The organism is Pseudomonas frigoris (assembly GCF_047758635.1).
GTDB lineage: Bacteria > Pseudomonadota > Gammaproteobacteria > Pseudomonadales > Pseudomonadaceae > Aquipseudomonas > Aquipseudomonas frigoris.
Genome location: NZ_CP180479.1, coordinates 4113417 through 4574789, shown reverse-complemented (window position 1 = coordinate 4574789; position 461373 = coordinate 4113417). Strand labels below are relative to the sequence as shown.

Genomic DNA, 461373 nt, shown 5'->3' with positions numbered 1-461373 from the left:
CCCCGCATGCCTGCAACGAGGCACCGATTCGTTCGCAAGCCTGATGCAGGGATTGCACCGGGGTGAGTCCTGTCTCCTCAGCGTCAGACTCAAGCCAACGATAGACCACCAGGCGCACCCGCCGGTTATTGCCGCGCCAGGGCAGGCGTGTCACCACCTTATCCTCAAACAGACCGCCAGGCTTGGCGATGGCCTTCAGATGGAGGCGAGTGAGTTTCAGGTACGCTTGGGTGAAGACCGTGCTTAGCGCGCTGTCCCGAATATAGCCAGAGAGCCGGTTCAGGTAGGGAGTGAAGTCGTTGTCGTCCTGGCAGAAAAACTGCGCCACCCAAGGCGCTTGATCCAGCTCGTCAAAGCTATCCTGCAGGGCATCTTCAAGGGCATCGCGGGCCGTCATGAGCCAATCGGGCTCGCGCCCTTCGGTGCCGATAGGCAGCAACTCGAACACCGCCCCCACCGAGCGATTGTCATCGAGCAGAAAACACTGCTCGGTGTCGAGGTATTCGACCCACGGCAGGTGATCGGTGAAGCTGGGATTGTGCGCATAGAGTGCGGCTTCATCGGCCAAGGTGGCGCGAGTGCGTAATGGGTTGCGCCAGGCTTTCCACGCGGGAGTGCGGTTGCCCGAATCGCCGGTACGCACTACAAGTCTTCCTGACGTTCACCCGGTAATGCGTACTGCACCCGTTGGTAGAACGGAAAAACGGTCGAGTAACCCGGGACCGGTGCCTGCTCGGTACCGCTCAGGTGCGGATACACGTACAGCACTAGATCGGGATTGGGCAAGCGAGGGAACAGGTTGCGGATCTCGTTCGCCGCTGTACGCGTGTACGGTTCCTGGAGAGAAGCGGAGAAATCTGCCAGGGCCAGCGGACGGCGTAGCTGCTGCCGAACCTCCAGCAGTTGCTGCTGAGTGCCTTGCGAACCGGCGCCGCTCCAGATGTCCAACATGGTTTGCTCGCCATGGGGCAGCAGTGTCCCCTTGTCGGTGGAACATCCTGTCAGGACCCAGCAGAACAGGCTAATCCAGGTCAGGCAGAGAGGTATGGTCTTTTTCATGGCGAACGCTCCGGCCCTTAGGCTCGTAGTCGATGGTGATCTCATGGTCGAGGTGCAGTGCGACCTGGGCTGCCGGTGGCACGTACACGGCAGCAAAGGCTTCGCCATACAGCTTGTTCATCCACTCGCGGATGTCACTGACTCCACCGCTGAGAATTGAATTCAGTGCGCTATTGCCATTGCTGTTGGTGACTCCGAGGGTACTGCCGCCCGAACTGATCACGCTGCTGTTGCTCTTCTCATCACCGAGTAAGGCCGCGACACCGGCGCCAGCCGCCGTGATCAGGCTCTGGCTACCAAGGTATTGTTTAGCGTTCGAGCGGCGCTCGCCGGCAATGCACGGGATGCCATACGGATCGGACAGGTAACCGAGTCCGCCACGGATCTTGTCGGTGTTCGAACTCTGGGTGGTGGAGGCATTGCGGCTGGCCACCGCCTTCGGCTGAGGCACCGTGCGGATGGTGCCATCGGTAAACACAAAGGTGATCGACTCGACCTGTCCGCGTACGCAAGACAGGGTCCAGTCACCGGAGGCTGTGCCGCTCATCACGGCCCCCGCGACGTCCGGCAGGTCGATGCCGTTGGCAGTCAGGTTCTCCGGACCGACCAGCACCTTGAAGGGATAGGGATCATTCACTGTGCCGTCCACCGGGACTCGGCCGATCAGCGCGGTCATGGCGACCGAGCCCATCAATGTCGCGTTTTCGGGAAGGGTGTAGACCGGCTTCGCGCCTTCGGTACGATCAGCGGATCGTGTCAGGTCACGCTCCCCCTTGGTGTCTGCACGTAGCTGTTTCTGGCTGCGATCAATGACGTTATCTTTCAAAGCTTCCAGTGAGTTGAAGGCGGTAGGCAGACTCAGTGCGGGGGAGGTCTTGGTTTTGCCTCGGTCGTCGGTGGACAGAGCGTCCGAGGGTTCAATCCACTGCAGTGCAGCATTGGCAGAGCTCCGCCCTTCGAACTGAGCACCGTCGCCGGGCTCAAGCCCCAATCCGATTGGCATATCCTTGCGTTTGCCGGTCAGCCCCGACAACTGATCCTGCAATTGTGTCAGCAGACCGCGAGCCTGACGACTGTCTTGTTCCGCTTTGAGTCGGGCCTCGTTGGCTTGTCGGCGGCCTTCGTCGACCTGCTGGGTCACGCTGCCAAGCGCCGTCTGGATACGCAAGTCGACGCTGTTTTCCCGCTCGCGCAGGCGGTTGTTCTCCGTCTGCAGTGAATCGTTGTGTTTCTTCAAACCAAGCATGTCGCTACGCATGGCCTTCACCTGGCCGACCAGGGTGGCGACCGTGTCGCGCGGGGTATCGCCAGCAATGCCGAGCGACTTGGCTTGCTCGGCGGATAACTGAAGATTGCCCTGGTCAATTGGGTGCTCTGGAGAGGAAGTATTACTCCCCGCGACCCAGCTTTTCAGGATAATCAACACCACGGCCAGTAGCGCAGCCGGTACCAGCCATTTGAGCAAAGCGTTAGCTTTCATCGTTAGGACCTCGCGCAACGGGCGGGAGCAGCACGGCTTGCTCGAGGCCGGCACCGCGGGTGACGAGGTAGGCAATCGTGGTGTCTTCAGCACTGCCGACAGGGCCGAGGAACGCATGCTGGAAGGCTGCGGCAAATAGCTTGGCCTGAAGTCGACGCGGATCGAGTTGCACCGTCTCTGGACCACGATTGCGCAACTTCACCGCCGTCACCCAGTAATCACCGAGTCGCCAGGCGGCGATGGGTGTGCTGGACACGTTTTCGGTCGGCAGCAGGGTCGGCAGTTCAGTGCGCAGCTTGAGCGGGACGCGGCGTACACCGGGCAGGGACTCCAAGGTGCGCAGCGGCGCGTACAGGCTCTGTGCGGCGTAGCGCGTCAAAGCGACTGGGATCGGTGTACGTTCTGGAACAGGGACGGTGCTAGATTCAGCCTCGGTAGCTTGCACCGGAGCATTCTTGAGAATGCGCACGGGCTCCAGCGGTTGATCGCCGGGAGTGGCCGCGATATCCAGCAGGATGATCTCGCCCGTTGCGACTGATTGCAGTTGCAGTCGGGTCGGTGCAATGGCTTCCGACGCGCGCAGGTACAGCGTGCCGCCAGCTGATTGCACGCGCAGCTTGCTCGTCAGGGTTGAGGGCACGCCGACTCGAACGTCCTCATCGATAAAGACCACTCGCTCCTGATTGATCACCAGAGGGACCGCGAGGGGGAGGCGTTCCCAGTGCATCAGCTCGACGGCCTGCGCTGCAGCTCCCCATAGCATCAGTGCGACGGTCAGTCCCAGGGTAGAAATCCGCTTCATGGCTCACCTCCAGGCCGGGAGATTTTTTGCGGAGTGCCCTGATAACAATCCAGTGCCAGCCCCCACTTATTGCGCTCGGGGTCCAGGTCAAAACGCACTACGCGTAATGGATAACGCACCACCACTCGTTTCACCGGTTCGGCGGCGTAATACTCATCGGCATTGAGGTCGAGTTTGACCAGCCAGCTGTCGCGGTCGAGTTGCTTGACCCTGAGTGCCGGATCTTCGCTGTAGCCTCGGCCCAGAATTTCGTAGACGCCACGCACCCGCTGGCGCAGTTCGCCAGCGGCCTTGCGGTACTCGTAGTCGCCATCGAGGAAGGCCTTGCAGGCGGGTGTCAGGTAGGACTGCAAGCCGTAGATGGCGCGGCGATAATCCTGCTCACCATCCGAGGGCCAGCGGTTGAGTTGACCAAAGATGTACAGGGCAAAGGCATAGACATTCTCTGAGGGGATATCCCACCACTTGCGAGTGCTGCCCGAGCGTAGATCCGGGGGGACATGCACGGTCAGGTCGGTCGGTGCCGAGCGCCAGCCGTACCAGAGCCCGGCACAGACCAGGGCAAGGATCACTACCGCCAGACGCAGGCTGAAGATATGGGCTTGTTGGGCGTCCACCTTGTTCCGAAATCGGCTCATGGCTGCCACCGGGACAGGGCAGGACGTAGCCGGCGGGAGCGGCGAACCGTCCAGGCACCGGAGTGGAGGATCAAACTCCCGCGACCCGGGCGCCAACGGCTGGCCAGTACCCATTCGAGCTTGCGGTACAACCAGGTTTCGGGGCGGGCTCGCTTGACCCGACGCAGTAGCGTGCCACCGGCAAACAGCACCACCGTCATGCCTGCGATCATGCTGGTCGGCGCCACGGCAATGGAGGCGGTGGCGATCGCCAGAGGAACGCCCACCACCAGGCCGATGAGTGCGCCGGTACTTAAAGCAATCCACATCTCATCATTGGTTAACCCGCGCAATACGGCGGGATCACGATTGATTCGCTCCGGGAGAAAGACCAAGGTGCCGTCGGCAAGGCGTTCAATCGTGTCGTTCATGCCAACCTCACAAAATCGCGGCAGCCTTGGTCAGGAACCAGATGATGATCACCACCAACAGAGCACCGATACCGACCACCGCGCCGAGGTCTTTCCAGGTCTTGCGCTGGTTCTGCACGTCGGCATAAACGGTCAGCGAATGCCAGGCCACGCCGAGAAACGCGAGCAGGGCGATCAGCAGACCGAGCAAGATGCCGCCGTCATAGGCGTAGTTTTTGATCGTCTCGATCAACCCGGATCCCTCTCCGCGCGAAGGCGCTTCCATGGTCGGGAGTTCGGCAAAGGCCAAGCTTGGACCGAGCACCAGCAACAGACTGATCAAGCGTTGGCTTGCACGATCACGTAGGTTGTTTTTCAGGGGGACAAGGCACTTGAGCATGACGGCGATCTCCTGGATTAGGACAGGGTGAAGAACATCAGGACCAGTAGGACGAGCAAAACGCGCGCGGCACTGCCGCCGAAGGCTCCAAAGCGCACACTGCCAGTCGCCCACCCTCGGTAAGCCGTCCACATCACCCAGGTGCACCAGAGCAATGCCAGGACCAGAACCAGGGACAGCCAGAGCGTCGAACTGTTCTGTGCCGAGAAGCCGGAAGCGTTCTGGAACGCGGAAGTCTGGGAGTCAGTCATGCTCATGGCGACGGCTCCTCGGGCGGAGTGTCGAGGTGGTAATCGCCGACCAATTCAGTGGGATCGCGGGGTTGAGCGCGGGAGGGGGACAGATAGCCCTGCACACCTTGACGGATGCGCTGGATGTCTTGGTTCAATTGGGGATAGTCGAAGCGATAGCGTTCGTTTGGTTCAGAGGTACTGCCTACCTCGGCTCGCGTCGCAAGGCGTTCGATAGTGTCGAGCTGCTGCTGAATCAAGCTGAGCTGCACCTGCTCATGAGCTGATGCGGCATAGCTGCTGCCATGAACGATGGCCAGTGAAAGGAGTAACAAGCAGCGAAAGGCGGTAGTCGACATGATGCTGGCCCATGTGGAGATGGCGACAGAATCAAGTTAGGGGATGAATTATTCAGTAGTAAACGCGAGGTGGGATGTATCGCTTTTTTGGGGGAGAGCGGAAGAAAATTACTCACACATACATCAGCAATCGATTTGGCGATAAAGAAAGCTCAGACAGCACTCCTACCCCAATAGAAATGTGTTGTTTATGCGTCAATGAGTAGATTAGCTCGTGCTTGAAGGCAGCATGGGTGACGAAGAGCTAATCATCGCCTAGCATTGGAATATTCATTCCTCATTTCCCTAACCTGAAGGAAGCTTCACATGTCTCGTTTGGCTGAATTTCGTAAGCTTGAGCAACAACTGGCCGAACAGCTCGCAGAGCTTGAGTCGATGAAAAGTGATTCCGGCCTGAAAAAAGAAATGGAATTTGAGAGCAAATTGCGGGCGTTGCTGGGCGAGTACGGCTTCAGCTTGAAGAACATCCTTAGCATCCTGGATCCAGAGGCTGGCCGTCGTACCTCGACACCAATAGCAGCACCTGTAAAGGCAGCCCGCAAAGCTCGCGATGTAAAAATTTACAAAAATCCGAACTCTGGTGAGCTGATCGAAACCAAGGGAGGTAACCACCGGCAGTTGAAAGAATGGAAAATCGAGTTTGGCGCAGACGTTGTTGAGTCGTGGCGTACTCAGTAAGAACGGTTTGACTACAAGGGGCTCTGCAAGGGCCCTTTTTGTTGGTGAGGATAATGAGTCCTGAATGCGAATCTTGGTCCCACTTCTGCACCAATCTTGAGGCACATCCCAAACTGTGGAAGCTTGCCTTTCATTCAACGCACTGCTCGAAGTGGGGAGTCGAAGTCGAATACGGGCAGGTCAACTCGTGCGCTGTGTCAGTTCTGCAGTCGCTGGATAACTATCCTGACAGTAGGGGATATATAAAGGAAAAATATAATTTTTTCGAGTCAGAGATATTTCTTAAATGTAGTTGCCGTGATTGCCATTGTGATGCCAAGCATTACAGCACAAGGCAAAAATACGGCCATAGGATTGAGCGAAAAGGGTAGGGACAGGTAAATGACCCAGGGCACGATGAGCAGCGGTATTACTGCTCGTTTAGCGCGGTGATAGACGAAGCTACTTTCTCGTCCTGCTCCAAATTTGCGCAGGTCACGGTGCATCAAACCATCGACAAAACCAGTGAGCGTGGCCAGCAGAAACAAGGGTATCGCCAGGACCAGAATGGTTAGCCTCACGGCGAAGGTGAAGGTGACATACACCGCCGCCAGTACAAAATCCTCAATGCTCACGTAGAGCTGGTTGATCCAGCTCCAGAAGCCGTTGCCCTGGCTAGACCCCCGCGCCTTCTGGGCAAAATCCGCAAAGCCAGTCTTGACCAGCAGCCACTGATTGAGAAAGTCCAGCAGCTGGACAATCGTCGGTCCGGGTTGTTGGAGGATAAGTGAAGATTTGAAGTGCTCACTGAGCCAGCCCAGTTCAGTGGTCAGCATGGCCTGGCTGTGCCGCCAGCCCTGATCGCCCCAGAGCAGCAGTAGACCGGCGAACTCGATCAGGATCGAGAACAGCAACGAGGCGATCAGCAAACCGATGATGCGAAAAACCAAGCCAATCGCCGAGACGATCACTCCCGGGCGCTGGACAGGTTGTGGCGGCGTGTTCTGGGCGGAAGTTGTCATCGTTCACTCCATTGCGCGCCGCGGTCGATGCCATCAAGGCGCCTTCCGAATGCGTGTTTGCTGAATCAAAACCTGCGGGGGGACGGGTTACCCCACCTGATCCAAATCGAAGTTGGTTGTTGGGCCGCCCCCGCTGGCAGTCCACCATTGGCCCGCCTGCTCGTTGTAGGCCGCCCGCATTCGCTGGGTGAGTTCCAGCAAGTCCTTGGGCATGGCATCGTCGTTGGTGGATTTAGGTAAAGGCATGCGGACTTTCCAGAGCTGCCCGCCGGCCTGGAAGGAGAACATTTGCCCCTTCGGCAAACTGACAATATGAGCAGGCTCAATCAACGGCACGCTGGTGCTGCTAACCCGGTCCTGCGAGGAGGAGGTGAAGTCCGTGTTGGCCTCAGGATCGGAGGTGTCGGTGGCGCCCGACACCAGCGTTTTGGTCAGCACGTTAACCTTGGGCAACTGCTGGGTGAGCAGCTCCGCGGTGGCGGTTTCGCGCACCCTGAGCATCTGCAGGGTGTTGAAATTGCCGATCACCTGGCCGGCTTTGGCACGGTTGCCGATGCGCGCCTCGATATCGCTGAGGGTCTGGGTGTAGGCCGTCACCTGGATGCCGGCGCCACCGCCCTTGTTGATCAGCGGGATGAACTCATCGCCCATCAACTCGTTGAACTCATCGGCGTGCAGGTTGATCGGCAGCTTGTCACTGCTGCTGCTCGATGCGGGTAGGCCATGGTCAATGCCATGTTTGTAGATGTGGCCCGCGACCGAGACCAGGTCGGCGAACATGGAGTTGCCCACAGCGGCGGCCACCTCGGCGTCGGTCAGTGCATCCAGACCGACGTAGACGATGCCGCGTTTTCGGATGATCTGCATCCAGTCGAAAATCGGCCGCTGGTCATCTAAGTCGGTGTAGTTTGGGGCCAGCAGTTGGGCTGTCTTACCGGTGGTGAGTTTCTCCAGCAGCGGCAGTAGCGAGGCAACGATTTTGTCGAAGTAAGTACGGTCGTAGCGTACCGCCGAACGCAGTCCGTCCATGACCGGATCAAATACCCGCTTCACCGCCAGGTACTGCTCGATGGCCACCACACGCTTTTCGCGCCCGATCATATGCCGGGGAATGTTCTTCTCGGTGAGCTTACCTTCAAGCTGGACGATCACTTCCCACGCCTTCGGATCGGTCTTGGCGAAAAACTGCTGGGCGTATTCGATGAACAGGGCGTCGATATTGATCACATGTCGCTGGATCTGCAGGTAGTCCGGACGTCGGCCCAGCTCGATCAGTGCGCGGGCGATGATGTTGACGAAACGCCAGGCGAACTCACGGAAGGCTGCAGAGTTACCTTCACCACTGAGCTGCCCAGCAATGCGCGAAGCCACTTCCGAAATGCGGCCGAAGCGTCCCACGGCGTTGTAACGGGCGGAGATCTCCGGCCAGCCCAGATGGAAAACATAGAACTCCTTCTCCCGACCGGCCCGTTTGGCTTCGACGTACATCCGTTTGAGCAGGTCGGCATCGCCCTTCGGATCGAAGACGATGACCACCTCATGTTCGATGCGATGAATGTCTTGGGTGATGTACACCTCGGCGAGCCGCGTCTTGCCGACACGGGTAGTGCCGAGCACCAGGGTATGCCCAACCCGTTCCCCCAGCGGCAGACTGACTTCCGTTTCATAGGGCTCGACCCCATGCAACAGCGGCGAGCCACCGACCGGGGGCAAAGGGCGCAACGGATTGAAGGCATTGTCACAGGCGGTGATACGCGCCAGTGTCGAGAACGGAAACGGAGCATGTTCCAGGCGCCGTTCGAGTCCACGTGCCAGGCGGTAATGGGTCGGTTGATCGACATAGTGAGCGACAGCCGGATCCTGAGCCTCGACCAAGCGCTGGGTGTGCAGGCGGGTCCAGCGAAAGCCGCGGCCCATGAACAAACGTTTACGACTGACCGGAATCTGCCGACTGATCAGTTCGTAGCGGGGTAGCCGACGGATATTGCGCCGATAACGCAGTACGTCCCAGGCTTGTCGCAGTCGGATCAGGCCGAACAGGGTATAGGCCAGCGCTGCAACCAGACCGATCTCGGGTGACAGCGCCACAGCCCAGGGCGAGTACACGCACAACACCGCGGCGGCGATACAGATCACTACGGTGTACAGCTCCACCGCTGGTCGGAGCTTGGACTCCATCGTATGTTCGGCCATGGTCTGGACTCACTGTTCCAATGAGGTGGCGGAGATCAAGACGGGGTAGTGCTCGATCTGCAGGCTGCTGGCGATGTCGTTGCCATTGACCGGCAGGATGGTGATGCCCGGAGCGGCTGCTCGAATCCGGGCCAGGGCTTCAGTATCAGCCACTTCGACGGCGAGGCCAGCCGCGCCCATTTCCTTCAGTTCAGTCGCGCGTTGACGCAACCAAGCCAGTGATTGGGGATCCTCACCGACCAGGAAAAATGGCCGCAAGCCCGGCATGTTCAGGGCACGAGGCGTGATCTGGCCTGGGCTCAACCGGGAGCTGCTGACCGGCAATATCCAGGCTTCATCGGCAAACTTAGACAGGTCCGCATGCATGGGCCGATCAGACTCGATCTTGTTGTTTATTGGCCGCCTGGAAACTTGAAAATGAGGTCGGGTGAAGTCGCTAGGCTGATCCCCGGCAACGGTCAGTTCCGGCTGGGCGAAGAGCAGGGTGAAATAACAGGCAATGGCGATTCGCTTCATGGTGGTGTCTCTTGTTCGAAGGAAACCAGCAACCGTTTGAGTTGCCGGGAAAAGCCGGCTCGGTAACGCGCGGCCGACGTTCCTCCTGCCGGGCGGTGATAGCGCCCGGCAGCCAACATCCAATCACCGGTGGCGGCGTGATGCTCCTGCAGCAGCGCGGCGGTGACGGCGAGATTTCGGTAGGGGTCGAGGGCTTCGCAAGGGCTGGAAAAACGTTGCCCGTGGTAACCCAGGTTGGTTTGGCCGAGTCCGGCATCGACCCGCTTGGCGTCATGTCGGGCGAGTGCCTGAAGCAAGGCGTGACAGGCGGCCTGGCGAGTGGCGAAGCGGTAGGGTGTTCCGGCGATGTTCAGCGTCCACGGCCAGGGCAGCAGGCGACCACGGACGCGGATACCACTCTCCTGCAGGGCAATGGCGAACAGCACCGTAGAAGGGATCTCCGCGTCATGCGCCGCCAGTTGGTAGGCAGGAGGCGGAAGTTCGTCAGCCTGGACGGCGAACACCGTCAGCAGGAGCGCAATAGCACTCAGTCGAGGCGTTGCCATTGTCCATTCACCTGTTGAAATGTGGCAGGCAATGACCCCGGGGCACCCAGGCCGAACCAGCGTCCGCGGTCATGGTTCAGGGTGATCTGCCGGCGTTGAATCTTGACCGGATCGATGCCTATTTGCCGGGCCCAGCTACGGACGCGTTCATCCTCGCCTTGGCTGCCCACCAGGTAGATATCGAACGCCGTATCACTGCTTTGCAGACGCTGCGCTTCGGCGGTGCACGCCGGGCAATGATCCTCCACAAACAGGGCCTGACGCGGCACGACCGATGAGCTGGTTGGGAGCGGGGATGCCATGTCCTGGATCGGCAGCAGCCCGGGAAACAGCTTGGCCCAGGCCGCGGTGTAAGCGTTTTGGTAGGCCAATTCGCGCTCGGCGCGTTTGGCTTCCAGCGCTACCTGTAATTCGGCATAGCGCTGGCGCTCTTGGTCGGTCTGGGCCTCGACCCCGAGTGCGGTCAACGGATCGAGGCTCGGGCTCCAGAAACCGCGCGGGCCGGCTTGGATCTGTTCGAAGCGCGTCCACTCCTGCTCCGTCAGCCCCCAGCTCGCAGCCTGTTCGGAGTGGGAGCGCCCCAGCGGAGCGGACTGCGTGTCTTGGATCTGTGACTGTGTCGTGATGGGGTTACCCATCACAGCACCCGTGGTCAGTAGCGAAACCAGGCAGACGACGGCGGGCAGTGGCGCTCTGTTCATGATCGCGTCTCAAGGGAGGTGCACGGTCTGGTCTGGCTGAGCGGCCACCGCGAAGATGGCTGAGTTCGGCTCCAGCACTTTCAGCTGCCAGGTTCCCAATTGCTCGCCGCTATGCAGCAGCCGAACATCCATGAGAGCGCGACTGTTATGAGGTGCGACCGCCAGAAAGCGCTCACCACCGCGGGACTCGACCCCCAACACTGTGAACGGTGGCGAGAGCGGGGCGGGCTTGGGCCGAGCGGTTTTTTTCGCTCTGGTCGCGGCAGGCGTCGGCGGTGGAGGGGATGGCTGGGTCCTGAGGTCCAGGAGTTGCTGCTCGACCTGTTCAAGGCGTGTGCGTAGCGCTGTCAGGTCTACCACGGTGGCGCGGGCTGCCAGACCATCGCGCAGCTCCTGTATCTCTTGTGCCCATTGATCCAACATCGGATCGAGGGTATTGGCCTGTTGCTCACCGGAATTGACCATCTGCTTCAGGTCTTTCAGCGCGTACTGCAGCTTCTCCTGCGTATCCTTGAGGGCGTTTGAATCACGTTGCAGGGTGTCCAGGGTTTGTAGGTGTAGGGTGTTCGTGCTCTGTAGCTCGGCCACGCGCTGATACTGGTTATACAAACCACCACTCAGGCCGGCAATTGCCAGGCAAAGAAGCCCGATAATAAGGATTTGAAACGTTGAGGCTTTCATGGGCGTGCCGCCGACTGATGGGGCGAGACCGGTGTGATCAGCGCGACACCAGCCTCCGTTTTCTGCTGCTCGAAGCAAACCGAACGGCTGACTTCATCGGTCGTGAGTTGCCAGGCGGGGCCAGCCAGCACTTGTAGCGCGCTGCGCAAAGAGATCGGGCCGAGCCGGTAATGGGCTGCGGGCAGAGACCGGGTAAACAGCACCTTGACCGACGCGGTAACGGGACAGAGCGAATAACCCGAGCGCTGCAGCACGTAGTGCATCGCCTCCTGCACCGAAGGGCTCGGGCTGGACGGGATGCTCACGTCGATAATTTGGGCGAGAAGATCGCGTTGTGCCGTGGTGGGCTCGATGCTGACCAGCGTATAGCGGCCATAGCGCAGCTCTCCCGGATGGCTTCCTTCGGCTGTGCCCCTCGAGAGCTGTGCCCGATTAAAGCCACTGTCGATCGCTGGATGGGTCGGCAATGGCTTGGGGATTTGCGCCGTGCAGGCGCTCAACAAACCCAGCAGGCAGACAGGCGTGAGAAAACGCTCCATGGAAAAAACCTCATGTCAGATTCAGTGCAGAACCTGACATGAGGTGAAGGAGCGATTCAGTGAGAAAGTTGATTCAAGGCGGGTCGTGTTAACGCTGAACGCGTTGCTATTCATCAAAAATGGCGAGCCCATTCAAGACGGCAGTGTCGGGGTCGAAGATCAACAATCGCACATTCGCCAATGCCGCTAGATACAGTACGTTGACCAGGGCTTCCGGTGTGCCGGCGTCGAGCTGCTCTTGCCTCAGCGATGAATAAGGACGGCCCTGGATCTTCACCAGGTTATCGTCTGTCCAGGGCGTGCCGATCAGTTTGCAACCGATGCCGCAGCAATCCGGCAACGCGAAAAGCTCAAACAAAAGACCGGTTTTCCTCGGAGCGGAGTTACTGATCCACCCTTCCAGATAGAACATCGCTTCTTCAGGAAGGTGTGCGGTACTGATCTCCCAGGCTCGACTGTAGTGTCCCGTTTCGAAGCTCAAGCGATGGACCATGGCTTGGGCTTCTTCCAGGGAGTACAGATCGCCAAGGTGATGCCGCTCGTTGAGCATTTCGCCAATCACGGCATAGATCACTTGGCGCACTAGCCCGGTGGACGGGCAGCATTCATCCAACTCATCCGCAATGGATTGGCCTTCGCTGATCAAGGCGAACTCGTCATTGAACAGGCAAGGGAACAGTTGCAGCTCATTGTCGGGCAGATGGGCTTGTACGTCATGCACTGGTCGAAAGCAGGGAGGGCAGTCGTTTTCGTAGGTGATCAGTAGCAGCCGTTCGATATGCAGGTTGTCGAAACCGCGAGCAAATGGATTTGAGGCCATCAGCAGGGCTGGGGCTTGGGGTGTGGGATTCATGAGGGTTCTCCAGGATGAAAATGAACCAGGTGCCCGAAGGCGCCTCTGAGGGTTAAAGCCAGCCATGTTCGGCAAGGGAGAGCGGACGACCTTCACCAACGATGAAGTGATCCAGTACGCGCACTTCGATCAAGGCCAAGGCCTCCTTCAGCCGTGCGGTCAAGACGCGATCCGCCTGGCTGGGTTCCGTGCAACCCGAGGGGTGGTTGTGAACAAAAATGGCGGCCGCAGCGTTTTGCGCTAGGGAGCGCTTAACGACTTGGCGGGGGTAAACGCTGGCGCCATCAATGCTGCCGTGAAAGAGGACTTCGAACGCCAGCACCCGGTGCTTGGCATCGAGAAAAATCACACCGAAGACTTCATGCTCATGTTGCGCAAGATGCAGTTTTAGGTATGAGGCCACGGCGTCAGGCGACGTCAGGTTAGGGCCGCGGGTGAACAGTCGACGATCCAGAATATGCAGCGCTTCGTCGATCACCTGGTTTTCTTGGACGATACGATCAGCTTCGAAATCCGAGGTTTCAATCAGTGTGAGTTGGGTGCTCATGGGGGTACCTCCGAAGGGAACAATCAGGGGTACACGCCCGAGGGGAGTGGTGTCCCCAAGGTGGATATAGAGTCGCGGGTGTTAGCCGATGGCGCGCTGTTTACAGCCGAGTGAATCGGTGGCGTTGACCGTGTAGGTGTGAACCACAACCGTCGCAGGGCAATGGGGAAAAGGCTTTTATTCCCCAGCCGGCTTCGGGATCAAAGTCGGCACTGATGGGCATCAACCGAACCAGTCCACGTTGCATCGCGGCGATGCGTTCCTCGATTTCATCGGTCGTGTAGTAGAGCGATAACGTGCTGTAGTCCTCGTAAGCCGCCGCGAACAGGCAGTCGTCGCAAAGCCAGAAGGATTCCATATTGGTTCTCCTGTGCCGATTGAAAAAAAGGCGCTCGAGGGAGCGCCTTGATGTGGAACATCGTGGACTGTTCAGGCGGACTGAACGGTATGGGTAGCATCACGGCGGGCCGTGCGGGGAGCGGGTGGAGATTCAGGTTCGACCCGAGGCTCTGTTGGGTTTTCGGTCTCCTCCGCTTCGGCATCAGCCGAGGGTGGGGAGGGTTCATTATTTGGCGCTTGCTCAGCAGGTGCTGTTGCTTCCTGCCTGGCGGGCGCTTTGTACTCGTACGTGCCGTTGACCTTGATCCAGTCAATGAACAGCAAACGACCTTTCAGGCTGGCGCCGGGTTGACCTTGTTTATCGCCTTTCTCGTAGAGAAACGGATCAATCCACAAATCGCCAATGCGGAACGACAGCAAGACCTTTTTCTCGGCGTTGACGGCGTCCATATAGAGACGAATCAAGCGTTCAGCTTCGCCCCCAGCGACTTTGCAGTCGAAGCGGGTGTACTCCACCGAATCGGTGGCACCGTGCAGGGCTGCAATATCGCAGGCCATGAATGGCTGTCCGCGGCGGACTTGTACTTCACGAACACGGTTGAGGTAGCCGATACCGACGGTGTGTAGGTTGAAGTAAGTGGTCGCTTCTTGGGATTGGTTGGCGTGGGCCATGGTGGTTCTCCTGTTTCAAGGAAAAACGGAGACGCACTGTCCCTGACGGGGAAGTGAGCCCCCGTCAGGGTGGGTAAGGTGAAGGCGAGCAATGAATGACTTGTCACCGGCAAGCCGATGACGATCAGAACGATGCGTCCGGGGAATAGCGGTGCAGCAGAGAAAGGTCTGCGGTGGTAATCCGCAGGCATGGGGTAGTGGGCATTCATCACCGCTGAAGCGGTAACCGTGCGAGCTTCCGAACGCTGATCGCACTTGGGTAAACCACCACGAACGTGGCGTAGCCTTGAAGGTTCAAGCTACCTGGGCTGGGCTGTCAACGACAGCGAACCACGCCCTTTGTATAAGCCTGTCACAGGGGAGCGTCAAGACGCTGCAACCCGATTTTTTATGGCCGGAATACAGTGGCAGTCACTGGACTGAAGAAAGTGAAGAGCGGGCCTGGCGGGGTGCCAGGCGAGGAAGAGAAAAGCCACCTTTGGCGGTCCTACACAGTCGACAAGCTCCTCGCAAAACTTGGTTTAACTGCGCCATGATTCGCCAACCGACCCTTGTCGTGGCCTGGGTCGGAAGCTGCTGGCACGCATCCGCGCACAAAGGGTGCCCAGTGTTTCCCCGGTGGGCTCCGGGACTGAATACGATCGCTGAAGCGGATGACCGCTATTGCCTGGCAGAGGCAACAGTGGTCATCCGCCACCGTGATCAGGTCGAACACAAATCAGGAATGAAACTCCGCAGAAGAGAAGGCTCCGAACTCTAAGAGTTCGACCGAGCTACCCGGAGCGAATCGGTCTTGGGTCGCCGTTGGCGGTGATCCGAAGCTACTACAGCAGAGAGGGCAACACGACGTCAAGCCAGTGGGCGCTCCTTCATAAGACGCTGCGTTGAGCGCGATGAAAGAGGTTACTTACTGCCGAGATGGGCAGCTAATTGTTCGACGGTTGCCAAAATAAAGGCACGGTCGCTTTCTTTCAGTCCACTCAGCAGACCTGCGATCATCTGGCCCTGGTCATTGGGACGATTGCTCGACTCGGTCAGCAATTCATCCATCCGGCAGTCGAAAATGTCCGCCAGTTGCATCAACTTGACCACGGAAAGCTCCACCACACCCCGCTCCAGGCGCGAAATAGCTTCGCTGCCAATCCCCAAGCGTTCAGCCACCTCTTCCTGGGTCAGATTACGTTCGGTCCGGTGCTTCGCGATCATGCGCCCGATTAAGGCTTGGGTTGGATGTTTATGTGCCAAGTGATGAGTTCTCCAATTCAACCCGAATGGTTGAGCAAAGACCCATTGACATGAACATCCTTAACGGTTGAGTATCGACTTATAGGGTTGATATATTGACTGAAATAGCTGTGTATCGCGACGTGACTTCTATTCCTCCAGGAATCGGAGCCCGAAGTGACCAGTGAGAATGAGCGGTCTGATAGGGCCAAACGGAGGAACGGTTGAGCATGGAAGAGCAGAGCGAGAACGTCATGGATCTGATCTGGGATCGAACACTGGAGCTGTTCATCAAGATCCATGATTGCCCGGATAACCCCGAACACTTCGACAGCCTTGTTCATTGGCTCAACGAAAATCCTGCACACCTGAAAGCGTTCAACGAACTAGGGCAGATATGGATTTCGACAGGCATCGCCTTGGCCCGTGAAATCGGACAACCGATAAGCGACTTCGAGAGGGGGCAGCCGCCGTTGATGATGCACTGACCAGTACATCGCCTCCAATATTCATGTTCATCGTCAATGGCGCGTCATGGGCGACGCGTATCTTTTCTGATGGGCACAGTGCCTTTGCAGTCTGGGTAGTGGGAGCACGACCAAAACGGCCCTGATTTCCCCTTTCGCCTGAGCATTGAGGCGTTGCAAATGGGGCAGGCCGGACCGGCTTCGATAGGCATGGCTAAAGTAAGTGAGCCGCAGCGTGCGACCAACTGCGCGATCCAATTCGCCTGCTTGGCGACGAACGCATCCAGGCTCAGACGTCCCGCTTCGATTTCGTCCAGAGCCTGCTCCCAGATCGCGGTCATACCTGGATCTGCGATTGCAGCGGGAACCGCCTCAATCAGGGTATGGGCCGCTGCGGAGGCCATCAAGGCGCGTTTTTTCTTCAGCAAATAGCCGCGATCAATCAAGCCCTTGATGATGCCGGCGCGTGTGGCTTCGGTCCCGATGCCGGTGGTGTCCCGAAGTTTCTGTTTCAGGCGTGGGTCATTGACCAGCTTTGCCACATTTTTCATCGCCTTGATCAGATCGCCCTCGGTGAGAGGTTTAGGAGCGGCAGTGCGCATGGACTTGAGTTCGACGTCGTCCACTGCGCACTGAGTACCCTGTTGCAAGACCGGTAGAACTTGGGCCTTGTGATTGGGTTCATCCTCATCGGTGTTTTCGTAGAGCAAACCTTTCCAACCCTGAACCAGGATCTGTTTGCCAACGGCGGTCAATCGTTCTTCGCCACACTCCAGTTCGACCTGGGTCCGATCAAACTCATGATGTGGAAGAAACTGCACAAGGTAGTGGCTGCGAATCAGTTCGTAGACTTGGCGTTCTTGTTCGGACATCCGCGCAAGGTTCGCCGGCTCGGTGGTGGGGATAATGGCGTGGTGCGCGGTGACCTTGGCATCGTTCCACGCGCGAGAGTGCAGTGATCGATCGAGTCTTCCCAATGCGGGCTGCAGCGCGGGATCCGTTTTGAGCAGGGCATCGAATACCGCGGAGACCTCGTCGAACATACTCGCTGGCAAATAGCGGCAATCGCTGCGCGGATAGCTGGTGGCCTTGTGAGTTTCATACAGAGCCTGGGCGATGTTCAGGACTTCCTGAACGCCGAGCCCCAACTTGCGCGAGCAGACTTCCTGCAGGGTGCTCAGATCGAAGGGCAGGGGCGGCGCTTCGCGGGAATGCTCAGTCTGCAGCGAGAGTACTGTGGCGGTCTTACTGCTCGAGATCGCTTGGACCGTCTGACTGGCAAACGCCTGCTGCAGGCAATGACCGGCCTCATCTCGTCCTAAGCTTGGTGGTAACCACGACGCGATGAATGGTTGCCCCATTGAGGACAGGTGCACATCCACGTCCCAGTAGGGTACCGAGACGAAGCTGGCAATCGCGCGATCCCGATCGACCACCAGCCGTAAAGTGGGCGTCTGGACGCGTCCAACCGACAATACGCCGTCGTAGCCCGCCCGCCGTCCGAGGAGGGTAAACAAGCGACTGAGGTTCATACCGATCAGCCAGTCGGCACGGCTGCGGGCGAGGGCTGAGTGATAGAGCTGGAAGGTCTCCTGGCCGGATTTCAGCGAGGACAATGCTTTGCGAATCGACGCCTCGTTGAGTGCGGATAACCAGAGGCGCTGAACGGGGCCTCGATACTTGCAGAGCTCCAGTAACTCGCGGGCAATCATTTCACCTTCGCGATCGGCGTCGGTTGCGATGACGACAGTGGTAGCTTCGCTCAGCAGGTGTTTGATGATTTTGAACTGCGCGGCAGTCTTGGGTTTGACCTCAACCCTCCACTGCGCGGGAATGATCGGTAGATGATCCAACGACCAGGATTTGTACTGATCACCATAAGCTTCAGGTGGGGCTGTCTCCAGCAGGTGGCCGATACACCAGGTGACGGTTGTCTCTGTGCCGATCAGGCAGCCATCACTGCGCCGGCTGGCTCCGAGAACCTTGGCGATGTCACGACCTTGGGAAGGTTTCTCGCAGAGGAAGAGACGCATAGAACTGCTCCGGATTGAGTTCGGAGCAGCGTTGTTGGAAACAGCCGTTGCGAGATATGAGAAACCTGAATGGCAGGTTCCTCATATTAGTCGGTGAGGACAGCCTTGAATGGGCCGAGGCTGCTACCTTGTTGTAGCGTGGGCAACAGGGTGGGTCTTCACGAGCAGCGAGTAATAACTGGCCAGCAACTTCGCGCAAAGGCGCAATTTTGATGCCTGAAGTCAGTCCGTCAGTCCGACGGTGGCTGTCCTCTGCGCTTTCTGGGTTTCGACGTAGCTGAACTGGCCTGCTCTGTATTTTGCCCGACGTGTGTCGCAGATGCCGCCGGCTCACTGGATCGTTCCCGCATGACCACGCTTTGCACTCGGTGGGGCAGGATGCCCACTCGACGGGCCTCGATCTTGAAGGTCACCCGCGCATTGTCTTCGCTGTCCTCCCACTCATCGCGCACGGTGCGGCCTTCGACCAACACGCGCATACCTTTCTGGTACAGCGTGCTCCAGTGTTCAGCCTCGCGGTGCCAGAGCTCAACCGGCGCCCAATAGCCGCCTCGATCTTCATAGCTGCCCTCGCGCGGAACGGGGTTGTCGAAGTACACATTCAGCCGTAGTAAACGCCGTGGCTCGTCATTGCCTGATGGAAATTCCTGGAACTCTGGCGCACTGCCGATATTGCCTTCGCCGACAAAAAAAGTACTCATCCTGATACCTCCACTGCGGTTGTGAGTTGGCGCAGCAGCCGTTCGGCACTGGCCATTTTGATCGCGCAGGTGGTGGCCTGGCGGTAAAGCGAATGCACCACGCTCATTTGCAGGTTCAGTGCAATGCGGTTGCATTCGAAACGGTGCAATCCCTCGTGTACGGCCTGCGGCAGGACCTTGTTGCTCACCTGGCGCTCCCAGACCGCAACCCCCATGCGGGCGAAGTCACGGGTGCGCCATCGCAAAAAAGTGCTGCCAGCGCTGGTGTTCTGCAGCACCAATCGAATATCCAGCAGTGAGTAAGGGGACTGTCCGGCTTGCTGCGCCACAGCTTCCATCAGGTGGCATAACTGCGCCTCGATTTCCCTCGCCACCTGCGCCAGGTGGTCCAACTCCCCCTTACCCTTAAAAGGTTTTAAAAGGCCTTTTAGGGAGGCTGCGTGTTCGAACTGTCGATAGGCATCGGGTGTCAACGCTTCGAAGGGCATTGGTGGAGCCGGGTTCATGGGATTCATGCTTCGTCCTCCGGCTCATCCACTGTCGCAGATGGCTCTCCCGCTTCCTCTGCCAACGCGTCAGCGTCATCCACCGCTACCGCACCACGACGAACGATTGGCGGCGCGAACTGGGAGCGGCGATGCCCTTCAAGAATGTCCATCGGTGGCAAACCCATTTTCTCGATGGCCGCCAGGGCACGGGCGTTGTTCGCCGCCATGTCGTCGCGCGTGACGCCGGCATGCCGATAGCGCTGTGCCTGACCGAACAGGCTGCGCAGCAAATAGGCGCCGTCGTCGATCCAGGCTTCCATGTCGATGCGGCCGATCAGGGCGGTGTGATGGGCCAATAGGGTCCGGCGCACCAGGGTGTCGTAGTCGGTCAGCAGATAGACCGCCAGAAAACCCAGCTGGCTGCCGATGTACAACGGCAAGGTGACGGGGTGGATGTTGAGGTTGTCGCCCATGTCGATTTGTGTCGGCAGGTCCTGTCTGATCCGATCCAACTGTTGGGTGAGCGCCAGCATCCCAGCTTTGGCCTGCATCAGTTTTTCTTCGAGTTGCACGATGGCCCAGTCGGCATAGGGATCGTCCTGGGCCGCGGTTTGTTTGATCAGGTTGCTGACACTGATGTAGCCGGCCATGCCCATGATCGAGTGGACGCCTTCGCGTGCGACCCTACCTTGCCAGATACGGGCGGCGTGGTGAGTGTGCAGGGTCAGGGTGATGCTGCTGCGCAATGAACCCAGGTTGAGTTGATAGTGATCGGCCACGGTGTTGTCCTCGCATAAGCTTGGGCAAGATCATTGCGACAGATGAGGGTCAAGGGCAGCCAAAAAGCTGAATGCGGTCTGTTCGGTTTGGTGTGAGAGGGTTAATTTCGGAGTCGTTCGCGAGTGACGCTGGTGAATCATCTCCATGTATGGCGATGGCCGTATCGCTCGGATTGCGCAGGTTCAGACTTTTGCGATCTCACATTAGACGTCAGTAGATTTGATGCCACTGGCATCAAATCTACTGGCGTCCAGAGCGTTTGCCGCGCAGTTGACGTAGCTCATTCAGGCACGCTTGGGCGAGGGCGGAAGCGGGTTCGCCCTGTTTTCGGGACGAGCGTGACGGTGCTGTTGGGAGCGGTTCTGTAACGGGTGGGGGCTCTGTCTGACCTGCCCAAGGACGAAAATCACCTTTCAGTGCGCGCTGGATTAGACCCATCAGATAGGCCGCTGGCTTGCGGACACTTCCTGCCGCACAGCGTGCCCCCGCTTCGTTGAGCACCGCCTGCCGATCCGCTGGTTTGAGCTTGTTCAGCGCCACGGCGACGGCCTGACGCTCGCTTGGACTCAGGTGCAGCGGATCGGGCCAGTGCAAGTTATCCACCGCTGGGGTCACGCGCGGTACAGTACAAATACTTTCTTTTAATACAGTACAGGCGGCGTTCGGATTCCGAACTGCGTCGGAAACATTGGCGTTCAGGCCCGGTACGGAATCCGAACGAGGGCCTGTACGATTCCGAACGCGGTGATCTTCCCCCGGTTCGGAATCGTGCAGAGTGGCATCGGTTGCCTGATCCAATCCTTGGTGTATCCAGCGATCGCCCCAGCTGTCGAGCCGTGTAGGTAGCTGACCTAAATCGATACGGGTGTCCTGGCGAATTTCTTCCAAAACGTGCCGGGCAACAATACGCACAGCCTTGGTGTTATGACTGAGGCAATGTCCGACCAGCTCCAGGTAATCCTGATCCAGTTCCATGGCTTCGGCGGGGGTTAACGGCTCATCGTGCAGGACATACAGAGAACCTTGAAGACGTCCGCTGAGCTGATCGCGTCCACGACTCACCAAGCTGAGCCAGCGCGTCAGTCTGAGCATCGTCAACACGCGAGCGATGGTTTCACGCGAGGCTGACGCGCCGTAGGGCACGCTCGATAGGTAAGGCTGCAAATCCTCATAACGCGGTGTGACCACGCCCTGGCCTTGCAGCATGAGTCGAAACACCTGCCAGGCATTACGCTCTAATGGCGTCAGTCGATTATCCAACAGCAAACGCCGCGGCACGACTTCGTGTGATTGACCACTGAACAGAAAGCCAGCCTGCAGAGCCTGGTTGGAGGGTTGTTCAGTGGTAGGGCGTGCGGGCCAACGCTCACTCAATTGCTGGGTGCATTGCTGCAGAACACGCTGCCAGCGACTGGAAGGGGCAGTGTTCATGTTCCGTTGCTGTATTGGTCGATCTGCTGCCAGACGAGGGTCAAACTGATTTGCTGTTCTTCGGCCAACATCATCATGGCGTCGAGCTGATCCTCGGTACCGTCTTGAGCGCGTAGCTGACACCAGCGTTGCCAGAGCGCGTGTTCCTGAGCTTCGCTCAAATGCTGTGGGCGGCCCTTACGGACGTCTATCTTGAGCAGACGGCGACGCAGGGCGGTTTCCGAATGTGCCAAGCCAAAGCACTGGTACATGATGCTGCTGCTGGCACCCAATTTGAGCGCTCGGTTGATCAAGCGCTCGTTCTGCTCGTCGCGTTCGGCTTGCTCGATCAAGCGATGCAGCACCGGCGAGTCAATCTTGACCTCAACCCAGGAGACGGTGGCATGGGCCAGGCGCGACAGCGTGGTGGGTGGTAAGGACTGCAACAAGTAGATGTCGTCCTCACCCAGTCCGAGTGCCTTACAGCGTTGCAGATTACCCAGGCGCAGCTCATGCAGCACCTGGGCCAGCATGGCCTGGTTGAGCACATTGAAGGACAGGCTCATGGCAGCTCCTTCGGTGAGTTGTCTTCAGGGGGAAGCGTTAACTCGATCAGGCGACGGACCAAACGGATCAGGCGATACAGCTTGATTAACAAAGTGTCGGGCAATCGTTCGAGGCCTACGTCCATGATGGGACGGTCTGGCAGCGGAAGTTGGTAAACTCCCAGCAACAGCTGACCGAACAGGGCTGAGGGCAGTTGCTTGCGATCCTCCCAGTTCACGTCGTCTTGAGCGCGCAATAGGGCCAGGAGCAGTAGGTGAACGCCGGTCGCGCGAGGAGTTGCAAAATTTAGTCGCTCCATGTCCAGGGTGAAGCCTAATCCATACTTCTGGTCGATGATGCTTTCGGGATGTCCGGTGTAGGACGCCATTTCCCGAGCCAGTCCGGCAATGGCTAAACGCAGTTGTTCGGGGGTATCGAGTGTTGGTGCGATGATCCAGATGTCGTCGATCGTGCAGGTTTCGACGGTGGGCGCTGCATAGGCGGAAGTCTCGCGATCAATCTGTTCACGAATCTGCTGAACGCGTGACGGAGGGCTGACCGCTGAGACGACATTCGTTTCGGGCGGTGTGAGCAGCTCCTCTTGCGCTGTTTCGGTCTGGGTTCTGGTCTCAGTTGATTTGGGACGGGACTCGGAGGAGAGAGGTCCTGCCGCGGCTTCATCAACGCTCGGCAGATGGCTGTTCTCTGAAGGCGTGGTAACGACAACACCAGGCCTCGAGATGACCCGTTGGGTATCGCTCAGCTCCAGGGCCAACATACGGTAAGACTGTCCGAGCAAGCGGCTCATACGCTCGAGCAGTTCATCCTGGATTTTCTCAAGATCGAAGGATTCAGGGTCGGCATCGAAGTCGCCCAGGGTCTCGAGCCAAAACTCGGCGAACACCAGAGGCGCGGTTGGATAACGGTTCCAAGTTCGTTGTGCCTGGCTACGTAGGCCGATCAGGCGTTCGATCTGGGGCTTACCTAATCCGGCATACAGGGTTTGCGGAATGGCGGGCAGTAGGTGTTCGAGGGTGTCCAGCATCCGGCTGATGTGCGACTGCGAAATTGGATAGCCTCCAGCGGCAAGACGTCGTGCCAGCTCACGTTGCGAGAGCGCAGCTCCATCCGGTTCGAGCATGGATTTGAGTTTGGCTACCGCCAGCGCACGTTCGATGAAAGTGAGTTGGCCGTGCAGATCGCTTTCGGCCAGATGGCCGAGCAGGGCGGTGAGTTCGTCGGTCCAGGGTCGGAACAGGCAATGAATGCGGAAGAAGCGCTCGTCGCGAGTTTCCTGCCACAGCTCGCCGAGAATCGCCAAGCGCGTATTACCACCGTTGCGGATGATGAAGTAGGGCTCACCCGTGCGACGGGTAATCGGCGGTGGTTGATCCAGCCCGCGTTCACGGATCGAGGCCTTGATATCGTCAAAAAGCGGATTACGGATGAAACGCGGGTTGTGTTCGTAGGGTCGCAACTGCTCCAGAGTGACTAGCATAGGTGTGTCGATGACTGGATCGGACAGCCGCTCCAGTTCTGGACCCCGAGGGAAGTGGTCCAGGTGCAGCTTGTCGGTGATCTCGTCCTGACTGAGCTTCTTCATTTGAACAGCCTCAGTTAACGCCGGTTACGCAAATGGTCACCGACCTCGAATTTGACGATCTCGGCGGTACCCGAACCTTCGAAATGTCGGGAAAGTTCTGCGAGGAACCAACCCATGGCCGAGCGCCCACCCTGCAGGCGGAAGACCACGGTGCAGTACTCCTCGCAAGGTGGGTAGTGTGGTCGAATGGATGGCTGAACGATGATGGGAAACTGATCCAACATCAAAAGACTCCTTGCCAAACACTGTTGGCATCAAGGTCGATCAAACAAAACGTAACTGGTGAGAAATACCGGCTTGGGGATTCGTCTCATCGAACCTCCGCGTATCTGCTCACCCTAGAGATCGCTTCGTGCCACTCCGGAAACAACTCGATGGCCAGAGCTTGCATGGTTTCCAAAGGTGAGGGCGAGCGTCGTTCACGTGATCGGTGCGTTTCGATTCGGTGGACGGGTAGGCCAAAGGAGGCGGCATTGAGATAAGCCACCCGATCTGGAACTACGGTTTCTAGAACTGAGATGTTGGTTGCCCCAGCGAAGGTCTCGCGCAGGCCACGGATGATCATCCGTGTGTCCACCCGAATGGCATTCACTTGGTTCAGTAGCAGTCGCAAGGGTGGCGGTGTAATGCCCAGGAGGCGGAACGGATCGAGTTCGCTGAGCAGCTTCAAGGTGCCGCGGCGCAGTTCGCGGGCGGCGAGCATTTCTGGCGTGATGGGAGAGAGAGCGAGATCTGAGGCTAGTAGGGCCATCTCCAGCAGTACGCTGCGCGCGCCTTGGGTGTCGATCAAAAGCAGGTCGTAACGAGGGCGGAAATTGTCCAGCAAATTGCTCAGCCGTAACCGCCCATCGGGGGCATGCAGCAGTAAGGTGCTCAGTTGGCCTTGATCGTCGTTGGAGAGGATCAAATCGAGCCCTGTGATCACTGTCCTGGAAACAATCTGTGCAGGAGTGGTTAGGTTAAGTGCGATGAACTCGTACGCACCTGCATCAGCCTTTTGGCTCAAGGCGTAATAGCTGGAGAGGGTGGGTTGGCTATCCAGATCGAGCAGCAGGACACGTAGGCCCGCATCTGCCAGCAGACCACCGAGATTCGCAGCCACGGTGGTCTTGCCCACGCCCCCCTTGGTGGAAACCACCGATACCACACGCATGGCATTAGACCTGCTGACCTAAGCGTTCAACGACCCACCGTTCGATCTCCAGCGAGTCCCAGCCTACGGCGCGTAGTCCAATGCGTTTGGCTTGAGGGAATTTACCTTCTTTCATCAAGTTGTAGATGTGCGCACGCTTGAAGCCGGTTTTACGCTCAACTTCGTCGCGTCGCATGATGTGACGTTCGGGTGATTGCTGAGACTGAGATGTGTCATTGGCTGTTTGAGATTGCATGGTCGTCATTCCTTGGCGCTGGATGGCGCATATTGGGAAGAGACCTGAATTCAAAACCAGAAAAGTCTGGAAGTCATTGCATTGCAATCGAAAGGATTGCAATGCAATGAGCTCCGTTAAAGACGAGAGATGCTGCGCCGGGCTGCTGCAAATTTCTCATCGAGAGAGCGTTTGCTCAAACCGGGGAGGCCTGCATAATGAGACGTTATTGAGTCAACAATGGAGGCTTGACTATCGAATACTGAGTTAGGCTTCCCTGATGGTGAGAATCCTAGCAGGGTTTCAAGCAGAGCCCCGATAACGCGTTGGTAGCCTACCTCACTGCGATCACTGAGTTCACCGTGTGCCTCAACTAATATACGTAAATTTTCTCGCTCTAAGCCAATTGCCCTGAGCTCCTCCAATAGCTTCTGGTGGGCAGACTCATTCGCTTTTAGCCGAACCTCGAGAGCATCTCGATCGGCCTGTAAGGTAAGGTAGGTCTCAAAGTTAATTTGTTGATTTACGGTTGGCTGCTCCCCAAAAAGGAATGTCGGCCGCTGGTCGGGATGCTGATGAAACATCCACGATTTGAGATCTGTGTGCCTGACTGTTAGGAAACGGAAGTCGATGGGTGTTCCTGGGGCAACAGTCACGCCGAACAAGCCAAACGGAAGCTCATGGTTGCGCACTGCATCGAAAATTTTTTCGGTGTTGGCATGGAGGCACGGCCATTGAGGGAAAATCGAGCCCAGCTGCGCTGGACACTCCCAGGCCGCTTCAAGAATTTGAGTCTCGTAAGCCATAAGGTCACACCAGCGTATGGCCGCATCAATAGGGCGGTAATACACCTTCTCTAGAGGGTTCCAGCTTTGGTTTGCGTACATACTAGCGGCCTCATGGCTGAGGGAACAGTTCCGCTAGGCATGTTTCAAAGGCTTGTATTGGCCTGAGCTTCCGTGCGGTGGCTGTTCTTGATTCCAATTGAAATATTGGGAAATTAAAGGCCTTTCGTGAAGGTGGTTCGTAGCTCATACCCAAGCTAGGAAAATGTCAATGGACTATGTGACGGTCTATTCACGAAGCTTGCAGCGTCACTTTCGTTACGATACGTCGCCTGCAGAGGTTAGTCAGAGCATAAGCAAACGGGGTGGTCCGTGGCTTGTACGTGGGTGGTTGGCGGTTTGAGTAGTGGGAGTTTGGCACCTCATCTCTACGGGTGCAGCCAGGAGCAGACCGGTTATTGCCGGTCCTGCCCGAAGCAGAAAATCATTGGGCCGTGACTGACCTCAAATCCGCTCAATAACGGCTGCAATGCCCTGTCCTCCGCCAATGCACATCGTTACCAGCGCATAGCGTCCGCCTGTGCGGTGCAGCTCAGGAGTAGCCTTGATCGTAATGATTGCCCCGGTGGCACCAACAGGATGTCCAAGCGAAATTCCGGAGCCATTGGGGTTGACCTTGGCCGGGTCGAAGTCCAGTTGTTGAGCTACGGCACAGGCCTGCGCAGCAAAAGCCTCGTTTGACTCAATGACATCAATGTCTTGAATGCCCAGCCCGGCACGCTTCAGCACCATACGTGTGGCAGGAACGGGGCCGATGCGCATGTAATCCGGTTCAACGCCGGCATGCGCATAAGCCACCAAGCGGGCAATGGGTTGAAGGTTGTGCTGCTTGATAGCGTTGGCATCAGCCAGAACGAGCGGGGGTGCGGCAAAAAACTTGGACTGGTTATGCCGCGAGACCCAGGCTCTCACGATACTCAACGGGACTGAGAGCGCCGAGAGAAATCTTGATTCGTTTCTCGTTGTACCAGCGAATGTATGAATCCAGGGCCTGAATGAACTGCTCGATGCTCGTTGATTGCCAGTTGCGAGGATAGAACAGTTCCGTTTTCAGCCGGCCGAAGAAGCCTTCACAAGCCGCGTTGTCAGGCGAGCATCCCTTGCGCGACATCGAACGAATCAGCTTCGCATCAGCGATGCGCGATAACCAGCCGGGCCAGCGGTAGTGGGCGCCGCGATCGGAGTGAACGACAGGCCGTTTGCTGTTGCGGGCCACCGTTTCGACGGCGGCATCCAGCATCGTGTTCACAAGCCCAGCGTCCGGGCGCGTGCCGATCAACCAACTGATGACCTTTCCATCGAAGCAGTCGATCATGGGGGACAGGTACACTTTGCCAGCCGGGATCTGGAACTCCGTGATGTCAGTGAGCCACTTCTCATTCGGAGCAACAGCCGTGAAGTCGCGGTTGACGAGGTTTTCCGGCGCTGGACTGATCTCCCCGAGGTAGGAACCGTATCGACGCCGTTTCGGCTTGACGACGACCAGGCATTCCTGCTTCATCAAGCGCTGCACCACCTTCTCTGACAGACGCACACGCTGCCTGCTCAGCGAAGCCCGCATCCGGCGGTAGCCATAGCAGCAATGATTGCGCTCGAAGATGTCCGCCATGGCACGACGCACTTCGGTGTATTTTTCCGCGACCTGCATTCGGGCTCGATTAACAACAACGTCTGTTGAGCCGGTTGGAGAGGACGTGCTCAAAGCCAGGCGTGCTTCAGACGTGCGCCGAAAACTAATTGGAAGGCTGATAGATGAGTGGCCTGTTCAGGTCGGGCCTGACGCCCATGCGTCGCTTCACGCACATCTGGCCCAGCAGATCAGCGACTACGAAATTGCTGACCTAGTGGAAGGCGTGTCTTGGCTAAAGCACCGAGAGGACATTGTGCTAACTCCTCGATTCCAGTTAGGGGTGATTGAGGACGACAGGCAGAAGTTGACCTATTACAAGTTGAGGATCGAGGAGCAGGGCAGTGAGACAACAGCTTAGCCAAGCCATCTACAAAGAGTTGATGTCGGGGAAGGTGATCAACAAAGACACCTACGAGAATGGTGAAATAAAACCCAACCCGCTCTTCGAAGAGATGCTCAATAACTACGATCAGAGCTACAAGCCCTTGTACTTGAACATCGGGTTTGAGTTGGTGATGCGGAATGGCTTTATCTACATCCGTTCAGTCGAGCGCGATGAGGAGTACAGCGAGGTGGTCAGGAAAATACAGGTTCTACTGCTGATCCTTGCTCGCGGACTGCATGAACAGGGGTACCAGCTTGATATTCTGCGCGACGGGGAAGCTGGTGTGTCTGATGGGATCATGGAGGAGATCGGGAAGGGAGAAGACAAACAAGATGTCATGTCTGCCAGCAACATGAAAGGGGAGGCTCTTGCATCTGCAGTTAGGAAAAATCTCGAGCAGCGTGGGATCGCCTACAGGAATGCAAAAGGCAATCTGGTACTGACTCATGCTGGATTAGCGTTCTTTGACGACGTATTTAAGTACAGTAATGCTGAACCAGGTGCAGTTATGGTGGCTTGAGTTTCCGGCTTTATCAATTGGTAGATGGTTTCTTTACCCTCCATCACATCCTCGACATAGATTGTTGGCGCCTACGCCGAATTGCCCCAGTTGCTGAGATTTCACTGACCCAGTCTGACTCCTCGCGAATCCTTGTCTGTGCTGGATTTTTGAAGGTTTGGAGATGGGGCAGTCTTGCCTCGGCACGTGGGTCAATTCAGCGTCGGCGTGAACAATCAGAGCGTGAATCCAGCCGCTTGATCGTACGTAAATGCCGGATGTAGCTGACAAGGACAGTTCGCGCGTCCGTCTGCCGGTTTCGCAGGTAACGCCCGTAACTTTCAGTTTTCGACGTATTGAGCGCGTTTCATACAGCCTGGACTCATTGCGGAGGTTATGAGTTCCAAGCTCATCTGCGCATCGATGGCAATTGGCCCTATCATGCATTCATTGTGTGACTGCCCGATTGAATGTGGCTAAGTGGTTTGGATAGGACAAGGAGAGCGGAAGGTGTCAGGCAAGAGTCAATTGGGATGGGTGGACTTTTCGAGCGAAGACCGGGACCGCGTCAAACACGCTCTCAAGCAGCTGTCGGAGCCGGGGACGCTGGATGAGCTGGGCATAGGAGGGTTGCGCGATGGGTTTGCGGATCTGATGTTTCCAGGCTTTTCCACGCTGCAGACTCGAGCCAAGTATTTCGTCACTGTGCCGCGGATCATCCGCGATTATCTGCACTTGAGCCCGTCGCAGCAGCGTAAGCAGCCGGCTGCGGATTACTTGGAGGAACAGGAAGCACGGTTGTCAGAGGTGCTCAGAGAAAAGCATCAGGACGGAACCCAGACCGGCATTTCTGGATCTTCTTTGAGCAAAGGTGAGCGTGTCGCTCGACAGCCTTCGTCGATCTATTGGGTAGGCCTGAGGACCTGGAAGCTTGTCGATACTGGGGGCTCGCTCCGGCAATTTCTGCAGGCAATCGGATCGTCAGAAGCGTTTCATGGAAGCATCTATGGCGATGAAGGGGACGACAGTGATGCACACAACGTTGTCCGCAGTGTGTACCTAGATCGCTTTGTGCCTGATTGGCTGGACAAGGTCAAAATCACGCTGACGGCTTCCGAGGCACGTTTTTTAAGTGAAAAGTTCAAAGCCGGCCCCGAACTGAGCCTGCCTTGCCTACTGGAAATACAGGGGCTGCGCGAGCAGGCCCTCACCAAGACTGAGTTCCCAGCGCTGGCGGCTTGGGCCGCCGATCAGCCGTCGCTGCCTGGCCGGACCCGCGAATACGTGGCGATGGCGCAAGCGTTCAGTGAGCTGATCTACGGTGCTCACTTGCGATTCAACATAATCCTTGTCCGTAACGACTATCGCGAACATGACGCTCTGCTGGAGGACTTTGCCGAGCTTTGGGATGCATGGCGCACGCAGACTCACGCGACGCCCGCCGACATCTTCCGCTGGCTTGAACAGACTCAAGTTACGCTGGCCAGTCACACGACTCTGTTTCTAACCCGATGGGCTGAAGGTTTAATCCAGGGGGCATCGGATGTCGAACTGGATAAGCTGGTGGAACATCAGGCGCGGGCAAACAAGAAGGAGCGGAGTGTGCTGAATAAACAGCTGCCCGAAGGGTTCGCTTGGCTAGGGATGGCGCGGCTGGATTATCGCTGGAGGCAGGTTCGAACCGTGCTGAAAGATATTCAGGAGGGCGTGGCATGCTGAATCCGCACGCTGATCGCCTGGACTATGGCGACAAACTCAAAGCCCCGGAAGGGTTCACGTTAAGCCATGCCATCGCGACGACCTACACCCTAGATCTTGAGACGCTCTTGTGTCTGCCGTTGGCGCTGTCGTTCAACTGCCCGCCGGAGGGCGATTTACAGACCGATAAGCTGGCGCTGCTGGAAGCGATCAGCCAGTTGAAGGGCAAGGTGAAGGTTTTCTTTCAGCAGGGCTGCATCAAACTTCCGCGCCACTTCAACCTGCTGTTTTCGTTGCTCGAACCGTTATTGGCGCCCCAGGTTCCCGGCGATGCGTTCAGCTCGTTCCACCCCAAGTTCTGGCTGTTGCGATTCACCAGTCCGACGAAGGCGGTGCGGTACCGGTTGTTGGTGCTGTCGCGGAATCTGACGTTCGACCGCAGTTGGGACCTTGCAGTCGCTCTGGAAGGGGAACCCACGAGCGCACGCAGTGAAGACAACGATGGACTTGTGGCACTGCTGAAGGCGCTGGCCGCCGGTGCGGAGGACCTGCGTGCCGGACTGGAGCTTTTTGTCAAGGAGCTGCCTCGGGTGGCCTGGGACAAGCCTGCCGGATTCAACGCGCTGAAGACCTTGCCTGAAAAGCCAGGGAAGTTGCCGCTGTCATTGGGTACCGCTGCCAGCACGGTAATGGTGATGTCACCGTTTCTCCATCACGAAGCGCTCGACCTGGTCAAACAGGCTGGTGCGCGGCACTGGCTGTTCAGCCGCGCAGAAGAGCTCGACCGTATGGGTGAATGCCAGCTGCAGGATTGGGAGTGCTTCGCGCTCAATCCTTGCCTGATCGAGGGCGAGGATGAGCTCACCGCAGCCCGTCCCCAGAATCTGCATGCCAAGCTGGTGCTGCTGCAGGAGGGCGCCGTCAGTCATTGGCATATCGGTTCGGCGAATGTCACCAAGGCAGCCCTTGGCGCTTTGGGAGCGGCGCCGCGCAATACCGACTTCATGCTGCGACTGTCGAGCAAAAGTGGCCAGCAGTCCGTCGACCAGCTCCGCGCAGAACTGGTAGGACGTGAGCAAGAGCCGACAGGTATTTTCATCCCTCATCGTTTCAGCCCAGCGTCGATCACGGATGATCATCAGACGGAAGCGTGGATGCGCAGACTCCAGCACAACCTGATCCAGGCAGACTGGTGTCTGCAGGCCCGTGCCGAGGCCAACGGGACTTACACCTGTGTCATTGAATGCCCGCCGCCACTCCTGGAGCAACATGGCGATTGGGTGATCGAGGTGCAGCCGCTGGTCAGAGGCAAGCCGCTGAGTCTGGCTTCTCGTATGGTTTGGGAAGACCTGAATCTGACCCAGGTCAGTGCATTCGTTATTCTCAGAGTGATACCGGTGTCATCACCTCCCGTCGAACTGATGATCAAGGTCCGTCTTGAAATCGATGGTGGCGATACGCGAGAGCAGAAAATCACGACGACGCTGATTGATAGCCCGCACAAGCTGCTGGCTTATATTCAGATGCTGTTGCATCCAGGCCACGCGTATACGGCGGATACCGGCATGACGAGGGAGGGCGGTCCCGGGGCGGACGCTGATACCGACTTCAGCCAGATGTTCGGCGGGCCGCTGCACGAGGCTCTCTTGCGTTGTGCTGCCCGACAGCCTGAAAAGCTGCAGCGCATCGACGCCATTCTGGCCCGGCTCAGCGACACTGAACATCTGGTCCCTTCTGAGCTGTCTGTCTTATGGGCGCAGTACCAGCAGCTTGCATGGAAGAAGAAAGCATGACTCGATTTGTATCGGATCGCGACAACGTCGATCTAGCCCTGCAGATGACTTGGAGCAGGCTCAAGGATTTCCAGCGTGCGACAGTCGAGCGTATTGCCGAACAGTTCAAAGACCCGCAGCACAGCCGTCGGGTGCTGGTTGCCGACGAAGTCGGGTTAGGAAAGACCGTCGTAGCGAAAGGACTGATCGTGTCGATGCTGCGCGACTGGCATCGACGCGAACCGCTGCGTGTCACCTATATCTGTTCCAACTTGAGTCTGGCCGCTGAGAACCTGGCCAAGCTTGCCGTGTTTCCAGCAGGCAGCGGCTGGATTCGACAGCCGTCTTACGCACGCCTCGCACAAGTCGCGGTGTGCCAGCCCGAGCAGCACAGTGCATTGCTGGAAATTTGCACCCTGACGCCAGCCACATCGTTTTCGCTGACCCAGGGAACAGGAAACCGGCAGGAGAGGGGCATCATCCTTGCGGCGTTGCTTCAGCACCCGCAGCTTCGAGGTTTTCGCCACAGTTTGACGGCGCTGTTCCAGGACCGAGTGCAATGCGCTGACAGCTGGCAGGCGGAGCGGGATCAGATAGAACAGCAAGGACTGGTGAAGGAGATCGTTGCCAGCTTTCACGCAGCGATCACTTTCGTGTCGAACGACGCGACGCCCTCATTGCTGGAACGACTGCGCAGCACTGCCTGTCTGCGTGCGGAACGTCACCGTGGCGTCAAACGCGAGCTGATGCGCGATTTGCGCGTGACGTTCGCCCGATGCTGCGCTACGCATCTCCGGGCGGATCTGTTCATTCTCGACGAGTTTCAGCGCTTCGAAAGCCTGCTCGATCTGCAGGAAAACGAACAGTCCCTGATCGCGCGGGAGATATTCAGTCGCGAGCGCGAGAGCAATGTCTTGATGCTCTCGGCCACTCCGTTCAAAGCCATGAGCACCGTGGATGACGATGAGAACGATGACGGCCATCTGGAGAAACTCAAGCAGATCCTCGCGTTTTTGAATCTGTCGCCACTCGATGCTTACGAACCTGCACGCAAGAAACTGCAGGCTGCGCTGCTGTGTCTGCGACGCGACTGCATCGATGGCGAAGCGCTGGACGATGCGCCTCGCCGAGAAGTGGAGCGATTGCTTCGCCCACTGATTTGCCGCACGGAGCGAAGCCAGATCGCTCGGGATGTGGACAGCCTGGTCGACGGGATACCCCCGCAAGACTTGCCACAATTGCGCGCCGATGATATCCGCACTTATATCGAGCTGGACCGGCTGGCGCTCGTTCTGGAAGCTGACAGCTCACTGCGCGTCTCCAGTCAGATCATGAGTTTTTTCAAGTCGGCAGCCTGGCCGCTGTCGTTCAGTACCGGTTACAAAGTGCAAGAAGTGCTGCAACGCCGCTTCGAGCGATCTCCGGCGCTGTTCAAGCAGTTGACCGCCAACAAAAACCTCTGGTTATCGCGCGAGCGGATCCGCAAGTTCACGCTGGATGTCGCCCGCGAGGCACCCAATCCGCAGGTTCGCTGGTTAGCCAGTCACTTGTTTGGAGACGGGCGTAAAGCCGGTCCGGAAATGCTGCTTTGGCTACCGCCTAGTTGGCCGCACTATAGACTCAGAGGCTTTTTTGCCGGTCACGAGCAACTCAGCAAGACGTTACTGTTTTCCTCCTGGACGATGGTGCCGAGGATGGTGGGCGGGCTGATGAGCTACGAGGCGGAACGGCGAGTCCAGCAGCATCTCACGGACAAATCGGAGTACTTCAACAAGCGCCGTGCCGGTGTCAGCGAAGACGACCAGAACCGTCATCTGCAACAACGTCGCGCGGTGATCAAACTCGACAGCGGGGACGTTGCCAACTGGTCGCTGATTTATCCTGCCCGCTGCCTGACTGACATTCCGATAGCGCGTACTTCAGTCCCACTGGAGAGCCGCCTTGACGAACTCATCCGGCACTTCACAAGGAGTCTAGCGTCATTGCGCGTCCGCAATCAGGGCGCTCAGAACAGCCACTACTGGTATCTGTTTGCCCCGATGCTGCTGGATCAGGCGCACGAGGGATGGACCGCCACATGGTTCGAAGCCATGTCGGACGTCGGCAATCTCTCCGACGGAGCGCGGTTGCGCGTTCGCGAAATATCCCGTCGTTTCAACCAACTGGATGAACTGGGCGCAATGCCTGAAGACCTTCCTCAGTACTTTGCCAGGCTGGCTGTGGGATCGCCGGCGGTGTGCGCCTACCGCGTGCTGCGGCAGCTGTATCCCGGTCCTTGCCTGATAGGAGCCGCCAGTCGGGTCGCTCTGGGATTTGTCAGTCTATTCAACAGCGTCACGGGCAGTGCGATCGCCCGGCGGCTCGACCCGCTGCATCCTTGGCGAGGCATCGTGAGGTACTGCGCCGATGGCGGCATTCAGGCGATGCTTGAGGAGTACTGTTACCTACTTGCACCCGACAAGTTGCTGGATGATGTGGTGACTACGCTCGAAAGCGTTCTTCGCACGACACCGTCGAATGTGAAAGTCTGGAAGGTTGACAGGGAAAAAGACGACACTCACCTGAGATGTCATTATGCCGTGCAACTGGGCGCTCAGAAAACCACGGATGAAGCGGGCCAGACACGAATCATCAATATACGTGAAAGCTTCAATTCGCCGTTTCGGCCGTTCGTTCTCGCATCAACTTCCATTGGTCAGGAAGGCCTGGATTTTCATTGGTACTGCAGCGAAGTCGTGCATTGGAATTTGCCGAATAACCCGATAGATCTGGAACAGCGGGAAGGGCGGGTCAATCGCTACCAGTCGCTGGTGGTCCGGCGTCGCGTGGTGCAAGCGGTGGCGGAGTACGACAGCGCGCCCGAAAACTGGAAGGCGTTGTTTACATCTGTCGAAAGCCCCACCTGGGGAACTGATCTGGTGCCCTATTGGCATTATCCCGAAGGTGAGGCGAAGATCCGCCGCTTGATTCCGAGACTTGCCTTCAGCGAAGAAGCACGCCGCTATCCGAACATGCAAAAAGTCCTATCGCTTTACCGTCTAGCATTCGGTCAACCAGGGCAAAGCGAGCTGCTAGAGCACTTGAAGAACTTGAATCTGGATGACGAAGCGCTTGAGCACATAAAAAGTCAGTTGTTGATCCGGTTAGCGCCCGTTCTGTACCGGAGGGAGCGGTCACGTACTTGATGCCTGGGCTGTGGCAGGAGGGACTGGGCGTGCCGCGAAACACTGATACAAACACTAGTTCCCTGCGCAGAACATCGACAAAAACAGCCCGACCGGAGGATTGTTGCTTCACGTAACGGCGGCGAAGTTCGCCGACCTTTTGGCGCTGTACCGGCTAGAGAATATTTTCGGTGGAGCCGGGCTGCCGATGGCACGCCCTACACTGGCACAGTGAGTTGGACAACGGTTCCACTTCTCACGGGGTCGTCAATCGCTGATGACGACTCAACACTAAAGACGCCAACTTAAGACGGCGGTAAATAACTATTCCCGGTATATGCAGGAAACGACAACATCGACTCGGTCGGTGTGTGCTCGTAGGTTGCGGACAAGACTTCACTGAGACGATCGCCCAACAGATTCCAGGCACGTTTCTTCTCTTCGGCATAGTCGTGATGCAGGTAGTGTCGTCTCACCCGCGAACCGGCCAGTACATGGTTTTGGCAGCGGTCGATGACGTCCAGGCTGACCCCCAAGGCCTGCATCATGGTCGCGCCCGTGCGGCGCAGGTCATGCGGCGTCCAGTCGCCGTTTTGGCCGTCGGCCAGGACCAGGGTATCGTCGTGACGCCGTCGTGAGAGGGCCTTGCGGTTTTTGAACCGGGCCTGGCGATCGCCAACCTGTTTACTCGCCACCTTTACGTCTACATGCCCATCATCCTGCTTGTTCGGAAAGCACCACTGGGAGTCCCCCGTCAGGGTCTTGAGCTCCTGAAAGAAATGCAGGGCGAAGGGCGAGAGGAAGACATGGTGGTCCTGTTTCTTGCCCCGGGTGCCTTTGACATTTTCGCTGGGGAGGAACCAGGTCTGCTGGTCCAGATCGACATTCTTCCATTCTGCCTGTAGCAACTCGCCAATCCGGCACAGCGTGCCCAGGCTGATCCAGAGCGCGAGCTGCGTTTCCTTCTTTAGCGGCCGAATACCGTCGTATTTTTGGCCCGCGGGGAGGGCGTCGTAATCGGCGGTCATTTGCTGGAAGCGGTTGTGCAATTCCAACAGCTCAGTCGGGGAAAGGATCCTGCTTCTTTCAGCTTCGTAGTCGACAGGGATCAATGGGGAGATGTCGACCAGTTCAGTCGGATCACCCTCAACCAGTAACGCCCGCCAAGGTTGGCGCTTTCTAGCCCAGCTGAACATCTGGGTGAGGTCGGCGAAGAAGCTGATGGCTTGCCGGTGAGCGCCGCGGTTGACCACGGCCCGGATCAGCGCCCGAACATCGTGTTCGGAAACATTGTTCACCGCTGTCTTGCCAAGTGCTGGCAAAAGGTCCTTGTTAAAGCGTCGTTGCAACTCGGCATTGCCGTCTTTACGCGCCACGCCATCCAACAGCCAGGCCTTGACCAGATCCTTGACGGTCAGCGTTTGCACCTTCGTTGTTTTTACTTGTTCGGCCTCTACGTTAGCAGCGGCGTATGCCTGTGCCTTGGCGGTTTTCTTTTGCTCGTTGGGATTGATCTGCTCATCAATGAGCGTCCTGGCCTGGTTACGCGCCTTGCGGATGTCCGTCAGGGATTTGCGCGGCCAGGTTCCGCAGGCGTACTCTTTGTTCTGGTCGCCCCAGCGATAACGATAGAAAAAGTTAACCGACAAACCGTCCTTGCGGACTGAAATTCGACCGGCGAGATTGCCATCCTCCCGGAGAATGCGGCCGGCATCGTTGGCGGTCAGCGACTCGAGCTCTTTGATGGTGATTTTGGCCATGAAACAGACTCCCCCTACTTTTACCCCCACAAAAACGTCGGCTCTTGATGGACGTTACTGGACTCTCGTAGAGCAGAACACCGCTGGAGCTCAAGTAAATACTAGCTTAGAAAAATCCAGAGTAAAATTTTGAAGTCTTTCAAGAAGTATGAAAAAGGAGATGGGGTGCTAGGGGTCGAGTGTTCGAATCACTCCGTCCCGATCATACAAATCAAGGGGTTACGAGATTTTATCTTGCGACCCCTTTTTATTTTATGTCGTTTTTACCCCCACAAATCGGCTGGCTCTTGGTGGAATCTTGCCGGTGCCATGGGTTGATTTCTTGCTGCTGTCCTCCCGTGATAATCCACGTCGAGCGCGTTCAGCGGTTTGTTTCAATGCATGTAACTTCACGGCTTGGCAATTGCCGTGCAAACTAAACACTGGTGTGTCAGTCAGGTGGGTTGTTGACGTGTGCATGATCGTGCACATATAGTCAGTGGCATGACCAATCGAACTTCAAACCGAGCCCGAGCAATTGATGCCGCAATCGATTCTCTCGATGGAGCCTTCTTCAAAGCTCTCTGCGAGCCGTCGCGGGTAGCGGTGCTCAAGCGAGTCATGCAACTGGGGCGTGCGGATATCGGCGAGATCGCTGAAGGATTACCTCAAGAGCGTTCAGTGGTGTCCCGTCATCTGCAAGTGCTATTAGAGGCGGGCATTGTCCGCGCTACCAAGGTCAGTAGGCAGATGTTCTACGAGGTGGATGGGCCGGCGGTGGTGGCACGGCTCGAAGCCATGCTTCAGCACATGAAAAGTCTGGCTCCGTTTTGCTGCCCTGGTGTATCTGAGTAGTTTTTTTATCATTTCAATATATGCATGAGTGCGCATACATGAACGTAATTAATTAGCCCATGGATGTCATCGTTATTGGTGCGGGCCAAGCTGGGCTTGCATGCGGTTGGCATCTGCGGCAGCAGCATCTCAGGTTTCTCATTCTGGATGCCGAGAGCAAGCCAGGTGGAAACTGGCGCAACTACTACGACAGCCTGAGACTTTTTTCACCTGCTGCTTACTCATCGCTACCTGGGATGCCTTTTCCAGCTGAAGCGAAGCACTATCCATTACGCGATGAAGTCGTGCGTTATCTGGAGCAGTACGCGGAAGCTTTCCAGCTACCCATTCGGCAGAACATCCGAGTCGAGCAGGTGTGGAGGGAGGATGGAGTATTCCGACTTCAGGCCTCCGATGGTCAGCGTTTCAGCTCAAAAGCATTGGTCGTTTGCACAGGCGGATTCAGTCAGCCATTCATCCCTGACATTCAGGGGCTGGAGTGTTTTCGCGGACAGCGTTTACACAGCGCCAATTACCGAAATGTCGAGGACTTCAGTGGTCAGCAAGTGGTGGTGGTAGGTGCTGCCAACTCAGCTGTGCAAATTGCCTATGAGTTGGCTCAAGTCAGCAGCGTCGTGTTGGCAACAAGGGAACCGATTCGGTTTTTCCCGCAAAAGATTTTCGGTGTGGATTTTCATGCCTGGCTCAGATGGACGGGGTTGGAGAAAACCCGCTGGCTGGATGACCAAAGTACTCCCGTACTGGATCATGGCACCTATCGTCGAGCCATGAAGCAGGGACTTTTTGATCACAAGCCTATGTTCTCGGAAGTAACGTCAACGGGCGTGATCTGGGCCGATGGGCAGCACACTGAAGTGGACAGTCTGGTTTTCGCCACCGGATTTCGTCCGAACCTTGGTTTTTTGGCAGGTCTGCAGGTGGCGGGCAATGAAAGCCTGGTCCAATGCAATGGACAGGCGGAGCACGTACCGGGTCTGTATTTTGTGGGATTACCGAAGCAGCGTAACTTTGCTTCCGCCACCCTCAGAGGCGTTGGGTCAGATGCTTCTCACATCATTCCCAGCTTGATGCGCTTCATTCACGAAGCATCGTACCCAGTGTTCGCTTAATGCCGGATATCGACATTTTTCTGCTCAACACTGCGTTTACCAGAACATCGTCATTATTTGCTTTTCTGCGTAACCGGCAGGCGCCAAGTGGCGATGAAGCACAACAGCAGAAGCCCGCACATCACTCTAAGCAGTACCGATGCTCCAAAGCTTTCTAAAACGAATGCTGCGGCGATAGGGCCGCAGGCTTGGGCGGCAAGGACGGGTCTTGCGAGCAATCCCATTCGTGCGCCATACCCTTGAGGTCCAAACAGCGCCAGTGGAAGAGTGCCGCGAGCAATGGTGAAGATGCCGTTACCAGCTCCGTACAGTGCAATCGCCACGAAGGCCAGCCACGGCAGGCCTGAGATCAGCAGTCCAAGTCCGATCAAACACAGCAACACACCGGCTCGTGCGGACCAAGTTGGGTGGAGATTTCTGCCTACCGAAAACTCTGCCACCCGCGCCGCGACTTGCGAGGGACCAATCACCATGCCGATGGCCAAGGCCACAGCGGTCGCGATTCCCAATTGCTTGAGGACATTGAGCAGGTGTACTGAGATACCTGATACCACCAGCGCCAGAATCGTCAGCATGGCGCCAATCAACAAGAACAGATGATTTGTAGCCTTGGGGCGAGGCGCTGATGCATTGGGCGATTCGATTATGACGGGGTGGGGCGGTTGTTTTGTGCTTCCGGGAATCAACAGTGAGTGGATGGGCAGCCCAATCAAGAGATGAGCCGCAGCGAGAGCCAAGCAGGCGTTTCTCCAGCCGATCCAACTTTCCAGCCCTGCGATCACCGGCCAACCTATGGTACTGGCGAACCCGCCTAGCAGGGTCAGGCCGGTAATTGACGTTCGGGCCTGCTCACCAAAAAGTCGTCCCAAGGTTGAAAAGGCTGCGTCGTATAAACCCGCTGCCATGGCAACGCCGATCAGGGTCCAAGCGACATAGTAAGTAGCAACGTTGCCCGCAAGCCCCATCAGTAGCATGCCGAGAGCAAGCAGCAGTGAACTGGCGGCAAGGACAGAGCGCCCGCCATGGCGATCAATCTGGCGGCCAACGGCTGGCGAGGAGGCTCCGGCTACCAGCAACCCCCAGGACAGACCGCCCACCACACTGGTGATGGACCATCCCGTCTCTTTGGCTATCGGAGACGCAAGGACTGCGGGCAAGTAGTAGGTCGAACCCCAGGCGAGAATCTGCGTGAAACCCATCGCCCATACGAGCCTGGAGCGATTGATGGGTGGATGAATCTGCTCTGGAAGTGTCACGACCGGCGCGCCCATTTTTGTTGTCAGTGACAACAAGCTAGCGCCTTCCTTTGGCTATCGTCAACCGAGAGATCGGTGTTGACGATTTTTGGAAATCAGGATTACTGTTGCAGCTAACAACTAATTTGTGACGGTTATGACGAAGCGTAAAAACGATCAGCTGACTCAGGATTCCGAGGAATTGTATGAGGCGCTGAACCAGCTGGTTCGCGTCTATCAGTTCCGTGATCGTGATCGGATCTGCTGTTACGACGTATCAGTAACCCAATGCTATGCCGTCGAGACGCTGGTCAAAAGGGGCGCGCTGCGCCTTCAGGTCTTGGCGGAAGAAATGTTCTTGGACAAGAGCACGGCGAGTCGAGTGATCGATACCTTGGAACGCAAAGGGTATGTGTCCCGCGTTGAAGATGATGAAGATCGGCGTGCGGTACGAATCCAGGCAACGGATGCTGGACGTGAGCTATATGCGAAAATCAGAGCTGATCTGATTGCTGAGGAGCGAGCGATGATTGAGAACCTGTCAGCTGAAGCAAGGCAGGGAGCGCTGAGTCTGCTGAGGCAGATTACGCGAGCCACGGAGATTCGCTGCGGGCTCATGAGTGAGTGCTGCCCAGTCGTGAAGAGCAAGGATTGAAAGGGAGGAATTTCCCTTTTTTTGCCAATAATGTTGTTACTACCAACGTAATGGGGCTCCAACAATGCGAGTTCGTTTAGCTGAACCCAGCGACACTGTTTCAATAGCTGCCATCTACAACCAGGGGATCGAGGAGCGTAGCTCTACGTTTGAAACGACTCCTCGAAGCCCGGCAGACATGCTTGATCGCATCAACTCAATGGAGCGCTATCCAGTGTTGGTCATAGTCGATGAGACGGATCAGGTTGTTGGATGGGCAGGACTCAGTAGTTATCGCGCTCGTACCTGTTACGACGGCATTGCGGATTTTTCCATTTACCTGGATCGCAGTGTTCGCGGCCAAGGGCTAGGGAAGCAGTTACTTAAGTCACTGCTGGTAGAAGCCGAAGCTCGCGGATTCTGGAAAGTCCTTTCACGCATTTTTACCTTCAATCACTCCAGCCTCGCATTGTGCGAAGCCTGCGGTTTCCGCCAAGTGGGGGTGTATGAAAAACACGCCTGCCTAGAGGGACGTTGGCTCGACTGCGCGATTGTCGAGCGCCTGTTTCCGGTCAATCAGCCAGTCTGAAGTAGGAGTCGATCATGGAAAACAACCACCTTCCCGTCGCCATCATTGGAGCAGGCCCAGTGGGCCTCGCCGCAGCTGTCCATTTGCTGGCCAGAGGTATCACTCCGCTGATTCTGGAAGCTGGCCCTAAAGCTGGGTCCAGTATTGAAGAGTGGGCGCACGTGAAGATGTTCTCGCCGTGGCAGTTCAATGTGGACAAGGAGGCAGCAAAACTTCTGCTGGCCGATGGTTGGACTCCACCACCCGAGAACGAGTATCCAACGGGGCGTGAACTGCTGAATCGGTTTGTTCGACCTCTCGCAGGCCTCGAACAGATCAAGCGTCATTTGCAGCTGAAAACCCGTGTTCTGGCAGCCACTCGCGTCGGTCAGGATGTGATGAAGACCCAGGGCAGATCGGCAGCTCCTTTTTTACTGCGTGTCGCAGGGCCAACGGGTGAACAAGATGTGCTGGCCAGTGCTGTCATTGATGCCTCGGGCACCTACCTGACACCAAACTGGATGGGCGCCCATGGCATCCCAGCCTTGGGCGAGATCGAGCATGTAGAACACATCGCGTATGGCATTCCGGAGGTACTGGGCCGTGCCCGGAATCGCTATGCCAACAAAAGAGTGTTGGTGGTGGGTGGTGGTCACTCCGCTTTTAACGCTCTCCAGGATCTGGTGCGACTGACTCAGGAGGCGCCGCAAACCAAAGTGCTCTGGGCTATCCGGGGTAATTCTCTTGAGCGCATTCTGGGTGGCGGTGCGAATGACCAATTGGAAGAGCGCGGAAAGCTCGGCCTGAAGATTCGCCAGTTGCTGAATGACGGCGTGATCGAGTTGTTCAAAAACGTCGCCATCGATCAAGTCACAGGCAATGGCCAAGGGCTGGTCGTGAAGGCGGGAGAGCGGATACTCCCACCAGTGGACGAACTCATCGTGGCGACTGGATTTCGCCCAGACCTGAGCTTGCTCAGCGAGCTACGTGTCGCACTTGAACCCGCGACCCAAAGCGCAGTGTTGCTCTCACCAATGATTGATCCCAACGAACACAGCTGCGGTACGGTCAGGCCTCATGGCGCGGTAGAGCTGGCCCATCCTGAGGAAGGCTTGTTCATTGTGGGGATGAAGAGCTATGGCCGGGCGCCTACGTTCTTGTTGATGACGGGGTATGAGCAGGTACGGTCTGTTGTCGCGGCATTGGCGGGCGATTGGGATGCGGCCAAAAGGGTTGAGCTGGTCCTCCCGGAGACTGGCATTTGCAACTCGGATTTCGATGAAGTCGATGATCGTTTGAAGGCTTCGGCAAGCCAGACGTCTTGTTGTGGCACCGGAGAGACAATCCTTGAGGCCGCACCTCGTACCTCGCCGGGTTGTTGCAAAGCCTAGTGCGCAGTCACCGACCCCGCCCTTGATGACCGGGGCGGGTTAGGGGCGACCTTCTTATTTCTTCTGCATGTCCAGGTAGTCCTTGAACCAAGGAGCGACCTATTTCTGCGTGAGTGACAGACTCATTACAAAAACCATATATATGAAGCCGCAGATATTTGAAGAGACCCGGAAAGTGATTTACATGGCTAACGCCGTAATACAGGGCTTTCATTGAAGGTGGTCGGCGGAGCCCAATCGTTTTTATGGATTAATGGGTCGTTTGCTCTTTACCTTGTATTCGGAAACTCATATATTCGTTAAACCGCATATGAGCTGAGGCTTCACAATGACCAGCAAAGCCCGTGTCCTGTTCGTCTGTACCGCCAACGCTGCACGCTCTCAGTTGGCCCAGGCGTTGCTGAGGCATACTGATTCGGAGCATTTCGAGGCGTTCAGCGCCGGTACAACTCCGACTCAGGTGGATCCGCGCACCTTTGAGGCGCTTTCACACATTGGTGTGAGCACCGAAGGATTACGTAGCAAGTCGATAGACGAGTTCCGTGGTGAGCGTTTCGATTACGTCATCACCTTGTGTGATAAAGCCGCAGCGGAATGCCTGTCTTTACCTGGAGCCGGTGAGGCATTGGCCTGGAGTTTTGAGGACCCGGTCACCAGCACCAAACCCGATGCCTTCCGTCACACCCTTCACGAAATTCATGAGCGCATCAAGATGTTCGTCTTGGTCAAAAACAAACACTGAGAAAACGATATGGCTGACCATCTGACACCGACCACTGTTTTCAAATGCCTGGCTGACGACACTCGGGTCCGCACGATGATGCTCATCACCCGTGAAGGAGAGCTTTGTGTTTGCGAACTGACCTGCGCGTTGAATGAGAGTCAGCCAAAAGTCTCCAGGCACCTGGCGCAACTGCGGAGTTGCGGCCTGTTGTCGGACCGTCGACAAGGCCAATGGGTGTATTACCGACTGCATCCAAATCTCCCAGATTGGGTCCATCAAGTACTGACCACTGTGCTCGAAAGCAACAAGCATTGGTTGAGCCCTGACGCCAAACGCCTTGATGAAATGGGCGACCGTCCTGAACGGGCACTGGCCTGCTGTGAAAGCTAAATCGCCTGATTCCGCCTTCGACTACGAGATCGCTCGATGAAAATCCTGTTCCTCTGTACTGCCAATAGCTGTCGCAGCACCCTCTGTGAAGCGGTCTTCAATCACTTGGCACCGCAAGGCATGAAAGCCTACAGCGCGGGCAGTCAGCCCAAAGGTGAAGTGCATCCGCTGAGTCTCAAGACTTTGGAAAACGCTGGTATGTCGACGCTCGGGCTGTTCAGTAAGTCCAGCGATGTCCATGTGAACTTGGCTCCTGATTTCGTCATCACGGTGTGCGACAAGGCAGCCGGTGAAGCCTGCCCGGTATTTTTCGGACCGGCCACCAAGGCCCACTGGGGGCTGGCTGACCCTTCGGAATACCACGGAACTCAGGAAGAGATTGAGGCGGCTTTTGAAGCCACCTTGGAGCAGATCAAAACCCGTATTGAAGCCTTCCTGGCTTTACCGCTTTCCCAATTGAGTGCCGAACAGCTCAAGGCAGAGCTGGCCCTGATTGGCACGCTGTAACCACAGGAGCAATGATCATGAGTAAAAGCCGCCTCTCCTTCCTGGACCGTTACCTGACGCTATGGATTTTTCTCGCCATGGCCTTAGGCATCGGTTTGGGAAGCCTGTTTGAAGGCTGGCCGCAGTGGCTCAACAGTCTTTCTGTGGGCACAACCAACATCCCCATCGCTATCGGCTTGATCGTGATGATGTATCCGCCTCTGGCCAAGGTTCGTTATGAGGAACTGCCGGAAGTCTTCAAGGACAAGCGCATCCTAGTTTTGTCTTTGGTCCAGAACTGGGTCATCGGCCCGGTGTTGATGTTCGCGCTGGCGATCATCTTCTTGCGGGACCAGCCGGAATACATGACGGGCCTGATCCTGATCGGCTTGGCTCGTTGCATCGCGATGGTGCTGGTCTGGAATCAGATCGCGGGTGGCAACAATCAGTACGTCGCCGGGCTGGTGGCGTTCAACAGCATCTTCCAGATCCTGTTTTTCAGCGTGTATGCCTGGATCTTTCTGGGGCTATTGCCGCCGCTGTTCGGGCTGGAAGGCAGTGTGATTGAGACCAGCTTTGTCAGCATTGCCGAGTCGGTTCTGATCTACCTGGGTGTGCCATTCCTGGCAGGCTTCCTGACCCGCAGGATCCTCATCGCCCGTAAAGGTGAGGCTTGGTTTCAGGACCGCTTCATTCCAAAAATCAGCCCGCTGACGCTGGTGGCACTGCTGTTGACCATCGTGGCCATGTTCAGTCTCAAGGGTGACGTGGTGCTGCAATTGCCGCTGGGTGTATTGCGTATTGCAATCCCGCTGACAATCTACTTCGTGGTGATGTTTTTCATCAGCTTCTGGATGGGCAAGCTGCTCAAGGCTGACTATCCGCGCACCACCGCACTGGCTTTTACAGCCGCAAGCAACAACTTCGAACTGGCGATTGCCGTCGCCATTGCCACCTTCGGCCTGGCTTCCCCGGTCGCTTTCGCCACGGTGATTGGCCCGTTGGTGGAAGTGCCGGTCCTGATTTCTCTGGTCGGTGTGGCCCTCTGGTTGAAACGGCGATGGTTCGATGAATCCAAGAGCGCCGTTGCGCAGGACAAAGACTATGTTTGATGACCCTATCCCCCAACTCGATACCGAACTGGTTGATCTCCCATCGACAGACAAACTCGGTATCGAAAAGACTTCCATCCACAAGCCGCGCATTTTGCTGCTGTACGGATCGACCCGTGAGCGCTCCTTCAGTCGCCTGTTGGTAGAGGAAGCCGCTCGCCTGCTGGAGCACTTCGGCGCAGAGGCGCGGATCTTCAATCCGTCAGGTCTGCCACTGCCAGATGACGCACCCGACGATCATCCACGTGTGAAGGAACTGCGCGATCTGATGCTGTGGTCCGAGGGGCAGGTCTGGTGTTCTCCAGAACGTCACGGTTCCATGAGCGCGGTCTTCAAGGCTCAGATCGACTGGGTGCCACTGGCGATGGGCGCGGTACGCCCGACCCAGGGCAAAACCCTCGCCGTCATGCAGGTGTGCGGTGGCTCGCAGTCGTTCAACGTGGTCAATCAGCTGCGAGTGCTGGGACGTTGGATGCGCATGTTCACCATCCCCAACCAATCCTCCGTGCCGAAGGCCTATATGGAATTCGACGACAACGGTCGGATGAAGCCTTCTCCCTTCTACGACCGTGTCGTTGATGTGATGGAAGAGTTGGTGAAATTCACGCTGCTGCTTCGCGACCGCCAGGACTATCTGGTGGATCGTTATTCCGAGCGCAAGGAGTCGGCGGAAGAACTCATGAAACGTGTCAATCAGGGCTCCATCTGAGGATTTTTCACTGTGCAACAACACCCATATTCAGTACTGCCTCTGGCACAGTTCAATGGCCAATTGATCTTCACCCCGTGTCCAGGCACGAAGGGCACCCGACCTTTCGAGGCGTTGCAAACACTTAAGGATGCGGGGGCATCGGCGTTGCTGACGCTGATGCCGACCGAAGAGTTGCTTCAGAACGAGGTCGACCTACTGCCTGAAGAGTGCCAAATGCTTGGCATCGAGTGGTTTCACCTGCCAGTAGAAGATGATCAAGCGCCTGGTGAAGCATTCAAAGCCGCATGGGAGCAGCACCATCCACGACTTAAGCAGCTGCTGACCGAAGGGAAAACCATTGCCATCCATTGCAAGGGCGGCTCGGGCCGTACCGGCTTGGTCGCCGCTCAACTGTTGATCGAGAGCGGTGTGCCATTCAGCGATGCCATCCGCGATGTTCAGTCGTTGCGTCCACGTGCCATTCAGCATCCTGCCCATATCGAATACATCGGCCAGTTCGACAATCAGTCGAACTCCCACTGACAATAGATACAGAGCACAACAACATGACTATCAAAGTTGGCATCAATGGTTTTGGTCGGATCGGTCGTCTCGCTCTGCGAGCAGCCTGGAGCTGGCCAGAGTTTGAATTCGTGCAGATCAACGATCCGGCAGGTGATGCAGTAACCCATGCGCACCTGATCAACTTCGACTCTGTGCATGGTCGTTGGCACAACGAAGCCAGCGCAGAAGGCGATCAGGTGATGATTGGCGGCAAGCGCATCAAGGTGACCGCGAACAAAGCGATTGCCGACACCGACTGGTCGGGTTGCGATCTGGTGATCGAGGCCAGCGGCAAGATGAAAACCGTCGCTGTGCTTCAGGCTTACCTCGACCAAGGCGTGAAGCGTGTGGTGGTCTGCGCTCCGGTGAAGGAAAAAGGCGCGCTGAACGTCGTCATGGGCGTCAACCATCAGCTGTTCAATCCGGCTGAACATCGCATCGTCACCGCTGCTTCTTGTACCACCAACTGTCTGGCACCCGTGGTGAAAGTCATCCACGAGAAACTGGGTATTCGTCACGGCTCGATCACCACTATTCACGACCTGACCAACACGCAGAGCATCCTCGATCAGCCGCACAAGGATCTGCGCCGTGCGCGTGCGTCGGGCATGAGCCTGATCCCAACCAGCACCGGCTCGGCCACCGCCATTGCCGAAATCTTTCCGGAGCTGCGTGGGCGTCTGAATGGTCACGCGGTACGCGTGCCGCTGGCCAACGCTTCGTTGACCGACTGTGTCTTCGAGGTCGAGCGGGCCACCACTGTCGAGGAGGTGAATCAGTTCCTCAAGGACGCCTCCGAGAACGAGCTGAAAGACATCCTCGGCTTCGAGGAACGTCCACTGGTGTCCATCGACTACCGCACAGATCCACGCTCATCGATCATCGATGCGCTGTCGACCATGGTCATCAACGGTACCCAGGTCAAACTCTACGCCTGGTACGACAACGAATGGGGCTATGCCAACCGCACCGTCGAGCTGGCCAGAATGGTCGGGCTGGCAGTCTAAGGAGCGGTCATGAAAGCGTTGTCAGCCCTCGCTCCAGAAGTGCGACAGTACCTGCTCGTTACGGGTAATTACTGGGCCTTCACCCTCACCGACGGCGCCTTGCGCATGTTGGTGGTGTTGCACTTTCACGCGTTGGGCTACAGCCCACTGCAAATCGCGGCATTGTTTCTGTTCTACGAACTCTTTGGCGTGATCACCAACCTGGTGGGCGGCTACCTCGGCGCCCGGCTGGGTCTGAACCGAACCATGAACATCGGGCTCGGCATCCAGGTCGCGGCGCTGCTGATGCTGACGGTTCCGCTAGCCTGGCTAACCATCCCATGGGTGATGGGCGCTCAGGCGCTGTCGGGGATTGCCAAAGACCTGAACAAGATGAGCGCCAAAAGCTCCATCAAGCTTCTGGTTCCTGATGGGCAGCAGGGCAAGCTCTACCAGTGGGTGGCGATCCTCACCGGCTCGAAGAACGCACTCAAGGGTGTCGGCTTCTTTCTTGGCGGAGCCTTGCTGGCATTGATCGGCTTCAAAGGCGCCTTACTGGCCATGGCGGGTGTCCTGGCGCTGATCTGGATCAGCAGCTTGATCCTGTTGAAGAAGGATCTGGGCAAAGCGAAAGCCAAACCCAAGTTTCGCGACATCCTGTCCAAGAGTCGGGCGATCAATATTCTCTCGGCGGCACGGATGTTCCTGTTCGGTGCCCGCGATGTCTGGTTTGTTGTGGCTTTGCCGGTGTACCTGAGCAGCGTGTTTGGCTGGGACTTCTGGGAGGTTGGCGGCTTCCTGGCGGCCTGGGTGATTGGCTATGGCATCGTGCAGTCCTTCGCGCCCAACATCACCGGCAAGAAACGTGGCCATGTACCGGATGGTCGAGCGGCGTTTCTGTGGGCACTTGCACTGGCAGGCTTGCCTGCGGCAATCGCTCTCGGGCTAAACACCGGGGTGTCACAGCAGGTGGTATTGCTCGGCGGATTAATGGTCTTTGGTGCGCTGTTCGCGGTGAATTCGTCGCTTCACAGCTATCTGATCGTGTCCTACGCCAAGGAAGACGGTGTGTCGCTGGATGTGGGTTTTTATTACATGTCGAACGCCATGGGGCGACTGATCGGCACGGTGCTCTCCGGCTGGGTTTATCAGGTGTATGGGCTGGGGGCGTGCTTGTGGATATCGAGCGGCTTTGTGCTGCTCGCAGCGCTGATTTCTATCGCGCTACCGAGGCATCCCAAGGCGATCTGAAAGCGCTCTGAGGACGGTTGCAACTAATTGCTAGCAGAGCAGCCGGCATTCGAGGCAAGGCAGGCAAGTGTAAGAGGCAACGCCCGTTCGCCTTTTTGCTGAGTAACGCCAACAGCAACCTTAATTGCCGCTGAACCGAGTGACAGAGTTGGGCACACAGGAGAGATATAGGAACAAACAAGGCCGCAAATGCGGCCTTGTTTTATTCAGGGTGTTACTCGTGTGAGTGTCCGTGCTCAGCGCTCTCGGAGGTTGCTCCTTTCTCACCGCCGCCGCATGCCGTCATCAGGCCGAGGAAGCAGATTAGAAGCATCGAACGAATCAGCGTTGTTGGGGTTTTCATGGGAAGACTCTTCAAAAAATGGATGCAATAAATGGTCTGTGGTCAGGCTGAACGCTGTATTTTCGGCAGTAGAACAGCCATCGCTGCTTCGGATTACTGTTTGACGCTCAAGTAATCGCCGGTCGTTTTCAGTGAGATGGTCACGTCGTTGTTGCTGCGATTACGCCAAAACCAACCGTGGGTGCCGTCAAAAATGGCGGTGAATTCACCTCTATCACTTTTGACCTGCTTGCCCTTGTTGTAGCTGTAGAAGTAACCCTTTTTACCGTTGTAGGGCTCGCCATGGGTGTCGTAGTTCACAGGCCCACCAACCGCTGTCCATTCATAGCTGACACTCTTGTTCTTCAGCACTTCCAGTTTGATTTCTGTCCCTTCACCTGGCTTGAGCGTGACGCTCATTTGATTCGTCTTCAGAGCTGGGGTAGGTGTCGCCACTGGCTGAGCAACAGGTTTCGCAATAGGTTGGACTTGCGCAACCTGCGGAGCTGGAGCTGCTGGTTGAGGTGGCGCGGCATCCGCGAAAGCTTCCTGGGCAAGGATGATCTTCAGTTCGCCCATCTGGGTCAGTCCCAGCGCACGGCCCACGCCCGTTGGATCAACGGCGTATTCCGAAGGCATGACAACGGTCACCAGCAGGCCGACCGCAGTCAGCAGTGCAATGAAAGTCGAGCGCACCAGTTTGCGAGTGCTAGGCAATTCATTAACATTTGGAAGCGGAGTATTAAACATGGTCAGAATTCCTTACGCGGAGACAAACAGGCCGGTGATCTGGTAACCCATCAGCAGGAAACCGGCACTCATCATGGCGACGTTGGCGGTATAGGCGTGGCGCCAGAAACTGCCGGTGCGCCGCCAATACCCCATCAGAATGATAATCGCGCTGAGGGCCAGCAATTGGCCGATCTCGACACCAACATTGAAGGCGATCAGGTTCGGAATCAGGCCTTCAGGCGATATCTCGTACTCCTGAATCTTGGTGGCCAGACCGAAACCATGGAGCAGGCCGAAGATCAGCGTGGCCACTCTGGTGTTGGGTTGGAAACCGAACCAGCGCTGGAATGCGCCGAGGTTATCGAGCGCCTTGTACACCACCGAGAAACCGATGATGGCGTCGATGATGTAAGAGCTGATGCTGACCTCAGTCAGTACACCCAGCAGCAGCGTGACTGAGTGGCCTACCGCGAATAGCGTGACGTAGAGCCCAACATCTTTCAGGCGATAGAGGAAGAAGATCACCCCGAACAGAAACAGCAGGTGGTCGTAGCCCGTCATCATGTGCTTGGCGCCCATGTAGATGAAGGGCAGCAACATGACGCCGGAGCTTTCCTGGATGAACCCCTTATCACCTTCGGCGACGGCATGAGCCATCGCCTCGGGCATTGCGAGGAAAAGTGCCGCGACTAGTAAAAACAGCAGCTGTAGCAGGCGACGCGAAGGCACAGTAAATGCGTCAACGCCGCTCATCGAGTGCGAATGCATAGATCAATCCTACGTTGCAGGGATCAAAGGCCGCAGTGCGGCCATGGTCAGGATGCGAACGAAGGACGGGGTGGCCGCTCAATCAAGAAAATCGGCGGACAGGGAACGGAATAGCGTGGCGCATCGACCCGAATAGAGAGCTTCGGCTGCGCAGCCAAACTCAATGCGGAGGTGAGCTGTGGCGTTTCGTGCTGATGGTCAGGGGTCAACGGGGAGTGATAGTGATCCGAGCAGCTCGCACACGACATCTCGGCTTGCTGTTCATGGGAGTGATGGGCGTCTTGCGCAATCTCCCAAGCTGGCTGTTTCGATGTCACTGACAACGTATAGGTATGCCCGGCCCAAGCCACAAACATTGCGAGAGCAAGCGCGATTACCACCGTTGTTGTCAGTGTTCTGCTGAACATAGCGTCCGGGTTTCAACTCGCTTTGTAGGGCTTTGATGCGTTTGACCCAATCCCCCTAGGGGGGATAGTATGCCAGCGTAATTCATTGAGGCCTGAGGCTCAAGTCATGAGTGAGCAAGAACACGAACATAGCCATCCCCACACCCACCAAAGTCACGAGGCGATCATCAAGCGCCTCAAGCGGGCGGATGGCCATTTACGCGGCATCATCACCATGATTGAAGAAGGTCGTCAGTGCGTCGATATTGCTCAGCAGCTGCATGCCGTGGAAAAGGCGGTGTGCCAAGCCAAACGCACGCTCATCCAAGATCACATTGATCATTGCCTGGAGGACACCCTCTCGGCGTTGAACAATGGCGAGCGCGCACCACTGGAAGCGTTCAAGCAAATCACCAAGTATCTCTAGGTCTGAAATGCCCAACTTCGCTGAACTGCTGCAACAGGGCAGGGCACATGCCTGTTTTGTTAGCGATCAAGAGGTCTGGTGTTCTTTGGTTGCTACCAGCGGTTTTATGTCTGCTGGGCAGCACTCGTAGCGGCATCGTAACCAGGGCATTGGATTTGGAAGTCTATTCATCTCTGGTCTTAAGCGCTGCGTTCGTTGCGCCGCTGGTCAGACTCTGGCTTCTGTGTCAGACGTTCACCTACACGGTTTGGCCTGTGCGGCAGTGGGGCTAAAGGTTCTATTCGGGCCATCTTGCCGCTCTGCAAGCTCTACGGTTTCTGGTCTGAGGTTTGGCAAATCTTTGAAACTAAAACCCCCTCAACTTGGCCAGCGGCGATGCTGATCGTCGATCACATACGGGTGTTCGTGATCTGCACCATCTTGGCCGTCGAGGTGAGTGTGATCATCCGGCAGGTTCTCATGGGTGTGTTTGATCGACTCTTGGTCATGAGCCGGACGCCAGATCACTATACTGACCGCCAATGCGCTACCAGCCACGACAACGAGCCCAACAAACGAGGCCGTGAGGCTGATATTGGCACCCAGCCATCCTGCCAATGGGTAGGTAATCAACCAGCAGGCATGGGATAGCGCAAATTGGGCGGCAAACAGCGCCGGGCGATCTTCGGCATGTGCTGAGCGACGCAACAGCCGACCGCTTGGGGTCTGAGCCAAGGAATAGCCCACACCCAGTACCATCCACAGCGGCAGCAGGAAGTTGTAGGTGGTCAGGTTGATGCCAACCGCTAAGCCAGTGACCAATATTCCTCCACCAAACAGCATGGCTGTTCGGTCTTTGATGTTTTTCAAGAGCCGAGGCAAAACCACGGCGGCGACCATCGAGCCACCACCAAACGCAGCCAGCGCCAATGCTGTAGAACTCTGAGGCAGAGCGAAGCGCGACTGCACCAGCACCACCGTATTGACGATGACCATCGCACTCGCGGCTGCTACCGTGAGATTGAGAGCCAGCAGTCCTCGCAGGCGGGGTGTGGCCAGGAATATGCGCATGCCTCGGGTAGTTCGCTCGTAAATGCTACGTCGTGGCGTCGGCTTCGCTTTTGGCAGCAACACTGTGGCGACCAGGGCCGCTGAGGCGAGGAAACCGATAACAGTGCCGGCGAACAGGTTATGGAAGCTGATAACGGTCAGCAACGCGGCGGCAAGCATAGGGCTGGCGACACTTTCAAGATCATAGGCGAGACGTGATAGCGACAAGGCGCGGGTGTAATCGTCCTCATCCGGCAGGATGTCTGGAATGGTTGCCTGAAATGTTGGGGTGAACGCCGCTGAGGCTGACTGGAGAACAAAAATCAGCACGTAGATCTGCCAGACTTCCGTCACAAACGGCAGAGCGAGCGCGACCAGTGCTCGCACCAGATCCAGCGACACCAGCATTGCCCGACGGGGTAGACGCTCTGCAAAAGCGGCTGCAATGGGGGCTACGCCGATGTAGGCCGTCATTTTGATCGCTAACGCTGTGCCGAGGACAGCGCCCGCTTGGGCACCTGCGAGATCGAACGCCAGTAGGCCAAGCGCGACAGTGGCAAGACCAGTACCTACGAGCGCAATCACTTGGGCGAGAAAGAGATGACGGTAGGTTCGGTTGGCTAGGATTTTCAGCATGCAATATCTCAAGTGGCGAAGTGCGTGACCAGGCGGTTACCGAACTTTTCACGAAGAGACGCAATCAGCTGGTTTCGTCTCTGTTGAGTGCGGATATCCCCCTGGGGGGGATACGGTTCGTATCCTAAACCATAGACCATGGCAGCTCAAGAAATAGGCGCTACGCCATCTATCGAATTATTGAAGTGCGGGCCCACCCATCGGCTTGTATTGGTTCTGCACGGCGAGGCGACGTGCTCAATGTTTCGATTGCAGCATTCAAATGCTGCCAGTCGGATGTATTCCCTCCCTGGCTTGTATGGCTAGTTGGAACGTGTGATCATACTTTCATTATAGGTAAGGGGGGTATGGTATGGGTCATGTGAGATCGAGCAAAGACAATCTTCTTAAGCGCGTAAAGCGAATCGCTGGGCAAATCCAGGCGATTGAGCGAGCACTCGACTCTGATGATGACTGCTCGAAAACCTTACTTTTGGTCGCTTCGACCCGTGGCGCTATCAATGGGCTGATGGATGAAATCATCGAAGACCACGCTCGTGAACACGTCGCGAATCCGACACTCAGCAACGAAGAAAGAGCGAAAGGCGTCGATGAGCTTCTCGAAGCCATTCGCCGCTATTCCAAATAGGATTTGCCCAGATGAGTAATTCGTACATCGACTATTCCCACGACCATATGTTCCTGGGGAAATCACATGAAGAAAACGCCAAGCGAACCTTGTGGGTGGTGGCTCTGACCGTCGTAATGATGGTTGCTGAAATCACCGCAGGTTATCTCACTGGCTCAATGGCGTTGCTTGCCGATGGTTTTCACATGGCAACGCATGCTGGAGCACTTGGCATAGCCGCAGTTGCTTACGGTTACGCAAAAAGACATGCCTCAAGTGCTCGCTACAGTTTTGGAACTGGCAAGGTGGGAGACTTGGGTGGCTTCGCCTCTGCTCTGATATTGGGACTGGTCTCCTTGGGAATTGCCGGAGAGTCGCTATTCCGTCTCTTTCAACCGACTCAAGTGCAATTCCAGACAGCGACTCTTATCGCAATTGTCGGATTAGCAGTGAATGTGGTGAGCGCGCTTTTGCTGTCTGGCGGTCATGATCATCACCATGGGCATGACCACGGCCACGATGAATCTCACCATGCGCATGGTCACGACAATAATTTGCGCTCTGCTTACGTTCACGTCATTGCAGATGCACTGACTTCGGTTCTGGCCATCGCAGCACTGCTTGCTGGTCGATACCTTGGTTGGGTATGGCTCGACCCTGCAATGGGGATTGTGGGTGCAGTTGTCATTGCACGCTGGGCTTGGTCGTTGATGCGGGTGACTGCGGGTGTATTGCTCGACCAGACAGATGATCATGTCGCTGAAGAGATTCGTGAACTGGTTGAGCGACCGGGAGATGCTTCGATCATCGATCTCCATGTCTGGCAGGTGGGGCCTCAGGCCCGAGCCGCGATTGTTAGCGTCCTCGGTAGCGCAGCAGTGAATGCCGAAGATATACGAGACCGGCTTGCTACGGTTCATGAAGTGACGCATCTGACTGTTGAATACCGCACGAAGCAGGGAGCTGACTCACCGGTACAAGTCTTCGTTCCGGGCTTAGAAATGAATGCATAGTCGACTGAAATGAAAATAAGGATCGAGATATGCTTTTGAGCAAACGGGATCAGGCGCAAATCGAACGTCGTCTGATTGCGGCCCTGACCAAGGCCTGCGAGACGGCCAAGGCGGAGATAGTGGGCTTTTCTTGGTTGACTCACGATGCGGATTACGCACGATTTCCCTCCAGTCTGATGGTTGTTTGGGTCTTCGACACCGATGCCAACAGGGATGAGGTGCTTGCCAATGGGCAAGACAAGCGGATGCTCGAACTGACGAACCTAGCGTTAAGTGAAGCGAATGTTCACGTCAGTCAGATGTCGGCCAACGTGCATTTCGATACTGAAGAACAATGTCAGCGGTCGAATGCCGGTGACTGGCAGCAGCGTTTAACACGTACACGATCCACGCGGAGTTAAACCATGGCCAAGGACATCGAAAACCCATGTATTTCCGTTTGCCAGCTGAACAGCGAACTATGTTTGAGCTGCGGTCGCACCAAGGAAGACATCAGAAAATGGAAGCGGATGAAGCGTCCAGAAAAGATGGCCGCTGTACAACGTGCGACCCTGCGCCTGAAAAGCCTGCAAAAAAAGCACAATTGAACGCCGCAGTTTAGGCCGAAGTTGTACTGCGCCTTCTCTTGCTGCTGTCCTCGGCTTCCTTACAACTCCTACTGCTTGAACACGTAGTGGACAAAGCATTTCCCGCCGCATGACCATGGTGGACGGTAGCCATGCAGCGTTAGATGGACAGGGCCAGTTTAATTGCCGGGGTATTCAACAAGGACCTGATCCGTGCCGGCTTTGGTCAGGCCGATTATCTGATAAGCATCATGTTTTCCGCCGACTTCCATTCCTGGAGAACCTGCTGGCATGCCAGGAGTAGCGATCCCGAGAAGGTCGTCACGCTTACTCATTGCAATTATTTGTTCAGCGGGTGCGTGGCCCTCAACAAACTTTCCATTGATCATCGCGGTGTGGCAGGACGAAAGTCGGGGGAGCTACACCGAGATCCTGTTTGACCGCGCTCATGTTGGTTTCTACATGATCAATGACGGTGAAGCCGTTGGCTTCAAGGTGCTGAGTCCATTTCTTGCAGCATCCGCAGTTTGCATCTCGATGAACATCGATTGTCAGGGGTTGTGCTGCTTGAGCGGTCGAACCGACGAACAGCGCGGCGAATGTTGCGATACGTAGAAATCGACTTGAGAGTCGGAAGCTACCTGGCATGAATATTTCCTTTTGCCTTGGCCGCGTTGGGATATCCCGCGAAAAAGCAGAACTCTCCCCCTTGCGCTCACTATGGCTGCTTAGATTTGGTTGATGGTCTTGCCCTTGAGTCGGGGGAGGTGGCTCCCCGATCATTCAAAGCTCTTGATGGCGTTGCTAAATCGAATCAGAACCACATCCGAATACCCGCTACAAATCGAGCCTCGTTGTTCTTTTCTCCTTCATCGCTGGCCAGGTCAGCGGTCTTGCCATAGGAGCGATTCCAGGTAACCACGACGTAGGGGGAAAATTGGCGAACAATCTCGTAACGCAATCGGAAACCTACTTCGGTGTTGGCCAATCCAGACCCAATGCCGCGCTGAGGATCATTTTTTCCGTATAAATTTACTTCGGCTGTTGGCTGCAAGATCAGGTGATTGGTGAGCAAAATGTCGTAGTCGCCTTCAAATCTAGCAGCGGTTTGACCGTTCTCACCGATGTAGGCAGTCGCTTCGGTTTCAAAGTTATAGAGAGCCATGCCCTGAATACCGTTTGGGGCGACCCGGGCTTGAAGTCTTGTCGAACGCCGGTGACGACATCCCACCATGGACCGATGGCGTGTTCCCAAAGTGCTTGGAGTTCAGCGTTTTCCGTTACGCCGTTGGTACGTTCACCTTCCGAGCGCAACCACAGACGGTCAACGTCACCGCCGATCCACCCTTTTGCATCCCAGGCCAACGCACTACCGTTGTCAGCATTTTGGTATTCAAATTTGTCCAGCAGCATGAAGGTATTGACCTTCTTATCGTGAACACCATGACCAGCCACATCTGGGAACGCGGCTGCACGGTCAGCGTTGGTCAGTACAGGGATCGGGGTTCGACTGGTGGTAGTCGCCCCTCCAGCCGCACCAACATTTACTCAGTGCGTCAAGTCGTTGGAAGGCGCCAGCTGGCGATGAAGCACAGCGATAGAAAACCGCACATCACGCTAAGCAGTGCCGACGCTCCAAAGTTTTGCAAAACAAATGCTGCGGCTATCGGGCCGCAGGCCTGAACCACGAGTACCGGTCTGGCAAGAAGCCCCATTCTTGCTCCGTAGCCTTGCGGGCCAAACAGCGCCAAGGGGAGGGTGCCGCGAGCGATCGTCAGGATGACGTTACCTGCGCCGTAGAGTGCGATCGCCACGAAGGCCAGCCAGGGTATCCCTGAGATCAATAGTCCCAACCCGACCAAGCATAGAAACACACCGGCTCGGGCGGACCAGGTCGGGTGAAGGTTTCTGCCTATGGAAAACTCCGCCACTCGCGCGACGACTTGAGAGGGGCCAATCACCATACCGATGGCCAAGGCTACAGCAGTTGCGATCCCCAGTTGCTTTAGGACATTAAGCAAGTGCACTGAAATGCCTGACACCACCGGCGCCAGAATAGTCAGCATGGCGCCAATCAACAAGAACATATGATTGGTGGTCTTGGGGCGAAGCTCTGACGCATTAGGTGATTCTACTATGACGGGGTGGGGCGGTTGTTTTGTGCTTCCAGGAATCAACAGCGAATGGATGGGTAGCCCAATCAAGAGATGAGCCGTAGCGAGGACAAAGCAGGCGTTTCTCCAACCGATCCAACTTTCCAATCCAGCTATCACTGCATGCCGCACTGATGGCGGGTCCGGGCCTAGTGGTACTGCTTGCCTCGGGCGCTCCTTCGGCCATCGTCGCCACCTGGTTCGGCATCCTGACTGTTCACTTGGCCTTTCAGCATTCGAACCTGGATTATCGCGTAGGCTGGTTGCGGCATTTCGTGGGAGTCACGGAGATTCATCGCTGGCGCCACAAGCGCGACTTTGAAGATGCTCAAGTCAACTTCGGTGAGTTCCTGATGGTTTGGGATCGGTTGTTCGGCACTGTCTACGATAGTTTCGGAGAATTGGGCGAGGCCGAGGTTGGGTTGCACGAGAGAGACTACCCGAAAAGTTACCTGGCACAGCTTAGGCATCCAATGCGTTCCAAGACGTAAGGCCGAGCTAGCCGATAAAAAACAGCCGGAGTTGCCGTCTAAAGAGATTTTCGAGGTCGAGTGTGTAATTGCATCGATTTGACCACCTGTTTGCATTCGACTTGACCAGGCATTTGCATTCCAAGTGACCACCCATTTGCATTCGCACTGACCAGCAGTTGCACAAACTGCAACTCAGGCCAGGACTAAATGCACGACCGGGCCCGTCAATCGGACCCTTCGCAGACTGGATGAAGCGACTTAGGCCGACTTAGTCGATCGGCCGCAGGCGATATTGCGGCGGCAGTTGCTCAAAGCCGCTGATGGTTGCGTTCAGGCTCTTCCAGCGACCATCCTTGATGCCATAAATGCAACCATGGATCGACAGGTTCTGGCCGCGGTGCCAGGCGTTCTGGACGATGCTGGTGTGGCCGACGTTGGCCACTTGCTGGATCACGTTCAACTCACACAGCCGGTCGACACGTTCTTCTTCCGTCGCTAACTGGCCCAGCTCCACGCGTTTCTCGTAGTACAGGTCGCGAATCGAACGCAGCCAGCCATCGATCAGGCCCAGTTGGCGATCCTGCATCGCCGCGCGTACACCGCCACAGCCATAGTGCCCGGTGACCAGGATGTGCTTGACCTTGAGCACGTCCACTGCGTACTGGATCACCGACAGGCAGTTCAGGTCGGTATGCAGCACCACGTTGGCCACGTTGCGGTGCACGAACAAATCGCCCGGGAGCATGCCTACGATTTCGTTGGCCGGCACTCGCGCATCCGAACAACCGATCCAGAGGTATTCGGGGGGTTGCTGGCGTGCCAGCTTGGCGAAGAAATCAGGATCTTCCTGCTTGATTGCATCGGCCCAACGCGCGTTGTTATCGATCAGTTCTTGTAGGTCGTTCATGTTCAAGCCTCATAAATGATCCGCAGCTTTGACAAGCGGCGAGCGCCCGAAGTCACGTCTCCCTGTCGCGGGTCGGGGGCAAAACCTGTGAATTCTCACGTTGCATACCGGGTCTATTCTCAAATAAGGCCCCAAGCATGAGTAGTAGCCATGACCCGGCCACTGCCTGTTCAACGGGAATGCTTCTGGTGAAGTCATCATCCCCTCTTACGAAGCGATCAAACAGCCGGGCACGTATGGCCTCTGGCAAACCCGTGCCGCAGTCTTCCACCACAATTCCTGCCGCATTCAAGCATACGGAGATGACGCCTTGTTCAGTATGCTGGCAAGCGTTACGCAGCAGATTACTCACGGCGAAGGTGACCAGTTCCGGAATGGCCCGCACCGAAACCTCCTCGGTGCAAAGGAAGTTGAGCGTCAGGGCCTTTCCACGGAGCAGAGGCTGAGGGCATGCTACTTCTACTTCGAACCTGGCTCATGGCGATTGTCTGTAAGGTCCATCTCGCAATCACCGCCATTCGCGCATCAAAGGTAAACCTCAGGCGTCGTTCTATGGTTTGATGCATCGATCCGAACCAGACTCACACTTGCATGCAAACGATTGATCTAAAAATTCGTCTGCGCTGCGGCGACGACATCGCTATCGGTCCTGGCAAAGCTGATCTTCTCGCTGCTATTCAAGAGGCGGGGTCAATAAGTGGTGCCGCCCGTCTCTTGGGGATGTCCTACCGACGCGCCTGGCTGTTGGTGGAGACCATGAACCGCTGTTTTCGCGCGCCCTTGGTGACTACGTCAGCGGGTGGCCGTCATGGCGGTGGGGCCCAATTAACCGCTACAGGCGAGCATGTGCTCAAGTCCTACCGCGAGCTCTATGCTCGAGCCTTGGCTGGAATCGAAGACCACGTGGGCGAAATTACGGCCTTGCTGGTCACCTAAAACCCCTACAAAGCATAAATTGCTCGCTGAGATATGGACTGACAGTCGTTGTATATGGAAGGATACGGCGCTTTGTATACAATCCGTCACCCATCTGGAGTTGAGCATGTCGATCCTCGCACGTATAAAAAAATGGACGCTGGGCCTCTCATTGGTTTTAGCCGGGCCAATGCTGGCCTTCGCCGATGCCAAACCAACCGTGGCTGCTGCTGCCGATCTGAAATTCGCTCTGGAGGAGGTGAACACCCAGTTCAAGGCTGACACTGGCAAAGAGATACGCTTGGTTTTCGGCTCTTCAGGCAACTTTTTTCGTCAGATCAGTGAAGGCGCACCGTTCCAGATGTACCTCTCCGCTGACGAGGGATATGTTCAGCAGTTGAACGCAGCGGGTAAAACTGTCGATGAGGGCGCTTTGTACGCGCTGGGCAGGATCGTCTTGATGGTGCCTCACAACTCAACGCTGAAAGCCGATGTTCAGCTCAAAGATCTACAGGCTGCATTGGCCGACGGTCGAATCAAGAAATTCGCCATCGCCAACCCCGAACATGCCCCCTACGGCCTGCGTGCAGAGGAAGCGTTGAAACATGCCGGTCTTTGGGATGCGGTGAAGGACAAGTTGGTACTGGGTGAAAATGTTGTACAGGCCGCTCAGTTTGCCACCTCGGGCAACGCCCAGGGCGGCATTATTGCCTATTCTCTGGCGCTCGCACCGGATGTCAGCAAGCTCGGCGAGTTCGCCCTGATCCCTGCTGAATGGCACGAGCCACTGCGTCAACGCATGGTACTGCTCAAGGGCGCCGATGAGACGACACAGGCTTTCTACCGCTACATCCAAGCGCCTACGGCGCGCAACGTCATGCGCAAGTACGGCTTTGTCCTGCCGAATGAAGAGAAGGCTCAGTAAGCCATGGATTGGTCAGCATTGTGGCTGTCGCTCAAGCTGTCCTTCTGGACGATGCTGATCCTCTTGCCCATCGGTATATGGGTAGGTCGCAAACTGGCCTGGTCGTCATTTCGTGGAAAAAATCTGGTGGAAGCGTTACTGGCGTTGCCACTTGTATTGCCACCGACTGTGCTTGGCTTCTATCTGCTGATGTCGATGGGAAGACGCTCGCCTATTGGCCAAGGCTACGAGTCACTGTTTGGTCACCAACTCACGTTTTCTTTCGAAGGTCTGTTGGTGGCCTCAATAGTATTCAACCTACCGTTCGCGATACAACCCATGCAGCGGGCTTTTGAAGGCGTCGGGCAGGATATTCGAGAAGCGGCTCGCTGCTGTGGTCTTTCGTCCTGGCGCATATTGTTGCGAATCGAGTTGCCCCTGGCGTGGCCCGGCATTCTGTCGGCGTTGGTGATGACATTCGCCCATACACTGGGTGAGTTCGGCGTGGTGCTGATGGTAGGGGGCAGTATCCCAGGTGAAACCCGCACCATCGCCATCTCCATCTATGACAGTGTTCAATCCTTCGACGACCGCTCTGCCGGCCTTATGTCGCTGGTGTTGTTACTGTTTTCTCTAGGCGCTATCAGCTTGTCTTACTTTGCTACCTCACGTTTGAGCCGAAGTGCTAGCCATGGTTGAACGCAAGCAAGGCCTTAGCCTCAAGGTGCAACAGGACGGCCCCATTGCATTGGATGCTGAGTTTGAGTGTGAACCCGGTGAAGTTCTTGCGCTGGTCGGCCCCTCGGGCAGTGGCAAGTCCACACTGCTGCGCTGCATTGCCGGACTGTACACCCCTGAACATGGGCATATTCAGTGCGATGGTGAAAACTGGTTTGACAGCCGCAATCGACACCTCGTCCCCACTGTGAAGCGGCGCGTCGGCATGGTGTTTCAGCATTACGCCTTGTTTCCGCACCTCAATGCGCTGGAAAACATCATGGAGGCCATGCGCGAGCTTTCACCTGAGCAGCGACGTAACCGGGCACATGCTTTGATTGAACGGTTGCATTTGAATGGACTGGCGCAGCGCCGTCCTCATGAACTGTCCGGTGGTCAGCAGCAGCGTGTCGCCGTGGCGCGAGCGCTTGCCCGCGAGCCGAATGTGTTGCTGCTCGATGAGCCTTTCTCAGCTGTGGATCGTGCAACTCGTGAGTCGTTGTACAACGAGTTGGCCGAACTACGTCGTGAATTGCGAATGCCAGTGGTACTGGTCACCCATGACTTGGATGAGGCGACGTTGCTGGCTGATCGAATGTGCATTCTTTCAGATGGCCGAACCCTGCAAGAGGGCTCACCTGACCAGGTGATGCAAGCGCCTGTAACTACTGAGGTCGCCAGATTGCTAGGAATGCGCAATTTGTTTGTCGGCCGAGTCATTGAACATACGACTGCTTATAGTCTTCTGGATTGGCGTGGACAACTGCTGAAAGTACGCGCTCAACCACAGTGGCCAGTCGGACAGGTTGTAGGTTGGGGGTTGCCAACCTCTGACGTGCTGCTGATGCCGCAAAAGCATGAGCCTGGGGAGATGGACAACACTGTTCTGGTCGAAATCGAGCGCCTGTTGTCCTTGGGTGAACACATACGTGCTCTGCTGCGTTCGGGCGACGATCTGATTGCGATGCACGTACCGCGACACCTTGCGCAACGATACGAACTCGCGGAGGGGCAGCAGATCAGAATCCGCTTGCGTGGGGAGACCATACACTTGATGTCACAGATAGCGAGCAACAAACAGGAACCTCGGGATGCGGAAACATAAAGGCGAAGTGTTCCTTGGCGATTCGGTTGTCGGGTTTTTGGGGCTGCCCGGTCTGGAAGGAGCGAAGTTTCTGCGCAACCTTCTGGTCGGTCGTTTACGTATTCAGGTCTTACACCTTTGATAGACAGGGACGAACGTCGAGCTATGACGTCAAATCGAGAAAACAACAAAGTAACGGTATTTGGTAGCGGTACTCTCATCGGTGCATTAGGCGGGCTGATCGGGTTGGGAGGCGCAGAGTTCAGACTGCCACTTCTCATTGGCTTGTTTGGCTTTGGTGCGCTGGAGGCCATCATCCTCAATAAGGCCATGAGCCTCGTTGTCGTAGCCACAGCCTTACCATTCAGAGCATTCAGTGTTCCCTACACGGCCGTCTTTGAACGATGGGACATTATTGTCACGCTTCTCGTGGGAAGCCTTGCAGGCGCCTGGTTCGGTGCAGGATGGGCGACGAAGCTTAAAAGTAAAACCCTGTACCGTGTTTTGGCAGTGCTGCTCGTAGGTATTGCTGGTGCTTTGCTGTTCGGACATGAAACAAGTTCTACCGGCGTGGCCCTGTTTCACGGCGTGTTTCTGGCTATTGTCGGAATAGTAGTCGGCTTCGGTATCGGAGTGGTTGCTGCTCTGATGGGGGTCGCTGGCGGCGAGTTGCTGATCCCGACGATCGTTCTCCTATTCGGAGCTGACATCAAGCTCGCGGGTAGCCTCTCGCTTACTGTAAGCCTGCCCACCATGATTGTGGGTTTTACGCGTTACAGCCGCGACCAGAGCTTTTCAATCATCCGCGCTCAACGGCCCTTCATCTTGGTCATGGCAGCAGGCTCCATTATTGGGACATTCATCGGCGGGCAATTGCTCGGCCTGATCCCAACGGCATACCTGCTCCCGTTGCTTGCCGCCATACTTCTGATCTCTTCGGTGAAAGTATGGCGCCATAGCTGAACGTTAAATTATCGCTACAGAGGGATGCCCACGCTGAGTTCAGTGGGTTGATGGACCATTACAGTGCACTCGTTCGATAGCTCTTCATCTGCGAGATACGCGTACGCAGAACGACCATTGCGAATCAGATAGGGCATGCCCTCTGCCCAACCAACGTAATCAGGAATGCCCTTGGGAGTCACTGGAATAGAGACAACCCGGCACAGGGACGGTGTTAGGTAACGGGCCACTCAGGGGAGGTTCAGCCAGGCACTGCAGGTCAGAAACCGCCTCTAAACGGTCATTCATTTCTGTTTCTCACTATGGCGAGCTAACAGGACCTGCCCATCCCAATCCTCATCTGCCGCTCCTTTGGTCCGAGAAAGGAGCCGCCCACCATCAAGAACGGCCGCTAGCGTGCTCCGCGGTGCATTCACATCGGGCTGTGTTGACGTTAACGTGACGAGAGATAGGGGATGATAAAAACGCTCCTCGACAACCGAGCCAATCCACAGCGGTGCAGTTCGCCCGTTTGTGAGCTCGAAATCGACGACCCACAATCGAAGCACGAGGCGCGAACCGGCAGGTACACCATCGCTATACGGTCGAACGAGGGTCAGACTGGGAAGGCGACCACTGGCGAAAAGTGGAATGACCGGAAGACCGGCAGGGTCGGCCTGGGCGGTAAGCCAATTCAGGGCATTCAACGGTGTCCAGGCCGCAGAGACGCGCCACTCGTTCCGTTGCAGGACATGTTGCAGGTCCTGCAAGCCACCGGCCCACTGGAACGTCAGCGGCTCATTCGTCTCGCCAGTGAGATCGATACGCCGCGCCGGCAGTTGCTGCCAACCCGACGCCCACCAATCGGTGGCGGCCATGGTCGGCGTCCCCACCTTGACGACATAACGACCGCTGTCCGTCGCATGACTGCGATAGATATTGAAGCCGCCGGCAAGGATAAGTGCCGCACATCCGAGGGCGAGCCGCCCCCCTGACCCAATGTGCTCGGCCTGCCGCCGCAGGTAGAACAGGCTGAGTAGTGCCAGCCACGCGGACCCGAATGCCAGTCCCCCGAGCACGTCGGAAAGCCAATGCGCACCGAGGTAGAGGCGCGAGAATGCAATTAGAAATATCAGGGTGGCTGCGCCAAGAGCGACCGCGAGGCGCCGTGCCGGGCGGATATCACGCGCGATGAGAAAGGCGAGAAAACCGTATAGCACGACATTGATCGTGCTATGGCCGCTGGGGAAGGAAAAGGCACTCCACCCGGAATAGAGAAGCTCTCCAGGGCGAGTTCGATACAACGCTACTTTGATGACAATGTTGAACACCGAAGCGCCGGCGATTGCCACCAGCCAATAGGCTGCTGTACGCCAGGCGCGTTTCCACATGAGCCATAGCAAGACAGCAATCGTGACCGCCACCACGACCTTGGTGTCACCGAGTTCTGTGATGGCAATCATCACCGCATCGCCTGGTGTTGTGCGTAGATCCTGGAGGGCGCGGTATATCGCACTGTCTGCGAGCAGCAACGGGTCACCGCTCACGACGTCTTCAAGGACACCGAAGAAAAGCCAGGCTGCACCGACGAGAAGGACAGTCGGTAGTGCGAGAGCCCGCGCTTCGGGCCGTGAAGGATCGAGCAAGCTGGTGAGTCGCCGGCTCAACCAGGTGTCGTGAGTGCCGGCCCAGCTCCTTAGTCGCTCCACTCCGACGATGAGGTAGGGGATGCCGTGACGCAACGTCCAGCGCACGATTTGCAGGACCGCCCAGCCCGCCGCGACCAGAACGACCAGCAAAATCGCGAGCGGCTTTGCGGCCGCACCGAGAATGCTGAACGTCGCGCCGACGAGCACACCGGGCAGTATATGCGACGGAGCCCAGGCGAGCGCCGACGCGACATTGACGGCATAGAACCGACTGACCGCCATTCCCAGCATGCCGGCGAGGAGCGGAACGAAGGCGCGGACGCCCGGAGTGAAGCGCGCGAGAAAGACACTCTTGTCGCCGTGACGCGTGAAAAAGGCTTCGCTGCGCTGAATCAGTTCGGGGTGCCGGTTCAGTGGCCAGAGGCCTAGAATCTCGCGGTGGTATCGGTGCCCGAGCCAGAACGAAAGACCATCACCCGCGATGGCACCTGACGTGGCGGCGACCAGCATCGGCCAGAGCAATAAGACGCCGCCCGGCACCAAAGTGCTGAGGGCGAGGATCACGGCTGTGCCGGGAACGACGACACCGATGATCGGGATTGATTCGGAAAGTGCCAGGAGAAACACCGCCAGATAAGCAACATGCGGATGCGCCGTCAGGAACTCGATGACCGATGAGACCAAGGACGTCATAATTCGCGGGCTGCCCATAACCTCGTCTGCGGATGAAGCTCAGCAGATAAGAAATAAAAAAGGTGCCTAACGCAGACACCCAAGACCCGCCTCTCAACCAAAGGAATGAACCGAGAGGAGGCAGTAAAACTGTAGCTCAAGCCCCATGACTCTACTCCCCACTAGTAGTGGAGGATGATCTTCCGTAGCGACAGATCATCACGCCCTGTTCACAGGCCTTCGCTCAGGATCAGCAAACGTCCAAAATTTCAGGATTAAGCTCGTGACCAATGGTGCAGGTGAATTGATCGCCGCCTTGTTTGCCTCAATCGTATTTCAAAGCGCGTCGCCCGCCGGAGGCCACACAAAGGTCATTGGATGGGCCGAGGAAGGTCTGATCTGGCCAGAAAGAATAGCTGTCAGAGCCAAGCTAGACACCGATTCTTCAACGTCAAGCATTGATGCCAAGCAGCTTGTCCTGTTCAAAAAAGGGGATGTGCCGTGGGTTCGATTTAATATCGCGCTGAAGGACAATAATGATGGGTTACCGATAAACCAGTCCTTCGAACGTGAAATCGTCGGTCAAAGTCCCAGACAACCAGACTTCCACGATGGGGAAACGACCAATCGTTGAAATGGATGTATGTTTCGGACAGAGAGTTTACAAGGAGAACTTCGCTCTGGATGATCGAAGCAAGATGCTCTACCCGATGATCGTTGGACAGCACCTCATCGGCAAACTGGGCTTTGTCGATGCCTCTAAGACCTTTACCGTTGAGCCGCACTGTGCAGCTATAGGGCCATAACACGCTTCGGCTTTCCTGCACAAAGCCTAATCTAGGCACTCCCTGGAAACTCGATGCATATCCCACCATTACAGGTGTCAGTGGCCGGAGCGTGAAGGCCGAAAGCTTTTTCATCTGTTCTTAACGCCGCCACCCAACTGTCGCCCCGGCGGATACTCAGTTGCCCTTGAAAGCCAGCCAAGCAGCTGCCAATGCAGCCAGCCAAACCATGACGATGAGCACTGCGGCGAACTTATTCACCGGGCGCTTCACATGGTTTTTCTCCCACTCACTCGCTTTTAGCTGACACTCCTCCAGCACCAAGGGTGGCATCAACCGGATAGCGAGCAGAATGCCGAGTGGAAGAATGATTACGTCATCCAGATAGCCCAATATCGGGATGAAATCAGGAATGAGATCGATGGGGCTCAATGCGTAAGCCACCACGAAAATCGCAATCCATTTTGGTAGCCAAGGCGTTTGGGCATGCTGATAGCAAAACCACAGCACCATGGTCTGGCGTTTAAGGCTTTTTGCCCAACGACGCAGATGGTCAAGAATGCCTTTCATTTCAGCGCCTTTGGGGACAACGTGGAAAAAGTCATTAATACAACTCGTTGAGGGTCAGTGTTTAATGAGGAGCCGTTAGCCAGCGGATTAGCTGGTCATGGGGGAATCACACACTGTGGGAAAATCGCAAGGTGAAACGGCTACCACCGCTCGGGCTGGGCTCATGCTGAACATTCCATCCAAGATGCTCGGTCACGCGCTTGACGATCGACAGTCCCAGCCCCGAACCACTGGAGAAGTCATCATCCCCTCTGACGAAGCGATCAAATAGACGGGCACGTACGGCCTCTGGCAATCCCGTGCCGCAGTCTTCCACCACAATCCCAGCTGCATTCAAGCAAACAGTGATGGAGCCTTGTTCAGTATGCTGGCAAGCGTTACGCAGCAGGTTACTCACGGCGATGGTGACCAGTTCCGGAATGGCTCGTACCGAAACCTCCTCAGTGCAGAAGAGATTGAGTGTCAGGGCCTTTCCACGGAGCAGAGGCTGGCAACGCTCCAGTTCACGTTCAATCAGGGGACGCAGGTTGATCAGGACGAGGTCGGTAATTTCCGGCACACGGGCCAGCTGTAATAAGGCCCCTACCTGCTGTGCGGTTTCCGAGGCATTACGTCGAATGCGTTCGGTCATGACCAGAAGGTCCGGACGATCCTGCAAGCGACTGGTGAGGACCTCCGCTGCGCCGAGCATAATCGTCAGAGGGGTACGTAGCTCATGGCTGACGTCAGCAGTGAACCAGCGTTCGCGCTGCAAGGCATAGCTCAACTGGTTGGTTCGATCATCAATAGCCCTCGCCAGTACACCAATTTCGTCAGTGGCATCGAGGCCGGGCAGCCGATCTATCGCATGCTTATTCTGAACCGAGGAGGCCAGATTGGTCAGCGGCCGAATTACCCGGTTCGCACTGACTCTGCCGATCAAGATGGCTAATCCGATACCGCCGAGGAATGCGATGCCCAGGGTGATGTAGGAAGAGGACTCGATAGACTCGAAGTCGCTTTGGTCATCCACCACGGCATAACGCTCGCCATCGGCCTCACCGATCAGAACGTGCAGTCCCCGTCCGTTCAGCTTCATTTCGTGCGTGCCCAGTCCTAACGATTGCAGAGGCTGTGGAATCAGCGCGCCTTTGAAAAAGCTCAGATCGAGGGTCTGTGACTGCACCACATGAAATGAATCTGCGGCCCAAAGATCAGCTGCGCGCACGAGCCGATTATCGATGAGTTCCTTCTCGATTTTCCCAACGACAAAGAAAGCGGCACCGGTGAAAAAGCCAACGATGATGACCGCCAGCAACACATAGGCAGCAACCATGCGACCGCGTAACGAGTCACTTTGAAACATGGTGGTCGACCAGTCGATAACCTACCCCTGACACGGTGAAAAGCATTGGAGGGGATTGTGGGAAGGATTTGTCGATTGCCTGCCGTAGGGCGTGGATATGGCTTCGTAAGGCATCGCTGAGCGGCGGATCGCCTTTCCAGAGTTCTTGTTCAAGTTCCTCACGGGTTACCAGACTTGGGGCTGCACGCATCAGTGCCACCAACATCTTGTAACCGAATGGCGTCAACTCGACCCGCTGTCCCGCTCGGCGCGCTTCAAAGGTTCCGGGGTCAAATTCCAGATCACCAAAACGCAGCATCTGATCGGTTCTTAGTGTACTTGCTCGCCTCACCAACGCATGAAGCCGCGCTTCCAGTTCAATCAACGAGTAGGGCTTGACCAGGTAGTCATCGGCTCCCGCCTGTAATCCTTTCACCTTGTCATGAACCGTGTCTCGCGCCGTGAGCATCAGCACTGGCGTATTGCATTGCTGCTCTTCACGTAACCGTCGGCACACTTCCAACCCATCCAGGCCTGGCAGCATGCCGTCCAGGACGATCACGTCGAAACGCTGCTCAGCCACCCGAGCCAATCCACCCTGTCCCGTGCGGGCATTGTCGAGTTCGTGTCCGAGGGGCTCGAAATACTCGTAGAGGTTGGCCACGATGTCCGAGTTGTCTTCAATAATCAAAATTCGCATGGTTTGGCTCAAATAACCTCATTCATACATGGAAATCGGTGAGCCGATGCGGCCGCCACTGGAGCGAAAGCGGCGCCCGTAGCGACAACCTTTTTGCATGACCCGCTCGGGTCGCCATCGAGGTCTATTTGGCAGACGCGCCTTTGCTGCACTTAGGTTCCATGGTGAACGTATGGGAAACATCCACCAACCCCAGATTCTCCAGAGTACGGCGTCCGATGAGAACGGGGTAATTCATCTTGCCTCGATCCTTCAAAGAGAACTGCTCGTTATAAACCTGGTCGCCAATGCATATTGTCATCTGCACCACCGGCCGGTGCTCGGCACCACCGGCACCCCGGACTTTCACATTACGCTCAACCTTACGCTCGAACGGAGCGGTGACCAGCTTTCCCGTTTCGCTGTCTTTCACCTCAACATTGAAGCGAACCCATTTTTCACCGTCTTTGCGGAACGGCTCAAGGTCCTTGGCATCCAGTGAGGAGGTCAATGCCCCGGTATCCAGCTTGATCTTCACCGAAATATTTTCGGGCATCAGTACGCCTTCCTCAATCCAGCCAAAGACCTTCGTTGGGCTTTGAGTCGCCGAGAAGGCCGGCTGTATCAGTGATAGCCCCAGAACGGATGCTGCGAGCCATTTTGCTGTTGAGCGTGCCATATGAAGCTCCTTCAGGATTCGAAGCATCAGTCTGCATAAAGTACCGTCAACGATCCGTTAACACGCACTTCTTGATTTTCAGTGACCAAACCAACGACTTCTTCACGGTCCGTCGGGCAAGCTTTCGATTTAATCAGTAATGCTTTGAATGGGGTCTAGCGATATGTCGTTGTCTTTTACTGGGTCGAATTGGCGCAGGTTTTTGTTCGGCGTATGTCTGACAATATTAGTTGGGCTGGGCTATCCAGCGTGGCGCCATTTCTACCCAGTAACTGCCGCAAACGGCTGGGACTACGAGGTCTTCCATAGCGCTATTCCGATGGTCAGCGCGCTGGCAGTGGACGATCAGAACGCTGTGTTCGTCAGCCAGGAGCTTTCCAATGAAAAGGGGAAGATCCTGCGTTTGAAGCCAGATGGCAGCACCACCGAAGTTCTGACAGGACTGTCCAAACCGGACGGTCAAGTCATGTTCCGAGGTGGTCTGGTGACTGGGCAGGAGGGCGGTACTTTGCCGGTGCTGTGGCTACATGATGGGAAGAGCGACGCGTTGTTCGAGGCTGACAATGTCGAAGGGATTGCCACCGATGGCCATGCGTTGTTCGCCATAGAGGATAAGACGCCGGGGCGACTGCTTCGCTACGATCCCGAGACCCACGAGCTCAGTGTCCTTCGCGAAGGGCTCGACGAAGGTGAAGGCATCAGCATTTGCCCGGATGGGCGCTTGTTTTACACCGAGAAGGCAAAGGGCTGGGTCAAACAATGGAAGGCTGAAGGCGTTGACACAGTCGTTGCCAAGGGTTTGAACGCTCCGGGATTCGTGCAGTGCACAGGGGACGGGCTCTGGATCACAGAGGATGCCACCCACATGGCCCGACTGTTGCTGCTCGACTCGTCCGGTAATCTCCAGGTGATTCTCAATCACTTACGTGCTACACAAACCATCATCCGACTCGATGCTGATCGCTACTTGCTGGCCGAACAAGGACGTAACCGCATTCTTGAGCTTAAACGCATTAGCAGATGAATCAGCCAGCAGATTTATCTTCACATCCTTTTTACCAGGTATGTACTTGTGTCCAAATCGTTGTCTTGCCACAACTCACAGGGGATCTTGGCGAGATTTGATCTGTAACCTTATAGGCATAGCTCGGCTTTCACTTTTTTGACTGAGCCAGCCTGTTCGACTCTCAGTGAAGAAGCCGTTAATACGAATTCTTAATTTTCAGTGGCCGAACTAACGGTTTCTTCACGGTCCCTCGGGCAGGCTCTCGGCTGAATCAGCCACGCTTTGAATGGGGTCTAGCTCTATGTCGTTGTCTTTCACTGGGTTGAATTGGCGCAGCAAAAAAGCGCTTTTTGCCGCACTCGTTATCGTGCTTTGTATAATAGCAGCCTACTTTCTATTCAGAGCGCCTCGACTGCCCAACCTTGCTCACAGTACGCCCTTGGAAATTACCAATCTGAAATCGGCATGGACCAATGGGAATGTTATTGTTCTCATTCGCCACGCAGAACGCTGCGACCAATCGAGCGCTCCCTGCCTGAATGCCCCAGATGGCATTACTACAAGGGGTAAGGATGTTGCAGTGGGGTTGGGCGAGCAATATCAAAAGCTCGGTCTTGATAAGACAGATATTTTTACCAGCCCCCTGACGAGGACCAAGCAGACCGCCATCTTCATGTTTAACCATGAAGTTGAAGGTCAGGAGTGGCTTGCGTCCTGCCGAGGTATCATGCTGCAAAAGTCGGTTGAAACTAAGCGTAAAGGACACAACCTGATCCTGGTTACGCACAGCAGCTGCATTCGGCAAATCGAAAAAAGTTTGAATGTGCATGCACCTGAAAAGCCACCTTATACCTCTTCGCTTTTCTTGTTATTCGGCGAGAATGATAAAAGACCACAAGCGCTCGGTTTTTTGAACACACAAGACTTTAGTGTTGAATTTATGAGTCGGAAATAGTCATGGCCGTCCATGAACTCAAGATTCCGTTGGCTGACTCAACGTCAGAGTCCTGAACTCTGCAAGTTGGCTGGATAGCACGGCGTTGTCTTGCAGAAGGAGCCTTCGGTGGCCAACTCGGATAATTGTTTCCGCCTGGATCAAGCGATCCGTAAGCAGGTACCGCTCCTGCTCGCTCAGGGCCAGGTACGTCCGCGTCTCAGCCAACACTGTTTATTGCGGCCTTGTCACTGCTTCGACGCGGTGAATTCGTGCAACAATTGCCCGCAGCGCATTATCGCAAATGGAGGTGCTCAAGCGTCCGCCATGCTTTTTTTGGGGTCGAGGTGATTCGTCATCCGTCGCTGGTCAGGTCAATGCAAGTGAGTGGTCAGTGGGAATGCAAACGACTGGTCAAGTCGAATGCAAACAAGTGGTCAACAGCAATGCAAACGGGTGGTCAAGTGGGGTGCAATTTCGCAGTCGAGCGGCAACCGTTCATTCACTCATTAGCAGCCTAGCGATTCTGCTCGAACGCCCGCTTCCGGCGACTCTGTTGAACACTGAGAAAGTAGCAAGTTCTGTTCGGCGCTTCAGCTAAATGAGCTTATTGCTATTGAGCTGGGGATGAGCAAAACGACGCTTGACCTTACCCCTGCGGCAAGGTCCAGAATTATAAAAGGGACGGCCAGGGGTTAATAGTAACCAAAGTACGCCCCTCTACAGCTGTCGCCGGTCCTTACCTTCTGGCAAATCAGCAGTCTCTTGCCGGGGCCTGCCAGAAACCAAGGTCGTAGATGAGGAGAGCCGTCATGCGTAACACCATTACCTACACTGCCCTTGCTACCTTCATAGCCCTTGGAACTGTTGCCACGGGTTTTGCCGAACAGGCCAAAAACCCCGCCCAAGGCAGTTCCGAGACAAAAAAGGGTGAGGACATGCACATGATGGACGGCAACCATATGCCGATGATGGACATGCAGGAGATGTCCAAGATGATGAAAAACTGCAATGCCATGATGGAGAACATGAACCAACACATGGGCATGGAGTCCCCGAAGGGTGATAGCAAGGCACAATAGCGGTTTGGCCCACGTCGGCCGTCTCTGTCCCTCGCCTCGGGCGACATGAGCTATTGCTCCCTGGGTGGCGGCGCTGTTTGTAAGGTCGCCACCCCGATTCCCAGCCTTTAAGCGTGATATGCCGTTTCACTGCGGCAGTCAAAGGAGGCGTCCGGCCATGAGTGGCTTCACCATGCACTATGGGCACTGGGGGTGGGTACTGATCATGGTGCTCATTGCATCCTGGGTCCTCTACCATTTCGTCGCTCCACGCAGTTGGCGTGACTGGATGGGCGCAGGTTTAGTGCAAGCGTTCATCATCGCGTTATATGCCGAGATGTACGGCTTTCCACTGACTATCTACCTGCTTACGGGTTTCCTGGGAATCGATCTCCCTCTGACCGGATTCTCGGGCCATCTCTGGGCAACAATGCTGGGCTACGGTGCTACCGGGGCCATGCTGGAAATGATGCTGGGCGCCGTGTTTATTGTGGTCGGCCTGGCTCTGTTGGTCCGGGGCTGGGTTCAGGTTTACCGCACAAGTCTGGAGGGGAAGCTGGCGACACAGGGTGTCTACGATGTGGTCCGCCACCCGCAATACACCGGGATCATGCTAGCGGTCTTTGGACAGGTGATTCACTGGCCGACGGTGATCACGTTATTGTTGTTTCCCCTGATCGTTTTGGCTTATGTCCGTCTAGCGAAGCGGGAGGAGTCGGCCTTGACCGAACGTTTTGGCGAGGAGTATCAGACCTATCGGCAGCGGGTGCCCATGTTGTTCCCACGCTTGCGGAATTGGTGGGAGTTCATCCATTCACTGCTCTTTGCTTATCAGCAATAGCCTAGTGTCCTCTGAGCCTGCGTGACGAACACGTCATCGCAAAACGGGTTACACGGACTACTTGGCCGAAAAAAAAGGCGCCTAACTCAGGCGCCTGAAACCATCCTCCAAACCAAAGGAGCCAAACAGAAGGATGGTGGAGCAATCAACTCTTCATTACGCCGTAGGGCTGCAAGCCTTTCGCTGACCTGTGCACCTATGAATGGTGGATAGCTGGTCCGATACCAGCTTGTGAAGGTCGAACCAGCCATCCACTCCATTGTTACTTCAGGGGTTTGATTGACACGATGGTGGCCGCCATTCCCTCGGCACGAAACTCAAACGCTACTTGATCCCCAGCCTTCAGGCCTGCCAGTTGTTTGGTTGTGGCGTTGAATGCCATGGTCATGGCTGGCCACTGCACGGCGGGAACAGCGCCATGAGCAATAGTCACCGTATGTTTCGTGGTATCGATGGCCTTGATCGTACCCTCGGCTTTGGCCACTGGAGCCGGCTTGGTCTCCTGTTTCATCGGCATGCCTTCCATGGGCATAGCGTCCATTTTCATACCCTGCATGTCCTCTGCTTGGGCGGAAAGAGACAGTGCGACAACGGTGCTTGCAACGGCGATCAGGGTCAGTTTCATACGACTTTTCCTTGAGGGTTGGTGGATACCACGGGGAGGTGCCGACGGCGCATCAAGCGGTAGGCCGCCGGAATAACGAACAGGGATAACAAGGGAGCAGTGACCATGCCGCCGACCATCGGCGCGGCGATGCGACTCATGACTTCGCTACCGGTGCCGCTGCCCCAGAGTATCGGCAATAGGCCGGCGATGATGACTGCGACGGTCATGGCCTTGGGTCGAACACGCTGCACAGCGCCTTCGCGAATCGCGGCGACCAGCCCACGCTCGGTGTTGTCACCGAGGTCTTCACGTTCGGCCCAGGCGTTCTTCAGGTAGAGCAGCATGATCACCCCAAATTCAGCCGATACACCGGCCAGGGCGATAAAGCCGACACCGGTGGCTACCGACAAATTGAAGCCCAGCAGATAGAGGAACCATGCTCCACCGGTGAGAGCGAATGGCAGCGTGGCCATGATCAGCAAGGCCTCGTCGAAGCGGGCGAACGTCAGGTAGAGCAGGACGAAAATGATCAGCAGTGTGGCCGGCACCACCAGCTTGAGTCGCGCATTGGCTCGCTCGAGAAATTCGAACTGCCCCGAGTAGCTCAGGCTCATCCCGGGCTGCAACGTGACCTGCTCACTGACGACCCGGCGCAGGTCGGCGACCACCGAGGCAATATCCCGCCCCCGCACATCAATGTACACCCAGCCGGACGGCCTTGCGTTTTCGCTCTTGAGCATCGGCGGACCGTCGCTGACCTTGATCTTCGCCACCGTGCCCAGGGTGATCTGGCTGCCCAATGGGGTGTAGATCGGTAATTGCTCTAAGGCGCCGAGCGAGTCACGCCACTCACGTGGGTAACGCACGTTGATCGGGAAGCGGGCGAGCCCTTCAATGGTCTCTCCGACGTTTTCACCGCCGATAGCGCCGGCGACGATCGACTGCACATCGGCGATGTTCAGCCCATAGCGAGCGGCGGCTTTGCGGTCGATATCCACATCGATATAGCGGCCGCCGGTCAGACGCTCGGCCAGGGCCGAACTGACCCCGGGCACGTCCTTGGCTACGCGCTCGACCGCTTGGGTGGCCGCATCGATGTCCGTCAGGTTGGTGCCGGCAATTTTCACCCCGATCGGGCTCTTGATCCCGGTGGCGAGCATGTCGATGCGATTGCGGATCGGCGGGATCCAGATATTGGTCAGTCCCGGCACATGGACCACCCGATCCAGTTCCTCCACCAGCTTCTCCTGGGTCAGGCCGGGTCGCCATTGCTCACGCGGCTTGAACTGAATGGTGGTCTCGAACATCTCCAGCGGTGCCGGGTCGGTGGCGGTTTCGGCGCGGCCAGCCTTGCCAAAGACGTGTTCGACTTCGGGTACCGTCTTGATCAGGCGATCGGTCTGTTGCAACAGCTGCGCGGCTTTCTGCGCCGACAACCCCGGCAGCGCCGAAGGCATGTAGAGCAGGTCGCCCTCGTCCAGCGGTGGCAGGAACTCGCCACCCAACCGCGATATCGGCCATATCGTGCTGAGGAACACCAGCAGCGCGACCAGCAGGGTGACTTTGGGCCGACGCAGCACCGCGTCCAAGGCAGGTTGATAGATTCTGATCAACCAACGGTTTAGCGGGTTCTGTTCCTCACTGGGAATCCGTCCGCGAATCCAGTAGCCCATCAGCACCGGTACCAGAGTCACCGACAGTCCGGCCGCCGCCGCCATAGCATAGGTTTTGGTGAACGCCAGAGGGCCGAACAACCGTCCTTCCTGGGCCTCCAGCGTGAATACCGGAATGAACGACAGGGTGATGATCAACAAACAGAAGAACAATGCCGGCCCGACCTCGGCCGCGGCTTCGGTCATCACGTGCCAGTGATGTTCGCCCTTTAGTTCTTCGCCTGGATGAGCCTTGTGCCAGGCCTCGACCTTTTTGTGGGCGTTTTCGATCATCACCACGGCGGCATCGACCATGGCGCCGATGGCGATGGCGATCCCACCCAGGGACATGATGTTGGCGTTGATCCCCTGGTAGCGCATGACGATGAAGGCAATCAGCACCCCAACCGGCAGCGAGATAATGGCCACCAGCGATGAGCGCAGATGCCAGAGGAATATCCCGCAGACTAAAGCGACGACGATGAACTCTTCAATCAACTTGTGGCTGAGGTTTTCCACGGCGCGGTCGATCAGCTTGCTGCGATCGTAGGTGGTGACGATTTCCACCCCGGCCGGTAGGCTTTTCTTCAACTCGTCGAGCTTGGTTTTGACTGCTGCGATGGTCTCGCGGGCGTTCTTACCGCTGCGCAGAATCACCACGCCGCCGACGGTTTCACCTTCACCGTCGAGTTCGGTGATGCCACGCCGCATCTCCGGCCCTAGGTGGATCGTGGCCACATCGCCCAGGGTCACCGGTACGCCACCCACCCCGAGCTTGAGCGGGATGGCGCGGAAGTCATTCAGAGTCTTCAGATAGCCAGAGGCGCGCACCATGAACTCGGTCTCTGCCATTTCCAGTACCGCACCACCGGTTTCCTGATTGGCCTTGCCGATGGCTTCGGTCACCTGCGCTTGGGTGATGCCCAGGCTGGCCAATCTGAGTGGGTCGAGCTGCACCTGATACTGCTTGACCATGCCCCCGACGGTGGCTACTTCCGCCACATTGGCCAGGGTCTTCAGTTCAAACTTGAGAAACCAGTCCTGCAGAGCCCGTAGTTGCGCCAGATCATGTCCACCGGTGCGATCTACCAGGGCGTACTGATAGATCCAGCCCACCCCGGTGGCATCGGGTCCCAAGGCCGGTTTAGCACTGGCGGGCAGGCGACTTTGTATCTGGCTCAGGTACTCCAGCACCCGCGAGCGGGCCCAGTACAAGTCAGTGCCGTCTTCGAACAGCACGTAAACGAAACTGTCCCCGAAGAAGGAATAACCACGCACCGTCTTGGCCCCTGGTACTGAGAGCATTGTGGTGGCCAACGGATAGGTGACCTGGTTCTCGACAATCTGCGGCGCTTGTCCTGCATAAGGGGTGCGGATAATCACCTGCACATCGGACAAGTCTGGCAGCGCATCAATGGGTGTGCTTTGCACCGACCAGATACCCCAAGCGGTGACGAACAGCGTTGCCAGTAGCACCAGGAATCGGTTGGCCACTGACCAACGAATCAGGGCAGCGATCATGGCTGACCCCCTAGCTTTTCCAGACGCTCAACGCGCAAACCATCATCGGTTTGACTGACTGATATACGAACCTTGTCGCCCGACTTGAGCCCCTGCATGAGTGCAGGGTCGGCTAACGGAAAGGTCATGGTCATGCCTGGCATACCCAATGTCTTGAAGGGACCGTGGGCGAGCGTCACGTCTTTGCTATTGATCTGCAGGACTTGTCCCTCCGACTCATGAAGGGCCGGGGCTGCGGTGGGAGGTGCTGGCATTTCCAGCGTGCTGGCGACGATGCCCTTGAGGCTGGCCTCGGAGTCGAGCAGAAACTGTCCCGAGCTGACCACGTGTTGACCTTCTTGCAGGCCTTTCAATATCGTTGTCTTGCCGTCGTTTTCCTGCCCGAGTTGCACTTCTACCGGACGGTAGCGACCAGCGTCTTCGGCAAGCATCACCAGAGTGCGCCGACCGGTGCGGATGACTGCCTCGCTCGGCACCCACAACACGCTTTGCTCGGTCGAACGACTCAGGCGCACCTGCGCCGTCAATCCCGGTCTGAGGCGCCCGTCGGGGTTGGGCAGTTCGACTCGTACGCGAACGGTGCGACTGTCCGGATTGGTCTCGGGCAGAATCGCGCTGACCGTGCCGTTGAGCACTGTCCCCGGGAAGGCTGGCAGACGTGCTTCTACCGTTTGACCGACGATGATCGATCCAGTCTCCGACTCTGGAACGGCTACGGCCAGCCAGACGCTACTCAAGCCATTGACGCGTGCCAGAGTCTCACCGGCCGCCACGGTCATACCCGTACGTACATCCAACTCTTGCAGCACACCACCAATGGGGCTGGTGAGGGTCAGGTTCGGCTGGACCTTGCCGCTGCGCTCTACCTGAGCAATCAGTGCCGCCGGCATTCCCGTGAGGCGCAGCCGTTGGCGTGCCGCCGCCAGCAAGTCAGCATCACCGTTACGTTTAAGTGCGAGGAATTCTTCCTGAGCAGCGGCCCATTCCGGCACCAGGATATCCGCCAACGGTGCATTTGCCTTGAGCACATCGCCGGGAGCGCGGGCATAAACCCGCTCAACAAAACCGGCGGTACGCGCCTGAATCACGGCGACGTCCCGCTCGTTGAACGCCAACACGCCGACCACGTCCAGACTGGAAGCGAGGACGCCACGGGTGACGGTCGCGAGGCGCAGTCCCAAATTCTGAGTCAGGCCCGGGTCGATGCTGATGGCGGCACCGGTGGTTGCGCCATCCGCGTACTGCGGTACCAGCTGCATGTCCATGAAGGGCGATTTGCCCGGTTTCTCGAACTTCTGCTGCGGGACCATCGGGTCGTACCAATACAGCACCTTGCGTTCGTCTTGCGTCTTGAGACTCTGCTCGGGGCGCGCATCAGGCATTGCGTTCATGCGTTGCTGAGCGAACCAGTAACCGCCTGCAACCCCTAGGGCGACCGACAAGCCAGTCAACACAGCCGTTTTCCAGAATCGAGTGCTCATTGGCTGGTTTCCCCATAATTGAAATACAAGCGCGCATTGGTCAGGGCTCGCTGTTCTTCGACGTCGATCTGTTTGAGACGGGCCTCGATGAGTTCACGTCGAGCCGCGACGACCGGCGCCAGATCACCCTTGCCGGCGCGGTAGCTGGCCATGGTCAGCCCGACCTTTTCCTTGGCTAGGGGCACCAGACTTTCCTGACTGCGGCGTACAGCACGGTTCAGACGCTCGTAGTCGGCCAGATCCGCCTCCAGTTGCTCGGTATGCTCGCGTGTAAGGGTTTCGCGCTCGGCTTCCAGTTGATTCAGCTCAGCGTGTTTGGCGGCGATCTTGGGATTTTGTCGGGAGCCGGGGAACAGTGGTAGGTCAAAGGTGAATTGCACGCTGACCATGTCGCCGAACTCCCGCCCGCGGCGCTGGTAATCGAGTTCCCAGCTCCAGTCGGACTGCTTTTCCGCCTCGGCTTCATGCACCTTGGCTTCGGCTTCGCGGGTCATCGGCGTGAAAGCCGCCAGCGCGGGATGATGTTGCAGCTTATGGGAATAATCTGACGTATCGACGGTCCATTGCGGCAAGCCACCGGTTGGCTCGTCGTTGGCCGCCGGGCCAATCCAGCGCTTGAGGGCCGCTCGAGCTTGAGCACGCAGGCGGATCAGTTCGTCCTGTTGTTCCGCCAACTGAGCTGCCTCCTGTTTCGGTGTTACCGCATCGGCAGGCTGGGCACGACCACCGGCGATCTGCGCCCGAACAGTATCGGTCAACAGACGATTTTCTTTGTAAAAGTCCAGGAACAGCGCCTCTTTACGCTCGACTGAATAGCTGCTGATCCAGGCCAATGCCGTGGCCTGGCGGACATTCAGACGCTCGACTCGACTCTCAGCCGCGGCTCGATCGACGGCCGCCTCGGCCACCTCAATACGTGCTTTGCGTTTGTCGCGGTTGGGCACTTCCTGCATGACCCCAACCATCTGCATGGTCATGAAGTCCTGGTCTATGCGCCAGCGATCGGGACCGCCAATGGGGTAGTTCTGCACGCCCAGCAGTAATTTCGGATCGGGTAATTCACCGGCCGGAATGGCAGCACTACTGGCGGCTTGCAGTTTGGCGGTTTGGGCCATCAGCGACGGGGCATTGTTTTCGGCCAGTCGCAAGGCTTCATCGAGTGTCAGCGGGGCGGCTAGGCTCGGCAATGCCAGCACGCTTGCCGCCAAGGCAGCCACGACGGGCCACCCTGTGCAATAGCGTATGGAGTTCATGCTCACGATTCCTGTGATGTTCCACTGCGCGCCTCTTAGACATGCGCGCAGAAATGCCATCCCGCCAAGGCAGGATGAGACTCAGTGTGGTACAGGAATCAAACGCGAGGCGGTCGCCACACCCCGGACGGGGTCTGAATGGGCAGGAAGTCGCTGAAGAGGGATAGCACCAGCGGACTGGAAAAACGGGTGGCAGGTTTCACAATCGACACTTGCAGCAAACTGCCGCTCTTGCACTCCTGACCAGGCTTGCAGGGTTTGCCATGATCGGAGGGGCTTTTCATGTCGTGACAGCAGTCTTGACCCATATCCCCCATCATCACCATGCCCGCTGTTTTCATTGGGCAAGGTTCTGTCGGTGCCTGAATACCCGCCATCCCGCTGAGGGGAAGCGCCAGGCTAATCAGGAAAATGAGACAACAGCGCAGGTAGCGTTTCATGCGGGGGAGTCTAGCTGCTGGTAACGGACTGTACAATTATGAATCTGTCAGGAAGAGCCCGTCGGATGCATCTGAAGGTCAATAAAAACCTCCTCATGTAGAAACAAGGACTCGCTAAACAGCCAGACACAGCTCATGGCATGTCGCTCGGATCACGTTTGATCGGTTTGTCCTTAAGTGTGTCATCGGTAGTTGGGGCATCTTTGTGCATGCCGCGCATACAAAACACCATCATTAGCGGACACAGCAGCAACAGCAAGAGTGGCGCAGCGGCCACGATCCAGGTTTGAAAAGCCGGGAACAAGACATAGGCTACCGCCAGGATAATGGCGGCACCGACGCCAAGCCGGAGCATTGTGGGGTTATTACGAGTCATGATGCTCTCCTTTCGGGCAAGTCATGGGAAGTAGGTCATCCAGAACCGGCCCAAATGGTTGCTCAGCGTCATCGCAATGCTCGGCCAGATTTGACAGAGCCTCGCGCATGACCTCAAGCGTGATAATTCGCGCATTCAGCGCATTGATGTTGCTCAGCGCAATGACCTGAACCTCGTTGTCAGGACGATTGCGGTCGCGCCATAACGTCAGCAAGGTACGAACCTGTTCAACCGGGAACCCCAGATCCCGCGCGTGATGAACAAAGCGCAAAACCTGTACATCGTCCTCGCGGTAGATGCGATAGCCAGACCGCGTGCGACGTGACTGTGGGATCAGGTCGATGCGCTCGTAGTAGCGGATCATCCGAGTGGACACGCCACTGACACTTGCCGCCTCACCAATGTTCACTAGATCCTCCTACTCGAAGAACCACCGAGTCAGCCCTATGCTTGTTGTGCAGGACGCGGGTCATGCCAGCTACTTCGAGCGTCCATTACCGAACACGACCAGCGGGCAAGGTAGCTGGCCATCGCCAATTTCCTGAAGTACCTCTTTACCTTAAGGTTGGACCTTGTCATTGCGGCAAGGTCAAGCAGCAGCGCAATTGCTGTCGTTTGAGTAACCATCTCAACGCCGATCACGCAGAAATGTTTTCTAATTCAAGTATTTATAGGGTTAATACCCTGGTTCCGCCTTGTCTTGGTATGTCTCCTATACTGATTCGCGCCGACAGGTCCAACGCAGATACTCGAACGCCGTCGGAACAGCAGTCAGCGTGCTGACAGCTACCCTCCCAGTCACAGCAAGGAGACCAAACATGGCAATCCGCATTGGCGACGAAGCTCCCTGCAATTAAACGCCAGGCACACCGTCGCCACCCCGGTTAACTGGCGTCCGGGTGAGGACGTCATCATTCCGACTTCGGTATCCGACGAGGACGCCAGGAAGAAATACCCGCAGGGCTTCAAGACGTTGAAGCCCTATCTGCGCACTGTGGCACAGCCGAAGTAACAACCACCCGCAAAGGCTCAGTCACGAGTGGAGAATGGATTATGTATCTGGGAACGACGCTACGCCGGACGCTATCGATTGGAGTGTTGATTGGGTTCACCCACCTGACCGCCGGCGCGGCGCCGGCAGTCACCTTGAAGCATGTTCACGGGCTCGCTTTCAGCCAGGATGGGCAGCAGCTGTCCATCCCCAGTCATGACGGCCTGGCTCTGTACCGTGATGGCCACTGGAGCAAGGCTCCTGGGCCTGAACACGACTACATGGGCTTTTCTGTCGGTCGTCAGGCGATCTATAGCAGCGGCCATCCGGCCAGTGGCAGTGCCCTGGTCAATCCTCTCGGGCTGATCAAAAGCAGTGATGGTGGAAGTATCTGGCAGCCGCTTGGACTTCAGGGTGAGTCGGACTTCCATCTGCTAGCCAGCGGTTTCGACAGCGGAGCTATTTACGCTTACAACACGCGTCCGAACTCGAAAATGACCGCTGCTGGCTTGTACTACAGCCTGAACGACGGAGCCACCTGGCAGCATGCTTTGGCGCAGGGGATGGGTTCAGAGCCGAGGGCATTGGCGGTGCATCCCACTGACAGCAAAACAGTTGCCGTGGCGACCAGCAGTGGTCTGTTTTTATCAAACGATGCCGGTGAACATTTCCAACCAGTTCTCCAAGACGCTCAGGTGCTGAGCGTCAGCTTCAGCCTCGACGGAAAGAGCTTATGGTTCGGCAGTTATGACAAAGTACCACGGCTCTCGATCCTGGACCTGAAGACCCACGAGATCAGTGCTCTCGGTTTACCACCACTCGATCAGGACGCCGTCGCTTACCTGGCGCAGAGTCCAACCAATGCTCAGGAGTGGGCGATAGCGACCCTCAAGCGTGACGTCTATCTGTCGCAAGACGAAGGCAAGACCTGGAAAGCTATCGCACAGGCGGGGCAAACGTTGGAATAACGCCTCAGCCCGGTGTGTCCCCTATCCACAACACCCTCGCTGCGCTTGAATCGGTGGGCATTTCACCGAGCCGAAGGAGCAGAACACGCAGCAGTCGCCTGGATCAGGGCGCAATAGACTTTTGCAGTTGCTGCATTCGTAGAAATACAGACAGGCATCTGTGGGCATGCTTTCGCGCTTGGCGAAACCACAGTGCGGGCAGGTCAGCAGAGACTCAAGAACAAGGGTACTCATGGGGTATCACTTCTGCACGGTGGAGGGGTAGCCTGCGTTCATGGTCGCCTTGGTGAGCGCTTCGTACGTGGCTTGGTCCGGGTCGAAGGTCACAGTGGCTGTTTTCTTGTCGAAATCGACCGTGACCGCATTTACGCCTGGTACTTTCTGCAGTGCCTTCTTCACTGTGATCGGGCAAACCTCGCAGGTCATGTTCTGCACTTCGAGCGTAATGGATATTGGCGGGGCGGCCAGCGCTGCCAAAGGTAAGCTGACCAGCAGGGCAATCAGTAGTGAGCGCATGGTGACCTTCTCTCAGTAAAACAATGGGGCTAACCAAGGCACGGCCAACAGGCCGAGCAGTAGTACTGCAACCAGCCAGAAAATGAACCGTTGCCGTTTTAGGGTACGAGAGACAGCGCAAGACGAACCCGAAGCGCAGGCCTGAGGTACAAGGTAGAGTTTGTAGAAGGCCGAACCGAGAAATAGCAGCGTCAGCCCGATGAAGATGGGGCGATAGGGCTCCAGTGCCGTCAAATTTGCGACCCAGGCACCGCCAATCCCAAGGGTCAGTAATACCAGTGGTCCGACGCAACAGACTGATGCGCCAATAGCGGCAAGCGCACTGGCGAACAGCGAGTTCTTCCCCGTGATAAATGCCATGTCGGTTTCCTTGAGCCCGTTTATCCAAGTGATATTGTAAATCCTGTACCTAGGTACGGAATCAAGGGGGATGTGGTGTTGAAAGAGCTGACCATTGGAAAACTGGCGGATGCAGCTGGAGTGAGTGTCGAGACCATTCGCTATTACCAGCGACTCGGCCTGCTGGATGAGCCCACCAAGCCGCTGGGTGGTCACCGGCGCTATGCGGCGGAACAGGCTGAGTGCCTGCGCTTTATCAAACGAGCGCAGGCACTCGGCTTTACGCTATCGGAAATCGGTGGACTGTTACGGCTGGATAAAGGCTGTGCGTGCGCCGAGACGCGGGCATTAGCAGTCAGCAAGCTGGCGCTAATTGAACAGAAAATCGCCGACCTTGCCGCGTTGCAAAAGAACCTGGTCAGCCTGGTGCAGCAATGTGATGCCGGAGATGGAGGGTTGAATTGTCCAATCATCGAGTCACTGGAGCATGAGTAATCCTGATTACCCAGGATGAATAATCTAAAATGGCGCCTATAAGCCGATGCTAGTCTTGATAGATACGCCGCTAGGTCGGCGCTGTTTGCGACTCCATTGGAGTTGCCGGTTAACAATGGGGGATTGAGCCAACACGCTTCGTGGTGGTCGTGGGGGACTGGTCGGCACTGTGCCGGCAGGATAGGGATTATGAGTAGCCCCCAAGCGATTCACCCGATTTGGCTCCGGCTGACCCATTGGGTCAACGTCATCGCGGTGTTCATTCTGGTGATGAGCGGCTGGCGTATCTATAACGCGTCACCGATTTTTTCCTTTCGGATTCCCGACAGCATCACCCTGGGTGGTTGGTTGGCGGGTGCACTTTTGTGGCATTTCGCGGCGATGTGGGTACTGGTCATCAACGGCACCCTTTACCTTCTACTCAATATTTTCTCCGGCCGCATCGCCTACAAGTTTTTCCCGATACGCCCCACCGAAGTTTTGCATGATTGCCTGGCGGCCCTCAGGGGAAAGCTCGCCCATGTCGACTTGCGGCAATACAACTCCCTGCAAAAGCTCGCCTACCTCTTTGTCGTGCTCGATCTCATTGTGCTCGTGCTGTCGGGTCTGGTGATCTGGAAACCGGTGCAGTTTCCTCTGCTGAGGGAACTGATGGGCGACTATGACTCAGCGCGCATCGTGCATTTTGTCTGCATGGGCCTGCTGGTCGCCTTTACCGTGGTGCATCTTGTGATTGTGGCCCTCGTGCCACGCACCCTGATTGCCATGCTGCGTGGACGCTGAACCATGATCAGAAAAGTTAAACAAGACGGGCTAGATGACACCGCCATCATCAAATCGGTAGCGCAGGAACTTGATCTACCCGCACGTAGAGAATTCCTTCGGCATGTCTGGACGCTGGGCGGGATTGTCTTGCTGACAGGGTGTCGCCTGGATGGCAGCGACTCCGTGGAGTCCATGCTGAAAATGGTCTCGCGCTTCAACGACAAGGTGCAGGCGGCACTATTCGATCCGAGCAGACTGGCACCGACCTACCCCGAGTCCATGATGACACGCCCATTTCCCTTCAATGCCTACTACGACCGCAACAGCATCCCGAACATCGACGGTGCTGGTTTCAATCTCGCGGTTGGTGGCCTGGTCCAGGATAAGCACAGCTGGACCCTCACCGAGCTGAACCAGCTGCCGCAAACCAGTCAGGTTACGCGGCTGATTTGCGTGGAGGGGTGGAGCGCCATCGGCAAATGGGGTGGGGTGACCTTTTCGACCTTTCTACAACGCGTGGGCGCTGATACCAGCGCCAAATATGTGGGACTGAAATGCGCTGATGACTATTACAGCAGCATCGACATGCCCACGGCTCTACACGCGCAGACGCTGCTCACCCTGAGCTATGACGATCAGGTCTTGCCGCCGGAATATGGCTACCCTTTGCGGCTGCGTATGCCGACCAAACTGGGCTTCAAGAACCCCAAACATGTTGTGGAGATCTTTGTGACCAATGACTACCCCGGTGGCTATTGGGAGGATCAGGGTTACAACTGGTTTAGTGGCAGTTGAACATTCCAGGACCATCAGCACTAGCTGAATGACGGACACATCAAAAAACCGTCAGCCAGTAACCGAGGGCTCAACACATGAATTGGCTGATTTCGTGCTTGGTACCAAGTCTTTTCGTATTGATGATGGGGCTTGCCCAGGCAACAGAGGGCGCGGGGCCGGGCATGATCATGATGGGGAACGGCATGATGGCTGCTTGCGTTGTGTTTGGACTGCTCATACTGGCGGTGCTTGTCCTCGCGATTCTGGCGCTGATCAAGTACTTGCGCAGCGGCAAGTAAAACTTCCGTCTGCAACCAACGCTGATGGTGCCATAGGCCTACCTTCCGTTATCACTATCACTGCTATCACACGGATTGGCATCTGGTTCCGTTCAAGTGCTTCCCTATCCTTAATGCCCCCCCAAAGGAGCTGATTGGAAAGTAAAGTTCTGCCTGAATGGGGAGCAGCGACTTTGGGGAATAAGGGCATTGTCAGCGAAAGAAAGCAGTGCCTTGTGGTGACGACCGGCGAGGAAGGCCAGAAGAGACCTGTGGGTGGAGGAGTGGTAGATGACTAGCTACGCTCACTCTGCTACCGGACGGATCAAGCAGATTGGCCATTGCGTCTACGGTGTATTCCCTTCAAGGAGAATCTCATGGGTATCCGAAAGAATCAGAAGAACCTGACCGCGGCGGAGTGGAAGGCATTGATTGCTGCCATCAATGCCATGCATGGCCCTGAGGCACCGGCTCCTGCTTATCGCCGATTCGTATCACTCCACGTGGAGGCCATGGACATGTCCCATATGGATTGGAGTGTTCACGCTATGCCAATGAATGGGAGATGGATGCCAGGAAAGAACTTCCTTACCTGGCACCGACGACTTTTGAAGCTTTTTGAAGAGCGCATTCAAACCATCGACCCAACTGTTTCAATACCCTATTGGGATTCCATCACCGACCGCGGCGTACCGACTGCACTGGCTGATTCCAGCCTTCTCGCGCGTTGGTCAGTGACGCGCCAGTGGGACGCTTCGAAGCTCGCGGCAGCCGCCGATTTGCTCGCTGTTAATACCTTTCCAGGTACTTTCAGCGGGTTTCAAACACTGCTTGAAGGCACAGTGCATGGAGGTACACACAATGCCGTTGGGGGTAACATGAAGGGTTCCAGTTCACCCACCGATCCTTTGTTTTGGCTGCATCATGCATTTATCGACAAGACGTGGGCTGATTGGCAAGCGAGTCCAAACGGGAAGAATCCACCAACGCCTAGCCAGGTTCTGAAGCCCGTCGATATGGGTGTTGGCATTCCATTTGGTGTGAAGGTCTCTTCACTGTTGAGCATCAATACGCTTGGCTACTCCTACGTGTAGAGGGCAGTGTTGAATCTCAAATTCCAATCGAAAAGGGGCGGATGAATCGCCCCTTATTTTGCTGACGGATGAGACCGACCGCATCGGGCCGGTTGCGCCCCATCAGTACCTATATTCAGATTAGGTTCCTGGGTATTCAGCAATGATCTGATCGGTGCCTGCTTTAGTCAGGCCGACAATCTGATAAGCGTCGTGCTTTCCATCGACTTCCATCCCTGGTGAGCCTGCCGGCATACCGGGCGCCACGATCCCGACCAGGTCATTGCGTTTGCTCATCGCAATTATTTGCTCAGCGGGTACATGGCCCTCAACAAACTTCCCATTGATCACCGCGGTGTGGCACGACGAGAGTCGTGGAGCGACACCGAGGTCCTGTTTAACCGCGCTCATGTTGGTTTCTACATGGTCAATGACAGTGAAGCCGTTGGCCTCAAGGTGCTGAATCCATTTCTTGCAGCACCCGCAGTTTGCATCTCGATGGACATCGATTGTCAGGGCCTGTGCTGCGTGAGCAGTTGAACCAATGAACAGTGCCGCGAATGTCGCGATGCGTAATGCACGCAGGCGGAAGTTATTTTGCATGGGTAATATCCTTTGCCTTGGCAGCGGTGTGAACCTTTGAAGTTTCGACACCCGCTGCATGGCCGTGCGTGATGTTTCTACCCTGAGCGAGGGAGAAGTCTCCCCGATCACTCAAAGTTCTTGATGGTGTTGCTCAGGCAAATGACTCAGAACCACATCCGAATACCGGCTACAAATCGAGCCTCGTTGGTCTTTTGTCCTTCGTCTTCGGCCAGGTCGGCGGTCTTGCCATAGGAGCGATTCCAGGTCACCCCGATATAGGGGGCAAATTCGCGGAAAATTTCATAGCGCAAACGCAAGCCCACTTCGGTATTCGCCAAGCCCGAGCCAATGCCGCGCTGAGGATCGTTTTTCCCGTAGAGATTCGCTTCAGCGGTCGGCTGCAAGATCAGGCGATTGGTGAGCAGAATGTCGTAGTCACCCTCGAACCGAGCGGCAGTCTGGCCGTTCTCACCGATGTAAGCTGTCGCTTCGGTTTCGAAGTTGTAGAGGGCCATCCCCTGAATGCCAAGAGCCCCCCAAGTCTGTGGTGAGCCAGGTTTGAAGTCTTGGCGTACGCCGGTGACGACATCCCACCACGGACCGATCGAATGCCCCCAAAGCGCTTGGAGTTCGGCGCTCTCGGTTACGCCGTTGGTACGTTCACCTTCCGAACGCAACCACAGGCGATCAACGTCTCCACCGATCCATCCCTTTGCATCCCAGCTCAGCGCGCTGCCGTTGTCAGCATCCTGGTACTCGAACTTATCAAGCAGGATGAAGGAGTTGAGTTTTTTGTCGTGGACGCCATGACCAGCCACCGGTGGAAAGGCGGCTGCACGATCAGCGTCGGTAAGTACGGGAATGGGGGTACGACTCGTGGTGGTCGCTCCTGCATCCATACTCATATTGCTGTGGTCCATGCTCTCCATGCCGTCCATTTGGCCTTGGTCCATGTTCATCTTGCTGTGATCCATGGCCCCCATCTTGCTATGGTCCATGGTTCCCATCGAGCCGTGATCCATCTCTTCAGCGGCGTTGGCCACGGCAAAGAAAGCAAGACTGACGGAGACTGCCAGTGCAATCAAGGCTGGGCGCAAAAGCTTACTGGTCATGATCTCAATCTGCCTTTTTGGTTTTTTGGTCATGATCCATCGACTCATGGCTCATCTTGTTGTGATCCATTGCCTCGTGATCAGGTTTGGACTCGCCCATCAGCGATTTTCGATTTAGGTAAGTACTCATAACCCGTCTCCTTTACTCATCTACCCGTACTTCACGGAACATGCCCATTTCCATATGGAATAGCAGGTGGCAGTGATAGGCCCATCGTCCCAGAGCGTCGGCGGTGACTCTGTAGCTGCGTTTGGTTCCGGGCGGCATATCGATCGTGTGTTTGCGCACCATGAATTTGCCGTTCTCATCCTCAAGATCACTCCACATGCCGTGGAGGTGGATGGGGTGGGTCATCATGGTGTCGTTCACCAGCGTGATGCGTAGACGCTCGCCATACTTGAGGCGCAACGGCTCGGCGTCAGAGAATTTAATGCCGTTGAATGACCACGAGAACTTCTCCATATGACCGGTCAGATGCAGCTCAATGGTGCGATTGGGTTCGCGGCCATCAGGATCCTGGAAAGTACTCTTCAGGTCAGAATATGTGAGCACGCGACGGCCGTTGTTTCGTAAGCCAATGCCAGGATCGTTGAGCTTCGGCGTTGGGCTCATGGCTTGCATATCAACCAAGGGGTTGTTGGTTTCGGAAGCTGGGTGAGACTGCATATCACCCATGCCGCTCATGCCAGCCATTCCTGACATATCACCATGATCCATACCCGTCATCTTGCTGTGATCCATGCCGGCCATGTTGGACATGTCGCCCTGGTCCATACCGGTCATCTTGCTGTGGTCCATGCCGGCCATGGTGGACATGTCGCCCTTGTCCATGCCGGTCATCTTGCTGTGATCCATGCCGGCCATGTTAGACATGTCACTGCTGTCCATGCCGGTCATGTCGCCCTGGTCCATACCGGTCATCTTGCTGTGGTCCATTCCGGCCATGCCAGACATGTCGCCACCCATGCTGCCATGGTCCATGCCGGCCATACCGCCCATTCCCATGTCATCCATGGTCAAAAGAGGGCGGGGATCGATCGCCGGTACCGGCGCTTTCAACCCTTCGCGTACCGCCAGGGTTCCGCGTGCATAACCGGTTCGATCCATGGATTGGGCGAAAATGGTGTAAGCCTCTTGGCTAGTAGGCTCCACGATCACGTCATAGGTTTCTGCCACAGCGATGCGGAATTCATCGACGCTGACAGGGTTGACGTGCTGGCCGTCAGCGGCCACAACGGTCATTTTCAGGCCTGGGATACGGACGTCGAAGTAGCTCATGCCCGAGCCGTTGATAAAGCGCAGGCGCAGCTTCTCACCCGGTTTGAAAATCCCGGTCCAGTTACCGTTAGGGGCCTGGCCATTCATGAGGTAGGTGTAAGTATCCCCACTGACGTCTGCGAGATCGGTGGGGTTCATTTTCATTTCGGCCCACATCTTCCGATCGGCCACGGCTGCGGACCAGCCTTGCTTGCTGACATCGTCGATGAAGTCGCCAACAGTGCGTTTGTGGTGGTTGTAGTAGTCCGATTGCTTCTTGAGCTTGGCCATGACGCGACCAGGATCTTCATCGGTCCAGTCGGTCAGCATCACCACGTAATCACGGTCGTATTGAAAAGGTTCAGGCTCTTTCGAGTCGATCACGATTGGACCGTAAACGCCTACCTGTTCCTGTAAACCCGAGTGGCTGTGGTACCAGTACGTACCGTTCTGATGAACTTTGAATTTGTACTCGTACATGCCATCGGGCGCGATACCGTGAAAGCTCAAGCCTGGCACACCATCCATGTTGGCCGGCAGGATGATCCCATGCCAATGGATTGAGGTGTCCTGGTCTAGACGGTTTTTCACACGCAGTGTGACCGTTTCTCCTTCGCGCCAGCGCAGCAGGGGCCCCGGCAGAGTGCCATTGATGGTCATTGCGGTGCGCGGCGAACCGGTGATGTTTACCGGGGTTTCACCAATAAACAGATCAAACTCGTTGCCGGTCAGTACGCTCGGCAGGCCAGGACTGGTCACTGCCCATACAGGGGTGCGCCACAGACCAAGGCCGCCAAGAATGCCACCAGCTGCCAGGCCTTTGACGAAGGTCCGCCTAGAGGTTTTGGAATGCATGCCGTTTATGTCCAATCAATCAAAGGGGAGCTGTGCGAAACAACCAGTGAGTTGCTCATACAGGTTGAAGGCACTCTCTCGGGAATTCGTGTTGAGCCCGGATGAGCTTCGCCCGCCGTCACTAAAGACGAATTGATACGGTGAGCGAGCTCAGAAATTGCCACATTTGGACAACCACGGTGATTACATTTCTGTCAGCTTGGGAGTGCGTCAAGCTATTCAGCAATTAGCGTGGTCGGCGGCTTTGGCTTTGCTTTCTGCTACGGGTGATTGGGGGCCTTGCTTTTGGGCGACCTGGGACGCCTCCATTGAGTTCTGTCTGGCCGCTTCCATGCGTGCGAATGCGCGATCACTGCCGCCTTCAGCCATCGCCAGAGAAGAGACGGTCAGGGCTGCGATGACCAACAGGGTTTTCATGGATTTCATTTGGGTATCCTCGGATGAGATTTGGATACCCCCGTTGAAGTTACATCAAGACGTAATTCGTGGGGGCAGAGTTCAAGACGCGACGCAATCTTAAAACTCTCCTCCTGTCAGAAGCCTTAAGTGAGCATTACCGTTGTGTCAGGTTGCGATTTTAAGGAGACAGTGCTCATAAGAAACGTAAGCGCGTGAACTGACCAGCGCCCTCAGGTGCTGATTTTCGAAGGGAAACCCAACGCGTCAACAACTGCGCGGACGCGCTCTGGGCTTTCGTTGCTTTCGACGTTGACCTTCCCGGCATTACGGTCCACCGAAACCGTTGCCTCGCTATCCAACGCCTGAATGGTTTTGGTGATTTTGCTAACGCAACCGCCACAACCAATGTCTGATACATCTAAGACGAACATAGTTATTCCTCTCGTATTGAGCGGCATCTTTAGCCGCAGCCACAGCATCAACGTTGACACGATAGGAAGGTCAAGGGTTGTCTGAGCCCACACTTGAATGGTGTCGACGTCTCACTCTATACGGGTGTTCCTCAGCCTCAACGCATTGAACACCACGGATGCGGAGCTGACGCTCATGGCGATGGCCGCGACCATCGGCGACAAGAGATGTCCGGTCAGTGGATACAGCAGGCCTGCGGCGAGCGGGATACCCATCGAGTTGTAGATAAAGGCGAAGCCCAGGTTTTGCCGCATGTTTTTTACTGTCGCGACAGACAGGGCACGCGCTCGAAGGATCCCCATCAAGTCGCCTTTTACCAGGGTGAGCTGCGCGCTGTTCATCGCGACGTCTGTCCCTGTCCCCATCGCGATGCCCACATCTGCTCGAGCCAGAGCCGGTGCATCATTGATACCGTCACCAGCCATGGCAACCCGTCGACCGTATTGCTGAAGGTCTGCGACCAGGCGCTCCTTGTCCTGAGGTTTCACTTCACCGTGGACTTCTTCAATGCCCATCTCCTTGGCTACAGCTCGTGCCGTGGTGAGGCCGTCTCCAGTGGCCATGATGATTTTTACATTGTCAGCTTTGAGCTTGGTGACAGCCTCTTTAGAGGTCGGCTTGATCGGGTCTGACACTGCGAGCAATCCGGCCAGGACTCCGTCGACCGCCAGGTAGATGATGCTGATGCCCTCAAGGCGCAATTGCTCGGCGCGGTTCCTGAGGGGGCTGATGTTCACACCAGCCTCTTCCATCAAGGCGGTATTACCTAGTTGGGCTTTCTTGCCACCTATCAAACCGCTGACCCCAATTCCTGAGCCGGACTCGAACGACTCAGGCTTGGTTAGGACAAGATTTTCAGCACGAGCATGATCAACAATGGCATGAGCCAAGGGATGCTCACTGCCTTGATCGAGGCTGGCGGCCAGTTGAAGTACATCGTTTTTGACGAATTTCTGCGTGGCTTCCACACTATGAAACACCGGGCGCCCCTCTGTCAGGGTGCCGGTCTTATCGACGATCAGTGTGTCGATCTTGCAAAGGTTCTCGATGGCACTGGCATCTCTGAACAGCACGCCCATGCTGGCCGCTTTACCCGTGGAAACCATGATCGACATAGGGGTCGCGAGCCCCAGGGCACAGGGGCAGGCAATAATCAGTACGGCGACCGCATTGATCAGGCCAAAGACCCAACTGGGTTCAGGACCGAACAGCCCCCACCCCAGAAGAGTCAGCAGGGCAATCGCGATTACCCCCATCACAAAGTAACCAGCGACGGCGTCAGCCATACGTTGCATGGGAGCTTTAGAGCGTTGGGCACGGACCACCATCTGCACGATTTGCGACAGCATGGTTTCGGCACCAATCTTTTGCGCTTCCATCACCAGGCTGCCATGAGTATTGAGCGTGGCCCCGATCAGGCTATCCCTGCTTCTTTTCATCACTGGTAGGGGCTCGCCGGTCAGCATCGACTCATCGACCGCGCTTTCACCCTCCAGTACCGAGCCATCGACAGGAACTTTTTCACCTGGTCTTACCCATAGGTGATCACCCTTATGCACATGCGTCAGAGGGATGTCTTCCTCTGTGCCATCGGCATTGATCCTGCGTGCGGTTTTCGGAGACAGACCAAGAAGAGACTTAATTGCCGCAGACGTTTGTGATCGAGCTTTGAGTTCAAGCATCTGCCCGAACAAGGTCAGCGAGATGATCACTGCTGCGGCTTCGAAGTAGACGCCGATACGGCCATCTTGCATGAAGGTGACGGGAAAACTCTGGGGATGCAGGGTGGCTACGACGCTGTAAAGATACGCAGCCGCTGTCCCCAGGCCAATCAAGGTCCACATATTGGGACTGCGATGACGAATGGACGCGATACCCCTCACAAAAAAGGGCCAACCGGCCCATAGGGTCACGGGGGTTGCAAGGATTAGCTCGATCCAGTTCTGGGTAGTCCCATGGAAAATTTGCAGGGAATGTCCCGCCATAGCGAGCACTGTCACTATTACGGTTAATGGCAATGACCATCAAAAGCGACGGGTGAAATCCTTGATCTCGGGGTTTTCTTCCTCTTCCAGCCCAGGCATGACTGGCTCCAATGTCATGCCACATTTAGGGCAGATGCCGGGGCCTGACTGACGTATCTCTGGGTGCATGGGGCACGTGAATTCAGTACCCGCCTGCGGCTTTGGCTGGCTAGAGTGTTCGGGAGCAGATGGGTTCTCGAGATAAGGATCAGGATCAGCTCGAAACTTCTCTTGACACTTCAGACTGCAAAACTGATAGGTCTGCCCCTCATAACGCTCACTGAACTTGCTCGGAGGGGTAACAGCCATGCCGCACACTGGATCGCGTAGACCTCCATCTTGGAGTTTTACCGGATGGGCGTGATTATGCTCGAGGTGACTCGTGGCGTTAGGCATGACTAGTTTCCTTTATCATCCTTGTTGGTTTGCGAACTCACGTGTCGGTTATGACCGCCATGGCCGTGCCCGAAAAAATGCATCAACGGGCAGATCAACAGGATCAGATAGGGCAGATAAGGTGAAACATGGCCGAAGTGTTCCCGGACCACGTAGAAAACCCCGATCGCAGTCAGCATGATCAGTACGACACCCGTTTTGCTCCTCCAGAAGGGTGAAGGAGCGCTTTCAACCGAATGCGGAAGATTAGTCATGATGTAGTCCCCACTGTCCTCGCAAGAGTTGCGGTGACTTATGCGACTGAGAGTAGTCAACGCTCCCTTTGAGGCTGTGATATCGATCAAGCCACGTTTATTTCACTTCAAACTGACCCACCATTCCCGACTGATAGTGTCCGGGAACGTTGCAGGCAAACTCCAGACCTGTGCTCTTGGGAAAGGTCCAGATAAGCTCTTTGGTTGTCCCTGGTTCGATCAGAATGCTGTTGGGATCGTCGTGCTCCATCCCGACCATCTTCATACCACCCATGCTGTGTCCCATATCACTCATGTCTTGCCCTTTTCCGGTAGGACTGAGCGTGCCGTTCTGGAACATAGCTGCCATCTCTTTTTGATGCGTGGCATGGGCAGCTGCTTTGCCTATGTTGAATTCATGCAGTAGCGAACCTTCGTTGCGCAGGACGAAGCGAACCGTCTCTCCAGGTTTGACATCAATGTTTTTGTGCTCAAAGAAAATATCGCCCATTTTCATCTCAATCGTACGAGTAACGTCGGCAGACGCCCCTGGCTGGCCACTGTCATCTTTCCCGTGGCCCACGTTGGCCATGGCTGTAGAGCCGAGTAGAAGCGTTATTGCAGCGATAACCGGGATGGCAAATTTAGCTTTCATAGGAACCTCAGAGTGAGTAGCGCTGGCTAGAGAGCCGGATGAGCAGGTGAAAGTGTTCATGTTCCAAACCTAGACAGTGCTGGCTGACATCAAGCTGAAGCCAAGATTACTTTTCTGTCAGTTTCTGGTTGGCTCGACTAATTCGATGCAAACTCAGCCTCATCATCACTTGAGAGCCATCCCATGAGACTTCTGGTTGCTGAAGACGAACCGAAAATAGGTATCTATTTGCAACAGGGCCTTACTGAGGCAGGGTTCAATGTCGATCGCTTCACCAACGGTACGGAGGCCCTTCAACATGCCCTGAGCGAAGCATATGACCTGTTGATTCTGGATGTCATGATGCCGGGCCTGGATGGGTGGGAAGTCCTTCAGAAGGTGCGTTTGTCAGGGAAGGACGTCCCGGTACTTTTTCTGACCGCGCGAGACCGCGTTGAGGATCGGGTCAAGGGACTTGAGCTCGGAGCTGATGATTACCTCATCAAACCCTTCGCATTCTCTGAATTGCTGGCTCGAGTCAGGACGCTGCTCCGTCGCGGTAATAACGTGCCCTCGCAAACCCTTATGAAATTGGCCGATCTTGAGGTTGACCTGCTCAAACGCAGGGCCATTCGGGGAGGCAAACGCATAGACCTTACGGCCAAGGAGTTTGCGCTGCTGGAACTGCTGCTCCGTCGCCGAGGCGAAGTGCTGCCCAAGTCGCTCATCGCCTCGCAAGTTTGGGACATGAACTTTGACAGCGATACCAACGTAATCGAGGTTGCGGTGCGCAGGCTCAGGGCGAAGATTGATGATGACTTTGAGGTCAAGCTGATCCAGACCTGCCGCGGCATGGGCTACATGCTCGATGCACCCGATTCGGAATCGGAACCGGAATGAACCGTCTATCCCTGACTACCCGCATGAGTTTGATGTTCATGCTTGCGGTAACGGCGGTGCTCACCGTTGCCGGGCTCAGCTTCAATAACCTCAGCCGGCATCATTTCAAAATGCTGGATCAGCAGGCCCTGAACGAAAAGCTCCACTCAACCCAAAGAATCTTGGGAGAGCTGAAGAGCATCGATCAATTCGGCGATTTCAAGCCTGAGCTACAGGCGTTGCTCGGTGCTCACCGTGACTTGACGGCCCTAATTATAGATGGTGACGGTAGGTTGCTTTTCGCTGATCCCGGGCCAGTAGATGTTCCGGAGGAGTTCCGCACGACGACAAGCAACAATGTCTGGGAATGGCAGGACCAAGAGCAGATGTTCCGCGGGGTGACGGCACAAGCCATCGTTACGGGGCAAGACAAACCACTGACCGTCATTTTGATCTTTGACGTTACTCAGCATATGTCCTTCTTCGCGACGCTTCAGCGATGGTTCTGGATAGGGTTGGTGATCAGTGCGCTCGTCAGTGCCGCACTGGGCTGGATGGTTGCCAGCAGTGGCATGCGTCCTATTCGGCAGGTGACCAGGGTCGCTGCGTCGATGTCGGCCAAATCACTCAAAGAGCGCATCCCCTTAGCGCCGGTACCAAAAGAGCTTCAGCAGATGGTGTTGTCGTTTAATGCGATGTTATCCAGGCTGGATGACGCTTTTGTCCGGTTATCAAATTTCTCTGCGGACATTGCTCACGAACTGCGTACGCCGGTCAGTAATCTGATGACTCATACCGAAGTGGTGCTCTCTAGAAAAAGGGATATCGAGGACTACGAAGACAATCTGTATTCAAATCTGGATGACTTGAAGCGTATGTCGCGGATGATCGATGACATGCTCTTCCTGGCCAAATCAGACAACGGTCTGATCACGCATGAGAACAAACCGATAGACCTATTGGCGGTCGTGGAGAAGCTTCTTGAGTACTACCGCCTGTTGGCCGATGAGCGCGGTATCAACCTTACGGTTTCTGGGCAAGGAAGTGTCCGGGGTGACGTGTTGATGTTGCACAGAGCTATCTCGAATTTGCTTTCTAATGCGCTGCGGTACACCCCGGAGGGGCAGGTCATCAATGTTGATATCCAACAGAAAGGGCTGTCGACATTGGTGGTCGTGGAAAACCCAGGAGAAATCATTGCGCCCGAACACCTTGAAAAGCTCTTTGATCGATTCTACCGAGTAGATCCGGCGCGGCGCGAAGGAAGCCCAAGCAACGCTGGACTGGGGCTCTCAATTACGAGGTCGATCATTGAGGCTCATGAGGGCAAGATCTGGTGCACCTCATCAAACGGAAAAACAGCCTTCCATTTGGAGCTCCCTGGCGCCGGCCTGACGGGGGCCTAAACCTCAACGTGCTTCTGGTGAGAGCGTTGCCCGTCATCGGCGATCAAACGCTAGATTGGGAGCAAAGGTTAGCGCCCCCTTGCCCCGAGATGGACTGACTTGTCTTCAGGCCGCTGAACGGTCCCGGCAGTGGGGGAGTGAAAGTGAGTAGCCTAATGGCACCCCGATCTGGGCCAGCGAAACAGCCCCAAGCTGACTGAATTGTAATCGAACGGTCGGCCTTCATGTGGCATCGTGTACCGGCACTGTGACGCGGGAGTCTTGACCTACTCCCTATGTGCAGTGCGTACCGGGACGCGGCCTACGTTTGGTATTCGTCTGTGGTGTTAACAAGAATCGAGAAATAAAAACTAGATTTCCCCCAACCAAACCTCGAATCAACAGCTCAAGCTGTGAGGAGTCTTGCATGTCATTCTTTAAAACTACCACCGTAGCTGTTGCGCTTACCGCTGGTTTGCTCTTGAGCTCGCTTGCTCAGGCGCATCCGAAACTAGTCTCTTCCACCCCTTCGGAAGGCTCGACCTTGGCAGCTCCTTCAAAAATTGAGCTGCACTTCTCTGAGAACCTTACGACTCAGTTCTCAGGGGCAAAACTGATCATGACCGACATGCCAGGCATGCCGAACTCCCCAATGGGCGTCAAGGCTGGTGTCGCAGGCGGCGATGATCCGAAAATGATGGTTATCACGCCTGCCGCTCCGCTAACCACGGGTACTTATAAGGTCGAATGGCGGGCGGTCTCTTCCGACACTCATCCCATCACAGGCAACTTCTCTTTTAAAGTGAAATGATCCATGAGCGACTCAATCAACATCGCCCTTCGGTTCGTTCTTTATTTAGACCTGATGCTGCTGTTTGGATTGGCAATTTTTGGCTTGTATAGCCTTAGGGGAAAAGAGCGGGTATCCGGCGCTGTCTTGAACTTTGAGTCGCTCCTTTTTGGTACAGTAGTTATTGGTGTGCTTCTGTCCCTTGCCGCTATGCTGTTACTTGCGAAAGCAATGAGCGGCGTCTCAGAACTCACAGAGCTTCATCACCACATTTTTGAGATGGTTATCACTGGTACCGACGTCGGGCTAACTTGGATGGTCCGAATAGCAGCCTTGGTGCTGGCCGGTATAGCCGTCACACTTAACAAGCACTTCCCCTCCCTCAGTCTATGGGCGGTTACCGTCCTTGGTGCTATTGCTCTCGCTACCCTGGCGTGGACAGGGCATGGCGCGATGGACGAAGGCAACCGTCGTTATTTACATTTTACTAGCGATATTTTTCACCTTTTGGCCGCTGGGGGCTGGATGGGAGCGCTGGCCGCATTCGCTTTACTACTGCGCACGAAGATTCAAAATGGCAAACAAGAGGTGCGAATTCTCTCCCGAGTTCTTACCGGGTTTGAATCAGCTGGCGCATTGATCGTAGTGAGTCTAGGTATTACGGGTATCGTAAATTATCTTTTCATTGTAGGTCCAACATTGGATGGGATAATGTTTAGCACTTATGGTGCGCTGCTGTGTTTGAAGATTTTACTATTTGCAGCGATGGTTGTATTAGCTACGCTGAACCGTTTTCACTTGAGCCCACTTTTAGAACGATCGATCCAGAGCGGAGAATACACTGGCGCCGTTAATGTTTTGCGGCGCAGTATGGCCCTGGAGTTCTCGGTAGCAATAATCATAGTGTGCCTTGTCGCTTGGTTAGGCACCCTGAGCCCAGAGATGAACATGGGGGTTGAATAGAGCTCAAAAATCCACATGCAGTGGGGGGAATGCAATAGCCCATTCACCGTCCTGAGTGACTCACCTATACCTGCTCTCGTATACGTTACGGGAGGATTGAACTATGAAGATGGCAGCGACTCAGTGGCGGTATACGCTGGAAAAGACATCATCGACTCGGTCGGTGTGTGCTCATAGTTTGAGGACAGCACGGCACTGAGCCGATCGCCCAACAGGTTCCAGGCGCGTTTCTTCTCTTCGGCATAATCGTGATGCAGGTAGTGGCGTCTCACCCGCGAGCCGGCCAGCACATGGTTTTGACAGCGATCGATGACGTCCAGGCTGACCCCCAAGGCCTGCATCATGGTCGCAGCGGTGCGGCGTAGGTCATGCGGTGTCCAGTCACCGTTCTGGCCGTCGGCAAGGACCAGCGTGTCGTCGTGACGCCGTCGTGAGAGGGCCTTACGGTTTTTGAACCGGGCCTGGCGATCGCCGACCTGCTTACTCACCACTTTCACATCAACATGCTGATCATCCTGCTTGTTGGGAAAGCACCACCGAGAGTCTCCCGTGAGGGTCTTGAGTTCCTGAAAGAAATGCAGGGCAAAGGGCGAGAGGAAGACATGGTGGTCCTGTTTCTTGCCGCGAGTGCCTTTGACGTTTTCACTGGGAAGGAACCAGGTCTGCTGGTCCAGATCGACATTTCTCCATTCGGCCTGGAGCAACTCGCCAATCCGGCACAGCGTGCCCAGGCTGATCCAAAGCGCGAGTTGAGTTTCTTTCTTTAACGGCCGAATGCCTTCGTACTTTTGCCCGGCGGGGAGGGCGTTGTAATCGGCGGTCATTTGCTGGAAGCGCTTGTGCAGTTCCAACAGCTCAGCCGGCGAAAGAATGCGGCTTCTTTCTGCCTCGTAGTCGGCAGGGATCAGTGGGGTGATGTCGACCAGTTCCGTCGGATCGCCCTCGACCAATAAGGCCCGCCAAGGTTGGCGCTTTCTAGCCCAACTGAACATCTGGCTGAGGTCGGCGAAGAAACTGATGGCTTGTCGGTGAGCACCGCGGCTGACGACTGCCCGGATTAATGCCCTAACATCGTGCTCGGAAACACTGCTGACTGACGTCTTGCCGAGTGCTGGGTAAAGGTCCTTGTTAAAACGGCGCTGCAATTCAGCATTGCCATCTTTCCGCGCTACGCCATCCAACAGCCACGCCTTGGCCAGATCTTGGACGGTCAGCGTTTGCACCTTCGTCGTTTTTACTTGTTCAGCCTCTACGTTAGCAGCGGCGTATGCCTGTGACTTGGCGGTTTTCTTTTGCTCGTTGGGATTGATTTGCTCATCAATGAGCGCCCGGGCCTGGTTGCGTGCCTTGCGGATGTCGGTCAGGGATTTGCGCGGCCAGGACCCGCAGGAGTACTCTTTGTTCTGCTCGCCCCACCGATACCGATAGAAAAAGCTGACCGACACACCGTCCTTACGGACTGAGATTCGACCGGCCAGATTGCCATCCTCCCTGAGGATTCGGCCGGCATCGTTGGCGGTCAGCGACTCGAGTTCTTTGATGGTAATTTTGGCCATAAAATGGACTCCCCCTACTTTTCCCCCCACAAAAACGTCGGCTCTTGATGGACGTTACTGGACTCTCGTAGAGCAGAACACCGCTGGAGCTCAAGTAAATACTAGCTTAGAAAAATCCAGAGTAAAATTTTGGAAGCTTTCAAGAAGTATGAAAAAGGAGATGGGGTGCTAGGGGTAGAGTGTTCGAATCACTCCGTCCCGATCATATAATTCAAGGGGTTGCGAGATTTTATCTCACGACCCCTTTTATTTTTGGTCGTTTTTACCCCTACAAAACGACTGGCTCTGGGTGGAATCTTCAGCTGATACCAAAGACGGAATTTGTCCTGGGTTTTATCGGCAATGCAGGAGGACGCCAGCCAAGGCGCTCTGTAACGACTCTGGTCAAATAAGGCAGGCGCGCATTCAGGCGTGCATTGAGGATAAGCACTCGATGCCCTGACAATTCCATTGCCTTGGTCCCTGAACTCATCTCTCCCTATCACATCCTGCGCAGGTTGGGCGACAGCAACTGATGAGCCCCCGTATCACGGTATCCACCAGGCACTCTTCGGGATCGGCACATTGAAACTGCACAGGCCGGAATGCCGTGGGCTTTTAGCAAGCGTTTGAAGTCGATGTTGATGAAGAACCGCCTCGATCTAGTCAGGTGGCAGAGCGAGAACGTTCTTTTTCGTTCGCTTACCTTGAATGGCAAGCGAAGCGAAGAAAGGGGACAGGTTCAGTGCGCCTTCAATATCAGCACCGTGAAGGTATCGGAGTGAAACACAGGATCGGGCTTAGGGCGGTCCTGGTTCGGGGCGGGCTGGGTGAAGTCTGCGCTGAATAGATAGGCTTGCCCACGCTTGGCGTCCAGCACCATGTTGTGTGCCCAGGGTCGGGTGCCGATCGCACCGAGCAGTCGATACTGACCCTGATCATCACGCTGGATCACCGACAGACTGGCATCGGCGCCACTGGGCACCAGCAGTTGATCTCGCTCATGATCATAGGCCAGAGTGTTCACCGCGCGGCCAATGGGCAGGGTGGCGACTGCTTTGCCCGTCATCAGGTCTGCGACGACCAGGATGGGGTTACCACCCCGACAGGCCACGAACAAACGCTGGCGTGACTCCTCTATGGCAACCGCGCTGGGTTTGCTGCACGCTTCGAATTTCCAGAATTGTTGTTGTTCCAGCTTCGCGCCGGACAGCACGGCCACTTGGTCCTCATCGCGCATGGGCACGATCAACGTACCGTTTTCAAGGATGACCGGTCCATCGAGCTTTTGTGCTGGCAGGTCGACCGAGCCCGTCAGCCGGTCGGTTTTCGGGTCGACCAAGTACAGCGTCGAATGATCGCCACGCCGACCGCTGGTGACGATCAACCGGTCGCGACTCGCATCGTAGAGGAGGTTGTTGAGATTGCCTGAGTCCAGTTTCAACCGCTGCAAGACCTCCATGCGATCCAGTGCCACGACCCTCAGTGAACCGTCCATATTGGCGACATACGCCCGGTTATGTTGCGGCACGAACGCGACGGCGTTGGCACCGATAGAGTTGTCGAGTGTCTTCAGCAACCGTTATTGCTCGACATTGAACACCGACAGTCCATTTTCCCGTCGCGCGATAAACAGATACGGCCTCACCGGTTCCAGTGCACCGAAGCCCCAACTGTAACCCTCACCGGGCAATGCTTGGGTCGCGCTGACGGTGTACAGCAGCGGCTCGTTTGCCTGGGCGTGTTGAACCCCGAGCAGGCACGCAGTCAGGCTCGCAAACGCCAGCCACTTTTTTGGCAGCGACATCAATGACCTCAGAATTCCAGAGTGGTGGAGGGGATTGGCTTGGGCACAGAGGGCAGCGCCACGGGCACCACCTCGATCACGCAGGTGTGGTACGCACCGAGGCTTTCGCGATGGCCGATGCTGACCAGTGTGATGTCGGTGGCCGCCAGCGCTTCGTACAACCGTCGCTCGGCACTGTCGTCCAGGCCCGAAGTGGCTTCATCGAGGAACAGCAACGGTGGCCGAATCAACAAGGCACGGGCCATGGCCAGGCGCTGTTGTTCGCCGGGGCTCAGGCGTCGGCTCCAGTCATCGGTGCTGTGCAACGGCAGGTGCTGCAACTCTGCCAGTTTGAGCACTGTTTCCAGACGTGCCTCATCGATTTCAATAGCGCCGGTCTCGCCGGTTTGATGCAAAAGTTCATGCAACGAACCATTGGGCAGATAAGGCCTCTGCGGCAGGATGAGCAGGCCCTCGCGGTCCAGTTCGGCGCAGCCCTGGTGCCGTGGCCACAATCCCGCAAGCGAGCGTAGCAGGGTGGTCTTGCCCACGCCGGAAGGACCGCGCAGCAGCAGCCGTTCGCCGGGTGCCAAGGTCAGCGTCAGCGGTTCGAACAGCGGTAAACCGTGCTCGTTCAGCGGTGCAAAGTCATGCAGCCGCAGGCCGGCCGTAAGACGGGTGACGGGGTCGACCGGGGCGGGCAGCGCGTCGAGTTCACGCCAGAAACTGCACAGGCGCGTCTTGGTCGCACGCCATTCAGCAATTTGCGGGTAGCTGTGAATCAGAAACGACAGCGAGGCCTGTATTTCGCCAAAAGCCGAAGCAATCTGGGTCAGTTGTCCCAGTTGAATCTCCCGCGAGAAGAAGCGCGGTGACACCAGCAGCAGCGGCAAGGTGAAGGCGAATCGCTCATATGCCGCATTAATCCCCAGCAGGTGTTTTTTCGAGCGAACCAGCTTGGCGTAGTTGCCCAGCAGCAGCCCCAGCTGTCCCAGTAACTGCTTGCTTTCCCAACCCTGGCCACGGGAAAGGGCCACATTTTCAGCGTCTTCACGCAAGCGCGTCAGACCGAAACGGAAATCCGCCTCGCGACGTTGTTGCAAGCAATTGAGCCCGATCAGCGGTTTGCCGATCCAGTGCGCGATGCCGCTGCCGATCACAGCGTAGATCAAGGCGAGCCACAACATGTAGCCGGGGATGGCGACGGCATGTCCGGCGACTTCGAATTCCAGCGTGCCGGAAATACGCCACATGATCATGCTGAACAGCACCACCAGAATGATCGCCTGAAGCAGGTTCAGGCCCAGGTCCAGGGTCTGCTCGACGAAGATTTTGCAGTCTTCCGCGATGCGCTGATCGGGGTTGTCGTAGGTCACGCTGTGGAAGCGGCTGCGGTAGTAACGCTGGCTATCAAGCCATTTGGCGAGAAAGGCTTGGGTGAGTTTTTCTCGCCAGTTGATCAGCAGTCGCTGCTGAACTTGGAACTTGGCCATGGTGCAGGCGATGAAGGCGACGTCGAGCACCAGCAGCTCCACGACGTGATAGCCGAACGCGGCAGCATCCAGACTTTGCAACGAGTTGTAAAAGCCCAGGCTCCACTCGTTCCAGCGCACCTGAATTGCAATGATCCCGGCCACCGCCAGCATGGCCAGGGCGAGGGTCAGCCACGCGCGACGACGGCCTTCAGCCGACCAGTAAGGCGCGGCCAGCAACTTCATATCATGGATGAACATTATAGCGTCCTGCCTGGCAAACTCGGGGGTTGACCCGCCGTGTTGAGTCTTCGGAATTCAAAAAACGTGGTAGGTTAACAGTTCTCAAACTCAGTTACGAAGTCTCATGACGTCTCTTCAAACCACTGCCCGAATGCTCGACGAAACCCTGCTCGATCAGTTGTTTCGTTTCGAAGGCGCCTTTCTGCGCAGCACCTGCCGACTGAGCAATAACGTCGAAGGCCGTGGGTTGATTGAGTTTCGCGCTCCGCAAACCTGCACTGAATTGTTGGGCCTTTACGCCCACTACTATCCCGCTGCGCCTCGGGCAGCACTGGTGTCGCAATGGTCGATGGATTTGATCTGCGTGACGCTGGCCTTGCCGCTGGCCGCCGCTGCGCAGCATCTGCGTTGTATCGTGCATGATCCCCATGTGGCGCTGGAAAACGGCATGCCCGTGGCTCAGGTGTTTGCCACCGGCGAAGCGCTACCGTTGAACGATCCCTTGGCCTTCGCGCAACAGCTGCTGACTGACGACATGGCGCCCTTGGTGCAGGCACTGGCCAGCGCCGGGCGGGTAGCCCAGCGTTTGCTGTGGAACAACGTGGCGGCCGCCATCGATGTCGCGCTCGATTACTTCCAGATGCCGCACGCAACGCAATGGCGCGATCATCTGTTCCAGGAGCGACACTGGGCCGATGGCACGCGCAATCCGCTGTACGGCTTCCTGCAACTGGCCCCCGGCCCGAGCGGTGTCCCGTTGCTGATGCGCAAGGTGTGTTGCCTGCACCACCAACTGGGTGATGCGCGCCCATACTGCGATAACTGTCCGCTGGTGCCGGGCGCTGACATCACAGCGCCTCATCAGGCATAAGCCGCGTGGGCTTCGACCTGGGTCAGACGGCCGTTCTCGACTTTCAACACCCGATCGGCCTGCTGGAAGTACGCATCGTCATGGGTGATCACGATCACGGTTTTGCCCCGGGCTTTTAGTTCCGGTAACAGCTCCATGTAGAACACGCGCTTGAACGTAGGATCCTGGTCGGCGGCCCATTCATCGAACAGATAAAACGGCTTGTCGTCCAGATACGCCGACACCAGCGCCAGTCGTTTGCGTTGCCCCGTGGACAGTTCCACGGTGGAAAAACGGTCGTCGACAATGCTGACTTTGTGTCCCAACCCCAACGCCTTCACATAACGCGTCGCTTCAGCGGTGCGGTGTTCGGCGTCCGGTCCGTCGTCGCCCAGCAAATGTTCGAACAGGTGGAAGTCGGCGAATACGGCGGCAAAGTGCTGACGATATTGCTCGCGGTTGTCGTCGTCCACTTTCACGCCGTTAAGCACCACGCAGCCGGTTTCCGGCGCATACAGCCCAAGCATCAGCATCGACAGCGTGGTCTTGCCACTGCCGTTGCCACCGACCACAAACACCAATTCACCCTGTTCCAGCGTCAGGTCCACTGGCCCGAGCATGAAGGGATGATCCTCGTGCTCGCCGGGATAACGGTGGCACACACCGTTGAGCAACAGGCGCATCGGGCCTTCACTGGCGAATACATTACCGACCGGCGCAGCCACCTGCGCTTCGGTGCTCAGCTCCGCGTCCAGTTGGCGAATGCGGTTCAGGGCGATGCTGGCCTGCCGCAGCGAGGGCAGGGCGATCATCAGGTCGGAGATCGGCCGCACCAGGTACAGCAAGGTCACGGTGAAACTGGTCAGCACCGTGATCGGCTGCGGCAGCCAGAACGGCACGACAAACAGCAGCACGCCGAGGTTGAGGTAAAACAGCAGCGTGCCAAGGTTGGCCACCACCGAATACCCGGCCATGCCGCGCAGGAAACGCACGCGAAACTCGTCGGCGCCCGGGCGGATGACCCGTTCGACAAAGGCCTCGCCACGGGCGTTGTTCAGCTGCAATTCCTTGCTGCCTTCGATCAGGCTGCGGAAGTGCTGATACAGCACATCCTTTTGTTGTCGCACCCGTTCCAGATGGCTCAACGGCCCGCGTTCGGCCAAGTGAAACGCCACCAGGCCGACCAGCAAAAACAACGCCAGAATCGCCAGCAACGACCACGATAGCCAGGCCAGATAGGCGAAGCACGCCAGGGTCACCACGGCGTTGACGAACAGCAGCGGCACCCACTCGAACGCTGCGGTGAAGGTGTGCACGTCTTCGGTGAGGATCACCAGCAAGCGGTGTTTGCCCATGCCTTGCAGGCGTTTGAGCGGGGTGGCGAGCAGTTTGCGCGACAGGTCGATGCGCATCTGGAAAATCGCGCTTTGGGTCAGGTGCAGCAGCGACAGTTCCGAGCAGAGTTTGCTCAGCAGCATGCCGATACACAGCCCGAAAAACCCCAAAGCCAGTTCCGGTAATTGCTGTGGGTTGGCCAGCCCGCGGTTGATCAGGATTACCAGCCCGGCACTGGCCAGACCGCCCAGTGCGCCGGTGATGGAGGCCAGCGCCAGCAGGCGTGCCGATTGGCGGTAGAGATAGAGAATCAGGTTCATGCGACGGTTTCCGTCGAGGCCACGGCCAGCGACTTGTTGAGTTGTTCATGGAAGGCGGACTGCCCGAGGATCGTGTCGTGATCGGCGGCGACCTGATGATGACAGGTTCGCTGGCTGATTGCGTCCCACTGCGCCGGCAGGTTCGGGCGCTCGACGAGGGTCTGTTCGGCCCACCAGAGTTGCAGGGTGGCACGCACGACGGGCACTGAATAGCCGTTGACCCAACGACGTGCGTCGGCCATTACATCCAGGGTTTGCTCCACATAGGCCAGCGGCGCATTGAGGCTCAGGCCGTTGGCGCTTGCCCATTGCAGCAGGGCAAAACGCAATTGCTCCACACGGGCCAGTTCGGCCGTGGCCGTGCGCAGTTCCGTCAGGCGTTCCGGGGCGAGCGCGGCCAGTCGCTGGCGACTGTCGCTGCTCAATTCTTGCTGCACTATGGCGTACAACGCATCCCACGCCAGCGTTTCGTCCTCGGCGTGGAAGGTGCTGTCGAACAGCCCCAGCCATTCGACTGTTTGCCCTTGCGCCTCCAATTGCCGGGTCAGTTCCAGCGCGAGCAATCCGCCCATGGACCACCCGCCCAGGCGATACGGACCCTGAGCCTGAATCTGGCGGATCTGCGGCAAGTATTCGCGGGCCAATGCAACGAGGTCCTGGTTGCGCAGCGACTCGGGCAGTGGAATGCCGTACACCGACATCTCCATCGGCAAACCGGCGACCATCGGCATGTAATGGTGAACCCCGCCCGCTGGCTGGTGTAGGCAGAACAGCGGCGTCTTTCCTGCTGCGCCAGCCTGCAGGGCAATGACCGCTGCATGGTCGTGGGGCTGGCTAATCTGCTCGGCGAGACGGATCAGCGTCGAGTGCTGGAAGATCACGTTGACCGGGACTTCAATTCCGAGCGTGGCACGCAGCCTGGCGGTCATGCGCACCACCAGCAACGAATGGCCGCCGAGGGCGAAAAAATCATCGTGACGGCCGATCACTTCGGCCTCCAGTAGCTCTTGCCACACCGCCGCGAGCACCTGTTCGACATGACCTTCAGGCGCTGCATAAGCCGCGAGGCTGTGGTTTGGCGCACGGGCCAGCAAGGCGCGATGGTCGACCTTGCCGTTGGCGGTGCGCGGCAATTGCGCCAGCCACTGAATGTCGGCGGGAATCATGTGCGCCGGCAACAGCGCCCCGAGGGATTCGCGTACGGCACTGGCCTGAAGTTGAATGGTCGATTCGATGAAAGCACGCAAGCTCGGCTCGGCCTGGGTGGTGTCCAGCAAGACCACCGCCAGTTTGGCGCCGCTGACGTTGCACAGCGAGGTTTCGATTTCGCCCAGCTCGATACGGTAACCGCGCAGTTTGATCTGCGAGTCGGTGCGCCCGAGGAACAGCAGTTGCCCGTTCACATCCTGCCAGGCGAAATCGCCGGTGCGGTACAGACGTTGACCGTCGAGGGATGGATGACTGGCCCGGATGAATTTTTCGGCGGTCATCTGCGGCAGGCCCAGATAACCTTCGGACAAGCCTAGCCCGCCAATATGGATTTCACCCTTAAGACCTCGGGCCACAGGGGCGCCCTCGCTGTCGAGCAAATACACCCGGGTGTGGGCAATGGCACAGCCTATCGGCACGGAACCCGCGTCCTGATCGGGTTCGCAGAGTGCGACAGTGCTCCATACCGAAGCTTCCGTCGGGCCATATTCGTTGTACAACTGCGCGTCGGGTTGGCGGCGATAGTGGTTGTCCACCAGTGCCGCTGGGCAGCTTTCACCGGCGACAATCGCGGTATTCAGGGTGCTGTGGCTGTCGCCCAATTCGTCGAGTATCAATGCGTATAACGAAGGTAGGGCCAGCAGGTGCGATACGCCGTGACTGCGGATCAACCGGGCCAGTTGCAGCGGATCTTTCTGTTCGGTTTCGCTGGCCAGGTGCAGGCAACCGCCCTGAGCCAGGCTCCAGAACAGCCCGGCGATGGAGCTGTCGAAGGCGAACGACGACAGCAGCAGGAAACGTTGCACCGGCTGCGGATACCCCGCCAGCCGCGCCGCCAGCGAATGCAGAGCGTTGGCATGGCTGATGACCACGCCCTTGGGCTGGCCGGTACTGCCTGAGGTGTAAATCAGGTAGGCCGGTTGATCCCGCGAGACTTTCGGCTCGTCCCGTAACGGCACTGCCGGCATCGCTTGATCAATCGCCAGCGCACTCGGCTGCCAGTCCGCTGGCAGGTCTTGCACACGAGCGTGATGGGTCAGCACCAGGCGCGCCTGGCTGTCGCGCAGAATATGTTCGATGCGCTCGGTGGGGTAGGCCGGATCGATTGGCACGTAGCAGGCCCCGGCCCGCAGAATCGCGACCAGCGCCACCATCGCATCGATGTCGCGCGGCAGGAAATGCGCGATCCGCGCACCGGGTTCCAGGCCTTGGGCGAGCAGTTGCTGGGTGAGGGCCGTGACGCGCTGATCCAGCTCGGCGTGGCTCAAGGTCCCGCTCGGGCCGGTGACCGCCGGGCGTTGGGCGTTGATGGTCGAGCCCTGCGCGAAGCAGGCAGCCAGGTTGGGCAGGGCGAAAGTGCCGGCATAGCGCTGTTCTTGCGCCGGGCTGAGGGGCGGCGAAGTGGCCAGTGCGCCGGTCACCCGTTGTTGCTCGGCGACGCTGCAGGTTGCCAGTCGGCTCAAGGTGGCGGACGGTTCACGCAGGCTGTGCTCTATCACGCTCAGCAATTGCTCGGCGAGGATCTCGACATGGGCAGAGGTGTAGAGCGCGGCGTCAAACTGCAGCGACAAACCACTGGCTGAACGCGGCTGGAACTGCAACAGCAACGCGCAGCCGGCGCTGACACTGTCGGTCAGTTCGATCTGCCAACCGGCATCGTTCAGGGCACTGTGCGGCACAACCGCTAGTTCGCGAAAACCCACGCCCGACAGCGACGGCACGTTGCTCAAGTGGCTCGGGTAGCTGTCCCGGGCATCATTGAGCAGGCCTGCACGTTCGGTCAGTTGCTGGCACAACGCGGCAAACAAAAACTCGGGCGCGGTGTCGAGCGTCAGCGGCAGCAGTTCGGAAAACAGGCCGAGGGCATCGCCCAATACGTCCGGGCGCGACTGGTTCTCGTAGGCCAGCGTCAGGCGCTCGGCTTCGCTGTAGCGCTGCCACAAGGTTAACCACGCGGCGAGCACGAACGTCCCGGAGCTGACGCCGAGGCTGGCCGCCTGTTGATCGAGGCGTTGCAGGGTCGAGTCGTCGAGACGCAGTTGCAGACGGCCAGAGTCGATCAGCCCGGAGGGCGCCGAGTTCTGGCGCTGCCAAGGCAATGGCACGTCCGCGACCATCGCGTTGAACTGCTCATCCCAGAACTGTCGGCCCTGGTCGTCCACCGACTCCAGACGCCAAGCGGCGTAGTCGGCGTATTGCAGCGGTGGCTCTTGAGGCGCTGCTTTCAAATAGCCCAGCGCCCATTCTTCGCCGAGGTAGCCCAGGCTGGTGCTGTCCAGATGCAAGGCCGGCAGGTGCAAGGTCGCTGACTGGGTGTCCACGTGCAGTTCGATTCCCAGCGCCTGCCAATCAGCGGTTGAATCGTCGATCACCTGCATCGGCAACGACAGGCCCGGCAGTTGTTGATAACGGGTACGCAGGATCTCGTGGCGTTGCATCAACGCCAGCAAACTGGTTTTCAGCCGTGCGCTGTCCAGTGGTTGTTCGCTGCGAATGCGCAGCGTGGCCCGCTGCGCTGACGGAGCCAGACGAGTTTGTTGCAGGCGCCACAGGTGCGCCTGTTGCGGCGACAGTTCGAAGCCTTCGAACGGCGTGTCTTCGTGAGTCTGAGTCATGCTGAGACCTGTACAAAAAAGTGGGACATGAGCGCGAGGGTCGACGGGCCGAAGGCAATCATTGTTCGGTATCCTTCACGACGCTGCGGCGACGGGCCTGGCCCAGGGTGCTCTGACGCGCGCTGCCGGCTTCACGCAGCGCGGCTTGAGCCTGGTCGCGGCGGGTCTGTTGCAGTTGGTTGAGTGGCAGCAGCAACTGGGCGACGCTGGTGTCAGCGTTCAGCACGAGCTGCTCCAGCAAGCAGACGAACAGGCTGTCGAGCAGTTCGATGTAGGCACTGGCGTAACGCCCGGTGTCGTAGTCGTACACCACCAGCAGGCCTTCGCCGTCATCCACGACGTTGATCAGCAGGTCCACATCCGAAGCTTGCGGCTCCAGTTCCCGCTCGCTGATCGCCAGACCCGGCAAATGCAGGTCCTGCTGACGGGTGTTCTGCACCACCAGTTTGACCTGGAAGAACGGCGTATAGCGCGCATCCCGCTGCGGCAGCAGGTCGGCCACCAGGGCGTCGAACGGCAAGTCCTGATGGGCAAAGGCATCCAGCGCCACGCGGCGGGCATCGCTCAGCAACTGGTCGAACGTCTGCTGCGGCATGACGCGGCAGCGCAATACCAACTGGTTGACGAAGAAGCCGACCATGTCTTCGGTCTGTTGTTGATGACGGTTGGCGATGTCGGTGCCGACCAGCAGGTCTTCGCGTCCGGTTTGCTGATGCAGCAACACGTTTAGCGCGCTGTGCAGCAGCATGAACGGCGAGGCCTCGCGAGCCGTCGCCAAGTCGCCGATGGCCCGAGCCAAAGACGCCGGCAGGCGACTGCGATGACGCGCGCAACCACCGTGCTCACGGGTCTGAGCGCCCGGCAACAACAGCGGCGCCGGGCTGGCTTGCAACTGCTGGCGCCAGTAGGCCATTTGTTGTTGCCAGACCGGGCCCGGCAGGTGCGTGCGTTGCCACACGGCGAAGTCGGCGTATTGCAGGGCCGGGGTGTCGATGCGAGCAGCGGCGCTGCCGAAACCGATGTAGTCCGTGGCCAGTTGGTCCACCAGTTGTGCAATGGACCAGGCGTCCACCGCAATGTGATGCATGGCGATGGCCAGCACATGAGTCTGCGCGTCCAGTTGCAGTAACCGCGCACGAATCAATGGCGCCTGCGTCAGGTCGAACGGTTGGCCGAAGACCTCGGCCAATTGCGCCTGGATGGCCGGCTCCTGTTCGTGCGCCGGGACATGTTGCAGGTCGGTGACCGGCAAGGTAAACGCCTGCGCTGCTTCGATCCGCTGCCACGGTTCGCCATGATCGCTGTGCACGGTGCTGCGCAACACTTCATGGCGGGCGATCAGTTGTTCGAACGCCAGGCGCAAGGCTTCGACATTCAGCGCCCCGGTCAAGGTCAGGGCGAACGGAATGTTGAAACCGCTGGAGCCAGGGTTCAGCTGCTCAAGGAACCACAACCGCTGTTGGGCAAACGACAACGGCAGCGGTTGCGAACGGTCTGCCGCGGTGATCGCGGGCAGGGCCAAAGGTGCCGCCTGCAAGCGAGCGCTGTCGATGGTGCGGGCCAGGTTTTCCAGCACCGGGTGATCGAATACCGCACGCAACGGCAGGTCCACCGCGAGTTGGCTGCGAATCCGCGAGACCACCAGCGTTGCCAGCAACGAGTGTCCGCCGAGGGCGAAGAAGTTGTCGTCGGCACCGATTGCTGCCACGTTGAGTATCTGCGCCCAGATCGCGCCCAGTTGCTGTTCGGTGTCGCTGCTCAGCTGTCGTTGTTCGCTCAGGTCGTTGTTGTCCAGCGTTCGAGCCGTCAACCCTTTGCGGTCGACCTTGCCGTTGGCGTTCTGCGGCAACGCTTCCAGTTGTTGCCAATGCGCCGGCACCATGTACGACGGCAGGCGTTGGCTCAGCCATTCGCGCAGTTCGGCCACCGGGGTGTCGTCGCCGGTCCAGTAGGCGACCAGTTGCAGGTCGCCACGATGGTCAGCGTTGACGATCACGGCCACCGCTTGTACGGCGGGATGACGACCCAGGTGATCTTCGATTTCCCCCAGTTCGATGCGGTGCCCACGGATCTTCACCTGTTGGTCGCGGCGACCGAGGAACTCGATCACCCCGTCCGCACGCCAGCGCCCCAGGTCACCGGTGCGATAGAAACGCGCGCCGGGTTCGAACGGGTGCGCCACGAACGCGGCCTGGGTTTTCTCCGGATCGTTCAGGTAGCCACGACCGACACCGACACCACCGACGCAGATTTCCCCCGGTACGCCCACCGGCACCGGACGCAGTGCCGCGTCCATCAGGTACAGGTGGTTGTTGGCGGTTGGCCGGCCAATCGGCATGGCGTTGCCTCTTTCGCTCGGCACGCTGGTCAGCGGGTGGAAGGCCACATCGTCCGAGCACTCCGCCGGGCCATAGGCGTTCATCAACGGCACATGGGCAAAGCGACTCAGCCAGGCCTGGGCCAGCGCCGGTGGTAGGGCTTCGCCGGTCGGCAGCAGCCAACGCAGCGCAGACAGTTGCGTGTTGGTGCGGCCGAGGTCGAGCAGGGCGCGGATCATCGTCGGTACGGCTTCGAGCACCGACAGTTGTTGGTTCTCCAGTGCTTCCAACAGGCGCTCGGGATCGTGGGCGAGCACGTCCGGCAGGATATGCACGGTAGCGCCGAGGATCGGTGCGGCGAGGAACTGCCAGACCGAAATGTCGAACGCCGGGGAGGCGGTCTGGGCAATCCGGTCCGCGCTCGACAGGCCCAGCGTCGGCACCTTGCCGAAGATGTTGTTGAGCATGCCCCGTTGTTCGACCATGGCCCCTTTCGGCGTGCCGGTGGAGCCTGAGGTGAAGATTACATAGGCCAGATCATCAGGGCTGCCCGCCACGTTAAGTGGCGTTGCATCGCCCGCCAGCCACAGGGCTTCGGTGCGCAGGCGACTCGGGGTCGCGGAGCTGGCGGCCAGTGCCGGGTCGATGACCGAGTCGGCACTTTCGCTGGTCATCAGAATCTTCGCGCCGGACAGTTCGAGGATTTCGCTCAGGCGCTGTGGCGGATGCTTGATGTCCAGCGGCAGATAGGCCGCACCAGCCTTGAGCACGGCGATCATCATGCTCAGCAATGGCAGCCCACGTTCGGCGGCCAGAGCCACCAGCGTGTCGCGACCGGCGCCGGTTTCGATCAGCGCACGCGCGAGGCGATTCGAGCGCTGATCCAGTTCGGCGTAGCTCAGGCTGTCGGCGCCACACACGGCAGCGATGCGCTGCGGATCCTCCGCCACTTGCCGGGCGAACAGCTCGGCGTAGGTTTGATCCAGCGGGAAGTCGAGTTCACTGCGGTTCCAGTCCACCAACAGGGTCTGGCGTTCGTCCGGCGTCAGCAGCGACAGCGTTGCCAGTGGCGCGTCAGGCTGGGCGACCATCTGCGTGAGCAACTGACGCAGGTGGCCGAGCATGCGCTGCACGGTATCGGTGTCGAAACGTGCGGCGTCGTAGGTCAGGCGAATGCCCAGGCGGTCGCCAGGGTAGAGCACCACGGTCATCGGGTAGTTGGTGTGCACACGGTCTTCGTAGATGTCGACGTTGAAGTCGACCTGACGATCCGACAGACCGGCGTCGAAGGGTGCGTTTTCGAACACCACCAGGCTGTCGAACAGCGAGCGACCGTGCTCGATCTCACTCCAGCGTTGAATGTCCACCAGCGGCGCATGCTCGTAAGCGCGCAACTCGAAATTGTGGGCGAACAGCGCTTGCAGCCACGGCACCACAGTTTGCGAGTCGTCAACCTTGACCCGCAGCGGCAGGCTGTTGATGAACAGTCCGACGATATCTTCCACGCCCGGCAAATCGGTCGGACGTCCCGACACCGTGACGCCGAACAACACGTCGTCGCTGCCGCTGTAACGGGACAGCAGCAAGGCCCAGGCGCCCTGAATCCAGGTGTTTGGTGTGAGCTGGTGCTGTTGGCACAACGCGGTCAATGCGCGGGTGTCGGCAATTGACAGGGTGACGTCCAGGTTGGCCACCGCTTCGACCGCTTGCTCGGTCACGGCCGGGCGATCCACGACCAACGGCGTCGGTGCGCTGAAACCGGCCAGTTCGCGGGTCCAGAATTGTTCGGTGATGGACGTATCCTGGCATTGCAGCCAATGGATGTAGTTGCTGAACGACGGCAGCAGCGGACGGGCCGCAGGCTGGCCGAGCACCCGTGCCTGGTAGTGGGCGATCAGGTCCGCCATCAACAGGCCGAAGCACCAGGCGTCGGTCAGGATGTGGTGGAAACTGCGCACGATCAGGAACTCCTGATCGGCCACCTGGAATATCCGAAGGAAGGTCAGCGGCGGACGGCGCATGTCGAAACCCTGCCGGCATTCGGCGTCCAGCACGGCATCCAGTTGGCGCTGGCGGGTCGCTTCGTCGAGGTGACGCCAGTCGTACCAGGCGAATGCCGGGTCGGTGTCGTGGTAGACACATTGCAGCGCCGCCTTGCCGTCCTGCCACCAGAAACCGGTTCGCAGCATCGGGTGCCGGGCCAGTTGTTGTGCCCAGGCGTATTCGATGGCGCTGCGATCCAGTTCGCCATCCCAGCGATAACGTTGCTGCATCAGGTAAATGCCGCTGTTGGGACGCAGCAGGGTGTGCAGCAACATGCCTTCCTGCATCGGCGACAGAGGTAGCAAGTCGTCGATACCGGCCCAGTCAAAGTTCGCACCCAGGGCGGTGAGGTCGTGGCCGGCAGCACGGCACAGCGGGAACGCGTGGGCGCCCGGGATGGCTTGCTCGGCGTCGGCGGCCAACTGGTTTAGACGCTGTTCCAGCGCCTCGGCCCAGTGTTCGGCGCCTGGGCCACGGCAATCGATTTGCAGTTGACCGTGTTGCAGGCTGACGGACAGGGTCAGCCCGGTGGCATCGATTGGCGCGCTGGCGGCGATGACCTCGCCCAACGGCCCTTCAGGAGCCTGCCATTCGCCGGCCATGACGATATGCACGGTCGGCTGCGGCAGGCTCAGCAGCGGTTCGCGCAAGTAGTCGTTGTCGGCCAGGTAACGCAGCACACCGTAGTCGTCACCGGTGTGCGGGGCGGCGGCCAGTTGCGCATCGACCTGCGCGAGCAACTGCGCGGCGCTGGCGCCGGGTGTCACGCTCAGACGCAGGGGAACGGCGTGGCTCAGCGCGCCGATTACCATGGCCGGGTTGAAGTCGGTACGGCTCAAAGGACTGGTGAGCGGCAAACGTGCGCGCTCGCAGCGACCGCGATCCAGGGTTAGCCAGACGTTTTGTTCGGCACTTTGTTGCGCCAGTTCCGCAGCGATAGCGGTGGCCACCAGCGATGCCCACGGTGCGTGGCTGCGGCGTTGCAGCAGGTTCAGACGAGCGCTCAGTGGCGCCGAAATCTGCACGCGGGTTTCAGTCGCCACGTTGTTCTGCTGCGGGGTCGATGGCAGGGTTTCACCGGCGTATTGCAGCCAGTATTCCCAGGCCGATTCCAGCCCGTCCTCATCGCTGGCGTAGTTTTTCTGATGCTCGGCCCATTCATCCAGGTGCCCACCGTGACGCGGCAGTTCGATCGCACGATCGTATTGCGCCTGAGCCACGGCCAGCGCCAGGTCCGTCATCAGCAACGCCCAAGAGGCAGCGTCCAGACGCAGTGTATGGCTCACCAACAGCACGGCGTCGCCCTGTTCCGAAAGACAAGCGTGCCAGCCTTCGCCAGCAGCGTGATCCAGCGTGGCCAGGGTGGTTTCGGCCAGTTCGTTGAGTGCGTTCGAATCGTCGATGTTCAGTGGCTGACGGCTGGCGCTGACCGGTTTAGGCGTGGCGGGCAGGGTTTGCGCCCAAGTGCCGTCAGCCTGCCGGGCCAGGCCCAGTTGCAGCGCACGGTGTTGCTGTTGCAGGGCCAATACGGCGCGGTTCAACACTTCGAGGCTGATCGGCGCATTCAGCGCCACGCAACGCCAGTCCGCCGCCAATGGGCCGGCTTCGAGGCGGGCATGCTGACCCGGTGTCAGCGGTACATTGCGCGCAGCGCTGGACGTATCACGGCTGTAGTTTGCGCCTTGACTGATGACCGCAGAAATTTCGGCGATGGTGCGGTTTTCGAACAACTGCTTGGGCGTCAGCTTCATGCCGCGCTGGTGGGCGCGCGCGATGATTTGCAGGTTAAGAATCGAATCGCCGCCCAGGGCGAAGAAGTTGTCGTGAATACCCACACGCTCGACCCGCAACACATCCTGCCAGATTTCGGCGAAGGCGATTTCCACGGCATCGCGCGGGGCTTCGTAGTTGTCCTGGCTGGTTGGGGCGTCGGGCAATGGCAGGCGGGCGATGTCCGGTTTGCCGTTGGCGTTCAGCGGGATGGCATCCAGGGCGATGAAGTCCGCCGGCACCATGTAGTCCGGCACGCGCAGGGCCAGGTCATAACGTAGTTTGTCCGCGGACATCGAGGTGCTGGCCACCAGCCAGGCGATCAGGCGCGGTGTTTCGTTGGCCGGTTGCACGACACGGACCAGCACTTGCTGGATATTGCGCGACAGGCGTTTGATTTGCGCTTCGACTTCGCCCAGTTCAATGCGGTAGCCGCGTAGTTTGATCTGGTTGTCGACGCGCCCGAGGAACGCCAGTTCGCCGGATTCGAGCCAGCGTACACGGTCGCCGGTACGGTAGGCGCGGGGCAGGTCGGCGACGGCGGTGAAACGTGCGGCGGTTTGTGCAGGATCGCCCAGGTAGTCGAGGGCCAGTCCTTCGCCGCCGACCCACAGTTCCCCCGGCACACCAACCGGCACGGCGTGACCGTGGCTGTCGAGTACCCGCAGTTGCCGGTTCGGTTGCGGATGGCCCAGCGGTTGTACGCCGGCCAGTGGATGGTCGATGCGCGACAGGCAAATGCCCACGGCGCTTTCGGTCGGGCCGTAGTGGTTGTAGACCGCGAGTTCCGGGCGCAGCGCGCGGATAGTGTCCAGCAGCGAGCCTTGCAGCGCTTCGCCACCGAGCAACAAGGCACGGCGCGGGAGCAGGCCGGCGTCGGGGTGAGCGGCGAGCAGACCGTGCAGGTGGTTGGGCGTGAGCTTGACCAAGTCCGGGGCAAATTCGGCAAAGCACTGCGCCAGGGCATTCGGGTCGGCGCGGGTGTCGTCGTCCACCAACAGCAGGCAGCCACCGCTGACCAGCGCACCGAACAACTGGGTGTAACCGAGGTCCGCCGCCAGGGTCGACAGCAACGCATGGCGCCACGGTTGTTCCGGCTCGGCGCAACCCAGCTCTGCAAGAATGCCACTGACATAGGCGACGATGGCACGGTGGGACAGGCGTACGCCTTTTGGCGTGCCGGTGGAGCCAGAGGTGTAAATCACATAGGCGCAGGCCTGTTGATCTACCGCTGGCAGGTCGATGCCGGTGGCGCGGGCCGAGGCCTCGATCACTTGCGCCGCGGCGGTATCGAAGGTCGGCATGCCGATGATGAAGTCGACGTCGGCACTGGCCATCAGTGCACTCAGGCGCGAGGCTGGCTGACCCAGGTCCAGCGGCAGGAAGCAACCGCCGGCCTGCATCACCGCCAACAGCGCGACCACCGCGTCGTTGCAGCGTGGTAGGGCCAGCGCCACGCGATCACCGTGTTGCAGGCCGCGCTGGCGCAAGGCATTAGCCAGCCCGGTCGAGGCTTCAAGCAGTTCGCCGTAGCTCAAGGCGCCATGGGTGTCGCGCACGGCTTCACGTTCGGGATGGCGGCGAGCCTGGGCGGCGATCAGTTCGTGCAGCGGAGTATCAGGCAATTCGAGGGTCGCGCCGTTGCCCCAGGTCCGAGTCAGGCTCAGTTCCTGCGCCGGGCACAGCGGCACGTCGGCCAGCGGTCGATCGGCGTCGCGGCTCAGTTCTTCGAGCAGCACCACCAATTGCTCCAGCAGGCGGGCACCGGCAGCATCGGACAAGCGTTTGCGCTGATGCACCAGATGCAGGTGCAAGCTGTCGCCTTCCATCGACGCGATCAGCGACATCGGATAGTTGTTGCGCCCGCCGGTGTGGCGCGAAGGCGCGGTGTGTTCGGCGTCCGGCAGTCCGACGAGGCCATCGTCGATCTGATCCAGCTCCCGTGGGAACGGGAAGTTTTCAAACACCATGATCGCTTCGAACAGCTCGCCACCCGGCGGCAGCGCGGTCAATGCCCGCAGACTGGCCAGCGGTGTGTGTTCGTGTTCGCGCATTTCGGCGTTCCAGTCCTGGATGCCCGCCAGCCATTTGCCAACAGTCGGCGCATCGTCCCAGCGAACCCGCAACGGCAAGGTATTGATGAAAAGACCGACCATGCGCTCGACGCCGCTCAGGCGCTGTGGACGCCCGGCCACGGTGACGCCGATCAAGGCCTCGTCGCTACTGTTGTGGCGGCCCAGCAGGTAAGCGTAAGCCGCTTGCAGCAAGGTGTTGACGGTCAGGTTGTTATCTCGGGCGAAGCCGATAAGGCGAGCGGTCGTTGCCGCATCCAGCACATGCAGATGTTCGGCGCAGGGCAGGTGCGCCTCCACCGGGTCGGCGAGCAGACCGCGCGGGTCCGACTCGGGCACGCGGGTGGTGTTGGCGAAGTCCGCCAGGCGGCTGCGCCAGAACTCATCGGCGGATGGGCGTTCGCTGAGGTAAGCCACGTAATCCTGGAACGGTCGCACCGCTTCCAGCACCGCGTTTTGCCCGCGACGGGCCGCTCGATACAGATCGCGCCAGTCCGCCAGCAGCGAGCCGACGCTCCAGCCGTCGAGCAGCAAATGATGGTGGGTCCACAGTAACGACCAATGAGGTTGACCGTTTTGATCGTCCAGACGCGCCAGGGTCAGGCGCATCAGCGGTGCGGCGCCCAGTTCGAACGCTTGTGCGTGATCTTCCGCCGCCAGGGCTGCCAGCGCTTGCGGGTTACCGCGCAAGTCGACTTCGCGCAGCGGCAGATCGACTTCCTTGATGATGACCTGGTAGGCGTCATCCAGCTCTTCCCAGAGGAATGCCGTGCGCAACACCGCGTGGCGCTGCATCAGGGCCAGCCAGGCCTGACGGAAAGCGCCGAGATCGAGGTCACCGGCCAGGCCGATGCTCATTTGTTGGTAATAAACCCGGGATTCCGGCGCATAGGCCTCGTGGTACAGCAGACCTTTTTGCAGGGGCGTCAGCGAATAGATGTTTTCGATTTGGTCATGCATGGCAGCAGTGTTCAATCCAGAAAAACGTAGAGGCACGTGCGCCGCGAGCGGCGCACTCCGAAGTCAAATTCAGGGCGATGACGGGGCTCACTTCTTCGGCCCCAGGCGTTTGAGCAAGGTGTCGAGGGTCGCCTGGTTCATGCCTTTGGCCAGCGGGAAGTCCGACGGCATCAGCGCCCCGGCCTGCGGGTCGAGGCAATGCCCGACCAGCGCTTGCAGGTGTTCCAGCAAGCGGCCGGGCAAGCGGCTGTCGGCGCTCGGGGTGACGCTGTGCCATTCGACACGCAGCACACCGTCTTCCAGCCAGGCCACCACTTCACGGCCGTGGGTCACCCGGTTGGCAAACGCCACTTCCGGCGGTGGGGTCAGAGTGCTGGCGCGCAACCAGCCCTGTGGCGTTTGCTCATGCCCCAGGTAGTTGAACAACACATCGCCACGGGCCGGCGGCAACTCGCCGCGCTGACGCAGCAACCCGTGGCCGAGGCCCTGACCCGGCACGGCGCGCAAGGCTTCCTTGGCGTTGCGCACCCGATCGCCGGGGGCACCGCTTGCGTTCACGCGCAACGGGTACAGGGTGGTGAACCAACCGACGGTGCGGCTGACATCCAGGCCTTCGAACGGCGCATCGCGACCATGACGCTCCAGATCCACCACGATGTCGGCGCGGCTTTCGGCTTCCGCCAGGGTGGCGGCGAGGGCGGCGATCAGCAGTTCCTCCGGTTGTGTGCGGTAGGCGGCATGGGACTCGGTCAGCCATTGATGGGTACGGGCGGCGTCCCAACGGGCCGACAACGTCTGCCGCTCGGCGACCGTGGCCACCGGCGAGAGGTTCGCGGTGGTCTGAGCGCTCCAGTAGCGGTGTTCGGTGCCGACCGTGGCGGCATGGGCGTGCAGGTGCTCGGCCCATTGACGGTAGGACGTGGTTTTCGCCGGCAGACTCGGCTTCTCGCCACGTTCCAGCCCTTGATACAGCTGCTGGAAATCTTCCAGCAACGGCGTCCACGACACCGCGTCGACGACCAGGTGATGCGCGACCAGATACAAACGTTGCGGCTCGCCTTCCAGCAACGCAGCGGCGAACAGCGGGCCGTGTTGCAGGTCCAGGTTTTGCGCGATCTGTTGCAGTTGCCCCAGATGTTCGCAGCACGTCAATTGTGCAGGCTCAACCGGCGCGATATGCGCCTGCCATTGCCCGTCAACCTCGGTGAAGCGCAGGCGTAAAGCATCGTGGTGGGCGATCAGTCGGTCCAATGTCGCCTGCACGAGGTCCGGCAGCAGACGACGGTCGCTGTCGGCCAGCACCGACTGGTTCCAGTGCGCTGCCTGCGGCTGTTGTTGATCGAAGAACCACTGATGCAACGGCATCAGCGGCATCGCGCCGGTCACGTCACCTTGTTCGGCCAGGGTCAGTAGCGGGCTGGCCACCTGAGCCAGCGCCGCCGGGGTCGGCGAGCGGAACAGGTCTTTTGGCGTGAGCGAGTAACCCTGTTCACGCAGTCGCGAGATCAGCTTCAAACCGAGAATCGAGTCACCACCCAGGGCGAAGAAGCTGTCAGAAGTACCGACCTCGCGGCCGCCGGTCAAGGTTTCGCCGAGCAGTTCGCCGAACAACTGGCAGAGCAGGGTTTCCAGTTCGTTGCGCGGTGAGGCGTAGTCTTCCTGAGTCTGTGGCAATGGCAATGGCAATGGCAATGGCAATGGCAGGGCGGCCAAGGCCTTGCGGTCGATCTTGCCGTTGGTGGTCAGAGGCAGGGCCGGTACTTCGACCCATACCGCTGGCACCATGTAGGACGGCAATTCGGCGGTGAGTAGGGCGCCCAGCTCCGATTGCGTTGCGCTGCTGCTGTAGAACGCCACCAAGCGGTTGTCGATTACCAGGGTGCAGGCACCGGTAATGGCAGGCTGGTTCAGCAGCGCTGCATCGATTTCCCCCAGTTCGATCCGCTGACCGCGCAGTTTCACCTGATGGTCGAGACGCCCGAGGTACTCGATGTTGCCATCGGCAAGGAAGCGGCAACGGTCGCCGGTGCGGTACAGGCGATCACCGTCAATGAACGGGCTGGTGAGGAAGCGTTCCTCGGTCAGGTCCGGCCGTTTCAGGTAACCGCGAGCCACGCCGACACCGCCGATGTACAACTCGCCGATGCTGCCGATGGGCAGCGGCTGCAGGGCCTCGTCGAGGATATACAGGCGCAGGTTGGCGATCGGTTTGCCGATCGGCACGATCACATCGTCCACCGAGCAACGCCATACCGAGACGTCAATGGCCGCTTCGGTCGGGCCGTAGAGGTTGACCAGCGCCGCCGGGTGTTGCGTCATGAAACGCCGCACCAGATCCACCGGCAGCGCTTCGCCGCTGGCAAACACCTGACGCAGACTGCGGCAGTTGACCAGGCTTGGCTCTTCGACAAAGGCGCGCAGCATCGAGGGCACGAAGTGCAGGGTGGTGACCTGTTCTTGCTGGATCAATTGGCTGAGGTACGCCGGGTCGCGATGGCCGTCCGGACGGGCGACCACCAGCGTGGCGCCAGTGATCAGCGGCCAGAAGAACTCCCACACCGACACGTCGAAGTTGTACGGGGTTTTCTGCAAGACACGGTCGTTCGGGCCAATCGGGAAGGCGTCCTGCATCCAGTGCAGACGGTTCATCAAGGCGCCGTGTTCGTTCATCACGCCTTTCGGTTGGCCGGTGGAACCGGAGGTGTAAAGCACATAAGCCAAGTCGTTGGCGCTGACACTGATTGGTTCACCAACTTCAGCCTTTGGCAAAGCATCTAGCGTCCAGGCGTTGTGCCCGGCCGGCAGACGCGCCAGCCACTGCGGTTGAGTCAAGGTGACCTGGGCGTCGGCATCCGAAATCAGGAACGCCAAACGCGTAGCTGGCAACTCCGGATCCAGCGGCAACCACGCAGCACCGGCATGCACGATACCGAGCAACGCCACGACCATCTCCACGGAGCGCTCCATGCACACCGGAACGATGGCGCCGCTGCCGATGCCGGCAGCACGCAAGGCCCGGGCGACGGTTTGCGCACGCTGATCGAGCTCGGCGTAACTCAGGCGTTGGCCTTCGAACACCAGCGCCGGGGCGTTGGGACTCAGGGCGGCTTGTTGGCTCAAGGCCGTGTGCAGGTTGGTCGGGCCGCCGTAATGACGTTCGGTCGCATTCCAGCGATCCAGTTGCTGCTGATCCTGTTGTTGCGGGAACAGTTCGACCGGTGTCCGTGCCGGCGTTGCCACCAGCGCGTCCAGCAGGGCACACCATTGCGTGCTCCAGCGCTGCATCGTCGACTCGTCAAACAGCGCCGATTGGTACTCCAGCGCGAGGGTCATGTCGCTACCGTCGTCCTGGACTTCCCAGCTCTGTTCGAACTTGGCATCGATCACCGGCAGTCTCTGCTCTTCGATGTTCAGACCCGGCCATTGGCTGCTGTCCATGCGGCCATGGTTGAGGGAGAACATCACCTGGAACAGCGGCGTACGGTTCAGGTCGCGGCGCTGGGCCACGGCGCCGACCAAGGTGGCGAACGGCAGGTCGGCATGGGCCTGGGCCGCGCGCAGATCGGCTTCAAGGCTGGCGAGCAACTGCTCGGCCGGGGCCTGTTGGTCGACTTCGCTGCGGATCACCAGCGTATTCACCAGACACGCCAGCAGCGCCTGGGTTTGCGGCTGATCCCGTTGATCGGCCGGGGTGCCGAGGCGAATATCACGCTGACCGCTATAGCGCGCAAGCAAGGCGCTCAGGGCCGTGGTCAGCACGACATAGGTGGTGGTGCCGCGTTGACGGGCGAACTGACGGATCGCTTCAGCCCGCTGGGCACCGAGGCTGACAGTCAGTTGCCGGGCGCGACGATCCGCCTCGGCACCGCGTGGATGGTCAAGCGGCAGGTCGAGTTGGTAGTCGTTCTGGCCGAGGTGGTTTTTCCAGTAATCCAGGCTGTCACTGCGGCGAGCCTGGGTGTCCGGGTGCTGTTGCCACAGGGCGAAATCGACATAGTCGACGTCCAGCGCGGTCCAGGCCGGCGACTGCCCGTGCAGGGCGGCGCTGTAGGCCTGGGCCAGTTCATCGATCAGCAATTGCATCGCCCAACCGTCGGTGGCGCTGTGGTGCAGGCAAACCAGCAACAGGCTTTCGTCGCTGTCCTGACGTTGCAGCAGGTGCGCACGCCAAGGTGCGGCGGTGGCCAGATCGAACGGCATCATCAATTCAGCCTGAGCATTGGTGCAAGCCGCTACCCAGTCCTGTGTGGTGACCGAAGTGACCGCGAGCGCCGGGCCCTGATCGTCGATCAGCAACTGCGGCTCGCCCTGGACTTCGATGATGCGGCTGCGCAGCACCAGATGGCGCTCGCTGACCTGCTCGAACGCGTCACGCAAGGCCTGAACTTTAAGGTCGCCGCGCAAGGTCAGGGCGAACGGCATGTGGTATTCGCGGGAATCCGGCACCAGACGGCTGAGCATCCAGAAACGCTGCTGGGCCAAACCCAGCGGCAGTTGCGCCGGGCGCGGTTGTGCGGTGATCAGTTCGCCGGGCATCGCCGCTCGCAGATGACCGGCCAAAGCCGCCACCGTCGGTTGGGCGAATACCAGCGCCAGCGGCAGAGTGGCGCCGAGGCGTTCACGGACCCGAGCGACCAAACGGGTGGCCAGCAAGGAGTGGCCGCCGAGATGGAAGAAGTGATCGTCGATCCCCACCGACGGGCATTCCAGCACTTCGCTGAACAACTCGCAAAGCACCGTTTCTGTGGCGTTGCGCGGTGTTCTGCGTGGCTGGTCGCTTTTGGTTTCAGGCAATGACAAGGCGGTCAGTGTCTTGCGGTCGAGCTTGCCGTTGCTGTTGAGTGGCAGGCTGTCGAGTTGCACCAAGAGGCTTGGCAGCATGTGCGAGGGCAGGCTGTCGCTCAATGCTGCGCGCAGTGCAGCTTCTTCGGCGTCACCGCACCAGAAGCTCACCAGACGCTGATCAAGCAACAGCGTGGCAGCGTCGCGAACGCCGGCTTGCGCCAGCAGTTCGGCGTCGATTTCTCCCAGTTCGATCCGCTGACCGCGCAGTTTCACCTGATGGTCGAGACGCCCGAGGTACTCGATGTTGCCATCGGCAAGGAAGCGGCAACGGTCGCCGGTGCGGTACAGACGATCGCCGTCAATGAACGGGCTGGCGAGGAAACGTTCCTCGGTCAGGTCCGGACGTTTCAGGTAACCGCGAGCGACGCCGACCCCGCCGATGTACAACTCGCCGATGCTGCCAATCGGCAGCGGCTGCAGGGCCTCGTCGAGGATATACAGGCGCAGGTTGGCGATCGGTTGGCCGATCGGCACGATCAGGTCGTCCACCGAGCAACGCCATACCGACACGTCAATGGCCGCTTCGGTCGGACCATAAAGGTTGACCAGCGCCGCCGGGTGTTGCGTCATGAAACGCCGCACCAGATCCACCGGCAGCGCTTCGCCGCTGGCAAACACCTGACGCAGACTGCGGCAGTTGACCAGGCTTGGCTCTTCGACAAAGGCGCGCAGCATCGATGGCACGAAGTGCAGGGTGGTGACCTGTTCTTGCTGGATCAATTGGCTGAGGTACGCCGGGTCGCGATGGCCGTCCGGACGGGCGACCACCAGCGTGGCGCCAGTGATCAGCGGCCAGAAGAACTCCCACACCGACACGTCGAAGTTGTACGGGGTTTTCTGCAAGACACGGTCGTTCGGGCCAATCGGGAAGGCGTCCTGCATCCAGTGCAGACGGTTCATCAAGGCGCCGTGTTCGTTCATCACGCCTTTCGGTTGGCCGGTGGAACCGGAGGTGTAAAGCACATAAGCCAAGTCGTTGGCGCTGACACTGATTGGTTCACCAACTTCAGCCTTTGGCAAAGCATCTAGCGTCCAGGCGTTGTGCCCGGCCGGCAGACGCGCCAGCCACTGCGGTTGAGTCAAGGTGACCTGGGCGTCGGCATCCGCAATCAGGAACGCCAAACGCGCAGCCGGCAATTCCGGATCCAGCGGCAACCACGCCGCGCCGGCATGTACGATACCGAGCAAGGCCACGACCATTTCCACGGAGCGCTCCATGCACACCGGAACGATGGCGCCGCTGCCGATGCCGGCGGCGCGCAAGGCCCGGGCAACGGTTTGCGCGCGCTGATCCAGCTCGGCATAACTCAGGTGCTGGCCTTCGAACACCAGCGCCGGGGCGTTGGGACTCAGGGCGGCTTGTTGGCTCAGCGCCGTGTGCAGGTTGGCCGGGCCGCTGTAGTCACGCTCGGTAGCGTTCCACTCGACCAGTTGCCGTTGACGTTCTGGCACCGTCAACGGTGACCAGTCACCGAGGCGGGCCTGGGGAGCATCGAGCATTGTTTCGAGCAGTTGTTGCCATTGCGCCATCCAGCGTCGGGCCGTGGTTTCGCTGAACAGCGAGGCACGGTATTCCAGCAACACTGACAGCACCTCACCGTCATGCACTTCCCAGTTCAGGTCGAACTTGGTCGCCTGGGCGGTTACCGCTCGTTCGCGCACCTGCAATTGTGGCCAGTGGCTGGCCGACGAGTCGGCGTTCTGCATCACGAACAACACCTGGAACAACGGCGTCTGAGCGAGGCTACGCTCCGGCGCCAGGTGTTCAACGACCTGATCGAACGGCACGTCCTGATGCTGCTGCGCGTCCAATACGTTATTGCGCACCTGGCTCAGCAAGCCTTCGAAATCCAGCGCCGGATCGAGGTCGGCGCGCATCACCAGGGTGTTGACGAAGCAACCGATCAGCGGCTGCAACTCAGCCAGCGGACGCTGGGCGACCGGGCTGCCGACCCGCACGTCGCGCTGGTTGGCGTAACGTCCCAACAACAACTGCGCCGCACTGAGCATCAACATGTACAGGGTGGCGCCGCGTTGCTGGGCGAACTGCCGCAAGCGTCCCACTAGTTCTGGCGGCAGTTGCAGTTGTACCGCGCCGGCAACCGGGTCGAGCTGGTTTGGCCGCCCCTGTTCGGTGGGCAGGTCCAACAGATAATTGCCGTCTTCCAGTTGCGTGCGCCAGTACTCCAATTGACTGCGGAACAACGCCTGCTGCCCTGACTCACGCTGCCACAGCGCGTAATCCGGGTATTGCAGCGCCAGGTTCGGCAGTGTGGCGACGCTGTTCTGGCACTGGGCGGTGTAGAACTGTGCCAGTTCATCCAGCAGGTTCTGGCTGGAGGCATCGTCGGTGGCGCAGTGATGCACAGTCAGCAACAGCAACGCCTGGGCGCGGCCGTTGCGCTGTATCAGCGTGGCGCGGATCGGCACTTGGCTGGCAAGGTCGAAACGGTGCCCGGTTTCGGCGTGGATGGCCTCGTCGGTCAGCTGTTGCCAGATGTCGTCGGTGGCCGCGTCCAGTGCCGCCACGCGCAAGGTGAGGTTGACCTGTGGTTCGATGATCAGCGCCAACTCGCCATTGGTCTCACGCACAATGCGGCTGCGCAGGATTTCGTGGCGTTGAACCACGCTGTTCAGGGCCGACTGCAAGGCCTGGGTGTTCAGCTCGCCGTCGAACTGCACGGCGCTGACCACGTTGTATTCGCCACCGCCAGCACTCAATTGTTCGAGGAACCACAAGCGTTGCTGTTCGAACGACAACGGCAAACGGGCGGGACGTGCGACCGGGGTGAATGTCGCCTCGGGGGCTTGCAGCGGCTCACCCAACAGGGCGGCCAGCGCGTCAAGGGCCGAATGTTCAAACACCGCACGCAGCGGCGGAACCGTGGCGAACTGTTGGCGCAGACGGGCAAACAGCACCGCCGCCAGCAACGAATGACCGCCGAGGTAGAAGAAGTGACTGTCACGGCCGATCTGGGTCAGCGGCACGTTCAGCAGCTCGGACCACAGAGTGGCGAGTTGCTGTTCGGCGACGGTGCGCGGCGGGTCCTGGGCGTCGGGTTCAGCCTGAATGTCCGGGGCAGGCAGGGCCTTGCGGTTGAGTTTGCCGTTGTCGGTCAGCGGCAACTCATCGAGCAGCACAAACGCTGACGGCACCATGTAGTCGGGCAGGGCGGCGCCGATGGTTTTGCGCCAGGCGTTGATGTCGGCCTGCTGGTCGCAGGTGACGTAAGCCACCAGACGCTTGTCGCCGGGCACGTCTTCACGGGCCAGCACCACCGCCTGACGCACACCCGGTTGGGCGCCGATCAAGGCTTCGATTTCACCCAGCTCGACGCGGAAACCACGGATTTTCACCTGATGGTCCATGCGCCCCAGGTATTCGAGCTGACCGTCGGGCAGCCAACGCACCAGGTCGCCGGACTTGTACATCCGTGCACCCGCCAGCGGCGAGAACGGGTCTTCGATGAACACCTTCGCGGTCTGTTCGGCACGGTTGAGGTAGCCCAGGGTGACGCCGGCACCGCCGATGTGCAGTTCTCCCGGCACGCCGACCGGCATCGGGTTGAGGAAGGCATCGAGCACGTAAGTGCGCACGTTGGCTATCGGCCGCCCGATGATCGGACGCTGCGGGTAATCGTCGACGGCGCAACCGGTCGCATCAACGGTGCATTCGGTCGGGCCGTAGGTGTTGAAGAATCGGCTGCCGGCAATCGATGGCAGACGCTGCCAAAGCTGTGCATCCACCGCGTCACCACCAAACAGCACGAAGCGCGGCAAATACACTTCGCCGCGGCGCACGCCGTCGCTTTCGAGCAAGGCCTTGAGCTGTGCCGGGGTGCATTCGAAGGCTTCCAGGCGGGTTTCACGGAAAAACTGCGCCAGGGCCTCGGGGTCGTAGCGCACGTCTTCCGGGGTCAGGTACAGACTGTGACCGTCGAGCAGCAAGATGAGCTCGGCCACCGAACTGTCGAAGGCAAACGAGTAGTTGAAACTGGTGCGCATCGGCTGATCGGTATAGCGGCGATACAAGCCATGAATGCGCGCCCAGGCCAGGTTGACCACCGAGCCGTTGGTGACCAGTGTTCCCTTGGGCTTACCGGTCGAGCCGGAGGTGTACATGATGTAGGCCAGGTCATCGGGACCGGCCAGCGGCATGAGGTTGCCGTCCGGCTGATCGGCGAACAGGGCTGCGTCGGTGTCCAGGCGCAGACGCGGCAGTTCGGAACCCAGCTGTTCCAGCAAGCCCAGCTGGCCGAGGAACAACGCGGGTTGCGCGTCTTCAAGCATGTACGCCAGACGATCCACCGGGTAGGTCGGGTCCAGCGGCACGTAGGCGCCACCCGCTTTGAGAATGCCCAGCAGGCCGACCAACAATTCCAGCGAACGCTCGACACACAGCGCCACCGGGCGATTGGCGACCACGCCGCGACCACGCAGGTAATGCGCCACCTGATTGGCCCGACGGTTCAGTTCGCTGTAGCTCAGGCTACGACCTTCGAAGCACAACGCATCGCGATCCGGGGTGCGCTCGGCCTGCTGTTCAAACAGCTGGGCGAAGGTCAGGTGCTGCGGCACCTCCATCTCGGTGCGGTTCCACTCGACCACGGTGCGCTGCCATTCCGCCGCCATCAGCAGCGGCAGGGCGGCCACCGGGCGTTGCGGTTCGGCGAGCATTTGCTCGAGCAAGTGCTCCAGGCGGGCGAGGGTCTGACGGGCGCTGTCGGCGGCGAACAGGTCGAGGGCGAACATCAGCTCCAGCTGAATCGGCGCATTAGCCGGGCACAGCACATGCAAATCCAGATCGCATTCGGACTGCTTGAGCGGGGTGTCGAGGGCTTCGAACTCCAGCCCCGGGAAGCGCAAACGCGATTCCATGGCCAATTGCTGCGCGACCATCACTTGATACAGCGGCGCATGGCTGAGGCTGCGTGGCAGTTGCAGGCTGTCAACCAGTTGCTCGAACGGCAGGTCTTGATGCTGCAAGCCCTCGCGCAGACGTTTGGCCACCTGGCCCACCAGTGCGGTGAAATCCGCTTGTGGTTCAAAGTCGGCACGGATGGCCAGGTTGTTCAGCAAAATGCCGAGCAGGCCTTCGGTGCCCGGTTGTTCGCGGTGGGTGACCGGGGTGCCGATCAGCACCGTGGCATCGCCACTCAAACGGTGCATCAGCACAGCGAAACCGGCGAACAATACGGTGAACGGTGTGGTGCCCAGGCGACTGGCGAAGGCTTGCACCCGGCCGCTGAGCTCGGCACTGAGTTCACGCTGCACGATGCCGGCGCGGTAGGTTTGCACCGAAGGCCGCGGATAGTCGGTGGGTAAGGCCAGCAACGGACTGCCTTCGCTGTTGCGACGATCCAGCGTGGTGGTCCAGTAATCGAGTTGACGCTTGAGTTCGGTGCCTTGCAGGTGTTCGCGCTGCCACAGGGCGAAGTCGGCGTATTGCACCGGCAAGGCCGGCAGTTGGGCGGGTGCACCGTTGCAACGGGCTTCGTAACCCAAGGCCAGCTCGCGCAGGGCGATGGTCGCCGACCACGCGTCCGAGACCAGGTGATGCAGGGCGATGCCCAGCACATGTTCACCCGGTGCCACACGTAGCAGTCGAGCACGCAGCAACGGCGGCGAGGTCAGGTCGAACGGTTGCTCAAAGGTTTCTTGCAGGGCATTGAACTGTGCCCCTGCGCGTGCGGTGGCACCCAGACCCGACAAATCATCGAACGGCAACGCAATGTTCAGCGATTTGCTGATGTGCTGGCTGGGCACGCCGTCGGTGCTGCGGATGCCGGTGCGCAGGATTTCATGACGCACCAGCAAGTCATTCAGGCTGGCGTGCAGCGCCGCGACGTTGAGTTCACCTTTGAGGTGCAGGGCGAACGGAATGTTGAACAGCGTCGTGCCGGGCGTCAGTTGCTCGATGAACCACAGGCGCTGTTGCGAGAACGACAGCGGCAGTAGCGCCGGGCGCACCTGGGCTTTAGGCACGCTGATCGCGGCGGCTTGCGGTGCGGCAGCGTCAGCCTGACGCGCAGCGATGGCGACAGCCAGCAGCGCCACCGTCGGTTGTTCGAACAGCACCCGCAACGGCAGGTCGAGTTTGAAATGGGTGCGCAAGCGCGCAACGATCTGGGTGGCCAGCAGCGAGTGGCCGCCGAGGGAGAAGAAGTTGTCTTCCACGCCGACCGTGTCGCGACCCAGAACCTCAGCCCAGATCTTCGCCACGGCGGTTTCCAGCTCGTTGCGTGGGGCGATGCTTTCCTGGGTATCGGCCTGCCAGTTCAGTTCCTGGGCGGCCAGGGCCTTGCGATCGACCTTACCGTTGTTGTTGAGGGGCAAGCGCTCCAGGCACACGAACGCGGCCGGCACCATGTACGGCGGCAGTTGCGCGCGCAGGTGTTCGTTGAGCCCCTCGCTGCCCAAGGTGTCGTCGTGGGCCGACCAATAGGCCACGAGCCAGGCTTCGCCAACAGTGTTTTCGCGCAGCAGCACGGCGGCTTCGCGCACGTTTGGGTGCTGGGCCAGACGGTGTTCGATTTCGGTCAGTTCGATGCGGTGTCCGCGCAGCTTGACCTGCTGGTCGCGTCGGCCGAGGTATTCGATCACGCCATCGGCGCGCCAGCGCCCCAGGTCGCCGGTGCGGTACACGCGACCTTCAAGCTGAGGGTGGTCGATGAACGCGTCAGCGGTGCGCTGCGGATCGTGCAGGTAGCCACGACCGACGCCGACGCCACCGACACAGATTTCCCCGGCAACGCCCACCGGCACTGGCCGCAGGGCTTCGTCCAGCACGTACAAGCAGTTGTTGGCGGTTGGTTGGCCGATGGGCATGTGGCTGACGTTGGCGTCCGGCGCTTCGAAGATTGGCTGGAAGGCCACGTCGTCGGCGCATTCGGCCGGACCGTAGGCGTTCATCAAGGCAATGTCGGGGAAGCGTGCAAACCAGTCCCGGGCCACGGTCGGCGGCAGGGCTTCACCGGTGGGCAGCACCCAGCGCAGGTCGGGCAATTGCAGGTCGCACGGGCACAGCGCAAGCAGCGTGCGCATCAGGCTCGGGACAATTTCCAGCACGCTCAGGCGGTCGCTGGCGAGTACTTGCAGCAGACGCTGCGGGTCGTGCGCCACCTCGTCCGGCAGGATCTGCACCGTGGCACCCAATACCGGCGCAGCGAGGAATTGCCACACCGAAATGTCGAAGGCCACCGAAGCGGTCTGCGCAATCCGGTCTTCGGCATTCAGCCCCAGGGCCGGCACTTTGCCGAAGATGTTATTGAGCATGCCTCGTTGTTCGATCATCACGCCTTTGGGCGTACCGGTCGAACCCGAGGTGAACAGCACGTAGGCCAGGCTGTCCGGGCCACCGAGCAACGGCAGCGGCGCATCGCTGCCGGACTTCCAGCAGGCTTCGGCGAGCAGCGCGTTTGGTGCCTGATCGAGGCCGCTGAGCAACTGATCGACCAGACCGCTGCAATCTTCGCTGGCCACCAGCAACGGTGCGCGGGACAGGCTGAGGATTTCCCGCAGGCGCTCGGGCGGGTGATTGACTTCAAGCGGCAGCATCGCGGCGCCGACCTTGAACACGGCAATCATCATCGTCAACAGCGCCAGGCCACGAGGGGCCACCAGCGCGACCAGTTGATCTTCAACGGCACCAGCCTCGCGCAATGCGTGGGCCAGGCGCGTGGCGCGCCGATCCAGCTCGTCGTAGGTCAGGGATTCACCGTCGCAGGTCGCAGCAATCTGCCCGCCGCGTTGGGCGACCTGCGCGGCAAACAGTTCGGCGTAACTTTGATCCAGCGGGAAGTCGTGCGGGTTGACCGCCCACTCACCCAGCAGTTGCTGACGCTCATCAGCGGCCAGCAGTTCGAAACTGCCCAGCAGCGCATCCGGTGCGGCAAGCATGCCGCGCACCAGGCTGGCGATGTGGCCCAGCAAGCGCTGCACGGTCAGTGCCTCGAAACGCTCGCGGTCGTAGGACACCCGAATGCCTAGCTGCTCGCCGGGCAGGATCACCACGGTCAAGCCATAGTGGGTGTGCACGCTGTGGTCCATGCCTTCGAGGCTGAACTGGAAACCACCTTCCAGAATCTGCTCGTCGATCGGGGCGTTTTCGAATACCAGGATGCTGTCGAACAGGGTTTCGCCCCGGGGGAAATCGCTCCAGCCTTGAATGTCGGTCAGGGGCGTGTGCTCAAAGTCGCGCATGTCGACGTTCAGCCCTTGCAGCGCGCTCAGCCAACTGCCCAGCGACACCTGCGGGTCCACCGACACCTGCAGCGGCAAGGTGTTGATGAACAGACCGATCATCTCGGCCACCCCGGTCAGCTCCGCCGGACGACCGGCGACGGTGACGCCGAACAGCACGTCCCGTTGACCGCTGTAACGTGACAGCAACAGCGACCAAACGCCTTGGAAGAAGGTGTTCGGCGTGATCCGGCGGCTACGGCAGAACGCCGCCAGCGCCTGGGTTTCCGTTTCGGTCAGGTGAATCAGCTGATCGTCCACCAGCACCGCGTCGGTGTAGCGGTCGCGGGCCACGCCGTTGTCCACGGTCAGTGGCGTCGGTGCATTGAGGCCTTGCAACTGGCCGCGCCAGAACTGCTCGGCCTTGCCGGCGTCCTGACGTTGCAGCCACTGGATGTAATCGCGAAACGGTCGCGGGCTCTTGAGCTCCGGGGTGCGGTCGTTGCACAGCGCTTCATAGACTTTGAGGAAGTCCACGGTCACCAGGGAAATGCACCAGGCGTCCATCAGGATGTGGTGGAAGCTGCGAATGAATTCGTAGGATTCATCGGCCAGTCGCACCAGGCGGAAGCGAATCAGCGGCGGCTTCGACAGGTTGAAGCCGACTTTCTGCTCGTCTTCCAACAACGTGCGGATCCGCGCTTCCTGTTCGTGCGGGGCGAGTCCGCGCAGGTCAAGGGTGTCCAGCGGCACCTTGACGTCGCGGTGGATCACTTGCACCGGTTGTTTCTGGGTTTTCCACTGAAAACTGGCGCGCAGAGACGGGTGCAGCGCCACCACCTGGCGCCAGGACTCAAGGAACGCCACTTCATCAATGGCACCGCCGATGCGGTAGCGATCCTGCATCAGGTACACGCCGGAATCTTCGTGCAGCAGGGAGTGGAACAGCATCCCTTGCTGCAACGGCGACAGCGGGTAGATGTCTTCAATCGGATTGGTGGTGGTTTTTTCGGTGGTCATTGAAAGCGTCCTGCAAAAAAAGGGGCAACGGCGATGGCGCGGCGGCGAGGGAAACCGGTCACAGGTCGGCCTCGTTCAGTTCAGCCATCAGCGCTTGCATTTCGTCATCGGACATACCCGAAGCGCTGAATTCGGTGCTGTCGGCTTGCGGCTCAACGGTAACGGCGGCCAGTGGTTGTGCGACTTCGGCCATGGCGGCAATGGTCTGGCGCTCGAAGACATGCTTGGCGGAGAGCGCGATGCCTTGCTCGTGGGCCTGGGCCACCACTTGCAGGCTCAGGATCGAGTCGCCGCCGATGGCGAAGAAGTTCTCGGTGACGCTCACCGTCGACAGCTTCAAGACCTTGGCGACGATGGCTTGCAGGGTGGTTTCCATCGCATTGCGCGGTTCCACGTGGGCGCCTTCGTCGAACTGGTCCGGGTCGGGCAACTGGCGAGTGTCGAGCTTGCCGTTGGGCGTGCGCGGGAAGGTCGCCAGGGTCAGCACCCGGGCCGGCACCATGTACGACGGCAGGCGTTCACCGAGAAAGCGCTTGATCGCTTCCGAGTCCGGCGCGTAGCCATGCGCCGCCAGAATGTAGGCCAGCAGGCGCTTGCCGGCGGCGTGCTCTTGCACGATCACCGCGGCTTCGCGCACATCGCTATGGCTGCACAGTTGACGCTCGATTTCCCCGAGTTCGATGCGGTAGCCGCGCAACTTGACCTGATGGTCCTTGCGGCCGAGGAACGCCAGGCGCCCATCCGCCATCCAGCAGGCCAGGTCGCCCGTGCGGTAGGCGCGGGTGCCATCGGCCAGGGTGACAAAAGCCTTGGCGGTTTCTTCGGGTTTGTTACGATAACCTCGCGCCAGGGTCGGGCCGGCGAGGACGATTTCGCCCGGTTCGCCGATGCCGCTGGTGATGCCGTGTTCGTTCAGTACGCGCAGATCCATCCCGGCAATCGGCCGGCCAATGGTCAAGGCGCGGCTCGGGTCCAGCACTTCATAAGTGGCCCAGACCGTGGCTTCGGTGGGGCCGTATTCATTCACCAGTCGCACTTGCGGCAAGGTCTTGCTGTGCTGGGCGATCAACGAAGGCGGGCAGGCTTCACCGGCGACAATCCAGCACTCCAGGCTGTCGGCAGCCCCGGCGCGCTGCAACTGATCGAGCAAGGCCTGATACAGCGACGGCAGCGACAGACCGTGGCTGACCCGATGCTGGGCAATCAACTGCGCCAGACGGGCCATCTCCAGTTCTTCGCCCGTCGCCGGCAGCACCAGACGCCCGCCCTGGGCCAGGGTCCAGAAAATCCCGGCGACCGAGCTGTCGAAGGCAAACGACGACAGCAGCAGATAGGCGCGCACCGGCGTCTCATAAGCCGCCATGCGCACTTGGGTCGAGAAACTCAGTGCACCGTGGCTGATTTCCACGGCTTTCGGTGCGCCGGTGGAACCGGAGGTGTAGATCAGATACGCCAGGTCGTCCGCGCCAGGCAGGGACAGTGGCGGCAGGTCGCTGGTGTTGGACACCGTCAGGTCATCCAGCACGAAGCGTTGCAGGCTGGCGGGGACGCTTTCGGCCAGTTCGGCGCTGACCACGATGTGCGCAATGGCGCTGTCGGCGAGCATGTAGGCGCGGCGATCTGCCGGGTAGGTCGGATCAACCGGCACGTAAGCGCCACCGGCCTTCAACACCGCGAGCATGGCGACGATGGCGGCGTTGCTGCGGGCGAACAGGATGCCGACGGGCACGCCCGGACCGATCCCGGCCGCTATCAGTTGATGAGCCAGATGCGTCGCGCAGGCATCGAGGCCGGCGTAACTCAGGTCGCCGTCCTTGTCGATTAGGGCGATAGCGTTCGGCTGTTGCTGAACCTGACGGGCAATCAGCTCGACCAGGGTCACCGGTTCGATCGACGGCAAGCTCGGTTGGGCACCGATAATCTGTACCTGAAGCGGCCCGCTCAGCGGCAGATGAGCCCAGGCTTGCTGCGGTTCGGCCAGCGCGCCCAGCAGCAGTTGCAGCCATTGTTCGGCGAGGCAGGTCGCCGCTTCGCTGCTTAACGTATGGCGGTCGTAAACCACCTGAGCGCGCAGGCTATCGGGCAACTGACGGACATCCAGGCAAACCTTCACCGGGCTCATCACCGCGCTGGCAAAACGCTCTTGGCTATCGCCCGAACGCCAGGCGAAGGCGTAACCGTCAGCCAGGTTCTGAGTGTAGTAATCCTGCCAGCCAACAGTTCGTTCGATCATGGCGCCGACGTGTTGGCTTTGTTCCAGCAGGGCCACCTGGGCTTCCAGATCGATACGCACCGGCAGGCTCTGCTCGAACAGACCCAAAGCATTTTCCAGTTCCGGGCCACGGCTTTCGTGGATCAGTGTGATCGGGACTTGCTGCTGGCCGGCCAAACGCCCGAGCACGGCGGCCCAGGCTGTCAGCATCAGGTTGGAGGTCAGGGACGGATTACGGGCGAGGTCGGCGGGTAATGTTACGTTCACAAGTGCCGGCGCAAATCCGCTGTCGCTGGCGGATTCAAGCGACAGCTGCAAGGCGGGCTGTTCGGTTTCGCTCAATTGTTTCCAGAAGCTCACGCCCGGATGGTCCGGCTCGTCTTCCGTCAGACTCCAGCGCCACTCGGCGTAGTCGGCATATTGCAGCGCTTCGGACAGGTCGGGTTGAGCGTCCTGCAGCAAGATGCCCGCCAGCAGTTTCAGGCTGGCGAGGTCGAAGTGGCTGCTGGCAGCGGCCAGGTCCAACACCGATTGTTCGTCCGACAGGTGCACCAGGGTCACGGACAGCGGGTTCGTCCAATCGCGGGGCTGCGCAGCGAGACTGGTCAGCGCGGCGTCCTGATCCGCAGGGCTGTGCTGACGCAAGTCCTGCATGCTCACAGGCAGGGCGCAGGTTTCGTGAATCACCTGCACCGGGTGGCGCAAGCCCGGCACCGGCACCAGCCGCGTGCGCAGAATTTCACTGTCGGCCATCAGTGTCAGCAGACGGCTGTTCAGCGCGTCGACGTCCACCGGTCGGGATAACGACCACTGCAAATGGCAACTGAACGGGTGTTCGGCCGCTCCGTTGATATGCGGGTACACCGATGCCTGTTGCGGCGAAATACGAAAACCTTGAAGTCCGCTCATGTTCAACTCGACTAGAAATGGGGCTTGAATCTGGGCCACGGCAGCGGCGCCGAGGTTTGCTGACTGGACATCAGGCAAGCCTCTTGCAAACAGCTGGTGCGCCCGTTGAAAGTCAGACGGCGACGTCGCTCGACAGCAGGGCTTCGGCCATGCCGGTCATGATTGCGCGCTTGCCGGTGAAGGGTTCGCGACCGTGCACCGCGAGCATGTTGTCTATGAACAACACGTCGCCCTGCTGCCAGCTGAACCGCACCAGCGAGTCGAGGTAGGCTGCTCGCAGCGACTCCAGTACTTGCGGTTCGATCGGCTCGCCGTCGCCATAAAAGGTATTGGTGGGCAGGTCGAGGTCGTTGAAGTTGCTTTGCAGCGAATCGCGGATCGCCGGGGGCAGGGTGCTGATGTGGAAGAAGGTCGCGTGGTTGAACCAGATTTCTTCACCGGTACGCGGGTGACGCACCACGGCGGGCCCGCGTTGGCGGGTGCGCAAGCGGTTGTTGTCTTTCCATTCCACGTCGATGCCGACGCTGGCGCAGTAGGCTTCCACTTCGCTGCGGTCTTCGGACTGGAACACGGTCTGCCACGGCAGGCCGAAACCGTCGCCGTAGTTGCGTACATACAGCACGCCTTTCTCACGGAACCGCGCTTCGATTTCAGGGCTGATGCTCGCCTTCACGGCCCGGGTCGAGCCGATCGGTGTTTCGCCGCCGGTCTCGGACGGAATGTGGCAGTAGAAGAACAGGCGCAGCGGAAAGCGTGGTGAATAGGAGTGCTCGTTGTGCGGGAAAATCATCTGGTCGGCCGGGTAGTCGGTCGAGGTGTAGATATTGCCGCCAACCCGGGTGCGCGGCGAGGCGCGGAACATGTATTCCAGCGCCCCTGGGGAGAGCGCGGCGATCACCTGATCGAATTGCTCCACGGACAACACGGAGAACCCGCGAAACAGCAGGGCGCCGTATTGCAGCAGTTTCTTTTCCAGGGATCCGCGTTCGCGAGTCGCCCAGGCGACCAGATCGACGCCGCTGACCGCCGGTTCGATCACCAGCGGCAAGGCGTGGTCCGGGCTGAGCAGGCGCTCGCTGACCAGTTGCTGTTCCGAGACGTTCATGGCTTTGCGGCGCACAGAGCCGAGGGCGCGAGACAATGGGGGCACGATAGACATAAAGGCATCCGACTCGGTTAAAGGGTCAATGAGCGACGTTTGGTTTGCATCAACTGACTGCGACCGGCCAGCGCCTGGGACCGTTGACGTTCACGCTGGAAGGTCTGATCCCAGGCGTCGAGGCGTTCGGCCAGCGCGGGCAGCGGTTCGTGCAACAGGCTTTGGGCTTCGTCCAGAAGGCGCGTCCACAGGTGTTGCAGGCGCAGGGCGCGATCCTGATCGAAGTATTCGCCGCGGTACTTGAGGGTCGCGTCGATGCCTTCGGCGCCGTGCACCAGATCGAGCACCAGGTGGAAATCCCCCGGCGCCTGCTCCACTTTCAGAGCGGTCATGTGCGCGCCGGCGATATCGGTCGGCGTTACCCGGGACGGTTGATAGTTGAGCTTGACCTGGAACAGCGGCGAGTGACCTGGCCGGCGCTCCGGCGCGAGCGCTGAAACCACCAGGTCGAAAGGCAAACCTTGATGCGCGTAAGCCAGTCGCGCTTCATCGCGAATCCGTTCAAGGAAACCGGCCAGTGTCGGTTCGCCGTGCAGGTCACAGCGCAGGGTCAGCTGGTTGACGAAGAAGCCGATGACGTCATTGTGTTCCTCCAGCGGACGGCCACTGACATCGGTGCCCAGCAGAAACTGTTGTTGTCCACCCAGTTGCTTGAGCACCAGTTGATAGCTGGCCAGCAACAGCATGAACAGGGTCATACCTTGCTCGCGAGCCATCGCTGCAAGGTGTTCGCAGGTTGCCTGGGGCACAGTGAAGTTCTGGCTGTGCTCGCCATGGGTCTGGCCGCTGCCACCCAGTTCGAAGGTTTGCGGCATGTTGGCCAAGTGCTTACGCCAGAAGTCTTGTTCCGCGGCGATTCGCTGTTCGCTCCAGTGACCGGCTTCCCATTGGGCGAAATCCAGGTACTGCACCGGCAATTCAGCGTCGGCCGAGCCGGCCAGTTCCGCCAGCAATAATTGCGCCGAGCGCCCGTCGAAGGCGATGTGGTGCAGGGTCAACAGCAGGTCATGCTGTTCATCGTGACGGCTGAGCAGTTGTGCGCGCAGTAGTGGCCCGGTTTCGAGGTCTACCGGCATGACGTGTTCGTTGGCCAGGCAGTCGCGGAGTGCTTGCTGGTGCTGCGGCTCGCTCTGATCACGCAGATCGTGCCAGGTAAGCGGTACTGCCGTGGCCGGCGAAACTTGTTGCTGCGGCCCATCGATGCCATCCCGATACACCGTGCGCAGCACGCTGTGTCGGATGACGAGGGTGTTCAGGCGCAGCGCCAGGGTTTCGATGTTGAGCGGACCTTGCAGGCTCAGGTGCAATGCCAGATTGTGCTGGGTATCGTCCGGATTCAGTTGGCGCAAGAACCACAGGCGACTTTGGGCGAAGGATTGGCGATTTTGGCTGACGCTCGCACGCGTGGTCGATGCGCTGGCCGTCGGCGATGACTCGCTCAGGAAACCTTGCAACGCCAGCGCCCATTCAGCCAGCGTTTGTTCGCCGAACAGACTTTGGATGTCGAGGCTCCAACCCAGATCCTTGTGCAGGCGGGCGGCGAAGTCGGCCACACTGATGGAGTCAAGACCCAAGCCGATCAGGCTGAGTTCAAAGTCTGCCGTCAGGTACGGATTGACCCCGTGCAGGGTTTGCTCAAGCCATTGACGGCACGTGGGCAGGGCCAGCGGCAAGTCATTGCCCACGCGTTCCCGCAATTGAGCAACGTCCATGGTTTCGCTGTTCGAGGCGATCTGCCCACCGCTCTGGGCGATGATGCTTAACGTGCCAGCGGCCAGTTGTTTGCGCGCGCCTTGACGGGCGATCTTGCCGCTGGTGGTCATCGGGATGGTGCCGGCTTCCACCAGCACAATCTGATCGATGCCGCAGTCGGCGGCTTCACGCACGGCGTTTTGCATCGACGCAAACAGCGCCGGATGATGCGCCGGATCGACGAACTTGCGTTGTGGCTCGGCGACGATCACCAGTTTCTCGCGGCCCAGCACCGGGTCCATCTCCGAGAACGCGGCGATGCGCCCGGTGCGAATGCCCGGTTCGGAATCGGTAATGGCAAATTCGATGTCGTGGGGGTACAGGTTTCGCCCGTTGAGAATCAGCAGATCCTTGAGCCGCCCGCAGATCACAACCTGGCCTTCGTGCATGAAACCCAGGTCGCCGGAACGCAGGTAATTGCCGGGCTCGCCGACAATGCGCGCCTCAAAGGCTTCGCGGCCGGCTTCAGGGTTTTTCCAGTAGGCTTCGGCGTTGCTCGGACCCTGGAGCCAGACTTCACCGATGCGATCGGCGGAGCAGCGCTCATGGCTCTGCGGATCGGCGATGGCGATGCTGTGCAAGGCCTGCGGATAACCGCAAGCGACGAATTCCACGGCGGCGGCATCGGCGGCCGCCAGGGCAACACGACCGGTTTCCAGCACCGCTTTGTCCAGGCGCAGCACCACCGGGAGTGCGTCGGCCGGTGTGGCGCTGACGCATAGCGTGGCTTCGGCCTGGCCATAACCGGGGCTGATGGCCAAAGGGTTGAGGCCGCACGCGGCAAAGCGCTGGGCGAAGGCTTCGAGGGTGCCGGGGTGGATCGGTTCGGCGCCGTTGATTGCGTGTTGCCAGGCACTCAAGTCTAGCTGGGCGATCAGGTTGTCGCTGACCACCCGATTGCACAGGGCATAGGCGAAATTGGGGGCGAAACTCGCGGTAGCGCGGTAGCGGCTCAACGCCTGGAGCCAGGTCGAGGGCGCATTGACGAAGGTCTGCGACGCCATCAGGTAGCACGGCATGCCGCTGTAGAGTGGGGCCAGCATGCCACCGATCAGACCCATGTCGTGGTACAGCGGCAGCCAGTTGACCATGCCGCCATGCTCATCGAAACCGTAGGCCTGACGCATCAGTTCGACGTTGGCGATCAGGTTGCGCTGACGCACTTCAACGCCTTTTGGCGTGCCAGTGGAGCCCGAGGTGTATTGCAGGAATGCCACGGTCGCACCGTCGACATCCGGACGTCGCCACTCACTGGTCGGTGGTGTGCCGAGGTCCTGGACCGTCAACACATCGACCCGGCCTTCCACCAGTTCCAGCAATCCCTGGCAATGATCCGCCGGGGCGAGGATCAGTGCCGGTTCGGCATCCACCACCACATTGCGCACGCGGTCGAGGTGGCGCGGCTTGCGTGACGGAGGTGGAAACAGCGGCACGGCGATCAGGCCGGCATATAAACAGGCACAAAACGCACGGGCGTAGTCGAGGCTGCTGGGCAGCATCAACAACACGCGATCGCCCGGCACGTAGCGCGATTGCAGGGCGGCCGCCAGGGAGCGGGACTGCTCGTGCAACTGGGCAAAGGTCAGGGTTTCGCCGATTTCTACACCGTCCGGCAAGAAGTGCAGGGCAGCACGCTGCGGGAATTGCAGGGCGTTGGCTTCCAGCACTTCGATCCAATGATTGAATGAAAACATGTGCAATTCACGCCATGGCAACGATGACTTTGCGGTCACCGGTGTAAGGATTGCGGCCGTGTGCGACCAGTCGATTGTCGAGCATCAGGATGTCGCCGGGTTGCCAGGGGAAACTAATGGCGGTCTTGCGATAGACCTCGCGCACGGTGTCGAGCACGTCGTCGGGAATGGCAGAGCCGTCGCCGAAATAGACGTGACGTGGCAGGTTCTCTTCACCCACCGCTGCCAGCAGGCTGGCGCGTACGCCCGGCTCGATCGCCGACACATGGAACAGGTGCGCCTGATTGAACCAGACCCATTCACCGGTATCCGGGTGCTGCAGCACGGCGGCACAACGCTGGCGGGTGCGCAGGTCGCCATCGGCTTTCCATTCCCACTCGATGTCGTTGTCCTTGCAATAACGTTCAACCTGGGCGCGGTCTTCGGTGTTGAACACTTTCTGCCAGGGCAGATCCAGCGCGCCGCTGTAATTGCGCACATATAGAAGCTCACGACTGGCGAACAGCTCGCGGATCTCGGCGGGCATGCGCTGGTAGATCAGGCGGCTGTCGGCAATCGGCGTTTCGCCACCGGTTTCACTGGCCTTGATGCAGTGGAACCAGATGCGCGAAGGCCATGGCCGGGTGTAGGCCTGCTCGTTGTGCAAGGGGATGAATTGATGGGCCGGGTATTCGGTGGAGCTATAGACCCCGGCGAAGACTTTGCTGCGCGGAGTGGAACCGAATTCGTAGCTGGCCAGTGGTGCGCCGAAACTGGCGGCGAAGCGCTTGAAGTCGATGGGCGTGGCGACGCTAAAACCCCGAAACAGCACTCCGCCAACGGTGCTCAGCGTCTGGGGCAGTGTGTCGCGAATCGACGCATCGAGATCATGAATCGACTGTCCCGGCGCCGCCTGCACCAGCGCGGGTAACGACAGCTCGCTGCCATCCGCTGGGGCAATGGAAAAAGGCTCGGAACGCCTGCTCAGGTGTTTGATTGAGGTCATCCGTTGCGCATCCTTTTTTATCTTTTCTTGACGTTGGCAAGCCTTGAAACCAGGGCAGAGGTCGCCAGGGCAAAGTACGACTGAAATGTATTCGCTCTAATACGCGGCGGCATCTTAGTTACAAATGAGACGGATTATCAATCTTATTCCTTTAAATTTTTTTTTGGATTAGACTCCGCCCCCGCTGGCTCGAAACAGCCTTTCGCCAGCTGAAAAAACAACAAATATCTGTCGCATGGGAGCGGGGCGTGAATTTCAAAAAGAATACAATTGCGTTGGCTATGGGGTCGGCGGTGTGCCTGGCCAACAGCGCATGGGCGGCCGAACAGTCGAGCACATTGGAGATCGCTCCGGTCACGGTGACGGGTGAAAAAATCAACCGCACCCTTGAGCAAACCCAGTCCAGCGTTGTAGTCGTCACCGGTGAACAACTGCGTGAACACGGCGACAATAATCTGGTCGATGTGTTCGCCCGCACACCGGGTGTGTACAACCAGGCCGGTAACGAAAACTGGGGGATTCGCGGTGTGCCTGTGTCCGGTTTCGATGACCAGGGCCCAGCCGCGCTCAACGGCGCGGTATCGGTGTTCATCGATGGCGCCCAGCAGCCGAACCGTGCACTGACCCTCAGCCCGATCCCGCTCTGGGATGCCGAGCAGGTCGAAGTGTTCCTCGGCCCGCAATCCACCACTCAAGGTCGTAACTCCCTGGCCGGTGCGGTGGTCATTCAGACCAAGAACCCGACTTTCCAGCCAACCTTCTCGGCGCAGACCAATGTGGGGAACTATGGTGAGAAGGGTGCGGCGGTAGCCGGTGGCGGTTCCATCGTTGACGACAAGATTGCCGGGCGTATCGCCGTGGATTATCAGGATGGCGATGGTTACATCGATAACGTCACGCTCGACAAAGACGCCAATCCGAATCGCACCAGCAATGTTCGCGGTAAACTGCTGATCCTGCCCAACGACGATCTCGATGTTCTGTTGACATACGCCCACAGTGAACACCGTCAGGGCGACAACTCGGTCATGCGTGAAAACGACAGAATCCGTTACTACAAAGTGTCGTCCAACACCGAGGCGTTCGATAACCTCAAGCAGGACACTGTCAGCGCCAAGGTCGACTACCGCCTGAACGATGACTGGTCCCTGACCAGCCTCACGGCCAACACCAGTTCGGACTACAGCGCTCGTCTGGACTTCGACCAGACTGCCATCGACAATCAGGTCATCCTGCGCAAGCAGGACGGCGACCTGTTCAGTCAGGAACTGCGTCTGAACTACAACTCGGACACGGTGAAAAGCTTCGTCGGTGCTTACTACGGCCACAACACCAACAACTTCCACGACAAGTTGTTGTTCGATGACGAACTGTTCGGCACCACCAAGGGCAATACAACGATTGAAAACAAGGCGGTGTTCGGTGAAGTCAACTGGACGTTCGTACCTCGTTGGACATTGATCACCGGCCTGCGTTACGACCACGAAACGAACGACACTGACATTGAACAGGATGACTTCTCCAACCCGGGGAAAGTCAGCAAGTCGTTTAACGCCCTGTTGCCAAAACTGGGTATCAACTATGAGTTGGCGGCGGATCAGTACCTGGGCTTCATGGTGCAGAAAGGCTATCGCGGCGGTGGCGTCAACGTACGCGCCGGTGGCGGTCACGAGGCTTATGATCCGGAATACACCACCAACTACGAACTGTCCTACCGCGGTTCGTTCTTCGACAAGACCCTGCGTACCCGCGCCAACCTGTACTACACCGACTGGAAAGATCAGCAGGTTAGTGTGCTGGACCCGAACACCGAGTTCGCTCACATCTTCAATGCCGGTCGCAGTGACATCAAGGGCCTGGAAGTCTTCGTTGAAAAAGACATCACCGAACAGTTGACCCTGACCGCTGGTGGAGCCGTCACCGATGGCAAGTACAAGGACTTCGTCACGGGTGATGGCCGGGACATGAGCGGTGAGGACTTCCTCTTTTCGCCCAAGTACAAGATGTCGGTGGGTGGTACCTATCGCTGGGACGACCGTCTGACCTTCAACACCGACGTCACCTACCAGAGCACCGCCCCGTCGGAATACGAGTTCGACGACGCTGGTAAAGTCACCGGCAAGCGCAAGAGCGATAACTACTGGCTGGTCAACTTCAACACCGAGTACAAGGTCACCAAGAACGTCGCCGTGTCCGGCTTCGTGAAAAATGCCTTTGACAAGGAATTCGTCACCAACAACCGCAGCGGCGACATCGTCGATGCCGGCGCCCCGCGCACGGTGGGCCTGGTTCTGCGTTACGACATGTAAACCCATGGGCGCGGGGAGGCAGGCTCCCCGCGTTCGGTTTCAAGGTTGTTGCTGTCTGAGACGCTCGTTTTCAGGCAGTCCCGTTCCCTTCCAAACCCAGCCTCCATGGAGGACATCATGAACGCTTTTTCGAATGTCACGGCGGGTGGCGCGCAACAGCTTTGCCTGTTGCATACCGGTCTGTCGAGCCCTTACTGCCTGGATCCGACGCCAATGCTGGAACGCCAGCAACAGCAGGAATCCAATGCCCGTAGTTACCCACGGCGCATTCCACTGGTGCTTGAGCGAGCCCATGGCATCTACGTGCAGGACAGTCGGGGACAGGTGTTCGTCGATTGCCTGGCCGGTGCCGGAACACTGGCGTTGGGTCACAACCATCCGGTGATTATCGAAGCCATCACCCAGGTCATGGCGGCCGGTGTGCCCATGCACACCCTGGACCTCATGACCCCGGTGAAGGACGCCTTCGTACAAGAAATTTTTGGCTGTCTGCCTACCGAATTCGCTCGCAATGCGCGCATCCAGTTTTGCGGTCCAAGCGGTGCCGATGCGGTCGAAGCGGCGCTCAAACTGACCCGCACCGCCACGGGGCGGCACTCGGTGCTGGCGTTTGAAGGGGCTTACCATGGCATGACGCTGGGGACGCTGGCGATCAGCGGCAACCTGTCGCCGAAGAATGCCCTCGGCGCGCTGATGCCAGGCGTACAACGTCTGCCGTTCCCCCACGATTACCGTTGCCCGTTCGGTGTGGCCGGCGATCAGGGCGTCACGTTGAATGTGCGTTACCTCGAGCATTTGCTCAACGACCCGGAAAGCGGTGTCACCGCACCGGCGGCAATGATTTTGGAACCGATCCAGGGCGAAGGTGGAGTGATTGCTGCGCCAGATCGCTGGTTGCAGGAACTGCGGCGCTTGACCAAAGCCCACGGCATTCCCCTGATCGTCGACGAGATCCAGTGCGGCATCGCCCGCAGCGGCCGGATGTTCGGCTTCGAGCAGTCGGGTATCACGCCGGACGTCATCACCTTGTCCAAAGCCATCGGTGGCGGTCTGCCGCTGTCGGTCATGGTCTACAACGATTCGCTGGATGTCTGGCAGCCAGGTGCCCACGCAGGCACATTCCGTGGCAATCAGCTGGCGATGGCGGCTGGCACCGCGACCTTGCGTTTTATCCGCGATGAAGGCCTGGTGGCCCACGCCGAAACCGCTGGCGCGCACCTGCGCAAACAGTTGCAGATGCTGCAAAGCGAGTTCGCCTGGATTGGCGATGTGCGCGGTCGCGGCCTGATGCTCGGCATGGAAATCGTCGACCCGCAAGGCGCCCTCGACGTACAGGGTCATCCGCCGGTGGACGCGGTCCGGGCCAAGGCCTTCCAGCAGGCTTGCCTGAAGCACGGCCTGATCGTCGAACTGGGCGGACGCCACGGTGCGACCGTGCGCTTCTTGCCGCCGCTGATCATCACCGAACAGGAAATCGATTTCGTCGCGCAAATCCTGTTTCAGGCGGCGAGCACGATCAACGAGCGCCCCGCGCGTTAATAATCCGTCGATGCCCAGGGCTTGCCAGATGGACCGGCAAGCCCGTTTTTTTTGAACAGGGACTAATAATGCGCAAGGCTTTAGCGACGATGAAACCCGCGTGGGTGCTGATGGCGGTATTGGGATTGAGCGGGTGTGGAGGGCAGGAACAGCCCCCCGAACGCAATGCGTCGACGCCGCAGGTGAAGACGCTCACCGTGCAGCCCCGACTGTTTGCCATGACCTCCAACCTGCCGGGCCGAATCGAACCGGTGCGCATCGCCGAGGTGCGCGCGCGAATTGCCGGTGTTGTGTTGACCCGTCATTTTGAGGAGGGCAGTGACGTCAAGGCGGGTCAACTGCTCTTCAGCATCGACCCGGCGCCGCTCAAGGCCGCCTTAATGCGGGTCGAAGGCGACTTGGCCAAAGCCGAGGCGGATGTCTATCGCGCCAACGCTCATGTGCAGCGCTACAAACAACTGGTGGACATCAACGCCGTCAGCCCGCAGGTATTCGACGACGCGGTTTCTGATCTCAAGAGTGCCAAGGCTAACCGCCTGGCCGCCCAGGCCGATGTGGCGACTGCCCGACTCAACCTCGGTTACTGTCAGGTGCGTGCACCGATCAGTGGCCGTATCGGCCGTGCCTTGGTCAGCGAGGGTGCACTGGTAGGGCAGGATGAAGCCACGCAGATGGCGCGGATTCAGCAACTGGACCCGATTTACGCCGACTTTACCCAGTCCGTTGATCAGGTCGTGGCCTTGCAGCAAGCCGTGGCCAGTGGTCGCCTGACCCTTGGCGGCGCGGGCGAAGCCGAGGTGACGGTGCAGCTCGGCAGTCCGGCTCAAACCCGACAAGGAAAATTGAAGTTCTCCGATATCTCGGTGGATCGAAGCACCGGGCAGGTGACCTTGCGCGGCGAGTTTCCTAACCCGGATAACGTGCTGCTGCCGGGCATGTATGTGCGGGTCGTGGCGCCGGCGGGGGTCGATCCGCAAGCGCTGTTCGTGCCACAGCAAGCGGTGCAGCGCGGTAGCGACGGCCAGGCCCGATTGATGCTGGTGGACATCGAGGGTGTGGTGCGCGAACGCGTGGTCAGCACCGGCGCGATGTTCGGTTCCGACTGGCAGATTACCCAGGGGCTGGCGGCCGGCGAGCAAGTGGTGGTCGAGCGGGCCGACAAACTCAGTGCCGGCACCCAGGTCAACATCATCACCTTGGCCGAACAGCAGGCCCGTAACTGAGGGCATGACGCTTTTACCCACGGTTGTCAGCCAGGATCTTACCGATGCCCGATTTTTTTATTGATCGTCCGAATTTCGCCTGGGTCATCGCGTTGTTCATCGTGCTGGCGGGAGCGCTGACACTGGGCACCTTGCCGGTCAGCCAATACCCGGACGTCGCGCCGCCGCAAATCAGTGTCAGCTCCAGCTACCCCGGCGCCTCGGCGCAGATCATCAATCAGAACATCACCAGTCTGATCGAGGAGGAACTCAACGGCCTGAAAGACTTGCTGTACTACGAGTCCAATAGCGCCAACGGCAGCGCCGAAACCACCATCACCTTCAAGCCGGGAATCGATCCCGACATGGCGCAGATCGATGTCCAGAACCGCTTGCAACGGGTGATTGGGCGGCTGCCTCAAGCCGTGATCGAGCAAGGCCTGAAAGTGGAACAGGTACGCGCCAACTTCCTGATGATCTACGCCTTGTCCTACACCGATGGGCAGCAGGATTCTATCGGGCTGGCGGATTACGCCGCGCGGGGCATCAACAACGAGATTCGCCGCGTGGCCGGGGTGGGGCGGGTGCAGATGTACACCGCCGAGCGCGCCATGCGCATCTGGGTCGATCCCACCCGGCTGGTCGGTTACAACCTGTCAATGGCTGATGTGAGCAAAGCCATTGCCGCGCAGAACGTGCAAGTGCCTGCCGGCAGCATGGGCGAACGTCCGGGGCCTGCCGACCAGCACATTACCGCCACCGTGATGGTGCAGGGGCAGCTCGAATCCGTGGAGGCGTTCGGCAACATCGTGCTGCGGGCCAATGACGACGGCTCCAGCGTCAGGATCCACGATGTGGCGCGGGTCGAACTGGGGCGTCAGGACTACCGCTTCGACGCTCGCCTCAACGGTAAGCCCGCGGCGGCCATGTCGGTGCAGCTGGCACCGGGCGCCAACGCGCTGCAAACAGCGGCCGCGATCAAGGCGCGGCTCGACCAACTGTCGAGCACCTTGCCGGCGAACATGACATTGAGTGTGCCCTACGACACCTCGTATTTTGTCGACGTGGCGATCAAGCAAGTCATCTACACGTTGATCGAAGCCATGGTGCTGGTGTTCCTGGTGATGCTGCTGTTTTTGCAGAACCTGCGTTACACGTTGATCCCGGCGATCGTGGTGCCGGTCTGCCTGCTGGGTACCCTCGCGGTGATGGCCCCGCTGGGGTTTTCGATCAACATGATGACTCTGTTCGGCATGGTACTGGCCATCGGCATTCTGGTGGACGACGCCATCGTCGTGGTGGAAAACGTCGAGCGGTTGATCACTCAAGAGCGGCTGTCGCCCAAAGACGCGACCCGCAAGGCGATGCAGCAGATCAGCGGGGCGATTGTCGGCATCACGCTGGTGCTGGCGGCGGTGTTTCTGCCGTTGGCGTTCATGGGCGGTTCGGTGGGGGTGATCTATAAGCAGTTTTCCATGGCGCTGTCGGTGTCGATTCTGTTCTCCGGGTTCCTGGCGCTGACCCTGACGCCGGCCCTGTGTGCAACGTTGCTCAAACCCTTCGACCCGACGCATCAGGCCCGCCCCAACCGCTGGGCGAATGCCTTCAATCGACGCTTCGATGCCTTGGCCCAGCGTTACGAACGGCTCAGTTCGAGCTGGGTCCGGCGCAGCACCCGCAGCATGTGCCTGTACCTGATGTTGCTATTGGTACTCGCATTCGCCTATCACCGATTGCCGTCCTCATTCATGCCGTCCGAGGATCAGGGCTACATCATCACGGATATCCAGCTGCCACCCGCGGCTTCAGCCTCGCGCACCGATGTGACGGTGCAAGCGTGGGAGCACTATGCCTTGGCGCAACCTGCCACGGACCAGGTGCTGGCGATCATGGGGTTCAGTTTCTCCGGGGTTGGGGCCAACGCGGCGTTGTCGTTTGTCAGCCTCAAGGACTGGTCGGTTCGTGGAAACGGGCAGGCCAGCGATGCGGTGGCTCGGCGCGCGAATGAGGCCTTTGAAAATGCCGCCGATGGCACGTTGTTCAGCGTGGTGCCGCCACCGGTGGATGGCCTCGGCACCTCGAACGGTTTCGAATTACGGTTGCAGGATCTGGCGGGGCAGGGGCACGAAGCGCTATTGAAGGCTCGAACCCAATTGCTGGAGGCGGCCAAGGCGTCGCCGGTGATCGACTACCTGATGGAGGACGGTCTGGCGGATGCGCCGCAAATCAATGTCAGCATCGACCGTGAAAAGGCCGAAGCCCTTGGTGTGAGTTTTGATGTGATCAGTTCAGCGTTGTCCTCGGCGCTGGGTTCGGAGCAAATCAACGAATTTGCCAATCAGGGGCGGATGCAACGGGTGATTGTTCAGGCGGACGGCATCAGCCGCCAGACGCCTGAAGCGCTGTTACGCCTGCAAGTGCCCAACCGGCAGAACCGATTGGTGCCACTGGAAGCCTTCAGTCGTTTCGAGTGGCAGGTCGGGCCGTTGCAGATCGCTCGCTACAACGGCTCGGCGTCGCTACGTTTTTCCGGTGATGCCGCACCGGGTTACAGCACGGGCCAAGCGATGGAAGAACTGCAGAAAATCGCCCGTCAGCTACCGGCCGGTTTCAGCCTCGAATGGGCCGGGCTTTCCCTTCAAGAACAACAGGCCAGTGATCAGGTGCCGCTGCTGGTGGGGTTGTCGTTGATTGTGGTGCTGCTGGTACTGGTGGCGCTGTATGAAAGTTGGACCATTCCCATTGCCGTGCTGTTGATCGTACCTGTTGGCATGCTCGGTTCGGTGGCCGCGGTGACGGTCATGGGCCTGCCCAATGACGTCTATTTCAAGGTGGGGCTGATCACGATCATTGGACTGGCGGCGAAGAATGCAATCCTCATCGTCGAGTTTGCCAAGGCACTTCACGCTCAGGGTGCCAGCCTTGCGCAAGCGGCGGCTCAGGCAGCGCGTCTGCGTTTTCGCCCGATCGTCATGACGTCCCTGGCCTTCATCCTCGGCGTGGTGCCTCTGGCGATCGCCACCGGTGCGGGTGCCGCCAGCCAGCGAGCGATCGGCACAGGCGTGATTGGCGGCATGCTGGCGGCGACAGTGCTCGGGGTCTTGTGGGTGCCGGTGTTCTTTGTCTGGGTACTGTCCGTGGCACATCGGTTGCGTAATCGCCGGGTCGCCTTCACCGAGTCAATTGCAGAAGATGGTGAAGTGACATGAATGAGCAAGCATGCTGAAATCATTGCAGCCCACACGTTACATTTTACGGACGCCGTTATGCAGGGTTGATGTGTCGGTCAGCAGTTTTTTTGAGGTGCTTTGAGTGTCTGGCAACTGGTCACTGAGGTCCCAGATTTCAAGCATTTTGGCGTACTCGAATGCGTGACGCGGATCGGTCTGAATCCACTGCTGAAAGACCAGGACGCCCTACGATGAAACCACCTATTTGAATGCCTTGAGGAAGCGTGGTTCACCGCTCCTCAAGAACCTCGATCTAGGTTGACTGACTTCCTCAGGGCGTGAAGCGGACTGGGGTCAACCCAGTCCGCAAAGCAGGATCAGCTTTGGCAGAACCGAATACGATTACCGAAAGGGTCGTAGACTTCCAGGACTTGTCCCCAGCCCTGCTGAACAATATCCGGACGTCCGTATCCGTAGCGCTTGCCAAGTAACTCGTCCCGGAACAGTTCGATATTTTGCATGGGGATAAATATCGTCGAACCTGGGCTCGCATCGCCATGATGCTCGGAAAGATGGAGCTGCAGACCATTTCGGCTGATTCCCAGGTACAGGGGATTGATCTGCTCATCGATGAGCGCTCGGGCCTGGTTGCGTGCCTTGCGGATGTCAGTCAGGGATTTGCGCGGCCAGGAGCCGCAGGCGTACTCTTTGTTCTGGTCTCCCCACCGATAACGATAGAAAAAGCTGACCGACACACCGTCCTTACGGACTGAGATTCGACCGGCCAGATTGCCATCCTCCCTGAGGATTCGGCCGGCATCATTGGCGGTCAGCGACTCGAGTTCTTTGATGGTGATTTTGGCCATGAAATGGATTCCCCCTACTTTTCCCCCCACAAAAACGTCGGCTCTTGATGGACATTACTGGACTCTCGTAGAGCAGAACACCGCTGGAGCTCAAGTAAATACTAGCTTAGAAAAATCCAGAGTGAAATTTTGGAAGCTTTCAAGATGTATGAAAAAGGAGATGGGGTGCTAGGGGTCGAGTGTTCGAATCACTCCGTCCCGACCATATAATTCAAGGGGTTGCGAGATTTTATCTCGCGACCCCTTTTTATTTTTAGTGGTTTTTACCCCTACAAAACGACTGGCTCTGGGTGGAATCTTCAACGGATACCAAGGATGCAATTTGCGCGTTTTCGGTTCTTTTTTATCATCGGGTGCTTCGGTATCGGGGCGACCCGCTCGGATGCATAACAGACCACCTCTGGCCAATAGCCGCCGGTATTATAGGCAGCTACCCCTCAAAGCGGATGCCTATGGACAGCTGGCAATATCGGCGAGCTAAGGCGGCACTCAGCACAGAGAAAATTGTGATCATCAATGAGCTGATGGCCGCTAAAGGCCTGTCGCTTCGGTTCTCCGAACTGGAAAAGCTCATTCCTGATGTCACGCAGAAGATGCTCATTCAGCAGTTGAAAGGGCTCCAGCAAGACGACATCATTCAGCGCACCGTATACCCAGAGGTGCCTCCGCAAGTGGAGTACGCGCTGACAACGCTGGGTCATGCACTCGGCCCGGCTTTGACCGCTCTTATCGATTGGGCTGAGCTTCGTCATCAGCACGAAGCGAAGGGTATGGAACTACTTGGCGTCAGCGACGATGGACTTGTGGAACGCTAATCCGCCATGCTGGATTACTCAAACGTCATCCCGTTTCAAATCTGATTAGCTGTGATTTCCGAATGTTTGATTTGTGACTATGTATCCTATCGGTCACAATTTGTAAGTCCTCGATAGGGTGAGTAAGCTATTCCCATGAATCAGCCATCAATATCTTCGCCCAGCCCCCGTGGCCCAATCGATCACGACATTCGCGATCAGATTATCGCGGCGGCCAACGAACACTTCAGTCAATACGGCTACGGTAAAACCACGGTTTCCGATCTGGCCAAGGCCATCGGGTTTTCAAAGGCCTACATCTACAAATTTTTTGATTCCAAGCAGGCGATCGGTGAAGCCATCTGTGCAAATTGCCTGGCAGAAATCGTCGCGGCAGTGGCGCAGGCTATCAATGTAGAAGGCCTGTCGCCGACGGAGCGCTTTCGACGCTTGGTCAAAACTGTGATCGCCACAGGTGTGAATCTGTTCTTTAACGACCGGAAGCTCTATGACATTGCAGCGTTCGCGGCGTCGGAAAGCTGGCCCAGTACGCAGGCTTATGACGCACAGATCAAACGCTTCGTGGCGCAAATCGTGAGGGACGGACGGGAAATTGGTGAGTTTGAACGCAAGACCCCTCTGGACGAGACAGTAGAAGCGATACATCTCGCGCTGCGACCATTCGTCAACCCTTTGCTCCTGCAGTACAACCTCGATTTCGTCGAGGAAGCGCCCATGCTCACCTCCAACCTCATCTTGCGTAGCCTCATGCCTTGACCTTCGGCTAAAGGTTCACGGCATCCCCGGGTAAGCAACAGATCATCAAATGGCTTTTCACTTGGCCCTTCGTCCATCCGGCGAAAGGCATTTATTTATCTGTGTTGTGACCATTGACTGAATTGGTCACATGAATAGATATGGTGTTCCGTCGCAATCTACTGCGTCATCTCAGTGAACCCATAGAGTTCAAACAATGAAAAAAATAGTGCTCAAGAGCCCATTTGGCCTTGCTGTCGTGCTCGCATCCTCAAACGTTTTTGCAAGCGGCTTCGCTCTTAATGAGCAGAGCATCAGCGGGATGGGATCCGGGTTTGCCGGTCGCTCCTCTTCCGCTGAAGATGCGAGCACGGTATTCGGTAACCCCGCGGGAATGTCTCGCTTGAAAAGAGAGCAGGTCAGCGTGGGGGCTGCGACTCTTTTCGCCAAGTCCGACATAAGCCATACCCGCAGTACATTCGGCGGCCAGGAAGACGGCGACATGGTGCCAACCACCACCGTGCCGATGGGTTACTACGTCAAACCCATCGATGAGCATTGGGCGTTCGGTGTAGGTTTTTATGTACCTTTCGGTCTGATGACTGACTATGGCAGCGGATTCGCCGGGCGTTACTACGCCAACAAAAGCGAGGTCACGACCCTTACGTTCCAGCCCACTATCAGCTATGCCTTCAACGACAAAGCTTCGATCGGGTTCGGTCCGACCATCAACCGAATCAGCGGTGAGCTATCCGGGATGGTGCCCAATCCACTTAGCCCTGGTCGCAATGACGGAAAGCTCAAAAGCACGGGTGACGACACGGCCCTGGGTTTCAACGCCGGTATCCTGGTGCAGGCTACAGACCGAACCCGTTTGGGCATGACCTACCATTCCAAGGTCAGTTATAAATTGGATGCCAAGACCAAGGTCACTGACGGCATCTTCAGCGTGTTGGTGGTCAGTGGCCGCAGTTATGACGCTTCGCTGGATGTGGATACCCCAGAGTCCGTGGATTTTCTCGGTGACTCATCAGCTCAACAACGACTGGACCGCGTACGTGGGGAGCACCTGGACTCGCTGGAGTCGCTTCAAAGAGTTAACCATCGAGAACACCGGTTTACCCCCTGCATTGAGCGGCGCGCTGGGCACCATTACCGAAGAGCAGAATTGGCACGATACGTGGGCTCACGCTATCGGGGCGGCGTATCAACTGAACAACCAATGGGTACTTCGCGCAGGTTTTTCAGTTGACCAGTCGCCCACCAACAACACCAATCGGGGATCACGTATTCCCACGGGCGACCGGAAGGTTGTCAGCTTCGGTGCTGGCTGGACGCCGGCGGACAATGTCACGATCGATGTTGCCTATTCCTACCTGTGGGAGGAGAGCGTTCAGATCAACGACACCTCGGCGACCAGAGGTGCATACAGTGCCAAATATAAAAACAGTGCGAGCGGGCTTGGGACTTCTGTGAGTTACCGCTTCTAATTGAGTGCTGTTACACGATAGATGTCCGGTTGGGAGCACGCGTTGCCTCCCGACCTTTAAGAGCAAATCTCGGGCCTTTCTCCCTCAAGCTTCATCGACTCGTCACCGCGACATCCCAAGGTTGCCAGCCGCCACCGAGTGACTTGAATGCTGCTACCGCCGCTCGTGCAGATTCCGTTCGTGCTTGTGCCCGCGCATCGGAAGCCTGAAGCATTGTCTCGTCAGCGTGCAGGACATCGATCAGGCTGGCCGTGCCTTTCTCATAAGCGATGAACGACGATTGTCGAGCCTGTGTCAGAGACGCCTCTCCCCAAGCGAGGGTGGCTGCTTGAGCTTCGCGATTCACCAGTGAGGAGAGCGCGTTCTCGACATCTTCGGTGGCGTGCAACACAGATTGACGGTAAGCGGCCAGGGTTTCGGCTTCCTGTCCCTTGGCTTGGTCGATCTGGGCGTTTATGCGACCGAAGTCGAAGAGCCTCCAGCGCAGTCCCAGTACGCCCGCCGATTGGCTGGCGCCGCCGGTAAAAAGATTGCCTGCGGATACAGCGGTGGCACTGCCCAGCAATGCGCTAAGGGAGAACTTCGGGTAGTACTCGGCAATCGCCTCCCCGATGCGTGCGTTTGAGGCCGCAAGACGGCGTTCAGCCACAATCAGATCCGGTCTGCGGCGCAGCAAATCTGCTGGCGTTCCCATCGCCTTTAACGGCGGCGCTACAGGGATGCTCGCCGCCATTGCAAGTTGCGTGCGGTGGGTGCCTGGCGGCGTGCCGAGCATGACATCCAGTGCATTCATGGCCACATCCAGACCGGTCTGCAGGGCCGGTACTGTCGCTTGGACCTGCGCCAAGGTCCCCTCGGTCTGACGAACCTGATAGTTGGCGGCTAGCCCCTTGCTGTAGAGCAATTGGACTTTTTCAAGTAGCTCCTGCTGCGTTTTGACTTGTCGATTCGCTATGTCCAGCCGGTTCTGCAATCCGCGGACAGTGATGTAGATATCGGCGGTCTGCGCTGCGACGGCCAATCGTGTCGCCGCGACGCCCGCCCGGGATGCCTGATACTCGGCCAGAGCGGCCTCGCGTCCGCGTCGCAGGCCGCCAAAGACATCTGCCTCCCAGCTGGCATCGAGGTTGACCTCGTAGGAATTTCCGTATCGATCATAGCCAGGTGTTGAATTCAACACCTGGCCGAGTGGCGTCTCAATAGACTGATAGGAGCGCGCGGCCTGGCCGCTGATATTCCCCGAGGGCAGTAACGCGGCATTGGCAGCACCTAGTCCGGCCCGCGCCTGAGTGACTCGCGCCGACGCTTGCGCCAGGTCCAGATTCTGCTCAAGTGCCTTGGAGATGAAGTCGGTCAGCATGGGATCACCAAAGCCTTCCCACCAGGTGACAAAGCTGGTCGGCGTCGCGCCAGGCCGCTGTTCGACAGAAGGCTGGCCCAAGTAACGATCCGAAAGCGGAGCGTCTGGACGATGGTAATCCGGACCGACCGCGCAACCTGCCATTAAGCCGGCGCTGACCAAAAGTGCAATTGGACGGAGGGGAGGCATTGAGATTCCTTCAATAGAGGATGTTTGTGACCATATTACGTAATAGTCACATTCTGTCAATTGATGTAGTTTTAGCTGGATTCGAGATTTCTAAGTGTGTGTGGCGGTTTCTAGTGTCACAGAGAGAAGCTGGATGCTTCACGAATAGTGACCATTGACACATATGGTCACTGAGCTGAGAATATGACGCTCGTCCTATTTTTAAGTAAGGGAACCTATGCGCAGGCTTCGACCTATCCCCATTGCCGCATGCTTGTTGCCTCTCGTCCTGACGGCGTGTGGCGACTCATCCACCGTTGAAGATCCGCGCACGCATGCTCCTCTGGTCAGGTCCGTAGCGGTTCAGGGTTCCTCCGACGCCTCACGTTCTTTCACGGGAGTCGTGGCTGTCCGTATCCAGAGCGACTTGGGTTTTCGGGTATCAGGCAAGGTGCTTGAGCGTCTGGTTGATACCGGTCAAACCGTTAAACGTGGTCAGCCACTTATGCGTCTCGACCCCATCGACCTGGGGTTACAGGCGCGAGCACAGCAAGAGTCGGTCATAGCTGCTCGAGCCCGTGCCAAGCAGACAGCAGATGACGAGGCTCGATATCGCGACCTGGTCGCCGCAGGCGCTATTTCTGCATCGGCCTATGACCAGATCAAAGCTGCAGCGGATACCGCGAAGGCGCAGCTCAGCGCCGCTGAAGCGCAGGCTGACGTAGCCCGCAATGCTTCTGGTTACGCGGTGTTGTTTGCCGATTCCGACGGCGTTGTGGTGGAGACGCTTGCCGAGCCCGGGCAAGTCGTCAGCCCGGGGCAGCCCGTGGTTCGGCTGGCGCGGGCCGGCCAGCGCGAAGCGATCGTGCACCTGCCCGAGACGTTGCGTCCCGCAGCAGGATCCACCGCGCAGGCGACGCTTTATGGCAATACCACGGGCGCAGTTACAGCGAAGCTGAGGCTGCTTTCTGATTCGGCTGACCGTATGACGCGCACCTTTGAGGCGCGATACGTGCTTGAGGGTGCGCTGGCCAATGCACCGATAGGTTCGACGGTCACGCTTCGGATCGCTGAAGGCGCCGCGCAGGGGAATTCGATGCAGGTGCCGATTGCTGCCGTTTATGACCCGGGTAAAGGCACTGGCGTGTGGGTCATCGTCGGTACACCGGCGAAGGTGGCCTGGCGACCTGTTCAAGTCTTGGGCTTGAGCGACGACTCGGCGCGAGTCGCAGGCGATCTCAAGGTCGGCGAGCAGATCGTAGCGTTAGGTGCGCATCTGTTGCGCGAGGGTGAAGAGGTGAGACTGCCTCAACAGGATGACGCCAAAGTTGCCGGGGGTCGTCCATGAGCGAAGGTCGCTTCAATCTTTCCGCGATCGCCGTTCGTGAGCGCTCCATCACGGTGTTTTTGATCTTCCTGATTGCCGTCGCGGGCATCTTGGCGTTCTTTCAGCTGGGCCGTGCGGAAGATCCCCCGTTTACGGTTAAGCAGTTGACGGTCATTACCGCGTGGCCGGGCGCCACGGCGCAGGAGATGCAGGATCAGGTAGCAGAGCCACTCGAAAAACGCCTGCAAGAACTGAAATGGTACGACCGCACGGAAACCTACACCCGTCCTGGCCTCGCCTTCACGATGGTGTCACTGCTCGATAGTACGCCGCCCTCGCAAGTACAGGAGGAGTTCTATCAAGCGCGTAAAAAGCTCGACGATGAGGCCCGCAAGCTGCCAGCGGGAGTCATCGGGCCAATGGTCAACGACGAATTTTCGGACGTGACATTTGCGCTGTTTGCCCTGAAAGCCAAAGGCGAGCCGCAGCGACTGTTGGTGCGTGATGCGGAGTCGTTGCGCCAACAACTGTTACATGTGCCGGGCGTGAAGAAGGTCAACATTATTGGGGAGCAGCCCGAACGTATCTTTGTTTCCTTTTCCCATGATCGGCTGGCCACCTTGGGCATTTCCCCACAGGACATCTTTGCCGCGCTGAATAATCAAAACGTGCTCACACCCGCTGGCTCCATCGAAACCAATGGGCCTCAGGTCTTCCTGCGGCTGGATGGTGCCTTCGATAAGGTGCAGAAAATTCGTGACACGCCCATTGCCGTTCAGGGGCGCACGCTCAAACTCTCTGACGTGGCTACGATCGAACGTGGTTATGAAGATCCCGCAACCTTTCTTGTGCGCAATAACGGTGAAGAGGCCTTGTTGCTGGGGATCGTGATGCGTGAGGGCTGGAACGGCCTTGATCTCGGCAAGGCGCTGGACGCGGAGACAACCAAGATAAATGAAGGCATGCCGTTAGGCATGACGCTCTCCAAGGTCACTGATCAATCTGTAAATATCAGTTCGGCGGTCGGCGAGTTCATGGTCAAATTCTTCGTCGCGCTGCTGGTGGTGATGCTTGTCTGCTTTCTCAGCATGGGCTGGCGTGTAGGCGTAGTGGTCGCTGCGGCTGTGCCGTTGACGTTGGCGGTGGTGTTTGTGGTGATGGCGGCCACTGGAAAGAACTTTGACCGTATTACCCTCGGTTCGTTGATTCTGGCACTCGGACTGCTGGTGGACGACGCCATCATTGCTATCGAAATGATGGTGGTGAAAATGGAGGAGGGCTACGACCGCATCAAAGCTTCCGCGTATGCCTGGAGTCATACCGCCGCGCCGATGCTCTCCGGTACGCTGGTGACCGCTATCGGCTTTATGCCCAACGGTTTCGCCCAATCGACCGCCGGCGAGTACACCAGCAACATGTTCTGGATCGTGGGCATTGCCCTGATTGCCTCCTGGGTGGTCGCGGTAGCTTTTACCCCGTACCTGGGCGTGAAGATGTTGCCGGACATCAAGAAGGTCGAGGGTGGTCACGCGGCTATTTACAACACGCCTAACTACAACCGTTTCCGCCGGATTTTGACGCGGGTCATCGCTCGCAAATGGCTGGTGGCCGGTACTGTTATCGCTTCGTTTGTCGTGGCGATCCTCGGCATGAGCCTGGTCAAGAAGCAGTTCTTCCCAACCTCGGACCGTCCAGAGGTATTGATTGAAGTACAAATGCCTTATGGGACGTCCATTGAGCAGACCAGCGCCACCACCGCCAAGATAGAGGCCTGGCTGCAAAAGCAGGGTGAGGCAAAAATCGTCACCGCTTATATCGGGCAAGGCGCACCGCGTTTCTATTTGGCCATGGCACCGGAACTCCCCGATCCGTCGTTCGCGAAGATTGTGGTACTGACAGACAGCCAAGAGGCGCGTGAGGCCCTCAAGTTCCGTATCCGCGAGGCCGTAGCTGAGGGACTTGCCCCGGAAGCGCGGGTCAGGGTGACTCAGCTTGTGTTTGGTCCGTATTCGCCATTTCCTGTTGCCTATCGGGTAATGGGGCCCGATCCGTCAACGTTGCGCGAGATTGCGGGCCAGGTACAGGACGTGTTGCAGTCGAGCCCGATGATGAGATCCGTCAACACCGATTGGGGACCGCTTACGCCGACGCTGCATTTTGCTCTGGATCAGGATCGCCTGGAGGCGGTGGGGCTGACGTCAAACTCAGTCGCGCAGCAATTGCAGTTCCTGCTGGCCGGCGTGCCGATCACTGCGGTTCGTGAGGACATTCGTTCGGTGCAGGTGGTGGGTCGCGCAGCGGGTGATATCCGGCTCAATCCCGCTAAGATAGAAGGTTTTACGCTGGTCGGCACGGCGGGGCAGCGGATTCCGCTGTCCCAGGTGGGGGAGGTCGATGTGCGTATGGAAGATCCGATCCTCCGGCGTCGTGACCGCACACCGACCATCACCGTGCGCGGTGACATTGCCGAAGATTTGCAGCCACCGGACGTCTCGAGCGTGATCACGAAGGCGTTGCAACCTGTCATCGACAAGCTGCCTGGCGGCTACCGGATTGAGCAGGCGGGTGCAATCGAGGAGTCGGGCAAGGCCGGTAAAGCGATGTTGCCTTTATTCCCGATCATGATTGCCATGACGCTGCTGGTCATCATCCTGCAGGTTCGTTCGATCTCGGCAATGATCATGGTGTTCCTCACCTCGCCACTGGGGTTGATTGGTGTGGTGCCGACACTGCTCATCTTCCAGCAGCCGTTTGGTATTAACGCGCTGGTCGGTCTAATCGCTCTTTCGGGCATTTTGATGCGCAATACGCTGATTCTGATTGGGCAAATCCATCACAACGCGCAAGAAGGACTGGACCCGTTTCACGCAGTGGTCGAAGCCACGGTCCAACGTGCCCGCCCGGTACTGCTGACAGCACTCGCCGCAATCCTGGCGTTCATTCCCCTGACACACTCTGTCTTCTGGGGGACTCTGGCCTACACACTGATCGGAGGCACGTTCGTCGGCACCATAATGACGCTGGTGTTCTTGCCAGCGATGTACTCCATCTGGTTCAAGATCCGTCCTGTCAACAAAGGGGCAACTGAAACAGCGAAACTCGTGTAGTACTCGAGCCCAGAGGAGAGGACGCCTCCGTCCTCTCGCCGTTCACCTAACCACATAGCTCTAGCCGCAGGCCATAGCGTGTTGCTTTTAGTGGGTGTCGACTGAAAAATGAAGAGGGTTCAATGATTAATCTTGAAGGGCAAAAGCGAATCGTAGTCACGGGCGTTGGAATTGTCGGACTGAATCGCCCCTGCTTTCGTAGACAGACACTACTGGCAGCTCTTGGTTGTGGATTCAACCGGTCGACGGTTTGGAATCGACTCGATATAGCGGTAACCAATGCCTACGCAACGATGAATCAGGCCTATGAAGACGGCAGTGATCCAGTCACGGCGTAGTTTGGAAAAACATCATCGATTCGTTTGGCGTGTGCTCGTAGGTCAGTTGGTCGTCGAAACGATGCCGGTGCGTGACAGGCCAAAAAAGGGCATGGCGTGAGCAAGAGGGGGATTCAAGCTATCGAAGTGCGTGGCGCCCAGGTGCATAACCTGAAAAGCATCGACGTATTGATCCCGGTGAGCATTCGATCCCAGGCACTCGTCGGTCTTAGGCTGGACTGCGCCGGAAAAGCCACCTCAGTAAAAGGAACCCAACAATGACCAAGCAATCCCAGAAAACCCAAGCACTTGCAGATTATTATGTCGACCAGCTCTCGTCCTGGGCAAAGATCACGACACGGCCTCTGTTCGGTGCCGTTGCACTCTACCGGCATGATCATGTCTTTGCCATGGCTTGGCATGGGGGCCTCTATTTCAAGGTTGATGACGACTCGCGCAAGAATTACGAGGCCGCAGGTTCCCATGCCTTGGGTTACGTGAGCGAAGGCGAGGAGCATGCGCTGAAGTCGTATTGGGAAGTGCCCGCCGACGTGGTTGAGGATCATGAACAACTGCAGCAGTGGGCTGAGCGGGCCTACCGCGCGGCGCTCAAGAGCGCGAAGGGTTGATCGACGACGATGGTGCTACCAGAAGCCGCTAAGACCGATTCACTCGAATAATTTTGCGCCAGCAACGCGCGCCGGGTTCGCCGAGACGTTCCCGTCGCCCACGGCCGTGCAGGCGGCTGCCTGGGCGGCTATCGGCGCGGGTAAGAATGCACTGGTGATCGCACCAACCGGCTCGGGCAAGACGCTTGCCGCGTTCATGCAAGCCATCGATCAGCTCTTCCGGGAACGCGAAACGCCGATCGAGAGCGCGGCAAGTTCCCCCCAATACCTATGCGCGCGCCGTGGAAGGCGCTGGTAATCGAATCGCTAAGAAAAGCCCACGTGGGGAGCGCGGGCTGAAAGGATCACAAGGAGCTGCCTTCACCCTATGATCGGGAGCATGAAAAATCTGCGAAGGTGTGGAATGAAAAAGCCCGGGCTAGGCCGGGCTCTCTGTAGATGGGCCAAATCCCTTTGGCTGATTCATTGTGCTTGGTTGGTGTGACGAAGACGTGACAATGCAGATGCGAAAAAGCACAGCACTGGGCTGATGTCATTCGCTTTCAGCGAACTTGAAAGTCGCCTTGAGATCATTCATCCATGACACCGCGATCAGACCATCATGCTGGAGTCTGCCAACGACTATCCCGGGATGAACGCCAATATTTTTCGCAAATTCACGTACCGCATTTTTCGTTTTTAGAGTCGCAAGAACTCGAGAGTGGCGTTTTGGTATTAGGAAGTCGCCCGCCCAATTATTGGCCTCAATCTCTTTTGGGTCCTCGCTGATTTGCTTTCCGGGATCGTCCAGATAGACCGACTTTTTTTCGTGAGCATGGAGAATAATGTGAGCCGACTCATGGAAAAATGTAAACCAGAACTTATCGTTTGTTTTCCCATACAGAGACATTTGAATGAGAGGTCGATGAGGGTTTAGCCACCTGGCAACACCGCTTACATGAGCCCTGGGAATGGCGGGTACTAGAACGAATGCAACACCGCACTCGCTGAAAAGATGCCTTATCCTAGGTTCAAATTCGCTTGCTGGCTTAGTAGTTAGGCTTCTTATTTCATCTAAGGCTTTTTCAAACTTATCTCGATCATACTTTGGTCCAGAAAATTGTTCCGCCTCAATCTCGCCCATCCGGAGCCAAGATGAAATTGCCGCAATATCACTTTGATCTTCTCGACTGCGCCTAAACGCTACCTGCATCCCGGAATAGTGATCAGTCCATTCATCTGGTGATGCAACGCCAAAAAATCTGAGGCATTGCTCTACAAGGTTAGGTTTGTTTTTTTCGACGACCCGACATTTTTCGATCATTCCTGTCGACATCAACTCTTTCAGCGGGAGACAGTCAAGCCAAGACACCCACTCAGAAAGCTTTTCCTTTGCCGCAGCGCGAGATAGCTGCTCCCTATAGAGAGCTTCTCTAGAAATCCAAAAACCAGCAGTACTGCCGAGCACGCGCTCGAGCTTTAAGGCGATCTCCTGGCTGAGAGAGACCTTTCCTTTGATTAATTGATTCACATGTTTAGCCGACACCCCGAGCCTTGTCGAAAGCTCCTCCTGAGTCCATTCCTTCTCCTCTATGAGGTCGAGGATGGTGTCGCCAGGCGGGGATACCCAATCTGGCGTAAACGAAGCTGCCAAATCACTCATGGTAATCTCCGATGAATACTATTTTTACGCTGCGCACCTGTGACCAGTCGATGGACTGGTCTTCGCGCAGAGGGAATGGGTCGTGATCGGGCTCGAATGTAATCCTGCATCCGCCCGCTAGGCTGACTGAATACTGATTTTTCCTATCCCCTTTTAGGGGGTGAGGGTTGCCGGCTGCAAGGTCTGAAACTGAAGCTGCCGCTTGGATATCAGAAAGCCTGGATTTTAGTTTGCGGGCCGAATCAGCTCCAAGCCTCTTTTCCGCGATACGACTCTGCTCACACAGCTCGCGAAGCCTTTTGTCTTTGAAGTTCAGTTCCAAGCGTCACCCCTAAAGACTACTCCGCCTTTACCTGTTTGGTAAAGATTAGATGCCGCGAGGCGACAAAAAGTCAAGAATATTGAATCTAATTGATGAGTAAATAGCTACTCAACCTTCCCCCGAATGATACTTCACCTCATCAGCGTAAGCAGTCAGCCTACCAGCTTGCTCATGGAGCTTTTCGATCGTCTCCATGGCCTCCAGAAGGTGGCAGGACAGTTGGTCAAGTCGGTCTATTACTGCAACGTGCCGACGATTGTTCAGCACATGGAAGATAGGATGCTTCCAAGGCACACATCACCCTCCTACTTTGTTCGCGGCAACAGAGCCGACGTTACTCAGCTGTAGAAAACTACACCGGCCACCAAGCTCACGTTTTCCGTGATCGGCGTTCAGCCTGGCATTCGCCGCTCGGCGATCAATGCTCACCTGAGTGATCTTATGGCGCTCTGTATCCGTTACGCGAGCCAGGGAGGGGCAGCGAAGGCTTACTGGCTGGTCAACGAACCAGAGAATTGATTCCACCAAGCGGCTGAGGAGTACGCATGGCCGCTTCGTGTGTTTCGCCATCGTGGATGACCTATATTTGGCTAGCGTTTGGATCCACGGGCGGACTTTCGGTTCTTCGTATTTCCAGATTGCAGTCTTTACATACAGTCTGTAACCAGCGGTTTTGCGTGCTACCAGCATGTGATCAATGCGGGATTTTGACTAGGCCGATCACAATGCTTTTCGTCTCCGTCCGGCCAAGTCATCTACCCAGCCCCGCAAAGCCAAGACATGGTGTGCACTTAAATTTGAGTGGGCACCAGTTCTAGCCTTTAAGCGGGTATTTCATGCAGCCACAACGCCGTTCCTACTCCAAAACCTTCAAGGCCCAGGTCATTCAAGAGTGCGCCCAGCCCGGCGCGTCGATTGCCAGCGTCGCACTGAGCCATAGCCTCAACGCGAACCTCGTCCACAAGTGGATTCGGCTGCAATCGAAGAAAAGTGCCGTCCTGCAACCTACCTTTATTCCTGTGGCATTACCGTCGTCGGCGTCACGATCAGATATCACCCAGGCCATGATCTGCATCGAAATCCCACACCCACGCGGTACCGTCAAAGTGAACTGGTCGACCGAAAGCGTGGCTGCCTGTGCGACCTTTCTTCGAGATCTGTTGCGATGATCCGCATCGACTCCATCTGGCTTGCCACCGAGCCCATGGACATGCGAGCTGGCACAGAGACTGCGTTGGCCAGGGTGATCGCGGTGTTCGGTGCGGCGAAGCCGCACTGTGCTTATCTGTTCCCAACCGCCGCGCCACTCGCATGAAAGTCTTGGTACATGACGGGTTTGGTGTTTGGCTGGCTGCTCGCAGGCTGAACCAAGGCAAGTTTTGCTGGCCGGGCATTCGACAGGGTTCTGAAATGGAGTTGGATGCCGAGCAACTTCAAGCCTTGGTACTGGGCCTGCCATGGCAACGTGCGGGCTCCTGCGGCGCGATCACACTGCTTTAACGGCTGCCATTAGCCTATCGGTTTATCGTCGCCAATTGCCTACTCTGGCAAAATCGGCACCATGACGTTCCCCAATCTCGACCACCTGACTCCTGAACAACTGGCGCGTTGGCGGCGCAGTTGATGCAGCGTGTCGAGACGCTCGACCAGCAAGTCCAGACGATGGGCAAGACGGTTGAGACCATGGGCCAGAAGATCAACCGCGATCAAGCGGTCATTGAGAAGCTGACCCACGAGATCGCGCAGCTCAAACGCTTGAAGTATTTCCAACCTGCCTACCAAGCGAGGATGCCCGATTGCCTCCCCCGCGTTGTTTGTGCCGAAACTTGTCGATGTGCCGTGCCGTCACCCGCCGTGGGCCAACCGCAGAAACTTGCCTAGACTGTAGCGTGCGCGAAGGTTGGGCGGCGTGGCTAAGGGGGAAAGCTGATGCAGGTAAACGAGTGGAAAAGTTTCGTTCTCGACTCCTCTATTTCGGTGCACGTAGACGCTCCTCCTGAAGCTGATGTCGTGTTTCTTCCTATCAGCAGCGATGGTCATCAAGGTCACTTGAACCAGTTCATCCTGGACAGGCTGGATCTGAAAATCAAGTTACCGCGACCCCATGAGCTGAGAGCGGGGTACCATTTTCAAACGGAAGATCGATGCCTGCTCTGTTTTATCGTGACGGCTACGGACACTCCTCCGGCCGCGGCACTCAATGCTCATTTGAACAAAGCTCTGGCCGATCGCGCCCTGGCAGGTATGCAGTCGCTTTGGCTGCCTCTGCTGGGGACAGGTGAGGCAGGACTCGAGTTTGCCATGTGCCTGCGTATCACTGTGGATGCCTTGAGGTCGAGTCGCATTGTCATGTCAGGCGCGTTGAAGGTTGTCATCGCCATCCCTTCAGACATCCCGCAACCTCAACAGGACGCTATGGCTGTTGCGATAGGCGAGCTCAGTAACACTTCGAAGCCGCCAGAGTCGATATATGTTCGAGTGAATGAGCGTGCAGCGGCATCAACCCCATTTATCGCCCGCTCGGTAACTGAGCTTATGACCTATGCAACGGCGTTGGCGAGTGTCCCAATCAAACCTAGAGAGCGGCTCTCGACTACTTTGATTTTCTTTGCTCTCGTCGAAAGCCAGTCCGACGAAGCTCCTGCCGTGCTCCGTGAGGACATGGATGCCGAAATCTTTAGCGCTGCGGTGCGGCTGTTGGCAGGCGATCAATACGCGAGCCAAAAGCTTGCCTATTTCGGGTCGCAGAAGAGCGCTTCTACCTACAGTCAAGCTCCAGTAGAGCTCGAAGCCTCGGCCAACGTAAAGGCTGTTTTGGGTGAAGCGCACCTTCTGGCGGGAGGCATGGCGCAGAGCATCATCCAGATCAGCCACCTTGTCCACGCACTCCTCGCCAGCCAAAAAGGTAATTTGCTGAAAGTACTTGAGCATATGTCGATTAAGCCGCTGGACTTGCTCAGGGAGTTCGATGACGCCCGGCTTGGAAAAGTGGCTACCAGATTCAACAATGATGTTGCGGCTGATACCGATCGGCTTGGGTACGAGACTTACGCTACCGCGATCTCTGATTTTTTAACTAATGCCCAAACCCCACCACCATTGAGCATCAGCATTCAGGCACCGTGGGGAGGGGGTAAGTCATCGCTTATGCAACTTGTGCGTGAACAACTTGATCCCCGGCTCAACAGAGAGCGACACAAGCCTTCGCTCGCCGGCCTTGTAGGCGCTCCTAGGTTGATCATTCGTAACGTCCTACAATTTCTTGAGCAGCAAGATGATTTTACGATCACTCCTGATTCGCAGGTGCGGGGTCACAAACCTACACGCTTATGGACTATCTGGTTTAACGCCTGGAAATACGATACGACCGAGCAGGTTTGGGCTGGGTTGATCGATGCAATTGTCTCGCAGGTCGCCGAGCGCTTGCCTTTGATCGAACGCGAGAAATTTCTGTTCAAGCTGCAAATGGCGCGCATCGACGATGGCGTCGTGCGAAAACGTCTTTATGACAGAGTTGTCAATGCGTGGTGGTTCAAGGTTCGTGGCTGGGCGGTGGCGGGTGTTGCAGCGATTTTTTCCCTTTATGGTATCGAGGCTGCGGCTCCTTTATTGCCCCCCGAACTCCAGAACGGCATGGGTCAGTTCGGTAGCTCTGGTGGTGTGGTCACGCAAATCGTTCTCGCCGTGTACCTGATTCTCAGCTATTTCACCAGTCGGTCAAAATCAATGAGGGAGCCTGCGACGTTCAGTCTCGCTGAATACATACGGATACCTGACTATGCCAAATCCGTCGGCGAGATACACCAGATTCACTCTGATCTCAGGCGCGTACTGAGTATAGTGCCCAAGCTGGAAAGCCAAACGGATCATTCGCCACTCGTGATCTTCATTGACGATTTGGATCGCTGTTCTCCGAATAAGGTGGCCAGCGTCGTTGAAGGCGTAAGTATGTTGCTTGCCAGCGATACCTATCGCTGCATGTTCGTCATTGGAATGGACCCTCAAATGGTTGCTGCGGCCTTGGAGAAAGCCCACGAAGACGTGCGACTGAAATTGCCTAGCTATGAGCGCACAGTTCCACTTGGCTGGCGATTCATGGATAAATTCATCCAGCTACCGTTTACCATCCCTCCCTGTGAAGTCCGGCACTTTGATGGCTACATTGGTCATCTCGTGGGCACAGCGCTGACCAGCCCAGAACTTGAAGCAAAACCTGATATGCCCGTCGGATCTGCTCTAACCGGGCAAGCCAAGCGTAAAAATGACGAGGGCCATGCGCGTCAAATAGCTGTTCCTTCAGAGATTGAACCCGAGATGACACTGCCACTGGCTCCAGAGGTCGTTGCGACGTTCATTGAAAGCCGTGATGTCGGCGCAATAGTACGCTTGGCTGCTGCTTACTCTGTAGGAAATCCGCGGGAAATGAAACGAATGGTTAACCTCGTTCGTTTCTATTTGTCGCTGCGGACGGCTCGACGCAACAGCGACCCTGCCTGGCGATCGCCGGATCAAAAACAATATGCCCGCTGGATCGCGTTGACGTTGCGATGGCCCGATATGCTTCGCTGGCTGCAATGGGGGGCGGATGAAGCGCACTGGCCCCCCGCGGAGCGTGGAACTGCGCTAATTGTTCGCAGGTTGCGATCACTGGAAAACAACGCGGCCAAATTCAAGACCGTGACAGCATGGCGAGAGTCGTTAAATCTGGACCTTGGTATCGCCGTTGAGTCGGACAGCAGTTGGGGGGTTGATCCCAAACTGTTCGAATTTTTCAAGGCCGAAGCCGAGTTGGATGAAGGTAAACGGCTCTCAGATGCCGCATATCGCGGCTTCTGGTAGATGCTACTTGTTGCCGCCGCCAGTCTGCCACAGCTCTCAGGGTGGTCGCCACGCTGTGCTCCTAACCTCAACGCCGCCCGGTCCGCGATCTCACATCCACCCAAATCTCCAGCACTAGGATGCTGCTCTTGACTATCATCTAAGAGCTTCGTTGACGCATGGAAATCCTGGCGATCAGGGCGATCGCGTCCGCTTAAAAATACGCGGACACCATCGTCCTTAATGCTGGAGTTCGGAAGGTGACTTGGCCGGACGCTTAGTGCGCCAGTTAAAGCTGGCGGAGGATAGTCGATGAAAGTTCGATACTGGTAAGAAATGGCGAATCAACCAGACCCCGAGTCATGCATGTTGCACCGTGAGGTGCAGGGTGAAGCGTTGACAGGGGAAACCGATGGGCCAGCCATTGAGCCGCGTAATCAGGAATTCGGGATGCCGATGCTGTTAAGCGAAGCAGAAGGCAACACGGAGCATGGCGTTATACGCCAGTCATGCTCTGATCCCGCGCGGTCGGAGACCCTGTGCACGTCGGGAAGTCCTCCGCACAGAAACTGGGAGATCTCAGCGGCGCCCAGTGCGCAAGCACCGGGCGGAGCAGGAAAGGCCAAAAGCCGTAACCCTGCTGTTCACGTCGCTGAGAAGTCGGATACGTCCGTAGTACCTGAGAAGCCATCGAACAAAGGGCCTGGCCCTGCGGAGATAGTGGAGGAAAGGGACGTAGTCAAGGGAAACACCAACAGGCCTCCCGCGCCCCGGACACTGAGCCGGATCAGCTGCGCGTCGATGGGACTTGACGGTGTACGTGAAGCAGCCCGAAGGAACAAGGGCATGCAGTTCACGGCATTGCTGCACCACATCACACCGCAGTTATTGGCGCAGAGCTTCTATGCCCTGCGCCGCGATGCAGCGGCGGGCGTGGACGGCATGTCGTGGCGAGAATATGAGGAAGGTCTTCTCCAGCGGGTGACCGATTTGCACGGAAGGCTCCACAGGGGAGCCTATCGGGCAACGCCGTCGCGGCGGGTCTATATCCCCAAAGCCGACGGCAGGCAGCGCCCGCTGGGCATTGCCTCTTTGGAGGACAAGATCGTACAGCAGGCGGTCGTTACCGTTCTGAATGTGATCTATGAAGAGGACTTCCTGGGATTCTCGTACGGGTTTCGACCGGGACGCAGCCAGCACGATGCGCTGGATGCGTTAACGGTCGCGCTGAAGGGCCAGAAGGTGAACTGGATATTGGATGCGGATATCACGTCGTTCTTTGATGAGATCGACCATGAATGGATGCTGATGTTTCTGGGACACCGGATTGCAGACCGGCGCCTGCTCGGGCTTATCTGCAAATGGCTTCAAGCGGGTGTTATGGAGGATGGCCGTAGGGTGGCTGCGCTGAAGGGGACTCCCCAAGGGGCAGTGATATCGCCATTGCTGGCGAATATCTATCTTCACTACGTGCTGGATCTATGGGCAAGGCAATGGCGCCAGCGGCATGCCCATGGCGATGTGATTGTTGTGCGCTACGCGGACGACAGTGTGGTGGGTTTCAGGACGCAATGGCAGGCTCAGCAGTTTCTGGTGCAGTTGCAGGAACGCTTGGCCAGGTTCGGTTTATCCCTCAATGCCTCGAAGACACGGCTGATTGAATTTGGTCGTTTTGCTGCGAGAAATCGTAGGAAGCGAGGGTTAGGTAAACCGGAGACGTTTGACTTCCTGGGCTTCACGCACTGTTGTAGTACCAACAGAAGCGGTGGTTTTCAAATACTGCGACTGACGGTCAAGAAGCGAATGCGTGCGACGCTGCTGGCTATTCGGGATGAGCTGAAGCGCCGACGTCATGAGCCCATCCGGGCTCAAGGGCAATGGCTTACTCGGGTGGTCAGGGGCTACTTCAATTACCACGCGGTGCCGGGAAACCTGATACGTCTTGGTGGTTTTCGTTCGGCGGTATGTCGCCTATGGCGGCAAGCCCTCAAACGTCGCAGCCAGCGTAATCGGCTTCAATGGTCACGCTACGGACGCCTTGCTGACCTCTACATACCTAGACCCAGAAATGCACATCCTTACCCTGAGGATCGCTTCGCGTCACACACCCGAGGCAGGAGCCGTATGCGGTAGTTCCGCACGTACGGATCTGTGCGGGGGGTGGCAGGTAACTGCCATCCCTACCGCGACCAGATCACCTGAACTCAGACTCGACCACCACCGGACATAGTAATAGCCCGCGATCAGCATGTAGATCATCAGTCTGGATCAGCACGTCCAACCGACTTGACCCAGTACCATCCTGCTTTGGGACTGCTATTGAAACTGGCCGTCCGCGAGTCTGTGGAGCGTCTGCACACCGGGGAGCAGGAAGAAGGCGGTTCCCTTGGTGGTTACGAAATCCTGCAATGTCACGGTTCGATCGCCGGTCGCCGTTGGGATCAGGAACTGGTTGGAGGCATCAGGGGTCAGGCGATTGGCCAGGGGATCTTGCGAATGCTGGTTGGGAAATACCGGACTGAAATTGTTTTCCTTCATCCAGATGGCTTGCTTGTAGAACTGCCGTACGATGCTGGCGCAGAAGAACATGCCAACCAGCCCGCGATCGACCTGGTCATCAACAGTGCCCGTCAGTTTTGGTCCGTACGGCGCGCCGCGCCGAATCACACGGGGGGCGCCGCTTGGATCCGTTGAAGCGTCATCGAGTTTCTGATTACGTGGATTCGTCACACGGATATGTGCCGAGAACGGGCATTTGCGACCATCGAGATCATCAGCGTAGTCAAAATCATTGCGGCTGGAGAGTGCCTGATTTGGTGTGGTAGGTGACATGATCAGCGGTGTTCCGTCACGCCACCGCCCCATCAGCTTGGCGGCAAGCAATTCCTGCGCGTCCTTCGAAGACAGTTCCGGAAATGCCTTGGGACCTTCCGATTCGAGGAACTGGTTGAACCGTGCTACGTCCTGGTAGAGCCAGCGAAAGACCGAATAAGTGCCATTGCGTCCCAGTTCCTCCGCCAGGCTTGAACTGGGGTCGGAAGCAAACTTCAGCGGTGAAGACGAAATTTCCCTCGTGGCATAGCCGAGAATAAAACGACGATAGTCCACTTCCCCCGGCTGGAGGGGGCCGTCGTCCCAGCGAACCGTCGGCTGCGAAATGCCGTCATGGTATCCAAAGTGAAGTTCGCCGGGGGTGTCACCGAGCCAGCCTCCTTCGATCACCCCTCCTGACTCGGTGGGAAGCAGCTCCTGATTCCCGTTGGCCATTTCGCGAATTTCGGCTGTTGTCTTGTCGAGAGCCTCGAGCGATTGGCCGTACAGATGGACGACCAGATGCACCTGTTGGGTCTGGAATCTGCCGTTCCACCAATTTGCGGGATCGCTGGCACCGAAATCACCCATCGTGACCTGGTCCGGTTCGTCACGAAACTCTTGGGGAAATCTTTTCAGAAACTGGGCGTTGACCCCTAGAGCTTCGAGCCCGCGATAAGTGATACCGACGTTGAGCACCGACTCTGGTAATGGATTGAGAGAATCCGCTGCGCTCGTCACACGCGACGCGAGGAACTTGAGCAGACTCATGCCCACCGCCGGATTGCCGATCTCGATCAACAGGTGTCGAGTCTTCGGATACCCGTAGAAGTGATGAATCAATCCTTGGATGTCCGCCAGATCCAATGACATTTGAGTCCTCCTTGCAGAGTGATGAAAAACGGAGGATCGACTGTCAATCGATCCTCCGTACACACAAACTGCGTTCTACTTGGCCAGCGCCGCCTTGATGTCCTTCACGGTCTTGGTGCCAAAGGCCGAGAACAGCCATCCGGCCGACTCCTCATCCTCCTTGGTTCCGAGTGCCCGCAGATTGAAGCTCTGCGCGACTTCAACAAAGAGGTCTTCACTGCGTTCCAAGTCGTCCCACGACGGAACACCCTCCACCAGCTCAAAGATGGCCTTGAACACGTCAGGCAGTTCCTTGAGAAAGAAGACTGCGTAACCCCTTGTGTCTCCGTCGAATTCGGTGAGTACCTGGATGTATTTGTTGTCGATGACCAGAACCCGGGCGAAGTGGACGATCTCCGACTTGGCCAGCGCTTTGTTAATCTTCTGCTGTATCGCGCCTGCAAAGTTCGCCTTGAGTGAGTCCAGCTTTTGTTGGGACTGCAAATCCTGCTTCAACGGCATCGTCATATTCAGCGCGTGTAGCATCGTGGGACTCCTCAAAGAGGTGATTTTGAACACATGCACGGCGGATTAGCCGGGCGCAAGGTGGGTATTCGTTGCTAATGGCTGGGTTGACAGTGGTCACTCTGCTCCACCGGATTGGAGTTACCAATCAGACTAGGTTCACCTGTCCACCCAAGGTCTGAGCGTAGCTGCATTAGAGGCGATAACTGTATTTGCAATAGAAAAATTGGCGATGGGTAAAATGTCCGCTATTTCGATTTGTTAGAGCCAGTGCTTGGTCAGCCACTGACTAACTTCTGACTTATCATCATTTCCAGCCAATTCATTCGAGGGAGCTTCTTTACATCATCCTCCGGATCGGTATAGCGATCCCGCGGCACTTCGTTTGACAATTAACTACGGGGAGTCTAGACCCACTCAATGGTCACCCATTGTGCTGTTGGAGGATCTTCAATCATGCCTCAGCCATGAACGGAGCACCTTATGAGCGGCAAGGTCACCAAGGTGTTTTTTACCAGTGATAAAAGACTCTTCCCGTGGATGAACAAGATTGTGCTCGCTGGGTTCATCGCTTTATTGCTTGGAAGCTGCTCACACAGCTCGAACAAAGAGCAACCTGAAATTTCCTATGGTCATGACCTGACTGAACCAAAGATCCAATATTTGGGGGTAGGAGGGTGGCTACTACATTGGCGGGGAGAGGGCGTGCTTCTCGCGCCATCCTTCAGCAACCCTGCAACGCTGAATATCGAAGGCTGGCCTCCGTTGTGGGTCGAAGCCAACAAGCAGAAGATAGACAAGTACATGCCCAAAGCAGACGACGTCACGATGCTCCTGGTTGGGCACGGTCATTATGACCACCTGCTGGACGTGCCTTGGGTGATGCGCAAGTACACGCCTCACGCCACGCTCTATGGTTCTGAAACGGTTGTGCAAATCTTGCATTCGATGCGCTTTGGCAACAAAGTCGAGAATGAACATTGGACTTGGGTGGATCCCGATCGACTCAAAATTGTCAATTCGGAAATGGCGACCGTTCAAAATTGTGAAGGCAGGCAGGAGCCGTCAAAACCCGGAACGTGGATCCCCTCCAGTGGTGGGCACATCCGGGCAATGCCCATCCAGAGCATGCATGCGAGCCACATCTTGGGTCATACCTTTGCTGACGGTGGTTATCCGACGGATCTGAACGAGGTTCCGACATCAGTGTTCGGTTGGAAGCAAGGCCAGTCAATGGCCTGGTTGATTGATTTGCTGGATGACAACCATATGCCTGTATACCGGATCCACTTCCAGGACAGCGCTGCAGCGCCTCCCTGCGGAATCCTCCAACCCCTGCCAGATGATAATGCCGTTGACGTGGAGATTCTCGGGGTAGGTTCATGGGAGAACGTGGACAACTATCCGGACGAGTTACTTAAGCGGACAAGACCCAGACTTGTGCTGCTTGGGCACTGGGAAAATTTCTTCGGGAATGATCCCGGTGATCCAAAGCCAAGACCGTTGTTCGGACACAATGTCATTGGCATGCAGAAAAGAGTGGATAAGGTCCTTCAGGACGCTGCAATTCATGCAACCGTCAGCATGCCAGCTCCCCTCTATGAAGTCGCCTTGCCACCAGCAAAGCCACCAAGTGTGCCTCGACCTGGATCATCACCTTAACTGCACGTCCGAGAGAATAGAAAACTATCTGGCTATGGAGTATGCGACGTGATTTCCATAGATACATATGAGGAATTTAGGGGGGCGTCACCAGGCAGGCGCGTGACCATGCGCCGAAAGTGCAACCTCAATGCGTTGAGTCATAACATCGATGACGGGATTTGGCCGTGGCGGGAGAGCTCTGTATGCGGTTTATGAGAGTGGGACTTTTGATCATGGTCATTCTGCAGGCCAGTTGCAGTGCCTGGTTTCAAAAGGACAACGTCGTCTTGATTCGCGAGCCAACAGAGCGTGGCTACGGAGACCCTATAGGCGGTCCCCGCTTTACCGCGTATGCGCAGGAATATTGGGAATATTGGGAATATATGGCTCTGGCTGCCAATTACTATCACCTGAAATGGCCCGACTACAAACAGCAACTGGTCAGCGCGAACATCGAGGCGGTCGAGACTCCATTGGATGTGCGTTTTAACCAGGCCTGTGGGCGCGACTACAGCAACCAAATGATTCCGACACCGAGCTGGCATGTCTGGCCGACCTTCCCCTCCAAACGCCTGGCCGACCTGGCGGAAAATGCGAAATTGTTCTTTAGCGTCTGGGAGTTCCGCGCGGGTGGAGATCCAAAAAGCATCACTGAAGTAGCCATCGTTTTTCGGGGTACCGAGGCGGATCAGAAGCAAGATTGGTTCTCGAATTTCAGGTGGTTTATCCCGACTGCGCTCCGCGGCGAGGACCAATACAATGTTACCCGAGACGAAGTATCCAAGGCATTCGAGGCTGAACTTCAAGAGCGCATGGCTCAGGGTAGGCTCCCAGTCAACGTCAAAATCACTGCTGTCGGTCATTCACTGGGGGGCGGACTGGCGCAACAACTGGCCTATGCATTACCCCGGTCGACCTCACACCCCATCAGGGTATCGAAAGTCATCGCCTTCAATTCGACACCGGTTACCGGTTGGTTTTCTACTGCCAATCCACCACGGGGTGAAAACACCAAAGGTCTGGAAATCGACCGGATTTTCGAACACGGTGAAGGTCTCGCCTATCTCCGCTTGCCCATCAACTTCATTGCCCCACCAGACCATCGGGACTCTGCCGTCAGAGACTTGCGTTTCAATGTGGACACACACCCTGGTGGCATCAGCAACCATGGCAGCCACATGTTCGCCTGCCGCCTAGCTGAAGTGGCCGGCGCCACGAAGGGTGTCCAATACACAGAGAAAACTGTCCCCCCGATGGCCAAGGCCCAGGGGGCTGCACCACCGAACGGTGAAGTGACTCATTAGCACTGAAAATCCCGAATTGACGCGAGAAAGCTAACAAAGGGAGATGCGCTACATGGAAATGACTGGCTTCAAGAGCTTCCTATTCAGCGATGGCGAATACGAACACCTGGTGTATACCAAGGGGGAGGGGAAACCTGTGCTCATCATGCATGAGCTACCCGGTTTGACGAGCTATACGAGAAACTTTGCCGAGCGCCTGATAGACGCCGGCTTCCAGGTGTACCTACCCTTGCTGTTCGGCAAGCTGGAAGAAAAGGGCTCGGTACCTAAGGGCTACATTCTTTGCATGACTAAGGAGTTTGGTTGCCTCAAGGCTGGGACTTCGGCGCCGGTGAGCGATTGGCTGCGTGCTCTCGTCCGCCATCTGGGAGCCTCGATGGGCAACGCGAAAATCGGCGTGATCGGCATGTGCGTCACCGGCGCGTTCGCTATCCCGCTGATCCTCGAAACCAATGTGGGCGCGGCGGTGGCGTCGCAACCCGCTGTTCCGTTCAAGTTCGGCTACTGGATCACCGGTAAGGGCGACGGTCCCTGGATGAGCCAGTTGAACATCTCTGACGACGACCTGCTCATGGCCGGCCAGGCATCGACGAACCAGGGTACGCCGCTGCTGATCCAGCGCTTTGCCGATGATCGCCTGTGTCCCCACGCGCGGGTGCAGCGACTTCAAGAAAACTTCCCCAATACGGGCACTCTCCACGAGTACGATGCTCCGGCAGACGGTAAGAACAAGCACCATGCCTTGCTCACGGAGGAGTATGACAAGGCGAACATACCCGATGCCAACCATCCCACACGGGTTGCTTTGCAACGGCTGGTCGCCTTCCTTCATTTGCACCTGTGAGAACTTGATGCAGGACAGCAAGCATGGCGGTTCAGCGGGTACTTTCCTTCTTACGGATTAAAACTCGCTTCGCCTCGGTGAGGCCGATGTAGCGTGTCAAAAAATTCATGAACGGTTCTGAGAAGATACCGTTGTGGCCATCGATGATCTGCTCGTTGACCGACACAACCACAAAAGGCTGATGATGTACTACAGATTGATCCGGTTTCAAAATCAAGCCCGAATATTGAGCTTCTTTGGAAAAGTCGAACGACTTCAGCTCCTCCTCAGTGGGGGAGGTCTTCATGTTTAGCGTGTCTTTGGGGAAGAACGTGTCGGGATTCACTCGCTGATCGGCCCAGCGCCACCACTCAAATGTGTCTGGCCGCTTGTTTGTACATTGCGAATCAGGTCCTTCGTTCTCCTGGCCCGAAATCAATTGTCGAGTCTCGCTCGGTGTGAGCGAGTGAGTGATCCCGCTGTTGTCGTAGTCGTATACACCTAGTGCTTCGCGCAGGCCGGCGCGCTCCCGCTCATCGTGGACGGGAGCGGCATTCGTGAAAAGCTCTCCGGCGATTCGACCGGCCTTGAACCAGCTATTGCGGGCGCCATCGTTTTGCGCGGAAAACGTGACGAGTAATGGCGTTTGGTCGGAGTTGTAAGTGATACCGCGTGAAAGGATGTTGATGCGCTCGTATGCCGCCGATTCGACGGCAGGATTGACGAGGATGACCATGTCGCCAAAACCACGTAGTGTGGCCGCCGGTTTTGCGCTTGGCGATGTGCCAGGGACAGGAGCGCCAGTCGGGATCACAGGTGCTGTACGCAAGAATCCACTGGTTGGGTTGGCCAGCTGCAATTGGCTCTCAAAGTAACGCGAAGTCGCTGCGAGCAAAACGGCGCCACCGAAGCTGTGACCAATCGAAACCAGTCCGAAGAAAGATTTTTGCTTGCTTTTAGTCCCGTCGGAATGATCGTTGTATATCCGCTGCAACCTGGCCATGAACTCCTGGAGGTCACCATCACCGACTCGCCTTGCAGCCGACTTGCGTCCCCAGAATGTCGTGTAGTCGATCAGCCCCGGCAGCGAACGTCCGCGCCATCCGACATATAAGCCAATGATGCGCATTGATTTGGCGGCGGGCATCGCCTCGCTGTACATCGGTTGCTTCAGTTCATCGTGCAAACGTTGCAACACACGCTTGAATGCCTCGACATTGTCGTCGTAGCAAGCGGCTGAGTGATGCCAGCCGTGAATGAAAAGCAGGACGAGCGTATGACCTTCAACCGTCGCATCTTTTATGGTCGTCAGCGCGGAATCAGCCTGCTTGGGATTCCAGAACCAGCCTTGATCGTCCGATTCGATAAACTGCAAATCGTATCCAGGATCCGGTGAGTTTGCGTTACTGACAGAGACGCGTTCTTGCGAGGCTGTCCGATACGGGCCGTTATAGAGGCTGCACGATGCGAGCCCCAGCAGAGCCAGCAGCCACACACATCGCACCAGTAGTCGGGTAATGGGCGTAATAGCCATGACTTACCTCCTGGAATCGTCACGCTTAGGAAAAAGTTTTGACCCTGCGGTTTCTCCAAGCATGCGGTAAGCCTCCCACTGGTTGTCGTCGAAGAATTGATCCAGCGTGGTCTCGTTGGGAAAGGGCTCGTGCATGGCCGCGTAGGTACGCAGATCCGTGGGCAGGTCGGCAAACAGGCAGGGCTTGACCAGCAATAGCCAGCCCGACGGATGTCCGTCTGAATAAGTTACTTGCGCCAACGCCGCACCGAAGGGACCTGGGCGCTTCATGTCCTCGATCGCACCAATGGCATCAGGTTCGACCTTGGTTTTGATCCAGGGTGGTACGCTGCCTATTTGCCCGGGGGTTGCGAAAGCGTTCCAACCTGACATATCAGGGGGCGGGTTTTCTGTGCTGGTCCTGACCGGTCTGAGCCACTTTATTTCCGCACCAAAGTCGAGACGCACTTGCCGTGTCAGCAGCGCGAGATCGTCGAACACATAACTCGGGTCACTGGTCGCATCGACCGCAAGCATGATGGGCAGGCGACGGCGAATGAGTTCATAGAGCCCGGTGTTGTCAAAATGCCCGCCATCGCTCAGGTACCAGAGCCGCTCGGCAGGACCAGCAAAATATCCCCGCCATTCGTTGAGCAAGCTTGACTGCAAGGAGAAGACAGTCGACGGCAGGGACTTGAAGGCGCGCCAGAGACTCGGTGGGTAATGACCCGGCCGCTGGCCGGCGGGGATTCCGCTGTTCCACCAATAACCAATGCGCAGATTGACCAGTCCGAGTATCAGCGATCGCCACAGTTGCGTATTGCGACCCGAGCCTGTCGTGTAAGCTGCCCCGGAGATCGCCATCCACTGACCGAGGCGCAGGCGTTCCACTGTGACCGGCTTGTCATCGGAGCGTGCCAGGACATGAAACTGATTGGGGTCGGGCGCTACATTGATCGCAGCCACAGGAGCCTGGCGTGCCGGGGTGTCGCTGTCGCGCGCCCCCCATAACGCATGAAAGCGCCGTCCGACGGAAATGCCTGCCGGCCCCAGGCACATCGGCATGCCCTTGTCATCACGCAGGAGGTTGCCGGACAAGGGGTCGACGGAATTGTTCAGGCAGGTTCCAACCAAATGCAATGGGCCTCCCGTGCGTTCTGGATGATAGGCATCAAAATCGATGTCATCCCCCAGGTCACTGACGTTGACCGGCACGGGTGTATGAGTACCGGCGGGATGTACGCGCGCATCGTTCGAAGCGCCAAGGAAGGTCCGCACCAGTTTCTGCGAATACGCTTGCTGCAAGGAAGACAGGTTGAGGAGGGTGAGCGTCTGCCCCAGGACGGCGGAAACAAGCAGGGCTGCAATTACGCTCCAGGTGCCGACCTGAAGGTCCCGAAGGAATACCAGATGCGCGAGCATATTGACGTACATCAGCAGCAGGAACACGAGCGTGAACGTAACCGTGCCAATCAGGATCGGCAATCCGAGGGCCTTGGCGAAAGACGAAACGGCCCCTGACGGTGAGCCCTTGAGCAGCCCGGTCGCAGCACCTCGCAACAACGGTAGCAAAGGTGCCAATCCCACAATCGACCATCCGATCATGGGCATGTCGCCGGCAGTGAACTGCGCACCTGAATCCAGAACCACCCACAGAATGCTGACGGCGAAACCGAACAAGCCCACGCCAAAAAGCCGCGTCAGCCGATTGCGTACGATGGCACTCTTGTCCGCAGGGTTGTCTTCATCGGGATCGTCGGGTAGTGCCCATCTCATGGATGCTGTTGTGTTGGGGATGCCCCATCTCGCAACCTCCTGCAAGAGCAAGCCCAATAGTAGTACGACGATGGCCACGCCACACCAGGCTGTGATTGCAGGCAATGCAAGGCCGTAAATTGCGCAACCTAGAAAAGTCAGCCACACCAGCAATGGCAGCAATGCGCGCCGGTTTCGGGTCGGGTCCTGCATCACCAGCCAGTAGCCGATGGCCGGTGGCAAAACACCTACTACCAGCAGTACACCAGGCAGCCACCACCAGGCCGAAAGGTTTTCTTCAAACAGAGTCACTGGCTCCACATCGCCAAGGAAGGCGATGGCCAGCCAGCGGATCAGCCCGAACACGCCGAACAACAAGATGCCCAGCCAAAGATGTACGGAGGCCAGGTTGCGCAGCACGATGGCGGCATCGAACAGGGCGTCTCCACGACCACCGCCGTCAATGTACTGGGCATTGCGCCGCAACCAGTCAATTTCGGGAGAACCCTTGAGTATCGACTCCACCCGCGCAGCTTTATCGGACACATTCGGGTGTATCCGAGTGAAGAGACGTCCCAGAAAGGCGGCAATATAGCCGCCACCGGAGGCGGACGACACGATGTCGATATCACGCAATCGATGATACTTCGCCAGTGCCTGGATCACGCCAAGGCAGAAGGTTGCGCTGCGGATACCTCCGCCCGAAAGGGCGAGGCCGATGGTGTCCTTGGGTAGCTTCGCGGTATCCGTTTCGGGAGTCTTGTCATCGCGATCTACAGCGATGCGGCGCGCCAGAATCGCAGCGGCTTCCACAGCCTCAAGCTGTTGCGGATAGTCGTCGCAATCATCCAGCAGCACATCGGCAGCTTTCTCGCCGATCATGAAGGTGGGGGTGGCGATGAAATAGCCCGGAATGTCGGGGAAGATCGAGGTGTCGACCACGCGCAATTTGTTTACACCATGCACGCGAAAGCTGCTATCCAGGACGGCGTCACTGTTTTTGAGCTTGCTGGTGTCGGTGCAGTGGGGCTCGTTGCCCATCCGGCACGTGCCGCAAGCATGGTGCCCCCAGGCTTCGTCCTTGATCCATTGTTTCAGTTGAGGTGAGCCATCCGCTCGCGCCGATCCTGGCTGCACTTCGTTTTCGAAAACGGTGATATCGCTATTGATCTTGCGTACGACTTCAATTGCTTCGCACAAGGCTTCGACATCTTTCATGGCGCCAAAGCCTTCTTTGGAACCGTCTTTGAATGAATTGAAGTTGATACTCGGTGTATCCAGCGGGTCATTGCTGTGCAGGCGAACGACGCCTTGATTGTTACTGGTATAGGCTTTGAGGATGACCCAGCTCCACAGGTTGCGCGACTCGGTCTTCGCGCCCATCGTCTTGTGCAATAGCTCCGTTGACCAGCCCCAATGGTAGCCACGAAATGCGGCGGGTACGCCAAAGATGAACAGGTCGGGGTCGACCCGAGGCTCGGCGTTGTACTTGGACGACATCATGAAGGCAATTGCGCCACCGTTCGTTGAATAGAGTCCCGTTCCATCGCGCAGCCACTGCCCACGGGCAGGGTCGCCATGCTTGTCCGGTTCGAAGGAAACCCCGTCCAATGTGGAAAAGGGGGACTTCGCTTCGCTGATGACACTGACTTCGTAACGGTCCTGCAGATTCTTGCCGACTCCAGGCAGATTCACGATAGGCGCTACCTGCACACCGTTTTTATCGCGAGGTCCTTCAATTTTCAGCCCTTCAAGGTGCTGTCGATCACCGATGCCGCTGAGCATCAATAGCTGCGGTGTATTGAAAGCACCGCCGCTGACAATGACCTCGAGACGTGCGAAGTACTGCTTTGAAACCGGCTTTTCCCGATCGGATTCAAACTTGGGGCTGGCACGGTAAAGGTGTGCGCCGAGCTGGACCTCAACGCCAACAGCCTTGGGCGCGAGAACGTTCGCTTCCTTCTCAAACACAATACGGTTCGCGTGGGCCGGATTCAGAATGACCAGTCGTTCCGGGAACCGCTTGGCGACATCCAGCAAGTGTTCCCGCAAGCCGTGGCGACGCTTGCCGTCAGTGCCAATCGAAATCAGCGACAGATGATCACGGGTCGGTATCTCCGGCGAGCGGACATTAGGGTCCAGAAACTGCAGGATCTGCAGCCTGGCGATGGCGCGCCCAAACATTGAACGGTCGCGCTGCTTGCCGAGAAACGAAAACAGAACATCCTTGAGCACACGCAGGAAGGTGCGGTCGCCTCGTGCAATCCCGGCGATCACCAGTGGATCGATGAAGCTGGTTTTTTGCCAGCCTTTGAATCCATGGCCACCGGGATCCAGCTGGCGACGTGGGTTGAGCCGGGTAGCGATGACCTGAACGACTTTAAGCAGCCCGCCCAACAACTTGCCGGAAAAACCCCTATAGACTGTGTAGTACAGGCAGTTCTCGATTTTCGCGAAGTACCCTTGCATGTTCTCGGAGCGCCAGGACGGATCGCCGGTGGACTCGGCTATCCGGTCCCAGTCCGCGTCGTTCGGCCGGATGATGATCAACGCGTAGTGCGCAGTGCAGCCACCGATGGCTGCTGCGCGGGGATACTGAATGCCTCCTGAATCCACAGGGCCGTTTTTGGGAGGGTCCTTGTCGTTGTTGTACTTTGAATCCTGGCGTTGCTGGGTATTGTCGGCATAGTGACGGACGGAGAAATCCCAGGTGATTTCCGGATCCTCCGTCGCCGCGGCGTGGAAGGCGGGTACGTTGTAGACCTCGCGATCCTCTAAGGCAGGATCAACCCCTGCTTCAATTAACAGGACTCGTCGCCCGTTCAAGGCCAGCCGCGCCGCGAGCGGGCCGCCACCGGCTCCCGATCCGACAATCACGTAATCGAATGGAGTGTTTTGCGGGCTTTCGGCACTTTCCAGCAGTTTTTCCCGGTCGGGCTTCAATGCATCGTGATCCATGGCGGCTCCGATTAACCAACGCAACACATCAGAATGTTTCGAGGAAAGCCTTCAATTGCTTCTTCTCGTCGTCCGTGAGGTATTCACCAAACCAGTGGCCGCGGTCGGCTACGAAGTCCGGGCACTTGCTGACTTTCAGCAGCGCCGGGCCGGCTTCTTCCTGGAAGGCTGCAAGTGCCTGGAAGTGGCCTGCGGGTGTATCGTCATCAAGCAGGCCGTCCTTGCGCACGCGTAAGAGGGCGCGTGTGAGCCCTGAGGTCGCCCTGATCAGATCCAGCACCGGAGCCTCCGGATTCATGTTCATGATCAGGTTCACCGGCGTTCCCTTGGGGATAGGGCGAATTTCGATGGGACTGATATGGCCATTGACGAAAGCAGTGGTCAACAGGCCGATCGCCAGGAATACAACCGTGCTAGCACCGAATAACAGTCGTGGCGCCAGGACCGAGCGTGGACGCAACAAGAACCCGAAGGCGGCCAGCAAAGCCACTGCCGGAATCGCCCAAAGCCATGGATAAATGCTGTCTACGCCGGTGATACGCAACAGCACCGCAGTCACAGCCGTCAGCAAGATGAGGGCGCTGGCAGCCAGGCGCGCCCGCCCGATGAACACAAGCACCAGGGAGATCGCCGCCAGGACCAGCCACAGGTACAACGCGATGAAGGAAGTGGTCGTCTCACCCAGTACGCCGTTCAATAGCGGGCGGATGAAGGGTTCACGAAAATCGATCACGGACCGCACCGTGGTTCGGTAGATCAGGCCCGAATCGCTGAAGCCGGGTGTGCCAGCGACAACGGCGTTATCGCGGAACCGCTGGCGGAAATCCATTGCCGAGCGCAAATCCTTGGGATTATGGTAGGCGGCTTCGCGTTTGTTCTTGTTTAGCAGTCTGTCGATCGCATCATCGAACGCCGCCAGACGCCGCTCGACCGAGGGATCATTGTTGAAGATTCCCAAGGCGTTGTTGTGAAGGAACGGAGCGGTGGCCCATATACCCACCAACGAAGCCGGCCGGTAATAACCCGGGCCGCCCGGCGGGGAGGCATAGCTGTCGTTGTTGCCCCATTCATCTACGCCTTCCGCAGATTTGAAAGGGTTGAAGAAGCGGATTTCACCTACGGCCGGTAACGACTTGTAGGTTTGCGAAGAAAAGTTGTCCCAGACCTGGCCACGCATGGCATTGGTCGCGACTGCGCGTTGGGAGTTGGTTCCGACTAGCGTAATGGGCACCCGGATGTCGGTGGACAGGTAATTGTCCTTGAACAAGTCACGCCTTTGGGCCAACTCTTGTGCCTCGTAGGCCCCAAGTCTGCCGACATAATCGAGGTACTGGTCACTGAGTTTGAAGGCTTCCCACTCAGCAAAGTCCATGGGCATTGTCAGCGTGGATAGTTTTCCGGCCTTGGCGAGGCGCCAGTCACGCGAAAATGCAAACTGCTGTTCGGGCGGCTGCTTGCTGGAGTGGCAGACAGCGCAGTTTTTGAGGAACACAGTGCGGCCAACTTCCGCGTCCTTTTGATTGCTGTCGATGCGAGCACGACCCTCTGGAATCGACTCCAGCTTCATCGGCTGCGTCACGTTGGCACCGGATTTTGATACGTATGTAAAAAAACTTTCGAGCTGGGGGATGCGGTATTGCTCGGTGGCTTGCCAGTAGACCGATTTGCTTTTGACCGTCGCCAATTCGAAAGGGCGCTGTGGTTTGAACCCGATAACCGGATTGTGCAGGCGATTCCACTGTTCGGAGTAAGCACCGATATTCAGATAGACACGCGAGAGTGCACCTTCGACGCCGATGCTATCGGAGCCATCGAGGAGCACACGCGGCGTGTGGCGTGGATTCGTCGTGTAATCCGGTTTGTCCTCAATGCCACGTTGTAACAGATTGGCCTGGTTCTGCGCTTCGGGCGGATTCAACCCGGCGCGGGCCAGTCGGGGGTTGACCTCGAAGATTGCATTGATGGTGTTGGGGTTGTTGATATGGTCAGTGCTGATGAGCGAGGTATCGATCGTGCCCGGCTGCTGGCTTGCGACAAACTGCCAGAGAAAACTTTTTTCTTGCCTGAGATTCGAGAAGGCCTTTTCCGGCCTCCAGTACTGGTTACCGATGGTGCTCGACATGTTGCCCCAGCCCGGATTTTCGGGATCTGCGGGAGGTGCGAGCGGATGCGGCCCGACATGGCAGAATGAGCAGGCCATGGCGACCCGGAATGGGCGTACGAGATTTGGGTCGGCGCTTATCTTGTTGTCGTTCTCGATGGAGTAGTACCCAGCACCCTGGTCTCTGACGACCTGCTCATCCCAACGGCTGCGAGCTTTTTCGGCGGCAGCCGATTTGCCGAAAAAGTCCGGATTGGGCATAAGCCGCAGACCGACCACGCCGGAAGGGTAGCCATATACCAGTGGATCGACACCGTCATTGGCCAGCTGGTCGATGATCTTTTGGTATGCGTCTTTGTCGTCGACTTCAAAAAACTCCGGATAGCCATATTGCTGATGCCTGGCCGGCGGCCTTTCGGGGACGACAGGCTTCTGGGATTCAGCATCGATATCGTCCTTTGGGGCGATCATCTTGACCTTATCGCCATCAGCCTGATCGAGGTAAAGGCCAAGTCCGACTATGGGTGTTTCACGTTTAATCATGCCGGGCTGATTCATCAAACCGGCCTTAGCAAACCGTGAGTCGCGCTTTCTCGAATCCAGCAGGATCAGGAAGTCGGCGATACCGTATCCATTTTGTTGCAACCAACCCCAGAACGCCTCGTTTCCCTCACCCCACAGCATCCAGGTGTTCTGACCCTTGATGGCCTGGCGTGCAAACTCCGGGATGCCATGGCCTTCGTTATAGTCGATGGGGCGGGGAGACGTTTCGCCGCCGACGATGACTTTGTCTACTTCACTGAAAAGGTTTCGCGGTTCGGTGGGGAAGCAATCCTTGTTGCGCCTGTACAGCTTGACCCCGTTCGCGCTGAGTCCTCCGACGCCCTCATCCCCCGGTGCATTCTCTTCAACCACGCTCGATAGCTTTTCCCAGCCCGACATTGATTGTGGAACAAGAGCAGCAGCCGGGTACGCCTTGCGAGCGTGTTCAAGGGATTGCTCATCTGCTTTGAGCCGGGCTGAGTCGATGCTACAGGTGTGCGCTTGAGCCTCTGTGGCTGTCAGTTGCGTCTGTGCGGAAGAGCTAAGTGCGACGGTCAGCAGGCCGCCCGTAACAAGTAGACTTCGACCGGCCCTAAGGCAACGTTCAATCCTTTTTCTTGCTGAGGCCGATCGCGTGAACATAGCTGCATCCCCTGAAGCGGTAGATGTTCGATGAGCTACTTCTCGACGGCCCGTCTTTCGATCACTCCAGACGGCGGAAACTCGAATTGAATATAGACAAGCTAGTGGACAATGCCACTCGCCTGCCAGAGAGCTACGGAAAACAGCAAACCAGATCGCCGCCATTGAGCCCATGGGCGCGCAGACGAGTGATGGTTCGAGTGGTCATTGGCCGTTTCGGCGCATAAAGGTGGGCGCACCCCGACCACGCGACCGCTATGGTGCCAGCTGCGCAGTGAGTCCGGTCGACGTGACCAACTGCAAGACACCACCGTGAAAGTGGCTGGCGTCTTGGGTCCGATTCGCTATGAGCCGTTGCAAATGACCCGGTTGCTCAAGGCATTCAGGGCCCACCTGGCACAAACTGGTCGGCCAAGGCCACGCCAATCCGATTTCCTGATGACCTTTGAAAAAATTCGTATTTAGCTACGCTCTGATTCTAGGGGCGTTAGTGAAGTCTGCCCCTCAGACGGCGCTGCTTTGAGGGAGTGAAATGTTTAAAGCAATATCAGCGTTTCTCAATGAAAATGACAAAGCAGCTGGTGCTATCGCCTCGATCGTTCAATCGGTCGCAATCGTGATCGCCGGTATTTGGTTGGGGTGGGTATTTTATTATTCAGAAATTTTAAAGCCGGCCATGTCTGAAACTTTTTTGTTGCCGAAAATTGAGCTTGTTAAGGTTGGAGTTGAGAATGATGAAAGCGGGCTTGAGTACTATGTTCTTAGTTTGAATGTGGAGGTGGAAAATAAAAGTGGGCAAAAACGACTTATTGCGTCTTCATTTTTTATTGTGAACGCATATAAATTTCGTACTGATGATGGTGGCCTTGCAGCGGCGGATTTCCAAGTAAATGCCAATAGTGCTCGTGGAGCAGTTTCTCGATACAGAGGTCGGGCACCACTTTCGGAGGTAATATACGTTGGTAGTGAGCTTTCGACCTCCCGTCTGGCAGTAGGGGAAAAAGCTATTCGCTCTCGCTTGTTTAGAGTACCTGTGGGAAAGTTTGATCAAGTGGAGGCGAATTGGTATGTCGTCAGTGGTACTGACTTGGAAGAGGTTGACATTGCACAGGTGGCACTTAAGGATATTACATACGATTATGCTGTTGGGACATGTTTGTGCAAGCGTGCGGGTAAGGCTAAATGCCCCGACATCTCATTTTCGATAGTTGCTGATTCAAATATACAAGAGAATTATTGCAAGGCGCCGTGGTATGTGGCGGAAAGTGCTGAGGGGAAAAAAATATCTGGAGATCCAGAGCGAAATGGGAAGTTTACTGCCACCTCATTTTTTGTGATGCCTCCAAAATAAATGTGAAGCATTCAGATCTTCTGAATACCTGGATTGAAAATTATAAGGAGCACTCATGATCCTTTACAACGAAATGGCCGTGATGACTCTGGAGATGATGACAGAGTTCGACCAGCCCGTGACCACCCGTGCGACGACCGTCGACGAGTACGATCCAAACACAGGAACCGCGCTGCCTGATACGATTTACCAAGCAGACCCCTCAAGGCATTCTGATCGACTTAACAGCCTGATCAAGCAGGGTGACAAGGAGATGAAGTTCGCTGCGCAGGGGCTTGAGTGGGCGCCTGATCTGTTGAACACAATTGGTTGTGCATCTTTGTGTCTGAAAATAAGACGCATACACCTTCCGTGGCTTGCACGGCAAACTCAGCGAGGCTAAGTGTGGGAAGCCGCCGGATGCGCGTAGCTGCGGGACGGGAGGATTGCGAGATCATCGATCCAGAGCCAATCGGAGCCATAAAAGGTCGATGCATGTGCCGTTCTGACTGGATTTCTCCCAGAAACTATCTATAGCTAGTATCTGTGCATCGCGCTTTGTTCGTGGTGCGTGTGGTTCCTCGGGGCGGTAGCTTTCCTGCCATGCCTTCGAGCAGCTCCGCTAAATGGAAAAGGATTATATGATTGATTTGGCACAGGCTCTTAAGGAAGTGCTCGACAGCTCGACTCTCTTAGGGAAGGTCTGAAGTAGGCATCGACTTTTGATGCCCTCCCGGCTTGAGGTTCAAAAAACGCTCGCCTGATCAGATAATCAGACCTTCCCCGCTTTTAATTCATCGATTTACCTTCGAATGACATCTTTCCAAGGCGCTTTTCCGCATTACAGGCGCACCTCTCCCATAGCCAGCAGCCGTTTTCGCACCATCCAAAGATTCGACAGGGCAAATAGCGTGTCCTGTTGCGCGGTGTTTTTCATCAGCCCACGAAACCGCACTTTCGTATAACCAAACTGACGCTTGATCACGCGAAACGGGTGCTCAACCTTTGCCCGTACCTGGGCTTTCGCGTACTCGATCTTGCGACGCATGCGTCCGATCAAACTCTTTTTCGCGTGCTTTTTATAACTGCTCGGGCGTGCCGCAATTGACCAGATCATCTGACGGTCCTGATGCTCAGGACGCTTGTCCACGCCGGTGTAGCCAGCATCGCCACAGACGTAAGTTTCCCCACCGTGCAGCAGTTGATCGACCTGAGTCACGTCCGCCACATTGGCCGCTGTGCCCACCAGGCTATGGACTAACCCCGACTCTGCATCGACACCGATGTGCGCCTTCATCCCGAAAAAATACTGGTTTCCTTTCTTCGTCTGATGCATTTCAGGGTCGCGTTTACCGTCCTTGTTCTTGGTCGAACTCGGCGCATGAATGATCGTGGCATCGACAACCGTGCCGTGACGCAGCAGCAAACCACGATCACCCAAATAGCCATTGATAACCTGCAAAATCCCGCCCGCCAACTCATGTTTCTCCAGTAGGCGCCGGAAGTTGAGGATCGTAGTTTCATCGGGAATCCGATCCAGATGCAGCCCCGAGAACTGGCGCAGGATCGTGGTCTCGTAAAGTGCTTCTTCCATCGCCGGATCGCTGTAACCAAACCAGTTCTGCATCAGATGAACCCGCAACATGGCCAGCAACGGATACGCCGGACGACCGCCTTCACCCTTTGGATAATACGGCTCGATCAAGGCAATCAAGCCCTTCCAGGGCACCACCTGATCCATCTCAATCAGGAAGCGCTCGCGGCGGGTCTGCTTACGCTTGCCGGCATACTCGGCATCGGCGAAGGACATCTGTTTCATCGGGGCTCAACCGTTCTGTTCATGCGAGGTGCGTATTTCACCAAATCTGGAAGTCTTTTTCAGGGTTTTCTTAGGTGGAAATACTCGGTAGCGGCACATCGCTATTGCGCTGAGCGCCCGGCCGGCGTCAGTATGGCGTAGATTTTTAGTGCTGTTTCCAAGGATAGAAGGGGAAAGTGATGGATTACTTGGCCATATTGCGCAAGCTTCTGAACCAAGCACAGACCTTAGCGGCGACCACCGACGGTTTCCCGCCAGACGAACTGCGGTTTGTCCTTGAGTACAAAACCCCTCCTGATATCGAAGACGAGCGGGGCCGCATTACGGCGTTGCTGGGTTCGATGAACCTGAATTTGCAGCCGCTCGATACCCTGCTGAAATCATTTTTAGTGCTGCGTTGCTTGGGCGTCGAACGCACGCTGCCGTCCCGCGAATTGTTTTCCATTGGCTATGCCCTCGCCAATGCGCTGGATCTGCTATCCGCCGAGCCTGATCTCGGGACGGGCTTCTATACCGAACCGTTCGAACCGGGTGAAGAAGCCGCCACCGAGGCGCTCGAATGGTTAGAGGCGACCTGTATCGTCAATAAAGCACCACCGACGGATCGCCGTTGGGCCTTGAAGTCGGCGGGCGTGGTGGATGCCTGGGCCTTGAGCCGCGGCGCCGGCATCATCATTGCGCAAGCCGATACCGGGATCACCGAGCATGCGCAGCTCGGTGAAGAAATGCTCGACAAAACCCGGGCCTACGACATTATCGATAACGATCCGAACCCCACTGATCCACTTTCGCCAAAAATGGGCAATCCCGGACATGGCACGGCGACTGCCAGCGTCCTTGCCGGCCGCGATACCGCGCAGATGTGCGGCGCCGCGCCCGCCGCAAAGATCGCGCCGATCCGTTGCATCGAAAACGTCAAAATCTTCAACGCAGCACCCGTGGCCAAGGCAATTGCCCACGCGACACAGGTCGGCTGCCACGTCATTTCCATGAGCCTCGGTGGAGTGCCAAGCCGCGCCCTGCATGCGGCAGTGCGTGAAGCGGTGAACGCGAACCTGATCGTCATTGCTGCGGCCGGCAACTGCGCACGCATCGTGGTCTGGCCGGCCCGTTATGACGAGGTCATTGCCGTTGGTGGCTCGAACGTTGAAGACGGCACCTGGATTGGCAGTTGCAGAGGGGAGGCTGTCGATATCACAGCACCGGCCGAACTGGTCTGGCGAGCACAACGCCACGCTTCGGCCGAGCCTACGGACGTCGTGGCGCCAGGGCAGGGAACGTCGTTTGCCACAGCGCTCACTGCGGGTGTAGCCGCGCTATGGCTGGCCCATCATGGTCGCGACAAGGTGATCGACTATGCAACGCAACATGGCGTCACCGTTCAGCAACTGTTCAAGGCCGCACTACTCGCCACCTCTCGCCAGCCAGAGGTATGGGATGCCGAAAACTATGGCCGTGGGTTGGTGGCGGCTGATGGGTTGTTGAAGCTGGCGTTGAGTAACATTCCCGTCGTGAATGTCGAGTCGCTGGGTGGTCCCGAGCGTGACGTTCAGACCTTGCTCAATCAGGAATACGGTTTTGCAGTCATTGATCCGGCCCTGCGCCTCGCCAGGTACGAAACGGAAATCGCCGCCATCGCGCTGGCTCAGGCCCGCGCCACAGGTGCTGCGTCAGGTTTGAACACCGAGTCGAAATGGTTCTCGACCCGACCGTCGACCGAGTTGAATGAGCAAATTCAGCAGTCAACTGACCCGCGCCTGCGGCGTTTTGCCGAAGTACCCGGCCAAACTAGCCTGGCACGCTTGTCGAGTACCGGGCCGCTGTCGTTACAGGACAAACGCATAAGCCTTGCCTTGCCGACTAAGGCTCTGGGTTTGGAGAGCGCACAAGGGTTCAGTCCCGAACGCGCACGGGATTACTTGCGGGGTACCGGTAAACACGAACAGCTTGACCGTTTTACCCGTTTGCTCGACGCCCGATCGGGAATCACTCGGGAAACTCGCGAGAAGCTGGTCGGAACGGTGGCGCAGGATCTCGATGTTTACGTAAAAGGTGCAAAAGCCGGTTCGACAACAACCGTGGGGCTGGAGGCGCTGGTCCGTATGACCGGCCGACCAGCCTTACGGGTACGCAATAACGACGTGGATTCCGACCATCCGGAAGCCGCCACATGGTCCGACACACTGTATCTGATGAGGAACGACCAGAGCCTTCAAGACCGTTTGTCCCGCATCGGTCGCATCGATGTCGGTGGTATCCATGTAGGCACGGGCTTCCTGATTGGCGACGGCGTGCTGTTGACCAACCGTCATGTCCTACAAGCCTTCGCCGCCCCGATTCCGCAACGGAATAACCCGAAAGACTGGATCATGCTCAGCAATGACGTGACCATCGATTTTGCCGACGAACCTAGTTCGCTGACGACAGCGACGCGCTTTCGCATCACCGAAGTTATTGGCGCGGGCTCGCAGCAGATTCCTGACAACATGGCTGACTTCTCCTGCCTCGATGCAGCGTTGTTGCAGGTGGAAAGCTCCAACGGCCAGCGGAGCCTGCCAACACCTATGACCGTGGTGAAAGACCCGTCAAAGGCGGATGTGAACAGCCAGGTATTCCTCGCAGGATATCCTGGCCGCCCGGGAGCATTGCCACGTACGGCCACAGGTGCAATTGATGCAGAAATCGCGACCCGGCTCAACGAGCTGTTTGGTGCTGATTACGGCACCAAGTACCTTTCGCCGGGCCTCATCATGCAAGGTGTAGGCACGTTGCCTCGCGACACTGAACGCAGTGTTTTCACTCATGACGCTACAACCCTCGGCGGATGCTCGGGCTCGCCGCTAATCAATTTCAACTCGCCGCAAGGTGTTGTGGGGCTGCATTTCGGTGGTAGCTGGCTGCGTGAGAACTATGCGCATGGTATTGGCGCGGTGGGGGCGGGTAATAACCCGATCAGCTGCGCTAAGCTCAATTGGGTGTGACAATGCCGGAATCGATTGATCCGCAATTGATGTTGTTGGCTGAAAGTGTCGTGTTGTCCGACGATGGTTTTTGTGCGATTTACGACGTTCTTGCAAGTCTGCATGATGCAGATTCCTTCATGGTGTTGAAGGCTTTGAGTGGCCAGGACGGCAATCCCTTTTACGCCGCTTTTGTCGGAGCCAAAGAACGAGAATGGTTAGGTGAATTGTGCTTGCAATTGACGTCTGTGGGCGGTCTGAAAGCGAGCAATGAACCTGATGCCGAGAGGCTAAAAATCAAACTGCACAAGGTCATTGAGCCCGAGCTGGGTTTTCTCGACGCCAGCGCAATGACCCGTGCAGGATTGGAGGCGGTGCGACGAGTGTGTCGAGTGGTAGTCGAAAATAGCGAGGGGGAGGTCAGCTACGGTACAGGATTTCTGGTGGGGCCCCAGGCGATCCTGACTGCGTGGCATGTCATCGAGCCGCTGCTAGGAGATGATGGTGTTCCATTGGAGGGCAGTGATGAAAAAATCAAGATCGAGTTCGATCATGTCGGTGCTGTTTATGAGCAATTGCATGTCTCGGTTGCCCCGCAATGGCTGGTCTCTTCCAGTGCCTACCACCAGACAGAGAGTCCGCACCAGGTGTCGATTGATTTCCTTTCGCAATCTTCCGACGGGTTCGACCAATGCCTGGATTACGCCGGCATTCGCTTGATTAGTACGGTGGGGCGTTTCCGCGGATTCTACCAGCTTGACCGTTTGCACAAGCCCCAGATTAGAGTACCAGGATCGCAGATGACGTTGTATCAACACCCGGGTGGCAAGCAGATGCGTGTCGCCTATGGCTACGGTACTGCGCTGTGGCCCGCTGACCATCAGACGCGCTTACGCCATACCGTCAATGCTATGCCGGGCTCTTCTGGCGGGTTGTTGCTGGACGTGAATTTCAAACCGGTCGCGCTGCATCAATGTGGTATCGAAAGCAACGGCGAATTGATAAATGGTGCAATTCCGACCGCTTGTATTGCGGCCCGAAGTGCAGGCGTGCTGGAGGGGGTGTTGGGACTAGATCCCGTCTGGCGTACTGAACATCGCAATGAGCCGATCCTAGGGCGCAAAGGTTTTCAACAGGCTGTACAGGATTGCATGGCGGGGACAAGGCAAATAATTGCTGTGGTCGGGCAGAGGGAAAGTGGAAAGAGCTTCAGCCTGGAAATACTGCGCACGATGCTGAAGAACAATGCGGAGCACTCGATTGTGTCGTTCAAAGCGGCAGAGTTGGTGCGCGGGCCAAGGGCGTTTGCTGAAGAGCTTATCCATCGCGCCGGCTCAAGGGGTTCTGTGTTTGAACCTTTGCCCTTGGCCGAGGAAAGCGATACGGCTGTCGATGCCTGGATCAAAGGCATTTTGTTTCCGGCATTTGCCAAGCAAATGAACGCCGTAACAGAGACCCGTCAGCTCTGGTTGGTGATTGATGAACTGGACGCAAACCCCTTGGCTCCAGGTCCTTTACAGCATTTTCTGGAGCAGCTTTATCAAGATATAACCGATATTCCAAAGTTGCGGGTGTTGTTGTTGGGCGCTAAAAGCTTCGTGCCGGGAGCACGGCCCGATAAGTTGTTCATTGATATTATTCAGCCGACCAGCCAGCAGGACATTATCGAATACCTTCAACTGTACTCGATCGGCAACCGCCTGGAGATGACTGAGGGCGAGGTCAGGCGCCAGGCGAAACTTATCGAGAGGGGTGCGAGCTTGTTGTCTTTGACGGCTCTCAAAGGACTGTCCTGCTTTATCCAGCAGATTGTTTATCCCGCCTTGGAGCCCTCATGAACTCCTCTATCGATAACGCAGAGGACCCCATTGTCCAGCGACTGGCTAAGGTTCGGGTCGACGTTGCATTGATAGGGCCTTTCGATCCCCGGGCCATCGTGGACTTTCAGCAAACGCCAGAGATCGCCCGGGACATTTTGCGCGGTCTGGCACGCATCTGCGACGAGGTGCCCTCGGAGCAAGGCATTCGCTGGCAGCTGACGCCCGATTGCCGACGAGCGACGTTACGTGAGCTGTCCGATCTTAAGCAATTGCGCAAGTTCGCCCGCCGTTCAAAAGCTCCGCCCGGGGACATGCTGGGGTATTACCTGATCAAGCTTGCCAGAGGCGAAGTATTCAATATCGAAGCGCTTTCGACCTACGATTTGAGCTATCTGTATACCGCTCAGCAGTTTCTGGGGCACCTGCCCGAGGGGCGTCTTTGCAGTGCCGAAGTCAATCGAGTATTTGACCTGCGTGAATTCAAAGCCTCGCTCGACATGGCGTTACCCATAGCCTTGTTCGGTCGTGAGGGTGAGCTCCAACGGCTGGATGATTACCTGCATAGCGGCCAAAATACCGACGGCGTGAGCGAAGTCGAACCACTGTATCTGACCGGCCTCGGTGGTGCAGGAAAGTCTGCGCTGTTGGCAGCATTTGCCCGCCGTTTGCTAGGTGAGAAAGTCCCGGTCATCTGGTTCGACTTTGACCGGGCGGCCTTTTCCCAGGCCGATACTGACCTGATGACGATGGAACTCAGTCGCCAGCTTGGGCAGTTTCTGCCGTCACTGGCGAAACCCTTGGCCAAGTTTCGTGAGCAGGCTCGCGAGGTGGTCGGTCTGCACCACAGCGCCGAAAGCTATGAAAGCAGTGCTTACTCCACGAGCAATGTGTGGTCGATCTGGCACCAGGAAATGGCCGGGCACCTGCCGCTACGTGAGCCAATAGCGCTGGTGCTGGATACCTTCGAAGAGGTGTTGTTGCGCGGAGCGAGTGAACACCGGCGCCTGCGCAACTGGCTGAAAAGCGTGCGGGAAGAGGGCGAACTGTTCGGTCTACGGCCGATTCTCAGCGGCCGAGTACTTCCAAATGATCTACTCAAACATCGTGAGTGGAAATTCGAACAAATCGCTCTCAACGATTTAAACCCTGAAGCTGCTTACGCAATGCTTCACCAGCTATTGCTCGATATAAGGGTTTATGTGGAGGAAAGCCTATGCCGCAGGATGATTGAACAATGGGGCAGCAGCCCGTTGTTTATTCGGCTGCTGGCCCGTTTCCTTAGCGAAGAGAACGCTGTGCAGGAAGCTGCCGAGTTACTCGATAGGGGGCAGTTCAAAGGGGTGACTCACACGCTGGTGCGCGGATTCACCTATCAGCGCATCCTCAACCGCCTACGTACCGACGATCCCGATTTACGCAAACTTGCGCACATGGGCCTGATCTTGCGCCGGGTTAACGCCAAGTTGATCGAAGAGGTTCTGGCAGAGCCATGCGAGCTTCCCGTATTGGATAGCGAACGGGCGGATCAACTGTTCAGGACGTTGGCTCGTCAGGTGTGGCTGGTGGAGGAAACGGAACGCATCGAGGTGGTTCGACATCGACGAGACTTGCGTCAGGTGATGCTGGGGTTGATGGAACCGGCCGACCTCGCCGTAGCGCAGGTCATCCACTTTCGTGCCCTGGTATATTACAAGGCCGGTGCTGATCCTTACTTGACCAAAGCCGAGCAAGACCTTGAGGCGGATTACCATCGTTTGTTCATTTCCGAGTCGGAGCTGGATCTTTTTGCGCAGCCCAGCAATCCCTCACGGTTGGTGACGTCACTGGGGGATGAGTTGGAAAGCGTGCCGCTGCAGCAGCGGGCTTGGTTGAAAAGGCAGGTGAAGTACGAGCTCAATAAGGAGGAGTTGAACAGCCTTTCCACGGAGGCTCGCGTCGACTATCAGAGCGAGCAGATCTCCCAAACCCTCAAGAGCGGGGGAACGACGATCCCCGCTACCGACTACGGCGAGTTAACGGTTGGAGCGGAGCAGTGGCCCGAACCTCTGACCAGTGATTTACCAAGTTTCATCGCGTCGAACTTTAGTGCGGCGAATCTGAGAATCATCAATAAGAAACGCCATGATGCGATCGACGATTTTTTTCAGATGATTGCTGTGGGTCGGGCATCGAGAGCCTATGCCGTAGACTTTTGCGAAAGCCCGATCTGGCGGGTGGCTTTGGCGGCTTTGTACACCGGAGATCGGGACGAACTGTTTACCGTGATCCGTGACCGCATGGACGCTATTCAATTCATCGAGTGGCAGCGTCCGATTCGAGCTGACCAAAGTAGCGGGCTCGACGTGGCAACAGCGGTGACTATGTTGGCGGCCCTGTGCGGTAAAAAGGAGATCCACCTGCACGGTTACAAAGGCACGCAACGACCGCGACAGCGCACCCACAGTAACGACGAACTCAAGGCGTTGCTCCTTTCCTTACGACGGGATTCGGAAAGTCCCGTGGATTATCCTGCGCCTATAGCAACCGGCCTTCTGTGCGACCTGACTCCGGATTTCATACGTTGTGTGGAAGGTGAATTGTCGGAGTTCAAGGTCCATGACCCAAACCTGAACCGTTTGTTGACCGATATTCGGGGCGGTGAAGAGCCGAAGCTAGCGAATTTCCAACGCAAGGCAACATCGGTTGGGTATGTGGAGTTGCACCGCCGCTCCATGGGTAGGTCTGGGTTCAGAAAGGCCTTTCGACCGCTTTATCCGGAGCTGTATCCACACATACGCGGCGCTATACGCGGCGCTGATTTTGCACTGCTAACGTTTGTCAGTGAGGCGGAAAGCTATGTCTCGGTATGGCCGTTCGAGTTGAAGAGGGATTCCTTCGAGAAATCACTTAGACGTGATTCAGATCGCTGGACGGCAACGCTGATTCACTTCGCTGATCGCTGTGGCTTGCTGTATGCGCTTCTGAGTCATATTGCCCATTCGACCCAAAACAACATAGCTGTCGTCGAGGCTCGCAGGCTCTATGAGGTTTACGACCAAGCGTTGATGGGCATTGAGTCCTTTGAAACCAACCGTCGCGGAAGGTGGTTTGAGTATTAGCGAGCAGGCGCAAACGTGAAGTGAGTTCTGTATGAATTATTGTCAGTGCGATGATCATTCTTTGAGTGTCGATTTGGCGCTTTCAGATTCAATGGCGGTGGTTGCGGAAAAAATCGCCGAGCTGGTAGCGCTCTAGCTCTTTTGTTCACACAGTTTCGGCATTCAGATGCGGCTGCTCGCACATTTTATCCTCTACGGTTTAACAGACCTGCCTCCGGCAGGACTGTTAGCTCCGACTAAGAGACCGATTTGGGCCGATTGCTGCCTGTTGTCAACAGCTGAAGGCAGTCTGAGGATGCCGTCAACGGTCGAGTTGTAGCAGCAATTTTTAGGCAGTCACCCAACGGTATTGTTTGGATACTTTTACCCGCGAAGGCGTTACACGAGACGGCTATCCATGGTGGAAAAGTAGTGCAGGCGATTCTCCATGGAGGGGGAGTGATTTCAATATGCCTTTATGGTGATGGTCCGAATGGAATTTCTAGGGAGGAGTGGGTTGATGGTGAAGGAATACGCTGAGTATGAAGTCCAACGGGCATTGCATCACGTGTGTTCTGCAAATAACCCAAAGGATGCGTTGGAACGCTTTCAGGAGGAAATCGAGCTGCTCGGTGACTGGCGGATCATGTATGCGGCAGCTGAATCGGGTGGGCCGTTTAGCTTGGTACGGGAGCAGTTCTCCAAGAAAGGGTTTGTTTCGACCATGTTGCGCGGCAAGTCCGTCTGGATTCTGGACAAAGCCTTTGCCTTGTCCAAGACGCAAGTGAACTACACATTGGGCGGCTCGCTTTTTCTGGATTCGAATGCGGCTAGCTACATTCGAAAGCTGTCATATGCGGAGCGTATTTCTCCTGAACTCGATGCAGTGCGTGCTGATCTGCATCGGACGTTTTCCGTAGATGATCTCGCAAGATTGAATTCTTACATCTACCTGTGTGAGGCGCAGAAAAAGTGGTCACCTGAAACCCGCCAGTTCTGCAAAGAAACGATTGCCGCAGTGCACGCACTGTCGCTTGATAATGCCCCACTGAGTGATGGTTGGGGGGAGCGGTATCGCAGCTTTTACCAAGAACAAGCCGAGGCGTTCGCCGAGGATTGGATTGAAGGCTTTTCGCGTAGCTTGGAGGGCGGTTTGGGCGTCGCCTTAGCTCAGCAAGCTGCGGCTGCTGAGTGCATGATTTTGCGGGCCAAGATTTTAGAAAGCAGCTCCAAGGCATCACCGGAAGCGAAGATGGAGGCGTTGCTCAACTTCATGCACGATGAGTTGCAAATCTTCATGCTACGCGAACTGATTGTTTGCGCCGATATTCTCTTTCACACCCAAAAAACGACGCTTTCGAAGAAACTGAACTCGGTCCTGGACAAGGAAGAACCTCTTCGGATCATCAACAACTGCGCCTGGGATTTGTACATACTCAGAATCATAGAGTCGCTGTCAAATCCTCAAGACTTGAAGGGTGTAGATTTCTGCCTGGATCGATTGATCACCTTTGATGAGGATCTCGCGGATGTCATTTGTCTGACTGAGCTGCGCGCAGTAGCGGTTCATCTCGGTTCACATCGTGCATATCCATTCTTTAACAATGAGTTGACCGGCTGGCTGGCGGGGTTGATCGGGCACAAGCGGATGGCGGCTTTTTCTGAAAGCTTGCAGGAGGAAGCCTTTAATAAACGAGCGGATCAAAGAAGTCTGGATAATGTGCAGAGAATTCTAGCGGAAGATCGTCGTCGCTTACTGCAGCTGGCAAAACGGTAAGTGATGGTTTGACTGACGCTGGCTTAACTATCGTGTGATTCCCGACACGTGTAAACAGGCCCAGGATTAAGTACAGCGGGGCCGGTGGTGATCACTCATCACCAGCCCAGCGGCGAAGCATCGCAGTGTTTTTGTGTCGTTGCATCGGATCAATGCAGCGCAGTTTCTTCCGCTTATTTTTCCACGGAATGACTCTGTGCAAAAAGAATTGCGGTCGAGATATCGAGCGATATGGAAGCAAACGACTTCATCAGCAAGGATTGCGGCAGCGCCCAGTCCCACTTTTCGCGCAGCATGTTTTCTACCTCCGAAAGTATCGAGTCTAGATCAGCGGCATCCAGGCTTCCGACTTCCTTCAGCGCCATTTGGGTTCGACCGATGTCGGCGTCAACCTCAATGGCAAGGCCTGCGTTATCACAAGAAAGGCCGACATGATTGAGTAACAAGCGCAGTGCATCGTTGGCATGATCACCTAGCCAGCTCATCAGATAACACTTGCCGCCCGCCTCAACTATGTAGCGCTTACCAAGGCCCAGCGAAACAAATGTCTTTCGAGCCTCGTCGAGAAGCTCTTGAGCCCCTTGATCAATAAAGGGGCAGGGGAGTGTGTCTGCCAAGACGGCTCGCATTTCTTGGCGTACGTTGTCATGCACCATCGCACCCAGACCGTCGAACTGAGGAGGGGCACCACCGCGTGCTGCTGAAACGATGATGACTTTGGCCTGGAGATCAACATCACGAACCTGCCACCTCCGGCCTCCGAAAATAATGCGCTGATCCTTGGTCAGTGGACGGCTTACCGGCACAGATCCCAGTGCCCTACCATCGCATACAAGGCGAAATTCTTCGTCGCTGGTGAATGCGCTGTAGAACTCATAGTGGTTGATCAATCGCTCTCCAACCGTCCCAGGAAGCAGCAATCCTGAGCTGTCCTGAACAATGAGCTCGTGTTCTCCGAGCGCCTTGAGCAGCTTCACAAAGTCTGGTTTTTCAACTTTTGGAAATGCTCCCTCAGCAATCAAACTTTTCCAGAGATCTGCGGCAGATGCACCGCCGCACTGGGCAATCACTGAAAGACATTGTTGAACGAGGGTGGACGCGTGAATGCCTTGAGCCCTGGGAGGTTCAAACCACCCCTTGGCCAGCAATCGAACCATGGCAATGGTTTGGACCAAGCCTTGGCGCAGTTGATCCGAGAGGCTCGATCCATCTTTGAGTGGCGATTCCTTGCAGTAAACGCGCAGCGTTGCTTTTTCTCCTGGGCGCCTTCCCGATCGCCCTAGACGTTGTCGCAGGCTCGCCACCGATGGTGGGGCACCAATCTGCACGACTGTTTTGATGCTGCCGATGTCTATGCCGAGCTCAAGCGTCGTAGTGCAAATCGCGGATGCCGCGTGAGTCCCTGCCTTGAGAGCATGCTCAGCTTGCTCACGTAAGTCCTTCGAAAGGCTACCGTGATGAGGCCAGAATTCGTTAGGCACGCCGTCTTTCTCGCAGCGCCGTCGCAGTTGATCTGCGTACCATTCAACCTGAGACCGGCTGTTTGGGAAAATCAGGTTGTTACTGCCGCGTAACACCTTGTAAAGATGATCAGCGATCGCGAAGTCTGGGCTTGCCTCGTTCTCTGTCTCGTCTTCATTTTCCGCCTGGTCAGAGAGCTTTACGGGCTTCTTCTTGAGCTCGCTCATGGGTGGCTGAATGTAACCACGAACTTGCACCTGGAGAGTTTGGTTGGAGCTTTTTGATTCAATGACGGTAACGCCATCGGCATTTCCCGGACGCAAAAACTCCGACGCCATCTTCATGTCGCCGAGGGTGGCTGAGAGCCCGACTCTAGGGAGACGGTGCCTGGCAACAAGTTCTACCCGATGCATCAGTGACTGAAGTTGCTTGCCTCGTTCGCTACCGATGAACGCATGCAGCTCATCCACGACGATATAGCGCAGGTGCTGGAACACCCCGCCAAGACTAGAACCGCGGTTGACGAACAGGGCTTCAAGGGATTCAGGAGTGATCAGAAGCACCCCCTCAGGGGACTTCAAAAAACGATGTTTTTTGCTTGAGGAGATGTCCCCGTGCCAAGCCACTACGGGAATCTCAAGCTGCTCACAAAGACGGCTTAACCTGTCCCACTGGTCGTTGATCAGGGCCTTGAGCGGGCTGATATACAGCACCGAACCGGGTGGGTCATCATGATTCAGCAGATTCGTGAGGATGGGAAGAAAAGCAGCCTCGGTTTTGCCTGCCGCTGTTGCTGCGGCGATGATGACATCCTGATCGGCATCCACCAGCACAGGTACCGCCCATTCCTGGGCGTCGCGCAAAGAAGTCCAGCCTTCCGCCCAAATCCATCGCTGGATTCGGGACTCAAGTTGATCGAAACCCGATGACTCAGAGTGTGAAGGTGGCAAGTTCATCGTCCGCATCGACTTTGGTATCGTCTTCGCCGCCTGAGTCCCTGGCGACCTCGACAGCTCCAAGCAGCGTCCGCCAATCGGCGCCTGGGTTTTGCTCCAAGATGGCTAGCAGGTTGATGAACGCTGTGATCGTGGTGCGCGGCGTACGGAAGTAGGCTTCCCCCAAGCGCTGATTACAGTGCGCCATAAACAGTGGGAGCGCCTCGTCAGGCAGTAAGTACTTTTCAGCATCTCCGCCAGCGTATACGTGACGAAGTTTCTGAAGCAGTACGTAGAAGTCTTCCGGGGTCAGGCTGGTCAGGCGAATGACCGGCCCCGACAGATCCACCAATCCTGATTTCGCAAACGAGTTATCGGCCAATCGAGATTGCAGGGCAGGGTAGCTGAATAGCCCCCGACGAGTGTCCATCAAAAACTCAGGCGTGCCACCTAAAACGAAACCAAGCCCTTCGGACGATCCCTGCAGAGAGTCATTGAGGATACGGAGGATCTGTTCGTAATTGGCATTACGAGCTTGGGTATTGGCCAGTTTGTAGAGGTTGACCAGTTCGTCGAGGCAGATCATCAGACCGCCAAAACCTGCAAGTCTGACGAATCTCGACAGGAGCTTGAGCTGATCGTAGACGGAGGCATCATCAATGATGGTTCGTACGCCCAAGGCTGCTCGGGCATCAGTCTTAGTGGTGAACTCTCCACGCAACCAACGGATGGCGTCGGCCTTGAGCTGCTCGTTGCCTTCTTCGAAACCTCGGCAATAGGCGGCAATCACCTCCGCAAAATCATACCCGTTGACCATCTCGGTCAGCTCGGCCAAGTGAGCACGAATAACAGTCTCGCTGTCCGTACCCGCCGCCTTGGCTTCGGTTTTGGCCTGAGAGATGAATTTCTCAACAATGCCTTGCATAGCCCCACCGTCGGGCTTCGTACGCGTCGACATGTTTTTAGCCAACTCGGAGTAAAGCGAACGTGCTTGTCCACCCGTGGCATGTAATCTGCGATCTGGGTTCAAGTCGGCATGCATGGTGACAAGCTTGCGCTCCATGGCAATGGCTCGTACTAGGTTCAGAAAAAACGTCTTGCCCGCACCGTACTCGCCAATGACGACTCGAAATGCCGATCCACTTTCAACCAGGCGATTGACGTCCTTGATCAGTGCATCTAGTTCGCCTACCCGGCCAACCTGAATCAGGTGTTGGCCCACGCGAGGAACGACGCCTGCGCGTAGCGACTGGATGACCGCATCGCGATCCTTGGCTCTGATAGTGCTCATAGGGCTAACTCTTCCAGAATGTCTGTATTGATCTCGACAGGGTCATCACCCTCAGTGACGGGCATGTCGAAACGTTCAAAAGCCATGTCGTTAATTTGTTCCAGGGCACCATCGAGCATCAGCTCCATGTCGCTGGCGGCAGCTTCAAGTTCGGAGCGGCTCCACTCAGGGCGTGAGATCAGCAACCGAAGGAATGCAGAGTGTTCTAAATCGAGACCATCAATGTCTGCACTCGATTCTTGTACTGATCCTGCCACATCGACCAACTGTTCCGGTTCGTCAACCTGGTCATCAGTGAAGACTTTGGCAAGGAGGGCGGAGACCTCTGCGGTTTCTCGTTGCAGTTCTGCAATGCGCTCGTGATCAAGCACGAACCCTTGATTCGCAGTGGCGGTGATCGGGGTTCCAGGCTCGGAACGAGGAATGCCGGCTTTTGGTTTTACGGAGGCAATACTTGCTCCAGATGCAGCACCGTGGAGATCGCTGTACAGCAACTGACTGTCTAGCTGCAGGGCCTTGTAAACGCGCTCAAGAAGTTTCACTTCCAATGGGCTGACGATGCCATCAGCTTGCGCCAGATGGGCCAGGAAGCTGGCAATCGTGCGTTTGGCTTCGACCGTTAGTGGGTCGAGTTTTTTCTTCAGGCTGGCCAGCGTTGGCGGTTGCTGGATCTGGATTCGCAGGTGTGCTTTAAGGCGTTTGCGATGGGCCACACTCAGGTGATTCCAGGAGTCGATGTGTTGAGCAAGCAGCGTAACTTCCTCAGTGGAGGTATCACCATCGGCAGAAGCCACAGCACTAGCAAGGTCGAGCGTCACCGAAGCAGCATTGTAAGCTGCAGAAGCTCGCAGTGACCCGTCTTCTGGTTGAGTCACGAACAGCGCGATTTGATCCTCTGCCTTCGGTGTCTTACTGCCAGCCAGTACGTCGGGTTCAATACCAATGTGAAGCGATTCCAGTGCGCGGGCAAGTGCAAGTACTTTGTCGCGGGACAGGGCGCCGGCGCTCTTGAACCGGCCTGCGAGTTCGCCAAAGCTCATGACAATCAGGTCGTCGCCAATTCTGAGTTGAAGCTCGTCCAATTCTGTACGGGCTGCCATCGGCCAGAGAGCGACGGGGAGCTGCAGAAGACCTTCGAGAGCGTCTGCGCTATCAGGGTTGCGGCCCAAATATCGGCTGTAGGGTTCAAGCTCGGTAGTGCATAGCTCAACCAGCAACTGCAGGCTTTTTCGTGTGCCTGACGTTGCGAGGACATCAGGAAGGTCACCCAAGCTAAGCGTGGGAGCCATTAAGACCGCGGAGGCCGGCCGATAGCTGGTTTTAAGCTTGGTCTTGTTCTGCGCCAGGCTAAGACCCTTAGGATGGGCGCTTGTGTACTTAAGCTTGAACAGTCTCGAAAAAACATCCTTACAGCGGGTCACGGGCGTGCGTTTGCTGATGTTGGGGTCAGCTAGCGCCCAGGCTAATGCCCAATCGGCATCAAGGGGGCGCTTGTTGGAGGCGAATTGCCCCAGACCTACGCGCAGTGGCAGTGGCATCTCGTAGCTATAAGCGACAACGTTGGGAGGTGGGCCAAGGTAAAGGTCTGGATCGATCTTGGTGCTGCTCAGGTAATCAAGAAAACCTTCTGCATATCCCCTGAACGACCTATTTTCCCCGTAGATACTCAATAGACGCTGGACTTCTTCGACGATCAAAGGAAGCTCAGCCTTGACGCCCGGGTCACTCACTGCGTCAACGAGTGCTCGACGCTCTAGACCATAGAAATACAAAAAGACGTAGCCGGTGTCTGCCAGTGGGTAACGACGACCACCCTCCAGCCATTGAAGGTATCCACGGCGAGCCTCTAACGTGATGGAGTGAAAACTGGGCCAATAGGACATCCGCCGTTCTTCTAGATCGACGTGTGTCTTTGCGATACGGAGCTTGGGGTTTATCAGTGAGGGCTCTTCGGCATCGTGCCGGCCACCTAGCACGCTGCCCATATAGAACATGCCAGCGGGAATTGAAAAACCGGAAACGGTGACAGATTCACCTGCTGGTACCCAGCGAACATCAGGTTTTTGCGTGCTCGCATTTGGAATTTTGAAGGACTTTGAAGGTGCTGAGCCGAGTTGGACAGTGTAAAAATCAGAGGCTTCCTCAGTACCCATATGGCTCCCTGAAACCTCACGCATAGAGAAAGTGAGGCCGGATCGTTGATGCTCTCGTAGATGTTCCGCCTCCGAAATGGTCACTGACAATTGCTCAGCATGCCGCCTTGAGCGACGAACCAGCAGCCAAAAAACCGCGGCAATGCAAGCAATAACACCAATGGCGATCCAAGCATTTTTCGGGATCGATGCGACTGCGCCGAAGGCCAGAGCGAAAATGATCAGGATGCCGTTACTTGTGGAGTTTTTTGCCTTCTTCCTTGCCATGAGTCGTTTCAACCTTGAAATATGGGTGCTGGCGCAATGGCAGTATCCGATAATTGCCTTACGAGAACCATGGTCTGAGGAACGTTATTGATCGGAAAATTTTGCTTGCGCACGAATAGCTTCAATCATCAGAAGTAGCTTTTCAGCATGACGCGCGCAGATCATCCCCTCCATTGCTGATAGCTGCGATTCATTGTGGGCAGCTATCAGCCAAAAGCGGTCACTCAGTTTCTTCGCGAAACAAGGGAAGTTCAGTCACCGGTAGAGTTAAAAAAAACTGTACACGGCAAGCTTGGAGGATATCTAGAAAAACCAAGAGAATTAAACTCTCAAGCTATGCCGCAATGATGGTATCCGATATGTTGTTATAGTGCTCATAGATCGGGTAATGATCGTCAGATAAATCGAAATTACCGACTATGCCTTCATTCCCTACAAGCCTCAATGACAAAAGCTACCATTAAAGTAGCTTCTGCCAGTGACAACCTATTTCTTTGAGGACTTGCTAGGTTTCAAGTCGGGATTGTTTCCCTGCGTGTCTTTATTGTCACGACGACGCTTATCAACTTCGCCGGTTGATTTAGCAATTGGCTTTGGGCCTGGTTTAAGTGCCATAAGATCTCTCCTTGATGTTAGTATTGATTTGGTTGTTACAGAATCATCTTATTGGTACTGGCTGATACTTTCAATAGACATGAGATGCTTGAATTTAGCTATGTGAAAAATTGAATTAGCTTTGGCAGTATCTACTGATGATCTACCGGTAGGCCAGGTTGTTGATTTACATCCATTTGTGCGACGTTGCAGGTAGCACAGCACGTCCAGGGTCATTCGAGCATTGCTCAGGGCGCAGTGGGAGCCGACCTCCAGCACCCCGCATTCGATAGCGGCCTCGATAAGCTTGATCCAGCGCCATTGCCAGCCCTTTTACCCATTCACCAATATACAGCAGCATTGCGCAGGCGGTGGTCAGCTCCGGAGCGGTTAGTCCGTGGCGATGGTGGGCAGGCGCCGATCAAAGGAGGCGCTATAAGCAACGACAGTTCGCCCCGCGACGATAGCTGCGTATTGCTCGGCCACGTGCGATGGCCACCATGTCGTCGGTGATACCTTGAATTCATGTGAAATCGTTCACGATCTTGAGAAAACCAGACCGAGGCCTCCTGACAAAGGCATCAGCAGACCCTACCTGATGTTCACGGAAAGTTAGAGTAGTCGAGAGGATAATAGTGGTGTTAGGGGAAATGGGGTCAGGTATGTACTCGTCCACTGCGAAATTTCGCTGTCAAGCCGCTAGCAACCCGAGATTGAATGGCAGCTCCTGGCCGATAGCTGCCTGCCTGCCATGATAGGCGGCAGATGGACAGACGCTTACGCTCGCCAGTATCTGCTGGCCCTTTACCACTTGAGGTCTCACCCCAGCGACGCTTTACAACAGAGTCCGGCCATCCTGATAGAATCGATTAGGTTATAGATAACCCCCTTCTGAGAAATGGTATGAATACAGAATTGATGGAAGATGAGATGCGCCGGGCGCTCTTCGGTGATTCTGAGCCCTCTGCGCCGGCAATTAACTCAGCCGTGCAGGACGCAGTCCCGGATGTTGTGATCGTGCAACCGGTGAAGGCAGCGAAGAAAAAGACAGTCTCAAAAGGCTTCACACCTAGGTTGAGAGTCACGCTCCGTGTGGGAAATGAATTTGAAGGCGAGATGCACGAGATGGTACATGAGGCCGATACGCTGAGCTCCCTAGTTGCAGAACAAGAAGCTACTAAGACGGCCAGAAAAAAATTCAGGTTTGTGGAAGTGGTCTCGGTCAAGTCGATGTAAGTGGGTACTCTCACTTTGCTCGCCCGCCTGGCATTAAACCCCATTCGGTTACCGCGGGTCACCGAACAGGTTCGTGTCGATTGAAGCCTCAAACATTAGGGGGCGGTAGTCGTATCCCGGACTGGATTTAACCCCATCACTCCATCCAACTCTCAATGTTTAACTGATCGCCAGCCCAAAGCCACATAACTGAGGTGGCGACAGGCAGAAATCGGCCAAAAGCCGACATTGGCCAAGCCCAGGACTCGGCTCACATCGGTGGCCGCCGCGTTTCAAACAGCAGCCACCCTACGCATCCAGAACATCTGTCAGTTATTCAAGAATTTTACCACCAGAGGATTCAATTCAGCGGAGCACTCCTCCGGCAACCAGTGTCCACAATTGGGCAAGACCTGGCCTTCTACATTGGTCGCGTACTCTTTCATCTGATCCACTTGAAATTGCCCCATTCCGCCGTGCCCTCCACCGCCGATTGCCAGCACGGGCATGTTCAGGGGAGTCTTTGCCAGCTCGACGTTTTCAATGACCGATTGGTTAAGCGCTCGGTAGTATTCGAACGACGCGTTCAGCGTATGGGGCTTGGCGTATGACTTGGCGTAAAGATCGAGCAGCTCAGGCGTAAAGGCATCCTTGTTGGTCGCGTGTTCTTTGATGAAGTGCGAGAGGAACAATTTTTCATGCCCTTTGATCAGTTTTTCGGCCAATTGGTTGCCAGCGGCAAAGAAGCTGAAATGCCAGACCAGCGACTCACCCTGTGGTGAGAATGCCGGGAAATCGTAAATGCGCTTATCGGGAATCGGCGCCTCCATGTACACCAGTTTCCTTATCTGGCTTTGATGGGTGACTGCCATGGGATAGGTGTTCCAGATACCGATGTCGTGCGCAACCAAGTCAAACGGCTGGTTGCCGCTTAGCTGTGTCGCGAGGGCGAACAGATATTTCGAGACGTCAGTGCCGGTGTAATTGGTCTTGGGCGGTTCCGACTCGCCCAGGCCCGGTAAATCCACCGCAACTACGGTGTGAGTCTTCGCGAGTTCGGGCATCAAGCTGTGCCACTCATACCAGGCTTGACCAAATCCGTGGACCAGATAAACCAAAGGCCCGGAACCGCCCTTCACATAGTGGAGCTTGACGCCGTCTATGGTTTTGAATTCACTCTTGAATCCCGCTGGAACAGGAAACTCTACCGCTTGAGCCAAGCCTGGCAAAGTCAGGGTGATTGCGACTGCGGCAAGGGCCAATCTAAGGCGCTTTATCATTTTATTTCTCCATCGAGTTATGACTGAAAATTACGACCATGCGAAGGCGTGCTACCCCCCGATCAATGACCGTGGATCGCTTGGGTGGTGTGCCGTTGGCCTTGCGGAAAACCATGCGCCCGTGCCCGAAATGCAATGGCCAGGCTGATCAATAGCAACGCCAGCAACACGCTAGGAAATGCACTCGTTCCCCATTGGCCGAGTAGCACGCCACCCAGCAGTCCACCACCGGCAATAGCACTGTTCCAGACCACTACATTCATGGAGAGCGCTACGTCAGAGCCCTTGCCTGCGGCGTCGGCGAGTGCTGTTTGCAGCAGGGTGGCCGCGCCACCAAAGGTCAGCCCCCAAATAAAGACACCCACGTAAATGGCCGTGCCGGAGCCTGAGAACACTCCGAGGAAAATCGAAACCGCTGCGAATGTTGCAAGGCTGGCCAGCACGGTTGTTCGCAGGTGCCGGTCAACCAGTCGGCCCGTGAGCCAGATGCTGGCCAGCGCCGCGACACCAAATGTGAGCAATACCAAATCGATGTCACTGTTCAGCCCAGCCTTGGAGACGAAGGGCGCGACATAGGTGTAGAGAATGTTGTGGGCCAGCATCCAGGTGAAGACGACAGCCAATACCGAGCGGACGCCTGGGGTGAAAAACACCTGGCGTAACGGCATGCGCTGTGAGGATGACTGGCCTGGGTAATCCGGCACTTTGATCAGCACCCAAACGATTAATACCAGGGTCATGCCGGACATCAATCCAAACGCCATGCGCCAGCCCATGAATCCACCCAGCCAGGTTCCCATCGGCACACCTAACGACAACGCGATGGGCGTACCTACCATCGCCACCGCCAATGCGCGCCCCTGCAAATGAGGGGCGACCATGCGCCGTGCATAGCCCGCGATAAGGCTCCAGGCCAGCCCCGCGGAAACCCCGGCGAAAAACCGTGCAATCAGCGTAAGCCAGTAATCGGATGACAGCGCCGTGAGGGTGTTAAATACCAGGAAGCCGACAATCGTCAGCAGTAGTACCGTCCTGCGGCGCCAGCTTTGTGTGGCAATGGTCAGCGGGATTGCCGCCAGCAACGACCCTAACGCATAGACAGTCACCATCTGTCCGGCCAGAGACGCAGAGACACTCAGACCACTGCCAATTTCGGGCAGCAAGCCCGCTGGCAAGGTCTCGGTGACAATGCAAATGAAACCCGTCATCGCCAGTGCAAGCAGGGCTCCTAGCGGAAGCTTTCCGCTCTGTCGCTCATCTGTAGTCATTTGTCACCTCACATATATACTGATCGGTATAATATGGGGGTGTGCCGCGATCTAGTCAACGACTTATATATCGATTAGTATTTAAGTGATCCAGAGGAGGTTCACATGGCACAGATGGGACGTCCACGCACCTTTGACCGTGGCGTGGCAATTACTCAGGCGATGCATTTGTTCTGGGAGCACGGCTATGACGCAACATCACTCAGCCAGCTCAAGGCAAATATCGGCGGCGGCATCAGCGCACCCAGCTTCTACGCTGCATTCGGATCAAAGCAGGCGCTGTTCAATGAGGTAATGGAACGTTATCTGAACACCCACGGCCGGGTGACTGATAGCCTGTTTGATACCACGCTCTCCCCGAGAGAGTCGATCGAACTCACGCTGCGGCGCTCCGCGAGAATGCAGTGTGAGCCCGACCACCCGACAGGATGCCTGGTGGCGCTGGGTCTGCTGAGTGCCTGCACGGATGAAAGCAAAGCCATCTCCCAACCGCTGGCTGACGCAAGATCCTTGAATCGTGCAGCGATGGTGGCGTGTGTCGAACGCGCTATCGAATCCGGGGAGCTGCCAACCACGATCGTGCCCGAGGCATTGGCTACGGTGTTTGACAGCTTTCTGTTGGGGATTTCGGTACTGGCCCGAGACGGTGTGCCCCTCAAACAGATAGATGACGCGGTGACGCAAATCATGACGTTTTGGGATGTGTCGTGTAACGGTCGTCCGCTTATTGGTTCAGGCAATCCCTAAACAGCATTAAACAGCAACCCCCCGTTCCCAGCAAACGCATCGGTATAGATGCATTTGAGACTGAAAGGAGCTCTTGGATTGTTGATGAGCGTGTTGCCCAAAGTGGGCTCCAATAATCCTGACCTGACAGCCAACTGCGATGCTCTGCGCCTCAACATTCACAGACGTGGCTATGCATGCATATTCCGACAAGCCCATGCCAATAGATTGCTCACGCCTTAGTCAGACTGACTTAACTTTTTGTGATGGAGATACACCATGACCTCTACTCAAACTCTGCAACGAAAAGTGGCTTTCGTCCAAGGCGGCTCTCGCGGTATCGGTGCGGCCATCGTCAAACGCCTCGCCCGTGAAGGCGCGGCAGTGGCTTTCACATTTGCATCGTCTGACGAGCGGGCCAACGTTTTGGCCAGAGAAGTGATTGCAGCTAGTGGTAAGGCCCTTGCCCTCAAAGCCGACAGTGCCGATGGCGCAGCCGTGCAGCAGGCCATTCGCACGGCAGTCGAGCATTTCGATTTTAGTCAATAACGCCGGCGTGCAGGCCCGGGGTCACCTCTATTTTTCCTACGCGCCTGAATGGCTGCAATTGGCCGATTTCTGCCGGTCATGATGGGCAGAAATCGAGCCAAATAGCGCGCTCGGCGATGTCATACGAAACTATGAGTACTCAGTACTAAAGATGCCGACTTATGAAGTCGGTAGCAATCCAGTCGCGGTATAGGCTGGGAAAGAAATCATCGACTCGGTCGGCGGGTGCTCGTAGGTTGAGGACAACGCGGCACTGAGTCGATCGCCCAACAGGTTCCAGGCACGTCTCTTTTCTTCGGCATAATCGTGATGCAGGTAATGGCGTCTCACCCGGGAGCCGGCCAACACATGATTTTGGCAGCGGTCGATGACGTCCAGGCTAACCCCCAAGGCCTGCATCATGGTTGCGCCCGTGCGGCGTAGGTCATGCGGCGTCCAGTCACCGTTCTGGCCGTTGGCAAGGACCAGGGTATCGTCGTGACGCCGTCGCGAGAGGGCCTTACGGTTTTTGAACCGGGCCTGGCGGTCACCCACTTGTTTGCTCACCACTTTTACGTCCACATGCCCGTCATCCTGCTTGTTCGGAAAGCACCACTCTGAGTCGCCCGTCAGGGTCTTGAGTTCCTGAAAGAAATGCAGGGCAAAGGGGGAGAGGAAGACATGGTGGTCCTGTTTCTTGCCGCGAGTGCCTTTGACGTTTTCGCTGGGGAGGAACCACGTCAGCCGGTCCAGATCGACATTTTTCCATTCGGCCTGGAGCAATTCACCAATCCGGCACAAGGTGCCCAGGCTGATCCAGAGTGCAAGTTGGGTCTCCTTCTTCAGCGGCCGAATGCCGTCGTATTTTTGGCCGGCGGGGAGGGCGTTGTAATCGGCGGTCATTTGCTGGAAGCGATTGTGCAACTCCAACAGCTCAGCCGGGGCAAGGATCCGGCTTCTTTCCGCTTCGTAGTCGGCAGGGATCAGTGGGGAGATGTCGACCAGTTCAGTCGGATCACCCTCGACCAACAAGACCCGCCAGGGTTGGCGCTTTCTGGCCCAGCTGAACATCTGGGTGAGGTCGGCGAAGAAACTGATGGCTTGCCGGTGAGCGCCGCGGTTGACGACGGTGCGGATCAGCGCCCGAACATCGTGTTCGGAAACATTGTTCACCGCTGTCCTGCCGAGTGCTGGCAAAAGGTCCTTGTTAAAACGCCGTTGCAACTCGGCATTGCCATATTTACGCGCCACACCATCCAACAGCCACGCCTTGGCCAGATCCTGGACGGTCAGCGTTTGCACTTTCGTCGTTTTTACTTGTTCGGCCTCTACGTTAGCCGCGGCGTATGCCTGTGCCTTGGCGGTTTTCTTGTGCTCGTTGGGGTTGATCTGCTCATCAATGAGCGCCCTGGCCTGGTTACGCGCCTTGCGGATGTCCGTCAGGGATTTGCGCGGCCAGGTTCCGCAGGCGTACTCTTTGTTCTGGTCGCCCCAGCGATAACGATAGAAAAAGCTGACTGACACACCGTCCTTGCGGACTGAGATTCGACCGGCCAGATTGCCATCCTCCCGGAGGATGCGGCCGGCATCGTTGGTGGTCAGCGACTCGAGTTCTTTGATGGTGATTTTGCCCATGAAATGGACTCCCCCTACTTTTACCCCCACAAAAACGTCGGCTCTTGATGGACGTTACTGGACTCTCGTAGAGCAGAACACCGCTGGAGCTCAAGTAAATACTAGCTTAGAAAAATCCAGAGTAAAATTTTGGAAGCTTTCAAGAAGTATGAAAAAGAAGATGGGGTGCTAGGGGTCGAGTGTTCGAATCACTCCGTCCCGACCATATTCGTAGGGGATCAAGCACTTAGCGGCTTGATCCCCTTTCTCGTTTCAGGCCTGCGCAGTACTGGCGCAAAACTACCCGGTGATTTCGCTGATATTCAGGTCCGGAATTGCCTCGGACCAGACGATTTCTTCGTGGTCTCGCTGGAAGTTTTTGGTCATGCCTTCGCTCGCATGGCCGGTCGCTTACCCTTAACGGTGGTCTCGTTGCGTTTCATCGCCATGCCTAGATCTATAGGCGCTGGCCGAATCCTGCAAAATCACTTGATTGGTTCGGTGCTTGAGTGGTCACTGCATGTCCTCTCGGTTAATGGCTGCCTACAAGGCAGTTTCTCCAATGTGAGCAAAGGCCCGCCGTGTTGTTGCTAATTCCAGAGAGCATGAAAACCACTCGCAGCTGCTCGTAGTGGCGGTTCAATGGTGATAAATTTTGCGTCGTTAGCAAGATGTAGGCGTGAAGGGCGCGCCTAGTCCTGGGCTCGGATGACGACAACAGCTTCACCGAGCCTCAAAGCAGCACTTGTTCCGGTGGGCGATGTATTCGCGCTAACAATTGAAAGACAGAGCAATGCCCTGCAGAAGGGTTACTGAATGCCGATGAAAAAGACGGAAAGTAAAGTAGCAGCGACGGCTACTGCTCATGAAATTGAGCACGCCATCCAAGCCCTGAACAGAATGGCTGAACGCCTTTGGGGAGATGGTCGAGAGATCGAGGCGAAAGCCCTCCTTGACGCCTTGGATTCTCTAAACAGGGCACTGGACCGGATCAGGATTGGCGAAAGCCACAGGGTTGTGACTCTTCATTGAAGACCGCCATGGACTCATTGAAAGGCCTAAAGCGGCCAGAAGGTGTATGAGGCATACCCTTTGACTTTATGTGTGCATGCACACCTTTTTGGATATGGAAATTCAATGAAAAGCACCGGGTTTTTTATCTTCCTTTCATGCGCCGTTGCCGTTTCTCTGCTGAGCGGCTGTGCGGCCTCCGTAAAAAGCGGCAGCACTGAAGCGCTGACGATTGAGCAGTCCGCCAAGAAGAACTTGGTGGTGAATATTCAGGGAACGGCAAGGTCCAGCAGAACGATGACTGGATTCGCCTGAGGCCCGCTTCCCCTCAGCGGGATGGCGGGCATGCAGACACCGACAGAACCTTGCCCAATGAAAACGATGGGCATGGCGATGATGGACGACATGGGGATGGACTGCTGCAACGATATGAAAAGCCCTTCCGAGCACGGCAAACCTTGTAAGCCGGGCCAGGAATGCAAGACAGGCGGCATGCTACAAGTCTCGATCTTCAAGCCACCTGTAACCGTATTCAGCCCCGTCGTGATTTCCTTCTCCAGCGATTCCCTACCCGTACAGCTTACGACCCAGTCTGTGTGAAAACGATTTAGAAACAGTTGGACAGTCAGAATCGGCGATCACCGCGCTACTCCCTTCCGGCGGTTGGACTTTTCCTCGAGCTGGATGGCGAAATCCATGGCCTCTCGGTAGTTGAAACGGTAGGCCCAGGTCCTGCCAGTGTATCGCTCGACGACGTGAAAGATGCCGAGCTTCATGGTCACCACCTGGAAGCGAACACCGCGGCGCGACGTCAGTCGATTAGTGCGCCGGAAGAAATCGATGCGTGCTGCATTGGAGTGGACAAGAAGAGCGCCGAGCTCATCGATGCGCTGCAGAAAGGATGGATGCATGTCTGATCCTCAAAGTGGGGAGCATGTATTCGTAAGCACTCGTGCCGCTAGCTGCTTGTCTATGGATGCAGAGGTAGTTCTGACGGATAAATGTAGTCGTAAAAAAGCCACATCGAAACCTGACTTATATTTTTGCGTCAAACAGACTTCTTCGCGAACCCGAGGGTTTTCTCTCAAAACCCTTGCCGGGCCTAGGGCAAGCTATCGAGAAATGCGGCAATCTGCCGGCTACCGCGCAAGTGCACTGTAGAAATTTGCGGGCCTATGGCCAGGCGTACCGCCTCGATACCTGGGCGATAGCCACGATCGAAATTCCACACGAAGTTCAGAAAGGTCAGGAACGCCCGGTCGAGTTTCTCTGTACAGCCTGCTGCAAGGTCAGGGCGAGGGCGGTTCATGACGCTGCGCATGATCACCCGGGTGAAACAGGTGAGCCGCGAAGTATCGAGCCAGATGATCAGGTCGGTACGGGGCAGGCGAAGGTCGAAGGTTCGCCGCGCATAGTTGCCTTCACAAACCCAGGCATCCGATTCGATCGCTTCGCGGACCCGTGCGCGGAACTGCTCAGCGTCGGGTTCGACCCAGCCGGGATCCCGAAACAGCGTCCAGGTGCACCACGGGCAGGCTCAGGCGCTTGCCGAGGGCGCGGGCGAGGGTGGATTTGCCGCTACCGGCATTGCCCAGAATGACAATCCGTTGCATGAGGACTTCCTGTCGCAAAAAAGCCGGCAATTGTGCAGGTTCTGGAGGGCCAGTCACAGGCTGATGGATGGGTCGACTGCGCCACGGAAATGAATTTTGTGTTGCTACTGATAAGAAGCCAGAAGGTGTAAACCTTATTCAGGACGAGACAGTTGCTGCAAATAAGCCTTCGGCGAACACCCTGTTTTTTGCTTGAAGCAACGGTAGAAAGTGGACAGCGAGTTAAAGCCTGAGGCGCTGGCAATCTCGTCAATGCGCGAGGCGTGGCGTTGCGCATTCAAACGTGAAAGGGCGTCATCCAGGCGCAGTTGATTGAGGAGCGTATAAAACGTTTTCCACGCTGCGAACGGGTCGCCCGACGCTTTCGCGCCGGGAGCGTCTGGGGCAACTGCTCGCAACCAACCTTCGTCGAGGCTCCGTGGGGCGGCTACAAGCAGAGCGGTATTGGCCGCGAGCTGGGAGAGTGGGACTACGACAACTACCTCGAAACCCAGCCGATCACCCGATACAACGGCGGGGCCGGGGCTGGTATTTGAACTGAGGCACCAACCGTCTATTTCAGATACCACCCCCATGGCTGGTCGCTGACGTATTCGGTCACTTGCTTCACCTCCAGATAATTGTGCAGCCCCCATTGGCCGAGTTCCCGGCCAATACCGCTGTGTTTCATGCCGCCCCACGGAGCCTCGACGAAAGTTGGTTGCGAGCAGTTGACCCAGATAATCCCGGCGCGCAGTTGGTTGGCGACGCGGGCGGTACGTTGCAAATCAGCACTCATCACAGCGGCGGCGAGGCCGAAGCGGCTGGCGTTGGCCATTTGCAAGGCTTGCTCTTCGGACTTGAAGCGCTTGATGCACAGCACCGGGCCGAACACCTCTTCGCGCCAGAGGATGCTGCTGTGTCCGGGCTCGTCGAAGATGGCCGGTTCGATGAAATAACCCTCTGGCAGATACGCCGGTTGCCGACCTCCGGTGAGCAGGCGTGCGCCGCTGGCCAGTCCCTGATCGATAAAGCCGAGGACCTTGTCGTGTTGACCTCGGCTGACCAAAGGGCCCAACAACACGCCGGGTTCCATGCCTGGGCCGATGGTGATCTTGCGGGTTTCCTCAACCAGTCGCTCGATCAACCGCGAGGCGATGTTTTCCTGCACCAGCAAGCGTGAAGTGGCGCTGCACACCTGGCCCTGGTTCCAGAAAATCCCGAACAGAATCCACTCCACCGCTGCTTCGACATCGGCGTCGTCGAACACAATCAGCGCAGACTTTCCGCCCAGCTCCAGGCTGATGTTCTTGATGTCGCGAGCGGCCGCCGACATGATTTTTGCCCCGGTGGGCACGCTGCCGGTGAAGGCCAGTTTGTCCACGCCTGGGTGTTCGGTGAGTGGACCGCCGGCGTCGGCTCCAAGACCGGTCACGACGTTCAGGACCCCGGCCGGCAGACCGATGCGGTCGGCGGCCGCGGCCAGTTCCAGCGCCGTCAGTGGTGTCAGTTCGGACGGTTTCAACACCAGCGTGGCCCCGGCGGCCAAGGCGGGCGCGACCTTCCACGCGGCCATCAGCAACGGGTAGTTCCAGGGGATGATCTGCCCGGCGACACCGATCGGCTCATGACGGATTCGGCAGCGAAAGCGCTCGTCCGGCAGTGCCAGCGGTTGGTCCTGCTGTTGATCCAGTTCCCGGGCCAACCCGGCGTAGTAACGCAAGCAACCGATCGCATCGCCAACGTCCCACTGCGCTTCGGGCAACGGTTTGCCATTGTCGCGCACTTCCAGTTCAGCCAACGCCTGTTGACCACTGCCCAATTCATCAGCCAACGCTTCCAGCCACTGCGCGCGCTCGGCGCCAGTGGTTTGGCTCCAGCCGTTATCGAACGCTCGCCTGGCGGCGCGCACTGCATGATCGACGTCTTCTTCGGTGCCCGCAGCTACCCGATGGAAAGCCTGTCCAGTAGCCGGGTCGATGACGTCCAGGTAACCGCCCAGATCCGGGCTGACCCACTCGCCGTTGATGTAAAGCTGATCACGCATGGTGAGACTCCTGGACGCCGGTGCGGCGGTTTTGCAGGTGACGGGAAGTGAACAGCAGCGCCAGCGATGCGCAGATGATGACGGTCGAAACCGCGTTGATCTCCGGGGTCACGCCGCGACGGATGGATGAAAAGATGTAGATCGGCAAGGTCGTTTCGGAACCGGCGACGAAGAACGCGATGATGAAGTCGTCGAAGCTGAAGGTGAACGCCAGCAGAAACCCGGCCATGATCGCCGGACTGATCTGCGGCAGGGTGACCCGCCAGAACGTTTGCATTGGGGGTGCGTAGAGGTCGGCCGAGGCTTCCAGCAAGGCCTTGTCCAGTGAGTCGACGCGGCTGCGCACGATCACCATGACCAGCGCCATGGTGAACAGCGAGTGCGCGGCGATCACGGTAAAGAAGCCCATGTTCAACCGTGGAACGCTCGGTATCCAGCTCGCCAGCAATGGGTTGATCAGGTCGAACAGGCTAATGAACGCAATCAGCGTCGAGATGCCGATGACGATCCCGGGCACGATGATTGCGCAATAGGTCAGCGCATCGAACAGCAACTGCACTTTGGCGCCGGCACGTTGCAAACCGAACACCGCGAGCGTGCCGAACAGCGTGGCAATCACCGCTGAAGTGAAGGCAATGAATGCGCTATGGCCCAGCGCCTCCATGATGAACGGGTTGCCAAACGCGCGACCAAACCACTGCACCGAGCAGCATTCGAACGCCAGGCCACTGCGCCCGGCGTTGAAGCTGAACAGCACGATCAACGCGATCGGTGCGTAGAGAAACAGGTACAGCGAAGTCGAATAGCTGCGCAGCCACATGTCACAACCCTCCGTCGGCAGGGCGGCCGCCATAGCGCGCCACCAGTTTCAAATACACGCCGATGATCAGCAGCATCATCGCCACCAAGGTCATCGCCAGCGCGCTGCCGAAGGGCCAGTTGCGCGATTGCAGAAACAGGTCGACCAGTGCGTTGCCGACGAAGAACACTTTGCCGCCACCGAGAATGGCCGGGATCAGGAACTCGCCCATCAACAGGATGAACACCAGCATCACCCCGGTGATGATCCCGGGGGCGGAGAGTGGCAGGGTGATCCGTCGGAAACTTTCGAAAGCGCTGGCACCCAGGTCCGCCGAGGCTTCGAGCAGACGCTTGTCGAGTTTTTCCAGGCTGACGTAAATCGGAAACACCATCAGCGGCAAGTAGCCGTAAACGATGCCGATCAGCACCGCCCACGGCGTATTGATCAGCCGCACGTCTTCAAGGCCAAGGCTTGCGAGCAAGGCCGGAATGCCCTTGCCGCTGAGGATGAAAATCCAGGCGTAAGTGCGGATCAGGAAACTGGTCCAGAACGGCACAATCACCAGCGTCAGCAGCAGTGAGCGGTTCTTGCTGACCTTGACCGCCAGAAAATACGCCAGCGGGTAAGCCGCCACCAGGCACACCAGCGTGCCCAGCGGCGCCAACATCAGCGTGTTACTGAACGCCGCGCCACGGGAGCCGAGGTTCAGGTAGTTGGCCAGCGTGAAGCCACCGGCGTAACCGCCCACGGCACTGCGGTCGCCGAAACTGAAGACCAGGATGATCACCAGCGGCATCAACAACAGCAGCAGGAACCACAAGGTCGAGGGCAATAGCATCAGCAGGGTGATCCGCCGGCCGAGGCTGCGCCGTTGGCGAACCTCGACCGACAGGGCATTGCCCGGCTGCACCGTTTGCGGGTGGGTGGCGGCGTTCATGGGGGACTCCTCATTGGCCATGGCCAGGCGATCAGGCGGACTTGAAGCGAGCCATCAGTTCGGCCCGCGCCGGGCTGGTGAGTGTCGCCGCGGCACCGAACTCCAGAGGACTGAGCGCTTCGGCGGCCGGGTACATGATCGGATCGTCGAGCATGGCGGTGGGCAGCAACGCATCGACGCGTTTGTCGCCGCTCGGGTAGCCGTGGCTCAACACTTCGAGCTTGTTGTGCTGCGGATCGAGCAGGTAATTGATGAAAGCGTAGGCCGCGTCCTTGTGCTCCGAGCTTTTGGGAATGGCAAAGAAGTCACTCCACAGTTCGCCACCTTCCTTGCCCAGTTCGAACTGCATCTGCGCGTTGTCGCGGTGCAACTGAGAGGCATCGCCGGTCCAGGACATCGCCAGCCAGGCATCGCCGCTGCGCATTGACGGCTGGATGTCGGAGTTGATGGCGAACAGGTGCGGCTTGACCTCGATCAGCAGTTTTTCGGCATCGGCCAGTTCTTTCGGGTCAAGAGAATTGAAGCTATAGCCGAAGCTTTTCAGCGCGTTGCCGATGGCGGTCAGTTGGTAGTCGTGAACCATCGTCCGGCCGCTGGCGGGGCCTTGAGCTGCAACCCAGAATTCTTTCCAGCTTGCGGGGCCGTTCTTCAGTTTGCCGGTGTCGTAGAGCATGCCGGTAGTGCCCCAGTTTTTCGGCACCGCATACACCTTGCCGTCCACCGTTCCTTGGGCCATGAATTTTTGCTGGAAGGCCGACGCCTCAAAGTTGGGAATGCGCGACAGGTCCAATGGTTCGATCAGGCCCAGGCCAACGTAAGTGCTGATGGTGTAGTTGGTCGGCACCAGTACGTCCCAGCCACTGCCACCGGCCTGCAATTTGGCAAGCATCTCTTCGTTGGAACCGAACACGCTCATCGAAACGCGCGCACCGGTGGTTTTGGCGAAGGTGTCGAGGTTTTCCTGGCTGTGGTAATTCGGCCAAGTCGCCAGCGACAGGCGATCGCCCAGCTTGGCCTGCTCGGCGGCCTCGGCGGTGGAAGTCAGCAGGCCGGGCATGTTGGTTGCGACCACCGCTGCGGCAATTCCCAGGCCTGTGCGGCCAAGGAACTCGCGGCGGCTGATCGAGCCGTTCTGCCAGCTACGCAGGGTTTTGATAAACGTCTTCCGGTCCATAGCACGCTCCACATTCGGTTGATGAAACGAATCGATGATTTACAACGCCATGGCCAGGCCATTGGCGTGATCCCAGCCGACGCTCACTGCCGCGCCGTGTTCGAATGCATTGGCGCCGTGATCCTGCTGGCGCGGCACACGCACGCAAACCACGCCAAAGGCTTGGGTGCGCACGCGGTATTCGGTGGAGTTGCCGAGGTAGATGCGGTCTTCCACGTAGCCTTGCAGCTTCACTTCGCGGGTCATGTCGGCGTTGGCGCTGGCGATGCTGATCAGCTCCGGGCGCACCGCGACGCAACCGGCGACGTCTGCGCTTAAGGCTTTGCCGGTGGGCGTCAGTGGGCTGGTCAGTTCCAGTCCTTGCTCGGTGCGCAGCACAACTGAATCGCCCTGCAATTGACGAACCGTGCCGTTGAACAGATTGGATTCGCCGATAAAATCGGCCACGTAACGGCTGGCCGGCGCCTCATACAGTTGTTCCGGGGTGGCGGTCTGGATGATCGAACCGTTGTGCATCACGCTGATGCTGTCACTCATCGACAAGGCTTCTTCCTGATCGTGGGTGACCAGCACAAAGGTGATGCCGACTTCGCGTTGCAGGCGCAGCAATTCGGATTGCATCTCCTTGCGCAGCTTGCGGTCCAGTGCCGCCAGCGGCTCGTCCAGCAGCAACACGGTCGGCTTGTTGACCAGTGCCCGGGCCAGGGCTACACGCTGCTGTTGGCCGCCGGAAAGTTCACTCGGCTTGCGTTGGCCGAAGCCGCTCAGGCGCACCATTTCCAACGCTTCATCAGCCATGCGCAGTTGGGTTTTTTTGTCGGGTCGCGGGGTTTGATAACGCAGCCCATAGGCGATGTTCTGCGCCACTGTCAGGTGCGGGAAGAGGGCGTAATGCTGGAACACCATGTTCACTGGCCGCTCAAACGCCGGCACTCCGGCAACGTTCTTGCCCGACAGGCGCACTTCGCCGCTACTGGGCTGTTCGAAGCCGGCGATCATGCGCAGGGTGGTGGTTTTGCCGCAGCCGGAACCGCCGAGGAAGGAATGGAATGAGCCGCGACGCACCGCGAAGTTCAGGCCATTGACGGCTGACACCTCGCCATAGCGTTTGACCACATTGCAGAATTCGATATCGCTTGGCGAAGTGTCGTTCACGCTGTTGTTCACGAGGCGGGCTCCCTTGCAGTGATGAATCAGTGCGTCGGGGGCCAAACTAGCAATCGGGGTTTTGCGCTGTATATATCCCTTGGGGGATAGAGTCGGTTTCAGGTGTCAGGCTTCGACGACCAGTTCCTGGCCGGTAAGGTCGCGGATAAACAGCCCGAGCAATTCGGACTGGCTGCCGATGCCGAGCTTGGCGTAGATGTTCTTGCGGTGAATCTTCACCGTGCCAGGACTGATGCTCAGTTGTTCGGCGACCGAGGCGCTGGAGTGACCGCGTAGCAGCAACTGCACAATCTCTTGTTCGCGGCCGGTGAGGATGTGCGCGCCGAACTGATCGAAGGCTTCGCGGATCTTGAAGTCCAGGTCCTGCGCCGGGCGTGGTTGCTGGGCTTGACGCAAACGCCAGGCTTCATTGATGACCTGTTCAACCACCGCCTGCGCGCACTCGATCAACTGCATCTCGTCACGACCAAAAGCATAGCTGGCGGTGGATCGCATCAACGACAGAACGGCCATGGCGCCGCCACCGAGGTCGACGAAAAACGCCACTTCTTCAGCCAGCCCGGTTTGCTGGTAATACGTCAGGTAATACTCGCCGAGGTAGAAGTGGTCGGGTGCGAACTGTCGCAAACGCCACAGTCCAGGCGCTTGCCCGCGAGTGCATGCCAGGTAGAACGGATCAAGCAAATAGGGCCCGCACTGATAGTCATCGACATACACCGCACGCTTGTCGGCTGTGAAGGTGTCGAACAGCGCCAACGGCCGATGATTGCCTTCGTAGACGAACAGAACGAAGTGATCGACCGGGCATACTTGCCGCAACCAGTGACTTAAGCCTGCTAACCGCGCATGCCCGGGAGAAAGGTCCAGTAAATGGGCAACACCGGTAGTCCAGAGTTTCAGTTCCTTGGGGCGCATGGCGGCTTCAAGCAGGATTGGATTGCATTTAGATGCACAATTTACGCCATGGCTGTTTTTGGCCTTGTAGGGCGGGGCGCGTGATGTCGAGTCGTTGAAAAGACGCACCGTAACAGCGCCGGATGTTACCGAGTGCTACAGGGTTGGTATCAGAAGTGATGGGGTCGGCCTGTGTTTTGTTGATCGTGTGCATATCCGTTTCTGCCGTGATGGCGACCTAGGGGGCCGCCCTTACGGCGGGTGTATGCACCGGGGACATAGCTGACACGTGTACGGGGACATGGTGGACACTTCCTGGTGAGCCGAACTTGCCAGGAAATCATCATGCCTTGGAAGACGGTCGACGCGACAACTACCTTGAAAAACGCCGGTCATTGAAGGACGCCATCGCGAGCAAGCTCGCTCCCACAGGGTTATGGAGTGAACCCCACCTTTTGGAACTGGCCCAAACCACTGTGGGAGCGAGCTTGCTCGCGATGACTATTGAAAGGGCGACGCAGAAACATCTGCATCGCCCACGCTTTTTAGAAGAAGCCCAACGGATTGATGTAGCGGGTCCAGAGGCCGGCACCCAGGCCGAACTCGGTGTCACCGACGACAGCTCAAATCGATAATTCGCAGGTTTTAATCGGCTGAACTGATACCGAGGTCAGAGTGAAGGCTTGCTCGTAACCGGCTCGGCATCGCCCATTCGGACTAGGCAGGGCTGACGTTTCTGTCGTGTGCCGCTGGCACCAAACTCGAAGGCCAGAGGGGTGTCGCTTCATGCGTGCCCCGCCTAACGAGCAGAAGGCGCCGCGATGGAGTTTGCATTCAGCGACGAACAGGAAATGATCCGCGCATCGGCCGAGGGCTTTCTCGCCGATGTCTCGGATTCTGCCGCCGTACGAGCGGCGATGGTCAGCGAGCGAGGTTTTGACGAGGCGCTCTGGCAGCGGCTGTGCCGCGAAATGTACTGGCCGGCCATTCATATTCCCGAAGCGTACGGCGGCCTCGGGCTGGGCTTTGTCGAACTGTCGATTTTGCTGGAACAGATGGGCCGGCGCTTGCTGTGTTCACCGTTCTTCGCCACCGCCTGCATGGCCACACCCGCGCTGTTGCTGGCCGCCAACGAACAACAAAAACAACGCTGGCTGCCGTTGATCGCCGACGGCAGCCTCACCGCTACGCTGGCCTTCAGCAGCGCCAACGGCTGGGCGGCCAAGGATGTTCAGGCCACGGTGGTGACCGAGGGCGAGGGTTTTGTGCTTGATGGAACCCTCAATCATGTGCTCGACGGGCACAGCGCTGACCTCTTGATCATCGCCGCACGGGTTCCCGGATCGACCGGCGAGGCGGGCATCAGCCTGTTCGCCGTGGACGCGGACCGGGCAGGGATCGAGCGTCAAATGCTGCCGACCATGGACCAGACTCGTCGTCAGGCACGGGTTCAGCTCAAGGGGCTGTCCCTCAGCGCTGACTGCCTGCTCGGTGAGTTCGGCGCGGGCTGGCCGCAGCTGGAGCGAGTCCTGCAACTGGCCTGCATCGGTCTGGCTGCCGAACAGACCGGTGGCGCGCAGCAGGTGCTCGACCTGAGCGTTGCCTATATGCAGGAACGCCAGCAGTTCAGTCGACCCATCGCCAGTTTCCAGGCGCTCAAACACCGTGCCGCCGACATGATGCTGCAGGTCGAATGTGCACGTTCGGCCAGTTATTACGCGGCCTGCGTGGCCCAGGAAGTCCTCGATCCCGAAGGCGATCCGCAGGTGGCCGCCGAGCTGCCGCTGGCGGCGGCGCTGGCCAAGGCGCACTGCTCTGAAACCTATTTCCACTGCGCGTCCGAGTCGATCCAGTTGCATGGTGGCGTTGGTTTCACCTGGGAATACGACCCGCACCTCTATTTCAAACGCGCTCGCGCCAGCGAAAGCTTTCTCGGCGCACCTGCCTGGCATCGCGAGCGCATTGCCGCGGCGATTCTTGGGGAGCAACCATGAAAATCAGTTTCAGTGAACAGGACGAGCGCTTCCGTCAGGAAGTAGCCGACTGGTTGAGCGTGAACCTGTGCGGTGAATTCGAGCCCCTGCGTTTTCGGGGTGGCCCGGGTGACGAACATATGTTTCCCGTGGAGCGCAAAGCCTGGGAACGCAAACTCGCCGACGGCGGCTGGACGTGTGTGGGCTGGGCGCCGGAGCACGGTGGGCGTGGTCTGTCGATCAGCCAGCAAGTGATTTTCCACGAAGAGTACGCCCGCGCTGGCGGCCCGGGACGCATGGGGCATATCGGCGAAGGGCTGGCCGGACCGACCATTGCCGCGTTCGGCACTGCCGAGCAGCAACAGCGCTTTCTGCCGGGCATCGTCAACGGCACGTCCTTCTGGTGCCAGGGCTATTCCGAACCGGGTGCGGGGTCCGACCTGGCCAACGTCAAGACCCGCGCGGTGCTTGATGAAGCGAGCGGCACTTGGGTGATCAACGGACAAAAAGTCTGGACCTCCCTGGCCCATGAGTCGGACTGGTGTTTTGTGATCGCCCGCACTGAACCGGGCAGCGTTGGCCATCGCGGCTTGTCCTTCCTGCTGGTGCCCATGGCCCAGGTGGAAATTACCGTGCGGCCGATCGAGCAACTCACAGGCACCTCTGAGTTCAACGAAGTGTTCTTCGATGATGCCCGCACCGACGCCGCCAATATCATCGGCGCGCCGGGCGAGGGCTGGAAGATCGCGATGGCGTTGCTCGGTTTCGAGCGCGGAGTGTCAACCCTTGGCCAGCAGATGCAATTTCACAATGAACTGAACGAAATCATCGCCATCGCCAGGGCCAATGGCGCCGCGCGCGACCCGATCCTGCGCCAGCGCCTGGCCGAGGCCTGGAGCGGGCTGCGGATCATGCGCTACAACTCGCTGCGCATGCTGTCCGGGGCGCAGGACGGTTCGCTACGCAAGGAAGCGACCATCTACAAACTGTTCTGGTCCACCTGGCACGCCAGCCTCGGCAAGCTGGCGATGGACGTCCTCGGCGCCGAGGCGGAGCTGCTGGAAGCCGCGCCTTACCAACTCACCCGTTTGCAATCGCTGTACCTGTTCAGTCGCGCCGACACCCTCTACGGCGGCAGCAACGAGATCCAGCGCAACATCATCGCCGAGCGCGCCCTGGGAATGCCCAAAGAACCGCGCCTGCGCACCTGACCAAGGAGTTTTCCATGTCTGTTCCTCACTATGTTGCAGGTCACGGCCTGTTGCGTGACAAGTCGGTGCTGATCACGGCCGCGGCCGGGGCCGGTATCGGTTTTTCCGCCGCGGTGCGTGCCGCCGAGGAGGGTTGCCGCGCCTTGATGATCAGCGATATCCATGAAGGCCGGCTGGCAGAAGCGGTGTTGAAAATCCGCGAAACGACCGGTCTGCAACAGGTCTTCGGTCAGGTCTGCAATGTCGCTGATGAAGCTCAGGTTCAACAGCTGATTGCTTGTGCCGAGCGTGATCTGCAGGGTGTCGATGTGCTGATCAACAACGCCGGTCTTGGTGGTTCACGGCTGTTGGTAGACATGACGGATGAGGAGTGGAACCGGGTCCTCGATGTGACGCTCACCGGCACCATGCGCATGACCCGTGCAATGTTGCCGAAGATGATCGAGCGGCGTGCCGGGGTTATCGTCAACAACGCTTCGGTGCTGGGCTGGCGGGCGCAGAAAGAGCAGTCGCACTACGCCGCGGCCAAGGCCGGGGTCATGGCGTTGACCCGTTGCGCCGCGGTCGAGGCCGCCGACTACGGGATCCGCATCAACGCGGTGAGCCCGAGCATTGCGTTGCACGATTTCCTGCGTAAGTCCGCCCCTCAGGCGGTGCTCGATCAACTCGCTGCCAACGAAGCGTTTGGTCGTGCCGCCGAGGTCTGGGAAGTGGCCAACGTAATGATGTTTCTGGCCAGCGACTACAGTTCCTACATGACCGGCGAAGTGTTGTCGGTTTCCAGTCAGAGGGCTTGAACATGCCACGTGTTTTCGACACGCCCTTCGCCTTGCACGATGCCGTGGGAGAGGTGCTGGGCGTCAGCGACTGGCTGGTTCTCGCGCAGGAGCGAATCGACCGGTTCGCCGAGGCGACCGGTGATCACCAGTGGATTCACGTCGATCCGCTCAAAGCAGCCAGCGGTCCGTTCGGCGCCTGCATCGCCCATGGCTATCTGAGCCTGGCGTTGGTCAATCTGTTTTTGCCGCAGATCGTCGAGGTGCGCGGCATTGCCATGGGTGTCAATTATGGCTGCGAGCGGGTGCGCTTTCCCACGGTAGTGCGTGTTGGCTCGCGGGTGCGCGGCAGTGCGCAATTGATGGCGGTCGAGGAGGTCAAGGGCGGCGTTCAGGCGACCATTCGCGTCAGCGTCGAAATCGATGGCGAGGAGCGTCCCGGCTGTGTGGTCGACACCATCAGCCGTTACTACCCCGCGTGACCCCTTTAGCAGAACATTCGAGGAATCCAGCATGAAAGAAGCCGTCATCGTTTCGACCGCCCGTACCCCGATCGGCAAAGCCTTTCGCGGTGCATTCAATGACACCGACGCCCCGCAGCTCGGCGGCCATGTGGTGCGCGAAGCCGTGCGTCGCGCCGGTATCGAGCCGGGCGAAGTGGACGATGTGATCATCGGCGCGGCGGCGCAGCAGGGCACGCAGTCTTATAACTTGGGGCGTCTGTGTGCGATTGCCGGCGGCTTGCCGACCTCGGTCGCCGGGATGGCGGTCGAGCGCCAGTGTTCATCGGGGCTGATGAGCATTGCCATGGCCGCCAAAGGGATCATGTGCGATGAAATCGACATTGCCGTGGCCGGTGGTCTGGAGTCGATTTCGCTGGTGCAGAACAAGCACAAGAACCTGTACCGCAATCAGTCAGGCTCGGTGATCGAGCTTGATCCGTACGCCTACATTCCGATGATCGAAACCGCCGAGCTCGTCTCCGCGCGCTACGGCATTTCCCGAGAGGAACAGGACGAGTACAGCTATCAGAGCCAGGTGCGAACCGCGCTGGCCCAGAGTGCCGGATTGTTCGACCGTGAACTCGCGCCGCTGACCAGCCGCAAGGCGATTTTCGACAAGGCCAGTGGCGAAACCCGCTTTGAGGCCGTCACCTTGCTGCGTGACGAGTGCAACCGCATCGACACCACCCGCGAAAGCCTGAATGCGCTGGAACCGGTGTGGCCGGGCGGTCAGTGGAGTGAAAAGGGCCGTTTCATCACGGCGGGCAATGCCTCGCAACTCTCCGACGGTGCTTCGGCCTCGGTGTTGATGAGTGCCAAATTGGCCGAGAAGCGTGGCCTGGAGCCGCTGGGGATTTATCGCGGGATGGCGGTCGCTGGCTGCAACTCCGACGAGATGGGCATCGGCCCGGTCTACGCCATCCCGAAACTGCTCAAGCGCCATGGCCTGACCGTGGACCACATTGGCCTCTGGGAGTTGAACGAGGCGTTCGCCTGTCAGGTGCTGTATTGCCGCGACACCCTGGGCATTCCCCCCGAACGCATGAACGTCAACGGTGGTGCGATTTCGGTGGGGCATCCTTTCGGCATGTCCGGTGCGCGGATGGTCGGTCACGCGTTGGTCGAGGGTCAGCGCCGTGGTTTACGTTACGTGGTGGTGAGTATGTGCATCGGCGGCGGCATGGGTGCCGCCGCGTTGTTCGAGGTGGTTTGAATGGTCAGTGCACAACAGATTCAAGCGACCATGGCGCGTTATGTGGAATTGGTGGACGCCGGTGATATCGACGGGATCATTGCGCTTTACAGCGAGGATGCAGTGGTCGAAGACCCGGTCGGTCAACCGCCGTTGCAGGGGGTCGTCGATATAGAACGTTTTTACCGCGAAGGGCTGGGCGCGAGCAAAGTCTCGGCGACCCTGACCGGCCCGGTTCGGGCGACGTTGAACGGTTGTGGGGCGATGCCGTTTCGGGTCGATATGGAATGGGCCGGGCAACCGTGCTCGCTTCATGTGATCGATGTGATGGAGTTCGATGCGGACGGCAAGATCCGCTCGATGAAAGCCTATTGGAGCGAGGTCAACCTGACCGCCCAAGGCCAGGCATAAACCTTGTAGCAGCTGCCGAGCCTGCGAGGCTGCGTTCGGCTGCGAAGCAGTCGTGAAATCAGGCACCTCGGTCTTCCAGGTAAACCGCGTGCACCCGATTTACGACTGCTGCGCAGCCGAACGCAGCCTCGCAGGCTCGGCAGCTGCTACAGGGCGCGTTCCTGAGGTGTGGCGTCGAGCAAATCGCGATTCTGCGTCCGCCCGCTTTCGTAGTACGCCTTGAGGTTCTCGGCAATCTGGCGCACGACGTTGTTGAACGCCTTCGCCAGCAACCATTCCATCAGCCTGCCACCGCGCAGGCTGTAGTTCATTTGGGTGGTGATGCGTGTCGCGTCACCCTCGGCCTGCAAGGCATAACTGAAGCTGGCCTCGCGGAACGGGAAGGGCGCGCCGCTACTGGCCTGGTGCAGAATCAGTACGAAACCCGCACCTTCCTGCCATTGCACCACGCTCTCATCCAGCCACTGACCCCCTTTGCGGAACACCCGGCGACTGGCGCCAACCCCTTCGCGTGCACCGGGATGAAACTGGCAGCCGGTCAGACCCGGCACGTAATGCGGGGCGAGGCTCAGGTCGCGCAGTTTGGCCCATGCGGCAGATGGGCTGAGATCCAGCAAAACACTGTGGCTGGCTATCGCAGGCATGTCGGGATTCCTCTTGTTTTAATGAGATGGCCAAAAGATCGCAGCCTGCGGCAGCTCCTACATTGATTGTGTACACCTGTAGGAGCTGCCGCAGGCTGCGATCTTTTCAGGATTGTGCCGCATCGAGAAACGCCGGGCGTTCGCCACCGCCGTGCACGGTGATGTCCGCGCCGCTGACATAACGTGCCAGCGTTGATGCCAGGTACAGACAGGTATCGCCGATGTCTTCCGGAGCCGCCAGGCGTTGCAGCGGGATGGTCGCTGCCACCCGGGCAATGCCCACCTGATCGCCATAATGCATGGCCGCCTGCTCGGTGAGAATCAACCCGGCCGTCACAGCGTTGACCCGCACCTTGGGTGCCCATTCCACCGCCAGCGAACCGGTCAGGTTCAGCAGCCCGGCCTTGGCCGCACCATAAGCGGCGGTGCCCGGCGAGGGACGGGTCGCGCTGACGCTGCAAATATTGATGATTGCGCCACCGTCGGCTTGCGCCTGCATCACCTGATTGGCCTGCTGGCAGAGATTCAGCGGCGCCAACAGGTTAAGGCGGATGATCGCTTCGCTAAAGCGCGACGAGGCACTGGCCGCGTCGGCACTCGGTGAACCGCCGGCATTGTTGACCAATACATCGAGGCGACCGAAACGCTCGACGATACTGTCGATCAACCGCCCGGACTGCTCGACATCCCGCAGGTCGCAGGGCAGAAACAGCGCCTCGCGCCCAGCGCTGGCAGGCAGGGTGTCCGGTGCTTCCCGACCACAGATCACCACTTCGGCACCACAGTCGAGAAAACGCTGACTGATGCCGCGACCGACACCCTTGCCACCGCCGGTGACCAGTACCACTTTGCCGCGAAAGTCCATCGGATCAAGCATGGGATGCCTCGTTCTGTCGCTCGGGAATGCTGCCGATGCTAGGTCTACTACCCCCATCGGCCAACGTCCGAAAAGACTAGGGGGCGTTCTCAATTAGTTTCCCCGCCGCGTTGTCGCCTTAAAGCGGGCCAGGCAAGGCGCAGGCCGCTGGGAATGGTGCTCCCTTTCCAAGGCCTGCAACTCAGCCTGGCCCGCTTTAAGGCACAACCCGAAGGGCCGGGCCTGCTGTTGTGCAGGGCTGCGTTGCTCGAAGCTTATTTGGAATGACCAAACCACGCTTCTCGCGCCTTGCCCTGCACAACAGCAGACCCGGCGCGGTGTGGAAACTAATTGAGAACGCCCCCTGGGCGTAGTCCTGTCGGACGATGTTGTTTGCCCGGGCGCTCGGAATAATCCGGCGACAACAACAGGCCGGGAGGACACCTATGGACGCATCAGCGCAAGGGCACTTCGTCACGCTGCCGGATGGTTTGCAGCTGCACTACTTGGATATCGGCGGGCAGGACATCGGCAGCGGCGAGCCGGTGATTTTCATTCACGGCAGCGGGCCGGGCGCCAGCGGTCACAGCAACTTCAAGCAGAACTACCCGGTGTTTGCCGCGGCAGGCTACCGGACCATCGTCCCGGACCTGCCCGGATATGGCGCTTCTGATAAGCCAGACACCCTCTACACCCTGGACTTCTTTGTCGCCGCCTTGAGCGGTTTGCTCGATGCCCTGGATATCCAGCGATGCGTGCTGGTCGGCAATTCTCTGGGCGGTGCGATCGCGATCAAACTGGCCCTCGACCAACCGCAGCGGGTCAGCCGGCTGGTGCTGATGGCGCCCGGCGGCCTGATGGAAAAAGAACAGTATTACCTGCAGATGGAAGGCATCCAGAAAATGGGCGCGGCCTTCGCCAAGGGTGAACTGCACGATGCGGGCGGAATGCGCCGGCTGCTGGCGCTGCAACTGTTCGATGAGTCCTTGATCAGCGACGAAACGGTCAATGAGCGGGTCGCAGTGGTGCGCCAGCAACCGGTCAGCGTGTTGTCGACCATGCAAGTGCCGAACATGACTTCGCGCCTCGGCGAGTTGCAGTGTCCGATCCTCGGTTTCTGGGGCATGAACGACAAATTCTGCCCGGTGTCTGGCGCGCAAACGATGATGCAACACTGCCAGACCATTCGCTTTGTACTGCTCAGCGAATGCGGGCATTGGGTGATGGTCGAGCACCGTGAACTGTTCAACCGCGAGTGCCTGGCGTTCTTTGAGGAGGCTCGCTCATGAGTGAACAACTGCGCCATCAATACGGCGAGGAGCTGTATCAGGCGTTGCTGAGCGGCACCACCCTGGCGCCGCTGACCGAGCGCTGGCCATCGATCAGCATCGAAGACGCCTACCATATTTCCCTCTACAGCATCGAACGACGGGTAGCTGCCGGTGACCGGATTGTCGGCAAGAAAATCGGCGTAACGTCGGCGGCGGTCCAGCAAATGCTCAACGTGCATCAGCCGGATTTCGGCTTCATCACCCGGCAGATGTCGTTCGCCAATGACGCGCAAATCTCCCTCGCCGCGAACAAGCTGATCCAGCCGCGCGCCGAGGGCGAGATTGCCTTCAAGCTCAAGCGCGATTTGATCGGCCCCGGTGTTACCGAAGCCGACGTTCTGGAAGCGACCGAGTATGTGACGCCGTGCTTCGAGATCGTCGACTCACGGATTCATGACTGGCGGATCCGCATACAAGACACGGTCGCCGACAACGCCTCTTGCGGTGTGTTCGTGCTGGGTGATGTTCAGGTCGATCCACGGACACTGGATTTGCCCAACTTGCGCATGCGTGTGTTCAAGAACGGTGAACTCCTGAGCGAGGGACTGGGCTCGGCGGTGCAGGGTAATCCGCTGACGGCCGTGGCCTGGCTGGCCAACACCCTGGGTGCCTTCGGTATTCCGTTCAAGGCCGGGGAAATCATTCTCTCTGGCTCTTTGGTGCCGCTGGAGCCTGCGCGTGCGGGCGACCGTTTTGAATTGACTATCGATGGCCTGGGCAGTGCCCAGGTGTCCTTCTGCGCCTGACCTGTGGGGTTTAACCGGATGAGCAAGAAACTCAGAGCGGCCATTATCGGCCCGGGCAATATCGGCACTGACCTGCTGATGAAAATGTATCGATCGGAATGGATCGAGCCGGTCTGGATGGTCGGCGTCGACCCCCAATCCGAGGGCCTTAAACGCGCCCGTGAATTGGGCGTGAAAACCACGGCCGAGGGCGTCGACGGTCTGCTGCCCCATGTGCTCGACGATGATATTCGCATCGCCTTCGATGCCACCTCGGCCTACGTACACGCAGAAAACAGCCGCAAGCTCAACGCGCTGGGGGTGATCATGATTGATCTCACGCCAGCGGCCATCGGCCCGTTCTGCGTGCCGCCGGTCAATCTCAAGGAGCACGCTTTGAGCCTGGCGATGAACGTCAACATGGTGACGTGCGGTGGCCAGGCGACCATTCCGATGGTCGCGGCAGTGTCACGGGTCCAGTCGGTGAGTTACGGCGAGATCGTCGCCACCGTGTCCTCCGGTTCGGTCGGCCCGGGCACTCGCCAGAACATCGACGAATTCACCCGCACCACGGCCGGAGCGGTGGAGAAGATCGGCGGCGCTCGACGCGGCAAGGCAATCATCGTCATCAATCCGGCCGAGCCACCGCTGATGATGCGCGACACCATCCACTGCCTGACGGATGACGAACCGAATCAGGACGCCATTCGCACCTCGGTGTTGCAGATGGTCAAGGAAGTGCAGCGCTATGTCCCCGGCTACAAGCTGATCAATGGCCCGGTGTTCGATGGGCACAAGGTGTCGATTTTCATCGAAGTCGAAGGCCTCGGCGACTTCCTGCCAAAGTCCGCCGGCAACCTCGACATCATGACCGCTGCGGGGCTGCGTACCGCCGAGATGTTCGCCGAAGAAGCCCACAAGGGCGCCCTGCAACTGCCCGTCCGTTGAGTGGAGAATTGCCATGAATTTGCAAGGTAAGAGCGTCCGTCTGCACGACATGAGCCTGCGCGACGGCATGCATGCCAAACAGCATCAAATCAGTCTGGAGCAGATGATCTCGGTGGCGACCGGCCTCGATGCCGCCGGCGTGCCGCTGATCGAAATCACCCACGGCGATGGCCTGGGCGGTGCGTCGCTGAACTACGGTTTCCCCGCCCACAGTGACGAGGAATACTTCGCGGCGGTGATCCCGCGTATGAAACAGGCCAAGGTCTCGGCGCTGTTGTTGCCGGGCCTCGGCACCCTCGATCATTTGAGAATGGCCCATGAACACGGGGTGTCGACCATTCGTGTGGCCACCCACTGCACCGAGGCGGACGTCTCCGGTCAGCACATCGGCATGTCAGCGAAGATGGGCCTGGATACCGTCGGCTTTCTGATGATGGCGCATATGGTCAGCGCGGAAAAACTGCTGGAGCAGGCGCGGTTGATGGAGAGTTATGGGGCCAACTGCATTTACTGCACTGACTCGGCTGGCTACATGCTGCCTGATGAAGTCACTGAGAAAATCGCTGCATTGCGAGCTGGGCTGAATGCCGGGACCGAAGTCGGTTTTCACGGTCACCACAACATGGGCATGGCGATTGCCAATTCCCTTGCCGCGATCGAAGCGGGCGCCGCACGTATCGACGGTTCGGTGGCGGGGCTGGGTGCGGGGGCGGGCAATACGCCGCTCGAAGTGTTTGTCGCGGTGCTTGAGCGGATGGGCGTCAACAGTGGCATCGACTTGTACCGGATCATGGACGTTGCCGAGGACCTGGTAGTGCCGATGATGGACCAGCCGATCCGCCTCGACCGCGATGCGCTGACCCTGGGTTACGCCGGGGTCTACAGTTCGTTCCTGTTGTTCGCCAAACGTGCCGAGCAAAAGTACGGCATTGCCGCACGTGAGCTGCTGGTGGAATTGGGTCGACGCGGCACCGTTGGCGGTCAGGAAGACATGATCGAAGACCTGGCGCTGACCCTGTCACGTTCGCGGGGTGTCTTGCCAACCTGATCTGGCGACAGCACAAAAAAGCCACCGGCCTTGCTTGCAGGCCCGGTGGTTTTTTTATGGAAGCAGATTACGCACCAACGGGGGATAGCAATTGATGGCACTGGCCGAGCAACTGATGAACGCGGTGGTCGGTCGGTAGGCTTCATTCTTGAAGCGCTGACACAGGCTGGCGGTGCTGCTGGCGCAGACGATGATGAACAGGGCACAGGTGGCTTTTCGCATAGCGAGCCTCGACACGGATTTTATTGTTGTAGAGGCAAGGTATTGCGGCTGGCGGAGCGGGGCTTCGTCCGAATGGACTACACAGGCCCCTGTGGGAGGGTCAGCCCGGATATTTGCGTACGACCTCGACCCCCTGTGGGAGCGAGCTTGCTCGCGATGGCGGTGTGTCAGGCGACGCTAATGTTGAATGTGCCGGCCTCATCGCGAGCAAGCTCGCTCCCACATTGGTTAGAGGGCCAGCCCGGGTATTTGCGTACGACCTCGATCCCCTGTGGGAGATTCTATGTTGCAGGGCAACCCCGCAACTTCAGGCCGGCTGGTATTTGCTCTGATTTTTCATCAGGGCAAATGCCACCCGGCAGAGTTTCCGGGCAAGGGCCACCAATGCCTGGGTTTTCGAGAAGCCTCTTGCCAAATATGACTCGTAAAACGGTTTCCATTTAGCTGAGCGACAGGCTGCCATTGCGGCGTTGTAAGCCAACCGGCGTACTTCCGGATCCCCTTTTTTGGTCAAGTGCCGGGGGCCGTTCTTCTTCCCGGAGTCATCGACCGTAAGGTCCATCCCTAGAAACGCGATGAACGCATCACTATTGGCAAAATCACCGCGCATAAAGGTCGTCGCCAACCCGGTTGCAGTCAGTTCGCCAACCCCTTCGATGGCTTTGCAGCGGTCGATATTCTCTTCAATACCCGCCTCTTTGCAGACCTTGCGCAGCAGTTTCTGAATGGCCTGATCCGCTTGCTTGAAGGCCTTTTGCTGGGCGGTCTGCACTTTCTTCAACAAGGGTTCATTGGCCCAGCTCAGCATCAGACCGGCATGGTTCTGGATTAGCGTTGCACGCCTGTGGAGCAGGCTTTTCAGCGAGGTGTAGGCCTTGGGTGGCGGGCTCCAGATCCGCAGTCCGTCTTGTTCGTTCGTCAAATAACGCGCCAGCAGACGGGCATCGCAGGGATCGTTCTTGGCTCGCTGGCCGATGCCGCGGCGATAGTTGCTCACCCGATAAGCATCCACGACATAGACCTGGTGACCCATCGCATGGGCCAACTCGACAGTGTCCAGGTGGTAGATGTTGGTGGCTTCAACGGCGATAGCGCTTTGGGCGGGCAATGTTTTAAGCCAGCGTTTAAGGGCTGTTCGATCGTTCTTGATGGCGTCAGTGGTTTGCAGGTCGGAGCGATAGATAACTATTTCAGCCTTGGCGATATCGATGCCAACAACCGTCTGCGAAGTAAGGATTGTCATGACGAATCCTCGGAGCTAGGGTTTAAGAGCTTGTCGGGGTCTACCGTTGCGCTGGCTTGCCTCTATCGTCGGTTTTACCGATGAATTCCTTATCGGCGCTTTGGGTAGAAAGGGCGGGACGAGAAGTCTCCCACGGTCTGTACTGGTCAGAGTCAGAATCGAGCTTTTAGTCCCGCCCACCCCTTCAAGTCTAAACATACAAGCGAGCTTGCTCGCGATGGCGGTGTGTCAGGCGACATCAATGTCGAATGTGCCGGCCTCATCGCAAGCAAACTCGCTCCCACATTGCTTAGAGGGTCAGCCCGGGTATTTGCGTACGACCTCGATCCCCTGTGGGAGCGAGCTTGCTCGCGATGGCGGTGTGTCAGGCGACATCAATGTTGAATGAACTGGCCTCATCGCGAGCAAGCTCGCTCCCACATTGGTTAGAGGGTCAGCCCGTGTATTTGCGTACGACCTCGATCTCCTGTGGGAGCGAGCTTGCTCGCGATGACGGTGTGTCAGGCGACATCAATGTTGAATGTGCCGGCCTCTTCGTCGGAACGCCGCCCGGAGCAAGCTCGCACACAGGTTTTGCGTGTCAACCCCGCCGGGCGAGGGCCCCCATGGCCATGAACAGTGCAGCAATGGCCCGCGCTTCGTTGAGTTCGCCGCGGGCGACCAGGTCGGGGATCTGCGTCAGCGGCACGCGCAGGCATTCCAGCGGTTCGGGCTCGTCGCCGACCAGTTGGCAGGGACTCAACTGTTCGGCCAGCACCACCCGGTAGCGATGGCACAGGTGACCCGGCGCCAGGGTCAGTTCGCCCAGTTCGCTGAGGCGTGCAGCGCGCATCCCGACTTCTTCGCAGAGTTCGCGTTGCGCCGCTTGCAGATAGTCTTCATCAGGCTCCGCGCCGCCCTTGGGCAGGCCGAGCACGGTTTTTTCGACACCGACCGCATATTCACGGACCAGCAATACATGCAGCGGATCGGGCATCGCCACCAGCATCACCGAGCGATAACCGGTGCCGCGCAGACGCTCGTAAACCCGCTGCTGGCCATTGCTGAATTGCAGGTGCAAAGCTTCGATCTGAAAATAGCCGCTTTCAGCCAGCAATTCAGTCTTGAGGATGGTCGGACAGTTGCGCATGGTCAGGCCCCTGGTTGGGATAAAGCCACTTTGCGCCGTGCCGGGATGGCCGCCATCGTCCGAGCGGACGAGGGCGGAGGTTGAACGCTAACCGAGGGTCGCCACGCTGCGCAGGATCAGCCGCACGAGCATGGTCTGGCGGGTCACGCCGGTCTTGGAGAAGGTTGACCGCAGGTGTGCCCGCGAGGTGTTGCGGCTGATGCCCAGCTCCTCGGAGGCTTCGTCGAGGGTCAAGCCGTTGGCCAACAACATGGCCAGTTGAGTTTCGGCCGGGGTGAAGTCGAACAGCGCGCGGACGATCTCCTGTGGCGCGGTGGACTGCTGTTCCGGGTCGCTGATGAAAATCACCACGGTGGGGCATTGTTTGCCTTCGCTCCAGTCCGACAACGGCACCGAGCGCACGATGATCCCTAGGTCCGCCCGCCCGGACGGTCGTTGCACACGAAGCGCTTCGACCACCGACGGGTTGCTGCTTTTTTGCGAGAGCAGCGACTGCTTCACCAAACGCCGAAACTCTTGAGTGTCTCGCGCAGTACCGACTTGCAGGCCGTCGTTGACCAGTTTGATGCCGTCCTTTTCCTGGATCAGCCGATCGGCGACCTGGTTGGTTTGCAGCACTTTGCCAGCCTCGTCGAGGATGATCGTACCGACCGCCAATTGATTCACCGCGCCGGCGTAGAGGTTGCGCTCGGCTTCGATGCGATTGAGCTGCATGTGGATCTTGATCGAGCGTTCCAGGTGCGGGATGAAGTGCGTCAACAGGGCTTTCTCTTCGTTGCCGAAGGCCTTGTCATCGCGTCCGCGACTGATGCGGATACGGCACTGGGCGCCGTCGCAGGTGTTGATGTCGGCGCCGAGAATGTGGAACACATCCACCGGTTCGAGGAAATTCTTGTAGAACTCCGAGTGCTGCCAATCGTCGTTGGACACGAACTCGGCGAGGGTCACCACCTGGCGGTTGGGCAGGTCGACAAACGGGTCGAGGGTGAAAAAGTGTTTGTTATACGACGCGGTCGCCTCGGTCGACGTGCCGGTGGTGTTGACCATCAAGCCATCCACATGCGCGCTGGGCGGACGCAGGATGAAGGTCACGTACTTGCTTTCCAGGTACACGTTGAGCTGGTTGAGAAAGGTCGCCCAGGGAATGGTTTCCAGCGGTCCCTGATAGAGGTTGCCGATCAAATCACTGAACGTATCGAGGCTGAGACTCTGCTGCATAGGGAAAACCGTTCTTATTATTAGCGTTGGCGGTGGCCGAGAATAAGCGCCGATATCGACTCCTTGCAACGCTCGGGCTCGAGGCCTGACGGGCGGCTGCCGGTCAGGCGCAGGGAGCGCAAAAGGCCGCTGTGTTCAGGCCCGTTCGCTGGCGCGCACGACGAACCGTTTTTGCTCCAGCACGTCGGCCGAGAGCGCCGCGACGTCGGTGTAGAACTGCTCGTACCAGCGGCGCAACTGATAGACCGGACCGTCGCCGTCACACAGCAACGGATTGTCGACGCGGGTCTTGTTGTGCCAGATCGTCACGTCCTCGTAGAAGGCTTCCTGGGCCTGTTGCACATAGGCCTTGGCCATCGCCTGATTCTGTTCTTCGCTCAGCCCCGGAATCTTTTTCACCAGCACGCCATAGCGCAGGGTGAAGCTGTCGAGGTCGATCGGCACATGGCAGTTGAGCAGGATCGAATGGATCGGCTGGCCGTTCATCGCGCCGGTCATTTCGGTGATCTGGTAGGCCGGGCCGAAGTAGGTGGCCACGGTGCTCAACGCGCTGTCGCCGGACAAACGCTCGCTGCGGGCACTCATGATCTGGGTGGCCAGATGGCCTTCGAAGACGTTGCTGAACGCCTCGACGGGGGCGCCATGTACCGTGCCGAAGTGCGCCATGTCGGCGATGTTGTCGATCAGTTCGCGGCAGTTGGTGCCGATTTGCAGATCGGCGACTTCCCACGCGGCCCACTCGTCACTGAAGCAAGCGTCAATGCGCGGGATGCGTTGCTCAGGGAGCGGCGGGTTGCCTTCCGGGTCATTCCAGACGAACAGCAACTGGTTTTCTTCCATGAGTGGCCAGCTCTTGAGCCGGGCCCGTGGCGGAATGCGTTTGGCGTAAGGAATGTCATCGCAGACACCATCGGCACCCCAGCGCCAGGCGTGGAACGGGCAGCGAATCGAGTTGCCTTCAACGCAACCGGTACTGAGGTCGGCGCCCATGTGCGGGCAATAGCCATCCAGAATATGCAGCTCGCCGTCTTCGCCCTGAAAGGCCACCAGCCGGGTGCCGAACACCTCCAGGCGATGGGTCTTGCCGTCGCGGTATTGGGCAGCCAGGCCCAGACAATGCCAGCCACGGGCGTAGCGGTCTTCCAGCAGTTTGGCTTCGATGCGGTGCAAGGTACTCATCTTATTATTCTCCCAGGGTTCACGGGCTTGGCGCCTGTCACGGATTCTGCCGCCCCTGTAGAAGCGGGCATCGTCTGAATGGACGATGGCCGGTTTACGCCCGCCCGCTCTACTGACGCCATTGGACCCAGTGCAGGAGTTGGCGATGAGCAATGAACAAGGGCCGGTCGCGGTGATTACCGGGGCCGCCAGTGGTATTGGCCGAGGTTTGGCCGAGCATGCGGCAAGGCTGGGGATGCGCCTGGTGCTGGCCGATCTCGATGGGCCGGGGTTGCAAGCGCTGTGCGATGAACTACAGACGGGCGGTGCGCAGGCGATTGCTTGCGTCACGGATGTTGGCGATCTGGCGCAAGTCGAGCGCTTGCGCGATATCGCCCTCGATCACTTTGGCGGGGTTGATCTGCTGTTCAACAACGCCGGAGTGATGCAGACCGGCTACAGCTGGGAAATCACTGCGCAGCAATGGCAGCGGATGCTCAACGTCAACCTCACCGGTGTGATCAATGGCATTCGCAGTTTCGTGCCGCTGTTTTTGCGCCAGGGGCGGGCGGCCCATGTGATCAACACGGCGTCACTCGCGGGCTTGCTCAGCAGCCCGTTGATGGCGCCTTACAACGTGACCAAGCAGGCAGTGGTCGCACTCTCGGAAACCCTGCACTACGAATTGAGCATGCTCGGTGTGCCGATATCGGTCTCGGTAGTGTGCCCAGGGCCGGTGGCCAGTGAAATCATGGCGTCGAATCAAGTGGTGGACGCGGCCGGTTCGTCATTCAGTCAATTGCTCGATAGCAGCATCCGCCAAGGCATGACGCCGAGCGAGCTGGCGGAGCAGGTGTTCGCCGCCATCGCCGAAAAACGCTTCTGGGTCTTCCCTCACAAAGGTTTCAAACCGGCGCTGGAGCGACGTATGCAAAGCATCCTGGAAGAAACCAATCCGCAGTTTCAAATGACCGATGTAGAGGGAAATGCCGATGCCGCTCGATAACCAGATCGTCGCAGTGCTCCAGCAGTTTCGCGACCTGCCGGAGCCGGATTTCAGCCAGCTCGATGCCAAGCAATATCGGCAGTTTTCCGACAACCTGCTGCCCGCCATCCCCGGCGACCCGATGATCGAAGTGCGTCACCTGCGGGTCGCGGGCGCGGCGGGCGAGCTGGATGCGCGGCTGTACCGGCCACTGGAGCAGGACAACCTGCCGCTGTTGGTGTTCTTCCACGGAGGCGGTTTTGTCATGGGCAACCTCGACACCCATGACAACCTCTGCCGTTCACTCGCCAGTTTGACGGAGGCGGTGGTGGTGTCGGTCGCCTACAGACTGGCGCCGGAAAACAAATTCCCGGCGGCACCACTCGATTGTTATGCGGCCACATGCTGGCTGGTCGAGCATGCGTCTGAACTGGGCGTTGATGGCAACCGGCTCGGCTTGGCCGGGGACAGCGCCGGGGGCAACCTGGCGCTCGCCGTGAGTCGGCTGGCGGCGCAACGTCAGGGGCCGAAAATCAGTCATCAGTGCCTGTTTTACCCGGTCACCGACGCCCGTTGCGACAGTCAGTCTTATGAGGATTTTGCCGAGGGCTATTTCCTCACCGGTGCGATGATGTACTGGTTTTGGCAGCAGTACCTGCGGGATGCCGATCAGGGGGATGATCCCTTGGCCTCGCCGTTGCGCGCCGACCGATTGGCGGACTTGCCGCCGACCACCCTGATCAGCGCCGAGTTTGATCCTTTGCGGGATGAGGGCGAGGCGTTTGCCTTGCGTCTGCGGGAAGCCGGCGTGGCGGTGCGCGTGCAGCGCTGCGAGGGCATGATTCACGGTTTTATCAGCATGGCGCCGTTTGTCGAGCGCGCTGCGCAAGCCTTGTCCGATGCCGCGGCAGACCTGCGCAGGGGGCTATCTGGAGAGAACACATAACCTGTGGGAGTGAGCTTGCTCGCGAAGAGGCCGGCACATTCAACATCTATGTCGCCAGTAACTATGTCATCGCGAGCAAGCTCGCTCCCACAGTAATTTCGGTTGCTCTCGGATGTTGCGTACACCCAATAACCCTGTGGGAGCGAGCTTGCTCGCGATGGCTATCTATCAGACACATTTAGCTCAAAGTCTGCCTCACCCTCTGGCATTTACAGGTCTAGCCTTCTCATGACATCTGCATGAGAGAGGCAAAGGAATGCCTGACTTACCCGCTTCACATCGTCTACGCATTGGCCGCTATCCCGAACCCAACGGGATTTATCTACTGACCACCAACACACTTGGCCGAGAACCCGTTTTCAAGGATTTCGGCTTGGGCAGGTTGGTCGTTGACCAATTTCGAAGTGCCCAGGAACAAGGCTGGGCGAAGTCTTTGGCCTGGGTCGTCATGCCCGATCATTTTCATTGGTTGATCGAATTGCAGCAGTGTTCACTGAGTGAACTGATGCAAAAAACCAAATCATTGAGTACGCGCTCGGTGAACATGTCCTGCGGTCGAAGAGGCAGCCTTTGGCAACAGGGTTATTACGATCGGGCGTTGCGGCGAGATGAGGACTTGGTGAAGCTTGCTCGCTATGTCGTTGCGAACCCGTTGCGGGCAGGGTTAGTAGAGAAGCTGGGCGAGTATCCGCTGTGGGATGCGATCTGGGTTTGAGCAGAAACCGTGTCGCCTCCATCGTCGGAACGCCGCCCGGAGCAAGCTCGCTCCCACAATAGTTCGGGGTGTTCGCAGATTTTGTGTACACCCAGTAACCCTGTGGGAGCGAGCTTGCTCGCGATGGCGGTGTGTCAGAGACATCAATACTGAATGTCAAACCGCAATCGTCGGAACGCCGCCCGGAGCAAGCTCGCTCCCACAAGGGAGGTTCTGCGTGCCTTAAGGTTTTATTCCCCGCAACATTTCCTTCGCCTGATCCTGCACCGCACTGGGTGCACTCATGTTGCCGTCGATCACGGTGATCACCGCATGCCCCTGCCACAACTGATACGCATCGGCCTGTTGCTGGGCGACCGTCGGTGTCGGCGGGGCCACCAGGTTGACGTGAACCACGCCGTCGGTGCCGCGCTGAGAAGTGAAGTTCACCCGATCCCAATTGCCGATCGGGGCAACACTCACGCCTTTGACGTCACTGGCCGCCAGCGCCGGGTAATTGATATTCAACCCGCTGACACCCGGCAAACCGAGCACATTCAATTCGCAGTCGGGGTTGTTTTTTCCACAGGCCTTTTTGGCTTGAGCACCCGCCAGGCTTGCCTGCTCAATAACCTTCACCGCAAACCGGGCGGTGTCATCCATGGCATCGAGGGTTTTGCGGTAGCCGGCCTGTTGGTCGCGGATGATCAGGTCCATGTCGATGGCGGTCGACACCGCCACCGCCGGAATGCCCTTGAACATTGCGCGGATCGCTGCGTTCAAGGTGCCGGACATTTGCGTCAGCGGGCCGACGTTTTCGCCAAAATTACTGCCCGACACCACCAGGTCTGGCGGATTGCCTTTGAGCAGCACGTCCAGGCCAACATTGACTGCATCCACCGGGGTGCCGATGGCGGAAGTCTTGCCCGGGGGCGGGGTGTAGCCCTCGGGTGGTCCGACACAAAATTTGCCTGGCGCCAACTCGGTCACTGCCAACGCCTGCCCGGGCACGACCACGCTGGCCGCGCTGATGCCACTGCTGTCGTTCAACGGACCAACGAGGGTCACCTGATGCCCGGCGGCGGTCAGCGCCCGGTACATCGCATCGATGCCGGGCGCCCGACAACCGTCGTCGTTGGTCAGCAGGATGTTCAGGGCATTGGCCTGCATCGACAGGCTGACGCTGGCCACGGTGATGACGCCAGTGAGCAATTTATTCATGGGAGTTTTCCGTGAAATGAGCGAGTTCAAAAAAGCACAACGCCCTGACCGAGTTATTCGGTCAGGGCGCAGAGGGCTTAGCGAGTGCCGAGTTTGCGCAGGTTGCCGGGGGTGAATTCGTCTTCAGTGAAGGCGGTAGCGTTGAGTTTGGCGGGTTTTTGATCGATCAACATCCGGTCAACCAGATAGGAGCCGGCGATCAGGTCATGGTAGATCCCGAGGCGAGCGTGGTAGCGCTGCAGCTCGTAGGCGTAGATCGAAGTTTGCATGTTGGTGCGCCAGAGCACGCCGCGGCTGTCGTAGTTGTCGGCCAGGGTAGCGGCCCAGGAATCCTCGTCCAGGTACAACACACGCTTGGCGTAAACATGCCGGGCGCCTTCTTTAAGTGTTGCCTGCAAGACCCAGACGCGGTGCTTTTCATAGCGCATGTACTGCGGATCGATGTGGCCGGTGGTGGCCAGGATCTGGTCGGTACTCACGCTCGGGTCGTCGATCTTGTAGTTGTGGTACGGAATGTAGATTTCTTTCTTGCCGACGATGGTCCAGTTGTAGCGATCCGGTGCACCGTTGAACAAACGGTCTTCGTCATACACCCGAAAACCGCCGGCGCCGCTCGGTGAGTCATAGCCTACAGTTGGCGCACGACGTACCCGACGTTGACCCGGGCTGTACTGCCAGGCCTGGCGAGGTGAGGCGGTCGGGTTGATGAACTCGTGACCGACGACAATCTCGCCTTTCTTGCGCACCGGCTCCAGGGTGGTGATCAGGAAGTTGGTGAGAATGCCGTTGGCGCTCTCCAAGGTTTTATCCGGGCTGGACCAGATCGAGAAGATCTTGTAATTGACCTCTTCCAGTACCCGTTCCTTGTTGGAATAGACCACCGCCTGCCCGTAGTTGGCCTCTTCGGTATTGGCGCGTCCGGCCAGCGTATGGTTGAACATCAACTCGCTACCGTTCTTGGGAATCGGGAACGGCGAGGCGCCCCAGGCGTTTTGCGTGTCGTTGTTGTCGTTGGCCAGTTCGGCGCTGACCGCGTTTTTCTTGACGAGGTCTTCCAAGCGCTGATCGAAACGGAAGTCGCGATGGCTCGGATACACCGGAATGTTGAAGGTCGAGGGGTAGCGTTTTAGCAACGCTTTTTGGCCATCGGTGAGGTTGTCGGCGTACTTGTCCATGTTCTGCGCGTTGATCACGAACAACGGTTTTTCTGCCGAGTACGGGTCCGGGTACGGCGTACCGGGGCCGGCATACTTGAGTTGCGGCGGCAGGCCGCGCCATTTTCCGGTCCAGGCCGGGATGCTGCCGTCGGCGTTGCCCGCTTTCTCGGCACCCATCGGGGTCAGGTCCTGACCCAGGCGTGCAGCTTCTTCATTGCTGATTTTGGCCTGAACCAGGCCACTGCCGAGCAGGCTGACGGCCAACGCCGTGCCCAACAATGTGTGGGTAAATCTAGACATGCTGTGCTCCTCCATCAGGGGATTCAGAACCGGTATTTGAAGTTGAGGGCGACGTTGTCGCGGTCGGCCAACGGGGCGTTGTTGGCGTTGCCCAGGTAGGCGTTGTAACGGGCTTCAACGGTGAAGTTGCCCAGATAGCGCCACGAGCTGCCGATGCTCGCGCGGTCGTCGCCCTGGCCTGAGTTGATCGAGCCCACCAGTGCGCTGTCATGCTGGGCGGCGGTGCTGTAGGTGACGGGCACCGACATGTCCCAGCCGCTGAACACGTTGTTGTAATCGAAGTTCGCCTGAACCGTGTAACCGAAGGCGTCGCGGTCGTAGACCAGACTGTCGGTGCCCGGCTGCGAGAATCCAGGGGCGAATGTCACCGGTTCCGACTTGTCGTTGCTGAGCACGGTGTTGTAGACCAGCTCACCGATCAGGGTGGTGTTGTCGGCCCATGATGTCGGGCCGAGCACGTAGATCATCGACGTCTGCGCCTGCATGGTTTTGCCGCGCACCGGGCTTGAGAAACCGTTATCGACCATCACTGGCTGACCGTCGCGGTAGCTGACTTCACCGGCCCAGCTCACGCTGCCCAGCACCGTGGCGAAACTCGCGCCGTACAGGTCGATGTTGTCGAAGTAGCGCACCCGGTAGTGCCCCAGGTCGGTCTGGAAATCCAGTGACGGGGTCTTGTCGTGGTAGCGCGAGTAGTAGAGGCCGAACTCGGTGTTGTTCAGCGACTCTGCCGCATAGGTCAGGGCCACACCGTATTGGCCGCTGTCGCTCGGCTTGTCGTCACCCAGGCGTGTCAGGAAACCGCTGGCATCGTTGAAGCCGCCCTCGTCGATGAAGTCGGTGGTGGAAAAGTAGCTACCCACGCCGAACAGCTCGGTCTTTTCCCATTTGTATTGGTAGTAGGCCTGCAGATCGAGGCTGTCGGTCAGGCTGAACTGGGTAAACAGTTGGCCGACGGGCAGCAAGATCTCCTTGACCTCAACCCCGGGAGTGGTCGACTTGGTCGCATCCACCGGGCTCTGGGCGGCGGAAATGCCGGGGTAGAACAGGCTTTCACCCCAGCTCACCACCTGATTGCCGAGCCGCGCGTTGAAGTTGTGGCCACCGATGTCCCAGGTGCCATACGCGTAGTAATCGAGCATGCGCAGTTCATTGCGGTGTTGATCGATGGTGTCCTGGGAGAACCGGTCGGGACGGTTGCAATGACCACCGGCGAAGCAGTTCGAGGTGCCCGTGTCGTTGTCGTTGCCCTGATCGTAAACGTTGTCGTAGAACCCCGTCCCACGCAGGAACACCCCGTAATCCTCACGCCATTTGATGTTGGCCTCGGTGAGAAAACCGCTGCGGTTGTTGATCAGGCTGCCTTTGTCGAACGCGTTGTCGCCATCGTTGCCGTTGGCATTGGCCGTCAGCTTGTGATCGCGGGACTCGGCCCGCCAGGCCAGGCTGTACGTCAGCGTGGTGTCCCAGTCGACGCTCAAATCCTCGTTCGGCTGGAAATTCATGGCGCTGGCTTGACTGCCCAGTCCACCAGCCAGCAAGAGCATGGCCAGCTGTACGCGAGGGTGCAGCGATTGTGGGGCGATTATTGTTTTTATCATGTCGTCCTCATGCCCAGGTCAGACCTGCCCGACCTGCATTTCAGGGGGGTGATTGGTGCTGTGGGCGACTATGGAGTCAGCTTTCGAGCGCAACATCGTCCAAGCGGACTAAGCGATTTGCACAGGGCCGGCAACGCCGGATCCTTGTAGGAGCTGTCGAGTGCAACGAGGCTGCGATCTTTTGATCTGGCCTTTTAAGAGATCGCAGCCTCGTTGCACTCGACAGCTCCTACATCTATGGTTACCCCCTTTTCTGCAATACTGTTTTTGATGCGTGTTTGGCTTGCTTTCATCTATCCGGCGTCTGAGTGGGGGTTGTGGTCCCCGCGCCTCGATGAGAATCGATGCCCGACGATCCTAATTAGTGGAACGGCCTTTCAGCCGTGTAGGAGCTCAGGGTTGTCGTCAGGCCGGTTGGCCGTTCACGTCATCTGTTATCCAGCATCGCAAAACCAGGTGGGTGGTGCTCGGGTGACAGCAGGGTCAGGCGTTCATCTTGGCTGGCCCTGCATCGAATTCAGTGTGGTGTGCTGCGATTGCCCAGGCGATCCTCGCCAGCTTGTTGGCCAGCGCACAGACCACGAGATTGGAGTGATGGTGGGACGCTAATAACTGGCGGACCCAGTCCGCCAAAGCGCCTTTCTGTCGCTCCAGCTGGATCAGGTAGACACGGGCGCACTGGATGAGCAGGCGCCTCTGGTTTCGATCACCGCGCTTGCTGATGCCCAACAGGACGGTCTTGTCGCCCGTGGAATGCTGTTTGGGCACCAGCCCGATGGAGGCTGAATAGCCTCGGCCGCATTTGAATTGTTTGCCATCGCCCAACTCGGCAGCCAGGACGGTGGAGGTGATCGGGCCTAAGCACGGTATTGTCATCAAGCGCGATGCCAGATCATCTTCAGCGGCCTGGCATTGCACTCGCTTATCCAGTGTCTTGATCCGCTCAGTCAGGTAGTTGAAGTGCTCATGCAGCATCGTCAGATTTAGTTTGATGGCCTCAGAGAATGAACTCGTCTCAAGCAGCCCCGGCAGTTCATTGATCGACTTGAAGCCGGGGGCCAGGCTGACGCCAACCTCCAGAAGGGCGGCGTGAATCCGATTGACGGTTGCGGTGCGGTCTTTGATGAACGCATCGCGGGTGGAGTTGAGCATGGCCAGCGCCTGTTGGGCCTGGGTTTTGGGCGGCACAAAGCGCATGGTGGGGCGAGTCGCCGCCTCGCAGATCGCCTCGGCATCGGCGAAGTCGTTCTTGTTGCTTTTCACGTAAGGACGCACGAGATGAGGGGCGATGAGCTTGGGCGTATGGCCCAGCTTGGCGACCTGTTGTGCCATGAAGTGGGCGCCGCCACAGGCTTCCATCACGACGGTGCAGGGTTCGAGATTCGCCAGATGTTGGATGAGCGTCATTCGAGTGAATTTTTTGCGGTAGAGCTCATTCCCGCGCTCATCTTGTGCATGCAGATGGAAGGTACGTTTTCCTAAGTCGATGGCGGCAATAGCTACTTTCATGGCAACGGTCTCCGATGAGCCCCCTGTGAAAGCTTAGTGGGCGATCACGGGCGGCGGCGGGGGTAGCCATTTCATTAGGGGATCAGGGGGCTGCAGTCTGCGCTTAGTCCCATCGGACGATGACCGTTCAGGGCACGCGGCGAACAATCCCGAGACCGACTGCACCGGGCGAAGATCTGGCGGCGGCGGTTTCTGCCTGATGGGCGCTGAGCAAAGGTGATCGCATGAAAGCTGCCGGGATCAAATGGGATGAGTGCTGCGATGTACTGGTGATTGGCTCCGGAGCGGGGGGAATGACTGCGGCGCTGCGTGCCCACGATCTGGGGCTCAATGCGCTATTGATCGAGAAGAGCGCCGAATACGGCGGCACCTCGGCGGTGTCCGGTGGCGGCATCTGGATACCTGACAACCATCGGATCAAAGCCCTGGGCGGCAGTGATTCAGCGGAAGAAGCGATTGCCTATATCCGTGCGGTGACCCATGGCGAGATCGATGACGGACGTATCGAAGCCTATGTCGAACACGGTCGCGAGATGGTCGAATACCTTGAGCAACAGACCCGCGTGCGTTTCGAGGCGCAGCCTCGCTATGCCGATTACTACCCGGAAGTCGAAGGCGGAAAACCGGGCTACCGCTCCATGGACCCGCAACCGTTTGACGCCGCCGAACTGGGTGAGGAGTTTCTGCGCATGCGTGCGCCATCCCCCGGAACACTGATGATGGGACGCATGGCGATGACCATGAAAGAGGCGCAGGTTCTGCTGTGTCGTGGCCCTGGCTGGTTGCGACTGACGCTGCGGGTGATGTGGCGTTACTGGCGTGACCGCGAGGGCCGACGGTTGTCACGCCGCGACCGTTTCCTGACCCTTGGCAATGCATTGATCGGCGCCTTGCGCTGTTCGTTGCAGGATCGCGGCAAGTCCCTTTGGCTGAACTGTGCACTGGAAGAACTGCTGCTCGTTGGTGATCGGGTTGGCGGCGCTCGCGTCTGTCGCGACGGGCAATTACTCAACGTCAAGGCACGCTACGGCGTGATCATCGCGGCCGGTGGTTTCGAGCGTAATCAGGCGATGCGTACGCAGTATCTGCCACAGCCGACCCAGGCCACCTGGAGTGCCACACCGCCGCACAATACCGGTGACGGCATTCGCGCCGGTCAGGCAATCGGTGCTCGCACTGCGCTGATGGACCATAGCTGGTGGGCGCCGACCACTCATGTCCAGGGTGAGGAAAAACAGCGCGCGCTGTTCGTCGAACGGACCTTGCCTGGCTGCGTGCTGGTCAACTCTGCCGGCGAACGCTTCGTCAACGAAGCCGCGCCCTATACCGATATCGTTTACGCGATGTACGCCAACAATCGCGAAGGCGCGGTGAGTGTGCCGTGCTGGATGGTGTTCGACGCCGAATTCCGCCGCAAGTACCCCTGCGGCGCGTTACTACCAGGCTACGCCCAGCCCGATTGGCAGCTGCCCGAGCATCTGCGCGAGTACTTTTACAAGGCTGCGAGTTTGCAGGCGCTGGCAGAAAAAATCGGCGTCGACGGTGCCGGGCTGGTCCGTACGGTGCAGCGTTTCAACGGCATGGCCGTGCAGGGTGTCGACGCTGATTTCCATAAAGGTGAATCGCTGTTCGATCGCTACTACGGTGATCCGAATGTGCAGCCCAATCCTTGCCTGGCGCCGTTGCTCAAAGGTCCGTTCTACGCCGTGCGCATTGATGCCGGGGATATCGGCACCAAGGGTGGTTTGCTGACCGATGTTAACGCCCGCGTGTTGCATGAGGACGGGCAACCCATCAACGGTTTGTATGCCATCGGCAACAGCGCCGCTTCGATGATGGGGCGCACGTACCCGGGCGCCGGCTCGACCATTGGCCCGGCAATGACCTTCGGTTACGTGGCGGCCAATCACATCAAGTGTCAGAGCGAGACCAGCTCGGCCAAAAGCCTGTTCAGGAGCATCGAATGAATCAGCCACTTAAACAAGTCGCGGTGGTGACCGGCGCCAGTCGCGGGGTCGGTCAGGGCGTCGCCCTGGCCCTTGGCGCTGCGGGCATGACGGTGTTCGTCACCGGACGTGCGCCGGAGCACGGTGGATCGAATTTGTATGGGCATGCATTGCGCGGCTCACTCAAGGACACGGCTGCCGCGATTACTGCGGCGGGTGGGCGGGGTATCGCGGTGGTCTGCGATCATGCCGATGATGCGCAGGTCCAGGCACTGTTCGCCCGGGTTGAAAGCGAATGCGGGCAACTGGATTTGCTGGTGAACAATGCTGCGTTCATTCATGACCAGTTGATTGAACCGGGACCTTTCTGGGAGAAACCGCTGGACCTGGTACGGATCCTCGACGTTGGTCTGCGTTCGGCCTATATCGCCAGTTATCACGCCGCGCCGTTGTTGCTGCGCAGCGGTCGAGGGCTGATTTGTTTCACCTCGTCATTCGGTGCCGGGTGCTACATGCATGGCCCTGCGTATGGCGCGCAAAAAGTGGGTTGCGACAAGTTGGCGGCCGACATGGCCATCGACTTCGAGGGGCGAGGCGTGGCGGCGTTATCGCTATGGCTCGGCCCGCAACTGACCGAACGCACCCGGATAGCCGGCGAGCAACATGGCGAGCAATACAAGGCCTTTCTGGCAGATGCCGAAACCCCGCAATTCAATGGCCGGGTGATTCACGCTCTGCTCAATGACCCGCAGTTGATGACGTTCTCCGGGCAGACATTAATCACCGCCGAAATCGCCGCCGGTTACGGCATCAGCGAAGCCGGCGGCCGCCAGCCACCTTCCCACCGCGCCATGCTCGGCGACCCGCGCCAGCAGCATCCGGCACGGGTGATCTGACGATCTCAAATACTGCTTTATCCCCGTAGCAGCTGGCGCAGCCTGCGTTCGGCTGCGCAGCAGTCGTAAAATCAGCTACCACGGTTGGACAGGTTAACCGCATGAGCTGGATTGACGACTGCTGCGCAGCCGAACGCAGGCTGCGCCAGCTGCTACAGGTTTGGGGATTTATTCGGCATCCATCTCAGCCCACTCACGCAACACATTCTTGGTCACTTTGCCCGCTGCGTTGAGCGGCATGCTCTCAAGCACCCGCACCCGGCGCGGGACTTTGTAGTTGGCCATCTGCTCACGGCACCAGGCGAGGAATCGGGCTTGCTCGATCTCGATGCCTGGAGCCGGCAGCAGGAACGCCATTGCCACTTCACCAAGACGTTCATCGGGGATGCCGATCACCGCGACCTGGGCCACGCCGGGGTAGGTCAGCAAACAGTGTTCGATCTCCGCCGGGTACACATTGAAACCTCCAGTGATGAACATGTCTTTGAGGCGGTCGGTGATGCGCAGGTAACCCTGTTCGTCGAGCACGCCGATGTCCCCGGTGTGCAACCAGCCGTCGGCATCGAGGACTTCCCGGCTGGCCTGCGGATCATTGAAATAACCCTGCATCAGGTTGTAGCCGCGCACCTGAACCTCGCCGGGAACGTTGGCCGGCTGGCTGCGGCCGGTGTTGCCAACGCAGCGAATTTCCACACCGGGCATGGCCCGGCCGCTAGTGTTGGCGACCAATTCCGGCGAATCACCAGGACGGCAGATCGTCGCAAAACCGCAGACTTCGGTAAGACCGTAGGCGGTGACGATGGTGGCAAACCCCAGTTCGTCGCGCATACGCCGGATCATCTCCACCGGAATCGCCGCGGCACCGGTCACCGCTACCCGCAATGACGTCAGGTCAAATTCGCTGCGTTGCGGATGGGCAAGCAATGACTGATAGAGCGTCGGCGGGCCGGGCAGCACGGTGATCCGTTCGCGCTCGACGCATTCAAGCACCGCCTGCACATCGAACACCTGCTGCGGCACGATGGTGCAGCCGCGCATCAGCGCCGCCAGCCAACCGGCCTTGTAACCGAAGGAATGGAAGAACGGATTGACGATCAGGTAGCGATCGCCCTCACGCAAACCCACCACCTCGCTCCAGTCGCGCACCACCCGCAGGTTTTGTCCATGGTTGGTCATCACGCCTTTGGGCTTGCCGGTGGTGCCTGAGGTGAACAGCAGGTCGGACAGCGCTTGTGGGCCAAAGCTTTGTTCGCGGGTTCGTAGGGACAATTGCGAAACGTCTGCGCCCAGGTCGAGGAAGTCATCCCAGTTCAGGGTGCCCGAACCACCGTCGCGCAAGGTGACGATCTGCCGTAGCGCCGGCAGTGCTTCAGACGCCAGCATGCGCGGGTAATCGGCACCCAGAAATTCACCGATGGCAAACAGCACGCAGGCACCGCTTTCGCGAAGGATGTAACCAGCCTCGCTGCCCTTCATGCGGGTGTTGAGTGGCACCAGTGCTGCGCCGACACTTTGTAGCGCACCGGCGGCCACGATCCACTCCCACATATTAGGCGCCCAGATCGCCACCCGATCTCCGGCTTGGACGTTCAGTGCCAGTAGCGCGCGGGCGGCTTGGCGGCGCAGCTGGTCGAGTTCTCGGTAGCTGATCGAGCGCCCGTCATCCTCGATGGCCGGGCGGTCGCCGTAGGCCTGGGCAGCGTTGGCGAACAGTTGAGCGATGGTCAGTGCGGTTGCGACAGGCGGCATGTGGCCTCCCCGGTTAGAAGACAGTGGCGAAAAAGGGAGTGGGCCGGGCAGGGCGCCCGGCCGGATAGCGAATTACTGGGCGGGCGGGGCGAAGCGGCGACCGGCGGAGAAACCACCGTCCACTGCGATCATCTGGCCGCTGACAAAGGACGCTTCGTCTGACGCCAGGAACAGCGCGACGTTGGCCACTTCTTCCGGTTGCCCGGAGCGATTGAGCATGTGCTGCGAGGCAAAGAAGGCGTGGAAGGCTTCCTGCTCGCGGACCATGCTGGTCATCGGCGTTTCGATCAGGCCGGGGCACAAGCCGTTGACGCGGATATTGGCGTAGCCGTAATCAATGGCCATCGAGCGGGTCAGCTGGTTGATGCCGCCCTTGGAGACGTTATAAGCAACGTTGCCGTCGCAGCCTTGCAGGCCGAAGATCGAGCCGACATTGATGATCGAACCGCTGCGTTGGGACACCATCGATTCCAGCGCGTATTTGCTGGTGAGCATGCTGCCCGTCAGGTTGATGTCCATCACCCGTTGCCAGTTGGCGGTGGTGGTCTGGGTCACGCTGCCCTGATCGGCAACGCCGGCTGCGTTGACCAGCACGTCGATGCGCCCGAAGTGGCCGATGACTTCTTGCATGACCTGCTGGACCTGCGCTTCATCGCGCACATCGAGGGTCATGAACAGGCCAGGGAAATCCGCCGGTGCGGTGCCGATGTCCAGCCCCACCACTTGCGCGCCTTCAGCGGCGAAGCGGCGCACACAGGCCAGACCGATCCCTGAAGCGCCGCCGGTAACCACCGCGACCTTGTTCTGCAAACGAGCCATAACTGCACCTCTTTTATTGTTGTGGGCTAATGCTGTGGCCGAGTCTAACCGCAGACCCGGCCAAGGTGATCGTCCGTTGAGACTATGGCTGACGGACGTTCAATCCGGGAATTTCAACCGTACCCGGGCGCCGGTTGGACGGCTCTGGCAGGCCAGCGTCCAGCCTTCGGCCAACTCTTTGGGACTGAGCACATCGTTGCGTGCCAACTGAATCTCACCTTCCTGGACGACGCACATGCAGGCCCCGCAAAAACCTTCTTCGCAAGAAGAAGGCACGTCCAGGCCTGCCGCTTTGCAGCTTTGCAGCAGGGTGTCGCCGGGGCTGCAGGCGATTTTGTGTTGCTGACCATCGAGTTCGACGATCAGCGCTTCGCACTGCGAGCCGAGTGCCGCGGCCCGGGCCAGCGCCTCTTCGGCCAACAGTTCGTCAGGGTCCGGAGGCGAGACAAAGCGCTCGACATGGATGCGTTCGGCGGCTTCGCCCAGTCCCAACAGCGTGCGCTCCACGGTGTCCATGAACGGCCCCGGTCCGCAGATAAAGTAGTCACCGCCAGCCGAACCGCGCAGCAGATGACGCACCTGGGCGTCGGTCAGGAAACCCTGAACCGAGTCGAGGACGTGCACCAGGTGCAGTTGATCAGGATGCGCCTTGATCAACTGACATAACTCATCCTTGAAAATCACCGAGGCTTCTTCACGGTTGGCGTAGATCAACTTGATCGGCCGCTGGCTGCTGTGCAGCACTGATTTCAGGATCGAAAACACCGGGGTAATGCCCGATCCTCCGCCGAACAGCACCAGCGGTCTATCAACCGATTGCTCCTCGTCCAGACAGAAATGCCCGGCTGGCGGCAACACCTCCAGCCAGTCGCCGACCTGGACCTCGTTCATCCAGTTCGACACCCGACCGCCCTCGACCCGTTTGACCGTGACCTTGGGCCGCGCATCCGACAGCGGCGAGCTGGCCATGGAGTAACAGCGGGTCAACAGCTTGCCGGCGCAGGGCACGCGAAAGGTCAGGAACTGGCCCGGTTTGTAACGAAAGCGCTCACGCAAGGTTGGCGGTATATCCAGCACCAGCGAGCGCGCATCAAAGGTCTCGTCGATCACCGCGCACACTTGCAATGAGTAGCTTCCCGTCGCTGGTTCGGCCGGTGTCAGGTTCTGCTGTTGCGTGCCCATGTTCACCTCGGCCTCAGAGCCCGCTGATCAATTGGGCGTTGTCGACGCGGATCTCGGCGCCGTTGACGAAACGTGACTCGTCAGTGGCGAGGAACAGCACCACATTGGCGATGTCCCGGGGCGCGCACATACGATTCATCGGGTCTTGGTCGAGGGATTCCTGAGGGATCGGCTGGCCGCCGGTCAAGGCCTGGGTCATCGGCGTGTTGACGCCATCCGGGTGCACGCTGTTGCAGCGAATGCGGTAGCCCTGTTGCTTGCAGTGCAAGGCAATCGAGCGAGTCATTGCCGCCACCGCGCCTTTGGACGCCGAGTAGGCACAGAACATCGGCATCGCACCCAGCGCCGCCACCGACGACATATTGATAATCGAGCCGCCGCCGGTTTCCTTCATGGCCTGGATCGCGTATTTGCAGCCGAGAAAGTAACCGTCGCCATTGATTTTCTGCACCTTCTGCCACAGTTCAAGCGTGGTGTCTTCGATGCTGCCCAAGGCCAGAATCGCAGCGTTGTTCACCAGTACGTCGAGGCGCCCGAAGTGTTCCAGGGTGGTTTTGATCACGTGTTGCCAATCGCTTTCGCTGGCAATGTCGTGGCGAATGAACAGCGCATTGCTGCCGATTTCTGCGGCGACCTGACGGCCGGCTTCTTCGTTGAGATCGGTCAGCACGACTTTGGCGCCTTCGCAGGCCAGCAGCAGAGCGTCTTCGCGACCGATGCCGCTGGCGGCGCCGGTGATGATGCAGACTTTGCCTTCTACACGTTGCATTGTTGTTCTCCTGAGCATGTGGTTTGAAGTGCGACTTGATCGGCCAGATGGGCAGCGGCCCGGCGACCGGAATAGATGCAATCGGCCAGCGACAGGCCGGAGACATAAAGGTTGGAAGCGATCCCGACTGCATTGCGGCCGGCGCTGTACAGACCACGGATCGGCTGACCTGCGTGGTCCAGCACCTGACCGCTGTGCTCGCAGACTTTCAGCCCGCCAAGGGTGATGACAGGGCAGGGAAACAGGCGGCTGGCGAATGACAGATCGAGGGCGTACCACGGCCCCTGGTCCATGTCGGCGAGCATGGCTTGCGATTTGCCGAACGTATCAACGACTTCGCCCCGCGCGGCGCGGCTGTAGGTTTCCTCGCTCTGTCGCAGGACCTCGATGGGCAAACCGCAACGCTTGGCCAGCTTCGTCAAGCTGTTGCTGCGCCGGGCGTTAAACAGCAAATTGAGCAGCACCGGCAGGCGCTGGAATTGCCAGACCTTGCCCGGCCCGACCTGACGCAATGCCTCGCGCACCAGCGCCCGGTTGAGAATCAGAATCGCGCGACCGTCCTGCTCTTCGACCATCGCGTGGCCGAGGGTCGCACCGTAGATTTCTTCGTTGGCGTAACGCTGACCCCGAGCATTGACGATCAGCCCTCGGGCCCAGGCCAGTGGTGGATTGATAAAACGCCAGGCGCTGACCTTGTCCATCCGCGCCACGCTGCCACCGGCACTCTGGCCCAGGGCGATTCCGCTGCCGTTACAGCCTGTGGTCCCCAGCGGCAAACCGGCCAGATACTGCGGCGCATGCTGGCGGACCCACCCGCGATTGAAGATAAAACCGCCGCTGCTCAGCAACACACCCTGTTCGGCGCGAATCAGCTGGCGTTCGGCACTGGTTTGTTCGATGCGTCGCAAGCGAGCGCGCAAACGGTCGGCCAATGCCGGGGCGTACATGTGGATGGCGCTGGCCCAACGTGAAAGCCGGGCATGTTGACGGGCTGCGCGACTACCGGGCGGCAGGTGCCAGGCTTCGACCCCCAACACGTGATCGCTGGTGTCAAGCACCAACCGCCGCACTTCGCACTGGCTGCGCAGGCGCGCACCGTGACGCAAGGCGCTGGCCTTGAGCGGGGCGAACAGGCTGGCGCCGGACATGCCGGGGCCTTTGGTGCGGTGACCGCGAGGTGCCGGTTTGGCAATGGCGGCATAGGCCGGTACGGCTTCGTTGCCGGAGTAATAAAGGTAGTACTGGTCGCTCGGGTACGAAGTTTTATGCGGCGGTACGCTGGATTCGAACGCGACACCCTGACGCTCAAGCCACGCCAGTTGTTCGGCACTGCCTTCGCAGAAACTACGCAGCGTCTGACTGCTGACGGCTTCGCCGACTTCCTGGCGCAGGTAGTTGAACATCGCTTCGCTGCTGTCTTCATAGCCAGCCTGGCGCTGATACGGCGTGCCGCCACCGGCATACACCACTCCGCCACTGAGCGCGGTGGCGCCGCCACCTTCAAAGCGGTCCAGCGCCAGCACCGTCAATCCGCGACTGGCGGCTTCGATGGCGGCACAGGCGCCGGCGCCGCCGAAACCGACCACCAGCAAGTCGCAGCGATCATCCCAGTTCAGCTGGTCGGCGCTGCTCACTCGCAACGCCGTCAACCCGTTCAGGCTGTCCATTTTTTCAGGCCTCAGCCAGCGACAGCGAAGGAGGGGACGGGTTTGGCGGTGGTGGTGTAGGTGCCGTCGAGGTAGACCAGCGGGGTGATCGCTTCGCTGGTGTGGATTTGCAGGATGCGCCCGATGAATACGGTATGGGTGCCGTAGCTGAAGTGGCCGTCTTGCCGGCAGAGGATTGCCGATTGGGCGTCTCCCAGATAGGGAATGCCGCCGGCACTGGTCAGCCAGTTGCCACGGTCGAATCGTGCTTCGCCTTTGATCGCGCCGCTGCACAGGTGGGCGAGGTCTTGTTGTTCGACGCCGAGGATGTTGACGCAGAAGTCTGCGCCGGTCGCCAGTGCGGCATGAGGGGAGGCGGTTTTGTTGATGCAGATAAGTAGCGAGGGTGGTTCGGTACTGAGGGAGTCGACGGCCGTGGCGGCCATGGCGAAGCGCTCGGAGCCGTTACTGGTGCTGATTATGGTGACTGACTTGGCCAGGCGGCGCATGGCCTGGAGCATGTCGGCTTTCAAATTGATGTCGTTCATCGCACTAGCCCTTTCGTTGTGCATGGAGTGCGATGGATTCTTGCTCTGACGCCCCGCCGTAACATCGTCCGAGGGGACTAGGCCTTGGCGGCCTTCGGGCCGACCAGGCTCTTGTTGATCGAGTACATATCCATTTCTTCGGTTGTGGCGGCTGACGGTTTCGCCCTTACGGCAACTCCCTTTGGCAAACGCCCCAAAGGAAGCAAAGGTCTCGCCCCGAGCGTCCGGCCCCTCGCTTAGGCTCGGCGTTCCTTCGCTCCGGTGTCCATCTGGGGGCATCGCCTCCGGTTGGCTTCGCTTCAACCTCCTCTCGATGTGTTCGACTTCGTCGAACGGCGCTTCGCGCCTGCCCCCCAGATGAACACCTCCACTCAGCCTCCCGAAGGGGCGGGTGGATCAAGATCAAGAGCTGCAGGCGAGCTAACGCTCGGCCTGTTGAGTGGTGAGAAGCGAAAGGCGAAAGGCGACACCGATCCCCTGTGGGAGCGAGCTTGGTCCGGGCGGCGTTCCGACGATGACGGCTTATCTGCCGACCAATCTCTTACGGCTGTACGCAGTCCCCTGTAGGAGCTGCCGCAGGCTGCGATCTTTTGATCTTCGCTTTCATCCTTCGCTTTTCTTCAAACGCCACATGGTCCGTTTGAGGGATGCCCATCGCCCCACGCATTGCTTGAATGCCGCTGTGGAGGCGAGCACCACCGGTGCTGCATCCGCCCCGCTGCACGCGCGCCCCGGCGGATGGGGTGAACAGAGGAGAACAATAAAAATGCTCAACCAAGACCTGATTCGCCAGCGTCTGAGCCAACGTGCCCGCGAGCTGGTGCCGATCTTGCGTGAACGCGCCCTGAACGCCGCGCAAGCCGGCCAGCTGCCTGAAGAAACGCTGAAGGATTTCCACGACGCCGGGTTCTTTCGCATCCTTCAGCCATCGCGCTGGGAAGGCTATGAACTCGAACCCAAGGACTTCTTCGAGGTGCAGATGACCCTCGCCGAAGGCTGCATGTCCTCGGCCTGGGTGCTGGGGGTGGTGGCGATCCATAACTGGCAACTGGCGCTGTTCGATGACCGTGCGGCACAGGATGTCTGGGGCGCCGACTCCAGTGTGTTGATCTCTTCTTCCTATATGCCGGTGGGCAAGGTCGAGCGGGTCGAGGGTGGTTTCAAACTGAGCGGGCGCTGGGGGTTTTCTTCCGGCAGCAAGCACTGCGACTGGGTGTTCCTGGGGGCGTTGGTGCCACCGGAGGAGGCGGGCGGGGCGCCGGATTACCGGACTTTCCTGGTGCCGCGTAGCGACTACCAGATTCTCGATAACTGGAATGTCATGGGCCTGGAAGCCACCGGCTCCCACGACATCCTGGTGGAGAACGCCTTCGTTCCGGAGTACCGCACTCATCGCGCGTTCGACGGTTTCATGCAGGACAGTCCGGGTAACGCAGTGAACACCGCGCCGCTGTTCCGCCTGCCATTCGGGCAGATTTTTGTGCGGGCGGTGTCGTCCTCGGCCATTGGTGCCCTGCAGGGCGCAGTGGATCAGTTTGTCGAGCACAATCGCGCGCGGGTCGGGGTCAACGACGGTCGCAAAATGGTCCAGGACCCGGCCGCGCAGTCCGCGCTGGCCAACGCCATGGTCTGCGTTGACGAGTGCAAAACCGTCCTGCTGCGCAACTTCGCTCTGATGTTGCAACGGGCACAAGGCGCGGAGCCATTGAGCATGCCCGAGCGGGTGAAGATGCGTTACGACTCGGCGCTGGTGGCCGACAAGTGCGCCAAAGCGGTTGCCGACCTGATGTTCAACAGCGGCGCCTCGACCATCTTCCGCAGCCACACGATCAACCGGGCATTCCGCGACATTCACACCGGCCGCGCGCACGTCGCGAATAACCCGGCCAAGTACGCCTGGAATCTCGGCGGGGTCAGCATGGGCCAGGACAGCAACGACTTTTTTCTCTGACTTTTCCCTTTGAGTCAGCTAGTCCGTTTGCGTGATTCGAGCGCCCCGCCGATGCCCGAGCATGGGGGCAAGGCACAGGTCTCTGGCGCCGACTGCGCATCCAATAAACACAAGGATCAACCATGAAATTTTCACTGATTTACGAAGCCCAGACGGTGGACTCCAGCCGCGAAGGCGACCGCCGGATTTTCGAAGACACCGTCGAGCAGGCCGTGTTGGCCGACAAACTCGGCTTCGATACCTTCTGGTGCGTGGAGCACACGGCGCTGAGCAACTACTCGCACATGTCCGCGCCGGAAACCATGCTGGCCTTCGTCGCCGGCAAAACCGAACGCATCGGCATCGGCCACGGCGTAGTCTGCCTGCCACCGGCGATGAACCACCCGGTGAAAGTCGCGGAACGCATAGCGACCCTCGACCTGTTGTCCAAGGGCCGGGTGCATTTTGGCGTCGGCAAGGGTGGCACCCAGCAGGAGGCCGGCACCTTCGGCTACGACCTGGCCACGTTGCAGCCGCAGATCGACGAAATGATGTACCTGATCCCGAAAATGTTCGTGCAGGACGAAATCGAACACAACGGCGACTTCGTACAGATCCCCAAGCGGCCGATCCATCCCAAGCCTTATCAAGACCCGCACCCGCCGATGTACCTGGCCTGCACCAACACCGAGTCGCTGAAAAACGCCGGCGGACGCGGCATGGGCGCCCTGGTGCTGGGCTTCGGTGGCCCGGAAGAAATCGCCAAGAAAGTCGAGGTCTACCATGAAGCCTGGGACAACCGCGATGAGAAGAAACAGGTGGGCTTCCGTCCCAACCGGCACATCGCAGCCCTGTGCCCGGCGATCGTGTTGGAAAACAACGAAGAGGCGCGCCGCATTGGCATTCGTGGCCAGCGTTACTTCATGGAGTCGTTGGGCTACTGGTACGGCGGTGGCGAGCGCCCGGACCCGGAGAAGTGGAAGGACGACACCTTCGTCGATGGCAACGGCCAGAGCGTGATCAAGTCGCGCTTCGCCTCGGAAGAAGTCAGCGTCGATTTCTCCGACCCGACCATGGCGATGATGAACCCCAACCACGCCTACGGCACCGTCGAGGATTGCATCGGTTACGTGCAGCGCCTGATCGATGCCGGTGCCGACGAAATCCTGTTCATCTGCCAGATGGGCACCGTGCCGCAATGGGCGCAACTGGAAACCCTGCGCAACATTGGTGAAAAAGTAATCCCGCACTTCCGTAAGGCTTAAAACCCGCCACTCAAGCATCTGAACACCCCATCACCCCTGTGGGAGCGGGCTTGCTCGCGAAGGCGGTCTTACATTCAACATCAATGTTGACTGATATGGCCTCTTCGCGAGCAAGCCCGCTCCCACATGTTTTTATGCCTCCACCAATCATTTCCGCTAGTCCCATTGGACGATGTTGCCCCCGCGCAAACCCGCTTGAATAGCCCTGCATAAAGTCTCCCCCGGCAGCCGCCGAGTGCGGCGGGGCCTTAGAAAAAGAACGAGGAGTGCATCCATGGATATCCGTGGTCTGGGTTACGTCACCCTGTTATCCAGCGACTTGGCGCAATGGCGCCAGTACGCAAGCCAGGTGCTGGGCATGATGGTGGCCGGCAGCGATGACGATGAGCGGCTGTACCTGAAAATGGACGAGCGCCATTACCGCATTCTGGTGGAGAAAAGCGCTGAGAACGGCTTCGGTGCGTGCGGCTGGGAAGTGTCTGGCAAAGCGGCACTCGAACACGCCGTCAGCGTTCTGGAACAAGCCGATGTGCAAGTTACCCGCGGCACCGTGGCCCAGGCCGAGGTTCGCAAGGTCCAGGAGCTGGTGCACTTCAGCGACCCGGATGGCAATCGCCACGAGCTGTTCTGGGGGCCTTTGCAAGACTTCGCACGCTTCGTCTCGCCAGTTGGGGTCAAGGGTTTCGTCACCAACGAATTAGGCATGGGCCACGTGGTACTGCCGGCGCCGAGCTTTGAGCGTTGCCGGGATTTCTACGAGCAAGTACTCGGTTTCGGGCTGTCCGACCTGATGAAAGTCCGCTTCACTCCGGACCCGGCCGAGCCGCAAAAGCGCATCCACTTCCTGCACTGCAATAACGGTCGGCATCACTCGCTGGCGATCTTCGAGTGCCCGATGCCCCACGGCTGCGTGCACATGATGGTCGAGGTCAACGCGCTGGACGAAGTCGGTCGCGCCCTTGATCGCGTGCACGCCAACGGCGTGAAGCTGTCGGCCACCCTGGGCCAGCACACCAACGATCAGATGATCTCGTTCTACATCAAGACGCCGTCCGGGTTTGATCTGGAGTACGGCTGCGATGGCCTGGTGGTGGATTGGGATCGCCACACACCTTTTGAAAGCACCGAGGTCAGCCACTGGGGCCACGACTTCAGTGTCGGTCGCCAATGAGGAAGATGACGATGGACAAGCGAATGACCACGGCCGAGATGGTCGGCCAACTGCGTGACGGCATGACCATCGGCATCGGTGGCTGGGGGCCGCGGCGCAAACCCATGGCGTTGGTGCGGGAGATTTTGCGCTCCGACCTCAAGGACCTCACCGTGGTCGCCTACGGCGGTGCCGATGTCGGCATGCTCTGCGCGGCCGGCAAGATCAGGAAACTGGTGTTCGCCTTCGTTTCCCTGGATTTCATTCCACTGGAGCCGTACTTCCGCAAGGCACGCCAAGAGGCGGCGCTGGAGGTGATGGAAATCGACGAAGGCATGCTCCTGCTCGGTTTGCGGGCCGCAGCGATGAATGTGCCGTTTATTCCGACGGCAGTTGGTCTGGGCACCGACGTGCTGCGCCACAACCGGCAGATCAAGCTGATTGCCTCGCCCTATGCCGATGGCAAGGACTGGGTCGCGATGCCGGCGCTCAAACTCGATGCGGCGCTGATCCACGTCGACCGTGCCGATGCGCGCGGTGTCTGCCAGATCAGCGGCCCCGATCACTACATGGACGACCTGTTCGTACGTGCCGCGACTCACAGCTACGTGACCTGCGACGAACTGGTGGACAGCGAACATTTCCACGCCGATGCCGGGCATGCGAATCAGGTGTTCTGGGAACGCAACCTGACCACCGCCGTGGCCCACGTGCCGGGCGGTGCGCATCCGTCTTCCTGCGCGCCGCTGTACGGTTTCGACGTGGCGCACTTCAAGGCTTACAACGCTTCGGTCCAAGCCGTCGATGGCTGGCAGGACTATGTCCGCGACTACGTCGACTGCACTCACGAACAGTACCTGGACAAGGTCGGCGGCCTGGCTGCGATCCGCCAACTGCCGTTGCCGATTTTTTAAGGGAGCCTTGCGATGAGCACTACCACTTACAGCCTCGCCGAATTGATGATCTGCGCCGCTTCCGAAGCCTGGCGCGACGATGGTGAGGTCCTGGCCAGCGGCATCGGTGTGATCCCGCGCCTCGCCGCGTCACTGGCCATGCTCAGCAGCAATCCGCAGTTGCTGATGACCGACTCCGAAGCCTACATGGTCGCCGAACCGGTGCCGTTGGGCGCGCGCAACGGCTATCAACCCAAGCGCGACAGCTGGATGGGTTTCTCGCGGATTTTCGACAACGTGTGGGGCGGCAAGCGCCATGCGCTGGTCGGCCCGACCCAGATTGACCGCTTCGGCCAGGCGAACATTTCGTGCATTGGCGATTACGCCAAACCCAAGGCGCAAATGCTTGGCGTACGCGGTTTCCCCGGCAACTCGATCAGCCACGCCAACTCCTTTTGCGTACCCAGCCACAACCGTCGGGTGTTCGTCGAAGGCGAGGTCGATATGGTCGCCTCGGTCGGCTACAACCCGGCGCGTCTGGCGCGCGGCCGGTCGCTGGACGACATCGATATCCGCCTGATCATCACTGACCTCTGCGTGCTGGATTTCCTGGGCCCGCTCCGGCAAATGCGCATTCGCTCGCTGCACCCCGGCGTGACGGTGGCCGAGGTTCAGGACAACACCGGGTTTGCCCTGCATGTGCCGCAAGACTGCCCGACCACGGCTGCCCCGACCGTCGAGCAATTGCAGCTGATCCAGCGCCTGGACCCGCACAACCTGCGTGCCAGCCAGCTCAAAGACAATCCGCCAGGCCAACGCTGAGCGCCCCCGTTTCGGAGAAAAGTGATGGCTGAACATAACGACAAGAACGAGGCCGACGTGGTGCTTTACGAGGTGCGCGGCGCGGTGGCCCTGGTCACCATGAATCGCCCCGAGTACCACAACGCGCAGAACTCGCAGATGACCTACGCGCTGGACGCGGCGTTTCGCCGGGCCTGCGATAACGATGAGGTGAAAGTCATCGTGCTGCGTGGCGCCGGCAAGCATTTCTCCGCCGGGCATGACATCGGCACACCGGGTCGCGACGTCGATCAGACCTTCGACCGTGCCAGCCTGTGGTACGACCATGTGAACAAACCGGGCGGCGAGTTTCTCTACGCCCGAGAGCAGGAAGTCTATCTGGGCATGTGCCGCCGCTGGCGCGAAATGCCCAAGCCAACCATCGCCATGGTCCAGGGAGCGTGCATCGCGGGTGGGCTGATGCTGGCCTGGGTCTGCGACCTGATCGTCGCCAGTGAGGATTCTTACTTCGCCGATCCGGTGGTGCGGATGGGCATTCCCGGGGTCGAGTACTTCGCCCATGTGCATGAGCTGAACTCGCGAATCGCCAAGGAGTTTCTGTTCCTCGGCGAGCGCATGCCGGCGGCGCGCGCCTATCAAATGGGCATGCTCAACCGGGTAGTGGCACGCGAAGAGCTGGAACAGCAAACCCTCGACATCGCCGGACGCATCGCGCAGATGCCGCGCCTCGGTCTGCAATTGAGCAAGCAGGCAGTCAACAACGCCGAAGACCTGATGGGCAAGCGCGCGACCATGGACATGGTCTTCGGCCTGCACCACTTCGCCCACGCCCACAATGAACTGGTGTCGGGTGACCGACTCGGCGGATATGACGCCAAGGCCATGGCCCGTTCGCAACGCACCTCGGGCGGGGCGTGAGCATGGCGATCTCTTTGAATACCCGCCTAACCGAATTACTTGGCTGTCGCTATCCGATCATCCAGACCGCGATGGGCTGGGTCGCCGACCCGAAACTGGTGGCGGCCACGGGCAATGCCGGCGGCTTCGGCTTTCTCGCCGGGGCGACCATTGAGCCTCAGCGGATGGAGGCAGCGATCCTCGAAACCCGGCGTCTGACCGATCAGCCTTTCGGCGTCAATTTTCATATGTACCAGGCCAACGCCGCAGAGATCGTCGAGCTGGTGCTGCGCCACAACGTCAGGGCGGTCAGCTACAGCCGCTCGCCCGGCAAGCAAATGATCAGCCGTCTGAAGGATGCCGGCGTGGTGTGCATCCCCACCGTTGGAGCGCTCAAGCACGCGCAGAAAGCCGTGGAAATGGGCGCCGATGCGGTCACCGTACAGGGCGGCGAGGGCGGTGGGCATACGGGCTCGGTGCCGACTTCGCTACTGCTCGATCAAGTCGTCAACGCAGTCTCGGTGCCCGTGGTGGCCGCCGGTGGTTTCAAGGATGGTAAAGGTCTGGTCTCGGCCCTGGCCTACGGCGCCGAAGGCATTGCCATGGGCACGCGCTTTCTGATGTGCGCCGACAGCCCGGTGCCGCAGGCGACCCTGTCGCGTTACCTCGCGGTCAAGGACCCGGCGGCGATCATCATCAGTCGCGCCATCGACGGTATGCCGCAACGGATGATTCGCAACGAATTGCTCAACCAGCTTGAAGCCAGTGGTGGTCTCAAACGCTTGTTGTTGGCCTTCCAGAGTGGCCTGGCGTACCGCCGCCACAGTGGCATGAGCCTGACGCAACTGCTCGGCAGTGTTTTGAACATGCGCGGCAGCGGTGAGCTGACGGCCGCCCAAAGCATCATGGCCGCCAACGCGCCGATGGTGATTCAGAAAGCCATGGTCGATGGGTTACCCGCCGAAGGTGTACTGCCCGCCGGCCAGATCGCCGCGTCTATCGACAGCTTGCCCAGCTGCGCCCAATTGATTGAACAGATCGTCCGTGACGCCGAAGCGCGTCTGGGCGAGCTGTGCCGCCGTGTGTCGTGAAGGGGAAAGGCATGAAACCATTTAGCGTCAGTATCGATAACGGCATTGCCGAACTGGTGTTCAACCAGCCACCGGTCAACGCCTTCAATTGTCAGGGCTGGGCCGATATCGCCAGCGAGATCGAAGGCCTCGGTCGAGACGCCAACGTGCGGGTGATCGTGATTCGCGCCGAAGGTCGCGGCTTCTGCGCCGGGGTCGACATCAAGGAACTGGCCGCCGATGGCAACCTGATCGTGGCGGTGAACAAAGGCAACTACGACAGTTTCAAGGCCATTCACCGCAATCCGAAACCGGTCATCGTCGCCGTACACGGCTTCGTCCTCGGCGGCGGCATCGGCATCTGCGGCGCGGCCGACATTCTGGTGGCCTCCGAGTGCGCCAGTTTCGGCGTGCCCGAGGTCGATCGCGGTGCCATGGGCGGCGGCGCGCATTTGCAGCGGTTGTTCCCGGTGCAGAAGGTCCGTCACATGTACTTTACCGGCGCGATGATCGATGCCGCCGAGGCTTGGCGCCTGGGTGCGGTAGAGCGTGTGGTCAAGCGCGAGGACTTGCGTGAGGCCGCGCTGCAGATCGCCCGCACCATCGCCGCCAAGAGCCCGGCCATGATCAGCCTCGCCAAAGAAGCGCTGAGCGGTATCGAAGACGGCAATCTGGAAGACAAATATCGCTGGGAGCAGGGCTTCACGCTCGAGGCCTATCGCTCACTGGACTCACAGGAAGCACGCGACTCGTTCGTCGAGAAGCGTGATGCCCACTTCAACGGCTGAAGGCACTCTCATGGACCTGACATACACCCCGGCCCAGCAGGCCTTTCGCGCCGAGGCGCGGACCTGGCTGACGGCCAATGTACCCCGTGAACCGCTGCAATCGTTCGACACCGAGCAAGGCTTTGCCGAGCACCGTGCCTGGGAAAACCGGCTTAACGACGGTCGCTGGGGCATGGTCACCTGGCCGATCGATCTCGGTGGGCGCGGTTGCGACTTAATCGAGTGGTTGATCTTCGAGGAGGAGTACTACCGCTCTGGCGCGCCTGCACGGGTTAACCAGAACGGCATCTTCCTGCTCGGCCCGACGCTGATGGAATATGGCAGCGAGGCACAGAAAGCGCGCTTTTTGCCACGCATGGCCACTGGCGAAGATATCTGGGCCCAGGCCTGGTCCGAGCCAGGCGCCGGCTCCGACATGGCGGCAATCCGCTCGAAGGCCGAACGGGTGGGTGACCATTATGTGATCAACGGCCAGAAAACCTGGTCGACTCGCGCCGTGTGGGCCGACTGGGTGTTCGGTATCTTCCGCACCGACCCTCATTCGCAGCGCCATCAAGGCCTGACGTTTATTCTGCTGCCGCTCGACAGTCCGGGAATCACCGTACGGCCGATTCCTCAGCTCAATGGCTTGCCCGGGTTCGCCGAGATTTTCTTCGACGACGTCAAGGTTCCGGTGGAAAACGCGCTGGGCGGCGAGGGCATGGGTTGGCATGTGGCGATGTCCACCGCCGGGTTCGAGCGCGGTTTGCTGCTGCGTTCACCCGCACGATTTCAGGAAACCGCTCGGCGACTGGTGCAGCTGTACCAGGCCAACCGCGAGCAGGCTGATCGTGACCCGGCCATTGGCGAGTCGGTGATGCGCGCCTGGCTGGACGCCGAGGCTTACACCCTGAGCACCTACATGACCGCCTCGAAACTGGTGCAGGGCGGCAAGATCGGACCGGAGTCTTCGACCAACAAAATCTTCTGGTCGGAACTCGATCAGCGCATGCACGACACCGCTATGAGCATTCTCGGCTTGCGTGGCGAGCTGCTGCCCGAAGCACCTGCTGCGGGCGATGTCGGCCATTGGCTGGAAGGTTTTCTGTTTGCCCAGGCCGGACCGATCTACGCCGGCACCAACGAGATCCAGCGCAACATCATTGCCGAACGCATGCTCGGCATGCCGCGTGCCTGAGGAATAGACCATGGACTTTAGTTTCAGCCGCGACCAATTGCTGTTCCAGGACAACGTCAGAAGTTTTCTGATCAACGAGGTCACCCCAGAGCGTATTCGCGAACTCTGGCTTTGCCATAGCGGGCGCAGCGATCAGCTCTGGGCCCAATTGGTGGAGTTGGGCCTGACCGCGCTGACGGTTCCCGAAGAGCAGAACGGGATGGGGATGAATGAGCTGGACTTCATTCTGCTTGCTCAGGAATGTGGTTATGCCGGTCTGCCCGAGCCGCTGGTGGACACGATGCTGATCGGCGTGCCGTTGCTCGCCGCCCTTGATGAGCGCCACGTGGCACTCAAACAACATTGGCTGGGGCGGGTCGCAGAAGGACGCGCGCGACTGGCGATTGCCGAACCGGGTAACCCGCTGGTCAGCGATGCTCATGTCGCCGATTTGCTGTTGCTGGCTCATGGCGATGAGGTGCATGCGGTGGAACCTTGCGCGGTGCGCCTGACCCGCAATGTGTCGGTCGATCCCAGTCGTCAGCTGTTTCAGGTCGACTGGACGCCAACGTCCGCCACCTGCGTGGCCGCTGGTGAGCAGGGCCGGCGCTTGTGGGCCGCCGCGTTTAATCGTGGGGCGCTGGGCTGTGCCGCGCAAATGCTGGGGCTGGCCAAACGCATGGTCGACCTCGCGGTGGATTACACCTTTGAGCGCAAACAGTTCGGCAAACCGGTGGGTTCGTTTCAGGCCGTCAAGCATTTGATGGCCAACGTCGCGGTGCAGATCGAGTTCGCCAAGGGGCCGCTGTATCGCGCCGCCTATGCACTGGCCGAGCAGCAACCGGGGCAGGAAGTGCTGGTGTCCCATGCCAAGTTGGCAACTTCGGAAGCCGCCATGCTCGCCGCGAAAAACACCATTCAGGCCCATGGCGCCATGGGCTACACCTGGGAAGTCGACCTGCACTTGTTCATGAAACGCGCCTGGGCGCTGGACAAAGTCTGGGGTGATCGCGGCCATCACAAAGGGCGGATCCGCGCGGCCTTGTTCAACGGCAAACCGGCGTTAGGCGCCGGCCAGACCTTCTGACGAGTTCCACCTTTTTTCGAGAGATAACATGCCTGAAGCCTATATTGTCGACGCCCTGCGCACGCCAACCGGACGGCGCAAGGGTGGTTTGAGCCAGATTCACGCAGCCGATCTGGGCGCCCATGTATTGCGCGCACTGGTCCAACGCAACGACATCCCCGATGACGATTACGACGACGTGATCTTCGGCTGTGTCGACACCATCGGTCCGCTGGCCGGGGACATTGCCCGCACCTGCTGGCTGGCCGCCGGCCTGTCGCAGGCGGTACCCGGCACCACCATCGATCGCCAGTGCGGTTCGTCCCAGCAAGCGGTGCACTTTGCCGCCCAAGCGGTGATGAGCGGCACCCAGGATGTGGTCGTCGCCGGCGGCGTGCAAACCATGACCCAGATTCCTATTTCCTCAGCCATGATCGCTGCCGAACCGCTGGGCTTCAGTGATCCGTTCAGCGGCTCCGAAGGTTGGGTCCGGCGCTATGGCGTACAACCGCCGACTCAATTCCGTTCGGCGCAGATGATTGCCGAGAAGTGGGGGCTGTCCCGAGAACAGCTGGAAGCCTATTCACTGGAGTCCCATCAGCGGGCATTGCGGGCCATCGAGCAAGGGCGGTTCAACCGGGAAATCGTGCCACTGGCCGGAGTCGTGCACGACGAAACGCCGCGCCAGACCAGCCTGGCGAAAATGGCCGAACTGGACGTTCTGTTTGGCTGCGACCGGGTGACCGCAGCAGTGTCCAGCCAGACCTGCGACGCGGCCAGCGCGATGTTGATCGTTTCTGAAACAGCACTCAAACGCTACGGACTGACACCGCGCGCGCGTATCCACCACCTCAGCGTGCGCGCCGCAGACCCGATCTGGATGCTCACCGCTCCAATCCCGGCCACCGCTTATGCACTCAAGCGAGCCGGGATGAAGCTTGAAGACATCGATCGGGTGGAGATCAACGAAGCCTTCGCTTCGGTCGCGATGGCCTGGCTCAAAGAGACCGGTTATCCCCATGAACAGACCAACGTCAACGGCGGCGCGATTGCCCTCGGCCATCCGCTGGGCGCCACCGGCACCCGGTTGATGTGCACGTTGTTGCATGAGCTGGAGCGCAGCGGGGGACGCTTCGGCTTGCAGACCATGTGCGAAGGTGGCGGCCAGGCCAACGTGACGATTATCGAACGCTTGTAAGCGATGTATTTGAAGGGAGCAGGAACATGAAAATCTGTGAGAACCGCGTAGTGATCATCACCGGTGCCGGCGGTGGTCTGGGTCGGGCCTACGCGCTGGCCTTCGCCGCCGAGGGCGCTAAAGTGGTGGTCAACGATATCAATCGTGAAGCGGCGCTGGCCGTGGTCGGCGAAATTCTCGCGCACGGTGGAAGCGCCGTGGCCAACAGCAACGACATCACCCGCTACGACGATGCGGCGTTGATCGTGCGCCACGCCATCGAAACCTTCGGCGGCCTGGACGTGGTGGTCAACAACGCCGGCATCTGTCGCGACCGCATGTTCGCCAGCCTCACCGAAGCCGACTGGGATGCAGTGGTGGCCGTGCACCTCAAAGGCCACTTCTGTATCGCCAGCCACGCCGCACGTTACTGGCGCGAACAGGCCAAGGGAGGTGCGCAGCTGAGTGCGCGGATCATCAATACCAGTTCCGGGGCCGGTTTGCAGGGCTCCATCGGTCAATCCAACTATGCCGCTGCCAAGGCTGGTATCGCTGCGTTGACGCTCGTGCAGGCGGCCGAACTGGGTCGCTATGGCATAACCGTCAACGCCCTGGCCCCGGCCGCGCGCACCGGAATGACCGAGCAGGTGTTCGCCGATACCATGAAAAAACCTGAAGAGGGCTTCGACTACTTCGCTCCGGAAAACGTTGCGCCGCTGGTGGTCTGGCTCGGCTCGCAAGCCTCCAGTGCGGTGAACGGGCAGATGTTCGAAGTCGAGGGCGGCAAGTTGTCGATTGCCGACGGCTGGCGTAGAGGTCCGGAACTGGACAGGCAAGGGCGTTGGGCGGTGGGCGAGGTGGGTCAGGCGGTAGAGCAATTGATGGCCCGGGCGGTGCCGGCGGCGAAAGTGTACGGCAGCTGATTGGGCCGCGAATCCCTCTATATAGAAGGATTCGCTTTGCTCTTCTATATAGAGTGGAAACGGGCTGTTTTCCGGCGTCCAGCAAGTGTTTGATAGAAAAGCTCAATTAAGGGTTGACGGCAGATTCTGGAAGTCTATAATTCGCCCCACTTCCGGCGCAGTCGAAACGGAAAACTCCTTGAAAAACAATGAGTTACGCAGTTTTCGATAGCGAGTTGCTTCAGGTCATCGAAGCCCAGAAGGAGTTGAAAGAGCGGGGTTGTTTGGCTCTTTTGACGATTCGATCTTCTCGGTCGACAGCGGTGTAAAAGAGGTGTTGACAGCAGCGAGTAACGCTGTAGAATTCGCCTCCCGCTAACGAGAGATCGCAAGCGCAAGTGGTTGAAGTTGCAAAGGAAACTTTGAAAACTTCGAAAAATAACCGCTTGACAGCAACAGAGGCTGCTGTAGAATGCGCGCCTCGGTTGAGACGAAAGATCTTAACCAACCGCTCTTTAACAACTGAATCAAGCAATTCGTGTGGGTGCTTGTGGAGTCAGACTGATAGTCAACAAGATTATCAGCATCACAAGTTACTCCGCGAGAAATCAAAGATGTAACCAACGATTGCTGAGCCAAGTTTAGGGTTTCTTAAAAACCCAAAGATGTTTGAACTGAAGAGTTTGATCATGGCTCAGATTGAACGCTGGCGGCAGGCCTAACACATGCAAGTCGAGCGGCAGCACGGGTACTTGTACCTGGTGGCGAGCGGCGGACGGGTGAGTAATGCCTAGGAATCTGCCTGGTAGTGGGGGATAACGCTCGGAAACGGACGCTAATACCGCATACGTCCTACGGGAGAAAGCAGGGGACCTTCGGGCCTTGCGCTATCAGATGAGCCTAGGTCGGATTAGCTAGTTGGTGAGGTAATGGCTCACCAAGGCGACGATCCGTAACTGGTCTGAGAGGATGATCAGTCACACTGGAACTGAGACACGGTCCAGACTCCTACGGGAGGCAGCAGTGGGGAATATTGGACAATGGGCGAAAGCCTGATCCAGCCATGCCGCGTGTGTGAAGAAGGTCTTCGGATTGTAAAGCACTTTAAGTTGGGAGGAAGGGCATTTACCTAATACGTAAGTGTTTTGACGTTACCGACAGAATAAGCACCGGCTAACTCTGTGCCAGCAGCCGCGGTAATACAGAGGGTGCAAGCGTTAATCGGAATTACTGGGCGTAAAGCGCGCGTAGGTGGTTTGTTAAGTTGGATGTGAAATCCCCGGGCTCAACCTGGGAACTGCATTCAAAACTGACAAGCTAGAGTATGGTAGAGGGTGGTGGAATTTCCTGTGTAGCGGTGAAATGCGTAGATATAGGAAGGAACACCAGTGGCGAAGGCGACCACCTGGACTGATACTGACACTGAGGTGCGAAAGCGTGGGGAGCAAACAGGATTAGATACCCTGGTAGTCCACGCCGTAAACGATGTCAACTAGCCGTTGGGAGCCTTGAGCTCTTAGTGGCGCAGCTAACGCATTAAGTTGACCGCCTGGGGAGTACGGCCGCAAGGTTAAAACTCAAATGAATTGACGGGGGCCCGCACAAGCGGTGGAGCATGTGGTTTAATTCGAAGCAACGCGAAGAACCTTACCAGGCCTTGACATCCAATGAACTTTCCAGAGATGGATTGGTGCCTTCGGGAACATTGAGACAGGTGCTGCATGGCTGTCGTCAGCTCGTGTCGTGAGATGTTGGGTTAAGTCCCGTAACGAGCGCAACCCTTGTCCTTAGTTACCAGCACGTAATGGTGGGCACTCTAAGGAGACTGCCGGTGACAAACCGGAGGAAGGTGGGGATGACGTCAAGTCATCATGGCCCTTACGGCCTGGGCTACACACGTGCTACAATGGTCGGTACAGAGGGTTGCCAAGCCGCGAGGTGGAGCTAATCCCAGAAAACCGATCGTAGTCCGGATCGCAGTCTGCAACTCGACTGCGTGAAGTCGGAATCGCTAGTAATCGCGAATCAGAATGTCGCGGTGAATACGTTCCCGGGCCTTGTACACACCGCCCGTCACACCATGGGAGTGGGTTGCACCAGAAGTAGCTAGTCTAACCTTCGGGAGGACGGTTACCACGGTGTGATTCATGACTGGGGTGAAGTCGTAACAAGGTAGCCGTAGGGGAACCTGCGGCTGGATCACCTCCTTAATCGACGACATCAGCTGCTCCATAAGTTCCCACACGAATTGCTTGATTCATTGAAGAAGACGATAAGAAGCAGCCCTAACAGGTTGTAGCTTAGTTGGTTGGAGCGCACCCCATGCTCTGTGGTAAGGAGCAGGGTGAGGTCGGCCTTAAAGCTCGAAATTGGGTCTGTAGCTCAGTTGGTTAGAGCGCACCCCTGATAAGGGTGAGGTCGGCAGTTCGAATCTGCCCAGACCCACCAATTTTGTGTGGGAACCTGTAGAAATACGGGGCCATAGCTCAGCTGGGAGAGCGCCTGCCTTGCACGCAGGAGGTCAACGGTTCGATCCCGTTTGGCTCCACCACTACTGCTTCTGTTTGTTGAAAGCTTAGAAATGAGCATTCCATCGTGACGATGGTGAATGTTGATTTCTAGTCTTTGGATTAGATCGTTCTTTAAAAATTTGGGTATGTGATAGAAAGATAGACTGGACGTTACTTTCACTGGTAGCGGATCAGGCTAAGGTAAAATTTGTGAGTTGCTCTTTATGAGCAAGAATCGAATTTTCGGCGAATGTCGTCTTCACAGTATAACCAGATTGCTTGGGGTTATATGGTCAAGTGAAGAAGCGCATACGGTGGATGCCTTGGCAGTCAGAGGCGATGAAAGACGTGGTAGCCTGCGAAAAGCTTCGGGGAGTCGGCAAACAGACTTTGATCCGGAGATGTCTGAATGGGGGAACCCAGCCATCATAAGATGGTTATCTTAAGCTGAATACATAGGCTTAAGAGGCGAACCAGGGGAACTGAAACATCTAAGTACCCTGAGGAAAAGAAATCAACCGAGATTCCCTTAGTAGTGGCGAGCGAACGGGGACTAGCCCTTAAGTGGCTTTGAGATTAGCGGAACGCTCTGGAAAGTGCGGCCATAGTGGGTGATAGCCCTGTACGCGAAAATCTCTTGGTCATGAAATCGAGTAGGACGGAGCACGAGAAACTTTGTCTGAATATGGGGGGACCATCCTCCAAGGCTAAATACTACTGACTGACCGATAGTGAACTAGTACCGTGAGGGAAAGGCGAAAAGAACCCCGGAGAGGGGAGTGAAATAGATCCTGAAACCGTATGCGTACAAGCAGTGGGAGCCCACTTTGTTGGGTGACTGCGTACCTTTTGTATAATGGGTCAGCGACTTATTTTCAGTGGCGAGCTTAACCGAATAGGGGAGGCGTAGCGAAAGCGAGTCTTAATAGGGCGTCTAGTCGCTGGGAATAGACCCGAAACCGGGCGATCTATCCATGGGCAGGTTGAAGGTTGGGTAACACTAACTGGAGGACCGAACCGACTACCGTTGAAAAGTTAGCGGATGACCTGTGGATCGGAGTGAAAGGCTAATCAAGCTCGGAGATAGCTGGTTCTCCTCGAAAGCTATTTAGGTAGCGCCTCATGTATCACTGTAGGGGGTAGAGCACTGTTTCGGCTAGGGGGTCATCCCGACTTACCAAACCGATGCAAACTCCGAATACCTACAAGTGCCGAGCATGGGAGACACACGGCGGGTGCTAACGTCCGTCGTGAAAAGGGAAACAACCCAGACCGTCAGCTAAGGTCCCAAAGTTATGGTTAAGTGGGAAACGATGTGGGAAGGCTTAGACAGCTAGGAGGTTGGCTTAGAAGCAGCCACCCTTTAAAGAAAGCGTAATAGCTCACTAGTCGAGTCGGCCTGCGCGGAAGATGTAACGGGGCTCAAACCATACACCGAAGCTACGGGTATCACTTAGGTGATGCGGTAGAGGAGCGTTCTGTAAGCCTGTGAAGGTGAGTTGAGAAGCTTGCTGGAGGTATCAGAAGTGCGAATGCTGACATGAGTAACGACAATGGGTGTGAAAAACACCCACGCCGAAAGACCAAGGTTTCCTGCGCAACGTTAATCGACGCAGGGTTAGTCGGTCCCTAAGGCGAGGCTGAAAAGCGTAGTCGATGGAAAACAGGTTAATATTCCTGTACTTCTGGTTATTGCGATGGAGGGACGGAGAAGGCTAGGCCAGCTTGGCGTTGGTTGTCCAAGTTTAAGGTGGTAGGCTGGAATCTTAGGTAAATCCGGGATTCTAAGGCCGAGAGCTGATGACGAGTTACCCTTTGGGTGACGAAGTGGTTGATGCCATGCTTCCAAGAAAAGCTTCTAAGCTTCAGGTAACCAGGAACCGTACCCCAAACCGACACAGGTGGTTGGGTAGAGAATACCAAGGCGCTTGAGAGAACTCGGGTGAAGGAACTAGGCAAAATGGCACCGTAACTTCGGGAGAAGGTGCGCCGGTGAGGGTGAAGCATTTACTGCGTAAGCCCATGCCGGTCGAAGATACCAGGCCGCTGCGACTGTTTATTAAAAACACAGCACTCTGCAAACACGAAAGTGGACGTATAGGGTGTGACGCCTGCCCGGTGCCGGAAGGTTAATTGATGGGGTTAGCTAACGCGAAGCTCTTGATCGAAGCCCCGGTAAACGGCGGCCGTAACTATAACGGTCCTAAGGTAGCGAAATTCCTTGTCGGGTAAGTTCCGACCTGCACGAATGGCGTAACGATGGCGGCGCTGTCTCCACCCGAGACTCAGTGAAATTGAAATCGCTGTGAAGATGCAGTGTATCCGCGGCTAGACGGAAAGACCCCGTGAACCTTTACTATAGCTTTGCACTGGACTTTGAATTTGCTTGTGTAGGATAGGTGGGAGGCTTTGAAGCGTGGACGCCAGTTCGCGTGGAGCCAACCTTGAAATACCACCCTGGCAACTTTGAGGTTCTAACTCAGGTCCGTTATCCGGATCGAGGACAGTGTATGGTGGGTAGTTTGACTGGGGCGGTCTCCTCCTAAAGAGTAACGGAGGAGTACGAAGGTGCGCTCAGACCGGTCGGAAATCGGTCGTAGAGTATAAAGGCAAAAGCGCGCTTGACTGCGAGACAGACACGTCGAGCAGGTACGAAAGTAGGTCTTAGTGATCCGGTGGTTCTGTATGGAAGGGCCATCGCTCAACGGATAAAAGGTACTCCGGGGATAACAGGCTGATACCGCCCAAGAGTTCATATCGACGGCGGTGTTTGGCACCTCGATGTCGGCTCATCACATCCTGGGGCTGAAGCCGGTCCCAAGGGTATGGCTGTTCGCCATTTAAAGTGGTACGCGAGCTGGGTTTAGAACGTCGTGAGACAGTTCGGTCCCTATCTGCCGTGGACGTTTGAGATTTGAGAGGGGCTGCTCCTAGTACGAGAGGACCGGAGTGGACGAACCTCTGGTGTTCCGGTTGTCACGCCAGTGGCATTGCCGGGTAGCTATGTTCGGAATAGATAACCGCTGAAAGCATCTAAGCGGGAAACTAGCCTCAAGATGAGATCTCACTGGGACCTTGAGTCCCCTGAAGGGCCGTCGAAGACTACGACGTTGATAGGTTGGGTGTGTAAGCGCTGTGAGGCGTTGAGCTAACCAATACTAATTGCCCGTGAGGCTTGACCATATAACACCCAAGCAATTTGCATGCTTCGAGCTAAAAAGCGAAAGAGCACCAGATTGCGGTGTGTGAAGACGAAACGAACCGAAAGTTCGAGATACTCACAAAACACCCAACTATCGCATACCCATTCGCTGGAGCGTGAACCTGCAAAGGCCCACGACCTGGCTACCGAATTTCTTGACGACCATAGAGCATTGGAACCACCTGATCCCATCCCGAACTCAGCAGTGAAACGATGCATCGCCGATGGTAGTGTGGGGTTTCCCCATGTGAGAGTAGGTCATCGTCAAGATTAAATTCCGAAACCCCTATCTGCGTATGCAGGTAGGGGTTTTGTTTTGTCCGCAGGAAAGTGCGAACGGACATTACCGGTACTTGATCACAATCCCTTTGAGTTTCCGACCTTCGATGGTTTTTACGTCGCGAGCCCACAGTGGACCGTTGACATAGGCGCCCACCGGTTGGATATGGTCGTAGACCACCACCACGGCATCGCCGCCGAGCTTGGCGGACTCTTCGCGTAGTTTTTCTTCTACCTGAGTGATGGGAGGAGCAGGCTCGACGCTCGCATCGATGAGCACCTCACCCAATCGGACGTGAGGGCGCAGGGGCTCTGTGCGCAGCACCACGACTTCGCTGGCGAGCGTCGGCGCGGGATGCTCCACGCCCACATAGGCGGTGGTCTGGGCATCGACGGTGGCGCACCCACTCAGCGCGAGCAGAGTGGCGGTGAGCCCTCCAGCCAGCAGTGACAGTTTGAAACGAGTGGACCAAGGCACGTCATTGGCAGGCATAGTAAGGTTCCTCCGAACAATCCGCTGCTGTACGAGGTAGCGTGTTGACGGTAGCAGACGGTCCGGCAGTTGCCAGAAGCCCAACCTTTTCAGTTTGGGCTTTTTCATGCCTTGAGGAAGTTGAGTTTCATTGATCCTTTTCGCAATTCACCATCCACGACACACCAAACCGATCAACCAACATGCCGAAGCGAGCCGCCCAGAACGTGGTTTCCAGTGGCATTTCAACCTTGCCGCCGTCCGACAACGCAGAAAACACCCGTTCAGCCTCCGCAATGCTGTCGACATTCAGTGAAACCGAACAGCCGCTCATTTCGTCAGCGGGGCGATCAGGTGTTGTGTCCGAGCCCATGATCGCCTGATCGCCCACCAGCAGGCGGGTGTGGATGATCAGGTTGTGGTAGTCCGCCGGAAAGTGCTCGCGCGCGGGGCTTTCGCCGAAGGTCATCATGACTTCGATCTGGCCTGGCAGGCTTTGGGCATAGAAGGTGAAGGCGGCTTTGCAGTCGCCGTTGAAGATCAGGTAGGGATTGATTTTCATGCTTTGCTCCCGGTAACGAAGAGGCGAAGAGAGGCCTTATTCACCTCAGGCTCCGCAGTGATTGGGCTCCCTTTAGCAAAGCGTTAGATGTCGTGATTGGCAGGAATCGTTTAGATGTTTTTTCTATTGAAGCGGCGTGGCTTATGGCTTCCGGCGCCTGTGTCAATCCACGGTCACGGGGATATCGTCCTGGGTCCTCAAGCTGCTGCGCGTGGAACCGAGGGGCGTAGCAAACGTTCGATGGCTCCACTCACCAGACTCTCCAACAGCTCAACGCGCTCTCGCTCATCCAGCGAATGTTGCGCCAACCAGCCGGGTGCGCTGTTGAGTAAGTTTGCGATTGCATGTCCGGCGGCCAGCAGACCCTGTTCACTGAAGCGGGACCGGGCCCCGAGCATCAGCAACAATTTGCGCTCGTATTGCTCGCGCAGCTGCCGAACCCGTTCCTGTTGCTCTTCATTCAGGCAGCCGCTGTCACGCTCTGCCAGACGAAAATGCCAGGGCATCTCCTGATGCAGGTTCAAATGCGCTCGGATCAGGGCATGGAGTTTGTCACGTTTTGCCGGCGCCTTTTGCTCGATCCGCCCCAAGGTTGCCAGCAACTCTTCGTAGAACTCTTCGATCAGGTCGAGCAGCAAGTGCTGTTTGCTGGGGTAATGGTGATACAACGAGCCGGGAGCGAGCCCCAGGCAGGTCGCGAGCTCACGCATGCCGACCTGTCCGAAACCTTTGCAGGCGAACAGCTCCAGCACCTTGTCCCGGTACTCGGCAAAGCGCGAGCAACGCTCAGGCATAGGCATGGAAGCCACGCCCCGTTTTGCGCCCCAGGTAACCGGCGGCGACCATTTCCTTGAGCAGTGGAGCAGGGCGGTACTTGCTATCGTTGAAGCCCTCGTAGAAGGCTTCGAGGATCGCCAGCACGGTGTCCAGGCCGATCAGGTCCGCCAACGCCAACGGCCCGATTGGCTGATTGCAGCCCAGGCGCATGCCGGCGTCGATATCTTCGGCGCTGGCCAGGCCTTCCTGAAACACCAGGATCGCTTCGTTGATCATTGGCACCAGAATCCGGTTGACCACGAAACCCGGACGGTTGCCCGCGGTGATCGCGGTTTTGCCGAGAGTGGTCGCCATGTCCAGCGCCAGGGCGTGGGTGGCGTCGCTGGTTTGCAAACCGCGAATCACCTCGATCAGGCCCATCACCGGCACCGGGTTGAAGAAGTGCAGGCCGATGAAGCGCTCAGGTTGGCTGACACTGGCAGCGAGCTGGGTAATGGACAGCGAAGACGTGTTGGAGGCAATCACGCAATCGTTGCTGACCTGCGCGGCGATCTGTTGCAGCACGCGCAGTTTCAGCTCGAGGTTTTCGGTCGCGGCTTCGATCACCAGTTGCACGTTCAGCAGGCTGCTGTAATCGGTGCTGGTACGGATCTTGTCGAGGGCGGCGAGTTTTTGCTCTTGCGTCAGCGTTTCCTTGGCAACCTGCCGATCGAGGTTTTTTTCGACGGTCGCAACGGCCTTTTGCAGGGCGCTCTCGGAGACGTCGAGCAAGGTCACGTTAAAACCGGCCAAGGCGCAGACTTGCGCAATGCCATTGCCCATAGTGCCCGCGCCGATCACGCCAATGTTTTGCAGATTCATGTTCTGTCCTTCCGATCAAATCCCGCGATACCTTGGCCGCCGTAGTGGCCGAAGGCGTACTATTGGCCGCGAGTCTAGAGCCGGCAGGGCGGTTGTCCTATGCCGAAACTGTTCAACGGCACTGGTGTTTTTTGCCATTCGGGTGATGGGGAGAGAAGCGTTCACATGCGGGAAAAGGACTCGGTTTCCGCCTACTTCGTGCAGGCAATGATCCATGGGCTGGGAGACAATCCGCAACGTCAGAGGGCTGCGCTTGAACAGGCCGGCATTGATCCGGCGTTGATGGAGCAGCCCACCGCGCGTGTACCGGCGAGTGCGTTTGCCGCGTTGTGGTTGATTCAGATCCGCGAGCTCAACGATGAGTTCTTCGGGCTCGACTCCCATGGCATGCCGCCGGGCGGTTTCGCCCTGATCTGCCGGGCATTGATTCAGGAACCAGACCTGCACAAAGCCATGCGCCAGTGCCTGGCCAATTTCGCGCTATTCCTCCACGACTTTCGCGGCACGCTGACGGTGCGCGGAAAACGTGCGGTGATCAGCCTGCAGAACCACTCGCCAAACAGCGACGTCAGTCGTTTGGGCGAGGAGACGTTTCTGGTGTTGATGATCAGTCTGCTCTGCTGGCTGGGTGGCCGGCGCATCCCCATCGACCGCGCAGACTTTCGCCATCAGCGTGTGTCGCTCAGCGATGACCGTTTGCTCTGGGGACCGAACCTGACCTTTGGTGCCGAGCGTACCGAAATCGAATTCGCCAGCCACTACCTGCGCCTGCCGGTGGTTCAGGATCTGGCATCCCTGAAAGTATTTTTGCGCACCGCGCCGCAATGGCTGGTGATCCGTTTTCGCAATCAGCACGGCCTGGCGTCGCAGGTCCACCAGCGCCTGCGTAACAGCCATTACAGCCAATGGCCGACCTTGCAGGCCTTCGCCCTGGAACAGCACCTGAGCCCCAGCACCTTCCGCCGTAAGCTCGAACGGGAAGGGTGTTCGTATCAGGAGATCAAGGACGAGGTGCGGCGTGCCGTTGCCTTCGAACAGCTGCGCCAGAGCCGAGCGAGCATCAGTGACATTGCCGAGCAGCTTGGCTTTCAGGAACCGAGTGCGTTCCATCGGGCGTTCAAGAAGTGGACGGGAGAAAGTCCGGGACGGTATCGGGCGAGGTATCAGGGGGAGCTCACGGAGTGAACCCTGTTCTTGATCGTTTCACATCATTACTCGACCAGGCGAGACGCGCCTTGCTGCTGGTCTGGGCAACGTCTCGCGGACTGTTTCTGGGATTGGTACTGGCTACGCTGATCGCCGGCGTACTTCCTGCACTGGCCGCGTGGTTAGGCCAACGTATCGTCGATGCGGTCGTCACCGCCATGCAGTTGCACGCGCAACAGGGCAGTGCGCCGTTGTGGCCGGTCGTGCGTTATGTGCTGTTTGAAGCGGGCGTGCTTGCGTTGCTGTCCGGGACTCAGCGTGCGCTGTCGGTCCAGCAATCGCTATTGCGGGTGCAGTTGGGGCAGAAGGTCAATACGATGATTCTGGAGAAGGCCCAGACGTTATCGCTGGTGCAGTTCGAGAACTCCGAGTTCTACGACAAGTTGGTTCGGGTACGCCGTGAAGCTTCGACCCGGCCGTTGGCGCTGGTGATGAAGTCGTTGGGGTTGATCCAGAATCTGATCGTGTTGATCAGCTTCGGCGTGTTGCTGGTGCATTTTTCGCCTTGGGCGCTGGTACTACTGGTGGTCGGCGCGTTGCCGGTGTTCTTCGCCGAAGCGCATTTCTCCGGGGATGCCTTTCGATTGTTCACCCGCCGCGCACCGGAGAGCCGGCAGCAAAACTACATCGAGACGCTGCTCTCTCACGAGGGCTACATCAAAGAGGTCAAACTGTTCGGCTTCGCGCCGCTGCTATTGAAGCGTTATCGCGATACGTTCGCGCGGCTCTATGCCGAAGACCGGCGCCTGACGCTACGTCGGGATGGCTGGGGATTTATCCTCGGACTGCTGGGCACCGGCGCGTTTTATCTGGCGTATGCCTGGGTGGTGGTCGATACCGTCCATGGCAACATCAGCCTCGGGCAGATGACCATGTACCTGGTGTTGTTCAAGCAGGGACAGACGGCGGTGAGCAGCAGCTTGAGCGCCATCAGCGGTCTCTACGAAGATGGCCTTTACCTCTCCAGTCTTTATGAATACCTGGCCGAGCCTGTTGTGGCGGATACCGGCATCCTCACCGTGGGCGCCGTGCCCGGCGATGGCCTGCGTTTCGAGAACGTCGGTTTCCGTTATCCGGGTGCAAGTCGCGCCGCGCTGGAAGGCATCGATCTTCACCTTGTGCCTGGCCACAGTGTGGCGCTGGTGGGGGAGAACGGTTCGGGCAAGACCACGCTGATCAAATTACTGACGCGGCTATACCGTCCTGATCAGGGCCGCATCCTGCTGGACGGCAGCGATCTGCAAGCATGGGAAGAAGACGCGCTGCGGCGGCGCATCGGGGTGATTTTTCAGGACTACATCCGCTACCAATTCTCCGTCGGCGAGAACATCGGCGTCGGTGACACCCTGGCGTTCAACGATGAACAGCGCTGGCAGGAGGCCGCCGCCGAGGGCATGGCCGCGCCCTTCATCGAGGGGCTGGATCGAGGGTATGCGACGCAATTGGGGCGGTGGTTCGCCGGGGGGCAGGAGCTGTCCGGCGGGCAATGGCAGAAGATCGCGTTGTCGCGCGCCTACATGCGGCGCAACGCCGATATTCTGATTCTGGATGAGCCAACTTCTGCACTCGACCCGGCGGCGGAAGCGGCGGTGTTCGAGCATTTCAGTGAACACACCGAAGGCCGGATGACGTTGCTGATTTCTCACCGGTTTTCCAGCGTGCGCAATGCGGACCACATCATCGTGCTGGACCATGGAGCGATCCTTGAGCGGGGCGATCACGACAGTCTGGTGGCCGCGGGCGGGCGCTATGCGCAGTTGTTTGATTTGCAGGCCCGCGGTTACCGATAGATCTCAAGACTCCCGAAAAATCCGCGTCACCGCCGGCCCGGCCATTTGTGTTGGTTTTGTATTCGTCAAGCCGTCGAGTGCCTGGCGATACTGGGTACCGCCCCGGCTCATGCTGTTGTTGTGCGTACCACCAGGCATGCAGGCTTTGCCCGGCCTTGAAGCTGGCGGGTTTGATGTCGAATTCCTGAACATCCTTCGGCAGACCGCGATACCAACCAGCGTTGCCCGGCTCAATACGAAACAGCAGCTCGCGCTCTGTGTACTTGAGTACGCCGCAGCTCACCGGCAAGCCGACAATTAGCACGGCCATGCACAGCAGCGGCAGCCAGCGTCGGCCCAAGCGGCTCATCAAATTCGAAAACATGCAGGGGGCCGGAGGATGAAAAGGAAAGTTCGGGTTTTAACAGAAGCGTGGGGAAAGGTGGGGATAAATTCGACAGTCGTATGAATGGCCCGGATCAGTCGGTGATGCTCAGGGCCTCATCGTCGGAACGCCGCCCGGAGCAAGCTCGCTCCCACAAGGGACCGCATTTCAGTGTGGGAGCGAGCTTGCTCGCGATGAGGCCATTCCTGCCCATACATCTTCGAAGCCGTGCGCAAAGCCGCTCGCGATTACCTGAAGGAACTCGGGGATGGCAGTAAATTGTCCATCCTCTTTCGGGTGAATATGGATGGGGTGGCGAATCTGGCGACGGCTGTGAATTTTCCGGCGCGTATCTATACCGTCGTGGGAAGGAAGAGCGGTCTCTTATGAAGCCGTTTTTTTTGCCTGGAAGAAAGCTGATGGCCAGGAGAAGCTGCTTAACTACAGCGTGGCCGAAGGGCTGTTCGGCTTGCTGCTGTTGATTCTGTTCAGCAGCCTCTTCATCGCCGGGCCGAAACGGCCGGTGCTCAATGTCCGTTTCACCGGAGCCTTGCGTGATGCCCGAATCCAATCGTTTCGAGGAAGTCGTGACCCTGATCGTCAAACACCGGGTCAAGGCCGGTTTTGAAGTGCCTTACGAAGCCTGGCTTCGACACATCGTGGGTGTGGCGGGGCAGAGCGAAGGGCATTTGGGCGTGGACGTGATTCGCGGCAAGAGCGCCTGGATATGTTCACCTGCGTGCTGCGTTTTTGCTCCACCGAGGCGATGCAGCGCTGGCTCGATTCGCCGCAACGGCAAGCACTGGTCAACGAAGCCACGCCAATGCTGGCGGACGGTGATCAGACTGAGGTCAGTCCGGTTAATGAATTCTGGTTCGCCCCGCAGGCCGAAGCGGGATCGCCACCGCCGCGCTGGAAGCAGGCCGTGGTGACGTTGTTGGTGATTCTGCCGCACACTTTGCTGGTGCCGCTGATCTGGGGGCCGTTGCTGCAGCTCAACGCTTTCCTCTCCAATTACATCGTTGCCACCTTCCTGATCACCCTGACCATCGTGCTGTCGGTGGTGTACCTGTTCATGCCGATGGCGACGCGATTGTTCGCGCCCTGGCTGTCCCGCTCCGTTGCGAGTCGCTGACGTTATCGGCGGTTAACACGATCCATTGTAGGAGCCGGAGCAAGCTCGGCTCCTACAGTGATTTGTGTTGTTTGGGCATCAGCGGTTGTCAGGACTTTTTGTCATCGCCAGGCTCGCCACCAACATGCACACCATGGTCGTCACCCGGTTCACCGCCGACATGTACGCCGTGGTCATCGCCCACTTCGCCCGCGCGATGCACACCGTGGTCGTCGCCGATTTCACCCGCGTGATTAACCCCGCGATTGTGGCCGACTTCCCCCGCGTTATGAACGCCGTGATCATCCCCAGGTTCGGCGTGAGTGCCGCTACGCCCGGAAGAGGATGAGGCTGAGTTGCCGGAATGCCCCGAGCCATGGTCGCTGCCGCTGTGACCGCTACCGCTATTGCCGCCACTGCCGCTTCCACCGTGACTGCCGCCATTGCCGCCGCCACCGCTTCCACCGCCGCCGCCGCCACCACCGCCACCACCGCCGCCGCCACCACTGCCGCCACCGCTTCCACCGCCGCCGCCACCACTGCCGCCACCGCCTCCACTACCGCCACCACCACCACCTCCGCTTCCGCCACTGCCTCCGTCTTTGGCTTGAGCACTCGACATACCGGACAGGCTATCCGGTATCAGAACGGTGGATGCCGACAGAACTGCGCCAATAGCCACTGCGAGCAAAAGCTTTTTCATGTGCATATCGTTCTCCGTCTTCTTATTCAGCTTGGAACGTTGATGAATGCAACTTGCTGCCTGATTCAGTGGGTAAACACCTCACCGTACGGTTTTATTCAGTTGTCACGTCGATGAGTTCTGAAACGTCCAGCTCGGCCCTGGTCCAGGGGTCAGTGAATACTCGAGGCCAGCTCGAAAATCGGGATGTACATCAGGATCACGGTCACCCCGATCAGCAGGCCGATGAAGGTCATGAGCAAGGGTTCGAACAGCCGCACGAACCATTCGATCCAGCGGCTGATTTCTTCGTCGTAGAAGTCGGCGCTGCGTTCCATCATTTGCCCGAGGTTGCCGGACTGCTCGCCAGCACGCAGCAAGCGCAGGGACACCGGTGTCACGAGGTGATTGAGTTCCAGCGCGGTCGATAGCGACTGACCCTCGCGCACCCGTTCGCAGGCCTGGTCCAGACGCGCGCGGGAGGCGACGGTGAGCAGGCCGCGAACCATGCCCATGGCGGTGACGAGGGGAATCCCGCCTTGCAGCAGAATCCCCAGCGAGCGGTAGAAGCGTGCCAGTTCGTACATGAAAATGCGTTGATGGACCGCCGGGAGTTTTTCAATCACACGGTCCAGGCCCCGACGAAAGGCCGGTTGGCGCTGGAGGAAAGTGAGGGCGACGATGATCGCCAGCAATGCGCCGAAGAATTCACCCTGATGGGTGTGCAGGAACATCCCGCTGCTCATCAGGATCTGCGACAGCCACGGCAGGTTCGAGCCCAGCCCTTCGAACACCAGGCTGAAGCGCGGCACCACGTAGCCCATCAGAAACAACACCACGCCACCGCCCACCACCAGCAACAGCAGGGGGTAGATCGAAGCGCTGACGATTTTTTGCCGAACCTCGTCCATGCGCTGGCGATAGCTGACATAGCGGCCCAAGGCGTCGCCCACGGCGCCGGTCTTCTCGCTGGACTGCACCAACGCTACGTAGAGCGGAGGGAAAACCGCCGACAATTGGGCCAGTGCCTGGGAGAACGATTTGCCTTCATAAAGCAGGCGCACCAGTTCGCTCAAGGTCTTGCGGGCCTGGGGCGCGTTCTCTTTTTCCGCCAGGCTTTCCAGCGCATCGATCAACGGCAGGCCCGCATTGAGCAGCGTCGTCAGTTCCTGGCTGAACAGCACCAGGTTGAAGGTCTCGCGCTGTCGAACCCGCAGCGCACGCCAGTGACGCTCGGCGTACAGGCTGATCACCCGATAGCCCTGGTCTTCGACGATGCACCGGGCTTCGCTGTGGCCGAGCGCCTCGACGGTCATCGAGACGACGCCGGCCTTGCCAACGGCTTTGAGATGAAAACGCATGATCGCCTCCCGTCATTGCCAGCTGGTGACTTCGGCGTTTTCGCCTTCGCCGCCGGGTTGTCCGTCCTTGCCCATGGACAGCAAGTCGTATTCGCCGTTTTCGCCGGGGCAGCGATAGCTGTAGTTACGGCCCCACGGATCCTGCGGGAGTTTTTTCTGCAAGTAAGGGCCGGTCCATTTGGTTTCATCGCTGGGCGCGGTGACCAGCGCCTGCAAACCCTGTTCGGTCGACGGGTAATGACCGACCTCCAGACGGTACAGGTCCAGTGCCTTGCCCAGGCCTTCTATTTGCGCCTTGGCAACCTTCACTTCGGAGCGGCCCAGTTGGGCGAAATATTTCGGCGCGACGATGCCAGCCAACAGCCCCAGCACCACCAACACCACCAACAGTTCGAGCAGGGTGAACCCGCTTTGAGCACGCGGGGCGGAACGCAAACGCTGATTCATGATGACCTCACACAGTCGGCAGAAGGGTCGCCATGAAGGCTTATGCAATTGCCATGCACATGCCCGGAGATCCTTCTGCAACCCCTGAATTACGGGCCTGCGCGCATCCGGCACAGTGCTTGCGTATGGCTGGTTTACTACCGGCCATTGGGGCATTAGCCCCATTTTTCGGGGCCGGGCAGGGAGGTAAATAATGAAAACACTCACCACAGGACTGCTCGGTCTGCTGGTGCTGACCGGCGTCGTACAGGCCGATGTGTTCGTTTCCGTGGACGCCAAGGGCAGCTACGTTCTGTCCAATGTCCACCGTCCCGGCCGCACCTATGAACGGGTGATTCACGAGCCAGAATCCACCCGGGTCAGCATGGATCAGCAACCCCAGATGATTGCCCGGCAGCCCTATGCCGAGCTGGTTTCGGCGGCTGCCACGGCCAATCAGTTACCGGCGGCGCTGTTGCATGCCGTGATTCAGGCCGAGTCCGCCTACGACTCCGGTGCCCGGTCACCCAAGGGGGCTGGAGGGTTGATGCAATTGATGCCTGACACCGCCCGGGAGTTGGGGGTGAAGAATGTCTACGACCCGAAAGCCAACATCCAGGGTGGCGCCAAGTACCTGAAGCACCTGATGACCCTGTTCGATAACGACATTAGCCTCGCCGTGGCGGCCTACAACGCCGGGCCGCAAGCGGTGCTCAGCCGTGGCGGGGTGATCCCGCCGTTCGCCGAAACCCAGCGTTACGTGCCCAGTGTCTTGCGCCAATACCGACGCTTGCAGGGCCTGGCCGCGGATGCGCCGCTGTGATTGGGGGGTTCCCCCCATTTGTGGGGCAACGCGATCTGTATCACCGAACTGAAGAACGCGTTCGCCCCGTAGCAGCTGCCGAGCCTGTGAGGCTGCGTTCGGCTGCGGAGCAGTCGTGAATTCAGACGACGCGGTGTTTCAGCAATTCCTCGCGTTCAGGTTTTACGACTGCTCCGCAGCCGAACGCAGCCTCGCAGGCTCGGCAGCTGCTACAAGGCCCCGCCCGGAAAGTGGGGAATGGGTGGGGAATATCCCCCGAGTTGTTAAGTCGTTTATGTAACCGTTTGAAAAATAACTAAATTATTTATGGCATGCGGATTGCTCAAGGGGATTTGTCGAGACTTATTCCTAATGAGTACCACAGCGAGGCCCGTGATCATGACCGGCATACCCTACGCTCCGTCCTTGTTAAATCTGCTGCTGTTGGTGGCATCGATGCTGGGCATCGAGCTGGTCGAAGCGGCCGTGCGCTGCGAGCGCAATCTGGTGGCCAACGTCGTGGCCTTGGATCAGCCGCTGATGTTCAACCGTCTCGGCGCGCAAAACGTCAACGGCATGATGTTCGCCCTGCGCCGCGATGTAGTCGATGACCACGAGATGTCCCTGGCCCAGGGCGGGACGGCGGTGCCGGGCAAAGTCTCGCTGCGGCCCGACAAGCGTCCGCGTCCACTGGTACTGCGCGTCGCTGCCGGTGACTGCCTGACCATCAACTTGCAGAACTTGCTCGCCTACCAGGCCAACCCCGGCAGCCATGAAAACGGGGAGGAGGGTGAGATTGAGGGCGAAGTCGCCATCGGCAACGTAGACCAATTCAAGGTCGATGAGCAGGTCACCGACCGCCACGTCGGCTTCCAGGTCAACGGTATGCAAGCGGTCAACAGCATCGACGACATTGCGTCCTATACCGGACGAAACGCCAATACCTTGATTGCCCCCGGCGCCACCCGTTCCTACACCTTGTACGCCGAGCGCGAAGGGGCGTTTGCCGCCAGCAGCCGCGGCGCGACCTTCGGGGGTGAAGGGGATGCAGGCAACGTGGCCAACGGACTGTTCGGCCAAGTGGTGGTGGTGCCCAAGGGCGGCCGCACCTATCGCAACACCGTGACCGAAGAAGAGATGCGCCTGGCCAGCGTCGGCCGCACCCCGGCCGGTCAACCGATTGTCAATTACCAGGCGCGCTACCTGCAGCGTGAACCGTGGATACGTGAAGGCAAGGCCGGCGCGCCGATCATCAACATGGTCGACGGCAATGAAATCATTTCCAGCGAGAGCGACGCGATCGTGATGGGCAGCAACGCCGACGGCAGCTTCCCGCCTTCGACCTATCCGCTGGAAGCCATTGGAAAACGCAACCCGGCGATCCCGAATCGTCTGGAACCGTTCCGCGATTTCGCCTCGCAGTTCCAGGATGAAACCGCCGCGACCCAGGCGTTCCCCGCTTACTGGGCGGATCCGGTGATGGCCCACGTACTGGAGCCGACTCGCGACTCGTTCATGATCAACTATGGCTCCGGCGGCATGGGCGCCGAAGTGGTCGCCAACCGTTTGAGTGTCGGGCCGATGCACGATTGCCTGTCCTGCGCCTATGAAGAATTCTTCCTCAGCTCCCACACCGTCGGCGATGTGGCGATGCTGGTGGACGTGCCGGCCAACGCCGGCCTGGAAAATATTCGTCCCGGTGAAACGCCGAGCGCCGATCAGATCGGGGTCAAGGCGAGCATGGCGCTGTACCCGTCCGAGCCGTCCAACGTCAACCACAGCTATATCGGCGACTTCATCAAATTCCGCAACACCCACAACGGTCACGAGCAGCACATTTTCCACCTGCACGGGCACCAGTGGTTGTTCAACCCCAACGACGACAACTCAGACTATGTGGACGCCCAAGGCATCGGTCCGGGCGCCGGTTACACCTACGAAATCGCCAACGGTGGGTCGGGCAACCGCAACCGGGTCGCGGGCGATGCGATCTATCACTGCCACTTCTATCCGCACTTTGCCCAAGGCATGTGGAGCATGTGGCGGGTGCATGACGTGTTCGAAGAAGGCACCAAACTCGAGGTGTCCCAACAAGGTGCCGACGGGTATCACAGCGAACCTTATGCACTGCGCAGCGGTAAACCAGCGGCAGGCGCCCGCGCCTTGCCCGATGGCGAGATCGTTGCCGGTACACCGATTCCAGCGGTCGTGCCGCTGCCAGGCAAAGCCATGGCGCCGATGCCGGGCAAAGTCGCGGTCGTGCCGAAAATCGGCGAAACCCTTGTGGCCGGTGGCGACGACGAAGGTGATGATGACGGCGAGCATCATGGCGGTAACGGCGGCGCTCAGGCCATCGGTTCCCTGGCTCTGGTGGATCGCAGTGAAGCCAACCGCAATGCTGACGGCAGCCTGAAAAACCCTGGCTATCCGTTCTGGATCGGCGGCATGGAAAGCTCGGTCGGCCAACGCCCACCGACCCCACCCTTGGACATGCTCGACGCTGCCAAGGCGCAGGCCTTGAAAACCAGCGGCAACGCCTTGTGGGCCAATCTCGACCCGGCTCAGTCCGGTGGCTGGGACGGCGGCCTGGGGCGCCATTCTCTGGACGGTTTCTCCTCCGGTGGCCGGGCACACACCATTACCACGTCTCTGGATTTCTCCAAGGAAGTGACACGCGCCAAGCCCATTTACATGCCGGAAGAAGGCACCGAAATCGAACAGGCGGCCATGGCGTTCCACGCCAGAAAAGACCACCCAAGCTTCGCCGTGCTGCCCGGTAATCAAATCGTGGCGCGCAGCTTCCGCACCAACGGCGCCTTGCCGATCGCGGGCGCACCGTATTACGAACCGTGCATGGATGACCGGCAAAAACGCCTGACCAGTAGCGCCGGCACCGGCGAGTTCAACAGCGGTGAGCGGGTTGGCATGTCCTTCAGCGGTTCCTCGACGTTCACCGCCGACCGTCCACGGGTCTATAAAGCCGCGAACATTCAGTTCGATGCGGTCTACAACAAAGTCGGTTACCACTTCCCGCAAGCGCGCATTCTCGCGCTGTGGGAAGACGCCTGGCCGGTGATCAACAAGCAGCGTCCGCCAGAACCTTTGGTGATGCGCATGAACACCTTCGACTGCGTGCAGTACCAGCAAACCAACCTGGTGCCGGCCACTTATGAAATGGACGACTATCAGGTGCGCACGCCGACCGACGTGATCGGCCAGCACATTCACCTGCCGAAATGGGACCTGACGGCTGCCGACGGTTCGGCCAACGGCTGGAACTACGAAGACGGCGTACTTTCCCCCGGTGCAGTGCAAGAACGCATCCACGCCATTCGCGAGTTCAACCAGTGCCAAGGCACCGATCCTCGTGATGGCACGCCGGCCTGCCCGAAAGCGAAGGCTCACCCGTTCTTCGGCCAATACGGCCGGGCCGACTGGGTTGGCGCGCGCACGGCGATGCAGCGCTGGTTTGTCGATCCGGTGGTGAACGCCAAAGGCGTCGACCGTGGCCTGGGAACCATTTTCACCCACGACCACCTTGGCCCATCGACTCACCAACAGATCGGTCTGTACGCCACCGTGTTGGCAGAACCGGCCGGTTCGACCTGGTTCCACGCCGAAACCGGCGAGCCGTTGTACAGCGGCGCGCGGCAGGACGGCGGACCCACTTCGTGGCAAGCGGTGGTGTCCACCGGTGACCTGGACGGCGACGGCAAGAACGACAGCTTCCGTGAGTTCTTCCTCGAATACAGCGACTTCCAGCACGCCTATGAAGCCGGTGTGTACGTGGGCGCCGGTCCTAACGGCGTGCCTAATCCGCAAGCCTTCCCGGCCACGGCTGACAGCTTCCGCTACGCGATCAACCCACCGGTGCGAAAAGAAGCCGAGACCCTGCTTGAACAGGTGGTCGAAGCCCGCGGTGGACTGATGCCCGGTTGCCCAAGCCGGCCATGCCCACAAGCTATCTCGGTCGATGACCCTGGCATGTTCGTGGTCAATTACCGCAACGAACCGCTGGCCCTGCGGGTGTACGACCCGAACAAGGTCGGCCCGGACGGCAAGCGTGGTATGCAGGCCGACGGCCTCGGCGGCGACCTGGCGTACGCCATGCAAAGCCGTACCGACCGCGCCATCCCGGCGATGAACCTGGCGCCGAACCTGGTGACTGCAGCCACCGGCCCAACCGGCGGCACCACGCTGTTCCCGCCACACATCAACCGTGGCGGCGCCGAACCGGGTGACCCGTTCACTCCGATGCTGCGCACCTACACCGGGGACAACGTCCGGTTGCGGGTGCATGCCGGTGGTCACGAAGAAGAGCACAACGTGACCCTGCACGGCGTGAAGTGGCTGCAAAGCGGTTCCGGTTATGGCAACAGCTCCAACTCCGGCTGGCGCTCGTCGCAGATGCTCGGGATCTCCGAGCAGATGGGCTTCAATGCGCCGGTGTCGATGATCTCCAGCGCGGCCGCGACCACCGGGGATTACCTGTACTCGATGGACGCCTCCCTGGAAGGTTACTGGAGCGGGATCTGGGGCGTGATGCGCAACTACACGGCCCAGCGCAGCGACCTGTTCGCGCTGCCGAACAACGCGAAACCGGCCGGTATGCGCAACACCGTGGCATTCGATGGCATCTGCCCACGGTACGGCGCCAACCCTAACGGCATCGGCACCCGGCCGACGCCACAACGCAACTATGAAGTGGTCGCGGCGCTGGCCAACGACATCCTGGGCAATCCGCTGAACCTGTCGATGGCCGATCCGGCCGGTATCGGGCAACACGTCGGCGGGGCGTTGAAGCCGGCGGGCGGCACCCTGGTGTACAACTCGCGGGCAGTGAGCATTCCTCAGGTCACGGTGACCGACCCTGTGGAGGGGACCTTCACCATCGGCGGGCAAAGCGGGCCATTGCATGACCCGACGGCGATCCTTTATGTGCGCAAGGGCGACCTCGATCCGATCACCGGCAAGCTCAAACCCGGTGTGCCTGTCGAACCGCTGGTGCTGCGTGCGGCGGCCGGTGACTGCATCAACATCACGCTGGAAAACCGTCTGCCCATGGTGATGCCGGATCTGACTCAGACGGCTTCGGTAATGGGCATGGTCAAGCGTGACCGCAACGATGGCGAGGGCTCGACCACCTTCAGCAATAACCTGATGCGGCCGTCCAGCACGGTGGGCCTGCACGCACAACTGCTGGCGTACGACATCACCAAATCCGACGGGACCAACGTCGGCACCAACCCGACCCAGACCGTGCCGCCGCGTGTTGGCAATGTTGGGGCGTACCCGACGCGGACCTATCAGTACTACGCCGGGCACCTGGAGCGTGAAGGCAAACCGGTCACGCAACTGGGCCGCAGTGTCGACAACATCAACGCCACGGCGGTGGAATTCGGCGGGCTGAATTTCACCCCGGCGGACGTCATCAAGCAGCCGCAAAAAGGCCTTGGCGGTGCGATGAGCATCCTGCCGATCGGCGCCACCTGGGTTGACGATGCACGCAAAGTATCGGCGACGGTCACCGCACCTGGGCAAACCACCTACCGCGATTTTACGATGGTCTGGCAGAAGGCGTTGAACATGCGCTGGGCCAATGGTCGTCCGGTGGAAGGTATTGCCTCGGAGGCCGGTGTACCGACCGATCCGCAGGACAACTCGAGCATGGCCATCAACTACAAGACCGAGCCGATGTGGTTCCGCTTCGGTCTGCCACCGGATGCGCCGTTCGGCCACGCCGACGGTCATGGTTACGGCGACGTGCCTAATGCGCACATGGCCTTCAGCAATGCGCTGGTGGGGGGCGATCCGCAAACGCCGGTGCTGTATGTGAAACCGGGGCAACCGTTCCGCACGCACATTCTGATGCCGACCGGTGGCAGCCGTGGCTCGACCTTCCAACTGGATGGTCACGTCTGGTCGGTCAACCCGTTCCAGTCGGAGAAGAGCGATACCAGTGGCTATCCAATGAGTACACCAGGGGTGGGTTCGGTGCGGTTCGGCTACAACCCGATGTCGATGTACATCGGCGCCCACGAAAGCATCTTGCCGGCGGCGCACTTCAGCTTCATGCACCCGAGCGCCGGGGGCAGCAATGCAATACCGGGCGACTACCTGTTCCGAGACTACGGCGCTTACGGCAACACCGCCGGGCTTTGGGGATTGCTGCGGGTGACCAACGAACCTGAACCGGCTCCGGTTCCGTAGGGCAGGGAAATAACGCAATACCTGTGGGAGCGAGCTCGCTCGCGATGAGGCCAGCACATTCAACATTGATGTCGACTGTCAGACCGCTATCGCGAGCAAGCTCGCTCCCACAGGGGCGCGTTACGGCAGGCTCAGATTAGAAAGGAGAGAGACGATATGAACAGGACCATCATAGTGGCCGCTTGGGCGCTGGTTTTAGGGTTGGCGCTGATCGGGCTGGGGGTATGGCGTGCGTCGCAGCCGATTATGCTCAGCGACGTCGCACTGCCGAAGACCTGGAGCAAAAACACGCTTGAGCGTGACGGGGTGTCGGTGGCGCTCGAGGTGCGGCCGCTGGCGCAGGACGGCGTGCTGCGCGAGGGTGTATTCGCCGACGTGCGCTTTCGGGTCACCGACAGCGCTTCGGGTCAGCCACTGTCGGGTGTCGCCCCCGGTGCCTGGCTCGATCCGGAAACCGTCGCCGCCGACCAGGCCCAGGGCCGCGAACACAGCTGCAAATCCCGGGTCGGGGTGTTTCTGAAATCGAGCATCGGCGCGCGACCGTTGCTCGATCTGAACAGCTACTTCCTGCTGGTGATGAACCGCGATGCCAGCGTCTCGGTGGTCGACCCGTCGGTGTCGGTGGGCGGCATCACCAGCACGATGGCGCGGATCGACATCAAGCAACCGCCGATGGATTGGGTCACGCCCCGTGACAACAAACGGGTGTTCGTCTCGATGCCAACCGCCGATGAGATTGCGGTGATCGACAGCGAGCAATTCAAGTTGATCGACTCGGTGGCTGCCGGCAGCAACCCGGTACGACTGGCATTGCAACCGGATGAGCGTCTGCTGTGGGTCGGCAACAACGCGAAATCGCCCGAGGCGTCCGGGGTGACAGTGATCGACACGCGCAGCCTCAAGACGCTCAAACACCTGGCCACCGGTGCCGGGCATCACGAAATCGCTTTCAGCAAGGACAGTCGTTTTGCTTTCGTCACCAACCGCGATGACGGGACGGTGAGCCTCATCGACATCGCCAGCCTGACCATCAGCAAGCAACTCAAGACCGGCTCGCACCCGTTGTCCGTGGCGTACTCGCCGCTGTCCCAGGCGGTGTATGTCGCCGATGGCAAGGACGGCACGGTGACCGTGGTCGACACGACCAGCCTCGCAGTCCGGCAGGTGATCAAGATGAAACAGGGCCTGGGCCCGATGGGTTTTAGCGCTGACGGTCGTTTCGGCATCGTGCTCAACACCCTGGAGAATCAGGCCTCGGTTATCGATGCGGCCACCGACTCGTTGATCCATGAACTGGACGTGTCCGCCGAGCCCTATCAAGTGGTGTTCACCAAGGCCTACGCCTACATTCGCGGACTGGCCTCGGCCAAGGTCACGATGATCAATCTGTCGTCCTTGGGTGAAGGCCGCACGCCGATCAGCCAGGGCTTCGAAGCGGGGCCTCAGGCGCCACGGCTGGCCGGTGACCTGCCGCTGGCATCGAGCCTGGCGGTGTCGCGGGACGACAACGCGGTGTTTGTGGTCAACCCGGTGGACAACACCACCTACTTCTACGCCGAAGGCATGAACGCGCCGATGTCCGGCTACCCCAATCGTGGGCAAGTGGCGCGGGCGGCGATGGTCATCGACCGCAGCCTGCGCGAAGTCGAGCCGGGGCTGTACAGCGCCCGGATCAAACTGCCCGCCGCCGGACGTTTCGACGTGGCCTTCCTGCTGAACCAGCCGAACATCATCCATTGCTTCACGGCTTTGGTTGAGCCGGATAAAAACCTCACCCGGCACCCGGGTGTGCCGAAGGTGGAATTCATGCTCGACACGTCCACGGCCGCCCTCGGCAGTCCTTACGTGGTGCGTTTTCGCATCGTTCAGGGCAAGCAGAAGGCACAGCGCAGCGGGGTCAAGGACGTTCAGGTGCGCTACTTCCGGGCCCCGACGTCCCGGGTCCAGCAAGTCGCCGCGCTGGAAGTGGGCGACGGCGTTTATGAAGCCCCGGTGACCCTCGACCAGAACGGCGCCTGGTACCTGCACGTACGCGCGGCCTCGCTGGGCGCGAGTTTCGATGACAAGACTTTTGCCAGCGTTCGGGTCCTGCCCGGCGATGCCCACTAAAGGAGTTTCGACATGAACCGATTCGCACACCGTGGACTGCTGACGTTCTGTCTGCTGGCCGCCGGTATCGGCCAGGCCCTGGCCCACTCGGCGGATGAACACGCCGGTCACGAAATGCCGGCCAAAAGCGCCCGTTCGGAAAGCGCCCAGGTCAAGTTCGCCGACGTGGCGCTGGTGGACCAGAACGGCAAAGCGGTGCGCCTGGAAAAAGACCTGGTGACCAACAAGATTGTGGTCATGAGCTTCATCTACACCAGTTGCACCACGGTTTGCCCGGTGGTGTCGTCGATCATGGGCAAGGTGCAAAAACAGCTGGGTGCCCGGGTCGGCGGGGAGGTGCAAATGGTGTCGATCAGCATCGACCCGCAGCGCGATGACGCCAAACGCCTGAGCGACTACGCCCGCCACTTCCAGCACGGCCCGGGCTGGAGCTGGCTGACCGGCAGCTCGCAGTCGATCAACGAAACCCTCAAGGGACTGGGCACCTTCAGCGGGGACTTCAAAAACCATCAGCCACTGATTCTGGTGGGTGACGGCAACAGCCGCCACTGGACCCGCTATTACGGCTTCACCGACCCGACGGTGTTGGCCCGTGAAGTGGAGAAACTCAGCGGTCAGCGCAACGTCCACGCCAAGCACACGGCCATCGCGATGGAGCAGCAGCCATGAGAGCCCTCGACTGGATCTCCCTGACGGTTTGCTTTTGCCTGTTCAGTTCGCTGGCGTTCGCCCACGAAGGGCACGAAGAGCCGGCACCCGCGGTGGCCGTCGTTGCCGCACCGCCCGGCTTGGTTACGGGCACTGGCACCCGCGATGCGAAAACCTGGTTCACCGACACGCCGTTGCAGGACCAGAACGGCGAGATCCTGCGGTTCTACAGCGACGCGCTGCAGAACCGCGTGGTGCTGCTCAATGTGATTTTCACCCGTTGCAACGATGCCTGTCCGCTGATCACCCGCAAGCTCAAGGAAGTGCGTGAGTTGCTGGGCGACAAGGCGGGCGGCATCACTTTTATCTCCCTTACCAGTGATCCGCTGCGCGACACGCCAGCGGTACTCAAGGCTTACACCTTGAAGGAGGGCGTCGATGGCCCCCACTGGCTTTTTCTTACCGGCGACAAGGCACAGATGGACCTTGTATTGGGGCGCATCGGCCAGATCGTACCGACCCCCGAACAGCATTCAACACAACTGATAGTGGGTGACGTGGCCAATAAACGCTGGAGCAAAATCCGCCCCGATGCCCCGGCCGCCGCCATTGCCCAGCGCTTGCAGTTGCTGACAATGCCCGTGGCCGGTCGTTGAGCCCGCGCCATGAGAACTTCACTCGCTCTCGGCCTGCTACTGCTTGGCGGCCTGCATTTCGCCGCTGATGCGTTGCCGCTGAGCCCCAGCGAAAGCGCCGGCAAACGGCTGTATCGCGAGGGTGTGTCCGCGAGTGGCGAGCCGATCATGGCGCGGGTCGGGGCGGCGGACATACTGTTGCCCGCCACCAGCCTGCCGTGCGCCAACTGCCACGGCGCCGATGGCCTCGGGCGGCCCGAAGGCGGGGTGCGACCGCCGGATCTCAGCTGGTCGCGGCTCACCAGCACTTACGGCCAGCAGCAAATCAATGGCCGTAATTACCCGGCGTATACCGAAGGCACGTTGGCGCGGGCCATCCAGGAAGGGCGTGATCCGGGCAACAATCGGCTCGACCCGGCGATGCCGCGCTTCGTCCTGTCGATGAATGATCAGCGCAACCTCACGGCCTATCTCAAACGCGTGGCCGATGACCGCGACCCCGGCCTGACCCCCGACAGTCTGCACCTGGGCACCTTGTTGCCAAGCCAGGGGCCGTTGAGCGAGGAGGGCGCCACGGTGGCGGCGGTGCTCCGGGGCAGCGTGGCGCGAATCAACGAAGCGGGCGGGATTCATGGCCGGCAGTTGCGCCTGACCATCGTCGATCCGGGCCCGGACAGCGCCAGTGCCGAGCAGGCGCTGGATCAATTGATCGAGCAGGAACAGGTGTTCGCCCTGATCGCGCCGCTGGCGCCGGCACTGGACTCGGACCTGGCCGCGCGCCTGGAACGGGCCGGCATTCCGCTGATCGGACCGCTGTCATTGCTGGGCACGGCGCAGGCCAGTCGGCAGATTTTCGAACCGCTGCCGGGGTTGCGCGAGCAACTGATCGCCCTGGCCGATTACGCCACCGTTAATTTACGGGTGATCCAGGGGCCGACGCTGATCACTTACCCGGACGAGCCCAGTCAACGGTTGGCGGCGCAGAGCCTCGGCCAGTACTTGCAAGATCACGCCTGGCAACAGGTCAGTCTGAAAGCCTACGACTCGGCGCAAGACGAACTGCCACTGGGCTCGCGTTCGGTGTTTTACCTGGGCAGCGGCGGCGGTTTCAGTCGCCTCGCCGAGCGCTTGCAGGCGGCGGGGCAGGTGCCTTATCTGTTCGCTGCGTCGAACCAGGTGGCGGGTGATCTGTTGCAGGTGCCCAGGAATTTTTCCCGGCGGGTGTTTCTGGCTTATCCGTTTGTGCCCAGTGACTGGACGCTGGCCGGACGCCTGGCCCTGACCCAACTGCGCGAACGCCAGGGGCTCGGCGGTCAGCACGCGATGCTGCAAGTCGGCGCGTTCAGTTCGATGTTGCTGTTCAGCGAAGGCATGAAACAGGCCGGGCGCGACGCCAGCCGCGAGAAACTCATCAGTGCGCTGGAAGGCCTGCATGACTTCGATACCGGGCTGACCCCGCTGATCAGCTTCGGTCCTGGCCGCCGTCTCGGCTTGCGTGGCGCGCATATCGTCACCGTGGACTTGCCCGGCCAGCGCTTTTATCTGGTCGCGCCCTATAAACCCATTGCCGCTACACCCTGACTGGAGGTCTCGATCATGCCGCTCAAGACTCTGTTGCTCCTGCTCACGCTGTGGGTTCCCGTGGCGTTCTGCAGCAATGGCCCGGCCGCCGCGCGGGTCAATGGCGAGGTAATTTCCGCGTTTCGCCTGGAGCGTTATTTCGCCGAATACCTGGAGGATCAGGGCCGGGCGGTGGGCAGCATCCGCAACCCAAAGGCCTACAAGCAATTGCGTCAGGCGGCACTGACAGCCTTGATAGACAAAGAATTGCTGTGGCAAGAAGCCGTCAAGCGCGGAGTGGTGGTCAGTGCCGCTGTGGTGCAACGCCAGGTCGATCAGACCCGGCAGGCCATGGGCGGTGCCGATGTGTTCGCCCGGCGCCTGGAAGAGGCCGGTTTCGACGAAGTCGGTTACACCGAGTACACCCGCCGTGAGCTCGCGGCCCAGCAAGTGTTTGCCGACCTCACCCAGGTCGCCGGGCCTGACGAAAAACAGGTCCGTGCGTTCTATGAAGAGCATCGCGTCGAGATGAGCCGGCCGGAGCAAATCCAGGCACGGCACATCCTGATCAAAGTGCCTCAAGGCGCGGATGCCGCCGCAGTTGAAGCTGCCCGGCTACGCTTAGAGGAGATGCGGGTGAAAATCAGTGCGGGTGAGGATTTTGCCAGCGTGGCCCGGGCCGGTTCCGAAGATGCTTCTGCGAGCGAGGGCGGTGATCTGGGCTATTTCCCTCGTGGACGGATGATGCCTGAATTCGAAGCAGCGGCTTTTGCCCTGGCACCGGGGGCTGTCAGTACACCGGTGCGTACACCGCTGGGCTGGCATTTGATCTACGTGCAGAACCACTTGGAGGCGACCGATGTCTCAGAGGTGCAAGGGCTTGAAATGGTCCGGGCTTACCTTGCCCGACAGCAACAGGCTCATGCTCGTCTACAGGTTCTGGCGCAGCTGCGATCGAGCAATCGAATTGAACGGATTGACGATGATTGAAGGTTCCCCCCCAATAATGGGGAAAAGCTTCAAGACACCTCCGAGCGCTTCCCCCGCCTTTGGGGGACAGGGTTCCTGGACGAAATGGTTTTTTCATGAAAATCAACGACGTGCAACGGTAAAAAAACCGGCGCTCAGCCTGGCATGAAGTGTGCGTTAGCCTCAGTGAAGGCGCGTACTCCCAGGGCTGGAACATCGGACCTGCGGTTTCAAGGAGTCGACCTTGTTAAACAAAGTACTGGTTGTCGAAGACGAACAGCTCCTTGCCGAAAACCTCAAGGATTACCTTCAGGCGCAAGAGCTCGACGTCCGGATTGCACATGACGGTGTGACAGGTATCGGTGAAGCCGAACAGTTTGCACCCGATGTGATGGTGTTCGATTACCGCTTGCCCGACATGGAAGGCTTTGAGGTGCTCGATGCTGTCCGCCAGAACAGGAAGTGTCATTTTGTGCTGATTACCGGGCACCCAACCGCTGAAGTCTGTGAGCGGGCCCGGCAACTGGGAGTCAGCCATATCCTGTTCAAACCGTTTCCATTGGCGGAGTTGGCCCGAGCAGTCTGCGACCTTCTGGGGATGGAGCGCGAACCCAAAGCAGGCATGAGTAATTCGCAAGGTTTTGTCGAACGACGCCAGAGCAGGACCGAGAGTTTCCCGCTGCAGTTGTACGACGGCAGTTGGGTGCTGGCAGATCGTCGACGAAGTCTATCGACCTCCAAGGCACCAGGCGACGAACAATTGCTCACCGGGGAGTAGTGGCGCGACAAGACGTTCCGGCATCCGCCGCAATGGCCTGCCGCGTCGACAGGGCTCAAAGCCCCCGGCGTTGGAGAGCATGCCATGGACCGTCTATCCCTTGCCGTCGAACCGGTGCTGTTGGACTGTGTACCGTCTCGCTTTTCCAGTGAGCAACTGGCCCAGGCACGCTCCCTGGCCGCCAGTTCCGGCGAACGGGTACTGGAAGCCCTCGGGGGGTTGTGCGAACTGGCCCCCATGCCCTTCATCCAGAGCCTCGGCGCGACCCTGCATTATCCGGTGCTCGACACCGACAGCCTGTTCAAAGCCACTCCGGTGTTCGACCGGGTCACCCTGGCCCAATGCCTCAAACGCGAATTCATCCTGCTGCGTCACGACGATGCGGTCATCGGTGTGTTTGCCGACCCCTTCGATACCTCACGCCTGGCCTGGATCGACGACTGCCTGCACGGTGCGCCGCTGTACCTGGTGCATGCCGACGACCTGAAAGCCTACCTGGCTCGCCACGAAGAGAGCTTCCACGCCGTGGAGTCGCTCAACGCCCAGGCCGACGCCAATGTCGAAATCGATACCCTGCAAAGCCTGTCCCTGACCAGCATCAGCGAGGACGCCAGCGTCGTCGTCAAACTGGTCAACTCGACCCTCTACGACGCGCTGAAAATGCACGCCAGCGATATCCATCTGGGCACCACCGGCAGCGGCCTGGTGATCAAGTACCGGATCGATGGCGTGCTGAACAACATCAGCAAAATCCAGGGCAGCGAATTCGCCGAGCAAGTGATTTCCCGGGTCAAGGTCATGGCCGAACTGGACATCGGTGAAAAACGCGTGCCCCAGGACGGTCGCTTCAAGATCGGCATCAGCGGCCGGCAGATCGACTTTCGGGTGTCGATCATGCCGAGCATTTTCGGCGAAGACGCGGTGCTGCGGGTCCTCGACAAACAGGACCTGGCGGACAAGGTCTGCGGCGTGCAGTTGCAAGCCCTGGGCTTCGAAGAAGAAACCCTGCGCCATCTGCGTCGGCTGGCGGCCGAACCTTACGGCATGGTGCTGGTGACCGGCCCCACCGGTAGCGGCAAAACCACCACGCTGTACGCGATGATCAGCGAGATCAACCACGGCGTGGAAAAGATCATCACCATTGAAGACCCGGTGGAATACCAACTGCCGGGCGTGCTGCAAATCCCGGTCAACGAAAAGAAAGGCCTGACCTTCGCCCGTGGTTTGCGCTCGATCCTGCGCCATGACCCGGACAAGATCATGGTCGGTGAAATCCGCGACCCCGACACCGCGCAGATCGCCGTGCAATCGGCGCTCACCGGGCACCTGGTGTTCACCACCATTCACGCCAACAACGTGTTCGACGTGATCGGCCGGTTCACCCAGATGGAAATCGACCCTTACAGCCTGGTGTCGGCACTCAATGCGGTGCTGGCCCAGCGTTTGATCCGACTGGTCTGCTCCAGTTGCAGCGCGCCGGCTTACCCAACTGATGAAGAATTGCGCCTCTCCGGTCTCGATCCGCAACAGGTCGATCACTACCACTTCGTCCACGGCAAGGGCTGCGGCCATTGCCGGGGCACCGGTTACCGCGGGCGTACGGCGATTGCCGAACTGCTGCACCTCGACGACGAGCTGCGGCAAATGATCGTCGAACGCCAACCCATTTCGAAAATCAAGGCCCTGGCGTGCAGCCGAGGCTTGCGTCTGTTGCGCGAGTCGGCACTGGAGCTGGTTGCAGAGGGGCGGACCACGCTCGAGGAGATCAATCGTGTCACTTTTATCTCGTGATCGTTTTGTCGCCGTGCTCGGCGCCAGTGGTGTCGGGCTGGGCCAGCGCCGTGGCAGTGAAACCCTGTGGCTGGGCAGCGTCGGTTTTATCGATGAAGGCTTTCATGCCTGGACCGTGGCGCTGGAAACCCTCGACCGTCTGCTGGGCGAACACACCCGTCCCGGTGCCGAATTGAGTGTGGTGATCTCCGGGCACTTCAGCCGCTTCTGTCTGGTGCCCTGGAGCGAACAAATCAGCAGCCCTGCCGAATTGCTCGGCTTTGCCCAACTGTGTTTCGAAGACCTTTACGGCGTGCCGACGCAACCCTGGAACATGGTGCTGTCGGCCGAACCGGCGGGCTACGACCGGGTCGCCACCGCGCTGCCGCAGGACTTGCTGACGCATCTGCGCACGCTGGTCACGGGTCGTGGCCTGCGCCTGCGCTCGGTGCAGCCGTACCTGATGGCGGCGTTCAATCATTTCGATAAAAGCTTCGACGCCGGCGACTTCCTGTTCGTGGTCGCCGAGCCGGTGCGCAGTGTGTTGCTGCTGGCCCGGGAAGGGCGCTGGGCATCGGTGCGTTCGGTCGGCAGCAGCGACAGCGACGTCGCGTTGACCGCGTTGATCGGTCGTGAAAGCCAATTGCAGGCGTCCACCAGCGAGCGACCGCTGAATGTTTACCTGCACGCGCCGGCACGCATTGACTCGCACCCTGACGTACCCGGTGTGCACCTGCGCACACTCAAAGAAGGCCGGGCATCCGTACGCGATTGTTTGTACGTCATGTCCCGGGCGGTGGCCTGACATGCGCGCCTTGATGCTCGACTTTCAGCCGCGCCGCCGCTCGGGCCCTTTGGGCTGGAGCCTGCTGGTCGGTGGCGTGGTGCTGACGCTGACCTGCGTGCTGGTTCAGCAGCACCTCAGCGAACAGGCCGCGCAACAGCAAGGCCACTTGCAAACCACTCAGCGCGTACTCACCGGCGACACAGGCGGCAAGGTCAGCCTGACCCCGGCCGAAACCCGCGAACAGGCGCACAACCTGGCCGAGATGCGCAAGGTGTCCCAGCAATTGCGCCGGCCTTGGGAGCGTCTGTTCGCCATGCTCGAAGCCATGCCCCGAGACGACATTGCGTTATTGACCCTGACCCCGGATGCCCGCAAAGGCCAGGTGCGAATCAGCGCCGAAGCGCGGGATCTGGAAGCCATGCTCGACTTCCACCGCAGCCTCGAAGCCAGCGACGAGCTGTCCGATGTGTCGCTGCTCAGCCACGAAATCGTCGCGAACGTGCCGGAACACCCGGTGCAATTCAACCTGTCGGCTAGCTGGGAGATCGGCGATGCAAATCCCTAGATTGATCGTCCACGAATACCTGCAAGGCTTGGGCATTCCCGGCCTGGCAGGGCTGGCGATGTTGCTGCTGGCGCTGGCGTATGGCCTGGTGGGCCTGATGCCGGACTGGCAGTCGCTGCAAACGCTCAGCCAGCAGACGCGCGAAGCCGGCGAGTACCTGGCCAAAGTCGAAGACGGCAGTGTTGCCGCGCCGATGGTGCCGCAACGTCAGCTCGACGACTTCCGCAGCAAGTTGCCGTCCCAGCCACAGGCCACCGTGGCCATCGACAAGATTTACGCACTGGCAGCTCAGGAGCACATCACCCTGGCTCGTGGCGAATATTCCCTGGGCATCGACCCCAAGACGCACCTGGCCCGTTATCAGATTCTGCTGCCGGTGCGCGGCAGCTACCCGCAACTGCGGCGCTTCCTGCACGCCTTGCTCGGCCAGTTACCGGCGGTGGTGGTGGAGGACGTGGAGTTCCAGCGTAAAAAAATCGCCGACACCGACCTGACCGGGCGGATCCGCATGACCCTTTACCTGTCGAGGTCATGATGAATACCAAACGCGTAGTGGGTTGGGTGGCGTTCTTCGGTGTGGCGGCGGCGCTGACCTGGTTGCCTGAATACTTCACGCCATCGTCCGAGGAGGGTGATGCTTCGGTGGCCGCCGTGGCCACCCCGACCAACAGCAAAACCCGTGATGCGCTGCCCGCCGCATCCGCCGGTACAACACAGGCATTGGTCAAGGATCTGAGCCCGGCGGGCGACCTGTTCGCCGCCCGCAGCTGGACGTCTGTGCAGCAGCTGGCCACCGTCACCGAGCAACCCGTCAACCTGACCCCGGTGGTGCAAGTCCCCACGGCACCACCGATGCCTTTCCAGTTCATTGGCAAGCTGAATGACCGTTCCGACCTGCAAGTGTTTTTGCAGAACGGCGAAAAAATATACGTCGTGCGCAAGGGGGATGTGATCGACGACACCTGGCGGATCGAAGGGATTTCCGAAGTGGAACTCAGCTTTGTCTACCTGCCTCTGCATTTGTCTCAGACTTTGTCTGTGGGGAGCACGCAATGAACAGATCCCGTTTGCTGATAAACCTTTGCCTGTGTGCAGGACTGGCCGCGTGCAGTTCGGCGCAGGTTGCCAAGCAAGAGGCGACCGACCTGATGGAGTCGGGACAGTACGAAGCGGGCCTGGCCCGCATCGAGGAAGGGCTGAAGGAAAACCCTCGCAACACCGAGCTGCACCTGGCCCTGAACAGTGGCCGTGCCCGTGCAGTGACGGCGCTGTTGACCCAGGGTGACATGGATCGCGCCCAGCGTGATTTCGCGTCTGCCCGCCAGGCTTTCGGCCGGGTGTTGACCATCGAACCGAACAACCGCCGCGCCCAGGACTCGCTGCGCCAGCTCGATCACATGCGCAGCCTGGATGAAAAACTCGAACTGGCCCGTGGTGACCTGCGTCGCGGCGATATCTACGGCGCCGACCGCCAGGTGAAACAAATCCTCGAACTGGACCCGAAAAATGAAGGGGCCCTGGAGTTGCAAAGCAATGTCCGACTGGTACAAAGCCGCAACGTGGTCCCGTATCCACAACTGCGGACCCGTCTCGATCGGCCGGTGACCCTGGAATTTCGCGAAGCCAACCTGAAAACCATCTTCGAAGTGCTGTCGCAGGTCGCCGGTTTGAACTTCATCTTCGACAAGGACCTGCGCCCGGACATGAAAGCCACCATCTTCGTGCGTGACGTGCGCATCGAAGACGCCGTGGAACTGCTGCTGCAACAGAACCAGCTGCACCAGAAAGTGGTGAACGAAAACACCCTGCTGATCTACCCGGACTCACCGCAGAAGCTCAAGGATTACCAAGAGCTGGTGATGCGCACCTTCTACCTGACCAGCATCGATGCCAACACCGCGCTGAACATGATCAAAACCATGCTCAAGACCCGCGATGTGTTCGTCGACGAACGCCTCAATACCCTGACCATGCGCGACTCTGAAGACGCTGTCCGCATGGCTGAAAAACTCCTGCAATCGCAGGACCAGTCCAACCCTGAAGTGGTGCTGGAAGTGGAGGTGATGGAAGTCGCCACCCAGCGGATTCTCGACCTTGGCCTGCAATGGCCGAACACCTTCGGCGTGGTCAACAGTGATGGCTCGGCCGTGACCCTGCTTGACCAACTCAAAGGCATCAACTCCAGCCGGATCTCCATCTCGCCGTCGCCGCAGGCCAAGATCAACGCCCAGGACAACGACATCAACACCCTCGCCAGCCCGGTGATTCGCGTCAGCAACCGCGAACAGGCGCGCATCCACATTGGTCAGCGCGTGCCGATCATCAGCGCCACCTCGGTGCCTTCGACTCAAGGGCCGGTGATCACCGAAAGCGTCACCTACCTCGATGTCGGTCTTAAACTCGAAGTGCAGCCGACCGTGCATCTGAACAATGAAGTGGCGATCAAAATCGCCCTGGAAGTGAGTAACGCCACGCCGCTGGAACCGACCCGCCAGGGCACGATTCCGGTTCAGGTCGACACCCGCAACGCCCAGACCACCCTGCGTCTGCATGACGGCGAAACCCAGATCCTCGCCGGCCTGATGCGCGACGACCATGGCGCCACCGGCAACAAGATCCCCGGCCTTGGCGACATTCCAGGTCTTGGCCGCTTGTTTGGCAGCAACAAGGACACGGTCGGCAAGTCGGAACTGGTGCTGTCGATCACGCCGCGGATCGTGCGCAACCTGCCGTACCAGAGCCCGTCGGACATGGAGTTCACCACCGGCACTGAAACCAGCATGCACATCCAGGCACCAGACCGTGGGATGGACTCGACGAATCCCACAGAGACCCTCGATGCTCCGGTTGCTTCCGCCCGCGTTGTCGTCGAGAAGCCTTGATCATGAACGCCTCGCAACGCGGTTTTACCCTGATCGAAGTCGTGGTGACGCTGGCCTTGATCGGCCTGCTGGCTGGCATGGCCGCGCCGCTGACCGAGACCGTGGTGCGCCGGGGCAAGGAGCAGGAACTGCGCACGGCGCTGTATCAGATTCGCGATGCCATCGACGCCTACAAACGTGCGTTCGACGCTGGCTACATCGAGAAATCCCTGAACAGCAGCGGCTACCCGCCGAACCTGCAAGTGCTGGTGGACGGTGTGCGCGATGTGCGCAGCGCCAAGGGCGCCAAGTTCTTCTTTTTACGGCGCGTGCCCCATGACCCGCTGGCGCCGGTCAAGCGTAACGACGAAGGCGGCTGGGGCGTGCGCTCCTACGACAGCACGGCTCAAAACCCGCGCGAAGGCGAAGACGTTTTTGACGTCTACTCCAAGGCGCGCGGCAAGGGGCTCAACGGCATCGCCTACCGGGAGTGGTGAGATTATGCGTCGGGAAAAGGGTTTTACCCTGCTGGAACTGATGGTGGTCATGGCAATCATCGCCACCCTGATGACCATCGCCTTGCCACGCTATTTCAACAGCCTCGAGGCCTCGAAAGAGACCACGCTGCGCCAGAGCCTGTCGGCCATGCGCGAAGCACTGGATCACTACTACGGTGACACGGGGCGTTATCCCGACTCCATCGAACAGTTGGTCGAGCAGCGTTACCTGCGCAACCCGCCGATGGACCCGATCGCTGAACGCAAAGACCTCTGGGTGCTGGTGGCGCCGCCTGACGGCGTCCCGGGCGGAGTCGCCGATATCAAAAGCGGGGCCACAGGGAGGGCGCGTGATGGCAGCCTTTATTCCGAGTGGTAAGCCCTCGAACGAGGCCGGTTTCACTTACCTGGGCGTGCTGTTTCTGATCATGTTGATGGGCATGGGCCTGGCCAGCGCTGGCCAGTTGTGGTCCACCGCGTCGCGCCGTGATCGTGAACGGCAGTTGCTCTGGGTCGGCACTCAATACGCCCAGGCCTTGCGCAGTTATTACCGCAGTTCGCCTGGCCTGGCCCAGTACCCCAAAGAGCTGGCGGACCTGATGCAGGACGAGCGTTTTCCGTCGCCCAAACACCACTTGCGCAACCTCTACCCGGACCCGATTGGTGGCGGCGAATGGACGTTGCTGCGCGGTTTTGACGGACGCATCACCGGCCTCAGCAGCCCCTCCACGGACACGCCGCTCAAGCAGGCGGATTTTCCCACTCAATGGTCGGACTTCACCGGCATGGCGAGCTACAAGGACTGGCAGTTCGTGGCCGAGAAGGCCTTCCTCGATGGCGCGTCCGCGCCCAAAGGCCAATCCCAAACGCCTCAGGCGTTGGGGCGCTGATGCCATGAACAGACACTGGCTAGCGGCCCTGGCCCTAATGCTGATGACGTCCTTCGTGTCGGCTGGCGAAGAAGACGAAATGATGGGTTTTATCGTCGACGACACGATCTCGCACATCGGCCACGACTTTTACTACTCGTTCAGTGAACGCCTGCGTGCCACCAGTCCGATGGACTTCAACCTGGTCGTGCGTGAACGACCTTCGGCACGCTGGGGCAGCCTGGTGACCGTGGAATATCAGCAACGATTGGTTTATCGGCGCTTCCTGCCGCCGAACACCGTGGAGTTGAAGGACGAGGCCTATGAGGCTGCCGATCTGGTCCGCGTGCAGATCGTCCAGCGCAAGCTGGAAACCTTGTTGCAGGACACCACCGACCTTGAGAGGGACGAACTATGAACACTGGAGCTTTCTCTAAACGCACGGGCATGTGGTTATTAGGGTTGGGCAGCTGCGGGCTGGTCCAGGCCACGGAGCTGGTCTACACGCCGGTCAACCCGTCGTTTGGCGGCAACCCGTTGAACGGGACCTGGTTGCTCAACAACGCCCAGGCGCAGAACGATTACGAAGACCCTGACTTGAAGAACCGTACCAGCGCGGCCGGCACGTCGGCCCTGGAGCGCTTCACCAGTCAGCTGCAATCACGGCTGCTAGGGCAGTTGATGGACAACATCTCCGCGGGCAATGCCGGGAGCCTGACCACCGACGCTTTTGTTGTGAACGTCATCGACGACTCCGGTGCACTGACTATTGAAGTGACCGATCGAGCGACCGGTGAAGTTTCCGAAATCCAGGTGAATGGCCTGGCCCCTTGACGGGGACTTGGATCGATGGGGAGTCAAGGACATGAAAAAAATAATAGCGCTGGGGCTGATGTTGGCGGCATTACAAGGGTGCAGTTTGCGCGAGCCGATGGGGGCCGAGCAGGACACTGAATCACCGACCCTGACACCTCGGGCGTCGACCTATTACGACTTGCTGAACATGCCACGACCCAAGGGGCGGTTGATGGCGGTGGTGTATGGCTTCCGGGATCAGACCGGGCAGTACAAACCGACTCCGGCCAGTTCGTTTTCCACCAGCGTGACCCAGGGCGCGGCGAGCATGTTGATGGATGCGTTGCAGGCCAGTGGCTGGTTTGTGGTGCTGGAACGTGAGGGGCTGCAGAACCTGTTGACCGAGCGCAAGATCATTCGCGCCTCGCAGAAAAAGCCGAATACGCCGGTGAATATCCAGGGTGAGTTGCCACCGTTGCAGGCGGCCAATTTGATGCTTGAGGGCGGGATTATTGCCTATGACACCAACGTGCGCAGCGGCGGGGAAGGGGCGCGGTATCTGGGGATTGATATTTCCCGGGAGTATCGGGTGGATCAGGTGTCGGTGAATCTTCGTGCTGTCGATGTGCGCAGTGGGCAGGTGTTGGCCAATGTGATGACCAGCAAGACGATTTACTCTGTCGGGCGCAGTGCGGGGGTGTTCAAGTTTATCGAGTTCAAGAAATTGCTGGAGGCTGAGGTCGGGTACACCACGAACGAGCCGGCGCAGTTGTGTGTGTTGTCGGCGATCGAGGCGGCCGTTGGGCATTTGCTGGCGCAAGGGATTGAGCGGCGGCTGTGGCAGGTGGCCGGGGATAATTCTTCGCCTGACAACAATGCGACGCTTGACCGCTATTTGACTCAGAACAAGGTTGTGCCTGAGGGTGAGGAAGAGTGAACCGAGGCGGCCTTCGGGCCGACCTGGTTTTTGTTGATGTACCCGATCCCTCTGTAGGAGCTGACGAAGGCTGCGATCTTTTGATCTCGACCTAGGCGGCCTGAAAGCCGACCTGTTCTTGCGGATGTGCCTGCAACCATTGTGGGAGCTGGCTTGTCGGGTCGCCGCATCGCTGCGAAGGCGGCCTGATAGCCGACCTATTTCTTTCAGGTGTACATATCCATTCCTGCGGCAACGGCCGCTAATGGTTTCGCTTTTACAGCGAGTCCCTTTTTCAAACGCCAAAAAGGAACCAAAAGGCTTCGCCCCAGCGTCCGGCCCCTCGCTTAGGCTCGGCGTTCCTTCGTTCCGGCATTCATCTGGGGGCATCGCCTCCGGTCGGCTTCGCTTCGACCTCCTCTCGATGTGTTCGACTGCGTCGAACGGCGCTGCGCGCCTGCCCCCCAGATGAACACCTCCACTCAGCCTCCCGAAGGGGCGGGCAGATCAAAAGCAGGCGAGGCGAGCTAACGCTCGGCCTCGTTGTTTGGTTGGGGGTTCGCAGGTCTGATTTTTTGTGGGAGCGAGCCTGCTCGCGAAGGCGGTCTGACAGCCGACCTGACTTTTGCGGATGTACCCAAACCACTGTGGGAGCCGGGCTTGCCCGCGATGGCGGCCTGACAGCCGACCAATCTCTCATGGATGTACCCAGTCCAACTGTGGGAGCGGGCTTGCTCGCGAAAGCGGTGTGCCATTCAGCATGGATGTCGGCTGACACTCCGCCATCGCGGGTAAGCTCGCGCGCCCACAGGGGATATGTACTGATTTGAGGGGGGGTGTTTAAGAGCGTTTAACGTTACTTCCTGAAAGCTACACCGCCTTGCGCCGTTGCCTACAACTACGCCAGAATCCGCCGGCTTGTGCGCCTTGGCCCTGGTCTCTATCGTTTCCCCATCGCTGCCAATTCAGCGATCGGGTTTAGCAGCTCGGTGAATATCAAGGCACGCTAGTGTCACCTCTCGATCAGTCGGCTTTTTTTGTCTTCGCTGATCTGCGTTATGGTGGCTGTGCGTGGGGCACTTCGGTGCGCCGGGTTCCTTGATCCCTGGTCTGCTAACCCGCGTACAGTCGCCACCCTTTTCCGTTTAGCAGCGATGTGTGGCGGCTCCATTGATCAAGGAGCTTCACCATGTTCAAACCCACACCCAATCCCCCAGAAACCGACACCGTTTCCCCCTACGAATCACCCGATTCAAAAAAACTCCACGAAGCCGCCGACCGCGCCCTCGACCATTACCTCAATCCCCAAAAAGACACGCCCGAACGCAAGTTCAGGACGATGTTCGTCATCGCCCCGGACATCGACACCGAAAGCCTGTTGGCCCACGCCTGTGAATCGTTGGCTTCCGCCAGTGTCATGGCCACTGATTTCGCAGTCTTTCTGGAGGGGCCACAGCGCAGCATGTTATTGGGCATCCAGCAGGTCATCATGCTGGCCGACCTGGCGGTAAATCGGGCGCTGGATAACATTGATCCGCAGGCGTAAGCCGTACCATCGATCGTTCCCACGCAGAGTGTGGGAACGATCAACCGACACAGACAAAAAAACCGCAACCCTCCACGGGCCGCGGTTTTTTTACGCCTTGCGATTATTGCTGCAGCACAGTCGCCTTGTTGTCAGCACCCAACTGCTGCACCGTCGCAGTCTGGGTCATGCCACTCTGATTAACATTGGCAATGTTGGCGGTGCCGCCCTGAGTCACATAGGCCACGTTCATGGTGTCAGCCTGTTTTACTGTGATCATGTTGTCGCTGCCATACAGCTGTGTGGTGAACGCCTGGTTGCCGGTGCCGGACTGGTCGAAGTCGGTGGTGTTGCCAGTGCCGGTGCTACTGCCCTGGGCCAGGTTGGTGGTGCCGCGCTGGTCGGCGATGAGGATGTTGTCGCTGCCGTTCTGGTCGAAGTACAGCTCGTTGTAGTTTTCAGCCTGTTTGACCGTGGTTTTGTTGCCGGTGCCCGTCTGGCTGGTGGTCATGATGTGGCCGACGCCGTCTTGTTTGAAGCTGGCGGTGTTGTTATTGCCGGCTTGGGTAATGGTTGCGCGTTGGTTACTGCCGAACTGGCCGCCCAGTTGCGGGCCTTTCCAGTTGCTGGCGTAGACCTTGTTTTCAGTACCCACGGAGGTAGCGTTCAGCACTTGGCTGTCGCCGCTCTGGTAGGTGAAGTGCACGTTGCCGGTGCCTTGTTGGTACAGCGCCAGGGTCGAGCCGACGGACTCGAACTGGTCGGCATAAATCGCGTTGAGGTCGCCGACTTGCAGCACCTGGGCAACGTTGTTTTCGCCGAAGCTTTGGTCGACCACGGTTTCGTTGGTTTGCCCGTACTGGTTGACGGTGGCCTCGCTGGCGGTTTGCCCGCCTTGCCAGACTTCGGCGCCGTTGAAGTCGCCGAACTGGTTGATGGTCACGGTACCGCCGTTGCCATCGCGCTGGTCGCCATAGGCATAGTTGCCTTCGCCCGCCTGGTTGAGATTGATCTGGCCGCCCATGTGGGCGATTTGTTCGGCGGTGGCGTAGTTGGCGGTGCCGTACTGGATGATCAATGCGTTGTTGGCAGTGCCCAGTTGGATCTGTTCGATATTGGCCTCGTTGCTGTCACCAAACTGGAAGGTTTGACCTTGGGTGCCTTCCTGACTGTCCTGATAAATGAACGAGAAGTTGCCGCTGCCTTGCTGTTGTTGCAGCGCTTCGTTGCCGCCCATGCCGATCGACTGGCTGGCATGGCTGGTGTTGGAGCTGCCGATCTGTTGCTGGGTGATGGTGCTGCCGTTTTCGAACAGTTGCTCGGCGTAACCGGCGTTGTAGTCGCCGAGTTGATCCTGGGTGATGGTGCCGGTGGCGTTGTCTTGCACCGCTGCGGCATCGTTGCCCTCGCCGAGTTGCTGCTGGGTGGCGGTACTGAACGGGGCCGCGGTCTGTTTCACGTCGGCGATGTTGGCGGTACCGACCTGGTCCTGGGTGGAAACGCTGTCGTCGGCCATCGCCTGGGCACTGACAATGACCAGAATAGCGGCGGTGAGGGGCGTCAGTTTGAACATGATGAAACCTCCATGTGGTGCAGTGCTTTAGCGGTATTGTTTGACCGAAGCGCTCATGCCGTTTCCGGATTGGGTCACGGCGCTTGAAAGCCCCGTGCCGGCCTGGTCGATGCTGGCGTCGTTGTTGTTGCCGTTCTGGGAAATCTGCGCGCGGTTGTGGCTGCCGTTTTGCGTGATTGAGGCGGCGTTGCCACTGCCTTGCTGGGTGATCATTGCCATCAGGTCGCTGCCTTGTTGCAGGATGTAGGCTTCCTGATTACTGCCCGACTGGACGATGGTGCCGAGCAGCGACTGACCGTTTTGTTGCAGCAGCGCAACGTTGGCCTGGCCGATCTGATCGATCAGTGCTTGCTGGCCAATCGGTGGTGGTAACTCGCCGAGGTCGGCGCCGGAGGCCAGGTCGTCGTTCTCCATCAAATCGTCGGCGCGCGCGCCCGCACTGCTGCAAAGCAGAAGCAGGCAGAGCAGGGCCGCGGTCGAGGTTTTCATGGCTGCGTCCTTTGGGAAGAGGCCGGCCCCACCCACCGAATCGGCGGGTGGGGCGAGGGCTCAGTTCGAGATCACCGAGACCGTGCGCACGGTGCCTTGGGACGAGGTGATGGTGGCTGTCGGGTTCGCCGATGGAATCACCGCCGTGGTGTTGTTCACTGTCAGCCTCCAGCGACCGGTCGCCGGTACCGTGGTGGTGCCCAGGGTTGCCAGCCCGGTCGGGGTGGAGACCTTGATGGTGATGGTGTTGCCGGTGGTCACCGATGAGGTGCCTGCAAAGTCCCAGGTGAAGCGGTTGTTGGAGCGAGCCGACACCGTTGCCGTGGTCACCGTGAAGGTTTCCGCAGCAGGCCTTGGCGAGACTTGCACGGTGACCGTGGCCGGTGTCGACAGGGCGCCGAAGCTGTCCCGGGCGATGTAGGTGAAGGTCGTGGTGAAGGCCGTCGTGACCGTGGCCGGTGGGGTGTAGGTGATCACCGTGCCGTTGCTGCTGACGGTGCCACGACCGGCCGCAGGTTGGGTCAGGCTGGCGACCGCCAAAGGCACGTTGCCTTCCGGATCGGTGTCGTTGGCCAACACGTTGATCGGTATCGCCACGCCCAGGGTCGCGACGGCGTCGGCGACTGCCACCGGTGGCCGGTTAGGCGCCACGGTGATGGTCACGGTCGCTGGGGTAGTCGAAGCCAGGCCTTTGATGTCTTGAGCCTTGTAGGTGAAGGTCGTGGTTAACGGCACAGTGACCACGGCGGGCGGGGTGTAGACCACCGCAGTCGTGCCGCTCAACGCCACGGTGCCCTGGCCGGCGGCCGGTTGGGTCAGCGCGGTGATGCTCAGTGGCGTGTTGCCGTCCGGGTCGCTGTCGTTGGCCAGCAGGTTGAGGGTGATCGGCACGCCGAAGCTGGTGCTGCCGGTGTCGGCCACAGACAGTGGCGCCTGGTTCTCGCCGGTATCCGGTGCGGTACCGACAACCACGACGGGCTCGGTATCGCTGCCGCCCGCGGCGGATTTTACCGTGACGGTGGCGGGTGGCTGGGTCAGGTCGGCGATGGTGATTTTTTGCAGAGTGCCGGATTTCGACAGACGTCCGTAACCCTGCGCGACCATGTCTGGCACCGCCACTTCGTCAGTGGACGTGGCCTCGATCAGCAGGCTGTGATTGCTCCAGTTGTAGCGAGCAGTCTGGATTTTCACCAGGTCAACGAGTTTGCTCGAGACCGCCGTAGGGCGGGTGGTGCCGGCCGGGTTGGTGGCGGTGAGCACCACGACCGGAGGCACGGGGCCGCTGAGCAGGCGTTGGCCGAAGTACAACCCGGTGCCGTCACCCACCATATTGGTCAGGCATGGCGTAGGCGGTGGGCCTGGCACAAGGGCGAGGGTTTCGCGGAAGCACAATGTAGAGCTGTTGTCCGCTTTGCCAAAGACTTCGACCCGGGTGCTGGTACCGGTGCCCGAGGCGATGCGACGGTAGGTTGCACGGCTAAGGTCGACATGGGTTTGCGCGCGATTGTCGAGGACTTTTCCGGACAGTGTGAACAGGTTGCTTTCGATCGTCCCGGCCGGGCCCTGGATGCGCACAAAGTTGGTGTTGTTGGGGCTGCCGGTGACTTGTTCGGTGAGGTTCGGGTCGCCGACGAAGGTTTCGATTGCGCCGGTGTCCGGGTTCACTTCGGTGTAGGGGCCGTTGACGCTGCGCAGGAATGGCCCGATAGCACCGTTGAGTGCCCCGCTGAAATTCCCCGCCGGACCTACGCCGATGTCTCTGGTGATGTTGATTGCGCGACGACCGGGGGTGGTGACGTTGACCGTTTCCACGCCATAAGGGTGAGTAATGGTGTAGGTCCCAGCGACGGGCACGTTTATCCGCATACGAATCCGCGCAAAGCTGATTTGATCGCCGTCTTGCGGATTCCCGCCGGCAAAAGCTGCTTCTATCCCGGCCACGTAGGCGTCCATTCCATAGCCAGCGGCATTGTTGGGAATGTTCATCCCGGCGAGGAACCAGAAGGCTTCGTCTGGCCAGTTATCCGGGAACACCATCGGCAGGGTGTCGTCGAAAATGCCCGGTGTCGGCAGCAGGGTGCACATGTAGGCCGGTGGCGTGGCAGCCGGTACCCGCGAACTGGTGGCTCGGGATTGGCACAGTTCCATCGACAGCAGATTGTTGTCCTGATACCAGATCGGGAATTTCCCCGAGGCAAAGGTATAAGGACCGGGGTCGACGGCAGCGAGTTGCGCGAATGCACTGCCGGACAGCGATAGAGTCAGTCCCAGGGCGTTGAGCGCCAGGCGTGGCCAATTGTTCATGATGCCTCCTGATGAGGAACTGGGCATGTGAGCGTTCATTGCACGATGACCACTTCTTCGGTGTCGCTGCCGCCATTGGATGACGTCACTCGAACCTTGGCCGGTGGTATCGGCGAGATGCCGGTGGCCAGGGATTTCACTGCGCCATCGCCACTGAGGGCGCCAATGGCGACACCTGTGCCAGAGGTGGCTGTGAGCACCGGTGGCGAAGTTTCGTCGCTGGTCGAGGCCACGACCGTTATTTGCCCGGTGCTGAGGCTGTATTCGGCACGTGAAATCACCACCAGGTCCGTCAGGGGCATGGGTAAGGTGGTCGGTGTGCTGCTAGCGATGGCCAGGTGGTTGTCGGCGGTCACTTGCAACGTGCTCGGCAAGCTGGGGTTGGTCGAAGATTGCGCATACCAGTTGCCGGTGGTGTTGGCCTCGGTAAGGTTCAACACCGGGTTGTTGCTGTCCAGAGTCACTTTGGCCGGTGGCGGCGGGGCCAGGGCGAACACGTCTTGCTGAGCCACCGGAGCGCTGGCGCCGGGTTTTCGCGAGTAGGTGCTGCGCTGGGTGATCAATGGCGTCGGCCGTGCCATTGTCGCCAACTTGCCGGAGATGGCCATCACCGTCGTGCGCAAATCCAGCCCGTTGGGGCCTTCAATGCGGATGTAGTTGGTATTGAAAGGGCTGCCGGTGAAGGCTTCCACCAGGTTCGGGTCGCCAACGAATTGCTCGGCTGAACCGGTGACCGGATTGGTCTCGGTGTAAGGGCCATTGACGCTGCGCAGGAACGGCCCGACATCGCCCTTAAGGGCTCCGTCGTAGGTTTTCGGCACGCCGATGCCGATATCCCGGGTCATGTTGATCGCCCGACGCCCGGGGGTGTCGACGTTGAAGACATCGACGCCGTAGGGGTGGGTAATGACGTAGGTGCCGGCGGTGGGTACATCGACACGCAGGCGGATGCGGGCGAAGCTGATCTGGTCACCTTCGACCGGGTCGCCACCACTGAAGGCGGCTTCAACGGCGCTGACGTAGGTCAGGTCGATACCTCGGGCTGCGTCGACGATGGTGCCGTCGCCGGTGAACCAGAACGCCTCATCAGGGAAGTTGGTCGGGAAGACGAGCGGTTGCGTGTCGTCGAAGATCCCGGGTGCCGGCAGCAAGTTGCACATGTACGTCGGTGCGCCCGGTGCGCTGGGCACTCGCGAGCTGACAGCCTTGGACAGGCAAAGATCGAGGGTTCGACCGTGAGTGTCCTGATACCAGGCAGCGAACGAGCCGTTGGCTTGCACGTAGGGGCCTGGGTCGACGGCAAACAGCGCCGCCTGGGCGACGCCTTGGGCCAGTGCGCTAACGACCAGGGCGGCCGCGGTTTTGGACAGTAAAGGGTGCATGAGTTAAGCCCTCTATATATCGAAATGCCTGCCCCATGGAGACGGGTCAGTTGAGAGGGCTTCGGCAACTTCCATACCAACCGTCGAAAATGGCCGGTAGAGGCCCGAGTCACGGGCGTGTCACTCACAAACGGCATCGGAGCGCGATTTTTGGGAGCGGGCCTCTGTCCCCAGGATTGGGGGGAGATGGGGATAAGGAGTAAGTGGGGGGACGAGACCCAACGTCGGGCAATCGGCCATGAGTGGGCTATAACCCTATAGGGGAATCGTCGGGAACACGTCCATGGACATGCCTACTCAAACACTCCAGGCGGAGGAGGGTGATGTTTGCCTGAGCTCGCGCAAGCAGCCGTTCAATTTATTGCGCTGGTTTTCGCTCATCAGCATGGCGGTGATTGGCACGGTGGCGGTGGCGTTGGGGTCGGTGTCCACCCGGTTCGTGATTACCGAAAGCGTGCAACGCGATGCGTTGTTGACGTCCCAGTTCATTCAGGCGATTGCCTCGGTCGAGGTGCGCCACGTATCGATTCCCAACGTGCGGACCATGGGCGAGCTGCTCGATCCGCGCAAAGACAAGGACTTTTCCGACGTCGACCCGCTGGCCCGCGCCATTGCCCGGGGCGAATTCCTTGACCATATCGAGCACTTGCCGGACGTGATCCTGGCCAATATCTATGCCCCCGACCGCAGGGTGATCTGGTCGACCAACCCGGCGTTAATGGGCACTACGATCCATGCCGACGAAGACCTCGATCAAGCCTTTGCTTCCAAAATTCCGGTGTCGGCCAGCTATCACGATGTGAACAAGAGCCGCATGGAACAGAAGTTTGTGGCGCCCCCGGAATACATCTTCATCGAGAACTACATTCCGTTGTTCGATGCCGACGGCAAGAACGTCACGGCGATGGTCGAGATCTACAAGGAACCCAAGGACCTGATCAGCCGCATGGAGCGCGGCCTGGTGCTGATCTGGCTGGCCACTGCGGTGGGCGGCGGGCTGATTTACCTGGGGCTCTACTGGATCGTGCGCCGGGCTGCCATTTTGCTGGCGGCGCAACAAAAGCAACTGATCACCAACGAAACCTTGGTCGTCCTGGGCGAAATGTCGTCGGCGGTCGCCCACAGTTTGCGTAATCCGCTGGCGACCATCCGTTCAAGCGCCGAACTGGCGCTGGAATTCGACAGCGGCCCGGCCCACAAGAACATCAACGACATCATCGGCCAAGTGGATCGCATGTCGAAGTGGGTGAGGGAGCTGCTGCAATCCTTGCGTCCGCTCAACGATGACGCCGAGCCTGTCAATCTGGTGGCGGCGCTGCATGACAGCCTGATGGCCTTCGAGCATCAAATCACCAAAGCCTCGGTCCATGTGGTGTTCGACCCGAAGCTGACGCCCATGGTCCTTAGCCAGCAGGTGCAGTTGACGCAGATCCTCAACAGTTTGCTGGCCAATGCACTGGAAGCCATGGACAAGAGCGGCACGTTAATCATCACATTGGAGCCGACCGATTCCCGTGGCCTCAGCGTGGTGGTGAGCGACACCGGCAAAGGCATGAACGAAGAACAGCGCAGCATGGCCTTCCGGCCGTTTTTCACCACCAAACAAGGTGGGCTGGGTGTCGGGCTGGTGCTGGTCAAGCGGATCATGGAGCGGTTTGGCGGTGCGGTGGCCCTGGAAAGCCGTGAAGGCGAGGGCACGAGTGTCCGTCTGTCGTTCAAATTGGTCCCCTGAAAAAGGGTGTGAACTTTCCCCGTTAGTGGGTGTCATTCCCCAGTCGTTTTCCCCGGTTATGGCACATTGATGTTGATAAATCATTGTTTTGTTAAGTATTAATACTTTTGTAAATAACGGTTACAGATCTGGCGAGGTCCTTGCAAAACCCCCATTACCCCCTTCACGACTCCGAGGCGGCTGGTGATGGACAGAAAAGCGCGGTACCCCTTCAAACGGTTTGGCCTCCTGACGCCTCTGAGCGTTCTTCTGACAATGACGCTGGGCACAGCGACTCTTCGCGCCAGCCCCATCGACGACGAGCGACAGCCAGAACCTTCCGACCCCTCGGCTTACTACGATGAACCGGCTGACAAAGCCGCGGCGTTGAATGCCATTTTGACCATGCCCGAGGCCAACAAGGATTCCTTCGATTTACCCGGTGGCGTCAAAGGCAGCAAAGACACCACGCGGGTGGAAAACATTCTGCCGCCGGTGGTGCAAACCAGTTTCAACTACCCCACCAACGGCAAGCCAAGTCCACTGTATGGCGCTCAGCCGTTTACTCAGCAGTTGGTGCTGTTCGAAGAATTCGGCCCGGAAAAACTCGACCCCACCACACCGGCGGCGCCGTTGGGTTTTCCACCGGCAGCCATCGGACCGTTGCCACAGCAGGACCCCACCAGTGCGGCCCGCAGTGCGCCACCGAGTGCGGCACTCGACGCCTTTCTGCGTCAACCAGGCTTGACTCCGTTCCCCAGCCAGTATTCCAACGTGGTCGACCGCAATCCTTGGCAGAAGCAGATTGAGTTTTTCCTCAACCGCCGCATCGGCTCGTCGGCTGAAGGCCGTCCGCCAGGAAAAGGTTGGTCGCACCAGCGCTGGAACGAGTTTTACCCGCAAATGGCCTACAAGACCGTGCAAACCGGCGCACGGTTGAATACCGGTGGGCGTGATAGTCGTCAGATGCACCGCTATGCCGTGGGCGAGTTTGGCCCAGGCGGCCTCTATCACAACGTGGCTGGCGTACCGGCGACCGATGGCACCGCCAAGGGCGTCGATGCGCGTTTCCACCCGAAAATGCCGGTGCAGAACCACAACTCGGTCTGGACCTTTGATGGCACCTTGCCGCCAAAATTGTTGATGGTGCGTTACGGGCAACCCGTGTTGATGCGCCATTACAACGGCTTGCCGATCGACCCGTCGGCGAACATGGGGTTCGGTTTGCACACCATCAGCACCCACGAACACAACGGCCACACACCGGCGGAAAGCGACGGTTATGCCAATGCGTTTTTCTTCCCCGGGCAATTTTACGACTATCGCTGGCCGATCCAGTTGGCCGGCTACGACAGCATCAACACCAAGGCTGAAGACCCGCGTGCAGCATTTCCGTGCGCACCGGGCGAAACCCTGTGGACCAACGACCTCATCCCCAGCCGCAAGACCTGCGAAAACGGCACCATCAAAATCCGCGGCGACTGGCGCGAAACCATGAGCACCCACTGGTTTCACGACCACATGCTCGATTTCACCGCGCAGAACGTCTACAAGGGCAACGCGGCAATGATGAACTACTACAGCGCCCTGGACCGCGGCAATGAATCGGTGAATGACGGCGTCAACCTGCGTTTTCCCAGTGGCAGCGCCTTGCCTTGGGGTAACCGCGACTATGACGTCAACCTGCTGTTTGCCGACAAGGCGTGGGATAAAAACGGTCAACTGTGGTTCAACCCGTTCAATACCAACGGCTTCCTCGGGGATCAGGTGCTGGTCAACTGGCAGTGGAAACCGACCCTGGATGTGCGCGCCCGCAGCTATCGGTTCCGCATGCTCAATGGCTCCGTGTCGCGCTTCTTCAAACTGGCGCTCGTGCGCGAGATCAAGGGTACCAGCGGGGAGTTCCAAGGGCCTGCCGGCTCGGGAGTGTCGTATGCCCGCGTGCCGTTCCACATGATTGCCAACGACGGCAACATCATGGAACACAGCGTGCCGTTCGACGGCAGCATGGACCTGGATGCCGACGGCGATAAACAGAACCACAACGCGATCCTGCCAACCCTGGGCATTGCCGAACGTTTCGACATCATCGTCAACTTCTCGAAAAACGGGATCAAACCGGGCGACAAGCTGTTCTTCGTCAACCTGCTGGTGCACGAAGACGGCAAGGGCCCGAAAGAACCCGTCTCCCTGGCTGACGTGCTGTCCGAGAAATACCGGGCGATCCTCAAGCAAACCAGCAAGGGGCCGAAGTGGGAGGACGGTGATCCGGCGGTAGGCAAGGTGTTGCAACTCAACGTCAAGGCCTACACCGGCCAGGACCTGGCCATGGATCCGGCAGCGTACGAACCGGCCAAACCGGGCAAAGCCGAAGGCTTGGTGATGATCCCGCTGAAGATTCACCGCGACAACACCGCCGACAAGGCGCTGCTGGCCAAAGCCCGTCACCGCACCTTCACCTTCGGCCGTTCCGACGGTACCGATGAAGCACCGTGGACGGTCAAGACGGATGGCGGTTTCGGTTTCTCCATGGACCCACGTCGCTTGAACACCGCGACCCAGCTGGCCAGTGGCCCCACCGATGCCGGTGTCGCCGGTTTCGGCACCCTGGAAGTGTGGAACATCAAGCTCGGCGGCGAGGGCTGGAGCCACCCGGTGCATGTGCACTTCGAGGAGGGGATCATCCTCAGCCGCGGCGGCAAGGTGCCACCGGAATGGGAAAAATGGGCACGCAAGGACGTGTACCGCATCGGCTCGGAAAAGGATGGCCTGGACAGCGTCGAAATAGCGATCAGCTTCCGCGAATTCGCCGGGACGTACATGGAGCACTGTCACAACACGCAGCATGAGGACAACTCCATGTTGCTGCGCTGGGACATTGAAAAACCGGGGCAATTCCAGCTGATGCCGACACCGCTGCCAAGTTGGGATGGTGTGCGCTACGTGAACTCCGCCGCGCTGCCAACCTTCCGCACTGGCGACGGCTCCGGCCCCGGCCCCAAAGAGGTGGTCCAACCATGAACCGCGAGGGAGCCGACATGAAAATGCATACGCCGCGCTCCCGCGCCCTGGGCATGCACCTGATGTTGATGTTGGTCACTTGCCTGCTGGCCAGTCGGGTGCTGGTGGCTCATGAAGCTGCTCCGTCCGTGTCAGCGTCACCGACGGAGTCGGCGACGCCCTGGGGCGGTGATTACTTCCCCAACACCTTGCTGACCGATCAGGACGGTCGGCAGTTGCGTTTCTTCGATGATTTGATCAAGGACAAGGTGGTGGTGATCAATTTCATCTTCACTTCGTGCAGCGACTCCTGCCCGCTGGAAACCGCGCGCCTGCGTCAGGTGCAGAAGTTGCTGGGGGATCGGGTCGGCCAGGACATTTTTTTCTACTCCATCAGCATCGACCCCTTAAGCGATACACCCGATGTGCTCAAGGCCTACGCACAACGCTTCAAGGTCGGGCCGGGCTGGAAGTTTCTCACCGGGGAGTTTGCCGACGTCACCGATCTGCGAAAAAAACTCGGGCTGTTTATCGAAGGCGTCGACAACGGCCGCAGCAAGGACCACAACCTCAGCCTGATTGTCGGCAACCAGACCACGGGCCGCTGGATGAAAGCTTCACCTTTCGAAAACCCGTGGATTCTGGCCGATCAGTTGGCCAACACGCTGCAGAACTGGAAGCAGCCCAGCGTTGAAGAAAACTACGCGAATGCGCCCGAGATTCGCCCGCCGAGCAACGGCGAAGAACTGTTTCGCACCCGTTGCGCGTCGTGCCACAGCCTGGGTCCGATGGACGGGCAGGGCATCGGCATGCGCAGCATCGGCCCGGACCTGATCGGCGTCACTCGCCTGCGTGATCCGGCCTGGCTGAGTCGCTGGATTCGCGAGCCGGACCGCATGCTGGCGGAAAAAGACCCGATCGCGCTGGAGCTGTTTGAGCGTTTCGACAAAATTCCCATGCCCAACCTGCGCCTGGATGAGAACGCGGCGCAGTCCATCGTGGGTTTTTTGCAGGAGGAAACCGAACGACAGCACCCGCTACAGGCCGCGCAAACGCAATAGCGGCTTAATCCTGTCATTGGGGCCGTCTGTCTCGATCAATGCCACCTACACTGATCCGAAACACGGCTGAAAAGGCTATGCAAGGCATCCGGGAAGGTCCTATGCAGATACCAGAACAACAAAAAATACCTGCGTCGGCTATGTCGGAAGCAGAAAGCAAGGACTGGCGAGGACAGTTCAACTTGCTGCGCTGGTTTTCCCTGGGCAGCTTTTTCATCATCGCCGCCGTGGCGCTGGGGTTGGGCTATGTGTCCACGCGTTTCGTCGTCGATGAGAGCATCGAGCGTGATTCCATGCTGACTGCGCAGTTCATTCAGGCCATTGGTGATGCGGAAATTCGCCATGCCGGCATCACCCTGCAAAGAACCATGGGCGAAATGCTCGATCCGCGCGATGACATTGCCTATCCCGACGTAGATCCGGCGGCCCGTGCCGCTGCCCGCATGGAGTTTCTCGATCATGTCGAACACCTGCCGGACACGCTGTTGGCGGTGGTGTACGCCCTGGATCGCACCGTGGTCTGGTCGACCAATGCACAAATGATTGGCATGCGCGTCGAAGGTGATGAGGAACTGGACGAGTCCTTCGAAATGAAGGAACCGGTGTCCACCAGCTACCACGAAATCGATGAGGAACGTCCCGAGCAGCAACTGCTGCGTGAGCCTGAATTTCTGTTCATCGAGACCTACATCCCGATGTTCAACGCCGACAAGAGCAAAGTGATCGCCATGGTGGAGATCTACAAGGAACCCGCGGACCTGGTGGAACGCATCCAGCGTGGCTTCAAGCTGATCTGGCTGGCAACTGTACTTGGCGGTCTGGCCATCTACCTCGGGCTGTTCTGGATTGTGCAGCGCGCGGCCATGCTGCTGCAAAGCCAGCAGAAACAACTGATCAGCAACGAGACCTTCGTCGCGCTGGGGGAAATGTCCTCGGCGGTGGCCCACAGCTTGCGCAATCCGTTGGCCAACATTCGTTCCAGCGCCGAACTGGCTCAGGACATCGCCAGCCAGAACGCGCAGAAGAACATCGGTGACATCATCAGTCAGGTCGACCGCATGTCGCGCTGGGTTCGGGAGTTGCTGGTGTCATTGCGACCCGTGAACGACGACTACGAAACGGTAGACCTGGTGCTGGTCATCGACGACACGTTGAGTGCGTTTGACGCGCTGATTAAACGCTCCGGCATCGACGTGCGTTTCACCCCTCAGAGTTGTCCGCCGGTCATCAGCCAACAGGTGTTGCTCACGCAAATTCTTAATAGCCTGTTTGCCAATGCCCTGGAAGCCATGCCCAAGGGCGGCGTGCTGAGTATCGATATCGAAACGCCGCAGCCCGGACTCGTGCGCATGACCCTGAGCGATACCGGCAAGGGCATGACCACACAGCAACAACAAATGGCCTTCAAGCCGTTTTTCACCACCAAACAAGGAGGGTTGGGCGTGGGCCTGGCCCTGGTCAAAAGAATAATGGAGCGTTTCGAAGGCTCGGTCGAATTGACCAGCCGAGAGCAGGAAGGAACCCGCGTTTGTCTCAATTTTAAAGTGGCAACGGGAGGGGACTATGGAGCACAGCATTCTGCTGGTCGAGGATGATGAACTCCTCGCCGAGAATATTCAGACCTACCTGGAGCGCAAGGACTTCGAGGTGACGGTCTGCCACTCGGCTGAGGACGCGCTTGAGCAATTGGGCACTTTCGTCCCGGACGTGGTGCTGACCGATAACTCGCTGCCGGGCATGAGCGGTCACGACCTGATCCAGAAGCTGCGCATCAGCGCGCCGGATCTGAAAGTGATCATGATGACCGGATACGGCAACGTCGACGACGCCGTGGTGGCAATGAAAGAGGGCGCTTTCCATTACGTCACCAAACCGGTGGCGCTGCCGGAGCTCAAGCTGCTGCTGGACAAGGCCCTGGCCACCGACCGAATGGAACGCACACTGTCGTTCTATCAGGAACGCGAAGCGCAGAAGTCAGGGGTGCAGGCATTGATCGGCGAATCGGCACCGATGCAGTACCTGAAAAGCACCATTGGCCAGTTACTCGACGCCGAGCGGCGCATGGCCAATACCGATCTGCCTCCGGTGTTGGTGGAAGGCGAGACCGGCACCGGCAAGGAACTGGTGGCCCGTGCGTTGCACTTCGACGGCCCGCGCAGCAAAGGTCCGTTCATTGAATTCAACTGCGCCTCGATTCCTTCCAACCTGGTGGAGTCGGAACTGTTCGGCCACGAGAAAGGCGCCTTCACCGACGCCAAGGACCGCCGCGTCGGGCTGGTGGAAGCGGCCGATGGCGGGACGCTGTTTCTCGATGAAGTCGGCGAGATGGACTTGTTGCTGCAAGCCAAACTGCTGAAGCTGCTGGAGGACCGGACGATCCGCCGGGTCGGCTCGGTGAAGGAGCGCAAAGTCGATTTACGGGTGATCAGCGCCACCAACTGCAACCTTGAACAAATGGTCCAGCAGGGCAAGTTCCGCCGCGACCTGTTCTTCCGTTTGCGGATCATCTCGATCAAGGTGCCGCGCCTGTATGCCCGTGGCGCGGACATCCTGCTGCTGGCTCGACACTTCCTGGCGATCCACGGCAAACGTTATGGCAAACCCAACCTGTATTTCAGCGATCAGGCCGAGGAATTGCTGCTCAGCTACAGCTGGCCGGGCAACGTGCGCGAGTTGCGCAACATGCTTGAGCAAACTGTGTTGCTGGCCCAGAGCGAAACCATCGCCGCCCATCAATTGAACGTGTGCCTGAGCCTGGTGGATGAGCCGCTGTTGTTCCAGCACGAGCCGCAATACTGCGAACCGCGTCCGGTTTACAACGGCACCGAGTCCATGAACCTGCCGGAAGTGGAGCGCGACATGGTGCGCAAGATGCTCGACAAGACCGACTGGAACGTCACCAAGTCCGCACGGCTGCTGGGCCTGAGCCGCGACATGCTGCGCTACCGAATCGAAAAACTCGGCCTCGCGCGCCCGGAAAAACGCCAGTGGTAGGCCTTATTGCATCACTGGCCCCTGACGGCTGAGGCACGCGAGCAGGCACGTGGGGTCGAGGACTTCTTCGTTCACGTAGACACCGCGTTGCTGATCGTAGGAGCGGATGAACACTCGAACCGTGGCATCCGCTACCGTCGGCAATCTTGAGTCGTAGAACTCATGCTGACTCGAAATGGGGATGAAGTCCTGAGGCGCTGTCGGGATGTACGAGCCGGGCGGCACCGTGCTCAGTGACGGTGGCACGGGGTGAGCGAAGGGTTGGTCGGCCCCGTAATAGTTGAACTCACTGCTGTAATCGGTAGTGGGTGTCAGGCTGTCGTCCGCGTGAGCACCGGTTGTGGTGATCAGGCAGAGGGCGAGCAGTAGCCTCAGATCGGTTGTTTTCATGGCAGCACCTGCGAAATCGGTTTTTCCCGCAATTCCCCAAGGTCATTAACTATAGCTCCCGTACGAGCGCGCGTTCGCGATGCCCGGATTACAAGATTTGAACAAAGACTCAATGGGGTTTTTCAAAACGCTGATCTAGACTCGTGCCGGTCAGTCAAGACCCCAGTCTGGAGCGCGCAATGGAAATGCCGACAAAAGAAAAAGCCATCGCCAGCAACCGCGATGCCTGGAATGACTCCGCCCGACACCACAAAGACAATCCCGAGTGGCGGGCCCGTTTGACGGCTGTTGGGAATAGGGATTTTTGCTGCATGGACGACACCCTCCGAGGTTTGCTGGAACAAGTGGGTGTCGACGGCAAAGACGTGGTGCAACTGGGCTGCAACAACGGCCGCGAAAGCCTTTCGTTGTTTGCGCTGGGTGCCCGCCACGTCGTGGGCGTCGACCAGTCCGAGGCCTTTCTCGATCAGGCGCGGGAACTGGCGTCACGCTCGCCCCATGCGCCTGAGTTCATCGAGGCAGACATCCATCACTTGCCGCCTGAACTTCATGGCCGCTTCGACGTGGCCCTGATCACCATCGGCGTGTTGAACTGGATGCCGGACATCGACGAATTCTTCCGCCACGTCGCGCAAACCCTCAAGCCCGGTGGCAGCCTGGTGGTGTACGAAACCCATCCCTTCCTCGAAATGTTCGACCCCGAGTCCGCCGATCCGTATCGGCCGGACAGCTCGTACTTTCGCAGCGAACCTTTCGTGCAGGACCAGCCGATCGTCTACGAAGGCAAAGTCGCCCAGCAGGCGGCTCCGTCCTACTGGTTCGTCCACACCCTGGGCGCCATTTTCACCGGCGCCATCGACGCCGGATTGCAGATCAGCCACTTCAAGGAGTACCCGCATTCCAACCGCGAGGAACTCTATGATCGGTATGAGCAGCAAACGGCGCAGTTGCCGTTGTGTTTTACGTGGGTGGCGCGCAAGCGAGCAGTCTAATCAGAAGAGTCTCTTAGAGCGTTGAGTGATTGACCGAATGACCCGGCTGCGCGCAGAGATCAATGCCAAGGGCGTGAATGACCTTTAATACCGTATCGAAACGTGGTTTTGCACCTGGTGCGAAGGCCTTGTACAGGCTTTCGCGGCCCATACCCGAATCCTTGGCTATCTGTGTCATTCCACGCGCTTTCACCACATAGCCGATAGCGCGAAGAAATTCTTCGTTGTTGCCGTCTGCGAGCACTTGCGAAAGGTACTCGCTGATGGCTTCGTCACTGTCCAGCAGAGCCGCCATATCGAAAGTAGTCAAAGTCTGGCTCATGTTTAAACCTCCTTTGCCAATTTTTTCGCCCGCCTGATGTCGGCGGTTTGCGAAGATTTGTTACCACCCGCCAATAGCACAATGACGACGCTATTTCGCATAGTGAAGTAGACCCGATAGCCTGCACCGACGTCCACGCGCATTTCGGAAACACCATCACCCACCGGTTTGACATCGCCCAGATTACCCGCAGAGGCACGGTCAATGCGACGAGCGATGGCTAACTTCGCCCGCAAGTCACGAACTGAGGCATGCCATGTCGCGAAGATCATAGTTTGTTGAATAAGATAATTCATTACTCAAATGTATCCATATGGATACGAATGAGCAGTCAGGCAATTCCTTCGTTATGTATGTTTTTTCCCTGAAGTGTGTGGGCTATGGGGTATCCGTGGGGGTTAATTCGCGGTGCTGCTGCCGTCCGCTATCCTTGCTCCACGCACATCGAACGGTTTTCCCCATGCTTTCGGTCCAAGGCGTCTTCAAAAGCTACGCCACTCCCCAGGGCCCACTGCCGGTTCTGCAAGGTGTCGACCTCACCTTGAAACCCGGCAGCAGCCTGGCGTTGATGGGTGAGTCGGGCAGTGGCAAGAGCACTTTGCTGCACCTGATTGCCGGGCTGGACAAGGTCGATCGCGGCAGCATCCGCAGCGGCGAACATCGGCTGGAGCAGATGAACGAAGGGCAACTGGCGAACTGGCGGCGGACCGAAATCGGCCTGGTGTTTCAGCAGTTCAACCTGATCGGCAGTTTGCGCGTGGAGGACAATCTGGCATTTCAGGCGCGATTGGCGGGGCGCCATGATCCGCGCTGGCAGGCGCATCTGGTGCAACGTCTGGGCTTGGGTGATTTGCTGCAGCGTTATCCGGAACAGCTGTCCGGTGGCCAGCAGCAACGGGTCGCGCTGGGCCGTGCCCTGGCGTCGCAGCCAAAACTGCTGCTGGCCGACGAACCCACCGGCAGTCTCGATGAAGCCACCAGCGATGAGGTCTTGAAGTTGTTGCTGGAGTTGCTCGACGACAGTCCCACCACCTTGTTGATGGTCACCCACAGCCCACGGGTTGCCGCGCGGCTGGCCGAAAAAGTGGTGCTCCACGGTGGCCGTCTGGCTGGCGCGGACGAGCGCTGAGGTGCGGGTCTTTCGCGAGACGTTGCGGGCGCTGATCAGTCATTGGCGGCAGCATCCGGTGCAGTTTTTCAGTGTACTTACCGGGCTCTGGCTCGCCACCAGCCTGCTGACCGGCGTGCAGGCGCTGAACAGCCAGGCGCGTGAAAGCTATGCCCGGGCCAGTCAGTTGATCGGCGGCGAACCCCAGGCCAGCCTCAGTTCACCCAGTGGCGCAACCCTCTCCCAACACGTGTTTGTCGACCTGCGCCGTGCGGGTTGGCCGGTGTCGCCGGTCCTGCAAGGTCGGGTGACGCTCAAGGGTCATGACGACCAGCGCTTGCAGCTGATGGGGATCGAGCCGGTGTCGCTGCCTGCCGGTTCCTCAGTGGCTGGGCAGGCGTTGGCGATTGAGCAGGTTGTCGAGTTTTTCAGCCCGCCGGGCAGTACCTGGATTTCGCCGCAGACGTTGCAGGCACTGGGTCTGCATGAGGGCGAAGGCCCGCTGACTTTGAGTGATCAGGTATTGCCGCCGCTGCATGCCCAACCCGATATGGCCCCCGGTGTGTTGTTGGTGGACATCGGCTTCGCCCAGCAGATTCTCGGCCTGCCGGATCAGCTGTCACGCCTGCTGCTGCCGAAGGATTTCACCGCGCCCCTGCCTGATCACTTCAAGGGTCAACTGCAGCTCAAGACCAGCGGCGAAGAGAACAATTTGTCGCGCCTCACCGAAAGCTTTCACTTGAACCTCGATGCGCTGGGTTTTCTGTCATTCGTGGTCGGCCTGTTCATCGTCCACGCCGCGATCGGCCTGGCGCTGGAACAACGCCGCGGCTTACTCAGAACCCTGCGCGCCTGCGGTGTCAGTGCACGGATGTTGATTGCCTGTCTGGCGGTTGAACTGGGTGGTCTGGCGTTGATCGGCGGACTGGTCGGCGTCGCCAGCGGCTACCTGCTGGCCAGCGTGCTGTTGCCGGATGTCGCCGCGAGTCTGCGCGGGTTATACGGCGCCGAAGTGGCGGGGCAGTTGAGCCTCAGTCCGTGGTGGTGGCTCAGCGGCGTCGGCCTGAGTCTGTTGGGCGCGTTGTTGGCGGGGGCCAACAGTTTGTTGCGGGCCGCGCGCCTGCCTTTGCTGGCCCTGGCCGACCCGCAAGCCTGGCATCAGGCTCACGCGCGCTGGTTGCGGCGTCAGGGTTGGGTTGCCGTGATCGCCGCGGTGATCGCACTGCTGGCGTTGATCTTTGGCGACAGCCTGAGCAGTGGCTTCGTGCTGATGGCGGCACTGTTGATCGGCGCTGCGCTGGCGTTGCCGGTGGTGCTCAACTGGGTGTTGATCCTGGTGCTGCATCGCAGTCGCTCGGTACTCGGCCAATGGTTTCTCGCCGACTGCCGTCAGCAACTGCCGGCCCTGAGCCTGGCGCTGATGGCGCTGTTGTTGGCACTGGCGGCGAACATTGGAGCGGGCAGCATGACGGCCGGTTTTCGTCAGACCTTCAGCGATTGGCTCGAACAACGCCTGACCGCCGAACTGTACGTTAATCCGCGAAATCCGGCCCAGGCCAGAGAGCTGCAAACCTGGCTCAAGCAGCAACCCGGACTCACGGCAGTGCTGCCCAACTGGCAAGTATCGATCCAGTTGCAGGGCTGGCCGGCGGACGTCTTCGGCGTGATCGATCACCCGACGTATCGCCAGCATTGGCCGCTGCTGGAAGCCTTGGGCGACAACCCTTGGGACCGACTCGCCAAGGACGATGCGCTGATGCTCAGCGAGCAACTGGCCCGTCGGCTGAAGGTGCGCCTTGGCGATCACCTGACGATTCCCACACCCAATGGCACATGGTCGCCACGGATCGTCGGCATCTACGCCGACTATGGCAATCCCAAGGGCCACATGCTGGTCAACGTCAACCATCTGCTGCGCGGCTGGCCGCAGCTGACACCCAGCCGTTTCAATCTGCGCATCGACCCGACGTTGATCCCTGCCTTCCAGACCGCGCTGCAAACCCGCTTCACGCTGGAGGACAGCCGCATCGTCGACCAGGCCCGGCTCAAGGGTTGGTCCACGCAAGTCTTCGAACGCACCTTTGCCGCGACCGCCGCGCTCAATAGCCTGACCCTCTGTGTCGCGGGTGTGGCGCTGTTCATCAGCCTGCTGACCCAAAGTCAGAGCCGCCTCGGGCAACTCGCCCCCCTGTGGGCGCTCGGCGTGACTCGCCGGCAACTGATGTTGCTCAATCTCGGGCAGACCTGGTTGCTGGCGGTGCTGACCCTGGTGCTGGCGTTGCCGTTGGGGATCGCGCTGGCGTGGTGCCTGGACACGGTGATCAACGTTCAGGCCTTCGGCTGGCGCTTGCCGCTGCGGGTGTTTCCGATGCAGCTGTTGCAGTTGATGGGGTTGGCGCTGTTGGCGACTTTATTGGCGTCGGCGTGGCCGCTGTATTCGCTGTATCGCACGCAACCGGCGGATCTGCTGAGGACGTTTGCTCATGAAGATTAAGCTCGGCCTGTTGCTATTGGCGTTATTGAGCGGGTGCGATAACTCGGCACCGGTTGAGAAAGGCTTTGCGGGGCTGGGTCATCAGGCCACCGCGTTCACTCCGGTGATGCCCGGTCGGGTGTTCAGCTTTCCGGCGGATCACGGTCCTCATGACGGTTTTCGCATTGAATGGTGGTACGTCACCGCCAACCTCAAGGACGATCAGGGTCGCGAGTTCGGTGCGCAATGGACGCTGTTTCGTAGCGCCTTGAAAGCTACGACCGAGCAGTCTGGCTGGAGCAATCAAATTATCTGGCTTGGCCACGCGGCCGTGACCTCGGCGACAGTGCATCACGCCGCGGAGCGTTACGCCCGTGGTGGTGTTGGTCAGGCTGGCGTGAGTCTCGCACCGTTCAACGCGTGGATCGATGATTGGCGTTTCAGCAGTCAGGGTTCCGACCCGTTGGCGGATCTTCAACTCAGCGCCCGGGACAAGGATTTTGGCTATCAACTGCGGCTGACCTCCACACGCCCTTTGGTGCTTCAGGGCGACAAAGGCTTCAGTCAGAAATCTGAACAAGGGCAGGCGTCGTACTACTACAGTCAGCCTTTTTTTCAGGCCCGCGGCACGCTGGAAATCGACGGCAAAACGTATCAAGTCAGCGGCCCGGCCTGGCTCGACCGCGAGTGGAGCAGCCAACCCCTGACCGCCAACCAGACAGGCTGGGACTGGTTTTCCCTGCACCTGGACAGCGGCGAGCAGGTGATGCTCTACCGCATGCGGCAGAAGGACGGCGCGCCTTACCTCACCGGCACCTGGATCGACGCTCAAGGCCAGACGCAGTTACTGCACGCAGCCGACATCAACCTCACACCACAAGACACCGCCAACGTCGCCGGTCGTTCGATGCCGGTGCGCTGGTCGATCAAAATCCCCGAGAAACACCTCGACATCACGATCAGCGCGCTCAATCCCAATGCGTGGATGGCTTTGCGCATTCCCTATTGGGAAGGGCCGGTGCAATTGAGTGGCAGCCATGGTGGGCAGGGTTATCTGGAAATGACCGGGTATTGAGGCCCCCTGTAGGAGCTGGCGAAGCCTGCGATCCTTTGACGTTGATCTTGATCCCCCGAAATCCCCCCGGAACTCCTCGCGACGCCCAACCCTCTACCGTGAGAACCCCCGCAGGAGCCCACACATGAGCGACGACCTAAAACCACCTGACCTTGCCTCGTGGCAGCGCCTGTTCGAAGACAAGGCCTACTGGCAACAGTCCCCTGATGCCCATTACGCCGAACTGCTGCGGGTGGCCGATGACTTGCTGGGGCAGGGCGCCATCGACCTGGAACAGTGGCAAGCCTTGAAGGCCAAGGCCGATCAATCTCATAAAGACTCGCCTGCCGTGAACGTCGCCCAAGAGGTTGACGATCCCGAAGCCTGAGGAGAATTTCCATGAATCCCAAACCGCCTGACACTTTGGAAAACCCCGACGAGCCCCGACCACCGGGTGAAGTCGAGCGCGACAACGACGCCCTGCGCCCGACCGATCCAACCCGACGCAAGGAAAGCGGCAAGGGCACAGACAGTGGTGAATCCACCGCACAAGAAACCGCAAAAACTCCCTGATCAGCGTCTATGCTCATCTGCGCAGAGGGCGCTGGACGGTGGTTCAGCGCTCGTTGCTGCCTCCAAATCACAGGGAATGTACCGCTTATGAAACTTCACGCACTGACCAAAGCCATCACCCTTGCGACCCTGCTGTCTGCCGCCAGCCTTAGCGCCATGGCGGCGGACATCCCGCTGTCTGCCGTTGTGGAGGCGGATCAGGTCACCACCAAAGTTGTCTCGGTCGATGCTGCCAATCACCAGGTCGTCCTGGAGGGGCCGGAAGGTCGTCAGGTCCATGTGCAATTGACCGACAAGGCCAAAAACCTCGGCAAACTGAAAGTCGGCGACCAAGTCGATGTCAAGGTTACTAGCGCTGTCGCCGCCTACCTCGACACCGACGTCGACAAAGGCCTGCCAGGCACCGTCGAACGCGCTGGCGAAGTCCGCGCAGCTCCCGGCAGCGACAACCCGGGTGGCGAAGCCTACCGTCAGGTGCAGGTCCAACTGAAAATCACCAAAATCGACGTGAAGAAAAACCAGGTCACCTTCGAAAACCCCGCCGGCCAGTCCAAGACCGTTGACGTCGTAAGACCCGAAGTTCAAGCGAAATTGAAAGATCTGAAAGTTGGACAGAGTGTCGTTGTCACCTATACCGATATATTGAAAGTGAACAGCAAGCACGGAAGTTGAGTATTAGCTCTATAGGTTGCTTGTACAATTTTTGTATAAGAACAATCAGTTTTTAATGGTCTAACTGGTGAGTTTGCTAGTCTGTAAAATAGTATTTGGGCCGACATTTAATCGAAAGTTGTTTCGATAAATTTCATGTTCATATACGCGGACATATTCGAAGACTTCAATTAAAATACTTCCCGTTCGCCCAGTGTCAGGGCTCTTTACCGGTGCATGGATTGCCAGGCCATTACACTGGGCGAACACCTTCTCTGGAGAGCAGTTTAAAAGCTTCAGACATAAAAAATGGGAGACCGTGGTAGTCGCCCATTTTTATTGCCTGGATTAAACCGGTGCCTGCAATCGCTGCCTGGCCGCATCGCAGCAAATTGCGACTGTCGCGGAATTGAGATCTGTGGTCAGTTCGTTGAGTGATGCAGAGGTTTTCGCAGGCGTGGTTTAACAGGTTTCAGTGTCGATGGCCGGGAGGAGGGTGAAGACGAGGCCGGCGGGGTTGGATGTTGTGGATTGCACTGACGGCGCGTTGGGTTGCTTTGCTGAATTGGAGGGGATCGGGATACTCGGGTGGAAACATTTTCATGGTGAATCTCCTGAACCAACATAGCCACAAAGCGGCATTTGCATGCCTTGATTGTGTCCGATCTGTCAAAACCGGTTGCCGGGGCTTCAGTGATAGGCTCGGTATCGGGTTTTGTGGTGCAGGCGGGGAGTGATAAGGTTCTGGCATGGTTGTAGTTGATAAGGAAATCGCTTGTGTTACGTCAGCTTGTATTTGCCCTGCCAGCATTGATTCTGCTCGGCTGCCAGGCAGAATCCGAACCCTTGCCGCACAGCCAGAAACTCGCGCCAGAAAAAGTCGCGGCGATCGCGGCCACGATCAAGAATAAATACCCGAACTTTTCCAGCGAACTGCGTGGCAAGGTGCTCAACACCGTGGTGCAGTCGATCGACAATATGGTGTTTGTCGAAGGCGGTCAGTTTGATATGGGCGACTTCGGGTGGATTTGTGAGTATGACGAAAAGGATGTGTGCACCTGGCCTTGTGGTCAGGATCCGGAGGAGCTTTGTAATATCAGTTCGGGTGGTGATGATGATTTTGTGCATCCGGTAAAGCTGAGCAGTTATTACCTGTCGAAATTTCAGGTTGCGTTGGGTGATTTCGATTTGTTTTTTGTTGCGAACGGAAAGCCTCTGTTTGATGCTAAGTATCGCAAGCACGAAGATTTGCAATTTCGCTATCAGCCAAACTTGCCTGCCCCTACTCAAGGTTGGCAAGAAGCCAAAGACTATTGCGAATGGGTTGGTCAGCTGAGTGGCTACGCCGTGGACTTGCCTACGGAAGCTCAATGGGAGTATGCGGCCCGTAGTCGTGGTCAATACTTACTATTCCCTACCGACACTGGCAGCCTTGATTACGGAAAAAACTTCCCGGTTGAGGATGAAGAAAATAATTTTTCTATCAATCGATTCGCTCCCAATCCATTAGGCATCTACGGTCTTTCGGGCAACTCGACAGATTGGGTAAATGACTGGTACGGCGAGGACTATTACAAAAACTCACCTGTGGAAAACCCACAAGGGCCTGAGTCCGGCACAAAAAGAATTCGACGCGGTTCCACAGCTTTAGAGGCACCATTATTTGCAGCCCCAATTATTCGACGTTGGCCGGTAGCCCCTTTACATAGTCGTCATTCAGGTGGAACCAGCTTTCGTTGTACCATTCAATCGGATAAGCCGCTTTAACTCACTCCTCCGAAACCGCCGAGATATCGCAGAAAAATCCGAAGGCACTGCATCGGGCTTTGTTGTGCAGGCGCGGGATGTTAATGTTCGGTCTTTGTCGCATTTTATAAGGATATTGCCAGTGCTACGACAGCTTGTACTTGCCTTGCCAGCCATGATGTTTTTAGTCGGTTGCGAGGCGGAATCCGGCCCCTTGCCAAGCAGCAAGAGCATTGCGCCAGAGAAAGTCGCGGCCATTGCGGCCACCATTGAGAAGAAGTACCCCGAGCTTTCCAGCGAGAGTCGCGACAAGGTACTCAACACCGTCGTGCAGTCCATCGACAATATGGTGTTTGTCGAAGGCGGGCAGTTTGATATGGGCGACTTTGGCTGGGTTTGTGAGTACGACGAAAAGGATGTTTGCACCTGGCCTTGTGGGCAGGATCCTGAGCAGCTTTGTAATATCAGTATGGACGGTAATGACGATTTCGTGCATCCGGTAAAACTGAGCAGCTACTACCTGTCGAAGTTTCAAACTATTTTGGGTGATTTCGATCTGTTTTTTACCGTGCAAAATAAGCCGTTGTTTGATACTAAATTCCGCGACAGAGCAGATTTGAAAAGTATGTATGCCCCGAATTTACCGGCGCCCACAAAGAGCTGGCAGGAGGCGAAAGATTACTGTCAATGGATTGGGCTGCTGAGTGGCTATCCGGTAGATTTGCCTACAGAAGCTCAGTGGGAATATGCCGCCCGTAGCCGCGGGCAACATGTGCTATTTCCTACCGATACCGGAAGCCTGAATTTTGGGAAGAACTTTCCGGTAGAAGGTGAAGGTGAGACTTTTGCAGTTGGCCGATTCACCCCTAATCCCTTGGGTATTTACAATATGTCCGGTAATGCTACGGATTGGGTTAACGATTGGTATTCTAAAGATTATTATCAGCACTCGCCGTTGGAAAATCCGCAAGGTCCGAAAACAGGGACAGATAAAGTTAAACGCGGCTCGTATTATCCCGAGGGTCCATTGCTAGCTGCTTCAATTGTAAGGCGATGGCCCGATAAGCCAATACAGGATGCTTATTATCCTGGTACGAGCTTTCGCTGTGCTATTCAGTCAGATAAAAATCTATAGCGTATTAAATGTTAGGGCGCCGATGGCGCCCTTATAATTAATTGTATATTTAAGTCAAGCCATCAAATAGATTGCTGCGCCGTGCTGCGACTAACACACCTTCTTTGCGCCACGGCAAGCCTGGAGTCCAAGCCAGCATACCCTCAGACTGCACTGATGACTCTCCATTGATTGCTAAGGTGCCGATAAATCGGTTGAACTCTCGTTGCTCGCTCCCGTCTAGCATTGCGTTGATACGATCCAAACTGTCCATGGCTTTGACTTTACTACCGCTCTTCGAACAATGTTCCAATACTTCGAAAAAATGCCGCCAACTGCGTAAATGTGACAGCAGCAAGACGACGGCTTTTTCCTGGTCTTCGGCCCAGCTTTCGACAAAACTTTCAGTTAATAAATACAGCATGGGGCCAATAGTTTCTGGTGGCAGTATTTTGAGGGGGATTTTCTTTCCATTCACGTTGATGGCTTGGTGGCTGAGTAGATACTTTGCAAGATTTTCAGCTTCCTGTTTTGTAGCCTCGCGCTGTTTCCACCAAAGCCCCATGTTCCGAAATCCATCCGCAAATGCTTTTCCCGCTACTTCTCCAGGATGGGTTGCAATTTGGTATAACCCCCTGGCCATGTAGTTGAAGGCATCCTGAGTTACCGCCAGTTGATAGTGAAAGTCAGCTTTAGACAGCGCACTGCAAAACACAAACGCCAGATTCCCTACCTGTTCCAAATCCACTGCTGTGCCAAAACCCCCGCCAGCGCCAGGACCGAATACCAAGCTCGCTTTGCAATTAACTGCCAAGCGATCCGCGTTAATTTCGATACTAAAATCAAACCCAGCCCCCACACCAAGCGCCACATTCCCCTCAGCCTTAATCTCAACCAGACTCGCCCAGTCGGTGCTCCCACTATCATTCGCCTGGCCCGCGACAATTTTGCCGCCACCTTGCTTGGCCGGATCAAGCCATTTCAATGTCCCGGTCACTGTGCCGCCGCTTTGTACGCCAGCAAACGCGTTGCCCTTCACACCAAGGCTACCCCCGCGTTTTTTATCCACTGCCATGCTTGGCGTACTGAGCAACGCCGTCGCACCAGAGGCTTCAACTTCCTTGGGTTTGTACTGCGCTTTGGCGCCTGCCTGACCTTGTGCCGTCGCCCCGGCGAAACACGACAGCTCTACCTTGCCGTCAAGACGGAAGATGCCGATGTCGCTCACCACTTCCTTGCCTTCGGCATTGCGGTAAGGCATCCGCACCACATAACCTCCCTGATCGGGAAAGAAACTCTTGAGTGCGGCCGAGCCTTCTGCCAACGAAATCGCAGCGCTGCCCTTAACGCCCACCTCGATGTTGCCCTTGCCGGGTTCCCAGCTGTTGATGCCGGCGCTGGCGGTGGCGGCGAAACGGAAGGCGTGGGCTTCGGCGGAGACGGCGTATTTAGCCGAGTCTGCCTGGTTGGAAGTCCAGGAGCATTCTTTATGCAGCGCATTAAGCAAATTGTCGTCCTTGCTCGTCCAGGTCGTAAATTTGGCTTCCAGACCGCCTAGGGGACTGGTTTTACGGCTTTCATTGACGGCGGACTTAATGTCCTTGAACAGTTCTTTAGCCAGGTTTTTATCGAGCGGCTTGCCCTGCATTACCTTCGTGCTGACCTTCACTTTCCAGTCAAGCTGTTCCCGGTAACTCATCGGTATGTAGTGCCGGCGGCTTGGGTCGCTGAACGAGATGACTTCGATGACGGTAATGCCCGTTTTTACTTGCCGACCCTTTTGGCTTTCGGAGGTTTTTCCCTTGCCATGCTTGATGTCAGGCGCAGCGCTGTTGGCGCTGGTGGAACTGTCGCCGGCTTCGGCCTTTCCTTGCGCTGCGATTTTGGTTCGCAGGGATTCAATCTCGGCGTTCAATTCGAGTACTTTTTTAGCTTGGAGCTGTTTCCAGTTGCTCTTCAGGTAGTTGCCCCCAAGCGAAACCTTCGGCGTATAACGCTGATACCAGTCACGTGCCTGTTGCACAGTTGCCAACTGACCTTGCAAGTCTTCTTTGCGCGTAACCGCCTTCGCGGTCGCTTTTTCCGGCGGTGGCTCTGATCGCTGTACCAGGCCGGCATCTTCGGCCTTGGCGTTCCAGGCGTCTTTGACACAGCGCGAGCAGGCGCAACTGGTCTGAGGATTTGACGCTTTGGTGCATTTGCTCGTTTCGGTGGCTTTGGCCAGGTTCTGGTGCAGCTCGTCCATGAGTTTCTTGACGAGGTCAGTCTGCGTTTTGAGTGCTTTTGACTCTTTTTCCGTCAGAACGTAAAAAGTGTCTTCACCGGTGATATGCACCACGTCCACCAGTTCGTCCTTGCATTGGGCTTCGCCCTTGACGCTGGTGGTGCTCTGGTTGTCCGCATGCTTGGGCGGCGGCAACACTTTAGCGGCTGGTAACTGCAACACCCAACCGGCTTTGATGTGGTTGGGGTCGGTGATATTGGGGTTAAGTGCCCGCAGATCCGCCACGGAGCATTTGTTGGCGCTGGCAATATTGCCGAGGGTATCGCCGCTTTTGACGGTATAGGTGTTGCTCATTGCTCATCGTCCTTGTGATTCAGAGGCTTTCCAGCTGAGTCAATTTTTCACCCAGCGCCACGTCGTTACGAGCCAGAAGTTCTGCATCCGGGGTGTTTGCCCAAAAGGAGTCTCCACGGCTTATGGCGAGGCGTAGCCAGCGCTCCTGATCTGCCATCTGTTGGTAGCCTGCTTGTTGTCCGGCCAGCAATTGACGATGTACAAACTCGACGGTGTCTTCGGCGGGCAACACTTCGCGATAGTCTTCGGCAAAGCGTGCTGCAATGACCTTCAATCGACCTTGCTCAATCGATTCTTCGCGCTCCGGACTCAGGTACAGCCAAGCGGGCGGTTGCAGTTCGGCCGCTGGACTCTGGGGCGCCCTGGCGTAATACCGCCAGCCCATTTCGTTACGCCAGGCCATGCCGGTGAATGGCCCGATAAACTGGGCGCGCTCAGTTTCATTGAGGCTGCGCAGCAGGGGCTCCAACCAACGTGGATCGAAAAACCGCATCATTTGTTGCGGCGCGTCGTCGGTGCGCACAGTGAGCAGGCTTTGCCAGTGTTCAACCCCGTTATCCAAGGCTTGCTCATTGCTCAGCCAGGCCACGCAGCCGGCGTCGGACTGCTCCAGCAAGGCACTGGCATAGGCCGTCGAGTCGCCTTTTGCAGGGCACACGACAACGTAAGGTCCAGCGGGTTGAAGTTCGGCATATGGCGTGTTGAGGAATAGTGGAATACACCGAGGGCGAGATTGTTCGTCACCTTGAAACAGACGCGTCAGCAAATCCGCATCAAAGCTGCCATCCAGAATCAGGCACATGGTGCCCGGTGACGCAGCTTGCTCGAACGGCGAAGGAATCGAGTCCATCATGCTGTTTTACCCAGCTGGTGAATGGGGCAATGGCCGGAGGCATCGAGGTGGCACGAAGGAGTCGGCAGTAGCACCCCTGTCTTTGCTTGCGCTTTATACGATGCAAGGGAGGGCGCAACAACCTGGCCACCCTTATCCGCATCCGCCTGTTTCAATACCCCCGGCATCAATGGCGCAGCACCTGTCCCATTTCCCGGACTCCCGCCGGAATTCATGTTGATCACCGGCCCACTCAGCGTCACGCCACTGCCGTCGATCTTGATGAAGCTCCCACCACCAATCAGCGTCAGTTCGCTGCCGGCCTCAAGCACGACTTTCATGCCGCTGCTCAGGTGGATTTCCTGGCCCGCTTCGATGAACTGGCCGGTGCCGACTTTGATGTGCTGGTTGACGCCCACGGTGAGGTGGTCGTTGGCGCGGGTTTCGACTTTGCGGTCGGCGTAGACGGTGTGGTGTTCTTCGGCCTTGAATTCGCTGTAGCTGTTTTGCTCGACGGTGTCGTGGCGTTCGTTGCCGACGCGGATTCTCTGGTCGTGCTCGACGTTTTCATCCCAGTCGCGTTGGGCGTGCAGGAAGATTTGTTCCTGGCCCTTTTTGTCTTCGATGCGCAGTTCGTTGTAACCACCGCCACCGGGGGAGCTCAGGGTTTTGAAGGTGCTGCGGGTTTTGTTCGCCGGCAGGGCGTATGGGACGACGTTTTCCTTGTGGTACAGGCAGCCGCTGATCAGCGGTTGGTCGGGGTCGCCTTCGAGGAAGGTGACGAGCACTTCCATGCCGATGCGCGGGATGGCGATGCCGCCGTAGTGGGCGCCGGCCCAGGCGGAGGAGACGCGCAGCCAGCAGCTGGTCTTGTCATCGGCCTGGCCTTCGCGATCCCAGTGAAATTGCACTTTGACGCGGCCGTATTGGTCGCAGTGGATCTCTTCACCTTTTGGCCCGGTGACCACGGCGCTCTGGCTGCCGAGGATGCGCGGTTTTTTCTGGGTCAGCGGTGGGCGATTCGGCACGTCCCACGGGGTGGCCTGGAAGCGGTTGCGGTAGCCCTGGTGGAAATCGTCTTTCAGGTTAGTGGTGCTGCTGGTCACCGACTCTTCCAGCACTTGCGGCTGTTTGCCTTCGTGGAGGATTTCGGTCAGCAGCCACAAGTCGTTCCATTTGGCTTTTGGGTGTTGGGTCAGGGCCAGGAAGTGACCGCTGACCAGCAACGGCTGATCGCTTTTGCCTTCCGCCAGTTGGAAGTCACTGCGGTGACGTTCGAGGGCGCGTTTGGCCAAGTGCTTGCCACGTTCGCGGTCGATGAAGCGGCCGGGGTAGTCGTAGTCTTCGAGGTCGGGCAGGGCGTCGCCACGGTTTTCGGCTTCGAGGGTGATGCGCGGTTTTTCGAAGTCGTAGTCGCGGCGGGTGGTGCGGCTGGTGCGGGTTTCCAGGCGCAGGTCGAAGCGTTTGATCACTGGGTCGTTGGCGACCATGCCGGAGTCTTGCTGGTAGGCCACGGGCGCGAGTTTCGGGAACACCGTCTGGTCATCGCCGAACACCAGCTTGTGGGCGGTGGCGCTGTGCTGAAAGTGGTAGTGGATACCTTCTTCCTCGCACAGGCGCTGGATGAACTGCAGGTCCGATTCATCGTACTGAACGCAGTAAATGCGCTCCGGATAAATCGCCCCGACTTTGAATTCATAGGCGTTGCTTTGGATGCCGTGCTCTTCGAGGACGCTGCCGATGATTTTCGGCACGGTGAGGTTCTGGAAGATGCGTTGGTTGATGCGGTGCGCCAGGTAAGACAGTTGCGGGCGCAGGGTCACCGCGTAGCGGGTCAGGCGTTTGCCGGAATCACCCTGGGCTGCGCGATAGATCTGGCCATGAATGCCGCTGCCGTCAGGCGAGAGCTGCAAAAAGGCCGGTTTGTGCAGCAGGGTCTCGAGGTCCAGGGACGGCTGTTCACTGACCAGCTCCACCTCAAACACAAAGGGCTGGCTGATGGCTTCCCGACCTTGCAGGGAGAAAACCTGGAAGTCGCTGGAAAGACCTTCGATGGTCAGGGCAAAGTGAGTTTGATTGGCCGGCGCGAACATCCCTTGTTCCTCGTGCAGTGCAGCGGCGCTCGCCAATACCGGAAAAAGGAATCAGCAGACGCAAAATTCTGGAAGGGCGAAAACAACATCGACCAGCAGAGCTGGCCGATGCTTGAGACGGTCGGCCTGAATCAGGCGACCGGCTGACGCCAGTCATCGGAACCCGAAGTACCGGAAACTTCGTGGGTCCAGGTGATTTTGCGGTAGGTGAATTGCACTTCTTCCAGGTGCGTGAAGTGCGAGTTCGACGGGTCCTGGCAGTTGTGCATTTTGTTGTTGATGGCGACGATGATCGCGTCTTCCAGTTTGGTGGTGTAGTAGTGCTCTTGGGTACCTTGAGCCGAGGTGCGGTACCACTGGATAACGATTTCGCTCATGCGCTCGCCGGAGGTCAGAGCCGCCTGCAGCAGTGGCGAAGCCTTGTCGTAGACCTTGGTGATCACGACTGGCTTGTGGACGCGCTGACCGGTCGGTTGGCCGGACTGCGGGTCACGCGGGATGATCACGTCGTGGCTGAAAGCCTGAACCATGACCTGGTCTTCGTGACCTTCCTGGTAGGTGTTGCCAACCGAGTCGGCGGTGAATGCGCCGGCAGTGATCAGACCTTGTTTCTCGCCAGTGACGGACATGTACGCTGGTGTAGCCATGGATGTGCTCCTTGCTAAAAGTTAGGGTGCCCGGGAGGCGGTATCGCCCGGTGGGTGCCTGACTGTTATCAAGGTCCGTGCCAGAAACGGTGAAGGCTATATAAATCAAGAGGTTGAGATGGTTTTCAGCGCTCGCGAAGGATGTTCGGCAGCGATCGCCTGTGGATGTGCGCAAGAAGTTGCGCAGTACTGCGCAACTTCTTGCGCACTTGGCTGGGGCGCCTGACAGGCCGGGCGATCAGCGAGCCGGGAAGGGCTTTCGCAGCGTTGAGTGCGCAACTTCTTGCGCATCAAGGCGGTTGGCCATCATTCGGTGACCCATCGTCTGATTTGCCGAAAACCGGTAGCAGAACCGCTAGGGTGACAGGTGCAACGAATGCTGCAGCTTGGAGGTCAAACTCAGCGCCGAGATGAATGAACATCTGCGAACTCAAGGAGAACGACATGAAAATCCTGATGGTTCTAACGTCACACGATCAATTGGGTGACACGGGTAAGAAAACCGGCTTCTGGCTGGAGGAATTCGCCGCGCCGTATTTCGCCTTCAAGGACGCCGGCGCTCAGTTGACCCTGGCCTCGCCCAAGGGCGGCCAACCGCCGCTGGACCCAAAAAGCGACGAGCCGGACGCGCAAACCGCGGCCACCGAGCGCTTTCGCAAAGACTCTGCCGCCCAGTCCGCATTGGCGTCTACCGCTCTGCTGAGCAGCGCGAGAGCTGAAGATTACGACGCGATTTTCTATCCGGGCGGCCATGGCCCGCTGTGGGATTTGGCCGAAGACAAAATTTCGATCGCTCTGATCGAGGCGTTTTACAAGGCAGGCAAACCGGTCGCGGCCGTCTGCCACGCACCGGGTGTGTTGCGTCACGTCAAGGGCGCGGACGGCCAGCCGCTGGTCAAAGGCAAGCGCGTGACGGGGTTTACCAACACTGAGGAAGAGGCGGTGCAACTGACGAAGGTTGTGCCGTTTTTGGTGGAGGACATGCTTAAGGAGAAGGGGGGTGTTTATTCCAAGGGGGCTGACTGGGCCAGTTATGTGCTCACTGATGGTTTGCTGATTACCGGTCAGAATCCGGCTTCCTCTGAAGCAGCGGCACAAGAACTATTGGCGAAGCTCCGCTAAATCTGACATGTAGCAGCTGGCGCAGCCTGCGTCCGACTGCGCAGCAGTCGTAAAACCGGCAAACACGGTGTGTCTGAAAGACCGCGGCGGCGGATACAACGACTGCTGCGCAGCCGGACGCAGGCTGCGCCATCTGCTACATGTTTGTGCCACGCTTCAGACAGCGAGGCTCGACGCTGCGAAACATTCCTCGATCGAGCGCCGCTGCGTCTCGGCATACAACGCCAACTCATCAATCGTCGATCGACCCAGCGCCTTCTCGAACACCTGCTGGTTCGAATGCACGCCATATTGGGTTTGCGCCGCATCCCCCAGGTTCGACTGAAAAATCCCCGCAGCGCTGACTGGCAGGAAATCTTCGTACACCAACGGTTCAACCCGCAAATACCCGCCGCTGAGCAGGTCCTCCAGCGACCACGATTTCAGCTCATCGGCCCCCAAACCTTTTTCCGTGACGAAGTAGCGAAAGTACGCCAGTTCCTGTTGGCGCATGCCCTCAACGGTGTCAGGGAATTCTGCAAAGTGCTGCGCCATCAGCGCGTTGTAGCGAGCGGCGTTGGCTTCGTTGGGGAAGTCTTTCAACTCATCACGGGCAACGTTGAGCAAACGGTCGTAAAGCGCCCGGCCTTTGGGGGTGAGCGCGGCGCCGCGTTGCTCGATTTCGCCGAAACGGGCGCTGTGGCTGCCACGATTCTCGGCTTGATCGGTGAAGGCGACAGGCTCGTCCAGGGCCTTGAAACTGGTCTGGCGCAGCAGAATCGGGCACTGACGGCGGGGCGGGCCTTCGATCACCGCTTTGGGGGTGATGCCATGGGCAGGCATTTGCGCCTGGACGATGTCGATGTCCAGGGTGCGAGGCGTCAGGTGGTTGATATGCGGGCCGGTGAACGCCACCACGTCGGCGATCAGGCGATGCTGGGCGCTGAGTTTGCGGTACTGCTCGGCGGTCACGGTGGCGGTGTGGTGCCAGCGGAACGTTTCCAGCGCCTGCTCGACGAAATCCTGAGCCTCCTGTTCGGTGAGGCCGCCCTGGGTTTCGGCGCGCTCGATGAGAATCAGCGCAGTGGGCGTGAAGATCGAACGCTTATCCAGCACCGATTGGGCGAACGCTCGCAGTTCCAGGTCTTCGATCAGTTCCAGGCGCAGCAGGGAGGTGAATACCCGGAACGGGCTGACCTGCAACGCTGCTTCATGCACCGCGCGAAAAGCCGTGGAGTGCACCGGCACGCCGGCCGGGGTCAGGTCGTAATAACCCACCGGTTGCATGCCCATCACGGCAAACAGCCGGGCGAGGGTGGCCAGTTCATCGGCGGTGCCGACACGGATAGCGCCATGCCGCTCCAGGTCCAGGCGCTGGATTTCACCGGTGCTGTTCAACTGTCGGGCGATCTGTGGATCGCTGTCCAGCACGTGACGGTTGGTCTGTTCCACCAGTTCCATCAGCGCGCCGTACAGCGGCACTTCTTCGCGGTACATGTCGGACATCGCTTTGGAGAAGCGTTGGCGGATCAGGTCAGGGCTGACGAAGTTCGGGTGGCTCATGAAAACAATTCCTGGTGCGGTGACGTAAAGGATGCGGGAAAAGATCGCAGCCTTGCGCGGCGCCGACAAACGAAGAATCTTACGGACTTCATTCTGCAAAGGACTGCTTGTTGTAGCAGCTGCCGAGCCTGCGAGGCTGCGTTCGGCTGCGAAGCAGTCGTGAAATCAGCCACTGTGGTGTGTCAGAAGGAACGTGCATACAGGGTTTGCGACTGCTGCGCAGCCGAACGCAGCCTCGCAGGCTCGGCAGCTGCTACACCGGAAGTTCCGAGCGTAGCGATGCCAAAAACTCCCGATACAACCGCGCCGTGTTCGTCGGTTGTTCCACCATCGGCATATGGCCGGTGTGGTCCCAGACTTCCACTCGCAGATCGGCGATGCCTTTGCTCCAGATCGCCACGCTGCTGACATCGATCAAGCGGTCATTGTGTCCCCACAGCAACAGCGCCTGGCACTTGATGTCGGGCAGTTTCGGCTCCATCGGCGGGCTGGCACGGAAGTCGTTGAAGATTTCTTCCAGCTCATCGCGACTCTGTTCATAGCGTTGCGCGATGGCGTCCAGCACCACCTTGGGTACCCACGGCGGTTCGGCCATGGTCATGGCGTAAAAACGCTGGAATTCTTCCCTTGAGTGAATCAGGAACGGGTTGTGGCCCTTGGCCAAATGCCGCTCCAGGTCGCTGGCTTCGGGGGCGGTGACACCTGCCGGGTCGATCAGGGCCACCGAAACGATGCGATCCGGGTACGTGGCCGCCAGCCACGCTGCCATGTAACCGCCCATCGAGTTGCCGATCACATGGACTTTCTCGACGCCGCAGACATCGAGCAATTGGATCATCCGCTTGGCCTGCAAGGGAATGTCGTAGCCGCCGCCCGCCTTGAAGCCGGTTTCGCCATGCCCGGCGATGTCGGGGATGATCACCCGATAGTTGCCGACAAAGTGCCGGGCAAAGCGCAGCCAGATGTTTTTGTCGGCGCTGTAGCCGTGGAGCATCAGCACGCTGCTGGACGCTTCGTACGGCCCGCCTTGCCAGGTCGAGACGGTCATTTCGGCGATCGGCACGACAATTTTGTGCAGCCCATACAGCTTGGCCTCTATCGACATGTTCAAGTCATAGAGCCAATAACCGATGGCCGGGTAACTCAACCAGCTCCAGGCCACGAAAACTGCGAGTGCGACAACCAACAAAAGCATCAGGCATCTTCCTTTTACGTGATCAGGACAGAATGTGATCGGCGGGTTTCAGCGCCCTGGTCAACCGGTGATAGCTGAAACTGAAGCCCGGAAACATCGCAATCACATGACCGCTCTTGCTTTGATACCAACTGTGGCAGCCCCCGGACTTCCAGACGGTGCGTTCCATCTCCCGGTGGATCATTTCAGTGTAGGTACGTTCTGCTTCGGGGCGTACTTCGATGCTGCGCAAACCGTGTTCTTTTAACGTGCGGATGCAATCGAGAATGTAATTCATCTGGGACTCGATGATGAACAGCGCCGAGGTGTGGCCAATGCCCGTGTTGGGGCCGGTGACGATAAACAGGTTGGGGAAGTCCGGCAGGCTGGTGCCGAGATAGGCCCGCGGATACTGGGCCCAGAAATCTTTGAGTTGTGTGCCGTTTTTGCCGGTGACCGGGTAGGAAATCACCCCGTCGGTGGCGTCGTAACCGGTGGACCAGACGATCAGGTCCAGGTCGATGTGTTGGCCGTCCTGGGTGACGATGCCGGTTTCATCGATGGCGGCGATGCCTTGCTCGCGGCTGTGCAGGCTCACGTTGCTGCGACCCAGCGCCGGGTACAGGGTGCTTGAGATGATCACCCGTTTGCAGCCGATGACGTAGTCGGGTGTCAGTTTTTGCCGTAATTGGGGGTCGGGCACTTGCCGTTTGAGGAAGCGCAGGGCGTGTTGCTGGACCAAGCGGATCGCTGGTTTCGAATACTTGAAGGCAATCACCCGGGTTTCGAACAGCCAGTAGATCATCCAGCGCAACAGTTTGTAGGCCGGTTTGAGCCCCAGTAACCAACGCTGGAATGGCCCAAAGGCACGGTCGGCCCGAGGCAATACCCAGTGAGGCGTGCGCTGGAACACATGCAGATGCTCGACGTCCGGGGCAATCGTCGGAATCACCTGGGCCGCGCTGGCGCCGCTGCCAACGATGGCCACGCGTTTTTGCCGGTAATCGTAGGTGTGATCCCAGTTGTTGGTGTGAAAAGTCTTGCCCTGAAACCGCTCCTGGCCCTCGAAGTGTGGAATCACGGGTTGGCTCAACGGCCCGGTGGCGTTGATCAGGAACTGCGCATGGAACGTGCCTTTGCTGGCGGTGTGCACCGCCCAGCGTTTGCCGTCATCGTCCCATTCGATGCGCTCGACATTGGCCTGCAGTTCCACCTTGTCTCGCAGGCCGAAGTGCTCCACCACGTACTGGGTGTAGTGGTGCAGTTCGGCCTGCTCGGCGAACATTTGCGTCCAGCGGTAGGGCGCGAAGGACAGCGAATAGAGCGGCGAGGGCACGTCGACCGCGGCACCAGGGTAGGTGTTTTGGCACCAGGTGCCGCCGAAAAAGTCCCGCCGTTCCAGCAGGCAGAAATCGCTGATGCCTGCCTGGAGCAAATTGATCGCCGCGCACTGGCCGCCAAAACCGCTGCCGATGATCAACACTTGAAAGGTCTGCATGGGCCTCCTTTTTTATCGTTATTGATCGAACCCTCCTTTCATGTATAGCCAAACATTGGGCGCTCGCCTCATGGCTATGCCTGGGTATTCAGACCGCCAGCCGGTGATGGCTATTTGACGTTACCCTGATAGACTCTCACCACACTTGAAACCCTAGTGTTTTCAGGTTCCGTTCTGTGGCGCAGAGGCTCCTATGGGAAAAACGGGAGGAAAAGGACTTTCACTGGCCAGGAGGCTTTATACATCGCGAATCCTGGGATTAGCTTTGGGGCTGTTGCTCGTGAGCGCGGTGATGTATCCACTCAACCCGGCACCGTGGGTCTGGGTGGCGATGCTGCTCAACGCCGTACTCTGGCCGCACTTGGCTTATCAATGGGCGCGCCGCGCGCAAGTGCCTTATCAAGCTGAACACCGCAACCTGCTGGTGGACGCCTTTCTCGGCGGCTTTTGGGTCGCTGCCATGCAGTTCAATCCGCTGCCCGGCGCGACGACCCTGTCCATGATGGCGATGAACAACGTGGCCATTGGCGGTTTGCGTTTCCTGTTGGCGGGAACCGTGGCGCAGATTCTCGGGATAGGCGTCGGACTGCTGATTTTCTCCCCCTCCTTCATCCCGCAAACCAGCCAACTGCAGATGTATGCCTGTTTGCCCTTGATGTGTTTGTATCCGCTGGCATTGGGCTGGATCTGCTTCCGCCAGGCCCACACCCTCGGCCGACAAAAGCGTGAATTGCTGGCCCTGAGCCGCACCGACAGCCTCACCGGCCTGCTGAACCACGGCGCCTGGAAGGATCAACTGGAAGTCGAACTCCAGCGTTGCAAACGTCAGCAGCAGGGCGGGGCGATTGCGCTGATCGACATCGATCATTTCAAATCCATAAACGACACCTACGGCCACGTTGCCGGGGACATCGTCCTGCGTCAGTTGAGCAAAATGCTCAAGCAGAACTTGCGCGCGGCGGATGTTGCCGGGCGCTACGGTGGCGACGAGTTCTGCGTGATCCTCCCGGACCTTCCGCTCACGAGCGCTGCGGCCGTGATGGATGCCCTGCGTGATCGCTTCGCCACCTTGGGTTATGAGCAGAGCCCGGCGCTGACAGTCAGCCTGAGCATCGGCCTGGCCGCCTTCAACCCGGCACACACCGACGCAACCCTGTGGCTCAACGACGCCGACCAGGCGCTCTACGAAGCCAAAGCCACCGGTCGCAACCGCGTCATCTGTTGCGGCGATGGCGAACCGCATCACGAATTACTTGATTCGGTGTGATCCATCACCAGTAATGTCGCCTGACATTCCGCCATCGCGAGCAAGCTCGCTCCCACAGGGGATCTGGGTGCTGCCCACATTTTGCGATCACCCGGATCACTGTGGGAGCGAGCTTGCTCGCGATGGCTTCAACTCGGTCCAAAGCCGAACGCTCAGTGTCGCATCGGGTCTAGAGCCTTGCGCCGTAGTCAGGTAGGGTGTTTTTCACCCCCGACACGAAACAAGGATCGATTCATGACGTTCAATCTCCCTCGCTCCCTACTGGCCACCAGCCTTGGCCTGACCCTCGCCCTCGCCCTCGCCCTCGGCGCTTTCGCTCCCGCCGTTTTCGCCGAACCGCACAAGCAAGTCCTCGCCGATTCCGAACAGTACAAGGGTGAAGCCCTGAAGTTACTGGAACGTTTGGTGAACATCGACTCCGGTTCCGGTTATGAGCCCGGCCTGACCCAAGTGCGCGACATCGCCATCGACGAACTGAAAAAACTCGTGGCGACCATCGAGCTTGTGCCCAATACACCGGACAAAAGCAGCCATGTGATCGCGACCCTGAAAGGCACCGGCAAAGCGAAAATCCTGCTGATGGCGCACATGGACACCGTCTTCAAGGAAGGTTCGGCCGCCGAGCGTCCGTTCCACATCAAGGACGGCCGCGCCTACGGACCGGGCGTGATGGATGACAAGGGCGGCATCGTTGCCGGGATCTACGCGCTGAAAGTCCTGAAAAACCTCGACTTCAAGGACTACGCGCAAATCACCTTCCTGCTCGACGCCAGCGAAGAAACCGGCTCGGACATCGCCACCGACCTGATCAAGAAAACCGCCAAGGCCCACGACGTCACCCTCAACCTCGAACCCGGCCGCCCGGCGGATGGCCTGGTGGTGTGGCGCAAAGGCAGTGCCACCGCGGTGGTCGAGGTCAAGGGTAAGGCGGCTCATGCCGGTGTCGCGCCGGAGCTGGGACGCAACGCCGCCATGGAAGCGGCACACCAGATTTTGCAGCTCGGCAAACTGGGCGATGCGGAGAAGAAAACCACCATCAACTTCACCGTGCTCAAGGCTGGCGACCGCACCAACGTGATTCCGGATCAAGCCACCGCCAAGGCAGACGTGCGGGCAGCGGTGCCGGAAGAGTTTGACCGGATCGAGAAGGACCTGGCGCGGGTTTCGAAAGACAAGCTGATTGCTGACACCGAAGTCACCACCACACTTCAGCGCGGATTGCCGCCGCTGCCGCAAACGCCGGAATCGGATCGGCTGATGGCCATGGCTCAGGGGATTTACGGGGAGATTGGCCGCAAGTTGACGGAAGAGGGTAGCGGTGGGGCGGCGGATGCCAGCCTGTCCGCGGGCGTGGGTACGCCGACGCTGGATGGGTTCGGGATTGTTGGCGGCAATATTCATACGCCGGAGGAATACGCGGAGGTTGAGAGTGTGGCACCGCGGATTTATCTGTTGTCGCGGATGATTATGGAGTTGGCTAAAGCTCATTGAATTGAGTCCGGTTTTGAGGGGGGTGGTGGGTCAGTTGGATCGACCCCTCACCCTAACCCTCTCCCCAAAGGGGCGAGGGGACTGACCGAGTTGTTTTGGCTATTTACTGCGACCTGAGAGATTGAGTCGAACTTGGATTCGGCCAACAGCAAAGCACTTAAAAATCGCATTCAATTCGGTCGTTCACGTCGCCGGATTCCTCAAGAAACCCACGGTCAGTCCCCTCGCCCCTCTGGGGAGAGGGTTAGGGTGAGGGGTGTTTCTCAAGCCGGACACCGCCGTCAAAACCACCCCACAACTTTCCAAGACGTTTCCTACGACGTACCCTGTTGCCGCGTTTCGGCATCGACCCCTATAGTTCGGGCTCGCGGAAAACACCGCGAACGACCTTGGCCGGTCGGTCCCCCAAACGCATCAGTGTCATTGTTTGGACCTCTTTACGTCTGAACATCGTGTTATGGCAGCTGTGCGCGGGACACCCTCGGGTGTGCCGGATTTATGGGTTGCCGGTCGGCCAACCCGCACGCAGCTGCCACCTAACTCGTTTGGCCGCGAAAGGTGGTTGCTCTATTTGGAGTTACACCCATGTTCGACCAAGTCATGCCCCGTCACCTCCCCATCGACACCTACGACGCCGAAACCCCGGTGCTCTTCATCAACACTCACAAAGAACTCAGCGACATCGCCGCTTGCGCTGCGCATCGCTTCACCGTGGTTCGCGATCTGGCGGACACCTTGACCAGCCTGAACCTCAAAGACATTTCCGATTGCGACCTGACGCGCGTTACCCGGGCGGTTCATCTGCTGATGCGCGAAGGCTGCGCGATGCTGAATGTGGTTCAGGCGCGGGCGTTGCAGCGGGAGGGGGAGTTCAAGACTCCGGCCTGACAGGCGAGTGAGTTCTGTGGCGAGGGAGTTAAGCTCCTTGGCCACCGGTAATCACTCTCGCTGTAGTTACTCCTTGACGCTCATAAATTCTTCCGCCCAACGGATGTGCACTCTTTTCGGGGCTAAAAAAAAAGGCTGCCGACCTTGTTGGTCGGCAACTTTGGTAGTGCATTTGACGAGAGCGAGTTCAGCCTTGGGCTGGCAAGCTCCCAGAATTTCTTGATTTCGTGGATATTGCCCACGTTATAACGAGCATGAAACCACTGCGCGGACTTCCATTGTTGTCTTGACTGGCATATTGATTACGGTCGTCCCGGCGCGTAGAAGCGAAGTTTAATTCCAGTTGTTCATTGGCTTGTTCATATTCATTCCATTTTTAAGTTTGGAGGGTAGCCAGTAGCTACCCTCGTTCAAGCAGTGACAGCGTATTTTCATAGAGCGCTGTTTCCTGCATGGCAATACCGGGGTAAGTCGGTATGTAGTTTTCGTCGAAGCACCAGGCTTCTTCGGCTTTAACCGATCGCTGAGGATGAATAAGCAAACTCAACGATGCGGACATATTTTTCGGTGGAAGCTGTTTGTGCACTTCCTGTAGTGGAAGCATGTGCAGAACTTCCCCAGGTGCAAGTTTAAGTACTCGCTCTTCACCGAGCACGGGCCTTCTTCCTGCTTGTAACGGCGTTTGATCAAGAATCTTTCGCGAGACGGTTGTGTAGCCGTCACCGCTGTAACCCACGGCATAGATTTCAAAGTCATGGGTGTGGTTCAAGTCATAGATGAACGTTTCACTTTCATCTTGTGACGTAACCGGAGACCAAAAACCCAATCGGACAGTAAACAGGTCGTTGTAGTGCAGTACAAATGCATAAGCGCCGTATAGACTGTTTTTGGTACTGAAACCCGCTTGTTGAATAGTGGTATAAAGGTGCTCGCTCAGCAACGTACGGTTTGTAGCCAGTTGGCGCAGATCTTCCACGATCTTTGGCTTGTCTCGCTCCAGATCGTAAGCCGTCATACGCTCAACGAAAGTCTTCAGTTTCATGCTGCTTCACTCTGGTCGAGTAAAAGGTTCAGGCGGATGTTTTGCAGGTTTCTCAACAGCGGCACGTAATGCAATGCGGCCCTCTGAGCCGTTTGATGAATCACCTGAAATGCCTTCCAGGCGACGGCGGGATGGTAGTGATAAATCAATTCTTCGGCTACTCTGCGTGCCTCGGGATCCTGCGTGGCTTCAAGCAGTTCAAGGCTCACCAGGTACCGGGCGGCGCTATCGTCATGCGGGAACCAGGCGATTTTGTTCAACGAGACGCGGTCGAATACGCTGATGTCTGCGCTTCTGTCTGGCAGGTTGATGCTACCGATAAATGCCGGATGCCCGTTTCCAGTCGGATTGCTGTCGAACAGTACCTTCGTGCCGTCGATGAACAACGGGTTATTGGCATCTACGACGACCCGCTCTGAGCGAGTCAGATGGTCCTCTTCGAGTTCATAAAGTTGAATGGAAAACGATTGTGCGTTGATCGCAAACAAAACACTGTTGCCGGGTACGGAATAGAGTTGTTCAGACGCCGGTGCGTTATCAGGTGCCTTGAGGCTGATATTGCCACTTTTGTTGCAATGTAATGTCAATGTTCCAGTATGGGTGTTTGTGAGTCGCATGATTTCAGCACGGTGAGACGAATCAGAAGTGTGTGCTGTTTGTTTGGGTAGCTGATCTGCCAGGTTTTTTACTTCGACACTCATATTCAGTGCCTTGATGCTGGTAATAAGTTGTGATGGCGTCAAGTCAGGATTGAGCAACGTTTTTATCATGAAAAATCCGGCTTTATTTTTATGGTATTTAATGAGGCGGAACAGATCTTTGAGCAGACAGACGTCAGAGGCTGAATGTTGTGGCCGCTGACGTCCATTTAACAGATAGGGGGCGGTGCTGCCAGGCAGGTTCGAGAATCTGAATGGTTGCAACCCCGCTAAGTCGCTATAAGGTCTTAAACCTTGGCGGGTACGTTCCGGTATTTCTTGATTTCGTGAATGTTGCCTATGTTAAAGCGAAGCCCATCCCAGCCGGGGCAGTTGGCCTCGTGTGTGGACTTTGTCGGTGTACTGATAACTTTGGCTTCGACGCGTAATAGGGGGGTATTTTGCCAATTGCTAGTAGCGGAGTTCATAAGTGGTTCCATGTTGTTTGATGTTTTTGCGGTTAAATATTATTTGTTATTTAACGGTTCGGAGATTATAGGGGGTGATACTTAATATCAACTTTGAAGTTGTTATTAAATATTGATGTTTGTTTTTAGATGTGTGTTTCCTGGCAGAAACAGATGACAGCCATTCGGCCCAAGATCCCTTGCAACCCTGCCGGTGACATTGCGTCTACCGGCTGAATTACAAGTTGCTACAGAAGCCGAAGTCAGAGAGGACTCATTCCTTCACGCTCATAAACTCTTCCGCCCAACGGATGTACTCCTCAGGCTGCGTATAAGTATGGGTCAGTTCGGTAGCGCTCAGGTCCGACGCCTGAGTAAAGATCTGCCGCTGTTCCCGCAGGCTGTCATACGTGGCCTTGATCGCGGCGAAGTAGGCTCCGTGACCATCGATGGTGACGCGCACGCCCAGTTCGGCCAGGCGTTTATCGTCGCGCAGCAACGGGTTGCCGTAGGTGACCAGCATCAGCGGCACGCTCAGGTGCTCGGCGATTTGTTCGAGGTGGTCGAAGTCCCGCACGCCCACCATGCAAATCCCGTCCGCACCGGCCTGCTGGTAATGACAGGTACGGCTGATGACTTCCTGCACCGGCAGGATCCCGGCGTTGGTGCGGGCGATGATTGCCATTTCCGAATCGACCCGTGCTTCCAGTGCCGCACGAATCTTGCCGACGCCTTCCGCCACCCCGATCAGGTCAGTGGACTTGCGGCCGAACTGGGCGGGCAGGAGCGTGTCTTCGATGGTCAGGGCGGCCACACCGGCACGTTCGAGTTCGACGATGGTGCGCATGACGTTGAGCGCGTTGCCGTAGCCGTGGTCGGCGTCGGCGATGACCGGCAATTGGGCGACACGGCCAATGCGAGTGGCCTGCTCGGCAAACTCGCTGAGGGTGATCAAGGCAAAGTCGGGGGCGCCCAGTACCTGCAACGATGCGACTGAACCGCCCAGGATCCCCACTTCAAAACCCAGGTCAGCGGCAATACGGGCCGACATCGGGTCGAAGACCGACGCCGTGTGATAGCACGCGTTGGAGGCGAACAGCTCGCGAAAGTTACGGCGTAAATCTTGATGAGAAAGCCTGGACATATGAGTTCCACCACTGCAATGGGAATGGAAGGGCTTGAGCAAAAGTGTCAACGCCGAAGGAACAAAAGGCTATCACGCGAGCGGGGGAAGGATGATGACGAATTTGCAGAGGCGGATGGACCTCCGTCGGTTACGCCGCCACCGACTGCTGTTGTTGATTGAGCAGCGGCACGGCGCGTACCGAGTTGCCGGGTTGCAGTTGCAGGCGTTTGGCGGTGAGGCGGTCGACGATCAGGCTGTTGCCCACCTGCCTGGCCTGGGCGGCGGTGATGCGGCAGTTTTCCAGGCGACGGTTATGGATCAGCCACACCGGGGCCTGCTCGTCGGGCGTGCCGATGGCCAGCAGCAGCGGTTGGCTGTCGCGCACGGCACGAATATTCGAGACCGGGGCTTCAATCACCGGGCCGGCGTCGAAGATGTCGATGTAACCCTTATGGGCAAACCCTTCGGCAGTGAGGATTTTCAGCGCCGGTTCAGTGTTCGGGTGCGCCTTGCCGATCACGGCCTGGGCCTGTTCGGTGAGCAGGCAGGTGTAGAGCGGTTGGCGTGGCATCAGTTCAGCGATGAACGACTTGCTGCCCAGCCCCGACAAGTGATCGGCGTGGTTGAAATCCATCTTGAAGAAGTGCCGGCCCAGGCTGTCCCAGAACGGTGAACAGCCATGTTCGTCGGCGCTGCCACGCAGTTCGGCGATGAGTTTGTCGCCGAACAGGTGCGGAAACTCGGCAACAAACAACAAACGCCCCAACGACAGCAATCGACCGTTACTGCCGTGGCGTTGATCGGGTCGCAGAAACAGCGAGCAAATCTCCGATTGGCCGGTCATTTCATTGTTCAGGAACAACGTCGGAATCTGTCGCCGGATACCCAGGTCCGGTGACGAACTGACCGTGAGCCCGACCCGGTAGTTGTACCAGGGCTCGCGCAGGCCCACGGCGCCCACCAGGGCACTGACGCCCACCAGTTGCTGATCGTCGTCTTCGAGTACGAAGAGGTAATCGGCATCGGCGCGTTCGACCTGTTCGGCGAAGGTTCGTTGGGCCCAGCGCACCCGGTGGGTCAGGCGTTCCTCGTTGGCCGGCAGGGTGGTGAAGCCGGGGCCAGCCTGGTGCACCAGGTTCAGCAAGGCGGGCAGGTCGGTGACGTGAACCGGGCGGACAATCATGATGCAACTCCTTCTGCACGCCCGCTCGGGCGCTGTCGTTGGGCGCGGGGCCGGGTGATGCTCACAGGGCGATCAGCCGGATCGGGCTGCCCTCGGCCACGTTCAGGGCGGCGCACATCTCGGCGCTCAACCCCACAGGTTGCCCGGCCTGGTAATCCAGATCGGCGACGATGGCGCGATAGTCCTTCAGCGAATCGTTGCTCACCAGATAGCTGCCACGGGCATCGATCTGCGAGCCCGGTTCCGCCGTGCCGGTCTGGCTCTGGGCGATGGAGCGGATGCCGGGAGTGCGTGCATACAGCGTCGGACCGCCGTCGAACAGGTCGATATAGCTGTTGGTTTCGAAGCCTTCGCGTTCGAGGATATCGAAGGCTTCCTGGCCATCGGGGTGGATGCGGCCGATGCAGTCCTGTGCAGCCTGGGGCAGCATCGGCACGTAGATTGGGTATTGAGGCATCAGTTCGGCGAGGAAGGTTCGGCTTTCCAGGCCGCAAAGCCGCTCGGCCTCGGCGTAGGGCAGGTCGAAGAAGTGCTTGCCCACGGCATCCCAGAACGGCGAGTGCCCTTCATCGCTGCTGAAGCCGACGATCTCTGTAATGACGGCTTCGGCAAAGCGCCGCGAGTGGGCGGCGATGAACAACAGCCGTGCCCGGGACAGCAGTTCAGAGAACCGTGTTCGCACCAGCGCTGCGTCAATATGAAAACCTCGCAGCAAGGTATGGCCGCTGAGGTCGTGGCACAACGACAACGCGGGCACGCCATGCTCGATGTTCAACTCCCGCGAGGCACTGGTGAAATGCCGGTTGCGCAGGCTGTAGAACGGCTCGCTGAAACCGGCGGTGGCAAGGATCTCCGAGCAACCCACCAAACGCTCTCGGGTCAGATCTTCCAGCACGAAGAAATAGTTCTCCGGGCCATGACCCTCAACGTCTTTTTCGAATGAGGCGCAGGAATCGAGAATCTTCTCGCGCAGGCATTCGGTGTCGTCCGGCAAGGACGTGACGCCTACCAGACTGTCGCGCGCCAGTTGTTGCAACTGGGGCAGGTCGGTTAACTCGACTGGGCGTAAGACCAGCATGGATGCACTCCTGTATCAAAGGGTTCGGCGGTTAGCACCGAACCTGACTATCACTGTCGGTTTCCACGCGTTAAATCGGCGGTCGCCTGATTTTTTGTCAGACGCCGCTCTTTTTCTTGTCAGCCGTTGCTTGGGTCGGGCAGTACCGCACGGGTGCCCAGTTTGTTGAGTACAAACAGGTAGACCAGGCCCAGGGCAATCCAGATCAGGCCGAGTTTCTGTGCATCGACGCCCATGTTGTACATGATCGCCGCGACGATGATGAAGCCGATCGCCGGGCAGATCAGGTGACGGATCACCTGGCCGGATTTCTGCCGACGCCAGTAGTAGTTGATGACCGTCAGGTGCAGCAACATGAAACCGCTCAGTGCGCCGAAATTCACCAGCGAGGTGAGGGTGTCCACCGAGTTGATGAACAGGTAGCAGATCACCAGCGACAGCACGGCCACCAGGTAGATGCTCACATACGGCGTGTTGTGTTTGGGGTGAACCTTGGCCAGTACCTTTGGCAGCTTGCCGTCCCGGGCCATGCCGAACAGCAGACGAGACACTGCCGCTTGGGAGGTGATTGCCACCGCAACACCCCAGGCCAGCGCAGTAGCCACGGCGGTCAGGGTGGCCAGCCAGCTGCCGGCCGCGAGTTCAGCGATTTCATAAAAAGCCGTGTCAGCCGATTTGAAACCCATGCCGGCCGCCAGATCTGTCGCAATCCAGGTCTGCACGACGAAGATCACACCCATGACCACCAGCGTGATCAGCGCGGCCTTGCCGACGCTGCGGCCTGGGTCACCCTTGATCTCTTCGGCGAGGGTGGAAATCGCATCGAAACCGAGGAACGACAGCACCGCAATCGACACCGCTTGCATCAGCAGAGCGAAGTTGAACATCTCGGGGTTGTACAACGGCGCCAAGGTCAGCTGACCGTTACCGCCGCCGCTGTGCAGCGCGTTCCAGGCGTAGAACAGGAAGATTCCCAGCACCACCAGTTGCGCCAGCAGAAAGATGATGTTCATTCGCGCGGTGAAGGTGATGCCCCGCAAGTTGACGAACGTCGCGCTGACCAGGAAGGCCAGGATGAAACCGACCTTCGGAATGTCCGGGTACAAATGATTCAGGGCCATGGCCGCGTACACATACAGCAGCGGCGGAATCAGCAGGTAATCGAGGAGCATCAGCCAACCGGCGATAAACCCTACGTGCTGGTTCAGGCCCCGTTGCGCGTAGGAGTAAACCGAACCGGCAATCGGAAAGGCCCGAGCCATGCTGCCGTAACTCAGGGCAGTGAAGAGCATCGCCACCATGCCGATGATGTAGGCCAGCGGTACCAGCCCCGGTGCCTCGGCGTTGACGTAGCCATAAACACCAAACGGTGCGATGGGGATCATGAAGATCATCCCGTACACCACCAGGTCGGTCAGCGACAGGCTGCGTTTCAACTCTTGCTTGTAGCCGAATTCTTCTATTTCCATGAAGCGGTTCTCCTTGATATGTAAGCAGCTACAAGCTGCGAGTGTGTGGCGATTGCTTTACAACAGTGGCGCCAGGTATTCAGTAAAGCGACTGACGTCTTCAGGCGTGCGCAGCAGGTCATTGCGCACCTCGATCAACACCGATTCCAGGCCGCGTGCATCGCCGTGGACCGGCACGGTCATGTCGCCCAGCGGGTTGATTTTGTACGGCTCATTACCGGCAACTTTCAATGGGTGCTGGCTCAAGCCATCGATCAAACGCTGGGCATATTCCTTGGCCTCTCTATACAACACGCCAACTTCAAGCGCGCGGGGCTGGCCGTGATAGACCGGCGTGAAACTGTGAATTCCCGCCACCCGCACCGACCGCCCTTCAGCGACACGTTCGTCGATCAAGTCTGTCAGACGCGAGTGAAACGGCTCGAACAGGGTTTGCCGACGGTACTCGCGGGTGGCTTCGTCCAGGTCCCGGTTGCCCGGCACCTGATAAATCTCGCTCTGCGCCGGAATGCTGTCCGGGGCTTGGCGCGGTCGGTTGAGGTCGACCAACAGTCGCGAATAATTGGCCACCAACAGCGTTGCGCCCAATGCTCGGGACAAGCCCTCGGCCAGCGCCAGGGCGCCGATGTCCCAGGCGATGTGCTCGCGGGCCGCCTCGTGACTCAGGCCCAGGTCATTTAACCCGGCCGGAATAAAACGGCTGGCGTGCTCGCAGACCAGAATCAACGGGTGGCCGGAGTCTTCCCGGCTCAGGGTGTATGCGGGCTCGGTGTATAGACCGAACTCAGCGGATTCAGTACAGGCGCGCATAGTGCTCACAGCGTTCGGCGGGCGACAGCTGTTCCGTCAGCGTCAGTTCCTCGGTTTTAAGGGCGAAGTAGGTGTCCAGCAACGCGCTCGGCAGGGCTTCAATCAGTGCTTCGCTGTTGCGCAGGCAGTCCAGGGCCTGGGCAAGGGACGCGGGCAGGGCGACGATGCCGCGCGCCTGGCGTTGCTCTTCGTTCAAGGAGTCGGGGACTTCATCGGTGATTGCATTCAAGGCCAGGCGTTGCTCGATGCCCAGCCGACCGGCAATCAGCAGCGCGGCCATGGCCAGGTGCGGCGAGGACGTGGCGTCCATGGCGCGAAATTCCAGGTTGTATTGCGATGCCACCGATTTGCCGCCCAGGCTTGTCGTCGGGCAGATTCGCAGCGCCGCTTCGCGGTTGCGTTGCCCGAGGCACGCATAGGACGCGCTCCAGTGATGAGGCTGCAAGCGCTCGTAGGACACGGGCGTCGGCGCGGTAAACGCACAGAGCGCCGGCAGGTGATGCAGGATGCCGGCGGCCCAGTGCTGGCCGAGAGTCGACAAGCCATTGGTGGTGCCGGCGTCGTACATCACCGGTTGGCCAGCCAGGTCCAGCAGGCTGACGTGCAGGTGCACGCCGTTGCACACCGCGTGCTCCGAGGTCTTGGGTGCGAAGCTCAACGCCCGGCCCATTTGCCGGGCAATCTCGCGGGTGATTTCACGCACGTTCACCGCGCGGTCGGCAGCGGCCACACCCAGGGTCGGGCGACAGGTGATTTCGTATTGATGCTTGCCGTACTCGGGCAGGAACATTTCTGGCTCGACGCCACCGGCACGCAGGGCGCTGAGCAGCCAACCGCCAAACTCGGCACCCTGACGCTGGGCTTGCAGAGAAAACGCCAGGTGTTCAACGTCGCCGGTGTTCAAGTTGAATTCGTGCTCGAACGCCGCATTGACCTGCAAGCCCAACTCGGCGCGATAACGCTCTACCTCATTGCGCAACACCGTACGCGGGCAGGCACCCCACGGGCGGCCATCGGTTTCGCGAATGTCACTGTGAATAAAATCCAGCGCCGGAGCGTTGGCATCCGGGCCGTTACTGACCGTCACTCGGCTGGCCGGATCGGGCATCAGCCGCAAATCGCCATAAGCACCCCACGGGTTGGCGTAGGCGATGATGTCTTGCGGGGTCAGCGCGCTGTTGGCCGGCACCCAGCCACAACCGGTCCTTTGATAGTGCTCGAGTTCGTCCGTGGGAAAGGAGCGTCCGCGTGTCACGCCGATCAGGTCGGTGGTGACGAGGGTGGTCATGGGCAGTGGCAACAGGCGTTCGCTCATGGCTGCATCTCCTGCAACCGGACGAGCACAGTCTGGGTGTCGGTGATCCAGCAGTAACCCTTGATTGCATTCAGGCAGGCCTGATGCCGCGCGGGTGTGTAAGTCGCGCAGGCATCTTCCACCAGCGTTACCAGGTAGCCGCGGTCCGCGGCGTCACGCACGGCCATGTCCACGCACTGGTCGGTGACGATGCCGGCGATGATCAGATGCCGCGTCCCGAGGTTACGCAGCACGTAGTCGATGTGGGTGGAGTTGAAGACCCCGGACGAGGTCTTGGGCAGCACGATTTCGTTTTCTGCCGGGGTCAGGTCGTCGATGATCCGCGCTTGCGGGCTGCCCTTGGGCAAGTGCATGTCCGAGAGTTTGTGGTCCAGCGAGCGGTCGCGGCCGTCGGCGGTGAGGCTTTCGATGATCGTGTGCAGCACGTTTTGCCTGGCGCTGCGAAAGGCGCTGAGCAGCCGGCGTTGATTGGGCACCACCTGCATGTGGGTGCGGGTCAGGAAGTACTCGGCGTCCGGCCCGTTGAGGTGCGGGTCGAACTGCGGCTCAAGCCAGGCGCGTTGCATGTCCACCAGCAACAGCGCGGTGTGATCGGTGACGAATGGCAAATCCCGAGGGGAGTGGTGGGGGAGCGTGAACATCCTTATTTATCCTCCAGCAGGTGGGTGTCGAAGTCGGTCCGCAGGGCGTCGATGCCTTCCAGGCGATCGGCCAGATCCGGGCTGCGCAAGGTCAGGCAGGCAATCAGCGCCTCGACCTGGGCCAGCGCCGGAACCAGGGTGTCGAAGGCCGATACCGACTCCACCGGCGCACTGATAATCAGGTCGGCCATTTCCCGCAACGGTGAAGCATAGATGTCGGTAAACAACACTACGCGTGCATATCGACTTTTCGCCGCATTGGCCACGCGCAGGGCCTGTGACTGGTAGCGGCGATAGTCGAACACCAGCACCACGTCCTGACGCTGCACGTCGAACAATCGATCGGGCAGTTGCGCGTTGTCTTCCAGGGCGAAACAGCCTGGACGCAGCAGGCGCAGGTGGTTAAGCAAGTAATTGGCGAGGAAACTGCTGAAGCGCCCCCCGAAGCAATGCACGTGATGGCGGGTGTCGAGCAGCCATTCCACCAGAATCCGCACATCTTCGGATTGGGTCAGCGCATGGGTGTCCGCCAGCGCTCGATGGCTGTCCGCCAGATAATGGCTCCAGGCGTCGCCTTTCTGAAGATGAGCGCGAGGCTGCAACAGGGCGCTGGGGGAACGGAGGCGGTGGTCCATGTCGCTGAGCAGGGCATCCTGGAAATCGGCATAACCGCTGAAACCCAGTTTTTTGACCAGTCGCACGATGGTGGGATCGCTGACACCGGCATGTTCGGCCAAACGTGACATCGGGCCCAGTCCGTTACGCGGATACTGGTCCAGCAAGGCACGGATGACTTTGCGTTCCGACGGCGTAAGTTCCAGGCCGGGATCGGTGATCAGGTCTCTGAGAGAAGGCATCCGGGCTCCTGCTGGATGGATATGTTGGTTTCATTTCATAAATTGCTAAAACAGTATTTATGTAGCGGACTCTACATGTCTAGTGAATTTTTCAATGGTTTTTTAAAGCCCCAAAATAGAGCGAAAACCCCGTGAGCCGTGGGCTACATGGAAGTCGACTGACCTTGTAGGCCATCGCCCATAGTGGTGTCGGATATCGCCGATTTTTTCGGGTGTGTGTGAGTTAGAACCCATGTTTGCTGGATCAAACGAAACGCCCTGGATCGCGCTTCTTGCGGCACAATTGGGCAATTGTTTGCGGCGTGTTGCCGTTTTCCATTCCATCGACAGAGTGATCCTTCGTGCAGGCGACCCGTTTGACCCTGATGTGCCACGCTCGAACCGTCGCACAGAAATTGGCGTGTTTTCCTACGAATGAGCCAATAGAGATGGATTGGCAATTGGCAAGGGGATCGCGTCGTGCTCAGTTCAAGGGGACGCCGCGACTGGTGTGTGGACCTGAACTGCGAACCCGGCAAACCGCCGAGTTGTTCGGCAGCGACGTGGAGATTGTCGAGGCATTGAGGGATTGCGATTTCGGGCTCTGGAACGGCGTACGGATCGACGATCTGCAAAAAACCGCAGCCGAAACGCTGCAGATCTGGCTCGATGACCCGAATTCGGCGCCCCACGGTGGCGAGTCGGTGGTGCAACTCGGTGAGCGGGTGGCCGCTTGGCTGAAAACGCTGGAGGCAACACCGGGGCACATCGTTGCCATCACCCATCCATTTGTCATGCGCGCCGCGCTGACGCAGGTGCTGCAAGGCGCGGCGTTCAACCTGATCGACGTTGAACCGCTGTCGGCCATCGAGTTGCGGTTCAACGGCCGCTGGCGCCTACGCTTGCTGGGCACGGACCTTGAGGGAACACGTTGATGAAAAAACTTCTGGTCATTGGCATCGGTGCCGGCAACCCCGACTACATCACGATGCAAGCCGTGAAAGCGCTGAACCTCGTCGACGTGTTTTTCCTCATGGACAAGGGCCAGAGCAAAGACAAACTGATCGACCTGCGCCGCGAGATCTGCGAGCGCTACATCACCGATCGCGACTACCGTTTCATTGAAGCCCACAGCCCGGAGCGCGAACGCGGTGATGTGGACTACAGGGCCAGCGTGGAAGACCTGAACCTGGCCAAACAGCAGACCTTCGAACGGTTGATCAACGAGGAAATGACCGACGACCAGTGCGCCGGTTTTCTGGTCTGGGGCGACCCGGCGTTGTACGACAGCACCATTCGGATCTTGCAGGCGATTCTGGCTTCGGGTCGGTGCGTCTTCGAATTTGACGTGATCCCCGGCATAACCAGTGTTCAGGCGTTGGCGGCGCAGCATAAGGTGCCGCTGAACCGCATTGGCCGTTCGATTGAAATCACCACGGGGCGACGGCTGGCGGCGGCGCAGGTGAGCGATGCCGACAGCCTGGTGGTGATGCTGGATGCAGAAGATTCCTACCATCGAGTGGCGGACCAGGAGACGGAGATTTACTGGGGGGCCTACCTGGGGACGCCGGATGAAATCCTGATCAGCGGCAAGCTCAAGGATGTGGCGGATGAGATCGAACGGGTGCGCAAGGCTGCTCGGTTGGAGAATGGGTGGATTATGGATACGTATCTGCTGCGCAAGCCTTGAGATAACCAGTGTCTGGGCTGGCCTCATCGCGAGCAAGCTCGCTTGTATGTTTAGACTTGAAGGGGTGGGCGGGACTAAAAGCTCGATTCTGACTCTGACCAGTACAGACCGTGGGAGACTTCTCGTCCCGCCCTTTCTACCCAAAGCGCCGATAAGGAATTCATCGGTAAAACCGACGATAGAGGCAAGCCAGCGCAACGGTAGACCCCGACAAGCTCTTAAACCCTAGCTCCGAGGATTCGTCATGACAATCCTTACTTCGCAGACGGTTGTTGGCATCGATATCGCCAAGGCTGAAATAGTTATCTATCGCTCCGACCTGCAAACCACTGACGCCATCAAGAACGATCGAACAGCCCTTAAACGCTGGCTTAAAACATTGCCCGCCCAAAGCGCTATCGCCGTTGAAGCCACCAACATCTACCACCTGGACACTGTCGAGTTGGCCCATGCGATGGGTCACCAGGTCTATGTCGTGGATGCTTATCGGGTGAGCAACTATCGCCGCGGCATCGGCCAGCGAGCCAAGAACGATCCCTGCGATGCCCGTCTGCTGGCGCGTTATTTGACGAACGAACAAGACGGACTGCGGATCTGGAGCCCGCCACCCAAGGCCTACACCTCGCTGAAAAGCCTGCTCCACAGGCGTGCAACGCTAATCCAGAACCATGCCGGTCTGATGCTGAGCTGGGCCAATGAACCCTTGTTGAAGAAAGTGCAGACCGCCCAGCAAAAGGCCTTCAAGCAAGCGGATCAGGCCATTCAGAAACTGCTGCGCAAGGTCTGCAAAGAGGCGGGTATTGAAGAGAATATCGACCGCTGCAAAGCCATCGAAGGGGTTGGCGAACTGACTGCAACCGGGTTGGCGACGACCTTTATGCGCGGTGATTTTGCCAATAGTGATGCGTTCATCGCGTTTCTAGGGATGGACCTTACGGTCGATGACTCCGGGAAGAAGAACGGCCCCCGGCACTTGACCAAAAAAGGGGATCCGGAAGTACGCCGGTTGGCTTACAACGCCGCAATGGCAGCCTGTCGCTCAGCTAAATGGAAACCGTTTTACGAGTCATATTTGGCAAGAGGCTTCTCGAAAACCCAGGCATTGGTGGCCCTTGCCCGGAAACTCTGCCGGGTGGCATTTGCCCTGATGAAAAATCAGAGCAAATACCAGCCGGCCTGAAGTTGCGGGGTTGCCCTGCAACATAGAATCTCCCACATAGAGCGACGTCCGTCCAGACAACTCGGTCAACTGTGGGAGCGAGCTTGCTCGCGATGAGGCTCTAAAGAACACCTCAAATTATTGCTTTAACCTCCCGCCCAAACCGCTCCCGATACACCGACGGCGGCACCCCTACCACGCCGCGAAACGCCACCCGAAAACTCTCCACCGAGCGATAACCGCAGTGTTGGGCAATCTGGTCGGTGTTCTGGCTCGTACTCTCAAGCAGCTCGCGGGCCCGGCCCAGGCGTTCGTGCTGTAACCAGGCTTTGGGCGGCATGCCGGTGGCTTCAGTGAAGCGGCGCAGAAACGTCCGTTCACTCATGGCCGCCTCACTCGCCAGCTCGCGAACCTCCAGCGGTTCATGCAAACGCTCGCGTGCCCATTGCATGACGCGGGACAAATCGCTACGAGGCGTAGGACTGACCGGTGTCGGAATGAACTGTGCCTGGCCGCCGGTGCGTTGTGGCGACATCACCAGCCGTCGCGCCACCGAATTGGCCACCTGCGTGCCGAAGTCCCGCGCCACCAAGTGCAGGCAGGCATCGATACCGGCAGCGCTGCCGGCCGAGGTGATCAGTTGACCTGAATCGACATAGAGCACGTCCGGATCGACCAGAATGTTCGGAAAACGCTCGGCCAACTCAGCGGTGTAGCGCCAGTGCGTGGTGGCGCCGCGACCGTCGAGCAAACCGGTGGCCGCCAGCACGAACACGCCCGAGCAGATCGACAGCAGCCGCGCACCCCGCGCATGGGCCTGGCGCAGGGCCGCGATCAATGCCTCAGGCACTGGGGCGCTGCGATCACGCCAGCCGGGAATTATGATGGTCCGGGCGTCCTCGAGCAGTTCCATGCCGCCATCGGCCAGCACCTGAATGCCGCCCATGGCGCGCATTGGGCCTTGATCGACGGCGGCGATCCGGTGCTCGTACCAAGGGAAGTCGAACTCCGGCCGTGCCAGGCCGAAGATCTCCACAGCGATGCCGAATTCGAATGTACAGAGGCCGTCGTAGGCCAGAATTGTGACCAATCCAGGGGTGGGCTGCATTTGGCGGAAAGTTCCCGGTGAGTGTCTTGTGCGCCACTGTAGCCGCAAGCGTCGGGCGGATAAAGTCTTCTCACACCCACCGAGACTTTGGAGTACAGCCCATGACCAGCCTGGTCCGCGAGATTCCCGCCGCCCCATCGGCCATCGCCCTGATGCATTTCAGCAACCGTCTGACCTTCGAAACCGACTGTTCCGACGTCCACGGCAGCCAACAGGCCGGCGAAGTGGATTTTGTGCTGGTAGACGTGCGGGGCCCGCTCGCGTTTGAGCGTGGCCATGTGCCGGGAGCGATCAATATTCCGGGGCGACTGCTGAGCGCTGAAGGTCTGGCGGCGTACCCGAAAACCAGCGTGTTCGTGGTGTATTGCGCCGGGCCCCACTGCAACGGTGCCAACAAGGCTGCCGTGAAACTGGCGGCGCTGGGTTACCCGGTCAAGGAAATGATCGGCGGGGTGACCGGGTGGCTGGATGAAGGGTTTGAGTTGAGTGTTGCGGTGCAACGGCCTGCCAGCACCGTGATCGGTTGCGAATGTTGATGTAGTCGAAAAGATCGCAGCCTCGTTTCACTCGACAGCTCCTACAGGTCTACGCGATCCCCTGTAGGAGCTGTCGAGTGAAACGAGGCTGCGATCTGTTGATATTGCTTCTAAACGGATGCCCACCACCCATCCAGCGTCGCCTGCAACCACTCGAACACGGTTGCGTAGGCGGCGCTGTCCTGTTGACCCCGGGGCAGCGGTGACTCGTCGGCAAAGTGATCATTGAGCGTTGCCACCGATTCAGCCGTCCACTCCGGATGAAACTGCAACCCCACCCGCGTCGGCCCGACGCGATACATCTGCTGCTCGCACTGATCACTGCTGGCCAGCAACTGTGCGTTTGGCGGCAGGTCGATGGCGTCTTCGTGCCATTCCAGCACGTTCAGAGGCTGACCATCGACGAACGTCACGCGAGTCCAACCGGTTTCTGTTCGATCCATCCGCCGCACCTTTCCGCCCAGGCTCAGCGCCAGCAACTGCGCCCCCAGGCAAATCGCAAACACCGCCGCGCCTTGATCCAGACTGCCCGCCAACCACTGACGTTCGGCTTCCAGCCAGGCCGGCCCGCCGTTGGATTCATAAGGCCCGCCCAACAGGATCACGGGGGCTGCACTGACTGGCGGCAACTGGCCGAGGTCGGCGCGAAAGACGTTCAGGGTCAAACCTCGGGACGCAGCCCACGTGGCAATGGCGCCGGGACCTTCGGCAGGGTGGTGCTGGATCAGGTTCAACGTAGACATAAGGGCTCTCTTGTAGTTTTTGCTTGTAGGTTTTGTCTGAAAAAAGGGCTTGTCCTACAGTCTTTGCACCGGCTTGGCGCACGCTTCAAGGGGCTCGAATCCGTCGGCCACTTTTTTATAAGTATTTGTCGCTTAAACACAATTTGCCCTCCTTGCGCCGCTCTAGACTGCCGGCCACTTCGGTGCTCTCCAATCGGAAGCAGCTACCGAAAGCTGCCAATAAAAGCCTTCGCATACAGGAGTTATAAATGAAGAAGCTAGTGATGTTCGGTGCTCTGGCACTGTCGATGCTGTCCCTGACGGCTATGGCCGAAGACGCCAAGCCGATCCGCCTCGGTATCGAAGCCGGTTACCCGCCATTCTCGATGAAAACCTCTGATGGCAAACTCACCGGCTTCGACGTGGACATCGGCGACGCGCTGTGCGAGCAGATGAAAGTGAAGTGCACCTGGGTCGAGCAAGAGTTCGACGGCCTGATCCCGGCGCTGAAGGTCAAGAAAATCGACGCGATCCTGTCGTCCATGACCATCACCGACGATCGCAAAAAGAACGTCGACTTCACTATCAAGTACTACCACACCCCGGCGCGCTTCGTGATGAAGGAAGGCACCGACATCAAGGACCCGCTGACCGAACTCAAAGGCAAGAAAGTCGGTGTGCTGCGCGCCAGTACCCACGACCGCTTCGCCACTGAAGTGCTGGTGCCGGCCGGTATCAATCTGGTTCGCTACGGCTCCCAGCAGGAAGCCAACCTGGACATGGTCGCCGGTCGTCTCGACGCGATGCTGGCCGACTCGGTCAACCTGGACGACGGTTTCCTGAAAACCGACGCCGGTAAAGGCTTCGCTTTCGTCGGCCCGACTTACGAAGACGCCAAGTACTTCGGCGGCGGCGCTGGTATTGCTGTGCGCAAGGGCGATACCGCCCTGGCAGAGAAATTCAACACCGCCATCACCGAAATCCGCGCCAACGGCAAGTACAAGCAAGTGCAAGACAAGTACTTCAACTTTGACGTTTACGGCCAGTAATCACGCCGTTCAAAAAAGTGGCAACCGTTGACGCGGTTGCCACTTTTTTTATGTGATTTATCCTGCGACATACATCCCATGTAGGAGTTGCCGGAGGCTGCGATCTTTTGATTTTCTGCAGTTTCACTGCCGCTAAAGATCAAGATCTAAAGATCGCAGCCTTCGGCAGCTCCTACGCTCAGCGATCCTGAGCACCGATAGCTACAGGAGCACCCCATGCAACGCATCGATCATCCACTGCCCTGGAGTCACCTGGGCACCGAACGCACCCTCAGCGTGTTTCGTTATGGCGCGGGCACTCGCAAGGTTTACATCCAGGCCAGCCTGCACGCCGATGAACTGCCGGGCATGCGTACGGCGTGGGAACTGAAGAAGCGTCTGGCCGAACTTGAAACCCAGGGTCAGTTGCAGGGCGTGATCGAACTGGTCCCGGTGGCCAATCCCATCGGCCTCGATCAACACCTGCAAGGCAGCCACATGGGCCGCTTCGAGCTGGGCAGCGGCAAGAACTTCAACCGCTCATTCGTCGAACTCAGCGCACCGGTGGCCGAATTGATAGGTGATCGCTTGGGCAGTGATGCGGCTGCCAACATTGCGCTGATTCGCCAGACCATGGGCCAGGTACTCGACGGCTTGCCGGCACCGGCCTCGCAGCTTGAAGCCATGCACCGCTTGCTGCTGCGCCACGCCTGCGATGCCGACATCACCCTCGACCTGCATTGTGATTTCGACGCGGCGATTCATCTGTATGCCTTGCCGCAACACTGGCCGCAGTGGCAATCCCTGGCTGCGCGTTTGAAGGTTGGGGTGGCGTTGCTCTGTGAAGAATCCGGCGGCAGCTCATTCGATGAGTCGTGTTCAACGCCGTGGTTGCGTCTGGCAAGGGCTTTCCCTGAGGCCGCGATCCCGCCGGCCAACCTGGCGACGACGCTGGAGCTTGGCAGCATGGGTGATACGCGAGTCGATCAGGCTCAAGCCAATTGCGAGGCGATTCTCGGATTCCTCGCCGAGCAGGGTTTCATCAAAGGCACTTGGCCTGCGGCCCCGAGCGAATGCTGTGAAGGCATGCCGTTCGAGGGCACTCAATACCTGTTCGCACCGCATCACGGGGTCGTCAGTTTCCTGCGCGATTCGGGTGAATGGGTGGAGAAGGGGGATGCGCTGTTTGAAGTGGTCGACCCGCTGAATGATCGGGTCACGACCGTTTGCGCGGGGACCAGTGGCGTGTTGTTTGCGATTGATCGCGGGCGCTATACACAGCCGGGCACCTGGCAGGCGAAGGTCGCGGGGCGCGAGCCGATTCGGGTCGGGAAGTTGATTAACGACTGAGGATCTTAGTCGTTTTCGAGGCCGCCTTCGCGAGCAAGCCCGCTCCCACATTTCATCTCAGTCGGACACGAAATTTGTGTACACAGATGATTCAATGTGGGAGCGGGTTTGCTCGCGAAGAGGCCCTATGAAGCGGCGATGATGTCCAGCCGATCATCGACATCCCGATTCACAGTGTTAGGCTCTCCCCCGAATCCTGCGCTCTGTGAAGGAAGGTTTATGTTGAAGTTTCTCGCTCTGCTGACACTCCTGGCGTCCGCTGCCGTCCACGCTCAAACCCCGCTGCAAACCGATCTGCCGCTCAAGTACCTGGAGCAGGCCCACCCCGAATCGCGTAATCAGCCCCTGGTGATTTTCCTCCACGGTTTTGGCAGTAACGAGGAGGACCTGTTCGACATCAAGGATGAATTGCCCGCGTCATACAACTACCTGTCGGTACGCGCACCGATGGTGATGGAGGAGGACAGTTACAAGTGGTTTCGCGAGAAGGGTAACGCTGCCTACAACGGTGAGACCGATGATCTGAAGTCCAGCGGCCAGGTGCTGCAGGATTTCGTCGCACAGGCGGCGAAGAAATATCACACCGAACCGAACAAGGTATTCCTGGTGGGTTTCAGCCAGGGCGCGATCATGTCCTATGAGGTGGCCCTGCGTCATCCCGAGGCGGTGGGCGGGATCGCGGCGTTGAGCGGACGGATTTTGCCGGTGCTCCAGTCCGAACTGAAACCGGATGAAAAGCGCCAGAAGCTGGCGATTTTCATCGGTCATGGCACTGCGGACAAACGCCTTCCGTACATTGACGGCACGGACGCCGACAGCCTGTTGCAGAGCCTGTCACTCAAGCCTGAATTTCATGCCTACCCTGGCGTCGGTCACAGCATCAGTGCCAACGAGATGCAGGACTTGAGCGCCTGGTTGCAGCGCCTCAATCCCTGATGCTTACTTGCCGGTGACGATCTGTTTGACCAGCGTCTCGTGGCCAGCATTGTCGCTGAGGCGGGAAATCACCTGAACGATCGCCATGCGCGTGTTGGACGCGGCCATCACTGTGGTGTCGAGGGTTTTGCCGCCGCCCTGAGTGGCGGTGCTGTCGATCTGCCGCAGCCCCAGGCCGGTGCCTTTCTGGGTCAGGCTTTTTTCACTGAGTTTGGTGAAGTCCGGCAGCGCCGTGGCTTGTTCGGTGGCGAAGTCAGACGCCGCGGAGTCGAGGAATTGACCGTCGTTGTCTTTGACATTGAGGCCGCCGGGGATGGTGTTTTCAGCGGCGATCACGACGGTTTTAGTCGCCTGATTGGTGTACATGGTGCCCGTTGCCCCGGCGGTGCCGGTGGCCGCGTCGCCGGCAGGCAGCGGGTTGGCGATGAAACCTTTGGGCAGGGTGAACGTGAACTTGCCGCCGAGCATCGAGACTTTCTGTGCGGGCGCGGTATCGCTGGCAGTGGCCTTGGCGGCCTGCGCATTCAGCGCTCCCAGACTGGCAACCGCCGTCAACAACAGGACAACGGCTTTTTTACTCAACAATGACATTCAGAAACTCCAGGGGATGGTCGGTCTCGCGGTGGGGGGCGATCATCCCATGGAGGTTGCGGCGCATTCCAGCGCGGTCTAACGGACGGTCACGTTCCTTTGGCTACTTATGGACCCGCTCCAACCAACCGCTGCTGGGCGTCATCGGCCTGAAACGACCACTCACCGCACGCATCGACGGCGCCACCAGCGAGGTCAACCTGCTCAACGAACATGGCATCACCACCGTCTTCAATTCCTACGGCACCGGCCTGCGCTTATGGGGCTACCGCACCGCGGCTTGGCCCAGCGTCACCCACATGCGCAACTTCGAAAACGTGCGCCGCACTGATCTCCGATTCTTGCCGGTGCTCGCTGGTATTTGGTCGATTTCTGTCGGTCGCTACCGGCAGAAATCGGCCAAAAGCTGTCGTTGAGAACGCTTCTTTAGTGCCAGGCAATAGCAGGAGGCTAGTGGTTAGGCTATTCGCTTTTAGAGAGCACTCTCGCTACCCTGCGAATCTGCCAAGACATGTGAGAAGGGACTTACCTCGATGGATGCTCATTCTGTAATCGCTAGAAATTCTTCTGCGTGCGAGGAATACGACGACTATTCGTTTATAGGGCGATTACACGAAGAATCAATCTGGGCTCACGATGACTACTGGATGCTGGAGTGGGCGCTATATCAACTAGCAATGGACAAAAGCCCCTCCCAAGAGCTCTCTAGGCGGATTTTCCGCATATTCAGCTACACCTTTCTGTTATTCGGCTGCCACTTAGATCGTCGAGACAGCTTCAAGATTGAAAACCTCAAAAGGAAGGAGGTTTACGATCTTCGTGAAAGAATGCAGCTGGTTTTCGAAGGTTTTTTCGCTCGTAGAATGCCGGCAACAAGCATTTTTTCCGACCCCAATCCTCTGCTCGTCTCCAACCATCAGAGTTGACTGCTTCGGGTCGATTGCAGTCCTTCGCGACAGGCAGAAATCGACCCAAAGCAGTCACTCAAAGAAGTCCAGATTAGGCGATTTTCGTACAGGACACTATGGAGAGCGCAGGCTCCTCCGGAGCGACAGATCATCACATCCTCTTCACAGGCCTTCGCTCAGGATCAGCAAACATCCAAAATTTCAGGGATTAAGCTCGTGACGAATAGTGCAGGCGAATTGATCGCCGCCTTGTTTGCCTCAATCGTATTTCAAAGCGCGTTCCCCGCCGGAGGCCACCCAAAGGTCATTGGATGGGCCGAGGAAGGGTTAATCTGGCCAGAAAGAATAGCTGTCAGAGCCAAGCTAGACACCGACTCTTCGACGTCAAGCATCGATGTCAAGCAACTTGCCCTGTTCAAAAAAGGGGATGTGCAGTGGGCTCGATTTAATATCGCGCTGAAAGATAATAACGATGGGTTACCGATAAACCAGTCCTTCGAACGTGAAATCGTTGGTCATAGTCCAGAAAACCAGACTTCCACCACGGGAAAACGACCAATCGTTGAAATGGATGTATGTTTTGGACAAAGTGTTTACAAGGAGAACTTCACTCTGGATGATCGAAGCAAAATGCTTTACCCGATGATAATTGGACAGCACCTGATCGCCAAGCTGGGCTTTGTCGATGCCTCTAAGACCTTTACCGTTGAGCCGCACTGCGTAGCCATAGGGCAATAACAAGCGTCGGAGTCTGGAATGAGCTTTCAAGGATAGTGAAGAAAGCTTAAAGGTCACCTGTTGTCCAGCAGACACTCAGTTGTGCTTGAAAGCCAGCCATGCAGCTACCAATGCAGCCAACCAAACCATGACGATGAGCACTGCGGCGAACTTATTCACCGGGCGCTTCACATGGTTTTTCTCCCACTCACTCGCTTTTAGCTGACACTCCTCCAGCACCAAGGGTGGCATCAACCGGATAGCGAGCAGAATGCCGAGTGGAAGAATGATTACGTCATCCAGGTAGCCCAATATCGGGATGAAATCAGGAATGAGATCGATGGGGCTCAATGCGTAAGCCACCACGAAAATCGCAATCCATTTTGGTAGCCAAGGCGTTTGGGCATGCTGATAGCAAAACCACAGCACCATGGTCTGGCGTTTAAGGCTTTTTGCCCAACGACGCAGATGCTCAAGAATGCCTTTCATATCAGCGCCTTTGGGGAAAATGTGGAAAAAGTCATTGATACAACTCGTTGAGGGTCAGTGTTTAATGAGGAGCCGTTAGCCAGCGGATTAGCTGGTCATGGGGGAATCACACACTGTGGGAAAATCGCAAGGTGAAACGGCTACCACCGCTCGGGCTGGGCTCATGCTGAACATTCCATCCAAGATGCTCGGTCACGCGCTTGACGATCGACAGTCCCAGCCCCGAACCGCTGGTGAAGTCATCATCCCCTCTTACGAAGCGATCAAATAGACGGGCACGTACGGCCTCTGGCAAACCCGTGCCGCAGTCTTCCACCACAATCCCAGCTGCATTCAAGCAAACGGTTATGACGCCCTGCTCAGTGTGCTGGCAAGCGTTACGCAGCAGGTTGCTCACGGCGATGGTGACCAGTTCCGGAATGGCTTGTACTGAAACCTCCTCAGTGCAGAAGAGGTTGAGTGTCAGGGCCTTTCCACGAAGCAGAGGCTGGCAACGCTCCAGCTCACGTTCAATCAGGGGCCGCAGGTTGATCAAGACGAGGTCGGTAATTTCCGGCACACGGGCAAGCTGTAATAAGGCCCCTACCTGCTGCGCGGTTTCCGAGGCATTACGTCGAATGCGTTCGGTCATGACCAGAAGGTCCGGACGATCCTGCAAGCGACTGGTGAGGACCTCCGCTGCGCCGAGCATAATCGTCAGAGGAGTACGTAGCTCATGGCTGACATCGGCAGTGAACCAGCGTTCGCGTTGCAAGGCATAGCTCAACTGGTTGGTTCGATCATCAATAGCCCTCGCCAGTACACCAATTTCGTCAGTGGCATCGAGGCCAGGCAGCTTTCCTGGCGCATGCTTATCCTGAACCGAGGAGGCCAGATTGGTCAGCGGCCGAATTACCCGGTTCGCACTGACTCTGCCAATCAAGATGGCTAAGCCGATGCCGCCGAGGAACGCAATGCCCAGGGTGATGTATGAAGAGGACTCGATAGACTCGAAGTCGCTTTGGTCATCCACCACGGCATAGCGCTCGCCATCGGCCTCACCGATCAGAACGTGCAGTCCCCGTCCGTTCAGCTTCATTTCGTGCGTGCCCAGTCCTAACGATTGCAGAGGCTGCGGAATCAGCGCGCCTTTGAAAAAGCTCAGATCGAGGGTCTGTGACTGCACCACATGAAATGAATCTGCGGCCCAAAGATCAGCTGCGCGCACGAGCCGATTATCGATGAGTTCCTTCTCGATTTTCCCAACGACAAAGAAAGCGGCACCGGTGAAAAAGCCAACGATGATGACCGCCAGCAACACATAGGCAGCAACCATGCGACCGCGTAACGAGTCACTTTGATACATGGTGGTCGACCAGTCGATAACCTACCCCTGACACGGTGAAAAGCATTGGAGGGGATTGTGGGAAGGATTTGTCGATTGCCTGCCGTAGGGCGTGGATATGGCTTCGTAAGGCATCGCTGAGCGGCGGATCGCCTTTCCAGAGTTCTTGTTCAAGTTCCTCACGGGTTACCAGACTTGGGGCTGCACGCATCAGTGCCACCAACATCTTGTAACCGAATGGCGTCAACTCGACCCGCTGTCCCGCTCGGCGCGCTTCAAAGGTTCCGGGGTCAAATTCCAGATCACCAAAACGCAGCATCTGATCGGTTCTCAGTGTACTTGCTCGCCTCACCAACGCATGAAGCCGCGCTTCCAGTTCAATCAACGAGTAGGGCTTGACCAGGTAGTCATCGGCTCCCGCCTGTAATCCTTTCACCTTGTCATGAACCGTGTCTCGCGCCGTGAGCATCAGCACTGGCGTATTGCATTGCTGCCCTTCACGTAACCGTCGGCACACTTCCAACCCATCCAGGCCTGGCAGCATGCCGTCCAGGACGATCACGTCGAAACGCTGCTCAGCCACCCGAGCCAATCCACCCTGTCCCGTGCGGGCATTGTCGAGTTCGTGTCCGAGGGGCTCGAAATACTCGTAGAGGTTGGCCACGATGTCCGAGTTGTCTTCAATAATCAAAATTCGCATGGTTTGGCTCAAATAACCTCATTCATACATGGAAATCGGTGAGCCGATGCGGCCGCCACTGGAGCGAAAGCGGCGCCCGTAGCGACAACCTTTTTGCATTACCCGCTCGGTCGCCATCGAGGTCTATTTGGCAGACGCACCTTTGCTGCACTTAGGTTCCATGGTGAACGTATGGGAAACATCCACCAACCCCAGATTCTCCAGAGTACGGCGTCCGATGAGAACGGGGTAATTCATCTTGCCTCGATCCTTCAAAGAGAACTGCTCGTTATAAACCTGGTCGCCAATGCATATTGTCATCTGCACCACCGGCCGGTGCTCGGCACCACCGGCACCCCGGACTTTCACATTACGCTCAACCTTACGCTCGAACGGAGCGGTGACCAGCTTTCCCGTTTCGCTGTCTTTCACCTCAACATTGAAGCGAACCCATTTTTCACCGTCTTTGCGGAACGGCTCAAGGTCCTTGGCATCCAGTGAGGAGGTCAATGCCCCGGTATCCAGCTTGATCTTCACCGAAATATTTTCGGGCATCAGTACGCCTTCCTCAATCCAGCCAAAGACCTTCGTTGGGCTTTGAGTCGCCGAGAAGGCCGGCTGTATCAGTGATAGCCCCAGAACGGATGCTGCGAGCCATTTTGCTGTTGAGCGTGCCATATGAAGCTCCTTCAGGATTCGAAGCATCAGTCTGCATAAAGTACCGTCAACGATCCGTTAACACGCACTTCTTGATTTTCAGTGACCAAACCAACGACTTCTTCACGGTCCGTCGGGCAAGCTTTCGATTTAATCAGTAATGCTTTGAATGGGGTCTAGCGTTATGTCGTTGTCTTTTACTGGGTCGAATTGGCGCAGGTTTTTGTTCGGCGTATGTCTGACAATATTAGTTGGGCTGGGCTATCCAGCGTGGCGCCATTTCTACCCAGTAACTGCCGCAAACGGCTGGGACTACGAGGTCTTCCATAGCGCTATTCCGATGGCCAGCGCGCTGGCAGTGGACGATCAGAACGCTGTGTTCGTCAGCCAGGAGCTTTCCAATGAAAAGGGGAAGATCCTGCGTTTGAAGCCAGGTGGCAGCACCACCGAAGTTCTGACAGGACTGTCCAAACCGGACGGTCAAGTCATGTTCCGAGGTGGTCTGGTGACCGGGCAGGAGGGCGGTACTTTGCCGGTGCTGTGGCTACATGATGGGAAGAGCGACGCGTTGTTCGAGGCTGACAATGTCGAAGGGATTGCCACCGATGGCCATGCGTTGTTCGCCATAGAGGATAAGACGCCGGGGCGACTGCTTCGCTACGATCCCGAGACCCACGAGCTCAGTGTCCTTCGCGAAGGGCTCGACGAAGGTGAAGGCATCAGCATTTGCCCGGATGGGCGCTTGTTTTACACCGAGAAGGCAAAGGGCTGGGTCAAACAATGGAAGGCTGAAGGCGTTGACACAGTCGTTGCCAAGGGTTTGAACGCTCCGGGATTCGTGCAGTGCACAGGGGACGGGCTCTGGATCACAGAGGATGCCACCCACATGGCCCGACTGTTGCTGCTCGACTCGTCCGGTAATCTCCAGGCGATTCTCAATCACTTACGTGCTGCACAAACCATCATCCGACTCGATGCTGATCGCTACTTGCTGGCCGAACAAGGACGTAACCGCATTCTTGAGCTTAAACGCATTAGCAGATGAATCAGCCAGCAGATTTATCTTCACATCCTTTTTACCAGGTATGTACTTGTGTCCAAATCGTTGTCTTGCCACAACTCACAGGGGATCTTGGCGAGATTTGATCTGTAACCTTATAGGCATAGCTCGGCTTGCACTTTTTTGACTGAGCCAGCCTGTTCGACTCTCAGTGAAGAAGCCGTTAATACGAATTCTTAATTTTCAGTGGCCGAACTAACGGTTTCTTCACGGTCCCTCGGGCAGGCTCTCGGCTGAATCAGCCACGCTTTGAATGGGGTCTAGCTCTATGTCGTTGTCTTTCACTGGGTTGAATTGGCGCAGCAAAAAAGCGCTTTTTGCCGCACTCGTCATCGTGCTTTGTATAATAGCAGCCTACTTTCTATTCAGAGCGCCTCGACTGCCCAACCTTGCTCACAGTACGCCCTTGGAAATTACCAATCTGAAATCGGCATGGACCAATGGGAATGTTATTGTTCTCATTCGCCACGCAGAACGCTGCGATCAATCGAGCGCTCCCTGCCTGAATGCCCCAGATGGCATTACTACAAGGGGTAAGGATGTTGCAGTGGGGTTGGGCGAGCAATATCAAAAGCTCGGTCTTGATAAGACAGATATTTTTACCAGCCCCCTGACGAGGACCAAGCAGACCGCCATCTTCATGTTTAACCATGAAATTGAAGGTCAGGAGTGGCTTGCGTCCTGCCGAGGTATCATGCTGCAAAAGTCGGTTGAGACTAAGCGTAAAGGACACAACCTGATCCTGGTTACGCACAGCAGCTGCATTCGGCAAATCGAAAAAAGTTTAAATGTGCATGCACCTGAAAAGCCACCTTATACCTCTTCGCTTTTTTTGTTATTCGGCGAGAATGATAAAAGACCACAAGCGCTCGGTTTTGTGAACACACAAGACTTTAGTGTTGAATTTATGAGTCGGAAATAGTCATGGCCGTCCATAAACTCAAGATTCCGTTGGTTGACTCAACGTCAGTCCTGAACTCTGCAAGTTGGCTGGATAGCACGGCGTTGTCTTGCAGAAGGAGCTTTCGGTGGCCAACTCGGATAATTGTTTCCGCCTCCGTGCAATGGCCGCCGATGACCATGGCTTTTTCCGTAACGGAGGACCAACTCAAAGGCCTGACATCTGGCGACCGTGTATCATTTTCGTTTCGGCTAGAGGGTGGCAGAGCCACCATTGTGTCCATAAGAAAATAAAATAATGGTAGTGACCGGCATGCTTGCTAACGCCGGTCACTACGAGTTAATCCACTGGGCGGAAAAAGAGGCAGGTCCGGAGAGTGCTCGAATGACTGCTTTTGGCCGTTCTCTGCCGGTTATATCCACGAAGCGTGCTGGTCAAATCCGATGCAAATGACTGGTCGAGTCAGGGGTATTCCTGCCTGGCATGCAAAACGGTCACGATCTCGATTCGATCCGTCACCCGGTAGACCACCAGGTAATTGGGGTGCACAACAATTTCCCGCGTACCGGGTACACGACCAAATCGATAAAGGTAGGGATGTTGCGGAAGGGCTGAGGTAGCAGCCTCGATGGCTTGGTACAGTTCACTCGCCGCAACAAGGTGGCGGTCGCCAATATAATCAATTATTTGCCACAGTTCAGCCCGAGCTTCGGGCCGCCCTCAACCAGCATCGCGCTTATTGCGCTTGGCTTCGAGAAGGGATCGCACATCAGCCATTACCTGATCGTGCGGGACATTCGGGCGTGGATCATCGAGTGACGCTTGCACTTTGGCACGGAACCAACGGTCGTAACTGGCGGCCTGCTCTTCGGTTTCAAACTCTGAAACGATGGGGGAAAGTTCGGCGCTCATCGTGACCTCCGGGATCAATACCTAGCAATCTCATCGGTATGTGGCTCGCTGTCGTGGGTGTCAATATGAAGTGCACCCTGCCAAGCACCACGTGGCCCCATATCTCTACCTGATGGGAGCAACCACACTAAACCTCTCGCTTGCGACAGCCAACCCCTAAAAAATGTCGGACGCTTCCTCAATTTTTTGAACGCTTTCATGCGTTTAACGTACGCGTTTAAAGACACTCGATGTTACGTCCTAACGGCTACAACGCCTTGCGTCGTTACCTACGCGTGCGCCAGAATCCGCTGGCTTGTGCGGCTGTGGGGCAGGCTATATCGTTTCCCTGTCACTGAAAAACAGTGATCGGGTTTGGTAGCCCGCCTTGTAACAGCCGTATGGCAACACCTTATGCCGTCTCTTTTTTGGGACTCTGCTTTTATGGTGGTCATGCGTGGGGCTCCTTTGTGAGCGCCGGGTTTCCTGTTGCAGCCGGTCTACCAACCCGCGTATGGCCGCCACCCTTCGTTTGGTAGCGAGGGTGATGGCTCCTTAAAATCTGCAACAAGGAGTTTTCATCTATGTTCAAAGTTACGCCCAACCCCCCGAATAGCGGTCCGCTACCCTACGACGCCTTTCTTGATCTTGACCCCAAGAAAATGAAAGAGGCGGCCGACCGCGCACTCAGCTTCTACCTCGACCCCGGGGCGTCGAAAACGCAGATACCGCCCCGCAAGCCCAGCACCATTTTCACCATCGACGCAGCGGTGGATGACGAAACGTTGCTCGTCGAGGCCTGCGAATCGTTGGCAGCAGCCAGCGCCATAGTCAACGATCTCACCGACTTGACGGACGGCCCACGACGCCAAACGATGCTGGTGCTGCAACGGGTCATCATGTTGGGGGAGTTAGCGGTCAATCGCGTACTGGATAACCACAAGCCTGGGTAGTAGCCAGGCGGGTAGCGAGGGCGCTTGCGCCCTCGCTGTTTAGCAGCATTCACGCGGCTCGTGGTCACGCTGGAAGGTCCTCTCAGACCCCACGTCGCACCGGATAGCTCTTGATCACATCCAGAAACTCAATGCGACGTTCGCTGACCAGCAACTGCGGGAGCAGCTGTTCATACGCTTGTCGGTACGGCTTGCTCAGGTGACGCGTAATGAAGTCGTCCTTGCTGCAGTTCCAGGTTTCGTAAAGCACCAAGGTGTTCGGGTCGTCCTGGAGTTGGTGAACCCAGGTGTTGACGAAGTCCGGCTCGGCCGACATCTGGTGCACCACGTCCAGCAGCCGTTCTTTCATTTCGGCGAAACGCTCCGGTTTGGCCGGCAGGTAAACGATAAACGCGACTTGATCACTCATTTCATCACCTTCGAATGCTGTGAATGGGTTACTGCGCCTGGTTCTGCGGGAACAGGTTGCGACGGGTTTCTTCGTCGAATTCAGCCTTCAGCACCAGTTTCTCTTTAAGACCGTGGGCCCGCTGGGCGGCCGGACGGGCGCTGATTTCATCGAACAGGCGCTTGACGTTCGGGTACGCGGCCAGACCGCTCTCGCCGAGGATGTACGGCGCGTAATTGGCCCAACCCCAGAGCGCCATGTCGGCGATGCTGTAGGTGTCGCCGGCCAGGTACTGATGGTCGGCCAGGCGCTGATCGAGCACGCGGTAATGGCGTTCGACTTCCTTGAGGTAGCGGTTTTTCGCATACGCCAGGTCTTCCGGTGCGTGGTGCAGGAAATGCACCGCCTGGCCGGAAAATGGCGAAAGGCCGGTGGCGATGAACATCAGCCAGGACAGTAACTCGGCTTGCCCGGCCACGGAGGTCGGCAGGAAGCGCTGATGTTTTTGCGCCAGGTGCAGCAGGATCGCCTGGGAGTCGAAGACGGTCGCGTCGCCATCGACCAGGGCCGGCACCTTGGCGTTCGGGTTGATCGCCAAAAAGGCCGGCAGGTGTTGCTCGCCCTTGAAGGTGTCGACGCCGATCAATTCGTAAGGCGTTTGCAGTTCTTCGAGCAGCAGGGCGACTTTCATCGGGTTGGGCGAAGGGTGGAAAAAGAACTTCATGGTGGAGGCCTCAGTCAGTGGTTGGTTTTGAACTGAGGCTGATGTTGAAGTAAACCCTTTCGATTGACGTGCGAGCTTTTTGCTTTACTCGTTCGAAACTATCGAACGTGTTGTCGGCACTTTGGCGGCTGATCGCGACGTGGCTATGACGGCACCGGCGATAATCAGCAGCGCCGGGACGATCAGAATCGGGCTGGCATGGCTGCGTCCCACGGTGATCAGCAACAACGTGGAAATCAACGGCGCCAGGTAGGAAAGCGCTCCCAGCGTCGCCAGACTGCCGTGTTTGGTGGCGTGGTCCCAGGCAAAAAACGCCAGTCCTACCGGTCCAAGCCCGAGGACGACAATCGCGGTCCATTGGCTGAAGTCGGGCTGTACCGTGGTTTCGAAGGCCAGGTGGCAGACCAGTCCGGCCACGGCGACCAGCCCGCAAATCCCACCAATGATGCTGCTCGGTACTTCGCTGAACCGACGGTTGATCACCGAGTAAACCGACCAGATCAGCGCGCAGCCAAACGCCGCGAGATAACCGGCGATGGGCATCGCGGCATCAGCATTCGGGGCGCGCTGCTGCATGATGAACGCCGTGCCGGCCAGGCCCAGCAGGGCGCCGAGCATCCGCCGTTTGTGCAGCTTTTCTCCGGCCGAAAGCGCCGACAGCAACACCAGCAACAGCGGCCAAAGGTAGTTGATCAGGCTGGCTTCGGCCGCTGGGGCGGCTTTGAGTGCGAAAAAGTACAGCGCGTGATAAACGAAAATTCCGACGAACCCGGTCGCCCATACAGCCCAGGGCTGGCGCCAACTGGTGAACCCGGCAATCCCGCGTCGGCCCAGAATCAACAGGCTCGCCGCGAACGCTATGCCGAAGCTCAGCGTCAGCAGTTCAAAGGGGGGAATGCCCTCGGTGAGGGTGGTCAACAGCGCGAGGCAAGACCAGAGAATGATCGCGGCTACGCCAACAGCGGTTGCTGAGCTGGGAGGTTTGTGGACAGAGGATACTGGGATCAAGTCAGTCATGAGTGCCTCTCCATGGCAATAAGCGGGCACCCTGCGGTATAGCTTGATATTGGCATCAGCCAATACCGTTCGTCGAAACTGTTATTTCTAACAGGTAGGCAGAACGTTGTCGGGTGAGAAAGAATGAACTTGATACTTATCGGGTAGCGATAAGTCAGGGAGCTATGAATATGGCAAATTCGAAAATCGTAATTAGCAAAATTGAACACGAAGGTTACTTCACCAGCATTTTTGGAGTAATGCCTACGGCCGATTTCGCTGAAATCAAGGCGTATTACTACAGCACATCCAATAAATGGGAGTCTATGGGAACCTATCAAAACTATGACAGTGTCAATTTCAAAATGCAGGCGAGCAACACGCCTGCAAGAGGTGGAAAATTTTCAGTGGTAGTGTGTCTGCAAGAGCATGGGTCTCCACCCAATGTCAGTTGCTCGGATCCTTTTATCCATGATTTTCCCGATTTTGGTTAGCCGTCGAGGCTGAGCATTGAAAGTGCGGTGCCCAGCGTGGTATTGGGTGCCGACCAACTGTCCTTCAGCGTGAAGGCGTTACGATGGGGCGACCATTTTTATCTGAGCGTATTACTAACCACTTGGTAACTAATAGCATCACCAATGAAACCACCACCCCCATCCCAAATCCCCACCAGCCAATCCTCGGCAAGGCCAACGCCAACACCAGGCAAAACGCGGCGAACGAATACATCCCGGTCGCGGTGGCCCGCAACAACGCAGCGGTAAAGGCTGGCCCGCGGGTTTGCTGGGAGAACACCGCCATCACGCTGCCCAGCACCGGGAACACGGCGAGCAGGCCGCTCCAGTGTTCACCAACGGTGCTGGCCAGCAACGTGACAGCGAGGGTGAGCAGGGCGCCGGCAATCATGCGCAACAGCAATTTGTCGGACTTCGGCGCCGGGCCTGAAACGATCGGCTGTACCGAGGGAAACAGATACGGCGCCGCCAGCAGCGCGGTCGCGGCGGCGATCACCGAGAACATCAGGGACGGGGGAATCAACGACAGCACAACGGCCGCCGTGGCCCAGACCAACAGCGAAATCACCAGCGCCCACGGCCACTTCGCGCGTTGTGCAACCTGAGCGTAGGTCACGCAAAAGGCAATCATGGCGAACATCGCCGATAGCGCTGCCGTCGCCGATTGAGCGGCGAACACCTGGCCTTGTTCGATGGCGAGAAAGAACAGAATCGGCCCGACCACCACTGGCAACCCCGACAGCCAACCGGCGACACTCGGTCCCCAGCGTTTACCGGCCAGGGAAATCAGCAAGAGAAACCCAGGGATGACCAGCAGTTTGAGTAACAGCACGCACGCACCTCCGACCTGAGTGAGGCGGCCACGTTAGCATTGCGGGTGAGTGATTGCTCTATAGATACTCGGATTTTGTATACAACCCTGCGACAACACGGTCCTGTAGGAGCTGCCGCAGGCTGCGATCTTTTGATCTTGATCTTCGGCGATGCTGAAAATGCTAAAGATCAAAAGATCGCAGCCTGCGGCAGCTCCTACAGGGATTTGCGTGTACACCAGAAGAGATGAAACGTCTAAGCTGCCCCCTCCAACCTGTTTCTGGATGTTTGTGTGAAATTCAGTTTGCCCAAAACCGCCACGGCGCCGTTCTGTCCTCCGGAAGTGGCCGGCAGCGTTGCCGTCGATCCCCGCGCCTCGTTCTTCAACCGGATGCTGCGCTTTGCCGGTCCTGGCTTGCTGGTTTCCATCGGCTACATGGACCCGGGCAACTGGGCGACCGCCATCGAGGCCGGCTCGCGGTTTGGTTACAGCTTGTTGTTCGTGGTGCTGCTGGCGAGTCTGGCGGGGATGGTGGTGCAGTGTTTGTGTTCGCGCCTGGGCATTGCCACCGGGCGTGATCTGGCGCAGTTGTCCCGGGAGCGCTACAGCACGCGGACCGCACGGACCCAGTGGGTGTTGGCGGAAATCTCGATCATCGCCACTGACCTGGCCGAAGTGCTCGGCTGCGCCCTGGCGTTTCATTTGCTGCTGGGCTGTTCGCTGACCTTCGGTATCGCGCTCACGGCATTCGACACACTGCTGGTGCTGGCCCTGCAAAACCGTGGCTTCCGCCGGCTCGAAGCGATCATGCTGGTGCTGGTGGGCACCATCGGCGTGTGTTTCTTCGTTGAATTGCTGTTGATCAAACCCTACTGGCCGGACGTCGCCCGTGGGTTCTCGCCGTCACTGTCAGCCATCGGCGATGCCGCGCCGCTGTACCTGGCCATCGGTATTCTCGGGGCCACGGTAATGCCGCATAACTTGTACCTGCACACCTCCATCGTGCAGACCCGGAGGATCGGCAAGGACCTGGCCAGCAAGCAGGACGCGGTGAAACTGGCGCGCATCGACACCATCGGCTCCCTGGCCCTGGCGTTGCTGGTCAACGCGGCCATCCTGATCCTCGCCGCGGCGGCGTTCCACAAGACCGGGCATACCGACGTTGTGGACATCCAGGACGCTTATCACCTGCTCGACCCATTGGTGGGCGGGGCGCTGGCCAGTGTGTTGTTTGGCGTCGCGTTGCTGGCTTCGGGTCAGAGCTCGACCTTCACCGGGACCATCGCCGGGCAAGTGATCATGGAGGGCTTCCTGAACTTGCGGATTCCTTGCTGGCAACGGCGATTGCTCACGCGCGGGCTGGCGCTGATCCCGGCGTTCATTGGCGTCTGGATGATGGGCGACAATGCGATCGGTAAGCTGCTGGTGTTGAGTCAGGTGGTGTTGAGTCTGCAATTGCCGTTTGCGTTGTATCCGCTGATTCGCATGACCAACGATCACAAATTGATGGGGCCTTTGGTGAATCGATGGCCGACGCGGGTGCTGGCGTGGGGTTTGTTTGTGGTGATCAGCGGGGCGAATAGCTGGTTGATCTTGCAGTTCGTAGTCTGAGCCGGAAGCTGTGTTGCCTGGCCGGGCCTCTTCGCGAGCAAGCCCGCTCCCACATTTAATCTCGGTCATTCACAGAATTTGTGTGCGCAGAAAATCCAATGTGGGAGCGGGCTTGCTCGCGAAGAACGATTACGCAGTCTCCCTCTTAAACGCCTCGACCACAAAATCGATGAACACCCGAGTCTTGGCCGGCATCAACGTCCGACTCGGGTAATACAGCGAAATCGGTCCCGCGTCGGCGTGCCAGTCGGGCAGCAGGCGCGCCAGTTCGCCACGCTGGATATGCGCCAGCACATCCGGCAATACCAGCAGGGTCACGCCCAGGCCGAGTATCGCCGCTTCGCGCATGGCGGCCGGGTCATTGAGCACAATGTGTTCGTTCAAATTGGCCGGTGCTTCGTTGCCCGCACCATCGTGCATCAGCCATTGGCGAATCCGCCCGGTGCGGGTGCCGCGCATCACGATGCCGGTGTGTCCGGACAGGTCCGCCGGACTGTCGGGCAGGCTGCGTCCCGCGAGGTAGGCGGGAGAGGCGACCGCCACCACATGCGCCGCCGCCAACGTCCGCGACACCACACCGGGCGTCAACTTGAAGCCGCCGCCAATGGCCGCGTCATACCCTTCGGCAATCAAATCCACAGGGCGGTTTTCGAAGTGCCATTCCGGGCGAATCAGCGGGTAGCGCGCCAGGAACGCCGGCAGCAGCGGCAAGACATGACCGATGCCAAACGTCGGCGCGAGGCTGACTTTGAGCACGCCCGCCGGCTCGCCTTGGTCGCTGCTTACCGCGCTGATCGCTGTCTGTAACGCTTCCAGATTGACACCGATACTCGTCAGAAAGCGTTCCCCGGCTTCGGTCAGGGACAGCTTGCGGGTCGAGCGCTGGAACAGCCGCACGCCGATGTTGCGTTCAAGCATGGCCACGTTGCGGCTGACAGCGGCAGGGGTCAGCGCGAGCACCCGTGCGGCGGCGGAAAAACTGCCGGTTTCGGCACTGCGGACGAAAGATTCGAGGTTGGCGAGGGTTTCCATGGCAGGCACCTGCTAGTCATGCTTGAAAATCATTCAAAACATTACCCGCTAATCAAGCGCTAATGGCAAGCGCAGTATCACTCCATCGACAAACCACGGAGTGAACAACCATGAGCACCATCGGAATCATCGGCGCCGGCGCAATCGGCGCAGCCTTTGCCAGAGCACTGTCGCGTCAAGGCATTGAAGTAGTTATCGCCAACAGCCGTGGGCCGCAAAGCCTGGCCTCGCTGGTGGCAGAACTCGGGCCAACGGCGCGTGCCGGGACCCGCGAGGAGGCCGCCGCACAAGCCATCGTGCTGGTCGCGGTCAACTGGTCGAAGTTGCCGACCGCGCTCGCCGGTCTGCCGGATTTTGGCGGACGGATTGTCATCGACGCCAACAACTCAATTGAGGCACCGTCGTTCAAGGCGGTGGATTTGCAGGGCCGCACCTCCAGCGAAGTGTTTGCCGAATGGGTGCCCTGTGCGCGGGTGGTGAAGGCGTTCAATCACCTTCAGGCGCGTTTTCTGGAAAGCGATCCGGCAGCGGAGGGCGGGCGGCGGGTGCTGTTTCTTTCGGGTGATGATGCCGATGCAAAAGCTCAAGTGGCAGCGCTGATCGAACAGCTGGGCTTCTTCGGGATTGATCTTGGGGAATTGAGCGTCGGGGCGCGGCTGGCGCAGTTTCCAGGCGGTCCGCTGCCGGTGCTGAATCTGGTGAAATTTGCCTGACGACCAGACAAAAAGAACCCGGTGCGACGTGAGTCGCACCGGGTGTTTTGCCAGACGGCGAACGGATATTCGTGGGTCCCCGCGCCGTCTGTTGAACGCTTTACGCCCGTTCGATCGCCAGTGCCACGCCCTGACCACCACCGATGCACAGGGTGGCGAGGCCTTTCTTGGCGTCACGCTTGATCATTTCATGCAGCAGAGTCACCAGTACTCGGCAGCCCGACGCACCGATCGGGTGGCCCAGGGCGATAGCGCCGCCGTTGACGTTGACCTTGTTCAGGTCCCATTCCAGATCCTTGGCCACTGCCAGGGATTGCGCAGCGAAGGCTTCGTTGGCTTCGATCAGGTCCAGTTGGTCGATGGACCAGCCGGCCTTGTCCAGGCAACGACGAGTCGCGCTGACTGGGCCGATGCCCATGATCGCCGGGTCTACGCCCGCATTGGCGTAAGCCGCGATTTTCGCCAGCACGGGCAGGCCGAGGGCCTTGGCTTTTTCGGCGCTCATCAGGATCACGGCGGCAGCACCGTCGTTCAGGGAGGAGGCGTTACCAGCGGTGACCGAACCGTCCTTTTTGAAGGCGGGTTTCAGTTTGCCCAGCGCTTCAGCCGTGGTGCCGGCCCGCGGCTGTTCATCGGTGACGAAGGACAGCGGATCGCCCTTGCGCTGAGGAATCAGGATCGGCGTGATCTCGTCGGCAAAACGCCCGGCTTCGATGGCGGCCGTGGCTTTTTGCTGCGAGGCCGCGGCGAAGGCGTCTTGTTGCTCGCGAGTCAGGCTGTACTTCTCGGCCAGGTTCTCGGCGGTAATGCCCATGTGGTAATCGTTGAACGCATCCCACAGGCCGTCGCTGATCATGGTGTCGACGATTTGCGCGTGACCCATGCGCAGGCCGGTGCGGGCGCCGGGCATGACGTAATTGGACAGGCTCATGTTTTCCTGGCCGCCGGCAATGATCACGTCGGCATCGCCGCAGCGAATCGCCTGAGTGGCCAGGTGCAGCGCTTTCAGGCCCGAGCCGCAAACCTTGTTCAGGGTCATCGCAGGCACGGTGAAGGGCAGGCCGGCCTTGATCGCGGACTGGCGGGCAGGGTTTTGCCCGGCGCCGGCGGTCAACACCTGGCCCATGATCACTTCATCGACTTCAGCTACGTCCAGGCCGGTTTGCGCCAGCAACTGACGGATCACCGCGGCACCGAGATCAACCGCGGACACGTTGGCCAGGGCACCCTGGAAACTGCCGATGGCGGTACGGGTGGCGGCGACAATGACGACTTCTTGCATGGAATGATTCCTCACTGGGCAGCGAACTGCATTTGCGGAACGTGATCCGGCACGATCAGTTTACCGGCGGTCTTGGCGACAATCTCCTCGACGCTGACGCCCGGTGCGCGTTCCTTGAGAATGAACGCGCCGTTTTCGATTTCCAGGTAAGCCAGGTCGGTCAGCACACGCTTGATGCAGCCGGCGCCGGTCAGCGGCAGGCTGCATTTGGACAGGAGCTTGGACTCACCGTCCTTGGACGCGTGGGTCATGATGACAATGATGTTGTCTGCGCCGGCCACCAGGTCCATGGCGCCGCCCATGCCCTTGACCAGCTTGCCGGGGATCATCCACGAGGCGATGTTGCCTTGCACGTCTACTTCAAAGGCGCCCAGCACGGTCAGGTCGACATGACCACCGCGGATCATCGCGAAGGACTCGGCCGAGGAAAAGATCGACGCGCCGATACGCGCGGTCACGGTTTGTTTGCCGGCGTTGATCATGTCGGCATCGATGGTTTCTTCAGTAGGAAAGGGACCCATGCCCAGCAGGCCGTTTTCCGACTGCAGCATGACTTCCATGCCTTCCGGGATGTAGTTGGCGACCAGGGTCGGAATGCCGATGCCCAGGTTCACGTAGAAGCCGTCCTGCATTTCGCGGGCGACGCGTTGAGCCATTTGTTCGCGGGAAAGTGCCATTGTTGTTATTCCTTCATTCGGTCCGGGGGCAGGGGATCACTTACGCACGGTGCGCTGTTCGATGCGCTTCTCGAACGTGCCGCAAATGACCCGGTCGACGTAGATGCCTGGGGTGTGGATCTGCGCCGGGTCCAGCTCGCCGGGTTCGACGATTTCTTCGACTTCGACCACTGTGATCTTGCCGGCAGTGGCGGCCAGCGGGTTGAAGTTCTGGGCGGTGTGGCGATAGATGACGTTGCCGAAATGGTCGGCTTTCCAGCCTTTGACGATGGCGAAGTCACCGGTGATGGATTCTTCCATCAGGTACTTGCGACCGTGGAATTCGCGCACTTCCTTGCCGTCGGCAACGGGAGTGCCGACGCCGGTGGCGGTGAAGAAAGCGGGGATGCCGGCACCGCCAGCGCGCATTTTTTCGGCGAGGGTGCCTTGGGGGGTCAGGACCACTTCGATTTCGCCTTTGAGCAGTTGCTCTTCGAACAGCTTGTTTTCGCCGACGTAGGAGGCGACGACTTTGCTGATCTGGCGGTCGGTCAGCAGCACGCCGAGGCCGAAACCGTCGACGCCGCAGTTGTTGGAAACCACGGTGAGGTCACGCGTGCCTTTGCGCTTGATCTCGGCGATGAGGTTTTCCGGGATCCCGCACAGACCGAAGCCGCCGGCGATCACGGTCATGCCGTCTTCAAGACCTGCAAGGGCTTCCTCGTAGGAACTCACGCGCTTGTCGAAACCTGCCATATGCACCTCTTTTATTCTTTGTGGGCGGCTGGCTAGCCGTATAGGATGAAGTGTCTCGCCGCAGTATTCATTTGTTAAGTTGATTTTTAAGGTTGATTGATAGATAAAACTCACCAATAACCCCTGTGGGAGCGAGCTTGTTCCGGGCGGCGATCCGACGATGGCGATTTCAAGGAAGCCATCGCGGGCAAGCCGTGCTCCTAACTACTGGAGCAACTCGCACATGACAGTCAAGCAGATCCGCGCATTCCTGGCCGTGGCCCAAAGTTTGAGTTTCGCCGTGGCCTGCGAGCGATTGCACCTGTCGCAATCGGCGTTGAGCCTGACCATCAAGGCACTGGAAGAAGGGCTGGGTGGGCGCCTGTTCACCCGCAACACGCGAAATGTCGCGCTGACCGCGGAAGGTGAATCGCTGGTGCCACTGGCGCGTCGTCTGATTGCCGACTGGGACAATGCCGAGGATGAGCTGCGGCAACGCTTTACCCTCCAGCGCGGTCGCGTGACCTTGGCGGCGATGCCGTCGTTTGCCGGCAACCTGCTGCCGCCGATCCTGAAAACCTTCCGCGCGCGCTATCCCAAGGTCAATGTCACGGTGAATGACGTGATCAACGAGCAGGTGCTGGAGATGGTGCGTGATCGGCAGGTTGAGCTGGGGGTGGCGTTTGAGCCGACTCAAAGTTCATCGCTTGCATTCACGCCGTTGTACATGGACCGGTTTGTGGCCGTTGTGCCGAAGGATTCTCCTTTTGCCGAACGGGAAGACATCGATTGGCAGACCTTGCTCAAGGAACCGTTCATCACCTTGCAACGTCCATCGACGGTTCGGGTGATGCTGGAAGAACACTTGCAGGCGCGTGGGATGAAATTGCCGGTGGAGTTTGAAAGCCATCAGTTGGCGACGGTTGGGCGGATGGTGGCGAGCGGGTTGGGGGTGAGTGCAGTACCGGCGCTGTGTGTCGGGCAGATGCTGGAACTCGGGGCGCGGTGCATTACCTTGCGCGATCCGGTGGTGGAGCGGGCGATTGGGGTGTTGACCAAGCCTGGAGTTGAATTGTCGGCGGCGGCTCAGGCGCTGTTCGACATCCTCAAAGAAGAAAACCTGAGCCAGCGCCTTTCTGCGCGATGAAACACAGGCCAATGTGGGAGCGGGCTTGCTCGCGAAAGCGGTTTGTCAGTCAACATTAATGTTGAATGTGCAGGCCTCTTCGCGAGCAAGCCCGCTCCCACAGGGTTTGAGTTCCGTCAGTTTTTAAGTGGTCAGTTGCTGAACCAGTAATGGAAGCAGCCGCTCGCACGACGCCTCTATTTTCAAATCGAGGATGTCATCCGCCCGAGTCTTCCCCAGATTAATCGCAATCAACGGTTTCCCCTGATCCGCCACCGCCCGGCACAACCGAAACGCCGAATACGCCATCAACGAAGACCCCACCACCAGCAACCCCGCAGCCTTTTCGACCGCCGCCATCGCTTTGGCCGCCGTCGCCTGCGCCACGTTCTCGCCAAAAAACACCACGTCCGGCTTCATCCGCTCACCCGCGCAGTGCGGGCAATGCGGCACCTGAAACCGCGCCTCAAACGCCGCATCCAGCAGCGTGTCACCGTCCGGGGCTTGCACCGCATCCACGCCGGCCAGATACGGATTCTGCGCTTCCATCAGTTGCTGGATCGAATCCCGTTCGCTGCGTTTTCCGCAGTCCAGGCACAACACCCGGTGCAGGCTGCCGTGAAGTTCGATGACGTCATGGCTGCCGGCCTGGTCGTGCAGGGTGTCGACGTTTTGAGTGATCAGCCCGCTGATCTGCTGCGAACTTTGCAAACTGGCCAAGGCCTCATGGGCCACATTCGGCTGGGCCTGGCGCACCCGCGGCCAACCGAGCATCGCCCGAGCCCAATAGCGTCGCCGGGATTCGGGGGCCGAGAGAAACTCCTGATACATCATCGGTTGCCGGCCACGCCGCACGCCCTGGTTGTCGCGGTAGTCCGGAATGCCCGACGGAGTGCTGATGCCCGCGCCGGTCAGGACCACAAACGGCTGGTCGGCCATTAACTGCTGAAGGCGGTGAAGTTGTTCGCGGATGAGGCTGTCGAGCATGTTCCACACTCCGGAGGGCCTGTAGGAGCTGCCGAAGGCTGCGATCTTTTGATCTTCAGCGATTTCAGCATCGCCAAATCTAGATCAAAAGATCGCAGCCTTCGGCAGCTCCTACAGTAGACCGTCAGCCGTCAGCGGTGTTTACTTACGCGCCTCCAGAATCAGGTTGAACGGTGTTTCCGTGGCCCGACGGAATGTCTTGAACCCCGCCTCGGTGAACACCTTGCGTAGCCGCGCCTCGCCAGCCTGGGCGCCGAGCCCGAGGCCGACTTCCTGGGACAGCGAGTTCGGGGTGCAGATGAAGGTCGAAGCGGCGTAGAACAAGCGGCCAACGGGAGTGGTGTTGTCGTCGAGCGAGTCGTTGGCGAACGGTTCTACCAGCAGCACCGTGCCGTCCGGTTTTAGCGCGTCATAAGCGTGCCGCGCCGCGCCCACCGGATCGCCCATGTCGTGCAGGCAGTCGAAGTAGCAGACCAGGTCATAGTCGTCGCCGGGGAAGTTTTTTGCCGTGCCCTCGAAGAACCGCGCCCGCCCGGCCACGCCACCTTCTTCAGCACGCTGGGTGGCGACGGTGACGGAGGGCGCGTGGTAGTCGAAACCGACGAACCGCGAATCCGGAAACGACTGGGCCATGACCACGGTAGATGCGCCGTGGCCGCAGCCGATATCCGCCACCTTGGCGCCAGCCTCCAGTTTGGCCACCACGCCTTCGAGCGCAGGCAGCCATTCGGCGACCAAGTGCGCTTTATAACCTGGCCGGAAGAACCGCTCCGTGCCGCTGAACATGCACGGATGGTGATCGCCCCAGGCGAGGGCACCGTCGCCGCGCATGGCTTTGACCAGTTTGTCCTTGTCATGGAAAAACGATGCAACCACCCCGACGCCACCCGCGATATAGACCGGTGAGTCTTCGATCGCCAACGCCAGGGCCTGCTCTTCGGGCAGGCGGAACTGGCCGTCGCGGTGTTCCATGTAACCGGAAGCGGCGTGGGCGCTGAGCCATTCGCGCAGCAGGCGGGGGTTGCAGCCGGTTTTGTCAGCGAGGGCTTCAGGGGTGACTGGCTGACTGTCGGCCATGGCCCGGTACAGTCCGAGCTCTTCGCCGAGGATGACGTTGGCGAGCATCGCCGCGCCGCCCATGTCGTTCACCAGTTTGCCCATGAAATCATTGAGTCTGGCCTCGTCCATTACGTGTGCTCCTTCAGCAGGATCACAGTCCAGAGGCCTTGTTGAGGCGATCACCTCTGGGCGGTGGTCGTGGGAATGAACAGGACGATAAGCACGCCCTGCGTGCACTAAGTTTAGTCCGGGGTCCGTGCACCGCTGCCTGGAGCGACGAAAGCCCATTTTCCTGGTTCACACTCAAACCCCTGTGGGGAGCGGGCTTGCTCGCGAAAGCGGTGGGCCAGGCAACATCATTGTCGACCGAAACACCGCTTTCGCGAGCAAGCCCGCTCCCACAAGGGATTTGTGTTGTGTATCTCACTGTATCCAACCCCCGTCTCGATACAGTGCCCGCTAACTCAGGGTCACTGCCGAACACAGACAAGATACAAACCTGCGATGAACTGCGTAGGCCATTTGGCACCCTATACACCGTGAAGGGGACAACAATGACCACGCTCCTGCCTGAAACCGACATGAAACCCACACCCGTCAATCGCCTGCGCGTCGACCACTACACCAGCGGCATCATCGGCCCAAGCCAGCCGATGCTCGGGCCACTGGCCGACGGCGGCACCCTGATCACCGGCACACCGCCGGGTTGTTTGGGGGCCGATGATCACGCCGGCCTTCGAGGGTGGCCACGAAGTGACGCAACCGGTGGCCATTGCCGGTGCGGAAATCGGCGACGCGGTGGCGATCAAGATCAAAAGCATGCGCGTCACCTCGCTGGCCACTTCGTCCGGGGTGATGAGCTTCGTTGGAGGTCGCTACCACGGCGATCCGTTCGGCTCAAAATTCTGCGCCAAGTGCGGCACCGAGCATCCGGCCAGCCATGTCGAAGGCATCGGTGAGGATTCGATTCGCTGTAACACCTGTGGCGCCGAAGTCAGCGCGTTTCGCTTCAGCCACGGCTACGTGATCGTGTTCGATGCGCAGAATCAGGTCAGCCTGACCGTCAATCAGGACGTCGCCAACCAACTGGCCGGTAACGCAGCCGAGATGTCGGCGCTGCCGGAGTTCGCCGCGCAGCATTCGATCCTGTCCCTGGCGCGCGCCGACATCCCCGGTGTGGCGGCGCACATGCGGCCGTTCCTTGGCAACATCGGCACCACGCCGTCCCGTGATTTGCCCGACTCCCACAACTGCGCCGATTTTGGCCAATACCTGATCAGCGCGCCGCACCGCTTGGCATGACTCGCGAAGAACTGCACGCGGCCAAGACTGACGGCCACATGGACACCAACTCGATTCGCGAGGGCTGCGTGTTGATCTGCCCGGTCAAGGTGCCAGGCGCCGGCGTGTACATGGGCGACATGCACGCCCAGCAGGGCAACGGCGAGATCGCCGGGCATGCCACCGACTGCTCCGGGGAAACCGAAGTGGTGGTGGAAGTGGTGAAGAACCTGACGCTGGAAGGGCCGATCCTGCTGCAAAACCTCGACGACTTGCCGCCCATGGCCCGGCCGATGAATGCCCAGCAGCGGCAGAAAGTCCGCGAGCTGGGCGAGCGCTGGGGTCAGCACGACATCGAGCAGAGCGGGCCGATCACCTTTATCGGCAGCGGCGAGAACCTCAACGTCGCGGTAGAGAACGGCTTGAAACGCGCCGCCTCGGTCACCGGTCTGCCGTACGACGAAGTGCTCAACCGCGCGACCATCACCGGCTCGATCGACATCAGCCGCTTGCCGGGCACCGTGCGCGTGACATTCCTGTGCCCGATGACCGTGCTGGATCGCATCGGCATAGGCCATCTGGTACGCGAGAAGTACGACCTGGCTTAACGCGCAACGGCGGGTCTGTACCACAGTGTGTACAGACCCGCGGGCGATACAACCGCTTCGATTTTCTGCCGGAGTGGAACACAGACCCGATACACCCTTTCGGTTAACTGTGATTCCGTTCTGACAATCATTGAGATCGAGATCATGCAGACCCCCATCACATCAGCGAAGGCGACCGTCGGGCTCGGTTTGCGTCGCGGTTTAATGAAAGACCTTCAGGCAGCCCGTGTGGGCGATTTCGATTTTCTGGAAGTCGCGCCGGAAAACTGGATCGGCATCGGTGGTGCTCATGGTCATGCGCTGCGTGCCTTGGCCGAGCGTTTTCCGTTGTCCTGTCATGGCTTGTCCCTGTCATTGGGCGGCCCGGCACCGCTGGATGTCGGCTTTCTGCAAGAGGTCCGGGTTTTCCTCGATCAATACAAGGTGCCGCTGTACAGCGAACACTTGAGCTACTGCAGCGATGACGGTCACCTTTACGACCTGCTGCCGCTGCCCTTTACCGAAGAAGCGGTGCATCACGTCGCCGCGCGAATTCGCCAGGCACAGGACATTCTTGGTCGGCGTCTGGCGGTGGAAAACGTCTCCTACTACGCCGCGCCACAACAGGATATGGACGAGATGACCTTCACCAACGCGGTGCTGCGCGAAGCCGATTGCGACCTGCTGCTGGACGTCAACAATGTCTACGTCAACTCGATCAATCACGGTTTCAATCCGCAGACCTTTCTGGCCGGCATCGATTCGGGCCGGGTGGTGGCCATGCACGTGGCCGGGCATTTCGATGAGTCCGACACGTTGAAAATCGACACCCACGGCGCTTCGGTCAAACCGGTGGTCTGGTCGTTGCTGGCTGAGGCTTACGCCCGGTTCGGCGCGCAGCCTACGCTGCTGGAACGGGATTTCAACTTTCCGGCATTTTCCGAACTGGTGGCCGAGTTACAGACCATTCGCCGTCTGCAAACCAAGGGGGTGAGCCGTGGATAAGCCGAGCCTGTTTCAGCAGCAAAACACCCTGGGCCTTTACCTGCGCGATCCCGATCATTGCGCGCCACCGGCTGAAATGGACGTGACACGGGCGCAGGTTTACCGAGACCTGATTTTCGCGAACCTGTCGTCGTTGCTCAGCGGGACTTTTCCGGTGCTGATCAAGATTCTCGGTGATGAACACTGGCGTTCACTGGTACGGATTTTCCTGCGCGACTACCGCGCGCACACGCCGAAATTCGGCGAGATCGCCAAGGAGTTTGTCGAGTTCCTGGCCTCGGAACCGCAAGCGTTAATCGAAGGGTCGTGGCCGCCGTTCATGGTGGAGCTGGCGCATTACGAGTGGATCGAGATGGCGTTGCAGCAATCCGAGGCGGAACCGTTGCCGCTGAGCGATGCCGGGTTGTTGCTGGACCGACCGTTGCAGGTTTCGCCGCTGGCCTGGCCGTTGGCGTATGCCTGGCCGGTGCAGTTGGTGGGGCCGGATTATCAACCGGAGACAGCGCCGGCTCAGCCAGCGTTGCTGCTGGTGCGTCGGGCTGAGGACTGGAGTGTGAAGTTTTCTGCGCTGAGCCCGTTGGCCTGGCGGTTGTTGCAGCGGATTGAGGAATTTCCTCAACTCGACGGGCGTGAGCAGCTGGAAGGATTGGCGGTGGAGGCGGGGATGGCTAGGTCGCCGGAGTTTATGGCGAGCGGCTTGGCATTACTGCAGCAGATGCATGAAGAAGGGGTGGTGGGCTACTGAAAACACCACCAATCCCCTGTGGGAGCGAGCTTGCTCGCGATGGCAGCGGGCCAGGCAACATCCGTGTCAACTGAAAAACCGCTATCGCGAGCAAGCTCGCTCCCACAGGGATCTACTTTGTTCTTGAGTTAGCGTCAGGTCTGGGGAATCAAGCTTTGCTGGCAATCCAGCACTAACCGCGCACCGCCGAGTTCACTAGTACCGACTTCAAGCGTAAACCCATGCAGGCTCACAATCGCCGCAACGATCGACAGCCCCAACCCAAACCCGCTTTTCTGATTACCACCATCGGCACGATAAAAGCGCTGAAACACCGCCTCCCGCTCTGCCTCCGGAATCCCGGACCCCGAATCGAGCACTTCGATCCGCGTACGCCCACCCTCATTGACCCCCCGCAAAATCACCTCGCCACCCGGCGGCGTGAACTTGATCGAGTTGCTCAGCAAATTCGCCACCGCCTCAAACAACAACGCTCGATCACCGTTCAGCGAAGGCAACGACTCCGGCAGTTGCAGCTTGAAAACCAGTTCGCCTTCTTCCGCCAACGGCAGATAAAAGTCGTGCAGCTCTTGCAACAACGGCACCGGATCCAGCTGCACAAAACCCGAACGGCGCTGACGATCTTCCAGCTCGGAAATCCGCAACAACCCTCGAAAGCGCGCCATCAAGGTGTCCGCTTCACCGAGCACTGAGTCCAGTTGGACCGCCAGCGTCGAACCCTCATCAGCCTGTTGCTGAATCCGGTACAGCTGCGCCCGCAGGCGCGTCAGCGGCGTGCGCAGGTCGTGGGCGATGTTGTCGCAGACGCCCTTGACCTCGTTCATCAAGCGTTCGATACGTTCGAGCATGGCGTTGACGATGGCGGCGAGCATGTCCAGCTCATCGCGGCGATTGGACAATGGCAGACGGCGGGTCAGGTCGCCGGCGACGATGGCCTCGGCGCTGGCCTGGATCGCACGAATCCGCCGCAACGGACGCCGCCGCAACAGGTGCCAACCAGCGATACCGGGCAAGATGGTCAGCGTCACCCCCCAGAACAAAGCGTGAAGAATGATCCGGGTCACGGCAAACAACGAACCGTTATCCCGCACCAGCACGAGCCAGCGACCGTCCTTCGTCTGGGTCGCTACCGCGTCGCAACTGTCGGCGGGCAGGCTTGGGTCGTCAGATTCGGCGCAGTCGCCGAGCATGTGGATTTTGCCATCCAGCGGCAGGCCTTCGGGCATGTGGCGCAGCGCACCGCTGAGGTAGCGGTACTGAGTATCGAACAGGCCATAAGCGTCGATGCCGCGAATGTCGAAGGTCATGCTGACGGCGAGGGCGTCCGCCAATTGTTCGCCCTGAAAGTGCGAAAACAAATGCTGACGTTGCATCAGCGAATGTTTGGCCAGGTTGTCCAGGTAAGCGGAAACCTCGTAGTACATGACCCCCATGAGAATCCCGCTCCAGAGCACGAACAGCGAACTGTAGAGCGCCAGCAAACGGCTGCTGGATGAGCGCCAGCCGTTAGAGGGGTTCAGCAATGACATAACCCGAGCCTCGCACGGTCCGTATCAGTGGGACATTGCCTGGCGGGTCGATCTTCTTGCGCAGCCGGCCGATGTGCACGTCGATCAGGTTGGTGCCGGGGTCGAAGTGGTAACCCCAGACCTCTTCGAAAATCATCATCCGCGACAGAATCTGCCCGGTGTTGCGCATCAGGAATTCCAGCAGCTTGTACTCGGTGGGCAACAGCGTCAGCAGCTGACTGTCGCGGCTGGCTTCATGGCTGATCAGGTTCAGCTCCAGATCCGCCACCCGCAGCGTGGTGGCCTGGGCGGTCACGGTGTTCTGCCGGCGCAGAAGGACTTCGACCCGGGCGGCCATTTCATCGGTGGCGAACGGTTTGGTCAGGTAATCGTCACCGCCCGCGCGCAAGCCGCGCACACGCTCATCGACGTCGGATAGGGCGCTGATCATCAGAATCGGCGTGGCCACGCCCATGGTCCGCAACGTGGTGACAATCGCCAGACCATCGAGCTCGGGCAGCATGCGGTCGAGGGTGATCAGGTCGTAGTTGCCGCTGACTGCGCGCGCCAGACCTTCGCGGCCGTTGTCGACCCAATCCACGTCGAGGCCGTGGCTGCTCAATTCGGCGACGATTTCCCGGGCCGTCACGGCGTCGTCTTCGATGGTCAAGATGCGGGTCATAGGGCGGGCCTGATTAGGAGTACTCAACGTTGAGCGGCATTTTGCCAAGAAATGATGGCAGGCTTTCTAAATAAAACTTCATGTGCATCGAAAAGATCGCAGCCTTCGGCAGCTCCTACATTCGATCGCGTTCTAAATGTAGGAGCTGCCGAAGGCTGCGATCTTTTGATTTTTCCATTGAAAACACCGCTCCCGGTCAATGCATAAAACCCGCCGCTACAGACCGCTTCCTTGCAAATTGCATGGCCATTGGAAGTTCAAACTTTATAACTTATTGAAAATCAGCGATTTATTTAAAGTTGGCGACTGGCACGGTGACTGCAATTCCTCCGTTGAAGAGTTGTAACACCATCTTTCCTGCCTGGAGCGATATAACAATGAATAGATCCTCTGATGGTTTCTATCCTGCCCTCGAAGAAACCAGCACGCTCTCTGGCGTGTCGTGGGGGGCGATCTTCGCGGGGGCCGCTGCGGCGGCGGCGTTGTCGTTGATTCTCGTGCTGCTCGGCTTTGGCCTGGGTTTTTCGGCGGTGTCGCCGTGGGCCAATGAAGGGGTGAGCGCCAAGGGCCTGGGCATTTCAACGATTGTCTGGCTGGCGGCTACGCAAATCGTGGCTTCCGGGCTTGGCGGTTACATCGCCGGTCGTCTGCGGGTGAAGTGGGCGTACATGCACGGTGATGAGGTTTACTTCCGTGACACCGCCCATGGCTTTCTGGCCTGGTGCGTGGCAACGCTGGTGACGGCGACGCTGGTGGTCGGCTCGGTCAGCAGCATTGTCAGCGGTGGCGTGCAGGCCGGGGCGAGCATGGTCGGTGGCGCCGCGAGTGCCGCGACTCAAGCAGCCGGCACGGCTGTCGGCAACACTGCCAGTGACCAGTACGGTTACTTCGTCGACAGCCTGTTGCGCGATGATCGCCCGGAGGCGGTCAGTGATGATGCCGTTCGTGGCACTGTGACGCGCATCTTCGTGCGCAGCCTGAGCAACGACGGTCAACTGGCAGCCGAAGACCGCACCTACCTGGCGCAACTGGTTGCCCAACGGACCAACCTCACTCAAGCGGACGCGGAACGTCGCGTTGATGAAGTGTATGCCCGCACGCAAAAAGCCGTGGCCGACGCCAAACTCGCCGCCCAACAAGCCGCCGACACCGCCGCCAAAGTCGCTGCCTGGACTTCACTGTGGATGTTCATTGCGCTGCTGATCGGTGCGTTTTTCGCCAGCCTCGCTGCAACCTTTGGCGGCCGTCGTCGGGATGCCGTGGTGTATCTGGAATCCGACGCTTACGTGACCACCACTTCACAGCCTGTTCGCTAACCCAGGAGAACTACCATGCGCTCACTACTGCTGTTCTTTCTCGGCGTACCGATCCCGATCATCATCCTGATCGCCCTGTTCATGCACTGACTTACGCTGGGGCACTTGCCTCTGCCGCTTCTGCCTCGGGTAGAAGCGGCGTTTCGCGTTTTTTTGGGGGGGGGAACAAAGCCAAAAGATCGCAGGCTTCGCCAGCTCCTACAGGGATCCGCATACATCCGTAGGAGCTGGCGCAGCCTGCGATCTTTTGATCTTCAAACCATCATTCGATCGGTGTACTGACGAAATCCTCAAGCCCCTCGGCATACGCCGTAAACGCACTGATCTGTGGAAACCGATTCACATCCACCTGATCCGGCACCACCAGATGGGTGAAACTCCACGCCACCGCCAACGTAATCCCGTCTTGACCAATCGTCCCGTCAGTCTTCAGCGGCTGCATTTCCAGCTCCCGCTCCAGCGCCGAATAGGCTGCCGCCAGTTGCCCTTCGACCCGCTCCACCCACGGTTCAAACTGAATCTCCGCTGGCCGCAGGTTGCGTTCGTAGTAGAGCTGCACGGACTTTTCGCACGCCGCCAGCCCCAGGCCGATCAGGCGCAACGAGCGCAGGCGTTGATCGAGATCGTCGGGCATCAGGCTGTTGCCAGGACGGGCCAAGGCTTCCAGGTAATCGATGATCAGCGTTGAGTCGATCAACACCTCACCGTCGTCCAGCACCAGAGTGGGCGCTTTGACCACCGGGTTGATCTGCTGGAACTGCTCGAAATGCCGAAACACCGAAACCGACTGGTGTTCCAGTGGAATGCCAAGGCGTTTGGCGGAGATGGCGACGCGCCGCACATAGGGTGAATCCAGCATGCCGATCAGCTTCATTGAACCGCTCCTTCAGATGTCCATTTCGGGATGGACAACCTTAGTCTAGCTTCAGCGAGCTGCAAACGGCGTGCTGCTAATCCTCGAAGCCGACCTGTTCGTGAATCTCATCGACCTTCAACTCCAGCCGATACGCCACGGCAATAAACAACGCCTGGCACAGGCACAGCGTCGCACTCAACGAACGGAAGGCAAACGAGCTACCTTCGTTGACCAGCAGCACGGTGTTGGCGCGCTTTGCCAGAGGCGAGAGGTTGCTGTCGGTGATGATCAGGGTTTTAGCCTGATGGTGCTGGGCAATGCGCAGGCAGTGCTGGGTTTCCTTGCCATAGGGCGTGAAGCTGATGGCGATCACCAGGTCATTGGCGCGCACGCTGCGCATCTGCTCGCGGTAGCTGCCGCCGAGCCCCGAAACCAGATGTATGCGCTTGTTGGTGTGCTGCAGGTTGTAGACCAGGTAATCGGCCACCGCGAACGAACGGCGCACCCCGACCACATAGATATTGTCGGCATTCACCACCAGGTCGACGGCCTTGTCGAAGGCCTGGTCATCCAGTTCCAGCCCCAGCCGTTCGATGCCCGACAGGGTCGCATTGATGCACTCGCGCGCCAGGTCGCCGCCGCTGGCCTTCTGCGACTTGTTGGCAATCATGCTGCGAATGCGCTGCTGGTAGTTCTGCACCGGCGTGGTCTTGTGGGTATAGGCCTCGCGGAACAGTGCCTGCATTTCGCTGAAGCCGCTGAAGCCGAAACGCTGGGAAAACCGCACGATCGCCGACGGGTGCACTTCGCACTCGCGGGCGATGTCGCTGATGCGGTCGACCATGATCCGGTCGCTCTGCTGGCTCATGTAACTGGCGATGCGCTTGAGCTGGCGCGGCAGGCTTTCGTATTCGTTGGTGATCAGCTGCAGCAGACGCTCGGCATTGATCGGGGGGCTGGCGAGATCGCTGTCGGGCGTGCTCTCGGTCGTCGCCGGCTGATCGGTGCGGGTCATAAGGAATCCTTCTGGCTTGTTCTTATAGGGAGGACAGATGGCGTCATCCCCTGACAATAGGTTGGCTGTGCGCAGTCTACAGGGTAGGCCGGAATAAAATCTTGAGCTTGCGGTCAGTACGAGGTGTGCTGAAACGATGCACTGCCTCTGGAACGCCTGTACCCAAGTTTATTGGAAAAAATATTCCATGTAAAAAATATTTGGAATAATTATTGATTGTTCGGTCCCGGACGTTTTAGTCTGCATCCACCAAGAGTGTTCGGCGCGGCCATCGCCCCGAACGCAGGCTGATAAAAATAACAGGAGCCAGCATGGGCCAGACTCGTTTTGCCAGTGGGCGTCAATTGGATCTGATTTGCCTGGGGCGCCTAGGCGTCGACCTCTATGCGCAGCAAGTCGGAGCGCGGTTGGAAGATGTTTCAAGCTTCGCCAAATACCTCGGCGGGTCGTCCGCCAACATCGCTTTCGGCACGGCTCGGCTGGGCCTGAAATCGGCGATGTTGAGCCGGGTAGGGGACGACCACATGGGCCGCTTCCTCGTTGAATCCCTGACCCGCGAAGGTTGCGATGTCAGCGGCATCAAGGTCGATCCGGAACGCCTGACCGCCATGGTCCTGCTGGGCCTCAAGGATCGCGAAACCTTTCCTTTGGTCTTCTACCGCGAAAACTGCGCCGACATGGCGCTGCGGGCCGAAGACATCAGTGAAGCCTTCATCGCTTCCAGTAAAGCCTTGCTGATCACCGGCACCCATTTCTCCACCGACGGCGTCTACAAGGCGAGCATTCAGGCGCTGGATTACGCCGAGAAGCACAACGTCAAACGGGTGCTGGACATCGACTATCGCCCGGTACTCTGGGGCCTGACCGGCAAGGCCGATGGCGAAACCCGCTTCGTCGCCGACCAGAACGTCAGCCAGCATGTGCAGAAAATCCTCCCGCGTTTCGACCTGATCGTCGGTACTGAAGAAGAGTTTTTGATTGCCGGTGGCTCTGAAGATTTGCTCACCGCACTGCTCAATGTTCGGCGCGTGAGCGCTGCGACCCTGGTGGTCAAGCTCGGCCCGCAGGGCTGCACGGTGATTCACGGCGTCATTCCGGAGCGTCTCGAAGACGGCGCCATTTATCCCGGCGTTCGGGTGGAAGTGTTGAATGTGCTGGGGGCCGGCGATGCCTTCATGTCGGGCTTCCTCGCCGGTTGGCTGGAGGACGCGAGCGACGAGCGCTGCTGTCAGTTGGCCAATGCCTGCGGCGGTCTGGTGGTGTCGCGCCATGCCTGTGCCCCGGCCATGCCGACCCGCGCCGAACTCGACTATCTGTTTAACAGCCCGGTGCCGATTACCCGGCCGGATCAGGACGCGGTGTTGCAGCGTCTGCATCAGGTCAGCGTGCCGCGCAAACAGTGGAAGCAGCTGTTCATTTTTGCTTTCGACCATCGCGGGCAACTGGTGGAACTGGCGCACAAGGGCGGTCGCGACCTGAGCGCCATCGGCGAACTCAAGCAACTGTTTATCAAAGCCGTGGAACGGGTCGAAGCCGATTTGCGCGAGCAGGGCATCGAAGCCGATGTCGGGCTGCTGGCCGATCAACGTTTCGGCCAGGACTCGCTGAACGCCGCCACCGGTCGCGGTTGGTGGGTGGCGCGTCCGGTGGAAGTGCAAGGCTCGCGGCCATTGGCCTTCGAACATGGTCGCTCCATCGGCAGCAACCTGATCGCCTGGCCGCAGGAACAAATCATCAAGTGCCTGGTGCAATTCCACCCTGACGATGAGCCGTTGCTGCGTCTGGAACAGGAAGCGCAGATCAAGGGTTTGTACCAGGCATCGCAGGTCAGCGGTCATGAACTGCTGCTGGAAATCATCCCGCCCAAGGATCACCCGTCGACGCATCCGGACGTGCTGTATCGCGCCCTTAAACGCCTCTACAACCTGGGCATTTACCCGGCGTGGTGGAAGATCGAAGCGCAGAGCGCCGAGGAGTGGAAACAACTCGACGAGCTGATTCAAGAGCGTGATCCGTACTGCCGAGGCGTGGTGTTGCTGGGGCTGAATGCACCGGCAGCAGCACTGGCCGAAGGGTTTCAACAGGCCCGCCAGAGCCAGACTTGCCGTGGGTTTGCAGTCGGCCGGACGATTTTCCAGGAGCCGAGCCGCGCGTGGATGGCCGGTGAAATCGACGATGAAGCGCTGATCCGTCAGGTGCAGGGCACGTTCGTTGAATTGATCGATGCCTGGCGCACAGCCCGGAGTTGAACATTTTCAATGTGTGAACACTGAACCTGTGGGAGCGAGCTTGCTCGCGATGACGGCGGCACATTCAACATAGATGTGACTGCCAGACCGCCAGACCGCCATCGCGAGCAAGCTCGCTCCCACAGGGTTTTGTGTCGCTCTTACTGGTTAGGTAAAACAATAAAAGGTGCAGCCATGCCCGCTATTCGAATTGGCATCAACCCGATCTCCTGGAGCAACGACGACCTGCCGTCCCTCGGTGGCGAGACGCCGCTGAGCACCGCCCTGAGTGAAGGCAAGGAAATCGGCTACGAAGGTTTCGAACTCAATGGCAAGTTCCCCAAGGATGCCAAAGGCGTCGGTGACGTGCTGCGGCCATACGACTTGGCCCTGGTGTCCGGGTGGTATTCCAGCCGTCTGGCCCGCCGCTCGGTGGCCGAAGAAATCGACGCCATCGGCAGCCATGTCGAGCTGTTGGCGAAGAACGGCGCCAAGGTGCTGGTGTACGGTGAAGTCGCCGACTCCATTCAAGGCCAACGCATACCGCTGGTTGAACGCCCACGTTTCCACACCGAACGCGCCTGGCAGGAATACGCCGACAAGCTCACCGAACTGGCGCGCTTCACCCTGTCCCAAGGTGTGCGTCTGGCCTACCACCACCACATGGGCGCCTACGTCGAATCCCCGGCCGACATCGACAAACTGATGGCGCTGACCGGCAGTGAAGTCGGCCTGCTGTTCGACTCGGGCCATTGCTACATGGGTGGCGGCGAGCCTTTGCAGGTGCTGCGCAAACACATCGAACGCATCTGTCACGTGCATTTCAAGGACGTGCGCAAACCGGTGGTGCAACTGGCACGCAACAATCTGTGGAGTTTTCCGGACTGCATCATCAACGGCACGTTCACCGTGCCCGGCGATGGCGACATCGATTTTGGCGCTTTGCTCGATGTGCTGCTGGCTGCCGGTTACCACGGCTGGCTGGTGGTCGAAGCCGAGCAGGACCCCGCGGTGGCGCCGAGTTATGTCTATGCCAAAAAAGGCTATGACACCCTGCGTGCGCTGCTCGACGAGAGGACTGCATTATGAGCCTGCTGGTCAAAAGCAATGCCCGTGGCCGGACCATGGTCGAGCTGGGCAAAGGTGAGCTGGAATACGTCGGCTTCGCCGCTTACCGCCTGAGTCTGGGCGAAACCCTGCCGGTGTCGGCCGGTGATAAAGAACTGTGCCTGGTGCTGCTCAGCGGCCGGGTCAGCATCAAGGGTGAAGCGCCGGGGCAGGGTGCGTTCGACTGGGACAACATCGGCGATCGCCAGTCGGTGTTCGAAGACAAATCCCCCTTCGCCGCGTACTTGCCACCCGGCAGTCAGGCGCAAGTGGTCGCGCTCAGCGATGTGCAAATCGCCGTGTGCGCCGCGCCCGGTTCGACCACCAACGGCCTCGGCCCACGGTTGATCAAACCCGACACCATGAAACGCAGCGTGCGCGGCAAAGGCGCCAACACTCGTTACGTCTGCGACATTCTGCCGGACACCGAGCCGGCCCATTCGCTGCTGGTGGTAGAAGTGCGTACGCCGTCGGGCCACTCGTCGAGCTACCCGCCGCACAAGCACGACACCGACGATTTGCCGCACCAGAGCTTTCTCGAAGAAACCTATTACCACCAGATCAACCCACCCCAGGGCTTCGTGTTCCAGCGGGTGTACACCGACGATCGCAGCATCGATCAGGCCATGGCCGTGGAAAACAGCGACCTGGTCGTCGTGCCCAAGGGCTACCACCCGGTCAGCGTGCCGTACGGCTACGAGTCGTACTACCTGAACGTGATGGCCGGCCCGAAACGTGTCTGGCAGTTCCATAACGATCCGCAGCACAGCTGGCTGCTTGATCTCTGAACTAAACAGCCTGAATTCCAATTTCTGCACGGAGAACACGATCAATGAGCAACGCCCCGATCATCGGCCATTACATCCACGGTCAAGTGCAAGACAGCAACAGCGAACGGTTCAGCAACGTCTTCAACCCGGCCACCGGCAGCGTTCAGGCGCGCGTCGGGCTGGCCAGCCAGAAGACCGTAGACGAAGCCGTCGCCTCGGCCCTGAAAGCCTTTCCGGCCTGGTCCGAACAATCGTCCCTGCGCCGTTCGCGGGTGATGTTCAAGTTCAAGGAATTGCTCGACCAACATCATGATGAGCTGGCAGAAATCATCAGCCGCGAACACGGCAAGGTGTTTTCGGACGCCAAGGGCGAAGTCACCCGGGGCATCGAAATCGTCGAGTACGCCTGCGGTGCGCCGAACCTGCTGAAAACCGAGTTCAGCGACAACATCGGCGGCGGCATCGACAACTGGAACCTGCGTCAGCCGCTGGGCGTGTGTGCCGGCGTCACGCCGTTCAACTTCCCGGTGATGGTGCCGCTGTGGATGATCCCGCTGGCGCTGATCACCGGTAACTGCTTCATCCTCAAGCCGTCCGAGCGCGATCCGTCCGCCAGTTTGTTGATGGCGAAATTATTGAGCGAAGCCGGTTTGCCGGACGGTGTGTTCAACGTGGTTCAGGGTGACAAGACCGCGGTCGACGCGTTGCTGCAACATCCGGACATCGAGGCCATTTCCTTTGTCGGCTCGACACCGATTGCCGAGTACATCCACCAGCAAGCCGCCTCGCGCGGCAAGCGCGTGCAGGCACTGGGCGGGGCGAAGAATCACATGATCGTCATGCCTGACGCGGATCTGGATCAAGCGGCGGATGCCCTGATTGGCGCCGCCTACGGCTCGGCCGGCGAGCGCTGCATGGCGATTTCGATTGCCGTGGCGGTGGGCGATGTCGGCGATCAGTTGATTGCCAAACTGCTGCCGCGTATCGATCAACTGAAAGTCGGCAACGGCATGCAGGGCGACAGCGACATGGGGCCGCTGGTGACAGCCGAGCACAAGGCCAAAGTCGAAGGTTTCATCGACGAAGGCGTGGCCCAGGGCGCGCAGCTGATTGTCGATGGCCGCAACTTCAAGGTGCCGGGCGCCGAGAACGGCTTCTTCGTCGGCGCGACGCTTTTCGATAACGTCACGACCGAGATGAGCATCTACCAGCAGGAAATTTTCGGCCCGGTGCTGGGCATCGTTCGGGTACCGGACTTCGCCAGCGCCGTCGCGTTGATCAACGCCCACGAGTTCGGCAACGGCGTGTCCTGTTTCACCCGCGATGGCGGCATCGCCCGAGCCTTCGCCCGCACGATCAAGGTTGGCATGGTCGGCATCAACGTGCCGATTCCGGTGCCGATGGCCTGGCACTCTTTCGGTGGCTGGAAACGCTCGCTGTTCGGCGATCACCACGCTTACGGCGAAGAAGGCATTCGCTTCTACAGCCGCTACAAAAGCGTGATGCAGCGCTGGCCCGACAGCATCGCCAAGGGCCCTGAATTCAGCATGCCGACAGCCAACTAATTCACCTGTGCGGAGAACAACAATAATGAGCAAACCCCTGCGTTTCGCCCTGAACCGTATGGTCGCCCCACGTTTGTCCCTGCCCGCGTTCATCGAGCTGGCGGTGACCCTCAAGGCCGACGCCATCGAAATTCGCAACGACCTTAAAGGCGTCGAGATCGAAGACGGCACCGCACCCGAGCGTGTCCGTGACTTGTGTGCCGCCCAAGGCATTACGGTGCTGTCGATCAACGCGCTGTATCCGTTTGATGTGTGGAATGACGAGCGCCGTGCGCACGCTTTGAAGCTGGCCGCTTATGCCCGTGATTGCGGCGCTCAAGGGTTGGTCATGTGCCCGCTCAACGACCGTACCGACTCGCGTAATGAGGCCGCACGCGCTTCAGGTTTGCGCACGGCGTTGAGTGAGCTGGCGCCGATCCTGCGTGAACACGGCATTCTCGGTTTCATCGAGCCGCTGGGTTTCGAAGAGTGCTCGCTACGCCGCAAGCGCACGGCGGTGGACGCGATCAAGGCCATCGGCGGGCTGGATGTGTTCCGTCTGGTTCACGACACCTTTCACCATCACCTGGCCGGCGAACATGAGTTCTTCCCCGAACTGACCGGGCTGGTGCACATCTCCGGTGTCGACGATGCCGAGGCACCGTTGGCGAGCATTCGCGACGGGCATCGGGTGCTGGTGGGCGAGGGCGACATCCTTGGCAACGCGGCGCAAATCGACACCTTGCTCAGCAGCGGCTACAGCGGCTACCTGTCGTTCGAACCGTTTGCCGACAGCGTCCATGGCCTGGCGGATATCCAGCAGGCGATCGGTGCGAGCATGGACCACCTGCAAAAATCTTTGACCTGACACATCCCCCGTAGGAGCTGCCGAAGGCTGCGATCTTTTGATCTTGATCTTAAAAAGCAACATCAAAAGATCGCAGCCTTTGGCAGCTCCTACAGGGATCGGGTGTGTATTTGAAAGGATCGGTTATGACTACGACACGACTGACCATGGCCCAGGCCCTGGTGAAATTCCTCGATAACCAGTACATCGAGGTCGATGGGGTTCAAAGCAAATTCGTCGCCGGGATCTTTACCATTTTCGGTCACGGTAATGTGCTGGGCCTGGGGCAAGCCCTGGAGCAGGACAGCGGTGACCTGATCGTCCATCAGGGGCGCAACGAGCAAGGCATGGCCCACGCCGCCATCGGTTTTGCCAAGCAACACCTGCGGCGCAAGATTTACGCCTGCTCCTCATCGGTAGGCCCAGGCGCGGCGAACATGCTGACCGCTGCCGCGACGGCGACCGCCAACCGCATTCCCTTGCTGCTGTTGCCCGGCGATGTCTATGCCTGTCGCCAGCCGGACCCGGTGCTGCAACAGATCGAGCAGTTCCACGACCTGAGCATCAGCACCAACGATGCATTCAAGGCCGTGAGCAAATACTGGGACCGCATCAACCGTCCCGAGCAACTCATGACGGCTGCGATCCACGCCATGCGTGTGCTCACCGACCCCGCCGAAACCGGCGCGGTGACCCTGGCCTTGCCGCAAGACGTGCAAGCCGAGGCCTACGACTACCCCGATTACTTCCTGCAAAAACGCGTGCACCGCATCGAGCGTCGTCCGGCGACTGAAGCGATGCTCGGTGATGCGCTGGCGCTGTTCAAAGGCAAGCGCAAACCGCTGATCATTTGCGGTGGCGGGGTCAGATACTCTGGCGCCAATGCCGCGTTGCAGGCGTTTGCCGAGCGCTTCGATATTCCCTTCGCCGAAACCCAGGCCGGCAAGAGTGCGGTGGTGTCCAGTCACCCGCTGAACGTTGGCGGTATCGGTGAAACCGGTTGTTTGGCGGCGAATCTGTTGGCCAAGGATGCGGACCTGATCATCGGTGTCGGCACTCGCTACAGCGATTTCACCACCGCGTCGAAATCCCTGTTCCAGCACCCGGACGTGCAATTTCTCAACCTCAACATCAGCCCCTGCGATGCCCTGAAACTCGACGGTGTGCAACTGCTGGCGGACGCCAACGTCGGCTTGCAAGCCTTGGCTGAAGCCTTGGGCGATTACCGTTCTGCGTGGGGCGATCAACCGCGTCAGGCCAAGGCGCAACTGGACGAGGAAGTCGACCGTATCTATCAGGTCGAATACCAGAGCAAGGACTTCATCCCGGAAATCAACGACCACATGGACCCGGCGGTGCTGCACGAATTCATCGAGCTGACCGGTTCCTGCCTGACCCAGAGCCGCGTGCTCGGTGTGCTCAATGAAACCCTGGCCGATGACGCGGTGATCGTCGCCGCTGCCGGCAGCTTGCCCGGTGACTTGCAGCGCAGCTGGCGCAGCAAGGGCGTGAACACCTATCACGTCGAGTACGGCTATTCCTGCATGGGTTACGAGGTCAACGCCGCACTGGGCGTGAAACTCGCAGAGCCGGATCGCGAGGTCTACGCGCTGGTCGGCGACGGCTCTTACATGATGCTGCACTCGGAGCTGGCGACCTCGATTCAGGAGCGACGCAAGATCAACGTGGTGTTGCTGGACAACATGACCTTCGGTTGCATCAACAACCTGCAGATGGAACACGGCATGGACAGCTTTGGCACCGAGTTCCGTTTCCGCAACCCGGAAACCGGCAAGCTCGACGGCGGTTTCGTGCCGGTGGATTTCGCCATGAGCGCGGCGGCCTATGGCTGCAAGACCTACAAGGTGAACACCGTTGAAGAGCTGCAAGCTGCATTGGCCGATGCGCGATTGCAGACCGTGTCGACGCTGATCGACATCAAGGTCCTGCCCAAAACCATGATTCACAAATACCTGTCGTGGTGGCGGGTCGGCGTGGCGCAAGTCTCCACCAGCGCGCGTACCGATGCGGTCGCCAAGACCCTGAGCGAACGACTGGCCAAGGCCCGTCAGTACTGATTGCCCCTGATACCAACAACAAATTTTCACAGGAGAATCTTCATGTCATTGCTCTCTAATTCACTGCGGATCGGCGTCATCGGCACCGGGGCCATCGGCCAGGACCATATCCGTCGTTGCAGCCAGACCCTGCTCAATAGCCAGGTAGTTGCTGTAACCGACATCAACTTGCAGCAAGCCGCGAAGGTCGTTTCCGACCTGAAACTGACCGCCGAGGTCTATCCCGACGGCCACGCGCTGATCAAGGCGCCAGAAGTCGAAGCGATCCTCGTCACCTCCTGGGGCCCGAGCCACGAAGAGTTCGTGCTGGCCGCGATTGCCGCTGGTAAACCGGTGTTCTGCGAGAAGCCGCTGGCGGTCACCGCTGAAGGCTGCCGCAAAATCGTCGAGGCTGAAGTGGCCCACGGCAAGCGCCTGGTGCAGGTCGGTTTCATGCGCCCGTATGACGAAGGTTATCGGGCACTGAAAGCCGTGATCGACAGCGGTCAGATTGGTGAGCCACTGATGTTGCACTGCGCGCACCGCAACCCGACCGTGGGTGAAAACTACAAGACCGACATGGTGATCACCGACACCCTGATCCATGAGCTGGATGTGTTGCGCTGGTTGCTCGATGACGATTACGTGTCGGTGCAAGTGGTGTTCCCGCGCAAGAGCAGCAAGGCCCTCGCGCATTTGAAGGACCCGCAGATCGTGCTGCTGGAAACCGCCAAGGGCACGCGTATCGACGTGGAAGTGTTCGTTAATTGCCAATACGGCTACGACATCCAGTGCGAAGTGGTGGGGGAGACCGGCATCGCCAAACTGCCGGAGCCATCGCAGGTTCAGTTGCGCAGCGGGGCGAAGTTGTCCAACGCGATTCTGATGGACTGGAAGGATCGCTTCATCGCGGCGTACGACGTCGAGTTGCAGGCGTTCATCGATGGCGTGCGGGCCGGGCAGGTCGGTGGGCCTTCGGCGTGGGATGGCTTCGCCGCTGCCGTCGCAGCAGACGCGTGCATCGAAGCACAGAACAGCGGCCAGATCGTCAAAGTCAGCCTGCCAGACCGCCCACACTTCTACGGCTAACCCCCGATCCCCTGTAGGAGCTGCCGAGTGAAACGAGGCTGCGATCTTTTGATCTTGATCTTAAAAATCAAAAGATCGCAGCCTCGTTTCACTCGACAGCTCCTACAGGGGGGCGGTGTCGAATTTGGGTGAAGGAGAACAATAAAATGCGCATCGCACTAGACCCCTACATGTACCGCACCCTGTCCCTGGACAAGATGGTCGATAAGGTCGCCGAGCTCGGTTACGAACACATCGAACTCTCGCCCCGGGAAGATTTCCTGCCGTTCTACAAAGCACCTCGCGTCGACAAGGCGCGGATCAAGGAATTTCGCAAAGCCCTGAGCGACACCGGGGTCAAACTGTCTTCCTTATTACCGATGTACCACTGGGCCGCTGCCGACGAAGGCCTGCGTGTTGCCGCCGTACGCAACTGGAAACGGGCGATCCAGATTGCCGTGGAGATGGACTGCGAGCTGGTCAACACCGAGTTCACCGGCCAGTCGGACAACCCGCTGGTGTGCGAGAACCAGTTCATGCGCTCCATGGACGAGCTGATCCCGGAGTTCGAACGCGAAGGTATCAAGCTTGATATTCAGGCTCATCCTTACGACTTCTGCGAGCGTAACAACGAATCGGTGGACATCATTCGCGGTCTGGATCGCGAGTGGATCAACTACCTTTACGCGGCGCCGCACACCTTCTTCTATGACGACGGCAAAGGCGATATTGCCTCGATGCTCAAGTATGCCGGGTCGAAGCTGAGCCACCTGATCATCGCCGACACCTACAACCACAAGGCTTCTTCCGGGTTGCGCTACATCGTCAACCCGCCGGGTGTCGTCGCCACCGTGCACCAGCATCTGGATATCGGTCAGGGTGAAGTCGATTGGGACGCGTTTTTCGGCACCTTGCGCGAGATTCAGTTCGACGGCATCGCCACGGTCTCGGTGTTTGCCTGGGAAGACCGGCCGGATGAATCCAACCGGATGATGCTTGAACGGGTCAAAAGCGAACTCTGCCGCTGACGACACCACAAACCCCTGTAGGAGCTGACGAGTGAAACGGGGCTGCGATCTTTCAAGATCAAAAGATCGCAGCCTCGTTTCACTCGTCAGCTCCTACAGGACCGTTTCGATCGTCATAACAATAAGAAGGAGTTGATTCATGCGTATCGGACTTGTCGGTTACGGCCATGGCGGCCGGTTTTTCCATGCTCCGCTGATCAGCAGTTTGCCGGCGGCGAAGTTCGTGGGTGTGGTCACCCGTTCACCGGAGCGCCGACAATTGCTGGCGGCCGAGCACCCTGGGGTGCCAGCGTTCGACAGCATCGGCCAACTGGTGGAGGCCGGGATCGATGTGCTGGTGGTGTCCACTCCGCTCAAGGGCCGTCCGGCGCTGGTGCTCGATGGCATCGAACACGGTGTGGCGGTGGTCAGCGACAAACCGTTCGCCGCTGATGCGCAGCAAGCCCAAACCCTGATCACTATGGCCGAGCGCCAGGGTGTGCAGCTCAGCGTCTACCAGAACCGGCGCTGGGATTCGGACTTCCTGACCGTGCGCAAACTCATCGAGTCCGGCGCGCTGGGCCAAGTCACCCGTTTCGAATCGCGGATCGAGCGTTACTCACCGCAGGCGGTGAACAACGGCAGTGGCGGTGGCTTCCTGCGCGATCTCGGTAGCCATCTGGTGGATCAGGCAATGCTGTTGTTCGGCCCGGTGACACGGGTCTACGCCGAGCTGGATTACCTGGAAAAAGGCCAGGTCTTCGATAACGGCTTCTTTATGGCCCTGACCCATGCCAGTGGCGTCACCTCCCACCTGGGCGGCAGTTGCCTGCAAAACACCCCCGGCCCGCGCTTTCGGGTGACCGGCACCCAAGGTTGTTACAGCGTCGATGGCCTGGACGGGCAAGAAGCATCGACACTCGCCGGGCTCTCGCCCAAATCCGAAGGTGAGCGCTGGGGCGTTGAAGAGCATCGCCGCTGGGGCTGGTTCGAACAGGGCGAAGTGCGCGAGCGGGTTCCCTCCGAGCGCGGTTGCTGGAATCAGTTCTATTTACAGCTGCAAGCCGCGTTGCAGAGCGGTGGCCCACTGCCGGTGGATGCCCGTGATGCACTGGCGACCACCCGCGTGCTAGACGCTGCGCGACTGAGCGCCGAGCGGCATCAAGTGGTGGCATTGAGCCCGGTAGAGAGCCATGGAATAAAATTAGAATAAAATTCTAAAATGAGTTGATATAGAAATTATTTTCTAATAAAGTCATTTTCAGCGACCTGCCTCGCAACCTGTTTCAACCCTTTTCCTGCTTGCTTGCCTGCTTACTGAAATCGTCACGCCTCATCCATAAAACCAACAAGAATGTGGAGAAAGACTTTTCATGAAGACCAAGATCCGCTTCGCCTCACTTGCCTTGTCCCTGATGTTCGCCAGTGGCGCGGCGCTCGCCGATATGAAGATCGGCGTCAGCATGTCCCAATTCGATGACACCTGGCTGACCTACCTGCGCGAATCCATGGACAAGAAAGCCAAGTCCTATCCCGAGGGCGTGCAGCTGCAATTCGAAGACGCCCGCAGCGACGTGGTCAAGCAGTTGAGCCAGGTCGAAAGCTTCATCAGCCAGAAGGTCGATGCCATCGTGGTCAACCCGGTGGATACCGCCGCCACCAAGAAAATCACCGAAGCCGCCGTCAAGGCCGGCATCCCGCTGGTCTACGTCAACCGCCGTCCCGATGACCTGAAGCTGCCCAAAGGCGTAGTCACTGTCGCCTCCAACGATCTGGAGGCCGGTGAAATGCAGATGCAGTACCTGGCCGACAAAATGGGTGGCAAGGGCGACATCGTGATTCTGCTGGGCGACCTCGCGAACAACTCCACCACCAACCGCACCAAGGGCGTCAAAGACGTTCTGGCCAAATACCCGAACATCAAGATCGAGCAAGAGCAGACCGGCATCTGGTCGCGGGACAAGGGCATGACCCTGGTCAACGACTGGCTGACCCAGGGCCGCAAGTTCGACGCGATCGTGTCCAACAACGACGAGATGGCGATTGGCGCGGCCATGGCCCTGCAACAGGCGGGCGTCGAAAAGGGTAGCGTGCTGATCGCCGGTGTCGATGGTACGCCCGATGGTTTGAACGCGGTGAAGAAGGGCTCCCTGGCGGTCTCGGTGTTCCAGGACGCCAAGGGTCAGGCGGACGGTTCGATCGACACCGCCGTGAAAATGGCCAAGAACGAGCCGGTTGAACAGGCCGTGTGGGTGCCATACCGCTTGATCACCCCGCAAAACGTCGACACGTTCAAATAGCCCGTCCGTTCAATAACAACAATAAATACGCAAGGTTGCGACCGCGACCTTGCTGATGGAGTACCTGATCATGTTCGCTTCAGCGACTGCTTCGAGCACCCCGTTGGTGGGTATCCAGCCAGCTGCAACACCTGTCGATGAGCCGTACCTGCTGGAGATCATCAACGTCAGCAAGGGATTTCCCGGTGTGGTGGCCTTGTCCGATGTACAGCTTCGGGTACGCCCCGGTTCCGTGCTGGCCCTGATGGGCGAAAACGGCGCGGGCAAATCCACCCTGATGAAAATCATTGCCGGCATCTATCAACCGGACGCCGGTGAACTGCGCCTGAGGGGCAAACCGGTGGTTTTCGAAACGCCATTGGCTGCGCTCCAGGCCGGGATCGCGATGATTCACCAGGAACTCAACCTGATGCCGCACATGAGCATCGCCGAGAACATCTGGATCGGCCGTGAGCAGCTCAACGGTTTCCACATGATCGACCACCGTGAAATGCACCGCTGCACGGCGAAACTGCTGGAACGCCTGCGGATCAACCTCGATCCGCAAGAGCAGGTCGGCAACCTGAGCATCGCCGAACGGCAGATGGTCGAGATCGCCAAAGCCGTGTCCTACGATTCCGACATCCTGATCATGGATGAACCGACCTCGGCCATCACCGACAAGGAAGTCGCGCATCTGTTCTCGATCATTGCCGACCTCAAGAGTCAGGGCAAAGGCATCATCTACATCACCCACAAAATGAACGAAGTGTTCAGCATCGCCGATGAAGTGGCGGTGTTCCGTGACGGCGCCTACATCGGGCTGCAGCGGGCCGACAGCATGGACGGCGACAGCCTGATTTCGATGATGGTCGGCCGCGAGCTGAGCCAGTTGTTCCCGGTGCGTGAAAAGCCGATCGGCGATCTGCTGCTGTCGGTGCGTGACCTGAAACTGGACGGCATTTTCAAGGATGTTTCCTTCAACCTGCACGCCGGCGAAATCCTCGGCATTGCCGGGTTGATGGGCTCGGGACGGACCAACGTTGCCGAAGCGATTTTCGGCATCACCCCGAGCGACGGTGGCGAGATTCGTCTCGACGGCGAGGTGGTACGCATCAGTGATCCGCACATGGCGATCGAGAAGGGCTTCGCGTTACTGACCGAGGATCGCAAGCTCAGCGGCCTGTTCCCGTGCCTGTCGGTGCTGGAGAACATGGAAATGGCGGTGTTGCCGCATTACGCCGGCCACGGTTTCATCCAGCAAAAAGCCCTGCGCGCCTTGTGCGAAGACATGTGCAAGAAGTTGCGGGTCAAAACCCCGTCGCTGGAGCAGTGCATCGACACCTTGTCCGGCGGTAATCAGCAGAAAGCATTGTTGGCTCGCTGGCTGATGACCAATCCACGAATCCTGATTCTCGACGAGCCGACCCGCGGTATCGACGTCGGCGCCAAGGCCGAGATCTACCGGCTCATTTCCTGCCTCGCCAGCGAAGGCATGGCGGTGATCATGATTTCCTCGGAACTGCCGGAAGTGCTCGGCATGAGCGACCGGGTGATGGTCATGCACGAGGGCGACCTGATGGGCACCCTCGACCGCAGCGAAGCGACCCAGGAACGAGTGATGCAATTGGCCTCGGGCATGTCCGCGGTTCACTAATGGATGCCGGTGCTGGTTGTGGCCAGCGTCGGCGACGCGATAGAAGGGTGAGTGTTTATGAACGCGATACTGGAAAACAAGCCAGCAACGGCCCAGGTCAAGAGTCGCCGGCGCTTTCCGACCGAGTTGAGTATTTTTCTTGTGCTGATTGGCATCGGCCTGGTCTTTGAAGTGTTTGGCTGGATCGTGCGCGACCAGAGCTTCCTGATGAACTCCCAGCGTCTGGTGCTGATGATCCTGCAGGTGTCGATCATCGGTCTGCTGGCGATCGGCGTGACCCAGGTCATCATCACCACGGGTATCGACCTGTCCTCCGGCTCGGTGCTGGCGCTGTCGGCGATGATCGCTGCCAGTCTGGCCCAGACGTCGGACTTCGCTCGGGCAGTGTTCCCCTCGCTGACTGACTTGCCAGTGTGGATCCCGGTGATTGCCGGGCTCGGGGTGGGACTGCTGGCGGGGGCGATCAACGGCAGCATCATTGCCATCACCGGTATCCCGCCGTTCATTGCCACCCTCGGCATGATGGTCTCGGCCCGTGGCCTTGCGCGTTACTACACCGAAGGCCAACCGGTGAGCATGCTCTCGGATTCCTACACGGCCATCGGACACGGCGCGATGCCGGTGATCATTTTCCTGGTGGTCGCGGTGATCTTTCACATCGCCCTGCGTTACACCAAGTACGGCAAATACACCTACGCCATCGGCGGCAACATGCAGGCGGCGCGTACCTCGGGGATCAACGTCAAGCGGCATCTGGTGATCGTCTACAGCATCGCCGGGTTGCTGGCAGGCCTGGCGGGTGTGGTGGCGTCGGCACGGGCCGCGACCGGGCAAGCCGGGATGGGCATGTCTTATGAACTGGACGCGATTGCCGCGGCCGTGATCGGCGGCACCAGCCTGGCCGGCGGAGTAGGGCGCATCACCGGCACGGTCATCGGCGCACTGATCCTCGGGGTCATGGCCAGCGGTTTCACCTTCGTCGGCGTCGATGCTTACATTCAGGACATCATCAAAGGCCTGATCATCGTGGTCGCAGTGGTCATCGATCAGTACCGCAACAAGCGCAAACTCAAGCGCTGAGTCTCAGATAAAGCAGCCAATGCGCCACGCCTGTCCCGCGTGGCGCAACCATTTGTCTTCTATATACAGCCGCGTGATTGAATTTCTTGCTATAAACGCACTCCGATAACCACCGCAAAGGCTGCCGTAGAGCACTTTCAGGGCTTTGTCGGACAAATTCGCTGTCTTTTCAGTTGCTGAGGCCTCAAGTCGGCCTTAGACTGCCGCCCCTCGTAAATTGAGTGCCGGGTGGCGCTTGGAATTAAACGGCGCCGTTCCGATGGCCGACCCAGGTCCGCCGGAACGCTCCCTAATTCGCCTTAATGCACGTTTTTTTATAGAGATATCAATGACAAAGGACAAGTTGCTGGCCATGCCGGCGGATGACTACATGAATGCCGAGCAACATGCTTTTTTCTCTGAGCTGTTGCAGAACATGAAAGTCGAAACCCATGAGCGCATCGAACAGAACCGCATCGCCATCGAAAGCCTGGACACCCCGGCCGATCCGGCCGACGCTGCTTCTGTTGAAGAAGAGCGCACCTGGCTGGTGAACGCGATCGATCGCGACCAGCGCATGCTGCCTCAGTTGGAACAGGCTCTGGAACGCATCAAGGAAGACAGCTTCGGCTGGTGCGACGACAGCGGCGAGGCCATTGGCCTGAAGCGCCTGCTGATCAGCCCGACCACCAAATACTGCATCGAAGCTCAAGAGCGTCACGAACAGATCGACAAGCACCAGCGTCAGGCCTGATTCTGCGAGGCAACCCATTTAATGTGGGTTGCCTTTGAAAAGATCGCAGCCTTCGGCAGCTCCTACGGGTTTAAGCGAACTCCTGTAGGAGCTGCCGAAGGCTGCGATCTTTGCTTTTTGACGTCTGCGAAAAATCCTGCGCACTTCTATTGATCTGCTGCAACGCCCACTACTAATGGACCATAGATAATGGCCTTGTAGTGGCGTTTAATGCCGATACAACAATTAGAATGGCTCGGGGGATGACGAAGATGACGCGTGACGGATCTGTGGTTGCAGCAGTGTCTGCACCCGTACTTTTGCCGAAAAACCTTTGGCTGACGCCGACCCTGCAAAGCATCGCCCTGATGCTCTTGTTGTGCGGCATGACGCTGGGCGGCTGGTCGCTTTACCTTGGCTTGCCATTGGCGGTGCTGGTGATCTGGCTACCTCGCTTACGCTCGCGCGCCACCCCTGAGGCAACCCCCGTCGACAGCGCCAGCGCGATTACCGAGTTGACTCGGGATCTTTCCTACACCACCAGTCATAACGCGTTGTCTGCCGCCGGCGTGGCCTTTTCGGTCAAGCAACTGGCCGACAAACTGCAATCGCAGCTCGGTGCCGCGGCGCAGATAGTCAGCAACGCCGAAGTGATGATCGCGACCGAACAAGCCACCTCGACACTCAGCCGGGAAGCCCTCAGTGCGGCCAGCGAGGCCCATCGGAGCAGCGCGGCAGGACGTACGGAGCTGATCGAGTCCATCGCCCGTATGCATCAACTCAGTCAGCGCGCCAGTAACAGCCGTGAACTGATCGAAGCCCTGAGCCTGCGCAGTGACGATATCCAACGGGTCACCCTGGTGATCCAGTCCATCGCCAGCCAGACCAATCTGCTGGCATTGAACGCGGCTATCGAGGCGGCGCGGGCCGGCGAGCATGGTCGCGGATTTGCGGTAGTGGCCGATGAGGTTCGCGGTCTGGCCGCGCGCACGGCGACGGCCACTGGCGAAGTCGGGGAGATGGTCGCTGATATTCAGCAACGCACCGCGCAAGTGGTGGAGCAGATCCGTCAACTGTCCAGCGACCTCGACACCGGTGTCGAACAGGTCGAGCACACCGGTCAGCACCTGGAGAACATTGCACGTCTGGCCGCTGGCGTCGAAAGCCAGGTCGGGGAAATCGCCAGGGGCGCCGACACCAACCGCGAACAACTCGATAGCCTGTTTCACGCCATCGAACAGATGCGCAGCGACCTGGCGATCAGCGACCAACAGACCCAGCGCCTGGCCCAGGCCGCGGTGCAAATGGAGGGTCAGGCCGAAACCATCAGCGAACGCCTCGCCGAAGTCGGGCTGGATGACTACCACCAGCGGATTTATGACCTGGCCCGCGAAGGCGCGAGTCAGATCGCGGCGCGCTTTGAAGCGGATATCGACGAGGGCCGCGTGAGCCTCGATGACCTGTTTGACCGCAATTACCAAACCATTCCCAACACCAGCCCGGCCAAGTTCCAGACCCGTTTCGATCGCTACGCCGATCAGGTCTTGCCGGCGATCCAGGAACCCTTGTTGCCGCGTCATGAAGGTCTGGTGTTCGCCATTGCCTGTACGCAGCAGGGCTATGTGCCGACCCACAACAAGGTCTTCAGCCAACCACTGACCGGTGATGCGCAGGTCGATACCTTACAGAACCGCACCAAACGCAAATTCGCCGACCGCACCGGAATCCGCTGTGGCAGCCATCAGCAGGCCGTACTGCTGCAAACCTACACCCGCGACACAGGTGAGCTGATGCACGACCTCTCAGTGCCGATCATGCTCAAGGACCGGCATTGGGGTGGTCTGCGATTGGGTTACAAGCCGGAAAACCCTCGTTGAGACCTCTCCCTGTAGGAGCTGTCGAGTGCAACGAGGCTGCGATCTTTTGATCTTCGCTTTTAAAACATCAAAAGATCGCAGCCTCGTTGCACTCGACAGCTCCTACAGATGCAGGCTAGTGAGTCTGATGCATCCGCAGGTTCAGGTCGTCGACCACCCGCGCCCAATCAGCGTCTTCACGCAATTGTTCTTTCAGGAAGCCGGCCTGCTGCGGGGTCCAGAACTCGGCATCGATGAGTTTTTTGTTGTCAGCCAAGGGCGAATGGCTGGCGATGAAATCGTCGATGGCTTTCTCGTTGGAGTCCAGACCGAGTTGGTCGAACAAGCCTTTCAAGTCATGTATGGGTGAATCCATGTTCATCTCCTTGCGGGTCGCGTCGAGTGCGAGATCTGAGGGGCGGCTTCATTGCATCTGAGGGAGCCGCGCTTCAGGAGTTCGATGGCGATGTTCGTAAGCAAAAATGAGCATAGACTGCAAACCGACTATCAGGCTTTCAATGCGCCTTCATCGACTGCAAGCTTCAGCGCCTTGGCGGCTTCCTGCGCAGCGATGGCGGCGACGTCCGACGTCTTGAACCAGCGATCCTTCTCGACCTGGTGATACGTCACGGTGGTCAGCGGTGGTTTGGCGCGCATGATAATGACTGCCTGGAATTCGCCTTCGACTTCTCTGGCTTCGCCCCGGATAAAAAATTCACCGATATCAAATTCCGTCACGTAGCAGCCTTCCCTTGAAATATTCTGTTGTTTTGAACGCCGCCCACCCTGGGGACGGGTTTCATTGGTCGGGCAGTATGGCAGTAGTTGCATGCCGGCGGCTGAGTTAAGTCGCCGGCATGACGAAGCGTCTATGGAAATGAACGGGCGGGACCGTCAACCGCGTAACTCGAGCGAGCGGGCAAGGGCGCAGGCTTCGTTATGATTGCCGCGGAAACCTCTGACGCGGCCGGTGGAAATTTCCTTGATATGAAAAAAGGCATTGCCGGCCAGAATGACCCGAAAGCGTGGCCGGGCGAGCTCTTCAGGGTAGTATTCATGCGATTGAAACATCCCCGGGGGCAGTGTCCTCGAGCTGTTCGTATTGGGCGCCTGAGGGTGAGCAAAATGTGTCAGCGTGCACATATGAAGTCCTTTTCGTTGTTTTACCGACGTGTGTACGTGGTTTTGGGTAGTCTCGATGAGCATCGCTGCTCTAGAATCACCGTCAGTGTTTGGCGATCGATGTTCATCTAAAGCAATTTTTTGCTGGCGATATGTCGGAAAAGTGCTTTTGTTAAAGAGATTTTTCCCTAAAGTTGGTAGTCCCGTTTTTCTGGCCGTCGGAAGGGCTTTTTCCTTCAACCTCTGACGAACGCCAGGCAAGACGACGTGAGTGTTGTTCCAGTAGTCTTCTCAAGCCTCGCGATGGATGAGCCCTCTGCTCGTTTCAGGATTTCAACCTGGGCCTTTTTGCGACACCTTCGGCATTGCCGCTTTTTTCTGCTGTGCGCTGTTTTCCTGCGTGCAGCATCATTTTCAGATGTGGGGATGTTTCCTTGGCAGTAAGTAATCTCGATATGCATGCTTTGTTCGTGCTGGGTGATTTGCGCGCAAAGCTGGTTAAACAGTTCCAGTCACGTTTTGTTTACATCACCGAACAGAACGCTGAAGGCATTTATATTGCCGAGATCGACACCGAAGAGGCGCTGGTGGTTGATGACAAACCCGGGCTTAAACTCAAGGTCGGCGATCATTTCAGCGCCTCTGTATTGCCCAGTCGCGAAGGCGGCAAGCTGGACATCAAGTTCCGCGAAATCAAACTGACGGTGTACGGCCTGGGTGATTACGCGTTCGTCACCACCGCTGATGGCCATGGGATCGTGTTCAAGGAAGGCCATAGCGTGGTGATGGTGTTCGCCGCTCACCAACAGTTGCAGGAAGGCCTGACCAAAACCCTGAAAGCCGTCACCGCCAAGGCTGCCAAGTGGCGCAAAGGGGAACTGGTCACCTTCAAGGCCAGCGAATAATGACCCTGACCCGCGCCGACTTCCACGAACAGAACCAGGTCAGTGCGCAAGCCGAAGCCCAGCGGCTGTTCGATCAGAAGGCCGTTTTGCAAGGTGCATGGCTGGGTTGGGTGGCGTCACAGATCTATACGTTACGTCCGGCGGAGTACGCCAGCATGGTACGAAGAGCGCTGTCGCGCTTGCAGGAACCTCCCGAAAACTGATTGACCTCCCTCGAAAGCAGGAACCTCTACTACAGTCAGTGGACTGAGTATTCAGAGGCTTTGCGGTCTTCTGCCAGGCCATCCTGCTATTGCTGTGAACAGCACGAGGTGCAAAAGCATGAACGGATTTCGACGGTTGCTGGCCGCTACTATGGCCACTTTCGGATTGTTGGCTTCACCCGTTCCGGTGTTCGCTGCCCAGGCGCCGATCCACTTCGCCGATCTGAACTGGGAAAGCGGCAGCCTGATTACCGATATCCTGCGGATCATCGTCGAGAAGGGCTACGGGCTGCCGACCGATACCTTGCCGGGGACGACCATCACCCTGGAGACCGCACTGGCCAACAATGACATTCAGGTCATTGGCGAAGAGTGGGCCGGTCGCAGTCCGGTCTGGGTCAAGGCTGAGGCCGAAGGCAAAGTCGCGAGTCTGGGCGATACGGTCAAGGGCGCCACCGAAGGTTGGTGGGTACCCGAATATGTGATCAAGGGCGACCCGGCGAAAGGCATCAAGCCGCTGGCGCCGGGCCTGCGCAGTGTCAGCGACCTGCCGAAATACAAGGACGTGTTCAGAGATCCGGAAACCCCGGGCAAGGGGCGCTTCCTCAACAGCCCGATCGGCTGGACGTCGGAAGTGGTCAACAAACAGAAACTCAAGGCGTATGGGCTGGACGACAGCTATGTGAATTTTCGCAGCGGCTCCGGGGCAGCGCTGGATGCGGAGATCAGTTCTTCGATTCGGCGCGGCAAACCGGTGCTGTTCTATTACTGGTCGCCTACGCCGTTGCTCGGCCGCTTCAAACTGGTTCAGCTGGAAGAGCCGCCGTTCGACGCCGATGCCTGGAAAACCCTGACCGACGCCGACCACCCGAATCCGAAACCGACGCGCTCACTGCCCTCGAAGCTGTCCATTGGCGTGTCCACGCCATTCCAGAAACAGTATCCGCAGATTGCCGAGTTCTTCACCAAGGTCGACTTGCCAATCGATCCATTGAACAAGGCGCTGGCCGAGATGAGCGAAAAACATACCCCGCCACGGCAGGCGGCGCAGGCGTTCATGAAGGCGCACCCGGACGTGTGGCAGGCCTGGGTGCCCAAGGATGTGGCGGATAAAGTCTCCGCCGAACTGAAATAAACCGATAATCCTGTAGGAGTTGCCGCAGGCTGCGATCTTTTTGACTTTGTTTTTAACAACAAGATCAAAAGATCGCAGGCTTCGCCAGCTCCTACATGAAGCGGGTACATCCGGTAGATCGATGATTAAAACCGGGTTTGTACCGCCAACTCGAAGGTACGCGGTGTGCCGAGGTAATACGCCGGTGACACATGGGCAAACTCGGCATACACCTCATTGGTCAGGTTGCGCACCCGCCCGGTGACGGTGGTGTGTTGATCGACCTTGTAGCTGAGGAACGTTCCGTAGAGCGTGTACGACGGTACGGTCAGGGTGTTGGCGCTGTCGGCAAACACCGAGGCCACATACCGCGCATCGACACCGCCCTGCCATTGCGGCGCAAAGTCATAGGTCAGCCACAGATTGCCGACCCGGTCCGGCACGTTGGTCGGTGTGTTGCCTTTGCGTGAAACCACGACACTCGCCGCATTCTTCTCGTTGAATTCGTCGTACTGCGCATCGACCCAGGCGAAGTTGCCTTCGGCCAACAGCTTGTCGGTGATCCTGAACGAACTGGCCAGTTCGATCCCTTTGGAGGTCTGTTGACCCACGGGAATGCTGCTGGTCGGATCCAGTGGATCGGTGACTGCGAAGTCCTTTCGCTCGATCGTGTAAGCCGCCACTGTCGCCGAGCCGCGACCGTCCAGATAGTCGAATTTACTGCCGACTTCCCATTGCTTGCCGGTGGACACGTCGAAATCTTGCGTGCCGTTGGGTTGTTCGGCGGCGGTGCTGTATTGCACGTAGACGTTGGCTTCGGGGATGAATTGGTAAGTCAGGCCGACCCGACCGGTCACCGGCTCCCAGCTGCGCTTGAGGTGCCGGGGGTTGCTGGCGGTCACGACGCGGTGGTTGGTCACGTCCAGGTCGATGTCGTCGTAACGCAGGCCGGTCAGCAGCGCGAGTTTGTCGGTGAGGGCCAAACGGTTCTCGGCGAACAGGGCTTTGGTGGTGACTTCGTTGGTCTTGTCGCTGACAAAACCCGGTCGGGCGCCCGGGATGTCGTAGAAGTGACCCGGCTGAAAGTGATTCGGTTCGACGGTGTTGGCACCTTTGACGTTCAGCGGCGAGTTGGTGGTCTGGTTGACCTTGTACTCGAAGCCGCCGGACCAGGTCGTGTCCAGCCCGAACAACGTGTTGTCGTGACGCAGTTCGAACTGGTTGCCGTTCTGCTCGCCCTGATGCCGGACCTGATACGCCGTGGAACGATTCACCGCACTGTTGTCGGTGTTGTACTGGTAGGTTTCCAGGTTGCGGTAATCGCGCTGGCTGTCGAGGTGGTAAAGGGTGTTGCGCAGGGTGGTGCTGTCGTTGATCCGGTAGTCGATGATCGAGCGCACCCAGATCGAGCGCTGCTCGTAGCGGCCGTCCTCGACGTTGTAGTTGTTGAATCGGTTGTGCTTGTCGATCTTCAATTCGCCGGCCTTGGGGTTGAGCACCGGCGTGCCCCAGTAAGGGCTGTCTTCGTGTTCATCCTGATATTCCAGGGCCAGGGTATGGGACAGGTTGGGCGTCAGGTCGCTGAGCAGCGAGAACGCCACGCTCCACGCATCACGCTCCTGACGGTCGATGTAGCCGTTGCCGGTGTTGTGGCTGACGTCGAGCCGCGCGTAGTGCTGCACATCCGCGCTGGCATCGCTCAGGGCGTGGTTGAGGCCGAATGCGGTCTCGGTGGTGTCGTAACTGCCGTAGCTGACCCGGCCTTCGATGGCTTGCTCTTCACGCGTCGCCAGTTTGGTCACGTAGTTCAGCGAACCGCCCACGGAGCCAGCACCATTGATCAGCGATGACGGGCCGCCCACCAGCTCCACGCGATCATAGATCCAGGCGTCTACCGGCCGGGCGAGGCCGCCGGAGACATTGATGCCGTTGAACATCTGGGTGATCTGGCTGCTGGTGAAACCGCGGTAGGAGACGAACCCACCGAAACCCGGCGGTGCGCTGGCGTTGACGCCCGGTAGGGTGTTGGCGGCGTCCTGGAAGTTCTGCGCACCGTGGCGCTCGATGTCGTTGCGGTTGGCCACGGCTACCGAGGCGGGGGTTTCGCGCACGCTCAGGCCAAGCCGCGACGCCATGCCGCTGGACTGATCCAGACTCAGCCCCGGCTCATCCGCCGCTTCGCCGTCAATGGTGATGGGGGCGAGGTTGACGGTGGATTGTGCCCAGGCGTTAACAGACAGGCAGCCGAACAGGCTTGCCAGTAAAGGAATGCGTTTCATCGATGAATCCTGAATGCTTGACTAGGAAACAGCGCACACGCCAACGCCACGCGTTGGCGGGGTGGGCTGATCGGAAAAGGCGAAGAAATTCAGGCGACAGGCGGAGCGCGAGGGTTGGCCGAGGGCCAGGTGAAGCGGGCAGGGAGGTCAGCATTGGCGACGACGGCCAAGGGCGGACTGTGTTGCTGCGGGAGGATCGCCAGGGTCAGGCTGGAGTTGAGCGCCGGGCCCATGCCGCCGGTGGAGCACAACGGGCAGCCGAAGGCCTTGGACAGGGTCGGCAGTTTGTCTTCGGAGGTGTTCGACGAGGCCGGCAGCTGGCTGGCCGGGTCGACGGTACAGAATTGGCCGCCGATGCCGTTGAGCTGCATCCCGACCATTTGCCCGTGACCGATACTGCAGGCGAACACGTTGAACAGCACGCAGCAATAAAGCATCCAGGCCATCAATGTGCGATCAGTTCGGGCGAGTTTCATGGGGCGGCACTTTATCATCGCCAATGACGAATACCCTTACAAAATCGTTCAAGGAAGTTCATTCTGCTGCGACATTTCACGCTGGAAGTCCGAACATGAGCCTATTGATCGCGCAATGGATGGCTGCCATCTTCCTGTTGATCAGCCTGATCCACCTGTACTGGGCGGCAGGTGGCACGTTGGGTAGCGAGGCGGCGGTCCCGCGAATATCCGCAGAGGGCGGTGGGGAATCCAGGCCGGCCTTCAAGCCTTCAGGCTTTGCCACGTTGCTGGTGGCGGTCGGGCTGCTGCTGATTGCGATGCTGGTGTGCTTGCGGGTCGGCCTGTATTTGCCGACGGTGCATCACTCGTCGTTGCAATGGGTGATCAGCGCGATTGCAATGCTGATGTTCGCCCGGGCGATCGGCGATTCGAATTTGATTGGGTTCTTCAAGCAGGTGAAGGATTCGAAATTTGCCCGGCTCGACACCTGGGCGTATTCGCCGTTGTGTGTGGTGCTGGGGGCGGGGTTGTTGGCAGTCGCCTGGATCTGAGGCAAGGCAAGATCAAAAGATCGCAGCCTCGTTTCACTCGACAGCTCCTACAGGGGAATGCAAACCCATGTAGGAGCTGTCGAGTGAAACGAGGCAGCGATCTTTTGGCGTCTAACTCCCACTCTCAGTGCGCCGACTGCTCACCTCAGCCGGCACATCATCCCCCGCCATGCGCTTGCGAAACAGCGCCGCCCGCGCCAGCAACAGCGTGGTCACCGGCACCGTAATCGACAACAGAATCGGAATCAGCCAGGCATGCAGCACCGGCCCGGACTTGAGTGCCGAAAAATAAATGATCGAGGCCAGCGCCACGCACCAGGCGCCCAATGTCGACGCCAGCGCCGGCGGGTGCATGCGCTGGAAGTAGTCCTTCATCCGCACGAGGCCAATGGCACCGATCAGCGCAAACAGACTGCTGAGCACCAGCAGGATCGCCACCGGAATTTCAACCCACAGAGACAGTTCAGCGTTCATTCGATCACCTCGCCACGCAGCAGGAATTTCGCCAGGGCAAACGAGCCGACGAAACCGAACAGTGCAATCAGCAGCGCTGCCTCGAAGTAAGTGTCACTGGCATAACGAATGCCCAGCGCCAGCATCATCAGCATCGCGATGATGTACAGGTAATCCAGCGCCAGAACCCGGTCCTGGGCCGACGGCCCCTTGAACAGCCGGATCAGCGTCAGAATCATCGCCAAGGAAAAGATGAACAGGCTCAGCAGGATTGCGTTTGACAGCAAGGCGCTCATTCGAAGATCTCCATCAAGGGGCGCTCGTAGGTCGCCTTGAAGTGCTGGATGAACAGCGCTTCGTCATCCAGATCGAAGACGTGCAGCAATAGAATGCTGCGGTCCAGCGCCAGTTCCGACCACACGGTGCCGGGAATTACCGTGCAGATCATCGACAACGCGGCCAGGCCGTTGGCGTCACGCAAGTCCATTGGCACCTTGATGAAGCGCGAACGCGGTGGACGGCGACCGCTGTTGAGCACGCCCCAGGCCACGGCGAGGTTGGACACCACCACATCGCGACCGACAAGAAAGAACAAACGCACAATCACGCCCGGCCGACGAATACGAATCGGCAGCGGTCGCAGCTTGCGCATCATCAACGGTGCGCAGAACCCCAATACCGCGCCCAGCAGCAGATTGCCGGGACTCATCGACAGGTTCAGCACCAGCCACAACAACCACAGTGCCAGCGACAACCAGGGAGCAGGAAACAGTCGCTTCATGGTTTGGCCTCCGCGATCGCGGCTTTGGCTTCCGGGCTCGGAACCGCACGGGTGCCGAGTACCGCCATCACGTATTGCTGCGGGTTGTTCAACGCTTGGGCGGCCGCCTGGGTGTAGCGCAGCAGCGGTTCAGCCTTGAAGGTCAGCGCAATGCTCAAGCCCAGCAGCGCAATGATTGGCACGCATTCGAAACGTCGCAGCAACGGCGACGGCCGCTCCTCGGGTGTCCAGAACCGCTGGATGCCCAAACGCGAGAAGGCAATCAACGACGCCAGACCGGAGAGAATCAGCAACGCCAGCAAGCCCCACGCGGCATTGGAAACCGGCTCATCGCTGCCATTGCCCAGGCCCAACGGATTGAGCAGGGCGCTGAGCAAGCCGAGTTTGCCAATGAATCCCGAGAGCGGCGGCATGCCGATGATCAGCAGCGAGCAGGCAATGAAGCTCAACCCGAGGAACGCCTTGGTCCAGGGAATCACCTGGCCGACCACGGCTTTCTGTTCGTCATCGAGGTTGATGCCTTTGGGCGGCTGCAAGGATTCCATCGGTCGCGGCAGATCGCCGTCATCGAACAACGGCATTTCATTGGCCGAGCGCGAGCGCTCGATCAACTCGGCCAACAGGAACAACACGCTCAACGCCAGGGTCGAGCTGACCAGATAGAATAGTGCCGCGCCGATCAGGTTGGGCTGGGCGAAACCGATGGCCGACAGCAGAATCCCGGCCGACACCAGAATGCTCAGGCTGGCCAGGCGCTCCAGTCGTTGTGCGGCGAGGATCGCCACCGCAGCGCAGACGATGGTCGCCATACCGCCGTAGATCAGCCAGTCGCCGCCAAAGTACGCCGAGGCGCCGGCCTGGCCGGAGAACAGCAGGGTCCACAAGCGTAGCAAGGTGTAGACGCCGACCTTGGTCATGATCGCGAACATCGCTGCCACCGGCGCGCTCGCCGCGGAATACGCCGGCACCAGCCAGAAGTTCAGCGGCCACATCCCGGCCTTGGCCAGGAACGCCACGGCCAGAATCCCCGCGCCGGCATGCAGCAGGCCGCGATCGGCTTCCGGCACCAGCGGAATTTTCAGCGCCAGGTCGGCCATGTTCAGGGTGCCGGTGACGCCGTAGATCAGCGCCGCGCCGATCAAAAACAGTGACGAGGCCAGCAGGTTGATCGAGATGTAATGCAGCCCCGATGACACCCGCGCCCGACCCGAACCGTGGAGCATCAGGCCGTAGGAGGCCGCGAGCAGCACTTCAAAAAACACAAACAGGTTGAACAGGTCCGCCGTCAGGAACGCGCCGTACAGGCCCATCATCTGAATCTGGAACAGCGCGTGGAAGCTCGAACCGGCGCCGTCCCAACGGGCCATGGCGAACAGCAGGGCGCTGACGCCGATGATCCCGGTCAGCACCAGCATCAGCGCCGATAGTCGATCGACCACCAGCACGAGACCGAACGGCACCTGCCAGTTGCCCGGCAGGTACACGCCGATGGAGCCGGGGACGCCCGTTTCCTGAGTCCATTGCAGCAACAGCACGGCAATGCCCAACCCCACCAGGCTGGAAAACAGGTTGATCTTGGCCTTCAGCGGACGGTGTTTCTCGCCCAGCATCAGCATCACGGCGGCGGTCAGCAGCGGCAGCAGAATCGGTGCAGCGATCAGGTGCGGCATCAGATTCATTCTTTAGGCTCCCGGCCATCCACATGGTCGGTACCGGTCAGGCCCCGGGAGGCCAGCAGCACCACCAGAAACAGCGCGGTCATGGCGAAGCTGATCACGATGGCGGTCAGCACCAGCGCTTGCGGCAGCGGGTCGGTGTAGTGCAACAGGTCCTGCGGCACGCCGTCCTTGATGATCGGCTCCTTGCCGATAAACAGGCTGCCCATGCTGAAGATGAACAGATTGACGCCGTAGGACAGCAGGCACAGGCCCATCACCACCTGAAACGTCCGTGGCCGCAGGATCAGCCAGACGCCAGACGCGGCCAACACGCCGATGGCGATTGCGATGACTTCTTCCATCAGACGGCTCCTTGCGTGGCGACGGATCTGGGCAGGGCAGCGGTCTTGTGACCCCGTACCGATTGGTGAGCGAGGGCGGTGAGGATCAACAGGGTCGAACCGACCACCACGGCGTACACGCCAATGTCGAAGAACAGCGCACTGGCGATGTGAATGTCACCGAACACCGGCAGTTCGAAATGCCAGGTGTGGGTGGTCAGGAACGGATACCCGACGGCCATCGCCCCGAGTCCGGTGACCGTGGCGAACAACAAACCGGTGCCCATCCAGCGCAGCGGTCGCAGGCTCATTTGTGCCTCGACCCACTGCGTGCCGGCGACCATGTATTGCAGGATGAACGCCACCGACATCACCAGACCTGCGACAAAACCGCCGCCTGGCTGATTGTGGCCGCGCATGAACAGGTAGACCGACACCACAAAGGCGATCGGCAGCAGCAGGCGAACCAGCACCGCCGGTACCATCATGAAGCCGAGCGCGGTATCGCTGGCGTGACGCGGATTGACCAAATCGGTCACCACGTCCGGTGCCAGCAGACGCTGCTGGGCCGGCAACTGCAGGCTTTCTTTTGGCGGGCGGAAGCGTCGCAGCAGGGCAAACACCGTCAGGGCCACGGCCACCAGTACGGTGATTTCACCGAGGGTGTCGAAGCCGCGGAAGTCCACCAGCATCACGTTGACCACGTTGCTGCCACCGCCTTCGGGCAGGGCGCGGCTGAGGTAGAACGAAGAAATGTCGTTTGGGGTCTGGCGCGTCAGCATCGCGTAAGCCAGCAACGCCATGCCGCCACCCACCACGGTCGACAGCAGCAAGTCGCGGATACGGCGGATGCGTGCCTTGCGCAGGCTGCTTGGCAACGGTGACACCTCTTCGATCCGTCGAGGTAGCCAGCGCAGCCCGAGGAGGATCAACACCGTGGTCACCACTTCCACTGCCAATTGCGTCAGCGCCAGGTCCGGCGCCGAGAACCAGACAAAGGTCACGCACGTCATCAGGCCGCAGACGCTGACCATGGTCAGGGCCGCGAGCCGGTGATACTTGGCCTGCCACGCCGCGCCGAGGGCGCAGGCAATCGCCAGCAGCCAGAGGATCACAAACACGATCGAACCCGGAATCTTCGGCCGGTCGCCCCAGCTCAGGCTGCTGTGGAGCATCGGGATCAACCCGGCCAACACGGCCGCGAGCACCACCAGGAACAATTGGGTTTGCAGGCGCTTGGTGTTGATCCGCCGCTCCAGACGACGGGCCAGGCGCATCATGATCACCAGGCTGCGTTCGAACAGGCGCTTGCCGTTGAATCGGCCAATGATCGGCGGGTACTTGAAACGCCCGTGTTTGAGCTGATTGCGCAACAGCAGGTAAAGCACGATGCCGCAGGACATGGCGATCAGGCTCATGATCATTGGCGCGTTCCAGCCGTGCCAGATCGCCAGGCTGTATTCAGGCAAGGTGCCGCCCACCACCGGCAGGGCAGCCGCGGCCAGCAACGGGCCGACCACCTGCGCCGGGAAAATCCCCACGACCAGGCAGGCGAACACCAGCAACTCCACCGGCGAGCGCATCCAGCGGGGCGGCTCGTGTGGGGTGTGCGGCAAATCGGTGGCGGTCGGGCCGAAGAACACGTCGACGGTAAAGCGCAGCGAGTAGGCGACGCTGAAGGTACCGGCGATGGTCGCGACGATGGGCAGCGTCATCTCGATCCAGGCCGTGGCGTTGATGAACACGGTTTCGGCGAAGAACATCTCTTTGGAGAGGAAGCCGTTGAGCAGCGGCACACCGGCCATGGAAGCACTGGCGACCATGGCCAGGGTGGCGGTGAACGGGATCAGCTTGATCAGGCCGCTGAGCTTGCGAATGTCCCGGGTACCGCTTTCGTGGTCGATGATCCCGGCGGCCATGAACAGCGAGGCCTTGAACGTGGCGTGGTTGAGGATGTGAAACACCGCAGCCACAGCGGCCAGCGGACTGTTCAGGCCCAGCAGCAGGGTGATCAGGCCCAGGTGGCTGATGGTCGAGTAGGCCAGCAAACCTTTGAGGTCGTTCTGGAACATCGCGCAATACGCACCGAGCAACAGGGTGCAGGCACCGGCGCCGCTGACGATGTAGAACCATTCTTCGCTGCCGGACAGCGACGGCCAAAGCCGTGCGAGCAGAAATACCCCGGCCTTGACCATGGTCGCCGAGTGCAGATAGGCCGAAACCGGTGTCGGCGCCGCCATGGCGTGGGGCAGCCAGAAGTGGAAGGGGAATTGCGCGCTTTTGCTCAGGGCGCCGATCAGGATCAGGGGTAGCAGAATAGGGTAGAGGGCGTGTGCGCGAATCAGATCGCCGGCGGCCAGGACCTTTTCCAGGTCATAGCTGCCGACCACATGGCCGAGCAGCATGACCCCCGCCAGCAAACACAAACCGCCTGCGCCGGTGACCATCAGCGCCATATAAGCACCGCGTCGCGCATCGGCGCGGTGGTGCCAGTAGCCGATCAACAGGAATGAAAAGAGGCTGGTCAGCTCCCAGAAAAACACGATCTGGATCAGATTTCCGGAGATCACCAGCCCGAGCATCGCGCCCATGAACGCCAGGAAAAATGCGAAGAACCGCGGCACCGGATCGTCCGGCGACATGTAGTAGCGGGCGTACAACGAAACCAGCGTGCCGATGCCCAGCACCAGCATCGAGAATAGCCAGGCGAACCCGTCCATGCGCAGGACGAAGTTCAGGCCAAGGCTGGGCAACCAGAAAAATTCTTCGCGGATCACGCCGCCATCGGCGATTTGCGGGTACAAGAGGGCGACCTGAACGGTGCCAATCAAGGCAACCAGGCCAGCCAACAAAGATTCGGTGTTTCGCGCGTTGTGCGGCAGCAACGCTGCCAGACAGCTGCCGATAAAAGGCAGAAGCAGTAGAACTATCAGGGACATAGGCTTCTAATCTGCGGAAGTTTGTGAAGCATCATACGTGCCAGCTCCCGGATCACCAAACGCCAAGCTGTCGCAGAATCCTACAAGGTAGACGGAAAAAACCTGATTCACATTGTTTCAAAGGTCTGTTTTCAGCAGGTCTGGCCCCTTCGCGAGCAAGCCCGCTCCCACAGGGTCCAGTTGTGTTCACACCATTGCGGTACAACACAGAACCCATGTGGGAGCGGGCTTGCTCGCGAAGGCTATCTATCAGGCGCCACAGATAGTGCGGCTTAACCCTGCGTTTCCCGCCCCAACTCTTCCTCAGACGCAGCAGCCTTACCCTTGGTCTTCAACTCACTGACAATCACCGCCGCCACAATCAACCCCGCGCCCACCAGCGCAATCGCCGGCAACCGCTCCCCCGCGATCCGCCCGACAATCCCGGCCCACACCGGCTCGCCCGCATAAATCAACGTCGCCCGGGTCGGCGAAACGCTCTTTTGCGCCCAGTTCATCGCCACTTGAATCGCCGCACTGGCCGCGCCCAAGCCCAACGCGCTGCATAACAGCAGCCAGGAGAAGTCCGGAATCCTTTCCTGAGTCGGCACCACCATCAAAAACGCCAGTACCGAGGTGACCGCCAATTGCACCACCGTCACCCGCCGCACATCGACCTGGCCGGCATACGTGCTGATCAGAATGATCTCCGCCGCAATCGCCACGGCGCTGATCAACGTGGCGATTTCACCCGGGCTGAAATTGAATGAAGCGCCGGCCGGTCCCGACAGCAACATCAACCCGGTAAACGCCAACATGATCCCGATGCTCGGCATCAGCCCCGGACGCCGCCCCAGCACCAGCCATTGCAGCAACGGCACGAAGGGCACGTACAACGCGGTAATAAACGCCGACTGACTGCTGGGAATGCTCTGTAACCCGACGGTCTGCAATCCATAGCCAAGCATGATCGCCACGCCGATAAAGGCCCCAGCCTTGAGTTCGAACAGCGGCAGCTCCCGCAGCTGACGCCAGGAAAACAGCGCAACAATGATCGCCGCCGCGGCAAAGCGCAGACCGACGAAGAACATCGGCCCGCTGACGGTCATCGCATGTTGCACCAGCAAGAAGGTGCCGCCCCAGACCATGGTGATCAGCACCAGCACGCACTCGGCCTTGCTGAACCGCGAGAAACGGGAGGAAGTGTGAGGGGTATTCACCGACGTCATAACCTTGCGCGCTACCTGAGGGGGACGCACAATGCGCCGAATGTTGCGCAGTATACTGCCCAGCCCCACTAAGTGAGCAATATAGTGCACAAAGATTCTACTCAGCGGACTTCGGTCCTTCAGCACGTCAGCCAAAACGTTCGACGCTTGCGCCATGCTGCTGACATGAGCCAGGCGTCTCTGGCGGAAAAATCCGGAGTCAGCCGGCGGATGCTGGTGGCGATCGAGGCCGGCGAGAAGAACGTCAGCCTGACCACCCTCGACCGCGTGGCCGAAGCGCTGAACGTCGCATTCAGCGACCTGATCCAGGCGCCGGATGCACGCGATCCGAGTCGCATCAACGAAGTGGCCTGGGCCGGGACGATTCCTGGCAGCAAAGCCGTTTTACTCTCCAAAGCCACCGCCACCCGTGAGGTGGAACAATGGGAGTGGTGCCTGCAACCAGGGGAGATTTATCCGTCGCAACCGGACGCCGAGGGCTGGAGTGAGCAGATCTATGTGTTTGAAGGCTGCCTGACGCTGATGCTGGGCGATACACCGCATGAGATTGCTGCGGGAGAGTTCTACATGTTCGCCAGCAACCAGCCCCACGCCTATCGCAACGATGGGCCAGTGGTGGCGCGGTTTGTGCGAAATGTGGTGATCTAGCTGTTCGCCAATCAACACTGGATAGACACTTTGCTGTTTTAAAGCTGCGAGCCTTTCTCGGATATTCTTTAACCTATTGAAAATAAGGTGATTTAGTTTCAGGCACGACTCCTGCAAAAGCTCTGGTGCATTCACCAGATCCCGGAGTCGGCCCATGACAGCCTCTGCCCAACCCCTTCGCACCGCCCATGTGATCCGCTCGGACGCCGAGGCGATTGCCGTCGCCCATAAGCTCGCCGCACGCTTCGCCATCGAGGCCAGTGTCCGCGACCGCGAGCGACGCCTGCCAGTCGCCGAGCTCGACGAGTTTTCCGCCAGCGGCCTCTGGGGCATCACCGTTCCCAAGGAATACGGCGGCGCCGGCGTGTCCTACGTGACCGTCGCCGAAGTGATCAAGATCATTTCCGCCGCCGACTCATCCCTCGGTCAAATCCCGCAAAACCACCTCGGCGTGCTCGACATCCTGCTGCAAACCGCTACCGAAGAGCAGAAGCGCTACTACTTCGGCAAAGTCTTGCAGGGCTACCGTTTCGGCAACGCCTTCTCCGAATCCAAAAGCAAAAACGCCGGGGCCTTCGAAACCCGAATCCGCTTCGATAAAGACACTGCGCAGATTGATGGCGAGAAGTTTTACTGCACCGGGGCCTTGTTCGCGCACATCGTGCCAGCGGTGGCGGTCAATGAAGAGAACAAGGCCTTCATCGCCTTCATCGAGCGTGACGATCCCGGCTTGACCGTCATCGACAGCTGGGACGGTTTCGGCCAGCGCACCACGGCCAGCGGCGGTGTCACCCTGAAAGCGGTGAAGGTCCCGCTCAGTGCTGTGATCCCGGCCCACAAGGCCTTTGACGAACCCACCGCCGACGGCCCGATTTCACAAATCATCCAGGCCGCCGTGGACACCGGCATTGCCGTCGGCGCCCTGGAAGAAACTAAACGCTACGCCCGCGAAGCCCGACCCTGGATCGACAGCGGACAGGATCACGGCTGGCAGGACCCGTTCAGTATCGCTGCGATCGGCGACTTCGAATGGCGGGTCCACGGCACCGAAGCGATCCTCAAAAAGGCCGGCCGCGCAATCGACCACGCACTGCTCAACCCCAACGAAGACACGGTGGCCCGCGCTTCGGTGGTGGTCGCCCAGGCCAAAGTCCTGTCCGCCGAGATCGCCTTGCTTGCCAGCAGCAAACTCTTCGAACTGGCCGGTACTCGCTCTGTGCTCGGCAAGTACAACCTCGACCGCCACTGGCGCAACGCCCGGACGCACACCCTGCACGATCCGGCACGCTGGAAATATCACCTGATCGGCAACTACCTGCTCAACGGCGTGAAGCCTGCGCGCCACGCCTGGAACTGAGGAGCCCACCATGAACGCTTTGACTCAACCGATTGTTGCCGGGCAGCCCCTGGCCAAAAGTCAGCATGATTTGCACAATGCTCGCAGCTTGCTTGATGCGACGTTGCGTTTCGTCCGGCAGCAGACCCAAACCACGGATGACCCTTACGTCATCAGCCGTTTTGGTGACTTGCACATCCGCATTGAAGTCGCCGCCGCGCTGCTCGAACGCGCCGAAGACTTTCTGAACAGCGTTGATGACGACACGGAAATCAGCGTCGCCATCGCCGAGTCGCACCTGGCCAGCGCCGACGCGCTAAATGCCGTCAGCAACGCTGAATTCGAACTCACCGGCCAACGCACCCTGTTGCCCGGATCGTTGCATGACCCATTGCACCGGAAACTCCACCTCATCGGTAACTTCCGCCTCAACGGCATCCATCCCCCAAGCTTTCGGAGTGCGGTTTGATGGCCCGTGAAATCCGCCTCAACGCCTTTGACATGAACTGCGTCGGCCATCAGTCGCCCGGCCTGTGGGCGCATCCGCGAGATCGCTTCTGGCAATACAAGGATCTGGAGTACTGGACCGATCTGGCGAAAATCCTCGAACGCGGCAAGTTCGACGGTTTGTTCATCGCCGATGTGCTGGGCATCTACGACGTCTACAACGGCAATGGTGACGCGGCGATCCGTCAGGCGGCGCAGGTGCCGGTCAACGACCCACTGCAATTGATTCCGCCGATGGCGCTGGTCACCGAGCATTTGGGTTTCGGCCTGACCGCCTCGCTGTCCTTCGAACACCCGTATCCGTTCGCCCGACGCCTGTCGACGCTCGATCACCTGACCAAGGGCCGCGCCGGCTGGAACATCGTCACCTCTTATCTGGAAAGCGGTGCGAAGAACCTCGGCCAGAAAAACCAGACCGAACACGACGCTCGTTACGACTTCGCCGAAGAGTATTTGGAGGTTTGCTACAAACTGTGGGAAGGCAGTTGGGAAGAGGGTGCGATTCTGCGGGATCGCGAGCGGCGGATCTTCAGCGACCCGAGCAAAATCCACGAAATCCAGCACGTCGGTAAGCACTTCCAGGTGCCGGGCATTCATCTTTGCGAACCCTCGCCGCAACGCACGCCGGTTCTCTATCAGGCTGGCGCATCCAGTCGCGGCAAGCAGTTTGCCGCCGAGCATGCCGAGTGTGTGTTCGTTGCTGCACCGTCGAAAGTGCTGCTGAAGAAAACCGTCGCCGACATCCGCCGTCGTGCTGCCGAAGCCGGGCGCGATCCGTCGAAGATTCTGATCTTCAACCTGCAAACCGTGATCCTCGGCGAGACCGACGCCAAGGCCAAAGCCAAGTTCGAGGAATACAAAACCTGGGTCAGTTACGAAGGGGCGATGGCGTTGATCTCTGGCTGGACCGGGATCGATTTCAGCCAGTTCAAACCCAATGAGCCGCTCAAGCATGTGCATACCAACGCCATTCAATCGGCGGTGGAAGCGTTTTTCACGGCGGACCCGAACAAGGTCTGGACCCCGAATGAACTGGCTGACTGGGTGGGCATCGGCGGTTTTGGTCCGTTGTTTGTCGGCAGTCCCGAGACCGTCGCCGATTTGCTGCAGGAGTGGGTCGAGGAGACCGATGTGGACGGCTTTAACCTGGCCTATGCATTGACCCACGAAACCTTCATCGACGCTGTGGAATTGCTGGTGCCGGAGTTGCAGAAGCGTGGGGTCTACAAAACCGAATACGCGCCGGGGACCTTGCGCGAGAAGTTGTTCGGTGAAGGGCCGCGATTGCCGGAGATTCATCCGGGCGCGGGTTATCGAGACCTGGCGGCGTTGCGGCAGCAGGAGAAGAAAGTCGCGTCCTATTCATGATCGTTCCCACGCGCAACCTGCGCCTGCCCGGCTATCCGATTCCATCCTGCAAGCCAGCGGTATTTCTCTGTCCTACTTTGGTACTGCTTGATGAACCTTCCATGGGTTTGGCGCCTATTATCGTCCAGGAGATTTTCGAGATGAAACATTGATCAGTGAGAACGCCATGACTGAAACCCAAAGCGGACAGGCCACCGACGCCATTCGCCACGCGGACATCCTGATCGTCGGCGGCGGCCTCAGCGGGGCAATGCTGGCGGCGCAGTTGCTGCGCCTGCCGGGCAAACGCCAGGTGCTGGTGATCGAACCCCGCGCCGAACTGGGACGGGGCGAGGCGTACAGCGCGGTCGAGTTGGGCCACACGCTCAACGGCAATGCGGCGCGGATGAGCGTCGACCCGGACAACGCCGACGACCTGACCCAATGGCTGACCGATTACATCGCGGCCGGCGGCTGGCCGGAGTCTGACGAGCAACATGTGCCGGTCAGCGAGTTGTTCCCGCCGCGGGGGATTTTCGGCCTGTACGTGCAGCAGCGCCTGGCGGAAGCGCAAGCGGTGGGGGTGTTGAACGGTTCAACGGTCGAGCATGTGCGGGCCGAGGTGATTGACCTGCAAACGACGGACGATTCGGTGCGGCTGACCTTGAGCGACGGGCAACGCTTGCAGGGCGCCTATGCCGTACTGGCGACCGGGATGTTTCCCGCTGCACGCACGCCACAGACCGAGTCCAGCGGCTTGAACGCCGCTGCGCTTGATCCGTGGGACGTCGCGGCCATGCAGCAATTAGATCCGCAGTCGACCGTGCTGATCATCGGTTCGGGCCTGACCATGGTCGACGCCGTGGTGTCGCTGGAACAGGCCGGGCATCGCGGGCCGATTGAAGTGTTTTCCCGGCATGGCTTGCTGCCTCATGTACGTCGTCAGCCGCCGGCCTGGGCAGATTTTCTTGCCGAGGATCAGAGCATTCGCACACCGCGACAGCTGGTGCGCGAACTGCGTCGGCATTGCCGGGACGCCATCGCTCAAGGCATCGACTGGCAGGCGCCGCTCGACACCGTACGGGCGCACATTGGCCGCTTGTGGAATCAGGCGACGGACGTGCAGCGTCGGCAGTTCGTGCGGCATGTGCGGCCGTGGTGGGAAAGTCATCACCACCGCTCGCCGCCGTTGAGTGCCGAACTGGTGGCGCGGCTGCACAAGGAAGGCCGATTGCGGATTCAGGCGGCGTCGTTCAAAGGGCTGGAGCCTTCAGCGCACGGAGCAGTGAGCATCCGCATTCGGCGTCGTGGTGAAGCAGAAACTACCATTGTCAGCGGCGCGGCATTGATCAACTCCAGCGGCATCGAATATGACTGGCGACGGGTCGCCCGACCGCTGCCACAGCAACTGCTGGCGCGCGGACTTGTCCGGCCGGGGCCGTTGGCGCTGGGGATTGCAGCGGCAGTCGATGGCGCGGTGCTGGATGCCGATGCACACGTCGCCAGTCGTCTGTTCGCCATGGGCCCACCGTTGCGCGGCATGTGGTGGGAAAGCACGGCGGTGACTGACGTGGCGAGCCAGGCCAAGGCACTCGCCGCTCGCCTGACAACAACGCCGCCCCTGTAGCAGCTGCCGAGCCTGCGAGGCTGCGTTCGAGCGCGCAGCGGTCGCAGAATCAGGTAATGCGTTTTTCAGCCAGACCGTGCACTCAGGTTTTACGACCGCTGCGCGCTCGAACGCAGCCTCGCAGGCTCGGCAGCTGCTACGGATTTTGGTGATCAGCTATTACGAAGAAACCCCGGATAGATCGGATCTACCCGGGGTTTGTTGTTTAAAGCGGCGCAACGCCGTTGATCAATAACGCTGATACTTCGAACCGAACTCAGGGCGGTTTTCAGCGACGTAGAGTGTGCTCGCCTGGCTGTCTTTGTGATCAACGCCGACGGTTTTCACGTTCAGTGTGGCCGGTTGGCTGACTTTGGCCGCTGCAACGACCTGTGAGGTGGCGTGAGGGGCGGCGATGGCGGAGGTAGGGCCAAGAACCGAAAGGGCGAAACCAAGACCGATAATGCTTTTCATGATAGTGCTCCAGAGCGTGGGGAGAAGATGTGGCCACTGTAGTGCTGGAGCATCGCGATGAAAAAACACCCTGACGCATAGTTGTTATCGAGAGCGTTGATCCGTTGTCAGCGGGGTGTGTTGTCGCTGAGCCAGCGCTGCTTGAGTTGTTCCAGGCGCCCATCGTGGTTCATCTCGTCCAGCGCCTGTTGCCAGCGCGCGACCTGGCGCGCATCGGTTTGCGGGGAAAACGCGATGTAGGTGCCTTGCTTCATCAGCGGCATCTGGTAATGCAACTGGTCGGGCGGCAACCCTTCTTCACGGGCCATTGTGGCGGCGGAAAGGGTGTCGGCCACCACATACTCGGTGCGCCCCAGACGTGCCAGACGCATCATTTGTTCGGGGGTTTCCACGCCGTATAGATTGTTCAAACCTTGTTTTTGCAAGTAGCTGTAGACCAGCCATTTGCGCGGGACGGCGATGCGGCCCAGGTTGCCGGCGTCTTGCAAATTGCGCACCGGTTGCTGGGTGCCATTGGCGGAATAGAGCGCCGTTTCCACGTCCATCAACGGGCCGACCCACTGGTACTGGCCATCGCGCTCAGGAGTGCGCAACACGGTAAACACCCCGGTAGCGGGCTCGGTCGTGGCGATGAGCAAGGCGCGCAGCAGGGGGACTTGTTGGAAATGCACCTGGTCGCCGGCACTGTCGGCCAGCGCCTTCACCACATCCACACCAAACCCCACCAGTTCGTTGCCTTGCTGAAAATGCAGGGGCGGATGGTTGTCGGTGAGCAGGTTCAGATCGGCCGCGACCGCAGTAAAGGTCAGGAAATACATCAGGCATCCGGCAATGCGCTTCATGAATCGTCCTTGATGAAATGAAGCGCAAATCTTAGTACGGGTGTGCTGCAAATGTCCCGAGGAATTATCGGACTATTGCGTCAGATCTCAGGACTTAGGGGCTTCTGCATGGGGAGATGCAGATGGGTTTTGTCTGACGGAACACAGTCAAATGTGGGGGTAAGCTCGCTCCCACCTTCGTTCTCTGTCTTGATGTAGATCGCGATCAATACCGCTGATATTTCGAGCCGAACTCGGCGCGGTTTTCCGCGACAACCACACCACCGCGTACCGCATTGCTCAGGCTGACCGAGGCCACACGGTCGGGCGGCTACGACTGGGGCGCGCGCTCGGCGGACTTCGTTTCGGCGCTCTGGCCGGAGCGGGTGGAGGCGCTGGTCTCGGTGAGTGGCTACCTCATCGGCAATCAGGCCGCAGGCAAGAATCCGTTGCCGCCCAAGGCCGAGCTGCAATGGTGGTACCAGTTCTACTTCGCTACCGAACGCGGCCAGGCCGGTTACGAAAAAAATCGCCACGACTTCGCCAAGTTGATCTGGGAGCTGGCCTCCCCGAAATGGACCTTCGACGACGCGACTTTCGATCGCAGCGCGGTGGCCCTGGACAACCCCGATCATGTGGCTATTACGATCTTCAACTATCGCTGGCGGTTGGGCATGATTCAGGGCGAACCTCAATATGAAGCGCTGGAGCAGCGGCTGGCCAAGGCCCCGGTCATTACGGTGCCGACCATCACTATGGAAGGGGATGCCAACGGGGCGCCACATCCGGCTGCCGAGGATTATGCCAAGCGCTTCACCGGCAAATATGAGTACCGACTCATCAACGGCGGCATCGGCCACAACTTGCCGCAGGAAGATCCGCAGGCCTTTGCCAAGGCCGTGATCGACGCGGATCACCTCTGAGATCGCGTACCTGTTGCAAGCCAGGCAGCAATCTATGTGGGAGCGGGCTTGCTCCCACAGGGGGTATGGCCTGCTACGCAACCACTTGATAACACGGCACATACGCCGCGCCACCTGGCAGTTTCATCCGGTGCTGGGCGACGAAGGCCTTGAGCAGTTGATCCAGCGGTTGCATCACCGCCGCATCGCCACGGATCTGGTAAGGCCCGTGCTCTTCAATCAGGCGGATGCCCTTGTCCTTGACGTTGCCGGCGACGATGCCGGAGAACGCGCGGCGCAGGTTGGCGGCCAATTCGTGGGCCGGCAGGTTGCGGCTCAGTTTCAGGTTGGCCATGTTTTCGTGGGTTGGATCGAACGGACGCTGGAAGCCTTCGTCGATCTTCAACAGCCAGTTGAAATGGAACGCGTCATTGCGCTCGCGGCGGAACTGTTTGACTGCCTTTAGACCTTGAGTCATTTGACGCGCGACTTCAGCCGGGTCGTCGATGATGATCTCGTAGTGTTGCTTCGCGGCCTCGCCCAGGGTGGCGCCGACAAACGCGTCCAGTTGCTCCAGATACGGCGCGGCATGTTTCGGTCCGGTGAGGACCACGGGGAAGGGCAGGCCGGCGTTGTCCGGGTGCATCAGGATACCGAGCAGGTACAGGAACTCTTCGGCGGTGCCGGCGCCGCCCGGGAAAATGATGATGCCGTGGCCGACGCGGACGAAGGCTTCCAGACGTTTTTCGATGTCCGGCAGGATCACCAGTTCGTTGACGATCGGGTTCGGCGCTTCGGCAGCGATGATGCCCGGCTCGGTCAAACCGAGGTAGCGGCCGCCGTGGATGCGCTGTTTGGCGTGGGCGATGGTCGCGCCTTTCATCGGGCCTTTCATCACGCCAGGACCGCAACCGGTGCAGATGTCGAGGCTGCGCAGGCCCAGTTCGTGGCCGACTTTCTTGGTGTATTTGTATTCTTCAGTATTGATCGAGTGGCCGCCCCAGCACACCACGATCTTCGGCTCGACGCCGGGGCGCAGGGTGCGGGCGTTGCGCAGCAGGTGGAACACGTAGTCGCTGATGCCCTGGGAGGTGCTCAGGTCGATGCGCTGGGCGTCGAGTTCGTTTTCGGTGTAGACGATGTCGCGCAGGGCGCTGAAGAGCATTTCCCGGGTGCTGGCGATCATTTCGCCATCAACGAAGGCGTCGGCCGGGGCGTTCAGCAGTTCCAGGCGTACGCCACGGTCCTGCTGGTGAATGCGGATTTCGAAGTCCTTGTACGCCTCGAGGATGGTTTTTGCGTTATCGACATGGGCGCCGGTATTGAGGATGGCCAGGGCGCACTGGCGGAATAAGGTGTAGGTGCTGCCGGATCCGGCTTCGCTCAGTTGCTGTACTTCACGTTGAGAAAGGGTTTCCAGGCTGCCTTTTGGGCTGACCGAGGCGTTGATTACTTGTCGTTGGGTCATTCAATGATCCTTAAAACGATGCCATCCATACAGGCAAATGGCATCCGAATAGTATGTATCCATGAAAGAAGATGGCACGAACTGCGCTGTATCGCCATTTCCCCGTTTGACGATGAAAAGATGAAAAGGAGCCTCAGCATAGCTAAATCCCCTGCAGAGGCGATAATGCCCCGCAGCCTTTTTACCCATGCCCTCAAGGAACCCCGTCGCGATGTTCGAAATCCAGCCGCAGAACCCCGAACGCTATCGAAGCCAGACGCGACGCAGCACGATAATCATAGCCTTGATTTTCCTGGCCCTGGCGATGGTGTTGTCCACCACGGCGGTGGTGTTGTTCGGCGAACCCGGTGGCGACAATCTGCGATTTAACGTCGGCGGCGTGTTTGTGTCGGTGCTGCTGATGGCAGCGCTGATGCGCGGCACGTTCTGGACCCAGCCATGGATGGCCCCGGCGGTTTACGGCTGGCAGCTCAAGCGCAGCCTGATGAGCATCACCAACGTCATGCATCAGGTGACGGCGGCGGTGGAGAAGGAGGACCCGACGGCCATGAAGCTGCTGCGTTTCTACCATCTGGGGTTGAGCCAGATGCACGAGTTGGACGGCAACTCCAGTGATCACAGCCAGTTGACCCGCGAGATGGATCAGCACAAGGCGCGGATGGAGGCGCTGGGTATCGACACTGATCAGACGCAATTGAATCCCGCCTGGATCGAGGCCGTGAAGCAGGCGCCTCGGTAAGACCTGTGGGCAGAAACCGCCCCGTTGGGTCTAATGCCGATCAGTTAAGCCATTTCAGCCGCAACGCAAACCTTGTAGCCGCTGGCGAAGCCTGCGTTCGACTGCGCAGCAGTCGTAAAGTCAGACAATGCGGTGCGTCAGACCCACCGGGTACTTAGGGTTTACGACTGCTGCGCAGTCGAACGCAGGCTTCGCCAGCTGCTACAGATCGCGGCTTAACTTACGCCGCGATTATCGGCGGTAGCGTCGATTATCGGGATTGGCCTGACGTTTTGGACGTGGAAGACGGCGAGTCGCGCGACGGCCACTTCCTAAACCCTGATTCGTCGACAACCACTGAACCGTAGCCCTGGCGAGCCGGTGGTGAGAAAACCTCTCGCGCAAATCACCTATCCGGTGTTTGATGAGGCATAGTCGCCTGGCATCAGGCGGCTCATACCCGTCAGGGGGCATAAAAAGGGCGAACGGGAAGATTCGCCGTGTGATCAGCATTCAGGGAGCGTCATGGGTCATCCGTCCGTCAACAATCGAATTGAACAATCGCGCCATGGCGTGCCTTGGGTCGCCGAGCAAGCCGGGGTCACACTCAAGGTCCGCTCTGCGGTGATCCTGCTGGTCGCGGTGTGCCTGTCCATGACGGCTATCGTGATTTGGGAAGCCTGGAACTCGCGCCAGTACCATCTGCATGACAAGGAAGTGGCGATGTCCAACCTTGCCCAGACCCTGGCCTCGCAAGCGCAGGCGTCGATCAAGCAAGCCGATACGCTGCTGTTGACCCTGGTGGATCGCCTCGAAAACGACGGCATCGACCAGGCCCGGCTCCCCCGGCTGGAGCGTTTGCTCAAGGACCAGCGCAGTCAGTTGAGCCAGCTCCATGGCTTGTTTATCTATGATGAAGAAGGGCGCTGGGTTGCCAATTCCAACGGCGCCGTGGTGCCCGATGCCAACAATTCCGACCGCGAATATTTCATTTTCCATCGTGATCATCCCGATCGTGGGCCTCACATTGGCCCCTCGATCAAGAGTCGTTCGAGCGGTGAATGGATCATGACGGTGTCCCGCCGCGTCAATCATCCGGATGGCCGTTTTGCCGGCGTGGCGTTGGCAACGATTTATCTCAGCCATTTCCTCGGGCTCTACGACAGCATCGACATGGGTCATAACGGCGTGATCAACCTGATCGCCGACGATGCCACCATCGTCGTCCGCCGGCCGTTCAAAGAAGCTGAAATCGGCATCAGCGTCGCCAAGGGACCGTTGTTTACGCAACTGTTGCCCAAGGGCAATTCAGGCACGGCAATGGTCCCGTCCTATGTGGATGGCGTCGAGCGTGTGGTCGGATTTCGCAGGGTCGACGGTTATCCGCTGATCATCTTTGCGGCGCTGAACAAAGATGAAGTCCTGGCCGCCTGGCGTAAGGAGGTACTGCTGAGTGCCGGGATCGTCTCGTTATTCCTGGGGTTTCTGGGCGTCCTCGGTTATCGCCTCATTCGCCTCATGAGGCAGCAGAACCATGTGCAGGGCGTATTGCTGGATACGCAGGAAAAACTGATCGAGGTTAACCGCAGTCTTGAGTTGCTGGCGCTGGAGGACGCGCTGACCGGACTGTCCAACCGGCGTCAGTTCGATCTGTTCATCCTCGCCGAAATGGGCCGCGCCAGGCGCAACCAGACCCACCTCGCGCTGCTGATGATCGATGTCGATCACTTCAAGAGCTTCAATGATCTTTACGGCCATGTGGCCGGCGATGAGTGTTTGCGCAACATCAGCACGATCATCAGGGACAACATCAAGCGCCCCGGCGACCTGTCTGCCCGCTATGGTGGCGAAGAATTTGCGGTGGTACTGCCCGGCACCGACTACGTGGGGGCGTTTCTGGTGGCGGAAAAAATCCGCCGCGCTGTTCAGCAGGCCGGCATCCGACACAGTGAAGGGGCTGAAGGCACGGTGACGGTCAGCCTGGGGGTCGCCGCTTACGATCCGGCGTCACAAGCCCAGCCCAGCGACCTGGTGGGGGCCGCCGACAAGGCGCTTTACGTGGCCAAGGCCAGCGGCCGGAACATGAGCGTCATTGCCAACTGAATTCAAACAAACCGGTCACTGCCCTGAACCAGTTTGGTGGACAGGTACGATTGCTTGAGTTTTTCCAGCCACCAGCCCAAGGCGCGGCCGTCGTGATCGCCACGCCAGCCGGCATACAAGATATTCGGCTCACGCGGGTCGGCCATCTGTTTTTCAACCAGCGTGCCGTTTTTCAGCAACGAGCCGACCCGATGCTTCGGTAACCAACCCACGCCCAACCCGTCGCACTGGGCGAGGATCTTGGCGCGCATGGTCGGCACAGCGAGCACCGGTTGGCCGCCGGAGACGCCGTAAGTGCTGCCCTCGGTAACCCTGGACGAATCGGCCACGACAATCGCCCGATGCTGCGCAACCATGGCGCGTGAAATCGGCTCCTGGGCCCTGGCCAGCGGGTGCCTGGGTGACACCGCGAACACCCATTCCATTTCCCCCAGTTGCATCCAGCGCAAGGAAGGGATGGCCGGTGGTTCGTTGGTGGCGCCGATGATCAGGTCCGCGCGGCCTTCACGCAGGGCTTCCCAAACACCTTTGAGGACTTCCTGAGTGATGCGCAACGGCACGCCGGATTCCAGCGCATCGAACTCGTGAATCACCGGGATCAACGCTTCGAATTCGAGCAACTCATCGGTGACGATCCATAGCCGGCTCTCCCAGCCATTGGCCACTTGCTGCACCCGCTGGGTCAGCCGCGAGACGTCTTGCATCAGTCGCGCCGCCTCGTTCACCAGCAACTCACCCGCCGGGGTCAGTTGCAAGCGGTAGCGACGACGGTCGAACAGCAAGGCGTCAAAGCGTTCCTCCAGTTGTCGCGCCGCGTAGGACACCGTCGAGGGCGCCTTGCCCAAGTGGGCCGCGGCCCGGGACAGGCTGCCGGTTTCCCGGATGGCTTCGAGCAGCGTGAGATCTTCAATCGACAACATGGGCAGAGTCCTTGAACGAACAAGATCAAAAGATCGTCTGAACGCAGCCCGAACCTGCGGCAGCTCCTACGCGCCCGTTGGGCGCTGCCACAGCCTGATCAACCGAAGGTAGACCAGCACGTTGATCGCCAGCACCACGCTGCCCAGTCCCAGTTGAATTGCCGGTGTCAGGCCCGCCGGGTAAATGACCGGCCACACGTAATGTTCGATGAAACCGCCGCTATAACCGGTTTGCCCGGCCGCGTCGCGCATGAGGTTTTCCCACTGCGTCAGCGGGCAGGTCAGGTGGAAGACTTCCACCGACACACCCCACACCGCCGCGGGCAGGTGCCACCAGATCAGGGGGCGCCATTTGAGCACCAGCAGCCCGCCGAACAGCACGAACAGAATGAACAACAGATGAAACAGGACCAGCCCGTCGGCGGCGATTCGGTAAAGCATGTCGACTCCATGACGCGTTATGCGAATGGCTCCATGGTACTCGGGCTGGTTGCTGGCGCTCTATCGATTGTTGCTGTTCAACGCCGCCAGTACTTCCTTCAGACGCACCGCCATGGCTACGCTGCTGCGTTGCATCGGCGCGCGCAGTTCGTCGTCGATCAAGCCTTCAAGGGCCAGGGCGGTTTTCACCGGGGCGGGATTGGGCTCGATGAACAGGCTGTGAATCAGCGGCAACAGTTGGAAGAATGTCGCTCGACCAGTCGCTAACCGGTTGTCGCGGATCTGTTGATATAACGCCACGAACAGCTCCGGATGAACATGCGCCGAAGCGGCAATGGCGCCTTTGGCGCCCAGGCACAAGGCGCTGAAGATCTGGTTATCTTCGCCGCACAGCACGTCGACCTTGCCACTGCCTAGCAGCGCCAGGGTGTTGGCCTGATTGCCGCCGCAATCCTTGACCGCGACGATTCGCTCATGGGCGACGATGTTGAGCAGGGTTGCCTGCTCGAACGCCACGCCGGTGCGGTAAGGGATGTCGTAAAGAATGAGCGGAACGCTGGAGGCATCGGCGACGGTTTTGAAAAACGCTTCGAGGCCCGCCTGGGAAGGGCGGATGTAATACGGCGGCGGTACCAGCAAACCGGCCAGTGGACGTTTCAGGATTTCGCTTTGAAATTGCAGCAGCTCGGTCATATTGTTGCCGGCCAGGCCCATGACCACCCGTTCCGCCGGCACCTGCGCCAGCACCGCATCGAGCACCGCCAGTTGCTCGTGTTTGCTCAGTGCCGCCGCTTCCGCCGTGGTGCCGCAGACCACAACGCCATCGACACCTTTTTCCAGCAGATGATTGACCAACCGGCGCAAACCGACGAAATCGATCGCACCGTTGCGAAACGGTGTAACGAGAGGGACCCAGATACCTTGAAACGATGACATGCACTTACTCCTGAAGGTTGACCGATTTCGTCACCGTCAGAAGCGTAGAAGGCAGTAAGCAAGGGAGGGTGTCCGTCGCGCTCAATGTCCTGTCAGCTCATCTGACGGGACAGCGCGCCCCGGTCACATGAGCGACTGTTTCTTCGATTTGAGGGCGTGCGCAACGCAACCTTGCGCCTTGGCATTCAAGCCAATGACGACAGTGTTGAGGTTGAAGGTTGCGGACATACTTGCTTACACCCTGAATGAGGCGCTCAGTTTTAAAAGCCGGCGCGATTTTTGTCAATCGCGAAAATCAGCGAGCTCCGCACGCATTCTGCCGTTGTGCCTGGCCGCGGACCAAGTGCGCAAGATTGTTCAAGCCTTCGGCCATGACTGCTGGCACAGTCTGAAGTCTTTCCCTGGTTGTAGAGCGTTATGTCCAATTCACTCATGCCGCGCAGTGCCTTTCTTCGCGGCGCTGCGGCGATCATGCCGTTGTCCCTGGCCACCGCGCCCTGGGGACTGCTGGCCGGCTCCATGGCCATCGAGGCCAATCTCACGCCCCTGCAAGGCCAGGGGTTGTCGAGCATCGTGTTTGCCGGGGCGGCGCAACTGGTGGCGATCGGCATGCTCAAGGGCGGTGCCGGGATCTTTTCGATTTTGCTGACGACGCTGCTGCTGACCTCCCAGCATTTGCTCTACGGGATGAGCCTGCGTTCTGTGATTTCGCCGTTGCCGGGTCGCTGGCGTGTGGGGTTGGGCTTTTTGCTCACCGATGAGCTGTTCGCCCTGACCAGTGCGCATGACAAACAACAGTTCAACCGCTGGTACGCGTTGGGTGTCGGCCTGACATTTTACATCGCCTGGAACCTCTTCACCCTGGCCGGTATCGTACTGGGCAGCAGCATTCCGGGGCTGGAACATCTGGGACTGGACTTCTCCATCGCGGCGACTTTTATCGCCCTGATCACCCCCGTGGTGCGGAACGTGCCGACCGTGGTGTGTGTGGCGGTGTCGCTGTTCTGCTCGGTGCTGTTCAGCTACTGGCAATGGGGCTCGGCGCTAGTACTGTCGGGGTTGGCGGGCATGACCGCAGGCTTTATCTGCAACAAATTCTACGGTGGACGCACATGATGGTCTGGGCGGTTATTTTTGGCATGGGGCTATTGGTGTTCCTCAACCGCTATGTGTTTCTGGAGCCGCGGCTGCCCGTGCGCTTGAGCAGTAATGCGCGGCAGTTCCTGGGGTTTGCGGTGCCGGGCATGTTGACGGCGATCTGCGGGCCGATCGTGTTCATGCCGGACAAGCAGCTGAATCTGCAGTGGGACAACCCGTACCTGATCAGTTCGCTGGTGGCGGTGGGGCTGGTGCTTTACACCCGCAATACCTTGTTCAGCATGTTGTTGAGCATGGGATTCTTCTTTTTGCTGCGTTGGTGGCTCTAAGTCGTTCCCGTCGAAACTGTTCTACGCTTAAAGGTGACCCCTACAGGAAGAGAGGTGAGCATGGCTAATGATCCAAAGCGTCCGGACCCGGATGAAGATGTGGATGACGAACCCACGGAAGAGGAAATCGAGCGGCAGAGGCGTTCGACGCCGGACTGGAAGCACCCCGACGACGGTAAAGAACTGTCAGACCGCGACCAGGAACGTCCGCTGAAGCCTTGACCGATCTGCACATACAAAAAAGCCCCGCTATCAAGCGGGGCTTTTCATTGGGCGATTATTAAATCAGATCGCTTCATTCCAGCGAATGTGCGTAATACCCAATTGTTGCGCTTTGATGCGCGCGGTTTCGAGGTTGGCGTGTGCGGCGATTTGACGGTCGGAGTCGGGATAAGCATGGGCGGACGCCGAATGTATCGCCTCGACATCGGAAAACTGTTCGACCAGTTTGAAAAAGTGCTGACGAACGCCGTCGAACATATAGTGCACGGCATAGGGGATGAGTTTGCTCATATATTCCTCCTTGGGCCGAAGCTCAGTTTTTGAGAGTGGCTCGATGTCGGGTTCGTTCAGTTCTTTGGCTGAATGAACCCGGTCCATCAACTCAAACCTCTTCCAGCGTCAGAAAATCGGGGTGGGAGGCCCGATAACCCAAGGTCTTGTCGATCCAGGCGTTCAGCTCGTTGACCATGACTGGAGGTTTACCCGGATAGCGTTCGAGGGTTGTACGCAGGAGGTCGCCGATAGTGGCAATTGAATGCAGGTTGCGGGTCTTTATGTATTGCCCGATAAAACAGTCGAGTGGGTAATGTTCTGTCTTCGAAAGATAAACACACGCCAGACCATCGATTTGATTAATTATGAAATCGTCGCGCAATTTAATTCTCTGCAAGGCTTGTTGTTGTAGGGATTTCCTTGGTTTATTGACTCTTTGGTCAATTGCGGGGTGCCGAGGGAATGCGGCGCGCATGCTATCCATAGTTATTCTGAATGTATCGAAATGTCAGACAGGCGGTTAATAGTTAAATCGCCAAACAAAGGCAAGTGTTTCTTGGATGAGACGACATGTGTAACGATTAAGTGTTGAATATGTATATATAACTGTTGCTTATTCCTGCATTTATGTCTGTATTGATACGTTCAGGGTGTTTCATCAATCAGTGCAACGCCTTGATTTCTTGAATTGCCCACTGCTCTGTCAACCTTGTACCACTCGAAAACCTCGCTGACTTCACCCTGCAACAGCGCCATCTGCTCTGCGCGTTCTTTGGGGGTGGCCGGGTCAAGCCATTCCCGCGCCAGCGGCGCAGACAACACCACGGGGCGCCGGTCATGAATGTCGAGCATGCCGCCCGCACTGTCGGCGGTGATGATCACAAAACCGTCGTCGGCCCGCGACTCACCCCCCGCGCCGGGAAACTGTCCGATCGCCGCGCATAAAATCGGCGCCCGGTCCCGTCGGCGGATGAGCCACGGTTGCCTCGTCGAATCCCCGGCGTCGACCCATTCGAACCAGTTGTCGATCGGCACGATCGCGCGGTGCGGCCAGATCGCCCGGAAGAAGGCGCCGTGGGCGACTTTTTCGACCCGTGCATTGATCGGTGCCGCCCGATCCTTCGCCCAGCGCGGCCGCCATCCCCAGCGCTGAAAATCGGCGTGCAGGCCGTTGCTCTCCAGATGCAGGAGGGCGAGTTGCGTGGTGGGCGCCGCGTTGTAGCGGGCCAGCGGTTCATCACCGACGTGGTTGATCAACGCGTCGGGGATGCTCAGCACGGCGACAAAATCGTGAATGCCACGGTACTGCGACAGGCGTCCGCACATGGGCTGATACTCCGATTGAAGAGCTCTGACTGAAGCTCTCTGGCTGGAGATTTCAGCTTAGTTGCTCAGATCACATGGGCGCGCTGCAACTCGGTCAACGACAAGGCCTTGAGGCGAGCCAGCAAAGGGTCCCGCCGGTCACGGGGATGGGCCAGTTGCACCGCAAGCTCCTGACGAATGCTGCTGGGACGATTGTCCATCACCAGCACCCGATCACTGAGGTACAGCGCTTCATCCACGTCGTGGGTCACCAGCAGCAGGGCGATGGCGTGACGTTCGCCCAGTTGCAGCAGCAGGTCCTGCAGTTTCATTCGGGTAAAGGCGTCCACCGCGCTGAAGGGTTCGTCGAGCAACAGCACCTGCGGTCGCGAGTAGAGGCCGCGAGCGATCGCCACCCGCTGCGCCATGCCGCCCGACAGCGCTTTGGGCAGGGCTTGAGCAAAACCGCCGAGGCCGACTTCGTCGATCAGTTGCGCGACCCAGGCTTTGTCGTATTGGTTGTCGGCGCTGAAACCAATGTTCTGTTCGACTGTCAGCCATGGCATCAGTCGTGGCTCCTGGAACACAAAAGCGACTTCCCCGGCGCTGCTGAGCACTTCGCCCTCAAAGTCCTTTTCCAGGCCGGCGATGATCCGCAGCAACGTGCTTTTCCCGCAGCCGCTGGGCCCCAGTAGGCTGACGGCCTCCCGGGGTTGTAGTTGCAAATGGATGTTATTGAGCACGGTGGTGGCGGCGAAGGTTTTGCGCTCGACGCGAATGTCCAGCAGGTGGTCGGTCATGGCTCAATCCTCTGCGTTTTGGCCGTTGAAGGTGTCGCGCCAGGCGAGGAAACGTTTCTCCAGGCCGGCGAGGATGCCATCGCTGAGTTTGCCCAACAGCGCCAGCACGATGATTGCCGCCAGCACGATGTCCGGGCGTGAAGTCTCGCGACCGTCGCTGAGCAGATACCCCAAGCCTTTGGTCGCGGCGATCAGTTCGGCGGCGACCAAAAACATCCAGGCCAGGCTCATGCCGCTGCGCAACCCGGTGAACAGACCGGGCAGGGCGGCGGGCAGCAGAATTCGGCGCACCAGTCGCGGCCGGCTGAAACCGTACATCTGCCCGACTTCCACCAGTTTGCGGTCGATGTCGCGGATCGCCGCGACGCCGTTGAGGTACACCGGGAAGAAGGCACCGATGGCGATCAAGACGATTTTCGAGGTCTCGTCGATGCCCAGCCACAGCAGCAACAGCGGCACCCAGGCCAGACTTGGAATCGAGCGCAGGCCGGCGAACGTTGGCTCCAGCCAGGCTTCGGCTTCGCGGCTCAAACCGACCCACGCGGCGAATACCAAGGCCAGACCGGCGCCGATGGCGAACCCCAGCAGCACCCGCAACAGGCTGGCGCTGATGTGCTTCCACAGCGCGCCTTCGGCGAGGTCTCTCAAGGTCAGCGCGATCTCGCTGGGGGCCGGCATTTGGTAAGACGGCAACCAGCCGATACGCACGACGAATTCCAGCAGCAGGATGATCAGCACCGGTAGGGCGAGGGCCTTGAGGCGGAGTTTCCAGGCGTTGTTGAGGCGTCGGAGTGCCGGCAATGCCAGCGGGGCGGACAGGTGTTTACTTTTGCTGGTCATTGGGTTCTCCGGTCACGACGAATCAAGATCAAGAGATCACAGCCTCGTTTCACTCGACAGCTCCTACACGAGCCACGGTTTCTTTGAAGCCGATGTCGATCAGTTGGTCGATCACTTGATCGACATTCACCCCACGACGAACCAGTTCTTCGGAAACCAGGATCGGTGCGGCAGCCTTGGAAGCGATCACATCCTTGGCGGTCAGTTGCGGGCTGCTCAGGTCGGTGCGCGATAATTGCAGTTTGGCCACTTCCAGCGGCAGACCGGATTCGCCAGCGAGTAGCTTCGCCAGTTCCTCGGGATTTTTTACCGCCTACTCGCGAGCTTGCTCGTAGGCATTCAGTACGGTGTCGATGGTGTGTGGGTGTTCTTTGGCATAGCTGTCGGTGACGCTGACCACGCCGTAGCTGTTGAAATGAGTGTTGCGATAGAGCAACCGGGAGCCGGCCTGAACCTGGCTCGCGGCCATGTGCGGATCGAGTCCGGCCCAGGCGTCGATGTCACCTTTTTCCAGCGCAGTGCGACCGTCCGGGTGCTGCAAATGCACCAGTTCCACATCGTCTTTGCCCAGGCCTGCCTGTTGCAGGCTGCGCAGGGTAAACAGGTACGGATCGGTGCCCTTGGTGGCGGCGATTTTTTTACCTTTCAGATCGGCCACGGTCTTGTAGGGTGAATCCTTGCGCACCACCAACGCCGTCCATTCGGCGCGGCTGTAGACGTAAACCGATTTGATAGGGCTGCCATTGGCGCGGCTCAGCACGGCGGCGAGGCTGGCGGAGGAGGCGAAGTCGACGCCGCCGCTGTTGAGGTATTCCAGCGAGCGGTTGCTGCCCTGGCTCAGCACCCAGCTGACCTTGGTCTGTGGCAGGGCTTTTTCCAGAAAGCCGAAGTGTTTGAGCACCAGGCTCACGGGCGAGTAATAGGCGTAATCCAGATGCACTTCGGCCGGTGGCGCTTCAGCGGCCTGGGCAAGCGGTAGCAGGCTCAGCGCCAGGGCGCAAGCGCTGAGCAGAGATCTGACGTGGGGAAAACGGAAGGTGGTTTTCATGGGACAGCTCCAGGCAAGGCGGCGAAGTTCTTATTTCCAAAAAAACATTTTTTATAAATGCTTCCTGCATAAAAGGAATATTGCAGGCTCTGTGCCATGTTTTACGTGACGAGTGTTTTCAAGGCCTTGGCGCTGAAGCAGGGGCAGAGAAATGTTCAAGGGAAAACAGTCTGTTTAGTCGCTGTTGCTGGGCAAACACTGTTCGCTGCTGGTCATGAGCTTATGCATAAATCGAATTTTAAAAGCCTCTTGTAAGAGCGTTATGGTCTATCGCAATAACCCTCAAGGAGCCCCCGATGAACCTGTCCCGATTCGTGCGCAGTCTGCTGACTAGCGCACTGTTCGCCGCACCACTGGCTTACGCCGCCGAGCCCGTCGTCCTGCACGTCGGTGATCAGAACTACTACAACGTTCGCGCTTCGGTGGAGGCGTCGGGCGTACTGAAAGATGCGCCTTATACTGTCGACTGGAAGCACTTCCAGGCCGCCGCGCCGCTGGCCGAAGCGCTGAACACCGGCGCGCTGGATCTGGGTTTTCTCGGCGATTCGGGTTTTCTGTTCCTCGCCGCCAAGCAGGCGCCGGTGAAACTGATCGGCGTGTCGCGGCAAAACCCCGACACCATCGCCTTGCTGGTGCCCAAGGACTCACCGGTCAAAACCATCGCCGATCTGAAGGGTAAGAAAGTCGCTTATTGGCCCGGTGCCTGGAGCCAGCAACTGACCCTGCGCGCCCTGGAAAAAGCCGACCTGCCGGAAGACTATGTCGATTTCATCAAACTGATGCCGATCGATGCCGCCGCCGCGCTGCCTCAGGGCAGCATCGACGCGTTCCCGGTCTGGGAGCCTTACATCTCTCAGCAGATCCTGTTCTCCGGCGCCCGGCCGATCCTCACCGCCAAGAACCTGATGCCCGGCCTGAGCGCCATCGCCGCCTCGACGCCGTCGATCGACAGCAAACGCGAAGCCATTGCCGACTTTCTGGTGCGCCTGAAAAAGGCCCGGGCCTGGGTCGACAATCACACCGACGAGTACGCCGATCTCTGGGCGAAGAAAGCCAACCTTGACCAGAACGTCTCGCGCCATTGGTTGCGCCAGGCCCACATGACCGTCGGCCCGGTGGATGCGCAGGCAGCAAATGATCTGCAAAGCACGGCGGACTTCCTGTTCAAGGTAAAAGCGCTGCCGGCTGCATTGGCGACGGCGCCGATTATCGACAGCTCGTTTCAGCAGGCGTTTGCCCAGTAACCCACGATGCCGGGCAACACTGGAACCAAACACTGTGTACCCTTATCCAACCTCGGCCTGCAGCGACTTGCGGGCCGACGAAGGATAAATGGGCGAAGGATTTTTGCCCTTTGACGTGTTGACCGTAACGGTCTGGCCCAAGGCAAAACATGAAACGGCTGTTCAAGGTTCTATCTGCACTCATCATCGCCACAGGGCTGGTTGGGTGTATCGCTTCTCCCATCGAAATGACGCCGCAGACCGAACAGCGTCTGAGCGCGCAACCACCGATCCGTTTTCTGCTGACCTTCGACGACGGTCCCAGCGCCTCGAGTTTCTGGAATCCGACGATGACGGTGCTCGACAGTTTGGCCACTAACCCGGTGCAACCGAACCTCAAAGCGGTGTTCTTCGTGCAGACCCGCGCCTCACGCGCCGGCGGCAGTGAAATAGGGCGCCAGGTCATGCATCGCGAACAGGCCGTAGGTCAGATCCTGGGCTTTCACACGGCCACGCCCGGGCACACCAATCATCGCTCCCTGGACCCACAGGAACTGGAACAGTCCCTCACCAACGGCAGCGCCGACATCGCTGCGATCACCGGTGCTCCACCGACCCTGGTGCGCCCGCCATTCTGGAACTACGACAAACGCACTTTCGCGGCCTATCAGCAACACGGCATGCATGTGCTGCTGACCGATCTGAGCGCTAATGACGGCAAGATCTGGGGCTTCAACGCCAGCCCCCGGCGGCGGGCCCACTTCTTGCGCACAATGTCCGAAGTGCGCGAGCGCATCGCCCTTGGCGAATTACCGGTGGTGGACGGGGTGATTCCGGTGGTGGTGACCTTCCACGACCTCAATCGCTATACCGCCCGGCATACTCGCGAGTACCTGCAAATCCTGCTCGACAGTGCACAGGCTGCCGGTGTGAAAACCGCCGAAAAGCCGTTTTACGACGACACGGCAGCGCTGCAACGGGCCGCCATGGCGCGTACCGTTCGCGACAGTTCACAGCCGGTTAAATTGCCGGGGCTCTGGAATTGGATCTGGGGTGGGGATTCTCACTGAAAGGTCGCCAAAGTGAGAAACAGCTAACACTTATTTTCAGCATTGGCGAGCGCAGGATGGGAAAAGCCCATCTATGCTGAGCAAGTTGGATCCGATTAATGGCCACGGAGGCGCCTGTCATGGTTTCAGTTCCTGAGCTTTGCCGCATTGTTGAGTCCGGTTTTCAACCGCTTTCCTGTGCCTGCACGGTGAATCCGGACGGAACGTTACGGATCAAAGTCTACGAACCCTCCGCCGGGCGAATTGATCTGTTGATTACCGGTGTATCACCCGAACGGCTGACCAACGTTCGCGATATCTCCAATCTGATTGGCGAGTTACGCATCGAGATGCGCGCCGGTCGTCGGGCGTTTGCCGGCTGAAGTGGACTATATAGCAGCTGGCGTAGCCTGCGTTCGGTTCGGGCCGCGTTCGGACGAAGCAGTCGTAAAACCGGCATCCGCGGTTCACCTGAAACACCGCAGTGCCTGATTTCACGACCGCTTCGTCCGAACGCGGCCCGAACCGAACGCAGGCTTCGCCAGCTGCTACGGATCGCGTTACAGCTGCAATTACTTCCGCGGCTGCAGTTCATCAATCATCTGCAAGCAATGATTCAACCCCGGCGATACGTCGCCCACGCGCCTGCTGAGAATGATCGGCGAGGTCGCGTTGTCTTCCAGCAGCGGCGTGAAACCAATGTCGTCGCGGTGCAACAATTGCACCGAGGCCGGCACCAGGGTGACGCCGATTCCCGCTCCCACCAGACCGATGGCTGTTTGCAGCTCATTGGTCCATTGCGCCACATGGATGCTCACGCCATAGGATTCGAATAACGCGATGACGTGATCGGCATAGCTGGGCCGCGGGTTGCCGGGGTACAGCACAAAAGGTTCTTTCGCCAGTTCGCGAAGGCTGATCGGCCCGGCCAGTAATGGATGGCCGGCGGGCAGGGCGGCGACCAGTCGGTCTTCAGTCAACACAGTCTGGATGATCGCCGGGTCGTCAATGCGGATTCGCCCGAAGCCGATATCGATACGCCCGGCCTTGAGCGCCTGAACTTGCTGCAACGTGGTCATTTCCGAGAGTCCCAGTTCAAGCTCCAGGGGCTCGCCGCTGCGCAAACGGCGAATCAGTTCCGGCAGCACGCCATAGAGCGTCGATGGGGCGAAACCGATGCCCAGCCAGGTCTTTTCGCCCAGACCGATCCGTCGCGTGTTGTCGCACACCTTGCCCAGTTGCTCGAGCAGGGCGGTGGAGTGTTCATGGAAAAATCGGCCGGCGTCGGTCAGCTTCAGCGGCCGCCCGCGTTCCAGCAACAACACCCCGAGTTCATCCTCCAATTGCTGCATCTGCCGACTCAGGGGTGGTTGGGCAATGTGCAGAAGCTCGGCGGCACGGGTGAAGTTGAGGGTTTGAGCCAACACCTGAAAATACCGCAGGTGACGCAGTTCCATGGAGCCTCCAGATGCAAGTCGGTTGCATACCTTAAAGGTATCAAGTCAGACCAATTCTATATTGGCTTCCCGAAAAAAGCCGTACCAGAATCGGTTCCAGAACTTTAAGAACCTGACGGGTATCGACATGCTTGCAACAGCCATTGAATCGATCGAGACGATCATCGTCGATCTGCCGACCATCCGCCCGCACAAGCTGGCGATGCACACCATGCAGAACCAGACCCTGGTGATCATTCGCGTGCGCTGCGCCGACGGCATTGAAGGTATTGGCGAATCCACCACCATCGGTGGCCTGGCCTACGGCAACGAAAGCCCTGACAGCATCAAGACCAACATCGACCGACACTTCGCACCGCTGCTGCTGGGCCAGGACAGCGCCAATGTGAATGCCGCGATGTTGCGCCTGGAGCGCAGCATCCGTGGCAACACCTTTGCTAAATCAGGTATCGAAACCGCCTTGCTCGACGCTCAGGGCAAGCGCCTTGGGCTGCCGGTCAGCGAGTTGTTGGGCGGCCGCGTTCGCGATGCCCTGCCAGTGGCGTGGACCTTGGCCAGTGGTGACACCGACAAGGACATCGCCGAAGCGGAAAAAATGCTCGACCTGCGCCGCCACCGGATTTTCAAACTGAAAATCGGCGCGGGTGAGGTCAACCGCGACCTGGCCCACGTCATTGCGATCAAAAAAGCCCTGGGCGACCGCGCCAGCGTGCGGGTCGATGTCAATCAGGCCTGGGATGAAGCGGTTGCGCTGCGCGCCTGCCGGATCCTGGGAACCAACGGCATCGACCTGATCGAACAGCCGATCTCTCGCAATAACCGCGCCGGCATGGCGCGCCTGAACGCCGTGAGCCCGGTGCCGATCATGGCCGACGAATCCATCGAGTGCGTGGAAGATGCGTTCAATCTGGCCCGTGAAGGCGCGGCCTCGGTGTTTGCCTTGAAGATCGCCAAGAACGGCGGCCCGCGTGCCGTGCTGCGAACCGCTGCGATTGCCGAAGCGGCCGGTATCGGCCTGTATGGCGGCACCATGCTCGAAGGTGGCATCGGCACCCTGGCCTCGGCCCATGCCTTTGTCACGCTGAACAAACTGGCGTGGGATACCGAGCTGTTCGGCCCGCTGCTGCTGACTGAAGACATTCTCAGCGAGCCGCTGGTCTATCGCGATTTCGAGTTGCACGTGCCGAAAACACCGGGCCTGGGCCTGAGCCTCGATGAAGAACGTCTGGCGTTCTTCCGTCGTGACAAAACGTCTACTGCCATTCATCACGCCTGAGGAGAGCATTATGCTGTTCCACGTAAAAATGACCGTGAACCTGCCGGTCGACATGAATCCGCAAGCAGCCGCCAAATTGAAGGCTGACGAAAAAGCCCTGGCCCAGCGCCTGCAAGAGCAGGGCAAGTGGCGTCACCTGTGGCGCATTGCCGGGCACTATGCCAATTACAGCGTTTTTGACGTCGACAGCGTGCAGGAACTGCACGACCTGCTCATGCAATTGCCGCTGTTTCCGTACATGGCGATCGAGGTCGACGCGATGTGCCGGCATCCTTCTTCCATTCGCGAGGATGACCGCTGAACCCAGCCTGTTCAGTTCGCTACGCTAATAATTACAAGATGAGGAACCCACCAAAATGAACGTCAAGATTTCCCACACTGCCAGTGTCCAGAAGTTTCTCGAAGAGGCCAGCGGTCTGCTCAACGACGCCGGCGACCCGCGGGTCAAGGCCCTGGTCTACCGCATCCTGCGTGATTCGGTGAACATCATCGAAGACCTGGCCGTGACCCCGGAAGAGTTCTGGAAAGCCGTCAACTACCTCAACGTGCTGGGTGCGCGTCAAGAGGCCGGGTTGGTGGTGGCCGGGCTCGGTCTGGAGCATTACCTCGACCTGCTGATGGACGCCGAAGACGAGCAGGCCGGCAAGGCCGGCGGCACACCGCGGACCATCGAAGGCCCGCTGTACGTGGCGGGTGCGCCGCTGTCGGAAGGCGAAGCGCGACTGGATGACGGCGTCGATCCGGGTGTGGTGCTGTTCATGCAGGGCCAGGTCAAAAACACCGCCGGCGAACCGTTGGCCGGCGCGGTGGTGGATGTCTGGCACGCCAACACCGGCGGCACTTATTCCTACTTCGATACCACTCAATCGGAGTTCAACCTGCGTCGTCGTATCGTCACCGATGCCGAAGGTCGTTATCGCTTGCGCAGCATCGTGCCGTCGGGCTATGGCTGCCCGCCGGACGGTCCGACCCAGCAACTGCTCGATCAACTGGGCCGTCATGGTCAACGGCCGGCGCACATTCACTTCTTCATTTCCGCGCCGGATCATCGTCACCTGACCACCCAGATCAACCTCGATGGCGATCAATACCTGCACGACGATTTCGCCTATGCCACCCGTGACGAGCTGATTGCCAAAATCACCTTCAGCGACGATCCACAGCGCGCAGCGGCCCATGGCGTCAGCGGTCGCTTTGCCGAAATCGACTTCGATTTCACCTTGCAGACCTCCGCGCAACCCGACGAGCAGCAACGCCACGAGCGGGTCCGCGCACTCGAGGACTGATCGCGGGATGTGAGCGAACCCGATCTTGTGGGAGCGGGCTTGCTCGCGAAGGGGCCATCAGCTTCAGCATCAACGCTGACTGACACACCGCCTTCGCGAGCAAGCCCGCTCCCACACGGGTTTCGGTTAACCGACTGGCAGCACGTCGGCCTACTGACACACCGTTGCGCGCACTGTTCTAGAATGGCCCGACGCAACCTATAACAACAATGAGAGTGACCCGATGATGCAAGCGCAACTGTTGAGTCAGCGCAGCACCGTATTCGACCACGCCGACCCTTACGCGGTGTCGGGGTACGTCAATCAGCATGTCGGTAACCATTGCATTCTGATGCCCCGGGCCGGGCGACCGCTGGCCAGCCTCAATCATCGCAAGTTTGCCAGCCTCGACCTGTGCCGCATCAGCTATGGCGGCAGCGTACGGGTCACTTCCGGTGCGCTGGAAAGCATCTATCACCTGCAAGTGCTGCTGCGCGGCAACTGCCTGTGGCGCGGCCACGGCCAGGAACACTACTTCGCGCCCGGCGAGTTGCTGCTGATCAATCCCGACGATCCGGTGGACCTGACGTATTCCGACGATTGCGAAAAATTCATTCTGAAAGTCCCCACCTCGTTGCTGGAATCCGTGTGCGATGAACAGCGCTGGCGCTATCCGGGGCAGGGCGTGCGGTTTCTGGAGAACCGTTATCAGCTCGATGAACTGGAAGGCTTTGTCGGTCTGCTGGCGATGATTTGCCAGGAAGCTGAGGCCACCGAGCAGATTCCCAGGGTGCAGGAGCACTACGCACAGATCATCGTCAGCAAGATGCTCAGCCTGATGAAGACCAATGTCAGCCGGATCAGTCTCGGCTCACAGACGGCCACGTTCGAGGTGATTGCCGACTACATCGCGGGCCACCTCAAACAGGACATCGACAGCGAAGAACTGGCGCGCCAGGCGCGGATGAGTCTGCGCTCGTTGTACGGATTGTTTGAACGCAACGCCGGCACCACGCCGAAAAACTACATCCGGCAAAAACGCCTTGAGCGCATCAACGCCTGCCTGAGCGACCCGACCTGCAACGTGCGCAACGTCACGGAAGTGGCGATGGATTACGGCTTCCTGCACCTGGGCCGGTTCTCCGACAGCTACCGCAAACAGTTTGGCGAACTGCCGTCGGACACCCTCAAACGCCGCCACTGAAACACCGGACCCCGTAGGAGCTGCCGCAGGCTGCGATCTTTTGATTTTGCTTTTTAAAGGCAAGATCAAAAGATCGCAGCCTGCGGCAGCTCCTACGGGGTTCTTGCATTTTGCAGTAAACGGATACGGGTCTGCACCCAGCGGATAGTCCGCCACTTCCGCCCGTCCTAGCATGGCCCTGCCTGAATAAAAACAATGGAGGCGGCGGCCATGTCCCTGCGACCCGAATACCTTCACTCCCTGCTCGAAGATGACAAAGAACAGGGCATCTATCGCTGCAAGCGCGAGATGTTCACCGACCCGCGGCTGTTCGATCTCGAGATGCAGCACATCTTCGAAGGCAACTGGCTGTACCTGGCCCACGAAAGCCAGATCCCCAACAAAAACGACTTCTACACCACCACCATGGGGCGCCACTCGATCTTCATCGCGCGCAACAAGGACGGTGAGCTCAATGCGTTCCTCAACGCCTGCAGCCATCGTGGCGCGACGCTGTGCCGGCACAAGTCCGGGAACAAAAGCTCGTACACCTGCCCCTTCCACGGCTGGACCTTCAACAACTCCGGCAAGCTGCTCAAGGTCAAGGACCCGGCCGAAGCGGGCTACCCGGCGAGCTTCAACTGCGAAGGCTCCCACGACCTGACCAAGGTTGCGCGTTTCGAGTCCTATCGCGGCTTCCTGTTTGGCAGCCTCAAGGCTGATGTCGTGCCGTTGGTTGAACACCTGGGCGAGTCGGCAAAGATCATCGACATGATCGTCGACCAGTCCGCCGATGGCCTGGAAGTGTTGCGCGGTTCCTCCAGCTACATCTACGAAGGAAACTGGAAGCTCACCGCCGAAAACGGCGCCGACGGCTATCACGTCAGCTCCGTGCACTGGAACTATGCGGCCACCCAGAACCAGCGCAAGCAGCGCGAGGCCGGCGATTGCAACCCGACCATGAGTGCCGGCAGTTGGGCCAAGCAGGGCGGTGGTTTCTACTCCTTCGACAAGGGCCACATGTTGCTCTGGACCCGTTGGGCCAACCCTGAAGATCGCCCGTTGTACGAGCGTCGCGACGAACTGGCCCAGGACTTCGGCAAGGCCCGCGCCGACTGGATGATCGAGAACTCGCGCAACCTGTGCCTGTACCCGAACGTGTACCTGATGGACCAGTTCAGTTCGCAGATCCGTATCGCCCGGCCGATCTCGGTCGACCGCACGGAAATCACCATTTACTGCATCGCTCCCAAAGGCGAAAGCGACCACGCCCGTTCGAGCCGGATTCGTCAGTACGAAGACTTCTTCAACGTCAGCGGCATGGCTACCCCGGATGATCTGGAAGAATTCCGTTCCTGCCAGACCAGTTATCAGGGCAGCGTGACCGCCTGGAACGACATGTCCCGTGGCGCCGAACACTGGATCGAAGGCGCCGATGAGGCGGCCAAGGAAATCGACCTGCATCCGCTGCTCAGCGGCGTGCGCACCGAAGACGAAGGCCTGTTCGTGCTGCAACACAAGTATTGGCAGCAGACCATGCTCAAGGCCTTGGCCGCCGAGCAGTCCGAACTGATTCCTGTGGAGGCCGTGCAATGACCATCACCTATGACACCGTGCGCGACTTTCTCTACCGCGAAGCGCGCTATCTCGATGACCGGCAATGGGACGAATGGCTGGAGTTGTACGCCCCGGACGCGACGTTCTGGATGCCGTCCTGGGACGACAACGACGAGTTGACCGAAGACCCGCAGCGGGAAATCTCGCTGATCTGGTACGGCAACCGCACTGGCCTGGAAGACCGCGTCTTCCGCATCAAGACCGAACGCTCCAGTGCGAGCATTCCAGACACCCGCACCTCGCACAACATCAGCAACATCGAGCTGCTCGAGCAGGCCGACGGCTTCTGCAAAGTGCGCTTCAACTGGTACACCCTGAGCTTTCGCTACAAGACCGTCGACAGCTATTTCGGCAGCAGTTTCTACACCCTCGATGTGCGCGGTGAAAACCCGCTGATCAAGGCCAAGAAAGTGATCCTGAAGAACGACTACGTTCGCCAGGTCATCGATGTTTACCACCTGTGAGGCAGCCGTCATGACTCATTCCATTGCGTTCAATTTTGAAGACGGCGTCACCCGGTTCATCGACGCCAACGCCGGAGAAACCGTGGCCGATGCCGCGTATCGCCAGGGCATCAATATTCCACTGGACTGCCGCGACGGCGCTTGCGGCACCTGCAAATGCTTCGCCGAGGCCGGCCGTTATGATTTGGGCGAGGAGTACATCGAAGATGCGCTCAGCGCGGAAGAAGCCGAGCAAGGTTTTGTCCTGACCTGCCAGATGCGCGCCCAGAGCGATTGCGTGGTGCGCGTGCCGACCTCATCCGAGGTATGCCGCACCCGTCAGGCCAGTTATGACGCC

395 protein-coding genes, 2 tRNA genes, 3 rRNA genes and 23 pseudogenes (2 of these 423 running past the window's edge) are annotated in these 461373 nt (G+C 58.6%); 221 read left to right on the top strand and 202 right to left on the bottom strand.

From position 1 onward, the window contains the following. The 9 genes in view from ACMXYH_RS20930 to ACMXYH_RS20890 are tightly spaced (at most 17 nt apart) and all read right to left on the bottom strand, a layout consistent with a single transcriptional unit that may run on beyond the window. Nucleotides 1-643, bottom strand: partial view of a conjugative transfer ATPase gene (locus tag ACMXYH_RS20930; RefSeq protein WP_415764797.1) — the 5' end (the start) only. 2111 nt of this gene lie to the left of the window's left edge; 643 of the gene's 2754 nt are visible here — the first part of the coding sequence; its start codon is at nt 641-643; the stop codon falls past the left edge of the window. After that, on the bottom strand, nt 643-1059 hold the full coding sequence (locus tag ACMXYH_RS20925; RefSeq protein WP_415764796.1) for a TIGR03751 family conjugal transfer lipoprotein: 417 nt from the start codon (nt 1057-1059) through the stop codon (nt 643-645). The genes ACMXYH_RS20930 and ACMXYH_RS20925 overlap by 1 nt, the downstream gene beginning before the upstream one ends. Then, the gene (locus tag ACMXYH_RS20920) at nt 1022-2539 is read right to left on the bottom strand and encodes a TIGR03752 family integrating conjugative element protein (protein WP_415764795.1); all 1518 of its coding nucleotides are present in this window, start codon (nt 2537-2539) and stop codon (nt 1022-1024) included. The genes ACMXYH_RS20925 and ACMXYH_RS20920 overlap by 38 nt, the downstream gene beginning before the upstream one ends. Then, nucleotides 2529-3341: a TIGR03749 family integrating conjugative element protein gene (locus ACMXYH_RS20915; RefSeq protein ID WP_415764794.1), complete on the bottom strand. Its 813-nt coding sequence runs from the start codon at nt 3339-3341 to the stop codon at nt 2529-2531. Before ACMXYH_RS20915 ends, ACMXYH_RS20920 begins: the two co-directional genes overlap by 11 nt. After that, the gene (locus ACMXYH_RS20910; RefSeq protein ID WP_415764793.1) at nt 3338-3979 is read right to left on the bottom strand and encodes a PFL_4703 family integrating conjugative element protein; all 642 of its coding nucleotides are present in this window, start codon (nt 3977-3979) and stop codon (nt 3338-3340) included. The genes ACMXYH_RS20915 and ACMXYH_RS20910 overlap by 4 nt, the downstream gene beginning before the upstream one ends. Further along, nucleotides 3976-4389 carry a TIGR03750 family conjugal transfer protein gene (locus ACMXYH_RS20905; protein ID WP_415764792.1) on the bottom strand — a complete coding sequence of 138 codons (414 nt, stop codon included), beginning with the start codon at nt 4387-4389 and terminating at the stop codon, nt 3976-3978. Before ACMXYH_RS20905 ends, ACMXYH_RS20910 begins: the two co-directional genes overlap by 4 nt. Before the next feature lie 7 nt (nt 4390-4396). Further along, nucleotides 4397-4768, bottom strand: coding sequence for a TIGR03745 family integrating conjugative element membrane protein (locus ACMXYH_RS20900; protein ID WP_415764791.1), 372 nt, complete (start codon nt 4766-4768; stop codon nt 4397-4399). Between the two features lie 17 nt (nt 4769-4785). Continuing rightward, nucleotides 4786-5025: a TIGR03758 family integrating conjugative element protein gene (locus tag ACMXYH_RS20895; protein WP_415764790.1), complete on the bottom strand. Its 240-nt coding sequence runs from the start codon at nt 5023-5025 to the stop codon at nt 4786-4788. Continuing rightward, entirely contained in the window at nt 5022-5357 is a 336-nt protein-coding gene (locus tag ACMXYH_RS20890; RefSeq protein WP_415764789.1) for an RAQPRD family integrative conjugative element protein, read from the bottom strand. The genes ACMXYH_RS20895 and ACMXYH_RS20890 overlap by 4 nt, the downstream gene beginning before the upstream one ends. A gap of 306 nt (nt 5358-5663) precedes the next feature. Here ACMXYH_RS20890 and ACMXYH_RS20885 point away from each other — a divergent pair, with 306 nt between their 5' ends. Further along, nucleotides 5664-6035: a histone-like nucleoid-structuring protein, MvaT/MvaU family gene (locus tag ACMXYH_RS20885; protein WP_415764788.1), complete on the top strand. Its 372-nt coding sequence runs from the start codon at nt 5664-5666 to the stop codon at nt 6033-6035. A 269-nt stretch (nt 6036-6304) separates the two neighbouring features. On the opposite strand, the gene ACMXYH_RS20880 is transcribed toward ACMXYH_RS20885, so the two are convergent. The 12 genes from ACMXYH_RS20880 to ACMXYH_RS20825 form a co-directional block, all read right to left on the bottom strand. After that, a complete protein-coding gene (locus ACMXYH_RS20880) occupies nt 6305-7036 on the bottom strand; it encodes a TIGR03747 family integrating conjugative element membrane protein (RefSeq protein ID WP_415764787.1) in 732 nt (243 codons plus the stop codon). Nucleotides 7037-7123: 87 nt separating this feature from the next. Beyond that, on the bottom strand, nt 7124-9229 hold the full coding sequence (gene traD, locus ACMXYH_RS20875) for a type IV conjugative transfer system coupling protein TraD (protein WP_415764786.1): 2106 nt from the start codon (nt 9227-9229) through the stop codon (nt 7124-7126). A gap of 9 nt (nt 9230-9238) precedes the next feature. After that, a complete protein-coding gene (locus ACMXYH_RS20870; protein ID WP_415764785.1) occupies nt 9239-9745 on the bottom strand; it encodes an integrating conjugative element protein in 507 nt (168 codons plus the stop codon). After that, entirely contained in the window at nt 9742-10290 is a 549-nt protein-coding gene (locus ACMXYH_RS20865) for a lytic transglycosylase (protein WP_415764784.1), read from the bottom strand. The genes ACMXYH_RS20870 and ACMXYH_RS20865 overlap by 4 nt, the downstream gene beginning before the upstream one ends. Then, on the bottom strand, nt 10272-10991 hold the full coding sequence (locus tag ACMXYH_RS20860; protein ID WP_415764783.1) for a TIGR03759 family integrating conjugative element protein: 720 nt from the start codon (nt 10989-10991) through the stop codon (nt 10272-10274). The genes ACMXYH_RS20865 and ACMXYH_RS20860 overlap by 19 nt, the downstream gene beginning before the upstream one ends. 9 nt (nt 10992-11000) lie before the next feature. Beyond that, a complete protein-coding gene (locus ACMXYH_RS20855; protein ID WP_415764782.1) occupies nt 11001-11672 on the bottom strand; it encodes a chemotaxis protein in 672 nt (223 codons plus the stop codon). Next, nucleotides 11669-12211 carry a PilL N-terminal domain-containing protein gene (locus tag ACMXYH_RS20850; protein ID WP_415764781.1) on the bottom strand — a complete coding sequence of 181 codons (543 nt, stop codon included), beginning with the start codon at nt 12209-12211 and terminating at the stop codon, nt 11669-11671. Before ACMXYH_RS20850 ends, ACMXYH_RS20855 begins: the two co-directional genes overlap by 4 nt. A 106-nt stretch (nt 12212-12317) precedes the next feature. Next, the gene (locus ACMXYH_RS20845; RefSeq protein WP_415764780.1) at nt 12318-13064 is read right to left on the bottom strand and encodes an ABC transporter substrate-binding protein; all 747 of its coding nucleotides are present in this window, start codon (nt 13062-13064) and stop codon (nt 12318-12320) included. Between the two features lie 52 nt (nt 13065-13116). Continuing rightward, complete coding sequence (radC, locus tag ACMXYH_RS20840; protein WP_415764779.1) at nt 13117-13611, bottom strand: RadC family protein; 495 nt, start codon at nt 13609-13611, stop codon at nt 13117-13119. Nucleotides 13612-13711: 100 nt separating this feature from the next. After that, nucleotides 13712-13969, bottom strand: coding sequence for a hypothetical protein (locus ACMXYH_RS20835; RefSeq protein WP_415764777.1), 258 nt, complete (start codon nt 13967-13969; stop codon nt 13712-13714). Between the two features lie 71 nt (nt 13970-14040). Then, entirely contained in the window at nt 14041-14622 is a 582-nt protein-coding gene (locus ACMXYH_RS20830; protein WP_415764776.1) for an STY4534 family ICE replication protein, read from the bottom strand. 903 nt (nt 14623-15525) lie between these two features. Next, nucleotides 15526-15867, bottom strand: coding sequence for a helix-turn-helix domain-containing protein (locus ACMXYH_RS20825; RefSeq protein ID WP_415764774.1), 342 nt, complete (start codon nt 15865-15867; stop codon nt 15526-15528). 209 nt (nt 15868-16076) lie between these two features. Here ACMXYH_RS20825 and ACMXYH_RS20820 point away from each other — a divergent pair, with 209 nt between their 5' ends. Continuing rightward, a complete protein-coding gene (locus ACMXYH_RS20820; RefSeq protein WP_415764772.1) occupies nt 16077-16334 on the top strand; it encodes a hypothetical protein in 258 nt (85 codons plus the stop codon). Between the two features lie 44 nt (nt 16335-16378). Here ACMXYH_RS20820 and ACMXYH_RS20815 read toward each other — a convergent pair whose 3' ends face one another. The 13 genes and pseudogenes from ACMXYH_RS20815 to ACMXYH_RS20755 form a co-directional block, all read right to left on the bottom strand. After that, nucleotides 16379-18346, bottom strand: a complete 1968-nt coding sequence (locus ACMXYH_RS20815) for a DNA topoisomerase III (protein ID WP_415764771.1) — start codon at nt 18344-18346, stop codon at nt 16379-16381. A 230-nt stretch (nt 18347-18576) separates the two neighbouring features. Further along, nucleotides 18577-19047, bottom strand: coding sequence for a single-stranded DNA-binding protein (locus tag ACMXYH_RS20810; RefSeq protein ID WP_415764770.1), 471 nt, complete (start codon nt 19045-19047; stop codon nt 18577-18579). Continuing rightward, entirely contained in the window at nt 19044-19562 is a 519-nt protein-coding gene (locus ACMXYH_RS20805) for a DUF3158 family protein (RefSeq protein ID WP_415764769.1), read from the bottom strand. Before ACMXYH_RS20805 ends, ACMXYH_RS20810 begins: the two co-directional genes overlap by 4 nt. Continuing rightward, nucleotides 19559-20314, bottom strand: coding sequence for a PFL_4669 family integrating conjugative element protein (locus tag ACMXYH_RS20800; RefSeq protein ID WP_415764768.1), 756 nt, complete (start codon nt 20312-20314; stop codon nt 19559-19561). The genes ACMXYH_RS20805 and ACMXYH_RS20800 overlap by 4 nt, the downstream gene beginning before the upstream one ends. 241 nt (nt 20315-20555) lie before the next feature. Further along, the gene (locus ACMXYH_RS20795) at nt 20556-21746 is read right to left on the bottom strand and encodes an STY4528 family pathogenicity island replication protein (protein ID WP_415764767.1); all 1191 of its coding nucleotides are present in this window, start codon (nt 21744-21746) and stop codon (nt 20556-20558) included. Next, nucleotides 21743-22291 carry a DUF2857 domain-containing protein gene (locus tag ACMXYH_RS20790; protein ID WP_415764766.1) on the bottom strand — a complete coding sequence of 183 codons (549 nt, stop codon included), beginning with the start codon at nt 22289-22291 and terminating at the stop codon, nt 21743-21745. The genes ACMXYH_RS20795 and ACMXYH_RS20790 overlap by 4 nt, the downstream gene beginning before the upstream one ends. Next, nucleotides 22288-23874, bottom strand: coding sequence for a ParB family protein (locus tag ACMXYH_RS20785; RefSeq protein WP_415764765.1), 1587 nt, complete (start codon nt 23872-23874; stop codon nt 22288-22290). The genes ACMXYH_RS20790 and ACMXYH_RS20785 overlap by 4 nt, the downstream gene beginning before the upstream one ends. 14 nt (nt 23875-23888) lie before the next feature. Next, complete coding sequence (locus ACMXYH_RS20780) at nt 23889-24098, bottom strand: hypothetical protein (protein WP_415764764.1); 210 nt, start codon at nt 24096-24098, stop codon at nt 23889-23891. A gap of 86 nt (nt 24099-24184) precedes the next feature. Continuing rightward, nucleotides 24185-25027 (bottom strand): ParA family protein, encoded by an 843-nt coding sequence (locus ACMXYH_RS20775; RefSeq protein ID WP_415764763.1) that lies wholly within the window; start codon nt 25025-25027, stop codon nt 24185-24187. A 4-nt stretch (nt 25028-25031) separates the two neighbouring features. Then, entirely contained in the window at nt 25032-25262 is a 231-nt protein-coding gene (locus tag ACMXYH_RS20770; protein ID WP_415764762.1) for an AlpA family phage regulatory protein, read from the bottom strand. 116 nt (nt 25263-25378) lie between these two features. Next, the gene (locus ACMXYH_RS20765) at nt 25379-26047 is read right to left on the bottom strand and encodes a hypothetical protein (RefSeq protein ID WP_415764761.1); all 669 of its coding nucleotides are present in this window, start codon (nt 26045-26047) and stop codon (nt 25379-25381) included. Between the two features lie 483 nt (nt 26048-26530). Next, nucleotides 26531-26953, bottom strand: a pseudogene (locus ACMXYH_RS20760) (acetyl-CoA C-acyltransferase); the annotation flags it as partial. A 19-nt stretch (nt 26954-26972) separates the two neighbouring features. Next, a pseudogene (locus ACMXYH_RS20755) lies at nt 26973-27746 on the bottom strand (IS3 family transposase); the annotation flags it as partial. Between the two features lie 311 nt (nt 27747-28057). On the opposite strand from ACMXYH_RS20755, the gene ACMXYH_RS20750 reads away from it, so the two are divergent. The 4 genes from ACMXYH_RS20750 to ACMXYH_RS20735 all read left to right on the top strand — a co-directional run bounded on the left by ACMXYH_RS20750 (nt 28058) and on the right by ACMXYH_RS20735 (nt 35255). Next, entirely contained in the window at nt 28058-28621 is a 564-nt protein-coding gene (locus tag ACMXYH_RS20750) for a condensin complex protein MksE (RefSeq protein WP_024678242.1), read from the top strand. Nucleotides 28622-29110: 489 nt separating this feature from the next. Then, complete coding sequence (locus ACMXYH_RS20745; protein WP_415764759.1) at nt 29111-30319, top strand: DUF6361 family protein; 1209 nt, start codon at nt 29111-29113, stop codon at nt 30317-30319. Continuing rightward, nucleotides 30313-32091 carry a hypothetical protein gene (locus tag ACMXYH_RS20740; protein ID WP_415764758.1) on the top strand — a complete coding sequence of 593 codons (1779 nt, stop codon included), beginning with the start codon at nt 30313-30315 and terminating at the stop codon, nt 32089-32091. The genes ACMXYH_RS20745 and ACMXYH_RS20740 overlap by 7 nt, the downstream gene beginning before the upstream one ends. Next, nucleotides 32073-35255: a helicase-related protein gene (locus ACMXYH_RS20735; protein ID WP_415764757.1), complete on the top strand. Its 3183-nt coding sequence runs from the start codon at nt 32073-32075 to the stop codon at nt 35253-35255. Before ACMXYH_RS20740 ends, ACMXYH_RS20735 begins: the two co-directional genes overlap by 19 nt. A gap of 284 nt (nt 35256-35539) precedes the next feature. Here ACMXYH_RS20735 and ACMXYH_RS20730 read toward each other — a convergent pair whose 3' ends face one another. Continuing rightward, on the bottom strand, nt 35540-36994 hold the full coding sequence (locus tag ACMXYH_RS20730; RefSeq protein WP_415764756.1) for a tyrosine-type recombinase/integrase: 1455 nt from the start codon (nt 36992-36994) through the stop codon (nt 35540-35542). A 483-nt stretch (nt 36995-37477) separates the two neighbouring features. On the opposite strand from ACMXYH_RS20730, the gene ACMXYH_RS20725 reads away from it, so the two are divergent. Together ACMXYH_RS20725 and ACMXYH_RS20720 are read left to right on the top strand one after the other, a co-directional pair. After that, nucleotides 37478-37828, top strand: a complete 351-nt coding sequence (locus tag ACMXYH_RS20725; RefSeq protein WP_415764755.1) for an ArsR/SmtB family transcription factor — start codon at nt 37478-37480, stop codon at nt 37826-37828. Nucleotides 37829-37887: 59 nt separating this feature from the next. Further along, nucleotides 37888-38937: a flavin-containing monooxygenase gene (locus tag ACMXYH_RS20720; RefSeq protein ID WP_415764754.1), complete on the top strand. Its 1050-nt coding sequence runs from the start codon at nt 37888-37890 to the stop codon at nt 38935-38937. Nucleotides 38938-38990: 53 nt separating this feature from the next. On the opposite strand, the gene ACMXYH_RS20715 is transcribed toward ACMXYH_RS20720, so the two are convergent. Continuing rightward, on the bottom strand, nt 38991-40229 hold the full coding sequence (locus tag ACMXYH_RS20715) for an MFS transporter (RefSeq protein ID WP_415764753.1): 1239 nt from the start codon (nt 40227-40229) through the stop codon (nt 38991-38993). Nucleotides 40230-40329: 100 nt separating this feature from the next. Between ACMXYH_RS20715 and ACMXYH_RS20710 the strand changes: the two genes are divergently transcribed. From ACMXYH_RS20710 to ACMXYH_RS20655, 12 genes and pseudogenes are all read left to right on the top strand, one after another. Then, nucleotides 40330-40827, top strand: coding sequence for a MarR family winged helix-turn-helix transcriptional regulator (locus tag ACMXYH_RS20710; protein ID WP_415764752.1), 498 nt, complete (start codon nt 40330-40332; stop codon nt 40825-40827). Between the two features lie 64 nt (nt 40828-40891). After that, entirely contained in the window at nt 40892-41395 is a 504-nt protein-coding gene (locus ACMXYH_RS20705) for an arsinothricin resistance N-acetyltransferase ArsN1 family A (RefSeq protein WP_415764751.1), read from the top strand. A gap of 14 nt (nt 41396-41409) precedes the next feature. Further along, on the top strand, nt 41410-42765 hold the full coding sequence (locus ACMXYH_RS20700) for an FAD-dependent oxidoreductase (RefSeq protein WP_415764749.1): 1356 nt from the start codon (nt 41410-41412) through the stop codon (nt 42763-42765). Between the two features lie 328 nt (nt 42766-43093). After that, nucleotides 43094-43507: an arsenate reductase ArsC gene (locus ACMXYH_RS20695; protein ID WP_046056646.1), complete on the top strand. Its 414-nt coding sequence runs from the start codon at nt 43094-43096 to the stop codon at nt 43505-43507. A 9-nt stretch (nt 43508-43516) separates the two neighbouring features. After that, nucleotides 43517-43879, top strand: a complete 363-nt coding sequence (locus ACMXYH_RS20690; RefSeq protein WP_030131004.1) for a metalloregulator ArsR/SmtB family transcription factor — start codon at nt 43517-43519, stop codon at nt 43877-43879. Between the two features lie 36 nt (nt 43880-43915). Further along, nucleotides 43916-44386, top strand: coding sequence for an arsenate reductase ArsC (locus ACMXYH_RS20685; protein WP_415764748.1), 471 nt, complete (start codon nt 43916-43918; stop codon nt 44384-44386). Nucleotides 44387-44403: 17 nt separating this feature from the next. Then, on the top strand, nt 44404-45477 hold the full coding sequence (arsB, locus tag ACMXYH_RS20680; RefSeq protein WP_415764747.1) for an ACR3 family arsenite efflux transporter: 1074 nt from the start codon (nt 44404-44406) through the stop codon (nt 45475-45477). After that, on the top strand, nt 45470-46186 hold the full coding sequence (arsH, locus tag ACMXYH_RS20675) for an arsenical resistance protein ArsH (protein WP_415764746.1): 717 nt from the start codon (nt 45470-45472) through the stop codon (nt 46184-46186). Before arsB ends, arsH begins: the two co-directional genes overlap by 8 nt. 12 nt (nt 46187-46198) lie before the next feature. Next, nucleotides 46199-46711, top strand: coding sequence for a cyclin-dependent kinase inhibitor 3 family protein (locus tag ACMXYH_RS20670; protein WP_415764744.1), 513 nt, complete (start codon nt 46199-46201; stop codon nt 46709-46711). A 23-nt stretch (nt 46712-46734) separates the two neighbouring features. Further along, nucleotides 46735-47739, top strand: coding sequence for an ArsJ-associated glyceraldehyde-3-phosphate dehydrogenase (locus ACMXYH_RS20665; RefSeq protein ID WP_415764743.1), 1005 nt, complete (start codon nt 46735-46737; stop codon nt 47737-47739). A gap of 9 nt (nt 47740-47748) precedes the next feature. Continuing rightward, nucleotides 47749-48969, top strand: coding sequence for an organoarsenical effux MFS transporter ArsJ (gene arsJ / locus ACMXYH_RS20660; protein WP_415764742.1), 1221 nt, complete (start codon nt 47749-47751; stop codon nt 48967-48969). 74 nt (nt 48970-49043) lie between these two features. Further along, a pseudogene (locus ACMXYH_RS20655) lies at nt 49044-49195 on the top strand (hypothetical protein); the annotation flags it as partial. Nucleotides 49196-49405: 210 nt separating this feature from the next. On the opposite strand, the gene ACMXYH_RS20650 reads toward ACMXYH_RS20655, so the two are convergent. Both ACMXYH_RS20650 and ACMXYH_RS20645 read right to left on the bottom strand, forming a co-directional pair. Next, complete coding sequence (locus tag ACMXYH_RS20650; protein WP_415764741.1) at nt 49406-50041, bottom strand: transmembrane anchor protein; 636 nt, start codon at nt 50039-50041, stop codon at nt 49406-49408. Between the two features lie 12 nt (nt 50042-50053). Beyond that, on the bottom strand, nt 50054-50791 hold the full coding sequence (locus ACMXYH_RS20645) for a HupE/UreJ family protein (protein ID WP_415764739.1): 738 nt from the start codon (nt 50789-50791) through the stop codon (nt 50054-50056). Nucleotides 50792-51304: 513 nt separating this feature from the next. Here ACMXYH_RS20645 and ACMXYH_RS20640 point away from each other — a divergent pair. After that, on the top strand, nt 51305-51604 hold the full coding sequence (locus tag ACMXYH_RS20640) for a metal-sensing transcriptional repressor (protein ID WP_415764738.1): 300 nt from the start codon (nt 51305-51307) through the stop codon (nt 51602-51604). A gap of 357 nt (nt 51605-51961) precedes the next feature. Here the strand turns inward: ACMXYH_RS20640 and ACMXYH_RS20635 are convergent, their stop codons facing one another. Next, nucleotides 51962-53269 carry an MFS transporter gene (locus tag ACMXYH_RS20635; RefSeq protein ID WP_415764737.1) on the bottom strand — a complete coding sequence of 436 codons (1308 nt, stop codon included), beginning with the start codon at nt 53267-53269 and terminating at the stop codon, nt 51962-51964. 352 nt (nt 53270-53621) lie between these two features. Between ACMXYH_RS20635 and ACMXYH_RS20630 the strand changes: the two genes are divergently transcribed. The 4 genes from ACMXYH_RS20630 to ACMXYH_RS20615 are packed head-to-tail and all read left to right on the top strand — an operon-like array spanning nt 53622 to nt 55476. After that, nucleotides 53622-53897: a metal/formaldehyde-sensitive transcriptional repressor gene (locus ACMXYH_RS20630; RefSeq protein ID WP_028621219.1), complete on the top strand. Its 276-nt coding sequence runs from the start codon at nt 53622-53624 to the stop codon at nt 53895-53897. 11 nt (nt 53898-53908) lie between these two features. After that, the gene (dmeF, locus tag ACMXYH_RS20625) at nt 53909-54889 is read left to right on the top strand and encodes a CDF family Co(II)/Ni(II) efflux transporter DmeF (protein ID WP_415764736.1); all 981 of its coding nucleotides are present in this window, start codon (nt 53909-53911) and stop codon (nt 54887-54889) included. A gap of 29 nt (nt 54890-54918) precedes the next feature. Next, nucleotides 54919-55290, top strand: a complete 372-nt coding sequence (locus ACMXYH_RS20620) for a hypothetical protein (protein WP_415764735.1) — start codon at nt 54919-54921, stop codon at nt 55288-55290. 3 nt (nt 55291-55293) lie between these two features. Further along, on the top strand, nt 55294-55476 hold the full coding sequence (locus ACMXYH_RS20615) for a DUF1289 domain-containing protein (protein ID WP_084317634.1): 183 nt from the start codon (nt 55294-55296) through the stop codon (nt 55474-55476). Nucleotides 55477-55634: 158 nt separating this feature from the next. Here the strand turns inward: ACMXYH_RS20615 and ACMXYH_RS20610 are convergent. The 3 genes and pseudogenes from ACMXYH_RS20610 to ACMXYH_RS20600 all read right to left on the bottom strand — a co-directional run bounded on the left by ACMXYH_RS20610 (nt 55635) and on the right by ACMXYH_RS20600 (nt 57542). Continuing rightward, nucleotides 55635-56103: pseudogene (locus ACMXYH_RS20610) on the bottom strand (DUF411 domain-containing protein). Between the two features lie 166 nt (nt 56104-56269). Then, nucleotides 56270-56868, bottom strand: a pseudogene (locus tag ACMXYH_RS20605) (copper resistance protein B). Nucleotides 56869-57011: 143 nt separating this feature from the next. Further along, nucleotides 57012-57542 carry a hypothetical protein gene (locus ACMXYH_RS20600; protein ID WP_415764734.1) on the bottom strand — a complete coding sequence of 177 codons (531 nt, stop codon included), beginning with the start codon at nt 57540-57542 and terminating at the stop codon, nt 57012-57014. A gap of 200 nt (nt 57543-57742) precedes the next feature. Between ACMXYH_RS20600 and ACMXYH_RS20595 the strand changes: the two genes are divergently transcribed. Next, nucleotides 57743-58099, top strand: a complete 357-nt coding sequence (locus tag ACMXYH_RS20595; RefSeq protein WP_415764733.1) for a sterol desaturase family protein — start codon at nt 57743-57745, stop codon at nt 58097-58099. A gap of 250 nt (nt 58100-58349) precedes the next feature. Here ACMXYH_RS20595 and can read toward each other — a convergent pair whose 3' ends face one another. Next, the gene (can, locus tag ACMXYH_RS20590; RefSeq protein WP_415764731.1) at nt 58350-58988 is read right to left on the bottom strand and encodes a carbonate dehydratase; all 639 of its coding nucleotides are present in this window, start codon (nt 58986-58988) and stop codon (nt 58350-58352) included. 52 nt (nt 58989-59040) lie between these two features. Beyond that, nucleotides 59041-59373 carry an ATP-binding protein gene (locus ACMXYH_RS20585; protein WP_415764730.1) on the bottom strand — a complete coding sequence of 111 codons (333 nt, stop codon included), beginning with the start codon at nt 59371-59373 and terminating at the stop codon, nt 59041-59043. 206 nt (nt 59374-59579) lie between these two features. Between ACMXYH_RS20585 and ACMXYH_RS20580 the strand changes: the two genes are divergently transcribed. The 6 genes from ACMXYH_RS20580 (at nt 59580) to ACMXYH_RS20555 (ending at nt 63571) form a co-directional block, all read left to right on the top strand. Then, on the top strand, nt 59580-59924 hold the full coding sequence (locus tag ACMXYH_RS20580) for a winged helix-turn-helix domain-containing protein (protein WP_415764729.1): 345 nt from the start codon (nt 59580-59582) through the stop codon (nt 59922-59924). A gap of 106 nt (nt 59925-60030) precedes the next feature. Next, nucleotides 60031-60828, top strand: a complete 798-nt coding sequence (gene modA, locus ACMXYH_RS20575; protein WP_415764728.1) for a molybdate ABC transporter substrate-binding protein — start codon at nt 60031-60033, stop codon at nt 60826-60828. Nucleotides 60829-60831: 3 nt separating this feature from the next. After that, nucleotides 60832-61506 carry a molybdate ABC transporter permease subunit gene (gene modB / locus ACMXYH_RS20570; protein WP_415764727.1) on the top strand — a complete coding sequence of 225 codons (675 nt, stop codon included), beginning with the start codon at nt 60832-60834 and terminating at the stop codon, nt 61504-61506. Next, nucleotides 61499-62629, top strand: a complete 1131-nt coding sequence (locus tag ACMXYH_RS20565) for an ABC transporter ATP-binding protein (RefSeq protein WP_415764725.1) — start codon at nt 61499-61501, stop codon at nt 62627-62629. Before modB ends, ACMXYH_RS20565 begins: the two co-directional genes overlap by 8 nt. Continuing rightward, on the top strand, nt 62616-62750 hold the full coding sequence (locus ACMXYH_RS20560; RefSeq protein ID WP_415764724.1) for a hypothetical protein: 135 nt from the start codon (nt 62616-62618) through the stop codon (nt 62748-62750). Before ACMXYH_RS20565 ends, ACMXYH_RS20560 begins: the two co-directional genes overlap by 14 nt. A gap of 23 nt (nt 62751-62773) precedes the next feature. Next, the gene (locus ACMXYH_RS20555) at nt 62774-63571 is read left to right on the top strand and encodes a sulfite exporter TauE/SafE family protein (protein WP_415764723.1); all 798 of its coding nucleotides are present in this window, start codon (nt 62774-62776) and stop codon (nt 63569-63571) included. A gap of 284 nt (nt 63572-63855) precedes the next feature. On the opposite strand, the gene ACMXYH_RS20550 is transcribed toward ACMXYH_RS20555, so the two are convergent. Continuing rightward, a complete protein-coding gene (locus tag ACMXYH_RS20550; RefSeq protein WP_415764721.1) occupies nt 63856-65910 on the bottom strand; it encodes a bifunctional DedA family/phosphatase PAP2 family protein in 2055 nt (684 codons plus the stop codon). Between the two features lie 244 nt (nt 65911-66154). On the opposite strand from ACMXYH_RS20550, the gene ACMXYH_RS20545 reads away from it, so the two are divergent. Continuing rightward, nucleotides 66155-66505, top strand: coding sequence for a RimK/LysX family protein (locus tag ACMXYH_RS20545; RefSeq protein WP_415764720.1), 351 nt, complete (start codon nt 66155-66157; stop codon nt 66503-66505). Further along, the gene (locus tag ACMXYH_RS20540) at nt 66483-66677 is read left to right on the top strand and encodes a RimK/LysX family protein (protein ID WP_415764718.1); all 195 of its coding nucleotides are present in this window, start codon (nt 66483-66485) and stop codon (nt 66675-66677) included. Before ACMXYH_RS20545 ends, ACMXYH_RS20540 begins: the two co-directional genes overlap by 23 nt. A gap of 156 nt (nt 66678-66833) precedes the next feature. Here ACMXYH_RS20540 and ACMXYH_RS20535 read toward each other — a convergent pair whose 3' ends face one another. The 4 genes from ACMXYH_RS20535 to ACMXYH_RS20520 form a co-directional block, all read right to left on the bottom strand. Further along, the gene (locus ACMXYH_RS20535; RefSeq protein WP_415764717.1) at nt 66834-67226 is read right to left on the bottom strand and encodes a YkvA family protein; all 393 of its coding nucleotides are present in this window, start codon (nt 67224-67226) and stop codon (nt 66834-66836) included. Nucleotides 67227-67332: 106 nt separating this feature from the next. Next, complete coding sequence (locus ACMXYH_RS20530; RefSeq protein WP_415764715.1) at nt 67333-68541, bottom strand: sensor histidine kinase; 1209 nt, start codon at nt 68539-68541, stop codon at nt 67333-67335. Nucleotides 68542-68557: 16 nt separating this feature from the next. Next, nucleotides 68558-69250, bottom strand: a complete 693-nt coding sequence (locus ACMXYH_RS20525) for a response regulator transcription factor (protein ID WP_415764714.1) — start codon at nt 69248-69250, stop codon at nt 68558-68560. Nucleotides 69251-69374: 124 nt separating this feature from the next. Beyond that, nucleotides 69375-69908: an ATP-dependent zinc protease family protein gene (locus ACMXYH_RS20520; RefSeq protein ID WP_415764512.1), complete on the bottom strand. Its 534-nt coding sequence runs from the start codon at nt 69906-69908 to the stop codon at nt 69375-69377. A 163-nt stretch (nt 69909-70071) separates the two neighbouring features. On the opposite strand from ACMXYH_RS20520, the gene ACMXYH_RS20515 reads away from it, so the two are divergent. The 4 genes from ACMXYH_RS20515 to ACMXYH_RS20500 all read left to right on the top strand — a co-directional run bounded on the left by ACMXYH_RS20515 (nt 70072) and on the right by ACMXYH_RS20500 (nt 73750). Further along, nucleotides 70072-70932, top strand: coding sequence for a hypothetical protein (locus ACMXYH_RS20515; protein ID WP_415764713.1), 861 nt, complete (start codon nt 70072-70074; stop codon nt 70930-70932). A 283-nt stretch (nt 70933-71215) separates the two neighbouring features. Next, nucleotides 71216-71869 (top strand): histidine phosphatase family protein, encoded by a 654-nt coding sequence (locus tag ACMXYH_RS20510; RefSeq protein WP_415764711.1) that lies wholly within the window; start codon nt 71216-71218, stop codon nt 71867-71869. A gap of 791 nt (nt 71870-72660) precedes the next feature. After that, nucleotides 72661-72930 (top strand): hypothetical protein, encoded by a 270-nt coding sequence (locus ACMXYH_RS20505; RefSeq protein ID WP_415764709.1) that lies wholly within the window; start codon nt 72661-72663, stop codon nt 72928-72930. A gap of 157 nt (nt 72931-73087) precedes the next feature. Then, nucleotides 73088-73750, top strand: coding sequence for a methyltransferase family protein (locus ACMXYH_RS20500; RefSeq protein ID WP_415764708.1), 663 nt, complete (start codon nt 73088-73090; stop codon nt 73748-73750). Between the two features lie 262 nt (nt 73751-74012). Here the strand turns inward: ACMXYH_RS20500 and ACMXYH_RS20495 are convergent, their stop codons facing one another. The 7 genes from ACMXYH_RS20495 to ACMXYH_RS20465 form a co-directional block, all read right to left on the bottom strand. Further along, nucleotides 74013-74375, bottom strand: coding sequence for a copper-binding protein (locus tag ACMXYH_RS20495; RefSeq protein ID WP_415764707.1), 363 nt, complete (start codon nt 74373-74375; stop codon nt 74013-74015). Next, complete coding sequence (locus tag ACMXYH_RS20490; protein ID WP_415764705.1) at nt 74372-77530, bottom strand: efflux RND transporter permease subunit; 3159 nt, start codon at nt 77528-77530, stop codon at nt 74372-74374. The genes ACMXYH_RS20495 and ACMXYH_RS20490 overlap by 4 nt, the downstream gene beginning before the upstream one ends. Then, on the bottom strand, nt 77527-79011 hold the full coding sequence (locus tag ACMXYH_RS20485; protein WP_415764704.1) for an efflux RND transporter periplasmic adaptor subunit: 1485 nt from the start codon (nt 79009-79011) through the stop codon (nt 77527-77529). Before ACMXYH_RS20485 ends, ACMXYH_RS20490 begins: the two co-directional genes overlap by 4 nt. Further along, entirely contained in the window at nt 79008-80264 is a 1257-nt protein-coding gene (locus ACMXYH_RS20480) for a TolC family protein (RefSeq protein ID WP_415764703.1), read from the bottom strand. The genes ACMXYH_RS20485 and ACMXYH_RS20480 overlap by 4 nt, the downstream gene beginning before the upstream one ends. A 98-nt stretch (nt 80265-80362) precedes the next feature. Beyond that, nucleotides 80363-80704: a hypothetical protein gene (locus ACMXYH_RS20475; RefSeq protein WP_415764702.1), complete on the bottom strand. Its 342-nt coding sequence runs from the start codon at nt 80702-80704 to the stop codon at nt 80363-80365. A gap of 133 nt (nt 80705-80837) precedes the next feature. Further along, nucleotides 80838-81080, bottom strand: a complete 243-nt coding sequence (locus ACMXYH_RS20470; RefSeq protein ID WP_415764701.1) for a DUF2933 domain-containing protein — start codon at nt 81078-81080, stop codon at nt 80838-80840. Further along, nucleotides 81070-81489 carry a MerR family transcriptional regulator gene (locus ACMXYH_RS20465; protein ID WP_415764700.1) on the bottom strand — a complete coding sequence of 140 codons (420 nt, stop codon included), beginning with the start codon at nt 81487-81489 and terminating at the stop codon, nt 81070-81072. The genes ACMXYH_RS20470 and ACMXYH_RS20465 overlap by 11 nt, the downstream gene beginning before the upstream one ends. Before the next feature lie 435 nt (nt 81490-81924). Here ACMXYH_RS20465 and ACMXYH_RS20460 point away from each other — a divergent pair. Together ACMXYH_RS20460 and ACMXYH_RS20455 are read left to right on the top strand one after the other, a co-directional pair. Beyond that, a pseudogene (locus ACMXYH_RS20460) lies at nt 81925-82092 on the top strand (peroxiredoxin); the annotation flags it as partial. A 41-nt stretch (nt 82093-82133) separates the two neighbouring features. Next, entirely contained in the window at nt 82134-83039 is a 906-nt protein-coding gene (locus tag ACMXYH_RS20455; protein ID WP_415764699.1) for a F510_1955 family glycosylhydrolase, read from the top strand. Nucleotides 83040-83060: 21 nt separating this feature from the next. Here ACMXYH_RS20455 and ACMXYH_RS20450 read toward each other — a convergent pair whose 3' ends face one another. From ACMXYH_RS20450 to ACMXYH_RS20440, 3 genes are read right to left on the bottom strand one after another with little or no spacing between them, the layout of a single operon-like run. Continuing rightward, nucleotides 83061-83273, bottom strand: coding sequence for a GDCCVxC domain-containing (seleno)protein (locus ACMXYH_RS20450; RefSeq protein ID WP_415764698.1), 213 nt, complete (start codon nt 83271-83273; stop codon nt 83061-83063). Nucleotides 83274-83279: 6 nt separating this feature from the next. Further along, nucleotides 83280-83555, bottom strand: a complete 276-nt coding sequence (gene merP / locus ACMXYH_RS20445) for a mercury resistance system periplasmic binding protein MerP (RefSeq protein ID WP_415764696.1) — start codon at nt 83553-83555, stop codon at nt 83280-83282. 12 nt (nt 83556-83567) lie between these two features. After that, nucleotides 83568-83915 (bottom strand): mercuric transporter MerT family protein, encoded by a 348-nt coding sequence (locus tag ACMXYH_RS20440; RefSeq protein WP_415764694.1) that lies wholly within the window; start codon nt 83913-83915, stop codon nt 83568-83570. Between the two features lie 75 nt (nt 83916-83990). On the opposite strand from ACMXYH_RS20440, the gene merR reads away from it, so the two are divergent. From merR to ACMXYH_RS20415, 5 genes are all read left to right on the top strand, one after another. Next, nucleotides 83991-84389, top strand: coding sequence for an Hg(II)-responsive transcriptional regulator (gene merR / locus ACMXYH_RS20435; protein ID WP_415764693.1), 399 nt, complete (start codon nt 83991-83993; stop codon nt 84387-84389). A gap of 189 nt (nt 84390-84578) precedes the next feature. Next, a complete protein-coding gene (locus ACMXYH_RS20430) occupies nt 84579-85172 on the top strand; it encodes a cytochrome b/b6 domain-containing protein (protein WP_415764691.1) in 594 nt (197 codons plus the stop codon). Nucleotides 85173-85175: 3 nt separating this feature from the next. Continuing rightward, nucleotides 85176-85949: a molybdopterin-dependent oxidoreductase gene (locus ACMXYH_RS20425; RefSeq protein ID WP_415764690.1), complete on the top strand. Its 774-nt coding sequence runs from the start codon at nt 85176-85178 to the stop codon at nt 85947-85949. A gap of 77 nt (nt 85950-86026) precedes the next feature. Beyond that, nucleotides 86027-86230 carry a hypothetical protein gene (locus ACMXYH_RS20420; RefSeq protein ID WP_415764689.1) on the top strand — a complete coding sequence of 68 codons (204 nt, stop codon included), beginning with the start codon at nt 86027-86029 and terminating at the stop codon, nt 86228-86230. 356 nt (nt 86231-86586) lie between these two features. Further along, nucleotides 86587-87303, top strand: a complete 717-nt coding sequence (locus ACMXYH_RS20415) for a tyrosinase family protein (protein WP_415764688.1) — start codon at nt 86587-86589, stop codon at nt 87301-87303. Nucleotides 87304-87423: 120 nt separating this feature from the next. On the opposite strand, the gene ACMXYH_RS20410 is transcribed toward ACMXYH_RS20415, so the two are convergent. The 9 genes and pseudogenes from ACMXYH_RS20410 to ACMXYH_RS20370 all read right to left on the bottom strand — a co-directional run bounded on the left by ACMXYH_RS20410 (nt 87424) and on the right by ACMXYH_RS20370 (nt 95270). Continuing rightward, nucleotides 87424-87885: a DUF411 domain-containing protein gene (locus ACMXYH_RS20410; RefSeq protein WP_415764687.1), complete on the bottom strand. Its 462-nt coding sequence runs from the start codon at nt 87883-87885 to the stop codon at nt 87424-87426. A 146-nt stretch (nt 87886-88031) separates the two neighbouring features. Continuing rightward, nucleotides 88032-89012, bottom strand: a complete 981-nt coding sequence (locus tag ACMXYH_RS20405; RefSeq protein WP_415764686.1) for a copper resistance protein B — start codon at nt 89010-89012, stop codon at nt 88032-88034. Beyond that, a complete protein-coding gene (locus ACMXYH_RS20400) occupies nt 88984-89109 on the bottom strand; it encodes a hypothetical protein (RefSeq protein ID WP_415764685.1) in 126 nt (41 codons plus the stop codon). Before ACMXYH_RS20400 ends, ACMXYH_RS20405 begins: the two co-directional genes overlap by 29 nt. A 12-nt stretch (nt 89110-89121) precedes the next feature. Beyond that, nucleotides 89122-91092: a copper resistance system multicopper oxidase gene (locus tag ACMXYH_RS20395; RefSeq protein WP_415764684.1), complete on the bottom strand. Its 1971-nt coding sequence runs from the start codon at nt 91090-91092 to the stop codon at nt 89122-89124. Between the two features lie 219 nt (nt 91093-91311). Continuing rightward, nucleotides 91312-91518 (bottom strand): co-regulatory protein PtrA N-terminal domain-containing protein, encoded by a 207-nt coding sequence (locus tag ACMXYH_RS20390; protein ID WP_415764683.1) that lies wholly within the window; start codon nt 91516-91518, stop codon nt 91312-91314. Between the two features lie 203 nt (nt 91519-91721). Next, on the bottom strand, nt 91722-91922 hold the full coding sequence (locus ACMXYH_RS20385; RefSeq protein ID WP_415764682.1) for a heavy-metal-associated domain-containing protein: 201 nt from the start codon (nt 91920-91922) through the stop codon (nt 91722-91724). Between the two features lie 111 nt (nt 91923-92033). After that, nucleotides 92034-94382: pseudogene (locus tag ACMXYH_RS20380) on the bottom strand (heavy metal translocating P-type ATPase). 2 nt (nt 94383-94384) lie between these two features. Beyond that, complete coding sequence (locus ACMXYH_RS20375; protein ID WP_415764681.1) at nt 94385-94636, bottom strand: DUF2933 domain-containing protein; 252 nt, start codon at nt 94634-94636, stop codon at nt 94385-94387. A gap of 97 nt (nt 94637-94733) precedes the next feature. Beyond that, nucleotides 94734-95270, bottom strand: coding sequence for a cupredoxin domain-containing protein (locus ACMXYH_RS20370; RefSeq protein WP_415767730.1), 537 nt, complete (start codon nt 95268-95270; stop codon nt 94734-94736). Nucleotides 95271-95453: 183 nt separating this feature from the next. Between ACMXYH_RS20370 and ACMXYH_RS20365 the strand changes: the two genes are divergently transcribed. The 4 genes from ACMXYH_RS20365 (at nt 95454) to copD (ending at nt 99266) form a co-directional block, all read left to right on the top strand. After that, a complete protein-coding gene (locus ACMXYH_RS20365) occupies nt 95454-96149 on the top strand; it encodes a heavy metal response regulator transcription factor (RefSeq protein WP_149631442.1) in 696 nt (231 codons plus the stop codon). Beyond that, a complete protein-coding gene (locus tag ACMXYH_RS20360; RefSeq protein WP_415764680.1) occupies nt 96146-97534 on the top strand; it encodes a heavy metal sensor histidine kinase in 1389 nt (462 codons plus the stop codon). The genes ACMXYH_RS20365 and ACMXYH_RS20360 overlap by 4 nt, the downstream gene beginning before the upstream one ends. 406 nt (nt 97535-97940) lie before the next feature. Further along, nucleotides 97941-98324, top strand: a complete 384-nt coding sequence (gene copC / locus ACMXYH_RS20355; RefSeq protein WP_149631444.1) for a copper homeostasis periplasmic binding protein CopC — start codon at nt 97941-97943, stop codon at nt 98322-98324. Between the two features lie 3 nt (nt 98325-98327). After that, nucleotides 98328-99266, top strand: a complete 939-nt coding sequence (copD, locus tag ACMXYH_RS20350) for a copper homeostasis membrane protein CopD (RefSeq protein ID WP_415764679.1) — start codon at nt 98328-98330, stop codon at nt 99264-99266. 101 nt (nt 99267-99367) lie between these two features. Here the strand turns inward: copD and ACMXYH_RS20345 are convergent, their stop codons facing one another. The 4 genes from ACMXYH_RS20345 to ACMXYH_RS20330 all read right to left on the bottom strand — a co-directional run bounded on the left by ACMXYH_RS20345 (nt 99368) and on the right by ACMXYH_RS20330 (nt 104320). After that, nucleotides 99368-100822, bottom strand: a complete 1455-nt coding sequence (locus ACMXYH_RS20345) for a tyrosine-type recombinase/integrase (protein WP_415764678.1) — start codon at nt 100820-100822, stop codon at nt 99368-99370. Nucleotides 100823-101543: 721 nt separating this feature from the next. Continuing rightward, nucleotides 101544-102380 carry a YncE family protein gene (locus ACMXYH_RS20340; protein WP_415764677.1) on the bottom strand — a complete coding sequence of 279 codons (837 nt, stop codon included), beginning with the start codon at nt 102378-102380 and terminating at the stop codon, nt 101544-101546. A 3-nt stretch (nt 102381-102383) separates the two neighbouring features. Beyond that, nucleotides 102384-102608 carry a hypothetical protein gene (locus tag ACMXYH_RS20335; RefSeq protein WP_415764676.1) on the bottom strand — a complete coding sequence of 75 codons (225 nt, stop codon included), beginning with the start codon at nt 102606-102608 and terminating at the stop codon, nt 102384-102386. A gap of 8 nt (nt 102609-102616) precedes the next feature. After that, on the bottom strand, nt 102617-104320 hold the full coding sequence (locus tag ACMXYH_RS20330) for an ABC transporter ATP-binding protein/permease (RefSeq protein WP_415764675.1): 1704 nt from the start codon (nt 104318-104320) through the stop codon (nt 102617-102619). A gap of 106 nt (nt 104321-104426) precedes the next feature. Here ACMXYH_RS20330 and fhuF point away from each other — a divergent pair, with 106 nt between their 5' ends. Next, nucleotides 104427-105173 carry a siderophore-iron reductase FhuF gene (gene fhuF / locus ACMXYH_RS20325; protein WP_415764674.1) on the top strand — a complete coding sequence of 249 codons (747 nt, stop codon included), beginning with the start codon at nt 104427-104429 and terminating at the stop codon, nt 105171-105173. Here the strand turns inward: fhuF and ACMXYH_RS20320 are convergent. The 8 genes from ACMXYH_RS20320 to ACMXYH_RS20285 all read right to left on the bottom strand — a co-directional run bounded on the left by ACMXYH_RS20320 (nt 105164) and on the right by ACMXYH_RS20285 (nt 142551). After that, the gene (locus ACMXYH_RS20320; RefSeq protein ID WP_415764673.1) at nt 105164-106807 is read right to left on the bottom strand and encodes a cyclic peptide export ABC transporter; all 1644 of its coding nucleotides are present in this window, start codon (nt 106805-106807) and stop codon (nt 105164-105166) included. The two genes, fhuF and ACMXYH_RS20320, sit on opposite strands and share 10 nt — an antisense overlap. Continuing rightward, on the bottom strand, nt 106804-110631 hold the full coding sequence (locus ACMXYH_RS20315) for a non-ribosomal peptide synthetase (RefSeq protein ID WP_415764672.1): 3828 nt from the start codon (nt 110629-110631) through the stop codon (nt 106804-106806). The genes ACMXYH_RS20320 and ACMXYH_RS20315 overlap by 4 nt, the downstream gene beginning before the upstream one ends. Before the next feature lie 58 nt (nt 110632-110689). Further along, a complete protein-coding gene (locus ACMXYH_RS20310; protein WP_415764671.1) occupies nt 110690-119794 on the bottom strand; it encodes an amino acid adenylation domain-containing protein in 9105 nt (3034 codons plus the stop codon). Nucleotides 119795-119881: 87 nt separating this feature from the next. Further along, on the bottom strand, nt 119882-133840 hold the full coding sequence (locus ACMXYH_RS20305) for a non-ribosomal peptide synthase/polyketide synthase (RefSeq protein WP_415764670.1): 13959 nt from the start codon (nt 133838-133840) through the stop codon (nt 119882-119884). Between the two features lie 58 nt (nt 133841-133898). Continuing rightward, nucleotides 133899-136961, bottom strand: coding sequence for a non-ribosomal peptide synthetase (locus tag ACMXYH_RS20300; protein ID WP_415764669.1), 3063 nt, complete (start codon nt 136959-136961; stop codon nt 133899-133901). A gap of 112 nt (nt 136962-137073) precedes the next feature. Then, nucleotides 137074-138120: a TauD/TfdA family dioxygenase gene (locus ACMXYH_RS20295; protein WP_415764668.1), complete on the bottom strand. Its 1047-nt coding sequence runs from the start codon at nt 138118-138120 to the stop codon at nt 137074-137076. Nucleotides 138121-138137: 17 nt separating this feature from the next. Continuing rightward, nucleotides 138138-141566 carry a condensation domain-containing protein gene (locus tag ACMXYH_RS20290; protein ID WP_415764667.1) on the bottom strand — a complete coding sequence of 1143 codons (3429 nt, stop codon included), beginning with the start codon at nt 141564-141566 and terminating at the stop codon, nt 138138-138140. A 7-nt stretch (nt 141567-141573) separates the two neighbouring features. Beyond that, on the bottom strand, nt 141574-142551 hold the full coding sequence (locus ACMXYH_RS20285; RefSeq protein WP_415764666.1) for a TauD/TfdA family dioxygenase: 978 nt from the start codon (nt 142549-142551) through the stop codon (nt 141574-141576). A 248-nt stretch (nt 142552-142799) separates the two neighbouring features. Here ACMXYH_RS20285 and ACMXYH_RS20280 point away from each other — a divergent pair, with 248 nt between their 5' ends. The 4 genes from ACMXYH_RS20280 (at nt 142800) to ACMXYH_RS20265 (ending at nt 150810) form a co-directional block, all read left to right on the top strand. Continuing rightward, the gene (locus tag ACMXYH_RS20280; protein WP_415764665.1) at nt 142800-144860 is read left to right on the top strand and encodes a TonB-dependent receptor; all 2061 of its coding nucleotides are present in this window, start codon (nt 142800-142802) and stop codon (nt 144858-144860) included. A 117-nt stretch (nt 144861-144977) separates the two neighbouring features. Further along, nucleotides 144978-146399, top strand: a complete 1422-nt coding sequence (locus tag ACMXYH_RS20275; protein ID WP_415764664.1) for a diaminobutyrate--2-oxoglutarate transaminase — start codon at nt 144978-144980, stop codon at nt 146397-146399. 68 nt (nt 146400-146467) lie between these two features. Then, a complete protein-coding gene (locus ACMXYH_RS20270) occupies nt 146468-147622 on the top strand; it encodes an efflux RND transporter periplasmic adaptor subunit (RefSeq protein ID WP_415764663.1) in 1155 nt (384 codons plus the stop codon). Between the two features lie 44 nt (nt 147623-147666). Continuing rightward, the gene (locus tag ACMXYH_RS20265) at nt 147667-150810 is read left to right on the top strand and encodes a multidrug efflux RND transporter permease subunit (RefSeq protein WP_415764662.1); all 3144 of its coding nucleotides are present in this window, start codon (nt 147667-147669) and stop codon (nt 150808-150810) included. A gap of 338 nt (nt 150811-151148) precedes the next feature. Here ACMXYH_RS20265 and ACMXYH_RS20260 read toward each other — a convergent pair whose 3' ends face one another. Beyond that, nucleotides 151149-151637: a glyoxalase superfamily protein gene (locus ACMXYH_RS20260; RefSeq protein ID WP_415764661.1), complete on the bottom strand. Its 489-nt coding sequence runs from the start codon at nt 151635-151637 to the stop codon at nt 151149-151151. Between the two features lie 452 nt (nt 151638-152089). Here ACMXYH_RS20260 and ACMXYH_RS20255 point away from each other — a divergent pair, with 452 nt between their 5' ends. From ACMXYH_RS20255 to ACMXYH_RS20245, 3 genes and pseudogenes are all read left to right on the top strand, one after another. After that, nucleotides 152090-152452 (top strand): winged helix-turn-helix transcriptional regulator, encoded by a 363-nt coding sequence (locus tag ACMXYH_RS20255; protein WP_415764660.1) that lies wholly within the window; start codon nt 152090-152092, stop codon nt 152450-152452. A gap of 135 nt (nt 152453-152587) precedes the next feature. Continuing rightward, nucleotides 152588-153208, top strand: a complete 621-nt coding sequence (locus ACMXYH_RS20250; protein WP_415764659.1) for a TetR/AcrR family transcriptional regulator — start codon at nt 152588-152590, stop codon at nt 153206-153208. 196 nt (nt 153209-153404) lie between these two features. After that, a pseudogene (locus ACMXYH_RS20245) lies at nt 153405-154677 on the top strand (OmpP1/FadL family transporter). 91 nt (nt 154678-154768) lie between these two features. Here ACMXYH_RS20245 and ACMXYH_RS20240 read toward each other — a convergent pair. Then, nucleotides 154769-156226, bottom strand: coding sequence for an efflux transporter outer membrane subunit (locus tag ACMXYH_RS20240; protein ID WP_415764658.1), 1458 nt, complete (start codon nt 156224-156226; stop codon nt 154769-154771). Nucleotides 156227-156443: 217 nt separating this feature from the next. Between ACMXYH_RS20240 and ACMXYH_RS20235 the strand changes: the two genes are divergently transcribed. The 4 genes from ACMXYH_RS20235 (at nt 156444) to ACMXYH_RS20220 (ending at nt 161883) form a co-directional block, all read left to right on the top strand. Continuing rightward, a complete protein-coding gene (locus ACMXYH_RS20235; RefSeq protein ID WP_415764657.1) occupies nt 156444-157553 on the top strand; it encodes an efflux RND transporter periplasmic adaptor subunit in 1110 nt (369 codons plus the stop codon). Then, nucleotides 157550-160639: an efflux RND transporter permease subunit gene (locus ACMXYH_RS20230; RefSeq protein ID WP_415764656.1), complete on the top strand. Its 3090-nt coding sequence runs from the start codon at nt 157550-157552 to the stop codon at nt 160637-160639. Before ACMXYH_RS20235 ends, ACMXYH_RS20230 begins: the two co-directional genes overlap by 4 nt. A gap of 595 nt (nt 160640-161234) precedes the next feature. Then, entirely contained in the window at nt 161235-161585 is a 351-nt protein-coding gene (locus ACMXYH_RS20225) for a TfoX/Sxy family protein (protein WP_415764655.1), read from the top strand. After that, nucleotides 161521-161883, top strand: coding sequence for a DEAD/DEAH box helicase (locus tag ACMXYH_RS20220; RefSeq protein WP_415764654.1), 363 nt, complete (start codon nt 161521-161523; stop codon nt 161881-161883). The genes ACMXYH_RS20225 and ACMXYH_RS20220 overlap by 65 nt, the downstream gene beginning before the upstream one ends. 234 nt (nt 161884-162117) lie before the next feature. Here ACMXYH_RS20220 and ACMXYH_RS20215 read toward each other — a convergent pair whose 3' ends face one another. After that, entirely contained in the window at nt 162118-163227 is a 1110-nt protein-coding gene (locus ACMXYH_RS20215; RefSeq protein ID WP_415764653.1) for a helix-turn-helix domain-containing protein, read from the bottom strand. Continuing rightward, nucleotides 163220-163549, bottom strand: a complete 330-nt coding sequence (locus tag ACMXYH_RS20210) for a type II toxin-antitoxin system RelE/ParE family toxin (RefSeq protein ID WP_415764652.1) — start codon at nt 163547-163549, stop codon at nt 163220-163222. The genes ACMXYH_RS20215 and ACMXYH_RS20210 overlap by 8 nt, the downstream gene beginning before the upstream one ends. Before the next feature lie 836 nt (nt 163550-164385). Between ACMXYH_RS20210 and tnpA the strand changes: the two genes are divergently transcribed. From tnpA to ltrA, 5 genes and pseudogenes are all read left to right on the top strand, one after another. Further along, a complete protein-coding gene (tnpA, locus tag ACMXYH_RS20205; protein WP_415764651.1) occupies nt 164386-164718 on the top strand; it encodes an IS66-like element accessory protein TnpA in 333 nt (110 codons plus the stop codon). Next, nucleotides 164687-165049 (top strand): IS66 family insertion sequence element accessory protein TnpB, encoded by a 363-nt coding sequence (tnpB, locus tag ACMXYH_RS20200; RefSeq protein WP_415764650.1) that lies wholly within the window; start codon nt 164687-164689, stop codon nt 165047-165049. Before tnpA ends, tnpB begins: the two co-directional genes overlap by 32 nt. A 61-nt stretch (nt 165050-165110) precedes the next feature. Next, nucleotides 165111-165331: pseudogene (locus ACMXYH_RS20195) on the top strand (IS66 family transposase); the annotation flags it as partial. A 147-nt stretch (nt 165332-165478) separates the two neighbouring features. Then, a complete protein-coding gene (locus ACMXYH_RS20190) occupies nt 165479-168388 on the top strand; it encodes a KAP family P-loop NTPase fold protein (protein WP_415764649.1) in 2910 nt (969 codons plus the stop codon). Between the two features lie 825 nt (nt 168389-169213). After that, the gene (gene ltrA / locus ACMXYH_RS20185; RefSeq protein ID WP_415764648.1) at nt 169214-170500 is read left to right on the top strand and encodes a group II intron reverse transcriptase/maturase; all 1287 of its coding nucleotides are present in this window, start codon (nt 169214-169216) and stop codon (nt 170498-170500) included. A 183-nt stretch (nt 170501-170683) separates the two neighbouring features. On the opposite strand, the gene ACMXYH_RS20180 is transcribed toward ltrA, so the two are convergent. Further along, nucleotides 170684-172051 (bottom strand): Dyp-type peroxidase, encoded by a 1368-nt coding sequence (locus ACMXYH_RS20180; protein WP_415764647.1) that lies wholly within the window; start codon nt 172049-172051, stop codon nt 170684-170686. 75 nt (nt 172052-172126) lie between these two features. Beyond that, nucleotides 172127-172576 (bottom strand): hypothetical protein, encoded by a 450-nt coding sequence (locus tag ACMXYH_RS20175; RefSeq protein WP_415764646.1) that lies wholly within the window; start codon nt 172574-172576, stop codon nt 172127-172129. 462 nt (nt 172577-173038) lie between these two features. Between ACMXYH_RS20175 and ACMXYH_RS20170 the strand changes: the two genes are divergently transcribed. From ACMXYH_RS20170 to ACMXYH_RS20160, 3 genes are all read left to right on the top strand, one after another. Continuing rightward, entirely contained in the window at nt 173039-174217 is a 1179-nt protein-coding gene (locus tag ACMXYH_RS20170) for a hypothetical protein (protein ID WP_415764645.1), read from the top strand. 215 nt (nt 174218-174432) lie between these two features. Beyond that, the gene (locus ACMXYH_RS20165; protein ID WP_415764644.1) at nt 174433-175503 is read left to right on the top strand and encodes a lipase family protein; all 1071 of its coding nucleotides are present in this window, start codon (nt 174433-174435) and stop codon (nt 175501-175503) included. A 52-nt stretch (nt 175504-175555) separates the two neighbouring features. Further along, entirely contained in the window at nt 175556-176347 is a 792-nt protein-coding gene (locus ACMXYH_RS20160) for a dienelactone hydrolase family protein (protein ID WP_415764643.1), read from the top strand. A 31-nt stretch (nt 176348-176378) separates the two neighbouring features. On the opposite strand, the gene ACMXYH_RS20155 is transcribed toward ACMXYH_RS20160, so the two are convergent. From ACMXYH_RS20155 to ACMXYH_RS20145, 3 genes are read right to left on the bottom strand one after another with little or no spacing between them, the layout of a single operon-like run. Next, nucleotides 176379-177860, bottom strand: a complete 1482-nt coding sequence (locus tag ACMXYH_RS20155) for a hypothetical protein (RefSeq protein ID WP_415764641.1) — start codon at nt 177858-177860, stop codon at nt 176379-176381. Between the two features lie 3 nt (nt 177861-177863). Continuing rightward, nucleotides 177864-182552 (bottom strand): GMC oxidoreductase, encoded by a 4689-nt coding sequence (locus tag ACMXYH_RS20150; RefSeq protein ID WP_415764640.1) that lies wholly within the window; start codon nt 182550-182552, stop codon nt 177864-177866. Nucleotides 182553-182580: 28 nt separating this feature from the next. Then, a complete protein-coding gene (locus ACMXYH_RS20145; RefSeq protein ID WP_415764639.1) occupies nt 182581-185838 on the bottom strand; it encodes a hypothetical protein in 3258 nt (1085 codons plus the stop codon). 532 nt (nt 185839-186370) lie between these two features. Between ACMXYH_RS20145 and ACMXYH_RS20140 the strand changes: the two genes are divergently transcribed. Both ACMXYH_RS20140 and ACMXYH_RS20135 read left to right on the top strand, forming a co-directional pair. Beyond that, complete coding sequence (locus ACMXYH_RS20140; protein ID WP_415764638.1) at nt 186371-187189, top strand: hypothetical protein; 819 nt, start codon at nt 186371-186373, stop codon at nt 187187-187189. A gap of 55 nt (nt 187190-187244) precedes the next feature. Then, the gene (locus ACMXYH_RS20135; RefSeq protein ID WP_415764637.1) at nt 187245-187571 is read left to right on the top strand and encodes a hypothetical protein; all 327 of its coding nucleotides are present in this window, start codon (nt 187245-187247) and stop codon (nt 187569-187571) included. A 438-nt stretch (nt 187572-188009) separates the two neighbouring features. Here the strand turns inward: ACMXYH_RS20135 and ACMXYH_RS20130 are convergent, their stop codons facing one another. Next, on the bottom strand, nt 188010-188987 hold the full coding sequence (locus ACMXYH_RS20130) for an IS5 family transposase (RefSeq protein WP_415764636.1): 978 nt from the start codon (nt 188985-188987) through the stop codon (nt 188010-188012). Between the two features lie 179 nt (nt 188988-189166). Between ACMXYH_RS20130 and ACMXYH_RS20125 the strand changes: the two genes are divergently transcribed. The 4 genes from ACMXYH_RS20125 (at nt 189167) to ACMXYH_RS20110 (ending at nt 198621) form a co-directional block, all read left to right on the top strand. After that, complete coding sequence (locus tag ACMXYH_RS20125; RefSeq protein WP_415764635.1) at nt 189167-191968, top strand: S8 family serine peptidase; 2802 nt, start codon at nt 189167-189169, stop codon at nt 191966-191968. Nucleotides 191969-191970: 2 nt separating this feature from the next. Then, nucleotides 191971-193785 carry a trypsin-like serine peptidase gene (locus tag ACMXYH_RS20120; protein ID WP_415764634.1) on the top strand — a complete coding sequence of 605 codons (1815 nt, stop codon included), beginning with the start codon at nt 191971-191973 and terminating at the stop codon, nt 193783-193785. Then, on the top strand, nt 193782-196865 hold the full coding sequence (locus ACMXYH_RS20115; RefSeq protein ID WP_415764633.1) for an AAA family ATPase: 3084 nt from the start codon (nt 193782-193784) through the stop codon (nt 196863-196865). Before ACMXYH_RS20120 ends, ACMXYH_RS20115 begins: the two co-directional genes overlap by 4 nt. A 499-nt stretch (nt 196866-197364) precedes the next feature. Further along, nucleotides 197365-198621: a hypothetical protein gene (locus ACMXYH_RS20110; protein ID WP_415764632.1), complete on the top strand. Its 1257-nt coding sequence runs from the start codon at nt 197365-197367 to the stop codon at nt 198619-198621. Nucleotides 198622-198794: 173 nt separating this feature from the next. Here the strand turns inward: ACMXYH_RS20110 and ACMXYH_RS20105 are convergent, their stop codons facing one another. From ACMXYH_RS20105 to ACMXYH_RS20095, 3 genes are read right to left on the bottom strand one after another with little or no spacing between them, the layout of a single operon-like run. Then, complete coding sequence (locus ACMXYH_RS20105; RefSeq protein ID WP_415767729.1) at nt 198795-200969, bottom strand: DEAD/DEAH box helicase; 2175 nt, start codon at nt 200967-200969, stop codon at nt 198795-198797. A 43-nt stretch (nt 200970-201012) separates the two neighbouring features. Then, a complete protein-coding gene (locus ACMXYH_RS20100) occupies nt 201013-202308 on the bottom strand; it encodes an ATP-binding protein (RefSeq protein ID WP_415764631.1) in 1296 nt (431 codons plus the stop codon). Further along, nucleotides 202305-204728, bottom strand: a complete 2424-nt coding sequence (locus tag ACMXYH_RS20095) for a TerB N-terminal domain-containing protein (protein WP_415764630.1) — start codon at nt 204726-204728, stop codon at nt 202305-202307. Before ACMXYH_RS20095 ends, ACMXYH_RS20100 begins: the two co-directional genes overlap by 4 nt. Nucleotides 204729-206225: 1497 nt before the next feature. On the opposite strand from ACMXYH_RS20095, the gene ACMXYH_RS20090 reads away from it, so the two are divergent. Continuing rightward, the gene (locus tag ACMXYH_RS20090) at nt 206226-206558 is read left to right on the top strand and encodes a hypothetical protein (RefSeq protein WP_415764629.1); all 333 of its coding nucleotides are present in this window, start codon (nt 206226-206228) and stop codon (nt 206556-206558) included. A 308-nt stretch (nt 206559-206866) separates the two neighbouring features. Here the strand turns inward: ACMXYH_RS20090 and ACMXYH_RS20085 are convergent, their stop codons facing one another. Together ACMXYH_RS20085 and ACMXYH_RS20080 are read right to left on the bottom strand one after the other, a co-directional pair. Further along, complete coding sequence (locus tag ACMXYH_RS20085) at nt 206867-207817, bottom strand: alpha/beta fold hydrolase (protein ID WP_415764627.1); 951 nt, start codon at nt 207815-207817, stop codon at nt 206867-206869. Between the two features lie 62 nt (nt 207818-207879). Continuing rightward, entirely contained in the window at nt 207880-209085 is a 1206-nt protein-coding gene (locus ACMXYH_RS20080) for an MFS transporter (protein WP_415764626.1), read from the bottom strand. A gap of 105 nt (nt 209086-209190) precedes the next feature. Between ACMXYH_RS20080 and ACMXYH_RS20075 the strand changes: the two genes are divergently transcribed. Both ACMXYH_RS20075 and ACMXYH_RS20070 read left to right on the top strand, forming a co-directional pair. Further along, nucleotides 209191-209832 (top strand): TetR/AcrR family transcriptional regulator, encoded by a 642-nt coding sequence (locus ACMXYH_RS20075; RefSeq protein ID WP_415764625.1) that lies wholly within the window; start codon nt 209191-209193, stop codon nt 209830-209832. A gap of 258 nt (nt 209833-210090) precedes the next feature. Beyond that, nucleotides 210091-210439 (top strand): annotated as a pseudogene (locus ACMXYH_RS20070) (SDR family NAD(P)-dependent oxidoreductase); the annotation flags it as partial. An 80-nt stretch (nt 210440-210519) separates the two neighbouring features. Here ACMXYH_RS20070 and ACMXYH_RS20065 read toward each other — a convergent pair. Then, the gene (locus tag ACMXYH_RS20065; protein ID WP_415764624.1) at nt 210520-211974 is read right to left on the bottom strand and encodes a tyrosine-type recombinase/integrase; all 1455 of its coding nucleotides are present in this window, start codon (nt 211972-211974) and stop codon (nt 210520-210522) included. Nucleotides 211975-212103: 129 nt separating this feature from the next. Here ACMXYH_RS20065 and ACMXYH_RS20060 point away from each other — a divergent pair, with 129 nt between their 5' ends. From ACMXYH_RS20060 to ACMXYH_RS20045, 4 genes and pseudogenes are all read left to right on the top strand, one after another. Next, nucleotides 212104-212547 (top strand): hypothetical protein, encoded by a 444-nt coding sequence (locus ACMXYH_RS20060; protein WP_415764623.1) that lies wholly within the window; start codon nt 212104-212106, stop codon nt 212545-212547. Nucleotides 212548-212769: 222 nt separating this feature from the next. Continuing rightward, nucleotides 212770-212985 (top strand): hypothetical protein, encoded by a 216-nt coding sequence (locus ACMXYH_RS20055; RefSeq protein WP_134418714.1) that lies wholly within the window; start codon nt 212770-212772, stop codon nt 212983-212985. Between the two features lie 105 nt (nt 212986-213090). Then, entirely contained in the window at nt 213091-213279 is a 189-nt protein-coding gene (locus tag ACMXYH_RS20050; protein ID WP_256657578.1) for a hypothetical protein, read from the top strand. 6 nt (nt 213280-213285) lie between these two features. Further along, nucleotides 213286-213564: pseudogene (locus ACMXYH_RS20045) on the top strand (hypothetical protein); the annotation flags it as partial. 38 nt (nt 213565-213602) lie between these two features. Here ACMXYH_RS20045 and ACMXYH_RS20040 read toward each other — a convergent pair. The 3 genes and pseudogenes from ACMXYH_RS20040 to ACMXYH_RS20030 form a co-directional block, all read right to left on the bottom strand. Then, nucleotides 213603-213875 carry a hypothetical protein gene (locus ACMXYH_RS20040; RefSeq protein WP_415764622.1) on the bottom strand — a complete coding sequence of 91 codons (273 nt, stop codon included), beginning with the start codon at nt 213873-213875 and terminating at the stop codon, nt 213603-213605. A 191-nt stretch (nt 213876-214066) separates the two neighbouring features. Next, a pseudogene (locus ACMXYH_RS20035) lies at nt 214067-214577 on the bottom strand (AAA family ATPase). Between the two features lie 134 nt (nt 214578-214711). Further along, a complete protein-coding gene (locus ACMXYH_RS20030; RefSeq protein ID WP_415764621.1) occupies nt 214712-214858 on the bottom strand; it encodes a helix-turn-helix domain-containing protein in 147 nt (48 codons plus the stop codon). Between the two features lie 57 nt (nt 214859-214915). Here ACMXYH_RS20030 and ACMXYH_RS20025 point away from each other — a divergent pair. Then, nucleotides 214916-215118 (top strand): annotated as a pseudogene (locus ACMXYH_RS20025) (aldehyde dehydrogenase family protein); the annotation flags it as partial. 12 nt (nt 215119-215130) lie between these two features. Here ACMXYH_RS20025 and ACMXYH_RS20020 read toward each other — a convergent pair. The 6 genes from ACMXYH_RS20020 to ACMXYH_RS19995 all read right to left on the bottom strand — a co-directional run bounded on the left by ACMXYH_RS20020 (nt 215131) and on the right by ACMXYH_RS19995 (nt 221598). Beyond that, a complete protein-coding gene (locus ACMXYH_RS20020; RefSeq protein WP_415764620.1) occupies nt 215131-216603 on the bottom strand; it encodes an aldehyde dehydrogenase family protein in 1473 nt (490 codons plus the stop codon). Continuing rightward, the gene (locus tag ACMXYH_RS20015) at nt 216596-217423 is read right to left on the bottom strand and encodes an ABC transporter permease (RefSeq protein ID WP_415764619.1); all 828 of its coding nucleotides are present in this window, start codon (nt 217421-217423) and stop codon (nt 216596-216598) included. Before ACMXYH_RS20015 ends, ACMXYH_RS20020 begins: the two co-directional genes overlap by 8 nt. A gap of 1 nt (nt 217424) precedes the next feature. Continuing rightward, a complete protein-coding gene (locus tag ACMXYH_RS20010; RefSeq protein ID WP_415764618.1) occupies nt 217425-218342 on the bottom strand; it encodes an ABC transporter permease in 918 nt (305 codons plus the stop codon). 31 nt (nt 218343-218373) lie between these two features. Then, on the bottom strand, nt 218374-219516 hold the full coding sequence (locus ACMXYH_RS20005; RefSeq protein ID WP_415764617.1) for an ABC transporter substrate-binding protein: 1143 nt from the start codon (nt 219514-219516) through the stop codon (nt 218374-218376). A 39-nt stretch (nt 219517-219555) separates the two neighbouring features. Then, nucleotides 219556-220683 carry an ABC transporter ATP-binding protein gene (locus tag ACMXYH_RS20000; RefSeq protein WP_415764616.1) on the bottom strand — a complete coding sequence of 376 codons (1128 nt, stop codon included), beginning with the start codon at nt 220681-220683 and terminating at the stop codon, nt 219556-219558. Nucleotides 220684-220788: 105 nt separating this feature from the next. Next, entirely contained in the window at nt 220789-221598 is an 810-nt protein-coding gene (locus ACMXYH_RS19995) for a response regulator transcription factor (RefSeq protein WP_415764615.1), read from the bottom strand. 329 nt (nt 221599-221927) lie between these two features. Between ACMXYH_RS19995 and ACMXYH_RS19990 the strand changes: the two genes are divergently transcribed. The 7 genes from ACMXYH_RS19990 (at nt 221928) to ACMXYH_RS19960 (ending at nt 227643) form a co-directional block, all read left to right on the top strand. After that, nucleotides 221928-222212 carry a hypothetical protein gene (locus ACMXYH_RS19990; protein WP_415764614.1) on the top strand — a complete coding sequence of 95 codons (285 nt, stop codon included), beginning with the start codon at nt 221928-221930 and terminating at the stop codon, nt 222210-222212. A 186-nt stretch (nt 222213-222398) separates the two neighbouring features. Then, entirely contained in the window at nt 222399-223571 is a 1173-nt protein-coding gene (locus tag ACMXYH_RS19985; RefSeq protein WP_415764613.1) for an acyl-CoA dehydrogenase family protein, read from the top strand. Continuing rightward, entirely contained in the window at nt 223568-224761 is a 1194-nt protein-coding gene (locus ACMXYH_RS19980) for an acyl-CoA dehydrogenase family protein (protein WP_415764612.1), read from the top strand. The genes ACMXYH_RS19985 and ACMXYH_RS19980 overlap by 4 nt, the downstream gene beginning before the upstream one ends. Nucleotides 224762-224775: 14 nt before the next feature. Beyond that, entirely contained in the window at nt 224776-225558 is a 783-nt protein-coding gene (locus ACMXYH_RS19975) for an SDR family oxidoreductase (protein ID WP_129443123.1), read from the top strand. A 2-nt stretch (nt 225559-225560) separates the two neighbouring features. Beyond that, nucleotides 225561-226019, top strand: a complete 459-nt coding sequence (locus tag ACMXYH_RS19970) for a MaoC family dehydratase (protein ID WP_134418706.1) — start codon at nt 225561-225563, stop codon at nt 226017-226019. A gap of 31 nt (nt 226020-226050) precedes the next feature. Then, on the top strand, nt 226051-227253 hold the full coding sequence (locus ACMXYH_RS19965) for an acetyl-CoA C-acyltransferase (protein WP_415764610.1): 1203 nt from the start codon (nt 226051-226053) through the stop codon (nt 227251-227253). Beyond that, a complete protein-coding gene (locus tag ACMXYH_RS19960; RefSeq protein ID WP_415764609.1) occupies nt 227254-227643 on the top strand; it encodes a steroid Delta-isomerase in 390 nt (129 codons plus the stop codon). Between the two features lie 146 nt (nt 227644-227789). On the opposite strand, the gene ACMXYH_RS19955 is transcribed toward ACMXYH_RS19960, so the two are convergent. Together ACMXYH_RS19955 and ACMXYH_RS19950 are read right to left on the bottom strand one after the other, a co-directional pair. Beyond that, nucleotides 227790-228287 carry an SRPBCC family protein gene (locus ACMXYH_RS19955; RefSeq protein WP_415764608.1) on the bottom strand — a complete coding sequence of 166 codons (498 nt, stop codon included), beginning with the start codon at nt 228285-228287 and terminating at the stop codon, nt 227790-227792. Nucleotides 228288-228393: 106 nt separating this feature from the next. Then, entirely contained in the window at nt 228394-229164 is a 771-nt protein-coding gene (locus tag ACMXYH_RS19950; RefSeq protein WP_415764607.1) for an SDR family oxidoreductase, read from the bottom strand. Nucleotides 229165-229589: 425 nt separating this feature from the next. Between ACMXYH_RS19950 and ACMXYH_RS19945 the strand changes: the two genes are divergently transcribed. Genes ACMXYH_RS19945 through dmpG form a run of 4 tightly spaced genes read left to right on the top strand, consistent with a single transcriptional unit; the run spans nt 229590 to nt 233195 of the window. Further along, nucleotides 229590-230432, top strand: a complete 843-nt coding sequence (locus tag ACMXYH_RS19945) for an alpha/beta fold hydrolase (RefSeq protein ID WP_415764606.1) — start codon at nt 229590-229592, stop codon at nt 230430-230432. Beyond that, nucleotides 230429-231220 carry a fumarylacetoacetate hydrolase family protein gene (locus tag ACMXYH_RS19940; protein ID WP_415764605.1) on the top strand — a complete coding sequence of 264 codons (792 nt, stop codon included), beginning with the start codon at nt 230429-230431 and terminating at the stop codon, nt 231218-231220. Before ACMXYH_RS19945 ends, ACMXYH_RS19940 begins: the two co-directional genes overlap by 4 nt. Before the next feature lie 18 nt (nt 231221-231238). Next, nucleotides 231239-232147, top strand: coding sequence for an acetaldehyde dehydrogenase (acetylating) (locus ACMXYH_RS19935; protein ID WP_415764604.1), 909 nt, complete (start codon nt 231239-231241; stop codon nt 232145-232147). A 13-nt stretch (nt 232148-232160) separates the two neighbouring features. Further along, complete coding sequence (gene dmpG, locus ACMXYH_RS19930; RefSeq protein ID WP_415764603.1) at nt 232161-233195, top strand: 4-hydroxy-2-oxovalerate aldolase; 1035 nt, start codon at nt 232161-232163, stop codon at nt 233193-233195. A gap of 54 nt (nt 233196-233249) precedes the next feature. Here dmpG and ACMXYH_RS19925 read toward each other — a convergent pair whose 3' ends face one another. The 5 genes and pseudogenes from ACMXYH_RS19925 to ACMXYH_RS19905 all read right to left on the bottom strand — a co-directional run bounded on the left by ACMXYH_RS19925 (nt 233250) and on the right by ACMXYH_RS19905 (nt 238186). After that, nucleotides 233250-233417 carry a hypothetical protein gene (locus ACMXYH_RS19925; protein ID WP_165353277.1) on the bottom strand — a complete coding sequence of 56 codons (168 nt, stop codon included), beginning with the start codon at nt 233415-233417 and terminating at the stop codon, nt 233250-233252. Between the two features lie 281 nt (nt 233418-233698). Then, nucleotides 233699-234660 (bottom strand): annotated as a pseudogene (locus tag ACMXYH_RS19920) (IS110 family transposase). 580 nt (nt 234661-235240) lie between these two features. Further along, nucleotides 235241-235789, bottom strand: a complete 549-nt coding sequence (gene nudE, locus ACMXYH_RS19915) for an ADP compounds hydrolase NudE (protein WP_415764602.1) — start codon at nt 235787-235789, stop codon at nt 235241-235243. 87 nt (nt 235790-235876) lie between these two features. Next, nucleotides 235877-237007 (bottom strand): helix-turn-helix transcriptional regulator, encoded by a 1131-nt coding sequence (locus tag ACMXYH_RS19910; protein WP_046054842.1) that lies wholly within the window; start codon nt 237005-237007, stop codon nt 235877-235879. 135 nt (nt 237008-237142) lie between these two features. Further along, nucleotides 237143-238186 carry a Rieske 2Fe-2S domain-containing protein gene (locus ACMXYH_RS19905; RefSeq protein WP_415764601.1) on the bottom strand — a complete coding sequence of 348 codons (1044 nt, stop codon included), beginning with the start codon at nt 238184-238186 and terminating at the stop codon, nt 237143-237145. Nucleotides 238187-238331: 145 nt separating this feature from the next. On the opposite strand from ACMXYH_RS19905, the gene ACMXYH_RS19900 reads away from it, so the two are divergent. From ACMXYH_RS19900 to ACMXYH_RS19890, 3 genes are all read left to right on the top strand, one after another. After that, nucleotides 238332-239171: an SDR family NAD(P)-dependent oxidoreductase gene (locus ACMXYH_RS19900; RefSeq protein WP_415764600.1), complete on the top strand. Its 840-nt coding sequence runs from the start codon at nt 238332-238334 to the stop codon at nt 239169-239171. Beyond that, nucleotides 239158-240096, top strand: coding sequence for an alpha/beta hydrolase (locus tag ACMXYH_RS19895; protein WP_415764598.1), 939 nt, complete (start codon nt 239158-239160; stop codon nt 240094-240096). Before ACMXYH_RS19900 ends, ACMXYH_RS19895 begins: the two co-directional genes overlap by 14 nt. 256 nt (nt 240097-240352) lie before the next feature. Next, nucleotides 240353-240811: an REP-associated tyrosine transposase gene (locus tag ACMXYH_RS19890; protein WP_415764597.1), complete on the top strand. Its 459-nt coding sequence runs from the start codon at nt 240353-240355 to the stop codon at nt 240809-240811. A 222-nt stretch (nt 240812-241033) separates the two neighbouring features. Here the strand turns inward: ACMXYH_RS19890 and surE are convergent, their stop codons facing one another. The 4 genes from surE to ACMXYH_RS19870 form a co-directional block, all read right to left on the bottom strand. Continuing rightward, nucleotides 241034-242011 carry a 5'/3'-nucleotidase SurE gene (gene surE, locus ACMXYH_RS19885; RefSeq protein WP_415764596.1) on the bottom strand — a complete coding sequence of 326 codons (978 nt, stop codon included), beginning with the start codon at nt 242009-242011 and terminating at the stop codon, nt 241034-241036. Between the two features lie 77 nt (nt 242012-242088). After that, nucleotides 242089-243468, bottom strand: coding sequence for a DUF1329 domain-containing protein (locus ACMXYH_RS19880; RefSeq protein ID WP_415764595.1), 1380 nt, complete (start codon nt 243466-243468; stop codon nt 242089-242091). Between the two features lie 23 nt (nt 243469-243491). Beyond that, on the bottom strand, nt 243492-245069 hold the full coding sequence (locus ACMXYH_RS19875; RefSeq protein WP_415764594.1) for a DUF1302 domain-containing protein: 1578 nt from the start codon (nt 245067-245069) through the stop codon (nt 243492-243494). Between the two features lie 483 nt (nt 245070-245552). After that, nucleotides 245553-246578, bottom strand: coding sequence for an IS110 family transposase (locus ACMXYH_RS19870; protein WP_415764593.1), 1026 nt, complete (start codon nt 246576-246578; stop codon nt 245553-245555). Between the two features lie 224 nt (nt 246579-246802). On the opposite strand from ACMXYH_RS19870, the gene ACMXYH_RS19865 reads away from it, so the two are divergent. Further along, nucleotides 246803-248545: an FAD-dependent oxidoreductase gene (locus tag ACMXYH_RS19865; protein ID WP_415764592.1), complete on the top strand. Its 1743-nt coding sequence runs from the start codon at nt 246803-246805 to the stop codon at nt 248543-248545. Next, nucleotides 248542-249420: an SDR family NAD(P)-dependent oxidoreductase gene (locus ACMXYH_RS19860; RefSeq protein WP_415764591.1), complete on the top strand. Its 879-nt coding sequence runs from the start codon at nt 248542-248544 to the stop codon at nt 249418-249420. Before ACMXYH_RS19865 ends, ACMXYH_RS19860 begins: the two co-directional genes overlap by 4 nt. A gap of 168 nt (nt 249421-249588) precedes the next feature. On the opposite strand, the gene ACMXYH_RS19855 is transcribed toward ACMXYH_RS19860, so the two are convergent. The 6 genes from ACMXYH_RS19855 to ACMXYH_RS19830 form a co-directional block, all read right to left on the bottom strand. Then, a complete protein-coding gene (locus ACMXYH_RS19855; protein ID WP_415764590.1) occupies nt 249589-251169 on the bottom strand; it encodes a FadD3 family acyl-CoA ligase in 1581 nt (526 codons plus the stop codon). 72 nt (nt 251170-251241) lie between these two features. After that, the gene (locus tag ACMXYH_RS19850) at nt 251242-251988 is read right to left on the bottom strand and encodes an SDR family NAD(P)-dependent oxidoreductase (protein WP_046054830.1); all 747 of its coding nucleotides are present in this window, start codon (nt 251986-251988) and stop codon (nt 251242-251244) included. A 99-nt stretch (nt 251989-252087) separates the two neighbouring features. Beyond that, the gene (locus tag ACMXYH_RS19845; protein ID WP_415764588.1) at nt 252088-253170 is read right to left on the bottom strand and encodes a 2Fe-2S iron-sulfur cluster-binding protein; all 1083 of its coding nucleotides are present in this window, start codon (nt 253168-253170) and stop codon (nt 252088-252090) included. A gap of 13 nt (nt 253171-253183) precedes the next feature. Further along, entirely contained in the window at nt 253184-253939 is a 756-nt protein-coding gene (locus tag ACMXYH_RS19840; protein ID WP_415764587.1) for a glucose 1-dehydrogenase, read from the bottom strand. Beyond that, nucleotides 253927-255606 carry an FAD-binding protein gene (locus ACMXYH_RS19835; protein ID WP_415764585.1) on the bottom strand — a complete coding sequence of 560 codons (1680 nt, stop codon included), beginning with the start codon at nt 255604-255606 and terminating at the stop codon, nt 253927-253929. The genes ACMXYH_RS19840 and ACMXYH_RS19835 overlap by 13 nt, the downstream gene beginning before the upstream one ends. 11 nt (nt 255607-255617) lie before the next feature. After that, the gene (locus ACMXYH_RS19830; RefSeq protein ID WP_046049829.1) at nt 255618-256133 is read right to left on the bottom strand and encodes a flavin reductase family protein; all 516 of its coding nucleotides are present in this window, start codon (nt 256131-256133) and stop codon (nt 255618-255620) included. A gap of 766 nt (nt 256134-256899) precedes the next feature. Here ACMXYH_RS19830 and ACMXYH_RS19825 point away from each other — a divergent pair. From ACMXYH_RS19825 to rrf, 17 genes are all read left to right on the top strand, one after another. Beyond that, on the top strand, nt 256900-258084 hold the full coding sequence (locus ACMXYH_RS19825) for a flavin-dependent monooxygenase (protein ID WP_415764584.1): 1185 nt from the start codon (nt 256900-256902) through the stop codon (nt 258082-258084). 122 nt (nt 258085-258206) lie between these two features. Continuing rightward, nucleotides 258207-259328, top strand: coding sequence for an LLM class flavin-dependent oxidoreductase (locus ACMXYH_RS19820; RefSeq protein ID WP_140679471.1), 1122 nt, complete (start codon nt 258207-258209; stop codon nt 259326-259328). Between the two features lie 274 nt (nt 259329-259602). Beyond that, nucleotides 259603-260499 carry a VOC family protein gene (locus ACMXYH_RS19815; protein WP_415764583.1) on the top strand — a complete coding sequence of 299 codons (897 nt, stop codon included), beginning with the start codon at nt 259603-259605 and terminating at the stop codon, nt 260497-260499. Nucleotides 260500-260510: 11 nt separating this feature from the next. After that, nucleotides 260511-261392: a CoA transferase subunit A gene (locus ACMXYH_RS19810; RefSeq protein ID WP_129443177.1), complete on the top strand. Its 882-nt coding sequence runs from the start codon at nt 260511-260513 to the stop codon at nt 261390-261392. A gap of 12 nt (nt 261393-261404) precedes the next feature. Then, nucleotides 261405-262193, top strand: a complete 789-nt coding sequence (locus tag ACMXYH_RS19805; RefSeq protein ID WP_415764582.1) for a CoA-transferase subunit beta — start codon at nt 261405-261407, stop codon at nt 262191-262193. Nucleotides 262194-262217: 24 nt separating this feature from the next. Next, nucleotides 262218-263090 carry an enoyl-CoA hydratase gene (locus tag ACMXYH_RS19800; protein ID WP_415764581.1) on the top strand — a complete coding sequence of 291 codons (873 nt, stop codon included), beginning with the start codon at nt 262218-262220 and terminating at the stop codon, nt 263088-263090. 2 nt (nt 263091-263092) lie between these two features. Next, on the top strand, nt 263093-264160 hold the full coding sequence (locus ACMXYH_RS19795; protein ID WP_415764580.1) for an NAD(P)H-dependent flavin oxidoreductase: 1068 nt from the start codon (nt 263093-263095) through the stop codon (nt 264158-264160). An 11-nt stretch (nt 264161-264171) separates the two neighbouring features. Beyond that, the gene (locus ACMXYH_RS19790) at nt 264172-264927 is read left to right on the top strand and encodes an enoyl-CoA hydratase family protein (protein ID WP_134418679.1); all 756 of its coding nucleotides are present in this window, start codon (nt 264172-264174) and stop codon (nt 264925-264927) included. Nucleotides 264928-264937: 10 nt separating this feature from the next. After that, nucleotides 264938-266104 (top strand): acyl-CoA dehydrogenase family protein, encoded by a 1167-nt coding sequence (locus ACMXYH_RS19785; protein ID WP_415764579.1) that lies wholly within the window; start codon nt 264938-264940, stop codon nt 266102-266104. Nucleotides 266105-266114: 10 nt separating this feature from the next. Next, on the top strand, nt 266115-267170 hold the full coding sequence (locus ACMXYH_RS19780; protein ID WP_415764578.1) for an acyl-CoA dehydrogenase family protein: 1056 nt from the start codon (nt 266115-266117) through the stop codon (nt 267168-267170). Between the two features lie 28 nt (nt 267171-267198). Further along, nucleotides 267199-268347 (top strand): acetyl-CoA C-acetyltransferase, encoded by a 1149-nt coding sequence (locus ACMXYH_RS19775; RefSeq protein WP_415764577.1) that lies wholly within the window; start codon nt 267199-267201, stop codon nt 268345-268347. A gap of 26 nt (nt 268348-268373) precedes the next feature. Beyond that, nucleotides 268374-269249: an SDR family oxidoreductase gene (locus tag ACMXYH_RS19770; protein ID WP_415764576.1), complete on the top strand. Its 876-nt coding sequence runs from the start codon at nt 268374-268376 to the stop codon at nt 269247-269249. 650 nt (nt 269250-269899) lie between these two features. Next, a 16S ribosomal RNA gene (locus ACMXYH_RS19765) occupies nt 269900-271438 on the top strand. Between the two features lie 161 nt (nt 271439-271599). Further along, a tRNA-Ile gene (locus tag ACMXYH_RS19760) sits at nt 271600-271676 on the top strand. A 27-nt stretch (nt 271677-271703) separates the two neighbouring features. Further along, nucleotides 271704-271779: transfer RNA gene (locus ACMXYH_RS19755), tRNA-Ala, on the top strand. Between the two features lie 250 nt (nt 271780-272029). After that, nucleotides 272030-274921: ribosomal RNA gene (locus tag ACMXYH_RS19750) — 23S ribosomal RNA — on the top strand. A gap of 173 nt (nt 274922-275094) precedes the next feature. Then, a 5S ribosomal RNA gene (gene rrf, locus ACMXYH_RS19745) occupies nt 275095-275210 on the top strand. The 16S, 23S and 5S rRNA genes sit together here with 2 tRNA genes alongside, the layout of an rRNA operon. A gap of 73 nt (nt 275211-275283) precedes the next feature. Here rrf and ACMXYH_RS19740 read toward each other — a convergent pair. The 4 genes from ACMXYH_RS19740 to ACMXYH_RS19725 all read right to left on the bottom strand — a co-directional run bounded on the left by ACMXYH_RS19740 (nt 275284) and on the right by ACMXYH_RS19725 (nt 277891). Continuing rightward, nucleotides 275284-275712, bottom strand: a complete 429-nt coding sequence (locus ACMXYH_RS19740; RefSeq protein ID WP_415764575.1) for a hypothetical protein — start codon at nt 275710-275712, stop codon at nt 275284-275286. A gap of 127 nt (nt 275713-275839) precedes the next feature. Then, nucleotides 275840-276253: a VOC family protein gene (locus tag ACMXYH_RS19735; RefSeq protein WP_415764574.1), complete on the bottom strand. Its 414-nt coding sequence runs from the start codon at nt 276251-276253 to the stop codon at nt 275840-275842. Between the two features lie 197 nt (nt 276254-276450). After that, entirely contained in the window at nt 276451-277053 is a 603-nt protein-coding gene (locus ACMXYH_RS19730; protein ID WP_256657584.1) for a TetR/AcrR family transcriptional regulator, read from the bottom strand. Beyond that, on the bottom strand, nt 277040-277891 hold the full coding sequence (locus tag ACMXYH_RS19725) for a 3-hydroxybutyryl-CoA dehydrogenase (RefSeq protein WP_415764573.1): 852 nt from the start codon (nt 277889-277891) through the stop codon (nt 277040-277042). Before ACMXYH_RS19725 ends, ACMXYH_RS19730 begins: the two co-directional genes overlap by 14 nt. 165 nt (nt 277892-278056) lie before the next feature. Between ACMXYH_RS19725 and ACMXYH_RS19720 the strand changes: the two genes are divergently transcribed. Further along, nucleotides 278057-279076, top strand: a complete 1020-nt coding sequence (locus ACMXYH_RS19720; RefSeq protein ID WP_415764572.1) for an AraC family transcriptional regulator — start codon at nt 278057-278059, stop codon at nt 279074-279076. Beyond that, nucleotides 279073-280887, top strand: a complete 1815-nt coding sequence (locus ACMXYH_RS19715; protein ID WP_415764571.1) for an ABC transporter ATP-binding protein — start codon at nt 279073-279075, stop codon at nt 280885-280887. The genes ACMXYH_RS19720 and ACMXYH_RS19715 overlap by 4 nt, the downstream gene beginning before the upstream one ends. A gap of 123 nt (nt 280888-281010) precedes the next feature. On the opposite strand, the pseudogene ACMXYH_RS19710 reads toward ACMXYH_RS19715, so the two are convergent. Beyond that, a pseudogene (locus ACMXYH_RS19710) lies at nt 281011-281251 on the bottom strand (alpha/beta hydrolase); the annotation flags it as partial. A gap of 557 nt (nt 281252-281808) precedes the next feature. Between ACMXYH_RS19710 and ACMXYH_RS19705 the strand changes: the two are divergent. After that, nucleotides 281809-282386 (top strand): annotated as a pseudogene (locus tag ACMXYH_RS19705) (antibiotic biosynthesis monooxygenase). Nucleotides 282387-282474: 88 nt separating this feature from the next. On the opposite strand, the gene ACMXYH_RS19700 reads toward ACMXYH_RS19705, so the two are convergent. The 3 genes from ACMXYH_RS19700 to gspG form a co-directional block, all read right to left on the bottom strand. After that, the gene (locus tag ACMXYH_RS19700) at nt 282475-283074 is read right to left on the bottom strand and encodes a hypothetical protein (protein ID WP_415764570.1); all 600 of its coding nucleotides are present in this window, start codon (nt 283072-283074) and stop codon (nt 282475-282477) included. A gap of 146 nt (nt 283075-283220) precedes the next feature. Then, entirely contained in the window at nt 283221-284408 is a 1188-nt protein-coding gene (locus ACMXYH_RS19695; protein ID WP_415764569.1) for a type II secretion system F family protein, read from the bottom strand. Between the two features lie 12 nt (nt 284409-284420). Next, nucleotides 284421-284855: a type II secretion system major pseudopilin GspG gene (gene gspG, locus ACMXYH_RS19690; RefSeq protein ID WP_129443206.1), complete on the bottom strand. Its 435-nt coding sequence runs from the start codon at nt 284853-284855 to the stop codon at nt 284421-284423. Nucleotides 284856-285048: 193 nt separating this feature from the next. Between gspG and ACMXYH_RS19685 the strand changes: the two genes are divergently transcribed. From ACMXYH_RS19685 to ACMXYH_RS19585, 21 genes are all read left to right on the top strand, one after another. Continuing rightward, nucleotides 285049-285657 (top strand): lytic transglycosylase domain-containing protein, encoded by a 609-nt coding sequence (locus tag ACMXYH_RS19685; RefSeq protein WP_415764568.1) that lies wholly within the window; start codon nt 285049-285051, stop codon nt 285655-285657. 378 nt (nt 285658-286035) lie between these two features. Continuing rightward, nucleotides 286036-291846, top strand: coding sequence for a manganese-oxidizing multicopper oxidase MnxG (gene mnxG / locus ACMXYH_RS19680; RefSeq protein ID WP_415764567.1), 5811 nt, complete (start codon nt 286036-286038; stop codon nt 291844-291846). Nucleotides 291847-292002: 156 nt separating this feature from the next. Beyond that, on the top strand, nt 292003-293955 hold the full coding sequence (locus ACMXYH_RS19675; protein ID WP_415764566.1) for a YncE family protein: 1953 nt from the start codon (nt 292003-292005) through the stop codon (nt 293953-293955). A gap of 12 nt (nt 293956-293967) precedes the next feature. After that, nucleotides 293968-294624 carry an SCO family protein gene (locus tag ACMXYH_RS19670; RefSeq protein ID WP_415764565.1) on the top strand — a complete coding sequence of 219 codons (657 nt, stop codon included), beginning with the start codon at nt 293968-293970 and terminating at the stop codon, nt 294622-294624. After that, on the top strand, nt 294621-295259 hold the full coding sequence (locus ACMXYH_RS19665) for an SCO family protein (RefSeq protein WP_415764564.1): 639 nt from the start codon (nt 294621-294623) through the stop codon (nt 295257-295259). Before ACMXYH_RS19670 ends, ACMXYH_RS19665 begins: the two co-directional genes overlap by 4 nt. A gap of 9 nt (nt 295260-295268) precedes the next feature. Beyond that, nucleotides 295269-296819 carry a cytochrome c/ABC transporter substrate-binding protein gene (locus ACMXYH_RS19660; RefSeq protein WP_415764563.1) on the top strand — a complete coding sequence of 517 codons (1551 nt, stop codon included), beginning with the start codon at nt 295269-295271 and terminating at the stop codon, nt 296817-296819. 15 nt (nt 296820-296834) lie between these two features. Next, nucleotides 296835-297788 carry a peptidylprolyl isomerase gene (locus ACMXYH_RS19655; protein WP_415764562.1) on the top strand — a complete coding sequence of 318 codons (954 nt, stop codon included), beginning with the start codon at nt 296835-296837 and terminating at the stop codon, nt 297786-297788. Nucleotides 297789-298011: 223 nt separating this feature from the next. Then, complete coding sequence (locus ACMXYH_RS19650) at nt 298012-298545, top strand: response regulator (protein WP_129443222.1); 534 nt, start codon at nt 298012-298014, stop codon at nt 298543-298545. A gap of 84 nt (nt 298546-298629) precedes the next feature. Then, nucleotides 298630-300336 (top strand): GspE/PulE family protein, encoded by a 1707-nt coding sequence (locus tag ACMXYH_RS19645; protein WP_415764561.1) that lies wholly within the window; start codon nt 298630-298632, stop codon nt 300334-300336. Next, nucleotides 300317-301120 carry a hypothetical protein gene (locus tag ACMXYH_RS19640; RefSeq protein WP_415764560.1) on the top strand — a complete coding sequence of 268 codons (804 nt, stop codon included), beginning with the start codon at nt 300317-300319 and terminating at the stop codon, nt 301118-301120. Before ACMXYH_RS19645 ends, ACMXYH_RS19640 begins: the two co-directional genes overlap by 20 nt. Before the next feature lies 1 nt (nt 301121). Then, nucleotides 301122-301667 (top strand): PilN domain-containing protein, encoded by a 546-nt coding sequence (locus tag ACMXYH_RS19635; protein ID WP_282482421.1) that lies wholly within the window; start codon nt 301122-301124, stop codon nt 301665-301667. Beyond that, nucleotides 301654-302202 carry a GspMb/PilO family protein gene (locus ACMXYH_RS19630; RefSeq protein WP_415764559.1) on the top strand — a complete coding sequence of 183 codons (549 nt, stop codon included), beginning with the start codon at nt 301654-301656 and terminating at the stop codon, nt 302200-302202. The genes ACMXYH_RS19635 and ACMXYH_RS19630 overlap by 14 nt, the downstream gene beginning before the upstream one ends. Next, a complete protein-coding gene (locus tag ACMXYH_RS19625; RefSeq protein ID WP_415764558.1) occupies nt 302202-302723 on the top strand; it encodes a hypothetical protein in 522 nt (173 codons plus the stop codon). The genes ACMXYH_RS19630 and ACMXYH_RS19625 overlap by 1 nt, the downstream gene beginning before the upstream one ends. After that, complete coding sequence (locus tag ACMXYH_RS19620) at nt 302720-304549, top strand: secretin N-terminal domain-containing protein (RefSeq protein WP_415764557.1); 1830 nt, start codon at nt 302720-302722, stop codon at nt 304547-304549. The genes ACMXYH_RS19625 and ACMXYH_RS19620 overlap by 4 nt, the downstream gene beginning before the upstream one ends. Nucleotides 304550-304551: 2 nt before the next feature. Then, the gene (locus tag ACMXYH_RS19615) at nt 304552-305025 is read left to right on the top strand and encodes a type II secretion system protein (protein WP_056746580.1); all 474 of its coding nucleotides are present in this window, start codon (nt 304552-304554) and stop codon (nt 305023-305025) included. Nucleotides 305026-305029: 4 nt separating this feature from the next. Further along, entirely contained in the window at nt 305030-305404 is a 375-nt protein-coding gene (locus ACMXYH_RS19610; protein WP_129443236.1) for a type II secretion system protein, read from the top strand. Further along, nucleotides 305379-305915 carry a type II secretion system protein gene (locus ACMXYH_RS19605; RefSeq protein WP_129443238.1) on the top strand — a complete coding sequence of 179 codons (537 nt, stop codon included), beginning with the start codon at nt 305379-305381 and terminating at the stop codon, nt 305913-305915. The genes ACMXYH_RS19610 and ACMXYH_RS19605 overlap by 26 nt, the downstream gene beginning before the upstream one ends. Before the next feature lie 4 nt (nt 305916-305919). After that, nucleotides 305920-306312 carry a curli production assembly/transport protein CsgE gene (gene csgE, locus ACMXYH_RS19600; protein WP_129443240.1) on the top strand — a complete coding sequence of 131 codons (393 nt, stop codon included), beginning with the start codon at nt 305920-305922 and terminating at the stop codon, nt 306310-306312. Beyond that, nucleotides 306309-306728 (top strand): curli assembly protein CsgF, encoded by a 420-nt coding sequence (locus ACMXYH_RS19595; RefSeq protein ID WP_134423220.1) that lies wholly within the window; start codon nt 306309-306311, stop codon nt 306726-306728. Before csgE ends, ACMXYH_RS19595 begins: the two co-directional genes overlap by 4 nt. 31 nt (nt 306729-306759) lie before the next feature. After that, nucleotides 306760-307626, top strand: coding sequence for a CsgG/HfaB family protein (locus ACMXYH_RS19590; RefSeq protein WP_056746588.1), 867 nt, complete (start codon nt 306760-306762; stop codon nt 307624-307626). Nucleotides 307627-308794: 1168 nt separating this feature from the next. After that, complete coding sequence (locus ACMXYH_RS19585) at nt 308795-309151, top strand: DUF6124 family protein (RefSeq protein ID WP_347806038.1); 357 nt, start codon at nt 308795-308797, stop codon at nt 309149-309151. A 103-nt stretch (nt 309152-309254) separates the two neighbouring features. Here ACMXYH_RS19585 and ACMXYH_RS19580 read toward each other — a convergent pair whose 3' ends face one another. The 4 genes from ACMXYH_RS19580 to ACMXYH_RS19565 are packed head-to-tail and all read right to left on the bottom strand — an operon-like array spanning nt 309255 to nt 314878. Continuing rightward, nucleotides 309255-310703 (bottom strand): curlin, encoded by a 1449-nt coding sequence (locus ACMXYH_RS19580; RefSeq protein WP_415764556.1) that lies wholly within the window; start codon nt 310701-310703, stop codon nt 309255-309257. Nucleotides 310704-310730: 27 nt separating this feature from the next. Next, nucleotides 310731-311192, bottom strand: coding sequence for a curlin (locus ACMXYH_RS19575; protein WP_415764555.1), 462 nt, complete (start codon nt 311190-311192; stop codon nt 310731-310733). 60 nt (nt 311193-311252) lie between these two features. After that, entirely contained in the window at nt 311253-313496 is a 2244-nt protein-coding gene (locus ACMXYH_RS19570) for an Ig-like domain-containing protein (RefSeq protein ID WP_415764554.1), read from the bottom strand. A 35-nt stretch (nt 313497-313531) separates the two neighbouring features. Further along, entirely contained in the window at nt 313532-314878 is a 1347-nt protein-coding gene (locus ACMXYH_RS19565) for a hypothetical protein (protein WP_129443256.1), read from the bottom strand. 283 nt (nt 314879-315161) lie between these two features. On the opposite strand from ACMXYH_RS19565, the gene ACMXYH_RS19560 reads away from it, so the two are divergent. The 5 genes from ACMXYH_RS19560 to ACMXYH_RS19540 all read left to right on the top strand — a co-directional run bounded on the left by ACMXYH_RS19560 (nt 315162) and on the right by ACMXYH_RS19540 (nt 323644). Beyond that, nucleotides 315162-316610, top strand: coding sequence for a sensor histidine kinase (locus tag ACMXYH_RS19560; protein WP_415764552.1), 1449 nt, complete (start codon nt 315162-315164; stop codon nt 316608-316610). A gap of 186 nt (nt 316611-316796) precedes the next feature. Further along, entirely contained in the window at nt 316797-319610 is a 2814-nt protein-coding gene (locus ACMXYH_RS19555) for a multicopper oxidase domain-containing protein (protein ID WP_415764551.1), read from the top strand. 17 nt (nt 319611-319627) lie between these two features. After that, nucleotides 319628-320650: an SCO family protein gene (locus ACMXYH_RS19550; RefSeq protein WP_415764549.1), complete on the top strand. Its 1023-nt coding sequence runs from the start codon at nt 319628-319630 to the stop codon at nt 320648-320650. Between the two features lie 101 nt (nt 320651-320751). Then, nucleotides 320752-322245 (top strand): ATP-binding protein, encoded by a 1494-nt coding sequence (locus tag ACMXYH_RS19545; protein WP_415764548.1) that lies wholly within the window; start codon nt 320752-320754, stop codon nt 322243-322245. Further along, nucleotides 322214-323644: a sigma-54-dependent transcriptional regulator gene (locus tag ACMXYH_RS19540; protein WP_415764547.1), complete on the top strand. Its 1431-nt coding sequence runs from the start codon at nt 322214-322216 to the stop codon at nt 323642-323644. Before ACMXYH_RS19545 ends, ACMXYH_RS19540 begins: the two co-directional genes overlap by 32 nt. 3 nt (nt 323645-323647) lie before the next feature. Here the strand turns inward: ACMXYH_RS19540 and ACMXYH_RS19535 are convergent, their stop codons facing one another. Then, nucleotides 323648-324034, bottom strand: coding sequence for a hypothetical protein (locus ACMXYH_RS19535; protein WP_149631808.1), 387 nt, complete (start codon nt 324032-324034; stop codon nt 323648-323650). 179 nt (nt 324035-324213) lie between these two features. On the opposite strand from ACMXYH_RS19535, the gene ACMXYH_RS19530 reads away from it, so the two are divergent. Continuing rightward, a complete protein-coding gene (locus ACMXYH_RS19530; protein WP_415764546.1) occupies nt 324214-325026 on the top strand; it encodes a class I SAM-dependent methyltransferase in 813 nt (270 codons plus the stop codon). A gap of 13 nt (nt 325027-325039) precedes the next feature. Here the strand turns inward: ACMXYH_RS19530 and ACMXYH_RS19525 are convergent, their stop codons facing one another. Continuing rightward, a complete protein-coding gene (locus ACMXYH_RS19525) occupies nt 325040-325348 on the bottom strand; it encodes an addiction module antidote protein (protein WP_129443270.1) in 309 nt (102 codons plus the stop codon). Nucleotides 325349-325350: 2 nt separating this feature from the next. Further along, on the bottom strand, nt 325351-325644 hold the full coding sequence (locus tag ACMXYH_RS19520; RefSeq protein ID WP_129443272.1) for a type II toxin-antitoxin system RelE/ParE family toxin: 294 nt from the start codon (nt 325642-325644) through the stop codon (nt 325351-325353). 164 nt (nt 325645-325808) lie between these two features. Between ACMXYH_RS19520 and ACMXYH_RS19515 the strand changes: the two genes are divergently transcribed. The 8 genes from ACMXYH_RS19515 to ACMXYH_RS19480 all read left to right on the top strand — a co-directional run bounded on the left by ACMXYH_RS19515 (nt 325809) and on the right by ACMXYH_RS19480 (nt 334088). Then, a complete protein-coding gene (locus ACMXYH_RS19515) occupies nt 325809-326477 on the top strand; it encodes an ABC transporter ATP-binding protein (protein WP_129443274.1) in 669 nt (222 codons plus the stop codon). 1 nt (nt 326478) lies between these two features. After that, entirely contained in the window at nt 326479-328950 is a 2472-nt protein-coding gene (locus ACMXYH_RS19510) for an ABC transporter permease (protein WP_415767727.1), read from the top strand. Beyond that, nucleotides 328940-330004: a lipocalin-like domain-containing protein gene (locus ACMXYH_RS19505; RefSeq protein ID WP_415764545.1), complete on the top strand. Its 1065-nt coding sequence runs from the start codon at nt 328940-328942 to the stop codon at nt 330002-330004. The genes ACMXYH_RS19510 and ACMXYH_RS19505 overlap by 11 nt, the downstream gene beginning before the upstream one ends. Before the next feature lie 124 nt (nt 330005-330128). After that, nucleotides 330129-330371 (top strand): hypothetical protein, encoded by a 243-nt coding sequence (locus tag ACMXYH_RS19500; protein ID WP_056746628.1) that lies wholly within the window; start codon nt 330129-330131, stop codon nt 330369-330371. An 11-nt stretch (nt 330372-330382) separates the two neighbouring features. Next, a complete protein-coding gene (locus ACMXYH_RS19495; RefSeq protein WP_165353279.1) occupies nt 330383-330556 on the top strand; it encodes a hypothetical protein in 174 nt (57 codons plus the stop codon). A gap of 87 nt (nt 330557-330643) precedes the next feature. Further along, nucleotides 330644-331228: a hypothetical protein gene (locus tag ACMXYH_RS19490; protein WP_415764544.1), complete on the top strand. Its 585-nt coding sequence runs from the start codon at nt 330644-330646 to the stop codon at nt 331226-331228. Nucleotides 331229-331984: 756 nt separating this feature from the next. After that, nucleotides 331985-332974, top strand: a complete 990-nt coding sequence (locus ACMXYH_RS19485; protein WP_415764543.1) for a formylglycine-generating enzyme family protein — start codon at nt 331985-331987, stop codon at nt 332972-332974. A 121-nt stretch (nt 332975-333095) separates the two neighbouring features. Next, nucleotides 333096-334088 carry a formylglycine-generating enzyme family protein gene (locus ACMXYH_RS19480; RefSeq protein WP_415764542.1) on the top strand — a complete coding sequence of 331 codons (993 nt, stop codon included), beginning with the start codon at nt 333096-333098 and terminating at the stop codon, nt 334086-334088. Between the two features lie 49 nt (nt 334089-334137). Here ACMXYH_RS19480 and ACMXYH_RS19475 read toward each other — a convergent pair whose 3' ends face one another. The 3 genes from ACMXYH_RS19475 to tssI are packed head-to-tail and all read right to left on the bottom strand — an operon-like array spanning nt 334138 to nt 339570. Continuing rightward, the gene (locus ACMXYH_RS19475) at nt 334138-336645 is read right to left on the bottom strand and encodes a LysM peptidoglycan-binding domain-containing protein (protein WP_415764541.1); all 2508 of its coding nucleotides are present in this window, start codon (nt 336643-336645) and stop codon (nt 334138-334140) included. A 19-nt stretch (nt 336646-336664) separates the two neighbouring features. Next, nucleotides 336665-337498 carry a DUF4123 domain-containing protein gene (locus ACMXYH_RS19470; protein WP_134423184.1) on the bottom strand — a complete coding sequence of 278 codons (834 nt, stop codon included), beginning with the start codon at nt 337496-337498 and terminating at the stop codon, nt 336665-336667. After that, nucleotides 337495-339570 (bottom strand): type VI secretion system tip protein VgrG, encoded by a 2076-nt coding sequence (gene tssI, locus ACMXYH_RS19465; protein WP_415764540.1) that lies wholly within the window; start codon nt 339568-339570, stop codon nt 337495-337497. Before tssI ends, ACMXYH_RS19470 begins: the two co-directional genes overlap by 4 nt. A gap of 3 nt (nt 339571-339573) precedes the next feature. Between tssI and ACMXYH_RS19460 the strand changes: the two genes are divergently transcribed. Then, nucleotides 339574-339717 (top strand): hypothetical protein, encoded by a 144-nt coding sequence (locus ACMXYH_RS19460; RefSeq protein WP_415764213.1) that lies wholly within the window; start codon nt 339574-339576, stop codon nt 339715-339717. On the opposite strand, the gene ACMXYH_RS19455 is transcribed toward ACMXYH_RS19460, so the two are convergent. Then, nucleotides 339702-340217 carry an Hcp family type VI secretion system effector gene (locus ACMXYH_RS19455; protein ID WP_054051032.1) on the bottom strand — a complete coding sequence of 172 codons (516 nt, stop codon included), beginning with the start codon at nt 340215-340217 and terminating at the stop codon, nt 339702-339704. The genes ACMXYH_RS19460 and ACMXYH_RS19455 overlap by 16 nt on opposite strands. A gap of 444 nt (nt 340218-340661) precedes the next feature. Between ACMXYH_RS19455 and ACMXYH_RS19450 the strand changes: the two genes are divergently transcribed. Then, nucleotides 340662-341339, top strand: a complete 678-nt coding sequence (locus ACMXYH_RS19450) for a type 1 glutamine amidotransferase domain-containing protein (protein ID WP_415764539.1) — start codon at nt 340662-340664, stop codon at nt 341337-341339. Nucleotides 341340-341495: 156 nt separating this feature from the next. Here the strand turns inward: ACMXYH_RS19450 and hglS are convergent, their stop codons facing one another. From hglS to ACMXYH_RS19435, 3 genes are all read right to left on the bottom strand, one after another. Continuing rightward, nucleotides 341496-342881 (bottom strand): 2-oxoadipate dioxygenase/decarboxylase HglS, encoded by a 1386-nt coding sequence (gene hglS / locus ACMXYH_RS19445; RefSeq protein WP_415764538.1) that lies wholly within the window; start codon nt 342879-342881, stop codon nt 341496-341498. 253 nt (nt 342882-343134) lie between these two features. After that, a complete protein-coding gene (locus ACMXYH_RS19440; RefSeq protein ID WP_415764537.1) occupies nt 343135-344076 on the bottom strand; it encodes an alpha/beta fold hydrolase in 942 nt (313 codons plus the stop codon). A 22-nt stretch (nt 344077-344098) separates the two neighbouring features. Further along, a complete protein-coding gene (locus tag ACMXYH_RS19435) occupies nt 344099-345553 on the bottom strand; it encodes a flavin-containing monooxygenase (RefSeq protein WP_134418672.1) in 1455 nt (484 codons plus the stop codon). Between the two features lie 193 nt (nt 345554-345746). Here ACMXYH_RS19435 and ACMXYH_RS19430 point away from each other — a divergent pair, with 193 nt between their 5' ends. The 3 genes from ACMXYH_RS19430 (at nt 345747) to ACMXYH_RS19420 (ending at nt 349199) form a co-directional block, all read left to right on the top strand. After that, nucleotides 345747-346820 (top strand): diguanylate cyclase, encoded by a 1074-nt coding sequence (locus ACMXYH_RS19430; RefSeq protein WP_415764536.1) that lies wholly within the window; start codon nt 345747-345749, stop codon nt 346818-346820. A 234-nt stretch (nt 346821-347054) separates the two neighbouring features. Next, the gene (locus ACMXYH_RS19425) at nt 347055-348311 is read left to right on the top strand and encodes a M20/M25/M40 family metallo-hydrolase (protein WP_415764535.1); all 1257 of its coding nucleotides are present in this window, start codon (nt 347055-347057) and stop codon (nt 348309-348311) included. A 585-nt stretch (nt 348312-348896) separates the two neighbouring features. After that, entirely contained in the window at nt 348897-349199 is a 303-nt protein-coding gene (locus ACMXYH_RS19420; protein ID WP_415764533.1) for a hypothetical protein, read from the top strand. Between the two features lie 400 nt (nt 349200-349599). On the opposite strand, the gene ACMXYH_RS19415 is transcribed toward ACMXYH_RS19420, so the two are convergent. The 10 genes from ACMXYH_RS19415 to ACMXYH_RS19370 form a co-directional block, all read right to left on the bottom strand. Further along, complete coding sequence (locus ACMXYH_RS19415; RefSeq protein WP_415764532.1) at nt 349600-350241, bottom strand: transposase; 642 nt, start codon at nt 350239-350241, stop codon at nt 349600-349602. Beyond that, complete coding sequence (locus ACMXYH_RS19410) at nt 350238-351011, bottom strand: hypothetical protein (protein ID WP_415764531.1); 774 nt, start codon at nt 351009-351011, stop codon at nt 350238-350240. The genes ACMXYH_RS19415 and ACMXYH_RS19410 overlap by 4 nt, the downstream gene beginning before the upstream one ends. Nucleotides 351012-351620: 609 nt before the next feature. Beyond that, nucleotides 351621-352490, bottom strand: a complete 870-nt coding sequence (locus ACMXYH_RS19405) for an isocitrate lyase/PEP mutase family protein (protein ID WP_095131274.1) — start codon at nt 352488-352490, stop codon at nt 351621-351623. Between the two features lie 130 nt (nt 352491-352620). Continuing rightward, nucleotides 352621-353655, bottom strand: coding sequence for an arginine N-succinyltransferase (astA, locus tag ACMXYH_RS19400; protein WP_129443305.1), 1035 nt, complete (start codon nt 353653-353655; stop codon nt 352621-352623). Nucleotides 353656-353716: 61 nt separating this feature from the next. Next, nucleotides 353717-354733, bottom strand: coding sequence for an arginine N-succinyltransferase (locus tag ACMXYH_RS19395; protein WP_415764530.1), 1017 nt, complete (start codon nt 354731-354733; stop codon nt 353717-353719). Nucleotides 354734-354852: 119 nt separating this feature from the next. Beyond that, the gene (locus tag ACMXYH_RS19390; RefSeq protein ID WP_415764529.1) at nt 354853-356202 is read right to left on the bottom strand and encodes an APC family permease; all 1350 of its coding nucleotides are present in this window, start codon (nt 356200-356202) and stop codon (nt 354853-354855) included. 57 nt (nt 356203-356259) lie between these two features. Further along, entirely contained in the window at nt 356260-357012 is a 753-nt protein-coding gene (locus ACMXYH_RS19385) for an N-formylglutamate amidohydrolase (protein WP_415764528.1), read from the bottom strand. Then, nucleotides 356996-358327, bottom strand: coding sequence for a glutamine synthetase family protein (locus tag ACMXYH_RS19380; RefSeq protein ID WP_415764527.1), 1332 nt, complete (start codon nt 358325-358327; stop codon nt 356996-356998). The genes ACMXYH_RS19385 and ACMXYH_RS19380 overlap by 17 nt, the downstream gene beginning before the upstream one ends. Continuing rightward, nucleotides 358324-358968 carry an isochorismatase family cysteine hydrolase gene (locus tag ACMXYH_RS19375; RefSeq protein WP_415764526.1) on the bottom strand — a complete coding sequence of 215 codons (645 nt, stop codon included), beginning with the start codon at nt 358966-358968 and terminating at the stop codon, nt 358324-358326. Before ACMXYH_RS19375 ends, ACMXYH_RS19380 begins: the two co-directional genes overlap by 4 nt. Nucleotides 358969-358970: 2 nt before the next feature. After that, nucleotides 358971-359825, bottom strand: coding sequence for a MurR/RpiR family transcriptional regulator (locus tag ACMXYH_RS19370; RefSeq protein ID WP_415764525.1), 855 nt, complete (start codon nt 359823-359825; stop codon nt 358971-358973). Between the two features lie 341 nt (nt 359826-360166). Here ACMXYH_RS19370 and ACMXYH_RS19365 point away from each other — a divergent pair, with 341 nt between their 5' ends. From ACMXYH_RS19365 to ACMXYH_RS19355, 3 genes and pseudogenes are all read left to right on the top strand, one after another. After that, nucleotides 360167-360739 (top strand): histidine phosphatase family protein, encoded by a 573-nt coding sequence (locus ACMXYH_RS19365; RefSeq protein ID WP_129443319.1) that lies wholly within the window; start codon nt 360167-360169, stop codon nt 360737-360739. Continuing rightward, nucleotides 360739-361494, top strand: a complete 756-nt coding sequence (cobF, locus tag ACMXYH_RS19360; protein ID WP_415764524.1) for a precorrin-6A synthase (deacetylating) — start codon at nt 360739-360741, stop codon at nt 361492-361494. The genes ACMXYH_RS19365 and cobF overlap by 1 nt, the downstream gene beginning before the upstream one ends. A 244-nt stretch (nt 361495-361738) precedes the next feature. Further along, a pseudogene (locus ACMXYH_RS19355) lies at nt 361739-362700 on the top strand (IS110 family transposase). Nucleotides 362701-362786: 86 nt separating this feature from the next. Here ACMXYH_RS19355 and ftrA read toward each other — a convergent pair. Then, nucleotides 362787-363761: a transcriptional regulator FtrA gene (ftrA, locus tag ACMXYH_RS19350; RefSeq protein ID WP_415764522.1), complete on the bottom strand. Its 975-nt coding sequence runs from the start codon at nt 363759-363761 to the stop codon at nt 362787-362789. Nucleotides 363762-363862: 101 nt separating this feature from the next. Between ftrA and ACMXYH_RS19345 the strand changes: the two genes are divergently transcribed. Then, nucleotides 363863-364297, top strand: a complete 435-nt coding sequence (locus ACMXYH_RS19345) for a rhodanese-like domain-containing protein (protein ID WP_140682108.1) — start codon at nt 363863-363865, stop codon at nt 364295-364297. Nucleotides 364298-364407: 110 nt separating this feature from the next. On the opposite strand, the gene ACMXYH_RS19340 is transcribed toward ACMXYH_RS19345, so the two are convergent. Next, the gene (locus ACMXYH_RS19340; RefSeq protein WP_415764521.1) at nt 364408-365040 is read right to left on the bottom strand and encodes a type 1 glutamine amidotransferase; all 633 of its coding nucleotides are present in this window, start codon (nt 365038-365040) and stop codon (nt 364408-364410) included. Between the two features lie 248 nt (nt 365041-365288). Here ACMXYH_RS19340 and ACMXYH_RS19335 point away from each other — a divergent pair, with 248 nt between their 5' ends. From ACMXYH_RS19335 to ACMXYH_RS19325, 3 genes are all read left to right on the top strand, one after another. Beyond that, nucleotides 365289-366068 (top strand): ABC transporter substrate-binding protein, encoded by a 780-nt coding sequence (locus ACMXYH_RS19335; protein WP_415764520.1) that lies wholly within the window; start codon nt 365289-365291, stop codon nt 366066-366068. A gap of 216 nt (nt 366069-366284) precedes the next feature. Beyond that, entirely contained in the window at nt 366285-367397 is a 1113-nt protein-coding gene (locus ACMXYH_RS19330; protein ID WP_415764519.1) for a succinylglutamate desuccinylase/aspartoacylase family protein, read from the top strand. 219 nt (nt 367398-367616) lie between these two features. Then, the gene (locus ACMXYH_RS19325; RefSeq protein WP_129443333.1) at nt 367617-368333 is read left to right on the top strand and encodes an alpha/beta hydrolase; all 717 of its coding nucleotides are present in this window, start codon (nt 367617-367619) and stop codon (nt 368331-368333) included. Between the two features lie 3 nt (nt 368334-368336). Here the strand turns inward: ACMXYH_RS19325 and ACMXYH_RS19320 are convergent, their stop codons facing one another. Continuing rightward, on the bottom strand, nt 368337-368924 hold the full coding sequence (locus tag ACMXYH_RS19320; RefSeq protein ID WP_134418654.1) for a hypothetical protein: 588 nt from the start codon (nt 368922-368924) through the stop codon (nt 368337-368339). A gap of 56 nt (nt 368925-368980) precedes the next feature. On the opposite strand from ACMXYH_RS19320, the gene ACMXYH_RS19315 reads away from it, so the two are divergent. From ACMXYH_RS19315 to ACMXYH_RS19305, 3 genes are all read left to right on the top strand, one after another. After that, nucleotides 368981-369340: a hypothetical protein gene (locus ACMXYH_RS19315; RefSeq protein WP_415764518.1), complete on the top strand. Its 360-nt coding sequence runs from the start codon at nt 368981-368983 to the stop codon at nt 369338-369340. A 117-nt stretch (nt 369341-369457) separates the two neighbouring features. After that, nucleotides 369458-369850 carry an Imm41 family immunity protein gene (locus tag ACMXYH_RS19310; RefSeq protein WP_415764517.1) on the top strand — a complete coding sequence of 131 codons (393 nt, stop codon included), beginning with the start codon at nt 369458-369460 and terminating at the stop codon, nt 369848-369850. Between the two features lie 198 nt (nt 369851-370048). After that, nucleotides 370049-370570 (top strand): RimK/LysX family protein, encoded by a 522-nt coding sequence (locus ACMXYH_RS19305; protein ID WP_415764516.1) that lies wholly within the window; start codon nt 370049-370051, stop codon nt 370568-370570. Between the two features lie 75 nt (nt 370571-370645). Here the strand turns inward: ACMXYH_RS19305 and ACMXYH_RS19300 are convergent, their stop codons facing one another. From ACMXYH_RS19300 to ACMXYH_RS19285, 4 genes are all read right to left on the bottom strand, one after another. Further along, entirely contained in the window at nt 370646-371038 is a 393-nt protein-coding gene (locus ACMXYH_RS19300; protein ID WP_415764515.1) for a YkvA family protein, read from the bottom strand. Between the two features lie 106 nt (nt 371039-371144). Further along, nucleotides 371145-372353 carry a sensor histidine kinase gene (locus ACMXYH_RS19295; RefSeq protein WP_415764514.1) on the bottom strand — a complete coding sequence of 403 codons (1209 nt, stop codon included), beginning with the start codon at nt 372351-372353 and terminating at the stop codon, nt 371145-371147. Between the two features lie 16 nt (nt 372354-372369). Next, nucleotides 372370-373062 (bottom strand): response regulator transcription factor, encoded by a 693-nt coding sequence (locus ACMXYH_RS19290; protein WP_415764513.1) that lies wholly within the window; start codon nt 373060-373062, stop codon nt 372370-372372. Between the two features lie 123 nt (nt 373063-373185). Continuing rightward, nucleotides 373186-373719, bottom strand: coding sequence for an ATP-dependent zinc protease family protein (locus ACMXYH_RS19285; RefSeq protein WP_415764512.1), 534 nt, complete (start codon nt 373717-373719; stop codon nt 373186-373188). A gap of 163 nt (nt 373720-373882) precedes the next feature. Between ACMXYH_RS19285 and ACMXYH_RS19280 the strand changes: the two genes are divergently transcribed. The 3 genes and pseudogenes from ACMXYH_RS19280 to ACMXYH_RS19270 all read left to right on the top strand — a co-directional run. Beyond that, nucleotides 373883-374743, top strand: a complete 861-nt coding sequence (locus ACMXYH_RS19280; RefSeq protein ID WP_415764511.1) for a hypothetical protein — start codon at nt 373883-373885, stop codon at nt 374741-374743. A 283-nt stretch (nt 374744-375026) separates the two neighbouring features. Then, a complete protein-coding gene (locus ACMXYH_RS19275; RefSeq protein WP_415764509.1) occupies nt 375027-375680 on the top strand; it encodes a histidine phosphatase family protein in 654 nt (217 codons plus the stop codon). 134 nt (nt 375681-375814) lie between these two features. Beyond that, a pseudogene (locus ACMXYH_RS19270) lies at nt 375815-375952 on the top strand (copper-binding protein); the annotation flags it as partial. Between the two features lie 169 nt (nt 375953-376121). Here ACMXYH_RS19270 and ACMXYH_RS19265 read toward each other — a convergent pair. After that, a pseudogene (locus ACMXYH_RS19265) lies at nt 376122-376376 on the bottom strand (type II toxin-antitoxin system RelE/ParE family toxin); the annotation flags it as partial. A 3-nt stretch (nt 376377-376379) separates the two neighbouring features. Continuing rightward, on the bottom strand, nt 376380-376571 hold the full coding sequence (gene relB / locus ACMXYH_RS19260; RefSeq protein WP_129436799.1) for a type II toxin-antitoxin system RelB family antitoxin: 192 nt from the start codon (nt 376569-376571) through the stop codon (nt 376380-376382). Nucleotides 376572-377134: 563 nt separating this feature from the next. On the opposite strand from relB, the gene ACMXYH_RS19255 reads away from it, so the two are divergent. Next, nucleotides 377135-377503 (top strand): DUF6124 family protein, encoded by a 369-nt coding sequence (locus tag ACMXYH_RS19255; RefSeq protein WP_415764508.1) that lies wholly within the window; start codon nt 377135-377137, stop codon nt 377501-377503. An 82-nt stretch (nt 377504-377585) separates the two neighbouring features. On the opposite strand, the gene ACMXYH_RS19250 is transcribed toward ACMXYH_RS19255, so the two are convergent. The 3 genes from ACMXYH_RS19250 to yddG form a co-directional block, all read right to left on the bottom strand. After that, nucleotides 377586-377912: a putative quinol monooxygenase gene (locus tag ACMXYH_RS19250; RefSeq protein WP_095131236.1), complete on the bottom strand. Its 327-nt coding sequence runs from the start codon at nt 377910-377912 to the stop codon at nt 377586-377588. A gap of 28 nt (nt 377913-377940) precedes the next feature. Next, entirely contained in the window at nt 377941-378615 is a 675-nt protein-coding gene (locus ACMXYH_RS19245) for a glutathione S-transferase family protein (RefSeq protein ID WP_415764507.1), read from the bottom strand. 84 nt (nt 378616-378699) lie between these two features. Beyond that, the gene (yddG, locus tag ACMXYH_RS19240; RefSeq protein WP_415764505.1) at nt 378700-379632 is read right to left on the bottom strand and encodes an aromatic amino acid exporter YddG; all 933 of its coding nucleotides are present in this window, start codon (nt 379630-379632) and stop codon (nt 378700-378702) included. A 170-nt stretch (nt 379633-379802) separates the two neighbouring features. Here yddG and ACMXYH_RS19235 point away from each other — a divergent pair, with 170 nt between their 5' ends. Continuing rightward, a complete protein-coding gene (locus tag ACMXYH_RS19235; protein WP_415764504.1) occupies nt 379803-380105 on the top strand; it encodes a hypothetical protein in 303 nt (100 codons plus the stop codon). Between the two features lie 64 nt (nt 380106-380169). Here ACMXYH_RS19235 and ACMXYH_RS19230 read toward each other — a convergent pair whose 3' ends face one another. Beyond that, the gene (locus ACMXYH_RS19230) at nt 380170-380958 is read right to left on the bottom strand and encodes a hypothetical protein (protein WP_415764503.1); all 789 of its coding nucleotides are present in this window, start codon (nt 380956-380958) and stop codon (nt 380170-380172) included. Between the two features lie 273 nt (nt 380959-381231). On the opposite strand from ACMXYH_RS19230, the gene ACMXYH_RS19225 reads away from it, so the two are divergent. Next, the gene (locus ACMXYH_RS19225; RefSeq protein ID WP_134418644.1) at nt 381232-382551 is read left to right on the top strand and encodes an Nramp family divalent metal transporter; all 1320 of its coding nucleotides are present in this window, start codon (nt 381232-381234) and stop codon (nt 382549-382551) included. 129 nt (nt 382552-382680) lie between these two features. Here the strand turns inward: ACMXYH_RS19225 and ACMXYH_RS19220 are convergent, their stop codons facing one another. Next, nucleotides 382681-383583, bottom strand: coding sequence for a LysR family transcriptional regulator (locus ACMXYH_RS19220; RefSeq protein ID WP_415764502.1), 903 nt, complete (start codon nt 383581-383583; stop codon nt 382681-382683). Nucleotides 383584-383693: 110 nt separating this feature from the next. Between ACMXYH_RS19220 and ACMXYH_RS19215 the strand changes: the two genes are divergently transcribed. Further along, complete coding sequence (locus ACMXYH_RS19215; RefSeq protein ID WP_415764501.1) at nt 383694-384296, top strand: NADPH-dependent F420 reductase; 603 nt, start codon at nt 383694-383696, stop codon at nt 384294-384296. Between the two features lie 100 nt (nt 384297-384396). Here the strand turns inward: ACMXYH_RS19215 and ACMXYH_RS19210 are convergent, their stop codons facing one another. From ACMXYH_RS19210 to ACMXYH_RS19200, 3 genes are read right to left on the bottom strand one after another with little or no spacing between them, the layout of a single operon-like run. After that, nucleotides 384397-385578, bottom strand: a complete 1182-nt coding sequence (locus ACMXYH_RS19210; protein WP_134418641.1) for an acetyl-CoA C-acetyltransferase — start codon at nt 385576-385578, stop codon at nt 384397-384399. Between the two features lie 11 nt (nt 385579-385589). Then, on the bottom strand, nt 385590-386255 hold the full coding sequence (locus tag ACMXYH_RS19205) for a CoA transferase subunit B (RefSeq protein WP_129443353.1): 666 nt from the start codon (nt 386253-386255) through the stop codon (nt 385590-385592). A gap of 36 nt (nt 386256-386291) precedes the next feature. Continuing rightward, nucleotides 386292-386990, bottom strand: coding sequence for a CoA transferase subunit A (locus tag ACMXYH_RS19200; RefSeq protein ID WP_129443355.1), 699 nt, complete (start codon nt 386988-386990; stop codon nt 386292-386294). A gap of 223 nt (nt 386991-387213) precedes the next feature. On the opposite strand from ACMXYH_RS19200, the gene ACMXYH_RS19195 reads away from it, so the two are divergent. Then, entirely contained in the window at nt 387214-388116 is a 903-nt protein-coding gene (locus ACMXYH_RS19195) for a LysR family transcriptional regulator (protein WP_415764500.1), read from the top strand. Between the two features lie 123 nt (nt 388117-388239). On the opposite strand, the gene ACMXYH_RS19190 is transcribed toward ACMXYH_RS19195, so the two are convergent. Together ACMXYH_RS19190 and ACMXYH_RS19185 are read right to left on the bottom strand one after the other, a co-directional pair. Continuing rightward, nucleotides 388240-389082: an NAD-dependent protein deacetylase gene (locus tag ACMXYH_RS19190; RefSeq protein WP_415764499.1), complete on the bottom strand. Its 843-nt coding sequence runs from the start codon at nt 389080-389082 to the stop codon at nt 388240-388242. Nucleotides 389083-389223: 141 nt separating this feature from the next. After that, nucleotides 389224-390270, bottom strand: a complete 1047-nt coding sequence (locus tag ACMXYH_RS19185) for a class I SAM-dependent methyltransferase (RefSeq protein ID WP_415764498.1) — start codon at nt 390268-390270, stop codon at nt 389224-389226. A 425-nt stretch (nt 390271-390695) separates the two neighbouring features. Between ACMXYH_RS19185 and ACMXYH_RS19180 the strand changes: the two are divergent. The 3 genes and pseudogenes from ACMXYH_RS19180 (at nt 390696) to ACMXYH_RS19170 (ending at nt 393759) form a co-directional block, all read left to right on the top strand. After that, nucleotides 390696-392030, top strand: a pseudogene (locus ACMXYH_RS19180) (acetamidase/formamidase family protein). A gap of 144 nt (nt 392031-392174) precedes the next feature. Next, nucleotides 392175-393014, top strand: coding sequence for an HvfB family MNIO-type RiPP peptide maturase (locus ACMXYH_RS19175; RefSeq protein ID WP_415764497.1), 840 nt, complete (start codon nt 392175-392177; stop codon nt 393012-393014). Then, nucleotides 393007-393759 (top strand): HvfC family RiPP maturation protein, encoded by a 753-nt coding sequence (locus tag ACMXYH_RS19170; RefSeq protein WP_415764496.1) that lies wholly within the window; start codon nt 393007-393009, stop codon nt 393757-393759. Before ACMXYH_RS19175 ends, ACMXYH_RS19170 begins: the two co-directional genes overlap by 8 nt. Nucleotides 393760-393893: 134 nt before the next feature. Here ACMXYH_RS19170 and ACMXYH_RS19165 read toward each other — a convergent pair whose 3' ends face one another. Together ACMXYH_RS19165 and ACMXYH_RS19160 are read right to left on the bottom strand one after the other, a co-directional pair. Next, on the bottom strand, nt 393894-395288 hold the full coding sequence (locus ACMXYH_RS19165; protein ID WP_134418633.1) for a sensor histidine kinase: 1395 nt from the start codon (nt 395286-395288) through the stop codon (nt 393894-393896). After that, complete coding sequence (locus ACMXYH_RS19160; protein ID WP_134418632.1) at nt 395266-395949, bottom strand: response regulator transcription factor; 684 nt, start codon at nt 395947-395949, stop codon at nt 395266-395268. The genes ACMXYH_RS19165 and ACMXYH_RS19160 overlap by 23 nt, the downstream gene beginning before the upstream one ends. A 377-nt stretch (nt 395950-396326) precedes the next feature. Here ACMXYH_RS19160 and ACMXYH_RS19155 point away from each other — a divergent pair, with 377 nt between their 5' ends. Continuing rightward, the gene (locus tag ACMXYH_RS19155; protein WP_415764495.1) at nt 396327-397265 is read left to right on the top strand and encodes a hypothetical protein; all 939 of its coding nucleotides are present in this window, start codon (nt 396327-396329) and stop codon (nt 397263-397265) included. A gap of 262 nt (nt 397266-397527) precedes the next feature. Here the strand turns inward: ACMXYH_RS19155 and ACMXYH_RS19150 are convergent, their stop codons facing one another. Both ACMXYH_RS19150 and ACMXYH_RS19145 read right to left on the bottom strand, forming a co-directional pair. Further along, a complete protein-coding gene (locus ACMXYH_RS19150) occupies nt 397528-398139 on the bottom strand; it encodes a glutathione S-transferase (RefSeq protein ID WP_415764494.1) in 612 nt (203 codons plus the stop codon). Between the two features lie 76 nt (nt 398140-398215). Then, the gene (locus ACMXYH_RS19145) at nt 398216-399136 is read right to left on the bottom strand and encodes a MurR/RpiR family transcriptional regulator (protein WP_033057626.1); all 921 of its coding nucleotides are present in this window, start codon (nt 399134-399136) and stop codon (nt 398216-398218) included. A 311-nt stretch (nt 399137-399447) separates the two neighbouring features. On the opposite strand from ACMXYH_RS19145, the gene ACMXYH_RS19140 reads away from it, so the two are divergent. The 14 genes from ACMXYH_RS19140 (at nt 399448) to ACMXYH_RS19075 (ending at nt 417369) form a co-directional block, all read left to right on the top strand. Then, nucleotides 399448-401385, top strand: coding sequence for a bifunctional 5-dehydro-2-deoxygluconokinase/5-dehydro-2-deoxyphosphogluconate aldolase (locus ACMXYH_RS19140; protein WP_415764493.1), 1938 nt, complete (start codon nt 399448-399450; stop codon nt 401383-401385). Nucleotides 401386-401559: 174 nt separating this feature from the next. Then, entirely contained in the window at nt 401560-402453 is an 894-nt protein-coding gene (gene iolE, locus ACMXYH_RS19135) for a myo-inosose-2 dehydratase (protein ID WP_415764492.1), read from the top strand. After that, nucleotides 402450-403259 carry a 5-deoxy-glucuronate isomerase gene (gene iolB / locus ACMXYH_RS19130; RefSeq protein ID WP_095131192.1) on the top strand — a complete coding sequence of 270 codons (810 nt, stop codon included), beginning with the start codon at nt 402450-402452 and terminating at the stop codon, nt 403257-403259. Before iolE ends, iolB begins: the two co-directional genes overlap by 4 nt. A 44-nt stretch (nt 403260-403303) precedes the next feature. Beyond that, nucleotides 403304-404806, top strand: coding sequence for a CoA-acylating methylmalonate-semialdehyde dehydrogenase (locus tag ACMXYH_RS19125; RefSeq protein WP_415764491.1), 1503 nt, complete (start codon nt 403304-403306; stop codon nt 404804-404806). A gap of 25 nt (nt 404807-404831) precedes the next feature. Then, nucleotides 404832-405653, top strand: coding sequence for a TIM barrel protein (locus tag ACMXYH_RS19120; RefSeq protein ID WP_415764490.1), 822 nt, complete (start codon nt 404832-404834; stop codon nt 405651-405653). 125 nt (nt 405654-405778) lie between these two features. Beyond that, nucleotides 405779-407710, top strand: coding sequence for a 3D-(3,5/4)-trihydroxycyclohexane-1,2-dione acylhydrolase (decyclizing) (gene iolD, locus ACMXYH_RS19115; protein ID WP_415764489.1), 1932 nt, complete (start codon nt 405779-405781; stop codon nt 407708-407710). Between the two features lie 42 nt (nt 407711-407752). Continuing rightward, entirely contained in the window at nt 407753-408778 is a 1026-nt protein-coding gene (locus ACMXYH_RS19110) for a Gfo/Idh/MocA family protein (protein WP_415764488.1), read from the top strand. Nucleotides 408779-408924: 146 nt separating this feature from the next. Continuing rightward, nucleotides 408925-409785, top strand: a complete 861-nt coding sequence (locus tag ACMXYH_RS19105) for a sugar phosphate isomerase/epimerase family protein (RefSeq protein ID WP_415764487.1) — start codon at nt 408925-408927, stop codon at nt 409783-409785. Between the two features lie 139 nt (nt 409786-409924). Continuing rightward, nucleotides 409925-410977: a Gfo/Idh/MocA family protein gene (locus ACMXYH_RS19100; protein WP_415764485.1), complete on the top strand. Its 1053-nt coding sequence runs from the start codon at nt 409925-409927 to the stop codon at nt 410975-410977. A 160-nt stretch (nt 410978-411137) separates the two neighbouring features. Continuing rightward, on the top strand, nt 411138-412064 hold the full coding sequence (locus ACMXYH_RS19095) for a sugar ABC transporter substrate-binding protein (protein WP_134417173.1): 927 nt from the start codon (nt 411138-411140) through the stop codon (nt 412062-412064). 70 nt (nt 412065-412134) lie between these two features. Then, the gene (locus tag ACMXYH_RS19090) at nt 412135-413700 is read left to right on the top strand and encodes a sugar ABC transporter ATP-binding protein (protein WP_415764484.1); all 1566 of its coding nucleotides are present in this window, start codon (nt 412135-412137) and stop codon (nt 413698-413700) included. A gap of 57 nt (nt 413701-413757) precedes the next feature. Beyond that, entirely contained in the window at nt 413758-414780 is a 1023-nt protein-coding gene (locus ACMXYH_RS19085; RefSeq protein ID WP_415764483.1) for an ABC transporter permease, read from the top strand. 328 nt (nt 414781-415108) lie between these two features. Further along, nucleotides 415109-415513 carry a TraR/DksA family transcriptional regulator gene (locus ACMXYH_RS19080; protein WP_007907888.1) on the top strand — a complete coding sequence of 135 codons (405 nt, stop codon included), beginning with the start codon at nt 415109-415111 and terminating at the stop codon, nt 415511-415513. A 230-nt stretch (nt 415514-415743) separates the two neighbouring features. Further along, complete coding sequence (locus ACMXYH_RS19075) at nt 415744-417369, top strand: methyl-accepting chemotaxis protein (protein WP_415764482.1); 1626 nt, start codon at nt 415744-415746, stop codon at nt 417367-417369. A gap of 115 nt (nt 417370-417484) precedes the next feature. Here ACMXYH_RS19075 and ACMXYH_RS19070 read toward each other — a convergent pair whose 3' ends face one another. The 3 genes from ACMXYH_RS19070 to ACMXYH_RS19060 form a co-directional block, all read right to left on the bottom strand. Beyond that, nucleotides 417485-417724, bottom strand: coding sequence for a DUF2789 domain-containing protein (locus ACMXYH_RS19070; protein ID WP_129443411.1), 240 nt, complete (start codon nt 417722-417724; stop codon nt 417485-417487). 131 nt (nt 417725-417855) lie between these two features. Beyond that, nucleotides 417856-418086 (bottom strand): hypothetical protein, encoded by a 231-nt coding sequence (locus tag ACMXYH_RS19065; protein WP_033057642.1) that lies wholly within the window; start codon nt 418084-418086, stop codon nt 417856-417858. Between the two features lie 156 nt (nt 418087-418242). Next, nucleotides 418243-418491: a hypothetical protein gene (locus ACMXYH_RS19060; RefSeq protein WP_415767726.1), complete on the bottom strand. Its 249-nt coding sequence runs from the start codon at nt 418489-418491 to the stop codon at nt 418243-418245. 413 nt (nt 418492-418904) lie between these two features. Here ACMXYH_RS19060 and ACMXYH_RS19055 point away from each other — a divergent pair, with 413 nt between their 5' ends. The 3 genes from ACMXYH_RS19055 to ACMXYH_RS19045 all read left to right on the top strand — a co-directional run bounded on the left by ACMXYH_RS19055 (nt 418905) and on the right by ACMXYH_RS19045 (nt 420713). After that, nucleotides 418905-419375 (top strand): hypothetical protein, encoded by a 471-nt coding sequence (locus ACMXYH_RS19055; protein WP_008151679.1) that lies wholly within the window; start codon nt 418905-418907, stop codon nt 419373-419375. Continuing rightward, nucleotides 419375-419578 (top strand): hypothetical protein, encoded by a 204-nt coding sequence (locus tag ACMXYH_RS19050; RefSeq protein WP_415764481.1) that lies wholly within the window; start codon nt 419375-419377, stop codon nt 419576-419578. The genes ACMXYH_RS19055 and ACMXYH_RS19050 overlap by 1 nt, the downstream gene beginning before the upstream one ends. Nucleotides 419579-419696: 118 nt before the next feature. Next, nucleotides 419697-420713: an ABC transporter substrate-binding protein gene (locus tag ACMXYH_RS19045; RefSeq protein ID WP_129443413.1), complete on the top strand. Its 1017-nt coding sequence runs from the start codon at nt 419697-419699 to the stop codon at nt 420711-420713. A gap of 125 nt (nt 420714-420838) precedes the next feature. Here the strand turns inward: ACMXYH_RS19045 and ACMXYH_RS19040 are convergent, their stop codons facing one another. Together ACMXYH_RS19040 and ACMXYH_RS19035 are read right to left on the bottom strand one after the other, a co-directional pair. Next, nucleotides 420839-422971 carry a TonB-dependent receptor gene (locus ACMXYH_RS19040; RefSeq protein WP_415764480.1) on the bottom strand — a complete coding sequence of 711 codons (2133 nt, stop codon included), beginning with the start codon at nt 422969-422971 and terminating at the stop codon, nt 420839-420841. A gap of 89 nt (nt 422972-423060) precedes the next feature. Beyond that, nucleotides 423061-423447: a DUF2946 domain-containing protein gene (locus ACMXYH_RS19035; protein WP_129443417.1), complete on the bottom strand. Its 387-nt coding sequence runs from the start codon at nt 423445-423447 to the stop codon at nt 423061-423063. A 95-nt stretch (nt 423448-423542) separates the two neighbouring features. Between ACMXYH_RS19035 and ACMXYH_RS19030 the strand changes: the two genes are divergently transcribed. Then, the gene (locus ACMXYH_RS19030) at nt 423543-423980 is read left to right on the top strand and encodes a DUF3995 domain-containing protein (protein WP_129443419.1); all 438 of its coding nucleotides are present in this window, start codon (nt 423543-423545) and stop codon (nt 423978-423980) included. Between the two features lie 111 nt (nt 423981-424091). On the opposite strand, the gene ACMXYH_RS19025 is transcribed toward ACMXYH_RS19030, so the two are convergent. The 7 genes from ACMXYH_RS19025 to ACMXYH_RS18995 all read right to left on the bottom strand — a co-directional run bounded on the left by ACMXYH_RS19025 (nt 424092) and on the right by ACMXYH_RS18995 (nt 431450). After that, nucleotides 424092-424454 (bottom strand): Na+/H+ antiporter subunit G, encoded by a 363-nt coding sequence (locus ACMXYH_RS19025; protein WP_415764479.1) that lies wholly within the window; start codon nt 424452-424454, stop codon nt 424092-424094. Beyond that, nucleotides 424451-424729: a K+/H+ antiporter subunit F gene (locus ACMXYH_RS19020; protein ID WP_008151692.1), complete on the bottom strand. Its 279-nt coding sequence runs from the start codon at nt 424727-424729 to the stop codon at nt 424451-424453. Before ACMXYH_RS19020 ends, ACMXYH_RS19025 begins: the two co-directional genes overlap by 4 nt. After that, nucleotides 424726-425214, bottom strand: a complete 489-nt coding sequence (locus ACMXYH_RS19015; protein WP_134417159.1) for a Na+/H+ antiporter subunit E — start codon at nt 425212-425214, stop codon at nt 424726-424728. Before ACMXYH_RS19015 ends, ACMXYH_RS19020 begins: the two co-directional genes overlap by 4 nt. Further along, a complete protein-coding gene (locus ACMXYH_RS19010; RefSeq protein ID WP_415764478.1) occupies nt 425211-426893 on the bottom strand; it encodes a monovalent cation/H+ antiporter subunit D in 1683 nt (560 codons plus the stop codon). Before ACMXYH_RS19010 ends, ACMXYH_RS19015 begins: the two co-directional genes overlap by 4 nt. Next, a complete protein-coding gene (locus ACMXYH_RS19005; RefSeq protein WP_007986256.1) occupies nt 426890-427234 on the bottom strand; it encodes a Na+/H+ antiporter subunit C in 345 nt (114 codons plus the stop codon). The genes ACMXYH_RS19010 and ACMXYH_RS19005 overlap by 4 nt, the downstream gene beginning before the upstream one ends. Beyond that, on the bottom strand, nt 427234-430152 hold the full coding sequence (locus ACMXYH_RS19000) for a monovalent cation/H+ antiporter subunit A (protein WP_415764477.1): 2919 nt from the start codon (nt 430150-430152) through the stop codon (nt 427234-427236). Before ACMXYH_RS19000 ends, ACMXYH_RS19005 begins: the two co-directional genes overlap by 1 nt. Nucleotides 430153-430424: 272 nt before the next feature. Next, nucleotides 430425-431450, bottom strand: coding sequence for a DMT family transporter (locus ACMXYH_RS18995; RefSeq protein ID WP_415764476.1), 1026 nt, complete (start codon nt 431448-431450; stop codon nt 430425-430427). Between ACMXYH_RS18995 and ACMXYH_RS18990 the strand changes: the two genes are divergently transcribed. From ACMXYH_RS18990 to ACMXYH_RS18965, 6 genes and pseudogenes are all read left to right on the top strand, one after another. Next, nucleotides 431445-432008, top strand: a complete 564-nt coding sequence (locus ACMXYH_RS18990; RefSeq protein ID WP_415764475.1) for a helix-turn-helix domain-containing protein — start codon at nt 431445-431447, stop codon at nt 432006-432008. The two genes, ACMXYH_RS18995 and ACMXYH_RS18990, sit on opposite strands and share 6 nt — an antisense overlap. Before the next feature lie 154 nt (nt 432009-432162). Beyond that, the gene (locus tag ACMXYH_RS18985) at nt 432163-433365 is read left to right on the top strand and encodes an SfnB family sulfur acquisition oxidoreductase (protein ID WP_415764474.1); all 1203 of its coding nucleotides are present in this window, start codon (nt 432163-432165) and stop codon (nt 433363-433365) included. Nucleotides 433366-433375: 10 nt separating this feature from the next. Further along, the gene (locus tag ACMXYH_RS18980; RefSeq protein WP_134417145.1) at nt 433376-433813 is read left to right on the top strand and encodes an acyl-CoA dehydrogenase; all 438 of its coding nucleotides are present in this window, start codon (nt 433376-433378) and stop codon (nt 433811-433813) included. Further along, entirely contained in the window at nt 433813-435219 is a 1407-nt protein-coding gene (locus ACMXYH_RS18975) for an LLM class flavin-dependent oxidoreductase (RefSeq protein WP_415764473.1), read from the top strand. The genes ACMXYH_RS18980 and ACMXYH_RS18975 overlap by 1 nt, the downstream gene beginning before the upstream one ends. Before the next feature lie 56 nt (nt 435220-435275). Continuing rightward, nucleotides 435276-435362, top strand: a pseudogene (locus ACMXYH_RS18970) (ABC transporter ATP-binding protein); the annotation flags it as partial. Nucleotides 435363-435385: 23 nt separating this feature from the next. Beyond that, on the top strand, nt 435386-436825 hold the full coding sequence (locus tag ACMXYH_RS18965; protein WP_129443439.1) for an FAD/NAD(P)-binding protein: 1440 nt from the start codon (nt 435386-435388) through the stop codon (nt 436823-436825). 228 nt (nt 436826-437053) lie between these two features. Here the strand turns inward: ACMXYH_RS18965 and ACMXYH_RS18960 are convergent, their stop codons facing one another. Both ACMXYH_RS18960 and ACMXYH_RS18955 read right to left on the bottom strand, forming a co-directional pair. Beyond that, the gene (locus ACMXYH_RS18960; protein WP_415764472.1) at nt 437054-437278 is read right to left on the bottom strand and encodes a hypothetical protein; all 225 of its coding nucleotides are present in this window, start codon (nt 437276-437278) and stop codon (nt 437054-437056) included. Between the two features lie 107 nt (nt 437279-437385). After that, nucleotides 437386-438120: a substrate-binding periplasmic protein gene (locus ACMXYH_RS18955; protein WP_415764471.1), complete on the bottom strand. Its 735-nt coding sequence runs from the start codon at nt 438118-438120 to the stop codon at nt 437386-437388. A gap of 305 nt (nt 438121-438425) precedes the next feature. On the opposite strand from ACMXYH_RS18955, the pseudogene ACMXYH_RS18950 reads away from it, so the two are divergent. Continuing rightward, a pseudogene (locus tag ACMXYH_RS18950) lies at nt 438426-439022 on the top strand (alpha/beta fold hydrolase); the annotation flags it as partial. A 73-nt stretch (nt 439023-439095) separates the two neighbouring features. Here ACMXYH_RS18950 and ppnN read toward each other — a convergent pair. After that, nucleotides 439096-440469, bottom strand: a complete 1374-nt coding sequence (gene ppnN, locus ACMXYH_RS18945) for a nucleotide 5'-monophosphate nucleosidase PpnN (protein ID WP_008151729.1) — start codon at nt 440467-440469, stop codon at nt 439096-439098. A gap of 211 nt (nt 440470-440680) precedes the next feature. On the opposite strand from ppnN, the gene ACMXYH_RS18940 reads away from it, so the two are divergent. Together ACMXYH_RS18940 and ACMXYH_RS18935 are read left to right on the top strand one after the other, a co-directional pair. Beyond that, nucleotides 440681-441208, top strand: coding sequence for a DUF3087 domain-containing protein (locus tag ACMXYH_RS18940; protein WP_415764470.1), 528 nt, complete (start codon nt 440681-440683; stop codon nt 441206-441208). A gap of 504 nt (nt 441209-441712) precedes the next feature. Next, entirely contained in the window at nt 441713-443290 is a 1578-nt protein-coding gene (locus tag ACMXYH_RS18935) for a sensor domain-containing diguanylate cyclase (RefSeq protein WP_415764469.1), read from the top strand. A 2-nt stretch (nt 443291-443292) separates the two neighbouring features. Here the strand turns inward: ACMXYH_RS18935 and ACMXYH_RS18930 are convergent, their stop codons facing one another. The 3 genes from ACMXYH_RS18930 to dapA form a co-directional block, all read right to left on the bottom strand. Beyond that, a complete protein-coding gene (locus ACMXYH_RS18930) occupies nt 443293-444210 on the bottom strand; it encodes a LysR family transcriptional regulator (protein ID WP_415764468.1) in 918 nt (305 codons plus the stop codon). A gap of 66 nt (nt 444211-444276) precedes the next feature. Next, a complete protein-coding gene (locus ACMXYH_RS18925; protein ID WP_046053487.1) occupies nt 444277-444651 on the bottom strand; it encodes a DUF2784 domain-containing protein in 375 nt (124 codons plus the stop codon). Between the two features lie 60 nt (nt 444652-444711). Continuing rightward, nucleotides 444712-445587 carry a 4-hydroxy-tetrahydrodipicolinate synthase gene (gene dapA / locus ACMXYH_RS18920; protein ID WP_415764467.1) on the bottom strand — a complete coding sequence of 292 codons (876 nt, stop codon included), beginning with the start codon at nt 445585-445587 and terminating at the stop codon, nt 444712-444714. Nucleotides 445588-446004: 417 nt separating this feature from the next. On the opposite strand from dapA, the gene ACMXYH_RS18915 reads away from it, so the two are divergent. From ACMXYH_RS18915 to ACMXYH_RS18905, 3 genes are read left to right on the top strand one after another with little or no spacing between them, the layout of a single operon-like run. Then, nucleotides 446005-446703 (top strand): AzlC family ABC transporter permease, encoded by a 699-nt coding sequence (locus ACMXYH_RS18915; protein WP_129443464.1) that lies wholly within the window; start codon nt 446005-446007, stop codon nt 446701-446703. Continuing rightward, a complete protein-coding gene (locus ACMXYH_RS18910) occupies nt 446703-447014 on the top strand; it encodes an AzlD domain-containing protein (RefSeq protein WP_415767725.1) in 312 nt (103 codons plus the stop codon). The genes ACMXYH_RS18915 and ACMXYH_RS18910 overlap by 1 nt, the downstream gene beginning before the upstream one ends. Nucleotides 447015-447074: 60 nt before the next feature. Next, nucleotides 447075-447236, top strand: coding sequence for a hypothetical protein (locus ACMXYH_RS18905; RefSeq protein ID WP_165353281.1), 162 nt, complete (start codon nt 447075-447077; stop codon nt 447234-447236). A gap of 63 nt (nt 447237-447299) precedes the next feature. On the opposite strand, the gene ACMXYH_RS18900 is transcribed toward ACMXYH_RS18905, so the two are convergent. From ACMXYH_RS18900 to ACMXYH_RS18875, 6 genes and pseudogenes are all read right to left on the bottom strand, one after another. After that, nucleotides 447300-447527, bottom strand: coding sequence for a DUF6555 family protein (locus ACMXYH_RS18900; RefSeq protein ID WP_134417131.1), 228 nt, complete (start codon nt 447525-447527; stop codon nt 447300-447302). A 91-nt stretch (nt 447528-447618) separates the two neighbouring features. Beyond that, nucleotides 447619-447891 (bottom strand): hypothetical protein, encoded by a 273-nt coding sequence (locus tag ACMXYH_RS18895; RefSeq protein WP_415767724.1) that lies wholly within the window; start codon nt 447889-447891, stop codon nt 447619-447621. 263 nt (nt 447892-448154) lie between these two features. After that, on the bottom strand, nt 448155-448835 hold the full coding sequence (locus tag ACMXYH_RS18890) for an SOS response-associated peptidase (protein WP_415764466.1): 681 nt from the start codon (nt 448833-448835) through the stop codon (nt 448155-448157). Between the two features lie 65 nt (nt 448836-448900). Further along, a complete protein-coding gene (locus ACMXYH_RS18885; protein WP_415764465.1) occupies nt 448901-449614 on the bottom strand; it encodes an ABC transporter ATP-binding protein in 714 nt (237 codons plus the stop codon). Between the two features lie 3 nt (nt 449615-449617). Next, a complete protein-coding gene (locus ACMXYH_RS18880) occupies nt 449618-450454 on the bottom strand; it encodes an ABC transporter permease (RefSeq protein WP_415764464.1) in 837 nt (278 codons plus the stop codon). 49 nt (nt 450455-450503) lie between these two features. Further along, nucleotides 450504-451502, bottom strand: a pseudogene (locus ACMXYH_RS18875) (aliphatic sulfonate ABC transporter substrate-binding protein). A 296-nt stretch (nt 451503-451798) separates the two neighbouring features. Between ACMXYH_RS18875 and ACMXYH_RS18870 the strand changes: the two are divergent. From ACMXYH_RS18870 to ACMXYH_RS18860, 3 genes are all read left to right on the top strand, one after another. Next, a complete protein-coding gene (locus tag ACMXYH_RS18870; protein WP_415764463.1) occupies nt 451799-452746 on the top strand; it encodes an ABC transporter substrate-binding protein in 948 nt (315 codons plus the stop codon). A 149-nt stretch (nt 452747-452895) separates the two neighbouring features. After that, on the top strand, nt 452896-453795 hold the full coding sequence (locus tag ACMXYH_RS18865) for a polysaccharide deacetylase family protein (RefSeq protein WP_415764461.1): 900 nt from the start codon (nt 452896-452898) through the stop codon (nt 453793-453795). Nucleotides 453796-453914: 119 nt separating this feature from the next. Then, nucleotides 453915-454157 (top strand): DUF1652 domain-containing protein, encoded by a 243-nt coding sequence (locus ACMXYH_RS18860; protein WP_415764460.1) that lies wholly within the window; start codon nt 453915-453917, stop codon nt 454155-454157. Between the two features lie 189 nt (nt 454158-454346). Here ACMXYH_RS18860 and ACMXYH_RS18855 read toward each other — a convergent pair whose 3' ends face one another. Then, on the bottom strand, nt 454347-455231 hold the full coding sequence (locus tag ACMXYH_RS18855) for a LysR family transcriptional regulator (RefSeq protein ID WP_129443480.1): 885 nt from the start codon (nt 455229-455231) through the stop codon (nt 454347-454349). A gap of 127 nt (nt 455232-455358) precedes the next feature. Between ACMXYH_RS18855 and ACMXYH_RS18850 the strand changes: the two genes are divergently transcribed. The 7 genes from ACMXYH_RS18850 to benC form a co-directional block, all read left to right on the top strand. Then, nucleotides 455359-456507 (top strand): muconate cycloisomerase family protein, encoded by a 1149-nt coding sequence (locus ACMXYH_RS18850; protein ID WP_415764459.1) that lies wholly within the window; start codon nt 455359-455361, stop codon nt 456505-456507. Between the two features lie 10 nt (nt 456508-456517). Further along, nucleotides 456518-456808 carry a muconolactone Delta-isomerase gene (gene catC / locus ACMXYH_RS18845; protein WP_046053497.1) on the top strand — a complete coding sequence of 97 codons (291 nt, stop codon included), beginning with the start codon at nt 456518-456520 and terminating at the stop codon, nt 456806-456808. A 55-nt stretch (nt 456809-456863) separates the two neighbouring features. Beyond that, nucleotides 456864-457793, top strand: coding sequence for a catechol 1,2-dioxygenase (gene catA / locus ACMXYH_RS18840; protein WP_129443486.1), 930 nt, complete (start codon nt 456864-456866; stop codon nt 457791-457793). A gap of 223 nt (nt 457794-458016) precedes the next feature. Further along, nucleotides 458017-458976: an AraC family transcriptional regulator gene (locus tag ACMXYH_RS18835; protein ID WP_415764457.1), complete on the top strand. Its 960-nt coding sequence runs from the start codon at nt 458017-458019 to the stop codon at nt 458974-458976. Between the two features lie 210 nt (nt 458977-459186). Next, entirely contained in the window at nt 459187-460551 is a 1365-nt protein-coding gene (gene benA / locus ACMXYH_RS18830; RefSeq protein WP_415764456.1) for a benzoate 1,2-dioxygenase large subunit, read from the top strand. After that, on the top strand, nt 460548-461036 hold the full coding sequence (benB, locus tag ACMXYH_RS18825; protein WP_415764455.1) for a benzoate 1,2-dioxygenase small subunit: 489 nt from the start codon (nt 460548-460550) through the stop codon (nt 461034-461036). The genes benA and benB overlap by 4 nt, the downstream gene beginning before the upstream one ends. A gap of 10 nt (nt 461037-461046) precedes the next feature. Continuing rightward, a protein-coding gene (benC, locus tag ACMXYH_RS18820) for a benzoate 1,2-dioxygenase electron transfer component BenC (protein WP_129443492.1) crosses the window boundary here: on the top strand, nt 461047-461373 show its start. It continues 687 nt past the right edge of the window; 327 of the gene's 1014 nt are visible here — the first part of the coding sequence; it begins with the start codon at nt 461047-461049; its stop codon lies beyond the right edge, outside the window.

Bases quoted from the DNA above. Each gene is read 5' to 3' on its own strand.
- ACMXYH_RS19875 (WP_415764594.1), bottom strand. From the start codon at position 245,069: ATGATAAAAACAATAATCGCCCCACAATCGCTGCACCCTCGCGTACAG.
- ACMXYH_RS19285 (WP_415764512.1), bottom strand. From the start codon at position 373,719: ATGGCACGCTCAACAGCAAAATGGCTCGCAGCATCCGTTCTGGGGCTA.
- ACMXYH_RS20395 (WP_415764684.1), bottom strand. From the start codon at position 91,092: ATGCATTCCAAAACCTCTAGGCGGACCTTCGTCAAAGGCCTGGCAGCT.
- ACMXYH_RS20720 (WP_415764754.1), top strand. From the start codon at position 37,888: ATGGATGTCATCGTTATTGGTGCGGGCCAAGCTGGGCTTGCATGCGGT.
- ACMXYH_RS19195 (WP_415764500.1), top strand. From the start codon at position 387,214: ATGACAGTCAAGCAGATCCGCGCATTCCTGGCCGTGGCCCAAAGTTTG.
- ACMXYH_RS20390 (WP_415764683.1), bottom strand. From the start codon at position 91,518: ATGAAATCCATGAAAACCCTGTTGGTCATCGCAGCCCTGACCGTCTCT.
- ACMXYH_RS19515 (WP_129443274.1), top strand. From the start codon at position 325,809: ATGCTTTCGGTCCAAGGCGTCTTCAAAAGCTACGCCACTCCCCAGGGC.
- ACMXYH_RS20630 (WP_028621219.1), top strand. From the start codon at position 53,622: ATGGGTCATGTGAGATCGAGCAAAGACAATCTTCTTAAGCGCGTAAAG.
- ACMXYH_RS20475 (WP_415764702.1), bottom strand. From the start codon at position 80,704: ATGAAACGCTACCTGCGCTGTTGTCTCATTTTCCTGATTAGCCTGGCG.
- ACMXYH_RS19785 (WP_415764579.1), top strand. From the start codon at position 264,938: ATGGACCTGACATACACCCCGGCCCAGCAGGCCTTTCGCGCCGAGGCG.
- ACMXYH_RS20920 (WP_415764795.1), bottom strand. From the start codon at position 2,539: ATGAAAGCTAACGCTTTGCTCAAATGGCTGGTACCGGCTGCGCTACTG.
- arsB (WP_415764747.1), top strand. From the start codon at position 44,404: ATGAGTAAAAGCCGCCTCTCCTTCCTGGACCGTTACCTGACGCTATGG.
- ACMXYH_RS20235 (WP_415764657.1), top strand. From the start codon at position 156,444: ATGCGCAGGCTTCGACCTATCCCCATTGCCGCATGCTTGTTGCCTCTC.
- ACMXYH_RS20050 (WP_256657578.1), top strand. From the start codon at position 213,091: ATGAAAAGCACCGGGTTTTTTATCTTCCTTTCATGCGCCGTTGCCGTT.
- ACMXYH_RS19560 (WP_415764552.1), top strand. From the start codon at position 315,162: ATGGACATGCCTACTCAAACACTCCAGGCGGAGGAGGGTGATGTTTGC.
- ACMXYH_RS19145 (WP_033057626.1), bottom strand. From the start codon at position 399,136: ATGACCCGCACCGATCAGCCGGCGACGACCGAGAGCACGCCCGACAGC.
- ACMXYH_RS19865 (WP_415764592.1), top strand. From the start codon at position 246,803: ATGAAAGCTGCCGGGATCAAATGGGATGAGTGCTGCGATGTACTGGTG.
- ACMXYH_RS20890 (WP_415764789.1), bottom strand. From the start codon at position 5,357: ATGTCGACTACCGCCTTTCGCTGCTTGTTACTCCTTTCACTGGCCATC.
- ACMXYH_RS18965 (WP_129443439.1), top strand. From the start codon at position 435,386: ATGACTGAAACCCAAAGCGGACAGGCCACCGACGCCATTCGCCACGCG.
- ACMXYH_RS20810 (WP_415764770.1), bottom strand. From the start codon at position 19,047: ATGAGTACTTTTTTTGTCGGCGAAGGCAATATCGGCAGTGCGCCAGAG.
- ACMXYH_RS20190 (WP_415764649.1), top strand. From the start codon at position 165,479: ATGCAGGTAAACGAGTGGAAAAGTTTCGTTCTCGACTCCTCTATTTCG.
- csgE (WP_129443240.1), top strand. From the start codon at position 305,920: ATGAACAGACACTGGCTAGCGGCCCTGGCCCTAATGCTGATGACGTCC.
- ACMXYH_RS19070 (WP_129443411.1), bottom strand. From the start codon at position 417,724: ATGGATTCACCCATACATGACTTGAAAGGCTTGTTCGACCAACTCGGT.
- ACMXYH_RS19450 (WP_415764539.1), top strand. From the start codon at position 340,662: ATGAAAATCCTGATGGTTCTAACGTCACACGATCAATTGGGTGACACG.
- ACMXYH_RS20110 (WP_415764632.1), top strand. From the start codon at position 197,365: ATGGTGAAGGAATACGCTGAGTATGAAGTCCAACGGGCATTGCATCAC.
- ppnN (WP_008151729.1), bottom strand. From the start codon at position 440,469: ATGACCCAACGACAAGTAATCAACGCCTCGGTCAGCCCAAAAGGCAGC.
- ACMXYH_RS19730 (WP_256657584.1), bottom strand. From the start codon at position 277,053: ATGCCTATGCCTGAGCGTTGCTCGCGCTTTGCCGAGTACCGGGACAAG.
- ACMXYH_RS19890 (WP_415764597.1), top strand. From the start codon at position 240,353: ATGCCTGACTTACCCGCTTCACATCGTCTACGCATTGGCCGCTATCCC.
- ACMXYH_RS19390 (WP_415764529.1), bottom strand. From the start codon at position 356,202: ATGGAAATAGAAGAATTCGGCTACAAGCAAGAGTTGAAACGCAGCCTG.
- ACMXYH_RS19490 (WP_415764544.1), top strand. From the start codon at position 330,644: ATGAAACTTCACGCACTGACCAAAGCCATCACCCTTGCGACCCTGCTG.
- ACMXYH_RS20090 (WP_415764629.1), top strand. From the start codon at position 206,226: ATGAATACAGAATTGATGGAAGATGAGATGCGCCGGGCGCTCTTCGGT.
- ACMXYH_RS20140 (WP_415764638.1), top strand. From the start codon at position 186,371: ATGTTTAAAGCAATATCAGCGTTTCTCAATGAAAATGACAAAGCAGCT.
- ACMXYH_RS20370 (WP_415767730.1), bottom strand. From the start codon at position 95,270: ATGAAAGCTAAATTTGCCATCCCGGTTATCGCTGCAATAACGCTTCTA.
- ACMXYH_RS20565 (WP_415764725.1), top strand. From the start codon at position 61,499: ATGGTTGAACGCAAGCAAGGCCTTAGCCTCAAGGTGCAACAGGACGGC.
- ACMXYH_RS19850 (WP_046054830.1), bottom strand. From the start codon at position 251,988: ATGGCTCGTTTGCAGAACAAGGTCGCGGTGGTTACCGGCGGCGCTTCA.
- ACMXYH_RS19105 (WP_415764487.1), top strand. From the start codon at position 408,925: ATGCGCATCGCACTAGACCCCTACATGTACCGCACCCTGTCCCTGGAC.
- ACMXYH_RS20855 (WP_415764782.1), bottom strand. From the start codon at position 11,672: ATGAAAGCCTCAACGTTTCAAATCCTTATTATCGGGCTTCTTTGCCTG.
- ACMXYH_RS18880 (WP_415764464.1), bottom strand. From the start codon at position 450,454: ATGACCAGCAAAAGTAAACACCTGTCCGCCCCGCTGGCATTGCCGGCA.
- ACMXYH_RS20520 (WP_415764512.1), bottom strand. From the start codon at position 69,908: ATGGCACGCTCAACAGCAAAATGGCTCGCAGCATCCGTTCTGGGGCTA.
- ACMXYH_RS19805 (WP_415764582.1), top strand. From the start codon at position 261,405: ATGAGCACTACCACTTACAGCCTCGCCGAATTGATGATCTGCGCCGCT.
- ACMXYH_RS19000 (WP_415764477.1), bottom strand. From the start codon at position 430,152: ATGTCCCTGATAGTTCTACTGCTTCTGCCTTTTATCGGCAGCTGTCTG.
- dapA (WP_415764467.1), bottom strand. From the start codon at position 445,587: ATGTCATCGTTTCAAGGTATCTGGGTCCCTCTCGTTACACCGTTTCGC.
- copD (WP_415764679.1), top strand. From the start codon at position 98,328: ATGAGCGACTCAATCAACATCGCCCTTCGGTTCGTTCTTTATTTAGAC.
- ACMXYH_RS19580 (WP_415764556.1), bottom strand. From the start codon at position 310,703: ATGTTCAAACTGACGCCCCTCACCGCCGCTATTCTGGTCATTGTCAGT.
- ACMXYH_RS19375 (WP_415764526.1), bottom strand. From the start codon at position 358,968: ATGTTCACGCTCCCCCACCACTCCCCTCGGGATTTGCCATTCGTCACC.
- ACMXYH_RS19675 (WP_415764566.1), top strand. From the start codon at position 292,003: ATGAACAGGACCATCATAGTGGCCGCTTGGGCGCTGGTTTTAGGGTTG.
- ACMXYH_RS20880 (WP_415764787.1), bottom strand. From the start codon at position 7,036: ATGACAACTTCCGCCCAGAACACGCCGCCACAACCTGTCCAGCGCCCG.
- ACMXYH_RS19770 (WP_415764576.1), top strand. From the start codon at position 268,374: ATGAAAATCTGTGAGAACCGCGTAGTGATCATCACCGGTGCCGGCGGT.
- ACMXYH_RS19330 (WP_415764519.1), top strand. From the start codon at position 366,285: ATGCAACGCATCGATCATCCACTGCCCTGGAGTCACCTGGGCACCGAA.
- fhuF (WP_415764674.1), top strand. From the start codon at position 104,427: ATGACGTCTCTTCAAACCACTGCCCGAATGCTCGACGAAACCCTGCTC.
- ACMXYH_RS19880 (WP_415764595.1), bottom strand. From the start codon at position 243,468: ATGTCTAGATTTACCCACACATTGTTGGGCACGGCGTTGGCCGTCAGC.
- ACMXYH_RS19820 (WP_140679471.1), top strand. From the start codon at position 258,207: ATGAAATTTTCACTGATTTACGAAGCCCAGACGGTGGACTCCAGCCGC.
- ACMXYH_RS19080 (WP_007907888.1), top strand. From the start codon at position 415,109: ATGACAAAGGACAAGTTGCTGGCCATGCCGGCGGATGACTACATGAAT.
- ACMXYH_RS20080 (WP_415764626.1), bottom strand. From the start codon at position 209,085: ATGACTACAGATGAGCGACAGAGCGGAAAGCTTCCGCTAGGAGCCCTG.
- ACMXYH_RS19255 (WP_415764508.1), top strand. From the start codon at position 377,135: ATGTTCAAAGTTACGCCCAACCCCCCGAATAGCGGTCCGCTACCCTAC.
- ACMXYH_RS18885 (WP_415764465.1), bottom strand. From the start codon at position 449,614: ATGACCGACCACCTGCTGGACATTCGCGTCGAGCGCAAAACCTTCGCC.
- ACMXYH_RS19895 (WP_415764598.1), top strand. From the start codon at position 239,158: ATGCCGCTCGATAACCAGATCGTCGCAGTGCTCCAGCAGTTTCGCGAC.
- ACMXYH_RS20470 (WP_415764701.1), bottom strand. From the start codon at position 81,080: ATGACTCGTAATAACCCCACAATGCTCCGGCTTGGCGTCGGTGCCGCC.
- ACMXYH_RS20320 (WP_415764673.1), bottom strand. From the start codon at position 106,807: ATGAACCTGATTCTCTATCTCTACCGCCAATCGGCACGCCTGCTGGCG.
- ACMXYH_RS19075 (WP_415764482.1), top strand. From the start codon at position 415,744: ATGGCTCGGGGGATGACGAAGATGACGCGTGACGGATCTGTGGTTGCA.
- ACMXYH_RS19015 (WP_134417159.1), bottom strand. From the start codon at position 425,214: ATGAAGCGACTGTTTCCTGCTCCCTGGTTGTCGCTGGCACTGTGGTTG.
- ACMXYH_RS19370 (WP_415764525.1), bottom strand. From the start codon at position 359,825: ATGCCTTCTCTCAGAGACCTGATCACCGATCCCGGCCTGGAACTTACG.
- ACMXYH_RS18930 (WP_415764468.1), bottom strand. From the start codon at position 444,210: ATGTTGTCGATTGAAGATCTCACGCTGCTCGAAGCCATCCGGGAAACC.
- ACMXYH_RS19725 (WP_415764573.1), bottom strand. From the start codon at position 277,891: ATGAATCTGCAAAACATTGGCGTGATCGGCGCGGGCACTATGGGCAAT.
- ACMXYH_RS19185 (WP_415764498.1), bottom strand. From the start codon at position 390,270: ATGGACGAGGCCAGACTCAATGATTTCATGGGCAAACTGGTGAACGAC.
- ACMXYH_RS20835 (WP_415764777.1), bottom strand. From the start codon at position 13,969: ATGGAATCCTTCTGGCTTTGCGACGACTGCCTGTTCGCGGCGGCTTAC.
- ACMXYH_RS19645 (WP_415764561.1), top strand. From the start codon at position 298,630: ATGGACCGTCTATCCCTTGCCGTCGAACCGGTGCTGTTGGACTGTGTA.
- ACMXYH_RS20885 (WP_415764788.1), top strand. From the start codon at position 5,664: ATGTCTCGTTTGGCTGAATTTCGTAAGCTTGAGCAACAACTGGCCGAA.
- ACMXYH_RS19410 (WP_415764531.1), bottom strand. From the start codon at position 351,011: ATGATAAAAACGTTGCTCAATCCTGACTTGACGCCATCACAACTTATT.
- ACMXYH_RS20850 (WP_415764781.1), bottom strand. From the start codon at position 12,211: ATGGAGCGTTTTCTCACGCCTGTCTGCCTGCTGGGTTTGTTGAGCGCC.
- ACMXYH_RS20785 (WP_415764765.1), bottom strand. From the start codon at position 23,874: ATGAAGAAGCTCAGTCAGGACGAGATCACCGACAAGCTGCACCTGGAC.
- ACMXYH_RS20265 (WP_415764662.1), top strand. From the start codon at position 147,667: ATGCCCGATTTTTTTATTGATCGTCCGAATTTCGCCTGGGTCATCGCG.
- ACMXYH_RS19870 (WP_415764593.1), bottom strand. From the start codon at position 246,578: ATGAAAGTAGCTATTGCCGCCATCGACTTAGGAAAACGTACCTTCCAT.
- ACMXYH_RS20230 (WP_415764656.1), top strand. From the start codon at position 157,550: ATGAGCGAAGGTCGCTTCAATCTTTCCGCGATCGCCGTTCGTGAGCGC.
- ACMXYH_RS19190 (WP_415764499.1), bottom strand. From the start codon at position 389,082: ATGCTCGACAGCCTCATCCGCGAACAACTTCACCGCCTTCAGCAGTTA.
- nudE (WP_415764602.1), bottom strand. From the start codon at position 235,789: ATGCGCAACTGTCCGACCATCCTCAAGACTGAATTGCTGGCTGAAAGC.
- ACMXYH_RS19535 (WP_149631808.1), bottom strand. From the start codon at position 324,034: ATGAAAACAACCGATCTGAGGCTACTGCTCGCCCTCTGCCTGATCACC.
- ACMXYH_RS20375 (WP_415764681.1), bottom strand. From the start codon at position 94,636: ATGACTAATCTTCCGCATTCGGTTGAAAGCGCTCCTTCACCCTTCTGG.
- ACMXYH_RS20150 (WP_415764640.1), bottom strand. From the start codon at position 182,552: ATGGATCACGATGCATTGAAGCCCGACCGGGAAAAACTGCTGGAAAGT.
- ACMXYH_RS20910 (WP_415764793.1), bottom strand. From the start codon at position 3,979: ATGAGCCGATTTCGGAACAAGGTGGACGCCCAACAAGCCCATATCTTC.
- ACMXYH_RS19615 (WP_056746580.1), top strand. From the start codon at position 304,552: ATGAACGCCTCGCAACGCGGTTTTACCCTGATCGAAGTCGTGGTGACG.
- ACMXYH_RS20650 (WP_415764741.1), bottom strand. From the start codon at position 50,041: ATGTTTAATACTCCGCTTCCAAATGTTAATGAATTGCCTAGCACTCGC.
- ACMXYH_RS19035 (WP_129443417.1), bottom strand. From the start codon at position 423,447: ATGAAACTCGCCCGAACTGATCGCACATTGATGGCCTGGATGCTTTAT.
- dmeF (WP_415764736.1), top strand. From the start codon at position 53,909: ATGAGTAATTCGTACATCGACTATTCCCACGACCATATGTTCCTGGGG.
- ACMXYH_RS19335 (WP_415764520.1), top strand. From the start codon at position 365,289: ATGAAGAAGCTAGTGATGTTCGGTGCTCTGGCACTGTCGATGCTGTCC.
- ACMXYH_RS18865 (WP_415764461.1), top strand. From the start codon at position 452,896: ATGAAACGGCTGTTCAAGGTTCTATCTGCACTCATCATCGCCACAGGG.
- ACMXYH_RS19665 (WP_415764564.1), top strand. From the start codon at position 294,621: ATGAGAGCCCTCGACTGGATCTCCCTGACGGTTTGCTTTTGCCTGTTC.
- ACMXYH_RS20925 (WP_415764796.1), bottom strand. From the start codon at position 1,059: ATGAAAAAGACCATACCTCTCTGCCTGACCTGGATTAGCCTGTTCTGC.
- ACMXYH_RS19475 (WP_415764541.1), bottom strand. From the start codon at position 336,645: ATGAGCAACACCTATACCGTCAAAAGCGGCGATACCCTCGGCAATATT.
- ACMXYH_RS20290 (WP_415764667.1), bottom strand. From the start codon at position 141,566: ATGTTTTCATTCAATCATTGGATCGAAGTGCTGGAAGCCAACGCCCTG.
- ACMXYH_RS19830 (WP_046049829.1), bottom strand. From the start codon at position 256,133: ATGAACGACATCAATTTGAAAGCCGACATGCTCCAGGCCATGCGCCGC.
- ACMXYH_RS19585 (WP_347806038.1), top strand. From the start codon at position 308,795: ATGTTCAAACCCACACCCAATCCCCCAGAAACCGACACCGTTTCCCCC.
- ACMXYH_RS19320 (WP_134418654.1), bottom strand. From the start codon at position 368,924: ATGTCATTGTTGAGTAAAAAAGCCGTTGTCCTGTTGTTGACGGCGGTT.
- ACMXYH_RS20905 (WP_415764792.1), bottom strand. From the start codon at position 4,389: ATGAACGACACGATTGAACGCCTTGCCGACGGCACCTTGGTCTTTCTC.
- ACMXYH_RS19795 (WP_415764580.1), top strand. From the start codon at position 263,093: ATGGCGATCTCTTTGAATACCCGCCTAACCGAATTACTTGGCTGTCGC.
- iolE (WP_415764492.1), top strand. From the start codon at position 401,560: ATGCCCGCTATTCGAATTGGCATCAACCCGATCTCCTGGAGCAACGAC.
- ACMXYH_RS19590 (WP_056746588.1), top strand. From the start codon at position 306,760: ATGAAAAAAATAATAGCGCTGGGGCTGATGTTGGCGGCATTACAAGGG.
- ACMXYH_RS19670 (WP_415764565.1), top strand. From the start codon at position 293,968: ATGAACCGATTCGCACACCGTGGACTGCTGACGTTCTGTCTGCTGGCC.
- ACMXYH_RS19860 (WP_415764591.1), top strand. From the start codon at position 248,542: ATGAATCAGCCACTTAAACAAGTCGCGGTGGTGACCGGCGCCAGTCGC.
- ACMXYH_RS20440 (WP_415764694.1), bottom strand. From the start codon at position 83,915: ATGGCATTTATCACGGGGAAGAACTCGCTGTTCGCCAGTGCGCTTGCC.
- ACMXYH_RS20065 (WP_415764624.1), bottom strand. From the start codon at position 211,974: ATGGGCAAAATCACCATCAAAGAACTCGAGTCGCTGACCACCAACGAT.
- ACMXYH_RS19610 (WP_129443236.1), top strand. From the start codon at position 305,030: ATGCGTCGGGAAAAGGGTTTTACCCTGCTGGAACTGATGGTGGTCATG.
- ACMXYH_RS20555 (WP_415764723.1), top strand. From the start codon at position 62,774: ATGACGTCAAATCGAGAAAACAACAAAGTAACGGTATTTGGTAGCGGT.
- ACMXYH_RS18910 (WP_415767725.1), top strand. From the start codon at position 446,703: ATGGTCTGGGCGGTTATTTTTGGCATGGGGCTATTGGTGTTCCTCAAC.
- ACMXYH_RS19160 (WP_134418632.1), bottom strand. From the start codon at position 395,949: ATGACCCGCATCTTGACCATCGAAGACGACGCCGTGACGGCCCGGGAA.
- ACMXYH_RS20300 (WP_415764669.1), bottom strand. From the start codon at position 136,961: ATGAGCGGACTTCAAGGTTTTCGTATTTCGCCGCAACAGGCATCGGTG.
- ACMXYH_RS20500 (WP_415764708.1), top strand. From the start codon at position 73,088: ATGAGTGGCTTCACCATGCACTATGGGCACTGGGGGTGGGTACTGATC.
- ACMXYH_RS19495 (WP_165353279.1), top strand. From the start codon at position 330,383: ATGAATCCCAAACCGCCTGACACTTTGGAAAACCCCGACGAGCCCCGA.
- ACMXYH_RS19960 (WP_415764609.1), top strand. From the start codon at position 227,254: ATGGTCAGTGCACAACAGATTCAAGCGACCATGGCGCGTTATGTGGAA.
- ACMXYH_RS19940 (WP_415764605.1), top strand. From the start codon at position 230,429: ATGAGTGAACAACTGCGCCATCAATACGGCGAGGAGCTGTATCAGGCG.
- ACMXYH_RS19935 (WP_415764604.1), top strand. From the start codon at position 231,239: ATGAGCAAGAAACTCAGAGCGGCCATTATCGGCCCGGGCAATATCGGC.
- ACMXYH_RS19970 (WP_134418706.1), top strand. From the start codon at position 225,561: ATGCCACGTGTTTTCGACACGCCCTTCGCCTTGCACGATGCCGTGGGA.
- ACMXYH_RS19150 (WP_415764494.1), bottom strand. From the start codon at position 398,139: ATGAAGCTGATCGGCATGCTGGATTCACCCTATGTGCGGCGCGTCGCC.
- ACMXYH_RS18900 (WP_134417131.1), bottom strand. From the start codon at position 447,527: ATGAGCAAACTCATCCCCTATGCCGTGCACTATATGTTCGACGGCGTT.
- ACMXYH_RS19735 (WP_415764574.1), bottom strand. From the start codon at position 276,253: ATGAAAATCAATCCCTACCTGATCTTCAACGGCGACTGCAAAGCCGCC.
- ACMXYH_RS19950 (WP_415764607.1), bottom strand. From the start codon at position 229,164: ATGCTTGATCCGATGGACTTTCGCGGCAAAGTGGTACTGGTCACCGGC.
- ACMXYH_RS19695 (WP_415764569.1), bottom strand. From the start codon at position 284,408: ATGCGTTTTCATCTCAAAGCCGTTGGCAAGGCCGGCGTCGTCTCGATG.
- ACMXYH_RS20615 (WP_084317634.1), top strand. From the start codon at position 55,294: ATGGCCAAGGACATCGAAAACCCATGTATTTCCGTTTGCCAGCTGAAC.
- ACMXYH_RS19325 (WP_129443333.1), top strand. From the start codon at position 367,617: ATGTTGAAGTTTCTCGCTCTGCTGACACTCCTGGCGTCCGCTGCCGTC.
- astA (WP_129443305.1), bottom strand. From the start codon at position 353,655: ATGATTGTCCGCCCGGTTCACGTCACCGACCTGCCCGCCTTGCTGAAC.
- ACMXYH_RS19810 (WP_129443177.1), top strand. From the start codon at position 260,511: ATGGACAAGCGAATGACCACGGCCGAGATGGTCGGCCAACTGCGTGAC.
- ACMXYH_RS19625 (WP_415764558.1), top strand. From the start codon at position 302,202: ATGAATACCAAACGCGTAGTGGGTTGGGTGGCGTTCTTCGGTGTGGCG.
- ACMXYH_RS20360 (WP_415764680.1), top strand. From the start codon at position 96,146: ATGAACCGTCTATCCCTGACTACCCGCATGAGTTTGATGTTCATGCTT.
- ACMXYH_RS19280 (WP_415764511.1), top strand. From the start codon at position 373,883: ATGTCGTTGTCTTTTACTGGGTCGAATTGGCGCAGGTTTTTGTTCGGC.
- ACMXYH_RS19980 (WP_415764612.1), top strand. From the start codon at position 223,568: ATGAAAATCAGTTTCAGTGAACAGGACGAGCGCTTCCGTCAGGAAGTA.
- ACMXYH_RS20505 (WP_415764709.1), top strand. From the start codon at position 72,661: ATGCGTAACACCATTACCTACACTGCCCTTGCTACCTTCATAGCCCTT.
- ACMXYH_RS20295 (WP_415764668.1), bottom strand. From the start codon at position 138,120: ATGTCTATCGTGCCCCCATTGTCTCGCGCCCTCGGCTCTGTGCGCCGC.
- ACMXYH_RS20705 (WP_415764751.1), top strand. From the start codon at position 40,892: ATGCGAGTTCGTTTAGCTGAACCCAGCGACACTGTTTCAATAGCTGCC.
- ACMXYH_RS19470 (WP_134423184.1), bottom strand. From the start codon at position 337,498: ATGATGGACTCGATTCCTTCGCCGTTCGAGCAAGCTGCGTCACCGGGC.
- modA (WP_415764728.1), top strand. From the start codon at position 60,031: ATGTCGATCCTCGCACGTATAAAAAAATGGACGCTGGGCCTCTCATTG.
- ACMXYH_RS20420 (WP_415764689.1), top strand. From the start codon at position 86,027: ATGAATTGGCTGATTTCGTGCTTGGTACCAAGTCTTTTCGTATTGATG.
- ACMXYH_RS19685 (WP_415764568.1), top strand. From the start codon at position 285,049: ATGAAAACACTCACCACAGGACTGCTCGGTCTGCTGGTGCTGACCGGC.
- ACMXYH_RS19620 (WP_415764557.1), top strand. From the start codon at position 302,720: ATGAACAGATCCCGTTTGCTGATAAACCTTTGCCTGTGTGCAGGACTG.
- ACMXYH_RS19840 (WP_415764587.1), bottom strand. From the start codon at position 253,939: ATGCAACGTGTAGAAGGCAAAGTCTGCATCATCACCGGCGCCGCCAGC.
- ACMXYH_RS19975 (WP_129443123.1), top strand. From the start codon at position 224,776: ATGTCTGTTCCTCACTATGTTGCAGGTCACGGCCTGTTGCGTGACAAG.
- ACMXYH_RS19085 (WP_415764483.1), top strand. From the start codon at position 413,758: ATGAACGCGATACTGGAAAACAAGCCAGCAACGGCCCAGGTCAAGAGT.
- ACMXYH_RS18975 (WP_415764473.1), top strand. From the start codon at position 433,813: ATGGCCCGTGAAATCCGCCTCAACGCCTTTGACATGAACTGCGTCGGC.
- ACMXYH_RS20780 (WP_415764764.1), bottom strand. From the start codon at position 24,098: ATGTTGGATCAGTTTCCCATCATCGTTCAGCCATCCATTCGACCACAC.
- ACMXYH_RS19060 (WP_415767726.1), bottom strand. From the start codon at position 418,491: ATGTGCACGCTGACACATTTTGCTCACCCTCAGGCGCCCAATACGAAC.
- ACMXYH_RS19425 (WP_415764535.1), top strand. From the start codon at position 347,055: ATGACGTTCAATCTCCCTCGCTCCCTACTGGCCACCAGCCTTGGCCTG.
- ACMXYH_RS20765 (WP_415764761.1), bottom strand. From the start codon at position 26,047: ATGGCTTACGAGACTCAAATTCTTGAAGCGGCCTGGGAGTGTCCAGCG.
- ACMXYH_RS19050 (WP_415764481.1), top strand. From the start codon at position 419,375: ATGACCCTGACCCGCGCCGACTTCCACGAACAGAACCAGGTCAGTGCG.
- ACMXYH_RS19175 (WP_415764497.1), top strand. From the start codon at position 392,175: ATGCAGACCCCCATCACATCAGCGAAGGCGACCGTCGGGCTCGGTTTG.
- ACMXYH_RS19555 (WP_415764551.1), top strand. From the start codon at position 316,797: ATGGACAGAAAAGCGCGGTACCCCTTCAAACGGTTTGGCCTCCTGACG.
- benB (WP_415764455.1), top strand. From the start codon at position 460,548: ATGACCATCACCTATGACACCGTGCGCGACTTTCTCTACCGCGAAGCG.
- ACMXYH_RS19440 (WP_415764537.1), bottom strand. From the start codon at position 344,076: ATGCTTTTGTTGGTTGTCGCACTCGCAGTTTTCGTGGCCTGGAGCTGG.
- ACMXYH_RS19815 (WP_415764583.1), top strand. From the start codon at position 259,603: ATGGATATCCGTGGTCTGGGTTACGTCACCCTGTTATCCAGCGACTTG.
- tnpA (WP_415764651.1), top strand. From the start codon at position 164,386: ATGCAGCCACAACGCCGTTCCTACTCCAAAACCTTCAAGGCCCAGGTC.
- ACMXYH_RS20415 (WP_415764688.1), top strand. From the start codon at position 86,587: ATGGGTATCCGAAAGAATCAGAAGAACCTGACCGCGGCGGAGTGGAAG.
- ACMXYH_RS19420 (WP_415764533.1), top strand. From the start codon at position 348,897: ATGTTCGACCAAGTCATGCCCCGTCACCTCCCCATCGACACCTACGAC.
- ACMXYH_RS20180 (WP_415764647.1), bottom strand. From the start codon at position 172,051: ATGTCATTGGATCTGGCGGACATCCAAGGATTGATTCATCACTTCTAC.
- ACMXYH_RS19025 (WP_415764479.1), bottom strand. From the start codon at position 424,454: ATGAACGCTGAACTGTCTCTGTGGGTTGAAATTCCGGTGGCGATCCTG.
- ACMXYH_RS20075 (WP_415764625.1), top strand. From the start codon at position 209,191: ATGGCACAGATGGGACGTCCACGCACCTTTGACCGTGGCGTGGCAATT.
- ACMXYH_RS19455 (WP_054051032.1), bottom strand. From the start codon at position 340,217: ATGGCTACACCAGCGTACATGTCCGTCACTGGCGAGAAACAAGGTCTG.
- ACMXYH_RS19595 (WP_134423220.1), top strand. From the start codon at position 306,309: ATGAACACTGGAGCTTTCTCTAAACGCACGGGCATGTGGTTATTAGGG.
- merP (WP_415764696.1), bottom strand. From the start codon at position 83,555: ATGCGCTCACTACTGATTGCCCTGCTGGTCAGCTTACCTTTGGCAGCG.
- ACMXYH_RS18935 (WP_415764469.1), top strand. From the start codon at position 441,713: ATGGGTCATCCGTCCGTCAACAATCGAATTGAACAATCGCGCCATGGC.
- ACMXYH_RS20010 (WP_415764618.1), bottom strand. From the start codon at position 218,342: ATGAACGCCGCCACCCACCCGCAAACGGTGCAGCCGGGCAATGCCCTG.
- ACMXYH_RS20170 (WP_415764645.1), top strand. From the start codon at position 173,039: ATGAGCGGCAAGGTCACCAAGGTGTTTTTTACCAGTGATAAAAGACTC.
- ACMXYH_RS20135 (WP_415764637.1), top strand. From the start codon at position 187,245: ATGATCCTTTACAACGAAATGGCCGTGATGACTCTGGAGATGATGACA.
- ACMXYH_RS19380 (WP_415764527.1), bottom strand. From the start codon at position 358,327: ATGAGCGAACGCCTGTTGCCACTGCCCATGACCACCCTCGTCACCACC.
- ACMXYH_RS19740 (WP_415764575.1), bottom strand. From the start codon at position 275,712: ATGCCTGCCAATGACGTGCCTTGGTCCACTCGTTTCAAACTGTCACTG.
- can (WP_415764731.1), bottom strand. From the start codon at position 58,988: ATGAACGACCTACAAGAACTGATCGATAACAACGCGCGTTGGGCCGAT.
- ACMXYH_RS19520 (WP_129443272.1), bottom strand. From the start codon at position 325,644: ATGAATTATCTTATTCAACAAACTATGATCTTCGCGACATGGCATGCC.
- ACMXYH_RS20770 (WP_415764762.1), bottom strand. From the start codon at position 25,262: ATGCAATCTCAAACAGCCAATGACACATCTCAGTCTCAGCAATCACCC.
- ACMXYH_RS19605 (WP_129443238.1), top strand. From the start codon at position 305,379: ATGGCAGCCTTTATTCCGAGTGGTAAGCCCTCGAACGAGGCCGGTTTC.
- ACMXYH_RS20775 (WP_415764763.1), bottom strand. From the start codon at position 25,027: ATGCGTGTGGTATCGGTGGTTTCCACCAAGGGGGGCGTGGGCAAGACC.
- ACMXYH_RS20865 (WP_415764784.1), bottom strand. From the start codon at position 10,290: ATGGCAACGCCTCGACTGAGTGCTATTGCGCTCCTGCTGACGGTGTTC.
- ACMXYH_RS20095 (WP_415764630.1), bottom strand. From the start codon at position 204,728: ATGGCAAGGAAGAAGGCAAAAAACTCCACAAGTAACGGCATCCTGATC.
- ACMXYH_RS19800 (WP_415764581.1), top strand. From the start codon at position 262,218: ATGGCTGAACATAACGACAAGAACGAGGCCGACGTGGTGCTTTACGAG.
- ACMXYH_RS19385 (WP_415764528.1), bottom strand. From the start codon at position 357,012: ATGCGCGCCTGTACTGAATCCGCTGAGTTCGGTCTATACACCGAGCCC.
- ACMXYH_RS19630 (WP_415764559.1), top strand. From the start codon at position 301,654: ATGCAAATCCCTAGATTGATCGTCCACGAATACCTGCAAGGCTTGGGC.
- ACMXYH_RS20275 (WP_415764664.1), top strand. From the start codon at position 144,978: ATGAACGCTTTTTCGAATGTCACGGCGGGTGGCGCGCAACAGCTTTGC.
- ACMXYH_RS19505 (WP_415764545.1), top strand. From the start codon at position 328,940: ATGAAGATTAAGCTCGGCCTGTTGCTATTGGCGTTATTGAGCGGGTGC.
- ACMXYH_RS19635 (WP_282482421.1), top strand. From the start codon at position 301,122: ATGCGCGCCTTGATGCTCGACTTTCAGCCGCGCCGCCGCTCGGGCCCT.
- ACMXYH_RS18980 (WP_134417145.1), top strand. From the start codon at position 433,376: ATGAACGCTTTGACTCAACCGATTGTTGCCGGGCAGCCCCTGGCCAAA.
- ACMXYH_RS18940 (WP_415764470.1), top strand. From the start codon at position 440,681: ATGTTCGAAATCCAGCCGCAGAACCCCGAACGCTATCGAAGCCAGACG.
- ACMXYH_RS19275 (WP_415764509.1), top strand. From the start codon at position 375,027: ATGTCGTTGTCTTTCACTGGGTTGAATTGGCGCAGCAAAAAAGCGCTT.
- ACMXYH_RS19565 (WP_129443256.1), bottom strand. From the start codon at position 314,878: ATGCACCCTTTACTGTCCAAAACCGCGGCCGCCCTGGTCGTTAGCGCA.
- ACMXYH_RS20155 (WP_415764641.1), bottom strand. From the start codon at position 177,860: ATGGCTATTACGCCCATTACCCGACTACTGGTGCGATGTGTGTGGCTG.
- ACMXYH_RS20665 (WP_415764743.1), top strand. From the start codon at position 46,735: ATGACTATCAAAGTTGGCATCAATGGTTTTGGTCGGATCGGTCGTCTC.
- ACMXYH_RS20015 (WP_415764619.1), bottom strand. From the start codon at position 217,423: ATGTGGCTGCGCAGCTATTCGACTTCGCTGTACCTGTTTCTCTACGCA.
- ACMXYH_RS20710 (WP_415764752.1), top strand. From the start codon at position 40,330: ATGACGAAGCGTAAAAACGATCAGCTGACTCAGGATTCCGAGGAATTG.
- ACMXYH_RS19955 (WP_415764608.1), bottom strand. From the start codon at position 228,287: ATGCCTGCGATAGCCAGCCACAGTGTTTTGCTGGATCTCAGCCCATCT.
- mnxG (WP_415764567.1), top strand. From the start codon at position 286,036: ATGACCGGCATACCCTACGCTCCGTCCTTGTTAAATCTGCTGCTGTTG.
- ACMXYH_RS19910 (WP_046054842.1), bottom strand. From the start codon at position 237,007: ATGCAGCAGAGTCTCAGCCTCGATACGTTCAGTGATTTGATCGGCAAC.
- ACMXYH_RS19125 (WP_415764491.1), top strand. From the start codon at position 403,304: ATGAGCAACGCCCCGATCATCGGCCATTACATCCACGGTCAAGTGCAA.
- ACMXYH_RS19545 (WP_415764548.1), top strand. From the start codon at position 320,752: ATGCAGATACCAGAACAACAAAAAATACCTGCGTCGGCTATGTCGGAA.
- ACMXYH_RS18985 (WP_415764474.1), top strand. From the start codon at position 432,163: ATGACAGCCTCTGCCCAACCCCTTCGCACCGCCCATGTGATCCGCTCG.
- ACMXYH_RS18925 (WP_046053487.1), bottom strand. From the start codon at position 444,651: ATGCTTTACCGAATCGCCGCCGACGGGCTGGTCCTGTTTCATCTGTTG.
- ACMXYH_RS19655 (WP_415764562.1), top strand. From the start codon at position 296,835: ATGCCGCTCAAGACTCTGTTGCTCCTGCTCACGCTGTGGGTTCCCGTG.
- ACMXYH_RS19405 (WP_095131274.1), bottom strand. From the start codon at position 352,490: ATGTCCAGGCTTTCTCATCAAGATTTACGCCGTAACTTTCGCGAGCTG.
- ACMXYH_RS20385 (WP_415764682.1), bottom strand. From the start codon at position 91,922: ATGTTCGTCTTAGATGTATCAGACATTGGTTGTGGCGGTTGCGTTAGC.
- ACMXYH_RS19900 (WP_415764600.1), top strand. From the start codon at position 238,332: ATGAGCAATGAACAAGGGCCGGTCGCGGTGATTACCGGGGCCGCCAGT.
- hglS (WP_415764538.1), bottom strand. From the start codon at position 342,881: ATGAGCCACCCGAACTTCGTCAGCCCTGACCTGATCCGCCAACGCTTC.
- ACMXYH_RS19790 (WP_134418679.1), top strand. From the start codon at position 264,172: ATGAAACCATTTAGCGTCAGTATCGATAACGGCATTGCCGAACTGGTG.
- ACMXYH_RS18870 (WP_415764463.1), top strand. From the start codon at position 451,799: ATGAACCTGTCCCGATTCGTGCGCAGTCTGCTGACTAGCGCACTGTTC.
- ACMXYH_RS20695 (WP_046056646.1), top strand. From the start codon at position 43,094: ATGACCAGCAAAGCCCGTGTCCTGTTCGTCTGTACCGCCAACGCTGCA.
- iolD (WP_415764489.1), top strand. From the start codon at position 405,779: ATGACTACGACACGACTGACCATGGCCCAGGCCCTGGTGAAATTCCTC.
- ACMXYH_RS18860 (WP_415764460.1), top strand. From the start codon at position 453,915: ATGGTTTCAGTTCCTGAGCTTTGCCGCATTGTTGAGTCCGGTTTTCAA.
- ACMXYH_RS19660 (WP_415764563.1), top strand. From the start codon at position 295,269: ATGAGAACTTCACTCGCTCTCGGCCTGCTACTGCTTGGCGGCCTGCAT.
- ACMXYH_RS19245 (WP_415764507.1), bottom strand. From the start codon at position 378,615: ATGAAGTTCTTTTTCCACCCTTCGCCCAACCCGATGAAAGTCGCCCTG.
- ACMXYH_RS20450 (WP_415764698.1), bottom strand. From the start codon at position 83,273: ATGAGTACCCTTGTTCTTGAGTCTCTGCTGACCTGCCCGCACTGTGGT.
- ACMXYH_RS20125 (WP_415764635.1), top strand. From the start codon at position 189,167: ATGGATTACTTGGCCATATTGCGCAAGCTTCTGAACCAAGCACAGACC.
- ACMXYH_RS19570 (WP_415764554.1), bottom strand. From the start codon at position 313,496: ATGAACAATTGGCCACGCCTGGCGCTCAACGCCCTGGGACTGACTCTA.
- ACMXYH_RS19210 (WP_134418641.1), bottom strand. From the start codon at position 385,578: ATGCAAGAAGTCGTCATTGTCGCCGCCACCCGTACCGCCATCGGCAGT.
- ACMXYH_RS20455 (WP_415764699.1), top strand. From the start codon at position 82,134: ATGTATCTGGGAACGACGCTACGCCGGACGCTATCGATTGGAGTGTTG.
- ACMXYH_RS20535 (WP_415764717.1), bottom strand. From the start codon at position 67,226: ATGAAAGGCATTCTTGACCATCTGCGTCGTTGGGCAAAAAGCCTTAAA.
- catA (WP_129443486.1), top strand. From the start codon at position 456,864: ATGAACGTCAAGATTTCCCACACTGCCAGTGTCCAGAAGTTTCTCGAA.
- ACMXYH_RS19550 (WP_415764549.1), top strand. From the start codon at position 319,628: ATGAAAATGCATACGCCGCGCTCCCGCGCCCTGGGCATGCACCTGATG.
- ACMXYH_RS19110 (WP_415764488.1), top strand. From the start codon at position 407,753: ATGTCATTGCTCTCTAATTCACTGCGGATCGGCGTCATCGGCACCGGG.
- ACMXYH_RS19530 (WP_415764546.1), top strand. From the start codon at position 324,214: ATGGAAATGCCGACAAAAGAAAAAGCCATCGCCAGCAACCGCGATGCC.
- dmpG (WP_415764603.1), top strand. From the start codon at position 232,161: ATGAATTTGCAAGGTAAGAGCGTCCGTCTGCACGACATGAGCCTGCGC.
- surE (WP_415764596.1), bottom strand. From the start codon at position 242,011: ATGAATAAATTGCTCACTGGCGTCATCACCGTGGCCAGCGTCAGCCTG.
- ACMXYH_RS20115 (WP_415764633.1), top strand. From the start codon at position 193,782: ATGAACTCCTCTATCGATAACGCAGAGGACCCCATTGTCCAGCGACTG.
- cobF (WP_415764524.1), top strand. From the start codon at position 360,739: ATGAAAAAACTTCTGGTCATTGGCATCGGTGCCGGCAACCCCGACTAC.
- ACMXYH_RS20120 (WP_415764634.1), top strand. From the start codon at position 191,971: ATGCCGGAATCGATTGATCCGCAATTGATGTTGTTGGCTGAAAGTGTC.
- ACMXYH_RS20805 (WP_415764769.1), bottom strand. From the start codon at position 19,562: ATGAATCCCATGAACCCGGCTCCACCAATGCCCTTCGAAGCGTTGACA.
- ACMXYH_RS20620 (WP_415764735.1), top strand. From the start codon at position 54,919: ATGCTTTTGAGCAAACGGGATCAGGCGCAAATCGAACGTCGTCTGATT.
- ACMXYH_RS20515 (WP_415764713.1), top strand. From the start codon at position 70,072: ATGTCGTTGTCTTTTACTGGGTCGAATTGGCGCAGGTTTTTGTTCGGC.
- ACMXYH_RS20600 (WP_415764734.1), bottom strand. From the start codon at position 57,542: ATGTTCTTGTTGATTGGCGCCATGCTGACTATTCTGGCGCCGGTGGTG.
- catC (WP_046053497.1), top strand. From the start codon at position 456,518: ATGCTGTTCCACGTAAAAATGACCGTGAACCTGCCGGTCGACATGAAT.
- benA (WP_415764456.1), top strand. From the start codon at position 459,187: ATGTCCCTGCGACCCGAATACCTTCACTCCCTGCTCGAAGATGACAAA.
- ACMXYH_RS19345 (WP_140682108.1), top strand. From the start codon at position 363,863: ATGACCAGCCTGGTCCGCGAGATTCCCGCCGCCCCATCGGCCATCGCC.
- ACMXYH_RS19310 (WP_415764517.1), top strand. From the start codon at position 369,458: ATGGATGCTCATTCTGTAATCGCTAGAAATTCTTCTGCGTGCGAGGAA.
- ACMXYH_RS19005 (WP_007986256.1), bottom strand. From the start codon at position 427,234: ATGGAAGAAGTCATCGCAATCGCCATCGGCGTGTTGGCCGCGTCTGGC.
- ACMXYH_RS20410 (WP_415764687.1), bottom strand. From the start codon at position 87,885: ATGCAAAATAACTTCCGCCTGCGTGCATTACGCATCGCGACATTCGCG.
- ACMXYH_RS20845 (WP_415764780.1), bottom strand. From the start codon at position 13,064: ATGAATCCCACACCCCAAGCCCCAGCCCTGCTGATGGCCTCAAATCCA.
- ACMXYH_RS19030 (WP_129443419.1), top strand. From the start codon at position 423,543: ATGAGCCTATTGATCGCGCAATGGATGGCTGCCATCTTCCTGTTGATC.
- ACMXYH_RS19925 (WP_165353277.1), bottom strand. From the start codon at position 233,417: ATGCGAAAAGCCACCTGTGCCCTGTTCATCATCGTCTGCGCCAGCAGC.
- ACMXYH_RS19040 (WP_415764480.1), bottom strand. From the start codon at position 422,971: ATGAAACGCATTCCTTTACTGGCAAGCCTGTTCGGCTGCCTGTCTGTT.
- ACMXYH_RS20725 (WP_415764755.1), top strand. From the start codon at position 37,478: ATGACCAATCGAACTTCAAACCGAGCCCGAGCAATTGATGCCGCAATC.
- ACMXYH_RS20540 (WP_415764718.1), top strand. From the start codon at position 66,483: ATGGGGAAACGACCAATCGTTGAAATGGATGTATGTTTCGGACAGAGA.
- ACMXYH_RS20790 (WP_415764766.1), bottom strand. From the start codon at position 22,291: ATGAGCCTGTCCTTCAATGTGCTCAACCAGGCCATGCTGGCCCAGGTG.
- yddG (WP_415764505.1), bottom strand. From the start codon at position 379,632: ATGACTGACTTGATCCCAGTATCCTCTGTCCACAAACCTCCCAGCTCA.
- ACMXYH_RS20270 (WP_415764663.1), top strand. From the start codon at position 146,468: ATGCGCAAGGCTTTAGCGACGATGAAACCCGCGTGGGTGCTGATGGCG.
- ACMXYH_RS19995 (WP_415764615.1), bottom strand. From the start codon at position 221,598: ATGCGCCCCAAGGAACTGAAACTCTGGACTACCGGTGTTGCCCATTTA.
- ACMXYH_RS19500 (WP_056746628.1), top strand. From the start codon at position 330,129: ATGAGCGACGACCTAAAACCACCTGACCTTGCCTCGTGGCAGCGCCTG.
- ACMXYH_RS20815 (WP_415764771.1), bottom strand. From the start codon at position 18,346: ATGCGTCTCTTCCTCTGCGAGAAACCTTCCCAAGGTCGTGACATCGCC.
- copC (WP_149631444.1), top strand. From the start codon at position 97,941: ATGTCATTCTTTAAAACTACCACCGTAGCTGTTGCGCTTACCGCTGGT.
- ACMXYH_RS19780 (WP_415764578.1), top strand. From the start codon at position 266,115: ATGGACTTTAGTTTCAGCCGCGACCAATTGCTGTTCCAGGACAACGTC.
- ACMXYH_RS20690 (WP_030131004.1), top strand. From the start codon at position 43,517: ATGGCTGACCATCTGACACCGACCACTGTTTTCAAATGCCTGGCTGAC.
- ACMXYH_RS20285 (WP_415764666.1), bottom strand. From the start codon at position 142,551: ATGACCTCAATCAAACACCTGAGCAGGCGTTCCGAGCCTTTTTCCATT.
- ACMXYH_RS20175 (WP_415764646.1), bottom strand. From the start codon at position 172,576: ATGCTACACGCGCTGAATATGACGATGCCGTTGAAGCAGGATTTGCAG.
- ACMXYH_RS19775 (WP_415764577.1), top strand. From the start codon at position 267,199: ATGCCTGAAGCCTATATTGTCGACGCCCTGCGCACGCCAACCGGACGG.
- ACMXYH_RS19945 (WP_415764606.1), top strand. From the start codon at position 229,590: ATGGACGCATCAGCGCAAGGGCACTTCGTCACGCTGCCGGATGGTTTG.
- ACMXYH_RS19985 (WP_415764613.1), top strand. From the start codon at position 222,399: ATGGAGTTTGCATTCAGCGACGAACAGGAAATGATCCGCGCATCGGCC.
- gspG (WP_129443206.1), bottom strand. From the start codon at position 284,855: ATGAATCAGCGTTTGCGTTCCGCCCCGCGTGCTCAAAGCGGGTTCACC.
- ACMXYH_RS20225 (WP_415764655.1), top strand. From the start codon at position 161,235: ATGACCAAGCAATCCCAGAAAACCCAAGCACTTGCAGATTATTATGTC.
- ACMXYH_RS20580 (WP_415764729.1), top strand. From the start codon at position 59,580: ATGCAAACGATTGATCTAAAAATTCGTCTGCGCTGCGGCGACGACATC.
- ACMXYH_RS19430 (WP_415764536.1), top strand. From the start codon at position 345,747: ATGGGAAAAACGGGAGGAAAAGGACTTTCACTGGCCAGGAGGCTTTAT.
- ACMXYH_RS19965 (WP_415764610.1), top strand. From the start codon at position 226,051: ATGAAAGAAGCCGTCATCGTTTCGACCGCCCGTACCCCGATCGGCAAA.
- ACMXYH_RS20530 (WP_415764715.1), bottom strand. From the start codon at position 68,541: ATGGTTGCTGCCTATGTGTTGCTGGCGGTCATCATCGTTGGCTTTTTC.
- ACMXYH_RS20005 (WP_415764617.1), bottom strand. From the start codon at position 219,516: ATGGACCGGAAGACGTTTATCAAAACCCTGCGTAGCTGGCAGAACGGC.
- ACMXYH_RS20915 (WP_415764794.1), bottom strand. From the start codon at position 3,341: ATGAAGCGGATTTCTACCCTGGGACTGACCGTCGCACTGATGCTATGG.
- ACMXYH_RS20085 (WP_415764627.1), bottom strand. From the start codon at position 207,817: ATGATAAAGCGCCTTAGATTGGCCCTTGCCGCAGTCGCAATCACCCTG.
- ACMXYH_RS19295 (WP_415764514.1), bottom strand. From the start codon at position 372,353: ATGGTTGCTGCCTATGTGTTGCTGGCGGTCATCATCGTTGGCTTTTTC.
- ACMXYH_RS20400 (WP_415764685.1), bottom strand. From the start codon at position 89,109: ATGAGTACTTACCTAAATCGAAAATCGCTGATGGGCGAGTCCAAACCT.
- ACMXYH_RS20250 (WP_415764659.1), top strand. From the start codon at position 152,588: ATGAATCAGCCATCAATATCTTCGCCCAGCCCCCGTGGCCCAATCGAT.
- ACMXYH_RS20330 (WP_415764675.1), bottom strand. From the start codon at position 104,320: ATGTTCATCCATGATATGAAGTTGCTGGCCGCGCCTTACTGGTCGGCT.
- ACMXYH_RS20130 (WP_415764636.1), bottom strand. From the start codon at position 188,987: ATGAAACAGATGTCCTTCGCCGATGCCGAGTATGCCGGCAAGCGTAAG.
- ACMXYH_RS20510 (WP_415764711.1), top strand. From the start codon at position 71,216: ATGTCGTTGTCTTTCACTGGGTTGAATTGGCGCAGCAAAAAAGCGCTT.
- ACMXYH_RS19835 (WP_415764585.1), bottom strand. From the start codon at position 255,606: ATGGACAGCCTGAACGGGTTGACGGCGTTGCGAGTGAGCAGCGCCGAC.
- ACMXYH_RS20040 (WP_415764622.1), bottom strand. From the start codon at position 213,875: ATGCATCCATCCTTTCTGCAGCGCATCGATGAGCTCGGCGCTCTTCTT.
- ACMXYH_RS20645 (WP_415764739.1), bottom strand. From the start codon at position 50,791: ATGCATTCGCACTCGATGAGCGGCGTTGACGCATTTACTGTGCCTTCG.
- arsH (WP_415764746.1), top strand. From the start codon at position 45,470: ATGTTTGATGACCCTATCCCCCAACTCGATACCGAACTGGTTGATCTC.
- ACMXYH_RS19300 (WP_415764515.1), bottom strand. From the start codon at position 371,038: ATGAAAGGCATTCTTGAGCATCTGCGTCGTTGGGCAAAAAGCCTTAAA.
- ACMXYH_RS20740 (WP_415764758.1), top strand. From the start codon at position 30,313: ATGCTGAATCCGCACGCTGATCGCCTGGACTATGGCGACAAACTCAAA.
- ACMXYH_RS20220 (WP_415764654.1), top strand. From the start codon at position 161,521: ATGAACAACTGCAGCAGTGGGCTGAGCGGGCCTACCGCGCGGCGCTCA.
- ACMXYH_RS19575 (WP_415764555.1), bottom strand. From the start codon at position 311,192: ATGAAAACCTCGACCGCGGCCCTGCTCTGCCTGCTTCTGCTTTGCAGC.
- ACMXYH_RS19045 (WP_129443413.1), top strand. From the start codon at position 419,697: ATGAACGGATTTCGACGGTTGCTGGCCGCTACTATGGCCACTTTCGGA.
- ACMXYH_RS19010 (WP_415764478.1), bottom strand. From the start codon at position 426,893: ATGAATCTGATGCCGCACCTGATCGCTGCACCGATTCTGCTGCCGCTG.
- ACMXYH_RS19090 (WP_415764484.1), top strand. From the start codon at position 412,135: ATGTTCGCTTCAGCGACTGCTTCGAGCACCCCGTTGGTGGGTATCCAG.
- ACMXYH_RS19250 (WP_095131236.1), bottom strand. From the start codon at position 377,912: ATGAGTGATCAAGTCGCGTTTATCGTTTACCTGCCGGCCAAACCGGAG.
- ACMXYH_RS20730 (WP_415764756.1), bottom strand. From the start codon at position 36,994: ATGGCCAAAATCACCATCAAAGAGCTCGAGTCGCTGACCGCCAACGAT.
- arsJ (WP_415764742.1), top strand. From the start codon at position 47,749: ATGAAAGCGTTGTCAGCCCTCGCTCCAGAAGTGCGACAGTACCTGCTC.
- ACMXYH_RS20425 (WP_415764690.1), top strand. From the start codon at position 85,176: ATGATCAGAAAAGTTAAACAAGACGGGCTAGATGACACCGCCATCATC.
- ACMXYH_RS19020 (WP_008151692.1), bottom strand. From the start codon at position 424,729: ATGAGCGCCTTGCTGTCAAACGCAATCCTGCTGAGCCTGTTCATCTTT.
- ACMXYH_RS19095 (WP_134417173.1), top strand. From the start codon at position 411,138: ATGAAGACCAAGATCCGCTTCGCCTCACTTGCCTTGTCCCTGATGTTC.
- ACMXYH_RS20430 (WP_415764691.1), top strand. From the start codon at position 84,579: ATGAGTAGCCCCCAAGCGATTCACCCGATTTGGCTCCGGCTGACCCAT.
- ACMXYH_RS19720 (WP_415764572.1), top strand. From the start codon at position 278,057: ATGCGGGAAAAGGACTCGGTTTCCGCCTACTTCGTGCAGGCAATGATC.
- ACMXYH_RS20480 (WP_415764703.1), bottom strand. From the start codon at position 80,264: ATGAACTCCATACGCTATTGCACAGGGTGGCCCGTCGTGGCTGCCTTG.
- ACMXYH_RS20870 (WP_415764785.1), bottom strand. From the start codon at position 9,745: ATGAAGCGAATCGCCATTGCCTGTTATTTCACCCTGCTCTTCGCCCAG.
- ACMXYH_RS18835 (WP_415764457.1), top strand. From the start codon at position 458,017: ATGATGCAAGCGCAACTGTTGAGTCAGCGCAGCACCGTATTCGACCAC.
- ACMXYH_RS19290 (WP_415764513.1), bottom strand. From the start codon at position 373,062: ATGCGAATTTTGATTATTGAAGACAACTCGGACATCGTGGCCAACCTC.
- ACMXYH_RS20900 (WP_415764791.1), bottom strand. From the start codon at position 4,768: ATGCTCAAGTGCCTTGTCCCCCTGAAAAACAACCTACGTGATCGTGCA.
- ACMXYH_RS20335 (WP_415764676.1), bottom strand. From the start codon at position 102,608: ATGTCGCTGCCAAAAAAGTGGCTGGCGTTTGCGAGCCTGACTGCGTGC.
- ACMXYH_RS19340 (WP_415764521.1), bottom strand. From the start codon at position 365,040: ATGTCTACGTTGAACCTGATCCAGCACCACCCTGCCGAAGGTCCCGGC.
- ACMXYH_RS20365 (WP_149631442.1), top strand. From the start codon at position 95,454: ATGAGACTTCTGGTTGCTGAAGACGAACCGAAAATAGGTATCTATTTG.
- ACMXYH_RS20595 (WP_415764733.1), top strand. From the start codon at position 57,743: ATGGCGGGTCCGGGCCTAGTGGTACTGCTTGCCTCGGGCGCTCCTTCG.
- ACMXYH_RS20345 (WP_415764678.1), bottom strand. From the start codon at position 100,822: ATGGCCAAAATTACCATCAAAGAACTCGAGTCGCTGACCGCCAACGAT.
- ACMXYH_RS19140 (WP_415764493.1), top strand. From the start codon at position 399,448: ATGGGCCAGACTCGTTTTGCCAGTGGGCGTCAATTGGATCTGATTTGC.
- ACMXYH_RS20215 (WP_415764653.1), bottom strand. From the start codon at position 163,227: ATGAGTGATTTGGCAGCTTCGTTTACGCCAGATTGGGTATCCCCGCCT.
- ACMXYH_RS20820 (WP_415764772.1), top strand. From the start codon at position 16,077: ATGGAAGAGCAGAGCGAGAACGTCATGGATCTGATCTGGGATCGAACA.
- ACMXYH_RS20550 (WP_415764721.1), bottom strand. From the start codon at position 65,910: ATGGGCAGCCCGCGAATTATGACGTCCTTGGTCTCATCGGTCATCGAG.
- ACMXYH_RS20100 (WP_415764631.1), bottom strand. From the start codon at position 202,308: ATGAGCACTATCAGAGCCAAGGATCGCGATGCGGTCATCCAGTCGCTA.
- ACMXYH_RS19235 (WP_415764504.1), top strand. From the start codon at position 379,803: ATGGCAAATTCGAAAATCGTAATTAGCAAAATTGAACACGAAGGTTAC.
- ACMXYH_RS19825 (WP_415764584.1), top strand. From the start codon at position 256,900: ATGCTCAACCAAGACCTGATTCGCCAGCGTCTGAGCCAACGTGCCCGC.
- ACMXYH_RS20700 (WP_415764749.1), top strand. From the start codon at position 41,410: ATGGAAAACAACCACCTTCCCGTCGCCATCATTGGAGCAGGCCCAGTG.
- ltrA (WP_415764648.1), top strand. From the start codon at position 169,214: ATGCAGTTCACGGCATTGCTGCACCACATCACACCGCAGTTATTGGCG.
- ACMXYH_RS19845 (WP_415764588.1), bottom strand. From the start codon at position 253,170: ATGGGCACGCAACAGCAGAACCTGACACCGGCCGAACCAGCGACGGGA.
- ACMXYH_RS20860 (WP_415764783.1), bottom strand. From the start codon at position 10,991: ATGAACAGAGCGCCACTGCCCGCCGTCGTCTGCCTGGTTTCGCTACTG.
- ACMXYH_RS20485 (WP_415764704.1), bottom strand. From the start codon at position 79,011: ATGAGCACTCGATTCTGGAAAACGGCTGTGTTGACTGGCTTGTCGGTC.
- ACMXYH_RS18960 (WP_415764472.1), bottom strand. From the start codon at position 437,278: ATGAAAAGCATTATCGGTCTTGGTTTCGCCCTTTCGGTTCTTGGCCCT.
- ACMXYH_RS19540 (WP_415764547.1), top strand. From the start codon at position 322,214: ATGGAGCACAGCATTCTGCTGGTCGAGGATGATGAACTCCTCGCCGAG.
- ACMXYH_RS20305 (WP_415764670.1), bottom strand. From the start codon at position 133,840: ATGACCACCGAAAAAACCACCACCAATCCGATTGAAGACATCTACCCG.
- ACMXYH_RS19165 (WP_134418633.1), bottom strand. From the start codon at position 395,288: ATGTCATTGCTGAACCCCTCTAACGGCTGGCGCTCATCCAGCAGCCGT.
- ACMXYH_RS20260 (WP_415764661.1), bottom strand. From the start codon at position 151,637: ATGGCCAAAATCACCATCAAAGAACTCGAGTCGCTGACCGCCAATGAT.
- ftrA (WP_415764522.1), bottom strand. From the start codon at position 363,761: ATGCAGCCCACCCCTGGATTGGTCACAATTCTGGCCTACGACGGCCTC.
- relB (WP_129436799.1), bottom strand. From the start codon at position 376,571: ATGAGCGCCGAACTTTCCCCCATCGTTTCAGAGTTTGAAACCGAAGAG.
- ACMXYH_RS19435 (WP_134418672.1), bottom strand. From the start codon at position 345,553: ATGCAGACCTTTCAAGTGTTGATCATCGGCAGCGGTTTTGGCGGCCAG.
- ACMXYH_RS18855 (WP_129443480.1), bottom strand. From the start codon at position 455,231: ATGGAACTGCGTCACCTGCGGTATTTTCAGGTGTTGGCTCAAACCCTC.
- ACMXYH_RS20685 (WP_415764748.1), top strand. From the start codon at position 43,916: ATGAAAATCCTGTTCCTCTGTACTGCCAATAGCTGTCGCAGCACCCTC.
- ACMXYH_RS20020 (WP_415764620.1), bottom strand. From the start codon at position 216,603: ATGCGTGATCAGCTTTACATCAACGGCGAGTGGGTCAGCCCGGATCTG.
- ACMXYH_RS20830 (WP_415764776.1), bottom strand. From the start codon at position 14,622: ATGGCCCACGCCAACCAATCCCAAGAAGCGACCACTTACTTCAACCTA.
- ACMXYH_RS19525 (WP_129443270.1), bottom strand. From the start codon at position 325,348: ATGAGCCAGACTTTGACTACTTTCGATATGGCGGCTCTGCTGGACAGT.
- ACMXYH_RS20055 (WP_134418714.1), top strand. From the start codon at position 212,770: ATGCCGATGAAAAAGACGGAAAGTAAAGTAGCAGCGACGGCTACTGCT.
- ACMXYH_RS20240 (WP_415764658.1), bottom strand. From the start codon at position 156,226: ATGCCTCCCCTCCGTCCAATTGCACTTTTGGTCAGCGCCGGCTTAATG.
- ACMXYH_RS20635 (WP_415764737.1), bottom strand. From the start codon at position 53,269: ATGCTGAAAATCCTAGCCAACCGAACCTACCGTCATCTCTTTCTCGCC.
- ACMXYH_RS18915 (WP_129443464.1), top strand. From the start codon at position 446,005: ATGTCCAATTCACTCATGCCGCGCAGTGCCTTTCTTCGCGGCGCTGCG.
- ACMXYH_RS20735 (WP_415764757.1), top strand. From the start codon at position 32,073: ATGGAAGAAGAAAGCATGACTCGATTTGTATCGGATCGCGACAACGTC.
- ACMXYH_RS19120 (WP_415764490.1), top strand. From the start codon at position 404,832: ATGAGCAAACCCCTGCGTTTCGCCCTGAACCGTATGGTCGCCCCACGT.
- ACMXYH_RS20310 (WP_415764671.1), bottom strand. From the start codon at position 119,794: ATGCATGACCAAATCGAAAACATCTATTCGCTGACGCCCCTGCAAAAA.
- ACMXYH_RS20560 (WP_415764724.1), top strand. From the start codon at position 62,616: ATGCGGAAACATAAAGGCGAAGTGTTCCTTGGCGATTCGGTTGTCGGG.
- tssI (WP_415764540.1), bottom strand. From the start codon at position 339,570: ATGTTCGCGCCGGCCAATCAAACTCACTTTGCCCTGACCATCGAAGGT.
- ACMXYH_RS19155 (WP_415764495.1), top strand. From the start codon at position 396,327: ATGAATAGATCCTCTGATGGTTTCTATCCTGCCCTCGAAGAAACCAGC.
- ACMXYH_RS18890 (WP_415764466.1), bottom strand. From the start codon at position 448,835: ATGTGCGGACGCCTGTCGCAGTACCGTGGCATTCACGATTTTGTCGCC.
- ACMXYH_RS18850 (WP_415764459.1), top strand. From the start codon at position 455,359: ATGCTTGCAACAGCCATTGAATCGATCGAGACGATCATCGTCGATCTG.
- ACMXYH_RS19700 (WP_415764570.1), bottom strand. From the start codon at position 283,074: ATGCACATGAAAAAGCTTTTGCTCGCAGTGGCTATTGGCGCAGTTCTG.
- ACMXYH_RS19220 (WP_415764502.1), bottom strand. From the start codon at position 383,583: ATGGAAACCCTCGCCAACCTCGAATCTTTCGTCCGCAGTGCCGAAACC.
- ACMXYH_RS19205 (WP_129443353.1), bottom strand. From the start codon at position 386,255: ATGGCACTTTCCCGCGAACAAATGGCTCAACGCGTCGCCCGCGAAATG.
- ACMXYH_RS20640 (WP_415764738.1), top strand. From the start codon at position 51,305: ATGAGTGAGCAAGAACACGAACATAGCCATCCCCACACCCACCAAAGT.
- ACMXYH_RS19855 (WP_415764590.1), bottom strand. From the start codon at position 251,169: ATGCCGCCTGTCGCAACCGCACTGACCATCGCTCAACTGTTCGCCAAC.
- ACMXYH_RS20895 (WP_415764790.1), bottom strand. From the start codon at position 5,025: ATGAGCATGACTGACTCCCAGACTTCCGCGTTCCAGAACGCTTCCGGC.
- ACMXYH_RS20160 (WP_415764643.1), top strand. From the start codon at position 175,556: ATGGAAATGACTGGCTTCAAGAGCTTCCTATTCAGCGATGGCGAATAC.
- radC (WP_415764779.1), bottom strand. From the start codon at position 13,611: ATGAGCACCCAACTCACACTGATTGAAACCTCGGATTTCGAAGCTGAT.
- ACMXYH_RS19100 (WP_415764485.1), top strand. From the start codon at position 409,925: ATGCGTATCGGACTTGTCGGTTACGGCCATGGCGGCCGGTTTTTCCAT.
- ACMXYH_RS20795 (WP_415764767.1), bottom strand. From the start codon at position 21,746: ATGAACACTGCCCCTTCCAGTCGCTGGCAGCGTGTTCTGCAGCAATGC.
- modB (WP_415764727.1), top strand. From the start codon at position 60,832: ATGGATTGGTCAGCATTGTGGCTGTCGCTCAAGCTGTCCTTCTGGACG.
- ACMXYH_RS20525 (WP_415764714.1), bottom strand. From the start codon at position 69,250: ATGCGAATTTTGATTATTGAAGACAACTCGGACATCGTGGCCAACCTC.
- ACMXYH_RS18955 (WP_415764471.1), bottom strand. From the start codon at position 438,120: ATGAAGCGCATTGCCGGATGCCTGATGTATTTCCTGACCTTTACTGCG.
- ACMXYH_RS20495 (WP_415764707.1), bottom strand. From the start codon at position 74,375: ATGAAACTGACCCTGATCGCCGTTGCAAGCACCGTTGTCGCACTGTCT.
- ACMXYH_RS20405 (WP_415764686.1), bottom strand. From the start codon at position 89,012: ATGACCAAAAAACCAAAAAGGCAGATTGAGATCATGACCAGTAAGCTT.
- ACMXYH_RS18905 (WP_165353281.1), top strand. From the start codon at position 447,075: ATGGCTAATGATCCAAAGCGTCCGGACCCGGATGAAGATGTGGATGAC.
- iolB (WP_095131192.1), top strand. From the start codon at position 402,450: ATGAGCCTGCTGGTCAAAAGCAATGCCCGTGGCCGGACCATGGTCGAG.
- ACMXYH_RS20165 (WP_415764644.1), top strand. From the start codon at position 174,433: ATGGTCATTCTGCAGGCCAGTTGCAGTGCCTGGTTTCAAAAGGACAAC.
- ACMXYH_RS20255 (WP_415764660.1), top strand. From the start codon at position 152,090: ATGGACAGCTGGCAATATCGGCGAGCTAAGGCGGCACTCAGCACAGAG.
- ACMXYH_RS19905 (WP_415764601.1), bottom strand. From the start codon at position 238,186: ATGAGTACCTTGCACCGCATCGAAGCCAAACTGCTGGAAGACCGCTAC.
- ACMXYH_RS19215 (WP_415764501.1), top strand. From the start codon at position 383,694: ATGAGCACCATCGGAATCATCGGCGCCGGCGCAATCGGCGCAGCCTTT.
- ACMXYH_RS19395 (WP_415764530.1), bottom strand. From the start codon at position 354,733: ATGCTGGTCTTACGCCCAGTCGAGTTAACCGACCTGCCCCAGTTGCAA.
- ACMXYH_RS19200 (WP_129443355.1), bottom strand. From the start codon at position 386,990: ATGGCAGGTTTCGACAAGCGCGTGAGTTCCTACGAGGAAGCCCTTGCA.
- ACMXYH_RS20145 (WP_415764639.1), bottom strand. From the start codon at position 185,838: ATGTTCACGCGATCGGCCTCAGCAAGAAAAAGGATTGAACGTTGCCTT.
- ACMXYH_RS19415 (WP_415764532.1), bottom strand. From the start codon at position 350,241: ATGAAACTGAAGACTTTCGTTGAGCGTATGACGGCTTACGATCTGGAG.
- ACMXYH_RS20490 (WP_415764705.1), bottom strand. From the start codon at position 77,530: ATGATCGCTGCCCTGATTCGTTGGTCAGTGGCCAACCGATTCCTGGTG.
- ACMXYH_RS20315 (WP_415764672.1), bottom strand. From the start codon at position 110,631: ATGACTCAGACTCACGAAGACACGCCGTTCGAAGGCTTCGAACTGTCG.
- traD (WP_415764786.1), bottom strand. From the start codon at position 9,229: ATGGCCGAACATACGATGGAGTCCAAGCTCCGACCAGCGGTGGAGCTG.